The 449,395-nt window shown below is 63.1% G+C and carries 432 protein-coding genes, 5 tRNA genes, 5 pseudogenes and 1 riboswitch (1 of these 443 cut by a window edge); of the genes and pseudogenes, 161 read left to right on the forward strand and 281 right to left on the reverse strand.

Features of this window, described 5'->3' with window-relative positions; all coding sequences use genetic code 11:
• The 4 genes from C7I85_RS08820 to C7I85_RS08835 form a co-directional block, all read right to left on the reverse strand.
• On the reverse strand, positions 1-412 hold a 412-nt coding region (locus C7I85_RS08820), incomplete at its 3' end, for an ATP-binding cassette domain-containing protein (protein ID WP_146148844.1).
• 11 nt (positions 413-423) lie between these two features.
• The gene (locus tag C7I85_RS08825; protein ID WP_106723620.1) at positions 424-1,581 is read right to left on the reverse strand and encodes an amino acid ABC transporter permease; all 1,158 of its coding nucleotides are present in this window, start codon (positions 1,579-1,581) and stop codon (positions 424-426) included.
• 4 nt (positions 1,582-1,585) lie between these two features.
• Complete coding sequence (locus C7I85_RS08830) at positions 1,586-2,776, reverse strand: amino acid ABC transporter permease (RefSeq protein ID WP_106723621.1); 1,191 nt, start codon at positions 2,774-2,776, stop codon at positions 1,586-1,588.
• A 65-nt stretch (positions 2,777-2,841) separates the two neighbouring features.
• Positions 2,842-3,879, reverse strand: a complete 1,038-nt coding sequence (locus C7I85_RS08835; RefSeq protein ID WP_106723622.1) for an amino acid ABC transporter substrate-binding protein — start codon at positions 3,877-3,879, stop codon at positions 2,842-2,844.
• 379 nt (positions 3,880-4,258) lie between these two features.
• Between C7I85_RS08835 and C7I85_RS08840 the strand changes: the two genes are divergently transcribed.
• The gene (locus C7I85_RS08840; protein WP_106724069.1) at positions 4,259-5,431 is read left to right on the forward strand and encodes a cystathionine beta-lyase; all 1,173 of its coding nucleotides are present in this window, start codon (positions 4,259-4,261) and stop codon (positions 5,429-5,431) included.
• Between the two features lie 52 nt (positions 5,432-5,483).
• The gene (locus C7I85_RS08845; RefSeq protein ID WP_342587297.1) at positions 5,484-6,659 is read left to right on the forward strand and encodes a transporter substrate-binding domain-containing protein; all 1,176 of its coding nucleotides are present in this window, start codon (positions 5,484-5,486) and stop codon (positions 6,657-6,659) included.
• On the opposite strand, the gene C7I85_RS08850 is transcribed toward C7I85_RS08845, so the two are convergent.
• On the reverse strand, positions 6,638-6,895 hold the full coding sequence (locus tag C7I85_RS08850) for a hypothetical protein (protein ID WP_146148845.1): 258 nt from the start codon (positions 6,893-6,895) through the stop codon (positions 6,638-6,640). The genes C7I85_RS08845 and C7I85_RS08850 overlap by 22 nt on opposite strands.
• Before the next feature lie 198 nt (positions 6,896-7,093).
• On the opposite strand from C7I85_RS08850, the gene C7I85_RS08855 reads away from it, so the two are divergent.
• The 6 genes from C7I85_RS08855 to C7I85_RS08880 all read left to right on the forward strand — a co-directional run bounded on the left by C7I85_RS08855 (position 7,094) and on the right by C7I85_RS08880 (position 9,953).
• On the forward strand, positions 7,094-7,435 hold the full coding sequence (locus C7I85_RS08855; protein ID WP_106723624.1) for a YciI family protein: 342 nt from the start codon (positions 7,094-7,096) through the stop codon (positions 7,433-7,435).
• 339 nt (positions 7,436-7,774) lie between these two features.
• Positions 7,775-8,245 (forward strand): hypothetical protein, encoded by a 471-nt coding sequence (locus C7I85_RS30935; protein ID WP_181257127.1) that lies wholly within the window; start codon positions 7,775-7,777, stop codon positions 8,243-8,245.
• A gap of 539 nt (positions 8,246-8,784) precedes the next feature.
• Positions 8,785-8,861, forward strand: a tRNA-Pro gene (locus C7I85_RS08865).
• A 23-nt stretch (positions 8,862-8,884) separates the two neighbouring features.
• Entirely contained in the window at positions 8,885-9,190 is a 306-nt protein-coding gene (locus tag C7I85_RS08870; RefSeq protein WP_106723626.1) for an ETC complex I subunit, read from the forward strand.
• Positions 9,191-9,225: 35 nt separating this feature from the next.
• Positions 9,226-9,302, forward strand: a tRNA-Arg gene (locus tag C7I85_RS08875).
• 138 nt (positions 9,303-9,440) lie between these two features.
• Complete coding sequence (locus C7I85_RS08880; RefSeq protein WP_106723627.1) at positions 9,441-9,953, forward strand: hypothetical protein; 513 nt, start codon at positions 9,441-9,443, stop codon at positions 9,951-9,953.
• Positions 9,954-9,961: 8 nt separating this feature from the next.
• Here C7I85_RS08880 and hdaA read toward each other — a convergent pair whose 3' ends face one another.
• From hdaA to C7I85_RS08895, 3 genes are read right to left on the reverse strand one after another with little or no spacing between them, the layout of a single operon-like run.
• The gene (hdaA, locus tag C7I85_RS08885) at positions 9,962-10,663 is read right to left on the reverse strand and encodes a DnaA regulatory inactivator HdaA (RefSeq protein WP_106723628.1); all 702 of its coding nucleotides are present in this window, start codon (positions 10,661-10,663) and stop codon (positions 9,962-9,964) included.
• Between the two features lie 12 nt (positions 10,664-10,675).
• Positions 10,676-11,845, reverse strand: coding sequence for an AI-2E family transporter (locus C7I85_RS08890; protein WP_106723629.1), 1,170 nt, complete (start codon positions 11,843-11,845; stop codon positions 10,676-10,678).
• Positions 11,817-12,374 carry a CDP-alcohol phosphatidyltransferase family protein gene (locus tag C7I85_RS08895; RefSeq protein WP_106723630.1) on the reverse strand — a complete coding sequence of 186 codons (558 nt, stop codon included), beginning with the start codon at positions 12,372-12,374 and terminating at the stop codon, positions 11,817-11,819. Before C7I85_RS08895 ends, C7I85_RS08890 begins: the two co-directional genes overlap by 29 nt.
• A gap of 226 nt (positions 12,375-12,600) precedes the next feature.
• Here C7I85_RS08895 and purM point away from each other — a divergent pair, with 226 nt between their 5' ends.
• From purM to C7I85_RS08910, 3 genes are read left to right on the forward strand one after another with little or no spacing between them, the layout of a single operon-like run.
• Positions 12,601-13,665, forward strand: coding sequence for a phosphoribosylformylglycinamidine cyclo-ligase (gene purM, locus C7I85_RS08900; RefSeq protein ID WP_181257128.1), 1,065 nt, complete (start codon positions 12,601-12,603; stop codon positions 13,663-13,665).
• Positions 13,662-14,369, forward strand: a complete 708-nt coding sequence (gene purN / locus C7I85_RS08905) for a phosphoribosylglycinamide formyltransferase (RefSeq protein ID WP_106723632.1) — start codon at positions 13,662-13,664, stop codon at positions 14,367-14,369. The genes purM and purN overlap by 4 nt, the downstream gene beginning before the upstream one ends.
• Positions 14,370-14,414: 45 nt before the next feature.
• A complete protein-coding gene (locus C7I85_RS08910; protein WP_106723633.1) occupies positions 14,415-14,933 on the forward strand; it encodes a SixA phosphatase family protein in 519 nt (172 codons plus the stop codon).
• A gap of 20 nt (positions 14,934-14,953) precedes the next feature.
• Here C7I85_RS08910 and C7I85_RS08915 read toward each other — a convergent pair whose 3' ends face one another.
• Positions 14,954-15,853, reverse strand: a complete 900-nt coding sequence (locus C7I85_RS08915; RefSeq protein WP_106723634.1) for a cation diffusion facilitator family transporter — start codon at positions 15,851-15,853, stop codon at positions 14,954-14,956.
• A gap of 37 nt (positions 15,854-15,890) precedes the next feature.
• Positions 15,891-16,817, reverse strand: a complete 927-nt coding sequence (locus C7I85_RS08920) for a LysR family transcriptional regulator (RefSeq protein WP_106723635.1) — start codon at positions 16,815-16,817, stop codon at positions 15,891-15,893.
• Between the two features lie 97 nt (positions 16,818-16,914).
• Between C7I85_RS08920 and C7I85_RS08925 the strand changes: the two genes are divergently transcribed.
• Positions 16,915-17,643, forward strand: a complete 729-nt coding sequence (locus C7I85_RS08925) for a glutathione S-transferase family protein (RefSeq protein ID WP_106723636.1) — start codon at positions 16,915-16,917, stop codon at positions 17,641-17,643.
• Positions 17,644-17,732: 89 nt separating this feature from the next.
• Here C7I85_RS08925 and C7I85_RS08930 read toward each other — a convergent pair whose 3' ends face one another.
• On the reverse strand, positions 17,733-19,838 hold the full coding sequence (locus C7I85_RS08930; RefSeq protein WP_106723637.1) for a molybdopterin-containing oxidoreductase family protein: 2,106 nt from the start codon (positions 19,836-19,838) through the stop codon (positions 17,733-17,735).
• 121 nt (positions 19,839-19,959) lie between these two features.
• Between C7I85_RS08930 and C7I85_RS08935 the strand changes: the two genes are divergently transcribed.
• The 3 genes from C7I85_RS08935 to C7I85_RS08945 all read left to right on the forward strand — a co-directional run bounded on the left by C7I85_RS08935 (position 19,960) and on the right by C7I85_RS08945 (position 21,260).
• Complete coding sequence (locus C7I85_RS08935; protein ID WP_106723638.1) at positions 19,960-20,289, forward strand: ArsR/SmtB family transcription factor; 330 nt, start codon at positions 19,960-19,962, stop codon at positions 20,287-20,289.
• Positions 20,286-20,750, forward strand: coding sequence for an SRPBCC family protein (locus C7I85_RS08940; protein ID WP_106723639.1), 465 nt, complete (start codon positions 20,286-20,288; stop codon positions 20,748-20,750). Before C7I85_RS08935 ends, C7I85_RS08940 begins: the two co-directional genes overlap by 4 nt.
• A gap of 90 nt (positions 20,751-20,840) precedes the next feature.
• Positions 20,841-21,260 (forward strand): GFA family protein, encoded by a 420-nt coding sequence (locus C7I85_RS08945; protein WP_106723640.1) that lies wholly within the window; start codon positions 20,841-20,843, stop codon positions 21,258-21,260.
• A gap of 124 nt (positions 21,261-21,384) precedes the next feature.
• On the opposite strand, the gene C7I85_RS08950 is transcribed toward C7I85_RS08945, so the two are convergent.
• Both C7I85_RS08950 and C7I85_RS08955 read right to left on the reverse strand, forming a co-directional pair.
• Complete coding sequence (locus tag C7I85_RS08950) at positions 21,385-23,262, reverse strand: ABC-F family ATP-binding cassette domain-containing protein (protein ID WP_106723641.1); 1,878 nt, start codon at positions 23,260-23,262, stop codon at positions 21,385-21,387.
• A 93-nt stretch (positions 23,263-23,355) separates the two neighbouring features.
• Positions 23,356-23,868 (reverse strand): DinB family protein, encoded by a 513-nt coding sequence (locus C7I85_RS08955; protein WP_106723642.1) that lies wholly within the window; start codon positions 23,866-23,868, stop codon positions 23,356-23,358.
• Positions 23,869-23,934: 66 nt separating this feature from the next.
• On the opposite strand from C7I85_RS08955, the gene C7I85_RS08960 reads away from it, so the two are divergent.
• Complete coding sequence (locus tag C7I85_RS08960; RefSeq protein ID WP_106723643.1) at positions 23,935-24,633, forward strand: glutathione S-transferase family protein; 699 nt, start codon at positions 23,935-23,937, stop codon at positions 24,631-24,633.
• Positions 24,634-24,813: 180 nt separating this feature from the next.
• Positions 24,814-25,236: a nucleoside-diphosphate kinase gene (gene ndk / locus C7I85_RS08965; protein ID WP_106723644.1), complete on the forward strand. Its 423-nt coding sequence runs from the start codon at positions 24,814-24,816 to the stop codon at positions 25,234-25,236.
• 103 nt (positions 25,237-25,339) lie between these two features.
• Here the strand turns inward: ndk and C7I85_RS08970 are convergent, their stop codons facing one another.
• From C7I85_RS08970 to C7I85_RS08995, 6 genes are all read right to left on the reverse strand, one after another.
• The gene (locus C7I85_RS08970; protein WP_106723645.1) at positions 25,340-26,137 is read right to left on the reverse strand and encodes an META domain-containing protein; all 798 of its coding nucleotides are present in this window, start codon (positions 26,135-26,137) and stop codon (positions 25,340-25,342) included.
• Between the two features lie 118 nt (positions 26,138-26,255).
• Positions 26,256-26,726 carry a molybdenum cofactor biosynthesis protein MoaE gene (locus C7I85_RS08975; protein WP_106723646.1) on the reverse strand — a complete coding sequence of 157 codons (471 nt, stop codon included), beginning with the start codon at positions 26,724-26,726 and terminating at the stop codon, positions 26,256-26,258.
• A gap of 5 nt (positions 26,727-26,731) precedes the next feature.
• Complete coding sequence (gene moaD / locus C7I85_RS08980; RefSeq protein ID WP_106723647.1) at positions 26,732-26,998, reverse strand: molybdopterin converting factor subunit 1; 267 nt, start codon at positions 26,996-26,998, stop codon at positions 26,732-26,734.
• Complete coding sequence (gene pgsA / locus C7I85_RS08985; protein WP_106723648.1) at positions 26,995-27,585, reverse strand: CDP-diacylglycerol--glycerol-3-phosphate 3-phosphatidyltransferase; 591 nt, start codon at positions 27,583-27,585, stop codon at positions 26,995-26,997. Before pgsA ends, moaD begins: the two co-directional genes overlap by 4 nt.
• A gap of 124 nt (positions 27,586-27,709) precedes the next feature.
• Positions 27,710-29,776 carry an excinuclease ABC subunit UvrC gene (uvrC, locus tag C7I85_RS08990; RefSeq protein WP_106723649.1) on the reverse strand — a complete coding sequence of 689 codons (2,067 nt, stop codon included), beginning with the start codon at positions 29,774-29,776 and terminating at the stop codon, positions 27,710-27,712.
• Entirely contained in the window at positions 29,773-30,537 is a 765-nt protein-coding gene (locus C7I85_RS08995; RefSeq protein ID WP_106723650.1) for an SDR family oxidoreductase, read from the reverse strand. The genes uvrC and C7I85_RS08995 overlap by 4 nt, the downstream gene beginning before the upstream one ends.
• 404 nt (positions 30,538-30,941) lie before the next feature.
• Here C7I85_RS08995 and C7I85_RS09000 point away from each other — a divergent pair, with 404 nt between their 5' ends.
• Positions 30,942-31,610 (forward strand): outer membrane protein, encoded by a 669-nt coding sequence (locus C7I85_RS09000; protein WP_106723651.1) that lies wholly within the window; start codon positions 30,942-30,944, stop codon positions 31,608-31,610.
• Between the two features lie 64 nt (positions 31,611-31,674).
• Here the strand turns inward: C7I85_RS09000 and C7I85_RS09005 are convergent, their stop codons facing one another.
• From C7I85_RS09005 to C7I85_RS09055, 11 genes are all read right to left on the reverse strand, one after another.
• Positions 31,675-32,271, reverse strand: coding sequence for a glutathione S-transferase (locus C7I85_RS09005; protein ID WP_106723652.1), 597 nt, complete (start codon positions 32,269-32,271; stop codon positions 31,675-31,677).
• A 68-nt stretch (positions 32,272-32,339) separates the two neighbouring features.
• Positions 32,340-33,065 (reverse strand): ribonuclease T2 family protein, encoded by a 726-nt coding sequence (locus C7I85_RS09010; RefSeq protein ID WP_106723653.1) that lies wholly within the window; start codon positions 33,063-33,065, stop codon positions 32,340-32,342.
• Positions 33,066-33,082: 17 nt separating this feature from the next.
• Positions 33,083-33,523, reverse strand: coding sequence for a hypothetical protein (locus C7I85_RS09015; RefSeq protein ID WP_106723654.1), 441 nt, complete (start codon positions 33,521-33,523; stop codon positions 33,083-33,085).
• Between the two features lie 68 nt (positions 33,524-33,591).
• Positions 33,592-34,452 carry a 23S rRNA (adenine(2030)-N(6))-methyltransferase RlmJ gene (locus C7I85_RS09020; protein ID WP_106723655.1) on the reverse strand — a complete coding sequence of 287 codons (861 nt, stop codon included), beginning with the start codon at positions 34,450-34,452 and terminating at the stop codon, positions 33,592-33,594.
• Positions 34,453-34,454: 2 nt separating this feature from the next.
• Positions 34,455-35,066, reverse strand: a complete 612-nt coding sequence (locus tag C7I85_RS09025) for a hypothetical protein (RefSeq protein WP_106723656.1) — start codon at positions 35,064-35,066, stop codon at positions 34,455-34,457.
• 173 nt (positions 35,067-35,239) lie between these two features.
• On the reverse strand, positions 35,240-35,809 hold the full coding sequence (locus tag C7I85_RS09030; protein ID WP_245444867.1) for an AAA family ATPase: 570 nt from the start codon (positions 35,807-35,809) through the stop codon (positions 35,240-35,242).
• Positions 35,806-36,255: a DNA polymerase III subunit chi gene (locus tag C7I85_RS09035; protein WP_106723657.1), complete on the reverse strand. Its 450-nt coding sequence runs from the start codon at positions 36,253-36,255 to the stop codon at positions 35,806-35,808. The genes C7I85_RS09030 and C7I85_RS09035 overlap by 4 nt, the downstream gene beginning before the upstream one ends.
• A 42-nt stretch (positions 36,256-36,297) precedes the next feature.
• The gene (locus C7I85_RS09040) at positions 36,298-36,528 is read right to left on the reverse strand and encodes a tautomerase family protein (protein WP_106723658.1); all 231 of its coding nucleotides are present in this window, start codon (positions 36,526-36,528) and stop codon (positions 36,298-36,300) included.
• 47 nt (positions 36,529-36,575) lie between these two features.
• Entirely contained in the window at positions 36,576-37,379 is an 804-nt protein-coding gene (locus tag C7I85_RS09045; RefSeq protein ID WP_181257129.1) for an endonuclease/exonuclease/phosphatase family protein, read from the reverse strand.
• Between the two features lie 130 nt (positions 37,380-37,509).
• Positions 37,510-38,013 (reverse strand): hypothetical protein, encoded by a 504-nt coding sequence (locus C7I85_RS09050; RefSeq protein WP_146148846.1) that lies wholly within the window; start codon positions 38,011-38,013, stop codon positions 37,510-37,512.
• A 293-nt stretch (positions 38,014-38,306) separates the two neighbouring features.
• On the reverse strand, positions 38,307-39,806 hold the full coding sequence (locus C7I85_RS09055; RefSeq protein ID WP_106724073.1) for a leucyl aminopeptidase: 1,500 nt from the start codon (positions 39,804-39,806) through the stop codon (positions 38,307-38,309).
• Between the two features lie 353 nt (positions 39,807-40,159).
• On the opposite strand from C7I85_RS09055, the gene lptF reads away from it, so the two are divergent.
• From lptF to rsmA, 6 genes are all read left to right on the forward strand, one after another.
• Entirely contained in the window at positions 40,160-41,362 is a 1,203-nt protein-coding gene (gene lptF, locus C7I85_RS09060) for an LPS export ABC transporter permease LptF (protein ID WP_106723660.1), read from the forward strand.
• Positions 41,359-42,447: an LPS export ABC transporter permease LptG gene (lptG, locus tag C7I85_RS09065; RefSeq protein ID WP_181257130.1), complete on the forward strand. Its 1,089-nt coding sequence runs from the start codon at positions 41,359-41,361 to the stop codon at positions 42,445-42,447. Before lptF ends, lptG begins: the two co-directional genes overlap by 4 nt.
• The gene (locus C7I85_RS09070; protein ID WP_428832838.1) at positions 42,447-44,900 is read left to right on the forward strand and encodes an LPS-assembly protein LptD; all 2,454 of its coding nucleotides are present in this window, start codon (positions 42,447-42,449) and stop codon (positions 44,898-44,900) included. Before lptG ends, C7I85_RS09070 begins: the two co-directional genes overlap by 1 nt.
• A gap of 98 nt (positions 44,901-44,998) precedes the next feature.
• Entirely contained in the window at positions 44,999-45,937 is a 939-nt protein-coding gene (locus tag C7I85_RS09075) for a peptidylprolyl isomerase (protein ID WP_106723662.1), read from the forward strand.
• Positions 45,938-45,943: 6 nt separating this feature from the next.
• Entirely contained in the window at positions 45,944-46,972 is a 1,029-nt protein-coding gene (pdxA, locus tag C7I85_RS09080; protein ID WP_106723663.1) for a 4-hydroxythreonine-4-phosphate dehydrogenase PdxA, read from the forward strand.
• A complete protein-coding gene (rsmA, locus tag C7I85_RS09085) occupies positions 46,969-47,793 on the forward strand; it encodes a 16S rRNA (adenine(1518)-N(6)/adenine(1519)-N(6))-dimethyltransferase RsmA (protein WP_106723664.1) in 825 nt (274 codons plus the stop codon). The genes pdxA and rsmA overlap by 4 nt, the downstream gene beginning before the upstream one ends.
• A gap of 32 nt (positions 47,794-47,825) precedes the next feature.
• Here the strand turns inward: rsmA and C7I85_RS09090 are convergent, their stop codons facing one another.
• The 8 genes from C7I85_RS09090 to fabD form a co-directional block, all read right to left on the reverse strand.
• A complete protein-coding gene (locus C7I85_RS09090) occupies positions 47,826-48,419 on the reverse strand; it encodes a class I SAM-dependent methyltransferase (protein ID WP_106723665.1) in 594 nt (197 codons plus the stop codon).
• 13 nt (positions 48,420-48,432) lie between these two features.
• Positions 48,433-49,092, reverse strand: a complete 660-nt coding sequence (gmk, locus tag C7I85_RS09095) for a guanylate kinase (RefSeq protein WP_106723666.1) — start codon at positions 49,090-49,092, stop codon at positions 48,433-48,435.
• A 3-nt stretch (positions 49,093-49,095) separates the two neighbouring features.
• A complete protein-coding gene (locus C7I85_RS09100; RefSeq protein WP_106724075.1) occupies positions 49,096-49,986 on the reverse strand; it encodes a YicC/YloC family endoribonuclease in 891 nt (296 codons plus the stop codon).
• Between the two features lie 97 nt (positions 49,987-50,083).
• Positions 50,084-51,274, reverse strand: a complete 1,191-nt coding sequence (gene mltG, locus C7I85_RS09105; RefSeq protein ID WP_106723667.1) for an endolytic transglycosylase MltG — start codon at positions 51,272-51,274, stop codon at positions 50,084-50,086.
• 140 nt (positions 51,275-51,414) lie between these two features.
• Positions 51,415-52,677, reverse strand: a complete 1,263-nt coding sequence (gene fabF, locus C7I85_RS09110; RefSeq protein ID WP_106723668.1) for a beta-ketoacyl-ACP synthase II — start codon at positions 52,675-52,677, stop codon at positions 51,415-51,417.
• 34 nt (positions 52,678-52,711) lie between these two features.
• Positions 52,712-52,948 carry an acyl carrier protein gene (locus C7I85_RS09115; protein ID WP_106572369.1) on the reverse strand — a complete coding sequence of 79 codons (237 nt, stop codon included), beginning with the start codon at positions 52,946-52,948 and terminating at the stop codon, positions 52,712-52,714.
• 311 nt (positions 52,949-53,259) lie between these two features.
• Positions 53,260-53,997 carry a 3-oxoacyl-[acyl-carrier-protein] reductase gene (fabG, locus tag C7I85_RS09120; RefSeq protein ID WP_106723669.1) on the reverse strand — a complete coding sequence of 246 codons (738 nt, stop codon included), beginning with the start codon at positions 53,995-53,997 and terminating at the stop codon, positions 53,260-53,262.
• A gap of 59 nt (positions 53,998-54,056) precedes the next feature.
• The gene (gene fabD, locus C7I85_RS09125; protein ID WP_106723670.1) at positions 54,057-54,998 is read right to left on the reverse strand and encodes an ACP S-malonyltransferase; all 942 of its coding nucleotides are present in this window, start codon (positions 54,996-54,998) and stop codon (positions 54,057-54,059) included.
• Positions 54,999-55,333: 335 nt separating this feature from the next.
• Between fabD and C7I85_RS09130 the strand changes: the two genes are divergently transcribed.
• Complete coding sequence (locus C7I85_RS09130; RefSeq protein ID WP_106724076.1) at positions 55,334-57,190, forward strand: LTA synthase family protein; 1,857 nt, start codon at positions 55,334-55,336, stop codon at positions 57,188-57,190.
• Positions 57,191-57,280: 90 nt separating this feature from the next.
• Here the strand turns inward: C7I85_RS09130 and C7I85_RS09135 are convergent, their stop codons facing one another.
• Positions 57,281-58,933: a pilus assembly protein gene (locus tag C7I85_RS09135; RefSeq protein ID WP_106723671.1), complete on the reverse strand. Its 1,653-nt coding sequence runs from the start codon at positions 58,931-58,933 to the stop codon at positions 57,281-57,283.
• A gap of 447 nt (positions 58,934-59,380) precedes the next feature.
• Here C7I85_RS09135 and rpsF point away from each other — a divergent pair, with 447 nt between their 5' ends.
• From rpsF to C7I85_RS09160, 5 genes are all read left to right on the forward strand, one after another.
• Positions 59,381-59,872 carry a 30S ribosomal protein S6 gene (gene rpsF / locus C7I85_RS09140; RefSeq protein ID WP_106723672.1) on the forward strand — a complete coding sequence of 164 codons (492 nt, stop codon included), beginning with the start codon at positions 59,381-59,383 and terminating at the stop codon, positions 59,870-59,872.
• Complete coding sequence (gene rpsR / locus C7I85_RS09145; protein WP_019170551.1) at positions 59,872-60,120, forward strand: 30S ribosomal protein S18; 249 nt, start codon at positions 59,872-59,874, stop codon at positions 60,118-60,120. The genes rpsF and rpsR overlap by 1 nt, the downstream gene beginning before the upstream one ends.
• 257 nt (positions 60,121-60,377) lie before the next feature.
• Positions 60,378-60,953 carry a 50S ribosomal protein L9 gene (gene rplI, locus C7I85_RS09150; protein WP_106723673.1) on the forward strand — a complete coding sequence of 192 codons (576 nt, stop codon included), beginning with the start codon at positions 60,378-60,380 and terminating at the stop codon, positions 60,951-60,953.
• Positions 60,954-61,106: 153 nt separating this feature from the next.
• Positions 61,107-62,396, forward strand: a complete 1,290-nt coding sequence (locus C7I85_RS09155; RefSeq protein WP_106724077.1) for an SAM-dependent methyltransferase — start codon at positions 61,107-61,109, stop codon at positions 62,394-62,396.
• Positions 62,397-62,432: 36 nt separating this feature from the next.
• Positions 62,433-62,783 (forward strand): YnfA family protein, encoded by a 351-nt coding sequence (locus C7I85_RS09160; RefSeq protein WP_428832839.1) that lies wholly within the window; start codon positions 62,433-62,435, stop codon positions 62,781-62,783.
• Positions 62,784-62,796: 13 nt separating this feature from the next.
• Here the strand turns inward: C7I85_RS09160 and C7I85_RS09165 are convergent, their stop codons facing one another.
• On the reverse strand, positions 62,797-63,270 hold the full coding sequence (locus tag C7I85_RS09165; protein WP_106724078.1) for a GyrI-like domain-containing protein: 474 nt from the start codon (positions 63,268-63,270) through the stop codon (positions 62,797-62,799).
• A gap of 289 nt (positions 63,271-63,559) precedes the next feature.
• Between C7I85_RS09165 and C7I85_RS09170 the strand changes: the two genes are divergently transcribed.
• From C7I85_RS09170 to C7I85_RS09190, 5 genes are all read left to right on the forward strand, one after another.
• Positions 63,560-65,047 (forward strand): replicative DNA helicase, encoded by a 1,488-nt coding sequence (locus tag C7I85_RS09170; RefSeq protein WP_106723675.1) that lies wholly within the window; start codon positions 63,560-63,562, stop codon positions 65,045-65,047.
• A gap of 45 nt (positions 65,048-65,092) precedes the next feature.
• Positions 65,093-66,490 carry a DNA repair protein RadA gene (radA, locus tag C7I85_RS09175; protein WP_106723676.1) on the forward strand — a complete coding sequence of 466 codons (1,398 nt, stop codon included), beginning with the start codon at positions 65,093-65,095 and terminating at the stop codon, positions 66,488-66,490.
• 53 nt (positions 66,491-66,543) lie between these two features.
• Positions 66,544-67,146: a CvpA family protein gene (locus tag C7I85_RS09180; RefSeq protein ID WP_106723677.1), complete on the forward strand. Its 603-nt coding sequence runs from the start codon at positions 66,544-66,546 to the stop codon at positions 67,144-67,146.
• Between the two features lie 58 nt (positions 67,147-67,204).
• Positions 67,205-68,674 (forward strand): amidophosphoribosyltransferase, encoded by a 1,470-nt coding sequence (purF, locus tag C7I85_RS09185; protein ID WP_106723678.1) that lies wholly within the window; start codon positions 67,205-67,207, stop codon positions 68,672-68,674.
• Positions 68,675-68,750: 76 nt separating this feature from the next.
• A complete protein-coding gene (locus tag C7I85_RS09190) occupies positions 68,751-69,497 on the forward strand; it encodes an SDR family NAD(P)-dependent oxidoreductase (protein WP_106723679.1) in 747 nt (248 codons plus the stop codon).
• Positions 69,498-69,684: 187 nt separating this feature from the next.
• Here C7I85_RS09190 and C7I85_RS09195 read toward each other — a convergent pair whose 3' ends face one another.
• Complete coding sequence (locus C7I85_RS09195) at positions 69,685-70,200, reverse strand: OsmC family protein (protein WP_106723680.1); 516 nt, start codon at positions 70,198-70,200, stop codon at positions 69,685-69,687.
• A gap of 192 nt (positions 70,201-70,392) precedes the next feature.
• On the opposite strand from C7I85_RS09195, the gene C7I85_RS09200 reads away from it, so the two are divergent.
• From C7I85_RS09200 to C7I85_RS09210, 3 genes are all read left to right on the forward strand, one after another.
• Positions 70,393-71,280: a DMT family transporter gene (locus C7I85_RS09200; RefSeq protein ID WP_106723681.1), complete on the forward strand. Its 888-nt coding sequence runs from the start codon at positions 70,393-70,395 to the stop codon at positions 71,278-71,280.
• A 46-nt stretch (positions 71,281-71,326) separates the two neighbouring features.
• Positions 71,327-72,232: a DMT family transporter gene (locus C7I85_RS09205; RefSeq protein WP_245444868.1), complete on the forward strand. Its 906-nt coding sequence runs from the start codon at positions 71,327-71,329 to the stop codon at positions 72,230-72,232.
• Between the two features lie 989 nt (positions 72,233-73,221).
• Positions 73,222-75,453, forward strand: a complete 2,232-nt coding sequence (locus C7I85_RS09210) for an AMP-binding protein (protein ID WP_106723683.1) — start codon at positions 73,222-73,224, stop codon at positions 75,451-75,453.
• An 8-nt stretch (positions 75,454-75,461) separates the two neighbouring features.
• Here the strand turns inward: C7I85_RS09210 and pssA are convergent, their stop codons facing one another.
• The 5 genes from pssA to C7I85_RS09235 form a co-directional block, all read right to left on the reverse strand.
• On the reverse strand, positions 75,462-76,286 hold the full coding sequence (gene pssA, locus C7I85_RS09215) for a CDP-diacylglycerol--serine O-phosphatidyltransferase (protein WP_106723684.1): 825 nt from the start codon (positions 76,284-76,286) through the stop codon (positions 75,462-75,464).
• Between the two features lie 3 nt (positions 76,287-76,289).
• Entirely contained in the window at positions 76,290-76,988 is a 699-nt protein-coding gene (locus C7I85_RS09220) for a phosphatidylserine decarboxylase (protein ID WP_106723685.1), read from the reverse strand.
• A 93-nt stretch (positions 76,989-77,081) separates the two neighbouring features.
• Positions 77,082-78,968, reverse strand: a complete 1,887-nt coding sequence (locus C7I85_RS09225; protein WP_106723686.1) for an ABCB family ABC transporter ATP-binding protein/permease — start codon at positions 78,966-78,968, stop codon at positions 77,082-77,084.
• A 4-nt stretch (positions 78,969-78,972) separates the two neighbouring features.
• Positions 78,973-79,269: an ArsR/SmtB family transcription factor gene (locus C7I85_RS09230; protein WP_106724079.1), complete on the reverse strand. Its 297-nt coding sequence runs from the start codon at positions 79,267-79,269 to the stop codon at positions 78,973-78,975.
• A gap of 170 nt (positions 79,270-79,439) precedes the next feature.
• Positions 79,440-80,915: a LysM peptidoglycan-binding domain-containing protein gene (locus C7I85_RS09235; protein ID WP_106723687.1), complete on the reverse strand. Its 1,476-nt coding sequence runs from the start codon at positions 80,913-80,915 to the stop codon at positions 79,440-79,442.
• 116 nt (positions 80,916-81,031) lie between these two features.
• Here C7I85_RS09235 and C7I85_RS09240 point away from each other — a divergent pair, with 116 nt between their 5' ends.
• Positions 81,032-81,643, forward strand: a complete 612-nt coding sequence (locus tag C7I85_RS09240; protein ID WP_106723688.1) for a TIGR00730 family Rossman fold protein — start codon at positions 81,032-81,034, stop codon at positions 81,641-81,643.
• Between the two features lie 26 nt (positions 81,644-81,669).
• On the opposite strand, the gene rarD is transcribed toward C7I85_RS09240, so the two are convergent.
• The 7 genes from rarD to cysS all read right to left on the reverse strand — a co-directional run bounded on the left by rarD (position 81,670) and on the right by cysS (position 88,117).
• Positions 81,670-82,587, reverse strand: coding sequence for an EamA family transporter RarD (gene rarD / locus C7I85_RS09245; protein ID WP_106723689.1), 918 nt, complete (start codon positions 82,585-82,587; stop codon positions 81,670-81,672).
• Positions 82,588-82,668: 81 nt separating this feature from the next.
• A complete protein-coding gene (cimA, locus tag C7I85_RS09250; RefSeq protein WP_106724080.1) occupies positions 82,669-84,285 on the reverse strand; it encodes a citramalate synthase in 1,617 nt (538 codons plus the stop codon).
• Positions 84,286-84,341: 56 nt separating this feature from the next.
• The gene (gene pip, locus C7I85_RS09255; protein WP_106723690.1) at positions 84,342-85,301 is read right to left on the reverse strand and encodes a prolyl aminopeptidase; all 960 of its coding nucleotides are present in this window, start codon (positions 85,299-85,301) and stop codon (positions 84,342-84,344) included.
• Between the two features lie 16 nt (positions 85,302-85,317).
• A complete protein-coding gene (locus tag C7I85_RS09260; RefSeq protein WP_106723691.1) occupies positions 85,318-85,812 on the reverse strand; it encodes a GFA family protein in 495 nt (164 codons plus the stop codon).
• On the reverse strand, positions 85,809-86,300 hold the full coding sequence (locus tag C7I85_RS09265) for a GFA family protein (RefSeq protein ID WP_106723692.1): 492 nt from the start codon (positions 86,298-86,300) through the stop codon (positions 85,809-85,811). Before C7I85_RS09265 ends, C7I85_RS09260 begins: the two co-directional genes overlap by 4 nt.
• 12 nt (positions 86,301-86,312) lie before the next feature.
• Positions 86,313-86,696 (reverse strand): VOC family protein, encoded by a 384-nt coding sequence (locus C7I85_RS09270; protein ID WP_106723693.1) that lies wholly within the window; start codon positions 86,694-86,696, stop codon positions 86,313-86,315.
• A complete protein-coding gene (gene cysS, locus C7I85_RS09275) occupies positions 86,693-88,117 on the reverse strand; it encodes a cysteine--tRNA ligase (protein ID WP_106723694.1) in 1,425 nt (474 codons plus the stop codon). Before cysS ends, C7I85_RS09270 begins: the two co-directional genes overlap by 4 nt.
• A gap of 379 nt (positions 88,118-88,496) precedes the next feature.
• Between cysS and C7I85_RS09280 the strand changes: the two genes are divergently transcribed.
• Positions 88,497-88,646, forward strand: coding sequence for a transcriptional regulator (locus tag C7I85_RS09280; protein ID WP_106723695.1), 150 nt, complete (start codon positions 88,497-88,499; stop codon positions 88,644-88,646).
• On the opposite strand, the gene C7I85_RS09285 is transcribed toward C7I85_RS09280, so the two are convergent.
• Positions 88,626-89,249, reverse strand: coding sequence for a LysE/ArgO family amino acid transporter (locus C7I85_RS09285; RefSeq protein ID WP_106723696.1), 624 nt, complete (start codon positions 89,247-89,249; stop codon positions 88,626-88,628). The genes C7I85_RS09280 and C7I85_RS09285 overlap by 21 nt on opposite strands.
• A 20-nt stretch (positions 89,250-89,269) precedes the next feature.
• Positions 89,270-90,040, reverse strand: a complete 771-nt coding sequence (locus C7I85_RS09290) for an SOS response-associated peptidase (RefSeq protein ID WP_106723697.1) — start codon at positions 90,038-90,040, stop codon at positions 89,270-89,272.
• A gap of 117 nt (positions 90,041-90,157) precedes the next feature.
• Between C7I85_RS09290 and C7I85_RS09295 the strand changes: the two genes are divergently transcribed.
• From C7I85_RS09295 to C7I85_RS09310, 4 genes are all read left to right on the forward strand, one after another.
• Complete coding sequence (locus tag C7I85_RS09295) at positions 90,158-90,568, forward strand: NUDIX hydrolase (RefSeq protein ID WP_106723698.1); 411 nt, start codon at positions 90,158-90,160, stop codon at positions 90,566-90,568.
• A gap of 59 nt (positions 90,569-90,627) precedes the next feature.
• The gene (locus tag C7I85_RS09300; RefSeq protein WP_106724081.1) at positions 90,628-91,002 is read left to right on the forward strand and encodes a TIGR02301 family protein; all 375 of its coding nucleotides are present in this window, start codon (positions 90,628-90,630) and stop codon (positions 91,000-91,002) included.
• Positions 91,003-91,137: 135 nt separating this feature from the next.
• The gene (locus C7I85_RS09305) at positions 91,138-91,395 is read left to right on the forward strand and encodes a hypothetical protein (protein ID WP_106723699.1); all 258 of its coding nucleotides are present in this window, start codon (positions 91,138-91,140) and stop codon (positions 91,393-91,395) included.
• 76 nt (positions 91,396-91,471) lie between these two features.
• Positions 91,472-92,263: a hypothetical protein gene (locus C7I85_RS09310; protein ID WP_106723700.1), complete on the forward strand. Its 792-nt coding sequence runs from the start codon at positions 91,472-91,474 to the stop codon at positions 92,261-92,263.
• Positions 92,264-92,377: 114 nt separating this feature from the next.
• On the opposite strand, the gene C7I85_RS09315 is transcribed toward C7I85_RS09310, so the two are convergent.
• Positions 92,378-93,709, reverse strand: coding sequence for a dihydroorotase (locus C7I85_RS09315; protein ID WP_106723701.1), 1,332 nt, complete (start codon positions 93,707-93,709; stop codon positions 92,378-92,380).
• A 69-nt stretch (positions 93,710-93,778) separates the two neighbouring features.
• Between C7I85_RS09315 and C7I85_RS09320 the strand changes: the two genes are divergently transcribed.
• Both C7I85_RS09320 and C7I85_RS09325 read left to right on the forward strand, forming a co-directional pair.
• Positions 93,779-94,666 carry a YgfZ/GcvT domain-containing protein gene (locus C7I85_RS09320; protein WP_106723702.1) on the forward strand — a complete coding sequence of 296 codons (888 nt, stop codon included), beginning with the start codon at positions 93,779-93,781 and terminating at the stop codon, positions 94,664-94,666.
• Positions 94,666-95,280 carry an HD family hydrolase gene (locus tag C7I85_RS09325; protein WP_106723703.1) on the forward strand — a complete coding sequence of 205 codons (615 nt, stop codon included), beginning with the start codon at positions 94,666-94,668 and terminating at the stop codon, positions 95,278-95,280. Before C7I85_RS09320 ends, C7I85_RS09325 begins: the two co-directional genes overlap by 1 nt.
• Here C7I85_RS09325 and C7I85_RS09330 read toward each other — a convergent pair.
• The 12 genes from C7I85_RS09330 to rpoZ form a co-directional block, all read right to left on the reverse strand.
• Positions 95,277-96,731, reverse strand: coding sequence for a RimK family protein (locus C7I85_RS09330; protein ID WP_106723704.1), 1,455 nt, complete (start codon positions 96,729-96,731; stop codon positions 95,277-95,279). The genes C7I85_RS09325 and C7I85_RS09330 overlap by 4 nt on opposite strands.
• Positions 96,732-96,801: 70 nt before the next feature.
• Positions 96,802-97,305: a GNAT family N-acetyltransferase gene (locus tag C7I85_RS09335; RefSeq protein ID WP_106723705.1), complete on the reverse strand. Its 504-nt coding sequence runs from the start codon at positions 97,303-97,305 to the stop codon at positions 96,802-96,804.
• Positions 97,306-97,512: 207 nt separating this feature from the next.
• Entirely contained in the window at positions 97,513-98,301 is a 789-nt protein-coding gene (locus C7I85_RS09340) for an anti-sigma factor family protein (protein WP_106723706.1), read from the reverse strand.
• Positions 98,298-98,816 (reverse strand): sigma-70 family RNA polymerase sigma factor, encoded by a 519-nt coding sequence (locus C7I85_RS09345; RefSeq protein WP_106723707.1) that lies wholly within the window; start codon positions 98,814-98,816, stop codon positions 98,298-98,300. The genes C7I85_RS09340 and C7I85_RS09345 overlap by 4 nt, the downstream gene beginning before the upstream one ends.
• A gap of 144 nt (positions 98,817-98,960) precedes the next feature.
• Entirely contained in the window at positions 98,961-99,722 is a 762-nt protein-coding gene (gene recO, locus C7I85_RS09350; protein WP_106723708.1) for a DNA repair protein RecO, read from the reverse strand.
• Positions 99,723-99,740: 18 nt separating this feature from the next.
• Complete coding sequence (gene era / locus C7I85_RS09355) at positions 99,741-100,649, reverse strand: GTPase Era (RefSeq protein ID WP_106723709.1); 909 nt, start codon at positions 100,647-100,649, stop codon at positions 99,741-99,743.
• On the reverse strand, positions 100,646-101,368 hold the full coding sequence (gene rnc, locus C7I85_RS09360) for a ribonuclease III (protein ID WP_106723710.1): 723 nt from the start codon (positions 101,366-101,368) through the stop codon (positions 100,646-100,648). The genes era and rnc overlap by 4 nt, the downstream gene beginning before the upstream one ends.
• Positions 101,369-101,371: 3 nt before the next feature.
• Positions 101,372-102,121, reverse strand: a complete 750-nt coding sequence (lepB, locus tag C7I85_RS09365) for a signal peptidase I (protein WP_106723711.1) — start codon at positions 102,119-102,121, stop codon at positions 101,372-101,374.
• 75 nt (positions 102,122-102,196) lie between these two features.
• On the reverse strand, positions 102,197-102,613 hold the full coding sequence (acpS, locus tag C7I85_RS09370; RefSeq protein ID WP_106723712.1) for a holo-ACP synthase: 417 nt from the start codon (positions 102,611-102,613) through the stop codon (positions 102,197-102,199).
• A 13-nt stretch (positions 102,614-102,626) separates the two neighbouring features.
• A complete protein-coding gene (gene pyrE, locus C7I85_RS09375) occupies positions 102,627-103,205 on the reverse strand; it encodes an orotate phosphoribosyltransferase (protein WP_106723713.1) in 579 nt (192 codons plus the stop codon).
• Between the two features lie 22 nt (positions 103,206-103,227).
• The gene (locus C7I85_RS09380) at positions 103,228-105,459 is read right to left on the reverse strand and encodes a RelA/SpoT family protein (protein ID WP_106723714.1); all 2,232 of its coding nucleotides are present in this window, start codon (positions 105,457-105,459) and stop codon (positions 103,228-103,230) included.
• A gap of 112 nt (positions 105,460-105,571) precedes the next feature.
• Positions 105,572-105,973, reverse strand: a complete 402-nt coding sequence (gene rpoZ / locus C7I85_RS09385) for a DNA-directed RNA polymerase subunit omega (RefSeq protein ID WP_106723715.1) — start codon at positions 105,971-105,973, stop codon at positions 105,572-105,574.
• Positions 105,974-106,266: 293 nt separating this feature from the next.
• Between rpoZ and C7I85_RS09390 the strand changes: the two genes are divergently transcribed.
• Positions 106,267-106,854, forward strand: a complete 588-nt coding sequence (locus C7I85_RS09390; RefSeq protein ID WP_106723716.1) for an NYN domain-containing protein — start codon at positions 106,267-106,269, stop codon at positions 106,852-106,854.
• Positions 106,854-107,516, forward strand: coding sequence for a uracil-DNA glycosylase (locus C7I85_RS09395; RefSeq protein ID WP_106723717.1), 663 nt, complete (start codon positions 106,854-106,856; stop codon positions 107,514-107,516). The genes C7I85_RS09390 and C7I85_RS09395 overlap by 1 nt, the downstream gene beginning before the upstream one ends.
• 57 nt (positions 107,517-107,573) lie before the next feature.
• On the opposite strand, the gene smpB is transcribed toward C7I85_RS09395, so the two are convergent.
• Positions 107,574-108,050: an SsrA-binding protein SmpB gene (gene smpB, locus C7I85_RS09400; RefSeq protein ID WP_106723718.1), complete on the reverse strand. Its 477-nt coding sequence runs from the start codon at positions 108,048-108,050 to the stop codon at positions 107,574-107,576.
• A gap of 25 nt (positions 108,051-108,075) precedes the next feature.
• On the reverse strand, positions 108,076-108,957 hold the full coding sequence (dapA, locus tag C7I85_RS09405) for a 4-hydroxy-tetrahydrodipicolinate synthase (RefSeq protein ID WP_106723719.1): 882 nt from the start codon (positions 108,955-108,957) through the stop codon (positions 108,076-108,078).
• A 238-nt stretch (positions 108,958-109,195) separates the two neighbouring features.
• Here dapA and C7I85_RS09410 point away from each other — a divergent pair, with 238 nt between their 5' ends.
• The 5 genes from C7I85_RS09410 to C7I85_RS09430 all read left to right on the forward strand — a co-directional run bounded on the left by C7I85_RS09410 (position 109,196) and on the right by C7I85_RS09430 (position 113,620).
• A complete protein-coding gene (locus tag C7I85_RS09410; protein ID WP_106724082.1) occupies positions 109,196-111,226 on the forward strand; it encodes a lytic transglycosylase domain-containing protein in 2,031 nt (676 codons plus the stop codon).
• Positions 111,227-111,304: 78 nt separating this feature from the next.
• Complete coding sequence (locus tag C7I85_RS09415) at positions 111,305-112,192, forward strand: alpha/beta fold hydrolase (RefSeq protein WP_106723720.1); 888 nt, start codon at positions 111,305-111,307, stop codon at positions 112,190-112,192.
• A 261-nt stretch (positions 112,193-112,453) separates the two neighbouring features.
• Positions 112,454-112,544 (forward strand) — tRNA-Ser (locus C7I85_RS09420).
• Between the two features lie 245 nt (positions 112,545-112,789).
• The gene (locus C7I85_RS09425) at positions 112,790-113,218 is read left to right on the forward strand and encodes a hypothetical protein (protein ID WP_106723721.1); all 429 of its coding nucleotides are present in this window, start codon (positions 112,790-112,792) and stop codon (positions 113,216-113,218) included.
• 183 nt (positions 113,219-113,401) lie between these two features.
• Positions 113,402-113,620 (forward strand): hypothetical protein, encoded by a 219-nt coding sequence (locus C7I85_RS09430; protein WP_106723722.1) that lies wholly within the window; start codon positions 113,402-113,404, stop codon positions 113,618-113,620.
• A gap of 111 nt (positions 113,621-113,731) precedes the next feature.
• Here C7I85_RS09430 and C7I85_RS09435 read toward each other — a convergent pair whose 3' ends face one another.
• Positions 113,732-114,280: a TetR/AcrR family transcriptional regulator gene (locus tag C7I85_RS09435; protein WP_106723723.1), complete on the reverse strand. Its 549-nt coding sequence runs from the start codon at positions 114,278-114,280 to the stop codon at positions 113,732-113,734.
• Between the two features lie 146 nt (positions 114,281-114,426).
• Here C7I85_RS09435 and C7I85_RS09440 point away from each other — a divergent pair, with 146 nt between their 5' ends.
• From C7I85_RS09440 to C7I85_RS09450, 3 genes are all read left to right on the forward strand, one after another.
• Positions 114,427-115,638 (forward strand): efflux RND transporter periplasmic adaptor subunit, encoded by a 1,212-nt coding sequence (locus C7I85_RS09440; RefSeq protein WP_106723724.1) that lies wholly within the window; start codon positions 114,427-114,429, stop codon positions 115,636-115,638.
• Positions 115,635-118,727 carry an efflux RND transporter permease subunit gene (locus tag C7I85_RS09445; protein WP_106723725.1) on the forward strand — a complete coding sequence of 1,031 codons (3,093 nt, stop codon included), beginning with the start codon at positions 115,635-115,637 and terminating at the stop codon, positions 118,725-118,727. The genes C7I85_RS09440 and C7I85_RS09445 overlap by 4 nt, the downstream gene beginning before the upstream one ends.
• 167 nt (positions 118,728-118,894) lie before the next feature.
• Positions 118,895-120,007 carry a pyridoxal phosphate-dependent aminotransferase gene (locus tag C7I85_RS09450; protein WP_106723726.1) on the forward strand — a complete coding sequence of 371 codons (1,113 nt, stop codon included), beginning with the start codon at positions 118,895-118,897 and terminating at the stop codon, positions 120,005-120,007.
• A 19-nt stretch (positions 120,008-120,026) separates the two neighbouring features.
• Here C7I85_RS09450 and C7I85_RS09455 read toward each other — a convergent pair whose 3' ends face one another.
• Positions 120,027-120,920 carry an NAD(P)/FAD-dependent oxidoreductase gene (locus tag C7I85_RS09455; RefSeq protein ID WP_106723727.1) on the reverse strand — a complete coding sequence of 298 codons (894 nt, stop codon included), beginning with the start codon at positions 120,918-120,920 and terminating at the stop codon, positions 120,027-120,029.
• On the reverse strand, positions 120,917-121,369 hold the full coding sequence (locus tag C7I85_RS09460; RefSeq protein ID WP_106724083.1) for an Rrf2 family transcriptional regulator: 453 nt from the start codon (positions 121,367-121,369) through the stop codon (positions 120,917-120,919). Before C7I85_RS09460 ends, C7I85_RS09455 begins: the two co-directional genes overlap by 4 nt.
• A 122-nt stretch (positions 121,370-121,491) precedes the next feature.
• Here C7I85_RS09460 and C7I85_RS09465 point away from each other — a divergent pair, with 122 nt between their 5' ends.
• The 6 genes from C7I85_RS09465 to C7I85_RS09490 all read left to right on the forward strand — a co-directional run bounded on the left by C7I85_RS09465 (position 121,492) and on the right by C7I85_RS09490 (position 128,267).
• Positions 121,492-122,121, forward strand: a complete 630-nt coding sequence (locus C7I85_RS09465; RefSeq protein ID WP_106723728.1) for a TetR/AcrR family transcriptional regulator — start codon at positions 121,492-121,494, stop codon at positions 122,119-122,121.
• Complete coding sequence (locus C7I85_RS09470; protein WP_106723729.1) at positions 122,102-123,265, forward strand: isovaleryl-CoA dehydrogenase; 1,164 nt, start codon at positions 122,102-122,104, stop codon at positions 123,263-123,265. The genes C7I85_RS09465 and C7I85_RS09470 overlap by 20 nt, the downstream gene beginning before the upstream one ends.
• A gap of 1 nt (position 123,266) precedes the next feature.
• Positions 123,267-124,874 carry a carboxyl transferase domain-containing protein gene (locus C7I85_RS09475; RefSeq protein WP_106723730.1) on the forward strand — a complete coding sequence of 536 codons (1,608 nt, stop codon included), beginning with the start codon at positions 123,267-123,269 and terminating at the stop codon, positions 124,872-124,874.
• A gap of 106 nt (positions 124,875-124,980) precedes the next feature.
• Complete coding sequence (locus tag C7I85_RS09480) at positions 124,981-125,352, forward strand: hypothetical protein (protein WP_106723731.1); 372 nt, start codon at positions 124,981-124,983, stop codon at positions 125,350-125,352.
• Between the two features lie 156 nt (positions 125,353-125,508).
• Positions 125,509-126,276 (forward strand): VOC family protein, encoded by a 768-nt coding sequence (locus C7I85_RS09485; protein WP_106723732.1) that lies wholly within the window; start codon positions 125,509-125,511, stop codon positions 126,274-126,276.
• A 35-nt stretch (positions 126,277-126,311) separates the two neighbouring features.
• Positions 126,312-128,267, forward strand: a complete 1,956-nt coding sequence (locus C7I85_RS09490) for an acetyl-CoA carboxylase biotin carboxylase subunit (RefSeq protein WP_106723733.1) — start codon at positions 126,312-126,314, stop codon at positions 128,265-128,267.
• Positions 128,268-128,353: 86 nt separating this feature from the next.
• On the opposite strand, the gene C7I85_RS09495 is transcribed toward C7I85_RS09490, so the two are convergent.
• Both C7I85_RS09495 and C7I85_RS09500 read right to left on the reverse strand, forming a co-directional pair.
• Complete coding sequence (locus C7I85_RS09495) at positions 128,354-129,457, reverse strand: ABC transporter substrate-binding protein (RefSeq protein WP_428832847.1); 1,104 nt, start codon at positions 129,455-129,457, stop codon at positions 128,354-128,356.
• A gap of 329 nt (positions 129,458-129,786) precedes the next feature.
• Positions 129,787-130,053 carry a sel1 repeat family protein gene (locus tag C7I85_RS09500; RefSeq protein WP_106723735.1) on the reverse strand — a complete coding sequence of 89 codons (267 nt, stop codon included), beginning with the start codon at positions 130,051-130,053 and terminating at the stop codon, positions 129,787-129,789.
• A 441-nt stretch (positions 130,054-130,494) separates the two neighbouring features.
• On the opposite strand from C7I85_RS09500, the gene C7I85_RS09505 reads away from it, so the two are divergent.
• Complete coding sequence (locus tag C7I85_RS09505; protein WP_106723736.1) at positions 130,495-130,839, forward strand: DUF2147 domain-containing protein; 345 nt, start codon at positions 130,495-130,497, stop codon at positions 130,837-130,839.
• Positions 130,840-130,914: 75 nt separating this feature from the next.
• On the opposite strand, the gene C7I85_RS09510 is transcribed toward C7I85_RS09505, so the two are convergent.
• On the reverse strand, positions 130,915-131,625 hold the full coding sequence (locus C7I85_RS09510) for a glutathione S-transferase family protein (protein ID WP_106723737.1): 711 nt from the start codon (positions 131,623-131,625) through the stop codon (positions 130,915-130,917).
• A 386-nt stretch (positions 131,626-132,011) separates the two neighbouring features.
• Here C7I85_RS09510 and C7I85_RS09515 point away from each other — a divergent pair, with 386 nt between their 5' ends.
• From C7I85_RS09515 to C7I85_RS09525, 3 genes are all read left to right on the forward strand, one after another.
• Entirely contained in the window at positions 132,012-132,203 is a 192-nt protein-coding gene (locus C7I85_RS09515; protein ID WP_106723738.1) for a hypothetical protein, read from the forward strand.
• A 66-nt stretch (positions 132,204-132,269) separates the two neighbouring features.
• On the forward strand, positions 132,270-133,772 hold the full coding sequence (locus C7I85_RS09520) for an AMP nucleosidase (protein ID WP_106723739.1): 1,503 nt from the start codon (positions 132,270-132,272) through the stop codon (positions 133,770-133,772).
• Positions 133,773-133,893: 121 nt separating this feature from the next.
• A complete protein-coding gene (locus C7I85_RS09525; protein ID WP_106723740.1) occupies positions 133,894-134,952 on the forward strand; it encodes an endonuclease/exonuclease/phosphatase family protein in 1,059 nt (352 codons plus the stop codon).
• 67 nt (positions 134,953-135,019) lie between these two features.
• On the opposite strand, the gene C7I85_RS09530 is transcribed toward C7I85_RS09525, so the two are convergent.
• Positions 135,020-135,613: a DUF922 domain-containing protein gene (locus tag C7I85_RS09530; RefSeq protein ID WP_106723741.1), complete on the reverse strand. Its 594-nt coding sequence runs from the start codon at positions 135,611-135,613 to the stop codon at positions 135,020-135,022.
• A 79-nt stretch (positions 135,614-135,692) separates the two neighbouring features.
• On the reverse strand, positions 135,693-137,345 hold the full coding sequence (locus tag C7I85_RS09535) for an electron transfer flavoprotein-ubiquinone oxidoreductase (RefSeq protein ID WP_106723742.1): 1,653 nt from the start codon (positions 137,343-137,345) through the stop codon (positions 135,693-135,695).
• Positions 137,346-137,599: 254 nt separating this feature from the next.
• Here C7I85_RS09535 and C7I85_RS09540 point away from each other — a divergent pair, with 254 nt between their 5' ends.
• Both C7I85_RS09540 and C7I85_RS09545 read left to right on the forward strand, forming a co-directional pair.
• A complete protein-coding gene (locus tag C7I85_RS09540; RefSeq protein WP_106723743.1) occupies positions 137,600-138,256 on the forward strand; it encodes a hypothetical protein in 657 nt (218 codons plus the stop codon).
• Positions 138,257-138,292: 36 nt separating this feature from the next.
• Positions 138,293-139,168, forward strand: a complete 876-nt coding sequence (locus C7I85_RS09545) for a uracil-DNA glycosylase (RefSeq protein ID WP_106723744.1) — start codon at positions 138,293-138,295, stop codon at positions 139,166-139,168.
• Here C7I85_RS09545 and C7I85_RS09550 read toward each other — a convergent pair whose 3' ends face one another.
• On the reverse strand, positions 139,169-139,708 hold the full coding sequence (locus tag C7I85_RS09550) for a hypothetical protein (RefSeq protein WP_342587300.1): 540 nt from the start codon (positions 139,706-139,708) through the stop codon (positions 139,169-139,171).
• Here C7I85_RS09550 and C7I85_RS09555 point away from each other — a divergent pair.
• A complete protein-coding gene (locus C7I85_RS09555) occupies positions 139,701-140,522 on the forward strand; it encodes a helix-turn-helix domain-containing protein (protein ID WP_106723745.1) in 822 nt (273 codons plus the stop codon). The genes C7I85_RS09550 and C7I85_RS09555 overlap by 8 nt on opposite strands.
• Before the next feature lie 35 nt (positions 140,523-140,557).
• Here C7I85_RS09555 and C7I85_RS09560 read toward each other — a convergent pair whose 3' ends face one another.
• A complete protein-coding gene (locus C7I85_RS09560) occupies positions 140,558-141,541 on the reverse strand; it encodes a DMT family transporter (RefSeq protein WP_106723746.1) in 984 nt (327 codons plus the stop codon).
• Positions 141,505-143,817 (reverse strand): xanthine dehydrogenase family protein molybdopterin-binding subunit, encoded by a 2,313-nt coding sequence (locus tag C7I85_RS09565; RefSeq protein WP_106723747.1) that lies wholly within the window; start codon positions 143,815-143,817, stop codon positions 141,505-141,507. The genes C7I85_RS09560 and C7I85_RS09565 overlap by 37 nt, the downstream gene beginning before the upstream one ends.
• A 178-nt stretch (positions 143,818-143,995) precedes the next feature.
• Here C7I85_RS09565 and pepN point away from each other — a divergent pair, with 178 nt between their 5' ends.
• Entirely contained in the window at positions 143,996-146,641 is a 2,646-nt protein-coding gene (gene pepN, locus C7I85_RS09570) for an aminopeptidase N (RefSeq protein ID WP_106723748.1), read from the forward strand.
• Positions 146,642-146,781: 140 nt separating this feature from the next.
• On the forward strand, positions 146,782-149,106 hold the full coding sequence (locus C7I85_RS09575) for a PAS domain-containing sensor histidine kinase (protein ID WP_106724085.1): 2,325 nt from the start codon (positions 146,782-146,784) through the stop codon (positions 149,104-149,106).
• 8 nt (positions 149,107-149,114) lie between these two features.
• Here C7I85_RS09575 and C7I85_RS09580 read toward each other — a convergent pair whose 3' ends face one another.
• The 33 genes and pseudogenes from C7I85_RS09580 to C7I85_RS09745 all read right to left on the reverse strand — a co-directional run bounded on the left by C7I85_RS09580 (position 149,115) and on the right by C7I85_RS09745 (position 179,930).
• On the reverse strand, positions 149,115-152,081 hold the full coding sequence (locus tag C7I85_RS09580; protein ID WP_106723749.1) for a bifunctional [glutamine synthetase] adenylyltransferase/[glutamine synthetase]-adenylyl-L-tyrosine phosphorylase: 2,967 nt from the start codon (positions 152,079-152,081) through the stop codon (positions 149,115-149,117).
• Positions 152,078-153,535 (reverse strand): sensor histidine kinase, encoded by a 1,458-nt coding sequence (locus C7I85_RS09585; protein ID WP_106723750.1) that lies wholly within the window; start codon positions 153,533-153,535, stop codon positions 152,078-152,080. Before C7I85_RS09585 ends, C7I85_RS09580 begins: the two co-directional genes overlap by 4 nt.
• A gap of 3 nt (positions 153,536-153,538) precedes the next feature.
• Positions 153,539-154,213, reverse strand: coding sequence for a response regulator transcription factor (locus C7I85_RS09590; RefSeq protein WP_181257145.1), 675 nt, complete (start codon positions 154,211-154,213; stop codon positions 153,539-153,541).
• Between the two features lie 184 nt (positions 154,214-154,397).
• A complete protein-coding gene (locus C7I85_RS09595) occupies positions 154,398-155,924 on the reverse strand; it encodes a DegQ family serine endoprotease (protein ID WP_106723752.1) in 1,527 nt (508 codons plus the stop codon).
• Between the two features lie 117 nt (positions 155,925-156,041).
• On the reverse strand, positions 156,042-156,512 hold the full coding sequence (locus C7I85_RS09600) for a cytochrome c-type biogenesis protein (protein ID WP_106723753.1): 471 nt from the start codon (positions 156,510-156,512) through the stop codon (positions 156,042-156,044).
• The gene (locus tag C7I85_RS09605; RefSeq protein WP_106723754.1) at positions 156,509-158,500 is read right to left on the reverse strand and encodes a heme lyase CcmF/NrfE family subunit; all 1,992 of its coding nucleotides are present in this window, start codon (positions 158,498-158,500) and stop codon (positions 156,509-156,511) included. Before C7I85_RS09605 ends, C7I85_RS09600 begins: the two co-directional genes overlap by 4 nt.
• Positions 158,501-158,522: 22 nt before the next feature.
• The gene (gene ccmE, locus C7I85_RS09610; RefSeq protein WP_106723755.1) at positions 158,523-158,957 is read right to left on the reverse strand and encodes a cytochrome c maturation protein CcmE; all 435 of its coding nucleotides are present in this window, start codon (positions 158,955-158,957) and stop codon (positions 158,523-158,525) included.
• 5 nt (positions 158,958-158,962) lie between these two features.
• Positions 158,963-160,105, reverse strand: a complete 1,143-nt coding sequence (gene ccmI, locus C7I85_RS09615; protein ID WP_106723756.1) for a c-type cytochrome biogenesis protein CcmI — start codon at positions 160,103-160,105, stop codon at positions 158,963-158,965.
• Between the two features lie 100 nt (positions 160,106-160,205).
• Complete coding sequence (locus C7I85_RS09620) at positions 160,206-160,796, reverse strand: hypothetical protein (RefSeq protein ID WP_245444871.1); 591 nt, start codon at positions 160,794-160,796, stop codon at positions 160,206-160,208.
• Entirely contained in the window at positions 160,771-162,147 is a 1,377-nt protein-coding gene (locus C7I85_RS09625; RefSeq protein WP_106723757.1) for an ATP-binding protein, read from the reverse strand. The genes C7I85_RS09620 and C7I85_RS09625 overlap by 26 nt, the downstream gene beginning before the upstream one ends.
• A gap of 40 nt (positions 162,148-162,187) precedes the next feature.
• Positions 162,188-162,853 carry a response regulator transcription factor gene (locus tag C7I85_RS09630; RefSeq protein WP_106723758.1) on the reverse strand — a complete coding sequence of 222 codons (666 nt, stop codon included), beginning with the start codon at positions 162,851-162,853 and terminating at the stop codon, positions 162,188-162,190.
• 77 nt (positions 162,854-162,930) lie between these two features.
• On the reverse strand, positions 162,931-163,230 hold the full coding sequence (locus tag C7I85_RS09635) for a hypothetical protein (RefSeq protein ID WP_106724087.1): 300 nt from the start codon (positions 163,228-163,230) through the stop codon (positions 162,931-162,933).
• Between the two features lie 115 nt (positions 163,231-163,345).
• Entirely contained in the window at positions 163,346-163,552 is a 207-nt protein-coding gene (locus C7I85_RS09640) for a hypothetical protein (RefSeq protein WP_106723759.1), read from the reverse strand.
• A 28-nt stretch (positions 163,553-163,580) separates the two neighbouring features.
• Positions 163,581-167,465, reverse strand: coding sequence for a baseplate multidomain protein megatron (locus C7I85_RS09645; protein ID WP_106723760.1), 3,885 nt, complete (start codon positions 167,463-167,465; stop codon positions 163,581-163,583).
• Between the two features lie 24 nt (positions 167,466-167,489).
• Positions 167,490-167,939 (reverse strand): NlpC/P60 family protein, encoded by a 450-nt coding sequence (locus tag C7I85_RS09650; protein WP_106723761.1) that lies wholly within the window; start codon positions 167,937-167,939, stop codon positions 167,490-167,492.
• Positions 167,936-168,826, reverse strand: a complete 891-nt coding sequence (locus tag C7I85_RS09655) for a DUF2163 domain-containing protein (RefSeq protein WP_106723762.1) — start codon at positions 168,824-168,826, stop codon at positions 167,936-167,938. Before C7I85_RS09655 ends, C7I85_RS09650 begins: the two co-directional genes overlap by 4 nt.
• Positions 168,823-169,464 carry a DUF2460 domain-containing protein gene (locus C7I85_RS09660; protein WP_106723763.1) on the reverse strand — a complete coding sequence of 214 codons (642 nt, stop codon included), beginning with the start codon at positions 169,462-169,464 and terminating at the stop codon, positions 168,823-168,825. Before C7I85_RS09660 ends, C7I85_RS09655 begins: the two co-directional genes overlap by 4 nt.
• A gap of 8 nt (positions 169,465-169,472) precedes the next feature.
• Positions 169,473-170,048 (reverse strand): phage tail tape measure protein, encoded by a 576-nt coding sequence (locus C7I85_RS09665; protein ID WP_106723764.1) that lies wholly within the window; start codon positions 170,046-170,048, stop codon positions 169,473-169,475.
• Complete coding sequence (locus C7I85_RS09670) at positions 170,033-170,275, reverse strand: rcc01693 family protein (protein WP_106723765.1); 243 nt, start codon at positions 170,273-170,275, stop codon at positions 170,033-170,035. Before C7I85_RS09670 ends, C7I85_RS09665 begins: the two co-directional genes overlap by 16 nt.
• Positions 170,272-170,607, reverse strand: a complete 336-nt coding sequence (locus tag C7I85_RS09675; RefSeq protein ID WP_106723766.1) for a gene transfer agent family protein — start codon at positions 170,605-170,607, stop codon at positions 170,272-170,274. The genes C7I85_RS09670 and C7I85_RS09675 overlap by 4 nt, the downstream gene beginning before the upstream one ends.
• The gene (locus tag C7I85_RS09680) at positions 170,604-171,020 is read right to left on the reverse strand and encodes a phage major tail protein, TP901-1 family (RefSeq protein ID WP_106723767.1); all 417 of its coding nucleotides are present in this window, start codon (positions 171,018-171,020) and stop codon (positions 170,604-170,606) included. The genes C7I85_RS09675 and C7I85_RS09680 overlap by 4 nt, the downstream gene beginning before the upstream one ends.
• Before the next feature lie 58 nt (positions 171,021-171,078).
• Positions 171,079-171,489, reverse strand: a complete 411-nt coding sequence (locus tag C7I85_RS09685) for a DUF3168 domain-containing protein (RefSeq protein ID WP_106723768.1) — start codon at positions 171,487-171,489, stop codon at positions 171,079-171,081.
• The gene (locus C7I85_RS09690; RefSeq protein ID WP_106723769.1) at positions 171,470-171,652 is read right to left on the reverse strand and encodes a hypothetical protein; all 183 of its coding nucleotides are present in this window, start codon (positions 171,650-171,652) and stop codon (positions 171,470-171,472) included. Before C7I85_RS09690 ends, C7I85_RS09685 begins: the two co-directional genes overlap by 20 nt.
• Positions 171,649-171,981 carry a phage head closure protein gene (locus C7I85_RS09695; protein WP_106723770.1) on the reverse strand — a complete coding sequence of 111 codons (333 nt, stop codon included), beginning with the start codon at positions 171,979-171,981 and terminating at the stop codon, positions 171,649-171,651. Before C7I85_RS09695 ends, C7I85_RS09690 begins: the two co-directional genes overlap by 4 nt.
• The gene (locus C7I85_RS09700; protein WP_106723771.1) at positions 171,981-172,550 is read right to left on the reverse strand and encodes a head-tail connector protein; all 570 of its coding nucleotides are present in this window, start codon (positions 172,548-172,550) and stop codon (positions 171,981-171,983) included. Before C7I85_RS09700 ends, C7I85_RS09695 begins: the two co-directional genes overlap by 1 nt.
• A gap of 123 nt (positions 172,551-172,673) precedes the next feature.
• Positions 172,674-173,921 (reverse strand): phage major capsid protein, encoded by a 1,248-nt coding sequence (locus tag C7I85_RS09705; RefSeq protein WP_106723772.1) that lies wholly within the window; start codon positions 173,919-173,921, stop codon positions 172,674-172,676.
• On the reverse strand, positions 173,918-174,607 hold the full coding sequence (locus C7I85_RS09710; protein ID WP_106723773.1) for an HK97 family phage prohead protease: 690 nt from the start codon (positions 174,605-174,607) through the stop codon (positions 173,918-173,920). The genes C7I85_RS09705 and C7I85_RS09710 overlap by 4 nt, the downstream gene beginning before the upstream one ends.
• Entirely contained in the window at positions 174,597-174,941 is a 345-nt protein-coding gene (locus C7I85_RS09715) for a DUF6107 family protein (protein ID WP_106723774.1), read from the reverse strand. Before C7I85_RS09715 ends, C7I85_RS09710 begins: the two co-directional genes overlap by 11 nt.
• A gap of 153 nt (positions 174,942-175,094) precedes the next feature.
• On the reverse strand, positions 175,095-175,409 hold the full coding sequence (locus tag C7I85_RS09720; protein WP_146148847.1) for a hypothetical protein: 315 nt from the start codon (positions 175,407-175,409) through the stop codon (positions 175,095-175,097).
• A 68-nt stretch (positions 175,410-175,477) separates the two neighbouring features.
• Complete coding sequence (locus tag C7I85_RS09725) at positions 175,478-175,858, reverse strand: hypothetical protein (protein ID WP_106723776.1); 381 nt, start codon at positions 175,856-175,858, stop codon at positions 175,478-175,480.
• Positions 175,859-176,987: 1,129 nt separating this feature from the next.
• Positions 176,988-178,168, reverse strand: a pseudogene (locus C7I85_RS09735) (phage portal protein); the annotation flags it as partial.
• 12 nt (positions 178,169-178,180) lie between these two features.
• On the reverse strand, positions 178,181-179,461 hold the full coding sequence (locus tag C7I85_RS09740) for a DNA-packaging protein (RefSeq protein WP_106723778.1): 1,281 nt from the start codon (positions 179,459-179,461) through the stop codon (positions 178,181-178,183).
• Positions 179,403-179,930, reverse strand: a complete 528-nt coding sequence (locus C7I85_RS09745; RefSeq protein ID WP_106723779.1) for a hypothetical protein — start codon at positions 179,928-179,930, stop codon at positions 179,403-179,405. The genes C7I85_RS09740 and C7I85_RS09745 overlap by 59 nt, the downstream gene beginning before the upstream one ends.
• A gap of 244 nt (positions 179,931-180,174) precedes the next feature.
• On the opposite strand from C7I85_RS09745, the gene C7I85_RS09750 reads away from it, so the two are divergent.
• The 4 genes from C7I85_RS09750 to C7I85_RS09770 all read left to right on the forward strand — a co-directional run bounded on the left by C7I85_RS09750 (position 180,175) and on the right by C7I85_RS09770 (position 184,894).
• Positions 180,175-182,328, forward strand: a complete 2,154-nt coding sequence (locus C7I85_RS09750) for a transglycosylase domain-containing protein (protein ID WP_106724088.1) — start codon at positions 180,175-180,177, stop codon at positions 182,326-182,328.
• Positions 182,329-182,436: 108 nt separating this feature from the next.
• Positions 182,437-183,021: a DUF1214 domain-containing protein gene (locus C7I85_RS09755; RefSeq protein ID WP_106723780.1), complete on the forward strand. Its 585-nt coding sequence runs from the start codon at positions 182,437-182,439 to the stop codon at positions 183,019-183,021.
• Entirely contained in the window at positions 183,014-183,556 is a 543-nt protein-coding gene (locus tag C7I85_RS09760; protein WP_106723781.1) for a DUF1254 domain-containing protein, read from the forward strand. The genes C7I85_RS09755 and C7I85_RS09760 overlap by 8 nt, the downstream gene beginning before the upstream one ends.
• 441 nt (positions 183,557-183,997) lie before the next feature.
• Complete coding sequence (locus C7I85_RS09770; protein WP_106723782.1) at positions 183,998-184,894, forward strand: DUF2336 domain-containing protein; 897 nt, start codon at positions 183,998-184,000, stop codon at positions 184,892-184,894.
• Here C7I85_RS09770 and C7I85_RS09775 read toward each other — a convergent pair.
• From C7I85_RS09775 to C7I85_RS09785, 3 genes are all read right to left on the reverse strand, one after another.
• Entirely contained in the window at positions 184,881-185,228 is a 348-nt protein-coding gene (locus C7I85_RS09775; RefSeq protein ID WP_106723783.1) for a DUF1491 family protein, read from the reverse strand. The two genes, C7I85_RS09770 and C7I85_RS09775, sit on opposite strands and share 14 nt — an antisense overlap.
• A gap of 96 nt (positions 185,229-185,324) precedes the next feature.
• A complete protein-coding gene (locus C7I85_RS09780) occupies positions 185,325-186,140 on the reverse strand; it encodes a peptidoglycan-binding domain-containing protein (RefSeq protein WP_106723784.1) in 816 nt (271 codons plus the stop codon).
• Positions 186,115-187,911, reverse strand: a complete 1,797-nt coding sequence (locus C7I85_RS09785; RefSeq protein WP_245444872.1) for a sensor histidine kinase — start codon at positions 187,909-187,911, stop codon at positions 186,115-186,117. Before C7I85_RS09785 ends, C7I85_RS09780 begins: the two co-directional genes overlap by 26 nt.
• 464 nt (positions 187,912-188,375) lie before the next feature.
• Between C7I85_RS09785 and C7I85_RS09790 the strand changes: the two genes are divergently transcribed.
• Positions 188,376-188,699 carry a DUF5330 domain-containing protein gene (locus C7I85_RS09790; protein ID WP_106723785.1) on the forward strand — a complete coding sequence of 108 codons (324 nt, stop codon included), beginning with the start codon at positions 188,376-188,378 and terminating at the stop codon, positions 188,697-188,699.
• 109 nt (positions 188,700-188,808) lie between these two features.
• Positions 188,809-189,234 (forward strand): SufE family protein, encoded by a 426-nt coding sequence (locus tag C7I85_RS09795; protein ID WP_106723786.1) that lies wholly within the window; start codon positions 188,809-188,811, stop codon positions 189,232-189,234.
• 4 nt (positions 189,235-189,238) lie between these two features.
• Here C7I85_RS09795 and C7I85_RS09800 read toward each other — a convergent pair whose 3' ends face one another.
• Complete coding sequence (locus C7I85_RS09800; RefSeq protein ID WP_245444873.1) at positions 189,239-190,048, reverse strand: DUF6456 domain-containing protein; 810 nt, start codon at positions 190,046-190,048, stop codon at positions 189,239-189,241.
• 1 nt (position 190,049) lies between these two features.
• The gene (locus C7I85_RS09805; protein WP_245444874.1) at positions 190,050-190,466 is read right to left on the reverse strand and encodes a helix-turn-helix domain-containing protein; all 417 of its coding nucleotides are present in this window, start codon (positions 190,464-190,466) and stop codon (positions 190,050-190,052) included.
• Positions 190,467-190,684: 218 nt separating this feature from the next.
• Between C7I85_RS09805 and C7I85_RS09810 the strand changes: the two are divergent.
• Positions 190,685-190,951 (forward strand): annotated as a pseudogene (locus C7I85_RS09810) (cytoplasmic protein); the annotation flags it as partial.
• 114 nt (positions 190,952-191,065) lie between these two features.
• On the opposite strand, the gene C7I85_RS09815 reads toward C7I85_RS09810, so the two are convergent.
• The 8 genes from C7I85_RS09815 to C7I85_RS09850 all read right to left on the reverse strand — a co-directional run bounded on the left by C7I85_RS09815 (position 191,066) and on the right by C7I85_RS09850 (position 197,669).
• Positions 191,066-191,491: a MucR family transcriptional regulator gene (locus C7I85_RS09815; protein WP_106723787.1), complete on the reverse strand. Its 426-nt coding sequence runs from the start codon at positions 191,489-191,491 to the stop codon at positions 191,066-191,068.
• A gap of 292 nt (positions 191,492-191,783) precedes the next feature.
• A complete protein-coding gene (gene mnhG, locus C7I85_RS09820) occupies positions 191,784-192,143 on the reverse strand; it encodes a monovalent cation/H(+) antiporter subunit G (RefSeq protein WP_106723788.1) in 360 nt (119 codons plus the stop codon).
• Positions 192,140-192,472: a cation:proton antiporter gene (locus C7I85_RS09825; protein ID WP_106723789.1), complete on the reverse strand. Its 333-nt coding sequence runs from the start codon at positions 192,470-192,472 to the stop codon at positions 192,140-192,142. Before C7I85_RS09825 ends, mnhG begins: the two co-directional genes overlap by 4 nt.
• Positions 192,469-192,942 (reverse strand): Na+/H+ antiporter subunit E, encoded by a 474-nt coding sequence (locus tag C7I85_RS09830; RefSeq protein ID WP_106723790.1) that lies wholly within the window; start codon positions 192,940-192,942, stop codon positions 192,469-192,471. Before C7I85_RS09830 ends, C7I85_RS09825 begins: the two co-directional genes overlap by 4 nt.
• Positions 192,942-194,516, reverse strand: coding sequence for a Na+/H+ antiporter subunit D (locus C7I85_RS09835; RefSeq protein ID WP_106723791.1), 1,575 nt, complete (start codon positions 194,514-194,516; stop codon positions 192,942-192,944). Before C7I85_RS09835 ends, C7I85_RS09830 begins: the two co-directional genes overlap by 1 nt.
• Positions 194,517-194,518: 2 nt before the next feature.
• The gene (locus tag C7I85_RS09840) at positions 194,519-194,896 is read right to left on the reverse strand and encodes a Na+/H+ antiporter subunit C (RefSeq protein WP_106723792.1); all 378 of its coding nucleotides are present in this window, start codon (positions 194,894-194,896) and stop codon (positions 194,519-194,521) included.
• Positions 194,896-195,315, reverse strand: a complete 420-nt coding sequence (locus tag C7I85_RS09845; RefSeq protein ID WP_106723793.1) for a Na+/H+ antiporter subunit B — start codon at positions 195,313-195,315, stop codon at positions 194,896-194,898. The genes C7I85_RS09840 and C7I85_RS09845 overlap by 1 nt, the downstream gene beginning before the upstream one ends.
• Entirely contained in the window at positions 195,303-197,669 is a 2,367-nt protein-coding gene (locus tag C7I85_RS09850; RefSeq protein WP_106723794.1) for a putative monovalent cation/H+ antiporter subunit A, read from the reverse strand. The genes C7I85_RS09845 and C7I85_RS09850 overlap by 13 nt, the downstream gene beginning before the upstream one ends.
• A 299-nt stretch (positions 197,670-197,968) precedes the next feature.
• On the opposite strand from C7I85_RS09850, the gene C7I85_RS09855 reads away from it, so the two are divergent.
• Positions 197,969-200,086, forward strand: coding sequence for a S9 family peptidase (locus tag C7I85_RS09855; protein ID WP_106723795.1), 2,118 nt, complete (start codon positions 197,969-197,971; stop codon positions 200,084-200,086).
• 100 nt (positions 200,087-200,186) lie between these two features.
• Here the strand turns inward: C7I85_RS09855 and C7I85_RS09860 are convergent, their stop codons facing one another.
• The 4 genes from C7I85_RS09860 to C7I85_RS09875 form a co-directional block, all read right to left on the reverse strand.
• Complete coding sequence (locus C7I85_RS09860) at positions 200,187-201,140, reverse strand: cytochrome c (protein ID WP_106723796.1); 954 nt, start codon at positions 201,138-201,140, stop codon at positions 200,187-200,189.
• A 10-nt stretch (positions 201,141-201,150) separates the two neighbouring features.
• Positions 201,151-201,591, reverse strand: coding sequence for a c-type cytochrome (locus C7I85_RS09865; RefSeq protein ID WP_106723797.1), 441 nt, complete (start codon positions 201,589-201,591; stop codon positions 201,151-201,153).
• A gap of 167 nt (positions 201,592-201,758) precedes the next feature.
• On the reverse strand, positions 201,759-202,355 hold the full coding sequence (locus C7I85_RS09870) for a superoxide dismutase (RefSeq protein ID WP_106723798.1): 597 nt from the start codon (positions 202,353-202,355) through the stop codon (positions 201,759-201,761).
• Positions 202,356-202,523: 168 nt separating this feature from the next.
• Entirely contained in the window at positions 202,524-203,402 is an 879-nt protein-coding gene (locus C7I85_RS09875; RefSeq protein ID WP_106724092.1) for a branched-chain amino acid aminotransferase, read from the reverse strand.
• A gap of 215 nt (positions 203,403-203,617) precedes the next feature.
• Here C7I85_RS09875 and C7I85_RS09880 point away from each other — a divergent pair, with 215 nt between their 5' ends.
• Together C7I85_RS09880 and C7I85_RS09885 are read left to right on the forward strand one after the other, a co-directional pair.
• On the forward strand, positions 203,618-204,286 hold the full coding sequence (locus tag C7I85_RS09880; RefSeq protein WP_106723799.1) for a haloacid dehalogenase type II: 669 nt from the start codon (positions 203,618-203,620) through the stop codon (positions 204,284-204,286).
• A gap of 200 nt (positions 204,287-204,486) precedes the next feature.
• Positions 204,487-205,227, forward strand: coding sequence for a L,D-transpeptidase (locus C7I85_RS09885; protein WP_106723800.1), 741 nt, complete (start codon positions 204,487-204,489; stop codon positions 205,225-205,227).
• Between the two features lie 69 nt (positions 205,228-205,296).
• On the opposite strand, the gene C7I85_RS09890 is transcribed toward C7I85_RS09885, so the two are convergent.
• Positions 205,297-206,811 carry a helicase HerA-like C-terminal domain-containing protein gene (locus C7I85_RS09890; RefSeq protein WP_106723801.1) on the reverse strand — a complete coding sequence of 505 codons (1,515 nt, stop codon included), beginning with the start codon at positions 206,809-206,811 and terminating at the stop codon, positions 205,297-205,299.
• Positions 206,812-207,110: 299 nt separating this feature from the next.
• On the opposite strand from C7I85_RS09890, the gene C7I85_RS09895 reads away from it, so the two are divergent.
• The 4 genes from C7I85_RS09895 to C7I85_RS09910 all read left to right on the forward strand — a co-directional run bounded on the left by C7I85_RS09895 (position 207,111) and on the right by C7I85_RS09910 (position 211,349).
• Positions 207,111-208,547 (forward strand): methylmalonyl-CoA mutase subunit beta, encoded by a 1,437-nt coding sequence (locus tag C7I85_RS09895; protein ID WP_106723802.1) that lies wholly within the window; start codon positions 207,111-207,113, stop codon positions 208,545-208,547.
• A 2-nt stretch (positions 208,548-208,549) separates the two neighbouring features.
• Positions 208,550-210,676, forward strand: a complete 2,127-nt coding sequence (scpA, locus tag C7I85_RS09900; protein WP_106723803.1) for a methylmalonyl-CoA mutase — start codon at positions 208,550-208,552, stop codon at positions 210,674-210,676.
• Positions 210,677-210,741: 65 nt separating this feature from the next.
• Positions 210,742-210,963, forward strand: coding sequence for an AbrB/MazE/SpoVT family DNA-binding domain-containing protein (locus C7I85_RS09905; RefSeq protein ID WP_106724093.1), 222 nt, complete (start codon positions 210,742-210,744; stop codon positions 210,961-210,963).
• Positions 210,960-211,349, forward strand: coding sequence for a type II toxin-antitoxin system death-on-curing family toxin (locus C7I85_RS09910; RefSeq protein WP_106723804.1), 390 nt, complete (start codon positions 210,960-210,962; stop codon positions 211,347-211,349). Before C7I85_RS09905 ends, C7I85_RS09910 begins: the two co-directional genes overlap by 4 nt.
• A gap of 10 nt (positions 211,350-211,359) precedes the next feature.
• Here the strand turns inward: C7I85_RS09910 and greA are convergent, their stop codons facing one another.
• The 5 genes from greA to C7I85_RS09935 all read right to left on the reverse strand — a co-directional run bounded on the left by greA (position 211,360) and on the right by C7I85_RS09935 (position 215,502).
• Complete coding sequence (greA, locus tag C7I85_RS09915; RefSeq protein ID WP_106723805.1) at positions 211,360-211,833, reverse strand: transcription elongation factor GreA; 474 nt, start codon at positions 211,831-211,833, stop codon at positions 211,360-211,362.
• 121 nt (positions 211,834-211,954) lie between these two features.
• Positions 211,955-212,959, reverse strand: a complete 1,005-nt coding sequence (locus C7I85_RS09920) for an asparaginase (RefSeq protein ID WP_106723806.1) — start codon at positions 212,957-212,959, stop codon at positions 211,955-211,957.
• 104 nt (positions 212,960-213,063) lie between these two features.
• A complete protein-coding gene (locus C7I85_RS09925) occupies positions 213,064-213,558 on the reverse strand; it encodes a hypothetical protein (protein WP_106723807.1) in 495 nt (164 codons plus the stop codon).
• 40 nt (positions 213,559-213,598) lie between these two features.
• The gene (locus C7I85_RS09930) at positions 213,599-214,339 is read right to left on the reverse strand and encodes an SDR family NAD(P)-dependent oxidoreductase (protein WP_106723808.1); all 741 of its coding nucleotides are present in this window, start codon (positions 214,337-214,339) and stop codon (positions 213,599-213,601) included.
• Positions 214,336-215,502, reverse strand: coding sequence for an acetyl-CoA acetyltransferase (locus C7I85_RS09935; protein ID WP_106723809.1), 1,167 nt, complete (start codon positions 215,500-215,502; stop codon positions 214,336-214,338). The genes C7I85_RS09930 and C7I85_RS09935 overlap by 4 nt, the downstream gene beginning before the upstream one ends.
• A gap of 211 nt (positions 215,503-215,713) precedes the next feature.
• On the opposite strand from C7I85_RS09935, the gene betI reads away from it, so the two are divergent.
• The 5 genes from betI to betB are packed head-to-tail and all read left to right on the forward strand — an operon-like array spanning position 215,714 to position 221,978.
• On the forward strand, positions 215,714-216,307 hold the full coding sequence (betI, locus tag C7I85_RS09940) for a transcriptional regulator BetI (RefSeq protein ID WP_106723810.1): 594 nt from the start codon (positions 215,714-215,716) through the stop codon (positions 216,305-216,307).
• Entirely contained in the window at positions 216,304-217,830 is a 1,527-nt protein-coding gene (gene betC, locus C7I85_RS09945; RefSeq protein ID WP_106723811.1) for a choline-sulfatase, read from the forward strand. Before betI ends, betC begins: the two co-directional genes overlap by 4 nt.
• On the forward strand, positions 217,827-218,831 hold the full coding sequence (locus C7I85_RS09950) for a threonine/serine dehydratase (RefSeq protein ID WP_428832840.1): 1,005 nt from the start codon (positions 217,827-217,829) through the stop codon (positions 218,829-218,831). Before betC ends, C7I85_RS09950 begins: the two co-directional genes overlap by 4 nt.
• The gene (gene betA / locus C7I85_RS09955; RefSeq protein WP_106723812.1) at positions 218,824-220,476 is read left to right on the forward strand and encodes a choline dehydrogenase; all 1,653 of its coding nucleotides are present in this window, start codon (positions 218,824-218,826) and stop codon (positions 220,474-220,476) included. Before C7I85_RS09950 ends, betA begins: the two co-directional genes overlap by 8 nt.
• A gap of 38 nt (positions 220,477-220,514) precedes the next feature.
• The gene (betB, locus tag C7I85_RS09960; RefSeq protein WP_106723813.1) at positions 220,515-221,978 is read left to right on the forward strand and encodes a betaine-aldehyde dehydrogenase; all 1,464 of its coding nucleotides are present in this window, start codon (positions 220,515-220,517) and stop codon (positions 221,976-221,978) included.
• Positions 221,979-222,056: 78 nt separating this feature from the next.
• Here betB and C7I85_RS09965 read toward each other — a convergent pair whose 3' ends face one another.
• Both C7I85_RS09965 and C7I85_RS09970 read right to left on the reverse strand, forming a co-directional pair.
• Positions 222,057-224,291, reverse strand: coding sequence for a mannose-1-phosphate guanylyltransferase/mannose-6-phosphate isomerase (locus tag C7I85_RS09965; RefSeq protein WP_106723814.1), 2,235 nt, complete (start codon positions 224,289-224,291; stop codon positions 222,057-222,059).
• 15 nt (positions 224,292-224,306) lie between these two features.
• A complete protein-coding gene (locus C7I85_RS09970) occupies positions 224,307-225,827 on the reverse strand; it encodes a phosphomannomutase/phosphoglucomutase (protein WP_106723815.1) in 1,521 nt (506 codons plus the stop codon).
• Positions 225,828-226,030: 203 nt separating this feature from the next.
• Between C7I85_RS09970 and C7I85_RS09975 the strand changes: the two genes are divergently transcribed.
• A tRNA-Pro gene (locus tag C7I85_RS09975) sits at positions 226,031-226,107 on the forward strand.
• Between the two features lie 97 nt (positions 226,108-226,204).
• Complete coding sequence (locus C7I85_RS09980; protein ID WP_106723816.1) at positions 226,205-226,462, forward strand: hypothetical protein; 258 nt, start codon at positions 226,205-226,207, stop codon at positions 226,460-226,462.
• A gap of 27 nt (positions 226,463-226,489) precedes the next feature.
• On the opposite strand, the gene C7I85_RS09985 is transcribed toward C7I85_RS09980, so the two are convergent.
• The 14 genes from C7I85_RS09985 to C7I85_RS10050 form a co-directional block, all read right to left on the reverse strand.
• Positions 226,490-228,112, reverse strand: a complete 1,623-nt coding sequence (locus tag C7I85_RS09985; protein WP_106724095.1) for an ABC transporter ATP-binding protein — start codon at positions 228,110-228,112, stop codon at positions 226,490-226,492.
• A gap of 4 nt (positions 228,113-228,116) precedes the next feature.
• Complete coding sequence (locus C7I85_RS09990) at positions 228,117-229,235, reverse strand: ABC transporter permease (RefSeq protein WP_106723817.1); 1,119 nt, start codon at positions 229,233-229,235, stop codon at positions 228,117-228,119.
• Positions 229,228-230,151 (reverse strand): ABC transporter permease subunit, encoded by a 924-nt coding sequence (locus tag C7I85_RS09995; RefSeq protein WP_106723818.1) that lies wholly within the window; start codon positions 230,149-230,151, stop codon positions 229,228-229,230. Before C7I85_RS09995 ends, C7I85_RS09990 begins: the two co-directional genes overlap by 8 nt.
• A 68-nt stretch (positions 230,152-230,219) precedes the next feature.
• Complete coding sequence (locus C7I85_RS10000; protein WP_106723819.1) at positions 230,220-231,812, reverse strand: peptide ABC transporter substrate-binding protein; 1,593 nt, start codon at positions 231,810-231,812, stop codon at positions 230,220-230,222.
• 382 nt (positions 231,813-232,194) lie between these two features.
• The gene (locus tag C7I85_RS10005; RefSeq protein ID WP_106723820.1) at positions 232,195-233,829 is read right to left on the reverse strand and encodes an alpha-glucosidase family protein; all 1,635 of its coding nucleotides are present in this window, start codon (positions 233,827-233,829) and stop codon (positions 232,195-232,197) included.
• On the reverse strand, positions 233,829-235,835 hold the full coding sequence (gene glgX / locus C7I85_RS10010; protein ID WP_106723821.1) for a glycogen debranching protein GlgX: 2,007 nt from the start codon (positions 235,833-235,835) through the stop codon (positions 233,829-233,831). The genes C7I85_RS10005 and glgX overlap by 1 nt, the downstream gene beginning before the upstream one ends.
• Positions 235,836-235,840: 5 nt before the next feature.
• A complete protein-coding gene (locus tag C7I85_RS10015; protein ID WP_106723822.1) occupies positions 235,841-237,469 on the reverse strand; it encodes an alpha-D-glucose phosphate-specific phosphoglucomutase in 1,629 nt (542 codons plus the stop codon).
• Positions 237,466-238,917, reverse strand: coding sequence for a glycogen synthase GlgA (glgA, locus tag C7I85_RS10020; RefSeq protein WP_106723823.1), 1,452 nt, complete (start codon positions 238,915-238,917; stop codon positions 237,466-237,468). Before glgA ends, C7I85_RS10015 begins: the two co-directional genes overlap by 4 nt.
• A gap of 9 nt (positions 238,918-238,926) precedes the next feature.
• Positions 238,927-240,192, reverse strand: coding sequence for a glucose-1-phosphate adenylyltransferase (glgC, locus tag C7I85_RS10025; protein ID WP_106723824.1), 1,266 nt, complete (start codon positions 240,190-240,192; stop codon positions 238,927-238,929).
• A gap of 15 nt (positions 240,193-240,207) precedes the next feature.
• Complete coding sequence (gene glgB / locus C7I85_RS10030; RefSeq protein WP_106723825.1) at positions 240,208-242,427, reverse strand: 1,4-alpha-glucan branching protein GlgB; 2,220 nt, start codon at positions 242,425-242,427, stop codon at positions 240,208-240,210.
• A gap of 61 nt (positions 242,428-242,488) precedes the next feature.
• Positions 242,489-244,957, reverse strand: coding sequence for a glycogen/starch/alpha-glucan phosphorylase (locus tag C7I85_RS10035; RefSeq protein ID WP_106723826.1), 2,469 nt, complete (start codon positions 244,955-244,957; stop codon positions 242,489-242,491).
• A 112-nt stretch (positions 244,958-245,069) separates the two neighbouring features.
• On the reverse strand, positions 245,070-245,852 hold the full coding sequence (locus C7I85_RS10040; protein WP_106723827.1) for an ATP-binding cassette domain-containing protein: 783 nt from the start codon (positions 245,850-245,852) through the stop codon (positions 245,070-245,072).
• Positions 245,852-246,934, reverse strand: coding sequence for an ABC transporter permease (locus tag C7I85_RS10045; RefSeq protein ID WP_106723828.1), 1,083 nt, complete (start codon positions 246,932-246,934; stop codon positions 245,852-245,854). Before C7I85_RS10045 ends, C7I85_RS10040 begins: the two co-directional genes overlap by 1 nt.
• Before the next feature lie 94 nt (positions 246,935-247,028).
• The gene (locus tag C7I85_RS10050; protein WP_106723829.1) at positions 247,029-248,045 is read right to left on the reverse strand and encodes a sugar ABC transporter substrate-binding protein; all 1,017 of its coding nucleotides are present in this window, start codon (positions 248,043-248,045) and stop codon (positions 247,029-247,031) included.
• Between the two features lie 291 nt (positions 248,046-248,336).
• On the opposite strand from C7I85_RS10050, the gene C7I85_RS10055 reads away from it, so the two are divergent.
• From C7I85_RS10055 to C7I85_RS10065, 3 genes are all read left to right on the forward strand, one after another.
• Complete coding sequence (locus C7I85_RS10055) at positions 248,337-249,482, forward strand: ROK family transcriptional regulator (RefSeq protein ID WP_106723830.1); 1,146 nt, start codon at positions 248,337-248,339, stop codon at positions 249,480-249,482.
• 94 nt (positions 249,483-249,576) lie between these two features.
• The gene (locus C7I85_RS10060; protein ID WP_106723831.1) at positions 249,577-250,500 is read left to right on the forward strand and encodes a carbohydrate kinase family protein; all 924 of its coding nucleotides are present in this window, start codon (positions 249,577-249,579) and stop codon (positions 250,498-250,500) included.
• Positions 250,501-250,740: 240 nt separating this feature from the next.
• Positions 250,741-251,880 carry a DegT/DnrJ/EryC1/StrS family aminotransferase gene (locus C7I85_RS10065; protein ID WP_106724096.1) on the forward strand — a complete coding sequence of 380 codons (1,140 nt, stop codon included), beginning with the start codon at positions 250,741-250,743 and terminating at the stop codon, positions 251,878-251,880.
• A gap of 70 nt (positions 251,881-251,950) precedes the next feature.
• On the opposite strand, the gene cysQ is transcribed toward C7I85_RS10065, so the two are convergent.
• From cysQ to C7I85_RS10085, 4 genes are all read right to left on the reverse strand, one after another.
• Complete coding sequence (gene cysQ / locus C7I85_RS10070) at positions 251,951-252,805, reverse strand: 3'(2'),5'-bisphosphate nucleotidase CysQ (RefSeq protein ID WP_280954353.1); 855 nt, start codon at positions 252,803-252,805, stop codon at positions 251,951-251,953.
• Entirely contained in the window at positions 252,756-254,693 is a 1,938-nt protein-coding gene (gene cysN, locus C7I85_RS10075) for a sulfate adenylyltransferase subunit CysN (RefSeq protein WP_106723833.1), read from the reverse strand. The genes cysQ and cysN overlap by 50 nt, the downstream gene beginning before the upstream one ends.
• Entirely contained in the window at positions 254,693-255,598 is a 906-nt protein-coding gene (gene cysD, locus C7I85_RS10080; protein ID WP_106723834.1) for a sulfate adenylyltransferase subunit CysD, read from the reverse strand. Before cysD ends, cysN begins: the two co-directional genes overlap by 1 nt.
• Before the next feature lie 285 nt (positions 255,599-255,883).
• Positions 255,884-256,474, reverse strand: a complete 591-nt coding sequence (locus C7I85_RS10085) for a biotin transporter BioY (protein ID WP_106723835.1) — start codon at positions 256,472-256,474, stop codon at positions 255,884-255,886.
• Between the two features lie 122 nt (positions 256,475-256,596).
• Between C7I85_RS10085 and C7I85_RS10090 the strand changes: the two genes are divergently transcribed.
• The gene (locus tag C7I85_RS10090) at positions 256,597-257,505 is read left to right on the forward strand and encodes an MBL fold metallo-hydrolase (RefSeq protein ID WP_106723836.1); all 909 of its coding nucleotides are present in this window, start codon (positions 256,597-256,599) and stop codon (positions 257,503-257,505) included.
• A gap of 2 nt (positions 257,506-257,507) precedes the next feature.
• Here the strand turns inward: C7I85_RS10090 and C7I85_RS10095 are convergent, their stop codons facing one another.
• Complete coding sequence (locus C7I85_RS10095; RefSeq protein WP_106723837.1) at positions 257,508-258,305, reverse strand: DUF1499 domain-containing protein; 798 nt, start codon at positions 258,303-258,305, stop codon at positions 257,508-257,510.
• Between the two features lie 201 nt (positions 258,306-258,506).
• Entirely contained in the window at positions 258,507-260,168 is a 1,662-nt protein-coding gene (locus C7I85_RS10100; protein ID WP_106723838.1) for a long-chain-fatty-acid--CoA ligase, read from the reverse strand.
• Positions 260,169-260,365: 197 nt separating this feature from the next.
• Here C7I85_RS10100 and C7I85_RS10105 point away from each other — a divergent pair, with 197 nt between their 5' ends.
• Both C7I85_RS10105 and C7I85_RS10110 read left to right on the forward strand, forming a co-directional pair.
• Complete coding sequence (locus tag C7I85_RS10105; RefSeq protein ID WP_106723839.1) at positions 260,366-260,722, forward strand: hypothetical protein; 357 nt, start codon at positions 260,366-260,368, stop codon at positions 260,720-260,722.
• Positions 260,723-260,871: 149 nt separating this feature from the next.
• A complete protein-coding gene (locus C7I85_RS10110; protein ID WP_106723840.1) occupies positions 260,872-261,294 on the forward strand; it encodes a DUF427 domain-containing protein in 423 nt (140 codons plus the stop codon).
• A 15-nt stretch (positions 261,295-261,309) separates the two neighbouring features.
• Here the strand turns inward: C7I85_RS10110 and C7I85_RS10115 are convergent, their stop codons facing one another.
• Entirely contained in the window at positions 261,310-262,053 is a 744-nt protein-coding gene (locus C7I85_RS10115; protein WP_106723841.1) for a polysaccharide deacetylase family protein, read from the reverse strand.
• A gap of 84 nt (positions 262,054-262,137) precedes the next feature.
• Positions 262,138-264,813: a pyruvate, phosphate dikinase gene (gene ppdK / locus C7I85_RS10120; protein ID WP_106723842.1), complete on the reverse strand. Its 2,676-nt coding sequence runs from the start codon at positions 264,811-264,813 to the stop codon at positions 262,138-262,140.
• Positions 264,814-265,015: 202 nt separating this feature from the next.
• Here ppdK and C7I85_RS10125 point away from each other — a divergent pair, with 202 nt between their 5' ends.
• The 3 genes from C7I85_RS10125 (at position 265,016) to C7I85_RS10135 (ending at position 267,485) form a co-directional block, all read left to right on the forward strand.
• Complete coding sequence (locus C7I85_RS10125; RefSeq protein WP_106723843.1) at positions 265,016-265,360, forward strand: VOC family protein; 345 nt, start codon at positions 265,016-265,018, stop codon at positions 265,358-265,360.
• Positions 265,361-265,464: 104 nt separating this feature from the next.
• Positions 265,465-265,539: transfer RNA gene (locus C7I85_RS10130), tRNA-Gln, on the forward strand.
• 500 nt (positions 265,540-266,039) lie between these two features.
• Entirely contained in the window at positions 266,040-267,485 is a 1,446-nt protein-coding gene (locus tag C7I85_RS10135; RefSeq protein ID WP_106723844.1) for a DUF1254 domain-containing protein, read from the forward strand.
• A 12-nt stretch (positions 267,486-267,497) separates the two neighbouring features.
• On the opposite strand, the gene C7I85_RS10140 is transcribed toward C7I85_RS10135, so the two are convergent.
• The 4 genes and pseudogenes from C7I85_RS10140 to C7I85_RS10155 all read right to left on the reverse strand — a co-directional run bounded on the left by C7I85_RS10140 (position 267,498) and on the right by C7I85_RS10155 (position 274,753).
• On the reverse strand, positions 267,498-268,421 hold the full coding sequence (locus C7I85_RS10140) for a formylglycine-generating enzyme family protein (protein WP_106724097.1): 924 nt from the start codon (positions 268,419-268,421) through the stop codon (positions 267,498-267,500).
• 137 nt (positions 268,422-268,558) lie between these two features.
• Positions 268,559-270,253 (reverse strand): annotated as a pseudogene (locus C7I85_RS10145) (arylsulfatase).
• A 348-nt stretch (positions 270,254-270,601) separates the two neighbouring features.
• The gene (smc, locus tag C7I85_RS10150; protein WP_106723845.1) at positions 270,602-274,060 is read right to left on the reverse strand and encodes a chromosome segregation protein SMC; all 3,459 of its coding nucleotides are present in this window, start codon (positions 274,058-274,060) and stop codon (positions 270,602-270,604) included.
• Positions 274,061-274,120: 60 nt separating this feature from the next.
• Complete coding sequence (locus tag C7I85_RS10155) at positions 274,121-274,753, reverse strand: DsbA family protein (RefSeq protein WP_245444895.1); 633 nt, start codon at positions 274,751-274,753, stop codon at positions 274,121-274,123.
• Here C7I85_RS10155 and C7I85_RS31600 point away from each other — a divergent pair.
• Positions 274,653-274,871 carry a hypothetical protein gene (locus tag C7I85_RS31600; RefSeq protein ID WP_245444901.1) on the forward strand — a complete coding sequence of 73 codons (219 nt, stop codon included), beginning with the start codon at positions 274,653-274,655 and terminating at the stop codon, positions 274,869-274,871. The two genes, C7I85_RS10155 and C7I85_RS31600, sit on opposite strands and share 101 nt — an antisense overlap.
• A gap of 66 nt (positions 274,872-274,937) precedes the next feature.
• Here the strand turns inward: C7I85_RS31600 and C7I85_RS10160 are convergent, their stop codons facing one another.
• Positions 274,938-275,444, reverse strand: coding sequence for a DUF721 domain-containing protein (locus tag C7I85_RS10160; RefSeq protein ID WP_106723847.1), 507 nt, complete (start codon positions 275,442-275,444; stop codon positions 274,938-274,940).
• A gap of 56 nt (positions 275,445-275,500) precedes the next feature.
• On the opposite strand from C7I85_RS10160, the gene mutY reads away from it, so the two are divergent.
• Genes mutY through C7I85_RS10175 form a run of 3 tightly spaced genes read left to right on the forward strand, consistent with a single transcriptional unit; the run spans position 275,501 to position 277,647 of the window.
• Positions 275,501-276,634, forward strand: coding sequence for an A/G-specific adenine glycosylase (mutY, locus tag C7I85_RS10165; protein ID WP_106723848.1), 1,134 nt, complete (start codon positions 275,501-275,503; stop codon positions 276,632-276,634).
• Positions 276,631-277,242: an HAD family hydrolase gene (locus tag C7I85_RS10170; RefSeq protein ID WP_106723849.1), complete on the forward strand. Its 612-nt coding sequence runs from the start codon at positions 276,631-276,633 to the stop codon at positions 277,240-277,242. Before mutY ends, C7I85_RS10170 begins: the two co-directional genes overlap by 4 nt.
• A 42-nt stretch (positions 277,243-277,284) precedes the next feature.
• The gene (locus C7I85_RS10175; protein ID WP_106723850.1) at positions 277,285-277,647 is read left to right on the forward strand and encodes a nuclear transport factor 2 family protein; all 363 of its coding nucleotides are present in this window, start codon (positions 277,285-277,287) and stop codon (positions 277,645-277,647) included.
• 111 nt (positions 277,648-277,758) lie between these two features.
• Here the strand turns inward: C7I85_RS10175 and C7I85_RS10180 are convergent, their stop codons facing one another.
• Positions 277,759-278,892: a site-specific DNA-methyltransferase gene (locus C7I85_RS10180; protein WP_106723851.1), complete on the reverse strand. Its 1,134-nt coding sequence runs from the start codon at positions 278,890-278,892 to the stop codon at positions 277,759-277,761.
• 197 nt (positions 278,893-279,089) lie between these two features.
• Between C7I85_RS10180 and C7I85_RS10185 the strand changes: the two genes are divergently transcribed.
• Complete coding sequence (locus C7I85_RS10185; RefSeq protein ID WP_106723852.1) at positions 279,090-279,779, forward strand: HAD family hydrolase; 690 nt, start codon at positions 279,090-279,092, stop codon at positions 279,777-279,779.
• A gap of 65 nt (positions 279,780-279,844) precedes the next feature.
• Here C7I85_RS10185 and C7I85_RS10190 read toward each other — a convergent pair whose 3' ends face one another.
• Positions 279,845-280,411 carry a hypothetical protein gene (locus C7I85_RS10190; RefSeq protein WP_106723853.1) on the reverse strand — a complete coding sequence of 189 codons (567 nt, stop codon included), beginning with the start codon at positions 280,409-280,411 and terminating at the stop codon, positions 279,845-279,847.
• A gap of 129 nt (positions 280,412-280,540) precedes the next feature.
• Here C7I85_RS10190 and thrC point away from each other — a divergent pair, with 129 nt between their 5' ends.
• The 4 genes from thrC to C7I85_RS10210 are packed head-to-tail and all read left to right on the forward strand — an operon-like array spanning position 280,541 to position 286,741.
• Positions 280,541-281,935 (forward strand): threonine synthase, encoded by a 1,395-nt coding sequence (gene thrC, locus C7I85_RS10195; protein ID WP_106724098.1) that lies wholly within the window; start codon positions 280,541-280,543, stop codon positions 281,933-281,935.
• Positions 281,936-281,949: 14 nt separating this feature from the next.
• On the forward strand, positions 281,950-283,242 hold the full coding sequence (locus C7I85_RS10200) for a M16 family metallopeptidase (RefSeq protein WP_106723854.1): 1,293 nt from the start codon (positions 281,950-281,952) through the stop codon (positions 283,240-283,242).
• A gap of 11 nt (positions 283,243-283,253) precedes the next feature.
• Positions 283,254-283,850, forward strand: a complete 597-nt coding sequence (locus C7I85_RS10205) for a GNAT family N-acetyltransferase (protein WP_106723855.1) — start codon at positions 283,254-283,256, stop codon at positions 283,848-283,850.
• Between the two features lie 2 nt (positions 283,851-283,852).
• Entirely contained in the window at positions 283,853-286,741 is a 2,889-nt protein-coding gene (locus C7I85_RS10210) for an EAL domain-containing protein (protein ID WP_106723856.1), read from the forward strand.
• Positions 286,742-286,823: 82 nt separating this feature from the next.
• On the opposite strand, the gene C7I85_RS10215 is transcribed toward C7I85_RS10210, so the two are convergent.
• Positions 286,824-287,432: a YqgE/AlgH family protein gene (locus tag C7I85_RS10215; protein WP_106723857.1), complete on the reverse strand. Its 609-nt coding sequence runs from the start codon at positions 287,430-287,432 to the stop codon at positions 286,824-286,826.
• A gap of 147 nt (positions 287,433-287,579) precedes the next feature.
• Between C7I85_RS10215 and C7I85_RS10220 the strand changes: the two genes are divergently transcribed.
• A complete protein-coding gene (locus C7I85_RS10220; protein ID WP_106723858.1) occupies positions 287,580-288,380 on the forward strand; it encodes a protein-disulfide reductase DsbD domain-containing protein in 801 nt (266 codons plus the stop codon).
• A gap of 102 nt (positions 288,381-288,482) precedes the next feature.
• The gene (locus tag C7I85_RS10225) at positions 288,483-288,968 is read left to right on the forward strand and encodes a peroxiredoxin (protein WP_106723859.1); all 486 of its coding nucleotides are present in this window, start codon (positions 288,483-288,485) and stop codon (positions 288,966-288,968) included.
• Positions 288,969-289,045: 77 nt separating this feature from the next.
• On the opposite strand, the gene rnhA is transcribed toward C7I85_RS10225, so the two are convergent.
• The 11 genes from rnhA to coxB form a co-directional block, all read right to left on the reverse strand.
• Positions 289,046-289,489, reverse strand: a complete 444-nt coding sequence (gene rnhA / locus C7I85_RS10230) for a ribonuclease HI (RefSeq protein ID WP_106723860.1) — start codon at positions 289,487-289,489, stop codon at positions 289,046-289,048.
• The gene (locus C7I85_RS10235) at positions 289,486-290,448 is read right to left on the reverse strand and encodes a homoserine kinase (RefSeq protein ID WP_106723861.1); all 963 of its coding nucleotides are present in this window, start codon (positions 290,446-290,448) and stop codon (positions 289,486-289,488) included. Before C7I85_RS10235 ends, rnhA begins: the two co-directional genes overlap by 4 nt.
• Entirely contained in the window at positions 290,448-291,458 is a 1,011-nt protein-coding gene (gene ispH / locus C7I85_RS10240) for a 4-hydroxy-3-methylbut-2-enyl diphosphate reductase (protein WP_106723862.1), read from the reverse strand. The genes C7I85_RS10235 and ispH overlap by 1 nt, the downstream gene beginning before the upstream one ends.
• A gap of 72 nt (positions 291,459-291,530) precedes the next feature.
• Positions 291,531-292,289, reverse strand: a complete 759-nt coding sequence (locus C7I85_RS10245) for an SURF1 family protein (RefSeq protein WP_106723863.1) — start codon at positions 292,287-292,289, stop codon at positions 291,531-291,533.
• On the reverse strand, positions 292,286-292,684 hold the full coding sequence (locus tag C7I85_RS10250; protein ID WP_106723864.1) for a DUF983 domain-containing protein: 399 nt from the start codon (positions 292,682-292,684) through the stop codon (positions 292,286-292,288). The genes C7I85_RS10245 and C7I85_RS10250 overlap by 4 nt, the downstream gene beginning before the upstream one ends.
• A 95-nt stretch (positions 292,685-292,779) precedes the next feature.
• Complete coding sequence (locus C7I85_RS10255) at positions 292,780-293,670, reverse strand: cytochrome c oxidase subunit 3 (RefSeq protein ID WP_106723865.1); 891 nt, start codon at positions 293,668-293,670, stop codon at positions 292,780-292,782.
• Position 293,671: 1 nt separating this feature from the next.
• Entirely contained in the window at positions 293,672-294,304 is a 633-nt protein-coding gene (locus C7I85_RS10260) for a cytochrome c oxidase assembly protein (protein WP_428832842.1), read from the reverse strand.
• A gap of 7 nt (positions 294,305-294,311) precedes the next feature.
• Positions 294,312-294,473 (reverse strand): hypothetical protein, encoded by a 162-nt coding sequence (locus C7I85_RS10265; RefSeq protein ID WP_181257149.1) that lies wholly within the window; start codon positions 294,471-294,473, stop codon positions 294,312-294,314.
• Between the two features lie 2 nt (positions 294,474-294,475).
• Complete coding sequence (locus tag C7I85_RS10270) at positions 294,476-295,420, reverse strand: heme o synthase (protein WP_106723868.1); 945 nt, start codon at positions 295,418-295,420, stop codon at positions 294,476-294,478.
• Between the two features lie 75 nt (positions 295,421-295,495).
• Complete coding sequence (ctaD, locus tag C7I85_RS10275) at positions 295,496-297,145, reverse strand: cytochrome c oxidase subunit I (RefSeq protein ID WP_106724099.1); 1,650 nt, start codon at positions 297,143-297,145, stop codon at positions 295,496-295,498.
• A gap of 37 nt (positions 297,146-297,182) precedes the next feature.
• Positions 297,183-298,049: a cytochrome c oxidase subunit II gene (gene coxB, locus C7I85_RS10280; protein WP_106723869.1), complete on the reverse strand. Its 867-nt coding sequence runs from the start codon at positions 298,047-298,049 to the stop codon at positions 297,183-297,185.
• 379 nt (positions 298,050-298,428) lie between these two features.
• Between coxB and C7I85_RS10285 the strand changes: the two genes are divergently transcribed.
• The 3 genes from C7I85_RS10285 to C7I85_RS10295 all read left to right on the forward strand — a co-directional run bounded on the left by C7I85_RS10285 (position 298,429) and on the right by C7I85_RS10295 (position 301,304).
• Positions 298,429-299,004, forward strand: coding sequence for an invasion associated locus B family protein (locus C7I85_RS10285; protein WP_106723870.1), 576 nt, complete (start codon positions 298,429-298,431; stop codon positions 299,002-299,004).
• 144 nt (positions 299,005-299,148) lie between these two features.
• Positions 299,149-300,561, forward strand: a complete 1,413-nt coding sequence (gene tldD / locus C7I85_RS10290) for a metalloprotease TldD (protein WP_106723871.1) — start codon at positions 299,149-299,151, stop codon at positions 300,559-300,561.
• Positions 300,562-300,563: 2 nt separating this feature from the next.
• A complete protein-coding gene (locus C7I85_RS10295) occupies positions 300,564-301,304 on the forward strand; it encodes an NAD-dependent deacylase (RefSeq protein ID WP_106723872.1) in 741 nt (246 codons plus the stop codon).
• A gap of 12 nt (positions 301,305-301,316) precedes the next feature.
• On the opposite strand, the gene C7I85_RS10300 is transcribed toward C7I85_RS10295, so the two are convergent.
• The 7 genes from C7I85_RS10300 to C7I85_RS10330 all read right to left on the reverse strand — a co-directional run bounded on the left by C7I85_RS10300 (position 301,317) and on the right by C7I85_RS10330 (position 308,009).
• Positions 301,317-302,558, reverse strand: a complete 1,242-nt coding sequence (locus tag C7I85_RS10300; protein ID WP_106723873.1) for a class I SAM-dependent RNA methyltransferase — start codon at positions 302,556-302,558, stop codon at positions 301,317-301,319.
• Complete coding sequence (locus C7I85_RS10305; RefSeq protein ID WP_106724100.1) at positions 302,555-303,316, reverse strand: TlyA family RNA methyltransferase; 762 nt, start codon at positions 303,314-303,316, stop codon at positions 302,555-302,557. The genes C7I85_RS10300 and C7I85_RS10305 overlap by 4 nt, the downstream gene beginning before the upstream one ends.
• 56 nt (positions 303,317-303,372) lie before the next feature.
• Positions 303,373-303,669, reverse strand: a complete 297-nt coding sequence (locus C7I85_RS10310) for a hypothetical protein (RefSeq protein ID WP_106723874.1) — start codon at positions 303,667-303,669, stop codon at positions 303,373-303,375.
• 106 nt (positions 303,670-303,775) lie between these two features.
• A complete protein-coding gene (gene dxs / locus C7I85_RS10315) occupies positions 303,776-305,689 on the reverse strand; it encodes a 1-deoxy-D-xylulose-5-phosphate synthase (RefSeq protein ID WP_106723875.1) in 1,914 nt (637 codons plus the stop codon).
• Positions 305,690-305,802: 113 nt separating this feature from the next.
• Positions 305,803-306,723, reverse strand: coding sequence for a pirin family protein (locus tag C7I85_RS10320; protein ID WP_106723876.1), 921 nt, complete (start codon positions 306,721-306,723; stop codon positions 305,803-305,805).
• A gap of 104 nt (positions 306,724-306,827) precedes the next feature.
• Positions 306,828-307,079 (reverse strand): exodeoxyribonuclease VII small subunit, encoded by a 252-nt coding sequence (locus C7I85_RS10325; RefSeq protein WP_106723877.1) that lies wholly within the window; start codon positions 307,077-307,079, stop codon positions 306,828-306,830.
• Positions 307,080-307,082: 3 nt separating this feature from the next.
• Positions 307,083-308,009 (reverse strand): histone deacetylase family protein, encoded by a 927-nt coding sequence (locus C7I85_RS10330; protein WP_106723878.1) that lies wholly within the window; start codon positions 308,007-308,009, stop codon positions 307,083-307,085.
• A gap of 231 nt (positions 308,010-308,240) precedes the next feature.
• A riboswitch (cobalamin riboswitch) is annotated at positions 308,241-308,411 on the forward strand.
• A 49-nt stretch (positions 308,412-308,460) separates the two neighbouring features.
• Here C7I85_RS10330 and bluB point away from each other — a divergent pair.
• Entirely contained in the window at positions 308,461-309,192 is a 732-nt protein-coding gene (bluB, locus tag C7I85_RS10335; RefSeq protein WP_106723879.1) for a 5,6-dimethylbenzimidazole synthase, read from the forward strand.
• Positions 309,193-309,198: 6 nt separating this feature from the next.
• Here the strand turns inward: bluB and C7I85_RS10340 are convergent, their stop codons facing one another.
• From C7I85_RS10340 to aroC, 3 genes are all read right to left on the reverse strand, one after another.
• Positions 309,199-310,182 (reverse strand): hypothetical protein, encoded by a 984-nt coding sequence (locus C7I85_RS10340; protein ID WP_106723880.1) that lies wholly within the window; start codon positions 310,180-310,182, stop codon positions 309,199-309,201.
• A gap of 87 nt (positions 310,183-310,269) precedes the next feature.
• Positions 310,270-311,370, reverse strand: coding sequence for a 3,4-dihydroxy-2-butanone-4-phosphate synthase (ribB, locus tag C7I85_RS10345; RefSeq protein ID WP_106723881.1), 1,101 nt, complete (start codon positions 311,368-311,370; stop codon positions 310,270-310,272).
• 81 nt (positions 311,371-311,451) lie between these two features.
• Positions 311,452-312,552, reverse strand: coding sequence for a chorismate synthase (aroC, locus tag C7I85_RS10350; protein ID WP_106723882.1), 1,101 nt, complete (start codon positions 312,550-312,552; stop codon positions 311,452-311,454).
• Between the two features lie 302 nt (positions 312,553-312,854).
• Between aroC and C7I85_RS10355 the strand changes: the two genes are divergently transcribed.
• The gene (locus C7I85_RS10355) at positions 312,855-313,103 is read left to right on the forward strand and encodes a DUF1344 domain-containing protein (RefSeq protein ID WP_106723883.1); all 249 of its coding nucleotides are present in this window, start codon (positions 312,855-312,857) and stop codon (positions 313,101-313,103) included.
• Between the two features lie 141 nt (positions 313,104-313,244).
• Here the strand turns inward: C7I85_RS10355 and C7I85_RS10360 are convergent, their stop codons facing one another.
• A complete protein-coding gene (locus C7I85_RS10360; protein ID WP_106723884.1) occupies positions 313,245-313,721 on the reverse strand; it encodes a cupin domain-containing protein in 477 nt (158 codons plus the stop codon).
• 107 nt (positions 313,722-313,828) lie between these two features.
• On the opposite strand from C7I85_RS10360, the gene C7I85_RS10365 reads away from it, so the two are divergent.
• Positions 313,829-314,248: a MarR family winged helix-turn-helix transcriptional regulator gene (locus tag C7I85_RS10365; protein WP_181257131.1), complete on the forward strand. Its 420-nt coding sequence runs from the start codon at positions 313,829-313,831 to the stop codon at positions 314,246-314,248.
• A gap of 8 nt (positions 314,249-314,256) precedes the next feature.
• Here the strand turns inward: C7I85_RS10365 and C7I85_RS10370 are convergent, their stop codons facing one another.
• The 4 genes from C7I85_RS10370 to C7I85_RS10385 all read right to left on the reverse strand — a co-directional run bounded on the left by C7I85_RS10370 (position 314,257) and on the right by C7I85_RS10385 (position 317,316).
• Positions 314,257-314,844: a histidine phosphatase family protein gene (locus C7I85_RS10370; RefSeq protein WP_106723886.1), complete on the reverse strand. Its 588-nt coding sequence runs from the start codon at positions 314,842-314,844 to the stop codon at positions 314,257-314,259.
• Positions 314,845-314,877: 33 nt separating this feature from the next.
• Complete coding sequence (fabI, locus tag C7I85_RS10375; protein WP_106723887.1) at positions 314,878-315,702, reverse strand: enoyl-ACP reductase FabI; 825 nt, start codon at positions 315,700-315,702, stop codon at positions 314,878-314,880.
• Positions 315,703-315,828: 126 nt separating this feature from the next.
• Positions 315,829-316,761 carry a DnaJ C-terminal domain-containing protein gene (locus tag C7I85_RS10380; RefSeq protein ID WP_106723888.1) on the reverse strand — a complete coding sequence of 311 codons (933 nt, stop codon included), beginning with the start codon at positions 316,759-316,761 and terminating at the stop codon, positions 315,829-315,831.
• A gap of 117 nt (positions 316,762-316,878) precedes the next feature.
• Positions 316,879-317,316, reverse strand: a complete 438-nt coding sequence (locus C7I85_RS10385) for an RT0821/Lpp0805 family surface protein (RefSeq protein ID WP_245444877.1) — start codon at positions 317,314-317,316, stop codon at positions 316,879-316,881.
• A 74-nt stretch (positions 317,317-317,390) separates the two neighbouring features.
• Here C7I85_RS10385 and pdxH point away from each other — a divergent pair, with 74 nt between their 5' ends.
• Entirely contained in the window at positions 317,391-318,008 is a 618-nt protein-coding gene (gene pdxH / locus C7I85_RS10390; RefSeq protein WP_106723890.1) for a pyridoxamine 5'-phosphate oxidase, read from the forward strand.
• A 41-nt stretch (positions 318,009-318,049) separates the two neighbouring features.
• Here the strand turns inward: pdxH and C7I85_RS10395 are convergent, their stop codons facing one another.
• Positions 318,050-318,526 (reverse strand): VOC family protein, encoded by a 477-nt coding sequence (locus C7I85_RS10395; RefSeq protein WP_245444878.1) that lies wholly within the window; start codon positions 318,524-318,526, stop codon positions 318,050-318,052.
• A 68-nt stretch (positions 318,527-318,594) separates the two neighbouring features.
• Between C7I85_RS10395 and C7I85_RS10400 the strand changes: the two genes are divergently transcribed.
• Positions 318,595-319,053 (forward strand): BA14K family protein, encoded by a 459-nt coding sequence (locus tag C7I85_RS10400; RefSeq protein ID WP_106723891.1) that lies wholly within the window; start codon positions 318,595-318,597, stop codon positions 319,051-319,053.
• Between the two features lie 59 nt (positions 319,054-319,112).
• On the opposite strand, the gene C7I85_RS10405 is transcribed toward C7I85_RS10400, so the two are convergent.
• Positions 319,113-319,874 (reverse strand): crotonase/enoyl-CoA hydratase family protein, encoded by a 762-nt coding sequence (locus C7I85_RS10405; protein ID WP_428832843.1) that lies wholly within the window; start codon positions 319,872-319,874, stop codon positions 319,113-319,115.
• Positions 319,875-319,896: 22 nt separating this feature from the next.
• Positions 319,897-321,672: an acyl-CoA dehydrogenase family protein gene (locus C7I85_RS10410; protein ID WP_106723892.1), complete on the reverse strand. Its 1,776-nt coding sequence runs from the start codon at positions 321,670-321,672 to the stop codon at positions 319,897-319,899.
• Positions 321,673-322,156: 484 nt separating this feature from the next.
• Here C7I85_RS10410 and C7I85_RS10420 point away from each other — a divergent pair, with 484 nt between their 5' ends.
• The gene (locus C7I85_RS10420) at positions 322,157-323,305 is read left to right on the forward strand and encodes a glycoside hydrolase family 25 protein (RefSeq protein WP_106723893.1); all 1,149 of its coding nucleotides are present in this window, start codon (positions 322,157-322,159) and stop codon (positions 323,303-323,305) included.
• Between the two features lie 2 nt (positions 323,306-323,307).
• On the opposite strand, the pseudogene arsC reads toward C7I85_RS10420, so the two are convergent.
• Both arsC and purD read right to left on the reverse strand, forming a co-directional pair.
• Positions 323,308-323,716, reverse strand: a pseudogene (gene arsC / locus C7I85_RS10425) (arsenate reductase (glutaredoxin)).
• Positions 323,716-324,987 (reverse strand): phosphoribosylamine--glycine ligase, encoded by a 1,272-nt coding sequence (purD, locus tag C7I85_RS10430; protein ID WP_106723894.1) that lies wholly within the window; start codon positions 324,985-324,987, stop codon positions 323,716-323,718. Before purD ends, arsC begins: the two are co-directional and overlap by 1 nt.
• 137 nt (positions 324,988-325,124) lie before the next feature.
• Between purD and ubiA the strand changes: the two genes are divergently transcribed.
• Positions 325,125-326,108 (forward strand): 4-hydroxybenzoate octaprenyltransferase, encoded by a 984-nt coding sequence (gene ubiA / locus C7I85_RS10435; RefSeq protein ID WP_106723895.1) that lies wholly within the window; start codon positions 325,125-325,127, stop codon positions 326,106-326,108.
• A 100-nt stretch (positions 326,109-326,208) separates the two neighbouring features.
• Here the strand turns inward: ubiA and C7I85_RS10440 are convergent, their stop codons facing one another.
• The 3 genes from C7I85_RS10440 to C7I85_RS10450 all read right to left on the reverse strand — a co-directional run bounded on the left by C7I85_RS10440 (position 326,209) and on the right by C7I85_RS10450 (position 329,371).
• Entirely contained in the window at positions 326,209-326,775 is a 567-nt protein-coding gene (locus C7I85_RS10440; protein WP_106723896.1) for a DUF6101 family protein, read from the reverse strand.
• Between the two features lie 212 nt (positions 326,776-326,987).
• Positions 326,988-328,418, reverse strand: a complete 1,431-nt coding sequence (locus tag C7I85_RS10445) for an FAD-binding oxidoreductase (protein ID WP_106723897.1) — start codon at positions 328,416-328,418, stop codon at positions 326,988-326,990.
• 23 nt (positions 328,419-328,441) lie between these two features.
• Positions 328,442-329,371, reverse strand: coding sequence for an L-threonylcarbamoyladenylate synthase (locus tag C7I85_RS10450; protein ID WP_181257148.1), 930 nt, complete (start codon positions 329,369-329,371; stop codon positions 328,442-328,444).
• A 210-nt stretch (positions 329,372-329,581) separates the two neighbouring features.
• On the opposite strand from C7I85_RS10450, the gene C7I85_RS10455 reads away from it, so the two are divergent.
• Positions 329,582-329,854, forward strand: a complete 273-nt coding sequence (locus C7I85_RS10455; RefSeq protein ID WP_106723899.1) for a hypothetical protein — start codon at positions 329,582-329,584, stop codon at positions 329,852-329,854.
• 82 nt (positions 329,855-329,936) lie between these two features.
• Here the strand turns inward: C7I85_RS10455 and glyS are convergent, their stop codons facing one another.
• The 4 genes from glyS to C7I85_RS10475 all read right to left on the reverse strand — a co-directional run bounded on the left by glyS (position 329,937) and on the right by C7I85_RS10475 (position 336,685).
• Positions 329,937-332,264 (reverse strand): glycine--tRNA ligase subunit beta, encoded by a 2,328-nt coding sequence (glyS, locus tag C7I85_RS10460; protein WP_106723900.1) that lies wholly within the window; start codon positions 332,262-332,264, stop codon positions 329,937-329,939.
• A gap of 104 nt (positions 332,265-332,368) precedes the next feature.
• On the reverse strand, positions 332,369-333,301 hold the full coding sequence (locus C7I85_RS10465) for a glycine--tRNA ligase subunit alpha (protein ID WP_428832848.1): 933 nt from the start codon (positions 333,299-333,301) through the stop codon (positions 332,369-332,371).
• 220 nt (positions 333,302-333,521) lie between these two features.
• The gene (locus C7I85_RS10470) at positions 333,522-335,522 is read right to left on the reverse strand and encodes a tetratricopeptide repeat protein (protein ID WP_106723902.1); all 2,001 of its coding nucleotides are present in this window, start codon (positions 335,520-335,522) and stop codon (positions 333,522-333,524) included.
• Between the two features lie 146 nt (positions 335,523-335,668).
• On the reverse strand, positions 335,669-336,685 hold the full coding sequence (locus C7I85_RS10475) for a polyprenyl synthetase family protein (RefSeq protein ID WP_106724103.1): 1,017 nt from the start codon (positions 336,683-336,685) through the stop codon (positions 335,669-335,671).
• 263 nt (positions 336,686-336,948) lie between these two features.
• Between C7I85_RS10475 and C7I85_RS10480 the strand changes: the two genes are divergently transcribed.
• The 7 genes from C7I85_RS10480 to moaB all read left to right on the forward strand — a co-directional run bounded on the left by C7I85_RS10480 (position 336,949) and on the right by moaB (position 342,351).
• The gene (locus C7I85_RS10480) at positions 336,949-338,598 is read left to right on the forward strand and encodes an alpha/beta hydrolase (protein ID WP_106723903.1); all 1,650 of its coding nucleotides are present in this window, start codon (positions 336,949-336,951) and stop codon (positions 338,596-338,598) included.
• A 52-nt stretch (positions 338,599-338,650) separates the two neighbouring features.
• Positions 338,651-338,881 carry a DUF2007 domain-containing protein gene (locus C7I85_RS10485; protein WP_106723904.1) on the forward strand — a complete coding sequence of 77 codons (231 nt, stop codon included), beginning with the start codon at positions 338,651-338,653 and terminating at the stop codon, positions 338,879-338,881.
• The gene (locus C7I85_RS10490; protein ID WP_106723905.1) at positions 338,878-339,666 is read left to right on the forward strand and encodes a tRNA1(Val) (adenine(37)-N6)-methyltransferase; all 789 of its coding nucleotides are present in this window, start codon (positions 338,878-338,880) and stop codon (positions 339,664-339,666) included. Before C7I85_RS10485 ends, C7I85_RS10490 begins: the two co-directional genes overlap by 4 nt.
• A gap of 63 nt (positions 339,667-339,729) precedes the next feature.
• Entirely contained in the window at positions 339,730-340,593 is an 864-nt protein-coding gene (locus tag C7I85_RS10495; protein WP_106723906.1) for a S49 family peptidase, read from the forward strand.
• Positions 340,594-340,680: 87 nt separating this feature from the next.
• On the forward strand, positions 340,681-340,866 hold the full coding sequence (locus C7I85_RS10500; RefSeq protein ID WP_106723907.1) for a hypothetical protein: 186 nt from the start codon (positions 340,681-340,683) through the stop codon (positions 340,864-340,866).
• A gap of 10 nt (positions 340,867-340,876) precedes the next feature.
• Positions 340,877-341,728 (forward strand): 4-(cytidine 5'-diphospho)-2-C-methyl-D-erythritol kinase, encoded by an 852-nt coding sequence (locus C7I85_RS10505; RefSeq protein WP_106723908.1) that lies wholly within the window; start codon positions 340,877-340,879, stop codon positions 341,726-341,728.
• 71 nt (positions 341,729-341,799) lie between these two features.
• Positions 341,800-342,351 (forward strand): molybdenum cofactor biosynthesis protein B, encoded by a 552-nt coding sequence (gene moaB / locus C7I85_RS10510; protein WP_428832844.1) that lies wholly within the window; start codon positions 341,800-341,802, stop codon positions 342,349-342,351.
• Between the two features lie 130 nt (positions 342,352-342,481).
• On the opposite strand, the gene C7I85_RS10515 is transcribed toward moaB, so the two are convergent.
• A complete protein-coding gene (locus C7I85_RS10515; protein WP_106723910.1) occupies positions 342,482-342,988 on the reverse strand; it encodes a glycosyl transferase family 2 in 507 nt (168 codons plus the stop codon).
• A 603-nt stretch (positions 342,989-343,591) separates the two neighbouring features.
• On the opposite strand from C7I85_RS10515, the gene C7I85_RS10520 reads away from it, so the two are divergent.
• Together C7I85_RS10520 and C7I85_RS10525 are read left to right on the forward strand one after the other, a co-directional pair.
• The gene (locus C7I85_RS10520) at positions 343,592-344,743 is read left to right on the forward strand and encodes a PA0069 family radical SAM protein (RefSeq protein WP_106723911.1); all 1,152 of its coding nucleotides are present in this window, start codon (positions 343,592-343,594) and stop codon (positions 344,741-344,743) included.
• Positions 344,744-344,894: 151 nt separating this feature from the next.
• Positions 344,895-345,587 (forward strand): ribonuclease HII, encoded by a 693-nt coding sequence (locus C7I85_RS10525; RefSeq protein WP_106723912.1) that lies wholly within the window; start codon positions 344,895-344,897, stop codon positions 345,585-345,587.
• Between the two features lie 188 nt (positions 345,588-345,775).
• Here the strand turns inward: C7I85_RS10525 and C7I85_RS10530 are convergent, their stop codons facing one another.
• From C7I85_RS10530 to C7I85_RS10560, 7 genes are all read right to left on the reverse strand, one after another.
• On the reverse strand, positions 345,776-346,255 hold the full coding sequence (locus C7I85_RS10530; protein WP_106723913.1) for a F0F1 ATP synthase subunit B: 480 nt from the start codon (positions 346,253-346,255) through the stop codon (positions 345,776-345,778).
• A 9-nt stretch (positions 346,256-346,264) separates the two neighbouring features.
• Positions 346,265-346,834 (reverse strand): F0F1 ATP synthase subunit B, encoded by a 570-nt coding sequence (locus C7I85_RS10535; protein WP_106723914.1) that lies wholly within the window; start codon positions 346,832-346,834, stop codon positions 346,265-346,267.
• A gap of 68 nt (positions 346,835-346,902) precedes the next feature.
• Positions 346,903-347,127, reverse strand: coding sequence for a F0F1 ATP synthase subunit C (locus C7I85_RS10540; protein ID WP_106723915.1), 225 nt, complete (start codon positions 347,125-347,127; stop codon positions 346,903-346,905).
• Between the two features lie 73 nt (positions 347,128-347,200).
• Positions 347,201-347,950 (reverse strand): F0F1 ATP synthase subunit A, encoded by a 750-nt coding sequence (locus C7I85_RS10545; protein ID WP_106723916.1) that lies wholly within the window; start codon positions 347,948-347,950, stop codon positions 347,201-347,203.
• A 42-nt stretch (positions 347,951-347,992) separates the two neighbouring features.
• The gene (locus tag C7I85_RS10550) at positions 347,993-348,400 is read right to left on the reverse strand and encodes an AtpZ/AtpI family protein (protein ID WP_106724104.1); all 408 of its coding nucleotides are present in this window, start codon (positions 348,398-348,400) and stop codon (positions 347,993-347,995) included.
• Positions 348,401-348,643: 243 nt separating this feature from the next.
• A complete protein-coding gene (locus C7I85_RS10555; protein ID WP_245444880.1) occupies positions 348,644-349,837 on the reverse strand; it encodes a cell wall hydrolase in 1,194 nt (397 codons plus the stop codon).
• A 308-nt stretch (positions 349,838-350,145) separates the two neighbouring features.
• Positions 350,146-352,824 carry a bifunctional acetate--CoA ligase family protein/GNAT family N-acetyltransferase gene (locus tag C7I85_RS10560; RefSeq protein WP_106723918.1) on the reverse strand — a complete coding sequence of 893 codons (2,679 nt, stop codon included), beginning with the start codon at positions 352,822-352,824 and terminating at the stop codon, positions 350,146-350,148.
• 108 nt (positions 352,825-352,932) lie between these two features.
• Here C7I85_RS10560 and C7I85_RS10565 point away from each other — a divergent pair, with 108 nt between their 5' ends.
• Together C7I85_RS10565 and C7I85_RS10570 are read left to right on the forward strand one after the other, a co-directional pair.
• Entirely contained in the window at positions 352,933-353,427 is a 495-nt protein-coding gene (locus C7I85_RS10565) for an NUDIX domain-containing protein (protein ID WP_106723919.1), read from the forward strand.
• A gap of 114 nt (positions 353,428-353,541) precedes the next feature.
• Entirely contained in the window at positions 353,542-355,086 is a 1,545-nt protein-coding gene (locus C7I85_RS10570) for an AAA family ATPase (RefSeq protein WP_106723920.1), read from the forward strand.
• Positions 355,087-355,115: 29 nt separating this feature from the next.
• On the opposite strand, the gene der is transcribed toward C7I85_RS10570, so the two are convergent.
• Positions 355,116-356,546, reverse strand: coding sequence for a ribosome biogenesis GTPase Der (der, locus tag C7I85_RS10575; RefSeq protein ID WP_106723921.1), 1,431 nt, complete (start codon positions 356,544-356,546; stop codon positions 355,116-355,118).
• Positions 356,547-356,555: 9 nt separating this feature from the next.
• Positions 356,556-357,221, reverse strand: a complete 666-nt coding sequence (locus tag C7I85_RS10580) for a tetratricopeptide repeat protein (RefSeq protein ID WP_106723922.1) — start codon at positions 357,219-357,221, stop codon at positions 356,556-356,558.
• A 218-nt stretch (positions 357,222-357,439) separates the two neighbouring features.
• Between C7I85_RS10580 and C7I85_RS10585 the strand changes: the two genes are divergently transcribed.
• A complete protein-coding gene (locus C7I85_RS10585; protein ID WP_106723923.1) occupies positions 357,440-358,441 on the forward strand; it encodes a polysaccharide deacetylase family protein in 1,002 nt (333 codons plus the stop codon).
• Between the two features lie 21 nt (positions 358,442-358,462).
• Here the strand turns inward: C7I85_RS10585 and sbmA are convergent, their stop codons facing one another.
• Positions 358,463-359,725: a peptide antibiotic transporter SbmA gene (gene sbmA, locus C7I85_RS10590; RefSeq protein WP_106723924.1), complete on the reverse strand. Its 1,263-nt coding sequence runs from the start codon at positions 359,723-359,725 to the stop codon at positions 358,463-358,465.
• Between the two features lie 219 nt (positions 359,726-359,944).
• Here sbmA and C7I85_RS10595 point away from each other — a divergent pair, with 219 nt between their 5' ends.
• Positions 359,945-360,352 (forward strand): MAPEG family protein, encoded by a 408-nt coding sequence (locus C7I85_RS10595; protein WP_106723925.1) that lies wholly within the window; start codon positions 359,945-359,947, stop codon positions 360,350-360,352.
• Between the two features lie 18 nt (positions 360,353-360,370).
• Here C7I85_RS10595 and C7I85_RS10600 read toward each other — a convergent pair whose 3' ends face one another.
• On the reverse strand, positions 360,371-360,568 hold the full coding sequence (locus C7I85_RS10600) for a hypothetical protein (protein WP_106723926.1): 198 nt from the start codon (positions 360,566-360,568) through the stop codon (positions 360,371-360,373).
• 89 nt (positions 360,569-360,657) lie between these two features.
• Here C7I85_RS10600 and C7I85_RS10605 point away from each other — a divergent pair, with 89 nt between their 5' ends.
• Together C7I85_RS10605 and C7I85_RS10610 are read left to right on the forward strand one after the other, a co-directional pair.
• The gene (locus tag C7I85_RS10605; RefSeq protein ID WP_106723927.1) at positions 360,658-361,599 is read left to right on the forward strand and encodes a LysR substrate-binding domain-containing protein; all 942 of its coding nucleotides are present in this window, start codon (positions 360,658-360,660) and stop codon (positions 361,597-361,599) included.
• Positions 361,600-361,644: 45 nt separating this feature from the next.
• The gene (locus C7I85_RS10610) at positions 361,645-362,895 is read left to right on the forward strand and encodes an aminopeptidase (RefSeq protein ID WP_106723928.1); all 1,251 of its coding nucleotides are present in this window, start codon (positions 361,645-361,647) and stop codon (positions 362,893-362,895) included.
• Between the two features lie 76 nt (positions 362,896-362,971).
• Here C7I85_RS10610 and C7I85_RS10615 read toward each other — a convergent pair whose 3' ends face one another.
• Positions 362,972-363,325 carry an ArsC family reductase gene (locus C7I85_RS10615; protein ID WP_106723929.1) on the reverse strand — a complete coding sequence of 118 codons (354 nt, stop codon included), beginning with the start codon at positions 363,323-363,325 and terminating at the stop codon, positions 362,972-362,974.
• A 250-nt stretch (positions 363,326-363,575) separates the two neighbouring features.
• On the opposite strand from C7I85_RS10615, the gene C7I85_RS10620 reads away from it, so the two are divergent.
• Positions 363,576-365,171 carry a globin-coupled sensor protein gene (locus tag C7I85_RS10620; RefSeq protein WP_106723930.1) on the forward strand — a complete coding sequence of 532 codons (1,596 nt, stop codon included), beginning with the start codon at positions 363,576-363,578 and terminating at the stop codon, positions 365,169-365,171.
• A 181-nt stretch (positions 365,172-365,352) separates the two neighbouring features.
• The gene (locus C7I85_RS10625) at positions 365,353-365,931 is read left to right on the forward strand and encodes a DUF3592 domain-containing protein (RefSeq protein WP_106723931.1); all 579 of its coding nucleotides are present in this window, start codon (positions 365,353-365,355) and stop codon (positions 365,929-365,931) included.
• A gap of 84 nt (positions 365,932-366,015) precedes the next feature.
• Here the strand turns inward: C7I85_RS10625 and C7I85_RS10630 are convergent, their stop codons facing one another.
• A complete protein-coding gene (locus C7I85_RS10630; protein WP_106723932.1) occupies positions 366,016-366,927 on the reverse strand; it encodes an alpha/beta hydrolase in 912 nt (303 codons plus the stop codon).
• 108 nt (positions 366,928-367,035) lie between these two features.
• On the opposite strand from C7I85_RS10630, the gene C7I85_RS10635 reads away from it, so the two are divergent.
• Together C7I85_RS10635 and C7I85_RS10640 are read left to right on the forward strand one after the other, a co-directional pair.
• The gene (locus C7I85_RS10635) at positions 367,036-368,010 is read left to right on the forward strand and encodes an AraC family transcriptional regulator (RefSeq protein ID WP_210203030.1); all 975 of its coding nucleotides are present in this window, start codon (positions 367,036-367,038) and stop codon (positions 368,008-368,010) included.
• A gap of 375 nt (positions 368,011-368,385) precedes the next feature.
• Positions 368,386-369,162, forward strand: coding sequence for an alpha/beta fold hydrolase (locus tag C7I85_RS10640; protein WP_106723933.1), 777 nt, complete (start codon positions 368,386-368,388; stop codon positions 369,160-369,162).
• A 91-nt stretch (positions 369,163-369,253) separates the two neighbouring features.
• Here C7I85_RS10640 and C7I85_RS10645 read toward each other — a convergent pair whose 3' ends face one another.
• From C7I85_RS10645 to C7I85_RS10655, 3 genes are all read right to left on the reverse strand, one after another.
• Positions 369,254-370,033 (reverse strand): slipin family protein, encoded by a 780-nt coding sequence (locus tag C7I85_RS10645; RefSeq protein WP_106723934.1) that lies wholly within the window; start codon positions 370,031-370,033, stop codon positions 369,254-369,256.
• Positions 370,030-371,436: an NfeD family protein gene (locus C7I85_RS10650; protein ID WP_245444881.1), complete on the reverse strand. Its 1,407-nt coding sequence runs from the start codon at positions 371,434-371,436 to the stop codon at positions 370,030-370,032. Before C7I85_RS10650 ends, C7I85_RS10645 begins: the two co-directional genes overlap by 4 nt.
• A 156-nt stretch (positions 371,437-371,592) precedes the next feature.
• Positions 371,593-372,462 (reverse strand): LysR family transcriptional regulator, encoded by an 870-nt coding sequence (locus C7I85_RS10655; RefSeq protein WP_106723936.1) that lies wholly within the window; start codon positions 372,460-372,462, stop codon positions 371,593-371,595.
• A gap of 92 nt (positions 372,463-372,554) precedes the next feature.
• On the opposite strand from C7I85_RS10655, the gene C7I85_RS10660 reads away from it, so the two are divergent.
• A complete protein-coding gene (locus tag C7I85_RS10660; protein ID WP_106723937.1) occupies positions 372,555-373,151 on the forward strand; it encodes a LysE family translocator in 597 nt (198 codons plus the stop codon).
• Positions 373,152-373,272: 121 nt separating this feature from the next.
• Here C7I85_RS10660 and C7I85_RS10665 read toward each other — a convergent pair whose 3' ends face one another.
• The 24 genes and pseudogenes from C7I85_RS10665 to C7I85_RS10770 form a co-directional block, all read right to left on the reverse strand.
• Complete coding sequence (locus C7I85_RS10665; RefSeq protein WP_146148849.1) at positions 373,273-374,454, reverse strand: O-antigen ligase family protein; 1,182 nt, start codon at positions 374,452-374,454, stop codon at positions 373,273-373,275.
• A 106-nt stretch (positions 374,455-374,560) separates the two neighbouring features.
• On the reverse strand, positions 374,561-375,808 hold the full coding sequence (locus tag C7I85_RS10670; protein ID WP_106723939.1) for a tetratricopeptide repeat protein: 1,248 nt from the start codon (positions 375,806-375,808) through the stop codon (positions 374,561-374,563).
• Positions 375,699-378,062: a GumC family protein gene (locus tag C7I85_RS10675; RefSeq protein WP_106723940.1), complete on the reverse strand. Its 2,364-nt coding sequence runs from the start codon at positions 378,060-378,062 to the stop codon at positions 375,699-375,701. Before C7I85_RS10675 ends, C7I85_RS10670 begins: the two co-directional genes overlap by 110 nt.
• Positions 378,063-378,084: 22 nt before the next feature.
• Complete coding sequence (locus C7I85_RS10680) at positions 378,085-378,846, reverse strand: polysaccharide biosynthesis/export family protein (RefSeq protein WP_106723941.1); 762 nt, start codon at positions 378,844-378,846, stop codon at positions 378,085-378,087.
• 1 nt (position 378,847) lies between these two features.
• Positions 378,848-379,666, reverse strand: coding sequence for a tyrosine-protein phosphatase (locus tag C7I85_RS10685; RefSeq protein ID WP_106723942.1), 819 nt, complete (start codon positions 379,664-379,666; stop codon positions 378,848-378,850).
• Positions 379,667-379,791: 125 nt separating this feature from the next.
• On the reverse strand, positions 379,792-380,322 hold the full coding sequence (locus C7I85_RS10690) for a hypothetical protein (protein WP_106723943.1): 531 nt from the start codon (positions 380,320-380,322) through the stop codon (positions 379,792-379,794).
• A gap of 165 nt (positions 380,323-380,487) precedes the next feature.
• Positions 380,488-381,831: a nucleotide sugar dehydrogenase gene (locus C7I85_RS10695; RefSeq protein WP_106723944.1), complete on the reverse strand. Its 1,344-nt coding sequence runs from the start codon at positions 381,829-381,831 to the stop codon at positions 380,488-380,490.
• Complete coding sequence (locus C7I85_RS10700; RefSeq protein ID WP_106723945.1) at positions 381,828-383,114, reverse strand: glycosyltransferase family 4 protein; 1,287 nt, start codon at positions 383,112-383,114, stop codon at positions 381,828-381,830. The genes C7I85_RS10695 and C7I85_RS10700 overlap by 4 nt, the downstream gene beginning before the upstream one ends.
• 112 nt (positions 383,115-383,226) lie before the next feature.
• The gene (locus C7I85_RS10705) at positions 383,227-384,747 is read right to left on the reverse strand and encodes a heparinase II/III family protein (protein WP_210203031.1); all 1,521 of its coding nucleotides are present in this window, start codon (positions 384,745-384,747) and stop codon (positions 383,227-383,229) included.
• Complete coding sequence (wecB, locus tag C7I85_RS10710) at positions 384,744-385,856, reverse strand: non-hydrolyzing UDP-N-acetylglucosamine 2-epimerase (RefSeq protein WP_210203032.1); 1,113 nt, start codon at positions 385,854-385,856, stop codon at positions 384,744-384,746. The genes C7I85_RS10705 and wecB overlap by 4 nt, the downstream gene beginning before the upstream one ends.
• Positions 385,853-387,988 carry a bi-domain-containing oxidoreductase gene (locus C7I85_RS10715; protein WP_106723948.1) on the reverse strand — a complete coding sequence of 712 codons (2,136 nt, stop codon included), beginning with the start codon at positions 387,986-387,988 and terminating at the stop codon, positions 385,853-385,855. Before C7I85_RS10715 ends, wecB begins: the two co-directional genes overlap by 4 nt.
• A complete protein-coding gene (locus C7I85_RS10720; protein ID WP_106723949.1) occupies positions 387,985-389,334 on the reverse strand; it encodes a hypothetical protein in 1,350 nt (449 codons plus the stop codon). The genes C7I85_RS10715 and C7I85_RS10720 overlap by 4 nt, the downstream gene beginning before the upstream one ends.
• 26 nt (positions 389,335-389,360) lie before the next feature.
• Positions 389,361-390,551 (reverse strand): glycosyltransferase, encoded by a 1,191-nt coding sequence (locus C7I85_RS10725; protein ID WP_181257132.1) that lies wholly within the window; start codon positions 390,549-390,551, stop codon positions 389,361-389,363.
• A complete protein-coding gene (locus C7I85_RS10730; protein ID WP_181257133.1) occupies positions 390,548-391,693 on the reverse strand; it encodes a glycosyltransferase family 4 protein in 1,146 nt (381 codons plus the stop codon). The genes C7I85_RS10725 and C7I85_RS10730 overlap by 4 nt, the downstream gene beginning before the upstream one ends.
• Positions 391,686-393,119: a hypothetical protein gene (locus C7I85_RS10735; RefSeq protein WP_146148851.1), complete on the reverse strand. Its 1,434-nt coding sequence runs from the start codon at positions 393,117-393,119 to the stop codon at positions 391,686-391,688. The genes C7I85_RS10730 and C7I85_RS10735 overlap by 8 nt, the downstream gene beginning before the upstream one ends.
• 94 nt (positions 393,120-393,213) lie before the next feature.
• Entirely contained in the window at positions 393,214-394,428 is a 1,215-nt protein-coding gene (locus C7I85_RS10740) for a glycosyltransferase (protein ID WP_106723953.1), read from the reverse strand.
• A 36-nt stretch (positions 394,429-394,464) separates the two neighbouring features.
• The gene (locus C7I85_RS31610) at positions 394,465-394,878 is read right to left on the reverse strand and encodes a hypothetical protein (protein WP_245444882.1); all 414 of its coding nucleotides are present in this window, start codon (positions 394,876-394,878) and stop codon (positions 394,465-394,467) included.
• Between the two features lie 99 nt (positions 394,879-394,977).
• Positions 394,978-395,379 (reverse strand): annotated as a pseudogene (locus tag C7I85_RS32245) (glycosyltransferase family 2 protein); the annotation flags it as partial.
• A gap of 14 nt (positions 395,380-395,393) precedes the next feature.
• Positions 395,394-397,145 carry an ABC transporter ATP-binding protein gene (locus tag C7I85_RS10750; protein ID WP_245444883.1) on the reverse strand — a complete coding sequence of 584 codons (1,752 nt, stop codon included), beginning with the start codon at positions 397,143-397,145 and terminating at the stop codon, positions 395,394-395,396.
• A gap of 136 nt (positions 397,146-397,281) precedes the next feature.
• Positions 397,282-398,052 carry a sugar transferase gene (locus C7I85_RS31615; RefSeq protein WP_245444884.1) on the reverse strand — a complete coding sequence of 257 codons (771 nt, stop codon included), beginning with the start codon at positions 398,050-398,052 and terminating at the stop codon, positions 397,282-397,284.
• A 2-nt stretch (positions 398,053-398,054) separates the two neighbouring features.
• Complete coding sequence (locus tag C7I85_RS31620) at positions 398,055-398,561, reverse strand: hypothetical protein (protein WP_245444885.1); 507 nt, start codon at positions 398,559-398,561, stop codon at positions 398,055-398,057.
• Positions 398,562-398,702: 141 nt separating this feature from the next.
• A complete protein-coding gene (gene nusG / locus C7I85_RS10760) occupies positions 398,703-399,209 on the reverse strand; it encodes a transcription termination/antitermination protein NusG (protein ID WP_106723955.1) in 507 nt (168 codons plus the stop codon).
• Positions 399,210-399,253: 44 nt separating this feature from the next.
• Positions 399,254-400,441, reverse strand: coding sequence for an EAL domain-containing protein (locus C7I85_RS32250; RefSeq protein ID WP_428832845.1), 1,188 nt, complete (start codon positions 400,439-400,441; stop codon positions 399,254-399,256).
• Entirely contained in the window at positions 400,441-400,932 is a 492-nt protein-coding gene (locus C7I85_RS10770; protein ID WP_106723957.1) for a hypothetical protein, read from the reverse strand. Before C7I85_RS10770 ends, C7I85_RS32250 begins: the two co-directional genes overlap by 1 nt.
• Before the next feature lie 536 nt (positions 400,933-401,468).
• Between C7I85_RS10770 and C7I85_RS10775 the strand changes: the two genes are divergently transcribed.
• The 3 genes from C7I85_RS10775 to C7I85_RS10785 all read left to right on the forward strand — a co-directional run bounded on the left by C7I85_RS10775 (position 401,469) and on the right by C7I85_RS10785 (position 404,792).
• Entirely contained in the window at positions 401,469-402,761 is a 1,293-nt protein-coding gene (locus tag C7I85_RS10775) for an epoxide hydrolase family protein (protein ID WP_428832846.1), read from the forward strand.
• 134 nt (positions 402,762-402,895) lie between these two features.
• Positions 402,896-403,675, forward strand: coding sequence for an alpha/beta fold hydrolase (locus tag C7I85_RS10780; RefSeq protein WP_106723959.1), 780 nt, complete (start codon positions 402,896-402,898; stop codon positions 403,673-403,675).
• A 163-nt stretch (positions 403,676-403,838) separates the two neighbouring features.
• A complete protein-coding gene (locus C7I85_RS10785; RefSeq protein ID WP_106723960.1) occupies positions 403,839-404,792 on the forward strand; it encodes a nucleoside hydrolase in 954 nt (317 codons plus the stop codon).
• 18 nt (positions 404,793-404,810) lie between these two features.
• Here C7I85_RS10785 and C7I85_RS10790 read toward each other — a convergent pair whose 3' ends face one another.
• The 3 genes from C7I85_RS10790 to C7I85_RS10800 all read right to left on the reverse strand — a co-directional run bounded on the left by C7I85_RS10790 (position 404,811) and on the right by C7I85_RS10800 (position 407,614).
• Positions 404,811-405,548, reverse strand: coding sequence for a methyltransferase domain-containing protein (locus C7I85_RS10790; RefSeq protein WP_106723961.1), 738 nt, complete (start codon positions 405,546-405,548; stop codon positions 404,811-404,813).
• Positions 405,549-405,552: 4 nt separating this feature from the next.
• Positions 405,553-406,626, reverse strand: a complete 1,074-nt coding sequence (locus C7I85_RS10795) for a type III polyketide synthase (protein WP_106723962.1) — start codon at positions 406,624-406,626, stop codon at positions 405,553-405,555.
• A 196-nt stretch (positions 406,627-406,822) separates the two neighbouring features.
• A complete protein-coding gene (locus C7I85_RS10800) occupies positions 406,823-407,614 on the reverse strand; it encodes a hypothetical protein (RefSeq protein WP_106723963.1) in 792 nt (263 codons plus the stop codon).
• 364 nt (positions 407,615-407,978) lie between these two features.
• Here C7I85_RS10800 and C7I85_RS31625 point away from each other — a divergent pair, with 364 nt between their 5' ends.
• A complete protein-coding gene (locus tag C7I85_RS31625) occupies positions 407,979-408,215 on the forward strand; it encodes a hypothetical protein (RefSeq protein ID WP_106723964.1) in 237 nt (78 codons plus the stop codon).
• A 134-nt stretch (positions 408,216-408,349) separates the two neighbouring features.
• On the opposite strand, the gene copD is transcribed toward C7I85_RS31625, so the two are convergent.
• From copD to cyoA, 9 genes are all read right to left on the reverse strand, one after another.
• Positions 408,350-409,225, reverse strand: a complete 876-nt coding sequence (copD, locus tag C7I85_RS10810; RefSeq protein ID WP_106723965.1) for a copper homeostasis membrane protein CopD — start codon at positions 409,223-409,225, stop codon at positions 408,350-408,352.
• A gap of 6 nt (positions 409,226-409,231) precedes the next feature.
• On the reverse strand, positions 409,232-409,612 hold the full coding sequence (gene copC, locus C7I85_RS10815; protein WP_106723966.1) for a copper homeostasis periplasmic binding protein CopC: 381 nt from the start codon (positions 409,610-409,612) through the stop codon (positions 409,232-409,234).
• A gap of 152 nt (positions 409,613-409,764) precedes the next feature.
• The gene (locus C7I85_RS10820; RefSeq protein WP_181257136.1) at positions 409,765-410,298 is read right to left on the reverse strand and encodes a response regulator transcription factor; all 534 of its coding nucleotides are present in this window, start codon (positions 410,296-410,298) and stop codon (positions 409,765-409,767) included.
• Positions 410,288-411,610, reverse strand: coding sequence for an ATP-binding protein (locus C7I85_RS10825; protein WP_245444896.1), 1,323 nt, complete (start codon positions 411,608-411,610; stop codon positions 410,288-410,290). The genes C7I85_RS10820 and C7I85_RS10825 overlap by 11 nt, the downstream gene beginning before the upstream one ends.
• A gap of 29 nt (positions 411,611-411,639) precedes the next feature.
• The gene (locus tag C7I85_RS10830; RefSeq protein ID WP_106723968.1) at positions 411,640-412,455 is read right to left on the reverse strand and encodes an SURF1 family protein; all 816 of its coding nucleotides are present in this window, start codon (positions 412,453-412,455) and stop codon (positions 411,640-411,642) included.
• Positions 412,452-412,826 carry a cytochrome o ubiquinol oxidase subunit IV gene (gene cyoD / locus C7I85_RS10835; RefSeq protein WP_106723969.1) on the reverse strand — a complete coding sequence of 125 codons (375 nt, stop codon included), beginning with the start codon at positions 412,824-412,826 and terminating at the stop codon, positions 412,452-412,454. The genes C7I85_RS10830 and cyoD overlap by 4 nt, the downstream gene beginning before the upstream one ends.
• Positions 412,823-413,449: a cytochrome o ubiquinol oxidase subunit III gene (gene cyoC / locus C7I85_RS10840; protein WP_106724108.1), complete on the reverse strand. Its 627-nt coding sequence runs from the start codon at positions 413,447-413,449 to the stop codon at positions 412,823-412,825. Before cyoC ends, cyoD begins: the two co-directional genes overlap by 4 nt.
• A gap of 21 nt (positions 413,450-413,470) precedes the next feature.
• Positions 413,471-415,468 carry a cytochrome o ubiquinol oxidase subunit I gene (gene cyoB / locus C7I85_RS10845; protein ID WP_106723970.1) on the reverse strand — a complete coding sequence of 666 codons (1,998 nt, stop codon included), beginning with the start codon at positions 415,466-415,468 and terminating at the stop codon, positions 413,471-413,473.
• Positions 415,469-415,478: 10 nt separating this feature from the next.
• Positions 415,479-416,660 carry a ubiquinol oxidase subunit II gene (gene cyoA / locus C7I85_RS10850; protein ID WP_106724109.1) on the reverse strand — a complete coding sequence of 394 codons (1,182 nt, stop codon included), beginning with the start codon at positions 416,658-416,660 and terminating at the stop codon, positions 415,479-415,481.
• A gap of 223 nt (positions 416,661-416,883) precedes the next feature.
• Between cyoA and C7I85_RS10855 the strand changes: the two genes are divergently transcribed.
• Positions 416,884-418,197, forward strand: a complete 1,314-nt coding sequence (locus C7I85_RS10855; protein ID WP_106723971.1) for an MFS transporter — start codon at positions 416,884-416,886, stop codon at positions 418,195-418,197.
• Between the two features lie 100 nt (positions 418,198-418,297).
• On the opposite strand, the gene C7I85_RS10860 is transcribed toward C7I85_RS10855, so the two are convergent.
• The 6 genes from C7I85_RS10860 to C7I85_RS10885 form a co-directional block, all read right to left on the reverse strand.
• Positions 418,298-418,732, reverse strand: a complete 435-nt coding sequence (locus C7I85_RS10860) for a hypothetical protein (RefSeq protein WP_106723972.1) — start codon at positions 418,730-418,732, stop codon at positions 418,298-418,300.
• The gene (locus tag C7I85_RS10865) at positions 418,729-419,259 is read right to left on the reverse strand and encodes a hypothetical protein (protein ID WP_106723973.1); all 531 of its coding nucleotides are present in this window, start codon (positions 419,257-419,259) and stop codon (positions 418,729-418,731) included. The genes C7I85_RS10860 and C7I85_RS10865 overlap by 4 nt, the downstream gene beginning before the upstream one ends.
• Before the next feature lie 61 nt (positions 419,260-419,320).
• Positions 419,321-420,418 (reverse strand): hypothetical protein, encoded by a 1,098-nt coding sequence (locus tag C7I85_RS10870; RefSeq protein WP_106723974.1) that lies wholly within the window; start codon positions 420,416-420,418, stop codon positions 419,321-419,323.
• Positions 420,419-420,438: 20 nt separating this feature from the next.
• Positions 420,439-421,050 (reverse strand): Isoquinoline 1-oxidoreductase subunit, encoded by a 612-nt coding sequence (locus C7I85_RS10875; protein WP_106723975.1) that lies wholly within the window; start codon positions 421,048-421,050, stop codon positions 420,439-420,441.
• A 14-nt stretch (positions 421,051-421,064) separates the two neighbouring features.
• Positions 421,065-421,580: a (2Fe-2S)-binding protein gene (locus C7I85_RS10880; protein ID WP_106723976.1), complete on the reverse strand. Its 516-nt coding sequence runs from the start codon at positions 421,578-421,580 to the stop codon at positions 421,065-421,067.
• Positions 421,581-421,593: 13 nt separating this feature from the next.
• A complete protein-coding gene (locus C7I85_RS10885; RefSeq protein ID WP_106723977.1) occupies positions 421,594-424,365 on the reverse strand; it encodes a xanthine dehydrogenase family protein molybdopterin-binding subunit in 2,772 nt (923 codons plus the stop codon).
• A 330-nt stretch (positions 424,366-424,695) separates the two neighbouring features.
• Between C7I85_RS10885 and C7I85_RS32255 the strand changes: the two genes are divergently transcribed.
• Together C7I85_RS32255 and C7I85_RS32260 are read left to right on the forward strand one after the other, a co-directional pair.
• On the forward strand, positions 424,696-424,818 hold the full coding sequence (locus tag C7I85_RS32255) for a recombinase family protein (protein ID WP_210203033.1): 123 nt from the start codon (positions 424,696-424,698) through the stop codon (positions 424,816-424,818).
• Positions 424,790-425,146, forward strand: a complete 357-nt coding sequence (locus C7I85_RS32260; RefSeq protein ID WP_181257138.1) for a recombinase family protein — start codon at positions 424,790-424,792, stop codon at positions 425,144-425,146. Before C7I85_RS32255 ends, C7I85_RS32260 begins: the two co-directional genes overlap by 29 nt.
• Before the next feature lie 51 nt (positions 425,147-425,197).
• Here the strand turns inward: C7I85_RS32260 and guaA are convergent, their stop codons facing one another.
• From guaA to C7I85_RS10915, 4 genes are all read right to left on the reverse strand, one after another.
• Positions 425,198-426,760 carry a glutamine-hydrolyzing GMP synthase gene (gene guaA, locus C7I85_RS10900; RefSeq protein ID WP_106724110.1) on the reverse strand — a complete coding sequence of 521 codons (1,563 nt, stop codon included), beginning with the start codon at positions 426,758-426,760 and terminating at the stop codon, positions 425,198-425,200.
• Positions 426,761-426,861: 101 nt separating this feature from the next.
• Positions 426,862-427,494 (reverse strand): 5'-methylthioadenosine/S-adenosylhomocysteine nucleosidase, encoded by a 633-nt coding sequence (locus tag C7I85_RS10905; protein ID WP_106723979.1) that lies wholly within the window; start codon positions 427,492-427,494, stop codon positions 426,862-426,864.
• A 3-nt stretch (positions 427,495-427,497) separates the two neighbouring features.
• Positions 427,498-427,956: a PaaI family thioesterase gene (locus tag C7I85_RS10910; RefSeq protein ID WP_106723980.1), complete on the reverse strand. Its 459-nt coding sequence runs from the start codon at positions 427,954-427,956 to the stop codon at positions 427,498-427,500.
• A 128-nt stretch (positions 427,957-428,084) separates the two neighbouring features.
• Positions 428,085-429,374, reverse strand: a complete 1,290-nt coding sequence (locus C7I85_RS10915) for an RsmB/NOP family class I SAM-dependent RNA methyltransferase (RefSeq protein WP_106723981.1) — start codon at positions 429,372-429,374, stop codon at positions 428,085-428,087.
• A 181-nt stretch (positions 429,375-429,555) separates the two neighbouring features.
• Between C7I85_RS10915 and C7I85_RS10920 the strand changes: the two genes are divergently transcribed.
• Positions 429,556-429,792, forward strand: coding sequence for a hypothetical protein (locus C7I85_RS10920; protein WP_106723982.1), 237 nt, complete (start codon positions 429,556-429,558; stop codon positions 429,790-429,792).
• 908 nt (positions 429,793-430,700) lie between these two features.
• Here the strand turns inward: C7I85_RS10920 and hisG are convergent.
• The 4 genes from hisG to C7I85_RS10945 form a co-directional block, all read right to left on the reverse strand.
• Positions 430,701-431,402 carry an ATP phosphoribosyltransferase gene (hisG, locus tag C7I85_RS10930; RefSeq protein ID WP_106723984.1) on the reverse strand — a complete coding sequence of 234 codons (702 nt, stop codon included), beginning with the start codon at positions 431,400-431,402 and terminating at the stop codon, positions 430,701-430,703.
• Positions 431,399-432,520: an ATP phosphoribosyltransferase regulatory subunit gene (locus C7I85_RS10935; RefSeq protein WP_106723985.1), complete on the reverse strand. Its 1,122-nt coding sequence runs from the start codon at positions 432,518-432,520 to the stop codon at positions 431,399-431,401. The genes hisG and C7I85_RS10935 overlap by 4 nt, the downstream gene beginning before the upstream one ends.
• Before the next feature lie 6 nt (positions 432,521-432,526).
• Entirely contained in the window at positions 432,527-434,032 is a 1,506-nt protein-coding gene (hisS, locus tag C7I85_RS10940) for a histidine--tRNA ligase (RefSeq protein ID WP_106723986.1), read from the reverse strand.
• A 191-nt stretch (positions 434,033-434,223) separates the two neighbouring features.
• On the reverse strand, positions 434,224-434,862 hold the full coding sequence (locus C7I85_RS10945; protein WP_106723987.1) for a DNA-3-methyladenine glycosylase I: 639 nt from the start codon (positions 434,860-434,862) through the stop codon (positions 434,224-434,226).
• 212 nt (positions 434,863-435,074) lie between these two features.
• On the opposite strand from C7I85_RS10945, the gene C7I85_RS10950 reads away from it, so the two are divergent.
• The 4 genes from C7I85_RS10950 (at position 435,075) to C7I85_RS10965 (ending at position 437,855) form a co-directional block, all read left to right on the forward strand.
• Complete coding sequence (locus tag C7I85_RS10950; RefSeq protein ID WP_106723988.1) at positions 435,075-435,887, forward strand: L,D-transpeptidase; 813 nt, start codon at positions 435,075-435,077, stop codon at positions 435,885-435,887.
• 259 nt (positions 435,888-436,146) lie between these two features.
• Positions 436,147-437,064: a bifunctional 5,10-methylenetetrahydrofolate dehydrogenase/5,10-methenyltetrahydrofolate cyclohydrolase gene (locus C7I85_RS10955; protein WP_106723989.1), complete on the forward strand. Its 918-nt coding sequence runs from the start codon at positions 436,147-436,149 to the stop codon at positions 437,062-437,064.
• A 35-nt stretch (positions 437,065-437,099) separates the two neighbouring features.
• Complete coding sequence (locus tag C7I85_RS10960) at positions 437,100-437,483, forward strand: DUF4440 domain-containing protein (RefSeq protein WP_106723990.1); 384 nt, start codon at positions 437,100-437,102, stop codon at positions 437,481-437,483.
• Between the two features lie 15 nt (positions 437,484-437,498).
• Positions 437,499-437,855 (forward strand): DUF6176 family protein, encoded by a 357-nt coding sequence (locus tag C7I85_RS10965; RefSeq protein ID WP_106723991.1) that lies wholly within the window; start codon positions 437,499-437,501, stop codon positions 437,853-437,855.
• 44 nt (positions 437,856-437,899) lie between these two features.
• Here the strand turns inward: C7I85_RS10965 and glcF are convergent, their stop codons facing one another.
• The 5 genes from glcF to C7I85_RS10990 all read right to left on the reverse strand — a co-directional run bounded on the left by glcF (position 437,900) and on the right by C7I85_RS10990 (position 443,121).
• Complete coding sequence (gene glcF, locus C7I85_RS10970) at positions 437,900-439,228, reverse strand: glycolate oxidase subunit GlcF (protein WP_106723992.1); 1,329 nt, start codon at positions 439,226-439,228, stop codon at positions 437,900-437,902.
• A gap of 30 nt (positions 439,229-439,258) precedes the next feature.
• Positions 439,259-439,639 (reverse strand): DUF4870 family protein, encoded by a 381-nt coding sequence (locus tag C7I85_RS10975; RefSeq protein WP_106723993.1) that lies wholly within the window; start codon positions 439,637-439,639, stop codon positions 439,259-439,261.
• Positions 439,636-440,910, reverse strand: coding sequence for a glycolate oxidase subunit GlcE (gene glcE, locus C7I85_RS10980; RefSeq protein ID WP_106723994.1), 1,275 nt, complete (start codon positions 440,908-440,910; stop codon positions 439,636-439,638). The genes C7I85_RS10975 and glcE overlap by 4 nt, the downstream gene beginning before the upstream one ends.
• Before the next feature lie 192 nt (positions 440,911-441,102).
• A complete protein-coding gene (locus C7I85_RS10985; RefSeq protein WP_245444886.1) occupies positions 441,103-441,498 on the reverse strand; it encodes an endonuclease domain-containing protein in 396 nt (131 codons plus the stop codon).
• A 126-nt stretch (positions 441,499-441,624) separates the two neighbouring features.
• Entirely contained in the window at positions 441,625-443,121 is a 1,497-nt protein-coding gene (locus tag C7I85_RS10990; protein ID WP_106723996.1) for an FAD-linked oxidase C-terminal domain-containing protein, read from the reverse strand.
• Between the two features lie 189 nt (positions 443,122-443,310).
• Between C7I85_RS10990 and C7I85_RS10995 the strand changes: the two genes are divergently transcribed.
• The 4 genes from C7I85_RS10995 to C7I85_RS11010 are packed head-to-tail and all read left to right on the forward strand — an operon-like array spanning position 443,311 to position 446,881.
• Positions 443,311-444,114, forward strand: coding sequence for an FCD domain-containing protein (locus C7I85_RS10995; protein WP_106723997.1), 804 nt, complete (start codon positions 443,311-443,313; stop codon positions 444,112-444,114).
• Between the two features lie 10 nt (positions 444,115-444,124).
• Positions 444,125-444,919 (forward strand): (Fe-S)-binding protein, encoded by a 795-nt coding sequence (locus C7I85_RS11000; RefSeq protein ID WP_106723998.1) that lies wholly within the window; start codon positions 444,125-444,127, stop codon positions 444,917-444,919.
• Positions 444,920-444,966: 47 nt separating this feature from the next.
• Complete coding sequence (locus C7I85_RS11005) at positions 444,967-446,103, forward strand: alpha-hydroxy acid oxidase (protein WP_106723999.1); 1,137 nt, start codon at positions 444,967-444,969, stop codon at positions 446,101-446,103.
• Between the two features lie 43 nt (positions 446,104-446,146).
• On the forward strand, positions 446,147-446,881 hold the full coding sequence (locus C7I85_RS11010; protein WP_245444887.1) for a metallophosphoesterase: 735 nt from the start codon (positions 446,147-446,149) through the stop codon (positions 446,879-446,881).
• A gap of 99 nt (positions 446,882-446,980) precedes the next feature.
• Here C7I85_RS11010 and C7I85_RS30940 read toward each other — a convergent pair whose 3' ends face one another.
• Together C7I85_RS30940 and C7I85_RS11015 are read right to left on the reverse strand one after the other, a co-directional pair.
• The gene (locus tag C7I85_RS30940; protein ID WP_181257139.1) at positions 446,981-447,121 is read right to left on the reverse strand and encodes a hypothetical protein; all 141 of its coding nucleotides are present in this window, start codon (positions 447,119-447,121) and stop codon (positions 446,981-446,983) included.
• 295 nt (positions 447,122-447,416) lie between these two features.
• Entirely contained in the window at positions 447,417-448,115 is a 699-nt protein-coding gene (locus C7I85_RS11015; protein WP_106724001.1) for a type 1 glutamine amidotransferase, read from the reverse strand.
• 77 nt (positions 448,116-448,192) lie between these two features.
• Here C7I85_RS11015 and C7I85_RS11020 point away from each other — a divergent pair, with 77 nt between their 5' ends.
• Positions 448,193-448,840 (forward strand): hypothetical protein, encoded by a 648-nt coding sequence (locus tag C7I85_RS11020; RefSeq protein ID WP_106724002.1) that lies wholly within the window; start codon positions 448,193-448,195, stop codon positions 448,838-448,840.
• Between the two features lie 32 nt (positions 448,841-448,872).
• Positions 448,873-449,395: the 5' portion of a 16S rRNA (uracil(1498)-N(3))-methyltransferase gene (locus C7I85_RS11025; RefSeq protein ID WP_106724003.1), read on the forward strand. The gene runs 212 nt beyond the window's last position; 523 of the gene's 735 nt are visible here — the first part of the coding sequence; the start codon lies at positions 448,873-448,875; its stop codon lies off the right edge, out of view.

Here is a 449,395-nt window from a genome sequence, read left to right on the forward strand (position 1 = left end):
GCTTCTTGGGCATCTTGCGCACCCAGATCGGCGCCAGCGTGCAGTTCTCCAAAATCGTCAGATGCGGGAACAGGTTGAAGTGCTGGAACACCATGCCGACCTCGCGGCGCACCTCGTCGATCTTCTTGAGATCGTTGCTCAGCTCCTTGCCGTCGACGATGATCTTCCCCTTCTGGTGCTCCTCCAGCCGGTTGATGCAGCGGATCATGGTCGACTTGCCCGAGCCGGACGGGCCGCAGACGACGATGCGCTCGCCGCGCATCACCCTGAGGTTGATGTCCTTCAGGACATGGAACTCGCCATACCATTTGTGCATGCCGACGATGTCGACCGCCACGTCGGTGTCCGAGATGTGCATCTTGCCGGCGTCGACCCGGATCTCGTCAGCCCGGACTGCATTTTCTGTGGCCATCGGCCAATCCCCTATCGTTTATGACCGGTATCGAGCCGGCGTTCCATATAGATCGAATAGCGCGACATGCCGAAACAAAACAGCCAAAAAATGAATCCGGCAAACACCAATCCAGTGATCGGCGTCTGCGGCGAAGCCCAATTGGCGTCGGAAAAGTTCTGGCGGACGATTCCGAGCAGGTCGAACATGCCGATGATGGCCACCAGGCTCGTGTCCTTGAACATTCCGATGAAGGTGTTGACGATACCCGGAATCACCAGCTTCAGCGCCTGTGGGAGGATGACGAGGCCCGTCGTCTGCCAATAAGTCAGGCCGAGCGATGCGGCACCCTCATACTGCCCTTTCGGAATGGCCTGCAGACCGCCGCGCACCACTTCGGCCATGTAGGCTGCTGCGAATATCGCAACGCCGATGAGCGCACGCAGGAACTTGTCGAAAGTCATGCCGGCCGGCAGGAACAGCGGGAACATGACGCTCGCCATGAACAGCACCGTGACCAGCGGCACGCCGCGGATCGTCTCGATGAAGATCACGCAGACGAGCTTGATGACCGGCAGTTTCGAGCGCCGCCCCAGCGCCAGCAATATGCCGAAGGGCAGGGAAACGGAAATGCCCACGATCGACAGCACCAGCGTGACCATCAGGCCGCCCCAGCGCGCGGTCTCCACAAAGGGCAGGCCGAACACGCCGCCCACCAGCAGGGCGAAGGCAATAAAAGGAAACACGCCGAACAGCAGCACGGCATTGAGCAGCTTGCGGGGCACGCTGGGGATCAGCAATGGCACCAGCAGGGCCAGGAAGATCGCGCCGGCCAGCATCACCCGCCAGCGCTGGTCGATCGGGTACTGGCCGAACATGAACTGCTGGAACTTCGCTCCCACGAAGGCCCAGCAAGCGCCCGACCAGCCATCCGGCTGGATGCCGCCCTGCGCAACAGTCGCGCAATAGCTGCGGTCGGTGCCGGTCCACTGGGCGTTGATGAAAGCCCAATCGATCACCCTCGGCAGGATCATCGCCACAATGACGAGCCCGACCAGGGTCAGGATCGTATCGGGCACGGACGCGAACAGGTTCTTCCGCAGCCACGCCACCACGCCCTGTTCCTTCGATGGCGGCCGCTCGTCGGCAGCCATCTCGGTACGCGCATAAGCGAGATTCGTCTGCTCCATGGACCTACCTCTCCACCAGCGCCATCTTGGCGTTGAACCAGTTCATGAAGCCGGACATCACCAGGCTGAGCCCGAGATAGACCACCATCCAGATCGCGACGATCTCGATCGCATGGCCGCTCTGGTTGAGGATCGTACCGCCGATATGCACCAGATCCGGATAGCCGATGGCGATTGCCAACGACGAGTTCTTGGTCAGGTTGAGATACTGGCTGGTGAGCGGCGGTATGACGATGCGCAGCGCCTGTGGAACCACCACCAAACGCAGCGTCGGACGCCGCCGCAGGCCGAGCGCATAAGCTGCCTCCGTCTGCCCCTTGTTCACCCCCAATATGCCCGCCCGCACGATCTCGGCGATGAAGGCGGCGGTGTAGAAGGACAGCGCCAGATAGAGCGACAGGAACTCGGGCCTGATCTGGGTGCCGCCGAGCAGGTTGAAGGTGGATTTCTTCGGGAACTCGAAGGTCAGCGGAAAGCCTGCTGCCACGAAGGCGAGCAGCGGCAATCCGACCAGCAGCGCCACCGACGTCCAGAACACCGGAAACTGCTCGCCCGTCGCCGCCTGCCGTTGATGCGCGCGTCTGGCGACGAACCAGCACAGCCCGACCGCCAGCAGGAAAGCCACCGGGATCAGCCAGGCGCCCTCGCCCCAAATGGGAGCCGGCAGGAAGAAGCCGCGATTGTTGAGCCACGCGCCGAAGGGCAGAGCGATGCTTTCCCGCGGCTGGGGCAGCGCCGACAGCACGCCGAGATACCAGAAGAAGATGACCAGCAGCGGCGGGATGTTGCGGAAGATCTCGACATAGACCATGCAGATCTTGCGGATCAGCCAGTTTTCCGAAAGCCGCCCGACGCCGACGAGGAACCCAATGATCGAGGCCGTGATAATGCCGGTCACCGCCACGACGGCGGTGTTGACCAGCCCCACCACCAGCGCCCACTTGTAGGTGTCGTTGGACGAGTAACTGATCAGCGTCTCGCTGATGTCGAAGCCGGCCCGACTGTTGAGGAAGCCGAAACCGGAAGTAATGTTCGAGCGTCGCAGGTTATCGACGGTGTTGCCGAATATCCAGTAGACGAAGGCTACCAGCAAGACGAACAGGACGGCCTGATAGATCAACCCGCGGATTCGCGGGTCATTGATAAAAGACGCGCCTGCCCCGCTGGCATCGCGAGGCATTTCTTGCGAAACCATGGTGTCTCCTTTGCACGGAGAACAAGCGGGAGGCGCCAGGCGCCCCCCTTTAATCTAGCGCATCCTCAACGGATGGGCATGGCGTATTGCAGACCGCCTTTGGTCCATAGTGCGTTCAGGCCGCGCGCGATCTTCAGCGGGCTGCCGGCGCCGATGTTGCGGTCGAAGATCTCGCCATAATTGCCGACGCCCTTGATGATCTTGACCACCCAGTCATTGTCGAGGCCCAGACCGGTGCCCAGCGTGGTGCCGGCCTCGGCGCCCAGCACGCGCTGGATGTCGGGGTTCTTCGAGCTCTTCATCTCGTCGACATTGGCCTGGGTGATGCCATACTCCTCGGCCAGGACCAGGGCGTTGTACGTCCACTTGACGACGTTGAACCACTTGTCGTCGCCCTGACGGACGGCGGGCGCAAGCGGCTCCTTGGAGATGATCTCGGGCAGGACGATGTGATCGTCGGGCGAAGCGAGGGTCAGGCGGATCGAGTAGAGGCCGGACTGGTCGGTGGTGTAGGCGTCGCAACGGCCCGAATCATAGGCCGCGTTCGCTTCCTCCAGCTTCTCGAACACCACGGGGTTGTATTCGAGGTTGTTGGCCTTGAAGTAGTCAGCGAGGTTGAGCTCGGTGGTGGTGCCGCTCTGCACGCAGACCGAAGCGCCCGAGAGCTGCAGCGCCGAGGTGACGCCCGGCAGCTTCTTGGCGTTGATCATGAAGCCCTGGCCGTCATAGTAGTTGACGCCGACGAAGGTGAGGCCGAGCGCGGTATCGCGGCCGAGCGTCCAGGTGGTGTTGCGGGCCAGAAGGTCGATCTCACCCGACTGCAGCGCCGTGAAGCGCTCCTTGGCGTTGGTAGGCGTGAACTTGACCTTGGACGGGTCGCCGAAGATAGCCGACGCGACAGCGCGGCAGAAATCGACGTCGAAACCCTTCCATTCGCCCTTGTCATCCGGCGCAGAGAAGCCGGCCAGGCCGGTGTTGACGCCGCACTGCACGAAACCCTTGGCCTTCACATCGCTCAGCGTATCCGCGGATGAAACCGAAGCGGCCGAGGCCGCCAGTCCCAGAACAGCGGCGCCCAAGATGGCTTTCACGTGATTTTTCATTCCCGCTTACCCTCTTTGATTTGTTCTTGTTCCCCGCGAGAAAGCGTCAGCACCGTTCCGGCCCACTTCCTGGAACGTCATCGCACACAACTTGCGCTTGCTGTGCTCCCATTCACGAATTTGCATCGAAAGCGATATTTGCTGCTAGGTCAAGTGTGATGGCTCAGCGCTGCGGAAATTGGAAAAATGCGCGCGATAAGAGCGCCTTGCGACTCTAGTTACAGGGCGTCCGTACTTTCCCGGGAGGAAAGTTTTCCGGCTATCTTTCTCCCGCTGGCACCGGCTAGGGCCGCTGGCGCAAAAGACTCCCGCTTTTCCTGGATTGCGCTGCAAGGTTCACGGCCTTATGCCTGTGCCGCTCTCATTAAAGCAGGACGACATGGCCAAGCGAGATTTCACCAATACGGGTATCCACACGCGGCTTGCCCACGCAGGGAACGATCCGCACGACTACCACGGTTTCGTCAATCCGCCTGTGGTGCACGCCTCCACGGTGCTGTTCCCCAATGCGGCCACCATGGCGAGCCGCGCGCAGAAATACACCTACGGCACACGCGGTACACCGACCACCGACGCGCTTGCTCAGGCGATCGACGCCCTTGAAGGCTCGGCCGGCACCATCATCGTGCCGTCGGGCCTGGCGGCCGTCACCGTGCCCCTGCTCGCCTTCCTGGCGGCGGGCGACCATGTGCTGATCGTCGATTCCGTCTATGCGCCGACGCGCCACTTCGCCAACACCATGCTGAAGCGGCTGGGTGTCGAGATCGAATATTACGATCCGCATGTCGGCGCCGGCATATCTGCGCTGATGAAGCCTAACACCAAGGTCGTCTTCACCGAATCGCCCGCCTCGAACACCTTCGAGGTCCAGGACATTCCCGCGATTTCCAAGGCGGCGCACGCCGGCGGCGCCATCGTGATGATGGACAACACCTGGGCAACGCCGCTCTATTTCAAGCCGCTCGACCATGGCGTCGACATCTCCATCCATGCGGCGACGAAATATCCGGCCGGCCATTCGGACGTGCTGCTCGGCACGGTCTCGGCCAACGCCGCCTGCTGGGAGCGCCTGCACGAAGGTTTCCTCACGCTCGGTACCTGCGCGGCGCCCGACGACGTCTACCAGGTGCTGCGCGGCTTGCGCACCATGGGCGTGCGGCTGGAACGCCATGAGCAGAGCACGCTCGAAATCGCCCGCTGGCTCGAAACCCAGCCGGGCGTGGCGCGCGTGCTGCATCCGGGCCTCGAAAGCCATCCCGACCATCGGCTCTGGAAGCGCGACTTTTCCGGCTCCAGCGGCATCTTCTCCGTCGTCCTTCAAGGCGGCGGCCAGAAGGAGGCGCATGCCTTCCTCGACGCGCTTGAGATTTTTGGCCTCGGCTATTCCTGGGGCGGCTATGAGAGCCTCGCCGTGCACGTCTATCTGGGCGACCGCGTCGTGGCGAAGGGCCCCTATGAGGGTCCGCTCATCCGGCTGCAGATCGGCCTCGAAAACGTTGAGGACATCAAGGCCGACATCGCCCGCGGGCTCAAGGCAGCGCGCGAAGCGTAACCGCGAACGCGTTCGACACCGTAGGTGCCGCTGCAGCAAGCGGCACCTCCCAATGCGCCAGATCAAGACAATCGTAAGCTTTGTCTGCAACAATATCGCCGTTTCGGTAACTATCGGCGACTCGAACATGTGGCCACCGCGCTCTCAACCGCTGGCCGGTCTGGCCGTTTTCTTCATTCTGATCTTGTGCCTTCTCGCCGGAGGCGCACGCGCCGAAGAAACCGCTGAGCCCCGCCTGGTCAATGTCGGGGTCTATGTCAGCCCGCCCTTCGTGGTCAGCCAGAGCGACGGCTACTCCGGCATGGCGATCGACCTGTGGGAGAAGGTGGCCGGCAGGCTCAAGGTGGTCTCCGATTACCGCCAGTTCCAGAACTATGGCGAGCTCGTGGATGCGGTTTCGAAAGGCGCCGTCGATGTCGCGGTCACCAATCTGACCATCACGGAAAGCCGCGCCAAAATCGTCGACTTCACCCATCCGTGGTTCGATGCCGGCCTTCGCATCATGGTTCCGGACAATGACGGAACCAGCCCCTCGGAGGTGTTCGGCAGGCTGGCGGATTCGGGTCATCTCAGGACCTATGCCTGGATTGCCGTCTGCATATTCCTGGCCACGATGTTCATGACCCTGTTCGACCGCCGGTTCGACATGGACTTTCCCACCAAATGGCGCGACGGACTGGCCGAGAGCTTCTACCACGTGATGTCGATAGCGACCTCGGGCAAGACCAACCGCAGGAACCTGTTCGGCTGGCTGGGCCGGGCCTGGCAGGCCATGTGGATGGTGTGCGGCATCGCGATAATCGCCTACCTCACCTCGTCCATAGCCAGCGTGATGACCGTCGCCGAGCTCAGCAATGAGATCAACAGCCTTGCGGACCTTCGCGGCAAGGTCGTCGGCGTGCGGGCCGGCAGCGTGTCCGAAGCCTATGTGAAGAAACTCTACATCACCACCAAGCCTTACGATCACATCGACGAAGCCGCCGCGGCGCTGGCCCGCGACGAGGTGGACGCGGTGGTCGCCGACAGCCCCGTCCTCGAATATTTCGTCTTCACGCATCCGGACATGCATCTCAAGGTGATCGGCAACACCTTCCAGCCGGACAAATACGGCTTCGCCTTCACCGTCGGCAGCCCCCTCACCCGGCCGGCCTCCATCGCCGTCCTCGCCGCGCAGGAACGCGGCGATCTGGAGGCCATCAGGTCGCGCTATTTCGGCTTTGCGCCCTGACCACAGGAGGACAGGACGGCGATCCGCCTGCCCCCTGGATCGATGAGGGCGCGGATGGCCCAGAACTCTACCGCTATTTTGTAGCCGAACTCGGCAAACTTGGCCTCGCCTACACTCACGTCATTCACAACGGCGATGAGCGGGGGCCAGGCCATCCACGCGACCAGATCGGCGCCGACTTGGCCTCGGGATTGGCCGACCTGGAGGCCCGTGGGCACCAATGCGCCGATGAACAAGGCGGACTGACCTTCTTCGGCGGCGACGCGCGAGGTTACACCGACTATCCAGTGCTTGCCCCGCGGCCGCCTAACGCGCGCGAACTTCCCGTCCTCACCCAAAATCCTTGGACGACTCGTCGGAACCCAGCCTGTCCGTTCGTTCATACATCGAAGGCAGTGCGACCGGCACGCCCGAAGACCATTACAGGAGAAGCCATGACGCGGTACTTGGTTGCTATTCATCACCCCGACGACTACGACCCGTCCGCCGCGGAGGAAGAAGCGATGTCCCGCGACATCGACGCGCTCAACGACGAGATGAAGGTTGCCGGCGTCAGGATTTTCGTCGGCGGCCTGCGCCCGGCAAGCAGTGCGACTGCGCTGCGGGCGCAGCCCAATGGTGAGGTGATTGTCACCGACGGGCCGTACCTGGAGACCAAGGAACATGTGGGCGGTTTTTGGGTACTGGAAGTCGCGGACCTGGACGCGGCTCTGGCGTGGGGGCGCAAGGCCGCCGTCGCCTGTCGGGCTCCGGTCGAAGTGCGCCCACTTTACTGACCGGAGCAACTGTCGGGGCACGTGCCGTTCGTGCGTCCTCGCCGAGCACCCAATAGAGAAACCCGCCCCGGAGACCGGGGCGGGTTTAGTCACTGAAGTCACATGCGGACCATGCCGCCGAAACCGTGGAGCCTATAGTTTACGCCGAAACGCATGGAGTTGGCGCCACGGTCGACTTTTGTGCGACGGCCATCCGCTGCGGCGCAATCAATATCCCTGGTAGTATCCCGGATAGCAGGCGCCATAGTAGCCGTAGGTATAGGGGTTGCAGTAGGAATACGGCACGCCAAAACCATACCAGCCCCAGCCGTAGTCGCTATTGTCGAAGCCGCCGCCTCCTTGATTATTGAAGCGGTTATTGAAGAAGTGCCGATTATGGGAGAAGCGGCCATCATGGCGTTCACCGTGGTGGCCACGAGAGCCTTCGCCGTGGAAGCCTCCCATGCCACTGAAGCCACCACCAAAGCCGTGATCACCGCCACCGAAGCCGCCGCCGCGTCCGCCACTAAAGCCGCCTCCGCCAAAGCCGTGACCGCCGCCACCGAAGCTACCGCCACCATAGCCGCCGCCGCCACCAAAGCCTCCGTGACCGCCTCCACCGCCGCCAAAGCCGCCTCCGCCGCCGTGACCGCCGCCGCCACCGCCGCCAAAGCCGCCACCCCCGCCGCCACCACCACCGTGGACAAACTGCAGGCCGCTGCCCAAGCTGTCAGCGGACTTGCGCACCAGAACGGCTGGTTCAAATTTGCCCTGGCAGGCCGCCGCGGCGCAGGAACTATTCCACGTCTGGCCATCTGCTACGGGCTCTAAGGAATGTGAGTTGGAGATGCTGTCTGCAAAAGCAGAAGTGCCGATGAGCGCTCCAATGCCCAGCAATCCCGAACAAGCGAGTGTTGAGAGGTAGTGTCTCATTGTCTTCTCCAAGGGAAATTGTCCGTCAAGAGCTCTAGGCCTGGCGACGATCGTGGGGAGGATCGACCTCTGCGCGATGATCGTGAGGGATGGCCCTCAATCGGACGTTGCGAGCGAACGCGTCGCAAACAAGAAAGTTCCCTGGAACGGGACGTTCTTGAGTTCACTTCATGAAGGTGCCGCCCGTCCCGGACATCATGGCCGGCCGCATTCCTCCGGGGGATATGATTCTTTCAAACCAAAGCGGGCGATCATCTGGGCCGAGCCTCTGCTCGGTTGGAGATGCTTCTCCATCGGGGAGATCAGCGCTTGGCGTAGCGCGCGGCGCTTTTCGCGGGACTTTTGCGCCGCCAATTGCCTCATCATGGCATTTGTTCCGTTTTCGCCTTTTATGGGCTTGCGTCCTAAGGCCTTGAACACTATAGCCCCCATGGACTCGGAGTGTAGCGCAGCCTGGTAGCGCACCTGATTTGGGATCAGGGGGTCGCAGGTTCGAATCCTGCCACTCCGACCATCGAACGTACCGATGAGGAAAGCATGTCCGCGCGCATCTTCAGCCCCGCCAAGACGGCAATGCAGTCGGGTAAGGCCAAGACCGGCCTCTGGGTGCTCGAATACGATCCCGCTTCGCCGCGCAAGATCGACCCGCTGATGGGCTACACCAGCTCCCGCGACATGAAGAGCCAGATTCGCCTCAACTTCGAATCGAAGGAAGAAGCGATCGCCTATGCCGAGAAATACGGCATCGAGTACCGCGTGCAGGAACCGAAGGAAGCCAAGCGGCGGCAGATTTCCTATTCGGATAATTTCAAGTATGACCGCAAGATGCCCTGGACGCACTGAGTCACACTCGACGCGTCCCGGCTGCCAATGGTTGTGGTCCCGTAGCTCAGCTGGATAGAGCACCGGCCTTCTAAGCCGATGGTCGCAGGTTCGAATCCTGCCGGGATCGCCAATAATTTCAATTACTTGCGCACTGTGCCGTCAGGATTTCGGCCTTCTGGGCGTTCGTGCCACCCTCGAAGTCGTCTGCCGGTTGCACAATTCAGCCCCTCAGGGGATCATCCGACGCTAGAGCAGTCGGAGGTGTGCCGTGAGCTTTGCATATGAGCCCGAGGCCTGGCGCGAGGTCTATATCATGCTCGGAGGGGCGGTGGCCGCACTGGCTGGCCTGCTGTTCGTCGCGCTATCGATCAAGATCGACGTAATCCGCCAGGTCCCGCGGTGGCGGACCAGAGCCTTCGGAAACATCTTCGCGTTTGTGGGACTGTTGATCGAATCCGCCTTGGTGATGATGCCACAGTCATCGGCATTGCTTGCGCTTGAGCTCATCGTGCTCAACGCATTCCTGCTTCTCTTCGTGCCGGTGCGTGCGATTGTGGATCTCTACCGCCAGCATGCCCCCATTCCCATGCCTCGCATGCTGGCCGGGATGGTGCTGTGGAGCCTCGGCGCCTTGGGTGGCCTCAGCCTGCTCATCGGTGCAGGCGGCGGCATGTACCTTGTGGCGGCCTCTTTCCTCGGCCTGATATGGCTTGGTGTGCTGAACGCATGGTCGTTCATCACCGTGGATGATGTGCCGGTCCGCGAGCCCGGCAGTGTCTGATCAGGACCTTAAAGATCGAACTCGGCCTGTCCCTCGTCGAGGGCGTTCAGCACCTCGGCGGCCAGCGCGCGGGTGATGCGCGTCTTCTGCTCCAGGGCTGCCCTGTCCAGCCGGTCGACCACGCCGATCGCCGTCGACAGCGAGCGTTCAATGCGCCGGACCAGATATTGCACCACGGCCGGATCCACCTCGATCTGGCGGTCGGCGAACAGCTTGGTGATCACGCCTGCCAGCAGCAGGTCGTCGGGCTCATCGATCTCGATCGTTGCCGCGGCCTTCAGGCGCGAGGCGAGGTCCGGCAAGGTCACGCCCCAGGCGCTGGGGAAACGGCGGGCGGTGAGCAGCAGCGTCGAGCCAGCGCCGCGAACCTGGTTGATCAGATGAAACAGCCCGTTCTGGTCGAGAACGCCGGCATCGGCGTCGTCGATCAGCACCGGCTGCGCGGTGTCGCGCGCGCCCAAATGCGCCTCTATGTCGGAGGCGGTCAGCGGCAGCGCGCTGGACATGTCGCGCCAGATGGTTGCCAGATGCGACTTGCCGGAGCCGGCAGGCCCGGCGAGCACGACCACGGGCGCCGGCCAGTCGGGCCAGCGGTCGACCAGAGCCACGGCCTGCTCGTTGGCGCGTGACTCCACTAGATCGTCGCGGGAATAGCCAGGCGTATGGCCGAGATCGAGCGGCAGCTGGCGCGGTGTTTCCGTTTCGGCCATGAGTCTACAAATTCAATTGCTTGCGTTCTTGCCGCCCCTGGATTGCGTCGGCGTGGCCTCGGAGGCCTCGCTATGCCCCTTGTAGAGCGGCGATTCCAGATAGCGCGAAATTGCGAAGCGCACCAGCACCGCGACAGCCGCGGCCGCCGGCACGGCGATGAGCAGGCCGACGAAGCCGAAAAGCGCACCGAAGGCAAACAGCGCAAACATCAGCCACACCGGGTGCAGCCCCACGCTCTTGCCGACAAGGCGCGGCTGCAAAATGTTGCCCTCGATGAACTGGCCGGTGAAGAACACGCAGGCCACGGCCACCACCATGATCCAGTCCGGCCAGAACTGGACGAAGGCAAGGCCCACCGAAAGCACCAGCCCGACCAGCGAGCCGACATAGGGAATAAAACTGATCAGGCCGGCGAACAGGCCGATCAGCACGCCGAACTTCAGGCCGGTCAGCGTCAGGCCAGCAGCGTAGATCAAGCCAAGGATGAGGCAGAGCGTGCCCTGCCCGCGAACGAAACCGGCCGTGGCGACATTGATTTCGGAGGCGAGCTGGCGAACCGTGTCGACGTAATCGCGCGGCACCCAGCTGTCGATGGTGGCGATCATGCGGTCCCAGTCGAGCAGCATGTAGAAGGCCACCACCGGCGTCACCACGAACAGGCTGGCTATGGAGAACAGCGCCATGCCCGAACTCCAGATCGACTGGAAAACCGTCGTCAGGAATCCGAATCCGGTGGTCAGCAGAGAATTCAGCCCTTCGCGCAGGCTGTTGGCATCTACGCCGAAGCGCTGCTCGATCCATTTGGGATCGTAGCTGGTGATCAGCCCCTGCAGCCGGGTCAAATATTCGGGCAGCTTGGCGATGAAATCGGTGAGCTGCGAGGCCAGGATGGGAATCAGGATGACGAGGCCCAGCACCAGCACGATCAGGAAGGCGACCAGGATCAGGATCGTCGCCATGATGCGCGACAGGCCGAGCCTTTGCAGGCGGTCGGCCACCGGGTCGAGGAAATAGGCAAGCACCATGCCGGCCACGAAGGGCAGCAGGATGCTGCTGAACAGGTAGATGAACAGCGCCAGCCCCACCGCCGCAATGATCCAGAAACGGATCTGCCTGCGGAAAGCGGCCGCCATCTCTTCCTGTTGCGTCACTTCAATTGTTTGGAGTTTCGCTTTCGCCATAGCCGTTCATGTGCCTAAGCCAGTCAACGAGATAGGCTGCGGCCGAAGTGACGGTCAAGAGCCCGGACAGCAATATCAACCCCATGCGGACAAGACCGTATTGGGTCTGGAAGGCAAGTTCGGCCAGCACGAAGGCGGCCAGCACGATCTGAACGGCGGTATTGGCCTTGGAAACGAACAGCGGCTTCATCGCCACGGGGTTACCGATGACCGTGGACAACACAACCGCACAGATGATCAGCGCATCGCGCGACACCGCCGCGATCACCAGCCACAGCGGCAATTCGCCCATGATGCCGAGCACGACGAAAACGCTGACGAGCAGCAGCTTGTCGGCCATCGGATCGAGATAGGAGCCAAGAACCGAGCGCTGATTGAAATGCCGCGCCACGAAGCCGTCGACCGCATCCGAAACGCCGGCGATCAGGAAGCCGGCAAAGGCCCAGTCGGTGCGGCCGACAAGCAGGGCATAGATCACGCCCGGCACCAGCAGGAACCGCAGAATCGTGATCATGTTGGCGATCGTCACGACGTCATTGTCTCCCTCTCGTTGCTCGATACATGGTCGAGACTACCGCCGGCTGCAAGATGCCAGCGCGCGCGTTTGCGCTCTCCACCAATTTCGGCCGCAAAATAGTGGCTGTCTTGCCGCTCTTCTTGCGGCCCCGGGCGTATCATGCGAAGAGCCGGGCTATATCTTACAATGCAGTCGCGCGGGCCGCGCGCCTGAACGGCAACGACCAAAAGGAATGGCCATGAGCGAGCAGAAGAACGGGCTCACCTATGCGCAGGCGGGCGTCGACATCGACGCCGGAAACCTGATGGTCGAGAAGATAAAGCCGCTGGTGCGCTCCACCCGTCGCCCCGGCGCCGACGGCGAGATCGGCGGCTTCGGCGGCCTGTTCGACCTCAAGGCGGCCGGCTTCACCGACCCGGTGTTGGTGGCGGCCAATGACGGCGTGGGCACCAAGCTCAAGATCGCCATCGAGGCCGGAAAGCACGACACGATCGGCGTCGACCTCGTCGCCATGTGCGTCAACGACCTCGTGGTGCAGGGCGCCGAGCCGCTTTTCTTCCTCGACTATTTCGCCACCGGCAAGCTCGACCCGGACCAGGGCGCGGCAATCGTCAGCGGCATCGCCGAAGGCTGCCGCCAGGCCGGCTGCGCGCTGATCGGCGGCGAGACGGCTGAAATGCCGGGCATGTACCAGGAAAAGGACTACGACCTTGCCGGCTTTGCCGTTGGCGCGGCCGAACGCGGCCAGTTGCTCCCCACCGACGACATCGTCGAGGGCGACGTTCTGCTCGGCCTCTCCTCTTCCGGCGTTCATTCCAACGGATTCTCGCTGGTGCGCCGCATCGTGGCGGCGAGCGGGCTCGGCTGGAACGACCCCGCCCCCTTCGCCGATGACCAGACGCTGGCCGAAGCGCTGCTCGAGCCGACGCGCATCTATGTGAAGTCGGTGCTGCGCGCCATCCGCAACACGCACGGCATCAAGGCGCTGGCGCACATCACCGGCGGCGGCTTCCCCGACAACATCCCGCGCGTGCTGCCGGCCGATTTCTCGGCCGAGCTCGACCTCGACGCCATCGACGTGCCCCCGGTCTTCTCGTGGCTCGCCAAGACGGGCGGCGTTGAAGCCAACGAGATGATGCGCACCTTCAACTGCGGCATCGGCATGATCATGGTGGTCGCCTCCGGCCAGGCCGCACAGGTGGCTGCGGTGCTGCAGGAAGCCGGCGAGACGGTGGAGCCGATCGGCCGCATCGTGCCGCGCCGCGACGCCGGCGTCATCTATCGCGGAACCATCGCGCTATGACCCAGGCCCGCAAGCGCACAGTTGTCCTCATTTCCGGCCGCGGCTCCAACATGGCCGCGCTGATCGATGCTGCCGACGACAGCGCCTTTCCGGCCGAAATCGTCGGCGTGATCTCCGACAAGGCTGGTGCGGGCGGACTTGGCGTTGCGGCAAGCAAGGGCATCGCCACGCGCGTCGTCTCGCGCGGCGATTTTCCGAGCAAGGAAGCGCATGACGTGGCGATCGATGCAGCGCTCGTCGAGCTCGGCGCCGAGATCGTCTGCCTTGCGGGCTATATGCGCCTGCTGACCACCGGTTTTGTCGAAAAATGGCAGGGCCGGATGATCAACATCCACCCCGCCCTCCTGCCTCTGCTCAAGGGGCTGGACACCCATCAGCGCGCGCTGGACGCCGGGTTTCGCATCCATGGCTGCACAGTGCATTTCGTAACCGCCGCGATGGATGATGGCCCGATCATTGCGCAATCTGCCGTGCCCGTGCTGATCGGCGACGACGAGCGGACCCTGTCGGCCCGCGTCCTGGGCGCCGAGCACGCTCTCTACCCAATGGCCCTGCGCCTGGTGGCCGAAGGCAAGGTCCGGATGGAAGGCGGCAGGACCGTTTTCAGCGACTTCGAATCGCCGAACCACAACGGCCTCGTCACCTCCCCCGGCCCGTCGAGCGAACCGGTCGATCTCGAGGCGCTGGCCCGCTTCACGCCTTAAGGCCCCTGCCCTAAGTAACCGGAGGTTGCGAGCCCGGAGAGTTGCATGAAGAAGGAACTGCTTCTCCTGCGTCATGCCAAGTCGAGTTGGGACAATCCCCAGCTCCAGGATTTCGACCGGCCGCTGGCGCCGCGCGGCCGCCAAGCTGCGCCCCTGATCGGAAAAGCCATCGAGGCGCGGGGCTGGCACCCGCTGATGGCGCTGGTTTCATCTTCGGCGCGGACGCGCGAGACATGGCAGCTGGTTTCGGCCGGCCTCAAGCACGCCCCCAGCCCGACTTTCCGCGACTCGCTCTACGAGGCCTCGGCGGAGCAATTGCTGGCGGAGGTGCATCGAACGCCCGAAATCGTCACCACGCTCCTCGTGCTCGGTCACAATCCGGGGCTGGAGGATTTTTGCTCGCGGCTGGCAGGCAATGGCTCCGATGAAGACGCGATGAAGCAGTTGCGGAAAAAGTTCCCGACCGCCGGCCTTGCCCGGCTGGAGTTCACCGGCCGCTGGGACGAGTTGCAGTTCGGCGGCGCACAGCTGCTCGAATGCCTGCGGCCGAAGGATCTGGCCTGACCGCCTCGCAAGACAGACCGTCAGTGGATGGTCACCGTCTCGCCTGACTGGCAACTTTCGCGTTCCATCTGAAGCGTGGTGTGATGCAGCTCGAATTTTTCCTGCAAAGTCACCTCAATGGCGACCCGCACCACATCCGGATCCGCTCCATTTGCCAGCACCGCATGCGCGGTGAGCGAGGGCTTGCCTTGCGTGATGGCCCAAAGGTGCAGGTCATGGACAGAAGCAACGCCCGGTACGCCGATGATGGCAGTCTCGACATCGGACAACACCATGCCCGGCGGAACTCCCTCGAGCAGGATGTGGAGAGACTCCTTGAGCAGCCTCCAGGTGCGCGGGAAAATGATGAAGCCGATGCCCACCGCAACCAGCGAGTCGACCCACAGCCAGCCGGTCAGCCAGATGACGGCCGCGCCGAGGATGACGCCCAGCGACCCGAGCATGTCGGCCCAGACCTCCAGATAGGCGCCCTTCACGTTGAGGCTTTCGTCCTTGTGGCTCGTCAGCAGCCGCATCGAGACCAGGTTGACCACCAGCCCGACCACCGCGATGACCAGCATGCCCAGCGAGGCGATCTGCTCCGGCTCGAACAGCCGCACATAAGCCTCGTAGAGAATGTAGAAGGCGACGCCCAGCAGGAGCAGCGCGTTGAAGGCTGCGGCCAATATCTCGAAGCGAGCATAGCCGTAAGTGCGCAAGAGATCGGCCGGACGACGGCCAAGATGGATCGCCAGAAGCGCGATCGCCAGCGCCATCGTGTCGGTCAGCATATGCATGGCGTCGGAAATCAGCGCCAGACTGCCGGTGACGAAGCCGCCGATCAGCTCGACCAGGAAATAGAAGCCGGTCAGGCCAAGCGCCATCCACAGGCGCGACGCCGGCGTGCTCCTGATGTCGCCGTGCTGATGGTCGCCGCTCATCCAAGTCTCCGGTCCGGATTCTCAATATAGGCTAGACCTATATGGACGGCGGTTCAAAGCCCTCGCCTGTGACTTTGCCGTTTGGCTCCTTCTGCAGCAGAAAATCGATGACCGCCCGTACCGCGGGAAGCTGTCCGCGCTTGTGCGGCGTCAGGATCGTCGTCGTCACGTGGCCGGCGGTCCATGCCGGCAGCACCCGCACCAGCCTTCCCTGGCGCACCCACTCAGTCGATATCAGCTCCGGCAGGCAGACGATGCCGAGGCCGGCCTCGGCCGCCATCAGGAGCGGCACGGATTCATCGGCATGGAGCCGGGGCTGGGGCGCGACCTCGACCGCCCGGCCATGCGCGTCGTGCAATCGCCAGGCTTTCATTGCGATGTTGCTCATCAGTCCGTCGTGGTCGGCCAGCGCCTCGGGAGTTGCCGGTTCCCCGCGCTCGGCAAGATAGGATGGCGCCGCCGCTAGCGTAATCGGCTCCTCGCTCATCCGCCGCTGCACCAGATCGGAATCCGGCAGCGGCGCAAAATGGCTGCGGAGCGCGATGTCGAAGCCGTCCTGCACCAGGTCGACGAAACGGTCGGTAACATGCAGCTGAATCCGCAGCTTCGGATACCGGCGCGCCAGCACCGGCAGCCGGTGCCCCAGCCGGAACCTTGCATCCGGCACCGACGCTGTGATCCGCACGATGCCGCTCGGCTCCGCAAGTCGCCGCTGCACGACCGTCTCGACCGCCTCCGCCTCGATGATCGCCGCCCGCGCGTGGTCATATACGTCGCGACCGACATCGGTGAGCGTGAAGTTGCGCGAGTTGCGGTGGATCAGTTGCGCGCCAAGCGACGCCTCAAGTGCCGCGACCCGCTTGCTGACGGTGGATTTCGGGCAGCCGAGACGCCGGGCGGCGGCGGCGAAGCCACCATGATCGACCGCCTGGGCGAAGAAATGGAGGTCATTTAGATTCAGCATGAAAGTCTACACATGTGGACATTTGGTTTCAAAGTGCCTGTCTACAGGACGAAAGTCCACGCTTGTATACCCGTCGCATCAACGATGGAGAACCAACATGAACACGACCTCCGAACCGATCTTCACCTCCGGCTTCCCGCTCGGCTCTTCCGCGGGGCTGGTCGCCGCCTTCGAATGGCTGGGCCAGCCCTACCGCCTGACCCGTGTGGACATGATGGGCGAGATGCGCACCGAGGCCTACAAGCGGTTGAACGGGCGCGTGGAGACACCGGTGCTGATCACAGAGGAAGGCCGCGTGCTGACCGAGACGATGGCGATTGCCCTGTGGCTGGAGGCGCGGGACACCGAGCGCCGCATCAGCTTCGAACCGGGCAGCCCGAAGGCCGACAGGCTGCACCAGTACGTCGCCTTCCTGAACACCGGTTTCACCGGCGCCTTCGTTCCGATGTGGGCCGCCCTTGAAGCGGAACATGCCTCGGAAGAGGAGCGCGAGACGCTGCGCAAATTCGGCCGCAGCTTCGTCACCAACCGCCACGAGCAACTCGAGGCGATGATCGGCGACAGTGACTACCTGCTCGGCGACCGGCCGACGTTGGCCGATGCGGTGTTTGCCGGCGTGGCGCGCTGGGCGGATTTTCACAAGGCGGTCGATCCGCGCGACTATCCGCGCATCCTGGCGCTGCGCAACCGCATCGAGGCCGACCCCGCATTTCGCTTTGCACTCGCGATCGAAGACGGCAAGACGGCCACCGGCAGCGGCGCGATGAAGGGGCTGGTCCCGCTCGCCGACGTTCTGCGCGGCACGGGTGCCGCGCTGGCCGCCTGAAGCCGGCCTGAAAATAAGCTATGCGCCAACGCCGGTGGCGCATAGCTGTTTCCACGCAGTCGAGACCGATCTTGCGGGTCGATCTGGCCCTACGCCTGCCGCACCCACACCTTGTTGTCGTGCACGGCAGCACCACCATAGGGCGCTGGCGCGTCCGAGCCGGTCAGCACATTGATGCCCTCGCCGCGCTCATGGGCGTAGTTCGGCCAGATGCCCTCGGCGATCACCACGCCGCGCTTGATGTTGTCGAACAGCCGCGCGTGCAGCACCACCTCGCCACGATGGTTGCCGACCTCGACGCGGTCGCCGGTCGCCACGCCAAGCGCTGCGGCGTCTTCCGGGTGGATCAGCAATTCCGGCCTGCCCTCTTTCTCGCGCGACACAGGCGTCTCGGCGAAGGTGGAGTTCAGAAAATTGCGCGCCGGCGAAGTCGCCAGGCGGAACGGATGCTCGGCATCCGCCACCTCGATCAGCTCGACATGGTCCGGGAATTCCGGAAGCTGGTTCACCGGCCCGAATATGCCCATGCTCTTGGGCGGCTTGTTGGGCGCGATGCCGCCATTCCATTGCGGCTTGAAGCGGAATTTGCCGTCGGAATGCCCAAATCCCTTGAGGAAATGCGCATCCTCGAATTCCGGCTGCATATCGACCCAGCGGCTGTCCTTCAGGCTGTCGAAATCACCCAGCCCGCGCTTGGAAAGCATATGGTCGATGTGCTGGCGCTCGGTCAGGCCAAAGCCCGGCAAATGCGCCACGCCCAGGCGCTTGGCCAGTTCCTCGATGACATAGTGGTTGGTGCGCGGCCCTTCTGGCGGATCGATCAGCTTGGGGCCAAGCGTGATGTGCTGGTTGCCGCCGCCCTTGTAGATGTCGTCATGCTCGAGGAACATGGTTGCCGGCAGCACCACGTCGGCGAGCCTCGCCGTATCGGTCATGAACTGCTCGTGCACGCACGTGAACAGGTCGTCGCGCAGGAAGCCCTGCACCACCAGCCGCTGCTCGGGCGCGACATTGGCCGGATTGGTGTTCTGGATCAGCATCGCCGTCACCGGCGGGCCGCCATAGAGCGCATCCTCGGCCTCGGTCAGCACCGGCCCGATGCGGGAATGGTCGAGATAGCGGACGTTCCGGTCCCGCAGCTTCGTGCCTTCCAGAAGCTCCGCATTAAGCTTGTAGATGCCCGAATTGGAGTGGAAGGCGCCGCCGCCCTCATATTGCCAGGCGCCGGTGACCGCCGGGATCGACGCCACCGCGTGCATGTTGACCGAACCGTTGCGCTGCCGCGAAAAGCCGTAGCCGAGCCGGAAGAAGGTCTTCTTCGTGGTGCCGACCAGCCGCGCAAAAGTCTCGATCTCCTCGACCGACAGCCCGGTGATCGCAGCCGCCCATTCGGGCGTGCGCGACTGAAGATGCGCTTCCAGCCCCTTCGGATCGTCCGTGTATTTTTCGAGATAGTCGCGGTCAGCCAGCCCGTCGCGGAACAGCACATGCATCACCGCGCAGGCCAGCGCGCCGTCGGTGCCGGGCTTCAGCACCAGGCCCATATCGGCCTGCTTCATGGTGGCGTTTTCGTAGATGTCGATGACCACGATCTTGGCGCCGCGTTCCTTGCGGGCCTTCACCGCGTGGGTCATGACATTGACCTGCGTGACGACCGCATTGGTGCCCCAGATCACCACGCAGTCCGACTTGGCGATCTCGCGCGGATCGGAACCACGCAGGGCTCCGGTGCCCATGACATAGCCAGTCCAGGCCAGGTTGGTACAGATCGAGCCGAAGAAGCCGGAGTATTTCTTCGCATGGCGCAGGCGTTCGATGCCGTCGCGCTGCACCAGCCCCATCGTGCCGGCGTAGAAATAGGGCCAGACCGTCTCCGAGCCGTATTTTGCTTCCGCCGCAATGAACTTTTCGGCGACGAGATCGAGCGCGGCTTCCCAGCTCGCTTCCTTCCAGTTGCCCTCGCCCTTGGCGCCAGCGCGAACCAGCGGCTTCATCAGGCGGTCGGGATGATGCACCCGGTCGGCATAGCGCGCGACCTTGGCGCAGATCACGCCGGCCGTATAGCTATTGTCCTTGGCGCCATGGATGCGCCCGATGCGGTTGTTGTCGAGAAGCTCGACATTGAGCGCGCAGGTGGACGGGCAATCATGCGGACAGGCCGAGTGGCCGATGCGGATCGAGGCGTGCTGGTTCATGCCGCCTGTTTAGCCCCATTTACCGCCGCGGAATAGAGCCAGCCATCGGCTTCGGCAGACAGCAGATCGATCAAACCAATTAGCCTTGACTAATCAATAAGTATCCGCTAATTGTTTTCTCATGATCGAGACCGCACCCATCACGACCGTCATGCGCGCGCTGGCCGACCCGACGCGGCGGGCAGTGTTCGAGCGGATCGTGTCCGCCGATGAAATCACCGTCGCCGAGCTCACTCGCGGCAGCGGCGTTACGCAGGGCGCGATCTCGCAGCATCTGAAGTCACTGAAACAGGCCGGGCTGGTGGCCGAACGCCCCGAAGGCCGCAACGTTTACTATCGCGCGGAGCCAGAAGGGCTGGCGCCACTGTTCGACTGGATGAGCCATTACGGCGTCTTCTGGCGCAACCGCTTCGCCGATCTGAGAACCCTGCTCAAGGAAATCGACCCATGAACGACATGAGCCCCAAGTCCGACACGCAAGACATCGTGGTGGAAGAGGTGTTTCCGCACGCGCCGGAGACGATCTGGAAAGCCTTGACCAGCGGCGCGCTCATCGCCCGCTGGCTGATGGAGCCCGTCGGCTTCGAGCCCGTGATCGGCAACCGCTTCACCTTCCGCACCACGCCGGCCGGCCAGTGGGACGGCACCATCCATTGCGAGGTGCTGGAGGCGACGCCAAACCGGCGCTTCGCCTATTCCTGGAAAGGCGGGCACGCCAGCAATGACGGCTATGGCTCGTGGCTCGAAACGGTTGTGACCTGGGCGCTCGAACCCACCGAGGCCGGAACGCGCGTGACGCTCATCCATGCCGGCTTCGAGATGCCGCGCAACGAGACCGCCTACCGCAACATGAGCGGCGGGTGGAAGAAGGTGGTGCCGAGGCTGGGCGCCATCGCCGACGATCTGAACTGAGCAGCAAAGCGGCAGGACAACTGTCAACCGGGCGGCGGAAGCTGCCCGGCGAGGGACGGTTTGCGCCCTGCCCTAACAGGAGGAGAAGACATGACGAAAGCATATACGGGCGGCTGCGCCTGCGGCGAAATCCGCTACGAGGTAACGGCCGAGCCCATCGTGACCAATGACTGCCACTGCCGGCAGTGCCAGAAGGACAGCGGCACCGGGCATGGCTCCTACCTTACATTTCCGCGCAAGGCCGCCATGGTCCATGGCGAAGCCAAGAGCTTCGACTTCACCGGCGAACAGGGCATGGTGAAGCGCCGCGCCTTCTGCCAGACCTGCGGCACGCCGGTCTACATGCTGTTTCCCGACGTGCCGGACATCTTCGTGGTCAGGGCTGGCACGCTGGACGAGCCGGAGCGCTATCGGCCGCAGATGGTGACCTGGTCCGAGGCGGCGCAAGACTGGGACAGGATCGACCCGGCGCTGCCGGCTTTCGCCCGCATGCCGCCATCGGCGGGATAGAGCATCCCCCCGAACCGAAGGTCCGCGTCAGCGAAAAGTTGCAGGCTTTTCGGGATCATGCCCCAAAAACAACAGCTTAGAGCGAGATGGCGCTTCAAGAAGTCGTCATCCCGCCCTGGGGCCGCTACTCCGCCATCCCTTCCTCATACTCCGTCGACAGTTCCAGCCACTTGTCCTCATGCATGGACAGCGAGGAAGAGAGCTGCGCGCGCTCCTTGGCAAGCTGGGTGGCCGCGTTCGGATCCTTCTCGTAGAGGGTCGGATTGGCAAGCTGGTCCTCGATCGCGTCGATGCGCTTGCGAATACGGTCCATCAGCGCCTCGGTGGCGCGGATTTCCTTGGCCACCGGTTCCATGGCGGCGCGGCGCGCGGCTGCCTCGCGGCGACGGTCGGCCTTGGAGGACTCTTTCGCCTCGCGCTTTTCGCGGCGATCGACGGAAACCCCGGTGACCATGGTGCGATAGTCTTCGAGGTCGCCGTCATAGGGCTTTACCGTGCCGTCCCTGACCAGCCATAGCCGGTCGGCGGTCGCCTCCAGCAAATGCCGGTCGTGGCTGATGATGATCACCGCGCCGGGAAAGTCGTTCAGCGCCATCATCAGCGCCTCGCGGCTGTCGATGTCGAGGTGGTTGGTCGGCTCGTCGAGGATGAACAGGTTCGGCCCGTCGAAGGCCGCAAGGCCCATCAGCAGACGTGCCTTTTCGCCGCCGGACAGGTCCTTGGCGGGCGTGTTCATCTTCTCGGTCGAAAGGCCGAACTGGGCGACGCGCGCCCTCACCTTCGATTCCGGCGCTTCCGGCATCAGCCGGCGCACATGCTCATAGGCGTTTTCCTCAGGGCGCAGATCGTCCAGCTGGTGCTGGGCGAAGATCGACACCTTTAGACCGGGCGCAACCGTCACGGTGCCCGTATCGCCCTTCAGGCGACCGGACAGCAGCTTGGCGAAGGTGGACTTGCCGTTGCCGTTGGCACCCAGCAGCGCGATGCGGTCGTCACTGTCGATGCGCAGCGAGAGCTTGCGCAGCACCGGGCTTCCGGGCGCATAGCCGACATCGACGCCTTCCAGCGCGACGATCGGCGAGGCCACCGTCTTCTGCGGTTCGGGGAAGCTGAAGGGCCGAACATGGTCTTCGACCACGGCCGCGATCGGCTTCATGCGCTCCAGCGCCTTGATGCGCGACTGCGCCTGCCGGGCCTTGGTGGCCTTGGCGCGGAAGCGGTCGACGAAGGATTGCAAGTGCTTGCGTTGCGCTTCCTGCTTGACGCGGCCCTTTTCCTGCAGCTCGCGCTGTTCGGCCAGCTGCCGCTCGAACTGGTCGTAGCCGCCGCGCCAGAAGGTCAGCTTCTTCTGGTCGAGATAGACGATCGAGTTGACCGCCCGGTTGAGCAGGTCGCGGTCGTGGCTGATGAGCAGAACCGTGTGCGGATATTTCGAGACATAGTTCTCAAGCCACAGCGTGCCTTCAAGATCGAGATAGTTGGTCGGTTCGTCGAGCAGCAGAAGGTCGGGCTGCGAGAACAGCACCGCGGCGAGTGCCACGCGCATGCGCCAGCCGCCCGAGAAGGACGATGCCGGGCGCTTCTGCGCCGCTTCGTCAAAGCCGAGGCCGGCAAGAATGGTCGCCGCGCGCGCTTCGGCCGAATGCGCGTCGATGTCTGCGAGGCGCACATGGATTTCGGCGATGCGGTGCGGGTCCGTCGCCGTCTTTTCCTCTTCCATAAGTGCCGCGCGCTCGAGATCGGCCTTCAGCACGATTTCGATCAGCGGCTCCTCGGTGCCCGGCGCTTCCTGCGCCACCTGGCCGATGCGCAGGTTCTTGGGCAGGCTGATCGAGCCCGTCTCGGTCGGCTGGTCGGCGGTGATCGCCCGAAACAGCGTGGTCTTGCCCGTGCCGTTGCGGCCGACGAGGCCCGCCTTCGTTCCCGCCGGCAGCGTGAGCGAAGCGTGGTCGAGAAGCAGGCGCCCGGCGACGCGGATGGAAAGATCGTTGATGATAAGCATTGCGGGCTTTTGCACCGGACTCTTGCGGATCGCAAGGCCCACGGCGCCGGCAAGGCCGCGCCAGAGGCCGGCGCGGCCGCGTTAGAACCGGCTTCAGGCGAAGGCGCGCCCTTCTTCGGTGCGCTGGAATGCGACCAGATCGAGCTGGACCGAAGGCTGGCCGAGCACAGTCAAGCCCATATGCGCCTGGCCGCGGTGATGGGTCTGATGGTTGAAGAAATGGGCCAGCGCCGGCGCGAGCCGCTGCGAGATCGTGCGCATGTCGGTAACCGTCATGTAGCTGAAGCGGCCGGTCACCGCCTGGGCGCTGAGGCCGTCGATCCAGGCCAATATCCGTGCATCCTCCGCCTCGCGCGCGGCGCGAAGCTTCTCGAAGTTCTGATACAGCACGGCGTCGAGCTGCGAAGGGGCGTCCCCCTCGCCGGTAAAGCGCTTCATCCATATCCGGTCGGCGACGAGAATGTGATTGAGCGTGCCCATCACCGACTTGAAGAAAGCGCCCGTGTCGCGGTGCAACTCCTCCTCGGTAAGTTCAGCTGCGGCATCATAGATGCGCTGGTTGGCCCAAGCATTATAGGCCGCAAACATCATGAAATGCTGTTTCATGGACTTCCCTTCAGGGCATGAACGACGGAATATGGCTCATACCTACCTGTTGGGAATTGAAGTGCAATGACCATTCTTCTCTACGATCTCGTCGGTCGCGATCCGGCGCGTCCCTACAGCCCGCATTGCTGGAAGACGGCGATGTCGCTGGCCCACAAGGGGCTCGACTTCCACAGCGTGCCGACGACCTTCATCGAGGTGCCCAATGTCGAGGGCGGCGTCTCCAAGACGATCCCGGTGATCCGCGACGGCGAGACGGTGGTGGCGGATTCGTTCCAGATCGCGCTCTATCTGGACGAAGCCTATCCGGACCGGCCGACCCTGTTCGGCGGCGAAGGCGGCAAGGCCATGGCCCGCTTCATCGAACGCTGGTCGCAGCTGACCATCCATCCCTATCTCGGCGCCGCCGCGCTGATGGACATTTTTGCCTACCAGGACAACGACAACCTCGCCTATTTCCGCGAGAGCCGCGAGGCACGCTTCGGCAAGAAGCTGGAAGACGTGTCGGCAATCCGCGACGCTGGCCTTGCGGCTTTCCGCGCATCGCTGGAGCCGCTGCGCAGCATGCTGGGCTACCAGCCCTTCATCGGCGGCAAGGGGCCGCTCTTTGCGGACTACATTGTCTTCGGCGCCTTCCAGTGGGTGCGCGTGACGTCCCCCTACCCCTATCTCGCGTCCGATGATCCCGTCGCGGAATGGTTCGAGCGTTGCCTCGACCTGCATGGCGGGTTGGCGCGCAAGGTAACGGCTGAGGCGGCGGCCTGACCTGATCGCACCCGGTGTGGCCGTCCGGTTTCAGATCGGGCGGCATCCGCGAAAAATGGACGCGACGAACGCACCGGGCCTCGGATTCCGTGCGCTCTGTCGACGCGTGCCACTTGGCAATGAGGCAGGCGCCCTGTATAGGGTCCGCCACCTTTCACCTCACCTTTAGAAGGAAATACCATGGCGATCGAACGCACGTTTTCGATGATCAAGCCGGATGCCACCCGCCGCAACCTGACCGGCGCCATCACCAAGATGCTCGAAGATGCCGGCCTGCGCGTCGTCGCTTCCCGCCGCGTCTGGATGAGCCGTCGCGAGGCCGAGGGCTTCTACGCCGTCCACAAGGAACGCCCCTTCTTCGGTGAGCTGGTCGAGTCCATGTCGTCGGGCCCGACGATCGTGCAGGTTCTCGAAGGCGAGAACGCGATTGCCAAGAACCGCGAAGTGATGGGCGCCACCAACCCGGCCAACGCCGATGAAGGCACCATCCGCAAGGTTCACGCCCTGTCGATCGGCGAGAACTCGGTGCACGGCTCGGACGCTGCCGAGACCGCCGCTCAGGAGATCAAGTACTGGTTCTCCGACACCGAGATCGTCGGCTAACACCTTGAATCCGATTTCGGGTAGAAATACCTGATTTCATTGAAAAGCCGGAGCGAAAGCCCCGGCTTTTTTCTTGTCCATCGTTCAAACGGCTGCCGGAATATCAGCCCTGGCTGGCGAAGCGCAGCACGTCGCGCCCCTCATTGTCGGCGAGATAGAGCTTGCCCTCATTGAGGCGGAAGCTGGCAGCCTTGCCGAGCGCCGAGAACAGCTTTTTCTCCTGATCCATCAGCGCAGGCGCGCAGGCCATGAAGGTTGAAGCGATGTCGCTGACCTTGATCGAGTTACCCTCGACCGTCGCCTTGCCGAAATAACTGTTGCAGCCGCCGCGACCGCTGACCGAGCCATCGCTACTCACCTTGAAGGTGGATTGCGCGTCGTCGATCACGCCCCTGCCCTCGATATCCTCGGCCAGCCAGATCGTGTCGAAGATGCCGGCCGGCAGCTCGAAGGTTCCCGATTTCTTGAGCATCGACTGGCTGCCGGTCTTGTTGACCATCTTCAGCGTCAGCGTCTGCGGGCCTGCAGTCAGTGGATCGAGCTGGTAGCGCTCGTCGTTTTCGAACCAGAGCGTGTGGTCGACGGTGATGTTGGCCTCGAGCGCGTATTTCGTGCCAGGCCGGATGGCGACGGGATCGAAGCTGATTTCGAACTTGATCGGCGCCTGCCCGGCATTCGCAATGGTCTGCTGGCCGATGATGGCTCCAGGCTCGCCGGTGGGAGTTTCGTCCACCAGCTGGACAGTCAGCACCGCGCTTGGCGGCAGGGCGATGCGCTCTCGATACACCACTTCGCCGGTGATCACCTTTTCGTCCGCCCGGGATTCGATAGGCATCACCAGCGCGCCGACGATCAGCGGCGCGAAACCGAAAATCACGAACTCGGCAAGCTTATCCAGCATGGTCCCTGTCCTCCGTGTCGTGCGGGTAGTTGGACAGATGAATGAGGTCGTTCCATGTCGGAATGACGATAAGTTTCCGACTGTAATTCGGCCGCGGCTTGCCTTGGTTATCCGTTGGTTAACGCCGCCAGCGCGCCGCCGCCGCGTCGTCGGTCTCCTTGGCCTCGACCCAGCCGCCTTCGGAACCGTCGGTGCGATGCTCCTTCTTCCAGAAGGGCGCACGCGACTTCAGATAGTCCATCATGAAATTCGCCGCCTCGAAGGCGGCTTGCCGGTGGGCGGACGCAGCCACCACAAGCACGATGTTCTCGCCCGGCGCGATCCTGCCGAAGCGATGAATGGCGCTCAGCCCCTGCAGCGGCCAGCGTTCGATGGCCTCGGCCGCAATGCGCGAAATCTCGGCCTCGGCCATGCCCGGATAGTGTTCGAGCTCCAGCGCCGCCAGCTGCCCCGCCTCGTCACGGCAAAGGCCGGTGAAGGTGACCACCGCGCCGATATCGGCGCGCCCGCGCGTCAGCCGCGAAATCTCGGCCTCTGTGTCGAAATCCTCGCGCTGGATGCGCACTAGGGGCGTCGCATGAGCCGTCACGGCGCTCAGCCTCCGGTCATGGGCGGGAAAAGCGCGATCTCGCGCGCGCCCGCGATCTTCTCCCGGTGGTCCACATGCTCATGGTTGATCGCGACGCGGATCACCTCGGGATATTGCAGGGCGTTTTCATATTCCTCGCCCCGCCCCTTCAGCCACAGCAGCAGGTCGCGCACCGTTTCCACTTCGGCGGGCAGCGCAAGCTCTTCCTCGGGCCTGCCGATCCGCTCGCGGACCCAGGCGAAGTAGACGAGTTTGGTCGGGTGCTCGGTCATTCGTCGATTATATGCTTCACGCCGGCGCGGAAATAGTCATAGCCGGTATAGAGGGTGACGATGGCCGAGATCCAGAGCAGCGTGATGCCGACCTGCGTCCAGTAGGGCACGATCTTGTCGCCCGCCGGCCCGAGCAGCAGGAAGCCGATGGCGATCATCTGGATCGTCGTCTTCCATTTGGCGAGTTGGGTCACCGGCACACTGACCTTCAGCGCAGCCAGATATTCGCGCAGCCCCGAAACCAGGATTTCGCGGCAGAGGATGATAATGGCGGCCCAGAGCGTCCAGCCGGCAATCGTGCGGTCGGTGTCGGCAGCCAACAACAGCAGGCAGGTCGCTACCAGCAGCTTGTCGGCGATGGGGTCCAGCATGCGGCCGATATTCGACGTCTGCTGCCAGGCCCGCGCCAGGTAGCCATCGAAATAGTCGGTGATGCTTGCCGCCATGAACAGCGCAAGCGCCGACCAGCGGGCGAAGTCGCTCGAACGCAGCCGCCCTTCCAGGAAGAAGCACAGCACGATGAGCGGCACCGCAAGGATGCGCCCATAAGTCAACAGATTGGGAAGGTTGAACGCGCGCTTGCCCATCTTATTTCCGCTACCAACCCTCTGGTTCGTGCCGCTTTCGGCATTCGTACTCAAATCAGATACCTCCCTAGGGGGTCAACCGATGGAAAGCGCTGGCCCAGCGCTATTTTTAGCCCGCAAACGTTCAGCTCTCATGAAAGTGGTTGTAGACGGTTCGCGCAATAGACTCCGATATGCCATCAACAGCCATCAGATCCTCCACCGCCGCACGGCTCACCGCCTTGGCGGTGCCGAAGGCCAGCAGCAGCGCCCGTTTGCGGCCGGGTCCGATGCCGCTGATCTCGTCCAGCGGGTTGCGCGTCATCTCCTTCTTGCGGCGGGCGCGATGCGAGCCGATGGCGAAGCGGTGCGCCTCGTCGCGCAGGCGCTGCACAAAGTAGAGCACCGGATCGCGTACCGGCAAGGTGAACGACTCGCGCCCCTTGACGAAGAATCGCTCGCGACCGGCGTCGCGGTCGACGCCCTTGGCAACACCGATCGCCACCACTCTATCCTCGACGCCAAGATCGGCAAGAATCTGGCGAACGGCCGTCATCTGCCCCTGGCCGCCATCGATCAGGATCACGTCGGGCCAGGCGGGGAAGGATCCATCGTCGACCGAGGCGTCGGCTCCGTCCTCCTCGCCATGCTCCTTGATCAGGCGCGAGAAGCGACGCGTCATCACCTCGCGCATCATGCCGAAATCGTCGCCGGGCGTGATGTCGGTCGAGCGGATGTTGAACTTCCGGTACTGGTTCTTCACAAAACCTTCGGGCCCGGCGACGATCATTGCGCCCACCGCATTGGTGCCCATGATGTGCGAGTTGTCGTAGACCTCGATGCGCACCGGCGGCTTTTCCAGCCCGAATGTCTCGACCATGCCGGCCATCAGCCGCGCCTGCGTCGAGGTTTCGGCCAGACGGCGGCCCAGCGCTTCGCGCGCATTCTGCACGGCGTGGTCGACGATGTCCTTTTTCTCGCCGCGCTGCGGCACGGTGATCGTCACCTTGTGGCCGGCGCGCGTGGCAAGCGCCTCGGTCAGCAGTTCATGCTCCTCGACATCGTGCGACAGCAGGATGAGCCGCGGGCACGGCTTGTCGTCATAGAACTGGGCCAGGAACGAGCCCATGATCTCGCCGGCCTCCATCGCCGGATCGGTCTTGGGGAAATAGGCGCGGTTGCCCCAGTTCTGGCCGGTGCGGAAGAAGAACACCTGGATGCAGACCTGCCCGCCCTCCTGATGGATGGCGAACACATCCGCCTCCTCGACCGATTGCGGATTGATGCCCTGGTGGCTCTGCACGTGGCTCAGCGCCGCAAGACGGTCGCGGTAGATGGCCGCGCGCTCGAAATCGAGTTCCTCGGCAGCCTCCTGCATGGCAGTGGAGATTTCTGTCTTCACCTTCTGGCTACGCCCGGACAGAAAATCCTTCGCCTCGGTGACCAGCTCGGCATAGTCCTCTTTCGAGATCTCGCCCGTGCAGGGGCCGGAGCAGCGCTTGATCTGGTAAAGCAGACAGGGCCGCGTGCGGGTTTCGAAGACCGAGTCGGTGCAGGTGCGCAGGAGGAAGGCGCGCTGCAGCGAGTTGATGGTGCGGCCGACCGCACCCGCAGAGGCAAACGGTCCGAAATAGTCGCCCTTGCGCGAGCGCGCGCCGCGATGCTTGAAAATGCCGGGCGACGGGTGGTCGCCGGTCAGCATGATATAAGGAAACGACTTGTCGTCGCGCAGCAGCACGTTGAAACGCGGCCGCAGGCGCTTGATGAGGTTGGCCTCGAGCAGCAGCGCCTCGATCTCGGTGCGGGTGACGACGAATTCCATCGTCGCCGTCTCGCGCACCATCCGCCCGATGCGATTGGTGTGGAAGCGCCCCTGTGCATATTGGGTGACGCGCTTCTTGAGATTGCGCGCCTTGCCGACATAGAGCACGTCGCCGCTGCCATTCATCATGCGATAGACGCCCGGCGCATTCGGCAGCCGCTTCACCAGCTCCTGAATGACTTCCGCGCCGACCTTGCTCTCCGCGTCGTCGCCCTGCTGAGTCCAGTCGAGCGCGGTGAAAGAAGGTTCGGGACCCGACGGAACCTGCTCCACCTCCGGGCCATCGTCCTCCTCCACCTCGTGGCCGGGCATGTAGCCCGCGACATCGTCGCTGGCCCTGCCCGCCCGCGGGCGGTGAAGCGATTTGAGGTTCGGATCCGAGGAGTTCATTCCGCCATGCCTGTAACATCCGGCGTCTGCCATGCAAGATGCTGGCCGCCGTCGAGCGCGATCATCTGTCCGGTAACGGAGCGCGCCTCCCATAGATAGCGAATTGTGGCGCCAAATTCCAAAAGTGTCGGACCGCGCTTCAGAATGAGCCCTTCCACCTGCGCGTCGAAGTCCGATTGCTGTTGGCGGCTGCTCGGCAGCGTCGGCCCCGGACCGATGGCGTTGACGCGAATGCGGGGCGCAAGCGCCTGCGCCATGGTCTGCGTCGCGTCCCAGAGGGCGGATTTGGAAAGCGAATAGGAAAAGTAGCGCGGCGTGGGCTTCCACACACGCTGATCGATCATGTTGACCACCAGCCCTTCGGCGTCCTGCGGCAGCGATTCGGCAAAGCGCCGGGTCAGCAGTACGGGCGCCTTGACGTGAACGGCAAAGTGCCGGTCCCACGCCGCCCACTCGAAATCCGTCACTTCGTCGGGCTCGAAGACCGAGGCATTGTTGACGAGAAGCGTGACCGGCCCGAGCGCAGCGGTCGCCTTTCGCACGAGCCCGTCGACGGCGCGCATGTCGGTCAGATCGGCGACTACCACCGCGGCCTCGCCGCCGCCTGCGGCCACCGCCGCTGCCAGTTCGTCGCCTTCCGCGCGCGAGCGATTGCAGTGGATAGCTACCGCAAAGCCGTGTGCTGCGAGGTCTTCGACAATGGCCTTGCCGACGCGCTTTGCGCCGCCCGTAACGAGCGCAGTCATCCCGGCTTTTCTCATTTGTCCACCTCTGAATTCAGCGTCCGATTCCGCTTTTTGCGGCACCTGGACGCCCGATAAGTTAATTCCCGTTCGTTCCTTTGACGGCAATGTGGCGACGGGCCTGCAAAAGTCGACCTCGAATGCGCCCCCTGCTTATGATCCGATTCAATATAGGCACCACAAACCATTGAACCAAGAGGCTTTTTGCCCTTCGGACTTGCCTCTCCTGACAATGGTGTTGCGCACCCGCAACGTCACCTTTCCGCCTCATTGGTGCCAGCTAAAGACCCTATTTAAGGTACGCTCTGGCCGCATTTCGACCCGACATTGCATCCCGTAAGACAGCCCCGACGGGTCGTCTCCCAGACCTGCGGGAGTGTCTCCCACAGAAGCATCGAAGTGCTGTGGCTAAGGAGAGTAAAATGGAAGCCAAATTGAAATTCGCGCGGCCTCTGGCGGCTGCGTTCGGGCTCATCGCCCTTGCTGGCGTTGTTCCCGCCAATGCGGCCGACGTGGTTAGGGAAGAGCCACCGGCACCTGCTGCCCCGATGGAGCAGCCCCCGCTCAACACCTGGTCCGGCGCCTACGCCGGTGTGTCCCTCGGCTACGGCTTCTCGGGCCGCGTCAAGGAGAAGGACATCAACAACACCATCAACACCAGCGGCTTCGTCGGCAGCGGTTTTGCTGGCTACAACTTCCAGATGGACAACTTCGTCGCTGGCGTCGAAGGTGACGTGGGTTACGGCGGCCTGAAGGGTGACAATGCCGGCGTCGAAGCCAAGGGCGGCATCAACGGCTCGCTCCGTGCACGCCTCGGCTACGCCGTGAGCCCGGACATCATGCCTTACGTCACCGCTGGTGGCGCTGCGCAGAGCGTGAAGCTGACCGACGCTGCCGGCTCCGACAAGCGTACGATGACCGGCTGGACCGCCGGCGTCGGCACCGACGTCAAGCTGACCGACCAGGTCTTCGGCCGCGTCGAGTACCGCTACACGGACTACGGCAGCAAGAACTTCGATACCGGCGCTGGCGGCCGCGATGTCAGCGCTCGCGATCACCGCATCCAGTTCGGTCTGGGTATGAAGTTCTAAGTCATCCATCCTTGGGGACGGGACGGAAAGGCCGGGCGCTAGCGCTCGGCCTTTCTTTTTGGAATTAGGCCGGCAGGTAAGGCGTCAGTTCTGGGAACTTTTCGTCGAAGCGTGCGGCCCAGCGCTTGAGCTTGGCCCGGCCGCGCTCCCACTGGCCGGCAAAGCGGAGGTCCAGATAGCCGATCGTTGCGCGCAGCCCGATCTGGCCGGCGGTGATCTGCTTGGGCAGCTTCGGCGGATTGGCGTTCAGCATATCGAGCGCGCGCGTCACCTTCGACCACTGTTTGTCGAGCCACGGCGCATGCACTTTTTCTTCCGGTCGCGCGCGGCGCTCATAGACATGGACGAGCAGGCAATCGCAAATGCCGTCGGCCAGCGCCTCCAGCCGTTCTGCCTCGAGGCGCTTGTCCGCATTGCGCGGAAACAGCCCGTTGCCGGAGAGCCGGTTCAGATACTGGTTGATCGCGCGGCTGTCGAAAACCGTCTCGCCGCCATCGGTGACCAGCACCGGAATCTTGCCGAGCGGATTGGCCGCGAGCAGTTCGGCCGGCTCGGCGCCCGTGTCGGTCGGCACGGCCTCCAGCTGAATGCCGGCATAGGCTGCCGCCATGCGCACCTTGGCGCTGTAGGGCGAGGCGGACGAGTAGAGGATTTTTGGCATGGATTCTCCCAGGAAAAATTGCGCCTGCTCGATGCAAACGACGCGACGAAAAACTGACTATCTGAAGTTTAGCCGCCGCGCACTGGCGGCATCACCACCTTGGGCAGGCGGCAGGCGGCGCGGCGGTCGACCTCGTCGCAGGTCCTGAACGACAGGTCTTTGGTCATGCAGATGCGCACCTCGCGCAGATAGCGGCGGTCGCAGGTCACGGCAATCCCGTCCTCCGGAATGCCCGCATTGTCGCGCAGGAAGGCGCGTTCGACATCGTTGGGATCGGGCGTGAGATAGTCCTGCAGGCGCCGATACTCGGGCGGGATGTTCACCTTGTCCCGGGCAGCGCGCAGCACCTCGAAATATTGCCCCTGGTCCAGCCCCGAGCAGGAGCCGTGCTTGCGCCATTCGTGCCCGACGAGACCGATGGCGGGCATGATATCTAGCATGGAACGCGCGGCTTCGGTCGGCACGCGCGGCTGGTCGGTCTGGCAATCCTGCGGATAGCCGCGCTCATATTGCGGCCAGAGCCCATGCACCACGAAGGCATAGGGCCGTCCGCCCCGGCACTGCTGGCTGTTGTTTTCCTCGTCGCCGGCTTCGCAATAGCTGGGCGACCAGGAGAGCGACAGGACGTAGAAATCGAAGCCGGAGCCGATCGGCACCGAGGACGCAGCCGGCGCTTGCCCGCCGTTCTGCCCGCTATTGCCGGCCGGCTTGCATCCCGCAACGCACGCCAGCAGGGCAAGGCCAAGCCCTGCCGCAATGCCAGCGCGCTGGCGGCGATTGCGGGTCCAGGTCATCGTTCCAGCCGATAGCCTCAGCGCAGTATACGGCAGCGGCCGTCGTAGACATACCAGCGGTCGAAGTCGGACATGCAGAACTCGACATTGTCGCCGATGCTCGCGAAGCCCATCTTGCCTTCGATCAGATACCAGATGTCGTGCTGGGTCCCGTCGCTCATCACAGCCTGCGCCCCGCAATAGAGCCGCGGGATCGGCTGACGATAGGCGAGCGGCAGAAACCGGTTCTCATGGATGTTCACGAAACCGGTAATCGCCACGTCCGGCAGTCCGGGAACATGCCGCACCTGATAGCGGAAGCGGTGCATGATCTTGTTGAGAAACCGCGAATCGGCGCAGACGCTTATGATTGGCGGCGGCGGTCCCCAGAAACCGCCGGCGAAGGAAAGTGTCGGTGCTGTGAAAAGAGAACCGGCCGCGACAATGGCCGCCATTACAAAACGAAAAATGCGAAACATAGCCAACCTCGTGAATCATCGCAGGAAGCAATGCAGCGAGGCAATAGTGCGCAATGCCCGCGAACCGGTCAAGCTGGCACGCTTTCTCCCGCCAGCCATTCGACCGACCACGCAGCCCCCTTCTCTTCGGCCAGCAGCGCGTGCATCGCCGGCAAAACAGTCTTCAGCTCCTTTTCGAGCGTATAGGGCGGGTTGACCACGATCATGCCGGTGCCATCGAGCCGCGGCTCGCGCGAGGGGCGCCGGATCTCAAAGCGGATGTCCATCACCTTGGGAATGCCGGCCTCGGCAAGCGCCTCGCGGAAATCTGCAACCGCCTTCCGGTCCTTGATCGGATACCACAGCGCATAAATGCCGCCCGGCCAGCGCCGGTGCGCGCGCACGAGTCCGTCGACCAGCCGGTCGAACTCGCCTTCCTTCTCGAAGGGCGGATCAACCAGCACCAGCCCGCGCTTTTCCTTGGGCGGCAGATGCGCGCCCAGCGCCAGCCAGCCGTCGAGCTCGGTCACGCGGACCTGAAAATCCTCCGCGAACAGGGTTTTGAGAACCTGAAAATCCTCAGGATGCAGCTCGATCGCCGACAGCCTGTCCTGCTTGCGCAGCAGGCGGCGCACAATCAGCGGCGAGCCTGGATAGGCCGAAAGTTCGCCCTCGGGATCGGCCGAGCGCACCGCCTCGAGGTAGGGTCCGAGCAAGGCTTCGGCCTCCGGCGAAAGCTTGGCCTCGAGCAATTTCCCGATACCGCCCAGCCATTCACCGGTCTTTTGCGCCTCTTCCGACGACAGATCGTAGAGGCCGATGCCGGCATGCGTGTCGATGACGCGGAAAGCCTTGTCCTTCTGCTTGAGATATTCGACTAGGCGCGCCAGCACGGCATGCTTGACGACGTCGGCGAAATTGCCGGCATGGTAGGCGTGGCGGTAATTCATGCTCAGTTCCCGTCGTCGCGATCCTGGCCCGCCATCATGGAGCGATCCCCCCATTCCTCCAACCGCCTGTCACGACGGACGGCGATGATGAAGCCGGCGAGCCCGGCAGCCATTAGCAGGAAACCGAGCGCTTGCACCACCTCGATTGTGTTCAGTGCGCGGCCACGCAGCAGGACGTTCACCGACTGGATGTAGATGCCCTTCTCGTCGCCCGGCTGAACGGCGAAACTGTAAGTGCCGCCCTTGATGTCGGTGATAAGGCCGGCGTCCTCGCGATAGACCCGCTCGTTGGTCTGGGCAGACTTGTCTGTCAGCGTCGCATCGAGAAAAGTCAGCGGCTTGGCCAGCACCGTCTGCCCGTCGCGTACTACAGTGATGGCCAGGAGGTTGCCGCCATTGGCCAGGCTCGTTCCGCCGACCACGCGTATGTCGACCAGAACCTGCACCGGCGCATCGGCCGGCGAAAGCTGCTTCTCGATCGTGTGATAGCCGGTGGCCTGATTGTAGACCTGCAGCATGCCGAGACTGTAGCCGATCAGGTGCGTTGCCGCCCAGGGATAGCCAAAACCGAGCGCCGCGCCCACGAGGATCAACAAGACTAGAAATGTGCGCATCGGGAAATCTCCCACCCGCATCGTACCTGTCTGCCACGTCGCGCGACGGCATGACGGCATGCCGACGGGTTCGAACCCCCGGATCGATCGTCTCCTCATTTAACGCGCGATATCGCGCCCGGTTTCAGAAATGCGTGCCAGTTGCACCGCAAATCGGCGCGACCGGTGAACAATCAGCCCTGAAGCTTGAGGCGCGTCATGATCTCGGTCACCGTTTCCTCCACGGTCTGCGCGGAAGTATCGAGCCAGATGCCGATATGCGGGGTTTCATCATGCAGCACATGCCGGATCTGCTCGGCCGTCCAGGCGCCATAGACGGGATCGCCATAGATGTTCTTCGTGCGGGCCTTGTCGCGCGCGGTCAGCACTTCCGCCGAAGGGTCGAGCACCACCACCGCCGGCCGATAGGCCTTGAGACGTTCCGCCGCCCAGCCAAGAAACTCGCCCAGCAGAACGTCCTGATAGACGACGGTGAAACCCGCATCGGCGTATTTGGTGGCGATGTCCCAGGCGAATTCGTAGCGGATGCGCAGCTGCCGTTCGGCCTCGGGCGGCGGGTTGGGGCTCATCTCCACCCGGCCGCCGACGATCATCCGGCGAAAGAGATCGCCGCGCAGATGCACGCTTTTCGGCAGCCGCTCGGCCAGCGCCTGCGCCACGGTGGATTTTCCCGCCCCCATCACGCCTGTGATGATGACGATGCGCGGCGCCTCGTCCGCCGTCCCTTCCGCCGACGCCGTCACGCCTTGCGTTCCCAGCGCCGCTCGGGCGTCTGCTGCCAATAGGTCACGCTGTGACCGCCGGCCTTCATCTGCTTCCACTGACCGCGCGCGGCTTCGAGCTGGCTCGCGTCATGGCCGTCGAACATGAACACCGCCCTCTCGTAAGCGCCGAGATCCGGCGGCACGGCGCCGTCGACCATGAAGCGGATGCGCGCCTGGTTCGCATTGCCCTGCCCCGTCGTCAAAAGCACCGGCTGCTCTTCCGGGTAGGCCTCGCGGTCGGTGGCGTGGGCCAGGAAGGAATCGTCGCGGAAGGTCCAAAGATGCGCGTCCAGCGCATCCCGGCGCTCTTCCGTGCCGGTCTGCAGCACGACGCGCCAGCCGCGCTGCACGCTCTTTTCGAGCAGGGCCGGCAGCGCCTCTTCCAGCGTCGACTCGGTCAGGTGGTAGAACAGAACTTCAGCCATGCCGCCAAACTAAGCGATCATGCGGCGAATGGAAACGCCGACTCAGACCGGATCGTATCCCGGCTTCTTGTATAACTGGTCCATCTTCGCGGCGATGTCGGGCTTGTAGACCTTTTCGGTCCACTCCTCGGGCTGGACGTCTTCGATGCTGACCGAGACGGACTTTTCAGCGCAGTTTGCGCTGGCCATCAAGGCCCTCGTCAGTTCCTGGGCGATGTTCGCCTTCTGCTCCTCCGACCTCCCGGCGTAGAGCTTTACGATGATATGCGGCATTCCAGTCCCTCATGTACCTTGCCCCAATGGATGGCAGCAGGCGCGACTTATCCAACTTCGAGAAGCAGCGCGCAATGGTCGGACACTTCCGGTTCCCTCACGACATCGAAATGGCGGATCGGGACATTGGCGCTTGCCAGCATGTAGTCGGCAAATCGCGGCGTCTTTTTGTAGAGGGACGTGCGCGTGTCGTTGAATCCGCGCGTCGTGATCAGATCAATCAGGCCGAGTTCGGCCAGTGCCGCAAAGGTCACGCTGCCCGGCAGCACATTGAAATCGCCGCAAACCACCAGCCTGTCGGTGTCCCGTCGCGTCCTGTCGATCAGTTCGGCAAATCGTCTCGCCTGAACAAGACGCGCCGGCGTGTCGCCCTTGCCGGCGGGATCGCGCAAGCCGTGCATATGGGCGATGGTGATCGTGGACGACGTCTCGTAGTCGAAAAGGCGCACGGCATGCGCGTTTCGCGACCGCGGGTGATCGCCCCAGCCATCCGGGCTGAATTCGCCATGCACAAAATCCTGGCCCTGCCCGATCACGGGATAGGTCCGGCGCACGAAGGTCGCCAGCCCCCACTCGGACGGAAAGCTCTCATCGCCGTCGTACAGGTCGCCGCGTGCGGCCGGGCAGAAAAAGGCCTGATGCGATGGCAGCACCGCCGTCACCTCCTGCAGCAGATTAGCCCGCTGCGGCAGCTCGATGCCATGATCCCGGTAGATCAGCCATTCCCTGTCGGCCGTCGGCGTCGAAACCATCTCCTGCAGGCAAAGGACGTCCGGATCCGTGTCGGCCAGATAGGGAATGAGCCGCTCGTGGACTCTGCCGCCCCAGGCATTCAGCGACATGATGCGCAAATGTCGTTCGCTCCCTGCTGTCCCAGGCCGCGCACAGGCGCACGCCCAGTCTTTGGAACGGCTTTACGATATTGGGTTGCCGGTGGGAACGGACGGGCGAGCAGGGAGCCGCCAATGCTTGCGAAGGCGATTACCGCGCGGGGCGATAGATCCCGATCTCATCCATTTCGATTGCCGTGCCGTGCGCCAGGTCTTTCGCGGCCTTGCCGAGAGCGGCGTCCACCCTCTTGGCGTCGTCCCCGGACGGGTCCAAGATCGCGTTCATAAACATGTCCAGTGAAATGCCGAGCTCGGTCAGGCCCAGATCCTTCTCGATCGCGGCGATCTTATTCAAACCTTCCGGGTCGCGCTTCAACTTGGCGATTTCCACCTTCAGCGCCTTGTAGAAAGCCGCATCAGAATCATAGTCTTCCTGCTCGACGCCAAGCGATTTTGCCAGCCGCTCGACCAAATGCACCTTTTTCGCGGTGACATCCGTCGTGTTCGTGCCGAACATGTCGTCGGACGAGGTTGCTGCCAACCCGCCGTTGTCGGCGGCCTTTGCTACGCCGTTCGCCACCGCGAGGAGATTGGCGCTCGGCGATGCCGGACTTGTCTGGAACGGCGCCCTCTTCTGCATCAGGACGAGCGACAAGGGGACGTTGGCCGGGGATATAGCGGTCATGCGAGCTCCTGATCGCGCACCCGCCATCCATCATGGAAACGAGGCACAAAGTTCGCAGCCCCGGCATCATGCCGTGAGCAGATCAATATCGACCCATTACCTCGTCCGTCTCAATATATGATTAATGAATGCTTCAGCATATTCTAAAGCTTCAGCCGAAGAGATTTTGTCTCATCTCCCAAATAGCGGATCGCACTTGGCGATCATCCAAATCGGACTGGCGCCGCCGTGCGGCCGGCGCCAGTCGTTGGAGCGTTGGCTCCTTATGCCTCGTAGTGGTCGCGAACCAGCTGGTCGAGCAGACGCACGCCGAAGCCCGACCCCCAGGACTGGTTGATCTCGTTGGCCTGCGCGCCCATGGCGGTGCCGGCGATGTCGAGATGCGCCCAGGGCGTGTCCTTGACGAAGCGCTGCAGGAACTGCGCAGCCGTGATCGAGCCGCCATAGCGGCCGCCGATGTTCTTCATGTCCGCGTTCTTGGAATCGATCAGCTTGTCGTATTCCGTCCCCAACGGCATGCGCCACACCCGCTCCTGGCTGGCCTGGCCGGCAGCGGAGAGGTTCGCGGACAGCTCGTCATTGTTGGAGAACAGGCCGGCATAGTTTTGGCCGAGCGCCACCATGATCGCGCCGGTGAGTGTGGCGAGATCGATCATGAATTTCGGCTCGAAGCGGTCGTTGCAGTACCAGAGCGCATCCGCCAGCACGAGGCGGCCTTCCGCGTCGGTGTTCAGCACCTCGATCGTCTGGCCGGACATCGAGGTCACAATGTCGCCCGGGCGCTGCGCATTGCCGTCGACCATGTTCTCGACGCAGCCGATGATACCGACGGCATTGACCTTGGCCTTGCGCGCGGCAAGCGCGTGCATCAGGCCGGTGACGGCCGCCGCGCCGCCCATGTCGCCCTTCATGTCCTCCATGCCGGAGGCCGGCTTGATCGACACGCCGCCCGAATCGAACACCACGCCCTTGCCGACGAAGGCGACCGGCTTGTCCTTGGCCTTGCCGCCGTTCCACTGCATGATCACCAGCCGCGGCGGGCGCACCGAGCCCTGCGCGACGCCCAAAAGCGCGCCCATGCCGAGCTTCTTCATTTCCTTTTCGGTCAGCACCTCGACCTTGACGCCGAGCTTTTCCAGCTCCTTGGCCTGCGCGGCGAACTCCACCGGACCGAGCACATTGGCCGGCTCGTTGACGAGATCGCGCGCCAGCACGACGCCGTCGACCACCGCCTGCGCATTCGCAAAAACCTTCTTGGCGCCCGTCGGATCGGCGCACTGGATGGTGATCTTGGCCGGCTTGGCAGGCGTCGTTTCCTTGCCGTTGCCCTCGTCCTTGCGGGTCTTGTACTTCTCGAACGCATAGCTGCGCAGCAGGATGCCGGCCGCGAGATTGGCCGCGTCGGCCGCACTGACCTCGGCGTCGGCAAGCTCGGCCACCACGGTGACGTCAACGGCCTTGCGCAGCTGCGCGGCGACCGAACCGCCGAGCTTCAGCCAGACATATTCGTTGAGCTCGCCCGTCTTTCCGGCACCGACCGCGACCAGGCGATCGAGCGGCGAGCCCTCGGGCGCTAGCACCTCGACCGAGCTGCCGGACTTGCCGGTAAATTCCGCCACCGGAAAGGCGCGGGCAAAGGCCGCGCCCGGATCGCAGGCGCTTGCCGCCGCGCTGAGCGAGCCGCCCTCTGCAACCAGCACGATTGCGGTTCCCTTCTTGGGCGCGGCGAATTTGGCGAAGCTGATGGTCGGCATCAATGTCATGGAGAGCGCTTTCGATATCATGGACACGTTTTCACGCGACATTTCGTCGTTTTGCGCGGTTTGGCAAGCTGTAAGCCGGCTCGGTCAGTTTTTTGCTGCAATGTAGCTGTTCATCACAGACGGTCGATCAAAGCGACCGCAGCTGCTAGTAGAACCCTCGATTCGCCATCAACACTTGATTAACCAGCTTTCTTGGCTGTTTCTTAGCCACTCCCGAACGAGACTCACCATGCGCGCAAATGCAGTGAAGGACGGGAACCGCATTCCACCGCCCACGCGGTGCGAATACCCTGCCGAGCCTGGCAGGGCGGCTCACCGCCATGAACGACCACAGGAACGGAACGCCGCGGCATATGAAGGTCGTTGAACGCTACATAATGCGCCGGACGTTCGCGATGTTCATCGGCGCCATGCTGTGGACGCTGGCGATCGTGTGGACGACGCAGGTTCTTGCGCGCCTGAACCTCGTCACCGACAGCGGGCAATCGGCGCTCACCTTCTTCGAGCTCGCAACGCTGATCCTGCCCTCGATCATCCCGATCGTGGTGCCTTTCGCGCTGATCATCGCGGTGGCGCAGACGCTGTCCACGATGAATTCCGATTCCGAATTGGTAGTCATCAGCGCCGCCGGCGGCTCGCGCCTGATTGCCGCGCGGCCGATCATCATTCTCGCGCTTCTGGCCAGCGTCTTCTCCTTTGCGGTCGACAACGGCATCGATCCCTATGCACGCGAACGCGGGCGCCAGCTCGTCGCGGCGGCGCAGGCCGACTTGCTATCGCTGGTGATCCAGGAGGGCACCTTCCGCAAGGTCGACGACGGCCTTTACGTCCAGGTCGGCGAAAGGCTACCCGACGGCCAGCTGGGCGGCATCTTCGTGGCGGATTCGCGCCAGCCGGGCACCGACCTCGTCTACTACGCCAAGACCGGCGCGGTGTTGCAGGATGCTGACAAGAGCATGCTGGTGATGAGCGACGGCGTGGTGCACCGCAAATCGCCCGACGGCGACCTGTCGGTGATCCGCTTCACCTCCTACACCTTTGACCTTTCGACGTTTTCCGCTGCCGCGGGCAGCTACACGATGTATCCGAAGGACCGCCCGCTGCCCTATCTAATGAACCCTAATCCGAACGACAAGCAGTTCCAGAAGAACCCGCAATCGTTCCGGGGCGAGTTGCACAGGCGCCTGACCGAGTGGATCTATCCGCTGGTATTCGCACTGATCGCGCTTGCAGTCGCAGGTGACGCTCGTTCGCATCGTGAGGGCCGCATCCACCCGATGATCACGGCAATCGCCATTGCGCTTTTCGTGCGCTGGCTCGGCTTCTTCGTCACCAACCAGGCGACGACCGATCCCCTGTTCAGTCCGCTCGTCTACGGCGTGCCCTTGATCGCCTCGCTCGTGGCCATCGGCTTCATCAGAAGCAACAAGACCATGGAGCTTCCGATTTCCTGGGCCGAGGGCCTGTCGAGCATGGCCAGCCGGTGCAGGGAGTTCCTGTCGGGACTGTGGCAGCGCCTGACCCGCCGTGAAAGCTCGAGCGGAGGAACCGCGTGATGGGCTGGACACTCGGGCTTTATTTCTTTCGCCGCTACGCCGCCATCACGGCTTGGTTCTTCATCGGCATCTACGCGCTGGTGTTCCTGATCGATTTCACCGAGTTCTCCAGCCGCACCTCCGGCCTGCCGAACTTCACATTCCTGATGGCGCTTTCGGTATCGGCGCTACGCGTGCCGATGATCATCCAGCAGACCGTGCCATTCGTTGCGCTGTTCGCTGCGATGGCGACGCTGATTTCGCTGAACCGCAAATACGAGCTGGTGATCGCCCGCGCCGCGGGCATTTCGGCCTGGCAGTTCCTGCTGCCGGCCTGCGTAGGCGCGCTGCTGTTCGGCATACTCACGGTCGGGGTGCTCAACCCGCTCGCGGCCCACGGCCTGTCGCGTTCCCAGCTGTTGGAAACAAACATCCGCTCCGGCTCGTCCAACGAGGTCTCCGCCTTCGACGCGCCGTGGATCCACCAAAAGGCCAATGGCGTAGACACGATCATCGGCGCGCGCGCCATCCTGAACCAGGGGCTCGAACTGTCTGATGCTGTGTTCTTCACGATCGACCAGAAGGGCGAAATCGCGGAACGCAAGGACGCCAAGCGCGCCTTCCTGCGCGACGGCTATTGGGAGCTTGTGGATGTCACGCTCTACCGCAACGGCGAGCGTGGCGAAGCGCTGGCGAGCGACCGCGTGCCGACGAATCTCAGGCCCGAATTCGTGCAGGAACGCCTGGCCGAGCCCGAAACGATTCCGTTCTACAAGCTTCCCAGCAAGATCGAGGTGGCCCGGTCCTTCGGCCTGAGGGCCAATGCATTCGCCATGCAGTTCCATTCCATGATGGCTCTTCCACTGCTTCTTGTCGCGATGACTCTCATTGCTGCAACAGTCTCGATGAAGTTTGCGAGGATGGGGCAATCCACGACGATGATTCTGGGTGGCGTCGTCGCCGGGTTTCTGCTTTATGTGGTTTCAGTTTTGGTGAAGGCATTTGGAAACGCGGGATTCGTTCCGCCCGTCGTTGCGGCGTGGTTCCCAGTGGTAGTGGCAATGTTTTTCGGGGTAACTTTCCTGTTGTACAGGGAGGATGGTTAGTGGGGGGCGCGGTGACGACAGCGCAGAAGACGATTCGCCTGGCACGCCTTTATGGCGCGACGGCTCTCGCCTGCCTTTTCGCCTATGCTTTGCCCGTCACCACGCCGGCTTCCGCACAGGAGATCGGCAACCTTGCCCCAAAAATTCCGGCCGGCTCGCAGATGCTGCTGGAGGCCGACACCCTCGTCTATGACAACGACAAGAACACGGTAACCGCGGTCGGCGGGGTCCGAATCGACTATGCCGGCAACCGTCTGGTTGCACAGCGCGTCACCTATGACCGCAACACCTCCCGTCTCATCGCCAGCGGCAATGTCGAGATCATCGACAGCAGCGGCACCAAGGTCTTCTCCCAGGAGATCGACGTCACCGACGATTTCGCCAACGGCTTCGTCAACGCGCTGCGCGTCGAAACGATCGACAAGACCTATTTCGCTGCTGAAAGCGCGAGCCGCGAAGGCGGCGTTCTGACCACCTTCAACAACGGCGTCTACACCGCCTGCGCCCCTTGCGAAGCACAGCCGGACAGGGCGCCGATCTGGCGCATCAAGGCGCAGAAGATCATCTGGAACGGCACCACCAAGACGGTGCGCTTCGAGCGGTCGCGCTTCGAGTTCTTCGGCTTCCCGATCGCCTATCTGCCGAGCTTCGAGATCGCCGACCCCACGGTGAAGCGCAAGAGCGGCTTCCTGTTCCCGGGCGTCGACTACAAGACCAGCCTCGGCGCCAGCCTGAAAATCCCGTACTATTTCGCCCTTTCGCCGACCTATGACCTGACGGTTGCCGGCGCCGGCTACACCAAGCAGGGATTCCTCGGCGAGGCCGAGTGGCGCCAGCGTTTCAATTCGGGCGAATACAGCCTCAAGATCGCCGGCATCCGGCAGAACGACCCCAGCGCCTTCATCGACGAAGGCCGCTACGGGGTGAATTCCGGCCCGCGGGACGATCCGAACCGCTTCCGCGGCATGATCGGCTCCAAGGGTAATTTCGATCTTAATCCGCGCTGGACCTTCGGCTGGGATATCCTTGCGCAGACCGACAAGAATTTCGCCTATACCTACAAGATCGACGGCTACAGCAAGTTCAACTACCAGTCTCAGGTCTACCTGACGGGCTTGAACGACCGGAATTATTTCGACCTCAGGGCGATGAAGTTCCAGGTCCAGGAAGACTTGCTTTACTACGATCCGCAGGCGCGCAACGACAAGCAGCCCTGGGTCCTGCCGTCCTTCGATTATGCCTATACGCCGGATACGCCGGTGCTCGGCGGCGAGTTCAACTTCAAGGCCAATTCGCGCATCATCCATCGCAACGAGCTTGAGGTTGCCCATTTCCTCGATCCGATAACCCATGAGCCGATCACGGACGATCCCACCAAAGACGTGAAGCGCGTGCCCGGCATCCAAGGCAACGACGGGCGGCTCACCGGCGAAGCCGAGTGGAAACGCTCCTTCATCACGCCCGGCGGTCTCGTGGTCACGCCGCTTTTGGCATTCCAGGCCGACGCCAACTACCTAAACGCCAGCCAGGAATCGATCGACGCCATCCACAACATGGCCGACAATCTCCGCGTCGTCGCCGACATCCGCTCGGCCTTCTATCGGGCGATGGCGACTGCCGGTCTCGAACTGCGCTGGCCGGTCCTGTTCTCGGCCACCAGCAGCTCGCACATTCTCGAGCCCATGGCACAGGTGTTCGCCCGTCCGGACGAGCCCTACGCCTCAACCCTCGGCCGCCCGAACGAGGACGCCCAGAGCTTCGTCTTCGACGCGACCACCCTGTTCGAGCGCGACAAGTTCTCCGGCTATGACCGCATCGAAGGCGGCACGCGCGCCAATGTCGGCTTCCGCTATTCCGGCTCCTACGACAATGGCTGGGCGACCAATGCGATCTTCGGCCAGTCCTATCAGCTCGCCGGACGCAACTCCTTCGATTCGCCGGACCTCGTGAATGCCGGTGCCTTCTCGGGCCTGCAGAACGACACGTCCGATTTCGTCGGCCTGGTCGGCATCGCCTCGCCGAACGGCTTGTCGGCCTCGGCAAGCGCCCGGCTGGACGAGCAGTCCCTGGAAGTGCGGCGCGCCGAGCTGAAGGCCGGCTATTCGTCGAGCCCGTTGTCTCTTGCTGGGCAGTATGCCTTCATCCAGAGGCAGCCGCTCTACGGCTTCGACTTCGATCGCAAGGAAATGACGCTGGGCGCCTCCACCCGCTTCCACCAGAACTGGCGTGCCTTCGGTTCCGGCACCTATGACTTCGTGTCCGGCGTGGTGACGAAGGATTCGCTCGGCTTTGCCTATGACGACGAATGCTTCTCCTACACCATGTCCATGATCACCAAGCGCGACCCGCAGAAGATTGCCAGGGACGAACGTACCTTCGGCTTCAACATCTCCTTCCGGACTCTCGGAGACTTCGGAACGGCGGGCGGCACTTCCCCGAGTTCTTTGCCGTGACGGCCCGCCAGAGCGGCCGTCATCCTTTCGCCGCATAGGAACGGCATCCGGAACCATATGTCTGTTCTGCAGAAAATCGACGACGAGGATCGATCAATATGATCTTGATCAGAAAATACCTCTTTTCCGCAAGTTTTGCTGTTCTCGTTGCTTTCAGCGCAGCACCCGTGGTGCTGACCGCCGCGCCTGCCGCCGCCAGCGAGATCAAATATGTGGTCAACGGCGCCGCGATCACCAGCTATGACATCCAGCGCCGAGCGGCCTTCCTGAAGCTACAGCATCGCACGGGCAACCTGAACAAGCTGGCCGGCGACGAGATGGTTGATCAGGCGCTGCGCAACTCCGAGATCAAGCGGCTGAGCATCAAGGTGTCGGACCAGCAGGTCGAAGACGCCTTCAAGCGCTTTGCCAGCTCCAACAAGATGGCGCCCGCGCAGCTGACCCAGGTTCTGGATCATGCCGGCGTCACGGCCCAGCACTTCAAGGATTTCATCCGCACCCAGATGAGCTGGAACCAGGCGCTCTCCGCCCGCTTCAACTCCCAGGGCGGTAGCATGAGCGAGCAGGACGTGGTGCAGCGCATGCTGCAGCAGAAGGGCAGCAAGCCGACCGCGACCGAATATATGCTGCAGCAGGTGATCTTCGTCGTTCCGGCCAAGGAACGCGGCCAGATGGCCAAGCGCAAGCGCGAGGCCGAATCAATGCGCGCCCGCTTCGGCGGCTGCAACACCACCCGCGAATTCGCCAAGGGCCTGATCGACGTCACGGTTCGTGACCTGGGCCGCGTGCTGGCGCCGGAACTGCCCTCGGAATGGGCGGATCAGATCAAGAAGACCAAGGTCGGCGGCGCCACGGGCGTGCGCGAGACCGAGCGTGGCGTCGAATTCATCGGCATCTGCAGCTCCCGCGAAGTGTCGGACGACAAGGTCGCGAAGATGGTCTTCCAGTCGGAAGGCAACCAGGACCAGCAGGCCGAACAGCTCAACAAGACCTATATTGAAGAGCTGAGGAAACGCGCCAAAATCGTGGAGCGCTGATCCATTGTGCGCGACCGTAGCGATGACAGCATACTGGCACTGAGCGGCGGCGATCCTTCGGGCATCGGGCCTGAGATCGCCATTGCCGCCTGGCGCGATCGCGCGGCCGCGAACACTCCTGCCTTCTACATCCTGAGCGATCCCGACCTTTTGGCCGCCCGTGCGCGGCAAATCGGCGTCGAGGTGGCCATCGAAGCGACGACGCCGGGCGAAGCGGCAAAGGTCTTTTCGCGCGCCTTGCCGGTGGTGCCGCTTGCGGAGGGGCTCAAGGACACGCCGGGCCAGCCCGACCCAGCCAATGCGGCCGGCATCATCGAGGCGATCAATCGCTCCGTCGACGATGTCTTTGCAGGGCGCGCGGCAGCCGTCGTCACCTGCCCCATTGCCAAGAAGCCGCTTTACGATGCCGGCTTCCGCTTTCCCGGCCACACCGAATATCTCGCTCATCTGGCGACCTTGAAGACCGGCAATCCCGTCACGCCCGTCATGATGCTGGCTGGCCCCGAGCTGCGCGCGGTGCCGGTCACCATCCATATCCCGCTTTCCGAAGTGCCCGGCACGCTGACCCGCGTGATGATCGAGGAGACTGCCCGCATCACCGCCCATGACCTGCAAAGGCGCTTCGGCATCGGCAAGCCGCGCCTGGCCGTTTCCGGCCTCAACCCGCATGCGGGCGAAGGCGGCGCCATGGGCAGCGAGGACGAGGCCGTCATCCTGCCTGCGATCGAAACGCTGCGCCGCGAGGGCATCGACGCCTATGGCCCCCTGCCCGCCGACACGATGTTCCACGCCCGCGCCCGCGCGGGCTATGACGCCGCCATCTGCATGTATCACGACCAGGCGCTGATCCCGGCCAAGGCGCTGGCCTTCGACGAGACCGTCAACGTCACGCTCGGCCTGCCATTCATCCGCACCTCGCCCGACCACGGCACCGCCTTCGGCATTGCCGGCAGGGGCGTTGCGCGGCCGGACAGCCTGATCGCCGCATTGCGGCTGGCACGGCAACTCGCCGACAACGAGGCCCGCATCAGATGAGCATCGACGGATTGCCGCCGCTGCGGGAAGTGATCGAGCGTTACGGCCTGCAGGCCAAGAAATCGCTCGGCCAGAATTTCCTGCTCGACCTGAACCTCACCAGCAAGATCGCCCGCTCCGCCGGCGACCTCGCCTCGACAACGGTCATCGAAGTCGGCCCCGGCCCCGGCGGGCTGACGCGCGCTTTGTTGATGAACGGGGCTTCCCGCGTCATCGCCATCGAGCGTGACGAACGCTGCCTGGAGGCGCTGGCGGAAGTGTCGGCCCACTATCCCGGCCGGCTGGAGGTGATCCCGGGCGACGCGCTGAAGACCGACTTTGCCGCGCTGGCGCCCGGCGAAAAGGTCAGGATCGTCGCCAACCTGCCTTACAATATCGGCACCGAACTTCTGATCCGCTGGCTGACGATCGAGGAATGGCCGCCCTTCTATGCCTCGATGACGCTGATGTTCCAGCGCGAAGTGGCGCAGCGGATCGTTGCCAAGCCCGGCAGCGACGCCTATGGCCGGCTCGGCGTGCTCGCGGGCTGGCGCACCGATGCGCGCATCGTCTTCGACCTCCCGCCGCAAGCTTTTACGCCGCCGCCGAAGGTCACCTCGTCGGTGGTCCAACTCCTCCCGCGCGAAAAGCCGCTGGCGGCCGATGTGCGCATGCTTGGCCGCATCACGGAAGCGGCATTCGGCCAGCGGCGCAAGATGTTGCGTCAGAGCCTCAAGGGCATCGAAGGCGCACGCCTGCTGGAGACAACCGGCATCGACGGTACGCGCCGCGCCGAGACGCTGGACATTCAGGAATTCGTCGCTCTGGCCAACGCGGTGTAACGCGGCGGCGCCCGCCGCCCACGCGACGGTTCTTATGCCTTCGTAGCCGTTACCAGAAGCCATTCGGTGGGCTCGCGGTCGTAGCCGCTGCCCGTTCGCTGCTCTATCTCGATGTCCCGCCAACCATGGCCATAGGCCTGGCGAAGCCACTCCGGCGAAGGGTAGTTGTAGTAGCGGCCAAACCGATCGCGCCCCTCCTGCGAGCCAGCCTTGTAGGTCGAATGAAACACGCCAGCCGGCTTCAACGCTGCGTGGATGCGTAAAATAATCGCCGGCAATTCGCTGCGAGGCACATGCAAGAGACAGGCATTGGCCCAGACGCCGTCATAGTGCTCCTGCTCGTCAAGTTCTTCAAAGAGCAGGACCCGAACCGGCCGCCCCAGCCGCTTTTCCGCTTCTTCGGCCAGTTCAGCGCAGCCGTCTGTCGCAACGAGATCGAGCCCACTCGACAGCAAAGCCACGCTATCATGGCCAGCACCGCAGCCGAGTTCGAGGACCTTCGCCCCGACGGGCAGGCGCGCAACGAAAGCATCGATGCGCGGCTGATCTACCTCGCGCGGCCGGCCGGCGTATGCACCGGCCTCGCTGGCATAGAAGTCTAGCGTTGACGTATCGCGGCCAGGCATGAGCCCCCGCAAATCAATCCGTCTTCTCGTCCAGCAGCCCCGACACGAAGTCGAACAGGCCGGGCCGGCGATCGCGGCGGAGGCGTTCGGCAGTGACGATCGCACGGACCTCGTCGAAGGCGCGGTTGAGATCGTGGTTGATCACCACATAGTCGTATTCGCGCCACTGCTCGATCTCGACCCGCGCATTTTCCAGCCGCTTGGCGATGACCTCTTCGGTGTCCTCGGCGCGGCGCTTCAGGCGGGCCTTCAGTTCCTTCATCGACGGCGGCAGGATGAAGATCGAGACGATGTCGCCCCGCATCTTTTCCTTGAGCTGCATCGCACCCTGCCAGTCGATGTCGAACAGCATGTCGCGGCCGTCGGCCATCGCCCGCTCGGCCGGCTCGCGCGGCGTGGCGTAGAAATTGCCATGCACTTCCGCCCATTCCAGCAGCGCGTCGTTGTCGCGAAGGATCTCGAACTCGCGCTTGCTGCGGAAATGGTAGTGGACGCCCTCGATCTCGCTGCCGCGGCGCGCGCGCGTGGTGACGCTGACCGACAGCTCGAGGCTTGGATCGCTTTCGAGAAGATTGCGGGCGATGGTGGATTTTCCCGCGCCCGAAGGGGACGAAAGCACCAGCATCAGGCCACGACGGCGGATAGCGCTCGAAGAAAGGGTCTCAGCGCTCATATGCTACTCCAGATTCTGTACCTGCTCGCGAAACTGATCGACGACCGCCTTGAGCTCAAGCCCGATGGCCGTGACCGCCGCGGCGTTCGATTTTGAACACAACGTATTCGATTCGCGATTGAATTCCTGCGCAAGAAAATCGAGCTTGCGCCCGATCGCACCACCGCCAGCAAGAAGCGCCCGTCCCGATGCGACGTGGGTCTTGAGGCGGTCGATCTCCTCGCGAATGTCTGCCTTGGTCGCAAGCAACGCCGCCTCCTGGTGCAGCCGCGCCTCGTCGAGCGCGGAGGAAGCATCCAGCAGCAGCGCCACCTGTTCGGCGAGACGCGCGCGAATGACGGCTGGCTCCCGCGACGGGTCGGCCTCGGCCTTCAGCGTCAGCGACTCGATCGTGTCGATATGGCCGCCGAGCAGCGCGCGCAGCGCCTCGCCCTCGGCCATGCGAGATTTTTCGAGTTCGCCTAGCGCCGTTTCCAGAACGGCCAGCACGGCCGCGTCGAAGCGGGCGCGCTCCTCCTCGGTTTCCGTGGACTCCGGCACTTCGAGCACGCCGCGCAGCGCAAGCAGACCGTCGGCCGTCGCCGGGGCGGTGCCGAACTGATCCTCCAACCGTTTGGCCAGGCTGGCGAGATCCTTCAGGAAGGCTTCGTTGACCACTGGCTGGGCCATGCTGCCAGCCGCGCGGGTGACGTTGAGCGAAGCCTGAATGTTGCCGCGCGCAAATCGCTTCTGCACCGCCTGGCGTGCTGACTGCTCCAGCCGCTCGCAACCGTTCGGCAGCCGAAAGCGGACCTCGCAGGTCTTGCCGTTCACCGACTTCAGCTCCCAGACGATGGTGTCGCCGTTCTGCTCGGCGGATGCGCGGGCGAAGCCGGTCATACTTTGCAAGGTCATCTCGCGGCCCTCATACCCGCCAGAAAGGCTGCGGCCCAAGCCGCCTGAAACATAGGAACAGGCGCGCCGCGTTCTCCGGCGCGCCTCATAGAATAGCCTATTGGGCCGGCGTCTGCTGCTCGCCGTCCGCTGGCGGGGTGGCCCCGGCCTTGGCGGCTTCCTCGGCCTGCTTCTTCTGCGCCGCCCGCCAGCGCGCAACGTTTTCGTTGTGCTCGTCCAGCGTCTTGGCGAAGACATGCCCGCCCGTGCCGTCGGCCACGAAGTAGAGATCGTCGGTCTGCGAGGGGTTGGCCACCGCCTCCAGCGCCGCGCGGCCCGGATTGGCGATCGGCGTCGGCGGCAGGCCGTTGATCTGATAGGTGTTATACGGCGTCTGCTTGTCGATGTCGGACTGGTAGATCGGACGATCCGCAGGACGGCCCTTGCCGCCGAACAGGCCGTAGAGGATCGTCGGGTCCGACTGCAGCCGCATCTTCTTCTTCAGGCGATTGATGAAGACGGACGCAACCCGCGAGCGCTCGTCGGCGCGGCCGGTCTCCTTCTCAACGATGGAGGCAAGCGTCACGAATGCATTGATGTCGGCCAGCGGCAGGCCCGGAGCCCGGCGCGCCCAGATTTCCTCGACCATCTGCTTCTGGTGGGCAAGCATCTTGTCGATGATCGACTGGCGCGTGGTGCCGCGCGTGAAGCGCTGCGTGTCGGTGGCAAGGCTACCTTCCGCCGGCAGCGACGCCGGCATGTCGCCCGACAGCGCTTCCTGTTCGGCAATGCGCTCGAACGCCTGCTCGACCGTCAGGCCCTCGGGGATGGTCAGCGAATACATCACCGACTTGCCGCTCTTCAACAGTTCCATCACGTCGCGCATCGAAGCGCCGGCCTTGATCTCGTATTCCCCGGCCTTCAGCGCCGAATCGTTGCCAAAGGCGCGAACGCCGAGGCGGAAGACGCGCGCGTCGCTGATCAGGCCGCGGCGCTCGAGCTGGTCGGCGATTTCCTGCACGCCGGTATTGGGCTTGATCAGGATGGTCTGGTCGACCGTCGTCGGCCCGCGGCCCTCGAATTCGAGCCTGCCGAAATAGATGGCCGCACCGCCGGCCAGAACGACCAGCACGACGATGGAAAGCAGGAAGTTCAGGAAAACCACGAACTGGTTGCGCGAGGCGCGCGAGCGCTTGGGCGGCGGCGTGCCGGCCTGCGGCCGCAAGGCCTCACTGGCGCTCTTCGGAACGATCGGTTTCGACGGCTCGGCATTGCGGCCGATTTCAGCGTCGGATGGAGTCGTTGTCATAGCGCCTCAACACTTGCTCTTTGCGTAAGTTCCCCGCCTAGAGATAACGGGGCAGAATCTACCGAAACGGCCGATCCGACCCTAAGGGCGATTATGGCGAAATTCACGACTAGACGGGCCTTTCGACCCGTCTAACGCACTTAGCCGTTGTAGCGCTGGAAAACCAACGAGGCGTTGGTACCGCCAAATCCGAAGGAGTTGGAAAGCGCAACATCGATCTGGCGGGCGCGCGGCTTGTTCGGCACGAGGTCGATGGCCGTTTCACGCTCGGGATTGTCCAGATTGATCGTCGCCGGCGCGATATTGTCGCGAATGGCGAGGATGGAGAAGATCGCCTCGGCCGATCCGGCGGCACCCAGAAGGTGCCCGATCGACGACTTGGTCGACGACATCGAGATCTTGGAGGCGGCATTGCCGACCAGGCGCTCGACAGCGCCGAGCTCGATCGTGTCGGCCATGGTCGAGGTGCCATGCGCGTTGATGTAGTCGACATCGGCCGGCTGCAGGTTGGCGCGCTTCAGCGCAGCGGTCATGCAGCGGAAGGCGCCGTCGCCGTCCTCGGAAGGTGCGGTGATGTGATAGGCGTCGCCCGTCAGGCCATAGCCGACGACCTCGGCATAGATCTTGGCGCCGCGCGCCTTGGCGTGTTCGAGCTCTTCGAGCACCACAACGCCTGCGCCCTCGCCCATGACGAAACCGTCGCGGTCGCGATCATAGGGGCGGGAAGCCTTTTCGGGCGTTTCGTTGCGGCCGGTGGAGAGCGCCTTGCAGGCCGCGAAGCCCGCCAGCGAAAGGCGCGTGACCGGCGCTTCCGCGCCGCCGGCAACCATCACGTCGGCATCGCCGAACATGATCAGCCGTGCCGCATCGCCAATGGCGTGTGCGCCGGTGGAGCAGGCGGTGACCACGGCATGGTTCGGGCCCTTGAGCCCGTGCCGGATCGAGACCTGCCCGGAAACCAGATTGATGATATTACCGGGGATGAAGAAGGGGCTGATGCGACGCGGGCCGCGCTCCTGAAGGATAAGCGCGTTTTCCGCGATTCCCTCGATGCCGCCGATGCCCGAACCGATCATCACGCCGCTGGCGTGCTGGTCTTCGAGCGTCTTGGGCTCCCAGCCGGAATCCTTCAGCGCTTCGTCGGCGGCCGCAATCCCGTAAAGGATGAAGTCGCCGATCTTGCGCAGTTCCTTCGGCTCAAGATAGGCCTCGGGATTGAACGTGTTGTCGCTGCCATCGCCCCGCGGGATCACATGCGCGATCTTGCAAGCAAGATCCTCGACTTCGAACTCTGTGACCCGCTGGGCGGCACTCCGACCGCTCAGAAGCTCTCTCCAGCCATGCTCCACACCAACGCCGAACGGCGAAAGCAGACCCAGGCCAGTGACGACAACACGCCTCATCGCGGTAATCTCGGAATGCTGAGCTGGGAAAGCGTCAGGCCGAGGCCTTGTCGATGTACTTGACGGCGTCGCCGACGGTCAGGATCGTCTCAGCCGCGTCATCGGGGATTTCAACGCCGAATTCTTCTTCGAAAGCCATGACGAGTTCGACCGTGTCAAGGCTGTCAGCGCCCAGATCATCGATGAAGCTGGCGCCTTCGGTTACCTTGTCGGCTTCGACGCCGAGATGTTCGACAACGATCTTCTTGACGCGCTCTGCGGTGTCACTCATTTGGGCATCCTCGTCTTAAATTTGTCTGTCTTCGTTAACGGCACGAATGCCGGTAATCAAGCTGAAAGATGTTCCCTGGGGAACGTGGCGACGGCGGCAGGGCGTCTGCCCCAACCGCCGCAAGTCATGGCCGCATTACACGAAAAGAGCCGTGCGTCCAATGCGAAAACGCCGATTTTGCGCGGTTTTGCAGCAACCATCTACAGAAATCGGTTTTGCCGGCCACCATTTCGCTGACAGCGGCCGCATCCACCCCGCACCCCCGCCCTTCAGCGAACCAACTGAAGGGAAAAGGTTAACGGGAGGAGAGATCAGATCATGGCCATGCCGCCGTTCACGTGGATCGTCTGGCCGGTGACGTAGGAAGCCTCGTCGGAGGCCAGATAGACCACGGCAGAGGCGACTTCCGCGCTGGTGCCCATGCGCTTGGCCGGAATGGCGCCCATGATGGCTTCCTTCTGCTTGTCGTTCAGCTTGTCGGTCATGGCTGATTCGATGAAGCCGGGGGCAACGCAGTTGACGGTGACGTTGCGGGTCGCGATCTCCTGGGCGAGCGACTTGGAAAAGCCGATCAGGCCCGCCTTGGAGGCGCAGTAGTTGGCCTGGCCGGGGTTGCCGGTCACCCCCACCACCGAGCTGATGTTGATGATGCGGCCATTGCGGCGGCGCATCATGGGATGGGTCAGTTCGCGCGTCAGGCGGAACACGGCCGTGAGGTTGACCTCCAGCACCGAATCCCAGTCGGCGTCGGACATGCGCACGAACAGGCCGTCCTTGGTGACGCCGGCATTGTTGACCAGGATGTCGACGCCTTCGAGTTCGGCTTCGGCCTTCTGGCCGAGCGCCTTGACCTCGTCGCGGTCGGAAAGATTGGCCGGGAACACTTTTACGCGGTCGCCAAGCTCCGCGGCCAGCGCCTCTAGCTTTTCGGCGCGCGTGCCATGCAGGCCGACGGTTGCGCCCTGTGCGTGCAGCGCGCGGGCAATCGCCTCGCCAATGCCGCCGGTGGCGCCGGTAACGAGTGCCTTGCGGCCGGTCAGATCGAACATTTTTTGACTCCCCAAATGGTAGAGCACTCCCTTGGTAAGGGAGAGGTCGAGTTTCTTCTTTAAGCCAGCGCCGCAACCGCCGCTTCGACGTCGGCCTGCGTGTTGATGGCGCTGGTGGCGATTTCCTTGTCGATGCGGCGGGCAAGACCCGAGAGCACCTTGCCCGAGCCCACTTCGTACATCGTCTTCACGCCATTGGCGCCGAACCATTCCACAGTCTCGCGCCAGCGCACGCGGCCGGTGACCTGCTCGACGAGGCGAGCGACGATCTCGTCCGGATTGCTCAGCGGCTGCACAACGACATTGGCCACCACCGGCACCACCGGCGCCTGCTTGGCAACGCCGGCCAGCGCCTCGCGCATGGCTTCGGCCGCCGGCGCCATCAGCGCCGAATGGAAGGGCGCGGAAACCGACAGCATGAGTGCGCGCTTGGCGCCCTTTTCGGTGCAGAGCTTTGCAGCAAGCTCGACGGCCGCCTTGGCGCCGGAAATCACCAGCTGGCCACCGCCATTGTCATTGGCGATCTGGCAGACCGAGTTCTGAGCAGCTTCTGCGCAAGCGGCTTCCACATCGGCCTGTTCCAAACCGATGATGGCGGCCATGGCGCCCTCGCCCACCGGAACCGCGGCCTGCATGGCGTTGCCGCGAATGCGCAGCAGCCGCGCTGTATCGGCAATCGAGAACATGCCGGCAGCCGCAAGCGCCGAATATTCGCCCAGCGAATGGCCGGCGACATAGGCGACCTTGTCCTTCAGCGAGAACCCGCGCGCCTCCATGGCGCGAAGGGCTGCCAGCGACACCGCCATCAGCGCCGGCTGGGCGTTGGCGGTCAGCGTCAGCGTCTCCTCGGGGCCTTCCCACATGATCTGGGACAGTTTTTGGCCCAGCGCCTCGTCGACTTCCTCGAAAACCGCACGGGCCTCAGGGAATGCGTCGGCAAGGTCCTTGCCCATGCCCACGGACTGGCTGCCTTGCCCCGGAAAGGTGAATGCGACGGCCATGAATAGGCTCCCGGAATTGTTTCACTCGAAGGCCGTGTGGCGCAAGGAAGGCCGGAAAGTCAAGGCTCTCGCATGTCTCGCCCACGGTCCTGCGCGCTCGACGAGGCCGACGAACAGGCCAACTACAACTATCCGGCCATCTCACGCGCACCACAATGCGCACACGGAACATCTCCGCATCCGTAAGGAGATTTGATTCCACTTGCCTTTTCGTCACTCTAGCTTTTGTGACACTTCAATGACAGTTAGATGACGTTTTGGGGTGGGATTGGGGTTCCGAGTTGGCAAGTCAGTTCGCAGTGGCGCAGAGCGCCACGGAGTACAATGAAGTCGAAATGCCCGGCTGGCGCGACAAGCTCGCGATTCGCCTCGCCGGCACGCTGGCGGCGACCGTCGTCATATCCGCCGTCCTGGTGTTCTGCGTCGAGTTGATCTCGCGTGGTTCGCTCTCCGAGACGCTGCAGTTCTTCCAGCAGCCGTTCAAGCCCGGCTGGACGACGGTATTGCTGTTCTCGCTGCTGCTGCTCTTCCTCGACGCGCTGCTCGGTCGCGCTCACCACGCGCTTCTGCTGGTGGCGCCTTTAGTGCTGGTGCTCGCCTTCCTCGGGCACCAGAAATCGCTCTACCTGGGCGATCCGCTCTACCCGACCGACATTCTCTTTGCGCGCCAGATCGTCGAACTGATGCCGCTTTTGGCCAGCGACCGGCCGCTGGTTGCCGTGGCGATCGTGCTCGGCGCCATCGTGGCCGTGGCCGTGCTCGTGCTCGCCTGGAAATACTGGCGCCGCCGCCCGACGCTGACGATGCGCGCCCGCATGCTCCGGCTCGTCGCCACCTTGCCGCTCCTGGCGTTCTTCTGCTCGATCATGGACTACGCGACCTTCTCCTGGGCGCGCGACCGGCTGCAGATCATCCCGATGATGTGGGACCAGAAGGAGAATTATAACAGCAACGGCTTTGCGCTGGCCTTTGCGCTCAACCTGCCCATGGCCAAGGTGGTCGCGCCGGCCGGCTATTCGGCCGAGGCCATCGAGGCGATCACCCGCCCCGATGCAGCCGCGCCCGTGCTGCCCGGCGAGTTGCCCGACATCATTGTTGTAATGAACGAGTCTTTCTGGGACCCGACGCTGCTGCCGGGCATTACTATCACCCCTGACCCGATTCCCAACGTGCGGTCACTGCAGTCGGGCCATATCTTCTCGCCCGAATTCGGCGGCATGACCGCCAATGTCGAGTTCGAGGCGCTGACCGGCTTCTCCAACGCCTTCCTGCCGTATGGCAGCATCCCCTATCAGCAATATGTGCGCAGCCCCATTCCCTCGCTCGCCAGCTTCCTGCGCAGCGAAGGCTACGACACGCGCGCCTTCCACCCCTTCGGCGGCTGGTTCTGGAACCGCACGCCGGTCTACAAGGCCTTCGGCTTCGAGCGCTTCATGTCGCTCGAAAACCTGCCGCCGCTCGCCGCGCGCGGTCCGCTAGCGTCCGACGCGGCACTGATCGACGAGATGATCCGCGAGGCCGATGCCACGCATGATCCGCTCTTCTTCTTTGCCGTCACGCTCCAAAATCACGGCCCCTACGCGCCGGGCCGCTATCCCGATGCGACGCATGCCGTTTCGGGTGCGATCAGCGAGGCCGGGCTCGGCTCGGTCCTGAGCTATGCGGAAGGTGCCGCCGACGGCGACCAGGCGCTCGCCCGGCTGGTGGAATGGGCCAGGAAGCGCGACCGCCACACCATCATCGCCATGTTCGGCGACCACCTGCCGCCGCTGGGGCCGGTCTATGTCGAAACCGGCTTCATGGACAACAACGTCGCCAGCCGCCGCGCGCCGCTGCCGGAAATGAGCGTGCAGCACGAGACGCCGCTGGTCGTCTGGTCGAACCACACGGGCCCGCAGCATGTCGGCTCGATCAGCCCCTCCTTCCTGCCCTATCATCTTATGGAAACGGCCGGCATCAGGCACCCCTACTACACCGGGTTCCTCGGCGGGATGCGGGAGCGCTACCGGGTGGTCGACCGCAACATGCTGGTCAGTACCGATAACGAGCCGACGCCCGATTGGTCGCAATCCAAGGCCATCGATCCGGCGATCCGCGATTTCCGCCTGCTGCAATACGACATGATCTTCGGCAGTCGACACGCGGCGGAGAGTTTTTTCCCCGAAACGCTGAACGCTCCCGCCGCCATGTAATCCGCTTAAACGACAACCGCCCGAAGATCGCTCTTCGGGCCGTTGTCGTTTGCAGGGATGGAAGGCGCCTCGCGACTTCCGGCTCTCGCGTCAGTTGGTGACGTAGAGCTGCGTGATCGAGAAGGCGATGTTCTGGAAAGCCGCCTTCAGCTGATCCTGGCTCTTGGTCATGTAGTAGTTGTCAGGCGATGAGGCGCAGTTGCTGTAGAGGTCGCGGTTCGCCGCCGTATCGGCGCCGAACACCACGGTGAACACCTTGACGCCCTGCTGCTTGAGCTTGGTGCACATGGCCTGGGTCATGTTGTTGACGTTGGTCAGCGCCTTGCTGCGGTTCTGCGATGAATCGAGACGCCCCACGCTGAGATAGCCATAGGCGCCGTAGTCCGACTTGTTGATGGTCCCGTTCTGGCCGAACACCGTGTTCTCACCGTCGGTGAACACCACCACGACCTTCGTCGTGCCATCGGAATTGAACGCGTCGCCAGTGCCGAAATTCGGCGACAGCACGCGATACCCCCAGGCCAGACCTTCCGAAACGTTGGTGCCCGAGCCGTTCCAGTACGTCATCTTGGCGATTTCGGTGTTCAGCTTGTTGAGATCCTCGGTCAGCGGCGCGATCGGTGTCGGGCAGGCATAGTTGGGACCGGTGGTCAGCGGCGGAGTCGCCGTGATGAGATAATCGGTCGGGCTCTTCTTCGTTGATTTGCTGGTTGTCAGGTCGACATACTTGTCGATCGCCTTCTGGATCGTGGCCTGGGTCGTAGTGCTGTCCCCGCTCTTATAGGCATCCAGAATATAGCTGTTGTTGAAGACGGTCCCGTCCGAGTTTTGTCCCTTAAGTGGCGCTCCGGGTTCGTCCGGCGCGAAATAGGGCACGAACATCGTGGCCGGCACGTTCAAATTGGGTTTTGTGTCGTCCTGATTGTAGGGACTCGGACGAGCCTCGACGCAGCCTTTCCAGTCCACCAGAGGATTGGAAATGGCAGTGGAAGCGGGATCGGCAACATAAACATTCTTCGGATTCAACTGGTTGAACAGCTGCCAATGGCCGATGCGCTTTTTATTCGTGACAACGAAATTCACACCGTTGAACGTGTTTGTCTCGGTATCAGGGATTTCCGTGCGCCTGTCGATCCAGTCGAGATTGAAGAACCCGTCGCCCTTGATGTTAACCGCCGTGACGAACGGCACGAGCGCCGCGCGGATCGTGCGCTGCGAATATTGTTTCTTCGCATCCTGGAGGATGTTGATCAGAGTGGTCGAGCCGTCACGCAGCGCCTTCATGTTGGAGTCGCCCATCGAGCCGGTATTGTCCAGCACCAGGGCGACCTCCAGCTTGGCGGTCGATTCAAAGGCGCTCGAATTGACCGTGATGTGCGCGCTCTTTCCGAACAGGAAGCCGAAGTTCAGGGCAATGGTGGCCTCGGCCGTTGCCGTGGTTTTGATCGAGTTGATCCCTTGCTCGACCTTCAGCTGGGCGCTCGCGCTTGCCAGATCCGTGCGGCCGGCGATATTGGCGGTGAAAAAGCCGTTGAAGGCGTCCGTGCGCGAGCTGGATGCATCCGCTAGGCGCGATGCGGCCAGAACCGCCGAATCCAGCGCGTTCTGCAGGTTTGATCTTGCAGTCATGAGGTTGGAAACGTCGAGCGCAAGGCCGACGGCGGCGAGAATGGCCGGAAGGGCAATCGCGAACATCATCGCGAAATTGCCGCTCTTCGACCGCCAGAAGCGGTTCAAAAGCATCGTGACCCCCAAAAGATACGCAAACTCGCGAGATTCTCTGGGCCAACAAGGTGAAAAACTTGTTGCACGGAGCCGCCCGTCGCGCCTGAATCTTGCGGTGTAGTTAAGGATGCGTTTGGAAATTCCCCAGACTGCGAAACACCGCCGGCCGCTGCCGCGCCCCAAGGCCAGATCGGGCCTTTTCCCTTGCCTTCCCCGCCAGATGCTGTATAGACCCGCGCAATCTGCCGGTCCCAGCTGGGGGCTGAACGGAGGGCCGGAGGTTTCCCACAAGGAAGCCGCCGTGTGAAGCAAGAAGTGCTTCCGCCTCCCGTGTCTCCGCTCTCGACCGTCTCGTCATGCTCCTTTCTTCTCCTGAGGCAGCCGAAGGCCCCCGAAGGATCAAGAGAAGTTGCAGAGGCTTAGCCGCCGGGAACCGGACAGGGAAACGAAGAAAGGCAAAGAACAATGGCTCTTTATGAACATGTGTTTCTTGCCCGCCAGGACCTTTCGCAGCAGCAGGTCGACGCGCTCGTGGAGCACTACAAGGGCGTCATCACCTCGCACGGCGGATCGGTCGGTCGGGTCGAGAACTGGGGACTGAAGTCCCTCACCTACCGCATCAACAAGAACCGCAAGGCGTACTACACGCTTATGGACCTCACCTGCCCGCCGGCCGCTCTCAACGAGATGGAGCGCCAGATGGGCCTGTCCGAAGACGTGCTGCGCTTCATGACCGTCAAGGTCGAAGCCCACGAGGAAGGCGCCTCGGCAATGATGCAGAAGCGCGAAGAGCGCTCGGAACGCGGCGAACGCGGTGGCTTCGGCGACCGTCCGAGCCGTGGCTTCGGCGACCGTGACCGTGGCGACCGCCCGGCACGCAACTTCGGCGACCGCGATGGCGGTGGCGATCGTGGTCCGCGCCGTCCGCGCGAACAGGCTGAAGGAGCTGCAGAATAATGGTCGACATCAACCAGATCCCGACCCGGCGTCCGTTCCATCGCCGTCGCAAGACCTGCCCGTTCTCCGGCGCCAACGCTCCGAAGATCGACTACAAGGACGTGCGTCTGCTGCAGCGCTACATCTCCGAGCGCGGCAAGATCGTGCCGTCGCGCATCACTGCCGTCAGCCAGAAGAAGCAGCGCGAGCTCGCCAAGGCGATCAAGCGCGCCCGCTTCCTCGGCCTGCTGCCCTACGTGGTGAAGTAAGACCGGCCGTGGCCCCGAAAGATTGCAGACTTTTCGGATAAGAGCCACGACGAACCAAACTCCGGAAAAGGCGGCACGCCGCCTTTTCCCCTCCCCGCAACGGGTGCGGCGAGAGAAGCGAAAATCCCGAGTTGGGCCGAAAATGCCCTAACTGCCGGACTGGCAGGACAGCGACCCTGGGCGCCAAGCGCCGACCAGCTTCCTGACCCGTCCAGAACGAATCACGCCGCTTGCGGCACAGACAAAGGACAGGAACGATGGACGTTATTCTCCTCGAACGCATTTCCCGCCTCGGCCAGATGGGCGACACCGTCAAGGTCAAGGACGGCTTCGCCCGTAACTTCTTGCTGCCGCAGGGCAAGGCGCTCCGCGCCAACGAAGCCAACAAGAAGAAGTTCGAAGGCCAGCGCGCCCAGCTTGAAGCACGCAACCTCGAGCGCAAGTCCGAAGCCCAGCAGATCGCTGATCGGCTCGACGGCAAGACCTTCGTGGCCGTGCGCTCGGCCGGCGAAACCGGTCAGCTCTACGGCTCGGTCTCGACCCGCGACATCGCCGATCTGGTTACGGCCGAGGGCTTCTCGGTCAACCGCACGCAGATCGAGCTCAACCACCCGATCAAGACCATCGGCCTCACCAATGTGGCGATCGCGCTGCATCCGGAAGTCGAAGTCACCATCACGCTGAACATCGCCCGCACGGCCGATGAAGCCGAGCGTCAGGCTGCCGGCGAGAAGCTCGACACCGCCGAAGCCATCTATGGCGAGGACATCAACGAGAACGCCCGTCCGGAGAACTTCTTCGACCCGAACGCGGAAGAAGACGAAGAAGCCTGATCACATTTTGAGAGACTCGTTCGTCTCTTGTGAACTGGACCAAGAACCCGGGCGTCTCGCCCGGGTTTTTTTGTACAAACTGGAACTATTGCACCTGCGGCGCTTTGAAGCAGAATAGGCAAACCCATTTTTGCCTTAATGCGGATGTTTGCCATGAACTTTTTGTTGCAGCGCATCATCGAACGTTTGGTGCGCAAGGGAAACCTCACGGTCACCGGTTCGAACGGTTCCACGTCGACTTTCGGTGACGGTAGCGGAGACCCGATTCATATTGTTTTCAGAACCCGCCGCGCCGAACGCGCCATCGCCCTCGATCCCATGCTGGCGCTGCCGGAAGCATTCATGGACGGCGAACTCGACATAGTGAAGGGTGACGTTCTCGGCCTGCTGCATGTTGCATACGAGAACATGGGCCAGAGCGGCATCGAGGCCGCTTGGACCAAGGCGCTCGAAGGTCTGCGCCATGCCTTCCGCCGCTTCCAGCAGCTCAACACCACCAACCGCTCACGCCGCAATGTGCAGCGCCATTACGACCTGTCGGGCGAGCTCTACAAGCTCTTCCTTGACGACGACATGCAGTATTCCTGCGCCTATTTCGAGCGCCCCGACATGACGCTGGAGGAAGCGCAGCTCGCCAAGAAGCGCCACCTCGCTGCCAAGCTGCGGCTAAAGCCCGGCCAGAACGTGCTCGACATCGGCTCTGGCTGGGGCGGGCTCGGGCTCTATCTTGCGCGCAACTTCGAGGTCAACGTTCTGGGCGTAACCCTGTCCACCGAGCAGCACGGCGTCTCCACCGAGCGGGCAAATGCCGAGGGGTTGGAGAATCACGTCCATTTCGAGCTGCGCGACTACCGGCACCTCACCGAGCGCTTCGACCGCATCGTCTCGGTCGGCATGTTCGAGCATGTCGGCGTCAACCACTACCGCACCTTCTTCGAGAAATGCGCGACGCTGCTGAAGCCCGACGGCGTGATGGTGCTGCACTCGATCGGCCGCAACGGCCCGCCTAGCGCCACCAATGCCTTCATCCGCAAACACATCTTCCCCGGCGGCTATATCCCCGCTTTGTCGGAAGTGCTGCCGGTGATCGAGAAGGCCGGGCTGATGGTCACCGACATCGAGATCCTGCGCTTCCATTATGCCGAGACGCTGAAGGCCTGGCGCGAGCGCTTCATGGCCAATCGCGACAAGGCCAAGGCGATCTATGACGAACGCTTCTGCCGCATGTGGGAGTTCTATCTCGCCGGCTCGGAAGCCTCGTTCCGCTGGCAGGAGATGATGAATTTCCAGATCCAGCTCACCCGCCGCAACGATGTGGTGCCGCTGACCCGCGACTATATCGGCAAGTGCGAAAAGGCGCTCGCCATGCATGACGGCCCGCGCACCCCTGAGCCGAAGCCGAGCAAGCCGTCCAGGCGACGCATTTCCGAGGCGGGCGAATAGCCCGCCCCTTGCCTTCCGGCGACTCAATCCGGAAATATGGGCCGACAGCCGGAGGGTAAGAGCTTGAGCATCCCGATCTTCGTCGCCGCAGCGATCTGCGAAATCGCCGGCTGCTTTTCGTTCTGGGCGTGGTGGCGCCTGGAAAAATCAGCGCTGTGGCTCGTTCCGGGGATAGCCCTGCTGATGGCCTTTGCCTGGCTGCTCACCTTCGTCGAATCGGACGCCGCCGGCCGCGCCTATGCCACCTATGGGGGCATCTACATCGCCGCCTCGCTCGCCTGGCTGTGGGTTGCCGAAGGCGTGCGGCCGGACCGCTGGGATGTTCTGGGCGCCGCAGTCTGTCTCGCGGGCGCCGGCATCATCCTGTTCGCGCCACGCGCGGCATAGGCAGTGCCTGCCATCAGCCCTTCAGCGGAATCCAGATTTCCAGGCCGCCATTGCCGGTCCGTCCATTGAATTCGGGGCCGTAACGCTCGAAGTTGGGCGCGTCGGCCGCCTGGAATTTCGAGTTCGGCAGCCAGTTGCGCCAGATGGCGTCAATCGTGTTGCGGATCGTCGAAATGTGGTCGCTGTGGGTGAACACCGCATATTTCTGCGGCGCCAGGCGCACACAGCTGAACTCCTTCGGCATGTCCGAAAAATCGGTCACTTCCACGGCGGCCACATATTCGAAGCTGGTTTCGTCGAAATTGAAGCATAGCCCGTACCACGCGTTCGGCACCGCGCCGGGAATGCTTCCCTGATAATCGTCGAAGCGTTGCCAGAGCGCGGGAATGCCGGCGACATTGTCGTAGTCGTAGCGCTCGCCAAGTCCGGCGATCAGCATTGCCTTGCCATCGACGAAGCGCGGTTCTTCCAATCTTGTTTCGTCCATCACGATCGGCTCCACGAGTTCGACATTGCGCCCGCACGCCTGCTGCGCACGATGACTTTATAAGCCAGCAGCACGTGGCAGCGAAGTCCCGCTCACCTTTCCTGTTCTGTTCTCGCCGCCGCGCCGCTATTCTGTGCAAACGATTCGCGTCAACCTGGATTTGCATAGCCGACCAAGCAGCCTGTGGATGGCTTGGGATGGCTGTGAATTATGGGAACCAAGGGGCGATTGTTCACAAGCCGGCGTCCGTGTCTGGTACCGCAGGGAACAGGGCAAGATCGGGGACAAAATGGCAGAGGCGGCACGAAAATTCGAGGTGGCGGAGCCCACCCTTTATCGCGAGGCACCCAACAATATCGAGGCGGAACAGGCGCTTCTGGGTGCGATCATGGTCAACAACGACGCCTATTACCGCGTCTCGGACTTCCTCAAGGCCGCGCATTTCTACGAGCCGCTGCACCGCAAGATCTTCGAGGTCGCGAGCGAGTTGATCCGCATGGGCAAGATGGCGAATCCCGTCACGCTCAAGACCTTCCTGCCCTCGGACGAGAAGGTCGGTGACATGACCGTCGCCCACTACCTCGCCCGACTCGCGGCCGAGGCCGTCACCGTCATCAACGCCTCCGACTATGGCCGCGCCATTTACGACCTCGCCACGCGCCGCGCGCTGATCACGGTCGGCGAGGACATGGTCAACATCGCCTATGACGCGCCGGTCGACATGTCGCCGGGCGAGCAGATCGAGGACGCCGAGCGGCGCCTGTTCGAACTGGCCGAAACCGGCCGCTACGACGGCGGCTTCGAGAGCTTCAACGATGCGGTGAAGACCGCCGTCGACATGGCCAACGCCGCCTATATGCGCGACGGCCACCTCTCCGGCATTTCCACCGGCTTGCGCGACGTCGATCGCAAGCTCGGCGGCCTGCAACCCTCCGACTTGATCATCCTTGCCGGCCGCCCGGCCATGGGCAAGACCTCGCTGGTTACCAACATCGCCTTCAATATCGCCCACGCCTATCAGCCCGCGCAGCAGGCCGACGGGTCGTTCAAGGCCGCCAATGGCGGGGTGGTCGGCTTCTTCTCGCTCGAAATGTCGGCAGAACAGCTGGCAACCCGTATCATTTCCGAGCAGACGGAAATCTCGTCATCGAAGATCCGCCGCGGCGAAATCACCGAGGCCGATTTCGAGAAGCTGGTCGCCTGCTCGCAGACCATGCAGAAGATCCCGCTCTTCATCGACGCGACCGGTGGTATCTCGATCGCCCAGCTCGCTGCGCGTGCGCGCCGCCTGAAGCGCCAGCGCGGCCTGGAAGTCATCGTCATCGACTACGTGCAGCTGATGCAGGGCTCGAGCTCCAAATCCACTAACCGCGTGCAGGAAATCACCGAAATCACCACCGGCCTGAAGGCGCTGGCGAAGGAACTCAACGTTCCGATCATCGCGCTCTCACAGCTCTCCCGTCAGGTCGAAAACCGCGACGACAAGCGCCCGCAGCTCTCCGACCTCCGCGAATCGGGCTCGATCGAGCAGGACGCGGACGTGGTGCTCTTCGTCTATCGCGACGAATATTACCTGCAGAACAAACAGCCTGAGGAAGGCACGCCGGAATATGAGGACTGGCGGATCAAGTTCGAGAAGGTGAAGGGCAAGGCCGAACTCATCATCGCCAAGCAGCGTCACGGCCCCACCGGCACCGTCGATCTCGCATTCGAGGGCCAATACACCCGCTTCTCCGACCTCGCCGAAGAGCATCAGATGCCGGAACGGTACGAGTAGCGCCCTCCGTGCAAAAGCGCTTGATCACCCTGCCGGAGACCGCCCTTGGCTAAGACCCGCGTCCAGTTCGTCTGCCAGAACTGCGGCACTGCGCATACGCGCTGGGCCGGCAAATGCGATGCCTGCGGCGAGTGGAACACGCTGGTCGAGGAAGGCACCAATAGCGGCATCGGCAGCGGTCCGGCCTCCATGCGCAGCGCCCGCAAGGGCCGGCCGGTCACGCTGACCACGCTGTCGGGCGATATCGAGGATGCGCCGCGCATCGCGTCGGGCATCGGCGAACTCGACCGGGCCACCGGCGGCGGCTTCGTGCGCGGCTCGGCGCTTCTGGTCGGTGGCGACCCCGGCATCGGCAAATCCACCCTGCTGACGCAGGCCGCCGCGGCTCTTGCCTCGCGCGGCCACCGCATCGTCTATGTCTCGGGCGAAGAGGCCGTGGCGCAGATCCGCCTGCGCGCCCAGCGCCTCGGCGTCGCCGCCTCGGCGGTAGAGCTGGCGGCCGAAACCAATGTCGAGGACATCCTCGCGACCATAGCCGAAGGCAAGCGGCCCGACCTCGTCATCATCGATTCGATCCAGACGCTGTGGACCGACCTTGCCGACTCCGCGCCCGGCACCGTCACCCAGGTGCGCTCCTCCGCGCAGGCGATGATCCGCTACGCCAAGTCCACCGGCGCTGCTGTCGTGCTGGTCGGCCACGTCACCAAGGAAGGCCAGATCGCCGGCCCCCGCGTGGTCGAGCACATGGTCGACGCGGTGCTCTATTTCGAAGGCGAAGGCGGCCACCACTACCGGATCCTCCGCACGGTAAAGAATCGTTTTGGCCCCACCGACGAGATTGGCGTGTTCGAAATGTCGGACAAGGGTCTGCGCGACGTCGCCAATCCTTCCGAGCTGTTTTTGGGCGAACGCCACGCCAAGTCGCCGGGTGCTGCGGTCTTTGCCGGCATGGAGGGCACGCGCCCCGTGCTGGTCGAGATCCAGGCGCTGGTGGCACCCTCCACTCTCGGCACGCCGCGGCGTGCGGTGGTGGGCTGGGACAGTCCGCGCCTTGCCATGGTGCTGGCGGTGCTCGAAGCCCATTGCGGCGTGCGCTTCGGCCAGCACGACGTCTATCTCAACGTCGCCGGCGGTTACCGCATCTCGGAGCCGGCGGCAGACCTTGCGGTTGCAGCCGCACTGGTTTCCTCGCTCACCGGTCTTGCTCTGCCCGCCGATTGCGTCTATTTCGGCGAAATCAGTCTTTCAGGCGCGATTAGGCCGGTTGCCCATGCGCAGCAGCGCCTCAAAGAAGCCGAAAAGCTGGGGTTTGGACAGGCAGTCCTGCCGAAGGGCAGCGAGGAAATGTCCGGGGGGATCGGGTCCGGTGCTTTCCAACCCGCGACACTCACGGACCTCGTTGTGCGGATCGCGGGATCCCTGCGCCGAAACACGGACGACTGACCGGGCCGGGCGGCGCGGTACGGCACGAGCTGTCATGATGGAGTGAGAACGACATGCCGATTACCCTGCTTGACGGAATTCTCGTCGGCTTCACTCTTGTGTCCGCCATGCTGGCCATGGTGCGCGGTTTTTCGCGCGAGGTCCTTTCCGTCGTGTCCTGGATTGCAGCGGCGGCGGCGGCCTATTTCTTCTATCCGATGGTGCTGCCCTATGTGCAGCCGCACATCGACAACGACAAGATCGCGATGGGCGCGTCAGCCGGCATCGTCTTCATCGTCGCGCTGATCGTGGTGACGGTGGTCACCATGAAGATCGCCGATTTCATCATCGATTCCCGCGTCGGCGCGCTCGACCGCACGCTGGGCTTCCTTTACGGCGCCGCGCGCGGCATACTGGTAGTCGCGGTCGGCCTGATGTTCTTCAACTGGCTTGTCGGCACCAACCCGCCGGCCTGGATTGCCAACGCCAAGTCCAAGCCCCTGCTGGAAGGCATCGGCACCAAGATCGAGAACATGATGCCGGAAGACCCGGAGAAGTCGATCCTGAAGCGTCTGAAGCACGGCGAGACGCCGGAAACCGAGCCGGGCACCGCGCCCGCCGATGGTTCGGCCGAAGCGCCGCAGGACGATAACGCCACCGCCCCGGCGGACAATTGATGTGGCGCCTCTGGCGCCGTCGCCCTATATGAGGGCTTTCTGACGAGAGACTGGCCCGATGTCTAAAGCGGACGACACCTTGCTCGGCGAGGCCGATGACCATTTCCACGACGAGTGCGGCGTGTTCGGCATTTTTGGCCGACAGGATGCGGCGGCCATCGTCACCCTCGGCCTGCACGCCTTGCAGCACCGGGGACAGGAAGCGGCCGGCATCGTTTCCTATGACGGCTCGCAATTCCACGTCGAGCGCCATGTCGGCCTGATCGGCGACAATTTCACCAAGCCGCGGGTAATCGACAGCCTGAAGGGCAACCGCGCCATCGGCCACACCCGCTACGCCACCACGGGCGGCGCCGGCCTGCGCAACGTGCAGCCGCTTTTTGCCGAACTTGCCGATGGCGGCTTCGCTATCGCCCACAACGGCAACATCACCAACGCGATGACGGTCCAGCGCGCCTTGCAGAAGCAGGGCGCGATCTTTTCATCCACCTCCGACACCGAAACCATCCTGCATCTGGTGGCGACCAGTCGCGAGAAGGATTTCAACGCCCGCTTCATCGAGGCGGTGCGTCAGCTGGAAGGCGCGTTCTCGCTCGTGGCGCTGACCTCCAAGAAGATGATCGGCTGCCGCGACCCCCTCGGCATCCGCCCGCTGGTGCTGGGCGACCTTGACGGGGCCTATATCCTCGCCTCCGAAACCTGCGCGCTCGACATCATCGGCGCCCGCTTCGTGCGCGACCTCAAGCCCGGCGAGATGGTCATCGTCACCGCCAAGGGCATCGAGAGCCTGTTCCCGTTCGAGCCGGTGAAGCCGCGCTTCTGCATCTTCGAATATGTCTATTTCGCCCGCCCCGACTCCACCGTCGAGGGCCGCAACGTCTATGAGGTGCGCAAGCGCATCGGCATGGAGCTGGCGATCGAGAATCCGGTCGAGGCCGACATCGTCGTGCCGGTGCCGGATTCCGGCACGCCGGCGGCCATCGGCTTTGCCCAGCAGGCCGGCCTGCCCTTCGAGCTCGGCATCATCCGCAACCACTATGTCGGCCGCACCTTCATCTCGCCCGGCGATTCCATCCGCCACATGGGCGTCAAGCTGAAGCACAACGCCAACCGCCGCATGATCGAGGGCAAGCGCGTGGTGCTGGTCGACGATTCCATCGTGCGCGGCACCACCAGCCAGAAGATCGTGCAGATGGTGCGCGACGCGGGCGCCAAGGAGGTGCATATGCGCATCGCCTCGCCGCCGACGCGCGCATCGTGCTTCTACGGTGTCGACACGCCGGAAAAGTCCAAGCTGCTCGCCTCGCGTATGTCGATCGAGGAGATGGCGGAATTCATCCGCGTCGATTCGCTGGGCTTCCTGTCCATCGAGGGTCTTTACCGCGCCGTCGGCGAGGCCAACCGGAACATGGAACAGCCGCAGTTCTGCGACGCCTGCTTCACGGCCGAATATCCGACGCGCCTGCTCGACCACGAAGGCGCCGACAATGTGCGCACCCTGTCGCTGCTGGCGACCGGCGGGCAATAAGGGCTCGTCCCGATTTCTTGGTTTTGAATCCCACCCTGCGTCGTTTTCCGCGCAGGGCGCCCGCTAGAGGACTGGCATGACTGCAACTCCCGACCTTTCCAACCGCATCGCTCTCGTCACCGGCGCCTCGCGCGGTATCGGCTACCAGATCGCCAAGCAGATTGCGGCGGCCGGCGCGCATGTGATTGCGGTGGCACGCACGGTGGGCGGGCTCGAGGACCTCGACGACGAGATCAAGGCCGCTGGCGGCCAGGCGACGCTTGTGCCGCTCGACCTCACCGACATGGAAGGCATCGACCGCCTCGGCGGCGCCATCAACGAGCGCTGGGGCAAGCTCGACATTCTCGTCGCCAATGCCGGCGTGCTCGGCGTCATCTCGCCGATCGGCCATATCGAGGCCAAGACGTTCGACAAGGTCATGGCGATCAACGTCACCAGCACCTGGCGGCTAATCCGCTCGCTCGACCCGCTGCTGCGCAAGTCGGATGCCGGCCGTGCGATCCTGCTGTCCTCGGGCGCGGCGCATTCGGCCCGTGCCTTCTGGGGTCCCTACGCCGCCTCCAAGGCCGCCGTCGAAGCGATGGGCCGCTCCTGGGCCGACGAGACCCGCAACATGCCGCTGCGCGTCAACAGCGTCGATCCCGGCCCGACCCGCACCGCCATGCGCGCTCTGGCCGTGCCCGGCGAAAACCCCGACAACCTGCCCACGCCGGCCGAGATCGCCACCAAAATCCTGCCGCTTGCCAGCCCGACGCTGCGCGAGACCGGAATGCTCTACCAGGCATGGCAGGAACGTTTTGTCTCCTACCGCGGCCCGGAATAAGCCTAGCGTCCGTTTGGTGCGTCCTTCGAGGCTCGCTTCGCTCGCTCCTCAGGATGAGGGAGGTCAGCGCCAACGCTTCTCATTCAATGGTGTGTCCGAGGTTAGGCAAGGATCTGCGCCAACGGTCCTCATCCTGAGGTGCTCGCCCGTAGGGCGAGCCTCGAAGGACGCACTGACAAGGCGAGGTTCAAACCTTGGCGTGACTCTCCGTCACCGATAGTTCCGGCTTTGTGTTGAGCGTCTGGAACACCACGCAGTAGCGCTCGGTCAGCTTGAGCAGCGTGTCGATGCGCTCCTGCGGCTCGTCGGTATCGAGGTCGAACTTCAGCCGGATCGCGCGAAAGCCGACCGGCGCATCCTTGGCCACGCCCAGCGTGCCGCGAAAATCGAGGTCGCCTTCGGCCTCGAGCCGGGCGTCCGCAAGCCGAAACTCCAGCGCCGTCGCCACCGCCTTCAGCGTCACGCCGGCGCATGCCACCAGCGCTTCCAAAAGCATGTCGCCGGAGCACAGCTCCAGCCCGCTGCCGCCCGTCGCCGGGTGCAGGCCGGCAACCGCCAGCGCCCTGCCCGTCTCCACCTTGCATGCGATCGACTGATCGTCGATCGAGCCCTTGGCCCGCAAGGTCACCAGCGCCCGCGAAGCGTCCTCCCGGTAGCTGTCCTTGAGGGGCGTCTGCAAGCTCTTCAGTTCCGCGGCGTCCATGCCAATCTCCCGATTACGTAATTGCGCCAACCTATCATGCCGGACGGCTCGCGTCCCGCAGGGGCTCCCCGATCCAACGATCATTGGTCCTAATGCTCCCAGCCGTCTGGCTTAGCCCGGCTGCGCGCGGCGGTCGTATAGCTCACCTAGCGTCGCTGCGTGGGGCAGACGCCGATTCCTCAGGACTGCCACATGGCCAATGCCGTTATTGTCGACACGCGCGAACGCATCTACGCGGGCATCTTCTTCACCGGCATCGCCTATTTCCTGTTTTCGGCACAGGACGCCTCGATCAAGCTCTTGGTCACCGGCCTCAGCGTCTGGCAGATCCTGTTCTTCCGCAGCGCCACCATTCTTGCAGGCGCGCTCGCCGTCGGCGGCCGCAAGCTGGTGGTCGAATCGTTCCGCTCGCCGGCCGTCGTGCCGATGCTGCTACGCAGCTTCCTCATCCTCGGCGCCTGGCTCTGCTACTACAACGCCGCGAAATATCTGCAGCTGGCCGAACTGACCACGATCTATTTCGGGGCACCGGTCATCGTCACGCTGCTGTCGATCTTCGTCCTGGGCGAAAAGGTGCCGCTGGTGCGCTGGGTGGCGGTGCTCATCGGCTTCGTCGGCGTCTATGTCGCCTGCGATCCGGCAACGCTCGGCATCACTGCGCCGGTGGCCATGGTGCTGGCTGCCGCCTGCCTCTGGGCACTCGCCATCGTTCTGATGCGCAAGATCGCGCTGCACGAGAGCACGATGGTGCAGATCGTACTCAACAACGCCTTCTTCCTCGTCATTGCCGGCGTGCCGCTGATCTTCGTGTGGCAGACGCCGATGCTCTACGAATGGCTCCTGCTGATCGGCCTCGGCGCCGTCGGCGGCCTAGGCCAGTTTGCGCTGTTCGAAGGCATGAAGCGCGCGCCCGTCTCGGTCATCGCGCCGTTCGAATATACTTCGCTGATCTGGGCCTTCATCTTCGGCTATGCGATCTGGGGCGACGTTCCGCGCCACGAGGTGTTCATGGGCGCAACGCTCATTTTCCTCGCGGGCGTGGTCATCATTCTCGGAGAGCGCTTCCGCAAGCAGGACTGACCATCCCGACAGCACCCTGTCAGGATCGCTACACTAGGATCGTCGCATGCAACCACCGGAAGGAACGATGGCGGCACAGATCGACCATTCGGCCGAGCGCCTGCTCGGCATCGTGCTCGTCACCGCCTCGGCGGCGGTGTTCGGGCTGGCTGGCGTTCTCACCAAGTCGATCCATGCCGAGCCGCTGGTCATCGCCTGCTGGCGCGGGTTGGTCGGCGCACTGCTGATCACCGCCTATGTGTTCTGGCAGCGGGGGCGTCGCGGCTCGCAAAGCATGCGGCTGGGCTGGCGCGGCTGGCTGATGGCGGTCGTCGGCGCGGCGGCAAGCCTTGCCTTCATCTCTGCCTTCAAGAACACCTATGTCGCCAATGTCGCGATCATCTATGCCACCGCACCCTTCATGGCCGCGCTGTTCGCCTGGCTGTTCATCCGTGAGCGCGTTCGCAGCCAGACCATGCTGGCAGCCGTGCTGTCGCTCGGCGGCGTCGGCGTCATGGTGTTTTCCGGCGTCGGGACCGGCCGCCCCTTCGGCGACGGCCTTGCGCTCATCATGACGGCCACCAGCGCGCTCTACATGGTGCTCATCCGCACCTTCCGCGACACGCCGGCCGTGTGGGTAGGAGCCGTCTCGGCCTTCCTCGTGTTCGCGCTCGCCTGGTTCGTCGCCGATCCGCTGGCCGTATCCGGCCACGATGCCGTGCTTCTCGTGGTGTTCGGCATCTCCTTTGCGGCGGCGTCGATCCTGTGGACCGAAGGCGCGCGCCGCATCCCCGCTGCCGAGGCTGGCCTGCTCGGCTCGGCGGAAGTGCCGTTTGCTGTGCTGTTCGGCTGGATCTTCTTGGCGGAATTCCCGCCGGCGACCAGCCTGATCGGCGGCGCGGTGGTTCTTTCGGCGGTACTCGCCCATGCCGGGCGCGACTGGCTGCAGGCCCGCGCTTTGCGCTCGGCCTGAGCCCCCGAAAAAAATTCGATTTTGTGTGGAACCTTCTTCCCGGTCGGGCGTTTAAAGCCTTGGACGGGCTCGTCCCCCCATGCCCAACCCTTAGCCCGTCCCCCCTTTTACCTCCAGCCGGCCACAAGCCGGCTTTTTCTTTGGGCGCACCGGAAGTGGCTGGCCTTGCTGGCGCCGGCCGCCTGGCTCGACCGGGCGGCAAGGGGGCGAAACGGGGGATAGAATTCGCCTATCAGCGCTGCCAACTCATTGAAAAGAGATCCTGTTTCAAGAATCTCTGGCACCGTTCATCCTCGCCTTTTGCGCCTCCCGCATAATCCTCCCATCGGCCTCACCGGGAACACGGGTCATGAACCGGATGAACGTGGAGGGCGACGATGTCCGGGCTGGTGGTGCTACGGTCGCACTGCTGGATGATGAATCCCCAAGTCCGGGCCCAGGGTGTGGCTGGCCGCGCGAATGCGGAGGCGAACAAACCCAGGCAAGCGCATCGAACGGGCGGTCGAAGGGCCGCAAGATTTACCTAAACGAGCGCGTCCGACGACCGCCCGTCTTCCCAAGCTCCCTCATCCTGAGCTTGTCGAAGGATGACAATGGCCAGACGCGAAAGCGGGCGTGGCGATGAATGGGTGCGTCCCTGAGCCTGTCGAAGGGCGAGGCTCACCCTGCGGGCGAGCACCTCAGAATGAGGGAGGTTGGCGCAGCGACAGCCCTCAACTCTGTAGAGGGAGGCGGGCGCCGACAGCAGCCCTCCCCTCGGCATGAGGGAGGCGAGTGACAACGGTAGCCCTCATGGTGAGGTGCGAAGTGCAGCGAAGCGCAACGGAGCCTCGAACCACGAGGGCGGGATGAAGTGCGCCGACGCGCTCGAAAACCCACGCCAAAAGGCCCTCAACTACGAATGCGTTGACGTTCACGCAGCTTCGGCTACCCTTCGCCGTCGAAGCGGTCGCGAAGAACCGTGCGAGGACACGTGCCGGGAGTGCGGTATGACCCTGACCGGAACCATAGCCCTTTGCATACTCGCCGCCTATGTGGCCGGCGCGTTGTGGCAGAAGGTGCGCCTTGGAATCACCCTCCATCAGGCGCTGCTCTACCTGCCGCTGAAGCTTGCCTATCGCATCGATGACAGTCGCATGCGCGACGCCCGCAAGGCGGAGGCGCCGGTGGTCTATGTTGTGCCGCACCAGTCGCGCCTCGATCCGGCGCTGATGCTGTCGCTGCTGCCGGAAGACACGCTGCACATTCTCGACGAGGCCTCCGCCCGCTCGCACTGGCTGGAGCCGTGGCGGGAGCTCGCCCGCACCATCGTGTTCAACGCCGAGCACGTCTTCGTCAGCCGCCGCCTGGTGCGCGTGCTCAAGGGCAAGGGCCGGCTCGCCGTCTACCTGCCCGACGAGGTCGAGCCAGACGTCAAGGCTTTCCGGCTGTTCCGCGCCGTGGCGCATATCGCACATCGTGCCGATGCGAAGGTGGTGCCGATCTTCATCGGCGGTTCGCGCAACCTGCCCTTCTCGCTGACGCCGCGCGAAAAGGCTCCGCGCAAATGGTTCCCGCGGCTGACCATCGCCGCCATGGAACCCGCCACGATCTCAGAGCTGATGGCGCGCAATGTCACCCAGCCGGCGCGGGCGTCGAATGCCCTGTTCGACCGGATCGCGGAGGCCCGGTTCTGCGCAAGCGATCCACGCCGGTCGCTATTCCTCGCGGTCCGCGACGCGGCTTTGCGTACGGGCGCAAGCTATCCGATCCTGGAGGACCCGATCAGCGGCAAGCTGAGCTATCGCAAGCTCTTCATCGGCGCGCGCCTGCTCGGCCTGCATCTCGCCTCGGTGACGGCGCCCGGCGAGGCGGTCGGCGTCCTGCTGCCCAACAGCAACGGGCTGGTGGCGACGCTGATGGGCCTTGCCTCTGGCAGCCGAGTGGCGGCGATGATCAACTACACCGCTGGCCCGGCCGCCGTGACGGCCGCCGTCCGCACCGCCCCGATCCGCATCATCGTCTCGTCTCGCAAATTCATCGAGAAGGCCAATCTCGACGACATCGTCGCTGCAGCCGAGAAAGGCAGCGCCAGGATCCTCTGGCTCGAGGACATTCTCAAGCAGGCTTCGATCATGGACCGAATCGCCGCCGCACTGTTCTGGCGCTGGCCGGTGCATGCGCAGGATGCGTCCAAGCCAGCGATCATCCTGTTCACCTCCGGCACCGAAGGCAGCCCGAAAGCGGTGGTGCTGTCGGGCCGGAACGTGGTCGCCAATGCCATGCAGGCCGAGGCGCGCATCTCGATCGGCAAGGACGACCTGCTGCTCAACGTGCTGCCGGCCTTCCATTCTTTCGGCCTGACCGGCGGCATCGTGCTCCCGCTCGTCGCCGGCGTGCGCCTTTACCTCTACCCCTCCCCGCTGCACTACAAGCAGATACCGGAGGTGGCGGCCAAGCTGCGGCCGACCATCATGTTCGGCACCGACAGCTTCCTCGTGGGCTACGCCCGCACGGCCAAGAACGACGACTTTTCCAGCCTGCGCTTCGTCGTGGCGGGAGCCGAGCCGGTAAAGGCCGACACAAGGCAGGTCTGGCGCGACCGCTTCGGCGCCGAGATCATCGAAGGCTATGGGCTCACCGAGGCGGCGCCGGTGGTGTCGGTCAACACCGCAACGCACAGCCGAGACGGCACTGTCGGACGGCTGCTGCCGGGCATGAAGATGCGGCTCGAGCCGGTGGAAGGCATCGCCCAGGGCGGCCAGTTGCAGCTTCAGGGGCCGAACCTGATGCTCGGCTACATCAACCCCGAAAGCCCCGGCGTGCTGCAGCCGCTCGGCGAAGGCTGGCACGACACGGGCGACATCGTGACGGTCGACCGCGAGGGGTTCATCACCATTGCCGGGCGGGCGCGGCGCTTCGCCAAGATCGCGGGCGAGATGGTGTCGCTGGGCGCGGTGGAGGCCCTGGCGCATGCGCTGTGGCCGGAAGAGCAGCATGCGGCAGTCGCCGTGCCCGACAAGCGCCGCGGCGAGCGGGTCGTTCTGGTCACCACCGCCGGCGAGGCCGATGCGTCACAGCTGCGCCAGTTTGCCAAGGCTTCCGAAGCGAGCGAGCTGATCCTCCCGCACGACATCATCAAGACCGCGGAATTGCCGCGGCTCGGTACCGGGAAGATCGATTACGGAGCCGTTCGCCGGCTGGCGATCGAGCAACTCGGCAGCGGCGAGGCCGCTGCTTGAAAGATGCCTCAGCCTTTTGCCGGCGGCTCCGCGGCCGCGGCTTCCTTTTCGGCCTCCAGACGCGCGCGGCGCGAGTAGGCCCGCGCGCTGAGCGGCAGGAAGACCAGATAGGCGATCGCCGACACGGACAGCGTCTGCCACGGATAGGTGACCAGCAGCAGCACGAACAGCGCCACGCCAAGGATCAGCGGCAGCACCTTGTCGCCGGGGATGCGCACCTTCTTGCCGGAATAGACCGGCAGGCGGCTGACCAGCAGAAGGGCGACGAGCACGGTGAAGCCGGAGCTGATGAAGCCGAAAGTGCGGTCCGGCACCACGGCGCCGATGAACACCAGATAGATCGGCAGCATCACCACAACCGCACCGGCCGGGGCCGGCACGCCGACGAAATATTCGGACTGCCAGGAAGAGCGGTTCTGCTCCTCGTCGAGCACGTTGAAACGCGCCAGCCTGAGGCCGCAGGCAATCGCGAACAGCAAGGCCGCGATCCAGCCCGGAGACCCGGCGCGGTCGAGGAGGAAGGCGTAGAGCACGAGCGCGGGCGCAACGCCGAAATTGACGATGTCGGCCAGCGAGTCCATCTGCGCGCCGAATTTCGAGGTCGCCTTGAGGGCGCGCGCGATGCGCCCATCGATGCCGTCGAGGAAAGCGGCGATCAGCACCATGACCACGGCGGTTTCGAAGCGCATCTCGAAGGCCAGCCGGATGCCCGACAGCCCCGCACAGATCGCCAGAACCGTGATCAGGTTGGGCATGATCATGCGCAGCGGAATTTCGCGGATGCGCGGGCCACCATGCCCATGCGGTTCGAAGTGCTGAAAGGGCGCCGGCACGGGTTACGAGATCCGGACCAGAGGGGTGGCGGCCGAGCCGCCGAATTCGGCGAGCACGGTCTCGCCCGCAACGGCCGTCTGCCCGACCGCGACGCGCGGCGTGGCCTCGGGCGGCAGGAAAACGTCGACGCGCGAGCCGAAGCGGATCAGGCCGAAGCGCTCACCGACCGAAATATTGCCCTCGGTCTCGGCCCAGCAAACGATGCGGCGGGCCACAAGGCCGGCGATCTGCACGACGGCGATGGTGCCGTTCGGGCTCTCGATGACCAAGCCGTTGCGTTCGTTCTCGCTGCTGGCCTTGTCGAGCTCGGCATTGAGGAACTTTCCGGGCCGGTGCTCGATCCGCGTGATGCGCCCGCGCACCGGCGAGCGGTTCACGTGGCAGGAAAAGACGTTCATGAACACGGAGATGCGCGTCATTTCCTCGGAGCCGAGCCCCAGTTCGCGCGGCGGCACCGCAGGCCCCACGGCGGAGACGACGCCATCGGCCGGGCTGATGACGAGCCGGTCGTCGACGGGGGTCACGCGCTGCGGGTCGCGGAAGAAGTAGGCGCACCAGGCCGTGAGAATCAGACCGACCCAGAACAGGTTGATCGAGAAGAAGCCCAGGATGATGGTCGCAGCCGCAAAGGCACCGACGAAGGGATAACCCTCGCGATGCACGGGCACGAAGACGTTCTTGACGGTGTCGACGAGGCTCATCGGGCTGGTGCATCTCCACTGGAAATGCCGGTTTGCTTACCGGAAACTGCGGCCCGCCGCAACGCGACATTGACGAAAAGCCAATGCCTTGCCTCAGACCTCTTCCGTTCGCCGGCGAACGACCACGCCCATTTCGTCGGCTTCGCGGGCAATCCGCAGCCGCTCCTCGGCCTCGGTGGCCTCGCGCTGGCGCGCCCACATGGAGGCATAGAGCCCATCGCGACGCAGAAGCGAGGCGTGCGTTCCACGCTCGGCGATCTGACCTTCCTTCAGCACAATGATCTCGTCGGCCGAAATCACGGTCGAGAGCCGGTGGGCGATGACGATGGTGGTGCGTCCGCGGCTGACGAGATCGAGCGCAGCCTGGATTTCCTGCTCGGTATGGGTGTCCAGAGCCGAGGTCGCCTCGTCCAGCATCAGGATCGGCGGCGCCTTGAGGATTGTGCGGGCGATTGCCACGCGCTGCTTTTCGCCGCCCGACAGCTTCAGCCCGCGCTCGCCCACCATGGCCTTGTAGCCGCCGGGCAGATGCTCGATGAAACCGCCGATCTGCGCCAGTTCGGCTGCGCGCCTGACCTCCTCATCGGTCGCGTCGGGGCGGCCGTAGCGAATATTGTAGGCGATGGTGTCGTTGAACAGCACGGTGTCTTGGGGAACCATGCCGATCTCGGCCCGCAGGCTCTCTTGCGTCACATCGCGAACGTCCTGCCCGTCGATCAGGATCGAGCCGCTCTGCACGTCATAGAAGCGGAACAGCAGCCGCGAGATGGTCGACTTGCCCGCACCCGAGGGACCGACGATGGCCACGGTACGCCCGGCCGGGACCTCGAAGCTGACGCCCTTGAGGATCGGCCGGGCCGGATCGTAGGCGAAATGCACGTCGCGGAACTCGACCTTGCCGTCCGCGACCAGCAGCCTGCCGGCATCGGGCTTGTCGACGACCTCCTGCTCCACGTCGAGCAGGTCGAACATCTGTTCGATGTCGGTGAGGCCCTGGCGGATTTCGCGATAGATGAAGCCGATGAAGTTGAGCGGCACCGAAAGCTGCATCAGCATCGCGTTGATGAAGACGAAGTCGCCGATGGTCTGCGTGCCGGCCATCACCTCACGCGCCGACATCCACATGGCTATGGCCATGCCGGCACCGAAGATGACGCCCTGGCCAAAGTTCAGCCAGCCGAGCGAAGTCCATATCCGGGTCGCAGCGGTTTCGTAGCGCGCCATGGAGCGGTCGAAGCGCTCGGCCTCCATGCGCTCATTGTTGAAATATTTGACGGTTTCGAAGTTCAGCAGCGAGTCGATCGCCTTGGTGTTGGCGTCGGTGTCGGAGTTGTTCATGTCGCGGCGGATGCCGATGCGCCAGTCGCTGGCCCACACCGTGAACCATGTGTAGAGGGCAACCGTCACGGCCACGACCAGGACGTAGAGCCAGCCATAGGCGACGGCGAAGATGATCGCCGTCAGCGCAAACTCCAGCACGGTCGGAACCGTGTTCAGGATCGTGAAGCGGACGATCGTCTCGATGCCCTTGGTGCCGCGCTCGATGATGCGCGACAGGCCGCCGGTGCGTCGCTCCAGATGGAAGCGCAGCGACAGGCTGTGCATATGCACGAAGGTCTTGTAGGCGAGCTGGCGCACCGCATACTGCCCGACACGCGCAAACAGCGCGTCGCGCAGCTGGTTGAAGCCGAGCTGGACGATCTTCACCACATTGTAGGCAAGCACCAGCATGACCGGCGCAAGCAGGAAATCCGGCAGCGGCGGGGTCAGCCCATGGTCGCCGCCGGCAAGCGCGTTGGTCGCCCATTTGAAGAAATAGGGCACGGCAATGAGAATGAACTTTGCCGCAACGAGATAGACCGTCGCCCACACCACCCGCGCCTTCAGGTCGGCGCGATCGGCCGGCCACATGTAAGGCCAGAGGTTGAGCAGGGTATTCAGCGTGAAGCCGGAATCGGCGGAAACTGTCTTGTTGGCCAAAATTTCATGCCTTTGGATTTTGTTCTTCGCCGCCTGCGCAGCAGTGTTCGACCAGCCCGGCGACCGTGCGGGAAAAGGCCGTAAGGGCGGCGTGGTCGACCTCGTAACGCGAGCGCTGCTTTTCAGGCGAAAAGCGCACCAGCCCGGCGTCGACCAGGATTTTAAGATGCTGGGATACAGTCGATTGCGCGAGGTCTAGCCGCGCGACCACGTCCTTGCAGCAGCACGCATTGCTGCCCGAAAGATATCGCAGGATTTCGATGCGCGCCGGATGCGAAAGCGCCGCAAACCGCGCCGCCATGTTTTTTGTGGCAGAACCTGCGCAAGAGGCGATTGGATCATGGAGCGCATTCATCGTTTATCGTCGATATACGATGAAACCTGAATAAGCAAGCTTCATGGAATGCAAATGCGCAATTGGCGCGCATGAGAGGATCATGCGCGCCAATTTCGGCAAGTTCGAGGAATGGCCTACTGCGGGAGCGTAGTCGCCTGCTCTCCCACGGCCTTCATGTTGGCGGCCTCGCCTTCGTGGGTCTTTTCGGGAACCTTGAAGACCTGCCCAGGCCAGATGCGATCCGGATTGCGGATCTGGTCCTGGTTGGCGAGATAGATGGTCGAATAGCGGACGCCGAGACCGTAGACGCGACGCGAAATGCGCCACAGCGAGTCGCCGCGACGGATGATGACCGCGCCATCGACATTCTGCAGCTTGGGCGACATTTTTTCTGGCGCGGCTGCTGCGACTTCGGTCGAGCCGGCCGGCTTTGCCGGCTCGGCGCTTGCCGCGGTTTCGGTGGCCGGGGCTGCCTTGGCGGGTTCCGTAGCAGCAGCCGGCTGCTCGGCAGCTGCCGGTGCCACGGCTGCCTGCGCCTCGCCTGCTTCGCGTTCGAACGGAACGGCAGCGCGAGCGGCGACCTTCACGCCGTCCTGCTCGAGAGCGTCGGCACGGATGATGTAGTCGCCCACCGGCAGGTCGCGCTCGGTTTCGATCAGGAAGCGGCCACCGGGCGAAGTAGCGACTTCGCCCAGCAGAATGTCGTTGGCATAGACGCGCACCTTGCGGCCCGGATCGGCGCTGCCGGCGACGAACACCTTGCGCCCTTCGATCTCGACGGCCTCGACTTTGACGGCGGCGCCGGTGGCCGCCGCAGCAGGCGCAGCCTGGTCCGCCGGCTGCCCGGTTTCGGCAGAAGCCTGCTGCCCAGGTTTTTGGGCGGCCGGTTCGGTCGCGGCTGCGGTTTCTGCCGGCTTGGCAGCCTCTTCGGAGGCGTTGGGCGCCTGCTCGGCCTGCGACTTTGCCTCCGGCTCCGGCACGGAAATCAGCTTGCTGGGCGCGCCCGGCTGCTCGACCAGCGCCAGAACCTGCCCGTTCTTGTCCTCAGGGATCGAGACGACGGCAGTCTCCGGCGAAGTCGCCACGACGTTGTCGGGGCTGGTCGAACGCAGCACGATCTGGTGATCGCCCGGCTTCAGCGGCTCGTCGAGGGCGACGGCAAAGTCTCCCTCGGGGCCGGCAACCGCGTTGCCGATGACCTTGGCGCCCAGAATGATCTCCACCTTGGCATTGGCCGCTGCCTTGCCTGCGATGACGAGAGAGCCGTCGCCTTCCGCACGCACGATGTCGAATGACGGGGCCTGCACCTCGGCGCCGGCGGCCGTCGCCGTCTGAGCGGCAGGCGCTTGCGTCGGTTCGGTTGCGGCCTGTTGCTCGGTGGTAGCAGGAGCCGTCGCTTCGGGCGCCTTGGCGGTTTCAGCCTGCGGCTGGGCCGGCAGTCTGGCTTCCTTCGCCTCGGGTTGCGGCGCCGTTGCTTCGGGCGAGGAGACCGCGGCTTCGGTCTTTTTCCCAATGTAGGGATCAAGCGCTCCCATCACATAGGCGGTGATGGCCGCTGCGGCCACGCCGCCTGCCAAGAACAACAACGCCCGGTTCATTCCACGTGCCATGATTTCCCCTGCCCCTTAGCCGTCTAGCCCCTCTAGCCGGTTTTTACGATAGCTACAAGAAAAAGCCCTGCAATGGGTCTTGACCGCTATGATATTGATATTCACCAATCATCGTTATGAATCCGATTCGATCAGTCTGCGTTTATTGCGGTTCCTCTCCGGGCCGTGGCGACACGTATATGAAAGCCGGCCATATCCTGGGCAAATCGCTGGCGGAGGCAGGGCTACGCCTCGTCTATGGCGGCGGCACCAAGGGCGTCATGGGAGCGGTTTCGGAAGGCGTGCTGCGCGCCGGCGGCAAGGTCTCCGGCATCATTCCGCGCTTCCTCATCAGCAAGGAGGCCACCGAAGTCGCACTCGGCAGGTTGGACGAGCTGGTCGTGACCGACAACATGCATCAGCGCAAGCATCTGATGTTCGAGAAGTCGGACGCGTTCGTTGCGCTTCCGGGCGGTATCGGCACGGTCGAGGAGATCGTCGAGATCATGACCTGGGCGCAGCTCGGGCATCATCGCAAGCCGATCGTCTTTGCAAATGTCGACGGCTTCTGGAATCCGATGCTGGCGCTTCTGGATCACATGCGCGCCGAAGGTTTTGTCCACACCGGGCATCTGGTGCAGCCGCTGGTCGTCGACCGCATCGAGGCGGTGGTTGCCGCGATCCTGGCCGAAGGCGCGGCTGTCGACGCGCCGACGACCGGTGTGCAGACGCTGATCGACAAGCTCTGACTGTCGATATTCCCTGAAACCAGCGCCTACGCCCGGCCCGGCTGAACTTCGGCCCGCCGGAAGAACATCGACCACGTGTAGATCGCCAGTGCCGTCCAGATGAGGACGAAAGCGACGACGCGCACGCCGCTGAACGGCTCACCGAATCCGAACACGGCAATCAGGAAGATGATGGTCGGCGCGATGTATTGCATCAGGCCAATAGTGGAGAGCCTGAGCAGCTTGGCACCGAAGGCGTAGAGCAGCAACGGCACGGCCGTGACCGGACCGCAGGCCAGAAGAAGGCCGATGTCGCCTGGATTGGAGAGGACAAAATGCCCTTCGCCGTGCACTTGCAGCCAGATGATGTAGCCCAACGCCGGCAGGGCAAGGATCATCACCTCGAGGAAGAAGCCCTGGCTCGGCCCGATCGGCAACGTCTTGCGCAGGAAGCCGTAGATCGCAAAGGTGATGGCCAGCGCCAACGACACCCAGGGAATGCCGCCGGCATCCAGTGCCAGGACGAGTACGGCAACCGCGGCCAAGGCTATGGCCGCAAGCTGAAACCGATTGAGCTGTTCGCCGAGCAGCGCGGCCCCCATCAACACGCTCACCAGCGGATTGATGTAGTAACCGAGCGCCGTCTCCACGGTCCGGTCGGCAGCGATCGCCCAGACGTAGATGCTCCAGTTGCAGGTGATGAAGGCGGCGGTGACCGCAGCCATCAAGACCGTGCGTGGCGAACGAAGCGCAACTTTCACATCCGCCGTGCGACCGAGCGCCACCAAGGTCAGCCCCGCGACCGGGACCGACCACACGATACGATGGGCCACCACCTCAATCGCCGGGATATGCGCGACCGCCTTCATGAAAAGCGGTAGCGCGCCCCAGAGCAGATAGGCCGAAAGCGCAAACAGAAAGCCGCGAGATGCCGCAGCGTCGGAGGCATGGGTGTCAGATGTCATGGGGCACCTATGCTCCGGTTCGCCGCCGGAAACCACCGCAAAGTTCTGATGTATCGTTGATTTTCGTTTATGCCAGAGTGGTTATTCTGCTGCGACCAGCCCTGCCATCTCGCGGTTCTTCATCAGCTTGTAGATGATCGAATCCATCAGCGCCTGGAACGAGGCGTCTATGATGTTGTCGGAAACGCCGACCGTCGACCAGCGCGCGCCGGTCGCATCGAGCGACTCGATCAGCACGCGGGTGATGGCCTCGGTGCCGCCATTGAGGATACGCACCTTGTAATCGGCCAGTTCAAGGTCGGCTATTTCGTTCTGGAACTTGCCGAGGTCCTTGCGCAGCGCGATATCCAGCGCGTTGACCGGGCCGTGGCCTTCGGCGACCGACATCTTCTCCTCGCCGTCGACGCTGACCTTCACGATCGCCTCGGACACGGTCTTCAGCGCGCCATTGGCGTCGTAGCGGCGCTCGACCATGCAGCGGAAGCTGTTGACGCGGAAGAATTCCGGCACGGTGTGCAGGAAGCGGCGCGCGAGCAGTTCGAAGCTGGCGTCGGCACCCTCATAGGCATAGCCCTCGGCTTCGCGCTCCTTGACCACGGCGATCAGCGCGTCGAGGCGGTTGTCGTCCTTCGGCACGTCGATGCCGCGCCGCTTGAGCTCCGCGATGAAATTGGCCTTGCCGCCCTGGTCCGACACCATGACCTTGCGGCGGTTGCCGACCGTTTCGGGCGGCACGTGCTCGTAGGTCTGCGGCTCCTTGATGAGCGCCGAAGCATGGATGCCGGCCTTGGTCGCGAATGCGGAAGCGCCGACATAGGGCGCCTGCGCGTCGGGCGCCCGGTTGAGCAGCTCGTCGAAATTGCGCGACAGTCGCGAGATACCCTCCAGCGCCTCGGCCGAGATGCCCGTCTCGAAGCGTTCGGCGAAGGCCGGCTTGAGCACGAGCGTGGGGATCAGCGTGACAAGGTTGGCATTGCCGCAGCGTTCGCCGATGCCGTTGAGCGTGCCCTGGATCTGGCGCACGCCAGCGTCCACGGCCGCGAGCGAATTGGCCACCGCCTGCCCCGTGTCGTCATGGGCGTGGATGCCAAGATTTGCGCCTGGGATGCCGGCGGCGATGACCTTGCCGACGATCTCGCGTACCTCCACCGGCTGCGTGCCGCCATTGGTGTCGCACAGCACCACCCAGCGGGCACCGGCTTCGAGCGCGGTGCGCGCGCAGGCCAAGGCGTAATCGGCATTGGCCTTGAAGCCGTCGAAGAAGTGTTCGCAGTCGACCATCGCCTCGCGACCGGCCGCGCGGGCGGCGTCGACCGACGCGGAGATTGAGGCCAGGTTTTCCTCGTTGGTGCAGCCGAGCGCCACGCGCACGTGATAATCCCAGCTCTTGGCAACGAAGCAGATCGTGTCCGACTTCGCCTGCAAAAGTGCTGTCAGCCCCGGGTCGTTGGATGCCGAGACGCCGGCGCGCTTGGTCATGCCGAAGGCAGTGAACCTGGCACGCGCCGTGCGCTTTTCGGTGAAGAAGGCGGTGTCGGTGGGGTTGGCACCCGGATACCCGCCTTCGACATAGTCGAGGCCGAAAGCATCGAGCATGGCGCTAATCGCAATCTTGTCCTCGACCGAAAAGTCGATGCCGGGCGTCTGCTGGCCGTCGCGCAGTGTCGTGTCGTAGAGGTAGATGCGTTCTTTGGTCATGGAATCCATGCTTTCGTCTTTCCGCCCGCGAACCGGGCGGCATTCAGGAATTGGGGTCAGCGCTTTCCGGCATAGGCGTCGGTGGCGCGAATGAGCCGGTCGAGAATGCCCGGCTCCGAATAGGCGTGCCCCGCCCCTTCGATCAGGTGATACTCGGCCTCGGGCCAGGCCTTGTGCAGCTCCCAGGCCGTCGCCGGCGGACAGGCCATGTCGTAACGGCCCTGCACGATGACGCCCGGAATGCCCTTCAGCTTGCCGGCGTCGCGGATGAGCTGGCCCTCCTCCATCCAGCCGCCATGGACGAAGTAGTGGTTCTCGATGCGGGCAAAGGCCAGCGCGAACTCATCGTCACCGAACTTGTTGCTGGTTTCGGGCTCCGGCAGCAGCGTGATCGTCTCGCCTTCCCAGATGCTCCAGGCCTTGGCGGCGGCAATGCGCGTGGCGCGGTCGTCGCTGGTCAGGCGGGCGCGATAGGCATGGACGAAATTGTCCCGCTCCTGCTCCGGGATCTGCGCGATGAAGCGGTCCCACTTCTCGGGGAACATCAGCGACGCGCCGTGCTGATAGTACCAGTCGACCTCGCTCTTGCGCAGCGTGAAGATGCCGCGCAGCACCAGCTCGCTGACATGCTCGGGATGGGTCTCGGCATAGGCGAGCGCCAGCGTCGAACCCCAGGAGCCGCCGAACACCAGCCATTTGTCGAAGCCGGCCATCTTGCGCAGGCGCTCGATGTCGGCGACGAGGTGCCAAGTGGTGTTGGCCTCGAGTTCAGCATGCGGCATCGAGTGCCCGCAGCCGCGCTGATCGAACAGGATCACGTCATAGAGTTTTGGATCGAACTGCCGGCGGTGTTTTGGCGAAATGCCGCCGCCCGGCCCACCGTGCAGGAACACCGCGGGCTTCGCGCCCTTGGTGCCCGAACGCTCCCAATAGATCTGGTGGCCATCGCCGACATCGAGCATGCCGCTGTCGAAGGGCTCGATTTCCGGGTAGAGCGTGCGAAGGGTTTCGGTCATTTCGGTTGGCTCTCTTTCAATGGTCGTCGTTGCGGCTGGTCACGGCTGCTTGCCAGGACTGCGTGTCGTGATCGGGGTGCTGGCGGCTGACCACCGATCCCAGAAAGGCATCCGCGCCGGCCTGTTCGACCTCAGGGCGCCCGGGCAGCACATGGAGATGCCCGAAGAAGGAAAGCTTGTCATTCGGATTGAGCTGCACGGTGGGTGCGGCCAGCTCCGGATCGTCGAGCGCGCCGATGGCGACGTCGATACCGCTTTCATATTCGTAGGTCAGCGGCGTGCCGCAGTCGCCACAAAAACCGCGTTGCGCGGCGTTCGAACTGGCGAAGCGCTTCGGCTCGCCACGCGTCCATTCCAGCCCCTTAACCGTCACCAGCGGTCCAAAAAACGAGCCGAAGGCCTTCTGGCACATGCGGCAATGGCAGATCGAGGCACGGCCGAGACCGGCTGCACGGAAACGGACCGCGCCGCATTGACAACCGCCTGTGAAGGCTTCGGCGTGGCCAGTCATCGACGCTCCTCCGGCGGCCAGGTTTCGGTGTCGTAGTCGGGGTGCTGGTAGGAAACGAGCGTCGCGAGGAACTCTGCTGCCTCCGGGTCGTCCATGGTCGCTACGCCCGGCAGGTTCGGTACGTTGTCGACATAAGGCAGCTTGGCCTCGACGCCCCACTGGATGACCGGCGCGATTTCCTCCGGATCATCGAAGGTACCGATCATAAGGGCCACGCCGTCAGGCGCCTCATAGGTGAGCGGCGTGCCGCAGTTGCTGCAAAAGCCGCGCTCTACATGATTGGACGAACGGAACTTGCTCGGCTCGCCGCGCGTCCATTCGAGACTGGCGCCGCGTACCGAGACAAGCGGAGCGTAGAAACCGCCGCTCGCCTTCTGGCACATGCGGCAGTGGCAAACCGAAGCGTTGCCCAGCGCGCCCTCTACCCTGAAGCGCACAGCCCCGCACTGGCAGCCGCCGGTATAGATGGGCTTGTTGTCGAGGCTCATCGCACCACTCCGCTATTCGGGCGCGTGACAGACGGCTTCGATATTGTTGCCGTCGGGGTCGAAGACGAAGGCGCCATAATAGTTCGGATGATAGTGCGGGCGCAGGCCCGGCGCACCGTTGTCCTTGCCGCCGGCCGCGATCGCCGCCTCGTAGAAGCCATCCACTTCGGCACGCGAACGCGCCGTGAATGCTATGTGCTGATGATGTCCCGGCTTGTCGCCCTCTCGCAGCCAGAAGGCGGGCCGATCGCGGCCATAGCCGCCGACTTTCACGCCGCCGGTATATTCGGCCGGCACCATCATCAGAAGCGAAGCGCCAAGCGGCGCCATCGCCTTGTCGTAAAATGCCTTCGATGCGTCGAAATCGCTTACGGTTATGCCAAGGTGGTCGATCATCGTTTCACCTCCCATGTGGTCACACGTTCGCCGGTGGCGGGGTCCTTGCCGTCCTTCAGCTGCACGCCCTGCTCCAGAAGCTCGGCGCGGATGCGATCGGCCGAAGCCCAGTCCTTCGCGGCGATCAGCGCAAGCCGCTCCGCGATGGCCTTGGCGATGGCGTCCTCGTCAACGTCAGCCGCCTGCAGCTCGAAGCCGAGGAACTGCATTGCCGATTTGAGCGCGGCGGCTGCCTGCGCATCATCATCGCCGGCCGCCTGGCCGGCCAGATGCGACATGAGCTGGAAGGCGCCGCTGGTGGCGAGATCGTCGGACAGCGCTTCGACGATGCCGGCCGGAACCGGCGCCGCCTCGCTCGGAGCCATGTCGGCAGCGCGCTTCCACTTGCGCAGCGTGTTTTCGGCCTCTTCCAGCTTGCGCACGGAAAAGTCGATCGGTTCGCGATAGTGCGTCATCAGCATGGCAAGGCGCAGCACATCGCCCGGCCATTTGCGGCCGCCGAATTTTTCCGTCTCCAGCAACTCGTTGATGGTGACGAAGTTGCCCTCGCTCTTCGACATCTTGCGGCCTTCGACCTGCAGGAAGCCGTTGTGCAGCCAGTAATTGGCCATGACATCGGTGCCGTGGGCGCAACGCGACTGGGCAATCTCGTTCTCGTGGTGCGGGAAGATCAGGTCGAGCCCGCCGCCATGGATGTCGAACACCTCGCCGAGATAGGCCGCGCTCATGGCCGAGCACTCGATGTGCCAGCCGGGCCGCCCCCTGCCCCACGGGCTGTCCCAGCCCGGCTCCTCGGGCGAGGAGAGCTTCCACAGCACGAAGTCGCCGGGGTTCTTCTTGTGCGCGTCGACAGCGATGCGGGCGCCGGCCTGCTGTTCGTCGAGGTTGCGCTTGGAAAGCTGGCCGTAGTCGGGCATGGAGCCGGTGTCGAACAAAACTTCGCCAGCCGCTTCATAAGCATGGCCGCGCTCGATCAGACGTTGAATGAGGCCGATCATATCGGCCTTGCCATCGGCGCGCGGCTGCACGAATTCGGTCGCGCGCGGCTCGAAGGTCGGCGGCAGCGTGCCGAGGACCGCTACGTCTTTGTGGAACTGGTCGGCGGTCTTCTTTGTCACCTTGCCGATCGCTTCGTTGAGCGGCAGGTCGGGGAAGTCGCGCAGGGCGCGCGCGTTGATCTTGTCGTCAACGTCGGTGATGTTGCGGACATAGGTGACGTGATCGGCGCCGTAGAGATGGCGCAGCAGCCGGTTGAGCACGTCGAAGACGATCACCGGCCGCGCATTGCCGATATGGGCGAAGTCGTAGACGGTCGGGCCGCAGACATACATGCGCACATTGTCGGGATCGATCGGCACGAAGTCTTCCTTCGTGCGCGTCAGCGTGTTGTGGAGCCGCAAGCCCTTAAATCCGTTCGACATTCAAATTCCCAGTCCGTTCGGCAATCCACCGCAAGCCGGCAGACGCGATGAAGCTCCAGCCTGCTGGCCGGGGCGTTTGACCTGTCGAGAGAAGAGGCGAAAACGTCCAGACCAGCGCGTGCGCTAGCCAATAATGCAAATGCCGCAAATGGCGAAAGACGTTTTCATGGCAAGCTTTATCGCCTTGGGCGTTTTCGGCGTCAAGTCGCAACTTTGCTGAAAACGGTCGCCTTGCAGCCGCTGGGAAGTTCCGTAAGAGTTTATTAAACATGAAGGAACCGAGATCGTATGACCCGCCCGCCAAGGGGAAGACGTCACGATTTCGTCCCAAAGCAAGAGCATGAGTCTCGTACGGCAACTTACCTTGGGGAATAGAACGATGTCGGCGGCAAAGAGCGAAGCAGAACGTATCCGCGCTCAATATGCATCACTGACCAGCCATTACCGCGCGATTGGCCCGGCCGCAGTCTTGGCTGCGGTGCTCGCGGCCAAGAAGAAGAAGCCTGCTTCAGCCAAAAAGACGGCTTGATAGACTGGCGCCGATAGCGGCCATCACCAGGCCGATCAGAATATCCAGCACGCGCCAAGCCGATTCCTTTGCGAAGACCGGCTGCAGCAGGCGGGCGCCATAACCCAGCCCGAAGAACCAGACGAAAGAAGCCAGCGCCGCGCCGAGCCCATAGGCCACGCGGTCCGGCCCGTCGAAGCGTGCCGAGAGCGATCCCAGAAGCACGACCGTGTCGAGATAGACATGCGGGTTGAGGAAGGTGAAGGCGAGGCACGCCGCGACCGCCGCCTTCAGGCTGCCCTCGCCCGCATTGGCTGCCTTCAACACGTCCGGCTTCATCGCGCGCCGGAAGGCGATGACCGCATAGCTGAACAGGAATATGGCGCCGCCGATCGTCACGACGTTGATGAGCATCGGCGATTGCGAGATCAGCGTGCCCAGGCCCGCGACGCCAGCCGCAATCAGCACCGCGTCAGACAGAGCGCAGATCAGGCACAGGATGAAGACATGCTGCCTAAGCAGGCCCTGGCGCAGGATGAAGGCATTCTGCGCACCGATTGCGATGATGAGCGAAGCGCCGAGAAGGAAGCCGGACAGGGCGGCCGGGAGGAAAGCTGGAGTCATGAGGAGCTTTTTCTGAGGAGCTAGAAGAGCGACATCTGGTCTTGCGTGGCCGGGCTGGTTTTCCTGCGCTCCGGCTTGGGTGGCTCCGGCGCTTCCGGTGCCCCAACCCGCTCCTGTATGCGCGGACCGGTATTGGCCACCTTGTTGACGAGATCGGAAACTGGAATGGGCTCGAAGAAGTCGGGCTCCATGGGCCGCATCAGGTCGGCCACCTCGCGCGGTTCCTGGGAGCGGCAATCCAGCCAGCGTGAAAAATCCTGCTGGTGAATCACGACCGGCATCCGGTCATGGATGTGGGCGATGTCGCGGCTGGCTTTGGTGGTCAGGATCGCGCCGGTGTCCATCTCCGCGCCGCCCGGCTCGGCATAGGTTTCCATCAGGCCGGCAAAGGCGATCACGCCGCCGCGCTTGGGGCGAATCCAATAGGCTTGCGTCCGCTTGCCGCCCACCTGCCGCCATTCATAGAAGCCGGACGCAGGGATCAGCGCTCGGCGATGGCGCATGGCGGTGCGAAAGGAAGCCTTTTCGGTCGCCGTTTCCGAGCGCGCATTGATCAGCAGCGGAAACTCCCGCGTGTCCTTCACCCAGGTCGGGATCAGCCCCCAGCGCACCAGAAGCGAATGGCGATCCGGCAGGTTGGAGCCCGGCTCGCGCGGCTCACCTGCAACCACCATCAGGATCGGCTGCGTCGGCGCGATGTTGTAGCGCGGCGGAAACGCCTCGAGGTCGGGCAACGAAAATGTCGCGTCGACCTCCTTGGGGCTGGCAGTGAGCGCAAAACGTCCGCACATTACTGAGCAATTACCATTTCATCCTGGGTGCAATGTGGCGGTGGAAATCACGCGCGGCAACCTGTATCGGTTGAGCCAGGCGGCCCATCCCCAGCCAATCGGGCCAGGAAGCAGACCATGTCCTCACGACAGACCATCCCGGCGGTATCGGTTGCCCTGATGCGGGGCGATCGCATTCTTCTGGTCAAGCGTGGGCAGGCGCCGTCACGCGGGCACTATGCCTTTCCCGGTGGGCGGGTCGAACCCGGCGAGACCGAAGAACAGGCTGCACGACGGGAACTGCTCGAGGAAACGGGGCTCGAAGCCGGGCATATCGCGCCGCTGCGCGCTTACATGATCAATGCCGAGCGCGACGGTCGGGAAATCACCTACCGCTTGCAGGTGTTTTGCGGACAGGATTGCGGCGGCGATCCGCGTGCAGACAGCGATGCCGACGAGGCGGGCTTCTTCTCCCTCGCCGAAATGGATGCCCTGCCCGTCACGCCTTCGGTTATGGAGGTGTCGCGCGAACTGCTTGGGCGCGGATAAACTGGGAATTGTGATCGCCGTGCCTTGCGGCTGACAAATTGTTTCGCCACAAAAACATCATGCGCCGTGCTCTGCTGTTCTTCGCCGCATTCCTTGCCACCGGCTTGGCGGCAACGACGCCGTCGCGCGCGGTCGATGCTCCGTTCGAAGGCAATCTGGTACGGCTGTCGGAGATTCTCGGGTCGTTGCATTTCCTGCGCAATCTGTGCGGCGAAACGAGCAATCAGTGGCGTGACGAAATGCAGAAGCTGCTCGACTCCGAAAAGCCCGATGCTGCTCGGCGTGCCAAGTTCATCGCCAGCTTCAATCGCGGCTACCGGTCGTTCGAGGGAACATACACCAAGTGCACCGCCTCGGCCTCCGAGGCGATCCAGCGCTACATGAAGGAAGGCGAGTCGCTGACGCGTGAAGTCACCGGCCGCTACGGGAATTAACGGCCTGTTAACTTTTCACACAATGCCAGTCGTATGTGACGGCTTCGATGTGCTAGGTTTGTTAACGGGACATTAAAGGGAAAGATCAAGTTGGCCCGAAAGCCGGGTCGCAACTTGAAAGGGTGTAAGATGGGTATGGAACACACGACCAGCGATCTCGACGCGCTGGTTCGGGAAGAAAAGCGCCTTACCGCAGTGGAATGCCACAACGAAGCCTGGGCCGAAGGCCTTTCCGCCGGCATCGAGACCGATATCCTGGCCGAGACCGCGCTTGCCACGGCCTTCGGCGAAATCCTCCGGACGCATGGCGAAGCCGCCGCGCTGGCGCTTCTTGACGAGATGCGCGAAAAAGTGATCGCCGGAGAGTTTGAACCTGTCCGTCTGCGACATTGATACATCCCCAAGCCCGCTTTTTCGGTATAAGACGCTGACCGGGTGTCGAGTCTGATGCCCGTGGAGAGGATGGGACATGCAGACACTGACGCGGAGCAGCTCGCAAACTCGCAGGAATAGAGGTTTCGCGGCCTTTCTTTGGTTGGCAACGGCAGGCGTCGCCCTGCCTGGCGCCTATCTGGTCGCGACGCTGCCGGCGGCCGCGCTGAGCGAGATCAAGCAAGAGGATCTGCCCGCGCCGACGACGCCTGCGCCCGACAAGGCCGCCCCGGCCGAGGGAACTGCGCCGCAGGCCCAGGACAGCCAGAAGGCGCCCTCCGAAGCTCCCGATCCTGACGAGGGAGTGCCCGAACAGGCGACGCCCGGCTCGGTCCATGTCACCGAAGACCCCAACGCGCCGCTGCCGGAAATCATCTACGACGTCAGCAAGCTGCCCGAGCCGGTGCAACGCGTGCGCCAGCAGCTGCTTGACGTGGCAGCCGCCGGCGACATCGAAAAGCTGCGCGCGCTGATCGGCACTGGCGACGACGCGACCCAGCTGTCGGTCGCCGGTCTCGATGAAGATCCGATCGCCTTCCTCAAGGAGCAGTCGGGCGACAAGAACGGCGAGGAAGTGCTGGCCATCATGGAGAACCTGCTGAATGCAGGCTATGTCCATCTCGATCCCGGCACTCCGGAAGAGATCTATGCCTGGCCCTATTTCTTCGCGATGCCGCTGGACAGGCTCTCGGCGCGCCAGCGCGTGGAGCTGTTCAAGATCGTGACCGCCGGCGACTACGAGGACATGAAGAGCTACGGCGTGTACAACTTCTATCGCCTCGGCATCACGCCGCAAGGCAAGTGGGCGTTCTTCGTCGCCGGCGAGTGAGACGGCGACGCGCTTCGACATTTCGAGCTGAATCAAAATCGCCCGCTAAGCATCTGCTTTGGCGGGCGATTTCGTTTTCGGGCTGTAGGAATGGCTCTTGCCCGAGCCCCCCGGTCAGACCGGCAGCGCTTCAGAGAAGACCACCGGCTGCCCCTTCCCCGGCGAAACGATTTCGCCTTCCCACATCACCTGCTTGCCGCGAATGATGGTGCCGACCGGCCAGCCCTTGACCTCTCGCCCGTCATAGGGCGTCCAGCCGGCCTTCGAGCCGGCCTGCTCGTTGGTGATGGTCTCGTGGCGTTTCATGTCAACGATGGTGAAATCGGCGTCGTAGCCGGCGGCGATGCGACCCTTGCGCGCCATGCCGAAGAGCCGCTGCGGCCCATGGCTGCTGAGGTCCACAAACCGTTCGAGGGTCAGCTTGCCGGCATTGACGTGGTCGAGCATGATCGGCACCAGCGTCTGCACCCCAGTTATTCCGGAAGGCGATGCCGGATAGGGCTTTGCCTTCTCGGCCAATGTATGCGGCGCGTGGTCGGAGCCCAGAACATCGACGATGCCCTGGCTGATGCCGCGCCAGACGCCATCGCGGTGGCGGGCGTCGCGCACCGGCGGGTTCATCTGGATCAACGTGCCGAGCGTAGCGTAGTCCTCCGACGACAGCGTCAGGTGATGAGGCGTCGCCTCGCAGCTTGCTACGTCTTTGTGGTGTTCGAGGAAATCGATCTCCTCGGCCGTCGAGATATGCAGCACATGGATGCGCGCCCGTGTCTCCTGCGCAATGCGAACGAGGCGCTCGGTGCATTGCAGCGCCGCGATCTCGTCGCGCCAGACCGGATGGGAGGATGGGTCGCCCTCGATGCGCTCGCCGAGGCGCTCGCGCATGCGGAACTCGTCTTCCGAGTGGAAGGCCGCGCGGCGGCGCGTGTTCTTCAGGATCGAGCGAACGCCCTCGTCATCCTCGACCAGCAGGTTGCCGGTCGACGAGCCCATGAATACCTTGATGCCGGCGGCACCCGGCAGGCGCTCGAGTTCGGCCACATCCTTGGCGTTTTCGCGCGTGCCGCCCACCCAGAAGGCGAAATCGCAATGCATCCGGTTGGTGGCGCGGGCGACCTTGTCGGCCAGCGCTTCCTCGCTTGTGGTCAGCGGGTTGGTGTTGGGCATTTCGAACACGGCTGTGACGCCGCCCAGCACGGCCGCGCGCGAGCCGGTTTCGAGGTCTTCCTTGTGCTCTAGGCCCGGCTCGCGGAAATGCACCTGGCTGTCGACCACGCCCGGCAGGATGTGCAGGCCGCGGCATTCGATGGTTTCTCCCGCCGATGCCTGGCGCAGATCGCCGATCGCCGCGATGCGACCGTCACGCACGCCGACGTCGCGCAAAGCAGTGCCATCGTGGTTGACGACCGTGCCGCCCTTGAGGATGAGGTCGAACGTCGTTGTCATTTGCCACCTTGCTCCTGAGTTGCCTGGGGCTTACGTAATGGCCAGCCGATTTTCAAGTCAGGTTCCGCCATGCACTCTGCCCTGCTTTCCGACCGCATCATCATTTCTGTGACCGGCGCGGAGGCGGAACATTTCCTGCAGAACATTCTGACGACCGACCTCGATGCTCTTGCCGAAGGTGAGGCCAAGCCCGGCGCGCTGCTGGCGCCGCAGGGAAAGATTCTGTTCGACTTCCTGATCTCGCGCGATGGTTCGGGCGGGTTCCGGCTCGATTGCCGGGCCGATGTCGCCGACGATTTTCTTCGTCGCCTGACACTCTACAAGCTGCGCGCCAAGGTGGCAATTTCCAAGCAGGAACAGATGCTTGTGGCCGCATCGTGGGATTCTGATTCACCTGGTTCAGCTTCCGATTCAAATGCTTCGAGCGATGAATCAATTGTGCTGCGCGACGCGCGTTTCAAGTCGCCTGCAGCAGCATTCCGAATCTATGGCTCGGCGCTCTCGGCATCGGACGAGGTGAGCGCCTGGCATGCCTACCGCATTGCCAACGGGGTCGCGGAAAGCGGCAGCGACTACGCGCTCAGCGACGCCTTCCCGCATGACGTTCTGCTCGACGAAACCGGCGGCGTGGGCTTCGGCAAAGGATGCTATGTCGGCCAGGAAGTCGTCTCGCGCATGCATCATCGCGGCACCGCACGTCGCCGCGTGCTTCTGGTTTCGGCAGAGGCGCCCCTGCCTGCATCCGGCACGGAGATTCTTGCCAATGGCCGGAGCATCGGCGCATTGGGCTCCGTGTCCGGCACGAAAGGTCTGGCGATTGTCCGCATCGACCGCGTGAAGGACGCGCTCGACGGCGGCGTCGTGATCACCGCCGCCGATGTGCCGCTTTCGCTCTCCATCCCCACCTGGGCGAAATTCACCTTCCCGCAGCAAACCGCCGGCGCGGAGGAGGCGTGATGGGGGACAAGGTCGGCGCGCCGCCGCGCGCGTGGCAGCGCATGCTTTCGGGCCGCCGGCTCGACCTGCTCGATCCCTCTCCTCTCGACGTCGAGATTTCCGACATCGCGCACGGTCTGGCGCGCGTGGCACGCTGGAACGGCCAGACCGAAGGCGACAACGCCTTTTCGGTGGCGCAACATTCGCTGCTGGTGGAGGCGATCTTTTCGGCGCAAGCGAAGAACGACAATCCCGACGAACAGCTAGCTGCCCTGCTGCACGACGCACCCGAATATGTGATCGGCGACATGATCTCGCCGTTCAAGTCCGTGGTCGGCGGCGGCTACAAGCAGGTCGAACTGCGGCTCCAGCGCGCCATCCACATCCGCTTTTCTCTTCCTCCAGACATCAGCGAAAGGCTGAAGAAGGAGATCAAGCGAGCCGATCAGGTGGCCGCCTATTTCGAGGCGACGCGGCTTGCGGGCTTCACCGTGCAGGAAGCGACGAAATTCTTCGGCCGTCCGCGCGGGATTTCGGCTGAAGCATTCGATCTCGCGTGTCGACCTGCAAAGGCAGTCCAGAATGCCTTCCTCGACCGCTTCGAGGCGATCGAACGAGCACGCCGTGTAGCTTAGCGCTCCAGCCGGTCGAGGAACCACTGGGTCAGCCGGGTCCAGACCTCGTCCTTCTCCCCGGAATCCTCGATGCCGTGGTCGAGATTTGGGTTATCGTTGACCTCGATGACGAAGACGCCGTCCTTGGTTTCCTTGAGGTCGACGCCATAGAGCCCGTCGCCGATGCAGCGTGCCGCCCGCACAGCCGTCTCGACCACATGGGCAGGCGCGTCCTTCAGCGTGAACGTCTTGATGCCGCCTTCCACCGGCTTGCCGCCACCGTCGTGATTGACGATCTGCCAATGCTTCTTGGCCATGAGGTAATGCACCGCAAACAGCGGTTGACCGCCAAGCACGCCGATGCGCCAGTCATACTGCGTCGGCATGTATTTCTGGGCGATCAGCAGATCGGACTCTTCCATCCAGGCCGTGGCCAGCGCTTTCAACTCCTCGAAATTCGTCGCCTTCTTCACACCACGCGAAAACGAGCTGTCGGGGATCTTCAGCACCAGCGGAAAGCCCAGCGTGTCGGCTGCCAGCTGAAAGTCGGCCGGGCTTGCGATCATAACCGTCGGCGGCACAGGGACCTTGTTGAAGGTCATCAGCTCGTTGAGATAGACCTTGTTGGTGCAGCGGATCATCGACAGCGGATCGTCGATCACCGGCATGCCTTCCTGCTGTGCGCGACGGGCAAAGCGATAGGTGTGGTTCGAGATCGACGTCGTCTCGCGGATGAACAGCGCATCGTAATTGGCGAGCTTGGCAAGGTCCTTGCGCGTGATCGGCTCGACTTCGACTCCCATTTTCTCGGCGATCTTAGCCCAGTAGCGAAGTGAACTGATGCTCGACGGCGGCAATTGCTCGTGCGGGTCCACCAGCGTGGCGAAGGTGTAGCGCGCCGGAACGCGCGCTTTGCCATCGCGCCATTCGCGGTTCGTGTAGGTGGCAAGGCTCGCCAGGAAGCGCGGCTTTTCCTCGGCGCTCATGCGTGCCAGCGGCAGGAAACCGATCTTGTGGATCGTCGCCCATTCGTGGTGATCCTTGATCGACACTTCTAGCGCCGGCGCGCGGAACCAATCGAACAGGAGCTTGGCGAAGCGGTCCCAGGCCTTTGACGGGCCGATGCCGAAGAAGAAGGTGGCCTTTTCGGGAAACTTCCCGCCGAGGTCCTTGCGGGATTTGTTCAGCGCCAGTTCCAGCTCCGGCAACGCGTTTTCGTAGAGCTTGCGTTCCGACAGATCGATCATGGTCTCGACCGTAGGGATCACCCTGTGGCCGCGCGAACTGGCCAGCAGCGAGGCATAGTAGCCCCGGCTCTGATAGCCGTAGCTGTTGGACAGATTGATGACCTTGGGACGCTGCCCGCTGAACAGGGCGGGATGGGCGAGATAGTCGCGATTGGTAATGATCTTGTGCGGCGTCGCCACCTGGTCGAGATCGCTCTGCCTGCCTGTAAGGATGACCCAGCTCATAGTTGCTCGCGTCGATTTTTATGGGAGGTGTCCCCTGCCCGGCGGTTTATTCGGGCGAGGGACAATAAATTCATCTGGTTGAAGTTCCCGCGGCTTTGCGGGCAGTCGTAACAAGTATCTGTGACGGTGGGTCGAGCGGCTTTGCGTAACGCAGAGCGTCCATCCCGTCAGCATAATAGCCGGGCTTTGACCCGATCGGCCGGTAGCCGTTCTTCTCGTAGAGTGCGATGGCGCGCGGATTGTCCCGGCGCACCTCAAGGCGCATCGACGTACAGCCCCTGTCGCGCGCCGCCTGCTCCGCGGCAGCAAGCAGGGCCCGGCCCTGCCCGCCTCCGCTGTTGGGAGCTACCGCCAACGAGTAGAGGCGCGCGCTTTTGCTGCCGGTTCGATAAAGCACCGCGCAATAGCCCAAAATTCCACCCGGCTGATCGGCAACCAGAAGCGATGCGGTGAGGCTGGAAACCATGCGGCGGAAGGATTGCCGCGAAATGCGATCGGTGACGAAAACCGCCAACTCGAGCGCCATGAGCGCGTCCACGTCATCTTTGCGGGCCGGGCGGATTTCGGCGAGCATGCGAACCGGGAAACCTCAATAGAAAGATCGTCTAAAGGGCGGGCGGAACGTCTCTGCCGAAGCAATCACGCACAGGCATCGATAGCGGTTTCGCGCCTCGAATTGGGCCGAATTGTGACTGTTCCGGCCAGCATCCACCAGATGAAAAAGCCGCCCCAGAACCCGCGTATCCGACGCGAGTTCCAGGGCGGTGGGGCAAACTTAGAACTAGCTCTTCGTCCCCTGTAGAAGCTGCTTGTAGGCCGAATCTGCGATCTGGGTCAGCTGAGCCTGCGACAGGTTGCCGGCGACCGCGCAGCCATAGCCGTCGTCGAGCCAATAAAGCGCGCGCATGCCGCCATGCTCCAGCCAGCGATAGCCGGTGTCCTGCTTGGTGGGGTCGCTGACGATGTAGAGCGAAACGCGGTTGCCGGTATGGTCCTGATACATGAACTGAGCGGCGGCCTGGTTCTGGGCGGGCAACAGGCGCCCGCCGATGAGATCGAAGCCCTCTGCCGTCAGGTCCGGCGCCACGAGCGGGATGCCGACGCGGCGCGAAAGCCAGTCGACCAGATGTTGCTTCTGGTCCGCTCCCACTTCCACGACGTGCAGCTTTTCAGGGGCGTAGAGCGCATAGGCTTCGATCGCATTTACCGCCACCTGGCTGTCGGCGGCCTTCACCGGGTTCCAGCCGGAAGCGCCTACAAAATAGCCGCCTAGCCCACCGATCGCGAGCAGGGCTGCGGCGGCGGCAACTCGCCAGATGATGGAAGGAAAACGACGACGCGGCGCTTTTTTTTCAGCGAGCAGCTGCTGCATGCGGAGCGGTATCGGCTCGGACGCGACGTCGGAAACCGCCCGCCGCAACATGTCGCCGTCTACGGCAAAGCGGCGGCTCTTGGCTGCCATGTCGGGATTGGCGGCGAGCCAGGCCTCATAGTCGGCGTATTCGTCCCCCGGAAGCTCTCCGTCGAGGGCCATATGGATGTCGCGCTCGGTGAAATCGCGCCGGCTCATTTGTCGATGATCCTTATTGCGCGACGGCGCGAGCCGTCTTCCAGAATGGCGCGAAGCTCTTCGCGTCCGCGGGCGATGCGAGACATGAGCGTGCCGGCCGGAATGCCCAGCACTTCGGCTGCCTCGGCGTAGGAAAAACCTTCGACCGCGACCATCAGCAGCGCCGTGCGGCGGTCGGGGTGGATCGCCTGCAGCGCATCGAGGATCTCATGCGAGACGACACTCTGCCCCTGATAGGCGGGCAGTGCCATGGCTTCGCTCGCCTCGAGCGGCAGTGTCGCTGTTCCTCCGTGCCGCTTGTCCTTCCTCACCCTGTCGACGAACAGATGATGCATGATCGTAAAGAGCCATCGTCGCGGGCTGTCGCCGGTCTGCCAGCTGTCCATCCGGGCGAGTGCTCTTTCGAGGCAGTCCTGAACCAGATCGTCGGCGGCGTCGCGGTTCCGCAGCAGCGCGCGCGCATAGCGGCGCAGTCCCGGTATTTCCGCCAGTATTGCTGCCCGTCTCTGATCCATGACGCTCGGCCGAACGCCCCTGCCAGCCCGAAATACAACGCCATTCCGGCGCGTCCGGCAATAGCTTGCGTTTCAACCCGCATTTGCGCCAAACACAGAATGAACGTTTTGCGCGACGGTTTTATTCCCGGCGCGTTGGGGATGTCAGGCAGCGCTATCGCCGGGCACGTGAAGTTTTCCGGCCGTGTGCTTGCGCAATGCATTGAGAAAACCGATGCGAGCATCGGGCGGCGTCAGCCCGCGCGGCCCATAGACATGCCGCGTGAAGAAGAACTCCGTAAGCCTGAAGGCCTGCTCGATGGCGCTCAGGTCGGCGCGCATGCCAGGACCGACAATCAGGAAGGCAGGCAGCGGCAGCATCTTGTCGTGCCAGGGCAGTCCAGCCTCGCGCGAGACGGCGCGGCCGGACTTCGGCGACACGTAGGTAAGCTCTTCTCGCCGGCCGGTGGCGGCGCATTCGCTGAGATCCAGGCCGAAACCGAGTTCTTCCAGCACCATCAGTTCGAAGCGGACGACGAGTTCGCCGGCGGCGGAAGGCTCGTCCAGATGGGCAAGCAGCAGCCCCAGCATCTCGTAGAGCCCGAGATGTGGGTCACGCTCCGGCAAGAGGCGCAGATGGGCCGCAATCGTCTGCAGGCCATAGACCGCGCAGGCGCTTTCGAACAGCCGGGCGGCGTTGAGTTCCAGCGCCTCGACCTGGAACTGCCCCATATGTTCGTCCAGCCGGGCTCGCCAGACCAGATCAACGAGATTGCCCGCCTGGAGAACCGGCTGCGCCTTGCGCGAGCGCCCTCCCCGGACCATGCCGAGATGGCGCCCATGCGCGCGCGTCATCACCTCAAGGATGACGCTGGTTTCGCCATGCTTGCGGGCGCCAAGGACAATTCCCTCGTCGTGCCATTCCATTTCTGGAGATTCGGCCGCTCAGTGCGGGAATTCAAGCCCCATTTCGCGGTAGCGCTCGGGATCGTCGCCCCAGTTCTCGCGCACCTTCACGAACAGGAAGAGATGCACCTTCTGCTCGAGGATTTCGGAAATGTCCTTGCGCGCGGCCGTGCCGATGGAGCGGATCGTCTCGCCCTTGTGGCCCAGGAGGATCTTCTTCTGGCTGTCGCGCTCGACATAGATGACCTGCTCGATGCGAACCGAGCCGTCGGGCTTCTCTTCCCACTTTTCGGTCTCGACATGCGAGGAATAGGGAAGCTCCTGGTGAAGGCGCAGATAAAGCTTCTCGCGGGTGATCTCGGCGGCCAGCTGGCGCATCGGCAGATCCGAAATCTGGTCTTCCGGATAGTACCAGGGGCCGGCAGGCAGAGCCTTGGCGAGATAGTCGAGAATGGCCCGGCAGCCGGCGCCGCTCAATGCGGAAACCATGAAGGTGGCATCGAAGGCAACGCGCTTGTTGGCCTCTTCGGCGAGCAGAAGCAGGCTTTCGTGTTGCACCCGGTCGATCTTGTTCAGCACCAGAACCTTGGGCTGACGCACCCCCGCGAGGCTTTCGAGGATCGTGTCTGCGTCGCCTTTGAAGCCGCGCTCGGCATCGATGATCACCATCACCAGGTCGGCATCCTTGGCCCCGCCCCAGGCGGTGGACACCATGGCCTGGTCGAGCCGGCGACGCGGCTTGAAGATACCCGGCGTGTCGACGAACACGATCTGTGCGTCGTTGTGGATGGCGATGCCACGCACGATGGAGCGCGTGGTCTGCACCTTGTGCGTGACAATCGAAACCTTGGCGCCGACGAGCTGGTTGACCAGTGTCGACTTGCCGGCATTCGGCGCGCCTATCAGGGCGACAAAGCCCGAATGGGTAACGGGTTCGGCTTCGCTCACTGTTCTTTTCCTTCCTGGCTCCAGACGCCTTCGCGCTGAAGCATGCTTGCGGCAGCGGCCTGCTCGGCCTCGCGCTTCGAACGCCCGGTTCCGAAGGCCGGTTCGAATGCGCCGACCCGGACGCTGACGGTAAAGACCGGATCGTGATCAGGCCCTTCGCGGCTCTCGATCTGGTAGCTGGGTGTCGCGGCGGCAGCCTGGTGCGCCCATTCCTGAAGCTCGGTCTTGGGGTCGCGGCGCGCAGCACCGGTTACCTTCGAGCGCGGCTCCCAATAACGCAAGATGAACTGCCGCGCCACATCCAGCCCGCCATCGAGATAGAGCGCGGCAATCAGCGATTCCAGCGCATCGGCGCGGATATTAACACGCTTGCGGCCGGCAAGCGTCTTCACTTCGCTGCCCGCGCGGATGAGTTCGGTAAGGCCGATCTGATCGGCGATCTCGGCAAGCGTCTCGGCATTGACCAGCGCGTTCAGGCGAACCGAGAGCTCACCCTCCGCCGCAGCCGGAAAAGCCTTGAACAGCATGTCGGCCACCACCAGCCCCAGCACGCGGTCGCCCAAGAACTCGAAGCGCTCGTAATCAGCCCCCGGCTTGACGCCGCGCGCGCTGGCATGCGTCAGCGCGCGTTGAAGACGCTCGAGGTCGGTGAAAGCGTATCCGGTGCGCTCGCGCAGTGCGTCCGCGAGCGCTTGTCCGGTCGGTCGTTTAAGAGCCATCTCTTAGTGGACGGAGGTAAAGAGGCGCGATCCGCGCACCAGCGTAGGCCACTTCCAGATTTCGAGCGGGCTTGCGCCGTCCGCGATCGAGAAGAAGATGATGTTGGCGCGGCCGACAAGGTTCTCCGCCGGCACATAGCCGACCGAGAAGCGGCTGTCGTTGGAGTTATCGCGATTGTCGCCCATCATGAAGTAGTGGCCTTCCGGCACAACGAATTCACGCGTGTTGTCGCCGATCGAATTCGGCGTCAGGTCGAGCGTGTCGTAGGAGACGCCATTGGGCAGCGTCTCGCGATAGACGTCGACCGGCCGGTTCACCTCGGTGATGTCGGGATTGTCGATCTGGCCGACCTTCACGCGCGGCACGCCGACGTCGTTGATAAAGAGCTGGCCGTCGCGCATCTGGATGCGGTCGCCCGGCAGGCCAATCACGCGCTTGATGTAGTCCAGCGACGGGTTGGGCGGGAACTTGAAGACCACGACATCGCCGCGCTGCGGCTCGCTGGCCCAGACGCGCCCGGAGAAGAGATTCGGCGAGAACGGCAGCGAATAGCGCGAATAGCCGTAGGCCCATTTGGTGACGAAGAGATAGTCACCCTCGAGCAGGGTCGGCCGCATCGACCCGGAAGGAATCGAAAAAGGCTGAAAAAGGAAGGTGCGGATGACGAGCGCCAGCAGCAGCGCCTGGATGATAACGCTGACCGTTTCGCCAAGCCCGCCGGATTTTTTTTGAGGTTTATCAGCCACGCTCATGTCATCCTCGGTTGTGGATTGCGTTCGGGTATAAGGGCTTGGCGCGTCGGGAGCAATCCGTGCGCCGCACAGGCATTAGGAAAGTGGGGCTTCTTCAACCGGCAAGGCCTCGATGATCACAAAGGCTTGCGCCAGAGGAAAATCGTCCGTGATCGTCAGGTGAATGACCGGACGATGGCCTTGAGGCAACATTTCAGCCAACCGCACAGCCGCTCCTCCCGTCAAATTCATGGTGGGCTTGCCGCCGGGTAGGTTGACGACGCCCATATCCCGCCAGAACACGCCATGCGACATTCCGGTTCCCAACGCCTTGGAACAAGCTTCCTTGGCGGCGAACCGCTTGGCATAGGATGCCGCGCGTTCCTTGCGCCGCTCCGACTTCGCTTGTTCGATCTCGGTGAAGACGCGGGCCTTGAAGCGTTCGCCATAGCGCTCGAGAGATTTCTCGATGCGCCTGATGTCGATGAGATCGCTGCCTATGCCGATGATCATCCGGCGTTGGTCCTCAAATGTTGCGGCTGCCGGGCTTGACCGGCGGGATAGCCGCCAATTCCGGCGGAAGCTGGTCGGCCGGATAGGCCGGCACTTCATATTCGGCAAGCGCGATCAGCGGCACGCCAACGTCGCTCTTGCCAGCCGAGCGGTCGATGATGCAGGCGGCCGCAACGACCTCGGCACCGAGGTCCCGCAGGCACTCGATGGTCTCGCGGATCGACAGGCCGGTGGTGACGATATCCTCCACGGTGACGACCCGCGCGCCCTTCTCGATCTCGAAGCGGCGCAGGCGGAAGACGCCACCTTCGCGCTCGACCCAGATCGCCGGCACGCCGAGATGGCGCGACGTTTCATAGGCCGGGATCAGCCCGCCTATGGCAGGGCCGACGACGTAATCGATCTGGCCCGGCACTTCGGCGCGGATCTTTTCGGCGAGCGCGCGGCACAGCTTCTCGGTCTTGTCAGCATGCATGAAGACCCGCGCCTTCTGAAGGAAGACTGGGCTGCGCAGACCTGAAGTCAGGATGAAGTGCCCTTCGAGCACTGCTCCGGCCTCGCGAAAAATGTCCAGCACTTGATCGGTATTCATGCCGCTCCCGCCATTCAGATGGTCAGCCGTTTACGCGCTTTGCGTCGCTGACGCTCGAGTTTTCCTTGAGCTGCGAGAGCAGCCTGTTCAGATGCTTCAGATCCCAGACCTCGAGATCGACAAGCATTTCGGTGAAGTCCGGCGCGGTGCGCACCATGGACAAGGTGTGGATGTTGGCGTCGTTCTCGGCGATCACCTGCGCGATCTCGGCCAGCGAACCGGGCGCATTGATCGCCACCACGGAAATCCGCGCCGGGAACCGCTCCTTGGTTTCCTCGTCGATATCCCAGCGCACGTCGATCCAGCGTTCCGGCTGGTCGTCGAAGGCGGTGAGCGACGGCGACTGGATCGGATAGATGGTGATGCCTGCGCCAGGCTGGATGATGCCGACGATGCGGTCGCCCGGCACCGCGCCCTCAGGCGCGAACCGCACGGGCAGATCGCCGCGCACGCCGCGGATCGGCACCGCGCCATCGCCCTTGGCCGCACGCCTGTCCTTCCGTCCCGAACTGCGGCCGGGCATCTGGAACAACATGCCGGCAGCGTTGCGGATCTTCGACCAGCCCTCCTCGCGCGGCTTGGGGGCCTGCGGCGTTACGCGCTCATCCTTGAAGTCCGGGTAGACGGCCTTCATCACGTCGGTCGACGACAGCTCTCCGCGGCCGACGGCCGCCACGACATCTTCGACATCCTTGCGCGCGAGCCGGTGCAGGACCGGCTTTAGGCTTTCCTTTGAAAAGCTCTTGCCGGCGCGCTCGAAAGCCCGCTCCAGGATGCGGACGCCAAGGCCCGAATACTGCTTGCGGATCGCATTCTTGGTGGCGCGGCGAATGGCGGCTCGGGCCTTGCCGGTGACGACGATCGATTCCCAGGCAGCGGGCGGAACCTGCGCCTTGGAGCGAATGATCTCCACCTCGTCGCCATTCTTTAGCTCGGTCATCAGCGGCATGATGCGGCCGTTGATCTTGGCGCCCACGCAGGTGTCACCGACGTCGGTATGGACCGCATAGGCGAAGTCGATCGGCGTCGCCCGGCGCGGCAGCGCAATCAGCATGCCCTTGGGCGTGAAGCAGAAGACCTGGTCCTGGAACAGCTCCAGCTTGGTGTTTTCGAGGAAGTCCTCGGGGTTGTCGCCTTCGGCCAGCTGCTCGATGGTGCGTCGCAGCCAGGCATAGGCGTTGGTCTCCTTCGAGATGGCATGGCTGGCATTCACCTTGCCGCCGCTATCCTTGTAAAGCGCATGAACCGCCACGCCGTATTCGGCGACGGTGTTCATTTCGCGCGTGCGAATCTGCAGTTCGATGCGCTGGCGCGACGGGCCGACAATCGTGGTGTGGATCGAGCGGTAGTCGTTCTGCTTCGGCGTCGAAATGTAGTCCTTGAAGCGGCCGGGAACCATCGACCACGTGGTGTGGATGGCGCCAAGGGCGCGATAGCAATCCTCGACGTTTTCCATGACCACGCGGAACCCGAAGATGTCGGAAAGCTGCTCGAAGGACAGCGCCTTGGTTTCCATCTTGCGGAAGACGGACCACGGCTTCTTCTGTCGGCTCTTGACGGTCGCCTTCAGCGAATACTTCGCGAACAGGGCCGAGAGCGAGTTCTCGATCTCGGTAATCACGCCCCTGTTGCGCTCGAACACCTCGGCGAGCCGCGCCGTCACCGTCCGGTAGGCCTCGGGATTGATATACTGGAACGCAAGGTCTTCCAGTTCCTCGCGCATGCCCTGCATGCCCATGCGGCCAGCCAGGGGCGCATATATATCCATGGTTTCTTCGGCGATGCGCAGGCGCTTGTCCTCACGCATGTGGCCAAGCGTGCGCATGTTGTGCAGCCGGTCGGCGAGCTTCACCAGTAGCACGCGAACGTCCTCGGAGATCGCCAGCAGCAGCTTGCGCAGATTTTCTGCCTGCTCTGCCTTCTTCGAGACGAGGTCGAGCTTTTTGAGCTTGGTCAGCCCCTCGACCAGCTTGCCCATGTCCGAGCCGAACAGTTCGTCGATTTCCTGCCGGGTGGCGGAGGTGTCTTCGATCGTGTCATGCAACAGCGCCACCGCGATGGTGGCCTCGTCCATGTGCATGTCCGTGAGGATGGCCGCGACTTCCAGCGGGTGGGAGAAATACGGGTCGCCGGATGCCCGCTTCTGGTGGCCATGCTTCTGCATGGCATAGACGTAAGCTTTGTTGAGAAGCGCCTCATTCACGTCGGGCTTGTAGCGCTGCACGCGCTCGACAAGCTCATACTGACGCATCATGGGCCAAATCTCACACTCAAACATGAATCATGCGCCGGATCCAACGACCCGGCGCATGTCATAGATAGCCACGAAACCGCCGGCACGGAAGTGCCGGCGCACACGCAAACGATCAGAAATCGTCGTTTTTCTCGGGCGCAACGAGGCCCTCGATGCCGGCGAGCAGGTCTTCCTCGCTCATACGGTCGAAGGCGATATTTTCTTCTTCTCGGTCTTCCTCGACGGCCGAAATGGTCGCATCGGTCTGATCGGTCAGCGCCTGGCCATCGGCCTCCGGCTCGTCGACCTCGACATGCTTCTGGAGCGAGTGGATCAGATCTTCCTTGAGGTCGCCCGGCGACAGCGTCTCATCGGCGATCTCACGCAGCGCGACGACCGGGTTCTTGTCGTTGTCGCGCGGAACGGTGATCGCGGCGCCCTGGGAAATCTGCCGGGCGCGATGACCTGCCAGAAGCACCAGCTCGAAGCGGTTGTCGACCTTGTCGATGCAATCTTCAACGGTTACGCGGGCCATGGATTGCCCCTTTCATACGCGAATGTGGTGGAGAACAGGGGCGCTCAATAACCCGATTGGCTGCGAAAAACAAGCAATAAAGCTTTTTAGCTGCCACCGAAGCCCTCTTTCCAGCAACCAAAAGGCGAATAGTGGATGGCTTCCATCTCCCTATCGTCAGGGCGTCTTGTGGGTGCTATCTTCCAATACGCATTTTAGGAAAATTAGTTGCAAAATTGATTTCGAATAGGCAACTCCGCAGGCGGGCTGCGCGTTTTTAATGGGAATTGCGTATTCCCCAAAGGATACTTCACATGTTTGACCCGCGTGAAAAGATTGCTCTCTTTATAGATGGTGCCAATCTGTACGCTACCTCGCGCTCGCTCGGCTTCGATATCGACTATCGCAAGTTGCTTTCGAGCTTCCAAAAGCGCGGCTATCTTCTGCGTGCCTATTATTACACGGCTTTGGTTGAAGATCAGGAGTATTCGTCGATCCGGCCACTGATAGACTGGCTGGATTACAACGGTTTCAAGGTGGTGACCAAGCCCGCCAAGGAGTTTACCGACTCGACCGGACGGCGCAAGATCAAGGGCAACATGGACATCGAGCTGACCGTGGATGCGCTGGAGCTGTCCGACGTGATCGACCACTATGTGATCTTCTCGGGCGACGGAGATTTCCGCACGCTCGTGGAGGCTCTGCAGCGGCGCGGCAAGAAGGTCAGCGTGGTCTCCACGATGGCTTCGCAGCCGCCAATGATCTCCGACGACCTGCGTCGGCAGGCAGACCATTTCATCGATCTCATGACGCTGAAGAGCGAGATCGGTCGCGACCCGTCCGAGCGGCCGGTACGCAAGACCGAAGCGACTGAGCCGGATCCGGACGGCGACGACTTCTGATGCTTCCTCTCAATGTCGAACCACCGCGCGACTGCACGCTTTGTCCGCGCCTGCATGATTTCATAGCCTCATGGCGCGAACGCGAGCCGCAATGGTTCAACGCGCCCGTGCCGACATTCCTGCCGCCGGAGGGGCAAGATGGCGTCCGCTTGCTGATCGTCGGGCTGGCACCCGGCCTGCGCGGCGCAAATCGCACGGGCCGGCCTTTCACCGGCGATTATGCCGGCGACCTGCTCTACAGCACGCTGATCCGCTTCGGCCTCGCGCGCGGCAAGTTCGAGGCGCGTCCCGATGATAGCCTTGAACTTATCACCACGGCCATCACCAACGCGGTGAAGTGCGTGCCGCCGGAAAACAAGCCGGTCGGCGCGGAGATCAACAACTGCCGAAGGTTCCTTGGCCTCAACCTTGCGCGCCTGAGAAATCTTGAAGTCGTACTTACGCTCGGCACCATCGCCCACCAGTCGACGGTGCGGGCGCTTGGCGGTCGCGTGACGGCACACCCGTTCAGCCATGGCGGGCGCCAGCAGATCGGCAAGTTCACCGTGTTCTCGAGCTATCACTGCTCGCGCTACAACACCAACACCGGCCGCCTCACCGAAGAGATGTTCGTGGACGTGTTCAGGCAGATTCGCGCCGAGCTGGATGGGAAACCGGCATAAGCAGACACCGGATTTTCAAAGGGGTTATCGCGACAAGGGCGAGCAGAAGCCCGCCCTTCACCCACGCTCCTTGAGCAGGCGGCCCTTCTCGCGGTTCCAGTCGCGCTGCTTTTCGCTTTCGCGCTTGTCGTGCAGGTTCTTGCCTCGAGCGATCGCCAAGAGCAGCTTGGCGCGACCTTTGTCGTTGAAGTAGATCTTCAACGGCACCATGGTCATGCCTTCGCGTGCCACCGACTGCTGCAGACGCGCCATCTCGCGCTTGCTGAGCAGCAGCTTGCGGCGGCGACGCGGCTCGTGGTTGAAGCGGTTGCCTTGCAGATATTCGGGCACGTAGGAGTTGATCAGCCAGATCTCGCCGCCCTCGGCGGAGGCGTAGGACTCCTGGATGTTGGCCTGGCCCTGGCGCAACGACTTGACCTCCGTACCGGTGAGCACCAGGCCGGCCTCGATCGTGTCGATCACCTCATAGGAAAACCGCGCCTTGCGGTTCTCGGCGGCAATCTTGTTATTCGGATCGGCTTTTTTGTGATTCATCGGTACGCAGCGCGGCAAACCCGCGTCAGTTGATCAGTCCGGCATGCTTCATCGCTGCCTCGATGCGCTCGGCCGTCGCGGCCTCAACGGTCATCAGCGGCGAGCGGAGCACGTTTTCCACCTTGCCCAGGCGCGACAGCGCGTATTTCGCGCCGGAGACGCCTGGTTCGAGGAAGATCGCCTTGTGCAGCGGCATCAGGAGATCCTGAAGCTCCAGCGCGCGCTCCTTGTCGCCATTGAGGGTTGCTTCCTGGAATTCAGAGCAGAGGCGCGGAGCGACATTGGAGGTCACCGAGATGCAGCCGACACCGCCATGGGCGTTGAAGCCGAGTGCCGAGGCATCCTCGCCGGAAAGCTGGATGAACTCCTTGCCGCAGGTCAGGCGCTGCTCGGAAACACGCTCGACCTTGCCGGTCGCATCCTTGACGCCAACGATGTTGGGGAAGTCGTGCGCCAGGCGGCCCATCGTCTCCGGCGTCATGTCGATCACCGAGCGCGGAGGGATGTTGTAGATGATGATCGGCAGCTTGGTCGACCGGGCGACCGTCGCGAAATGCTCGTAGAGGCCGCGCTGAGTCGGCTTGTTGTAATAGGGCGTCACGACCAGGACAGCGTCCGAGCCAACCTTCTCGGCATGCTCGACCAGCCCGACCGCCTCGGCAGTATTGTTGGAACCGGCACCGGCGATGACGGGAACACGCCCCCTGGCCACTTCGACGCAGGCCTTCACAACTTCGCGATGTTCATCATGCGAGAGCGTCGGCGATTCTCCGGTCGTGCCGACGGGAACCAGCCCTTTGGTGCCTTCGGCTATCTGCCATTCGACAAAGGCACGGAAGGCTTTCTCGTCAAATCCACCATCCTTCTGGAATGGCGTTACGAGCGCTGTCATCGAGCCTCTGAGCATGTGTTCCAACTCTCTCTGCGACCTATGGTTCGCAGTCCCTTTTTGATGTCGCGGCTTTCTATCTGAAAACGCGGGCGCGCACCATAGTCTTGACGCGGCAGCGGCGCAAAGATGGTGCTGGTCCACGCACGTTGCAAGCCGGACGCGATAACCTTTCGTTAACCAACTCTTCACCGGCGACGACTAGGCTTTCGGCAACCCGCTCCCAGATATATCGTGTATGGACAGGGACTTTCGCATGCGAGCCAGAGGACGACACCGCTTCGCGCTGATTGGCGCGATCATGGCAATGGCGCCGGCTGGCGCCATTGGCGCAACGGTTGACGCGCAGACGACGGCCGCAATCCCGCCCCGCCCCGGCGCCTTCATCGATGCGGGCTCCACTGCCTCGGGCGACGCCACCGTCCTCAAGAGCGGACTGGAGGCCCTTGCGGCGCAAGACATCGCACGTGCGCGTACGATACGCGACACCCTGCCACAGGATTCGCTTGACCGGCACATTCTCGCCTGGGCAATCGCGTTGCGCGGAGGCGAAACCGTGCCCAGCGGTGAGATAGCTGCTGCCGCCCAGGCCCTGCCCGGCTGGCCGGGAATGGCTGCCCTGCGGCGCAACAGCGAACGCGCGCTTTTTCGGGAGAACCCGGATCCGCGGACAGTGGTGAACGCATTCGGCGGCACACAGCCGCAAACCGTCGAGGGCGTGATCATCCTCGCCCGCTCGCAAGTCGCCCTCGACAACGTGCGGGCAGCGCAAACCGCGCTCTGTCCGTTCTGGCGCAGCGAAAAGCTGGAACCGAAGGACGAGATGGCGATCATCAAGGAATTCGGGGCAATCATCCCTGCTGCGGACCATCGGTTCCGCATGGAGCGAATGCTCTATGCCGATCGCATCAACTCGGCCCTACGCGTGTCGAAGCTGGCAGGCGCCGAGGCGCTGGCCCAGTCGTGGAGCGCCGTGATCAAGGGCGACCACAACGCCAAGAAGCTTCTCGACGCGGTGCCCGCCAAGCAGCGTTCGGCCGGCTATATGTTCGCGCAGGCGAAATATCAGCGGCGCCTCCAGAATATCGAGCAAGCCGCCGCCGTGATGCTGCAGGCGCCGAAGGACAAGGCTTCGCTGGTGGATCCCGATGCGTGGTGGATCGAGCGGCGGGTTCTGTCGCGTGAGCTTGTCGACAAGGGCGACATGAAGACGGCCTACCGCATCGTTGCCGCGCATGCCGCCGAAAGCCCGACGAACGCCGCCGACGCCGAGTTCCATGCCGGCTGGTATGCCCTTCGCGGGCTTAGCGACGCCAAGACCGGCGCTATGCACTTTGCGCGCATCGCCGAGCTTTCCGATGGCGCCATTTCCCGCGCACGTGGCTATTACTGGCTCGGACGCGCTGCCGAGGCAGGCGCGCCTGGAGACTCAAAGGCATATTTCGAGCGAGCGGCAGCCTTTGGCACCACCTTCTACGGCCAGCTCGCCGCAGAACGCATCGGCCGCGACATCGTCAAGGTGGCCTATCCAGTACCCAGCGATGCGGATCGCCGCAACTTCGAGCGCCGCGAGGCGGTGCATGCAATCAAGCGCCTGGAAGAGGCGAATTTCCCCAGCCTGGCCGACACGCTCTATCGCGACCTCGCCGCGCAGCTGACCAGCCCGGGCGAGTTGGCGCTGCTGGCCGTGATGGCAGAGAAGCGGGACAATCACTTCCTTGCCCTGAAGGTGGGCAAGATCGCCGCTTCGCGCGGCATCGATGTCGGCGCGCTGGCGCATCCGCTCGGGGTTATCCCTGCCTCCGCCAACATTTCCAGCGCCGGCAAGGCGCTTGCCTATGCCATTGCGCGGCAGGAAAGCGAATTCAACATTTCCGCCATATCGGGCGCCGGGGCGCGCGGCCTCTTGCAGCTGTTGCCCGGCACGGCAAAGGAAGCGGCCAAGAAAGCCGGCCTGCCCTTCTCCCAAATGCGGCTGACCACGGACGCAGGCTACAATGCAGCGCTCGGCGCCACTGTCCTCGGCGAGCAACTCAGCCGCTTCAACGGCTCCTATGTGCTGACATTTGCGGGCTACAATGCCGGTCCGCGACGCGCGCAGGAATGGGTCAGTCGCTATGGCGACCCGCGCGGCAAGGACGTCGACACCGTCGTCGACTGGATCGAGCGCATCCCCTTTGCCGAAACGCGCAGCTACATCCAGCGCGTGATGGAGAACTACCAGGTCTACAAAATGCGCCTTTCGGGCAAGTTCGACATTGCCGGCGATCTGGTCAACGGCCGTTGATGCCGTTGGCCTTCGGCCGAGAAAGAGCGCGCTGCGAATATTTGATTTGTTTCCTACGTCCCCGCGAAGAGGACCCGAATGCCCGCCAAACAGGACTTTTCGGACTTCCATTACACATCGGCAGACGGGCTACGGCTTTATGCCCGAATCTACGGCGAGGACATCGTCAACGGACCTCCCGTGGTTTGCCTCGCAGGACTGACCCGCAACGCGCGCGATTTTCACGACCTGGCCCTTTTCCTGTCACGACGAGCCCAGACGCCACGCAAGGTCATCGCCTTCGACTATCGCGGACGCGGGCAATCCGCCTATGACAAGAACTGGCAGAACTACAATGTGGTCGTCGAGACGGGCGACATTCTGGCCGGTCTCGATGCACTCGAGGTCGAGCGCGCAGCCTTCATCGGCACCTCGCGCGGGGGATTGATCATCCATGCCCTTGCCGCCATGCGCCCGGCAGTGCTGGGAGCCGTCGTCCTGAACGACATCGGCCCCGTGATAGAGGGGGCAGGACTCGCCCACATCCGTGCCTATCTCGAAAACGCGCCCAAGCCGAATGATATCGATGACGCCGTAGCGATCCAGCGGGAAGTGCATGGCCGGGCCTTCCCCGCGCTCACTGCGAAGGATTGGCGCCGATTCGTCGGCGCCATCTATCGCGAAGAAAACGGCAAGCCCGCCCTCGATTTCGACCCGGCCCTGCTGAAAACCATATCCGAAATGGACATGAGCCAGCCGCTGCCAGTGCTCTGGCCGCAATTCGACGCGCTTTGCGATGTGCCAATTCTTGCGATCCGGGGTCAGAACTCGAGACTGCTTGCCGCAGAAACGCTAGCGGAGATGGCGCGCCGCCATCCGGACATAGAAACCGTGACGGTGGTCGGGCAAGGCCATGCGCCCTTGCTCGAAACCGGGGATCTGCCGAAACGGATTTCAGCGTTCCTCGATAGGGCGATGCCCAGCTGAAAGCCCTTCGCCTCACCGCTGAGCCTTGGCGGAAAATTCCTCCGGTCGCTGATTTTGTCGTCGCGATTCAGCAAAAGCAACGAGCGAACATGCGCTCGATTCGAAGAATGCCAACCGAAAATCCATCATTCAGGCCGGTGTCGGGCGTGCGATCTGGGAACCACCCGCGACCTTTCAGCACTTTGTCGCGCTTTTTTTGGCCAATCGTCGTTATAGCTTATTGCTTGTGCGCGCCCTTTTCATTATCCAGCGAAGCGCGCCGGAGAGGTGGCCGAGTGGTCGAAGGCGCTCCCCTGCTAAGGGAGTAGAGGTCAAAAGCTTCTCGTGGGTTCGAATCCCATCCTCTCCGCCAGCACCATGCTGGTTGCGAAACGGTTCCGGCACCCGTCCTCAGAATTAAAACTCCATCGCTTATGAGCGCCGGCTATCGCTGCCGACTGGGGACACCTAGTGGCGTCAACTCGTGCGAAACTCAAAACCGACGCAGGCGTCGCCTTGGTCGCCGCGCCATACTTTTGAACGGTGTCGCTCTTTCAGGGCTAGTGCGGCGCGTTAAATCCCCTTGCTGGAACTTGAAACCCGCCAGGGAGAATGACCATGGTCAAACCGCTTTCCGAAAGTCTCGCCGAGATGTCGGCCCACGCGAAAGACGCCGAAGACCATATTGCCGCCGCGCAGAAGGAAGCTCACGACAAAATCGTCGCTCGCAGGGAGAAGTCCCGCGCCACCGTGGAGGCGTCCATAGCGAAAGTGAATCAGGACATGCACGCCGTCGGCAGCACCCTCGCCGACAAATGGAAGACGCTGCAGGCGAAGATTAGTGCCGACAAAGCGGCCCTGAAGGCGAACATTGCCGAGCGGAAGCACGAGAGAGACGTCAAGCACGCCGAAAGCCACGCCAAGTCACTTGAATGGGAGGCCTCGCTCGCGATCGACTATGCCGTCGCATCGATCGATCAAGCCGAGCTTGCCGTCTACGACGCCATTGTCGCGCGCGCTGAAGCAGACAAGGCAAAGTCATCCTGAACGTCAGGGCGATCGTCATTCAGTAGCCGTGTCGTACCCTGCTGGAAGCCCGCCCGCGAGGCGGGCTTCGGTATTTGTTCGGGCCTAGTTCAGGCCGAGAGCGCCTTGGATTCTCGGCATTTGAATCAAATGCCACTGTGGATATTGAAAATCGCGTAAGGGAATCGGCGCCCAATGCTCCCCATGAGCACACAAGACCGATACGACGTCATCATGGACCCCACCGACACCTGGACGGTGTGGGACCTCATCAACGACGAACCCGCCATGTTCGGCGACCATGTCCTTGCGGCGCTTACGCAGGTGGAGGCCATGGCCGCGCGCGACGTGATGAACGATGCTTGGCGCCGCCTTCAGGAAAGCGCGCTGAACAAGCAAAACAAGCAGACTGACGCAGCTTGAGTGGGAGCGACGCCAACCCGGCGCGCTTGGCTCACATAACTATAATGTGAAGTCGAGTTGATATCCCGTAGCGATGGCTCTCGGAGGCTGTCGCTACTGCCGCAGCGGAAGTCAGGCCTTGGCCGCCGCGATCTCTCCCAGCGAAGTGAGCACTTTGCGCTGTTCATCGGGTGTAAGAACGTCCACGTCGAAGAGACGCTGGCTGCGGATACCCTCCAGAGCCAGATAGATGATCAGCGCGGCGCTTTCGCTCTGCGCTCCAGCCTTCATCCGATCCAGCAATGTGCGATTGTACCGCTTGACCGGCGCCAAAAGACCTGGATTTTCGGCCATGGCCGCCAGGATACCCGAAGGCGGCGGCTGGCATTGCTCGAGATCGACCATGAAAAGCTCAAGATAGGCCGCCAGTAAGCTGTTCGGCTTGCCCTGCAATTCCTTGTCTTTTTCGCAGAGGGCGTCGTCGAACAGGTTTAGGTGATACTCAACCAGCGCCTCCAGCAGCTTGGCCTTATTGGGAAAATGATAGAGCAAACCGCCCTTGGAAACCCCGGCACGCTGGGCTACGGCGTCGAGCGACAGGTGCGCAGGGCCAACATCACGCGACACCTCTGCAGCGGCTGCGAGAATTTTTTGTCGGGCCGTGACCTTGCCATTCGTCATCGTGAACTCCGGAACGCAATTGACAATACCGTCCAGACGGTACAGTAAATGCGCCCCAGTTTTCAACCGCCTTGTTGGTTTAACGGTATAGCGATGAAGACGACCGCCTCAACACCTCAAGCCCATCCTCGATTTCGGTGCAGCATATGATCAAGCGCTTCATAATCGCCCTTATTTTCCTCGTGCTGGTTTGCGGCGGCATCGTCGGCTTCAACATTTTCCGCGACAAAGCGATCAAGCAGTACTTCGCCAACATGCCGGTGCCGACGACCACCGTGTCGTCGCAAACGGTCGAGCCGATCACCTGGTCGCCAAGCATCGAGGCCCTCGGTACCGTCAGTGCGTCGCAAGGCGTTGATCTGACGGTCGAAAGCGCCGGCATCGTCAAGGAAATCCGCTTCGCCGGCAACGAGCAGGTCAAAGTCGGCTCGGTCCTGGTTCAGCTCGACGACGCTGTCCAGCAGGCCGACCTGGCTGCGGCCAAGACGCAGGCTGGGCTCGATCAGACGACGTTGGAACGCGCCTCCGTGCTGCAGAAGCGCGGCGTCGGCTCGGACGTGACGGTCGATTCCGCACGCGCGGCGTCTCAAGCCTCGACTTCGCAGGTCGCCAAGCTCCAGGCATTGCTCGATCAGAAGCAGCTGCGCGCGCCGTTCTCCGGCACCATCGGCATCCGCAAGGTGGACATCGGTCAGTATGTCTCGCCGGGCACGATCGTGGCTACGCTGCAGGACCTCGAGACCATGTATGTCGATTTCTCGGTGCCCGAGCAGCAGCTCAACCTGCTGAGGATCGGCGGCCCTGCCCGCTTCGGCCTGACCGGCGAAGACATGCCGTTCACCGGCAAGATCATCGGCATCGAGCCGAAGATCGATCCGGTCTCGCGCCTGGTCAAGGTTCGCGTCGAGGTCAGCAACCCCGAGGGCAAGTTGAGCCCCGGCCAGTTCGTGCAGGCCAGGGTCCTGCTGCCGGAAGAAAATAACGTCGTCGCGCTGGGCCAGACCGCCGTGGTCAGCAGCCTTTACGGCGACTACGTCTACGTCATCCGTCCGGCCGACAAGGACGCCAATGGACGACAGGCTGCGGCAGGCAAGTCCGATGCGAAGCCTGCGACGAACGGTGCCGTTTCGTCTGCCGAAGCCGCCGAACCGGCAAAGCCGGAGGCGCTTGTAGCCCGTCAGGTCTTCGTCAAGACCGGCCGCCGCTCCAGCGGCCTGGTCGAGATCCTGAGCGGCCTGCAGCCCGGCGACAAGATCGTCACGGCCGGCCAGAACCGCCTGTCCAACGGCTCGCCCGTGGCAATCGACAACACCATCAATCCCGCCAATCCGGCGCAACCGGAGCCGGCCGCTAAATGAGCTTTTCAGACATTTTTATCCGCCGCCCCGTCCTTTCGACGGTCGTGGCGTTCATGATCCTGCTCCTGGGTTTCCAGGGCATCTTCAATCTTACGGTTCGTCAGTATCCGAAGGTCGATGAAACGGTCATCACGATCACTACCGCCTATCCGGGCGCGAGCCCGGACCTGATCCAGGGCTTCATCACCGCGCCGATCGCCTCCGCGGTTTCGACGACGGAGAACATCGACTACGTCACCTCGCAGAGCCGTCCCTCGGCCAGCGTCGTGACCGTGCAGATGAAGCTGGGCTCCAACCCGGACGTCGCGCTGACCGAAGTCATGTCGAAGGTGCAGCAGGTGAAGAGCCAGCTGCCGACCGACGCCAAGGACCCGACCATCGTCAAGGGCACCGGCCAGCAGTTCGCGATCATGTATCTTGCGATGCAGAATCCGAACATGACCTCGGAAGAGCTGACGGAATATATCGAGCGCGTCATTCGTCCGCGCGTCTCGACTATCCAGGGCGTGGCCGAAGTCCAGGTGCTGGGCGCGGCCAACTACTCGATGCGCGTTTGGATCGACCCGATCAAGCTGGCCGCACGCGGCCTGACGGCATCGGAGGTGCTGGGCGCGATCAATTCGTCGAACTTCCTGGCGGCTCCCGGCAAGACCAAGAACGAATATGTCGCCCAGGCGATCACGATGCGTTCGACGCTGCAGACGCCCGAAGCATTCGGCGCCCTGCCCCTGCGTTCCGAAAACGGCGGCGTGGTTCGCCTGCGCGATGTGGCCAAGGTAGAGCTGGCCGCTGAAAGCACCGACACCGTCGTCAACTTCAATGGCAAGCCGGGCACCTTCATCGGCATCTTCCCGACGCCGTCGGCCAACCCGCTCGACACGGCGTCTGCCGTGATCAAGGAACTGCCGGCCATTCAGTCGAGCCTGCCCGAGGGCATGACCATCACGCTGGTCTACGACTCGACCGAAACCATCAGCGCTTCGATCGAGGAAGTGTTCAAGACCATCGGCGAGGCGGTAGCCATCGTCGTTGTGGTCATCTTGCTCTTCCTCGGCTCGTTCCGCTCGGTGATCATGCCGGTGGTGACCATTCCGCTGTCGCTGATCGGCGTCTGCTTCCTGCTTCTGACAATGGGTTACTCGATCAACCTGCTATCGCTGCTGGCGATGGTGCTGGCCATCGGCCTGGTCGTCGACGACGCCATCGTGGTGGTGGAGAACATCCACCGACATATGGAAGAAGGCATGACGCCAATGGAGGCGTCCTTCAAGGGCATGCGCGAAATCTTCGGGCCGGTCGTCGCCATGACGATCACGCTCGCCGCCGTGTTCGCGCCGCTTGCCTTCACCGGCGGCCTGACAGGCTCGCTGTTCCGCGAGTTCGCCATGACTCTCGCCGGTGCGGTCGTGCTCTCCGGCTTCATCGCCGTGACCATTACGCCAATGATGTCGGCACGCATCCTGAAACCCGGCCACGGCAGGTTCCAGGCTATTGTCGACGGAACCTTCGAGCGTCTCGCCAACGGCTATGAGAAATTGGTCACAGGCTCGCTGAAGTACCGCCCGGTGACCTTGATGATCGTGCTGGCCCTGGTGACCGTCACCGGCTTCATGTTCTTCAAGACATCGAGCGAACTGGCGCCGGAAGAGGATTCGGGCGCCCTGTTCTCGCTCATGACCGCGCCGCGCTACGCGACATCAGACTACACGAGCCTCTATGCTGGCCAGATCCGTGACCTCACCAAGGATCTGCCGGAGCTGCGCGCCAACTTCTCGATCGTAGGCATGGGCGGACAGACCAATACCGGCTTCTCCGTCTGGGCGTTCAAGGACTGGGCCAGCCGCAGCCGCTCGCAGAAGCAGATCCAGCAGGACATCCAGAATCGCCTCAAGCCGGTTGCCGGCGTGCAGGCACTGGTCTTCGCTCCGCCCTCGCTTCCGGGCGCCGGCGGCGGCCTGCCGATCTCGATGGTCATCCAGTCGACGGGTGATCCGAGTCAGGTCTACGAGGTTGCAGAGGAGATCAAGCAGAAGGCGCAAGCCTCCGGCCGGTTCATCATCGTGCAGAACTCGCTGGCCTTCGACGCACCGCAGGTGACGATCACCATCGATCGCGACCGCGCGGCCGCACTGAACATCCCGGTGCGTGACATCGGCTCGACGCTCGGCCTTCTGGTCGGCGGCGGCTCGGTCGCGCAGTTCGACCGGGATTCGAACAGCTATGACATCATCACCCAGGTGCCGGACCAGTTCCGCAACAACCCGGAGAAGCTCGGACAGTTCTTCGTGCGCAGCATCACCGGCGACATGGTGCCGCTGTCGGCGGTGGTCGACATCAAGACCAACGCGTCCCCGTCCTCGATCGAGCAGTTCAACCAGTTGAACTCCGCGACGATCTCGGCCTTGCCCGTGCCGGGCGTGACCACGGGTGACGGCCTTGCGACGATCGAGGAGATCGCCAAGCCGCTGCTGCCGGCCGGCTTCTTCGTCGACTATTCGGGCCAATCGCGCCTCGAAAAGGAGCAAGGCAACACCATCCTGATCGCGTTCTCGCTGGCCGTGGTCGTGATCTATCTGGTGCTGGCGGCTCAGTTCGAGAGTTTCCGCGATCCGCTCATCATCATGATGTCGGTGCCGCTCTCGATCTTCGGCGCGATTATACCGCTCAACCTGGGACTGGGTACGCTCAATATCTACACCCAGGTGGGTCTGATCACGCTGATCGGTCTCATCACCAAGCACGGCATCCTGCTGGTCGAGTTCGCAAACCAGCAGCGCGAGGAGCACGGGCTATCGCGGAGCGAGGCAATCATCGCCTCGGCCAAGACCCGTCTGCGCCCGATCCTGATGACCACTGCGGCCATGGCGCTCGGCGTCGTGCCGCTGATCATCGCGGCCGGCGCGGGTGCTGCGGCACGTTACTCGATGGGCCTGGTGATCTTCTCGGGCATTCTGGTGGGAACCATCTTCACCCTGTTCGTGGTGCCGATGTTCTACACCTTCATCTCGCCCAAGGAGATCCGCCACCATAAGGACTCCACCGGGGCCGAGCCGGCGCCGGAAGGCGGCGAAGCAGTCGCCCACTCCTGACCGATCGAAACGCCCGGGCCACAGCCCGGGCGTTTCTGCTAGGATCGCCACAGAAACCGGGCCATGCGGCCAGAGAAAAATCCAGCGGTCAAACCGCTGGATTTTTGCTATCTGGCCACCGACAAGGCGTACAGGCGCCCCTTAATCAATTCGAGAGCAACGACACCATGACCAAACGTCCGTCCCTCACCCCGATCATCGAGGCCCTGCCGTCGACGGTTCCGTTCGTTGGCCCCGAAGCGCAGCAGCGCACCAGCGGCCGTGCCTTTCGCGCGCGCATCGGAGCCAATGAAAGCAGCTACGGCCCCTCGCCCAAGGTCATCGCCAGGATGGAGGAAGTGGCCAAAGATATGTGGATGTATTGCGACCCAGACAACTACGATCTGCGCGTCGCACTTGCCGCTCATCTCGGCATCGGCAAGGACAATGTCGTGATCGGCGAAGGCATCGACGGCCTGCTCAGCCTTGCGGTGCGCATGTTCGTTTCGCCGGGCGACGCTGTGGTCACTTCGCTCGGCGCCTATCCGACCTTCAATTTTCACGTCGCGGGCGTCGGCGGCCGCCTGGTTACCGTGCCTTACGAGAACGACCGCGAAAGCCTCGACGGCTTGCTGGAGGCGGTGAAGCGCGAGAACGCACCGCTGGTCTACCTGTCCAATCCCGACAACCCGATGGGCACCTGGTGGGAGACGGACGAGCTCATCCGCTTCATGGATGCGCTGCCGGAAACCACGATGCTGATCCTCGACGAAGCCTATGGCGAGACGGCGCCTGCGGCAGCCCTCCCCCCGGTCGACGTCAATCGGCTCAATCTGCTGCGCATGCGCACCTTCTCGAAGGCATATGGCCTGGCCGGCATCCGCTGCGGCTATGCCTTCGCCGATGAGGAGGTTATCGCGAACGTCGAAAAGATCCGCAACCACTACGGCGTCAGCCGCATGGCCCAGATCGCCGGTCTCGAGGCGCTGGCCGACCAGGACTATCTCGCCACTGTCGTTGCCAAGGTTGCCGCGGCGCGCGACCGCATTTCGGCGATCGCACGCGACAACGGCCTGACGCCGATCCCGTCGGCTACCAATTTCGTCACCATCGATTGCGGCCGCGATGCCGACTTTGCCATGAAGGTGATGCAGGACATGCTCGCGCGCGAGGTGTTCATCCGCAAGCCGATGGTGCCGGTGTTGAACCGCTGCATCCGCGTCAGCGTCGGTCTCGACCATGAGATCGACATTTTTGGCGAGGAGCTGCCGCGCGCCCTGGCGGCGGCGCGCGGGAACTAAGCATAGCTCCCCCCCGGGCTTAATGGTCGTGGAAGATCAGAGACTGATGTGTGCCAGCGCCGGCGGTGGCACCATCAGCAACGGCGATTGCCACCGAGGAAAAGCTCCGCGTGGCGTCGCCGCATGCAAAGACGCCCGCGACCGTGGTTTCCTTGGCCCCATTGGTCTGGATAAGCGAACCCAGCGGGCCCTCCTCCAGTACACAGCCTAGTTGCGCGGCCAATGGGCTCGCGGGGCTGATTTTGCTCATCGTGAAGAGCCCGGCGAGCGGGATCACCCGACCGTCACGCAGTTCCACATCCGCCTGGTCGCCGGCAATGCGCGCGACCGGTTCACTCTCGACTTTCACGCCTCGCGTTTGCAACTTCGCAAGCTGATCCGCATCCGGAACGAATGCCCCGTTGAGAAACAGGGTCGTCGGGCCCCAATCCGGTAGCATCAGCGCGTGGTGCATCGACATGTCGGAGACCGCAAGAACGCCGATCTGGCCCTGATCCAGCTCATAACCGTGGCAATAAGGGCAGTGAAAAATGCTCTTGCCCCAACGTTCGCGTAAGCCCGGCACGTCCGGCAGTTCATCGGCTACACCGGTTGCCAGAATGAGACGCCGAGCCTCGAAGTCCCCATGCGAAGCTGTTTGGGCGGAGAAGCCCTTGTCAGCCTTGCCGACCGCTTCGACAAGATCGTCGGAGAATTCGACCGTCTGATATGCGGCCAGTTGCTTGCGAGCGTCGGCGACGATCTCGCCCGGTCCACGGCCGTCCTGGCCGAGAAAGCCGTGTGATGTCGACGCAAAGCGATTGCGGCGCTGGCCGGCATCGATCACCAGGATCTTGCGGCGCGCGCGGGCGAGCTGAAGGGCGGCGGACAGCCCGGCATAGCTGCCGCCGACGACGATGGCATCGAACATCACGGTTTCCTTTCAAGATTGCGCTTATGCGCAGCAACATGCGCGCGAAAATCATCGGCCAGCTGAGCTAAGCTGACTGTTCTGAGCCGATCGATCAGCAAGGCCTCGGCCTCGGCAAAGGCAGTGGTGAGCGAACGATTTACGGTCTGCTCGACTAGGCAGGCGGGGCTTTCGAGGTGAATGCCCATCGCCATCAGTTGCGGTGCGCCGAGCGCGTCATAGACGTCCTTCAGCGTAACGGCCGATAAATCGCAAGCGATCTCCCAGCCGCCCCCATGGCCTTTCGCGGAACGCACGAACCCGGCCTCACGCAACCCGGCCATTGTGCGCCGCACGACGACGGGATTGGTCATCATGCAACCGGCAAGTTCTTCCGATGTCATAGGCTGCCCCCGCTCCGCCATGTGCAACAAGGCGTGGAGGACCGCTGAAAGTCTGCTATCTCGCTTCATGTAACTTACGATGTTACAAGACTCCAGCCACGTCAAGCCGTTGGCGGCGGAAAATCCACCAACGCGATCCATCTTGAATTAATTGAACGTTCGTTTTATTCTCGTTTGAACGAGGAGAAAACATGGCGCGCACGACAGGATCGGACGGCGGCAGGACGGAAGCGGCAATCCGCGAGGCGGCGATCAGCCTGATCGCCCGCTACGGCTATGAAGCCGTTTCGATGCGCCAACTGGCCGCCGAAGTCGGCGTGCAGGCAGCGGCGCTCTATCGGTACTTTCCCACCAAGGAAGACCTGCTTTTCACGCTGATGCGCGAACACATGGAAGGTTTGCTCGCTGCATGGGACGCGGCGCGTCTGGCGACCGCCGATCCACGCGCGCGGCTTGCCGCCTTTGTGCGCAACCACATCCGGTTCCACGTCGAAAGACGACATTCGACCCATGTCTCCAACATGGAGTTGCGCAGCCTTTCGCGCGATAATCTGACCCAGATCCTGCGGCTGCGAACATCCTATGAAAAGGAGCTGCGGCAGATCCTGCGCGACGGTGCAGAGGCCGGCGTGTTCGTGATCGACGACGTGGGCCTGACGGCAATCGCCATCATCCAGATGATCACCGGCGTGATCGTCTGGTTTCGTCCGGACGAGCGGCTATCCGTCGAGGAAGTGGCCGAAACTTATCTTTCAATGACTATGCGCCTGACAGGCGCCGAAATGCCCAGGGAGGTGCAACATGTACACGCACACGCTTGATTTCGGGCAAGGCGAGGACATTGACGCGCTACGCGACATGGTGCGCCGTTTCGCGCAGGAGAAGATCGCGCCGCTCGCCGCCGAAATCGACCGCTCCAACCAGTTTCCCGCGCATCTGTGGGCGGAGCTTGGTGCGCTCGGGCTGCTCGGCATGACCGCCGACCCGGATTTTGGCGGCAGCGGCCTAGGTTATCTGGCGCATGTGGTGGCGATGGAGGAGATTTCGCGCGCCTCGGCCTCTGTCGGCCTCTCCTATGGCGCGCATTCAAATCTCTGCGTCAACCAGATCAACCGCTGGGGCACACCGGCGCAGAAGGAAAAATATCTTCCAGCGCTCTGCTCGGGCGAAAAGGTCGGGGCGCTCGCCATGTCGGAGCCGGGTTCTGGTTCGGATGTCGTTTCGATGCGCCTGCGGGCGGACAAGCGCAACGACCGCTTCGTGCTGAACGGCAACAAGATGTGGATCACGAACGGCCCTGACGCCGATACGTTGGTCGTATACGCCAAGACTGAACCCACGATGGGCTCGCGCGGCATTACCGCTTTCATCATCGAGAAGAATATGGACGGCTTCTCCGTGGCGCAGAAGCTGGACAAGCTCGGCATGCGCGGCTCCAACACAGGCGAACTCGTTTTCGAGAACGTCGAGGTGCCCTTCGATAATGTTCTTGGCGAGGAGGGACGCGGCGTCGAGGTGCTGATGTCGGGGCTCGACTATGAACGGACCGTGCTTGCCGGCGGCCCGCTCGGCATCATGTCGGCATGCCTGGACGTCGCCGTGCCTTACGTGCAAACCCGGCGCCAGTTCGGGCAGGCCATCGGCGATTTCCAGCTCGTGCAGGGCAAGCTCGCCGACATGTACACGACGATGAACGCCTGCCGCGCCTATGTCTACGCTGTGGCGTCGGCCTGCGATCGTGGCCAGACCACCCGCAAGGACGCCGCCGGCTGCATTCTCTACGCCGCGGAAAAGGCCACGCAGATGGCACTGGATGCGATCCAGCTTCTTGGCGGCAACGGCTATATCAACGACTATCCGACCGGACGACTGCTGCGCGACGCCAAGCTCTACGAGATCGGCGCCGGCACCAGCGAAATCCGACGCTGGCTGATCGGCCGCGAGATCATGGGGGAGAGCATCTGACATGCCTGTCATCCAGTCCCAGCTTTCGACCTCGACCGACACGTTCAAGGCCAATGCCGAGCATATGCGCGGGCTGGTGGCCGATATTGCCGACAAAGCTGCGACCATCGAGCGCGGCGGTTCGGAGGAAGCACGCAAGCGCCACACCTCGCGCGGCAAGCTGCTGCCGCGTCAGCGCCTTGCCCAGCTTCTGGATGCCGGCTCGCCCTTTCTCGAGATTGGCCAGTTTGCGGCCTGGAACATGTATGGCGGCGACATCTCCTCGGCCGGCATGATCGCGGGCATCGGCCGCGTCGAGGGCCGCGAGGTGATGGTGGTGGTGAACGACGCCACGGTGAAGGGCGGGACCTACTATCCGGTGACAGTGAAGAAGCATCTGCGGGCGCAGGAAATCGCCATGCAGAACGATCTGCCTTGCGTCTATCTGGTCGATTCCGGCGGCGCCAACCTGCCCAATCAGGACGAGGTTTTCCCCGACCGCGAGCACTTCGGCCGGATCTTCTACAACCAGGCCAATATGTCGGCGGCAGGCATTCCGCAGATCGCCTGCGTCATGGGCTCTTGCACGGCGGGCGGCGCCTATGTGCCGGCGATGTCGGACGAGACGATCATGGTGCGCAACCAGGCCACCATCTTTCTCGGCGGCCCGCCGCTGGTGAAGGCAGCCACTGGCGAGGACGTGACGGCCGAGGAGCTTGGCGGTGCAGACGTGCACACCCGGCTTTCGGGCGTGGCCGATCACTATGCGATGGACGATGCGCATGCGCTCGCCATCACCCGACAGATCGTCAGAAACCTGAATCGAAAGAAGGCGATAGGACTCGATCTGAAGAAACCGATTCCGCCGCTTTATGCGCCGGATGAGATCTACGGCGTCGTGCCGACCGACACGCGCAAGCCCTATGACGTGCGCGAGATCATTGCCCGCATCGTCGATGGCTCCGAGTTCGACGAGTTCAAGCAGAATTACGGCACCACGCTGGTCACCGGTTTTGCCCATCTGTACGGCATGCCGGTGGGCATTCTCGGCAACAACGGCGTGCTGTTTTCCGAAAGCGCACTGAAGGGCGCGCATTTCATCGAGCTGTGCTGCCAGCGCAAGATCCCGCTGATCTTCCTGCAGAACATCACCGGCTTCATGGTGGGGGCGAAATATGAGGCGGGCGGCATCGCCAAGGATGGTGCCAAGCTGGTGACGGCGGTGGCGACCGCGCAGGTGCCGAAGCTTACCGTCATCGTCGGCGGCTCCTTCGGTGCAGGCAATTACGGCATGTGCGGTCGAGCCTACTCACCCCGCTTCCTCTGGATGTGGCCGAATGCGCGCATATCGGTGATGGGGGGCGAGCAGGCAGCGACCGTGCTTGCCATGGTCAAGCGTGAAGGCATCGAGCGCAAGGGCGGCAGCTGGAGCGCCGAGGAAGAAGCCGCGTTCCGCGCGCCGATCCTCGAAAAATACGAGCGCGAAGGCCACCCGCTCTATTCCTCGGCACGGCTATGGGACGATGGTATCATCGATCCAGCAAGGACCCGCGACGTGCTCGCTCTCAGCCTTTCGACTGCACTTAACGCGCCGATCGAGGACACTAAGTTCGGTGTGTTCAGAATGTAACAGAGCGATTTATGCTCCATACGCCGCCATAGTTTAGAGAACCCCGTCTGGTCGCAGAAAGACGATATTGATATGTATTTCCAGTCTAAACGGGGGATATTCAAGAATGATACTGAAATACATTACGCCTGCCGCAAAGGCGGTCGCCATAGGAATCCTGATTGCATCCGCAGCCAGCACAGCAACAGCGGAGTCACTTGCAGGCAGTGCAGGGAACAAGCGCCATGCGGTGTTCTTCTCGCCGTACCTGCAAGGCAATTGCAGGGAAGCCTACGACGCTTATGTCGCGGCGCCGGGTCATTCCGCATATGCATCGACTGTAAGCGGACGGAACATTCCGTATTTTATCTGCGGCTTGCACCGGAACGCGCCTTCGCAGAAGCAAGCGGAGGAATTCGCGCTGAAGAACTGCGAAGCGGGGCTGAGGAAGTACAAATTCAGAACCGCAAGCGCATGCAACATCGTCGCTTCCAAATAGCGGAAGCATCACCGAACCGGCGCTGTCGGCCTTCCTTGGCCTTGACGCGCCGGCGTCCGGACCAAAATTCCGCATATGGGAGATTCAGGGGGCATTGGACCTGCGCCAAGCGCGGCTCCAGCAAGGAACTCAACGCAACGACGAAGGGAGCCTGACATGCCTGCCAAACCAAGCAAATTCGTCTGGTACGAGTTGATGACCAGCGATGTCGATGCAGCGGAGAAATTCTACAAGACTGTCGTGGGATGGAACTCGGAACAGTGGGGTGGCGGGGACGAAATGCACTACGTCATCATGAAGGCCGGCGACGCGGGCGTCGCGGGCCTTATGGCGATCCCCGACGAGGCGGCCGGTATGAACCCGGCCTGGGTCGGCTACATCTATGCTGCCGACGTCGACGCCGAGACCGAGAGTGTGCGGAAAGACGGCGGCAAGGTGTTTCGGGCGCCGGCCGACATTCCCGAAGTCGGCCGTTTCTCGGTCGTCACCGACCCGCAGGGCGCGGTGTTCATGCTGTTCACGCCGAAGGGCGAAGGGGGCGCGTCGGCAGCGCAGATGACGCCCGGCCATATCGGCTGGCACGAACTCCTCGCCACCGACTGGAAAAGCGCCTTCGATTTCTATTCGAAGCACTTTCAGTGGTCCAAGGGCGACGCGGTCGATATGGGGCCGATGGGCACCTATCAGCTGTTTACTGCGGGCGGCGATGCCATCGGGGGCATGATGACCAAGCCGCCGCAGATCCCGTCGCCCTACTGGCTCTACTACTTCAACGTCGCCGACATCGATGAGGCGGTCGAGCGCGTTCTCAAGAACAAGGGCCAGGTCGTGATGGGGCCGATGGAGGTTCCAGGCGGCGCCTGGATCGTACAGGGTATCGACCCTCAGGGCGCGCTGTTCGCGCTGGTCGGCAGCCGCAAGTGATCGGCACCGCGCCGAGAATTTCTAAGGGAGGATGAATGTTCTCGAAAATCCTGATCGCCAACCGCGGTGAGATTGCCGTTCGCGTCATTCGCACCGCGCGGCGCATGGGCGTTCGCACGGTTGCAGTCTATTCCGATGCTGACGCGAACGCGCTGCACGTGGCGATGGCCGACGAGGCGGTGCATATCGGCCCCTCGCCGGTGAGCGAAAGCTATCTGCGCGGCGACAGGATCATCGAGGCGGCAAAGGCAACCGGAGCCGAGGCGATACACCCCGGCTACGGTTTCTTGTCCGAGAATCCCGACTTCGTCGACCAGGTCGAGGCAGCCGGGCTGGTGTTCATCGGCCCGTCTGCCGCTTCGATCCGCGCCATGGGCCTGAAGGACGCGGCCAAGCGCCTTATGGAAAGTGCCGACGTGCCGGTGGTGCCGGGCTATCATGGCGAGGCGCAGGACATTGTCGTCCTCGCCTCCAAGGCGCGCGAGATCGGCTATCCGGTACTGATCAAGGCGCGCGCGGGCGGCGGCGGCAAGGGCATGCGCCGCGTCGAGCATCCGGACGATTTTCCCGATGCCCTTTCGGGCGCGCGGCGAGAGGCCAAGGCCGCTTTCGGCGATGACCGCGTGCTGGTGGAAAAATATGTCGAGAAGCCGCGGCATATCGAGGTGCAGGTTTTTGGCGACAATTTCGGCAATGCCGTGCACCTGTTCGAGCGCGACTGCTCGGCTCAGCGGCGGCATCAGAAGGTGATCGAGGAGGCCCCTGCCCCCGGCATGACGGCCGAGATGCGCAAGGCCATGACCGACGCAGCGGTGAAAGCTGCCAAGGCGATCTCCTATTCCGGCGCCGGCACCATCGAGTTCATCGTCGATACTTCGGACGGGCTCAGGCCCGACCGCTTCTGGTTCATGGAAATGAACACCCGCCTGCAGGTCGAGCACCCCGTGACCGAGATGATCACCGGCGTCGATCTGGTCGAATGGCAACTGCGCGTGGCGGCCGGCGAAAAGCTGCCGAAGAGCCAGGAAGAAATCGCGCTATCCGGCCACGCCTTCGAGGCGCGCATCTATGCGGAAGACCCGCAGCGCGATTTCCTGCCGGCCATCGGCACGCTGCATCATCTGAGCTTTCCAATCCAAGCTCCGGCCGGTTCGACAATGCGCATCGAAACCGGCGTGCGGCAGGGCGATGCCATCTCTCCCTATTACGACCCGATGATCGCCAAGCTGGTGGTCCATGCCGAGGATCGGCATTCGGCCTTGGGCGCGCTGGCGACAGCGTTGAAGAACACCGAAATCGCCGGCTCGGTCACCAATATCGCCTTCCTTGCCGCGCTGGCTGAGGACGCCGACTTTGCTGCCGGTGACGTCGACACAGGCCTGATCGGCCGCAAACAGGCAGCGCTGACTGAAACACCGCAGCCCGATGCGACGATTGTCGCCAGGGCGGGACTGGCGGCTTCCGGGATGCACGGCGTCTCGTCCGATGATCCCTGGGCCTCGCTTACAGGCTACAGCCATTTTCATCCGATCGAACGCCAGGTTTCGCTTCATCGCGGCACGGAGGAACTGAAGGCGGGCGTAACGGCTCCGGGCAATGGGCGCTACACGGTGCGTCTCGACGGAAGCCAGTCGATCGGTCTTACCCAGGCAGATCTTGCAGGCACCGTTACCTGGCCGGGCCACGTCGCGGTTTTCGCCGCCGGCATTGCCTACACGTTTGCGGTCCCCGATCCGTTTGCAAGCGCGGCCGAAGCCGAGGCAGGCGCTGGCAGCATGCGAGCGCCGATGCCTGGCTTGGTCAAGCTGGTGCGCGCGGCGCAGGGCGATGCGGTGAAGAAAGGCCAGCCGCTTCTGATCCTGGAGGCGATGAAGATGGAACACACCATCGCCGCACAGCACGACGGCGTCATCGCAGACATCGCTTCCGAGGGCGCGCAGGTGACCGACGGCACCGTGCTGGTGAGGTTCGTGGAAGAGGCCGGCGCCTAAGAGATGCCCGCCGGCTCACTCTCCAAAAACGAAAATGGCCGGGCAAGCCCGGCCATCTCGTCAATTCGCCAGAGGCGAGATCGGCTTTACTGCGCGATCGGCGCGTACTTGCCGTCGTGCCACTGGTTGATGTCGTAGGCGGCGTTCTTGAAGTCGCCCTTCTCGTCGAAGATCACGTCGCCAACCACGGTGTGGATCGGCTCGCCGTTCTTCAGCACTTCGGCGACCTTCATCGGATCGTCGGTGCCGGCACGCTCAATGCCCTGCGCGAAGGCCTGGATGACGGAGTAGGAGAACAGGGTGAAGCCTTCCGGCACGAAGCCGCCCGACTTGATGTTCTCAACGGCTTCCTTCGCCTCAGGCTTGGCCTGCGGGTCGGACGGGAACACGAACATCGTGCCTTCGCCAGCCGGGCCGGCGATCTGCCAGAATTCCGGAGAGGCGATCGAGTCCGGCATGATCAGCTGGTACTTGAAGCCCTGCTCGTCCGACTGACGCAGCATCAGGCCGGCTTCGGGGTGATAGCCGCCGAAATAGACGACGTCGGCCTTGAGGCCCTTCAGCTTGGTGACGAGCGCGGAATAGTCCTTCTCGCCGGCGTTGAGGCCCTCGTAGAGAACTTCCTTCAGGCCGTTTTCGTTCATCGTCTTGCGCACTGCGTCGGCGACGCCCTGGCCGTAGGCGCTCTTGTCATGCAGGATGACGACATTCTTGCCGGCATACTTCTTGGCGATCCACGGTCCGATGAACGCGCCCTGCGCGTCGTCGCGCGTGTAGAGACGCATGATGGTCGGCCAGCCCTTGGCGGCCGCGTCGTCTGTCATGATCGGGTTCGAAGAGGCGGGGCTCATCATCAGCACGCCGCTTTCGGCGTAGACGGCCGAGGCCGGGATGCTCGAGCCGGAGCAGGCATGGCCGTCGATGAACTTGATGCCGTTGGCGACGATGCGGTTGGCAACCGACACGGCCTGCTTGGGGTCGCAGACGTCGTCTTCGATCGACAGCTTGAGCTGGCGACCCATGACGCCGCCCTTCGCGTTGATGGCCTTGACCGCAGCTTCTGCGCCCTGCTTGAACTGGTCGCCGATGGTTGCGAGCTGGCCGGTCATTGGCCCCGCAACTGCAATGGTGATATCGTCGGCGCGCGCTGCCTGCGCTGCCAACACGAAGCCGACGAGCGCGGCTCCCATAAGCGATTTCTTGATCACGTTGTTGTCCTCCGATGTCGGCTAATTGCCGAACGCCGCCCTCATTATCCCAGGCGTTGGCGGAGATAACATTCGCAGCGGGGAAGATGCAACAACCTCTGATGGAACCGGTAAACGACGAAGGCCGCGCCGGTATTGTCCCCACCGGTCGCGGCCTTGGTCGTCGATCATATCGCGGGCATCGCTGTCCGATGCTCCGTCGCCGTTCTGACATGCGCGGCTGGCCCGCCTCCAAGCTGCCGCGTTCTGTTGGTGAGGCTCGGCGTTTTTTCTTTGCCTGAGCCCTGTATTTCAATTTCGCTTCAATGCACTCAGTGCATCGTCATCCATTCGCGGGCCTCGCGCAGGGCCTGGGCGATCTGCGGCTTCGACATGGAGGCCGAGAGTTCCGACCGCAGGTCGGCGGCGCGGGCCGAGCCTTTGATCGCGGCGATATTCAGCCACTTATGGGCGGCCACGACATCGACTTCACAGTCGCGGCCAGTTGCGTACATCATGCCAAGCTCGAAAAGAACGTCGGCTTGTGCGGTGGTTCCCATCGCGCCGAAGCCGCCTTCAAACATTTCAAAACGTGCCATCTCGAAGGTCCCTGTCCGTTGCTGGAGAGCGCCTCTTTTTGTCGTCGTGGGCTGCTCTTCCGATGCTTCGAAGGATGAACCTGAGGCTTGAATTCGCCGTTAAATGGCTTGCTTAACTGCAGGCAAACAAAGTTCAAACAAGAAGTAAACGTCTGAATTCATTAAGGATAGAGATGCAGGCGCTGCATGGGGTTTTGCGAAAATTCGATGAAAATCCTTCTCCTCGAATGAAACCCTTTCCTAACCACGAAAAGCGGCAATAGCTCCTTCTCGCGTCAAGAACTTCGCTCGCGCCCCTGCTCGGACCCCGCAAAAACAACGCATCCTTACGTTGCGGCACCGCTTTCGTTCTTCCATTTGCTGGATTAGCTTACGTTTACGTCAGCGGCCGAACAGGAGGAGAACGTCGGTCCGGCCGAGACGTCCAGAGGGAGGACATCGATGTTTCGCAAGGTAAGCCTGGCTGTTGCCGCGACGATGCTGATGCTCGGCGCAGCTTATGCCGACCCCATCGAGGGGAACTGGAAGACGCAGAGCGGTGAGACCGCGGCAATCGGCGATTGCGGTGGCGCGTTCTGCATCACGCTGAAGACCGGCAAACATGCCGGCAAGCAAATCGGCAAGATGACGGCCAGTGGGGACGGGAACTATACCGGCTCGATCACGGATCCGGCCGACGACAAGACCTACAAGGGCAAGGCCAAGCTGAGCGGCAGCGCCATGAAGATGAGCGGCTGCGTGTTTGGCGGCCTGATCTGCAAGAGCCAGAACTGGACGAAGCTCTGAAGTCCTAATTCGCCTGAATGCAAAACGGCCCGCGAAGCATCTGCTCGCGGGGCCGTTTCGTTTAAGGGATAGGCGTCAGGAGCGCGCCCGCTGGCCGAACAGGATCTTCTGGGCCTCCTTGTCGGTGGCGAGGTTCTGCCGGTCGCGCTCTTCCTTGCCGACATCGATGCCGCGGCGCACGGCGGGCCGCGCCTTCATCGTCTCGAACCAGCGCTTGAGATTGGGGAACTCGTTCAGGTCCTGCCCCTGTCGCTCGTAGCCCATCGTCCAGCCGATGGAGGCGATGTCGGCGATGGAGTAATCGCCTGCAAGGAACTCGCGGTCGGCAAGGCGCTTGTTCATGACGCCATAGAGCCGGTTGACCTCGTTGGTATAGCGATCGATCGCGTAAGGCACCTGCTCAGGCGCATAGACGCGGAAGTGGTTGGCCTGCCCCGCCATGGGACCAAGCCCGCCCACCTGCCAGAACAGCCACTCTTCGACTTCGACGCGCTGGCGCTCGTCGGCCGGATAGAACTTGCCGAACTTGCGGCCGAGATACTGCAGGATGGCGCCGGACTCGAACACCGAGATCGGCTCGCCGCCGGGGCCTTCCGGGTCGATGATCGCCGGCATGCGGTTGTTCGGCGAGATTTTCAGGAAGGAAGGTTCGAACTGCTCGCCGCGGCCAATGTTCACGTATTTGACCGTATAGGGAACGCCGAGTTCCTCGAGCATGATGGTGATTTTCCAGCCATTCGGTGTGGGCCAGTAATAGAGTTCAATCGGCTGGGTCTGAATTATCATACTGAGGTCTCCACATTTGGGTCGCATTCAGCAGATAGGCAGACCCTACGTAAACACAAGCGCGCAAATTGTGTGCTGTGATTAATAAAATTGAACCGAGGATGAACGGACCTCTCAGAGGTCATTCAGCTGAGCGCGGGCATTCTTCACGGCATTGAAGGAGACGCCATCAATGCTCGCTCGTCGGTTCACAATCGTCTGTCTGTTGACGGCCCTGTTCGGCATGTTCTTTTCAATGCTCGTTGCCCAGGCAGAGCGCTCAAGCCGCTCGCGCGAGTATGGAATGCTCCGAACCTGCTCTTACGAGTTCGGGCTGACATGCAGCCCCTCCAACCTCCGCTAAACTCGACCAACCCTGACCAACCCTGATGAAAAAAGCTACGACCATGAAGAAGGCCGCCGCAATTCTTCGGCTGTTGCCCCGGGCTGCACTCATTCTGACCCTGCTTGCCGCCCCCGTTTTCGCCGTGCCAGCCGTGCGCGGCTCCGCCGGGCCGACGATCGAAGCTCCTGCTCAAAAGAACTCTGGCGCCGGCTTTGTCCTGCTGCTCAGCCTACAGCGCACTTCGGGCACCTAGTAGAAAAAGCGCCCAAGTCTTGGGGGGCCCCCTCCCAAGAGCGATAGCAAGTCTCTATATTGGGTCATGGAAAAGAGAATCTACCCAACCCCCATTGAGACGATCTCCTGCCCTGAGCCCTTCGGGCAGCAAAGCTTTACGGACGCCGGCGAGGCAGTCGCCGCCCTGAAATTCCTTTACGAGCGCAATACCGCATTTCTGCGCAACGCGTTTTCATCGCTTGCCGAGCAGGGCGACACCCAGAGACGTTACCGGGCCTTCTACCCCGAAATCAGGGTGACGACTTCGTCCTACACGCAGGTCGACTCCAGGCAGGCCTACGGCCACATGCCGCTGCCGGGACGTTATTCGACGACCATTACCCGGCCCGATCTGTTCGAGAGCTACCTGACCGAACAGTTGCGCCTGATCATGCGCAACCACGGCGTCCAGGTGACGATCGCGGAGTCCGCCACGCCGATCCCGATCCATTTTGCTTTCCTCGAAGGCACGCATGTGGATGGATCCATCGCCGAATTCATCAAGCGCCCGATCCGCGACCTGTTCGACGTGCCGGACCTCAACAGCACCGACGACCATATCGTCAACGGCACGCTGGAGGTGCTGCCGGGCGAGCCGAAGCCGCTGGCGCCCTTCACGGCCCAGCGCATCGACTATTCGCTGCATCGCCTGTCGCACTACACGGCGACCACACCGCATCATTTCCAGAACTTCGTGCTGTTCACCAACTACCAGTTCTACATCGACGAGTTCTGCCTCTACGCCCGCGATCTCATGGCCAAGGGCGGTCAGGGCTATGAGGCCTTCGTAGAACCCGGAAATGTTGTGACGAAGGCTGGCGAGACGCGGCCTTCCGAAGGTACCCCGCTGGGGCGCATGCCGCAGATGCCGGCCTACCACCTCAAGAAGCCGGGCCATGCCGGCATCACAATGATCAACATCGGCGTCGGCCCATCCAACGCCAAGACGATCACCGATCACGTCGCTGTGTTGCGGCCGCATGCATGGCTGATGCTCGGGCACTGCGCGGGCTTGCGCAACACGCAGGCGCTGGGCGATTACGTGCTGGCGCATGCCTATGTGCGCGAGGACCACGTGCTGGACGACGATCTGCCGGTCTGGATCCCCATTCCGCCGCTGGCCGAGATCCAGGTTGCCCTCCAGGAAGCGGTGGCCGAGGTGACCGGACTTTCCGGCTACGACCTTAAGCGCATCATGCGCACGGGTACCGTGGCAACGATCGACAACCGAAACTGGGAACTGCGCGACCAGCGCGGCCCGGTGCAGCGCCTGTCGCAGTCGCGTGCCATTGCGCTCGACATGGAGTCGGCCACCATCGCAGCCAACGGCTTCCGCTTCCGCGTGCCTTACGGGACGCTGCTATGCGTGTCGGACAAGCCGCTGCACGGCGAATTGAAGCTGCCGGGCATGGCGACGGAGTTCTACAAGCGGCAGGTTGCCCAGCATCTGAACATCGGTATTCGCGCAGTCGAGAAGCTTGCCGAAATGCCGATGGAGCGCCTGCACTCGCGCAAGCTGCGCAGCTTCTCGGAAACCGCGTTCCAGTAAAGGCCTGCGCCCCTCGCGAGGGCCAGAGGCAGCATTTGATTGAAGCTACTGGCCGCCTGTCGTTAAAAGCAGGCGGCCTACACATCTTGAATGAGCCTAGTTCTTGCCGATATGGACGGGCATGAAGAGAACGGCGTTCCGCAACAAACTTGAACTGGCGGCCTTTGCCGCTTCGATCATTCTTTCGGTGCCGCTGGTGCTGGGCTTTTTCAGCAGGCTGCATCCGGCTTTCGACTCCTTCGCGCATTTTCGCCTTCATCTGGCGGTCTTGCTGGCGCTCGCCGCATTGCCGATGCTTTTCGGCCGGTTCCGGAAAGAGGGCGTGATCGCGCTTGCGCTGGCCGGCGGCGCCGTAGCCAGCGTGTCGGGCACCATGCAGAGCCTGGGACCAGCGGTCGTTCATGCGGGATTTGCGCCCAAGGACGAGACGCAACCCGTATACAAGCTGTTGCAGCTCAACCTGCGCTACAACAATCCCGAGCCCAACAAGGTGCTGTCGCTCATCGGCCGGATACGGCCGGACGTGGTGACGCTCGAGGAAGTTTCCGACATGTGGACCGAGAAGTTGGCGCTGCTTTCCTCGGCCTATCCCCATCGCATCATCTGCCCCAGTCCGAAGGGGCAATACGGTGTCGCGATCCTCTCGACCCGGCCGTTCGTGGAGGGGCAGGAAGCCAAGTGCCATAACCGCGACTCCTTCGCGATCGCGCCGATCGATTTCGGCGGACGAGCAGTCGACATCGCGGCGTTGCATCTCGGATGGCCTTGGCCGTTTGACCAGCCACGGCAAATTTCGGCATTGGCCCGCCCGCTTTCCGAGCTCGGTGAGACAGCCCTGCTTGCGGGCGACTTCAATGCCACTCCGTGGAGTGCTGCCGTGGCGCATGTAGGCCAAATGGGCGGCCTGGCGCTCGTGCCATCTGTCGGCCCGACCTGGCAGTGGCTGAAATTTCCCGAATTCCTGCGGTTCAGCGGCCTGCCGATTGATCAGGTGATGCACAAAGGAAACGTCGTGGTGAACACGGCCCGCACATTGGGCGAGGCCGGTTCAGACCACTTGCCGGTGTTGGTCGAGTTTTCGCTCATGGCCTCGTCCCCCAGGCACGAAGAAAACGCGGAAACTGCGACCGCCACCTTCGTCCGGCGATCCCCCATCGCAGCTGGCCACGAAAGCAGCTGACTGCGACTACGCCGGTCGAACATATATCCCGGCGGCACCGGAACCGATGCCGCCAGAACGGATCGTCTTAGCCTCTGTTCACCAGCAGGGAGACGAGATTGTCGACATTGCCGCCGTGCTGATGCTCCTTGGCGTCGAATGCGCGCTGACGAGCTTCGTACTGGGCATAGATCGACTGAATCTGACGACGAGCCTGGCTCTGCGTCTTCGAGCAACCCGGGTCATTGTCATTCGTCATCCCGACAACCGATGCCTCGGCAGCCTTGACCATTTCCTGGGCGATGCGGCCGTGGGTCTGTTCGTGCGTACGAACACCACCCATGAACTTCGTCCAGCGCGACTGGAGATCAGGCGAAACTTTGGTTGACAGCTTGGGGAAGTTGTAGGTCAGGAACAGGGTCGCATTGGCGCCCTTAAGCTTGCAGGTGCCGCCGTTCTTGTCCCAATTCATGTCCCACTTCACGTCGTAGCGGGTCGCAGCCATGGCCCGGGCCTGCAGGCCCTGCGTGGGCCCGCCACGAAACATCGATCTCATGATCTCCGGCCCGCTGTTGCCGGTAATGGGATAGGTTGTGGTTTTGACCACGACCTTGCTGCCGGCGTGGGCAACGCCGGCAAAGCCGCAGACAAGTGCAATCAAGGTTATTCCAACTGTACGCATAGGGGGTACTCCAACTAGGGGGACCCGCAAACAAGCACAATCGGAATCGTATTTCAACAATTCCTTAACTACGTTCTTTCTACATGTTGGGGTAGACAGGCCCTTCACCCCCTTGCGGCGGTACCCAGTTGATGTTCTGGTTGGGGTCCTTGATGTCGCAAGTTTTGCAGTGCACGCAGTTCTGCGCGTTGATCACAAACTTGGCGTCGCCGCCTTCCTCGACCCATTCGTAGACACCGGCCGGGCAGTAGCGGCCCGACGGCCCCGCGAACACGTCGTGCTCCGAGCGCTTCTGCAGGCCCAAGTCCTTGACCTGCAAGTGGATTGGCTGGTTTTCCTCGTGGTTGGTATTCGACAGGAACACCGAGGAAAGCCGGTCGAAAGTCAGCACGCCATCGGGCTTGGGATAGGCGATTTTCTTGTGCTTGGCGGCCGGCTCCAGCGAGGCTGCATCGGTCTTGCCGTGCTTCAGCGTGCCGAAGGGCGAGACGCCGAAAAGCGTGTTCAGCCACATGTCCAAACCGCCCAAGCCAACGCCGACCAGAGTGCCGAATTTCGACCACAGCGGCTTGACGTTTCGGACCCTCTTGAGGTCCTTGCCGATGGCGGTCGAGCGCCATTCGTTCTCATATTCGACAATTTCATCGTGGCTGCGGCCTGCCTCAATTGCCTTGGCAACGTGCTCTGCAGCCTGCATGCCCGACAGCACAGCGTTGTGCGAACCCTTGATGCGCGGAACGTTGACGAAGCCGGCCGAGCAGCCCATCAGCGCGCCGCCCGGGAAGGTCAGCTTCGGCACCGACTGCCAGCCGCCCTCGGTGATGGCGCGCGCGCCGTAGGAGATGCGCTTGCCGCCCTCGAACGTGCCGCGGATCGCCGGATGCGTCTTGAACCGCTGGAACTCGTCGAAGGGCGAGAGATAGGGGTTCTTGTAGTTGAGGTGGACGACGAAGCCGACGGCCACCAGGTTGTCCTCGAGATGGTAGAGGAACGAGCCACCGCCGGTCTTCATGTCGAGCGGCCAGCCGAAGGAGTGCTGGACCAGACCCGGCTTGTGCTTCTCCGGCGCGACCTGCCACAGCTCCTTGAGGCCGATGCCGAACTTGCCCGGCTCGCGACCGTCATCCAAATTGTACTTGGCGATCAGCTTCTTGGCGAGCGAGCCGCGCGCGCCCTCGCCGATCAGCACATATTTGCCCAGCAGCGCCATGCCGGGCGCATAGTTCGGGCCATGCGAGCCATCGCGCTCGACGCCCATGTCGCCGGTCACCACGCCAGTAACAGCGCCTTCGTCGTTGTAGATCAGGTCAGCTGCGGCAAAGCCCGGATAAATCTCGACGCCCAGCGCTTCGGCATGGCCGGCCAGCCAGCGGCAGACATTGCCGAGCGAGACGATGTAGTTGCCGTGATTGTTCATCAGCGGCGGCATCAGGACGTTCGGCAGACGCACCGAACCGGCAGGCCCGAGCACGAGGAAATGATCGTCGGTGACCGGCGTCTTGAACGGGTGGTCGGCCTCCTCACGCCAATCCGGCAGAAGCTTGTCGATGCCGATGGGATCGACCACAGCACCTGACAGGATGTGAGCGCCCACTTCGGCACCCTTTTCCAGCACGACGACGGAAAGCTCTGGATTGACCTGCTTCAGGCGTATCGCGGCGGCTAGGCCAGCCGGCCCTGCACCGACGATAACCACGTCGAATTCCATGCTTTCGCGTTCAATCTCACTCATCAAGTCCTCCGCACTCGCTTGGCCTCGTCAGGCATCCTGCTGGCTCCGTGCTCCCATAGCGCATCCGAAAGCGACGCGAAACCGCGCAACTGGCACATTGCGGAGTTTGCAACACCATATCATCCATGCTGGAACAAGCTAACCAGCGTTGACGTAAACGTCAATTAAATGTGGCGGTGGTGGCGCCTTGTGGTGGCCACTATCCGCCATTTTCATGGATTTTCGCCGGCTATGTTCTCGGCCATACTCCCGGTATGCGGCAGGTCGAGCTTCGTCGGTCGGTAGTGACGCATTTTGTCGCGGCGCGCCTTGGGGCTGCGCTTCTTTTCGTGCTGCTCGCAACCGTTGCCTTCTCTTCGCCTGCGCGTGCAGAAGATGCGACCTCGGAGGAAGGCCCTTGGTTGGCCGGCGCCTATTCCTTTTCCGACGAATTGGGAGGTTTTCGCATCCGGTCGATAAGCGGAACAGGCACCAAGACCGATCCCATCGTCATCGGCGAAGAACTTTACTCGGCTAGCCCGGTGACATTGGTCATTCGCGCCACAAAGCCGGTGCGCGCGCTCGACTTTTCGGGAAACTACGCCAACGGATTTGTCTACCTGCGCCTTCAGGTGCTCAATGCCAGCGAACTTGCCTGGATAGAATTCGAATTCGAGCTGCAGGAAATCCTGCACCAGCCGAGCGTATTCGGCGACGGACTCTCATTCGACCAGCAACGGAGTGACGCAAAAGCCATAAGGTCCGACAGCTTTGCCAAGTTCGATTGCGACTTCGAGCCCTATGACCGGCTGCTGTTTCGCGAGGGCAAGATCGATCCGCGAAAGACCGGCTCCTTCGGCTTCCTCGTCACCGACTACACGCCGACCAGCGTATTTTATCTGGTGCAAGACCCGCACATTCCATCGACCTGACTTGAAATCGCCGCGCGCGCAGAAGAATGTAGAGGCATGACTTCCATCGCCAGACATGAGCAGCCGGACCTTCGCGAGTTGCTCGCCTTTTATGCTGAGTCCGGCGCCTATGACGCGCTGTTCGAAGAGCCGATCGACCGCTTCGCAGAGGCGGCGATGTCTGCGCAATCCGTTCAGGCTCCAGGCAGAGCCCGCTCATTCGATGGTCAGGGCTCAGCACCGGCCGCCGAACGGCCGCGCCCGGCAATGCTCGATCGCGCTGCGCCCCCTGCCCGCCCGGCAACGCCGGCTGCGGTGCCGGACGAGGCGCAGGCAGCACTCGCGCGCGAGCTTGCTTCACGGGCCGGCACGCTGGAGGAACTTCGCGCGCATATGGCGGCCTTCGAAGGCTGCAATCTGAAATTCACGGCCAAGAACCTGGTGTTCGCCGACGGCAATCCCACCGCCGACGTGATGCTGGTGGGCGAAGCACCGGGCCGCGACGAGGATCTGGAGGGGCTGCCCTTTGTTGGCCGCTCGGGACAGTTGCTGGACCGGATGCTAGCGGCGATCGGTCTCGACCGAAATTCTGCCTACATCGCTAATGTCATTCCCTGGCGCCCGCCGGGCAATCGCACGCCAACGCCGCATGAGACCGAAATCTGCCGGCCGTTCATCGAGCGGCAGATAGAACTGGCGAACCCAAAGGTTCTGGTGACGCTCGGCGGGCCCTCGGCCAAGCTGCTGCTCGACACGACCGAGGGGATCTTGCGCCTGCGCGGCAACTGGCGTTCGCATCAGATGAAGTCGGGAACCGTCGTGCCGGCGATGCCGACGCTCCATCCGGCCTATCTCTTGAGAAATCCCGCCCACAAGAAGCTTGCATGGCGGGATTTCCTCGAGATCAAGGCGAGGCTCAAGGAACTTGGCTGACTATACGGCCAGGGCGGTCGCGCGGCGCATGCCGATGAACTGAAGCTCGGCAAACAGGGCAACTGCGATCGCCTGCACGCAAATGAAAGCGATGCCCAGCGCGTTCGGCGACACGAGGCTGGAGAAAAGCAGGCCGAAGCTCGCCGCGACCCAGAGCGCGTTGATGGCGATGATGTCGATGAGCACCATCCGCCTCACGGTTTTGCGTCGCGCGGTTGCGACCAGAAGCGCCACGAACGGCACCAACACGACGCCAGCCCAGAACAGCAAAGGAGCCGGCAACTCCAGCAAGGGCGAGAGAAACGGCGCGCCGGCAATCGCAAGCAATGCGGTCGCGCCGCTGGCGACTGCATCGAGAAGCAGGGCATTGCGGATGAATGGCGAGACGGTGACGATCATGATCTTCTCCTGTCGGGTTTCAGTTGCCTCGGCTTTCGCTCCGAGTTGGCCGAAACCTGACAGCGCAGGCTTCTGGTGGCGATTACCCGGCAGGTAATAGAAATTGCGAGGCCGATCCCCTAACGTCGGCTCCATGAGCATGCAGCAACCTTCCGCCGGCACCCTTATTCGCGAATGGCGCACGCGCCGTCGCATGAGCCAGCTCGATCTCGCAGCAGAAGCCGAGATATCGCAGCGCCATCTGAGTTTTGTCGAAAGCGGCCGCGCCGCGCCCTCGCGGGACATGGTGCTGCATCTGGCTGAGCAGCTCGACATACCGCTTCGCCAGCGCAACCAGATCCTGCTGGCGGCGGGCTATGCGCCGACCTTCAGCGAGAAGAAGCTCGACGACCCCTCGCTCGCACCGGCCATGGCGGCGGTGGAACTGGTGCTGAAAGGGCATGAGCCATTTCCTTCTATAGCAGTCGACCGACATTGGAACCTCGTTGCCGGCAATGCGGCCATCGGCCCGCTCATCGAGGAAGTCACGGACGTCTCGTTGCTTGCACCGCCTATCAACGTGCTGCGGCTCAGCCTGCACCCGAGGGGGCTGGCGCCGCGCATTGCGAACCTCCACGAATGGCGGACGCATCTGATCGAACGCCTGAAACGCCAGATCGACGCTTCCGGAGACCCAGTGCTGGCAAGCCTGGAACGCGAACTTTCGACCTATCCCGCCGGAGCGCCTACGAGCCGCGCCACCCACCCGGACATGGCGGCGATTGCGCATCCGCTGCGGCTCAGGATGGGAAAGGAAATCCTATCCTTCATCAGCACCATAACAGTGTTCGGGACGTCGCTCGACGTGACGCTCTCGGAACTGGCAATCGAGTCTTTTTTCCCCGTAGATCAGGAGACGGCGACAGCACTGCAACGCCTGGCGTCGCAACGCGGAGCTGCGCCGAAGCCGTCATGAGGCGCGCGAACTGAACCGAGACTGTAGCTGTCCAATCAGGCCTGCGATGGAGCAACCTGTCGCACCGCCCTGCGCTCCAGCCCCAACTGCCGCTCGCGCCAGATGATGAAGATGCCCGCCCCGACGACGATGAGCCCGCCCACCAGCATGTGGATCGTCGGCACGTCGCCAAAAAGGTAGTAGCCGACGGCGAGGCCGAAGATCATCGAGGTGTATTCGAATGGCGCGACCGTGGAGGCTTCCGCATATCGATAAGCTTCGGTCATCAGAAGCTGGCCGAGCCCGCCGCAGCATCCCGCAATGATGAGCAGGGCTGCCTGCTGGAACGTCAGGGCACTCCAGCCCAACGGGTAGGTACACAGCGCCAGGACAGTTGAGGTCAGCGAAAACCACAGGACAATCGTTCCGGTACGTTCGGTGTGAACTAGGCTGCGCACGACGATCATGGCGAGCGCCGAGACGGCGGCGCCGACGATTGCAGCGATAACGCCGAGCATCTCGTCGTTGCCCATGCCGGCACCCGCACCAAACAAGGTCAGCTTCGGCCACGAAATGATGCAGACGCCGATCAGGCCAACCACGACCGCGCTCCAGCGATAAAAGCGGATCGTCTCGCCGAGGATAATCGAGCTGAACACCACCACCAGTAGCGGTTGCGCATAGTTGAGCGTGATCGCCTCGGGCAAAGGCAGCCGCGTGAGCGCGAAGAAGCCGAGCCCCATGGCGGTCACGCCCACCATGCCGCGGGCGATGTGGTTCAGCGGACGCTTCGTGTGAAAAGCCGTGCGCAACTCCTGGCGAAAGCCCAGGAAAGCCAGGATCGGCAACATCGCGAAGAACGAGCGGAAGAAAACGATCTGGCCCGCCGGCAATGGCCCTGCCGCCTTGATCAGCGACGACATGGCGACAAATACGGTCACCGACACGACCTTGAAGGCAATGCCGGTGAGCGGTCGGTTGACCCGCGAACTCTCGGATTTATTCACTTTGCTGCCACGGCGTCCTGGATCGTTGCCCATATGCGCGACGGCGTCGCCGGCATTTCGATATGTCGCACCCCATAGGCACGGTAAAGCGCGTCGGTGACGGCATTGAGCGTGGCAGGCGTCGAGCCGATCGCACCGGCTTCGCCGGCACCCTTTATGCCGAGTGCATTTGTTGTCGATGGCACGTTGCGGGTCTCGAAATGCAGCCACGGAAAATTGTTCGCGCGCGGCATGGCATAATCCATGAAGCTGGCGGTCAGCAACTGGCCATCTTCGCCATAAACGGCGTTTTCGCTCAAAGCCTGTCCGATGCCCTGAACCACCCCGCCATGCACCTGGCCGGCGAGCAGGATCGGGTTCACCGTCGCCCCGAAATCGTCGACGATCGTGTAGGCGACGATCTTGGTGTTTCCGGTCTCAGGGTCGATCTCGACCTCACAGATATGCGTGCCGTTGGGATAAGTCGCTTCGTGCTGAACGAACTCGCCCACACCCTTGAGATCTTCCGGACGCTTGGCGGTCTTTGCGATGTCGGCAAAGCTGATCGAGCGGTCAGTGCCGACGATGCGCGCCGTGCCGTCGATCAGTTCGATATCGGCGGCAGAGGCCTCGAGTTCGTCGGCCGCGATCTTGGCGATTTTTTCGGCCAGTGCTTCGCCGGCGCGAGCGGCTGAGACCCCGCCGAGTGGTATGGAGCGGGAACCGCCGGTACCTCCGCCGCGCGCGAGGCGATCGGTGTCGCCCTGCACCACCTTAACCTGCGCAATGTCCATGCCGAGCTTTTCGGCCACGAACTGCGCATAGGCGGTGGCGTGGCCTTGCCCGTTGGACTGCGTTCCGATCAGAAGCGTGACCGTGCCGTCGCCATTGAGCTCGACATGGGCAGGCTCCGACCCTGCGAAGGCGCAGGCTTCGATATAGGTCGCCATGCCGATGCCGCGGATTTTGCCGTCGGCCCTGGAGCCGGCAAGGCGCGCCGGAAAATCCGACCAGTTCGCCCGCTCCATGGCAAGGTCCATGTGCCCGGCGAATTCGCCGACGTCGTAAAGCCTGCCTGTTGGTGTCAGATAAGGAAATTGCTCGGACTTGATGAAGTTGCGGCGACGGATTTCGTCCGGGGCCAAGCCGAGGTCGTGCGCGCAGGCATCGACGAGCTTTTCGATCAGGAACGCCGCTTCGGGTCGACCTGCTCCGCGATAGGCATCCACCGGGCAGGTGTTGGTATAGACCCCGGTTACAGTCGCATCGAGAGTCGGAATGTCATAGGCGCCGGTCGACATGGTGGCGCCGACATAAGGCACGAAGGGTCCGTATTGAGAGCAATATGCGCCGAGATTGGCGGTGATGCGGATGCGCAGGCCCAGAAAGCGTCCATCGCGATCCATGGCCATTTCGGCGGTGACGACGTGGTCACGCCCTTGCGCGTCGGTCAAAAAATGTTCCGTCCGGTCGCCGGCCCATTTGACCGGCCGGCCCAGGCGCCGCGCCGCCTCCAGCACCAGCGCATGCTCACGGTAGACGAAGCTCTTCGGGCCGAAACCGCCACCAACGTCCGGCGTCACCACGCGCAGCTTGTCCGGCTGTATGCCGAACACCTGCTTGGCCAGGATCGAGCGCATGGAATGCACGCCCTGCGAACCCGTCGTGAGCTGGAAGCGGCCCTCGTCAGCGTGCCACTCACCGATGGCCGAGCGGGGCTCCATGTAGTTGCAGACGAGACGGTTGTTGATGAAGTCGATGCGGGTGATGCGTTCGGCCAGCTCGAAGGCGGCTTCCGTCTTCACCGCATCGCCGAGTTCGTAAAGGAACGCGCGGTTGGTTCCAAGTTCCGGCCACACCAGCGGCGTTTCGGGTTCGAGCGAGGTGGCGGTGTTGCCGGCTGCCTCCTCGCTGTCGTAGTCGACCTCGATCAGTTCGGCCGCGTCCTGCGCCTGCGCGCGACTGTCGGCCACCACGAAGGCCACGGCATCGCCAACATAGTTCACCCTATCGCGGCAGAGTATCGGTATATCGCGCGTCGGCGCCTGGGAGCCGTCGGGCTGCGGCTGCATCATGCCGGACCTGAGATCGCCGAGGCCTTTGACATCGGCGCCCGTCAGCACCAGATGTACGCCGGGAGCGGCCTTCGCCGCCTCAACCGAGGTCATCCTCATCGAAGCTTTCGCAACCGGAGACCGCAGCACATAGCCGTGCAGCATGCCGGGCACGGCTATGTCGTCGGTGTAACGGCCACGCCCAGTGATAAAGGCCTGATCTTCGACGCGTAGGACAGACGCGCCCATTCCGAATTTCGGCGTGACGATCGTCATGGTTACCCCGCAATGTTCGGACGAGAATGCGGGCCTGAAATAGGTCCTGCGTCAGTTTTGTCGAGGGTGGCTTTCGTGTAAAGAGCAGCACTGCCATCTTTTGTAGGCCAGCTGCCAGGCGGCCAGAGATGGAAACGGCTGCTCGCAACCAGCAGATCCCAACAGGAAAGTCGTGATAATGCGTACAGATACCGGTCAGGTGTTTCGGCTCGAAGACTATCGCCCGAGCGATTATCTCATCCCCTCGACCGGACTGACCTTCAGGCTTTCACCCGACGAGACAACGGTGGTCGCCGAACTGACGGTCGAGCGCCGCAACGGCGTGAAGGGCGCTCCGTCGCTGATCCTCGATGGCGACGGCTTGGTCCTGCGCCGCATCGAGATCGATGGAAAGACACTTGAGCCTTCCGCCTACCAGGCTTCCGCCGACCAGCTCGTCATTGCCAACCCGCCGGCTTCCGGGCGCTTCAAGCTTCTGCTGGAGACCCAGATCGCACCGTCGAAGAACGAAGCGTTGATGGGACTCTACAGGTCGAATGGGGTCTATTGCACGCAGTGCGAGGCGGAAGGCTTTCGGCGCATCACTTATTTTCTCGATCGGCCGGATATCCTCTCGGTCTATACGGTTCGGGTCGAGGCGCGGCGCGACGAAGCCCCGCTGCTGCTGTCGAACGGCAATCCGATTGAAAGCGGCGATCTGGAAGATGGCTGGCATTATGCGGTCTGGCACGACCCCTTCCCGAAGCCGTCCTACCTGTTCGCGCTGGTCGCCGGCGATCTCGGCCGCGTGGGCGATAGTTTCGTCACCGCCTCGGGTCGCTCGGTCGAGCTCGGCATCTATGTCGAACACGGCAAAGAGCGCCTTGCCACCTATGCGATGGATGCCCTGAAGCGCTCGATGCGCTGGGACGAGGAGGTATTCGGCTGCGAATACGACCTCGACGTCTTCAACATCGTCGCCGTCTCCGACTTCAACATGGGCGCGATGGAGAACAAGGGTCTCAACATCTTCAACGACAAATATGTGCTTGCCGACGAGGAGACCGCGACCGACACGGATTTCGCCAATATCGAGGCGATCATCGCTCACGAATATTTCCACAATTGGACAGGAAACAGAATCACTTGCCGCGATTGGTTCCAGCTCTGTCTCAAGGAAGGGCTGACCGTTTTCCGCGACCATGAGTTTTCCGCCGACCAGCGCTCGCGCGCGGTCAAGCGCATCGCGGAGGTGCGCACGCTGAGAGCACATCAGTTCCCCGAGGACCAGGGACCGCTCGCGCATCCGGTGCGTCCGCGCCGCTACCGCGAGATCAACAACTTCTACACGGCCACCGTCTACGAAAAGGGCTCCGAGGTCGTGCGCATGATCCGCACCATCCTCGGCGCGAAGGCGTTCCGGGAAGGCATGGATCTCTACTTCGAGCGGCACGACGGGGACGCGGCCACGATCGAGGATTTTCTAAAAGTCTTCGAGGACGTGTCCGGCCAGGACCTGTCGCAGTTCGCGCTCTGGTATCATCAGGCCGGCACGCCGAACGTAACTGTCAGCGGCTCGCACAATGCCGCTTCAGGCGAGTTCACCCTGGAGATCGAACAGTCGGTGCCGCCGACACCCTCGGAAAGCCGCAAGCGCTTGATGCACATCCCCCTCGCCTTCGGCCTTGTCGACCCGGACGGCAAGGACATGGCCTATGCCGATGTCGAGGGAGCCGATGTCGCCGACGGCGTCATCCACCTGCGCAAGCGTCGGCACGTGGTGAAGTTCTCCGGAATCGCCGAGCGGCCCTCGGTGTCGCTGAACCGCGGCTTCTCGGCGCCGATCACGCTTTCGGTCGCGCAAAGCGCGGAGGATCGCGCCTTCCTGGCACGGCATGACAGCGATGCCTTCTCGCGCTGGCAGGCGTTCAACACGCTTTTGACGGAAACTCTGATCACCGCCTTCCGCAGCGTGCTTGGTGGCAAAGCGCCCGACTTCTCACCCGAGTTGCTGAAGCTTGCCGGCACGATTGCCACCGACGAGACGCTGGAGCCCGCCTTCCGCGCGCTGGCCTTGATGTTGCCGGGCGAAGCCGACATCGCCCGCGAGATCGGCAACAACATCGACCCCGACGCGCTCCGCGCCGGACGGGAAGCGCTGACGTTCGCCGTCGCAAAGACAAATCGCGAAGCTTTCAGTGCCTTGTATGCGAGCCTTAACGCTGCCAGGCCTTTCAGCCCCGATGCGGCAAGCGCCGGCAAGCGGGCGCTGCGAAACGTGCTTCTTGACTATCTTTCGGCGCTGCCGGGAGGCGTCGGCTTGGCTGGCGACCATTTCGCTGCGGCGACCAACATGACCGACCGCGCCGCCGCGCTGAGCGTTCTTGCACATCGCCATCGCGGATCACAGCAAGCGACCGATGCCCTGGCGTCCTTCGAGGCAAGGTACTGCAAAGATGCCCTGGTCATGGACAAGTGGTTCCAGATCCAGGCTTCGACACCCGGTGCCGAAGCTGTCGACATCGTCCGCAGCCTGATGGAACATCCGGCTTTCTCGATATCCAATCCGAACCGTGTGCGCTCGCTGATCGGTACCTTCGCCAGCGCCAATCAGACCGGCTTCCATCGAGCCGACGGCGCGGGCTATCAGTTGTTCGTCGACACCGTGCTGGCGGTCGAAAAGCGCAACCCGCAGGTCGCCGCTCGTCTCGCCACGGCGTTGCGCTCGTGGCGTTCGCTCGAACCGGGAAGGCAAGCCAAGGCTCGCGAAGCGTTGCTGACCATGAGCTCGACGCCGAACCTGTCGGCCGATTTGCGCGACATCATCGAGAGAACCCTCGCCTGACGAGATAATTTTCGCGTCTGTCGAGGCATTTTTGCGCCCGGCCTATGGACAAGGGGAATCAGCTTTGATTCTTTATGGATGATTCGGATGTGCGGCGTTACCGGATCATTCTTAACAAAAAGGTTACGGGGAGCCTGTCGATGGCGAAGGCGGACGCGTGGAGCGCGCCCGATGGCGGTGTTTTTGTCCGGCGCAAGGGCGGCACCCTGGCAGGCAACGCGCGAGTAATCGCCGAGCCGGCCTACCGTCGCCTGCTTGCGGCGGAGCCGATCTTGCGCCGTTCCGTCCCTGCCCTCATCGTAGCCTTCCTGCTGATCATCATGGCGGCACGCTTCATGTCGCTGATGGCATGGCGCGACGACGTGGAACGCAACGCCAAGGCTTTCCTCGGCCTCGCCGCCAGCCAACTCGCCGGGACGGTTACGCTCGTCGCCAAGGACGGCGGTTCGATCACCGACCAGGGCAAGGCACTCATCGAGCGCACCCTGCAGCAAGGTGCGATGGGCACCCGGCATGTCCTAGCGATCACCGATGGCGCATTCCGCGTTCTCGCCGTCGCGCCAGCATCGACCCACTGGGAAGGCAAGGCGCTCGACGGCATCATTTCGGGCGGACAGCCGCTATTCATGTTCGGCGAACGCGCCGGCGTCATGGAAGTCCGCATCGACGACCAGAGCTGGTATGCGGCGGTCAGCCTTGTGAATGGTCGGAAAGCCGCGGCGGTCGCGCTCGTTCCGCAGGAGGCAGTGTTTGCCGAATGGCGGAAGACCGTTTCGCTCAACGTCACCCTCTTCCTGGTGACCGCGGCGGTCCTTGGCATCCTGCTTTACGCCTATTTCACCCAGGCAGCGCGGGCACAAGCCGCCGACCGGCTCTATCTCGAAGCGCATGAACGCATCGACATGGCCCTGGTGCGCGGGCGCTGTGGGCTGTGGGACTGGGACATGGTGCGCGGCAAGATGTACTGGTCGCGCTCGATCTACGAGATGCTCGGCTACGAGCCTTGCGAGGATATGCTGTCCTTCGGCGAAGTAGACGACATCATCCACCGTGAAGACGGAAACCTCTTCCAGCTGGCCAGCCGCGTTGTCGCCCGCGAGATCGACCATATCGACCAGGTCTTCCGCATGCGCCACGCCGACGGGCACTGGGTCTGGATGCGCGCCCGCGCGCAGGTCGTGGATCCGGATGCGCCGGAAATCCAGATGATCGGCATCGCCGTCGACGTCACCGAGCAGCGCCATCTCGTGCTGCGCTCGGAGGCGGCCGACATGCGCCTGCGCACGGCCATCGAAAACATCACCGAATCCTTCGTGCTGTGGGACCCGCAGCAGCGCCTGGTGATGTGCAACACCAAGTACCAGCAGGACCACGGGCTTTCCGACCGCGATGTCGTGCCGGGCACGCCACGCCATGTCATCGAGCATCGCATGGTGCCGTTCGCGGCAGAACGGCGCCTGCCTAGCGCGAATATCCATCGCGGCGGCGTGACCTTCGAGCGCCAGCTGGCGGACGGCCGCTGGCTGCAGGTCAACGAGTTGAAGACACGCGACGGAGGCAACGTGTCGGTGGGCTCGGAAATCACCCAGATCAAGCAGCATCAGGAAAAGCTGGTCGAGAGCGAACGCCGCCTGATGGCGACAATCCATGACCTCAGCCTCGCGCGCCGCGCCGAGCAGGAGCGCTCGCGCGAGCTGGTCGAGCTGAACAAAAAGTACATGAAGGAAACCGAGCGCGCCGAGGCTGCCAACCGGGCGAAGTCCGAATTCCTCGCCAACATGTCGCACGAGCTGCGCACGCCGCTCAATGCAATCATAGGTTTCTCGGAGCTGATGGAATCCGGCCTCTTCGGGCCGCTCGGCTCGGAGCGCTACGAGGAATATACCCAGGACATCCTGAGCAGCGGAAAATATCTGCTCGGCGTCATCAACGACATCCTCGACATGTCGAAGATCGAGGCGGGCCAGTTCTCCATCGACAGCGAGGAAATCGACCTCGTCCCGCTCATCAGCGAAACGGTACGCGTGATCTCGCTGCAGGCGGCGCAGAAGTCGATCACCGTCGAGACCAAGATTGCCGACGCCATGTCGCTCTATGCCGACCGGCGCGCCATCAAGCAGATCGTCATCAACCTGCTCTCCAATGCCGTGAAGTTCACGGGCCAGGGTGGGCACATCACGGTGCGCGCGCGCAACGTGGCCAAAGCGCTGATGATCACCATCGAGGACAATGGCTGCGGCATTCCGAAATCGGCGCTGGGCAAACTCGGACGTCCGTTCGAGCAGGTGCAGAACCAGTTCTCCAAGAATCACACCGGGTCGGGCCTTGGGCTTGCGATCTCCCGCTCGCTCGCCGAGCTGCATGGCGGCGCGCTGAAAATCCGTTCGGCCGAAGGCGTCGGCACGATCGTCTCGGTGCGCATCCCGGCACTCAAGCCGAGGCAGGTGATGAAGGAAGCCGCCTGAACGGCGGTTTATTTCTTCCTGACGCGCAGCAGGCGGTCGAAATTGGCCCTGACCTTTCGCGCCGTTTCCTTGAGATGCGCTTCGAGCACGGCGAAATCCGGCAGGTCGGTTGCGCGCAGCAACAGATCGGCAAGGCCTGGCGGCATGTCGCTGCGCTCGAAGGCCCCGGTCAGGCACAGACGTATCATTTGCGTCAGCGACAGGTAGAGCGAATAGGCGTCGTACAGTTCCTGCCGCACCTGGGCATCGGCGAATTCGGGGCTGAGGCGCGCGAGGGTTTCGGCCGTGCTTGCGGTGTGCGGTCCCTGCTCGATCCTATGCGTCAGGACCGCCACCTGCGCAATGAACTCGAGATCGATCAGGCCGCCCGGAATGAGCTTGATGTCCCAGGGGTCGCGCGGCGGCTTCTCCTCCTCGATCATCTTGCGCATGTTAACCGCCTCTTTCGCGACTTTGGAAAAGTCGCGCGGCAAGGCGAGTACCGACGTCACTTCCGCTTCGGCGGCCTCGCAAAGTTCCGGGTCACCGGCCACAGCGCGAGCGCGGGTGATGGCCATATGCTCCCAGGTCCAGGCCTCTTCCCGCTGGTATCTGCGGAACGCATCGATGTGGGTGGCAACCGGACCCTTGTTGCCGGAGGGCCGCAAGCGCAGGTCGAGTTCGTAGAGAACACCTTCGGCCGTCGGCGCTGACACGGCGGCGATCAGGCGTTGCGTCAGGCGGGCATAGTAATGCGACGGCGCCAGTGGTTTCTCGCCGTCACTCTCTTCGGCGTCGGGGTCGTGGTCGTAAAGCAGGATGAGGTCGACATCCGATCCGGCGGTCAGCTCGCGGCTGCCCAACTTGCCCATACCGAGAATTGCCGCCTTGCCGCCTTTGACCCTGCCGTGCCGCACGGCAAATTCGTCGACGACCGCGTCGAGCGCATTGCCGATCGTCAGATCGGCAAGATCGGAGAAGGCCCTGCCAGCTCTTGCCGCGTCGATCGATCCGGCCAGGAGACGCACGCCGATGAGGAATTTTTGTTCCGCGGCGAAGATGCGCAGACGATCGAGAACGTCTTCGTAGGTCTTCGCGCCTTCAAGGAAGACCGACAGACGCGTCGCGAGATACGTCCGGTCGGGCAGTTCCGACAGCAATAGCGGGTCCAGCAGACCATCAAATACATGCGGCCGCCGGGTGACGATCATTGCCAACCGGGGTGCGGTTCCCATGATCGTCGCCAGCAGCCGCAGCAACGCCGGATTGGATTGCAGGAGCGAGAACAGCTGGATGCCTGCCGGCAGCCCAGCCAGAAACTCATCGAACCGCATCAGCGCTTCATCGGCGCGGCGTGTCTTGCCGAAGGCTTCGAGCAGCGCTGGCGTCAGTTCGGTTAAGCGCTCGCGCGCTTCGGCCGATTGCGTCGCCCGGTAACGCCCGAAATGCCAGCTTCGAATGACGCGGCAAATGTCGCTCGGCCGCTCGAAGCCCAACCTGTGCAGGGTTTGCAGCGTATCGGGATCGTCGACGTCGCCGGTGAAGACCAGATTGCCGATACCCGAAGACAGCTCCGGCGCCGTCTCGAAGAGCGCCGCATAGTGGCGCTCGACCTGATGCAGAGAGGCGCGAAACTCGGCCGCAAACGTCTCGCGATCGGTGAAACCGAGCATGTGGGCGATCCGTTCGAGCCCCTCATCGTCCTCGGGCAGCGTGTGGGTCTGCTCGTCGGCCACCATCTGGATCGCGTGCTCCACGCGCCGCAGGAACCAGTATTGCTGCGCCAGCGTGTCCCTGGCCTCCGCCGTGATCCAACCGTGCGCCGCCAGCTGGGCAAGCATGGCCACCGTCTCGCGGCCGCGCAGATCCGGGAAGCGTCCGCCCGCGATCAGCTGCTGGGTCTGGACGAAGAACTCGATCTCGCGAATCCCACCCCGACCGAGCTTGACGTTGTGCCCCTTCACCGCGATCTCGCCATGCCCCTTGTGGGCATGGATTTGGCGCTTGATCGAATGGACGTCGGCGATTGCCGCAAAGTCCATGTATTTGCGCCAGACATAGGGCTGCAATTCCTTGAGGAAGGCAGCGCCCGCCTTGAGGTCGCCCGCGACGGGGCGCGCCTTGATCATGGCCGCGCGCTCCCAGTTCTGGCCGCGCCCTTCGTAATAGAGCAAGGCGGCCTGAACCGGGATTGCAAGCGGCGTCGAGCCCGGGTCCGGGCGCAAGCGCAGATCGGTGCGGAAGACGTAGCCGTGCTCAGTACGATCCTGCAGGATTTTTACGAGCCGCCGCGTCATGCGCGCGAAGAGGTCCGCAGCCCCGAACGGATCGGTGACGGCCGGCGCTTCCGGCTCGAAAAACACCACCAGATCGATGTCGGACGAGAAGTTGAGCTCATGGGCGCCGAGCTTGCCCATGCCGAGCAGTATCCATCCTGAGCCCGCGGCCGGCCTCTCCGGGTCAGGAAGGTTCAACTTCCCCTGGAAATGCGCCTCGCGGAGCAGGAAGTCCGAGGCGGCACGGACGCTGGCATCGGCCAGATCACTAAGGCGCCGGACAGTGGCGGCGGTGTCGAATTCGCCGGCAAGCTCTGCCAGCGCGATGAGGAAATGTGCCTCGAGCTTCAGTCGGCGCAGCGCCATCATCAGGCTCTTTTCGGACACGTCCTGCGCGCGCGCCGCCGCTGCGATTTCACTTTGAATGAAGAGCAGCCGCTCATCGATCGTCTGGCCAAACAGCGCGTCGAGAATTTCCGGCCGACGGCGCGCGCAATCGCGCATGAAGATCGAAAGATCGAACACCGCCTCCAGAAATGCTGCCAGGCGGCTTTTTCCGTTCAGCAGCGTGGAAAGCCGCGTGAGCCCGGCTTCCTTCGCCGCATCGGCAATCTCGGCGATCTCGCGCCTGGCGCGTTCCCGGTCGAGCGGAACGAGTTGCGGCACGGGACTGCCGAACCAGGGTTGGTCCTTCGGCTTGGCAGCCAGTCCTGTCGTCATTTGCCGGTCTCTCTCTGAGGGAAGCTCATGGTGACGGATAATCCAGGGTCGGCAGGGGCGAGTTCAAGGTGGCCGTGATGAAATTTCATGACCGCCTTGGTCAGGCTGAGGCCGAGGCCCGAGCCCGGCTGCGAGCGACTTTTTTCAAGCCGCACGAAACGCTCGGTGGCCCTTTCACGGTCTACATCGTCGGGAATGCCGGGCCCGTTGTCGACCACCCGCAAACGGACCTCGTTGCCGACCTTTTCCAGCGTGACGCGCACGGCGGGTTTCCCCTCGGCATCAAGCGAATATTTGATGGCGTTGTCGACGATGTTCGACAGCGCCTGGCCGATCAGCTCGCGATTGCCGTCGATAACCACTGATCCGGTGACGGGCGCCTCAAGCTCGACGCCGCTCTCCTCGGCCAGAGGCTCATAGAGCTCGACCACGTCCTGCACGATCGCAACGAGATCGACCTTCGCGACGGCCTCCGACGAATAGCCGGCCTCTAGCCGCGAAATCATCAGGATGGCGTTGAAGGTTCTTATCAGTTGGTCGGATTCGGCAATGGTGCTTTCGAGAGCGGCTCTGTAGTCGTCCGAGGTGGACTGGCTGGAAAGTGCTGCTTCGGCACGATTGCGCAGACGGGTCAGCGGTGTCTTCAAGTCATGCGCGATGTTGTCGGAGACCTGCTTCAGCCCTTCGTTCAGATCGGCGATACGCTCCAGCATCGTATTGAGGTTTTCCGACAAGCGATCGAACTCGTCGCCTGCCCCCGTGACCGGAAGGCGCCCTGAAAGATCTCCGCCCATGATGCGCCGACTGGCATCCGAGACGCTGTCGATGTGCTTGAGCGCACGGCGCCCGACGAAATACCAGATGAGCAATGCGCCGAGGCCCATCATGCCAAGCGCTACCATGAGCGCGCGCCGCACCACCTCGCGGAAGCGTTCCGGCTCTGATAGGTCTCGCCCGACAAGCACGATCATCTGATTGGGGAGGCGTAGGACCACTGCAATCGCGTCATGCCGCGGTGCAACTTCCGCAGCGGTGCCACCAGGCGTCGAAGCCTCGGCGTTGCGCCGTTCGGCGCTGTTGTCGCCAAAGCGCTGGTAGGCAAAGGGGCGATCCGTCCAGCCTTCATTCTCGAGAACGCCGGGTTCGAGGCTCTGGACGTTGCCGGCGAGGATGCGGCCGTTGGAATCTGCAATCAGATAAAGATTGGCGCCCGGTTGGCGCGCCCTGCGCTCGATGGTGCGGACCAGAAGCGGCAATCCTCCCCGCTGATAGGCTTGTCCAAGCCCTTGCACCTCTTCGTTGATCGTCTCCATCGTCTGCTCGGTCAGCATGGTCGCCGACAACGACGTCATGTAGAACACAAGCAGAATGGCGCAGAGGGTAAACAGAAGCAGGTAAAGAGCCGACAGCCGCGCGGCCGTCGTCTTCATGATGGCAGGAAATCGAAAGGCCATCGCTTAGCCGGCCTTGAGCATATAGCCTGCGCCGCGAACCGTATGCAGGATTGGGCTCGAAAAGCCCTTCTCGATCTTGCTGCGCAGCCGTGAAATGTGGACGTCGATGACGTTGGTCTGCGGATCGAAGTGATAGTCCCAGACATTCTCCAGGAGCATGGTGCGTGTCACGACCTGGCCGGCATGACGCATGAGATATTCGAGCAGGCGGAATTCGCGCGGCTGCAGCGTGATATCGAGCGCACCGCGGCGAACCATATGGGAAAGGCGATCCAGCTCAAGGTCGCCGATGCGGTAGACCGTCTCGGTTTCTCGCGATGCAGTCCGGCGATTCAGAACCTCGATCCGCGCCAGCAGTTCGGAGAACGCGTAAGGCTTGGTGAGGTAGTCGTCACCGCCGGCACGAAGCCCGGTGACGCGGTCGTCGACCTCGCCCAGAGCCGAGAGGATGAGAACCGGCGTGGTGTTGCCGCGCGACCTGAGCCCAGCGATGACCGAAAGACCGTCACGTCGCGGCAGCATGCGATCGATGATCATGACGTCGTAATCGCCTGAATCGGCCAGCGCGAACCCCGTTTCCCCGTCGCGAGCGACATGAGCAGTATGACCTGCTTCGGCTAACGCCTTTTCCAGATACTCCGCACCCTCGCGGTCATCTTCGATAACGAGAATCTTCATCGGGCCACTATACGCGATTTCGCCGGGTTCAAGGATACTTACGTTCATCACCGGTCTCCAACAAGATGCGGCAGCAGGTCTTGCAACCTGCTGCCGCGGGGTTGGTGCGAACTCACAAAACCGCGCAACCCCTTCCGATGCATGCCGGAACGGTGGGGCCGCATCGGAAAGTTCTGGCGATGGATCAGCCCTTGTTCACAGGAAGCGTCACGAAGCGGTTGGCATCGTCACGCGAGACCTGAACGAGAACTGCCTTGCGGCCGGCCTTGGCCGCGTCTTCCATTGCCTTGGTAACATCGCCCGGCGCTTTCACTTCCGCCGAATTGATGGCTGTGATGACGTCGCCGGCCTGGATGCCGCGGTCGGCTGCGTCGCTGTCGGGCTCCACTGCGGTCACCACGAGGCCCTTGCCGTCATCGGCGCTGGTCACCGTCAGGCCGAGATCGGCCAGCGTTTCCGTCGCGCTCTGCGGCGCCTGCTGCTGCTCTGCCGAAGCCTGCTTGTCAGAGGTCGGAAGCGCGCCGAGATCGATCTTCATCGTCTCCGTTTTGCCGTTGCGCAGCAGCGTCACTTCGACCGACTGGCCGGGAGGGTTGGCACCAATGACGCGGGCGAGTTCGCGAGACGAGGAAACATCCTTGCCGTTGACCTGGGTGATTATATCACCCGAAACGATGCCGGCCTTCTTTGCCGGACCGTCGTCCTGAACGCCGGCAACCAATGCGCCCTTGGCGTCCTTCAGACCGAGCGACTCTGCAATGTCGGGGGTCACGGGCTGAATCTGGACACCCAGCCAACCACGCTTGACGCTGCCGTCCTTCATCAGGTCCTGAACGACCTGCTTGGCCGTCGTGGCAGGGATCGCGAAGGCAATGCCGACGCTGCCGCCCGAAGGCGAGAAGATCGCGGTGTTGACGCCCACGACCTGGCCATTGAGGTTGAAGGCCGGACCGCCGGAATTGCCGCGGTTCACCGCCGCGTCGATCTGGATGAAGTCGTCATAGGGGCCGGCGCCGATGTCGCGGCCACGCGCCGAAACGATACCCGCGGTGACGGTTCCGCCGAGGCCGAAGGGATTGCCAACTGCAACGACCCAGTCGCCGACACGGACCTTGTTGTCGTCGGCGAAATCGACATAGGTGAACTTGCCACCGCCATCGACCTTCAGAACGGCAAGGTCAGTGCGCGGATCGGTGCCGATCAACTTGGCATCGAGTTCCTTGCCGTCATTGGTGACGACGGTGAAGGACGAGCCGCCCTCGACGACATGATTGTTGGTAACGAGATAGCCGTCATCGGAGATGAAGAAGCCCGAGCCCTGTGCGACCGGGCGCGGCTGGCGCTCATGGTTGCGGTGCCAGCGCGGGCCGCCATTCTGCCACTCCCCGCCCCTGAACTGGCGGAAGAAGCGCTTCATCGGATGATCGTCGGGAAGATTGTCAAAGCCGCGCGGGCCAAAGCCGTCCTCGTCATTCGCCACCTGATCAGCCGTCGCCTTTACGCGAACGCTGACAACCGCCGGCGAAACCTTTTCCACGACATCGGCAAAGCCAGGAGCCTGGGGAGCTTCCACTCGCACCGCATCGGCGAGAACCGGCTGGGTTCCCGAAGTAACCGCGCTGAGGCCGATTGCGCCGGCAATGGCGATGGAGGCAGCTGCAGCCAGAAGCCGGCCGCGGTTCTTCGAAACGGGGTTTGGAGAATTGGTCATGAGCTATCCTCTTGAACGGGGACACGATCGCATCCACTCGCAAGAGTGATAGGAGAAACTACATTACGGCGCTCTTTCCGCCGGATGAAACTTTCGTAATGTTTCGATCCCGAGCAATTATGGGTCTTCGCGCAGGATTTTCTCGAGCGCCTCTTTCTCCTGGTCGGAGAGCCCGGCGACCTCGGCATTGCGGCGGAAACGAACCGCGTAGAGTATCGCCACGCCACCGCAAAGAAGCAGCGCCAGCGGCGCACCCCATAAGAAGGCATTGCGTAGGCTGAAGCGAGGCTTCAGCAGCACGAACTCGCCATAACGGGACACGATGTAGTCCAGCACCTGGTCGTTGGTGTCGCCTGCCTTGAGACGCTCGCGCACCAGAACGCGCAGATCGCGCGCCAGATCCGCATCTGACTGGTCGATGGACTGGTTCTGGCAAACCATGCAGCGCAGCTCTTCCGACAGCAAGCGGGCACGCGTTTCCAGCGCCGGATCCTTCAGCATCTCGTCCGGCTGGACGGCATAGGCCGCGCCGCCGAACGACAGCGCGCAAAGCAGGGCCGCAACGGCTATGCAGGGAAACCGTCTCATGACGTAACCGGCCTTGTCTTGTCCGCGGGGCGAGCAGCACGGCGAGCCGGCGCTCCGACGCGCAGGCGCCGATCCGTCAACGACACCGTGCCGCCGACCATCATGACCAGGCCGCCAAACCAGATGAGCGTCACCAGCGGCTTCCACCACATACGGACCACGACAGTTCCATCGGCCTGCTCGTCACCCAGCGAGACGTAGAGCTGGCTGAAGCCCAGCGTCTTGATGCCGGCTTCCGTTGTGGGCATGCGGCGAGCCGGGAAGAAGCGCTTGGACGATATGACCTCAAGCTTGTCCTTGCCGTCCGGCCCAACCAGGACGAAGCGTCCGCGATCCTCGGTGAAATTCGGCCCCTGGAACGGGTGCAGCCCGTCAAAGCGCACCACGCGGCCGCCAACTTCGGTGGTATCGCCCGGACGCATCGTCAGAATCCGCTCGGATTCGAAGGAAACCGCGCTAACGATACCAAGCAGGGTAAGACCCAGCCCAAAGTGGGCAATCGCAGTTCCGAACACCGATCCGGGCAGGCCGACGAAGCGACTGATCGCCGTCTTCAGCGGCACATTGCCAATGCCTGACTTCAGGGCCAGATCCGTCAAAGCGCCGAGAACCAGCCAGACTGCCATGCCGATGCCAAGTGCCGTGAAAACGGCCGTCTTGTCGATGAACAGCACCGTCACCAGAACCGCAAGCAGTGCGCCGCCAAACGCCACCATGAGCCGCTGCGCAGCCGCAAAGATGTCACCGCGCTTCCATGCGAGCAGCGGACCGAAGGGCACAAGCAGCAGCACGGGCACCATCAGGGCGCCGAAGGTAAGATTAAAGAACGGGGCACCGACGGAGATCTTGTCTCCGGTCATTGCCTCAAGAAGCAGCGGATAAAGCGTGCCAATCAGAACAGTGGCTGCGGCGGTGGTCAGAAACAGGTTGTTTAGGACCAGCGAGCCTTCGCGCGAAATCGGCTGGAAGATGCCGCCTGCCGTCAGGCTGCCCGCGCGCAGCGCGAACAATGCCAGTGCCCCGCCGATGAATAGGGTCAAGATGCACAGGATGAAGATGCCGCGGCTGGGGTCGGTGGCAAAGGCATGGACCGACGTCAGAACGCCGGAGCGAACGAGGAAGGTGCCGAGTAGCGAGAGCGAGAAAGTCAGGATCGCTAACAGCAATGTCCAGATCTTCAGCGCCGAGCGCTTCTCCATCACGATGGCAGAATGCAGCAGCGCCGTACCGGCCAGCCACGGCATGAAGGAAGCGTTCTCGACCGGGTCCCAGAACCAGAAGCCGCCCCAACCAAGCTCGTAATAGGCCCAATAGGAGCCCATCGCGATGCCGCCGGTCAGAAAGACCCAGGCGGCGAGCGTCCATGGGCGGACCCAGCGGGCCCACGCGGCATCGATCTTTCCGTCGATGAGCGCTGCGACCGCAAATGAGAAGCAGACCGAGAAGCCGACATAGCCGAGATAGAGAAGCGGCGGATGGATGGCGAGGCCGATGTCCTGCAGGATGGGGTTGAGGTCACGCCCCTCGATCGGCGCCGGAATAAGACGCGTGAAAGGATTGGACGTGGTCAGGATGAACAGGAAGAACGCCGCGCCAATCCAGCCCTGAACAGCCAGAACATTGGCGCGCAGCGTCGCCGGCAGGTTCGCCCCGAAAGCTGCAACAAGCGCCCCGAAGAAGGTCAGGATCAGCACCCAGAGCAGCATCGAGCCTTCGTGGTTGCCCCAGGTTCCGGTGAACTTGTAGAGCATCGGCTGCAGCGAGTGAGAATTTTCCCAGACGTTTGCGACCGAGAAATCGGACTGCAGGTAGGACGTGGCGAGAGCCATGAAGGACAACGCCGTCAGCGCGAAGCCGGTCACGGCGACCGGACCGCCGACCGCCATTAGCCGCTCATTGCCGGTGCGCGCACCGAATAGCGGAACCACCGACTGCACGAGCGAAAGCGCGAAGGCGAGAACGAGCGCGAAATGACCGATTTCAACCATGGAGGTCCTGGCTTTCCTTCACTCAGTTCTCCTGCCACACGCCCTTGGCCTTGAGACCGTCGGCGACTTCCTTGGGCATGTAGTTCTCATCGTGCTTCGCCAGCACACTGTCGGCGACGAACACGCCATCCGCACCGAAGCTGCCCTCGGTGATGACGCCCTGATCCTCGCGGAACAGGTCTGGCAAAATACCGGTGTAGGTCACCTTCACGGATTTTTCGTGATCGGTCACGCTGAAGCTGACCTGCGTGCCTTGCCCACGTATTATGGACCCCTTTTCCACCAGTCCGCCAAGTCGAATTCGCTGACCGGGCTGAAGCGTTACGGTCTGCAGGTCGGCAGGCATAAAAAAGTAAGACGCCTTCTGTCCCAGTGCATAAAAAGTCAGCGCGGTCGCCGCGATCAGGAAGGCCGCGCCAACGCCGATGACAGACAGCCTCTTCTGCTTGCGCGTCATGCAAATTACTCCGTCGCCGACAGGCCAAGAGTGGCAGCAAAATCGGCGAGTTTCTTGCCATCCTCGGTCGTCGCGCCCAAGGCTTCAATCCCGCGCTTCAGCGCCGCATGGGCCTCGTCATTCTTGCCGAGTACGAGGAAGGACCGCAAAAGCCGCTGCCAGCCTTCCACATCATGGGGATTCTGGCGGAGCTTTTCATCCAGCTTGGCAACCATCGTCTCGATCATCGCCTTGCGATCTTCCGGCGACATGGAAGCGGCAGCATCCATGTCCTGTTTCGTCGGGCCAGGCGCTACCTCCGCCGTCGGGGTGCCGGTCATGCGCTTTCGGGTTTCGGCGAGCGCTGCTTGGGTTGGACTGCGCCATGCGGAATCCGCAGGCAGGCTGGCGAGCATGGCTTCCCAGGCGCTGGCGGCTTCCTGGATCTTGCCATCCTGTACAAGAGCGGTGGCCAGATAGAACCGCGCTTTCGGCTGATCCTTTTCCAGCCTCAGCGCGCGTTCAAACGCCTGTTGGGCCTCCGCGGAAACCATTCCATCGCCGGCGTCCGTAATGGCTTCGCCGAGACCGGCCTCTCTTTCAGCAGTCGAACCTTGAAGCCGGATCGCATTGCGGTAGGCCGTGACCGCCTGATCGTAGCGCCCCATCCGCAGATAGACCGGTGCCAGCACCTCCCATCCGCGCCCATCCTGAGGATTCGCGGCAAGATGGGCCTCAGCGCGCGCAATGAGCTCATCGACGGAACTGTCCGCCGGGCTTTGCGCAAGCCGTTCCCGCAAAGGCTGGGATGGAATGTCTGGCGAGCCAAGAACGCCGTAGAGCCCCCAACTGATCAGAGGAACCGCCAACACCGCAGCAACGCCCAGCGTACGCGTGACGGAAGCGGAGCTTCCGGAGCCCCGCCGCTGTTTATCCTCACCGCCCAGGCGAATAATGCGTCTTGCGATCTCGGCTCGCGCCTGTTCCGCATCCGCCGGCTGGATCAGGCCACGCGCGGCATCGCGATCAAGCTCGGCGAGCTGGTCGCGGTAGACTTCGAGATCGTGCGCGTCGCCGCTCGAATCACTCTTCGAGCGGCCGGCCAGCGGCATCAGGACCGCCAGGCTGGCCGCCAGCGTCAGCAAAGCGGCAATGAACCAAAAAACCATGCCCCTTAATAGCCTCAGCGAACAGGTGTGCCAACATACGCGACCTGCGGCGGATTGACGGCTTTCGTCCGGTTATTCCGAGCTCTTCACAAGGCGGAAATCAGGTCAGCGGCGTCCAACTGCCATCGGAATTGCGGCAAGCGGTACCTCGCGCAGATCGCGACTGGCCGGCGATGAACACAGTCTGCGTATACTGACGGCAGTCCTGCGAACCGACACGATAGGGCTGCGCCGCGACCACCTGGCCGGAACGCCCTTGCTGACGGCCCTGCCAGGCAACGGGCTGACCGCTCTGGGTATATTCGAGCGCCCTGTACTCCGCTTCGAGCGCACTGCGGCGTTCGCTGTCATCGAGGTTTGCTCCGATGGAGCCACCGATAAGACCGCCCCCCATCGCAGCGATGATCGTTGATGTCACCCTGGTTTTGCCGAAAGACGCCTGACCGCCGGCAAACCCGCCCAAAGCGGAGCCTGTGCTGCTGCCCAATCCGGTCGTCGTGCACCCTGAAACGGCAAACAATCCGACAACCAGCGCCGCGCCAATTCTCCTGCCTGCCATCAATTCAAAAATTCCTTCAACGATCAAAGACTTGGGAGTCGTATTAGAGGCGATAGTGAACCGAAATTCGGTCGCTGAAAATCCGCCCTGCAAAGCTATTCCCATTTTATTGCACACTACGAAGTTGAACAATCGCTTTAAGCCCGCCCAAGGCCGATCGTTCCAACAATAATTTCCCGCCGTATTCCTTGATGAGATCGGCGACGATCGCCAACCCAAGCCCTGTGCCGGGCTTTGTCTCGTCGAGCCTCTTGCCCCGCTTGAGCGCTTCGCGCGCATCTTCCTCGGGAATACCGGGGCCGTCATCCTCGATGGCGATCGCAAACTCGGCGGCCGTTCCGCTGTTCGGGGCAACGTGCGCAACCGAAACCCGCACCTCCGCGTTCGCCCACTTCAGCGCGTTTTCGAGAAGATTGCCGATCACTTCCTCCAGATCCTCGCGCTCACCGCCGAACACGATTTCGGAAGGCGGCAGTGCAAGGGAAAGTTGGGTGTCCGGGCCGAGCTTTGTCATGACCCGCACCATGCGTTGAAGAACCGGCGCCACTGGCGTGCGATAGACCACGCTGTCGCGTTGTGCGGCGACGCGAGCCCGCTGCAGGTAGTGTTCGACCTGGCTCTGCATGGCTTCGGCCTGATCGACGATCAGCTTGCCCTTGGTTCCGCCAAGTGCCCTCCCCTCGTTGAGAAGTACGGCGAGAGGCGTCTTCAGCGAATGAGCCAGATTGCCGACTTGCGTGCGCGAACGTTCGACGATGCGCCGGTTGTTGTCGATCAGGGCGTTGGTCTCGTTGGCAAGCGGCTCGATCTCGGCCGGAAACTTGCCGTCGAGGCGCTGGGCGCTGCCTTCACGAACCATGGCCAGCGCTGCGCGGACACGGCTTAGCGGGCGCAAGCCCACGAGAATCGCGATCGCGTTGATTGCGATCATGCCGAAGCCGAAGAGTAGTAGGTAGGTCAGCAGCCGCCGATCGAATATGCCGATCTCGTGCTCGAGTTCGCTGCGATTTCCCATCACCCGAAAGCGGGCGATCCGGTTCTTGGCGTCGAGAACGAATTCGTTTTCGAGCACTTCGATCTCTTCTCCGGCAATTCCCTCCATCCTGTAGTTTCGCTGGAAGGAGGAATTGAAGGGCACTTCGTTCGTCGACGGCGAAGGTATGGCCTCGGTCATAGACAGGGAACGCAGCCCGCCACTCAAGCCCTGCGAAACCGGCTCGACCGACCAGTACCAGCCGGATTTCGGCTCCGAAAATCTGAGATCGCCAAGATCGGGGCCGCCGGTCAGCACTCCAGGCTCGGACACGCCGACCGATCCGATGAGATTGAACAGATGCGCCGAAAGAAGGCTCTCGAAACCCCTTTCACTCGCTTGGCGATAAAGGGTTGCAATCACCGTATAGATGACGATCAGCGCCACCACCGCCCAAATGGTCGAAAAGGCGATGGCGCGAAAGGTCAGCGAGCGGGGGCCGAATGTCATCCCTCACACCCGGAGGCCGTTCTCTCAGAAAGAACCGGCCTCACGATGCCGGCTCGCGCATCCGGTAGCCCATGCCGCGGACGGTCTCGATCATGTCGACGCCCATCTTCTTGCGAAGGCGGCCGACGAATACCTCGATGGTGTTGGAATCCCGATCGAAATCCTGGTCGTAGAGGTGTTCGACCAGTTCGGTCCGCGACACGACCTCGCCCATGTGGTGCATCAGATAGGCGAGAAGGCGGAATTCGTGCGATGTGAGCTTGAGTGGAACGCCGTTGACATTGGCTTTCGAGGCCTTGGTGTCGAGCCTCACGGGGCCGCACGACAGCTCGGACGAGGCGTGCCCTGCAGCCCGCCTGATCAGCGCACGCATGCGCGCCAGGACTTCCTCGATATGATAGGGCTTGGTGACGTAGTCATCGGCGCCGGCATCGATGCCGGCCACCTTGTCGCTCCAGCGATCTCGCGCGGTCAGGATAAGCACCGGCATCTTTCGGCCATTGCGACGCCAGCGTTCGACAACGCTGATCCCGTCCATCTGCGGCAAGCCGATATCGAGAACGACGGCATCGTACGGTTCGGTGTCGCCAAGGAAATGGCCCTCCTCGCCGTCGTAGGCGCGATCGACCACATAGCCCGCGTCGCTCAGCGCGTCCGAGAGCTGCCGGTTCAGTTCCTTGTCATCTTCAACAACCAGTATTCGCATGCACTATTCGCCTGTTGCCGCAAAAGCCGGCAGAAATAGGTCGATTTCCGCCGACTGGGAAATTGCGCGTCCAAACTTCAATTTTGAGGCACCACGAACTCTGCACGCCGGGGCCGCTGCCCGTCCTTGCCAGGCACCAGAACCACAATCACGCAAACTTGCTGCCCTCCCTGCGTGGAAGCGTTCGCCTTGGCAAGCGTTCCTCCATTCTGGGCGGCCACCTGTTGGCCGATCGCATAGCAATCGGCCGAAGCGACGACCATCGAATCGTCGTCGGTTGTTTCAGCAGCCGGGGCAGCCGACAACCGAGGCGCAATCAGCATCGACGCGCATAGCGCCAGAGCAACAGACCGGAAAATGGAGCGGTGCATCTTCATGATTGTCGTGATTAACTGATGACTGCTGAACACGAAATGAACACAGATCAGCAGCAATTCCCGCAGCCTGCAACCCTCTCTTCAGCCTATTGTTTTCGTCTCCAATGGAACGGCCTCAGCCGATCCGGTCTTTTGCCGCCAAGCGACCGATGATGACGACAACGCCAGCCACTGCCGTGATCGCTTGCAGGACGGCGTCGGTCAGAAGCCCCTGGTCCGCTTCGTCGATCGACAATCCTGCCAAGCCAGCAAGAGCAGCCAGAATCGTGATCAGCGCTGCCCAAATGGTGCGCGACAGAAACCACGGCTTGTTGGTCGTCATAGTTGTCCTTTCTTTTTCTCGAGAACGGCTACGAAAGCGAGATGCGCCGCGTGGCAGGCAGTCCCCATCCCGCCGCCACGCTGAATTGCCTGATGGTCAGGTCGAACGCGGAAGCCCCCGGCAGATCGGAAGCCAACTGGGCCGCTGGATATACCCAACGGGGCGACTGCACGACCGCGGTGCGCACCGTCGCGCCCGATCGAGCGATGGTGACCTGATACTCCTCGCGTTCTTCCCCCAGTGGGATTTCGCTTGGTCCCCAATCGTCTGCGCCAACCCTTCCGCGCCTGACCCAAGTCACCGCAAGATCGCCACTTGCCGTTCTGGACGCCTTGAGATGCACCGGCGACAGCGGCAACAGGGCGCGCATTCCACCCGCGGCCGGAACGGTCGCAAATCTCTCGTCGGAAAAATCCGCACCGGATGGGCCAATGCGCCAATTGAGATCGAGGCCGATTTCTGTGCCCAGCAGCCCCGCCGGCTGTACAGCCTCGTCAAGCATTACGAAGCTTGCGCCGGCAAGAGCGCCGGCAGACATGGCATCATTGGTACCCAACTGCCCGCGCAAGAGTTTGCCTAATCGCCAAATATCCGGCGCGACTTCTTCCGCTTGCTGGAACTGCAATATCTCCCAGCCACCATTGGCCGACTTTACCGCCGCAGCATTGGCTCCATTCGACAACTGCAGGCGGCTGACACTGCTCGCCTCGGCATCGAACAACTCGACGAGGATCGAACCAAAACTATCCACGCGCCCCTCAAAGCCTGGCTCCAGCGGCTCTACAAGACAACCAACGCTGGCCGGCCGCGTGATCACGCCACGCTGGGCGTAGCCTGTTTCTTCCGGCGACACGAACACGAGCTGGCTGCGCCACGGCTTCTGCCATGCCGCGATCCTGAACTGCTCCTGCGCGACGTCTCCACCCGCTCCACACGGAAGATCCAAAAGCTCGACAAAGGGCTGTCCTGTATTTATCGGCGGCTGGGGATAGGCGTCCGGAATCTCGGGCTTCCAGCCTGCCGGCGCGGCGCGGGCGACCTGCGTGGCGGTGACCTTGCGAACCAGCCCGTCCTCGATCTCGTTCACCATGAAATTGGTGCCGTCACCATTCGCCAGACGAACGATGGCTCCGGGAACAATGTCGGAACTGGGTGATGGGACGGAGAAGCTGATCTTTTCGCGTTCCGCCCAGGTCCGCCGCATCCAGCCATCCAGCAGCGCCTGCCCTTCGCTCGCTTCCAGCACCCCCGGAAACGAAATGACGTGCTGCCGGCTGCCCGATGCTCCGAGCCGAACCGAGCGAACGGACACAGTCTGGTATTCCTTCAGCGGATCGCGAAAGGCCAGTATGCCCTCGACCGGCAGTTGATGGTCGGGCGTGCGCACCGTCTCGACCACCGCCGCCTTGCCATCGTCAACAAGTTCGCGAAGCTCCACCGTCGCAGAAGCCTGGGCGGCATTGCTTCTGAACACGAGGCCATCCGCCTCTTTCTGAACGGCCAAGTCGAACAGCTCGACCAGCGGCTCGAGCGCCTCGCGCGCCGAACTCGGATCGGCGATCACATAGCCCTGGACGGTGCCATCGGCATTGGTGGCATCGGCCGGCGGCAGACCATGATCCCGGAGGATGCGGTTGATCAATGCCTCGGCGGACGGATTGTCGATGCGCCCGTTCAGCCAGTGGCCCCGGCTCCAGTTGTCGCCGTCCGACCAAATGTCCTTTTGCAGCGGAAAGGCCGGAAACGGTCGCGCATCCCAGGCCCACAGATAGATGCGCGACGGGTCGACCATTCTGCCGCCGTAGAGCGGCGAGACCGGATTATCGGCCTCAGTGAAATCGGCGCTCGACGGATTCCAGTGTCTTGCGTGTGCCTCGATAAGGCGCTGCTGGGCGAGATCCGACCGGCCCCCGTTGGAGAAATAGGGGATCCCATTCTCGACCGACTTTGGGTCGGGAAAGACATTGGGCTGGTTCGGTCCCTTGTCCACGGCCGGACAGCCCAGCTCGGTGAACCAGATCGGCTTCGAGCAGGGAACCCACGACGTCGGGGTCGACACCTCGGCGCCGCCTACCCTGTCGTAGTGCCGGTTGCTCCACCAGCTGGCGATATCCTTGTAGCGATAGACCCAGGGCTTCCCATAGGCACCGTCCGTGATCGGCGAACGCTCGCGACGCAGCCGGGCTTCGTCCGACGGGTAATACCAGTCGTATCCCTCGCCGCTGTTTATCGCGGCGCGCAATCCGACGGGATCGTAGGGGCCGCGAAATCCGTCCGAATTCGGCGCCGAATAGTCGGCGTCGCGCCAGTCCGACAAGGGCATGTAGTTGTCGATGCCAATGGCGCCAATCGCCGGATGCGCCCAGAGGGCGTCGAGGTGGAAATACACATTGCCGTTGGCGGGGTGGTGACCGAAATACTCGCTCCAGTCCGCGCCATAGGTGACGAGGGTATTTGTGCCGACCGTTGCTCGAACATCGTCGGCCAGCGTGCAAAGCGCCTCGACAAACGGGAAGCTGTCGTTCTGGTCGCGCAGCGTCGTCAGGCCGCGCAACTCGGTTCCGATCAGAAACGCGTCGACGCCGCCGGCCGCTGCCGCCAAGTGTGCAAAATGCAGGATGAACCGCCTGTATCCCCAGTCGCCGGACGCGCCGGTGAACACAACGGAACTCGACGTCCTGATAAACTGCGTCCGCAGCGCATTGCCGCAGAGGGCCAACACCTGCGTCCGCGCCGAGGCGGTTCCGTCAGCAGTTCCTGGCTGCATCGGCGCAGGATTGCAGGTGATCCTGCCCCGCCACGGATAGGCGGATTGCTTCTGGCCGCCATAGGGATCGGGCAACGCATTGTTGGCTGGAACATCCATCATGACGAATGGATAGAGCGTCACCTTGAGGCCGCGCGCCTTGATCTCCCTGATCGCGGCAATGATGCTGCTGTCGGATGGGGTGCCGCCATAGGCAGCCCCCTTGCCCGGCACGGAAACGACGACGGCATTTTCCCTGCTCACGCCGGAAACAGACCATGCGCTTGAGAAGCCGGATGATGCACGGGTGGTCACTGCCGGCCTAATCCGACAATTGCCGGCGCGCAGATCGTCGCCGAACCAGGCGGCCACGATGGCGACATGCTCGAGGTTCGGGCAGAGCATCTGCAACTCGTCGAGCGAGGCCGCGATATCGGTGGCGGCATAGAGCATGTTACGGTTTGCCGCTGCGGTTTCTCCCTGGCGCTTCTGCTGCTTGACCAGCTTCGGCGAGAGGCCGTATTCGGTCGCGCCCGGAACGAGACAGACGGCCCGCACCTGTTTCGTCACTTCGCCCACCGGACGCAGGATTTCGAACTGGAACTGCGGGATGCGGTTGCCATAGTCGGCGAGCGCAAAGTGTTCGAGCACGACATAGGCCACACCTCGATATGCCGGTGCGTTCGCCTTGCCTTGCTTGGCACTGATCAGCGGGTCGACGGGCTGATCCTCGGTTCCGCGATAGATCCTGATCTCGATGTCGTTGCGGTCGATCTCGCGCCCGTCTGCCCAGATGCGGCGAATGCCGGCAATCTTCCCCTCGCACAGGGCAAAGGCGACATTGGCGAAATACGAATACTCCGTTATGCGCGGCCCGTTCTTGCCCTCGCGCCTCGTCGTGCTTTTCTCCTCGAAACGGGTTGCCCAGATCAGGGTGCCGCCGAGCCGCGTCGTGCCGTAGACACGCGGAATGGACGCTCCTTCCTCCGCCGTGAACGGACGCGCATTCGCAAGACGCGGTCCCTCGATATGAGGGGTACTGTTCAGGACAGCCTGGTCGATGGCGTAACCGGCCATTGCGCCGAGAGCCGAACCGATAACGCTGCCGACAGGTCCGAGCACGCTGCCAAGCGCTGCGCCGGCGGCCTGCAACACGATGGTTGCCATCAATATCTCCGGAAATTCTGTGGGTTACGGTCGTTCGGGAAAAGCGAACACGCCGGCAATGCGATTTCGCCATTGCGGCACCAGAGCGGAAACCACCACCGCGTTTCGCTCATAGGCATGGATGAAACGATCCTGCCCAACCATGATCGCGGCATGCTTGGCCGGCAAATGCGGCCGCCAGCGGAAGAGGATCAGGTCGCCAGCCGAAAGCTCGCCGGCTTGTTTCTCGATGCAGTGCCGTCGCGTCGCCGCAAGCAGTCGCTCCTCTCCGCCCGCCTCGGCCCAATCCGGAGCGTAGGCACCGGGCCATTCTGGCGCCGTGCCATAGACCGCCTGCCAGACGCCGAGCACCAGGCCGATGCAATCACAACCCACGCCTTTGCGGATGCCCTGATGCCGGTAGGGCGTGCCGAGCCAGGACAGTGCTTCCGCGACGATGTTGGCAGCGATAGACGTTTGCACACGCACGCTCATGGAACGATCGGGCCGCCGTCGAAGCGTCCGCCCTCGACGACATAGCTGTAGGCCGCGTCATTGCCGGGCAAATGGGGAAAGCCACGGAAATTCAAGGCGTTCGAGAACTTGGCCTTGCAGGTAGCAAAGCTCTTGTCGCAGCCGGCCATGATCGAGAACGCATCTTCAGCCTTGATTTTCAGGCCAGCCGCAGACTGAAGGGTCAACACCACACCTCTTGCGTCTCTGCGATGCTCGACGATGCGTTCTGCTCGTCCCGCACGAGCGCCGGTTGTCCAGGCCAGCGCTCCAGACGAGAACCAACCGACCTCGAACGCATCCAGGCCGGACACGATGATCACCGACGCTTCCTCGACCGACGCCACAACGCCTGCACCCGAATAGCCCGAGCGGCTCAGAAGAAAGCCGCAGCGGCTGTCTCCCACCTCGGCATCGCAAGTGCGGCTGACATAGCGCCCGCTCGGCTGATCGAGCGCATGCGTGAGGCTCTCCAGCTCGGCCACGAAGCGATTGTCGCTCCGGGTGATCTTGCCGATCGTTGCCGTGCGCAGCCGCGCGAACTCGTCAGGCTTTCGCCAGTTCACCAGCAGCGTCTCGATCTTGGCACCGTCATACAGCCCGGCGGCCACATCTTCGTCGCGGATATCGGCCGAAGACAACGCGCCTTCGACGTCGACGGTATCGACCGCAAGGCCGAGCGTGTCGCGCGCTTCGCTGGCGCTGAAGCCCGTTTCCGGTTCGAAACGGACGCCATCGACTGTCAGCGCGCGATCATGATCCGTATAGCCACTCACGGTCCCGTCCGACCTGGTCAGACGCCAGCAGTGGCAGACGGTGGTCACGTTGCGCGAAAGATGATCGATCAGGGATTGCGGGTACGTCCTCAAAGCTGCACCTCGACTAGGGGGATCGACGGAATTTGTCCTGCCTTGAAGGCAGTGAGGCTCAGCGACAGGCGTTCATTGTCAAAGCGCACCGGCACGTCGAATTCAAAGCCGGCAGTCAGGGCCGCGCCCTTGATCGGCGCCTTGGCAAGCACCACTTCGCCCAACGCCTCGTCAAAGGAAAAGCTCTTCGCCGTGAGCTCGGCGTTGTCGACCGCCACTCGCAGCGACGAGATGACCGGCTTCGAGATCAGGCGCAGATAGGCATCGTCCCCCGCGCCGTAGCACTTGACGAGCTTGAAGTGCGTCGCGATCCCGTCGCCATAGCCCAGCAGTTGATCGGCTGGCGTTGGCGCGGCTTCCGGTCGGCACGATTTCATGTCGAACGGATCGCGGAAACGGAACGCATGCAAGGACCCGCGCCGCGCCTCGAAGAAGACGAGCACGTCGTGCAGATCTTCCAGCGATCTGATGCCGGTGCCCGCATCATAATGGTGGCGCGACTGGGAGAAACGTGCGTTCCGCTTTTCCCGCCCTGATGTCAGCGAAACGATCTCGTTGCGCCGCTCCGGCCCGCCGGTCGCCCCGAAGGAGATGGCATGCGGAAAGCGCACATCGTGAAAACTGGCAAGTTCGGACATTCGCCTCCTCAAAGGGTTCTGGCGCCGCGCGACACCGCACGAGCGAGCATGCCGGTGATCTGCGCCTCGGATTTTCGGAACGACGCGGCGTCCGGCGAGGTGACGTTGAAGACGACGTTCACCGGCGTGCCTCCACCGGAAGTAGCCACGCCGAGGCGACCATCAGGTCCACGCTGCAGCGGCATGATCGCCTCCGGTCCCGCCTCGCCCATCAGGCCCAAACTACTTCCCATTGGAAAATAGCTTGGGGTGGAAACAACGCCTCCGCTGGCGAAGGGCACCACATGGCCCGGCACCCCGCCCTTGGCGAAGGGCAGAATGCCGGTAAGCCCGCCGAGCAGGCTCGAAAACAGCGAGCTCGTCAGCGATTGAAGCGGCTTCAACCCCTGCTCCAGCGCCATGCCGGCGAGATTGAGCCCAATCCTGCGTAGCACGTCATCGAGTTCACGCCCACGCACTACGGCGCCCTTCAGCGCGCCCGTCAGTTGAGCGCCAAAGCGATCAGACATCTTCTCCAGGTTTTCGAGCGCAGCCTGGAAAGGCGCGGTGTCGGCGTTGATCGAGACGGTTACGTCCTCAACCATGCTCTCTCCTTATTCTCGGGGGTGTCGGGAAAGCTGCGCATCAGCGCGGCCAGGTCCTCGCGCCGCGGCGCCTCCTCCGCCCGTCGGGTGTACATGCTCATGGCGCGTTCGAATTCGCGTGGCGTCATGGCCCAGAAGGCGTCGGGCGATAGCCGCAGCAGGCCGAACCCCAAGGCCATCACCTGGTCCCACGGGAATTCGCGCGCCTTGCCTGCCCCGGCTTTCAAGGGTTTGCGGCCGGCTCCGCAGCTGCGCCGAAGGTGGCGGTCAACAGTTCGGCGACGATGGAAGCGAAACCTGCAATGCCGTCAGCCGTTTGCATGTTGCCAACCTCATCGTCGGCAATGTCGTTACCGCCGCCACGCAGGCCGGCACCAACGATGCGGATCATATCGAGCGCCGAAAGTCGTCCGCGCGAAAAACGCTCGACCAGCGCGCCGAGGTCGTCGGCAGCGTAGGTCGCTTCCAACTCGGCAAGCGCGCCCAGCGTCAGGCACAGGCGATAGGTCTTGCCGTCGAGTTCGGCGGCAACTTCGCCGCGCCTTTTGTTCACGGTCATGGCGCCACCGTGAAGCTGATTGGTCCTGCGGATTCCAGCGCCATCTCGAAGGTCACCTCGCCGTCATGCGTGCCGGTATATTCGAGCGAGGATATCTGGAAGGCCCCCTGAACCACGCCGAAATCCGGCACGGAGAGCTGCCAGCTCGAGATCTCGCCGGCGAAGAAGCGCGACCTGATCTCGGCATCCGACTGCTGATCCTTGAAGATGCCCGATCCGCTGATCGAGGCACGCTGGATACCGGCGCCAGCAAGCAACTCGCGCCAGCGGCCGGCAGAGTCGGCATCGGTCACATCGACCGTTTCGCTGTTGAAGGCGATGCGTTTGGAGCGCAGCCCCGCAACAGTGATGAAATTGCCCGAGCCCGTGGAATCGAGCTTGAGCAGAAGGTCCTTGCCCTTCTGTGCGACCATGTCTGGTCTCCCGAATTGTGTGGTGTGGTAAATGGCCCGGCGCGTGAACGCCGATGGCTCAGACGAGGTCTTCGATCACCGCGCGGTATCGAAGAAGGCCGTGATGGACCGCCAGATCCTCGTCATATCTGGCTTCAGCGAATTCCAAGCGCATGTTTACAAGGTGGTGGCTGTCCAGCGCCAAGGAGCCTGCATCGAGGCGCTTCCTGGCTGCCTCCATGATCTCCAGCGCTTCCTTCTTGCCTTTCGCTTTCGACCAGACATGCAGCGTGAATAGATGCTCGCTGCCCTTCTCGGTGCCGGTGCTCCAGTCATAGACGCTGGTGCGGCCGAAGGTGAGGTACGGGAAAGGCTGATCGTCGGGTGCCCGGTCGAAGACCTTCGCGCCTCCCAAAAGCCCGATTAAAGCGGAGTCGGCCTCCAGCACGGAGAAAATGGCTTTCTGCAGCTCAACGGCCGACGCGGTCATTGCCTTCCCCCATTTCGCGGATGCGTTCGCCGGTCTCAACGGCCACACCAGGCTTCCGCATCCCGGCACGGTAGCGCTGTTCAAGCTCTTCCGCCAGATCGTGCGCCTGCCAGCGCAAGGCCCGCATAAGACCGTCGAGCGTAATCCTGATCGATGTCCTCATCGTGCGTGCTCCAGTGTGCGACAGACAAGGTAGCGCCCGGTTTCGTCCGGGTCGTGAGAGGTGACAATGGCAAAGGTGCGCCCCTGGCCGGTCAGCCGCGTTCCGGCCGACACATCACCGCGCCAGCGCATGGTGATGCGGTGGGTAATCGCCTGCCGCGTCTGGTCTGCACCGACAAGGCTCTGTGCCGAGATCGGCTCGATCATCCCAAACACGGTAGCGACCTCCGCCCAGTTCTCGATCTGGCCGCCAAGACCATCGGACTGAGCGACACAGCGCTGGAGCCCCAACTCCGTCCGCAACTTTCCTGGATCGATGAATTCCGCCATCAGAGCCTCCGGTCCCGATAGCCGGCAATCAGGCGATCGTAGCCGGCGGGATAGGAAACCGGCTGGTCAGCTGCGCCGTAGGCAGCGCGGAACTCATACCAATGCGCGACCAACAGCGTCACTGCCCGCTTCAGCAGATCCGGGACATCCGTGCCCGCCTCGCCGAAGCCGGCGGAAAAATCGATCTCGACGCCGTTCATGTTTCGGAGCGGCTCAGGGCGACGCTCGACATGAAGGCGCGCGGGGCGCGACAGCGTGTCGACCAGATAATCGCCCGGGTTCAGCACAGAGGCTTCGCCTTCCTTGCCGAATATCGTCACCGAAAGCACTTCGCGCACCGGATGCCGCGCCAGCAGCACGCAACCGTTACCGGGCCAGCGGTCGAGCACCAGCCGCCAGCTCTGGTTGATCATAGCCACGCCGGTCGAGCGTTCGACGTCCTCGCGCGCGGCGCGGATCAGGCCGGACAGAAACTCGTCCTCGCTGTCATGGGTAATGCGCAAGTGGCGCTTTATCTCGGCAAGGCTTACCGGCTCGACCGCAGGGTCGACCGTTCGCAAGAGCGTCATGCAACTACCTTTGCTTGTCTGGATGGAAAGTGGCGGCCCCGGAGGAGGACGGCCGGAGCCGCCATCGGCAGCGTGACGGCGCAAGGGGAGCGCGCGCGTCACATCGGCCGAAACGACGCGCCGTCAGGCGGCGGCGAACTTCAGCAGCTTGATGGCATCGAAGTCCTGCACCCCGCCGCCCACGCGCTTGGTGGTGTAGAACAGCACGTAGGGCTTGGCGCTGTATGGATCGCGCAGCACGCGTACGCCGGTGCGATCGACGACGAGATAGCCGCGACCGAAATCGCCGAAGGCGATCGGCGTGGCATTGGCCGCCGCATCGGGCATGTCTTCGGCCTCCACCAGCGGGAAGCCCATCAGCATGGCGCGCTGGCCGGCCGCCGCGGGCGGCTGCCAGAGGTAGTTGCCGTCGGCGTCCTTGAGCTTGCGCAGCATGGCCTGGGTCTTGCGGTTCATCACCCAGCTGGCGTTCTGGCGGTAGCCTGCCTTCAGCGAATAGACCGTGTCGATGAGCACGTCCGAAGCGTCCTCGTCCGGCAGCTTGCCCGCAGAGCCGGTGAAGGTGCAGCCGATCTTGCCCCAGGCCCAGCTCGACTCGGCAACCTTGTCGTAGTTCAGAAAGCCCTTCGGCTTGTTGGTGCCGTCGCCGTTGATGAAGGCCGCGCCTTCCTGCTCGGCAAAGGCCGCTTCCACCTCGCTCGAAATCCACTCGTCGAGATCGACCACGCTGTCTTCCAGCAGCGAGGCGGTGGCCGCCGGCATGGCATAGAGCTCCATGGTCGGGAACTGCAGTTCGGCGAGGGTGGACGCAGCCGTTTCGGGGCGTGCCGCGGTCTCGCCCACCCAGCCGACCGCCGGGCCATGGATCGAGAAGGGCTTCTTCAGCACCGCGCCGGACACCTGCCGCACCGAGGCGATGGAGCGGATCGGCGACAATGCTGCCAGCCGCTTGCCGATTTCGGTCTCGGTTTCGTCCGGCACCAGATAGCCGCCGTCCTGGCCGGAGCCGTAGGACATGGCCTTGGCGTCGAGCGAGCGCAGGTGGCGGTCGTCGCCGCTGCGCATATAGGCCTCGAAGGCGGACTTGTGCTCGGTGCGCACGACATGCCCGCCGCTTCGGCCCAGAGCCGGACGCGCCTTCTTCAGCGCGAGATTGTCGAGCGCGCGTTTCTGTTCATCGAGCGCGCGCGAAATGCGGTCCACCTTCTCGGTAACGAGAACGTCGGCGCTGCGCTTTTCCAGCTCCGCCAGCCGCTCGTCATTGCTGTCCTTGAACGCCTCGAAGGTGGTCATGAACTCGCCGAACGCGTCGGAAAGGTCGAACTGCGAGGCCGACTTGGTTTCGAGGCCGTCGATATTCGCTTCAATCATGTAAGGGACTTCCTTGTTTCGTTGATCATGCGTGTGGCCTGCCGGATCGTTTCCAGCAGCGCCGCTTCCGGTCCCGCGGCGGCGTCCCGCCCGCCCACGAGACTTGCAAAACCCTTGGAGATAACCCTGCGGGCCTCGCTTCGCGTCAGCCCGGCGTCCCGCCTGAGCCAGCTCTCGAATTCGCGTATGGTCGGCAGTTGCCGCCCTTTCACCGTCTCGACGCGCGCTTCGGGCAGCATCGGGAAGGTGACGATAGAGATCTCCCAGAGATCGGCCTCCAGGATGCGACGCACGCCGCTCGCCGCGTCGCGCCTTGTGCGCACGGCATGAAAGCCGATGGAGAGGCCGTCGAGCGCGCCGCCGCGCATAAGGTTCAACACGTCCCGGGCGCGGCCCACATCCTTGGCCAGCCGGCCGCGGACGAACAGGCCGCGCGCGTCCTCGCGGATTTCGGTCCAGGCGCCGATCGGTTCGTTCGGATCGTGCTGGAAGAGCATGCGGATGCCCGAGGCCCCGCGCGCCTTCAGCGAGCGGGCGAAGGCGCCGCGCTCGACCACGTCCTTGCCGAGGTCGACCTTGCCGAACAGGCTGGCATAGCCCGAAAAAGTGCCGTCCGGCTCGACCGTCTCGACGGCCAGATCGAGGCGTTTGCGTTCGCACAGCCGCGCCAGTGCTTCAGCGTCCATCGGCATTCTCCTGATCCTGTTTGCGGAACATGCGCGCGAAGCGGTTCTGCTCGAAGGCGCGCATGACGAAGCCCAGCGCCCACCAGGCGCAAAGGCTGGCGGCAGCCGAACCCATCAGCATCATCTCAACCGGGCCGATGATGGTTTCGATGCCGAGTTCGGAGGCGATCTTCAGGCCGGCGGTGCCGCCGAACACCAGGCCGCAGACGACGCCGACGGCAAAGCGCGCCGCCGCCTCGCGGCGACCGTGAGGAAGGATGTAGGCCAGCGAGATCGCAGAGCCGCCAACGGCGCCGGCAACCTTCGCCATCCACAGCCAGTGGGTGTCGTTCATGAGGTTCGTCCAGTTTTGGGTGGGTGGAACAGGCGGCGGGGGAACCCGCGCCTATCGTACGCTAGGTGCGCCTGCAGATGTCAGCAGTCGGATAGCCGGCGCTTTCAGACGAGGTCTGCACGCAATGGTTCGCGCGACCTTGGTTCGTGTCGTTCATTTCAGAACGATCAGATCGAAGCGCGCACCCGGCAACTTTCCGGCCGCCTGGCGCAGCATTTCGACCAGATCGTTCGCAACTGCGTGCGAAAACTGAACCCGCCCGGAGGAGCCGGCAGCCACCGTAACGCCTAGCATAGAATTGTCGACGAAGCCCGTCGCCGCCTTCTTCGCATGGCGAAACATGACCTCCATAAAATCCGGCTCGCTTGGGATGACGCCGAGCCCGACCGTGAAGCCGTAGCTTTCGGCACAGCCGACAATCTCCCGTAGCAGCTTGTCGCGCTCTCCCTCGCGGTAATGAATGCTCACCGACCGCATTGAATTGCCAATCTGCCGGCTACCGGCACCGCCGCCGCGTTTGCGATGACGGTGCCGCGTCACCGCAGAACCGGCCCTGAAAAAGCCGTCTCGTCGGTGCCGATCAGGCGTTCCGCGCTTCGTTCATAGACCTGAGGCGACACCTTGAAGGCAATGTCCACGCCGTCGATCGATTGGATGCGCGTATCGCTGATCTTCCATCGCTCGTAGGCGGCGATATCCAGTCCCGCCCCGACATCGCGCCATTCATTGGTACCCTTTTCCCGCACGCGCCGCGTGTCTGCCCAATCGAACGAAACGACCCAATCCTCATCCGGGACGGCCTGCCTTGCCTGATCGCGAAATTGGCGTGCGAGTTGGAGGGCCGATACGGAAACGCGAAGCGTTCCGGCCAGCGCGAACCAATCTTCCGGCGGCATGGTTATGAAATTCGAGGCCATACGACTTCCTTTAAGAAAGCGAAGATCTCAACTCGTCTCGCAGCATGGTCATGAATATAACTATTCCCCTTGAGTTTACATACCAATCCGCACCGGCATCGGGGACGCGCTCGCCCGAGATGGCCAAGCGACATTAGCGGCGTTCCGTCAGCCCCAGCCTACAACAACCTGATCAGGCCACTCCGGATGGCTTCGCCAGACACGGATGCGGGTGACGACGTCGGGCACCCTCGCAGTGAGCAAGTGGTTACCTTGTACGTCGGTAATCACCAGTTCCTTGCTGGGCGTATCTAGGTGTCCGTCAAAAGCGAGCGCATACGCAGGCGCCACTTCCTCCGACCGTCCCAAAACTATTTCCGCTTCCCCGTCTATTTCGTGGAGGCATGCAACGGAGATGCAGGAAGAAGTATATTGCACCTTTTCGTCGGTGAATGGATATGGCGGCCGGCCACCGGATATGTCTTCTATGAAGAGGAGACCGTTCGGCATCGCGTACTTAATCTGTTGAGCCATATAGCAACCCTTTCAGATATCCTCCCTGCCTAACACTGCACGCTATACAGTGCGGAAGGACAATTTGCTGTTCTCCTTCTTCGACCAATGCATTTGAACGCTGATGATCCAAGACGAAATTGCCACTTTTTGTACCCGGATCCGTCGTCCCGCACTGGTGACAGCCATATTTCCTGCCAATGCGATTGTTTTCACGGATCTCCTCGGCGGTCCAGCGTCTACCGGTGCCTCGGGCGGGCTGAGACTCTACCGCAAAAGGGCCGGGGCCAATCCCCATTCTCTGTAACTCGACGATCCTGTCTTCAGACTCTCTCCTCGCCGCTTCGTTGGCCGCGATTTCGCCTTCGATCGTCTCGTAGGCGCTCGGTGTTGGCCGCCACCTTGGGTCCAGACGTTGGACCTCTTCGATTGCACCGCGCATCTGTGCATAACTGATTTCGAGACGAGTTTCCTGTTCTGGAGTTGCCTCAGCCCATCTGCCCATGACAGGCCTGACGCCTCCACCACGTGGCCCGCGCGTACGGCTCTGAACACGAATGACCGAGCCCCCACCCGCCCACTGCCCACCGTCGGGATTGCCCGCGGCCACGCGTGGCTGGTCGGGCCGAAAACCCGCCTTGGCGCCAAGCCTGTGCGGCTGATAGCCCACCGCCTCGCGCTTTTCGTCGTTTGTCAGGAAGCTCGCCGCTTCCAGCCGCGACCACAGCGCGTCCCGCTCACCCGACAGGCCCTCGACGCAATCGGCGTCGTACCAGAGCCTGAGATCGGCGCCGAAAGCAGGCGCCAGCCAGGCCGACAGCTCCTTTGCGGTCCGCGCCACCAGCGGCAGGATGGTCAGTCGATAGAAGGCGCGATTGGCCTCCTGGTAGTTGGCATAGGTGTTGTCGCCGGGGATGCCGAGCAGCATGGGCGGCACGCCAAAGGCGAGCGCGATGTCCCGGCTGGCCGAATGCTTGGCCTCGATGAAATCCATGTCCTTGGGCGTCAGCCCCATCGCCTTCCAGTCGAGGCCGCCTTCCAGCAACAGCGGGCGGCCGGCGCGCGTCGCACCGGAATAGCCCTCCTCGAGCTCATGCTTCAGCCGTTCGAACTGCTCGTCGGTGAGGTTGCCGCCCTCCTTCGGCGCATAGACCAACGCGCCGGAAGGCCGGGCCGAATTGTCGAGCAGCGCCTTGTTCCAGCGGCCGGCGGCGTTGTGGAGGTCGAGCGCCATCAGCGCCGCTTCCAGTGGCGAAAACCCGTAATGGTCGTCGAGTGGATGAAACAGCGTCATCTGCAGCGCGCCGCCGCCAGGCGCCAACCCAATCCGGGTCCGGCGCTTGGCCGAACCCTCGCGATGCTCGAGCGCAGTGGGCCAGCCATCCGCGTCGGTCAGCACCGTCACGCGATCGGGACGCAGGAGATGCAACTCCCGCGCATCCTCCCCGGCTTCGATCAGCTCGACATAGGCATTGCCGGACAGGAGCAAATGTCCATACAGCGCCTCGAGGAACGTCGCCCCTGCCTGCCTCTGGTTCGGGCGTTCGAGCAGCTTGAGCAGCGGGTGGTCCTCAAGCTCGACCGCCCCTTCATAGAGCAGCCAGGGGATCGCCGAGGCCGTCTCGGCAATCAGGCGCACCGCGCGATGCACGATGGGATTGCGCATAAAACCTTCGCGCGCCAGCGCTGCATAGTCGCGCTGGGTCCAGCGCGCCTCGCCTTGCGCATGCAGCGCCACGAAGCCCAATCCGCTGCTCTTGCGCTCTGGGCCGCGGCATCGTTCCCCGCGCTGCGAGGCCAAGGCCATTTCCAAGCCATGTGTTCTCCTGTCTAGAGAAATTCGCGAATGCGCGGGTGCGCCGAGCGGTCCGGCATGAGTTCGTTCACCGCCCAGACCAGCGCGTCTAGCCGATCGGGAGAGCGGCCATTCGAGAGACCGTTCGGACCAAAATCGCACATTTCGTCTTCAAGTTCGGGGAAGCGGCCGGCGTGGCGCACCTTGCCTTGCTGGTAGAGCATCGCCACCGGCTCGGCGCGCAGCCATTTTCCGCGCCGGGCCCGAACGGGCTTCACCGGCACATCGGGGTCGACCGTGCGGATCACCGCCGTCACCATGTCGCCGCCCTGGTTGACCTCGGCCACCAGGCAATCGGCCTGCAGGGAACGGTAAAGTGCGACAGCCGCGCCAGCCCAATCCTGCGGGCGCGCGGCCTTGATGCTGGCATCGGCGAGCACAACGACGGTCCCCGTCGCATCGAGTCCGGCCGCCACGATGCCGCAAGCGTCGGAAGACTTGTTCGAGCTGGCCGGCGGGTCGACCGCCACCACGATGCGCTGCAGTTCCGGCACCGCATCCAGACGAGCCTCTTCGATTGCCGCCCGCGACCACAACGCATCGTCGCGATCCTCGATCAGTTCGCCTTCCAGTTCCTGCCGGCCGAGCCGTGTGCCGCCATAGCGTTGCTCGACCATATGCATGAAACCTTCAGAGAGGTTTTGCGCATTGTCGGAGGTGCGCATGCGCGTCTGCAGCACGGCAGGATCCGCCATCAGGCGTTTCAGCAACCTTGTCGGGCGCGGCGTTGTGGTGATGAGCTGCCTCGGCTGGCTACCCAGCCGCAGCCCGAATTGCAGCATATCGAAACAGGCTTCGGCATTCTTCCATTTGCCCAACTCATCACACCAGGCCGCCTCGAATTGCGGCCCGCGCAGGCTTTCCGGGTCTTCCGAGGAGAAAATCTGGGCAACCGCGCCGCTATCCCACACCAGCCGGCGGCGGCTTGCCTCGAAACGAGGCCGATCGTGGCGGGAGATCGTGACGATGCCGGAGGGTCCGTCGACCATCACTTCGCGCACATCGCCCAGCGTCTCGCCGACAAGCGCGATATGGTCATGCCTGCCAAGCGCAAAGGGCGAAAGGCCCCGTACCAGGCTGTTCACCCACTCCGCTCCCAGCCGCGTCTTGCCCGCACCACGCCCGCCGATGACCAGCCATGTCGCGGGCTGCGAGCCGAGCAGATATTGCTGGATGCGCGCCTTGAACAGCCACTCCTCAGCTATCAGCGGAAGCTTCTCGTCCCGGAGATTCCTTTCGGACCAGTTCCTTTGCATGTCCCACAGCGAGCTCAACAATTCGCTCGTCGATACGCCTGAGGAATCCGGCCATGTCTGCATCGCGCGTGATCTGTCTTTCCTTTGCGTTCGCTTCCGTATTGCTTCGAGTGATGTCGCCGATCTTTTCCAGCGTCCGGATCAGGGCCGAGATCGCCTCAATTCGTGCCTTGTCGAGGCCGACGGCCCCTTCCCCGTTTCCGAAGCCAAGGGCCTCGATTTCGCCGAGCAGCCCGTCGATCACCCTGGCGACACGACCGCCAGGGTCCTTTGGCGGCTCGCTGCGCTGCCAGCCCTCACGGCCCGCGCGAGACTGGACAGTCGCCAGCCTCCACCCCGCAATAACGGCGAGTTGTTCCAGGGAGGGCCGCTCGCTCTCATAAAGCGCGCGCGCAGCCATCCACCGTGCTTTGGCGCATGGTATCATTGGAAACTCTCTGGATTTCTGGAGATGTTCGTCGGTGGCCAATTCCGAGGCCGCCTAACCGGCCCGCCACTCACACTTTTCCGACGATACGAAAACACTACCAAAGCACCGTTACGGTGTCAAGAATATATTCCTATTTCCGCGAGATTTTTTCACGATCTATGAGCAGCCCTTGGCTTTCCGTAGCCGGGGCCAATATGATTGGGTAAGAAGCCGATATTCACCGTCCGGAAACTGCCATATGCTTTTTCTGAGATTTCGAAACAGACAGACGGGCGGCGGCGACATGAAAGACTCCTCCGCGAAGCGAAAGCCCAAAGCGCCGCGCGCCAGCATTTTCCTGGCGATCGACGCCTGGATCGATTCGTCGCTCTACGAGGCCAGCTTCAAGGCGCGTGAGTCTTGGGAATCCCTGACGATCTTCTTCCGGCGCTTTCGCGTCCGCGGCTGGCGGCGCGGCGTCATCGAGGTCCTGAGCGAAGGTTTCACCATGGGCGCCGCGGGCTCAGTGCTGATGCTGGCGCTAGCCCTCCCCGCGTTTGAGGAAACCGTCGGCAATTGGCGCCAGCAGGACGACTTTGCCGTTACCTTCCTCGACCGCTACGGCAACGAGATCGGCCGGCGCGGCATCATGCAGCGCGACTCCGTGCCTGTCGACCAGATGCCGGACTATCTGATCAAGGCAGTGCTCGCGACCGAGGACCGGCGCTTCTTCGACCATTTCGGCATCGATTTCTTGGGTCTTTTCCGCGCCATGTCGGAAAACGTCCGCGCAAACTCCGTCGTCCAGGGCGGGTCGAGTATAACCCAGCAGCTTGCCAAGAACCTCTTCCTCAACAACGAACGCACCTTCGAGCGCAAGATCAAGGAAGCTTTCCTGTCGATCTGGCTGGAGCACAACCTTTCGAAGAAGGAGATCCTGCAGCTCTACCTCGACCGCGCCTATATGGGCGGCGGCGCGTTCGGCATCGAGGCAGCAGCGGATTTCTACTTCGGCAAGTCGGTCAAGGACCTCAACCTCGCCGAATCCGCCATGCTGGCGGGCTTGTTCAAGGCCCCGGCGAAATATGCGCCCCACGTCAATCTTCCAGCGGCCCGCGCCCGCGCAAATGTGGTGCTTTCGAACCTCGTGCAAAGCGGTTTCATGACCGAAGGTCAGGTTCTGTCTGCGCGCCTCCACCCCGCAAGCGTGGTCGACCGCGGCGATCAAAAAAGCCCGGACTATTTCCTCGACTGGGCCTTTGACGAAGTGAAGCGGCTTGCCGCCACCACCGGTGAACATTCGCTGGTGGCACGCACCACGATCGACCTCAACATCCAGAAAGCCGCCGAAGAGTCGGTCGAATTCAACCTGCGCCAGCACGGCAAGGAGTATCACGTCACCGAAGGCGCCGCGGTGGTTCTAGAGACCAACGGAGCGGTACGCGCCATCGTCGGCGGCCGGGACTATGGCGCCAGCCAGTTCAACCGTGCCACCAAGGCGCTGCGCCAGGCCGGCTCGTCATTCAAACCCTATGTTTATGCCACTGCCATGGAGCACGGCTTCACGCCGGAGTCGGTCATATCCGACGGGCCGATCAGCTGGGGCAACTGGTCGCCAAAGAACTACGGCCGTAGCTATTCGGGCCGCGTCACCCTCACCATGGCCTTGCTGAGGTCCATCAACACCGTGCCCGTGCGGCTCGCCAAGGACTACCTCACGACTGCCCCCATCAAGGCCACGGCAGAGGCCATGGGCGTCGAATCCCCGATCAGCACACACAAGACTATGGTGCTCGGCACGTCAGGCATGACGGTCATGGACCAGGCCACAGGCTTCAGCGTATTCGCCAACGGCGGGCTCGGCAGCATGCGCCATGGCATTCAGCAGCTGATCACCCACTCCGGCAAAGTCATCTACGACTGGGACCACGATCATCCGCAGTTCAAGCGCGTTCTTTCGGAAAAGGCGGTATCCGAGATGAACTCCATCATGGTGCAAAACCCGGAGGCCGGAACCGCGCGGCGCGCCGCGCTGCCTTCGATCCGCTCGGCGGGCAAGACCGGAACCACCCAGTCCTACCGCGACGCCTGGTATGTCGGCTTCACCGGCAACTACACGGCAGCCGTCTGGCTGGGCAACGACGACTATTCCCCCACCCGCAACATGACGGGCGGCTCCCTGCCGGCGATGGTCTGGCAGCGTTTGATGACCTATGCGCACCAGAACATCGACATCAAACCCATTCCCGGCATCAAGAACCCCTATGTCGATCCCAAGATCGCGCAAAAGGCCCTCGAGATGGAACAGAAGAACGCCGCCGCAATCGACGAGGACATGGGCCGGCCGCCGATCCTGTCCAGCTCGACCACCCGCGTGCTGCTCGAGATGAACGAACTCTTCAAGACGGCCCCTGTCCTCGAGGCGCCGCCCGAGCCGGAAAAGCTGTCGGGCCTCTGACCATGATTGCCAATCACCCAACGAGTTTCACAAGCACCGCATAACCCGACTAGCCCTGACCGCCACAGACACGATATGTCCAACTGGCGGTCAAACTCCCGGCACCTCATGTTCAAACACACGTTCTTCGTCGCGCTGTCCCTTGCCATCGCCATCGGCGGCGGAACTGCGAGCGTGTGGTATGCGCTGCAAATACCAGACGCCATCGGCGCCGTCTCGATCGGCGAATGGACGGCCTTTCCCGACATCGGCACTTCGGATGCCGACCCATATTCGAAGGCCAAGGTTTCGCGCGAGGGCGTGCTCGCGCTCGGCCGGGCGGAGGGCCTCTCCTTCATCGCCGCACGCGACGCGAGCGGTGCGGAACTTCGAAGAGGCTGCAGCTACACGATCGAGGGCACTGTTCCACCGTCCAGGTTCTGGACGCTTTACGCGGCGGACGAAACCATGAGCGTCATCGCCGGCCCGGAACGCCGCGCCCCTGCGCTTCAGTCCTATGAAATGCTGCGCCGGCCAGACAATACGGTTTCCATATCCGTTGGCCGGCATCCGGCTCCGGGCAACTGGCTGGCAGTCAGCGGCGGCGGCAAGATGTTTTTCGTGCTCACGCTCTATGACACCACGATCGCCAGTAGCACCGGGATCACCGATGCCGAGCTGCCGCATATCGTGAAGGCGGCGTGCGATGCTTAGGCTGGCCCATGCAATCCTCATCGGCCTCGTAGGCGCGGGCATCATCCACATCGTGGTCCTGCTGCTGGTGCCGCAGTTCACCGAGCAGGACGCGTGGTCCCGGCTGGCAATGTCCTCCAGCCTCTACAAGGTCACGAGACTGGACGCGGAATCGGGCGGCAGCCCGATCGTCAAATCCGTCGATCCGCTATTTTTTGCAGCCGCCTGCCGCTTCGACCTGTCGGACGGTGTTCTGCAGGTGAGCGCCAAAGGTTATACGCCGTTCTGGTCGGTTTCGGTTTACAACCGAGCAGGCGAAAACATCTACAGCTTCAACGACCACACGCTGCCGGATGGCAACATAGACTTCATTGTCCTCACACCGGCGCAACTGGTCGATTTGCGCAAGGAAATGCCCGAGGGGCTAGAGAAGTCCATCTATGTCGAGTCGGCCGCCAACCAGGGGATCGTGGTGGTGCGCAGCTTCGTCCCCGACGACAGCTGGAAGAAATCGGTTGCCGATTTCCTCAAAGGCGTCACCTGCGCGCCGCAATAGTAGCCCCTGAATCTGATCATCCGCCTCAGTGGCGCGGCGTAGGTTTCTTCGGCTCTGAGCCAGGTCGCCCGATGATGGTGCTGACGCCGGTGGCCTCGATCATGGCTCGGCGCTCGTAGCGCACACCCGGAAAAATTATGATCGATGCCAGCACCTGGGCTGGCCGATCTACTGGTCGGCTTGCCGCCTTCCGCGGCACGAAAGACAATATGCTGCCCATGACACGCGTTTCCCTCTCGGAATGACCGGAGCAAGTACGCAACGCCTCCGTCTCCATCACGCCAGCAGACAGTTAACGGAGCGCTAACAAATCATTGCTAAATTTGTCTTTATTTCGGGACGAAGGCTTACCGGGCATCACCGGCCAGGCATTGTCCGGAAGCGTGTGCGTGTGTGTCAGGCGTGGTCCTTGTGTCATCTTCAGATTTCAGGCGTCTTGCCTTGAAAGGCGAAGCAGGAAAGAGCGAGCGGCTGTTTCGCGCCGCCATTTCCGCTTTTTGTTCGCTGACACGTCCGACGCGGCGCGAAATCTCTCAGCTCGAAGACCTTGCGCTGCCGCTTTTCGATCAGGTTTCGGTGGACGCACGCCGTTTCGCTTCGGCCGCCCTTTCAGAGTGTGACTACGCGCCCCGCAAGCTCATTCAACGGCTTTGCAACGAAACCGTCGACATTGCCGCCCCCCTTCTCATCCGCTCCAAGCTGCTCAGGGACATCGACCTGATCACCCTGATCGGCCGTCATGGCCTACCCCATGCACGCGCCATTGCTCGACGCCCAAATCTCAACTCGGCGATTGCTCATCTGATCCGTGCCCTGAGCCATTCGAAGCCGGCGGTCACTTCCGAGACAGCACACGAACCCCTGCCCGGCGTTTCAGCCGACAATGCGCGCCGCCGCCTGCGCTCGATGATGCTTCCGTCACAGGAAAGCCCCGCCGACAGCAACGAGGGGATGCCGGAATATGCGAAGCTGCGCGACACCGCCCTCACCGGAAGTGCCAGCTTGTTCCAGATGGCATTGGCGGGAGCCTCCGGCCTCGATTACCGGACCGCGAAGTCTGTCACCGATACGACGGACCAGTCGCTGCTCCTAGCCGCGCTGCGCTCGCTCGACCTCAGCGAGGAGCGGGCCTTCCTCATCGCCGCAGCCCTTTTCCCGGGCAGATATGCCCATGCCGAGGCAATACGGCTCTTTCTCCTCCGCTACCGCTCGCTAGATCCCGAAGCTGCGCGCGAACGCATCCGGGTCTGCAAAGCCGATGCAATCGCAGCCGCGGTTCGGGCGAGCAATTCGCAGCAGGACCGATCGCAAGACAGCCAGAAGCTCAAGGCGTCGTAACGGAAATCAGCTCGTCGACAGGTGTCTGTCCGGCCTCGATCTCGACGACCCAGATGTCGGGATCGAAACGCTTTTCCTTTTCGAGGCGCGCCTCGATGGCTTGCGCATCATCGCCGGCATAAAGCTGGGAAAAGTAGCGGTCGTCAGGCCGTGCGGAATCGTAGCTCGTCTGCGGAGCCGGTCCGAACAGCCACACTTCGCCCAGCCGGTTCCGGCACAGTACGAATACGGCCCCTGCCTCGCCTGCTCCCCGCTTGACGATGGCCGCGAAGCCGCCGTCGCTGAAGACGCGGCGCAACAGGGCGGATACCCAAAGATCTGTGGTGACGCGCATGGATCGGACAACTCGTTGCTGCGGCAGAAAGATATCGCTCTTAGCTGCCAACGCCAGTGAAGGACAGCACTAAGGAAGCAACGAACGTGTCTGGCTTCAGTGAGTCAGGCCAATCGCCTTCATCTTGGCATAGACGGCCTCATCCGGCTCGCCAGTCTGGGGCAGGCCGAAAAGCGACTGGAATTCCTTTATCGCAGACTTGGTTCGCGCGCCCGCCACGCCGTCGACGCCAATGTCGTTGTTGCCGAACGCCCTCAGCCCCTCCTGGATCTTGGCGATCCGTTGGGAGATGGCGGGTGCCGAAGGTTGCTGCGCCGGCTCCGGCTGCGCGACAGCCGCAGGCTTGGCCTGCGATTGTGCCGGGCGCGGTTGTGGGGCCGGTACGGGTTGGATAGCGGCTGCGGGCGATTTCAGACCAAGCTGATTCAGAAGCTGGTCGTCGATCTGGCCCGTGGCGTTCAGGCCCATTTTCTGCTGATACGCCTCGATCGCCCTGGACGTGGCCGGGCCGCTCAGCCCATCCACCGTGCCGTCGTAGAAATTCAACGTCTTCAGTACGCCCTGCACCTGCTCCACGACCGGATCGCTCTTCGGCCGGACAATAGGGGCCGCCGCTTCTGCCGGCCGCTCGATTTGGATGGTCGTTTCAGGTTCGCCCCGGCCTGGAGCATCGCGATCGGCCGGCCAGCTGAATTCACGTGTTGCAAAGAACGCACTGGTATGCGCGTGCGGCTGATACCAGAGCGCATTGGCCGAGACGTAGAACAGCGAAACCATGAATGCGGTGGAGCCGCCGACCAGGACCGGGTTGCGCGAGATCATGCCGCCGACGGCGGCCGCGCCCTCCTGCAATGGGCTCGGCTTACGGACTGGCTCCTTGACCTGTCTAGCCTGCCTTGCGGAGCGAGCCATGCCCTTCCCTTCTCATTGCGCCGGCTGCCCGCAGCGCCACCAGCGCGCCGCGCTCTTCCGGCTGCTCGTCGATGGCGGGCCCACCGACCGGCAGGCTGATGGTCACGGTCGTGCCCTCGCCCACCGCGCTTTCGATGGACATCGTGCCTTCGTGCAGCGACACGAGCCCCTTCACCAGCGAAAGACCCAGCCCGGTTCCTTCGAACTGGCGCGTGTAGTCGTTCTGCACCTGCGTGAACGGCTTGCCGAGCCGGGCAAGATCGTGATCGGCGATGCCGATGCCGTTGTCGCTCACCCAGAAATGCAGCCACGAGCCCAGCCGCTTGGCGCCGACGCTCACCTGGCCGCCGCTCGGCGTGAACTTGATCGCGTTGGAAACGAGGTTGATGAGCATCTGCTGGACCGCGCGCCGGTCCGCATGGATTTCGCCGGCTTCCGGAGCAATCTGCGTCGTCAGCGAGATCGTCTTGGCTTCCGCCTGCAGGTTCATCATCGAGCGGCACATTTCCACCGCATCCGCGAAACGGAACGATTCGGGATTGGTGGCATAGGTGCCCGCCTCGATGCGGGACACGTCGAGAATGGAGTTCACCACCTCCAGCAGATGATGGCCGGAATCGCGAACCAGCGTGACATATTCCTTCTGGCGCGGGTTCTGGAAGCCGCCAAAGGTTTCATGCAGCAGCATATCGGAGAAGCCGATGATGGCATTGAGCGGCGTGCGCAATTCGTGGCTGACCGCCGCAAGGAAACGACCCTTGGCAATCTCGAGTGCCTCGGCCGACTCGCCCCTGTTGGCCAGATCGGCTCGCAGCTGCGCCACTTCCTCGTTCTCGCGAAGCAGAGCGGTAAAGACGGGTGCGCGATTGCCGTTGCTCATCAGCTCGATCAGGAACGGACGATAGTTGTCGGTCGGGCCGTCCTCCTGGCGCGGCAGCCGAACCCGGACTTCAACCTTCCGACGTGTGGCGCCGCCACGCAGGTCGGCCAAGGCGCACAGATAAGCCACCCGATCGGACACCTGGATGCGATCGAACAGACCAGTGCCGAGCAGAAGCTCCGGCTGCAGGCGCATCGTCTCGCGTGCCTGCGCCGAGACGTCAGAAATGTCGCCATTCGGCGCCATACGAATCACGACGGCGTCGACGATGTCCTCCAGCCGAGGCCGTTCGTCGTTTTCCTCGTCCTGAGAGGTCTTTGCAACCAGGCCGCCGAGACGCGGCAAAAGCGTTGCCACATAGGCCAGCGGCACCAGCCAGTGCCAGCCAGCCACGGCCGCAGACGCCGGGAATACGGTCGAGCCAAGCAGTGCCTGTAGCGGCAGCACGGCCAGTGCGGCGCCGGCACCATTGAGGCCAGCGCGCGGGCTGCGCCTCTGCCAGTATGCCTCCAGCGGCAGCGCCAGCAGAAGCGCCGACATGGGCGAAGCAAGGCCGCCTGCGCCCGCAACGATTGCAGAAATAGATGCGATGCCGAACGTCAAAGCAGCTGCGGCCGCCAACTGTTCCTTCCCGCTGGCGGCGACCAGAAGTACCGCAAGCCAAGCTGCACCGAAGGTCGCGCAGGTCGCGGCAAGGGTCGTGGCAGCGCCAAGCGTGTTGGCCAGATAAAGAGCGATGGAAGCCGACACGAAGAACGGTGCCGTAAGCAGGATGCCGACCAGACGGCGCTGGGCCGCGCGGGCGCTTTCATCCCTGACGGAAGGATGCACCAAGCGGTCGCAGCCGGCGTCGACGGCGCCGATTACCTCGCTGGATCTGGTGACAGACAAACTCACTCAACGCACTCGCAACTGGTCCGCTTGGCGGATCGCTTTTTGGTTGTTTCCGAACCTCGCATCGAGCCTTTAAAGAAAGGATAAGGCTGGTCCGCTCAGGCGTCTCCGAGGTCACAAATATTGGCCTAGCCGGCATTCAAATTGAGCTCAGTTCCTCTCATGGTAAATGGATCGTTAGCCGTGTTCGAAGTCTTGGCCAGCGGCCTTTCCGGCGCCGTTTCTCGCTCGCCCGCAACTCCCGCATTTGAAAACAAGAGCTTACATGGTTAGGCAAAGCTGAACGCCTCGCTGCAAATCCGAGCCGATCCTGCCGTCCGGCGGGTCGTTAAAATTCGAACTAAATTTGCTGAAAATGTCAGTGGCTTCCGCAATCGGTCCTTTGCGTGGCCGTGGCAGTGTGCTCATACAAACGAGGTCGTGCCGACGATGCGCGACCCGCATATGACGAGGGCAAGGACATGGGTTTTCTCCTCAAGACGGCTTTTTGGTTTTCGCTGGTTCTTCTGGTGTTGCCATTCAACTTCGGTGAAAAGAGCAACGATCAGCCCAGCGTCGGCGCCTTCCAGACTTTCTTTGCAGCACGCGAGGCGCTCGGCGACATCGGCGGCCTATGCGACCGCAAGCCCGAAGTCTGCGAAATCGGCAAGTCTGCCATGCACACGGTCGGCATCAGGGCGCGCGAAGCCGCGCGCATCGCCTACGAATTGCTCGATAGCCAGCTCGGCCAGCCGGACACTGCCTCGACCACCGGGAGCATCCCTGCCGCGCATCCCGCCAACTGAGTTTCTCTTTGCCGCCTAGGCGGCCCACCGCAGGCCGGTTTGCCCTCTCGTGGCCTGCGGTGTTTTCTTTTTCCGTGACGCAGCCCTTCCGTGTCACTATATCGAGGCCATGACAGCGACGATCCAGGACATCCGCGACGACTTCGCCTTCCTCGACGAGTGGGAAGACCGCTATCGCTATGTCATCGAGCTGGGCGAAACGCTTCCGCCTTTCCCGGAACACGCCCGCAACGACGCGCACAAGGTTCCCGGCTGCGTCAGCCAGGTCTGGCTGCTGACGGATCGCGGCGACGGCCCCGACCCGGTTATCCGGTTCCAGGGCGATTCGGACGCGCATATCGTGCGCGGCCTGGTCGCGATCCTGCTGGCACTGTTCTCGAACCGCCGCGCCAGCGAAATCATGGCTACGGACGCGGAAGACACGCTGCGCTCGCTCGGCCTGGACGCGCATCTGACGCCGCAGCGGGCAAATGGCCTTCGCTCCATGGTCAAGCGGATCAAGCGCGACGCCGAAACCGCGCTGCAACCCGCCTGAACGGTCACTCGATACTCGGACGATAGTCCTCGCTGCCCCAGTGCAGCGTGCGCGCCGGCCTGCGGACATTGGCCGAACGGGAAGGTTCATAGTGCCGGCTCAGCGCGCCTAACGCCGTCTTGAGCACGATCTTGGCCGAGCGCACCGGCCAGCCTCGCTCTGCTTCCACCAGTTCAAGCCCCTTGAGGAAGCAGCAAACGTCGATCAGCACGCCGGAAAGCTCGGGGCCGACCTCGGCAATCGCCCGTTCGACGCGCAACCGTGCGGCCAGGGCAGCGTCGGTTAGCTCGGCTATGCCATTGCCGCCGGCTCTTCGGCCGGACGCCACGCTAGCCTCCCAGTTCGCGCCCAATCGCGGCATGATCTGCCCACGCGTGTAGTCGGCCCGCAGCCGCTCCCCTGCCCGGAATTCCGCCTCGGTCAGAAACGGTGCGCCATCCCTGGTCCTGCGCCGCATCAATTGCCCGAGCGGCGACTCCGAGAGGTTGACGACGGCCTTGATGGCAGCGCCGTTCCGTTCGACCGTTACAACGTCGAGATCGCGTTGCAGTGACTGAGGCGCCACACGGTGCTGCGAGACCATCTTCGCCGATTGTACATCGTGGCCCGCCGTCACCTCGTCTCTGTGCCGAACGATGCTTCCCTTCTCGATCATCTGCCGAAAGACTTCCGCCTGCGCTGAAATCGTGCCGCGATCTCCTCCGTCCAGCAGCAGCTTGCCTGTACTGGCCGCACCGCGGACCTCGGTCCTGCCGCCGGACACAAAGCGCATGATGCGCCGCTCTGCCTGCTCTCGTTCCGTCTGCTCTGCCATGTCAAAGCCCCAGCCGATCGCGGAATGCCGCAAGGACAACGCGCTCCACCATGGCAACCACGCCATCGAATTCCTCCACGTCGCGCAGGTCTTCGATCGTATGGCAGGCATACATCACGGTGGTGCGGTCACGTGCGAAGCCCTTGCCGATGTCGTACATCGACAGGCGCATCACCACATGGCCCACATACATCGCGATCTGGCGCACCCGGGCTATGTCCAACCCGGTTCGCCCGGTGCGCCGCAGTTCCTTGCTAGGGACGTTGAACAGCGCCGCGACGATGTCGATCAGGCCTTCGCACAATTCGATCGCGTTCTCCTCGCGGCGGCCCCCTGAGACTGCGGCTACACGGCGCGGCGCCTCCTTTACCGGAGCGTTGGCCTCGACCTTGGGCTTCCTGGATGTCGCAGTCGTCAACACAGAACTCGTCCCTCCGCAAATAGGAATGAATTCTTATATCGGACTCAGCCGGAACTGTGAACAAACGAGGAACGATTTTTCCGCGTTAAAATTAACAAGGCTTTGGAATGAAAGGAGCTTTTCTCGGTAGACCACCTCTGGAGAGGCCAATTTCATCCCCCGGTTTCGCGACCGATCGATAGTGCGTTCATCGCAACGACGAGGGAATCTGCGTGATGAACGATATCCATGCCGAATACAGTGCCTTCCGCGCAAAGCAGTCTGCCGAGGTCGCCAACGCACGGCAGACCGCAGCGCTGCATCTGGTCTGCGGGATAGACCTTTCATCAGCGCTGACCGCCGAACCGGAACTAAAGGCAAAGCTCGCATTGCGCCTGGAGCGGGCCATCGAACGGGAACGCCTGCGCGGCATGCGCCGACACTGGAGCTACGATCTCAACCGGCACATGGCGCTGAAGCAGGCTCTGGACAGGCTACGTGGTGCGGAGCCTGCAGACGGCCGAGACAACCATGTGGCGAGGCGGGTCACCACAAGGCCAAATGCAAAACGGCGCCCGAAGGCGCCGTTGAAATCTATCTAACCAGTCCTGCAGTCCTTACTTGGACTTGCGCTTGCGGCCAAGCCCCATCTTCTTGGCAAGCTGAGAACGGGCAGCAGCATAGTTGGGTGCCACCATCGGGTAGTTGGCATCCAGACCCCACTTCTCACGATACTGGTCGGGCGACATGTTATAGTGCGTCATCAGATGACGCTTCAGCGATTTGAACTTCTTTCCATCTTCAAGGCAGACGATATAGTCGTCGTGAACCGAACGCTTCGGATTCACGGCCGGCTTCTGCTTGTCGGCAGGCGGCTGTTCGACGGTGCCGCCGACGCGGCCAAGAGCAGCATGTACATCTGCAATGAGATTAGGCAATTCGCCGACCGGTACAGGATTGTTGCTGACATAAGCGGCGACAACATCCGCTGTCAATTCGATCAGCATCTCATGATTTCTGTTCGGCGTTTCGATAGCGTCCATTTTCTTCAGGCCCCATAGTGTAAGTTTGAAAGGCGCCCCTTTTTTGTAGAGATGGGGCTTTGCGCGAGTTAACGCAGGGACAGCCCATTACGATTCGCGTCTGACATCTTAATGGACTTCACAGCTAATTAAGTCAATTAAATATTTCGTCATCTAGTGTCATGACTGGGGTTAAAGCCCAATATTCACATATGTAAACTTGAGCTACTGCGCCTTTCGACGACCGATCGATCCAGCATGCAGCCAAGCAAAGCATATGATCGATTGAAATAGGTCTTGGATTTTACAAAAATCAACTTTGAGTAGTTTTGTGAACTGCGCGAGGAGCGTTCGCAATATCGTCCATCACGGACTCTTCCCACAAACGGTAGCCCGCAGCATGAGCAGCCTTGGCCAGCAGATGAGCCGAGATCGGTGCAGTCAGCAGAAAGAATACCACTCCTGCGAGTGCTCGCGTGGCGATTGCCAGATCCTGCGACTGGACAGCCAGGGCAATCAGCACCACGCAGGAGCCGAGCGTCCCCGCCTTCGACGCCGCATGCATGCGCGTGTAGAGGTCTGGAAGGCGTAGCAGGCCTATCGACGCGACCAGCGTGAACATCGCTCCGATCACCACAAGGATGCCGGCGACATAATCGAGCAGCAGCGTCATCTCCTCGTCTCCCTATCCGCCCCGGACGCCGGGCGGTGGGGCGCATCCTCCGGCTTGCGGCTCATCACGAAGCGGGCAAATGCCACGGTGGCGAGAAATCCGACCAGGCCGAGCGCAATTGCAATGTCGACGTGGAAGGAAAAGCCCGTTCTGATGCCGAGGACGGCGATGAAACCAATTGCGACCGCCACGAGCATGTCCAGCCCGAGGATTCGATCGGGAAGCGTGGGGCCCTTCAGCACGCGCAGAACCGTGAGCAGGAACGACAGACACAGCAGCGCCAGAGCAATCAGCACGCAGTAGGACAGAAAGGTTTCCCCGGCGATCATCGGAACGCCTCCATGATCTTGCGTTCGAAGCCATCGGCGATGTCGCGCCGCGCGGCATCCGGATCTGAGCAATCGATGGCGTGGACATAAAGCAGACGCCTGTCGTCGGAGACATCGACCGAGAGCGTTCCCGGCGTCAGCGTGATCAGATTGGCCAGCAGCGTGATCTCGAAATCGCGGTCGACCCTGAGCGGATAGGCGAAGATGCCCGGCTTGAGATCCATCTTCGGCGATACCACCAGCTTGGCCACGCGCCAGGCAGACAGGATCAGTTCCTTCACGAACAGGATGGCCAGCGAAATCACCCGCCCGATGCGAGCCGCGCTACGGAACGAGCCGATCTGATCCCTCACCAGATAGAGGCTGATGCCGCCCAGCAGCAGCCCGAACAGCAGGTTGGGAAGCGAGAACGAGCCGGTGATCGCCGCCCAGGCCAGAGCCAGCAACAAAATGCCCAACGAAAGAGCCATCAGCCGCCTCCCGCCGGAAAGACCGCGTTGATATAGGCCGAGCTATGCAGCAGGCCTGCTGCCGCCATGTTCGCGACCCGGATGACGGGTTCGGGGAACACGCCGAGAAGCACGATGGGCACCGTCAGCACCACCAGCACGCCCTGGCCAACCACCGGCCGCGCCGCTGTCGCAGGATCGAAGACCTTCGCCACGCCCTTTGCCGGGGCGTCCCGCCAGAACGCGAAAAGGAAGATGCGGCCCATGGCGATCGTCGTCAGGAAGCCCGTCAGCAGGATGGCTCCCGCCAGCCACCAGGCGTTCGCATCGACAGCAGCCTTGACCAGCAGCACCTTCGGCCAAAGGCCGGATGCCGGCGGCAGGCCGGCAATGGCCAGCGCCAGCAGCAGCGCAATCCCGGTCAACAGCGGCGAGGCACGATAGAGGCCGGAGAGTTCATGCAGCGAGAAGCTGCCGCCCATCTCCTTCATCACGCCGGCCAGCAGATAGAGCGCGGTCATGATCAGCATGGAATGCGCGGCATAGAAGATCGTGCCGGAAAGTCCCGTTTCGGTGCCGAGCGCAAGCCCGGCCATCATGACGCCGACGCCCGATATCACCAGGAAGCCGAACACTCGCCGCGTGTCCGACTGCGCCAGCGCGCCGAGCACGCCCAGGATCATGGTGGCGACCGCGACCCAGCCGATCAAGTCGGCCAGGATGGCGCGCTCGACCGGGAACAGCATCACCAGCGTGCGCAGCAGCGCATAGATGCCGATCTTGGTGAGCAAACCGCCGAACAGCGCCGCCGCAACGATGCGCGGCGTGTGGTAGGAGGCCGGCAGCCAGAAATTCACCGGAAATGCCGCTGCCTTCATGCCAAATGCCAGCAGGTAGAGCGTCGCCAGCGTCATCAGCGGCGCGGCTTCGCTTATGGTCTGCGCCTTGCGGGCGATATCGGCCATGTTGAGCGTGCCGAAGGTGCCATAGAGATAGGCCGTAGCAATCAGGAACAGCGTCGTCCCGACGAGATTGAGGATCGCATATTTGGTGGCGCCATCGATCTGCGCGCGCTCGGAACCCAGGACCAGCAGGCCAAAGGACGAGATGACGAAAACCTCAAACCAGACGTAGAGGTTGAAGATGTCGCCGGTGAGGAACGCACCGCTGACACCCGTCATCATGAGCATCAGGAACGGGTAGAAGCCATAGCGGCGGCCGGACACGTCGATGTCGCGGAGGGCGAAGATAGCGCAGACGAAGGCGACGATGCCCGCGGTCAGCGCGAAGGTCGCCCCCAACGCATCAGCCGTAAAGGAAATGCCGAAAGGCGGCAGCCAGCTGCCCATGGTCATGGACAGCGGCCCGTGCTCCAGAACCCGCGACAGCAACGCCGCATCTGCGCCGACCAGCGCAGCCAAGCCGATCAGGGCCACGATGCCGTGCCAGCGCATTTCATGGCGGAACATCAGCAGCAGCGCGCCGAAGACCAGCGGAATGAGCACAGGTGCCACGATCAGCCAATCGACAGCAGGTACCGGCCCGGTAATCATCGCGCCGGCCACATCGACCGCCTTTGCACTTTCGCCCGCCATCGTCAGTACCCTATCGGCGGAAGGGGCTCGCCTTCCGGTTCGGCAACGCGCATGCCGTCGGTGTCGTCGGTGCCGAGTTCCTGATAGGCACGGTAGGCCAGCACCAGCAGGAAGGCGAAGAACGAGAAGGAGATGACGATCGCCGTCAGGATCAGTGCCTGCGGCAGCGGATTGGCGACCGGCCCGGCGAGCGTGGTTGCACCCTCGGGAATGATGGCTGCCACCTCGCGCATCACCCTGCCCGACGTGAAGATCAGGAGGTTCACGGCATTACCGAAGATCGCAACGCCAAGCAGGATGCGGATCACATGCTTGGACAGCATCAGATAGATCGCGACTGCAAAGAACAGTCCGACGAGCACTGCGAAAGCGGGTTCCATCAGCCGTCCTCCCTTTCCTCGAGCGCCAGCGCGATCGAGGTGATGGACCCGACGACGACCAGATAGACGCCAATGTCAAAGAACATCACCGTCGACAGGTCGACCTCGACCCCAAGGACGTGCACCGAAGTCCAGAGCCCGGTGAGGAACGGCACGCGGAAGGCGTAGGACAGCAGTCCCGAAAGCGCCGACAGGAACAGGCCGAAGCCGGAGATCGCCATCGGATGGAAATACATAGCACGGCGCACCGCCGGCGCGCCGTAGGCAATGCCGAGGATGGCAAAGGCGGACGCGGCGATCAGCCCGCCGATGAAGCCGCCGCCCGGTTCGTTATGGCCGCGCAGCAGCACGAATACCGAGAACAGCAGCATCAGGCTGCTGAGGTAAGGCGCGGCGGTGCGAAAGATCAGTGTTCGCATGGTGCCTGCTCCTGGCGGGTCGTTTTGACCTTTTCGTGGCCCTTCGCGCGAACGCGGATCAATGCCAGGATCGAGAGCCCGGCGATCATGACCACGGAGATTTCACCCAGCGTATCGAGTCCGCGGAAGTCGACGATGATGACGTTGACGATGTTGCGGCCATGCGCAATCGCCTTCGAATGGGCTTCGAAGAAGCTGCTCAGAGTGGCGTCGAATGGCAGCTGGGTTACCTTGAGCAGCAGCAGCGCGAAGGCCACGCCGCAGGCGGTCGATACGGTGATGTCGAGCGCCTTTTGCCCGAAGGGCCGATGCTCCGTCACCGCCAGTCTCAGGCGCGTCATCACGAGCGCGAGGATGACGACCGACAGCGTCTCGACCATGAACTGGGTGAACGACAGGTCCGGGGCGCCCAGAAGCATGAACAGAAGCGCGACCGCGAAGCCCTGGATGCCGAGCGAAACGATGGCGGTCAGCCGGTCCTTGGCATAGACCACGGCACCAAGACCGATCACCGCGATTGCCATGACCGTGAGCTCGTAGAAGCGAAGGTCGGGCCAGGACGGCATGGACGGCAACTCGCCGAACATGATCATCGGCACCAGAAGCGCCAGCGCCACGGCGATGAAGACGACCGTCAGATAAAAATCGAGCCTGCCGTTCTGGACGATCCTCGTCACACGCACGGCGAGGCGAACGAGACCGCGCATGGCCTGGTCGAAGCCGCGATCCGGTCCCCAGCCGATGGCCGCAAGCAGCGAAACCATCCCCGCCCGCAATTTCGCCTGGGTCAAATAGGCCTCAATGCCCAGCACGATCGTCAGCGCCGACAGGAACAGGGGCGCGCCGATATGCGGGAGCGTCGAGATTTCGACGGTCAACGATTGGCCGGCGACCGCGCTCGCCATCGGGCTCGAAAGCAGGTGATGGGCCAGAGGCGAGTAGAGCGCCGCCGCAAAGCCCGACAGGGCAAGAACCAACGGGCCGAGCCAGAGCAGAATTGGGCCCTCGTGCGCCTTCTTCGGCGCATTGCCCATCGGCCCGATGAACGGCTTCAGCCCGACGGTGAAGCCTATCGCGAACATCAGCACATTTCCGATAAGCGCCACCAGCAAGGCCAGCGTTGCCCAGCCACCGCCGATCGCCAGTGCGGCATAGATTTCCTCCTTGGCGAGGAAGCCGAAGAACAGCGGCACGCCGCCCATCGAAAGCGCAGCCAGGAGACCCGCGGTGAAGGTTATCGGCATGGCACCGCGCAGGCCGCTCAGCGAGGAGATATGGCGCGTGCCGGTTTCGTGGTCGACCAGCCCGGCCACCATGAACAGCGCGCCCTTGAACATGGAATGTGCGATCAGATAGAGCACCGCCGCCTCGACCGCGGTCTCGGAGCCGAAGCCCGTCAGCATCACCAGAAGGCCGAGCGAACCGACGGTGGTGTAGGCCAGCATCAGCTTGAGATCGGTCTGGCGAACCGCCAGCAGCGTGCCGACGAAAAGGGTCGCACCGCCGAATAGCGGCAGGATCGTCTCCCAGGGCGCCGTATCGCCCATCACCGGGTTCAGCCGCATCAACAGATAGACACCGGCCTTCACCATGGTGGCCGAGTGCAGATAGGCCGACACGGGCGTCGGCGCCTCCATGGCATTTGGCAGCCAGAAGTGGAACGGAAACTGCGCCGACTTGGTGAAGGCGCCGCCCAGCAGCAGTATCAACGCAAGAAGGTAGAACGGGCTCTCCCTCAGGACATTGCCCGACGCCAGCAGCGTCGACAGCTCGTTTTGTCCCGTGGCCGACCAGACGACCAGCAGGGCCGCCAGCAGCGAAAGGCCACCCAGCCCGGTCACCACCAGGGCCTGCAGCGCAGCCCGCCGCGACGCCTCGCGGCGGTGATCGAAGCCGATCAGCAGGAAGGAAGTGATCGAGGTCAGTTCCCAGAAGACGAAGAGCATCAGGAAGGAGTCGGAAACGACCAGGCCCTGCATCGCCCCCATGAACATCAGGATGAAGGAGAAAAAGCGCCCCTGATGTTCATGGCCTTTCAGGTAGCCGCCCGAATAAAGCACGATCAGCGTGCCGATGCCGGAGATCAGTAGCGCGAAAGTCAGCGAAAGGCCGTCCATATACCAGGAGAAGCGAACGCCGAGGCTCGGGATCCAGTCGAATCCGCCACTCACCGTGCCGCCGCCGGCAATGGCGCCGAGCATTCCGCAAAAGTGCGAGAAGATCCAAAGTGGCGCGAGCGCAAGGACCCACGCTGCATTGTGCTTCAATATGCGCGTTAAGATGGGGGCCGCGGCAGCGGCCAGAAACGGCAGTATCAACGCAAAAAATGTCAGCGGCCGGTCCCCCGTCTTCACTCTACGGGCCGATGCGAGCAACTTCGTCACATGTCGGCAGGATATAAGGATATTGGAATAAGCAGGCCAAGCCTCGTCGGCAAGTCTTTACGGGCCTATCCACAGTTCCTCAGTGTCGCAGCAACTGCTCGCACATGACATTGTCAAAACTTGGCCGCTATTGGCGCCATCGACAGCGCCGCGGCTCGGCCTATTTCCTGAAGCATCGGAATCCGGCAGCCATAGGACAAACAACTCTTGAACCCGACGGCGTCGGCGTGTTCATTCGACGGTCGACAGTTCAATCGAAGCGAGATGCAATGACCAGTACCGGCACATTTCCCCAGATACAGGCCCCGACGACCGAAGAGCGACCAACCGAAGATACGCGACACGGCATTACCCGCGTCGACGAATTCGCTTGGCTGCGGGCCGACAACTGGCAGGAAGTGTTTCGCGATCCGACGACGCTCGAGCCGTCGATCCGCGACCACCTGAACGCTGAGAACATCTACCAGACCGCCCTCATGGCCGACACGGTCGAGTTGCAGAAGACCCTGTTCCAGGAGATGAAGGGGCGCATCAAGGAGGACGACTCCTCCGTGCCGATGAAGGACGGCCCCTACGCCTACGGCTCCTCCTTCAAGAAGGGCGGCGAGCAGCCGCGCTATTTCCGCACCCCGCGCGACGGCGGGCCGGAGGAAATCATCCTCGACGGCGACCTGGAGGCCGAAGGCAAGGCATATTTCCGCATCGGCGGGCTCGATCACTCCTCCGACCATGACCGCCTGCTCTGGGCATTCGACGACAAGGGCTCGGAGTTCTTCACGCTGCACGTTCGCGACCTGACCACCGGCAAAGACCTGGCCGACCAGATCGAGGACACCGGCGGCGGCGGTGTCTGGAATGCCGGTAATGACGGGTTTTTCTACACCCGGCTCGACCAGAATCATCGCCCCTCGAAGATATTCTTCCACGCGCTCGGCACTGATCCTGCCGAAGACCGCCTCATCCATGAGGAGACCGATCCCGGCTTCTTCATGAATGTCGCCGGCTCCCGCCGCAAGGACTGGATCTTCATCGGCATCAACGACCACGAAACGTCGGAATACCATTTGCTCAGCATGGCCGACCCCATGGCCAAGCCGCTGCTGGTGGCGAAGCGCCAGACCGGACTGCAATACGATCTCGAGGAAGGCGGCGACATCTTCTTCATCCTGACCAACGCCGACGGCGCCACAGATTTCAAGATCATGACCGCGCCGGTTTCCGACCCGGTCCGCGCCAACTGGAAGGACCTCGTTCCGCACGAGCCCGGCCGCCTCATCCTTTCGGTGCTCGGTTTCAAGGACTTCATGGTCAGACTTGAACGCAAGGACGGCCTCCCCCGCATCGTCATCCGCGATCGCAACAGCGGCGAGGAGCACATGATCGCCTTCGAGGAGGAGGCCTATTCGCTCGGCCTTTCCGGCTCCTATGAATATGACACCGACGTCATCCGCTTCTCCTATTCGTCGATGACGACGCCCAGCCAGCTCTTCGACTACAATTTGCGGACACGCGAGCGGGTGCTGCTGAAGACGCAGGAAGTGCCTTCGGGCCACAACCACGAAAACTACGTCACCCGTCGCCTGATGGCGCCGGCGCATGACGGCGAACTGGTGCCGATCTCGCTGATCTATCACCGCGACACGCCACTCGACGGCTCCGCGCCGTGCCTGCTCTACGGCTACGGCTCCTACGGCATCACCATTCCTGCATCCTTCAACACCAACTGCCTTTCGCTGGTCGATCGCGGCTTCGTCTATGCCATCGCACATGTCCGCGGCGGCAAGGACAAGGGCTATGCCTGGTACGAGGACGGCAAGCGGGAAAAGAAGACCAACACGTTCCACGACTTCATCACCGCCGCCCGGCATCTGGTGGCGGAGCGCTACACCTCGCACGACCGCATTGTAGCCGAGGGCGGCTCGGCCGGCGGCATGTTGATGGGCTCGATCGCCAACATGGCGCCCGAAGCCTTCGGCGGCATCATCGCCGAGGTTCCTTTCGTCGACGTGCTGACGACAATGCTCGACGACACCCTGCCGCTGACGCCGCCGGAATGGCCCGAATGGGGCAATCCGATCGCCTCGGAGGCCGCCTACAAGACCATTGCGGCCTATTCGCCCTACGACAATGTCGAGGCCATGCACTATCCGCCAATCCTGGCCGTTGCCGGCCTCACCGACCCGCGCGTCACCTATTGGGAGCCGGCCAAGTGGGTCGCGCGCCTGCGCAAGCTGAAGACCGACTCCAATCCGGTACTGTTCCGGATCAACATGGATGCCGGCCACGCTGGCGCCTCCGGCCGCTTCTCGCGGCTCGAGGAGATCGCCTACATCTACGGCTTCGCGCTGAAGGTCACCGGCAAGACGGCGGTTGAGCCAACGAAGTGATCATCGAGAAGCTGTGAATCCTAGAGCGAGATACCTCGCTCTAGGACATGGTTTTTGAAGGATCCTTCCCGAAAAGTCCGTAACTTTTCGGGACCATGCCTTAGCTCGCAGGCTTTGCCTTGCGCGGCGGGTAGCCGTTCGGGTGCGGCGGTATCGCCTTCAGATAGGCAGCGATCGCTGCGCGGTCCTCGGGCGTCAGCCTGGCTATGTTCTTCTGGACCTCGACCATCGTGCCGCCGACCGAATCGAAGTCCGGCGTGAAGCCGGTCTCGAGATAATTGGAGATGTCGTCCTCGGACCACGAGCCGATGCCGCCCTGCCCCGATGTGATGTTGGGAACGATGCCATTGCCTTCCGCGGCGGTGGCGCCGGCCAGCCATTTGCCGTCGTTCGTGGCGCCGGTGAATTGGCGTGGCGTGTGACACTCGCCACAGTGGCCTGGTCCTTCCGCGAGATAACGGCCGAGCAGCACCGGTTCCTGCATCTTCTCGGGAAACTCAACGACCGGATCGTCATCGAGATAGAGCAGTTTCCAAAGGCCCAGCCCCCGCCGGATGTTGAACGGGAAGCGCAGCGAATGGTCAGGGGCTTTGCCTGCTACTGACGGCAACGTCTTCATATAGGCGTAGAGATCGGCAACGTCGCCTACCTTCATTCGCGCATAGGAGGTGTAGGGAAAGGCCGGGTAGAGATGCTCGCCCGAAGGTGAGACGCCCTTCATCAGGGCGTTGGCAAAATCCTCCACGGACCAGGCGCCGATGCCGTCCTTCGGATCCTGCGAGATATTTGGGGCTACGAAGGTGCCGAAGGCCGTCTTCAGCTCGACACCGCCGGCTAGTTCCAGCTTGGCACCACCCTCGGCCTTCGGCCGTGCGTGGCAGGAGGCGCAGCCCCCTGCCCAGAAGATGCGCTCGCCCTTGGCTGCGTCGCCTGTCCCCAATCCGGCCAACCGGATCGGGTCAAGCCGCACCGGCGCGGTCAGATACCAGAACGTGGCGCCCCCGAGAACGCACAGCGCAACCGCCCCCATGGCAAGTCTTGCAGCGACACCCATTGGGCCGGGATCATCCCTTCTTGATACGGAAGCCCTCGTGGCAGGAACTGCAGTTCTTGGCCACCTTGCCGAACTCGACCTTCAAGTCGTCCAGACTGGCGGGCGAAGCTGTGACGGCCGAGGCGGTGTCGGCCTTGAACTTGTCGACTGCCTTCTGGAAGCCGGCCATATCGTCCCAGATCTTCGGCGAAGCGGTCGTGTCCCCGCCGGTCTGGCTCCCGTCCGGAAACAGCTTTTCTACGTCGATCTTCTGGGCATCCTCATTCAGCGTCTTCAGGGCCGCCATCACCTTGTCGGCATCGAAGGGCTGCTCGCCCTTGGCTATTGCGGAAATGCTCTTCAGGGCCTTTCCGTTCGACTTCATGATCGCCTGGCGCTCAGAGATCGGGTCTGCGAGAGCTGCCGTGGCGGTAAGTGCTACAGCAGAGATGGCAAGTATCAGTCGTCGCATAAAATAACCTCCGGGTTGCAAATCAGCTGTCTCGAAACGCTAGCCGGGAAGTTGGACGAAAATATCCTGACATGCTCTTCACGGTTTCGTTATCTGCAGATCGAAACCTCTCTGCCGAAAACAAAAAAACCCCGGCGCAGGCCGGGGTTTCTTTCTTCCGAGAAGGCTCAGGCCTTTTCGTAGAGTTCCAGGACGTGGTCCCAGTTGATGAGGTTGTCGACGAAGGCCTCGAGGTACTTCGGGCGCAGATTGCGGTAGTCGATGTAGTAGGAGTGCTCCCACACGTCGACGCCCAGGATCGGGGTCGCGCCGTGAACCAGCGGGTTCTCGCCATTCGGCGTCTTGGAGATCTCAAGCTTGCCGTTCTTCACCGAAACCCAGGCCCAGCCCGAACCGAACTGCGTGACGCCTGCGTTGATGAAATCGGCCTTGAACTTGTCGTAGCCGCCGAGATCGCTGTCGAAGGCCTTCTGCAGAGCCGCCGGCAGTTTGTTGCCGCCGCCGCCCTTCTTCATCCACTTCCAGAAATGGATGTGGTTGTAGTGCTGGGCCGCGTTGTTGAAGAGGCCTGCGTTCTTGCCGAAGGACTGCTTGACCACTTCCTCGACCGACAGGTTTTCCATGCCGGCTTCGGCGGCCAGCTTGTTGCCGTTGTCGACATAGGCCTTGTGGTGCTTGTCGTGGTGGTATTCGAGCGTTTCCTTCGACATGAAAGGCTGAAGCGCCTCGTAGTCATAGGGCAAAGCGGGCAGTTCAAAAGCCATCGGTCATACTCCCTCGTTGGCAATCGCCGGTCGCGTCGTACCGGACACAAATATGTTTAAATCGTTCCCGAACAACCCCCGGTCGTCGTCCGCTCCTTCTAGAGCATCATCACGAAAAGTGGCAGCCTGTTTCCTGCCGCCAGATGGGGCCTTTCGACAATAAAATGCTCACGCCGCCGGCGTGGAATGCGCCCACTCCCAATAGAGCTCCCTCGCCTTCCGGGCGACCGGACCGGGCTGCAGTTCCCTGCCCTCGATCCGTGTCACTGGAATGACCTTCGAGTGGTTGCCGGTCGAGAAAATCTCGTCGGCCTCCATGAAATCGCTCACGGTCAGCACCTTCTCGGTGGTGCGGAAGCCATAGTCGGCCAGCAGCGAAATGGTTCGCGAGCGCGTGATGCCGGCAAGGAAGGTTCCGTTGGCCGCAGGCGTGAACACATGGCCGTCCTTGACCAGGAAGATGTTGGACGAGCCCGTCTCGGCGACATTGCCCAGCATGTCGAGCACCAGCGCGTTGTCGAAGCCGCGCTTGCGCGCTTCGAGGATGGCGCGCGCATTGTTCGGGTAGAGGCAGCCCGCCTTGGCATTGGTGGGCATGGTCTCGATGGTCGGGCGACGGAAGGGCGACACGGTGATCGAGAAGCCGGACGGCGGCTGCATCGGCGACTCGTAGAGGCACAGGCAGAATCGCGTCGAAGCGGGGTCGGCCGGCACGCCCATATAGCCACCATGCTCAGCCCAATACATCGGACGAACATAGACGGCGGTGTTGCCGTCGAACTTCTTCAGGCCGTCCCAGCTAAGCCCGATGATCTCGTCGGCGCTCATGGTCGGTTCGAGACCGAGCGCGGTCGCCGATTTGTTCACTCGCGCCGAATGCAGGTCGAGGTCGGGAGCCACGCCCTCGAACCAGCGGCCGCCGTCGAAAACCGTGGTGCCGAGCCACATGGCGTGGCTGCGCGGCCCGATGATAGCAACGTTGCCTTCGTACCAATCGCCGTCGACATAGGTCCAGGTTTTGGTCTGCGCTGCAGCTGCAAGTGACATGGCATTGTCCATCTTCTGACCCTAGACCATGATGCCGAAAAGTGGGAACCGGTTTTCGGACGACATCATGGTCTATCCAATTGAATGTGCCGGCATGGAAGACGCTTTGACAGCGCCCGTCAACCGGCCGTTCCCGGGAAATGTTGATGCCAGCGGTTGCGCGCAATAAGGTGGTTTGTGTTGCGTTTGCGCCTTGATGGCGGACGAGAGGTCCCATGCACCACACCGCCTTTGTCTTCGACGCTTACGGTACCTTATTCGACGTGCACGCGGCGGTCCGGCGCCATGCGGCGGCGATCGGCCCGGACGGTCAGCTTTTGTCCGACATCTGGCGGGCAAAGCAGCTCGAATATTCCTGGACGCGCTCGCTGATGGGATCTTATGTCGACTTCTGGCAACTGACCGAGCAGGCGCTGGATTTCGCCTTCCTCAAAGTGCCTTCGGCCGACCGCAAGCTGCGCCAGGAACTGCTCGACGCCTACTGGCATCTCGACTGCTATCCTGAGGTCCCAGCTGTCCTGAAGGCGCTGAAGGACAGTGGAGCACGGCTTGCCATCCTCTCCAACGGCTCGCCGGCGATGCTGGAGGCCGCCGTCAAGTCGGCCGCTCTCGACCAGGTTCTCGATGACATCTTCTCGGTCGACGCCGTTCGCCGTTTCAAACCCGCCCCGGACGTCTACGACATGGTGACGACCGGTTGGCGGCTTTATCCACATGCGGTGTCGTTCCAGTCGTCAAACCGCTGGGACGTGGCCGGGGCCACGCGATTCGGCTTCCGCACCGTCTGGATCAACCGGACCAACCAGCCGGACGAATATCGCGACCTGCAGCCGGGGCTGATCCTGCCTTCGCTCAATGGCCTGCTGACCGACGAGCGGGACTAGTTGGGAAAAAGTGACCCAAATATCACAGTGACTTGGCGGTCACACCATTGCCTTTCTTTCATCACCCTGACGCCAGATTCGGAACCATCTATCGCGTCCAATCTTATGTGGGAGGGACAACGCCCCGCTCGCGGAGCGTTCACGGTTTTTTGCAATGTCGTTAGTTATTCAATTCGGCATTCGGAATTAGAAGGGCATCCATGACCGACTCGAATTTTTCCCCCCGGCTCAGCCGTCGCAGTTTCTTGGGGGCGGCAGCCGTCAGTGCCGCTTCCTTTGCAGTTTCCGCCTGCAGCACAGTCTCACGTTACACTGAAGGCAGCGGCCCGGTAGCCTATGCGCCCCAGGCCAGCGTCGACCCGGCCTTCGGCGACTACGCCATGATGTATGGCCCGATGGAAGATGAAGGCTTCCAGCTTCCTGCGATTCCGATCAAGAAGATGAACAAGCGCTTCCTGCGCCAGGTCGTGCAGGACCCGACCGGCGAGCGCCCCGGCACCATCGTGGTCGATACCACCAACCACTTCCTCTATCTCGTTCGCGAGGGTGGTGAGGCTATGCGCTATGGCGTCGGTCTCGGCCGCGCCGGCTTCGAATGGTCGGGCCGCGCCGTCATCCAGTGGAAGCGCAAGTGGCCGACCTGGACGCCGCCGGATGAAATGATCGGCCGTCAGCCGGAACTGGCCAAGTACAGCGCCGCCAATGGCGGCATGCAGCCTGGCCTCATGAACCCGCTCGGCGCGCGCGCTCTTTATATCTTTAAGGACGGCCAGGACACGCTTTATCGCCTGCACGGCTCGCCGGAGTGGTTCTCGATCGGCAAGTCCGTTTCCTCGGGCTGCGTGCGCCTGATGAACCAGGACATCATCGATCTCTACGACCGCGTTCCCAACAAGACGCCGATCCTGGTGACGGGTAGCATTGGCGGCGGCGTGGCCTGAGTCACGCCTCACGATCCCGATCCAAGGTTCAGATCGCGGCCCGGGCAACCGGCGCCGCGATTTCCTTTTCTACTTCCTGAGAATGCCGAGGATGCCGCGCACGAGTTCGCGGCCCAGGGTAGATCCCACCGACCTCACCACGGATTTCACTGCAGCTTCCGTCACCGTTTGGCGGTTCGACGGGCGCGGTTGGCTCGTACGCTGATTTCCATTACGGTTTCCGCCGAAGTCCGGTAGCGTCCACCCGCCACCGTTTGATGGCGCTTCGCCCTGGGCCGACTGACTGGCCCGCTTCTGCAGGATCTCGAACGCCGATTCGCGATCGATCATCTGGTCGTACTGGCCTGCGACCGGGCTCGCATCCATCACCCGCCGCCGTTCTTCAGGCGTCAGCGGACCGATCCGCGAGGATGGCGGGCGAATCAGCGTCCGCTGCACCATCGACGGAATTCCCTTTTCCTCGAGCGTGGAGACCAGTGCCTCGCCGGTGCCGAGGCTGGTGATGGCCTCAAACGTATTGAAATCGGGATTGGGCCGGAACGTGCCGGCGGCCGTCTTCACCGCGCTGGTCTCGCGCGGGGTATAGGCGCGCAGCGCGTGCTGGATGCGGTTGCCCAGCTGGGCCAGCACCGTCTCGGGCACGTCGAGCGGATTTTGCGTGACAAAATAGACGCCCACGCCCTTCGAGCGGATCAGCCGCACGACCTGCTCGATGCGTTCGAGAAGCGCCTTCGGCGCCTCGTTGAACAGAAGATGTGCTTCGTCGAAGAAGAACACCAGGCGTGGCTTGTCTGGGTCGCCGACCTCCGGCAGTTGCTCGAACAACTCGGAAAGCAGCCAGAGCAGGAAGGTCGAATAGAGCCGCGGGTTGGTCATCAGCTTTTCAGCGGCCAGCACATTGACCATGCCGCGTCCGTCCCGATCCGTGCGCATGAGATCTGAAATCCGCAGCGCCGGCTCGCCGAAGAAGTTGGCGCCGCCCTGCTGCTCCAGCACCAGAAGCGAGCGCTGGATGGCCCCCACCGAGGCCTTGTTGACATTGCCGTAGCGCGCCGAAAGTTCGTCGGAGCGTGTGGCCATGTTGGCCAGCATCGACTGAAGGTCCTTCAGGTCGAGCAGAAGCAGGCCTTCCTCATCGGCGATCCGGAAAGCAATGTTCAGCACGCCTTCCTGCGCATTGGTGAGGTTCATCAGACGTGACAGCAAGAGCGGCCCCATCTCGCTGATCGTGGCCCGGATCGGGTGCCCCTGCTCGCCGAACAGGTCCCAGAAGATCGTAGGCGTTTTGTGGAACTCGTAAGGGTCCAGCTTCACCGCCTCGGCGCGCTTGAGCAGAAAATCCTTCGGCTCGCCCGGCAAGGCGATGCCCGACAGATCGCCCTTCACGTCAGCGCAGAACACCGGAACGCCGGCCTCCGAAAAGCCTTCGGCCAGGATCTGCAGCGTCACGGTCTTGCCGGTACCGGTCGCGCCGGTAATCAGCCCGTGGCGATTGCCGTATTTCAGGAGCAATTCTTCGCGCTGCTGATAGCTGTCATCCGGCTTGCGGCTGGCACCGATGAAAAGGCTGTCTTCCTGCGCCATATTTTCTCTGTCTCCGGATTCCATAAGTCGGCCGCCGGATGCGTCGCGCACCCTAAAAGCCATTAGAATGGTATAGTTGCGCGGGCGCAGCGCGACAACGGCGAACGACCGATTTCGCCGTTTGAGGGTTGCAGTCCCCCCGCTGGTTTGGCAATCCAGAGAGGGAATGTCGTTGTTATCCAATGCAGCGCATTTCCGTGTCATATTTTGTCGCCGTGCCAAACCTATGTTGCATTGCGGCAGGGAGGCGACGACCGTAAATTCAGCCAGACTGGATCGGTCAGGCTAGAGGAGCCAAGATGGACGCGCGTACCGTTTTCAGCGATGTCAAGTTTCCCCCAAGCGATCGGGACCGGTGGCTGGCCCTGGCGCAGAAAGCGCTGGCCGGTGCATCATTGGAGGAAACTCTGGTTTCGCACACCGACGACGGCTTGCGCATCGAGCCGTTGTACGATCGGCCTGATACTGCCGAGTTCCTGGCGCGCAAAAATCCCGATGCCCCTTGGATCATAGCCCAGCGCATTGACGACACCGACCCCGTTCGCGCCAACGCGCAGGCGCTGCATGAGATCGAGCAGGGCGCGACCGGTCTTGCTCTGGTGTTCGAAGGAGCGCCCAATTCCTTCGGCTACGGCCTTCCCGCTTCGGCCGAAGTTTTGGAAACGGTTCTCGAAGGCGTCGCACTCAACCGCACCTATCTGCGCGTCGACGTGCACCCATCGAGCCGTGCCATGGCCGACTGGCTGGTGGCCATCCTCGCCAAGCGCCGCGTCGACCCGTCGAGGCTCAACCTTTCCTTCGGCATCGATCCGGCGGCGATCTTCGCCGGCACCGGACGGCTGCGCATGTCGATCGAGGCGTTGCAGGCCTCGATGCCGCAATCATTGGCGCACTTCTTCGCGCTTGGCGTGCCCGGCGTGCTGCTGGAAGCCGATGGCCGAGTGCTGCACAATGCCGGCGCCACCGAAGCGCAGGAACTGGGCGTGATGATGGCTTCCGCCGTTGCGCATCTGCGCTTGTTCGAAGATGCCCGGCAGGCGCTTGTCTATGCCGCGCCGCATATCGGTTTCTCGCTCAGCGTCGACCAGGACCAGTTCCTGTCCATGGCAAAGATCAGGGCGTTGAGAAAGCTCTGGGCCCGCGTCCAGCAGAGCTGCTCCATCCAGCCCAGCCCGGCTACGATCCACGCCGAGACGTCCTATCGGATGATGACGCTGAAGGATCCCGAAACGAACATCCTGCGCACGACGCTCGCAAGCTTTGCCGCAGCCGTCGGTGGTGCGGATTCCGTGTCCATCTTGCCGCACACGATCGCACACGGCCTGCCCGACGCCTTTGCGCGGCGCGTCGCCCGTAACACGCAGCTGATCATGGCCCGCGAAAGCCATCTCGGTTTCGTTGCCGATCCGGCTTCCGGCTCGGGCGGCGTTGAGGCCCTTACCGCCGAGCTTTGCGAGGCCGCATGGCGCGAATTCCAGCTCATCGAGACGGAAGGCGGCCTGTTGCACAGCCTTGCCAGGGGCAATGTCCAGAAGCGTGTCCTCGAAGCGCGTGACCGTCGCGCAGCCGAATACGCCGAGGGCAAACGCGCCCTGGTCGGCACGACCGTCTATCCCCTGGCCGCCGAGCGGCCTGTCGAGACGCTCGCCGCTCCGCGCCGCCCTGCGCCGACCGACGGCACGGTCTTCTGCCAGCCCCTGCCGGCCGCGCGGCTTGATGAACTGATCGGAGCTTGAGAATGATTCCCGATTTTTCCAAGCTCGGCTGGACGGATCCATGCCTCGAAGAGGCCGGCACCGAGGCAGAGATCTGGCACACGCCGGAAGGCATCGCAGTCAAGCATCGCTATGGCCCGCACGACCTGGCCGACTTGCCCTATCTCGACACCTATCCGGGCATTGCGCCCTATATCCGCGGCCCCTACCCGACCATGTATGTCCAGCAGCCCTGGACGATCCGTCAGTATGCCGGCTTCTCGACGGCCGAGGAGTCCAACGCCTTCTACCGGCGCAATCTCGCCGCCGGCCAGAAAGGCCTTTCCGTCGCCTTCGATCTAGCCACCCATCGCGGCTATGACAGCGACCATCCGCGCGTGGCCGGCGACGTCGGCATGGCTGGCGTGGCGATCGATTCCATCCTCGACATGCGGCAGCTGTTCGACGGCATCCCGCTCGACCAGATGACCGTCTCCATGACCATGAACGGCGCGGTGCTGCCGATCATGGCGCTCTATATTGTCGCCGCCGAAGAACAGGGCGTTGCCCAAAAAGACCTCGCCGGAACCATTCAGAATGACATTCTGAAAGAGTTCATGGTGCGCAACACCTACATCTATCCGCCCAAGCCCTCAATGCGGATAATTTCCGACATCTTCTCCTACACTTCGCATCATATGCCGAAGTTCAACTCGATCTCGATCTCCGGCTATCACATGCAGGAAGCGGGAGCGACGGCGGATCTGGAGCTCGCCTACACCATCGCCGACGGCATCGAATATGCGCGCGCCGGCGTGGCGGCCGGCCTCGACATCGACAAGTTCGCACCGCGCCTGTCGTTCTTCTGGGCCATCGGCATGAACTTCTTCATGGAAGTCGCCAAGATGCGCGCCGCGCGCCTGCTCTGGGCGAGCCTGATGCAGAAGAATTTTTCGCCCAAGGACCACCGTTCGCTTTCGCTGCGCACGCATTGCCAGACGTCGGGCTGGTCGCTCACCGCGCAGGACCCCTACAACAACATCATGCGCACGATGATCGAGGCGATGGCAGCAACGCAGGGCCATACCCAGTCGCTGCACACCAACTCATTCGACGAAGCGCTGGCGCTGCCCACCGACCATTCCGCGCGCATCGCTCGCAACTCCCAGTTGATCCTCCAGAAGGAGTCGGGCACGACCCGCATCATCGACCCGTGGGGCGGCTCGACCTATGTCGAGCGGCTGACGCATGATCTTGCCATGCGCGCGCTTGCGCATATCGAGGAGGTCGAGGACCTTGGCGGCATGGCCGCCGCCACCGAACGCGGCATCCCGAAGCTGCGCATCGAGGAGGCCGCCGCGCGCACCCAGGCCCGCATCGACTCTGGCGAACAGGCGCTTGTGGGCGTCAACGCCTTCCGCCCCGAGCAGGACATCGAAGTCGACGTACTCAAGGTCGACAACGCCGAGGTGCGCGCCCGCCAGCTCGCCAAGCTGCAGGAACTCAAGGGCACGCGCGACGTGGCCGCGGTCGAAAGCGCTCTCGACGCGCTGACCAAAGCCGCGCATGGCAATGAAAACCTTCTGGAATTCGCGATCCGTGCCGCGCGCGCCAAGGCAACCGTGGGCGAAATCTCGTCCGCGCTGGAAAAGGCCTTTGGCCGCCACGTCGCGACGGTGCAGACGATCTCCGGCGTTTACCGTTCGGAGATGGGCGAGAACGCCACCGCCGATCGCGTGCAAAAGCTGATCGAGGTCTTCGAAAAGAAGAACGGTTCGAAGCCGCGCATACTCGTCGCCAAGATGGGCCAGGACGGCCATGACCGCGGCCAGAAGGTGATTGCCACCGCCTTTGCCGACCTCGGCTTCGACGTGACCGTCGGCGCCATGTTCCAGACGCCGGAAGAGATCGCCAAGCTCGCGGCCGAAAACGATGTCAACATCGTCGGAGCGTCGTCTCTGGCAGCCGGCCATCTGACACTGATCCCCGAGCTCCGCGACGCACTGAAACGGCTCGGCCGCGAGGACATCATGATCGTCGCCGGCGGCGTGATCCCGCCTCAGGACTACGATGCCGTCCTCCAGTCAGGAGCAACCGAGATTTTCCCGCCCGGCACTGTCATACCAGAAGCTGCGGAGCGGTTGCTGGAGAGGCTGAATCAGCCGAACTAGCCCACTGCTTGTAGCAATACGCGGCGAGTGTTATATCTCCCGTTATAACAATGACGGAGGCGACGATGAACACTGTCATTCGCAAGATCGGCAATTCCGAAGGGGTGATCATCCCCAAGGAGACGCTCAATCGTCTGAACCTCAAGGCAGGTGACAGCCTCGAGCTGATCGAAGACAAGGATGGCTTTACATTGAGGCCCGTCGACGATGCTTTCGAGCGGCAAATGGCTGCCGCGCGCGAAGTCATGGACAAATATAAGGTCGCGCTTCAGAAGCTCGCTGAATGAGCTGGCAATTTCTCTCCAGGCGCGCAGTGGAAGCGATGCACGCCGAGCAGTTGCGGCGGCATGGCGGATTCCAAGGCATTCGAGACGAGAATGCCTTGGAATCCGCACTCGCACGGCCTGTGAACAAGACCGCTTACGGCAATCCGAGTGTTCACGAACTCGCCGCGGCGTACATCTTTGGGATTGCCCGCAACCATGCCTTCGTCGACGGCAACAAGCGTACAGCGATCGTTGCTGCCGGCGCTTTCCTAATCATCAATGGTTGCATGCTGACGGCAGATGATGGGACGCTCTACACCTTCGTCATGGGCGTCGCCGCAGGCGAGATCGATGAGGCAGGAGCGGCCGCCTTCTTTCGTGACTACACGCAACCGATATCCGGCTGATCCCTATCGGTCACCCCACCTTCAGCGCCGCGATTTCCCATTCCTTGCCATTGACGACGGCGGTGTCGCCCACGCCCTTGCCGAACAGTGCCACCGCCATCGGCGAGACGTGCGAGATCGTGCCCTTCGAGGGGTCGGCTTCGTCCTCACCGACAATCTTCCAGGTCTTCGAGTGGCCGTCCTCGTCCTCGATCGACACGGTCATGCCGAAGCGCACGACGTCGCTGTCAGCTTCCGGAACTGACAGTTCCGCCGTCTCGCGGCGGGACGCCCAATAGCGAAGGTCGCGCGAAACCAGCGCAATGCGTTCGCGATTGCCCTCGCGTTCCGCCTCCGCCAGATCCTCGCGCAGCGCGGCGAGGTTGGCGTCGATCATGGCCAGGCCATTCTCGGTCACAAGGTTGCGGTGTTCGCTGACCGGCCGTTCGCCAATGTCTGCGATCGCTTTCTCACTGTCTTCTTCGCGGGTAAAAGCTCTGCTCATGTAGAGAGCTTATGCTTTGGCAATACTTCGCACAAGCTCCCCAATAGGTGGTGAAGCACACAACCGCTGGCATGCTTGCCGCCAGCAAGTAAAGGTGGGAGCTTTTTCGGCCGAAAATGGTCTACGCCAACGCTGCCGTAGGCCGCAAACCGCCCACGACCATGCCATTCCGGTTGGTCAAAACCGGATTCATGAACTCGCGCAGTATTCCGGTCAGCGTCTCGTCGCCGGCCACAAGCTTCGCCATGACCGTCGCGACCATCACTTCCGCCGCACGGAAAGCGCCATCGTCGCATTTCAGTGCGATGCCAAGGCCGAGTTCCGGTACCGCCGCACAGTACACGCCTTCCGCACCGACCTTGACGAACAGCCGGCCAGGCGCGCGGCCCATCAGCAGGGTGTCGAAGCTTTCACTGCCGCCCACATGGAACGGTTCGGCCATACACGCGGCAAACAGCCGGCGGGCAGCCTTGGCGCGCTCCTCTCCGAGCCCGACACCCGTCGCCATCCGCGCAAAGCCATGCGCGAGGTTGCGCAGCGGCACCGCATAGGTGGGGATCGAGCAGCCGTCGATGGCGCGATTGTCGGCGCTATGCGCGGCACCAGTCACGTTCTCCAGCGCTTCGCAGAGCATCTCCTGATACCGGTGTCCGGCCTTCACATAGCCGCGGTGCTCGATGCCGGCGTGGCAGCAGGCGCATAAGAACCCCGAATGCTTGCCCGAGCAATTGTTGTGCAGGGCATTTGCCGTGCCGCCGCTGCGCGCCAGTTCGATGGTCGCCTTCTGGCTGGACGGCCAGTGCGTTCCGCACTCGAGCGCCTGCTCATCCAGCCCCGCCTTCGCCAGCATGGCGCGAGCTAGCTCCACATGCCCGGCCTCGCCGTCGTGCGAGGCGCAGGACAGCGCCAATTCCTTGTCGCCGAAGCCATAGGCATCCGCCGCGCCGGTCTCCACCAGCGGCAACGCCTGGATCGACTTCACCGCCGAGCGTGGGAAGGTCGGCCGCATCGTATCGCCGATTTCCAGAACGGCCTTGCCGTCCGCATCGAAGACCGCGATTGCGCCGCGATGCCTGCTTTCAACGATATCGCCCCGCAGGACTTCGACCAGAACCGGATTCGACATGAAGTATTGACCTCGAAACTCACGATTGCGAGGGACTTGATAACTGCACCGCGAGCCGATGCAAGGGAAATCCGGCCACGGACGGCCAGTCTTGTCTGGTCGCCTTAGTCGTCGAAGGCGCTTTCCAGAACCATACGCAAAGTGAGCGCCTCGGTCTGATCGGCCGGCGCTTCATAGAGGACGTCGTCGATCAGCCAGCCTTCGGGCGTGGAAAGCACCGCTATGCGATCGGTCCAGCCGGCTTCGGGCGTCTGGGGAAACTTGTAGCTCACCTCCACCAGGGTGCGGCCATCCGTGTCGGTGACTGTTCCCGGTTCGCAGACCGGCGCGAGGTCGGGATAGGTCTGATAGGGAATGCCGTCGCCAAAAGGCGGCTTGTCGTCCGGATTAGCCTTGGCGATGGCGTCGTTGCGGTTCTCCGCCTCAGCGACCGCATCTCGCAATGAAGGCGTGAGCAAGTTGCGGGTGCCCGCTGCATTGTCCTCCACCCGCGTCTGGCAGAAGGCTTTGGCAAGCTCGGTGGCGGTTTGGGCCGCCAGCGCATTGGACAACCCGCCCACAGTGAAGCACATAGCCAAGAAGATGGCGTTCAGTCGCATTCCGATCCCCTCTCCCCGAGCTCGCCCGCAGCGGCACTATCTAGGCTTCGGCAGTCACTCCCGCCGACAGAAAGCCGCCGTCGACGGCAAGCGTGTGCCCATTGATGAAGCTCGCCTCGGGCGACAGGAGGAAGGCCACGGCCGCCGCAACCTCTTCCGGTTCGCCATAGCGCGCCTGCGGCACGCGGCCGATCCAAACCCGCCGAGCCTCGATGGAGCACCCCTCCGAGGCCGCATCATCCGTGGGTCCGGGTGCGACGCAATTGACACGCACGCCGCGACTACCGAACTCCAGAGCCAACACATCCGACATCAGCTTCACGCCTGCCTTGGAGGCGCCATAGGCAAGATGGCCGCGATTGGCGCGCATGCCCGAAACCGAGGAAATGTTGACGACAGACAAGGTCTGCCCCATGCGCTCCAGCGCTGCCTTGGCCGCGATGAAGGCGCCGACCAGATTGACATCGAGAAGCTCGCGCAACAGTTCGGCACTGGTTTCCTCGGCGGAGGCGTCGCGCGCGATGCCCGCTGCATTGACCAAGCCGCCGATCAAACCGAGCCGGTCCACCACCTCGTCGAAGGCTGCGTCGAGCTCGTCTTCGTCGGTAACATCCGCCTGGATGAAAATGGCGTTCTCGTCGGCGAACAGATCCTCGGCGGCGATCAGCGCCTGTTCGTCTATGTCGATGATCGCCACCGGCCAGCCGTCATCCAGAAGCCGGCGAGCAATGGCAATGCCTATACCCGATGCGCCTCCGGTGACGACGGCCGAATGTCTCATCTAATGCGATCCAGGATCGAGACGTAGTTGGCGACCGCAGCGCCGCCCATGTTGAAGATGCCGCCGAGCTTCGCGCCCGGCACCTGAATGCCGCCGGCCTCGCCGGTCAACTGCATCGAGGTCAACACATGCATGGAAACGCCGGTGGCGCCTATCGGATGGCCCTTGGCCTTGAGCCCTCCGGAAGGATTGACCGGCAGCTTGCCATCCTTGGCGGTGTAGCCGTCCAACGCAAGCTTCGCGCCCTCGCCCGGCTTGGCGAGCCCCATCGCCTCGTATTCGATCAGTTCGGCTATGGTGAAGCAGTCATGCGTCTCGACGAAGGACAGGTCGTCCAGCGCCACGCCGGCCTTCTTCAGCGCATGCTTCCATGCTTGCTCGCAGCCTTCGAAGGCGAGGATGTCGCGCTTGGACATCGGCAGAAAATCCTGCACATGCTCATTGGCACGGAAGGCCACCGCGCGGCGCATCGCCAGCGCGTCCGAGCTGTCCATCAGCACCAGCGCGGCCGCGCCGTCCGACACGAGCGAGCAGTCGGTGCGCTTGAGCGGACCGGCAACGAAGGGGTTCTTCTCGCTTTCGGTGCGGCAGAACTCGAAGCCGAGATCCTTGCGCATCTGCGCATAGGGGTTTTCGACGCCGTTCTTGTGGTTCTTGGCCGCGATCATGGCCAGCGCGTCCGACTGGTCGCCATAGCGCTGGAAATAGGCCTGCGCGATCTTGCCGAAGACGCCGGCAAAGCCAGCGGGCGTATCGCCATCTTCCGGCAGATAGGAGGCCTTCAGGAGGTTCTTGCCGATTTCGGCGCCGGGCGTCGTCGTCATCTGCTCCGCCCCCACCACCAGCACCACCCTGGCAGCCTTGGCGTCGATGGCGCGGATGCCCTGACGTACGGCCGCCGAGCCGGTCGCGCACGCGTTTTCCACGCGCGTCGCGGGCTTGAAGCGCAGGCGGTCATCCGTCTGCAGCACAAGGCTCGCCGTAAAATCCTGCGCCGAGAAGCCGGCATTGAAATGACCGAGCACGATCTCGTCGACGTCGTCCGGGCCGAGACCGGCATGGTCGAGCGCCTCGGCCGCCACCTTGGTGATCAGGCTTTCGAGCGTTTCGCCTTCGAGTTTGCCGAAGCGCGAATGCGCCCATCCGACGATACAAGCAGTCATGAGACTCTCCGAATTCCGGTGGACATTCCTAGCATACTAAGAACGCATGCGTAACTGTTCAATCATGAACATAATGCGCCAGTCGCCGGCCGGCAACTAGGCCGTGGTTCCGTCACCCCTCTGTGGATTGTCGCAGCCACCACAACGGGCGATGGGATTTTTATTGATTGATCAGTTAATTAAAAATAGGCTTGCCGCTGGAGGAATTTAAGTGCCCAAGGTCGGAATGGAACCCGTGCGCCGCAAGGCGCTGATAGACGCGACGATCTCTGCGATCGGCGAGCGCGGGTCGCTGGACGTCACCATGTCCGAGATCGCGGGCCGCGCGGGCGTGTCGTCGGCGCTGGCGCACCACTATTTCGGCGCCAAGGACGAACTGCTGCAGGCCACCATGCGCTACCTGCTGTCCGAGCTCGGCGCGGATCTGCGCGCCGCCCTGCCCGGCTCGACCGGCCCGCGTGAGCGCGTGCTGGCCGTCATCGCGGTGAACTTTTCCGACAAGCAGTTCCAGGCCGAGACCATCGCCGCGTGGCTCGCCTTCTATGTCGAGGCGCAGAAGTCGCCAGCGCTCCGCCGCCTGCTGCGCGTCTATGCGCGCCGCCTGCATTCGAACCTGATGAGCGGGCTTTGCGCGCTGATGCCGCGCACTGAGGCCGACCGCGTCGCCGAGGGCATCGCCGCCCTGATCGACGGCTTCTACATCCGCCGCGCCCTCAAGGATGGCGCGCCGAACGCGGCAAGCGCGGTCGCGGTGATCGAAGATTATCTCGAAACGAAACTCCAGCAGCACAAGACAGCCTCATGAGCGGCCGCCCCAACATACTGATCATCATGGTCGACCAGTTGAACGGGACGCTGTTCCCGGACGGCCCGGCCGACTTCCTGCACGCGCCGCATCTCAAGGCACTGGCCGCACGCTCGGCCCGGTTTCGCAACAACTACACCGCCTCGCCGCTCTGCGCGCCGGGCCGCGCCTCCTTCATGAGCGGGCAGCTGCCGTCGCGCACCGAGGTCTTTGACAACGCCGCCGAATTCGCCTCCTCGATCCCCACCTTCGCGCACCACCTGCGTTCGGCGGGCTATCACACGGCGCTTTCGGGCAAGATGCATTTCGTCGGCCCCGACCAGTTGCACGGCTTCGAAGAACGGCTGACCACCGACATCTACCCGGCCGACTTCGGCTGGACGCCGGACTACCGTAAGCCGGGCGAGCGCATCGACTGGTGGTATCATAACCTCGGCTCGGTCACCGGCGCGGGCGTGGCCGAAATCAGCAACCAGATGGAGTATGACGACGAGGTCGCCTTCCTCGCCGGGCAGAAGATTTACGAACACGCCCGCGCGTCGGAAGCCCCGCAGCATCGTCCCTGGTGCCTGACCGTCTCCTTTACCCATCCGCACGACCCTTACGTCGCGCGCCGCAAATATTGGGACCTCTACGAGGACTGCCCTGCGCTGGAGCCGGAGGTCGGCTTCATCCCGAAGGACAAGCAGGATCCGCATTCTCAGCGGCTCTACCTCGCCAGCGACTACGACAACTTCGACATCACGCCCGAGCAGGTGCGCCGCTCGCGCCGCGGCTACTTCGCCAACATCTCCTATCTCGACGACAAGGTAGGCGAGTTGATCTCGGTGCTCGAACGCACCCGCATGCTGGACAACACCGTCATCCTGTTCTGCTCAGACCACGGCGACATGCTCGGCGAGCGCGGCCTGTGGTTCAAGATGTGCTTCTACGAAGGCTCGGCGCGCGTGCCGCTGATGATTGCCGGCAAGGGCATCGCGCCCGGCCTGATCCAGGCGCCGACATCCAATCTCGACATCTGCCCCACGCTTTGCGACCTCGCCGGCATAGACATCGCCGACATCATGCCCTGGACGGACGGCCAGTCGCTGAAGCCGCAAATGCAGGGCCAGCCACGCAGCGAACCAGTGCTGATGGAATACGCCGCCGAGGGCTCATATGCGCCACTGGTGGCCATTCGCAACGGCAAATACAAGTTCGTGCATTGCGAGATCGATCCGCCGCAACTCTTTGATCTGGAATCGGATCCGCTTGAGCTGACCAATCTCGCCGCCAATCCGGCCAATGCCGTGCTGGTCGCCGGTTTCATGGAAAGAGTTCAGGCGCGCTGGGACATGGCTGCCTTCGACAAGGCGGTGCGCCAGAGCCAGGCACGGCGCTGGGTCGTCTATCCGGCACTCCGGAACGGCTCCTACTTCCCGTGGGATTTCCAGCCGCTTCGGCAGGCTTCCGAACGCTACATGCGCAACCACATGGATCTCAACGTGCTCGAAGAGCAGAAACGCTTTCCGCGAGGTGAATGATGACTACGCCTATCGTCCCCACCCTCGACCATATCAGGCGCGCCTATGCCGCCACCTCGCAGGTGACGCAGCTGACGCCGCTTCTGGAATCCCGCCCTCTCACCGCGATGACCGGCGCGGCTCGCGTCTTCATAAAGCCCGAGTCGCTGCAATGGGCCGGCTCCTTCAAGGTGCGCGGCGCCTATTGGCGGCTGAAGCAGCTTTCGCCGGAAGAAGCCAAGCGCGGCGTTGTCGCCTACTCGTCCGGCAATTTCGCGCAAGGCCTCGCCGCCGCCGGCCAGGCGCTCGGCATCCCGGTCACCATCGTCATGCCGATCGACGCGCCTGCCGCCAAGCGTGACGCCACGGCGGGCTATGGCGCGCGCGTGGTGCTGACCGACCATGGCGCGCGGCCCCGCGAGGAAGTCGCCTCGGAACGCGCCCGCGAAATCGCCAAGGAAGAAGGCCTTGCCCTGCTGCACCCGTTCGACGACTCGGAGATCGTCGCGGGCCAGGCCGGCGCCGGTCTCGAAGCAATCGACCAGCTGGCCGCCAAGGGCGCCAAGGCCGACATCGTGCTTTGTGCTGTGGGCGGCGGTGGCCTGATTGGTGGCGTGTCGCTCGCCTTCCACTACCTCTCGCCCGAGACGCAGGTGATCGCCGTCGAGCCGGAAGGGTTCAACGGCATGGGCACCTCGCTCGCCAAGGGCGCAATCGAAACCATGCCGCTCGTCTCGCCCTCGATCTGCGATGGCCTGATGGCGCGCAAGCCCGGCGAAGCCCCCTTCGCCGCCGTTAGCGCCGCCGGCGTGCGCGGCCTGGCTGTCAACGACGCTTCGGTGCGCCGCGCCATGAAGATCGCCTTCGAACGGCTGAAGCTCGTGCTCGAGCCTTCGGGCGCCGCAACTCTCGCTGCCCTTCTCGACGGCGGCCTCGACCTTGCCGGCAAGACTGTTCTGGTCGTCGCCACCGGCGGAAACGTTTCCTTAAATGATTACATGAGGCACCTTGCCGATGCTTGAGGCAGATTTCGTCATTGTTGGTTCCGGCTCGGCGGGTTCGGCCATGGCCTACCGGCTGTCGGAAGACGGCAAGCATTCGGTCATCGTCATCGAATTCGGCGGCTCGGATATCGGCCCGCTGATCCAGATGCCTTCGGCGCTTTCCATTCCGCTCAACATGCCGCTCTACGACTGGGGTTTCTCCAGCGAACCCGAGCCTCATCTCGGCGGGCGCGTGCTGGCCACGCCGCGCGGCAAGGTTTTGGGCGGCTCCTCCTCCATCAACGGCATGGTCTATGTGCGTGGCCACGCCCGCGATTTCGATCACTGGGCCGAGCAAGGCGCAATGGGCTGGGGCTATGCCGACGTGCTGCCCTACTTCAAGCGCATGGAGCATTCGCACGGCGGCGAGGATGGCTGGCGCGGCACCAGCGGGCCGCTACATGTGCAGCGCGGCAAGCGCGTCAACCCGCTCTATGCGGCCTTCATCGAGGCAGGCCGGCAGGCAGGATTCGAACTGACCGACGATTATAACGGCTCCAAGCAGGAGGGCTTTGGGCCGATGGAGCAGACCATCCATCGCGGCCGTCGCTGGTCGACCGCCAATGCCTACCTGCGCCCCGCCCTAAAGAGGAAAAACGTTCGCCTGGTCAATGGCTTCGCGCGAAAGGTCGTCATAGAGAATCAACGCGCCGTCGGCGTCGAGATCGAAGCTCGCGGCAAGATCGAGGTCGTGAAGGCGCGGCGCGAAGTGATCGTGGCCGCCTCGTCCATCAATTCCCCCAAGATCCTGATGCTGTCGGGCATCGGCCCCGCGCAGCACCTAAAGGCCCATGGCATCGCCGTCGTCGCGGACCGTCCAGGCGTCGGCGCCAATCTGCAGGACCATCTCGAACTCTACATCCAGCAGGAGTCGACCAAGCCGATCACGCTGAACTCCGTCCTCAACCCCGTCTCCAAGGCTTTGATCGGCGCGCAATGGATGCTGTTCAAGAACGGCCTGGGCGCCACCAACCACTTCGAGGCGGCTGCCTTCGTGCGCTCGGCCGCCAATATCGATTATCCCGACATCCAGTATCACTTCATCCCGGCGGCCGTGCGCTATGACGGCAAGGCTGCGGCAAAGTCGCATGGCTTCCAGGCCCATGTCGGACCGATGCGTTCGAAATCGCGTGGCGCAGTCACGCTGCGCTCGCCGGACCCGAAGGAAAAGCCGGTCATCCGCTTCAACTACATGTCGCACCCGGATGACTGGGCGGAGTTCCGCCGCTGCATCCGCCTTACCCGCGAAATCTTCGGCCAGGCAGCCTTCGACGCCTATCGCGGCCAGGAGATCTCGCCGGGCAAGCATGTGCAGACCGATGCGGAACTCGACATGTTCATCCGCGACCATGCAGAAAGCGCGCTCCACCCGTGCGGTACCTGCCGCATGGGGCGCCACGACGATCCAATGGCGGTGGTGGACCCGGAATGCCGCGTCATCGGCGTGGAAGGCCTGCGCGTGGCCGATTCCTCCATCTTCCCGCGCATCACCAACGGCAATCTCAACGGCCCCTCGATCATGACCGGCGAGAAGGCAGCCGACCACATCCTTGGTCGCACACCGCTTGCGCCTTCCAATCAGGAACCATGGATAAACCCGCGCTGGCAGGTCTCGGACCGTTAAGCTAGAGCATCAAGCCGAAATAGATTCCGGAGACGACTATGCGCGCTCAACCTAAAGCCTCGCACTATATCAATGGCCGCTTCGTGGACGACGAGCGCGGCGCGCCTATCCCGGTCATCTACCCGGCGACCGGCGAAACCATTGCCACATTGCATTCGGCCACGCCCAATGTGATCGAACTGGCAATCGAAGCCGCGCGTGCCGCGCAGCCCGCCTGGGCGCGGCTCAAGCCCGTCGAGCGCGGCCGCATCCTGCGTCGCGCGGCAGACATTCTGCGCGCCCGCAACGAAGAGCTCGCGCGCCTCGAGACGCTGGACACCGGCAAGGCGATCCAGGAAACGTTGGTCGCGGACGCGCCCTCGGCGGCCGACTGCCTTGAATATTTCGCTGGCGCCATCGGCGCTTACAACGGCGAGTTCATCGATCTCGGCGGCCCCTTCGCCTATACCCGGCGCGAAGCGCTCGGCGTGTGCGTCGGCATCGGCGCCTGGAACTATCCGATCCAGATCGCCGGCTGGAAGTCTGCGCCTGCGCTCGCCATGGGCAATGCCATGGTGTTCAAGCCCTCCGAAAACACCCCGCTTTCAGCGCTTGCGCTGGCCGAGATCTACACCGAGGCCGGCCTGCCGGACGGACTGTTCAACGTGGTGCAGGGCTATGGTGACGTCGGCGGCGCATTGGTCGACCATGACGTCGTCGCCAAGGTTTCCGTGACCGGCTCGGTACCGACCGGGCGCAAGGTGATGTCGCTCGCCGGCTCCAAGCTGAAGCACGCGACGATGGAACTCGGCGGCAAGTCGCCACTCATCGTCTTCGACGACGCCGACCTCGAAAATGCCATCGGCGGCGCCATGCTCGGCAACTTCTACTCGACCGGCCAGATCTGCTCGAACGGCACCCGCGTCTTCGTCCAGAAAGGCCTGCATGACCACTTTGTGGAGCGTCTCGTCGAGCGCACCAAAACGATCCGCATCGGCGATCCACTCGATCCCGAGACTCAGATGGGGCCCCTCGTCAGCAAGGCACAGCACGACAAGGTTGTCGGCTACATTCAGATCGGCAAGCTGGAAGGCGCAAAGCTCGCCTGCGGCGGCAACGTGCCTTCGCTTCAGGGCTTTGACGGCGGCTTCTTCGTCGAGCCCACCGTCTTCACCGGCGTGACCGACAACATGCGCATCGCCCGCGAGGAAATCTTCGGGCCGGTGATGAGCGTGCTGTCCTTCGACACCGAGGAGGAAGTGATCGCGCGCGCCAACGCCACTGAGTTCGGTCTGGCCGCCGGCGTCTTCACCAAGGACATCGCGCGCGGGCATCGCGTGATTTCGGAGTTGCAGGCCGGCACCTGCTGGATCAACGCCTACAACCTGACCCCAGTCGAAATGCCCTTCGGCGGCTACAAGCAGTCGGGCATCGGCCGCGAAAATGCGCGCGAAGCGCTTGGCCATTACTCGCAAGTCAAGTCGATCTATGTCGAAACGGGGGATGTTGCGAGCCCCTATTGAGGCTCGCAAACTGAATCTATTTTCTCTTCCAACATACTGTTTGGAAAGAGCTTTTGCGGCGGCGTAAAGCCGCCGTTTTCAGTTCTCGCTGGTGCTGTCCAGATACTGCATCAGCGCACAGACGAGATGATAGAAGATCGAGGCCGGCACTTCGCTTGCCATCGAGCGGCCGCGCTCATCGATCCTGTCGATCCAGAGGCCGAGCGGCGCCGGGTCGATATGCCAGCGGAACAGCCGCCCCACCCGCGCCTCGATCTCGGGCTTGAGGTCGGGACCCTCCGCGCCGTCGAGGGCGATGGCCGCCTTGATCGCTTCGGTCTGCGGCCAGCTACGCGAGACCCGGTCGAGCGGCATTCCCTGGCGTGAGACGGCGCCATAGGCGAGCCCCGTCGCACGGTTCAGTCCGTTGGCAACGGCCGAGGCGTAAAGCTTGCGGGCATAGGCGGTAAGGTTCTTCTGACCGCTCTTGGCGGCGAAGTCGACCAGGAGCGAGGCCCATTCGAAATGATGGCCCGGCTCGGTCCAGGTGCCCTTCTCGCCGGCGGCAGGCAGCCACTCGTCGTTGAAGAACTCCCCGAGCGTCCAGCTGTCGGGGTCGAAGAAGTGGTTGCGGAACAGATCGACGATCCGCGCCGCGCGGCGCAGATGGTTGCGGTCGTAGGTGGCCGCATGCCAGGCGAGGAAAGCCTCCAGAAGATGCATATGCGGGTTGGAGCGGCGCAGCCCCTCCCCAGCCGACGTCTCCATGAAGCCGGTCAGCCGCTCGTCCTCGAGATGCTGGTCGAGGAACGCAAGGGTTTCCTCGCCAAGCCGCAACGCGTCGGGGTTGCCGCACATATGCGCATAGGCCAGTGCCAGCAAGACGCAGGAATGGTCGTAGGCGTCCTCCGCGGCGTCTGCCACGCTGCCGTCGATGTTCATCGTGCGCACCCAGCCGCCGCGTTCCGTGCGCCCGTTGCCGGACATGAAGGCGAGGCCGTGCGCGATGAGTGCATCGGCAGGGCCGTCCCACCCGCGCAGCTTGGCGACGGCAAAGGCGTAGACCTGGCGAGCCATGGTGCGCATACGCTTGGGCTTCACCAGCGGCTTGCCGTCGAAGCCTAGCGCCTCGTGGAAGCCGCCCAGGCGATCGTCCACGCCGACCGTGGACCAGAGCGGCAACGTCTCCTCGAACAGCCAGTGCTGCACGCGCTTGCGCCAGGCGCCGCTCACCAGCACCCGATCGCGCGAGGGCGTGAACTTGGTTTCGAGGCGGCCACTCTTTTCAAGCTGTTCGACGATCTTCTTGACGTCCTGGCTGTGGCTGACCGGCGCCACGAAGGTCGCGTCCATGGTGGCGACAATCGCGATGTCTTTCAGCCCTATGGCCGAGAGCAGCCTACCCTCGCTGCGCATGTATGAGTTCTCGCAATCCATCGCGACGACGTCGCCGACGACGACGTTGCCCTGCCCGTCGGTCGGGCTGACATCGAGCAGCGACTGCCAGGAGCCGAGGTCGTTCCAGCGGAAGGTCGCCGGCACCATGGCGATGCCCGCCGCGTGCTCCATGATCGCGTAGTCGATGGAGTTCGACGGAATGACCTCATAGAGCTCCAGCGGCATGTAGAGGCCCGAGAGGTCCGCATTCGCCTGCCTGAAGGCCCGCTCGGCGGCCTGCCAGATCTTCGGCTGATGCTTTGCGAATTCGTCGCGCATCGTGCTGGCGCGGAACAGGAAGATGCCGGTGTTCCAGAAGAAGTTCCCCGCCTCGAGGTAGGCCTTGGCCGTTTCGAGATCGGGCTTTTCGACAAAGCGCGAGACGTCGCTGACACCCGCGCCATTGCCCGCAACCTCGATATAGCCGTAGCCGGTTTCCGGCTGGTTCGGTCGGATGCCGAACACCACCAGCCTTCCGTCGCTTGCGGCGGGCACGCCACGCTCGATGGTTTCCCAGAACTGGGTGTCGGTCGAAATCTGATGGTCGGACGGCACCACTAGCACGATGCCGTCGCCATAGGCGGCCAGCGTCTGCAGCGTGGCGATCGCAACCGCGGCAGCCGTATTGCGGCCGACCGGCTCGAAGATCGCCGTGCCGCCGGCAAGGTCGATTGTGGCAATGTCGTCCTGCACGCGGCCGGCATGGCGCTCGGATGCAATCAGAAAGACAGGCGTTTCGCCATGGGGTCGCGCCTTCAGCCGGCGCAGCGTCTTGACCAGCATCGAGCCGTCGCCCGACAGGTCGTGGAACTGCTTGGGATTGTCCTCGCGCGACAGCGGCCAAAGCCGCGAGCCCACGCCGCCGCTCATCACGAAACTGACAATCCGCTCTGTCATGGCAACTGCCCCCGTTCAGAATGTCTGGTTATAGGCGCCCACCTCGGGGCTGCGGCGCAGCACTGCGTCGAGCCCGTTGAACATTTCCCGCCGGCGTTCGGATGACACCGGGCTCTCCACCACAACCACGATCTCCGGCTTGTTGGATGAAGCACGCACAAGGCCCCAGGTGCCGTCTTCGGCCACCACACGCACGCCGTTGACGGTGATGAGATCGGTGATCTTCTGGCCGGCGAATGTGGCACCACTTTGCTTCATAGCCGCGAAATCGGCCACAACACGATCGACGACGCCATATTTCAGCTCGTCCGGGCAATGCGGCGACATGGTCGGCGTGCCATGGGTCAGCGGCAGGTCGCGATAGAGATCGGCCATGCTGCGCCCCGGATTGCGGTCCAGCATCTCGCAGATGGCAATCGCGGTGACGAGCCCGTCGTCGTAGCCGCGGCCGATCGGCGGGTTGAAGAAATAGTGGCCGGACTTCTCGAAACCGGCAATGGCGCCGATCTCGGTCACCCGCCGCTTCATGTAGGAGTGACCCGTCTTCCAGTAGTCGGTTTTGGCTCCGTTCCTGCGCAGCACCGGATCGGTGGCAAACAGCCCCGTGGATTTCACATCGGCCACGAAGACCGAGTTGGGATGGATCGCAGATATGTCGCGGGCGAGCATCACGCCGACCTTGTCGGCAAAGATCTCGTTGCCCTCATTGTCGACCACGCCGCAGCGGTCACCATCGCCATCGAAGCCGAGGCCGACATCCGCACCGGTCTCCAGCACCTTGTCGCGGATCGCATGCAGCATGTGCATGTCTTCGGGGTTCGGATTGTAATGCGGGAAGCTGTGATCGAGCTCGACGTCGAGCGGAATCACCTCGCAGCCGATTCGCTCAAGCGCCTCGGGGGCAAAGGCCCCGGCTGTGCCGTTGCCGCAGGCGGCCACGACCTTCAGCTTGCGCGAGATCCTGTGACCCTTGGTCAGATCGTCCAGATAGGTTTTGCGGAAATCCGGCACGAACTCATAGGCCCCGCCACCGATGAGATCGAAATCGCCTTCGAGCACGATCTTCTTCAGCGCGCTCATCTCGTCCGGTCCGAAGGTCAGCGGCCGCGCCGCCCCCATCTTCACGCCGGTCCAGCCATTCTCGTTGTGTGAGGCGGTCACCATCGCAACCGAAGGCGTGTCGAGCGCAAACTGCGCGAAATACGCCATGGGCGACAGCGCCAGCCCGATATCCTTCACGCGTGCACCCGCCGCCATCAACCCCGCAGTCAGCGCCAGCTTGATGGACATGGAATAGCTACGGAAATCGTGTCCGACGACGATGTCGGGGCCGACGCCCAGCCGGTGGATCAGTGTGCCGAGCCCCATGCCGAGCGCCTGCACCCCGATGAGGTTCAGTTCCGGCGCCTTGTCCGAGCCGGGATGGCCGAACCACCAGCGTGCGTCATATTCGCGAAAGCCGGTCGGCTTCACCAGCGCGCTGGTCTCGAATGCAAATGTGTTGGGCTTGGTCTCACCAACGATCTTGAAGGTCACGCGGTCCGCTCCGAATTCAGCTGGTCGGATTTTACAATAGCAGCAACGGCTTACTGCCGCATTAAGCCTCAATATCCGTCTTTCGGCTGGCACAAAATCGAAAGGTGTGGGTCAATGCAAGAAAAGCGAAGTTTCTTCGCCTGACAACCAGTTTGCCGCTTGCGGAGTTTTTTTTCGGCGGCTATAAGCCCGCCGTCTGGTCACGGAGTGTAGCGCAGCCTGGTAGCGCACCTGCTTCGGGAGCAGGGGGTCGCAGGTTCGAATCCTGCCACTCCGACCAGAAAAAATCCGGCTTTCCCGACCGGGCTTCACCTCACGAACTTGTGTTACCTTTCGTCAGTGGCGCGCAGAGCGGCTTGCCGCTATGGTGCCGGACCATGAGCGCAAAACTCCATTTCCTCTATGGAATCATCGTTGCGGCAGGCGCCATCGCGCCCTTGCAGGCCTTTGCGAATGGCAACCAGCCGTTGCCCGGGGTCAAGCAGCCGGACCCCATCGTTCAGGCGCCGCAGCCGGAGCCGGACGAGCAGCCCACTGCAAAGCCCGGCACCTTCAAGGTCGGCAATTTCGACGTAAAGGTCTCCGGCAGCATCACCGTCGATGTCGGCGCCGGCAGAATCAAACCGCCCCGGTGATTCCCGGGACGATTTTTCAGCTTTCCATCAAACGGCGACGCGGAATCGCTTCACATCGATCGCGGCACTCATAAGCGCCTGCGTGTAGGCCTCGCGCGGATTGTCGAAGATCTCGTCTGTCTGCCCCTCTTCGACGATCTTTCCCTGTTTCATCACGATGATGTAGTCGGCCATGGCGCGGACGACCGCAAGGTCGTGGCTGATGAAGAGGTAGGAAAGATCGTGCTCTATCTGCAGCTGCCGCAGGAGCTCGACGATCTGCTTCTGCACCGAACGATCCAGGGCCGAGGTGGGCTCATCCAAAACCACCAGTTTCGGCTTGAGAATCACCGCGCGAGCGATCGCGATGCGCTGCCTCTGCCCGCCCGAGAATTCGTGCGGGTAGCGGTTGCGCATGTTTGGATCGAGCCCAACCTCGCGCAGCGCCTCGACCGCACGCTGATCACGTTCCCTGGACGAGAGCGACGGCTCATGAACCAACAGGCCCTCGGTGATGACCTGGCCTATGGTCATGCGCGGCGATAGCGAGCCGAACGGATCCTGGAAGACCAGTTGAAGCTCCCGCCTCAGCGGCCGCATGGTCGCGGTGTCGGCTGCCGAGATGTCGCGATGGTCGAACCGGATTGCCCCCTCGCTCGGCAAAAGCCGCAGCAGTGCCCGCCCCAGCGTCGACTTTCCCGATCCTGATTCGCCGACGATGCCAATGGTCTGCCCACGCTTAAGCGCCAGCGAAATACGGTCCACGGCCTTCAGGACGAGATGAGGCCCGGCCAGAAAACCGCCTCCGATCTTGAACGTCACCTCGACGTTCCGGCCTTCGAGCAGAACAGGCGCACTGCTCTGCGGCGATACCTTCCTGCCGGTCGGCTCGGCTGCCAGCAGCATCTTGGTGTAGTCGTGCTTGGGCGCTGAGAACACCTTTTCGGCGTTCCCCTCCTCCACCACCTCGCCCGAGCGCATGACATAGACGCGATCGGCGAAGCGCCGCACGATGCCGAGATCGTGGGTGATGAAGACGATGGCCATGCCAAGCCGGCGCTGAAGGTCGGCAAGCAGCGCCAGGATCTGTGCCTGCACGGTCACGTCGAGCGCGGTCGTCGGCTCGTCGGCAATCAGGATGTCGGGATCGTTGGCAAGCGCCATGGCGATCATCACGCGCTGGCGTTGGCCTCCCGACATCTCATAGGGGTAGGACTTCATGCGCCGTTCCGGGTCCGGTATCTTCACCAGTTCCAGAAGGCGTACGGCTTCCTTGCGTGCCTCCGCCGCGCTCAGCTTGCGATGGCGGCGGATCGGCTCCGTGAGCTGGTTGCCGATCGTGTAGAGCGGGTCCAGCGAGGTCATCGGCTCCTGGAAGATCATGGTGATCTTCCTTCCGCGCACCTCGTTGAGCGAAGACCTGTCGAGTTCGAGCAGGTTCGTGCCGCGATAATCGACGGCGCCTGTCGCCTCGCCATTGGACGCCAGAAGGCGCATCGCCGCCATCATGGTCTGGCTCTTGCCCGATCCGGATTCGCCGACGATGGCGACCGTTTCGCCCGCATTGACATGCAGGTTGATGCCTTTGACGGCGTCGACCTGGCCGTCGAGTGTGCGGAAGCACACGCGCAGGTCCTTGACTGACAGGATGGGTTGGGAAGTGATCGTCATGGCTTCAGCGGTCCTTCGGATCGAGCGCATCGCGCAGGCCATCGCCAACGAAATTCAACGCAAACAGCGTGGTGACCAAGAAGAAGGCAGGAAACAGCAGCAGCCAATTGGCGGTGCCGATGTTCTTGGCTCCGGTCGAAATCAGCACGCCCCAGCTCGTCATCGGCTCCTGAACGCCGAGCCCGAGGAAGGACAGGAAGCTTTCGAGGATGATCACTTGCGGCACCAGCAGCGTCATGTAGATCACGACCACGCCGAGCAGGTTGGGCACGATGTGGCGCACCAGAATGCCGCCGCGCGTCACGCCCAGCGCTTCGGCCGCCTGCACATATTCCTGCCGGCGAAGTGACAGGGCCTGCCCACGCACGATGCGCGCCATGTCGAGCCACAGCACCGCGCCGACGGCGAGGAACATCAGCACGAAGTTTCGCCCGAAGAACACCACGAGCATGATGACGAAGAAGATGAAGGGCAGCGAATAGAGCACATCGACGATGCGCATCATCACCTCGTCGGTCTTGCCGCCGATGAAGCCTGCCGTGGCCCCGTAGATCACGCCGATCGCCACTGCCACGATGCCGGCCAAAAGGCCGATGGCCAGCGAGACGCGCCCCGCCATCAGCGTGCGCGACAGCAGGTCACGGCCGGTATTGTCGGTGCCGAACAGGAAGTACTGCTGTTTTACCGACGCACTCATCGTCAATTTCAACCCGTCGTCGGATTTGTTTTCGATGCGGGTGTCGTGGAAGGTGTCGGAGCGGTCGAGATAGCGCGTGCTGCGCTCGTCGACCGGCTTGGAGCCCTGCACCGTCACGAAGACCCGGTCGCCATCCTGGTGCCATTCATCGATGTCGACACGCATGCGCTTGACCGCATCGCGCAGCGCGCTTTCGATCATATCGGCCTTGGGATAGGCCGACAGGCTCGGTGGCGTGCGCACATAGTCGGCATAGATGGTGGTGTAGTTGTGCGGCACGAGGTTGGGCCCGACCACGCAGACGAGCGCCATGAGGGCCAAGTAGAACAAGCTGACCATGGCAGCCTTGTTGGACTTGAGGCGCGCCCAGGCATCGCCCCAGAATGAACGCCCGGCGACGGGCGCGGCGATCGCAACGTCAGTCATAGCGTACCCTCGGATCGACGAAGGCATAGAGGACGTCGACGATCAGGTTGAACAGGATGGTGAAGATCGCGATCATGACGACCGTGCCCATCACCAGCGTGTAGTCGCGGTTGAGCGCCGCTTCGACGAAATAGCGACCGACGCCAGGGATGGCGAAGATGGTCTCGACGATGACCGAGCCGGTCAGCAGCGCCGCCGCGGTCGGGCCGGCATAGGAGATGATCGGCAGGACCGCGCCTCGAAGCGCATGCTTGACCACCACCGACCATTCGGAAAGCCCCAGCGCACGTGCTGTGCGGATGTGGTGCGAGCGCATGGACTCGATCATTGAGCCGCGCATCAGGCGCGCGATAATCGCGATCTGCGGCAATGCGAGCGTCAGAACCGGCCCCACCTTGTTGATCAGTGCGCCATCGCCCCAGCCGCCAATGGGCAGCAGCTTCCAACTCAGCCCGAACACAAGCTGGATGATCGGCGCGATGACGAAAGTGGGGATGGTGCTGCCGGCAGCGGCCAGAGCAATCACGCTGTAGTCGGCCCGGCGGTTCTGGTTGAGCGCGGCAATCACGCCGAGCGTGCTGCCCAGTATGAGAGCCAGGATCAGGGCCGAGGTGCCAAGCTGTATCGATATCGGCAAGCCCTTGGCGAACAACTCGCCCACCGTGAAATCGGGCATGTTGTAGCTTGGCCCGAAATTGCCGTGCAGCAGATTGTTGAGATAGTTCAGATACTGTTGCCAGAGAGGATCGTTCAGACCGAACTGGGCTTCGAGATTGGCCTTGATAACAGGACTCAGCCCACGTTCCTGGTTGAATGGGCCGCCGGGGGCCACGCGGATCAGGAAGAACGCCAGCGTCACGATGACGAAAAGCGTCGGGATAGCGGTCAGTAACCGCCGGAATACATAGAGCAGCATGGATTTTCCCCGCTGTCAGGAACCGACTCCGCCGCCCCTCATGAGGGCGGCGGAGATCGGCTCGGGAACTATTCCTTGCTGATGAAGCGCGAAGGATGGATGTCCATCACATTGTCATCGAAGCCATGAAGCTTCGACGAAACGATGTTGTGATAGCTGTAGTAGAGAACCGGAATGACGCCGGTGTCGTCCATAAGGACGCGTTCAGCGTCGGCCAGGTTCTTCATGCGCTCTTCCGGCTTGCCGCCGGCAGCGGCTGCCTTGTCCATCGCTTCCTCGAACTTCGGGCTGTCGTAGTTCGAGTAGTTGTTGCCGCTGGCCTTGCGGGAGATGCCCAGGAACGTTTCAGGATCCTTGTAGTCCGCGATCCAGCCGGCGCGCGCTATGTCGTAATTGCCCTTCTCCTGAAGGAAGGAATAGTGGGTCTTTGTGTCGGTGTTGAGCAGCGACACCTCGACGCCAAGCGGCTTGAGCTGCTCCTGGATGGCGACGGCCGTGTTCTTGTGGTTCTCCGACGTGTTGTAGCGGATTTCCATCTTCAGCGGCTTGTCGGGACCATAGCCGAGCTTGGCCAGGATTTCCTTGGCCTTGTCCTCGCGGTCGATCTGCGACTCGTCGGCATAGGACGCCATCGCAGGCGTATAGCCGTCAATCCCGGGAGGCACCATGGAATAGCCCGGCAGCATGGAGTTCTGCCAAACCTTCTCGGCGATGAAATCGCGATCTATCGCCATGGAGATGGCCTCGCGCAGTTCCGGATTGTTCCACGGCTCCTTGTCGGTCTTGATGGCGAAGTAGTAGGTGCCGAGATACGGCCCGACGCGAATCTGATCGCCGAATTTGGCCTTCAGGTCGCCCAGCTGTTCAGTCGGCAGATCGTCGTAGCTGTCCATTTCGCCAGCTTCGAAACGTTTCATCGCCGCCGAGCGATCCTCGGTCATGATGTAGTTGACCGTATCGACCTTGATGCTGCCCGCATCCCAGAACTTCGGATTCTTGACCAGCTTGATGTGATCGTTGGGAACCCATTCAGCGAGCATAAAGGTGCCGTTGGAGACCAGGTTGCCGGGCTTGATCCAATCGGTGCCGAGCTTATCCATGGAAGCCTTGTTCACCGGGTAGGTCGCCTGGTGCGTCAGCATTTCCAGGAAGTAAGGCGTCGGCGCCTTCAGCGTGACCTGAAGGGTGTGTGCGTCGATTGCCTTGATGCCCATCTCCTCGGGCTTGGCCTTCCCGTTGTTCACTTCCTCGGCATTGACTACCGGATAGAGCATCGAGGCGTATTCGGCCGCGGTTGCCGGATCTTCGAGGCGGTGGAAGGCATAGACGAAGTCATCGGCCGTCACAGGCGTGCCGTCGGACCAGACGCCGTCGCTACGAAGCTTGAACGTGTAGACGGTGCCGTCATCCGAGACTGTCCAGCTTTCAGCCGCGCCCGGAATGAGGTTTGCCTTCTCGTCCTGCATGACCAGGCCCTGGAACAGGTCGCGCAGGACGTGGGCTTCGTAAACCGTCGAGGTCTTATGCGGATCGAGCGATTCAGGCTCGGCCGACAAGCCGCGGTTATAGATTATTTCGGCGAGCGACGGCGTCAGCATCATGCCGCTCGCCATCGATACACTGGCCGCAAATACCGTCGCTTTCAGGAAGTTCTTGAGCATCTTGTCTCTCTCCCGGCTTGTCGTCATCCCAAAATGACGAGCAAGTGCTTTTGGCGCCCCTCGGCCGAAGTCTCCTCCCTCGGCCTCGTTGAGCGAGCCGACGCCCCTCCAGGACGCCGTTCTGGCGCAGACACTAGCGAGCGAGAATTTTTATTTCAACAGACTCTGCTCATCACCCAAAGTAAGCTTGTCCTATCTTGGCCGGCAAACAGCGTCTGCCGCGTCAAATGCTTGAACAACCATAGGTTACATGGCTCAAGACAGGCGCGTACCTTCGCCGCCGTTGCGCAAACGACTTGCGCCTGAGCGTTCGCTTCGGCCAGGTCGATATTGGCGTCAACGGCGCAAGCTACAGTGCTCGGTATTGGTGCAGTAACCGCGACTACGTCAGTCTGCCCACAAAAGCCGTCAGCGGCGGGAGTGAAACCGAGTTTGCGCCGATTTCCACGGCCTCGCTGCCGGGCAGGCCGGCGGACCGCACGCGTCTCAAGTCCGACGGCAACGGCCAGCACGCCGGCTCATCGGCAAAATTGAAGACACAGAGCAGCGTCTCGCCGTCGGCCCGGCGCAGGAAGGCGAGAAGATCGCCTTCTGCGTCGAGGAATTCTATCGAACCGCCGATCAGCGCCGGATGCTGCCGCCTGAATTCCAGCACGGCGCGATAGCGCCATAGCACCGAAGTCGGATCGGCTTCCTCGACATCGACGGCATGGGAAAGATGTTCCATCGGTACCGGCAGCCACGGCTTGCCGGTCGTGAAGCCGGCATTCTTGGCACCGGCCTCCCACACCATCGGCGTTCGGCAGCCGTCGCGGCCCTTGAAGCCCGGCCAGAAGCGGATGCCATAAGGATCGCGCAGATCCTCGAAGGCGATCTCAGCCTCGGTCAGCCCAAGCTCCTCCCCCTGATAGAGGCAGATCGAGCCGCGCAGGCAGGCAAGCAGCGCAATCGCAAACTTGGCTACAGCGTCGGTGTCTTCGCCAGGCTTCGTCCAGCGAGAGACGTGGCGCACCACGTCATGGTTGGAAAAGGCCCAGCAGACCCAGCCGTCCTTCACTGCGTTTTCGAAGGCAAGGACGGATTTCTTCACATGCGCCGCCGAGAATTCGGGGCTCAGCAGATCGAAGGTGTAGCACATCTGCAGCTTGTCGCCGCCGCCGGTATAGGCGGCCACGGTCTGAAGCGAGCGCGTACCGTCGCCCACCTCGCCAACCGCGGCCCGCCCGCCATACTCGTTGAGAAGGCTGCGAAACCGTTTCAGGAACTCCAGGTTTTCCGGCTGCGTCTTGTCGTAGAGGTGGTTCTGGTAGCCATAGGGGTTGGTGTCGGGAATGTCGTTGGCCGCGCCCGGCGGCATCGGCGGATTGTCGCGCAGCAGGCGGTCGTGGACATAGAAATTCACCGTATCGAGCCGGAAACCGTCGACGCCGCGCTCGAGCCAGAAGCGCACCGTGTCCAGCAGCGCCGCCTGTACTTCCGCATTGTGAAAATTGAGGTCCGGCTGCGAGGCAAGGAAGTTGTGCAGGTAATATTGCCGGCGCGTCGAATCCCATTCCCACGCCGGCCCGCCAAAGATCGACAGCCAGTTGTTGGGCGCCGTGCCATCCGGCTTCGGGTCGGCCCAGACATACCAATCGGCCTTGGGGTTGTCGCGGCTCGAACGGCTTTCGATAAACCAGGGATGCCGGTCGGAAGAATGCGAGAGCACCTGGTCGATGATCACCTTCAGTCCATACCGGTGCGCCTCGGCCACTAGTTCGTCGAAGTCCCCGAGGGTGCCGAACATCGGATCGACGGCGCAGTAATCCGACACGTCATAGCCCATGTCGGCCATGGGCGACTTGAAAAAGGGCGACAGCCAGATCGCATCGACGCCGAGCGATGCAATGTAGGCCATGCGCTTCGTGACGCCTTTCAGATCGCCGCTGCCGTCGCCTGTCGTGTCCTGAAACGAGCGCGGATAGACCTGATAGATGACGCAGCCACGCCACCAGTTGGCATCCCTCGCCTCGATCATCACCGTTCTCCTTCGACCGCGCTTTCCCGTGCAAATAGAACCGAGCGCCCGGGCACAAGCAAGCCGCCTTCCACCGCCCGTAGGTCGGCCGGCAGCGCCCCGCGCCACCAGAACCCGCCGCGCGGCGGCAATGCGAACGCCGTCGAACGCCGATCGGCATTGAACAGGATGGCCAGCCGCCCGCCGCCTGCGTCGCCGCCGTCCAGAAGCATCGTCAGACGCCGACGCTCCGGGTCGTTCCACTCCGCGACCTCCAACGGCGTTCCCGTTTCCGAGAGCCATTCAACATCCGGCATATCGCGCCCGGACAGCGGCTGGCCGATGAGGAAGTCCGTTGCGGACAGCGCCGGCACGCTTTTGCGCAGCGCCGCAAGTGCGGCGACATGCTCTTCAAGCGCAAGATCCTTGTTACCCCAGTCGAGCCAGGTGATTTCATTGTCCTGCGCATAGGCGTTGTTGTTGCCGCTCTGGGTGCGGCCGAATTCGTCGCCTGCGGTCAGCATGATCGTCCCGCGCGAGGCAAATAGCGTCGACAACAGCGCGCGCAAGTCTCGCTCACGGCGTTCGTTCACCTCGGCGTCAGTGGTCTTCCCCTCAACACCGTTGTTCCACGAGAAATTTTCGTCGTGGCCGTCGCGATTTTCCTCGCCATTGGCGGCGTTGTGCTTGTGTTCATAGGAGACGAGATCGGCCAGCGTCATGCCGTCATGCGCGGCGATGAAATTGACGCTGCGGGTTCGGGTAGCCCCAGCAAAGACGTCGGAAGAACCGGCGAGCCTTGTCGCCAGCGCGCCGACCCCGCCATCGCCGCGCCAGAAGCGGCGGACGTCGTCGCGATAGCGGTCGTTCCATTCCTGAAAGGGCGGCCGGAACCCTCCCAGCCGATAGCCGCCCGGCCCGATGTCCCAGGGCTCGGCGATCATCACCCTGTCGGCAAGTTCCGGATCGGCCCGCATGGCCGCAAGCAAGGGCGCGTCGGGATCGAAGCCTGATGCGGTTCGGCCAAGAACTGTCGCAAGGTCGAAGCGGAACCCATCGACGCCCGTATGGCGCACGAAATGGCGAAGCGCGTCGAGGATCATTTCCAGAACGATCGCATGGCCGCAGGCAAGCGTGTTACCGGTGCCGGTGTCGTTGACCAGCCGGCCATCCTCGCCGTGGCGATAATAAGCGCGGGCATCCAGCCCGCGCAGCGACAGCGTCGGGCCGAGTTCGTCGCTCTCGCCGGTGTGGTTGAAGACGAGGTCGAGGATCACACCGATGCCCGCCGCACGCAACGCCACCACCGTGTCGCGCAGTTCGATGATGCCGCCCGGCGCAAGGCGCGGATCGAGCGCCATGAAGCTGACGGGGTTGTAGCCCCATGCATTGCTGAGGCCGAGAGGCGGCAGGTGCCGTTCGTCTATCCAGGCAGTGATCGGCATCAATTCGACGGCCGAGACACCGAGCTTCTTCAGATGCTCGATGACGGCCGGATGCGCCAGCGCTCCGATCGTGCCGCGCTGGGCCTCCGGTATGTCCGGATGAAGCCGTGTGAAGGCGCGGACGGACAGTTCGTAGATCAGCCCGCCGGCGCGAAATAGCGGCGGCTGGGAGGCGAGTGGCGCAGGAAGGTCCGTCACGATTGCCTTGGGTATCAGCGACGCGGTGTCGCCACCCTCGCCGCGCCTTGCCGCCAGCCTCGGGTCATAACGGTAGGGGCGGTCGATGGCGACCGCGTAAGGGTCGACCAGCAACTTATCGGGATCAAACCAGAGGCCGCGCTCGGGCGCATAGTCGCCATCGGCGCGAAAGCCGTAGCGCGCACCGGGCGCGAGGCCGGACACGAAGGTCGAGTGAACGCCCTCGCTCTGCGGTTCGAGCGGGATGTGCTCCAGCTCGCGCTCGCCGGCTGCATCGAAGATCGAAACCCAGAGGCGTCTGGCCGCGCTCGACCAGACGGAAAAGCGAACGCCATCGGCGCCAAGCCTGGCGCCAAAACGAGGTGGACAGAGCGGAAACGGCAAGCCGCTCAGGTGATGACGCTCGGCTTGCTGCGGCCGGTATGAGCGTGGATGCCGGCGATGTCGTCGGCGGCCACGATCAGGTCGGCAAGCGTTGCCTGCGTGTCGAGATCGTGCTTCGACGGATCAGGCTCGTAGCGTTCGACATAGAGCCGAACGGTAGCACCCGATGTGCCGGTGCCCGAAAGGCGCAATACGATCCGCGAACCGCCTTCAAACAGGATGCGGATGCCCTGGTGGTCGCTCTGCGAGCCGTCGACCGGATCGTGATAGGAGAAATCGTCCGCCTTCTCGATCTTCATGCCGTTCACCGTCGTGCCGGCAAGGCTCGGCAGCTTGGCGCGCAGCTCGTCGACCATCTTGTTCGCGCGATCGGCCTCGACCTCCTCATAATCATGGCGCGTGTAGTAGTTTCGGCCGTATGTCGCCCAATGTTCCCTGGCGATGTCCTTCACGCTCTCCCTGCGCACGGCCAGGATGTTCAGCCACAGAAGCACGGCCCACAGCCCATCCTTCTCACGCACATGGTTGGAACCGGTGCCGGCACTTTCCTCGCCGCAGATGGTTGCCATGCCCGCGTCCAGCAGATTGCCGAAGAACTTCCAGCCGGTCGGCGTCTCATACATGCCGATACCCAGCTTGGCCGCGACGTGGTCGGCAGCACCACTGGTCGGCATGGAGCGGGCAATGCCCTTCAGTCCCGCCTTGTAGCCCGGCGCGAGATGCGCGTTCGCCGCCAGCATCGCCAGCGAATCCGAAGGCGTGATGAAGATGCCGCGGCCGATGATCAGGTTGCGATCGCCGTCACCGTCGGAAGCCGCGCCGAAGTCCGGCGCGTCGGGTGCCATCATCGCGTCGTAGAGATGCTTGGCATGGACGAGATTTGGATCGGGATGATGCCCACCGAAATCCGGCAGCGGGTGATAGTTGCGTGCCGTGTGGTCCGGCGCGCCAAGCCGGTTTTCGAGAATTTCCTTGGCGTAAGGCCCGGTCACGGCATGCATGGCGTCGAAACGCATGCGGAAGCCCGACTTGAACAGTTCTCTGATCGCGTCGAAATCGAACAGGCTTTCCATCAGCTCGGCATAGTCGGCAACGGAATCGATGACCTCCACGGTCATGCCGGCCACATCGACCTTGCCGACCTTGTCGATGTCGACCGCCGGGATATCGGCGATCAGATAGCGCGAGATCGACTTGCTGCGCTGGTAGATGGCGTTGGTGATCTTCTCCGGCGCGGGGCCGCCGTTCTCGATATTGTACTTGATGCCAAAATCGCCGTGCGGGCCGCCGGGATTGTGGCTGGCCGAGAGGATGATGCCGCCAAAAGCCTTGTATTTGCGGATGACGTTCGAGGCGGCAGGCGTGGACAGGATGCCGCCCTGCCCCACGATCACCCGGCCGAAGCCGTTGGCCGCCGCCATGGCCAGCACGGTCTGCACGACCTCACGATTGTAGTAGCGGCCGTCGCCGCCCAGCACCAGCGTCTTGCCCTGAAAGCCCTCGAGCGCGTCGAAGATCGACTGGACGAAGTTCTCGACATAGTGCGGCTGCTGGAATTCCGGCACCTTCTTGCGCAGGCCCGAAGTGCCGGGCTTCTGGTCGTCGAACGGTTTGGTGGCAATTGTCTTGTTCATTGGTCGACCGTCTGTTTCGAAATCAGCGAATTATAAAGTTCAACGTATCTGGCGGCGCTTCGATCCCACGAAACATCGGCTTTCATGCCCTGAAGCTGCAATGCCTGCCAAACTACTGGCTCAGAATAGGCTCTCAGCGCGCGCCGAACCGCGTGCAGCAAGGCATCGCCGCTTTCGGGGGCAAACTGGAAGCCAGTGGCCACCCCGGCCGAAAGCGCCGCCTCGTTGGCGTCGATCACCGTGTCGGCGAGCCCACCCGTTCGCGCCACGATCGGCACGCAGCCATAGCGCAGGCCGTAAAGCTGGGTCAGCCCGCAAGGCTCGAAGCGGGACGGGATGAGGATCGCATCGCAGCCGCCCTGCATGAGATGCGACAGCGCCTCGTCATAGCCGATGACCACGCCGACGCGGCCGCGATGCCGCGCGGCGGCGGCCAACAGCGCCCCCTCCAGACCCTGATCTCCCGAGCCGAGTACGGCAAGCCTGCCGCCGCTGGCGACGATCTGGTCGAGGATGGGGATCAAAATGTCCATGCCTTTCTGCCAGGTCAGGCGACTGACCACGCAGAAGATGGGGCCGGCACCATGGTCGAGATTGAAGCGCTCTTCGACCGCCCGCTTGTTGGCCGCGCGCGCACTCAGCGTCTTCGCCGAATAAGCCGCGGCAACGTGCCCGTCCGTCTCGGGGTTCCATATCTCGACATCGATGCCGTTGACGATGCCGTGCAGATCGCCGGCGCGCAGGTTGATCAGCCCGTCGAGCCCCATGCCAAAGGCCGGCGTGCGGATTTCCTGCGCATAGGTCGGACTGACGGTGGTGATGGCGGATGCCGCCTGAAGCCCAGCCTTGAGAAAACCGACGCCGCCGTAATATTCGACGCCGTCGAGCGTCATGGCGTTGTCCGGCAGGCCAAGCTGCGGAAAGATGGAGGCCGGAAAGCTGCCCTGGAAGGCCAGATTGTGCACGGTCATGACCGAGGGCACCGAAGGCGCGCGGCCATAGCGCATATAGGCAAGCGTCATCGCCGCCTGCCAGTCATGCGCGTGGACGATGTCGGGCGCGTAGCCGGCCACCCTGCCGCCGGCCAGATCGGCACCGACCACGCCAAGCGCCGCGAAGCGCCGCCAGTTGTCCGGCCAGTCGGCGCCGGTCGCGTCGCCATAGGGCCCGCCGACACGGTCGAACAGATGCGGCGCATCGAGCACAAACAGGTCGAGGCCGGCGGTCTCGGCGGAATAGACTGCCGCCTTGCCGCCGTGCAGGTCCGGATAGGCGAGCAGCGGCTTCTTCTTGTTGAAAGCCGCCATCACCGCCGGATAGCCGGGCACCAGCGAGCGCATGGAAACACCCTGTCCGGCCAGCGCAAGCGGCAGGGCGCCTGCCACGTCAGCGAGCCCGCCGGTCTTCACCAGCGGAAAAATCTCCGGCGTGACGGAAAGCACCTGCATGCGCGAATCCTAGTTGCTGAGCCTGTCGATCATGTCCTGCGTGATCAGGCAAATGCCTTTTTCAGACACTCTGAAACGCTTCGCATCCATCTCGGGATCTTCTCCCACGACAAGGCCTTCGGGAATGTGAACGCCATGGTCGATGATCGCCCGTTTGAGATGCGCATTGCGGCCCACGACGCAGTCCGGCAGCATCACCACCTCCTCCAGCGAGGAATAGGAATTGATGCGCGCGCCGGTGAAGACGAGGCTGCGCTTGAGTGCAGCACCCGAAACGATGCAGTCGCCCGCGATCAGCGACGACACGGCCGAGCCGCGGCGGCCGTCCTCGTCATGCACGAACTTTGCCGGCGGCTTCAGCTCGGCATAGGTCCAGATCGGCCAGTCGCGGTCGTAAAGATCGAGTTCGGGCGTCACGTCGGTCAGGTCGATATTGGCTTCCCAATAGGCGTCGATGGTGCCGACATCGCGCCAGTACGCTCCTGATTCCGACGTCGAGCGCACGCAGGATTTCGCGAAGCGGTGCGCCACCGCCTTACCGTTCCTGACGATGTGGGGAATGATGTCCTTGCCGAAATCGCGACTCGAACCCGGATCGGCAGCGTCGCGCCGCAGTTGGTCGAGCAGGAATTTCGTGCGGAACACATAGATGCCCATCGAAGCCAGCGCAAAATCCGGCTTGTCTGGCATGCCCGGCGGATCGGCCGGCTTCTCGATGAAGGAGATGATGGTGTCGCCGTCGTCGACGTGCATGACGCCGAAGCCGGTCGCCTCGGCGCGTGGCACTTCCAGGCACCCAACCGTTACGTCCGCCTTGGCGTCCACGTGCTGACGCAGCATCAACTCGTAGTCCATCTTGTAGATGTGGTCGCCGGCCAGGATGACCATGAATTCCGGCCCGTAGGACTCGATGATGTCGATGTTCTGGTAGACAGCGTCGGCCGTGCCTTCATACCACTGCGTTTCGGAAACGCGCTGGCTGGCCGGCAGTACATCGAAGCTCTCGTTTCGCTCGGGGCGCAAAAAGTTCCAGCCGCGCTGCAAGTGGCGGATCAGCGAGTGCGCCTTGTACTGGGTAGCCACGCCAAGGCGGCGAATGCCGGAATTGAGCGCGTTGGAGAGGGCAAAATCGATGATGCGCGTCTTGCCGCCGAAATAGACCGCGGGTTTTGCCCTGCGGTCGGTCAATTCCTTCAGCCGGCTTCCCCTGCCCCCCGCCAGCACATAGGCCATGGCATCGCGCGCCAGCGGCTGCGGTCTTTTCGTCGTGTCCATCGTAACCCTCCCAAGTCACCCTTCCCGAACGAATTCCAGCATGATGGTGGCCAGCGGCGGCAGAAGCAGCGTGCCGTGGATGTTTCCATCGGCACCAGCCACCGCTTCCACCAAACCGCCATTTCCCCTGCCCGACCCGCCATAGTCCGACGCGTCGGTATTGACGATCTCGCGCCACTTCCCCGCCTCGGGCAGCGGCAGCCGGTAGTCCTCGCGCGGTACCGGCGTGAAATTGGAAATGACGGCGACCGGCGCTTCGCCCGGTGCCTTGCGCAGCCAGGCGAAGACGGAATTCTGGCGATCGTCGACGATCAGCCAGGAAAAGCCGTCCGGCTCGCAATCGCGCGCATGCAGCGCCGGCCGCGAGCGGTAGACATGATTGAGATCGCGGATCAGTTGCTGCACGCCGCGGTGCGGCGCGTATTCCAGCAGCTGCCAGTCGAGCGCACGCGCCTCGCTCCATTCGCTGCGCTGGGCGAACTCCTGCCCCATGAACAGCAGCTTCTTGCCCGGATAGCCCCACATGAAGCCGTAGTAGGCGCGCAGCGTCGCGAATTTCTGCCAGTCGTCACCGGCCATCTTGTGCAGCAGCGTGCCTTTGCCGTGCACCACCTCATCATGCGACAGCGGCAAGACGAAATTCTCGCTGAAGGCATAGACCAGCCCGAAGGTGATCTCCTCATGATGGTGCGTCCGGTGGATGGGCTCGCGCGCCAGATAGGCGAGCGTGTCGTTCATAAATCCCATGTTCCACTTGAAGCCGAAGCCTAAGCCCCCCTCATGCACCGGCTGCGACACCTTCGGCCAGGAAGTCGACTCCTCGGCGATCGTCATCACGCCGGGATTGCGGCCATAGACCTCCTTGTTCATCTGCTGGAGGAAGCTGACGGCTTCGAGGTTCTCGCGCCCGCCCTTCTCGTTGGGGATCCATTCGCTTTCCTTGCGCGAATAATCGAGGTAGAGCATCGAGGCGACAGCATCCACGCGCAGCCCGTCGAGATGGTATTTATCGGCCCAGAACAGGGCGTTGTTGACGAGGTAGGACACAACCTCGCGGCGGCCGAAATTGTAGATCGCGGTGTTCCAGTCGGGATGAAAACCCTTTCGGGGGTCGGCATGCTCGTAGAGCGCGGTACCGTCGAAATGCTCGAGCCCATGCGGATCGACCGGGAAATGCGCCGGCACCCAGTCGAGGATCACTCCGATGCCCGCGCGATGGGCGCCGTCGACGAAGCGGGCAAAGCCTTCCGGCTCGCCGAAGCGCGCTGTCGGCGCGTAGAGGCCGGTGGTCTGGTAGCCCCATGACGGATCGTAGGGATGCTCCGTCACCGGCATGAACTCGATATGGGTAAAACCCATCCCGACCACATAGGGAATCAGCCGGTCGGCCAGTTCCTCCCACGACAGGAAAGAACCGTCCTCGCGGCGCTGCCAGGAGCCGGCATGAACCTCGTAGATCGAGATCGGCTGGCGCCGCGCGTCGGCCTTGCTCCAGAAATCACGATGCTTGCCGTCTCCCCAGTGATGCGACAGCGGCGCCATCGTCACCGAGGCGGTGGCTGGCCGAAGCTCGGAGCGGAAGGCAAAGGGGTCGGCCTTCAGCGGCCGTGTCTCTCCGTTCGGGCCAACGATCTCGAATTTATAGGCACGGCCAGCACCGATATCCGGGACAAAAATCTCCCAAACGCCGATGTCCTGCCTGCGGCGCATGGCATGGCGGCGGCCGTCCCATTCGTTGAAATCGCCGACCACCGAGACGCGCCGCGCATTGGGCGCCCAGACGGCGAAATGCACGCCCTCCGCGCCCTGGTGCTGGATGAGATGCGCGCCGAGCTTGTTGAAAAGCCTCAAATGCGAGCCTTCGGCGATGAAGTAGTCATCCATCGGCCCGAGCACCGGCCCGAAGGAATAGGCGTCGGTCAGCCACCATTCGCCGCCGGCATTGCTGGCGCGGTATTTCAGGGGCTGGCGCTTGCGGATTGAAAGCCGGCCTTCGAAAAAGCCCGCTTCGTCGCGGCGAACCAGTGCCCCGACCTCCTTGCCCGCGAGGGTGAAGGCGGTGACGCATTCGGCATGGGGTATGAAGCTGCGGGCGACGAAGGCCTTGTCCGCTTGCTGGATGCCGAGGACAGCGAAGGGATCGCCATGGGTGCCGGCAACAATCGCCCTGACATCGGCGGCCGAGGCTGCCCCCGGCAATTCCGTCATTGCGATCCCGGCACGCGCTCCCCTCATATCCTCGCGTCCCTCCCCCTCAACTCAGGCTACTCATTCGGCCTCTTCTTGCAATCACAAATCATGCCGGCACGTTCCAAATTTCGCGGGCGTATTGGCGGATAGTGCGGTCGGACGAGAACCAGCCCATCCGCGCGACATTGCGGATCGCCCTCGCGTTCCAGTCCGGGCTGTCGCCCCAGACGGCATCGACCTGCCGCTGCGTGGCCGCATAGGCATCGAAATCGGCCGCGACCATGAACCAGTCATGGTCGTAGAGCCCGGAGATCAGGTCGCGATAGCGGTTCGGATCGTCGGGCGAGAACACGCCCGACGAGATCGCCGCCAGCGCCTGCGACAGCTCCGGCGAGGTTTCGATCACCCCGCGCGGCGCGTAACCGCCATTGCGGCGCTCGGCCACCTCCTGCGCCGTCAGGCCGAAGATGAAGATGTTGTCGGCGCCGACATGCTCGCGGATTTCGACATTGGCCCCGTCGAGCGTGCCGATCGTCAGCGCGCCGTTCAGCGCAAACTTCATGTTGCCGGTGCCGGAGGCTTCCATGCCGGCCGTCGAAATCTGCTCGGAAAGGTCGGCCGCCGGCATCATCACCTCGGCGAGGCTGACATTGTAGTTCGGCGTGAAGACCACCTTCAGCAGGCCCCGCACCGCCGGGTCGCGGTTGATGACCCTGGCGACGTCGTTTGCCAATTTGATAATCAGCTTAGCGTTGTGATAGCTGGGCGCGGCTTTGCCGCCGAGGAATTTTACACGCGGCATCCAATCGCGCTCGGGATGCGAGCGGATCTGATCGTAGAGCGCCACCGCCTCGATGATGTTGAGCAGCTGGCGCTTGTATTCGTGGATGCGCTTGATCTGGATGTCGAACAGCGCCGACGGATCGAGTTTTATCCCCTGCCGTTCCGCAACGATCGAGGCCAGACGCGCCTTGTTGGCGCGCTTCACAGCCGCAAACTTCTCGCGGAAGGCGGCATCGCCGGCAAAGGCATCGAGCTCCGTCAGCGCCGCGATATCGTCGAGGAAGCGGTCGCCGATCGCCTCGCGGATCAGCCCGGTCAGGCCCGCATTGCACTGGAACAGCCAGCGACGCTGGGTGATGCCGTTGGTCTTGTTGTTTATCCGCGACGGATAGAGCCGGTGCAGGTCGGCGAAAACCGTCTCCTTCATCAGCTCGGTATGCAGAGCGGACACGCCGTTGATGGAGTGCGAGCCGGCAAAGGCAAGGTTGCCCATGCGCACGCGCCGCTCGCCATTTTCCTCGATCAACGAGATGCGGGCGATCTGCTCGCCGTCGAACTGCCCGGTCGTGCGCGCCTCGTGCAGAAGCTGCGCATTGATCGCGTAGACGATCTGCATGTGACGCGGCAGAAGCCGCTCGAACAGCGGCACCGGCCAGCTTTCCAGCGCCTCGGGCAACAGCGTGTGGTTGGTGTAGGCGAAGGTGCCCTTGGTGATGCCCCAGGCGGTATCGAAGTCGATGCCGTGCACATCCATCAAGAGCCGCATCAGCTCGGCCACGGCTACCGACGGATGCGTGTCGTTCAGATGGATCGCCGCCTTCTCGGGCAGCGAGTGCAACTCGCCGTATTGGCTCAGATGCCGCTGGATGATGTCCTGCAGCGAAGCGGTGGTGAAAAAGTACTCCTGCCGCAGTCGCAATTCCTGTCCCGCCGGGCTGGAGTCCGCCGGATAGAGCACGCGCGACAGCGCATCGGCCTTGTTGCTTTCGCGCAGCGCTCCGATGTGGTCGCCGGCATTGAAGGCGTCGAGCAGGATCGGGTCCACCGGCATGCCGGCCCACAGCCTCAGCGTGTTCACACGATTGCCACGCCAGCCGACCACCGGCGTGTCATAGGCAACTGCCAGCACCCGCTCCTGCGGCCGCCAGACATGCCGCTCCAGTCGACCGTCCTTGGCGGCGACCTGTTCGACCGTGCCGCCAAAACCCACTTCAAAGGAGCGCTCGCGCCGCTCGAACTCCCACGGATTGCCGTGGTCGAGCCAGGTTTCTGGCAGTTCCACCTGCCAGCCGTCGGAGATTTCCTGACGGAACATGCCGTTGGCGTAGCGGATGCCGTAGCCATGCGCGGGCACGTCCACAGTCGCCATGCTTTCCATGAAGCAGGCGGCAAGCCGGCCCAGGCCGCCATTGCCGAGTGCCGCGTCCGGCTCAAGCGTCGCGATCACGTCCAACTCGACGCCGAGCGAGCCGAGTGCGGCGCGCATGTCCTCCATCATGCCGAGATTGGAGAAGGCATCGCGCATCAGCCGGCCGATGAGGAACTCCAGCGAGAGATAATAGACCCGCTTGGCGCTCTGCTCGTAGGCCTGCTTGGTCGACTTCACCCAGTGGTCGATGATGCGGTCGCGCACGACCAGAATCGCCGCGGTCAGCCAGTCATATTGCGTGGCGACGGTCGCATCCTTGCCGACCCTGTATTTCAGGGCCTGAAGGATTTCGGCGGCCAGCGCCTCGATGTCGGATGTCTGCGGAGTCTGCAATGGAAGTCCGTATGCGGATGCAAGCTTCATGTCGCCTCTCGAGCGCTGTCGGTAGGCGTCCTCGCGGCAAGGCCAAGCATCCTCCCGCTCGACAACTTACCCAATCCGCCCGCATTTTCAATCGACCAAGGAGCGCCCAAGATCATGCGGCAACCGCTTCCTCCGGCGGCGCCTTGGCCCCGGTCATGAAGGCGACAGCGTCCGACATCGTGTATTCCTTCGGGTCGATCACGCAGAGCCGACGGCCGAGGCGGTGCACATGGATGCGGTCGGCCACCTCGAAGACATGGGGCATGTTGTGCGAGATGAGCACAATCGGCAGGCCGCGGCGCTTCACGTCGAGGATCAGTTCCAGCACGCGGCGCGACTCCTTCACGCCGAGCGCCGCGGTTGGCTCATCCATGATCACCACCTTGGAGCCGAAGGCGGCTGCGCGCGCCACGGCCACGCCCTGCCGCTGGCCGCCCGACAGCGTCTCCACGGCCTGACCGATGTTCTGGATTGTCATCAGGCCAAGCTCGCTCAGTTTTTCGCGGGCGCGCTTTTCCATGACCGCGCGGTCGAGCATGCGGAACCACTTTCCGAGCGGGCCGGGTTTGCGGATTTCGCGGCCGAGGAACATGTTGTCGGCGATCGAAAGCGCTGGCGACAGAGCCAGGTTCTGGTAGACGGTTTCGATGCCCGCATCGCGCGCCTCCATGGGCGACTTGAAGTTCACCGGCCTGCCTTCCAAACTGATCTCGCCCTCGTCCGGCGTGATGGCGCCCGATACCGCCTTGATGAGCGTGGACTTGCCGGCGCCGTTGTCGCCGATCACAGCCAGGATTTCGCCCGGATAGAGATCGAAGTCGGCATTGTTGAGCGCGGTGACGCGGCCGTAGCGCTTCACCAGACCGCGTGCGGTGAGGATCGGGTCCTGTGCCATCAGCCTGCAACCTTTCTGATCCACTGGTCGATCGCGACGGCGACGATGATCAGCGCGCCGATCAACAGATAAGTCCATTGTGGGTCCGTGCCGATGAGGCGCAGGCCGAGCGAAAAAACGCCGACGATCAGCGCCCCGAAGAGCATGCCGAGGATGGAGCCGCGGCCGCCGAACAGCGAAATGCCGCCGATCACCACGGCGGTGATGGATTCGATGTTGGTGAACTGGCCGGCGGTCGGCGAAACCGAGCCAATGCGGCCGATCAGCGCCCAGCCCGCGAGCGCGCAGATCAGTCCCGCCAGCACGTAGACCGAGACGAGCGTCCGGCTGACCCACACACCCGAGAGCTCCGCCGCGGCCGGATCGTCGCCGATCGCATAGACATGGCGTCCCCAGGCGGTGTGGTTCAGCACGTACCAGAGGACGGTCACCAAGAGCACCATCGCGATGACGCCATAGGTGAACACGGCGCCGCCCATGCGGAACGTATTGCCGAAGAACTGCAGGATCGGGGCCTGCTCCTCGATATCCTGCGAGCGGATGGTCTCATTCGCCGAATAGAGGAAGTTCGTGGCCAGAACGATCTGCCACATGCCGAGCGTGACAATGAATGGCGGCAGCCGCATGTGGGCCACCAATGCACCGTTGATCCATCCGCATATGGCGCCGACGCCAAAGCCGCACAGAATGGCGACCGACGGCGGCAGCCCATAGCGGAAGGCGAACTGCCCCATCACCACCGACGACAGCACCATTATGGCGCCCACCGACAGGTCGATGCCGGCAGTGAGGATCACCAGCGTCTGTGCTGCGCCGACGATGCCGACGATGGCGACCTGTTGCAGAATGAGGGTCATGGAGAAGGCGGAGAAGAATTTTCCGCCGATGATCACCCCGAAGGCCGAAATCGACACCACCAGCACGATCAGCGGTACCGCCGCCGGGTTGGAGTGCAGGAACTGCTGTGCCTTTTCCAGAGCCGAGCGGCTTTCGCCATCGAAATTGGCGACCGATGTGTCGCTGCCTGCAAGAACGCCTTCGAACTCCTGCGGCTGCCTGGCATTCGCCGACGCGTCACTCATCCTGCTCTCCTCCCACGGAAAACCATGTGCGTAGGTGAAGGGCGGAACCTCCGCCCCTCACGCATCGGAGACTGCCCGATCGGATCGGGCTAGATCAGCCCCAACACTTGTTGAGGCCGGTCTTGACGTCGATGGACTCGAGACCCTTCACGGGCTTGGCAGTGACGAGCGACACGCCGGTGTCGAAAAAGGTCTTGCCTTCGGTCGGCTTCGGCTTCTCGCCGGTGTCGGCGAACTTCTTGATCGCCTCGATGCCGAGCGAAGCCATCAGCAGCGGGTACTGCTGCGAGGTCGCGCCGATGACGCCGGCCTCGACATTCTTGACGCCGGGGCAGCCGCCATCGATCGAGACGATGAGCACGTTCTTTTCCATGCCCACGGCCTTCAGCGCCTCATAGGCGCCGGCAGCGGCCGGCTCGTTGATCGTATGGACGACGTTGATGCCCGGGTCTTTCTGCAGAAGGTTCTCCATCGCCTTGCGGCCGCCCTCCTCGTTGCCGTTCGTCACGTCGTGGCCGACGATGCGCGAATCGTCCTCGTCGCCGATCTTGTTGGGGTCCTTCGGGTCAATGCCGAAGCCGATCATGAAGCCTTGGTCGCGTAGCACGTCGACCGTCGGCTGCGACGGCGTTAGGTCGAGGAAGGCCACCTTGGCGTCCTTGGCCTTGTCGCCGAGGGTCTCGGCCGCCCACTGGCCGATCAGCTTGCCGGCAAGCAGGTTATCGGTGGCGAACGTGGCGTCGGCGGAGTCTGCCGGCTCAAGCGGCGTGTCGAGCGCGATGACCAGAATCCCAGCATCGCGCGCCTTCTTCACCGCCGGCACGATGCCGGCCGTGTCGGAAGCCGTCAGCAGGATGCCCTTGGCGCCGTCGGCGATGCAGGTCTCGATTGCAGCGACCTGGCTTTCGGAGTCGCCGTCGATCTTGCCGGCATAGGTCTTCAGGTTGACGCCCAGTTCCTTGGCCTTGGCGACGGCGCCTTCCTTCATCTTCACGAAGAAGGGGTTTGTGTCGGTCTTGGTGATCAGGCAGGCGCCGATGTCGGCGGCGGAAGCGGACGAGGCAAAACTCAGCAGCACGGCTGCGGCAGCACCGCAGACGGTGGACTTCAAGACAGTTCTGTAAGTCACGGTGTTCCTCCCTTTGAAACGGGCTCGATGGATCGAAATCCCACCGACATCGAGGCACCTCTCTCCCGCCTTCGACGTCTGCAGTCAGCAAATACCAGCACCTCCGGGCTGTCAATAATTAAATCACTCTGAATTATTATTGACCCATACCACCAACTGGCGCATTGTCCGCCCTGAAATTCGGGAGGATTTTTCGTGGAAGTCGGTGATGTCCGGTCCCCTCAGGCCGGAACGGAAGAAGTCAGCTTTCCCCGCGGCACAAACCAGAGCGGCATGCGCGACCACAATGAGCGGCTCGTGCTCTCGCTGCTGCGCCGCCATGGCAGCTTGGCCAAGACCGACATTGCGCGGATGTCGCAGCTTTCGATCCAGACGGTGTCCGTCATCATGCGCAAGCTGGAGGAGGACGGACTTCTCGTCCGGCAGAAGCCGGTGCGCGGCAAGGTCGGGCAACCGTCGGTGCCCATGGCGCTCAATCCGGAACGCGCCTATTTCTTCGGGCTAAAGATCGGTCGGCGCAGCGCCGAAGTCGTGCTGATCGACTTCCTCGGCAACATCCGCTCCATGCGCAAGCTATCCTATCGCTATCCGACCCCGCGCGAGACGACCCGGTTCGCGCTCGACAGCATTGCAGCCATTCGCGCCGGCCTCTCCCCCGACCAGGACCGCCGCATCGCCGGGCTCGGCATCGCAATCCCCTTTCAGCTCTGGGACTGGGCCGACACTGCCGGCGCGCCGCGCGAGATCATGGACGAATGGCGCCGCGCCGACATTCGCGCCGACATCCAGGCGCGCCAGGACTTTCCGGTCTATCTCCAGAACGACGCCACCTCTGCCTGCGGCGCCGAACTGGTCTTCGGCCAGACGGGGGGCTTGAGGGATTTTATCTACTTCTACATCGGCACCTTCGCCGGCGGCGGCGTGGTGTTGAACGGCGCGCTGTTTGCGGGGCGGACCGGCAATGCCGGCGCGCTCGGATCCATGCCCGTTCCCGGTCCGGACGGGCGCCCGATACAGCTCATCGAAGCCGCCTCCCTCGCTCTTCTGGAACGGAAGCTTTTGGCACGCGGCCTGGATACCTCGTTCCTGTGGGACTCGCCGACGGAATGGGGGGAGATCGGGCCCGACCTCGAGGCCTGGATCGAAACCGCCGCCGAAGCGCTCGGCTACGCGATCGTCTCGGCCTCGGCGCTGATCGATTTCGAAGCTGCGATAGTCGAGGGCTGGATGCCGGCCACGGTGCGCGCGCGGCTGGTCAAGGCAGTTGCGGCAGCGCTGACGCGCATCAACGTCGCCGGCATCCAGGTGCCCGAAGTTCGCGAAGGCACGGTCGGCATTGATGCCCGCTCGCTCGGCGGCGCAAGCCTGCCGCTGTCAGAGCGCTTCCTGATCGCCTCGGCGCTGCCGGTTGGAGCCTGACGATGCCCTGCTCTCTTGCGGCGGTCCCACCGTCGCACTATTCGAATTCCAGCCAACCTCTTCCGATGCCTCGGACCATCAGCGAGCGACAGAAATGATCCTGTGTTGCGGTGAAGCCCTTATCGACATGCTGCCGCGCGAAAGCACGGCGGGCGAGCCGGCCTTTGCGCCCTATGCCGGTGGCGCGGTCTTCAACTCGGCTATTGCGCTCGGTCGCCTCGGCGTTCCGGTCGAATTCTTCTCCGGCCTGTCCTCCGACCTGTTCGGCCAGCAGATCCGCGACGTACTGGCCTCGAGCAATGTCGGCTCGCGCTATGCCAGCGTTTCGGCGCGGCCGACCACGCTCGCCTTCGTGCGCCTGACCAATGGCCATGCCACCTACACCTTCTATGACGAGAATACCGCTGGCCGGATGCTGAGCGAAGCCGACCTGCCCACGCTCGGCGACGACATCGAGGCCATGCTGTTCGGCGCCATCAGCCTGATCCCCGAGCCGTCGGGCTCGGCCTACGAGGCGCTGATGCGGCGCGAGCACGACCGTCGCATCACCATGCTCGACCCCAACATCCGCCCCGGCTTCATTCAGGACAAGGACAAGCACCGCCAGCGCATGGAGCGCATGATCGCCATGGCAGACATCGTAAAACTGTCCGACGAGGATCTTGCCTGGTTCGGGCACGATGGCGATCAGGAAGAAGTCGTTCGCAGCTGGCTAGATGCCGGTCCCAAGCTCGTCGTGGTCACGCGCGGCGCCGAGGGCGCCACGGGCTATTCCAAGCGGCACAAGGTTTCGGTTGCCCCCCAGCGCGTGACCGTGGTCGACACGGTCGGCGCCGGCGACACCTTCAATGCCGGCCTGCTCGCATCGCTCCACGATCAGAGCGTTCTGACCAAAGTGGGGCTGGACGCACTGTCCGAAACGCAGATCCATGCGGCGCTGACACTGGGCAATCGTGCGGCGGCAATCACGGTCTCGCGCGCAGGCGCCAATCCGCCCTGGCGGCGCGAAATCGCCTGACGCGCCGCGGCTCACCGCCTGTTTTGCCGATCACTTTATATTTCTCGCGCGCGAACGCGTCCCGGAAGCGATTGCCGGCATGAGCGCCGAAATGGCGGAAATCGTGCCGCTACGCGCACAGATTGTGCTGCCCCCGGTAACGCGACACCTGGCCGCGCCCGCCCAGAAATCTTTCGGGTGCGGTTCAACTCTGCTATCAGCCTCGGCAATATCCGCGAAAACGAAGGCTTTGGAGCAGAGATGCAGTTCATCGATCTGGGCGCGCAGCGCGAGAGAATCCGGGACAAGCTGAGCGCGGCGATCGACCGCGTCGTCAACGAAGGCAAGTACATCCTCGGCCCCGAGGTCGCCGAATTCGAGAAGCAACTGGCCGCGTATGTCGGCGTCAAGCATGTCGTGGCCTGCGCCAACGGCACCGATGCGCTGCTCCTGCCGCTCATGGCTTCCGGCATCGGACCGGGCGATGCCGTGTTCGTGCCGAGCTTCACCTTTGCAGCGACCGCCGAGGTGGTGGCGCTGGCCAAGGCCGAGCCGGTGTTCGTCGACGTCGATCCCGAAACCTACAATATCGACATCGACAGCCTCGAGGCCGCGATCGCCATGATCAAGGCCGAGGGCCGGCTGAAGCCCCGGGCGATCATCCCGGTCGACCTGTTCGGCCTCTCCGCCGACTACGACGCCATTGCCGAAATCGCAGCGCGCGAAAACCTGCTGGTCGTCGAGGACGCAGCGCAGGCGATCGGCGGCAAGGCCCACGGCAAGATGTGCGGCGCCTACGGCCATGTCGCCTCGACCAGCTTCTACCCGGCCAAGCCGCTCGGCTGCTATGGCGACGGTGGCGCCATGTTCACCAATGACGACGAGCTGGCCGCGCGCCTGCGCTCGTTTGCCTTCCACGGCAAGGGCGAGACCCAGTACGACAACATTCATGTCGGCCTGAACTCGCGCCTCGACACGCTGCAGGCAGCGATCCTGATCGAGAAGCTGGCGATCCTCGAAGACGAGATGATCGCCCGCCAGAAAGTGGCGCAGCGCTATCGCGACGGCCTGCATAATGTCGTCAAGGTTGCGCATGTGCCGGAAGGCCATCGCTCGGCCTGGGCGCAGTATGCCATCGAGACGCCCTATCGCGACGAGCTCAAGGCTCACCTGCAGTCGCTCGGCATTCCCTCGGTGATCTACTATGTGAAGCCGCTGCACCAGCAGGTCGCCTACAACCGCTACCCGCGCACGCCCAAGGGCCTGCCGGTTTCGGAGGGCCTGCCGGAACGCATCCTGTGCCTGCCGATGCATGCCTATCTGACGGCCGAGGATCAGGATCGCATCGTCAACGCGATCAGCGATTTCATCGCGTCCAAGACCGCGCAGGCCGCCGAATAAGGGTTTTGCGCCCATCCATCAAAAAGAACCGCGCGCTGGCAACGGCGCGCGTTTTTTTGTGCTGTGGGGCCTAAAACCTCGGCGCGCCGGAAACCCGGCCCGTGGCGACGAATGACGGGTTGGCAAAATCGTCCTCGTCCGCCTGGTTTCGCTTGCCATAGACAAGCGGCTTGCCATCGGTCGTCGTGGTGCTGCCGCCGGCCGCGCGCAAGACCGCATCGCCCGCCGCGGTGTCCCATTCCATCGTACGGCCGAAACGCGGATAGACATCCGCGGAGCCTTCAGCCACGAGGCAGAATTTCAGCGAAGACCCAACGGAGACGATTTCCGCGGCTTCGATCTGCCGGATATAGGCGTCCGTCTCCGGCGTGCGGTGCGAGCGGCTGGCGACGATGGTAAGCGGCACCTGCCCTTCCCTCACCGAAATCCGGTGCCGGCCGAGGATATTCAGCTCATGGTCAAGTGCGATCGCCTCGGCGTGACCGGGCCGCGCGGAAAAAAACCGCCCGCTACACGGCGCATAGACGACGCCGACTTCGGGCACGCCATCGCGTATCAGCGCGATGTTGACGGTGAAATCGCTTTTGCCGCCCACGAACTCCTTGGTGCCGTCCAGCGGATCTACAAGGAAAAATTCTTGTCCGAGCTCCGGGGCAGCGATACCCGCCGCCGTTTCCTCCTCGGCCACGCAGGGAACGCCCGGAAAGACTTCGCGCAGGCCTTCCAGGATCAACCTCTCGCTCGCCCGATCGGCTTCCGTCACCGGCGAGAAATCCGCCTTGTGTTCAACCGAAACCTTCGAACGGAAGATTTCCATGATCACCCGGCCGGCCTGGAGCGCAAGTCCCTCGAAGACGGCGAGGATCGCCTCGTCGTCAGATACCGCCGCCTTCGTCGTACTGTTGATCTGCAATGTCGCGCTCACGTAACCAGCCTTCGAGAACCTCTACCATCTCTTCAGGCGTCCTGCCGAGCGTTTGAAGGTGCAATTCAGGGTTTTCCGGTGCCTCATAGGGCGAATCCACACCGGTGAAGTTCTTGATCTCGCCCTTGAGCGCACGCGCGTAAAGCCCCTTGGGATCACGGCCGGCGCATTCCTCGAAGGGCGTGTCGACGAAGACTTCGACGAATTCGCCCGGCCCCATCAACTCGCGCGCCATACGGCGCTCGGCCCGGAAGGGCGAGATGAACGACACCAGCACGATCAGCCCCGCATCGGCCATCAGCCGCGCCACTTCCGCCACGCGCCGTATGTTCTCGACCCGGTCCGCCTCGGAGAAGCCGAGGTCCCGGTTCAGGCCGTGGCGGATGTTGTCGCCATCCAGAATATAGGTGTGCCGGCCGCTGGCATGCAGCTTCTTCTCCAGAAGATTGGCGATGGTCGATTTGCCCGAGCCCGAAAGGCCGGTGAACCAAAGCACCGCCGGCTTCTGCTGCTTGGCGGCGGCGCGCGCCTCCTTGGTCACGTCAAGCGACTGCCAGTGGATGTTGTCGGCGCGGCGCAGCGCGTGCTGGATCATGCCTGCGCCGACCGTCGCATTGGTCAGGCGATCGATAAGGATGAAAGCACCGGTGGCGCGGTTGTCGCCGAAGGCATCGAAAGCCAGCGGCGACTGCGTCGAAATCGTGCAGAAGCCGACTTCATTCATCTCAAGCGATTTCGCAGCCGCATGGCCGAAGTCGTTGATGTCGAGTCTATATTTGAGCTCGGTGACGGTGGCGCTCGCCTGATCCGTCTCGGTCCGCAATATGTAGGAGCGGCCGGGCAGAAGCGGCTTGTCGTCGAACCAGACGATGTTGGCCGCGAACTGGTCGGTGACGTGCGGCCGCGCCTTGGGCGACACCAAGAGGTTGCCGCGCGAGACCTCGACCTCGTCTTCAAGCACCAGCGTCACCGCCTGCCCTTCCACGGCCTGCTGCAGATCGCCGCCGTGCGCGACGATACGCTTGACCCGCGTAGCCTTGCCCGACTTGGCGACCACCACCTCGTCGCCCTCCGCAATCGAGCCCGAAGCAATGGTTCCGGCAAAGCCGCGAAAATCGAGATTGGGCCGGTTCACATACTGGACCGGGAATCGGAATGTTTTTTCCCCCGCATCCTGCTCGGCGTCGACCGTTTCGAGATGTTCGATCAGCGTCGGCCCGGCATACCAGCCGGTCTTCTCCGACTTGCGCATGACGTTGTCGCCATAGCGAGCCGACATCGGGATCGCCACCACGGATGCGAAGCCGAGGCCCTTCGAGAAAGCTGCGTAGTCGGCAACGATGCGCTCGAACACCGCGTGGTCGAAACCGACGAGGTCGATCTTGTTCACCGCCAGCACAATGTGGCGGATGCCGAGCAGCGAGGCGATGATCGAGTGGCGGCGGGTCTGGCGCAGCACGCCCTGGCGCGCGTCGATCAGCACGATTGCGAGGTCGGCCGTCGAGGCGCCGGTCGCCATATTGCGCGTGTACTGCTCGTGGCCCGGCGTGTCTGCGACGATGAACTTGCGCTTGGACGTGGCGAAGAAGCGGTAGGCGACATCAATGGTGATGCCCTGTTCCCGCTCAGCCTCCAGCCCGTCGACCAGAAGCGCGAAGTCGATGTCGTCGCCCGTGGTGCCGTGCTTGCGCGAATCCCGCTCAAGCGCGGCAAGCTGGTCCTCGAATATCTGCTTGGTGTCGGAAAGCAGCCGACCGATCAGGGTCGACTTGCCGTCATCCACCGAACCGCAGGTCAGAAAGCGCAGCAGCGACTTCTGTTCCTGGGCGGCCAGATAGTCTTCGACGGTTTCGACGACGGCGAGGTCTTCTGCAAGGAGGGGACGCATCAGAAATAACCTTCGCGCTTCTTCTTTTCCATGGAGCCCGCTTCGTCGCGGTCGATCAGGCGGCCCTGCCGCTCGGAGGTGCGCGCGATCAGCATTTCGCTGACGATGCCCTGCAGATCGGTGGCGTCGGATTCGATTGCGCCAGTCAGCGGGTAGCAGCCCAGCGTCCTGAAGCGCACCAGCCGGTTTTCCACCACCTCGCCCGGCTTGAGCTTCATGCGGTCGTCATCGCGCAGGATGAGCATGCCGTCGCGCTCGACGACCGGGCGCTCCTTGGCGAAATAAAGCGGCACGATGGGGATATCTTCCTGCAAAATGTACTGCCAGATATCGAGCTCGGTCCAATTCGACAGCGGGAAGACGCGGATCGACTCGCCCGGCGCCACGCGCGTGTTGAAGATCTTCCACATCTCCGGCCGCTGGTTCTTCGGGTCCCAGGCGTGGCTCGAATTGCGGAAGGAGAAGATGCGCTCCTTGGCGCGAGACTTCTCCTCATCGCGACGCGCGCCGCCGAAGGCCGCGTCGAAGCCGTATTTGTCGAGCGCCTGGCGCAGCGCCACTGTCTTCATGACATGTGTGTGTGTGTTCGAGCCGTGGTCGAAGGGGTTGATGCCCTCTCGCACGCCGTCCTCATTGATGTGTACCAGAAGATCGAAGCCCAGCCGCTCGGCCATGGAATCGCGAAACTCGATCATCTCGCGGAACTTCCATGTCGTGTCGACATGCAGGAACGGGAACGGCGGCTTGGCCGGATAAAATGCCTTCATCGCCAAATGCAGCAGCACCGACGAATCCTTACCCACCGAATAGAGCATCACCGGTTTGCTGAAGGTCGCCGCCACCTCGCGAAAGATATGAATCGCCTCGGCTTCGAGCCGGTCGAGGTGGGAAAGCCTGGCAAGCATGGAACGCCTTCGGAAGATACGGAAGTGGCGACGGCAACGTCTTGAGTTGCTGAGATTTTCGTCGCCAGAGGCCTTCCTCTCAAGGAGCCCGCTACCAATTTTGCAGGGATTGCCGATCGTAGCGTGCGCTGCCGGGCACTTCTTTGGAAACTTGTTTCGTCGGTAAGGAACGCTCGATTTTCCCGGGTGCTGTCCGGGTGAACATGGAGGCCCTTCCGGAGCCTCTCCCAAAAACAAAAAAGCCGCGAACCGAGGTTCGCGGCTTTCTATCGGAATGGCTGCCGATCAGCGCTTGGGCAGCAGCGCCCAGATCGCCGGCGCCAGCGTCGAGGCCAGCGCAACCTTGATCAGGTCGGGCACGATGAACGGCACGACGCCGAACTGCCAGGACTTCTCGACGCCGATCAGCGCGGCAAGCCAGGCAAAGCCCATGGCCATCATGACGACTTCGGCGGTCAGCACGGCGCCGAGCATCTTGAACGGGCTGCGGTCCCAGCCGCGGTCCGCCGCCCAGCCGACGATTGCGGCCATGGCGACGAAGCCGGCCAGGTAGCCGCCGGTCGAGCCGAGCATATAGGCGATGCCAATGCCCTTCTCGGGCGTGCTCTGGAAGACCGGGAAGCCCATGGCGCCCTGGGCCATGTAGAGAAGCAGCGTCGCCACTGCCAGGCGCATGCCGAAGGCGGCCGAGATCAGGAAGATCGCCAGCGTCTGCAGCGACATGTCGACCGGTCCGAGCACGACTTTGGTCTTGGCGGACAGAGTGAGCGAAAGAGTGCCGGAAACGGCGAGGAAAATTTGCGTGGCCAGCCGCGCGGCGCCGCTCTCGGGCAGCGCCAGCGAAACGAGCGGGCGGGCGGAAATTGAATTTGCCATGGTGGTCCCCATTTCAATCGAGGTTGGCCGATCAGCGCCGGCCGGGTTTGCCTATATTGGCTGTCATGCTAAGCGGCAAACAATTTTAGCGGTTTCGCACCGAAGGCAAGGCAGTTTCGACGATGTCCATCGAATTCGACACCAAGTTCGAGCCGGCCTATGGCGAATCCGTTCCGGTGACGAAGGGCATTGCCCGGCTGACGGTGAACAATCCCAGCGCCTTTACCTTCCTCGGCACCAACAGCTACATAGTCGGGCGTGACACGCTGGCTGTGATCGATCCCGGCCCGGAGGACGAGGCGCATTTCCAAACGCTCATCAAGGCGATCGCCGGGCGTCCTGTCAGCCACATCTTCGTCAGCCATACGCACCGGGACCACTCGCCGCTGGCCGCCCGGCTCGCGCAGGAAACCGGCGCCATCGTAGCTGCGGAAGGGCCTCATCGCCCGGCGCGTCCGCTGCGGATCGGCGAAACCAACCCGCTCGACGCCAGCGCCGATGTGGATTTCAAGCCAGATCTTGCGCTGAAGGACGGCGATGTCGTCGAAGGCGACAGCTGGCGCATCGCCACGGTTCTGACGCCCGGCCACGCCGCCAATCACGCGGCCTTCGCGCTCGAAGGCACGGGCATCCTGTTTTCGGCCGACCATGTCATGGCCTGGGCCACGTCCATCGTCGCGCCGCCGGACGGCGCCATGAGCGATTATATGGATTCGCTCGACCGACTTCTGGAACGCGACGACCGGCTGTTCCTGCCCGGCCATGGCGGAGCCGTGACCAAGCCGCGATCATTCCTGCGCGGCCTCAAGGCACACAGGAAGATGCGCGAGCGCGCCATTCTGGAAAGGGTGAAGTCAGGCGACCGGACGATTCCCGAAATGGTCGCGGCGATCTACCGGGATACCGATCCGCGCCTGCATGGCGCTGCTGGCCTTTCGGTTCTGGCGCATCTGGAAGACCTCGTCGGACGCGGCGCGGTTACCGTAGACGGCGAGATTTCAATCGACGGCCACTTTGCGCCCGCCCACTAGCCTCACTCGGCGTCGGGCAGCGGCGTCTGTCCCGTCTCGCTTCCAACCTCCGTATCGAGGTCGTTCATGAACTGCGCCACGCGGGCGGCATTGTCGCCAAGGTCATGCCGGCCGTAGCGCGAAGCCGAACGCATGTCGACATAGGTCGTATCACCCTCGTCGACGATCCGTATCGACACATCGACCGGAAAGGCCAACAAGGTGGTGTAGGCCAGCGCATCGATGGTGACCACCTCCTCGTCGGGATGATGGGTCGGGCCGAAGAGCTTCCAGTCAGTGTGCGACAGGACTGCTTCGACCGCCGCCAGCGTACGGTCGAGCGAAAGGTCGTAGCGCCTGCCGGTTATGTCCGGATATTTTTCTTGCTGCAGCTTGCGCTGCGCCGGCGACGGAGCTTCCACCGGGTTCATCCCCGGAGTGCGCATCTTCAACGCCATCGTCAGCTCGGGCGGATCGTCCAAATCCGTCGAGATGTCGTTCAATTCGGGATGGCTGAAGGCGCGATAGCCCGAAAGCAGGAACGGCACCAGCACGACCACGGCTACGATCGCGCCATAGGTCAGGTCGCTGCCGCCGAGATAACCGTCGTTCCACACCGAGGGAAGGGCGAAGGCCGCCAGCAGCAACGCGACGGCCGCCAGCACCGCAACGATGGCGAGGACCCAGAGAAAAGGCACCGTCTCGAGATACCCCTGACGATGGCCGAGCCCGGCTACGATGAACAACACCGCCGAAAAGGCCGCCAAACGCCACGACCAGACCGCGCTCTTCGACGTCCGCTCCTCCAGATATGCCGCCATGTAAATCTACCGTCGGTTCCGCAATCTCCGACTACTTAGAGCATTTTGCCGCGAGGTGGTACGCCTCGCGTCGCACAAAGGCGGCGCAATCAAGTAGATAGAGCGTGATGCCATCCGAAAGCCGGCCCTCCGTTTAGCCAGGACGACCTCTCCCCGCCGGGGAGAGGCTTGAGGTTATTGCAGCTGCCCTGTTATCTCCGGCTACAGCGTTTCCCGGTCCGGCAGCCTCTCCGTCTCATCAGTCGGAAGCCGGTAGTCGCTGAACTGCTTGCGCAAGGTGGTCTTCTGGATCTTGCCGGTGGCCGTATGCGGTATCTCGTCGACGAACGCCACGTCATCCGGCAGCCACCACTTGGCGACCTTGTCCTTCATGAAGCCAAGGATATCCGCCTTGCCCGGCTCACGGCCCGGCTTGCGCACCACCACGAGCAGCGGCCGCTCGTCCCATTTGGAGTGCCGCACACCGATGACGGCAGCTTCCGCGACATCCGGATGGCTGACCGCGAGATTTTCGAGCTCGATGGTGGAAATCCACTCGCCGCCCGACTTGATGACATCCTTGGCCCGGTCGGTGATCTGCATATAGCCGTTCGGGTCGATATGGGCGACATCTCCCGTGTCGAACCACCCCTCCTCGTCGAACTGCTCCTTGCCTGCCCCGCCATAATAGGCGCGCGCCACGGCGGGGCCCCTCACCTTCAGCCGGCCGAATGTCTTGCCGTCCCAGGGCTGCGGCCGATTGTGGTCGTCGGTGACGATCATCTCGACGCCGAAGGGCGCATGACCCTGCTTCTCCTCGATGTCGAGCCGGGCTTCGCCTTCGAGCCCGGCATAGTCTGGCTTCATCGTACAGAGGCTGCCGAGCGGCGACATCTCGGTCATGCCCCAGGCATGGACGACCTCCACGTCGTAGTTGTCCTGGAATTTCTTGGCCATCATGCGCGGGCAGGCCGAGCCGCCGATCACGACCTTCTTGAGATAGGGCAGCTTCTTGCCGGTCTCCTCCAGATGCTGCAGCAACATCAGCCACACGGTCGGCACTGCGGCCGTGAAGCTGACCTTCTCGGTATCCAGCAATTCGTAGATGGAGGCGCCATCCATGCGGCCGCCCGGCATCACCAGCTTGGCGCCGATCATCGGCGCGCTCTGCGCGATGCCCCAGGCGTTGGCGTGGAACATCGGCACGACCGGCAGGATGACGTCGCGCGACGAGATACCCATCGCATCGGGCATGCAGGCCATCATCGCGTGCAGCACGTTCGAGCGGTGGCTGTAGACGACGCCCTTCGGCTCCCCGGTGGTGCCCGAGGTGTAGCACATGCCGGCCGCCTCGCTTTCGTCGAGCGCCTTCCAGCGGAAGTCGCCATCGGCCTCCGCCAGCCATTCCTCATAGGGCACCGCGTTTCGTAGCGAGGTTTGCGGCATGTGCGCCGCGTCCGTCATGACGATGACCTGCCGAAGCGTCGGAACCAGCGCGGCGATCTTTTCCACCAGCGGCAGGAAGGTCAGGTCGACGAACAGCGCCTTGTCCTCGGCGTTGTTCATGATCCAGACGATCTGCTCGGGAAACAGGCGCGGGTTGAGCGTGTGATAGACCGCGCCAATGCCCATGATGCCATACCAGGCCTCGATGTGGCGCGCTGTGTTCCAGGCCAGCGTGGCGATGCGGTCGCCGCGCTTGTAACCCTCCTTTTCCAGGCGCTGCGCCACCTTCAGCGCGCGGCCGCGCAACTCGGCATAGGTCGTGCGAACGATCGGTCCTTCGACGGAGCGCGAGACGATCTCACGGTGCGGGTGCTGGATTCCGGCGTGGTCGAGTATCTTGTGACAGAGCAGCGGCCATTCCTGCATCAGTCCGAGCATTCCGTTCCTCCCTTTGTCATTTGTTGTTTTCGGCATTGTTGGAACGATTGGGCGGATTGTCCAGCACTACCCCCGAGCTACGACCGCGACTTAGCCAAATTGCTTAGAAAAGCCCGGGCTGCCGCCATATTGCGGCCACTGTCGCTGCCAATGTTCCAGCCGGGCGGGGCGTATAGACAAAGGGACAGGGGTTCCATATGAGCGCGCAACCCGTCGAAAATGGCGAAGCGGAAATTGCTTCCGAAAACACCGTCGAGCTGCCTTCCAATGGCGAGCCGGTTTCCGATCAGGCTTTCGAAGAGGTCGTGAGTGGCGCGCTGGGCGCCGTGGGCGGCACGCTTCTGTTCAAGATGCGCGTCGACCAGGAAAAGGAGCCGCACTACGCGGCCGCGGCCTTCGTCGGCCAGGGCGAGAGCCGCCAGTTCCTGATCCTGACCATGCCAGTCGCCGGCGGCCATCTCAGCGTCGAAACCACGGCCAAGAGCAAGAGCCCCATCGCCGGCATCGCCGCCGCCTATGCCAATCTCGCGGATGCCTATTCGCACGCCGCCTGAGCGGCGTTTCATCGGATCGGCATAAGCTCGGCAGCTTCTTCGTCGGCTTGGCTAAGGACCCAACGGCGCGGCTTCACGGATTTGTGGAAACGAGGCCCGGAACGGAAGTTCGGGCCTGAACGTTTTCAGCCGTCCGCAGGAGCTTCGCTATGGCAATAGAAGTGCTTTCCTCGCCCGGCTTTCGGCGCAACCCTCAATATCATATCAGCGTCAGACGCTTTTCCGGCATCGTCGTCGTCACCTTCGCGGACGCAGTCCTGGCCTCCACGACCGCAGCCCGGGTGCTGCGCGAGGAGGGCCACAAGCCGGTCTACTACGTGCCCTTCGAGGATATCTATTTCGAGTTCCTGACACGAAGCGACACGCGCACCCATTGCCCTTTCAAGGGCTACGCTTCCCACTGGAACGTGACGGCTTCGGGCGACGCGGAAAAGGACGTCATGTGGGCATATGAGGAGCCCTACGAGGAAATGAAGATCATCCGCAACCACGGCGCCTTCTACCCGCAAAAGGTCCGGATCGACGTGACGCCGAAGAGTTCGAAGAACCTGGATTCCCACTGGCCCGAATAGCGGTATTCCCGCGCCTCAGTCGGTAGTGTCGTCGGTTCCCTCGCCATCGGCATCGTCGAGACGAACGAAGTTGACGCCCTTGGCCTTGAGCTCCAGCAGCCCCTTTACCAGGCCCTCGCCGGCCGCATGGGTAGGCTGGTTGATGTGGGCGATGATGACGTCACCATCCTTGGCGGCCGCCACGCGCCGCGCGGTCTCCCTGGCGCTCAGCAGCGAGCCGCCGTCGCCATTGAGCGAATAGCCCGCGATCTTGAAGCCGAGCTTGCGGATCAGTGCAATCGCCGAGGGGCTATATTGCGCCGTCGCGCCACGAAACCATTTCGGCGCCGGCTGGCCGTTCTTGGCAAGCGCCTCGGCCCCCTCCTCCACCTCGGCCGTCACCGCGTCGGGGCTGCCGGCGGTGCTGATGCCATAGATCTTGCGGGGGGTATCGACGGCCGGAACGTGATGGCCGCCATGGTTCTCGAGCTCGAACAGGTCGGGATGCGCCTTCATGATCTCGAGCGCCGCGGCGTTGCGCTTCAGCCATTTCCCAGTGACGAAGATCGTCGCCGGAATCCGGTTCTCGACCAGTGCGGAGAGGATGCGGTTATCGGTCTGCCCACCGCAGGCGTCGAGCGTCAGCGCCACGCGTGGCGTGGCAGCATCCTCGTGGGGTTTGAGGCGAAGGCTAGGCTCCAGCAGCGGTACGGCATGACCGGCGGGAATCGCCGAGACGAGCAGTCCGGCGGCAAGGATGGATTTCAGTATCAGGCGCATGCGAGTCAGTTCCAGGCTTACGAGGGCCTATCCCCAAGTCCGCCATCAAGGCGAAAATCGGGATAGGCGCCGCCTGTCTTTGAACTATGCGCCCTTGCGCGACCTTTTGACCGCGGCCTGTGCCGCCGCCAATCGCGCAATCGGAACCCGGAAGGGGGAGCAGGAGACGTAGTCGAGGCCCACTTCCTCGCAGAAATGGATCGACGCCGGGTCGCCGCCGTGCTCGCCACAGATGCCGAGCTTCAGGGACGGCCGCGTCGACCTGCCCTTTTCGGCGCCGATGCGCACCAGTTCGCCTACACCTTCAACGTCGAGCGACACGAAAGGATCCTGATCGATGATGCCCTTCTGACGATAGGTTTCCAGGAAGGACGCCGCGTCGTCGCGCGAGATGCCGAAGGTGGTCTGCGTCAGGTCGTTGGTGCCGAATGAGAAGAACTCCGCCGTTTCGGCAATCATATGTGCCCGGATCGCCGCGCGCGGCAGCTCGATCATGGTGCCGGTGAGGTATTCCACCTTCACGCCGGTCTCTTCCATGACGCTCTTGGCGACCGCATCGATGCTCGCCTTGACGTAGTCGAGCTCCTTCACGAGCCCCACCAGCGGCACCATAATTTCCGGCACGACTGGATTGCCGGTCTGCTTGCCGGCCTCCACCGCCGCCTCGAAGATGGCGCGAGCCTGCATCTCGGCGATCTCCGGATAGGATATCGCCAGCCGGCAGCCGCGATGGCCGAGCATCGGGTTGAACTCGTGCAGCAGATCGGTGCGCTGCCTAAGCTTGTCGGGCGAGACGCCCATCGCGGAAGCGACCTCGGCGATCTCGTGATCGGTCTTCGGCAGGAATTCGTGCAGCGGCGGATCGAGCAGGCGAATGGTGACCGGCAGGCCAGCCATGATCTCGAACAGCTCGACGAAGTCCGAACGCTGCATGGGCAGCAGCTTGGCAAGCGCCGCGCGGCGGCCGTTTTCGGTATCGGCCAGGATCATTTCGCGCATCGCCAAGATGCGGTCGTCCTCGAAGAACATATGCTCGGTGCGGCAAAGGCCGATGCCCTCGGCGCCGAAGGACCGCGCCATGCGCGCATCCGCCGGGGTTTCGGCATTGGCGCGCACCTTCATGCGGCGGATCTTGTCAGCCCATTCCATGATCGAGGCGAAATCACCCGAAAGCTCGGGCTGCAGCATCGGTACCGCGCCTTTCAGCACCTGGCCGTTACCGCCATCGATGGTGATGACGTCGCCCTTGTGGAAGGTCTTGCCCATCGCAGTCAGCGTGCCGGCCTTGTAGTCGACCCTAAGCGAACCCGCGCCCGAGACGCAGGGCTTGCCCATGCCGCGCGCCACCACGGCCGCGTGGCTGGTCATGCCGCCGCGCGTGGTCAAGATGCCCTCGGCGGCATGCATGCCGTGGATGTCTTCCGGGCTCGTCTCGATACGCACCAGGATGACCTTCTTGCCGATGGCGCGCATCTCCTCGGCCTCATTGGACGAGAACACGATTTCGCCCGTGGCGGCGCCCGGCGAGGCCGGCAGGCCCGTGGCGATGATGTGACGTTCGGCCTTCGGATCGATGGTCGGATGCAGCAGCTGGTCGAGCGACGCCGGATCGATGCGGGTTACCGCCTCGTCCGTGGTGATCAGCCCCTCAGCGGCCATGTCGACGGCGATCTTCAGCGCCGCCTTGGCCGTGCGTTTGCCCGAGCGGGTCTGCAGCATCCACAACTTACCGCGCTCGATGGTGAATTCGAGGTCCTGCATGTCGCGGTAATGCTTTTCCAGCTGCTCCGAGATCTTCGTGAAGGACGCAAACGCTTCCGGCATCAGCTTCTGCAGTGACGGCCTGTCGGAGCCGGCGGCAACGCGCGCGGCCTCGGTAATGTTCTGCGGGGTACGGATGCCCGCCACCACGTCTTCGCCCTGCGCATTCACCAGGAACTCGCCATAGAGCGCCTTCTCGCCCGTCGACGGATTCCGCGTGAAGGCAACGCCCGTGGCCGAGGTGTCGCCCATATTGCCGAACACCATGGCCTGAACATTGACCGCGGTGCCCCAGCTTTCCGGAATATCATGCAGGCGGCGATAGGTGATGGCGCGGTGGTTCATCCAGCTGGAGAACACGGCACCGATGGCGCCCCACAGCTGCTCCTTGGGGTCCTGCGGGAACGGCTTGCCGAGTTCCTCCTCGACCTTGGCCTTGTAGAGCGCAATCACTTCCTGCCATTCGGCGGCCGACAGTTCGGTGTCCAGTTCGTGGCCGAGGCGCGCCTTCTCTTCCTGCAGAATTTCCTCGAACACCTCGTGCTCGAGCCCCATCACGACATCCGAATACATCTGGATGAATCGGCGGTAGCTGTCATAGGCAAAGCGCGCGTCGCCCGAATCGGCGGCAAGCGCCTCGACCGTCACGTCGTTGAGGCCGAGATTGAGTACGGTGTCCATCATGCCCGGCATCGAGGCGCGGGCGCCAGAGCGTACCGAAACCAGAAGCAGCTTTTCCGGGTCACCGAAGACGCGGCCGGTGATCCTGCCGATGTGGTTCAGCGCTTCGCTTAGTTCGGTCTGCAGCCCATCGGGATAGGTGCGGCCATTGGCATAGAAGGCGTTGCAGACCTCGGTGGTGATCGTAAAGCCGGGCGGCACCGGCAGCCCAAGGCTGCACATCTCGGCGAGGTTTGCACCTTTGCCGCCGAGAAGATTCCTGTCGCCGGCACGCCCTTCGGCGGCACCATCCCCAAAGGTGTAGACCCACTTGGTCATGCTTGCTCCTCGCCAGTCTCAGAGGCCGCCGGAAAGGCCAGCGGCAACCCTCTGTTGCGAAGCGATAAATTGCTGCGCTGCGAAAGGCAACCGCCGCGTCACCCCTATCCGACCCTACAATCGATTAAGAAAACGAACGGAAACAAGACTTGTTCAACGGCTTCATCCAATATAGAACATAAGCGGAACAAAGAGGGTCATCATGAAACAGACCGGAAAGCTCGACTATCTCGAAATGCCGGCCACCGGCGGCACGCTCGACAGCGTCAAGGCATTCTACAGCGCCGCCTTTTCGTGGTCGTTCACCGACTACGGCCCGACCTATTCGGCCTATGACGAAGGGCTGGAAGGCGGCTTCGACCCCGACCCTGCGGGCGCTGTGGGAAAGCCGCTGCCGGTTCTCTATTCGGAGAATCTGGAGGAGACCCTTGCGGCGGTGGAGGAAGCCGGCGGCAGAATCGTGCGGCCGATCTTTCCCTTCCCCGGCGGCCGTCGCTTCCACTTCATCGACCCGGCCGGCAACGAACTGGCTGTGTGGGGGCAATAGCCTTGGCATAGGCCCACTTGTTCAAAAGTGGTCCATTCGCGATTGTGCTTTTCGCCGACACTGAATATAAGGCCGCGACCGACCTGACTCGGGACGGTCGCGTTTGGGGCGTCGCCAAGCGGTAAGGCAGCGGTTTTTGGTACCGCCATTCCCAGGTTCGAATCCTGGCGCCCCAGCCAAGCCTCCCTTTTCAATTCAAGATTTTTGTCGTCGCGGGTTCAACCTGGGCAAGGCCGCACCGCCCTTTGTCGCGACTCGTCAGGCTCAACTGCAAAGAGGTGGGCCGATTGCCTCCGTCATGCTTCGGTTTTCCCCGACGTGACTGGCTGATTGGCCCAAGTTAACCTGCTGCCGTATTCTATTTCATTTTTGTCGGAGGTTTTCTGCCCGCACCGTTCATTGGGTGGCCTTCTCTACTTTATTCAACTTTGATCAAGAAAACCCGGCCACCCTGCCCTTAGGGATTCCGAAAGAGGCGATTGGGTGGCCAGGATTACCGGGCCCGCTGTCTCAACCGAGGCAGCGGGCCTTGCTTATCCCGGATGCATCTCGACCCGAAGCCGAGAGCAACGCGCCCCCCGATCAAATCAGAAAGTTGCGCAGGCGGCTCCATTGACCCGCCGCGGGAGGGCGCCATTTCTGCACGTGACCAGAACGCCAACACTCAAGGAGTCTCGCCATGAGACGTACTGCTTTTGCTGGCTTGGCCCTCACATTCTCGCTGCTGGCTGCGCCGGCTGGTGCCAAGGAGAGCATCACCGAAGACGAGGCGAATGCCATCGCCGTCGACGCCTATCTCTACTTCTACCCATTGATCACCATGGAGCTGACGCGGCAGCAATCCACCAATATCGATAAAGTAACGGAAGCCGGCAAAGCGCCGATGAATGCCTTCTCAAACGTGCCGGCCTATCCGGCCGCCGATATGCGGACGGTTGTGCGGCCCAATTTCGATACCCTCTACTCCGTCGCCTGGCTCGACCTGACCAAAGAGCCGTTGATCGTTTCCGTGCCCGATACGGGCGGACGCTATTATCTGCTGCCGATGCTCGACATGTGGTCCAACGTGTTCGCCTCACCCGGCTGGCGAACCACCGGCACCCAGGCAGGCAATTTCCTGGTGGCACCGTCGAGCTGGAAACCCGACCTGCGCGAAGTCATTGACGAGTTCAAGCTGCCCAAGGACATCCAGCGTATCGATGCGCCAACGCCGATCGTCTGGATCATCGGCCGAACGAAGACGGACGGGCCGGCGGACTATGATGCCGTGCACAAGATTCAGGCCGGTTTCAAGATCACCCCGCTCTCGGAGTGGAACAAGACAGACGCGCCGGTCGAAGGAAAGGTCGACCCCAATATCGACATGAAGACGCCTCCCAAGACCCAGGTCGATACGATGCAGGCAGAGAAATATTTCGGCTATGCGGCTGAACTCCTGAAGACCATCCCGCCCCACGTGACCGACCAGCCGATCATCGCGCAGATGAAGCGGATAGGAATCGAGCCCGGCAAGGATTTCGACGCCGCAAAGCTCGACCCTGTCGTTCGCGCCGCATTGCAGAACGCGCCCAAGGAAGCGCGGCGGCTGATGGCCTGGAAGGTGCCGACGCTGGCACGGGTCGTCGATGGCTGGTCGTTGAACACCGACACGATGGGCGTCTATGGCAATTACTATCTCAAGCGGGCCATCGTGGCTCAGCTCGGCCTCGGCGCAAACGTGCCGGAGGACGCGATCTATCCGCTGAACCTTGCCGACGACACGGGCAAGCCGCTCGACGGAGCCAACAGATATACGATCCATTTCGACAAGGCGACGCTGCCGCCGGTGAACGCCTTCTGGTCGATCACGGCCTACGACAATGACGGCTTCCAGGTCGCGAACCCGATAAACCGTTTTGCCGTCAGCAATTGGATGCCCTTCGCCTACAATGCCGATGGATCGCTGGATCTCTACTTCCAGAATGAAAATCCCGGCAAGGACAAGGAAGCCAACTGGCTGCCGGCGCCGAAGGGCCCGTTCAACCTGACCATGCGGCTCTACGCGCCCAGGCAAGAAGCGCTCACCGGCAAATGGGCACCGCCAGCGATCACAGCGGAGCGCCCGGCAAGTATTGGCGCTCAGTAGTCCGGAACGCCTTTAACCAGGAGCACCCTGGGGTCCTCTTGAAATGCACCTGAACCCCAGATGCGAAATGGACGTATCGACCGGCTGGGCCATACGCGCAGCCGGTCGATAACGGCGGCAATAGTTCGGCGCACAGAGATGCGAGCCGCCCTTGGTCACCTTGCGCGGTATCTGGGCGCCGGGCTGCCGCAGGTCGACACTCGCCTCCCTGCTTGAGCCGCGCGGGTTCAGAACCGTGCAGCAGGGGCTGTCGATCCGACCGTGCTCCTGATGCCAATCGGCCGTCCACTGCCAGACATTGCCGGCCATGTCATAGAGGCCATAGCGGTTGGGCGGGAACGAACCGACCGGGGCAGTGTATTCGAAGCCATCCTCCAACGTGTTGCGATAGGGGAACTCGCCCTGCCAGGTGTTGGCCATATGCTTGCCGCCCGGCGTCAGTTCATCGCCCCAGACGAATTCGGCGCCCTCCAGGCCGCCTCGCGCTGCAAACTCCCATTCGGCCTCGCTCGGCAGTTCCTTGCCGATCCACTTCGCGTAAGCTTCGACGTCTTCCCACGCGACATGCACGACGGGATGATCCATCAGCTTCTTGATCGAGCTTGCCGGCCCTCGCGGGTGACGCCAATTCGCACCCTTCACATAGACCCACCAGTTGTAATGGTTGTGCATGTCTACCGGGGCTGACGGCCTTACGAATATGGTCGACGATGGCGCGAGCATTCCCGGCAGTGCTCCGGGATAGTCGTCCGGATTGGCCGGCCTTTCGGCCAGCGTGACGTAACCAGTTTCATCGACGAAGCGCGAAAACTCGCGATTGGTGACGGTGAACCTGTCCATCCAGAAACCGTCGACGCGGACCCGGTGGGCCGGAGCCTCCTCGGGATAATGGCGATCCGACCCCATCAGGAACCCGCCGCCGGGTATCCAGACCATGTCGGGAAACGGCGCCTGGCCAGAGGTGACGCCGTCGCCAATGAGATTCGTGCTTTCGTCCATCGTCACCCCCATCGTGGATGCGTGATGCCTTGGGCCGGTCGGCGAAAAGCACCGCCGGCCCCGGTCCAGAGATATCAGTCGCCAGCCTGCGACTTCATTGCCTTCTCGATATGAGCCTTGACGCCTTCGAGATTGAAGCTTGCGCCTCTCTGCATGGGTGGAAATTCGAGCGCGGTCTGAGCGAGCCTTGCGACCTACTGCTGTGCGAACTGGAAGCGCCAGAACTGGTAGACGAAGTAGTTATAGAAGGCCAACGAGCCCTTGTCGCCGCTCGGTATGCCGGTCCGCTCGAACGGGTCGAGGCGCAGATTGGCTATCACGGGCCAATCGAGCTTGACGGTGCCGCCAAGCCAGCCGGTCGGCTGGTCGGTGAAGCGGTATTTGAAGTCGTCTATCCGCACCGCGCTCAGAGTGCTTTCCGTGAAGTAGAAAATCTCGTGGCGAGCCGATGGGCCCTTCCCGGTAATCAGGTCCATCTGGTTGTAGCCGTCGAGATGAACCTTGTAGTTCATGTCGCCCATTTCCTTGCCGGCTTTGAGCTCCTCCACGATGTTCGGATTTCCTGCCGCGGCCACGAAGGTCGGGAACCAGTCGAGCCCGGAGACGATCCCGTTTTCGACCTTGCCGGCCGGCACATTACCGGGCCAGCGGATGATGCAGGGCACGCGGAAGCCGCCTTCCAGCCCCATTCCCTTGCCGCCGGCAAACGGGGTCTGTCCGCCGTCCGGCCAGGTGAAATTCTCCGCGCCGTTGTCGGTGGTGAAGACAACGATCGTGTTGTCGTCCAGGCCATCGTCCTTCAACTTCTGCATAACGGAGCCGACGATGTCGTCGAGCTGGGCCATGCCCGCCTCCTCCATGCTCCAGCCGTTTTCGGGCGTGCGCATCTTCTCGTACTTTTCCGAAAGATGGGTCACGACATGCATGCGCGTCGGGTTCAGCCAGATGAAGAAGGGCCTGTTCTGCTGCTTGGCCTGGTCGATGAAGTCGAGCGTGAACTTCAAGATCTCGTCATCCACGGTCTCCATCCGCTTGGGATAGAGCGGGCCGGCATCCTCGATGCGCTGCTTGCCGATCTTGCCCCAGCGCGGCTGCACCGTCGGATCGTCGGTGGCGGTTGCCCAGGAGTGGACCATGTTGCGTGGGCCGACCGTATCGCGGAGTTCGGGCGGATAGTTCGGGTGCGCCGGATCTTCCATCGCGTCGAGGTGATAGAGATAGCCGAAGAACTCGTCAAAGCCGTGGACGGTGGGCAGGAATTCGTTGAGGTCGCCCAGGTGGTTCTTACCGAACTGCCCGGTATTGTAGCCCATCGACTTGAGGGCCGTGGCGATGGTCACAGCCTGTGCCGGTATGCCGAGCTTGGCGCCTGCCTGGCCAACCGTGGTGAGGCCGGTGCGGACCGGCAATTCCCCGGTGATGAAGTTGGCGCGACCGGCCGTGCAGCTCGCCTCGGCATAGTAGTCGGTAAACATCATGCCTTCATCGGCCATCCGGTCCAGGTTCGGTGTCCTGCCAGCCATGACGCCACGGTGATAGGCACCGACGTTGAACCAGCCGATGTCGTCGCCCATGATGCAAATGATGTTGGGTCGCCGGTTGCCCGAAGCATCCGGGGCCGTCTCCTGTGCCTGGGCAATCTGGACTGAGCTTCCGGTTCCGATCGCTGATGCCGCCGCGAGCGCCGTGCCGCCGAGTAAGACGCTGCGCCGACTAACTACAGAGTCGGTTGCCTCGGGACTACGACCTTTGTCCTGCTTGTCAGTCATTGCACGCTCCTTCGATTGAGATCACCAATTCGGGTTGGCAGACATGCTCCCTCTCCTGGGCACCCCTATTTCGATCGAAATGCGCGATTGCTTGGCTTGTTGGACCTCCCTCTTTGGCGGCTCAATGGATCCAAAACTGCTTCGCTGACGACCGTCAGCTATCGAAGCGGACACGGCTGGTTTTTCGGCAATGGCAGCGATTAGTTAGGGCGGTTACTAAGGAGGGGAATGCCACCGGCCGTGTGGACATCAGACAAAAGCACCCGTGGCCACAGCGGCCGGGCGCCAGACTCGGCCCCTTCGGATAACGGGTTTCCCGTTCAATCGCCGATGGCCGCGTGCGTCGGCTCAGCTTGCCTCGCGCATGCGCTCGGCGGCTTGCAAATCCACCGAAACCAGCGTGCTGACGCCCTGCTCGGCCATGGTGACGCCGAACAGCCGGTTCATGCGCGCCATGGTGATCGGGTTATGCGTGATGATGACAAAGCGCGTCTCGGTGGTGCGCGCCATCTCGTCCATCAGGTTGCAGAAGCGCTCGACATTGTGGTCGTCGAGCGGCGCGTCCACCTCGTCCAGCACGCAGATCGGCGCCGGATTGGTGAGGAACACGGCGAAGATCAGCGCCATGGCCGTCAGCGCCTGCTCGCCGCCCGAAAGCAGCGTCATCGTCTGCGGCTTCTTGCCCGGCGGCCGGGCGAGGATCTCGAGCCCCGCTTCGAGCGGATCGTCCGATTCGATCAGTTGCAGCTCGGCCGTGCCGCCGCCGAAGAGATGCGTGAACAGGCGCTTGAACTCGACATTCACCTTGTCGAAGGCGGCAAGCAGGCGTTCGCGACCCTCGCGGTTCAGGCTCTGGATCGCCTGGCGAAGCTTGCGGATCGCCTCGATGACGTCGTCGCGCTCCGAAACGATGGCATCGTGCCGCTCGGAAAGCTCGCGCTGCTCTTCCTCCGCGCGCAGATTGACCGCGCCCAGCCGCTCGCGCTCGATCTTCAGGCGCTCCAGCCGCCGCTCGACCTCGCCCGCATCGGGCAGCGGATCGTCGGCTTCGAGCCCGGTGTGGCGGATGACGAGATGCGGCGCAGTGTTGAGCGCTTCATGGATGCGCGCCTCGATCTCCTTGCGCCGGTCGTCGGCGGCGGTCAGTCGCTCTTCGGCGCGACCGCGCGCCTCGCGCGCTTCGGAGAGCCCCTGGATGGCCTCGGTCGCAGCCCTGTCCAGAACCGATTGCCTGTTTTCGGCCTCCTGCAGCCGGTCGGCGACTTCCTTGCGCTCGGCTTCTGCCTTCGACAGCTGCGAGAGCAGGCTGCGCCGGCGCTCGTCGATTTCGTCCGGCGCGTCGATCAGCCTCTCGCGCTCTTCTGCGGCCTCGGCCTGCCGCTCATGCAGCGAGGCGATGTGGCCGGAGGCGTTATCGGCACGCAGCATCCAGTTGCGGCGTTCAACCACGATGGCGTCCAGCCTGCGCGTGCGCGCCTCGGCCTCGCGCATCAGCCCATCATGGATGGCGCGCGCGTCGGCCACGGCGGAACGGTCGCGTGCAACTTGCGCGGCCGACTGGTCAAGCCGCGCCTGCAGGTCGCTGAGGTCCGGCGCGTCGGCCAGCATTTCCTCAGCCTCGATATAGGCGGCGGCTGCTTCCTCGTGGTCCGCCTCGATGCGCGAGCGCGCCTCGTCGAGAGCGGCACGGCGGCTGGAAAGCTCGCCGGCGGCCTTCTCCGCTTTCGCCAGCGCGTCACGCGCCTGGTCGAGCGCATGCTGCGCATCGCGCCAGGCCTGCCGCGACTCGCGCTCTTCCTCGATGCGGCGGCGGATTTCGGTCTCCGCATCGGCCAATGCCTGCTCGGCCGCGCGCACCTTCGCGCCTGCCGCGATCGCCTCGGCGTCGAGTTCGGCCAGCCGGTTCTTCTGGGCAAGACGCTGCGCGGCGGCGGTCGGCGCATCGGCGCTTGCAGTAAAGCCGTCCCAGCGCCAAAGCGCGCCGTCGCGGCTCACCAGCCGCTGCCCCGGCGCCAGCAGCGCCTGCAGGCGGGGCCCCTCGCTCGGCTCCACGATGCCGATCTGCGCCAGGCGCCGCGCCAGCTGTTTTGGCGCACGGACGACTGTGGCGAGGCTTTGAGCCCCCTCCGGCAAGGCGGGGTCGCCTACCATCGGCTCCATGTCGCCCCAATGCACCGGCGCGCCACGGTCGAGCGGCACGTCGAGGTCCTCGCCAAGCGCCGCACCCAGCGCCGTCTCAAAACCGCGATCGACGCTGATCTGCTCCAGCACAGCCGGGAAAAGATCGCCGCTCGCCGCATTCAGGATCTTGGCCAGCGTGCGCGCCTCGGTTTCGATCTCGGCCAGCGCCGCGCGCGCCTGCTGCAGCGGCGGGCGGGCGGTGGCCTCGGCGGCACGTGCCTCGGCCACCATCCGCTCGGCTTCGCCAGCGGCCAGTTCAGCCTCTTCAAGAGCAACGGCGGCTTCGTCCGCCAAAAACTTCTTTTCGGCCGGATCGGCGAGGCCAGCGATGCGCGATGCAATCTCAGAGACCTCGCGGTCGACTTCGGCCAGTTGCCGCGCAAAGCGGTCGCGGCGCTCGGCCGTCTCGCGCAATGCGCGCTCGAACTGGGTGCGCGAGGCGGCCGCCTCGGCCCGTTCGGCGGTCAGCCTGGAAAGTGCAGCCTCGCTCTGCTGAAGCGTGGCAGTTGCGTCTTCGAAGGCAGCGCTTGTCGCGATCTCGCGTTCCTCGGCGCCGTCGTTTTCGGCCTTCAGCGTTTCCTCTTCCTCGGCAAGGCGCGAGAGGATGTCAGCATTGTCGCGGACAAGCTGTTCTTCGCGGGCAATGTCAGCGTCGAGCTGTTGCAGGCGGCGTTCGAGCTCGACCTGCCGCGCCTTGACGCGATTGGCCTCCTCCTCGATCTGCGTGCGGGCGATGGTCAGCCGCTGGAAGATCGCGGCGGCGGCGGCCTCGGCCTCGCGCAATTCCGGCAGGCGGTGCGCGCCGATGGCCTGCTCCTTGGCGGCGGTCATCTGGGCGGCGGCACGATCGCCCACAAGCGACGTTGCGACAGCAAGTGCCGAGCGTGCTTCGCCTTCCTGCGTCTTGGCCTGCACCCAGCGCAGATGCAGCAGCGTGGCCTCGGCCTTGCGGATGTCGGCCGACAGGTTCTTGAAGCGCGCAGCCTGCCGCGCCTGCCGCTTCAGGCTTTCGATCTGGCCTTCGAGCTCGCTCACTACGTCATCGAGACGCTCGAGGTTTTGCTCGGCCGCACGCAGGCGCAGCTCCGCCTCATGGCGGCGGGTGTGCAGGCCGGAAATGCCGGCGGCCTCTTCGAGAAGCGCGCGGCGTGCCTGCGGCTTGGCCTGGATCAGCTCGCCGATACGTCCCTGCCCCACCATGGAGGGCGAACGTGCGCCGGTCGACTGGTCGGCGAACAGAAGCTGCACGTCCTTGGCGCGCGCTTCCTTGCCGTTGATGCGATAGACCGAGCCCGCCTCGCGCTCGATGCGGCGCGATACTTGTAGCTCGTCGGCGTCGTTGAAGGTCGGCGGCGCAGTGCGGTCGGTATTGTCCAGGAAAAGCGTGACTTCGGCGGTGTTGCGGGCGGGCCGCGTGTTCGAGCCGGAGAAGATCACGTCGTCCATGCCCGAGGCGCGCATGTTCTTGTATGAGCTTTCGCCCATCACCCAGCGCAGAGCCTCGACCAGATTGGACTTGCCGCAGCCATTCGGCCCGACGATGCCCGTCAGGCCGTGTTCGATGACGAACTCGCCCGGTTCGACGAAGGATTTGAAACCGAGAAGGCGCAGGCGGGAAAACTTCATGCGCGCGGTCCCGCGACCGCAGGCGTGCCGGAGCGCAAGCGCCCCGGCCTAGCCGAGCCGTCAGAGCATGCCGTCGATGATCGCCGACATATCCTCAATAGACATAGCCCCTTTGTACATTTTCCCATTGATGAAGAAGGTCGGGGTGGAGTCCACGCCAAATTCTTCGGCACCACGCTTCTGTACTGCTCTGACATCGTCCAGAAGTTTCTGATCAGTCAAGCAGGCCTCGAAGGACTCCTGTGAAAAACCGGCCAGTTTGGCGATTTGAAGGAGCGCGGACTTGGCATCCTGCACCGGCGCCCAGTTTTCCTGCTGCTTGAACAGCACTTCGACCATCGGGAAGTAGTTGTCCTTGGAGCAGCGGGCAAGCATGAAAGCGGCTTCCGCGCGCGGGTCGAAGGGGAACTCGCGCAGGATGTAACGCACCTTGCCGGTGTCGATATATTTGGCCTTCAGCTCGGGGAAGGTCGTGTTGGCGAAATGCGCGCAGTGGCTGCAGGTCATCGAGGCATATTCGACGATGGTCACCGGCGCATCGGCCTTGCCCATCACCTCGTCCGGCAGCGCGCCGGGCTGGAGCAGCTTGGCCATGTCCACCGTGCCCTGCGGCTGCGGCGCCTCGGCGGCATTGGCCGGGGTGACCGCGCCAGTGCTGTCGCTGCAAGCGGCAAGCAACGCGACAGCCGGAATGGCGGCCAGGGAAGAAAGAACAGTTCTGCGTGAAATGGAACGGGTCATGCGAATCACCTGCCTGCCGTTTGAGTGTGCGATGCCGAAGCAACCAAAAGCGAGAGTTGGCACGAATTAAGGCATCCGATACGTCAATCCAATTACCAAATTTTTCGCTGCCAATCACGAATCCGCGAGAAAAATGTCAGGATTTTCTTTGTCTTGTACCGATGATGGATGCGCCCAGCCGTTCCAGTGAGCCGCGAAGACCTTCATCCTCGATCATGCCCACCGTTCCGGAGAGCTTTTTGCGCTCGGCATCGGTCAGTTGACGTGGGCGCGGCCTGGGTGCCGCAGAGGCGCTGGCGACAGGTTTCTGTACGATGCGCAGCCGCCCGATGGCGGTAAAGCCCAGGAAGGCGTTGACGCGGCCGATGACCTCGCCCGTCTCATGCTGCAAATGCAGCGCTGCCATGCCCTCGCAGGCCACGATCAGCGTCGCCGGCTCGAAGGGATCGTCCTCGTGCATCCTGCGCGGCCACTGGATCTTTTCAGGCCGGGTCATCGTCGCAAGGCGTGGGCCGACGATCTCTTCCCACGATTGGACCAGCCCAACCGATATGCCTGCGCGCTTGCGCAGCACCGGGTCGAGAATTTCGGTGGCGAGATCGCTCACCGGAACGGGATTGCCGTACGGCGCATTCCCTGCCATGTGCGTTCTCCAGATTAATCCGCGCCCGCGGCAGGCGCATAGGGTTCCGGCGATCAATGGCATCAGCAGGCACATCCCGCAAGAGCAACGACGCGAAGCCCGCGACGATCGCGCAGCACCTGCTTGCCTGGTACGACGACAATCATCGTGAGTTGCCCTGGCGCACCGCGCCGCGCGATCTTGCGGCAGGCGTGCGCCCCGATCCCTACCGCGTCTGGCTGTCGGAAATCATGCTGCAGCAGACGACCGTCGAGGCGGTAAAACCCTATTTCCGCGCCTTCCTCGAAAAATGGCCAACTGTCGAGGCGCTTGCCAACGCCGAAAACGAGGAGGTGATGAAGGCCTGGGCCGGGCTCGGCTATTACTCACGCGCCCGCAACCTCAAGGCCTGCGCGAATGCGGTGGCACAAGCCGGCGGCAGCTTTCCCGATACGGAATCAGGCCTGCGTGCCCTGCCCGGCATCGGCCCCTATACGGCCGCCGCGATTGCGGCGATCGCCTTCGACCAGCCGGCAGCGGTTATGGACGGCAATGTCGAGCGCGTCATGACGCGCCTTTACATGATCGACACGCCATTGCCCGAGGCCAAGGCGGAAATCCGCAGCCTTCTGGAAACGCTGGTGCCGCAGAAGCGCCCCGGCGATTTCGCGCAAGCCATGATGGATCTGGGCGCGACCATCTGCACGCCGCGCCGGCCGCGCTGCATGCTCTGCCCGCTGCGCGATGATTGCCAGGTTCTCGGTCAGGCCGATCCCGAATTCTACCCGGTCCGCGCGCCCAAGGCCGAAAAGCCGTCGCGGCGCGGCGCGGCCTTTGTGGCGGTTCGCGACGACGGCGCGATTCTTTTACGGAAGCGGCCGGAGAAAGGCTTGCTGGGTGGTATGACGGAAGTGCCCACGACCGGCTGGACTGCCCGCGTCGACGGGCTGACCACGGCGGACGCAGCCCCCTTCCCCGCCGACTGGCAGATGGCCGGCAGCATCAGCCATGTCTTCACGCATTTTTCGCTCGAACTGCAGGTTTTTCGCGCAACCGTTTCCGGCGATTCCGGACCGTCCGGACATTTCTGGGCGGCCGCCGACGCACTCCACGGCGAGGCGCTGCCTACTGTCATGAAAAAGGCAATCGAAGCTGCGATACCCGGCGCGACTCGCAAGCCCCATTCCAACAGCCAGAAGAGGCCCAGATGACCGAAATCCGCCACATCGTGTTCGACGTAGGCAAGGTGCTGATCCATTACGATCCGAACCTGCCCTTCAGCCGGCTGATCCCGGACGAGGCCGAACGCAAGTGGTTCTTCGATACGGTCTGCACCAATGACTGGAACATCGAGCAGGATCGCGGCCGCACCTGGGAGGAAGCCGAGGCGTTGCTGATCGCGGATTTTCCCGACCACGAGGAGAACATTCGCAACTTCCGCCGCCATTGGCATGAGATGGTGCCGCATGCCTATGACGACAGCGTCGCGATCATGGAAGCGCTGATCGACAGGGGTCACGACGTGACCATCCTGTCCAACTGGGCGCGGGACACCTTCGTCGAGGCGCGCACGCGCTTCCCGTTCCTCGAAAGGCCGCGCGGCCTCACAGTTTCGGGCGAAGTCGGCCTGATCAAACCCGACCGCGCCATCTACGACCTCCACGCGGCAACCTTCGGGCTCGAGCCCGCCGCCACGATCTTTATCGACGACAGCCAGAAGAATGTGGATGGCGCGAAGGCTGCAGGCTGGCAAGCGGTGCTGTTTCGCGACGCGGGAACGCTCCGGCAGCAGCTGGGTTCAATGGGCATCGACCTGTAGGAGCCTGACCTTCATCCACAAGGAGAGCGGAGCAAGTACCTGATGACACAAGGCATCGAGCCGGCCGAAATCCTTCGGCGATACCACGCTGCCATCAACGCGCTGGATTTCGACGCGATCGAAGCAATGTTCGCGGCGGACATCGTCTACTCTTCCGGCGGCATCGGGGGAATTGTATCCGGCCGCGACTCCGTCATGGCGGCGTTCCGGGCCTATTTCGAGCAGTATCCCGACCAGCATGCCGAGGATGAAGCCGTGGAAACCCTGTCCGCGACCATGGCCCGCTCGATATGGACGCTGCGCGCGACAAATGCCCAGACAGGCACATCCTACAGCCGGCAAGGCACTGAAACCGTCACCATCGACGGGAGCGGCAAGATCGTTCGGGTAGCGGTCGAAGGCTGAGGTCGAACTGAAAAATGCCAAAACGCTCGAGGAAGACCTCGAGCGCTTCGGGATCAGCCGGTGACTGGATGCCGGCTCATCTATAGCAGTTGAAGCTTCGGGCGCGGCAGGTTACGCGCCCGCACGCTCCATACCGAGGCGCGCGATGCGCCGAAGCTCATCGATCTGGGTCAGGCCGCCGTTGCGCTCATAGTGCCAGAAGGTCCAGCCGTTGCAGGCGTCGAGGCCCTGCACGGCCGCGCCGATGCGATGGATGGAGCCGGCCTGCTCGCCGATCGCCAGCGTGCCGTCGGCACGCACGGTCGCGGCCCAGCGCTTTTTGGCGTCGTAGAGCGTCGCGCCCGGCTTGATCATGCCGGAATCGATCAGCGACACGAAGGCGACGCGCGGCTCGGCGCGCTTGCCCGACAGCACCGTCAGCGTGGTGCTTTCCAGCGGCTTGACGGCATCGATGCGCGCCCTTGCGGCGTCGATATATTCCTGCTCGCGCTCAATGCCGACGAAGTGGCGACCAAGGCGCTTGGCAACGGCACCCGTCGTGCCGGAGCCGAAGAACGGATCGAGCACCACATCGCCCGGCTTGGTCGACGCCAGCATGATGCGGGCCAGCAGCGCTTCGGGCTTCTGCGTCGGGTGCAGCTTGTCGCCGTTGTCGTCCTTCAGGCGCTCGCTGCCGGTGCAGATCGGGAACAGCCAATCCGAGCGCATCTGCACGTCGTCATTGGCCGCCTTCAGCGAGTCGTAGTTGAAGGTGTAGCTCTTGGAATTGGCGTCGCGCGAGGCCCAGATCATCGTTTCATGTGCGTTCTGGAAACGACGGCCGCGGAAATTCGGCATCGGGTTGGTCTTGCGCCAGACGATGTCGTTGAGGATCCAATAGCCGAGATCCTGCATCGAAGCGCCGACGCGGAAGATGTTGTGATAGGAGCCGATCACCCAGATGGTGCCGTTCGGCTTCAGCACGCGGCGCGCCGCCAGCAGCCAGGCGCGGGTGAAGGCGTCGTAGGCCGCAAAGCTGTCGAACTGGTCCCAGTGATCGTCCACGGCATCGACCTTGGACTGGTCGGGGCGGTGCAGGTCGCCGTTGAGCTGCAGATTGTAGGGCGGGTCGGCAAAGATCACGTCGACCGACTTCTCGGGCAGCTTGTTAAGCGCGGCGACGCAATCCCCTTTCAGGATCGTATCCAGCCAATCGGCTTTTTGCTGCGAGGGAGAAAGGTCGGCGGAGAGACGCACGGCGGACATTCAAGCACCCGGGTTACACGTTAATATTTACACCCTGTTATGGTTACCGATTAGCGTAAACATTTGGTGAAGCCGGCGTCTGAATTCATTCGCCATGGGCACACGGATTTGCGGATCGGGTGCCCATGGTGTATTCCGCCCAGCGAACCTACATAAGCCGCTTGCGGCCATTTCCTCCCCCAATTTCCCGGATTGCCATGACACAGCCAGACCTTGTCATCTTCGATTGCGACGGCGTTCTCGTCGATTCAGAAATCATCGCCGCCCGCGTCGAGGCAGACCTTCTCACCGCCGCCGGCTTTCCGATCGAGGCGGAGGAACTGGCGGAGACCTATGCCGGCCTGACCTTCAAGGACATCATGCTGCGCATCGAGGAGCAGTCGCAGATTCCGTTCCAGGCCTCGCTCATCGAACAGGCCGAAAAGCAGGTCGACCACCGGCTGCAGGCGGAGGTCCGTGCCATCGAGGGCGCGCACGAAGCAGTGGCCGCCGTTCCAGTGCCTTACTGCATCTGCTCGAACTCCAGCGCCCAAAGGCTGGAAATGACGCTGGGCAGGACGCGCCTGCTGCCGTTCTTTTCGGGACGCATCTTCTCCTCGCTCGACACGCCGACGAAGAAGCCCAAGCCGGCCCCGGACGTGTTCCTGCACGCCGCCAAGACGCTGGGCGCCGATCCGTCGCGGACATTCGTTGTCGAGGATTCGGTGCATGGCGTCACCGGCGCCCGTGCGGCCGGCATGCGTGCCATCGGCTTCACCGGCGCTTCGCACAGCTACCCCGGCCACGCCGACGCGCTGACTGAGGCGGGCGCGGAAACCGTCATCCGCCGCTGGGCCGATTTTGCCGGCGTGGTCGCCGCTTTGTCGGAATGGTCGGAAGACGCGTGATCCGCGTCTTCGGTCGCCCTGCCCGCGTCGTCCGACCGGCAGGGCGTTCCAGGTCCTAGGAGAGCTTACTTCTTGCCCTTACCCTTGGCCTTGGGCTGCGGGCCGTCGTCGAAGCCGGCAAAGACCTGGACGCTGCCTTCTTCCGGTATCGGGAAGGTCACGTTCTGGTCGTTGACGAGGAATTGGGTCGCGGCCGCCGGGTCGGCAACGGTGATCTCATGCGGCTGAAGCTTCGAATAGAGCACTTCCTGGCCGCGAACCACCACGACACGGATCGGCAAGGCCACCTTGCCCGGGCCGCCGGCCGGGCCCGACACCACCTTGCCGGCAACCGCGACGTTCAACGTCAGCATGCCGTCGGCGCGGCTGCAACTGCGGGTGACGTCGCTGATGGACGCCTGGTAGAGCAGCTTGGCCGGATCGTCCTGGCCGCCCTTGGCGTAGGAGTTGAAAAAGGCTGTGCCTTCACGCAGGGAAACGGTCGGGCAATATGCCCTCAGCTCAGTTGCGGATACCTTTGGCTGCGCCTCCTTGCCCCCGCTGTCGCCGGACTGGCAGCCCGCGACGGCAATCATAAAGCTCGAAACAGCAAGACCCGCCAGAACACGACTATGGATCGACCTAAATTTCATATGCCGAACTTCCCTCTCGCAAAGTTGCGGCTGGTATAGCAATCGCGCGGCAAAAATGCGACTGACGGGACGCAGTTTTCAACGATCTGCTTTTGACGAGGCAGATCGCGCCAGGACAGACGAATGACGATGAACTATGTCAGCACTCGCGGGGACGCTCCCGCACTAGGCTTTTCCGACGCGGTTCTAACCGGATTGGCACGCGACGGCGGCCTCTACATCCCAAGCGAATGGCCGCAGTTCAGCGCAGCGGAAATCCGCTCGATGCGCGGTCTCCCCTACCCCGACCTCGCCATCCGACTGCTGACTCCCTTCCTCGGCGGCGAGATCGCAGCGCCCGCCTTCGAGCGCATCGCTCGCGAAGCCTATGCCACCTTCCGCCACGAAGCCGTGTGCCCGGTGGTGCAGACCGGCTCCAACATCTTCGTGCTTGAACTCTTCCATGGCCCGACGCTGGCCTTCAAGGACGTGGCCATGCAGATGCTGGCGCGGCTGATGGACCATGTTCTGGCCGAGCGCGGGCAGCGCGCCACCATCACCGCCGCCACCTCCGGCGACACCGGGGGCGCTGCCATCGACGCCTTTGCCGGCCGCGACCGCACCGACATGTTCGTGCTGTTCCCGCATGGCCGCGTCTCGCCGGTGCAGCAGCGCCAGATGACGACACACACCGCCAGCAACGTCCATGCGTTGGCCGTCGAAGGCAATTTCGACGACTGCCAGGGCCTAGTGAAGGACATGTTCAACGACCATGCCTTCCGTGATCGCGTCTCGCTGTCGGGCGTCAACTCGATCAACTGGGCGCGCATCATGGCCCAGATCGTCTACTACTTCTCCTCGGCGATCTCGCTCGGCGCACCGGACCGCCCGGTGTCCTTCACGGTGCCAACCGGCAATTTCGGCGACATCTTCGCCGGCTACGCTGCCAAGCGCATGGGCCTGCCGATCGAACGCCTGATCATCGCCACCAACGACAACGACATCCTCGCGCGCACGCTGGCGACCGGCGAGTACCGCACCACGGGTGTGGTGGCGACCACCTCGCCCTCGATGGACATCCAGGTGTCGTCGAATTTCGAGCGGCTGCTGTTTGAAGCCACCGGCCGCGATGCCGGCGCGGTGCGCCGCTACATGGCGGGACTCAAGCAGTCCGGCGCCTTCACGATCGAGGCTCCGGCGCTGGAAAAGATCCGCGCCGAGTTCGACGCCGGCCGAGCCAGCATGGCCGAGACGGCCGAGACCATCCGCGAGACGCTGAAGGCAAGTTCCTACCTGCTCGACCCGCACACGGCCACCGCCATGCATGTCGCCCGCCAGCATGCGGGTGACGTGCCGATGATCGTTCTGTCGACCGCCCATCCGGCCAAGTTCCCGGCCGCCGTGGAAGAAGCCTGCGGAGTAACTCCCGGACTTCCGGCATGGTTGGAGGGGTTGATGGAACGCGAGGAAAGGTTCACGATACTTCCCTCCACGCTCGAAATGGTGGAAGATTACATAGGCCGCCATGCGCGGGCGGCGCGTTAGGGAGTAAGAATTTTATGGGTGTTGAGGTAAGCCGTCTGTCGAACGGCCTGACGGTAGCCACAGAGACCCTTCCAAGTATCGAATCCGTCGCAATGGGGGTGTGGGTCAAATCCGGGGCCCGCAACGAGCGCGACGACGAGCATGGGATGGCCCACCTCCTTGAACACATGGCGTTCAAGGGAACCAACAAGCGAAGCGCCTTCCAGATCGCTTCCGAAATCGAGAATGTCGGCGGCGAGATCAACGCCGCCACCAGCGTGGAAACCACCTCTTTCTACGCCCGCGTCCTGGCCGACGACGTCCCGCTCGGCCTCGACCTGCTCTCCGACATCCTGACCGAGTCCAAGTTCGATCCGTCCGAACTGGAACGCGAGCAGCACGTCATTCTCCAGGAGATCGGCGCCGCGCACGATACGCCGGACGACGTGGTTTTTGACCGCTTCACCGAGACGGCCTATCGCCACCAGACCATCGGCCGCTCGATCCTCGGCACGCCGGAAACAGTCAAGTCCTTCACCTCCAAGCAGCTGCATTCCTTCATGGAACGCCAGTATGGCGCCGAGCAGATGGTCGTGGTCGCCGCGGGCGACATCAAGCACGATGTGTTCGTGCGCGACGTGGAGCGACGGCTAGGCAGCTTCCGCCCCAAGGCCGAAGGCTTCATGCCGCAATATGCGCAATATGTCGGCGGCGATTTCCGTGAGCATCGCGACCTGATGGACGCGCAGATCGTGCTCGGCTTCGAAGGGCGCGCCTACCATGTGCGCGACTTCTACGCCTCGCAGATCCTGTCGATGATTTTGGGCGGCGGCATGTCCTCGCGCCTGTTCCAGGAAGTGCGCGAAAAGCGCGGCCTTTGCTATTCGGTCTATGCCTTCCACTGGGGCTTTTCCGACACCGGCCTGTTCGGCGTCCACGCCGCGACAGGCCAGGCCGATATTTCGAAGCTCGTCCCGGTCATCATCGCCGAGCTGGAAAAGAGTGGCGAGAAGATTTCGCAGGAGGAACTGGACAGGGCGAGAGCCCAATACCGCGCCGGCCTCATCATGTCGGCCGAGAGCGCTTCGAGCCGGGCCTCGCAGATTGCGCGGCAGATCCTGCTCTTCGGTCGCCCGATCGCCAAGGAGGAGTTGATGGAGCGGCTCGGCGCGCTCACCGTCGACCGTCTGACCGACCTCTCCTCCCGCCTGTTTTCAACCAAGCCGACAGTCACCGCGGTCGGCCCCATTGGCACGCTCGCCACCTATGAGTCGATCTGCGACGCCCTGCCGAAGGGCAATGGCGGCTTGCACAAGCTGGCTGTCTAGGATCACGAGCCATGTTCGCGCTCTCCTTCTTCCGCCGAGATGCACCGGCGCTGAAGGGCGAGCGCGTCTATCTGCGTGCACCTGAAGCCGGCGACTACCACGAATGGGCATCATTGCGCGGCGAAAGCCGCGCATTCCTGGAGCCGTGGGAGCCCCGCTGGGCGGCGGACGAACTCGACCGCTCGGCCTGGCGCCAGCGGCTAGGTCGCTACCGCGAAGATTTCGCCAACGGAAACGCGGCGGCATTCTTCATTTTCGAGAATGCCACGAATCGACTCGTCGGCGGCATCACGCTCGGCAACATTCGTCACGGCGTCGCCCAGTCCGGGCAGATCGGCTACTGGATGGGGCAGCGCTATGCCGGCCAGGGCCTGATGCTCGAGGCATTGCTTTTGTTGACCGATTTCGGCTTCGATACGCTAAGGTTGCACCGGATCGAGGCGGCCTGTATTCCCGGAAACAAGCGCTCGGTTCGTGTGCTTGAAAAAGCCGGATTTCAGCGTGAAGGACTGTTGCGATCCTATCTCAGGATCAATGGGAACTGGCAGGATCACCACCTCTACGCCTTGATCGCTGACGATCGGCGCGGTGGCACGACAAAGGGCTGAATTTGGTGCATTTTTTGCGGATCGGACGCCTGCTGGCCTTTTTTTTCGCGGCGATCATAAGCCTCTCCACGGCCTCGTCCGCCTTCGCCATCGAGCCCATCAAGATATCCCGCGACGACGTCGCTCTGGACCTTTCGGGCGCGGTCGAGATCTACCGGAATCAGGGCGAGAATTTTCAGGTCTCCACCGCCCCCGGGCCTGACGGCATCGTGCGGCGCATCGAGGTGGAAGCCAACGACAAGCGTTCCAGCGGCGACTGGGCCGTCTTTGCCCTTGCCAACACCACCGAACAGCAGATCGACCGCCTGATCGTGGCGCCGCATTTCCGCCTGGTGAATTCGGGCCTGTTCTGGCCCGATCTCGGCTCTACCCGCATTTCCGCCATCACGCCAAGCGAGGGCTTTGCGCTCGACAAGCAGGCGAGCCCCGACGCCGACGTGTTCCTCGTTACGCTCAATCCCGGTTCGGTCGTCACCTTCATCGCCGAACTGTCCTCGCCGAGGCTGCCGCAGGTCTATCTGTGGGAGCCGGAGGCCTATAAGGACTCGGTCAACTCCTACACGCTGTTCCGCGGTATCGTCATCGGCATCGCCGGCCTTCTGGCGCTGTTCCTGACCATTCTCTTCGTGGTCAAGGGCACCTCGATGTTCCCCGCCACGGCGGCGCTATCGTGGGCCGTTCTTGCTTACATCTGCGTCGATTTCGGCTTCCTCAACAAGGTGATCGAGATATCGCCCGGCAATGAGCAGATATGGCGAGCCGGCACGGAAGTCGGCCTTGCCGCCACCTTCGTGGTGTTCCTGTTTGCCTATCTCAACCTCAACCGATGGCACGGGCATTTCAGCTATGGCGCGCTGGCCTGGATTCTCGGCCTGTTGCTGATCGCGGGCGTCGCGGTCATCGATCCGGCCGTCGCCTCGGGCATTGCCCGCCTCTCCTTCGCCGCCACCGCCATCAGCGGCATCGGCCTGATCGTGCTTCTCGGCATACGCGGCTACGACCGTGCCATCATGCTCATTCCGAGCTGGGTCATGGTGCTGCTTTGGCTCTGCGGATCGTGGATGGCCATCACCGGTGTTCTGGCCAACGATATCGTCCAGCCGGCACTCGGCGGCGGGCTGATCCTCATCATCCTGCTCATCGGCTTCACCGTCATGCAGCACGCCTTTGCTGGCGGTGCGCTGCATCAGGGCCTGTTCAGCGATCTCGAACGCCAGGCGCTGGCGGTTGCCGGCTCCGGCGACATCGTCTTCGACTGGGACGTGCTGCGCGACCGCGTGGTGACGCGCCCCGATGTCAGCCTCCAGCTCGGGCTCGAGCCCAACGCGCTCGGCGGACCGGCCCGCAACTGGCTGCCGGTTCTGCATGTCGACGACCGCGACACGTTCCGCACCACGCTCGACGTCGTTCTCGAGCACCGGCGCGGCCGGGTGGCGCAGAGTTTCCGCCTGCGCGGCGCCGACGGCCACTATCACTGGTTCCTGCTGCGCGCCCGCCCCGTCGTCGGCTCCGACGGCGAGGTCATCCGCTGCGTCGGTACGCTGATCGACGTGACCGAGCAGAAGAAATCCGAGGAACGGCTGCTGCACGATGCGGTGCACGACAACCTCACCGGGCTGCCGAATCGCGAGCTGTTCATGAACCGGCTCGAGGCCGTGCTCTCGATCGCCAAGACCGAAGAGAACATCCGGCCCACCGTCTTCGTCATCGACATCGACCGCTTCAAGCAGGTCAATGACGGCCTCGGCATCTCGGCCGGCGACACGATCCTGCTGACCATCGCGCGGCGTCTGCATCGCCTGCTGAAGCCCAAGGATTCGCTGTCGCGCTTTGCCGGCGACCAGTTCGCACTGATGCTGCTGTCCGAACAGGACCCCGCCCGTATCGCCGCCGTCGCCGACGCGCTGAAGCAGGCCATCGGCGCGCCGATCACCTTTGCCAAGCGCGAGATCGTGCTGACGGCCTCGATCGGCCTCATCACTTGGACGCCGGCGCAGGTTTCGGCCGACGACATGGTGAAGGACGCCGAGCTGGCCATGCACCAGGCCAAGCGCTTCGGCGGCGACCGCATCGAGCCGTTCCGCCCCGCTTTTCGCTCGGTCGGCACCGACCGGCTGCAGATCGAATCGGACCTGCGCCGAGCCATCGAACGCGGGGAATTCAGCCTCGCCTACCAGCCCATCGTGCGGCTGGAAGATCGCAGCATTGCCGGCTTCGAGGCGTTGCTGCGCTGGGATCACCCGCGCCGCGGCCTCATCCCGCCTTCCGACTTTATTCCCGTCGCGGAAAATTGCGGCCTCATCGTCCAGCTCGGCCTGTTTGCCATGGAGCGTGCGGCCGAAGACCTGGCGGGCTGGCAGAAGCTGATCGGCGATGCGCCGCTGTCTGTTTCGGTCAATCTCTCCAGCCGCCAGCTCATCCGCCGCGATCTGGTCAGCGACGTGCGCTCGGTCATCGCCCGCGCCAATCTCAAGCCGCGCTGCTTCCGCCTGGAGCTGACCGAATCGCTGGTGATGGACAATCCCGAGCAGAGCAACCATGTGCTGACCCGCCTCAAGCAACTCGGCATCGGCTTGTCGCTCGACGATTTCGGCACCGGCTATTCGTCGCTGTCCTACCTGACGCGCTTCCCCTTCGACACGATCAAGATCGACAAAAGCTTCCTCGACGACTCCTCGTCAAAGCGCGACGTGCTGCTGCGCTCCATGGTCAACATGGCGCACGAGCTCGGCATGTCGGTGGTGGCCGAAGGCATTTCCGACGAGAACGACGCGCTGCAGTTGCGCCAGATGGGTTGCGAATATGTTCAGAGCTTCATGTTCGGCACGCCGGTCCCGGCGGATGCCGTGCTCAAGCTCCTGAAGGAACAATATCCGCTGGCGGAGGCCTGACGGCCTCTGCCCCGCTCACACACACCAATCGCGCCGCAGGACGGCCGAAGTTTTGCAGTGACAAAAGATTGCCGTCCCGGGCTCAGGCGTGCCCGGAATCCTGGCTGAGATGGGCAAGATCGATGCCGATCGAAGCGAGAATACGATCGTACTGCCGCTCGATATCGGTATCGAACAGAAGCTCCGGCCGTGCCGGGCAGGTCAGCCAGCCATTCTCGGCGATTTCGTATTCGAGCTGGCCGGCACCCCAGCCGGCATAACCCAGCGCCATCAGCGCCTGGCGCGGACCCTTACCCGCCGAAATGGCGCGCAGAATGTCGATGGTCGCCGTCAGGCAGATGGTGTCGGAAATCACCAGGGAAGACTCCACCTTGTAGTCGTCGGTGTGCAGCACGAAGCCGCGGCTGCGGTCGACCGGGCCGCCATTGCGGATGATGAAATCGCGCGCCGGCGGCGGCAGGCGGATCGCCTCCTCCTCGTCGAGGATGCCCAGTTGCACCAGGAGATCGGGAAACAGAAGCTGCTGGCTCTGATTGATGATCAGCCCCATGGCGCCCTCTTCGCTGTGGGCGCAGATGTAGATAACCGAGCGCGCGAACCGTTCGTCCTTCATGCCGGGCATGGCAATCAGGAACTGGTCGTCGAGGAAGCCGCGCTTAACGGTTGTCTTCTTCTGGTGCAGAATTTCCATTCCGAAAGGGTAGCTCCTTTTGGGCGGGCTTGAAAGACACGCCTTGGACGATTTGCGGTGCCACAGGCGCCGGGCTCACGCAAAAATGATGCGAATCGACGCGATCCTTCAGTTGCGAAACGATGCCTTTGGCGTCAAATCGCGCCTATGAAGAAAACCACAGTCGCAGTCCTCGGGTTTCTCGTCGCAACCACCGGAAACGCCTTCGCGTCCTCGACGCAATGGTTCGAGGCGCAGGGCGGCCGCGTGCGTCTTGTCACCACCGGCGAGCCGGATGCGCAGGGCCGGCTCAAGGGCATGCTCGACATCCACCTCGACAAGGGCTGGAAGACCTATTGGCGCGACCCGGGCGAAGCCGGCGTTCCGCCCCAGCTCGACAGTTCAACCAGCACGAACGTCACCGCCGCAGAGCTCAATTTCCCTGCCCCCCAACGCCATGACGACGGCTATTCGGTCTGGGCCGGCTATAACAGCTCGGTTGCCCTGCCGATCGTCTTCCATGTCGGCGCGCCGGGCAAACCGGTGCTGATCAATGCCGACGTCTTCCTCGGCATATGCGAGACGATCTGCATTCCGGTCCACACCAAGCTGTCGCTGGACCCCGCCAGCGCGGCTGATAACGCGGCAGATGCCGCTAGCGTCGCGGCCGCCTTCGATGCCCTGCCCAAGGCGGCGCAGCCGGATTTCGGCGTGACGATCGTCAGCCAGGACGACAAGGCGATCCTGTTCGAGGCGAAGTCGCCGGGCGACACGTCGAAGGCCGAGTTCTTCCTTGCCGGCGGCGAGGGCTATTCCTTCGCCACGCCCAAGCTGGAGCAAAAGGACGGCAAGACGCTGTTTTCCGTCGAAGTCCTCGACCGGCCCGCAGCAAAGCCGGCGGATGCCGGCCTGCACTACACACTGGTCACCGACAAAGGGGCTGTCAGCGGTCTTCTGCCCTATCTGTGAGTTGCGTCTTGAAACAAGCCGCATCGCCAACTCGAGGATTGCCCAGTCCGCGATAAGCCGCTACCGCTGCGGTAACAACCCGTAACTGTGCGAGGACCTGCGATGACAATCTCCGTTGGCGACAAGCTACCCGAAGCCACCTTCAAGACCATGACCGCCGAAGGCGCCAAGACCCTCAGCACGGCCGATGTCTTCGCCGGCAAGAAGGTTGTGCTGTTCGGCGTGCCGGGCGCCTTCACCCCGACCTGCAGCAACAACCACCTGCCGGGCTATCTCGAAAACCACGACGCGATTGCCGCGCGCGGCGTCGACACTATCGCTGTCGTGGCCGTCAACGACCACTTCGTCATGAATGCCTGGGCCCAGGCCACCGGCGCTGGCGGCAAGATCCTGTTCCTGGCCGATGGCAATGGTGATTTCGTGCGCGCAGCCGGGCTGGACCTTGATCTCAGCGCCGGCGGGCTCGGCACCCGCTCCAAGCGTTTTTCGATGATCGTCGAAGACGGCAAGGTGACGGCGCTCAACATCGAGGACGCGCCCGGCCAGGCCGTGGAATCGGGTGCGGCCAAGCTGCTCGAACAGCTCTGAAAGCAGCTTCAATAAAGAAGGCGCGCGTCTGCGTCCGGACGCGCGCCTTTTTGTTTTCGGCCCTCAGATTGGGCAAGCTATCTTTTCTTGAACGGCTCCATGCCCAGGCGAGCGAGTTCGTCGGCGCGTTCGTTTTCCGGGTGGCCGGCATGGCCCTTCACCCAGTGCCAATTGACCTTGTGGCGCCTGTTGGCTTCATCCAGCGCCTGCCACAGCTCGCCGTTTTTCACCGGCTTCTTGTCCGCGGTCTTCCAGCCATTTCGCTTCCAGCCGTGGATCCACTTGGAGATCCCGTCCATCACATATTTGCTGTCGGTGTGAAGCTCCACCGCGCAGGGCTCCTTCAGCGCGTTCAGCGCCGAAATCGCAGCCAGCAGTTCCATGCGATTGTTGGTGGTCGCAGCCTCGCCGCCGGAAAGCTCCTTGGTGACGCCGTTGAAGCGCAGAATCGCGCCCCAGCCGCCCGGGCCTGGATTGCCAGAGCAGGCGCCATCAGTGAAAATTTCGACCGCTTTATTCATTTCAAACCGTATTCGGATGCCGATTTGATCTGCCGGTGGAATCGCACTCGGCGGATGAACTCCATCGGGTCGCGCTTCTGCACCAGTGCGCCATCGGGAATGGTCAGCCAGTCGTAGAGGCGGGTCAGCATGAAGCGCAGGGCCGAGCCGCGCGCCAGGATCGGCATCGCCTGCTTCTCGGCCTCGCTCAGCGGCCGCACCGACTGGTAGGCATCGAGCATGGCCGTGCCCTTGGTGAGGTTGAAGGAATTGTCCTTCTCGAAGCACCACGCGTTCAGGCAGGTCGCCAGGTCGTAGGCGTAGATGTCGTCGCAGGCGAAGTAGAAGTCGATCAGCCCCGACAGCTCGTTGCCGAGGAAGAAGACGTTGTCGGGAAAGAGGTCGGCATGAATGATGCCCGAGGGCAAATCCGTCGGCCAGCCGCGCTCGAATTCGGCGAAATCGGCATCGACCTCAGCCGCGAGCCCCGGCTCGACCTCGTCGGCGCGGTCGCGCGAGCCGTCCCACAGCTTGCGCCAGCCGGTGATGTCAAGCGCATTGGGGCGCGACATCGGAAAATCCGCGCCAGCAAGATGCAGTGCCGCCAGCGACTTGCCCACCTCGCGGCAATGGATGGCAGTCGGCTTGCGCATCCACATGCCTTCCAGGAAGGTGATGATTGCCGCCGTGCGGTCGGCCAGCGGGCCTGTCACGTTACCGTCGCGCCGGTGCACCGGCAGCGGGCAGGAAATGCCCTTCTTGGCCAGATGCTCCATCAGCCCGAGGAAGAACGGCAGATCGCTTTTGTCGACCCGCTTTTCATAGAGCGTCAGGATGTAGGAGCCGGTGGTGGTGTGCAGCAGGAAGTTGGAATTCTCCGAACCTTCGGCGATGCCCTTGTAGGACAGAAGCTGGCCGATCGAATATTCCTGCAGAAAGGCTCCGAGCTGGCTCTCGGAAACGTCCGTATAGACCGCCATCACACGGTCCCGTTCACAAATGCCATGTCGGATGCCGTAAGCTCTACATCGCGCAGCGCGCTCATGACCGGGAAATTCTCCGTTTCCGTTGCCGTGACCGCGAGATCGACCGTCACGTCGAAGCGCGCGCGAAAGGCGTCGATGATCTCGTCGACGATGATCTCCGGCGCGGATGCCCCCGCCGACAGCCCAAGCGTCGAAATTTGGCCGATGTCATCCCATGGAATCTCTGAGGCGCGCTGCACGAGAAGCGACATTTTCGCGCCGGCCCGTTCGGCGACTTCCACGAGACGCTTGGAATTGGACGAGTTGGGCGCACCGACGACCAGGAATAGGTCCGCGCCGGCTGCCGTTTCCTTCACCGCCTCCTGGCGGTTGGTGGTGGCATAGCAGATCGATTCGGCTGACGGCGCCATGATGGCCGGGAAGCGCGCCTGCAGCGCGCGGATCAGCCCCGCCGTGTCCTCTACAGACAAAGTGGTCTGGGTGACGAAGCCCAGCGCTTCGGGATCTTGCGGCTGGAAGGCGGCGACATCGGCCTCGGTCTCGATCAGCGTGACGGCGCCTTCCGGCAGCTGGCCCATCGTGCCGATCACCTCCGGGTGGCCGGCATGGCCGATCAGCAGGATGTGGCGGCCGAGCCGCTGATGACGCATCGCCTGCTTGTGCACCTTGGACACCAGCGGGCACGTCGCGTCGAGATAGAAGAGATTGCGCGCCTGGGCATCCGCCGGAACCGATTTCGGCACGCCATGGGCGGAGAAGACCACTGGACAGTCGTGATGCTCGTCGGGGATCTCGTCGAGCTCCTCGATGAACACCGCGCCGAGATTCTGCAGCCCCTCGACGACGTAGCGGTTGTGCACGATCTCGTGGCGCACATAGACCGGCGCGCCGTATTTCTTCAGCGCCAGCACCACGATCTGGATGGCGCGGTCAACGCCGGCGCAGAAACCGCGCGGCTGGCAGAGCCGGAGCGTCAGGGGCGGCTTGGATGAAATGTCAGGCATGATGTCCGGTCTTCGTTCTCGTGCCGAAATGATGCCTGCACCCCTCTCCTGTCAAGGGTGCCGGCGGTTCGCTCAATCGGCAGCGCGCCGCGACCGCCACAGCCAGGCGCCGAGCACACCTGCAAGCGCCCCCGCCAGCCCATACCAGGTCATGGCATATTGCAGGTGGTTGTTCGGCAAATCGATGATGGTGACGCCGCCAACGGGCAGGCCACCCGGATTCGGCGTCTTGTCCGCGTCGATGAAGAAGGGCAGCACAACCGCGCCTGCCGGCAGGCCGGCGGTGGCCGCCATCACGTCGCGGTCCTTCCAGAAGAAGAGGTTCTTTGCCGGCTCGTTGTCCGGAACCAGCGTGGACGGCTTTTCGGCCAGGGGATTGCGGGCAAGCCCGTTTACCGTCACTTCGCCCTCGACCTGGCCCTGCGGCCGCTTGGCCGGGTCCTTCAGATGGTCGGGCACGAAGCCGCGATTGACGAGCACGAAGCGGCCGTCCGCAAGCCGCAGTGGCGTATAGATGAAGTAGCCCGCCTCGCCTTCGTAAGTTGCGAAGAAGTGGCGTTCGCCGGAATGCAGGAAGCTGCCCGTCACCGTCGTCGGCCAGTAGTCGACGTCGCCGGTCTGCGCAAACCTCGCCTCGGTCTCGGAAAGCGGCTCCGGCGCGGCATGGACGCGCTGTTCGATGGTGGCGATCAGCGCCTCCTTCCACTGCAGGCGCTCGACTTGCCAGGTGCCGAGTCCGAGCAGGACGACAAACGCGACAAGGCCGAGCACCAAAGCCAGCCAGCGCGCCTTGCCGCTGGCGCGTCCGGAGGTTTGCGCATTCTCGCTCATTGCGGACGGTCCAGCCTGCCTTCGGCGGCCTTGTTGCGATACTGCAGCGTGATCAGCACGCCCTTGATGAGGCGCAGCGCCGTCAGGCTCAGTACCAGGGTCAGCGGGATCCAGAGCAGGAAGTGCACCCACAGCGGCGGATTCACCGTAACCTCCATCCACAGCGCCAGGCCGACGACGATGAAGCCGATGATGAGAATCACGAAGACCGCCGGTCCGTCGCCTGCATCGGCGAAGGAATAATCGAGCCGGCAGGTGCCGCAGCGGGGCGCCACCGTCAGGAAGTTGGAGAACAGGCGCCCCTCGCCGCAGCGCGGGCAACGGCCGCGGAGCCCAGCGGAGATCGGGTCCACCGGCGGCCAGATCGCCTGGTCTTCGTGTGCGGGCTGGGTCATGCCTGTTTCTCCATCTCGGTGCTTTACCTGTTCCTGAAAAAGACAAAGCGGCCGTGTTGCCACGGCCGCTTTCATTTCTAGCAGATCATTGCTGATCAGTCGGTGCCAGCAATCGTCGCACCGAACGATGCCCAGACGTAGATGCTGGTGAAGAGGAACAGCCACACCACGTCGACGAAGTGCCAGTACCAGGCAGCGGCCTCGAGACCGAAGTGCTGCTTCGGCGTGAAGTCGCCCTTCATCGCACGGATCAGGCAGACGAGCAGGAAGATCGTGCCGATGATGACGTGGAAGCCGTGGAAGCCGGTCGCCATGAAGAAGGTCGCGCCGTAGATCGAGTCCTTGAAGCCGAACGGAGCATGCATGTACTCGAAGGCCTGCACGAAGCTGAACAGGATGCCGAGGCCAACCGTCAGCGCCAGGCCGTTGATCAGGCCCTTGCGGTCGTTGTGCAGGATCGCATGGTGCGCCCAGGTGATCGTGGTACCCGACAGCAGCAGGATGATGGTGTTGTAGAGCGGCAGGTGCCAGGGGTTCAGGACCTCGATGCCCTTCGGCGGCCACACGCCACCGGTGAACGCGGTGCGCGCATACTGCTGCACTTCGCCCGGGAACAGGCTGGCGTCGAAGAAGGCCCAGAACCAGGCCACGAAGAACATCACCTCGGAGGCGATGAACATGATCATGCCGTAGCGCAGGTGCAGCGACACGACGCGCGTGTGGTGGCCCTCATGGGCTTCCTTAATGGTGTCCGACCACCAGGCATACATCGTGTAGAGCACGATCAGCGTGCCGACAGCGAAGATGAAATAGTGAGCGTTAGCCAGGTTGATGCCGAAGAAGGGGAAGTTGCCCTGCTTCATGTACTGCATCCAAGCCACGCCGCCGATCGCCATGACGAGAGCGCCGAGCGAAGCCAGAATGGGCCAGGGGCTTGGATCTATGATGTGATAATCGTGTTTTGGTTTCGAATGCGCGTCAGCCATATCAGCCCCCGAGGTTTCCGTCGGTTTTTTCATTAGTCTTGAGGTCTCCGGCCTGCGGCGCGTTGGCCACCGGCTTTGCCCCCTCAATAGGGAAGAAAGTGTAGGAAAGAGTGATCGTCTTCACGTCCTTCAGTTCCGGAACGTTGACGATGTCGGGGTCGACATAGAAGACCACCGGCATGTCGAGCGTTTCGCCCGGCTTCAAGGTCGTGTCGGTGAAGCAGAAGCACTCCACCTTGTTGAAATAGGCGCCGGCCAGATCCGGCGTGACGTTGAACGTCGCGCGCCCGTAAGTCGGCTTGTCGAAATGGTTGGTCGCCGTGTAGTGCGCCTGCGCGGTCTCGCCGATCTTGATGGTGATGTCGCGCGCCACCGGCTTGAAGTCCCACGGCAAGCCGCCGGACGTGTTGGCGTTGAAGCGGATCGTCACCTTCTGGTCGAGCACGCGGTCGGAGTACTGATCGACACGCTGCGTGGTGCCGCCATAGCCCGTGACCTTGCAGAACATCGCGTAGAGAGGCACCGCCGCATAGGCCATGCCGACCATGCCGGCAACGAAGGCCACGCAGACGCCGGCGACGACCTTGTTGGATCGCTCGGACTTGGTGCTGCTCATTGGGGTTTCACCACTCATGCGAACGTCACACCGCGTGGTGGAAGAAGGTGGACGGCGCGAACTTGATGATCGTCGCGACGTAGAAGATGACGACCAGCAGGGCGAGGCCGAGGCCGATCGCGATCGACCGGCTGCGGCGTGCCTTCTTCTGGCTTTCGGTGAGGGTCACCATCTCAAGGTCTTGCATGGTCATACTCCTGATACCGCGAGCAGGCGCTCTACGACACTGTCGGCCAGATAGGCCGCGAAAATGACGAACAGGTAGAGCAGCGAATAGCCGAACAGCGCCTTGGCGGGCTTCATGGCGCGGTCGCTGTCGGGCATGCGCAGAACCTTCCAGGCATACCAGACGAAGCCGACGCCGAGCGCGACCGAAACCACGCCGTAGAACATGGTGGTGAAGCCCAGAACCCAGGGCAGCACGCCGACCGGCGCCACCAGGAGGGCATAGGCGAAGATCTGCCTGCGCGTCGAAGCCTCGCCAGCGACGTTCGGCATCATCGGGATGCCCGCGCGCTCGTAGTCTCCGGACTTGAACAGAGCCAGCGCCCAGAAGTGCGGCGGCGTCCACAGGAAGATGATCAGGAAAAGGATGACGCTTTCCAGGCTGATGTTGCCCGTGGCGGCAGCCCAGCCCACCATGGGCGGGAAGGCGCCGGCAGCGCCGCCGATGACGATGTTCTGCGGCGTCGAGCGCTTCAGCCACATCGTGTAGATCACGGCATAGAAGAAGATGGTGAAGGCGAGCAGTGCCGCCGAAAGCCAGTTGACGATCACGCCGAGCGTCATGACCGACAGCACCGAAAGGATCAGGCCGAAGACCAGCGCTTCGCCCGGCTGAACGCGGCCGGACGGCACCGGCCGCTTGGCCGTGCGGGTCATCACCGCGTCGATATCGGCGTCGTACCACATGTTCAGCGCGCCCGAGGCACCGGCCCCGATGGCGATCGCCAGGATGGCAACGACGGCGATGAAAGGATTGAGCGATACCGGAGCAGCTGCGAGGCCGACGAAGGCCGTGAACACGACGAGCGACATCACCCGCGGCTTCAAGAGCGCGATGAAGTCACCGGCGGTCGCTTCCGACATGCGGAAGCCGCCTTCGTCCAATGTGTTCTTTTCAACCAGGGCCATGCCTACGCAGTCCACTCTCTCGGTTTGGCCGAAACCGCCGACGGGCGGCGGTTTCGATGTTTGTTCAGCGCATCGTTACTTGATGCGCGGGAGCTGTTCCCACTGGTGGAACGGCGGCGGCGAAGGCAGCTGCCATTCCAGCGTCGTCGCACCCTCACCCCACGGGCTGGCACCGGCAACGCGCTTCTTCGAGAAGGCCTCGAAGACGCCGTAGAGGAAGATCAGCACGCTGACGGCCGAGATGTACGAGCCGATCGACGAGACGTAGTTCCAGCCGGCGAATGCATCGGGATAGTCGATGTAGCGGCGCGGCATGCCTGCGAGACCCAGGAAGTGCTGGGGGAAGAAGATCAGGTTGACGCCGATGAACATGACCCAGAAGTGGGTGTTGGCGATAAACGGCGAGTACATGTAGCCGGTCATCTTCGGGAACCAGTAGTACCAGGCCGCGAAGATCGCGAACACCGCACCCAGCGACAGCACGTAGTGGAAGTGGGCGATCACGTAGTAGGTGTCGTGCAGCGAGCGGTCGAGACCGGCATTGGCCAGCTGGACGCCCGTGACGCCGCCGATGGTGAACAGGAAGATGAAGCCAACCGCCCAGATCATCGGGGTCTTGAAGGAGATCGAGCCGCCCCACATCGTGGCGATCCACGAGAAGATCTTCACGCCGGTCGGAACAGCGATGACCATCGTGGCGAACACGAAGTAGCGCTGCGTGTCGAGCGACAGGCCGGTGGTGTACATGTGGTGAGCCCACACGACAAAGCCGACGGCGCCGATGGCGACCATGGCGTAAGCCATGCCGAGGTAACCGAAGATCGGCTTGCGCGAGAAGGTCGAGACGATGTGGCTGACAATGCCGAAGCCCGGCAGGATCAGGATGTACACTTCCGGGTGACCGAAGAACCAGAACAGGTGCTGGAACAGGATCGGGTCGCCGCCGCCTTCAGGCGCGAAGAAGGTCGTGCCGAAGTTGCGGTCGGTCAGCAGCATGGTGATGCCACCAGCCAGAACCGGCAGCGAAAGCAGCAGCAGGAAGGCGGTGATCAGCACCGACCAGGCAAACAGCGGCATCTTGTGCAGCGTCATGCCCGGAGCGCGCATGTTGAAGATCGTGGTGATGAAGTTGATCGCACCGAGGATCGACGAAGCGCCGGCGATGTGCAGCGACAGGATCGCCAGGTCGACGGCCGGTCCAGGCTGGCCGGAGGTAGCCAGCGGCGGATACATCGTCCAGCCGCCGCCAACGCCATGGGCGCCCGGAGCGCTCGGCATGAACATCGACATGATCAGCAGGATGAGGGCCGGCGGAAGCAGCCAGAAGGAGATGTTGTTCATGCGCGGGAACGCCATGTCAGGCGCACCGATCATGAGCGGCACCATCCAGTTGGCGAAGCCGCCGATCAGCGCCGGCATGACCATGAAGAAGATCATGACCAGGCCGTGAGCGGTACTGAAGGCATTGTACATGCTCTTGCCGGCGTCGATGGACGCATCGCCGCCAACGCCGTAGACCATTTCGGCCAGGCCGCTGAAAATCTGAATGCCCGGCTCCGCAAGCTCCCAGCGGATCATGACGGACAGGAAGCCGCCGATGAGGCCGGCAATGATCGCGAAGATCAGATACAGCGTGCCGATATCTTTATGGTTGGTCGAAAAGAGCCAACGAACCAAGCCGCGCGGCTTGTGATCGTGGTCGTCGTGAACTGCAGCGCCTGCCATGTTCCGCTCCATTCCTAAATTCGTTTCGGCCGCGGCATCAGTTGCCGGCGACCGCCACCTTGTTGGCGGTTTCAATTTGAGCCATCAGCGCCTTGTTGGCGCCATCCAGGTCGGACTTGGCCGCAGCGGCCCAGGTCTCATACTGCTGCTCGTTCACGACGCGAACGGCGATGGGCATGTAAGCGTGGTCCTTGCCGCAGAGCTGCGAGCACTGGCCGTAGTACAGGCCTTCCTTGTTGGCCTTGAACCAGGTCTCGTTGGTACGGCCCGGAACGGCGTCCATCTTGATGCCGAAAGCCGGCACGGCGAAGGAGTGGATCACGTCGCTGGCAGTGACAAGAACGCGAACGACCGTATTGATCGGAACTACAACCTCATGATCGACAGCCAGGAGCCGCGGATAGACAGCGCGATCTTCCTTGCCGGCGGCGGCACGATCGCCATCCTCAAGAATAGCCGAGTTAAAAGAGAACGGCTCGGCGACCTGGTATTCGTAATCCCAGTTCCACTGGTTGGCGGTCGCCTTGACGGTGACCTTGGCCTCTTCCGGCGGCGAATACTGCGCGGTGAGGAGCTGGAAGGAAGGAACGGCGAGGAACAGCAGGACAACGACCGGCCCGACCGTCCAGATCACTTCGATCAGCGTGTTGTGGCTGGTCCGCGACGGAACCGGGTTCGCAGCGGCACGGAAGCGCAGGATGCAGTAAGCCAGCAGCAGCAGCACCAGGATCGTGATCGGTATCAAGAACCAAAGCGTGTAGTGCTCGAACCAGGTAATCTGCTCCATGATGCCGGTGGCAGCAGGCTGGAACGCGGTCTGCCACGGCGTCGGCTGTGCCGCATATGCTGCGGCGCTGGCGAAAAAGGCTGCCGCAGCACCAGCACTTGCAAGGATTTTTCTCATCGCCCTCTTTGTCTCCCAATTTCGTGCGTCCAGTTCGCACGAATGATAAATCGCACCGGGACGGGAATCCCGGTGACCCTAGCGCTGGTTCAAACCATACTCTCTTTCCGACCGCAAGGAAGGAGCACGAGAACCCGTGCGGCATTTTTGCGCGCAAGGCAGCCTGAGCCACACTTTGGCGCTTTCTTTATTGTTTAAGGTCGCCGCGAACCAGTGCCCGAACGCGCATTCCACCGCTATAAGGGGCAGTTACGTCGTATTTCGGGCGAATTTTCTTGGAAAGTCACGGCAAGCGGCGCTATGGCTAGTCCGGCCATCTTCTTGCCGTATAGTTTCAATTGTCACGAGTCGTCTCGCCGTGATTCGCAATGGAGCCATCATGACCTCTCGACTTTCGGGAACCCTGGCGAAGGTCGTCTTCCTCGCCGCGTTGGCTGGTTCGATCGTTCCAGCCGCTGCGCAGCAGCAGCCGGCCCCGCAATCGCAGCAGACTGCCCAGCCGCAGGCCCAGGCTCCCAAGCCGCAAGGCGGCACGGTGCGCTCGACTCACGGCGCCTGGTCTATCATTTGCGATACGCCCGCCGGCGCCACCGCCGAGCAGTGCGTGATGATGCAGAACGTCATTGCCGAGGACCGGCCCGAGATCGGCCTTTCGGTCGTCGTGCTGCGCACTGCCGACAACAAGGCGGAAATCCTGCGCGTGCTGGCGCCGCTCGGCGTGCTCCTGCCCAACGGGCTTGGTCTCAATGTCGACGGCAAGGACATCGGCCGCGCCTATTTCGTCCGCTGCTTCGGCGACGGCTGCTATGCCGAGGTCATCCTCGAGAAGCCGCTGCTCGACACGCTGAAGTCCGGCACCGCGGCCACCTTCATCGTCTTCCAGACGCCGGAGGAAGGCATCGGCATCCCGGTCGACCTCAAGGGGTTCGCGGACGGCTTTGCCGCCCTCCCCTGATCGCTACCGCGTAAGCTCGGCGAGCCCAAAGCCAGCTTTTGGCTTCCCAGCTGCGCGCCATTGCAGATCATTGGCGCATTGCCGAATGGCGTTGGCGCGCCTACATCGGGGATCGACACTCTTTTCAAACGAGGCGACCCCGCCATGAACAGCCTTCTCGGCCAATTCGACACTTCCGAAGATCAGATCCGCCGCATCGTCGCCGATACGATCAGCGGTGCGGACGACGGCGAACTCTTCCTCGAATATAGCGAGAGCGAGTCGCTGATGTTCGACAACGGCCGTCTGAAGACGGCCAACTTCAACACCGACCAGGGTTTTGGCCTGCGCGCGGTAGCTGGTGAAGCGAGCGGCTACGCCCATTCCAGCGAACTGTCCGAAGCCTCGCTGCGCCGCGCGGCCGATGCCGTATCGGCCGTTAAGGGCGGATATTCCGGCACGCTGGCGGCGGCGCCATCGCGCACCAACCGCCATCTCTACGGCGAGGAAAACCCGATCCCCTCCCCCAGCTTCGAGGTGAAGGCCAAGCTGCTGCAGGAGATCGACGGCTGGCTGCGTGCCAAAGACCCGCGCGTGCGGCAGGTCACCGCTTCGCTCGTCTCATCCTGGCAGCATGTCGAGATCGTGCGTGCCGACGGCCAGATGGTGCGCGACGTGCGCCCGCTGGTGCGGATCAACGTCGCCGTCGTCGTCGGCGAAGGCGACCGCCAGGAAACCGGTTCCTACGGCATGGGCGGCCGCAAGGGCTTTGGCGACTTCCTGACCGAAGACAACTGGCAGTTCGCAGCCGACGAGGCGCTGCGCCAGGCGCTCGTCAATCTGGCGGCGATCCCGGCGCCGGCCGGCACGTTCGACATCGTGCTCTCCAGCGGCTGGCCGGGCGTGATGCTGCATGAGGCCGTCGGCCACGGGCTGGAAGGCGACTTCAACCGCAAGAAGACTTCGGCCTTTGCCGGCCTGATGGGCCAGCAGGTGGCCGCCAAGGGCGTCACCGTGGTCGATGACGGCACCATAGCGGAGCGGCGCGGCTCGCTCACCGTCGACGACGAAGGCACCCCCAGCGCACGCAACGTGCTGATCGAGGATGGCAAGCTCGTCGGCTACATGCAGGACCGGCAGAACGCTCGCCTGATGGGCGTCGCCGCCACCGGCAACGGCCGGCGCGAATCCTATGCGCACCAGCCCATGCCGCGAATGACCAACACCTACATGACCGGTGGCGACATGCCCCCGGAAGAGATCATCGCCTCGGTCAAGAACGGCATCTACGCGGTGTCCTTCGGCGGCGGCCAGGTCGACATCACCTCCGGCAAGTTCGTGTTCGGCTGCACCGAGGCCTACATGATCGAGGACGGCAAGGTGACCCAGCCGATCAAGGGCGCCATGCTGATCGGCAACGGGCCGGACGCCATGCATCGCATCTCCATGGTCGGCAACGACATGAAGCTCGATCCCGGCATCGGCATGTGCGGCAAGGCCGGCCAGGGCGTGCCGGTTGGCGTCGGCCAGCCGCATCTGCGCATGAACCAGATGACCGTCGGCGGCACGCGGGCCTGATCTTGTCCTTCGATCGGATCGTCATCCTCACGGGCGCCGGCATCTCGGCCGAATCGGGCGTCGACACGTTTCGCGACCGGAACGGCATCTGGTCGAAGGTCGACTATCGCGATGTCGCAACGCCGGAGGGGTTTGCGCGCAATCCGCGCAAGGTGCACGCCTTCTACAATGAAAGGCGCCGGCGCCTGCGCGGCATCCGGCCCAATGCGGCGCACGAGGCGCTGGCGCGACTGGAGGCCGCCTACGGCGGCTCCTACCTTCTGGTCACCCAGAACATCGACGGTCTGCACGAAGGCGCCGGCTCGCGCCGCCTGCTCCACATGCATGGCGAGGTGAACTCGGCGCTCTGCGAGGCCTGCGGCAAGCGCTCCCGCTGGTCGGGCGACATGTCGATCAATTCGCAATGCCCGCATTGCCAGACCACCGGCCGCATGCGCGTGGATGTCGTGTGGTTCGGCGAGATGCCCTACCACATGGACCGGATCGAAGCGGCGATCGCAACCTGCGACCTGTTCGTCTCCATTGGTACAAGCGGCAATGTCTACCCGGCGGCCGGCTTCGTCGAGCAGGCAAGGCTCGCCGGCGCCCATACGGTCGAGCTCAATCTCGAACCGTCGGAAGGCTTTTCAAGCTTCGAAGAAGCGCTCTATGGCCGCGCGACAGAGGTCGTGCCAGCTTTCGTTAGCCGAATTCTCGCGGCCGAGGTGGATGCCGCCTTCGAGCGGATCATCCCCCTGCCTTAGCTTGGCTCGGTCTCACCGCCGCTTGCGAGGCTTCTCCAGCAGCGCCACTGCCTCGACATGCGGCGACCAGAGGAACTGATCCACCGGCGTCACGCGCTTCAGCGTGTAGCCGCCATCGACCAGAATGCGCAGGTCGCGCGCCAGCGTGGCCGGATTGCAGGAAACGGCCGCGACGAAGGGCACATCCGACTTCGCGATCTGCTTGCACTGGTCCTCCGCCCCGGCGCGCGGCGGATCGAACACCAGCCCGTCATAGGCGGCAAGTTCCTTGAAGGTCAGCGGGCGGCGGAACAGGTCGCGCTTTTCGACGACGACCCGCTTCAGCCCGGCGCCGAAGCGAAAACCCCGGTCGAGCGCGGCAAGAGCTGCCGCATCGCCCTCGACGGCATGCACTTCCGATTTCGCCGCAAGGCGCAGCGCAAAGGCCCCTGCCCCGGCAAAGAGATCGGCAACCTTCTTCGACTTCCTCAGATGTTCTGAGACCAGATCGGCCATGGCGGCTTCTGCCGAGGCCACCGCCTGCAAAAAGCCACCCGACGGCGGTGCGACCGACACCTCGCCGAAGGTCACCACCGGCTTCTTCGGCTCCACGATGGTCTCGCCATCCACGGAGACGCGCGCAAGCCCCTCGCGAATCGCAAAGGTCGAGATCGCCATGCGCGCCTTGTCCTCCAGCTTGCCGGCATCGTGAGCGGCAATGTCGAGGCCCGAATCGGTGTGGGTGACGGTCAGATGGAACGCCTGCGTCGTGTGGCAGATCAGGGCGGCCAGCTGCCGCAGCATGGGAAGCGCTGCCTCGATCTGCGGCTCGACGATCGGGCACTCCTCGATGTCGATGATGTGGTGCGAATGGGCCCGATTATAGCCCACCAGCATGCCGGCCTCGGTGCGGCGGGCCGAGAATGTCGCGCGGCGGCGCGAATGCGCCGCGCAAGCCACGGTGGCCGCGACATCGGCGTCGAAACCACGGCTCTTCAGCGCCTGCACGACCTTGTCGCGCTTCCAGTCCAGATAGGCTTGCGGCTCCAGATGCTGCAGCGCGCAGCCGCCGCATTCGGTGAAGTGCCGGCAGGCCGGCTCGACACGCAGCTTTGAGGCCTCCAGCACCGCCATCAGCGTTCCGCGATCCTTTTCGCGGGCGGCAGTGACCGTCTCGCCGGGCAGCGTGAACGGAATAAACAGCGGGCCTTCGGGCGTATCGGCAACGCCGTCGCCCTGGGCGCCGAGGCGGGAGATCTGGAAACGTGTGCTCATGCCTTCACTCCGGCCAGCAGGAATTCGCGGTTGCCGTCGCCGCCTTCTATCGGCGATGGGCAAAGCCCCAGCGCCTTCCATCCGGCTTGGCTGCCCAGCCATTCGGCAAGCGCCTCGGCCACGATGGGGCCATCCGCCGGGTTCTTCAAAATGCCGCCCTTGCCGATCGCATCGCGGCCGGCCTCGAATTGCGGCTTCACCAGAAATACTCCATGCGCGCCCGGCCTTGCCAATGCAAGGGCTGGCGGCAGGGCAAGCTTCAGCGAGATGAAGCTGACATCGGAGACGATCAGATCGAGCGGGCGTCCCTCAAGCACCTCGGCGGTCAGGTCGCGCGCGTTCAGACCCTCCACACAGGTCACACGCGGATCGCCGCGCTGGCTCTCATGCATCTGGCCATGGCCGACATCGATAGCCGTGACATGCGCCGCGCCCCGCTCGAGCAGCACTTGGGTAAAACCGCCGGTCGAGGCGCCGATGTCGAGCGCATTCGAGCCGCGCGGATCGATGCCAAAATGGTCGAGCCCGGCAATCAGCTTCAGCGCCGCGCGCGAGACATAGGCCTGCGCGGGATCGGCAACCGTGATGACGGCTGCGTCCGACACCCCCTGCCCCGGCTTGGACACGACCAAGCCGTCGACGCTGACGGTGCCGCGCTCGACGGCATCGCGCGCCCGCGAGCGGCTGGCAAAGAGCCCGCGGCTGACCAGCACTTCATCGAGGCGCCGGCGACTGTCCTGTTTGTTGTCGGCTTTCATCGGCCTTCCTTGGCGAAAGCCGGCGCGGAAGGCAAGCGCGTCGAACCACCGGTCGATCAAAAGGTGGCGACGATCCTCGGAGCCGCCCGTCTGCCTTCCGGCAGTAAGTCTCCGCCAGAGAATTCGACCTCGGCCCGTCGCGTTTCCGGGACAGTCTGGTTGTGCAGGAAAGACACCGGCAGGATCACCGATTCCAGCTTGCGCCTGTAGGAAATGGTGCCCCTTATATCGCCCATCTTGCCGGCCACGATGTCCATCACCGCCTGTTCCAGCTTGACGTCGTAGCGCGTCTCTGCCGCCGCCGGCACCGCCAGCGCGGCGAGCAGCATCGCGCCTGCCAGGATTGTTCTCATTGCCGCCTCTCCCCTGCCTTTTGGGGGAGAGCTTTAGGCCAGTCGCGCTAAGAAACGGCCAAGAGAAAGGGTAAGCAAAGCGCCAAATGTCAGCGTAAACAGATGGTTAGGCAGTCGCCGAACGGATGGAGCGACCGAGCGCTGCAAAGACCGTGCGCACGATGCCGGTCGCGTCAAGCCCGGCGTCGACATACATCTTCTCGGGCTTTGCGTGGTCGGCGAATTCGTCCGGCAGCACCAGTGGCCGCACCTTGAGACCCGAGTCGAGCAGGCCTTCCTTGGCGAGGAAGTGCAGCACATGGCTGGCAAAGCCGCCAATGGAGCCTTCTTCCACCGTTAGCAGCACCTCGTGCGAGGTGGCGAGGCGGCGCACCAGATCCTCGTCCAGCGGCTTGGCAAAGCGGGCATCGGCCACGGTGGTCGAAAGCCCTGCCGCAGTCAGCTCCTCGGCGGCCAGCAAGCAATCCTGCAGGCGCGTGCCGAAGGACAATAGCGCGACCTTGGTGCCTTCGCGCACAATGCGGCCCTTGCCGATTTCCAGCACCGAGCCGCGCTCGGGCATTTCCACGCCCACGCCATTGCCGCGCGGATAGCGGAAGGCGATCGGGCCTTCGTCGTAAGCCGCAGCCGTGCGCACCATGTGGCGCAGTTCCGCCTCGTCGGCGGCCGCCATCACCACGAAGTCCGGCAGCGAGGCGAGATAGGTGGTGTCGAAGGCGCCGCAATGGGTCGGCCCGTCGGCGCCGACGAAGCCGGCGCGATCGACAGGGAAGCGCACCGGCAGCTTCTGAATCGCCACGTCATGCACGACCTGGTCGTAGGCACGCTGCAGGAAGGTCGAATAGATCGCCGCGAAAGGCTTCAGGCCCTCGGTGGCAAGGCCTGCCGCGAAGGTCACGGCATGCTGTTCGGCAATGCCGACATCGAAGGTGCGGGTCGGGAAAACCTCGCCGAACAGGTCGAGGCCAGTGCCGGACGGCATGGCAGCGGTGATGGCGACGATCCTGTCGTCCTCGCGCGCTTCCTGGATCAGGCTCTGGGCGAAAACCTTGGTGTAGCTCGGCGCGTTGGCCGGCGCCTTGGCCTGCGCGCCGGTGATGACGTCGAACTTGTTGACGCCGTGATACTTGTCGGCGGCCGCCTCGGCCGGGGCATAGCCCTTGCCCTTCTGCGTCACGACATGGATGAGCACGGGCCCGTCGCCATTGTCGCGCACATTCTTCAGCACCGGAATCAGGTGCTCGAGATTGTGGCCGTCGATGGGGCCGATGTGGAAGAAGCCGAGTTCCTCGAACAGCGTGCCGCCGGTGACATAGCCGCGCGCGTGCTCCACCGCGCGAGTGATCGCGCGGTCGACACGCGGGCCGAGATGCGAGGTCAGCTTCTTGCCGAGGTCGCGAATGCCCTGATAGGTGCGGCCCGAACCGAGGCGCGCCAGATAGGCGCTCATCGCGCCGGTCGGCGGCGCAATCGACATGTCGTTGTCGTTGAGGATCACAATGAGCCGCGAGTTCAGCGCGCCGGCATTGTTCATCGCCTCATAGGCCATGCCCGCCGACATGGCACCGTCGCCGATCACCGCGATGACGTTGTTCTTGCCGCCCTTCAGGTCGCGCGCCACGGCCATGCCGAGGCCCGCCGAAATCGACGTCGAGGAGTGGGCGGTGCCGAAGGGATCGTATTCGCTCTCGGTGCGCTTGGTGAAGCCCGAGAGGCCGCCTTCCTGGCGCAGCGTGCGGATGCGATCGCGCCTGCCGGTGAGGATCTTGTGCGGGTATGACTGATGGCCAACGTCCCAGATGAGACGGTCGCCCGGCGTGTCGAAGACGTAATGCAGTGCAACCGTAAGTTCGACGACGCCCAGCCCGGCGCCGAGGTGGCCGCCCGTATGCGAGACCGTGTCGATCAGTTCGGCGCGCAGCTCGGCGGCAAGTTGCGGCAGGTCGCTTTCGGGCAACGCCTTCAGATCGGCGGGAATGCGCACCTTGTCGAGCAGCGGCGTATTGGGCGGCAAAGTCACGTCATATGGCCTATTCAATCGATCAATACCGCTTGGGAGATAGAGTGTCGGCCCCAGAATGTAAATGCGCGGCGCTGCCGCGCGACCCTTTTACCCTGTCTCCCGCACGGAAATCAGTCCTCCGGCAGGGGAATGAATTCCTCCTCGTCGCCCGGCACGATGTCGAAACGGCCGGTCTTCCATTCCTCCTTGGCCTGCTCGATGCGCTCCTTGGAGGAGGAAACGAAATTCCACCATATGTAGCGCTTCGAGCCCAGCGAGGCGCCGCCGAACAGCATGAAATGCGCGCCGCGCTCGGCCGAAACCACGATCTCGTCACCCGGACGGAATACCAAAAGCCGGTCGGGCGGGAAGCGGTCGCCGGAAATCACGACATCGCCTTCCAGCACGTAGATCGCCCGCTCTTCCGCGTCGGCGGGGATGCGAATGCGCGCGCCCGGATCAAGCCGGACATCGACATAGAGCGTGTCATGGAAGGTGGTAACCGGCGCGCGATGGCCTTCGAAATCGCCCATCACCACGCGTACTTTTGCGCCATCCGCCTTGAATTCGGGCAGCGCGGTGTTCGCCGTGTTTTCGAAGCCCGGCGCAATCTCCTCCTTGTTGTCGGGCAGCGCGATCCAGGTCTGCAGGCCGGAGATCGAGGTCGTCGCGCTGCGGATCTCTTCCGGCGTACGCTCGGAATGGACGATGCCGCGCCCGGCCGTCATCAGGTTCACGTCGCCGGGCGAGATCACCATCTCGGTGCCGAGCGAATCGCGATGCCGGATCATGCCGTCAAACAGATAAGTGACAGTGGACAGCCCGATATGCGGATGCGGGCGCACATCCAGCGCCGTACCCGGCCGCAGGATCGCGGGACCCATGCGGTCGAAGAATATGAAGGGGCCGACCAGCCTGCGCCGCGCCGTAGGCAGCGCCCGCCGCACCTCGAAGCCGCCGATATCCTTGGCGTTGGGCACCACCATTAGCTCGATGGCATCGCAGGAAAATGCGTCGCCCGGCTCGGGATCGCGTGCGGGGAAGAAGCTCATGGTAACCTCCAGTCGGCGGCAGCCGTACAATCTTCACTGCAGGTTACGCCCCGGCAGCGGCAATCGAAAGGCCGCCGAGCCGAGACGGATCGTTCACAGCTGCCCTACTCGCCGTCGAGCGGCTCGGTTCCTACGGGCTTGCCGTCGCGCGACAGGCGGATCTTCTCCACCTTGTCTTCGGCTGCCTTGAGCAGGCGGTCGCAATGGGCCTTCAGCGCCTCGCCGCGCTCATAGATACGGATCGACTGGTCGAGCGGCACGTCGCCGCGCTCCAGATCGTCGACGATGCGCTCCAGCGCCTCCAGCGCCTGCTCGAAGCTCATGGTCTTGATGTCGGTATTCGCTTCGGTATCCATAAATTATCCCTTCATCAGGCGCTTCACATGCGCCGCGACCGAGAATGCCAGGCCCTGCAGGTCGTAACCGCCTTCCAGCAGGCTGACGATGCGGTTGTTCGCGTGGCGTGCCGCGCGATCCATTACCTGGCCGGTTGCCCAGTCGAAATCCTCTTCGGTGAGATTGATCTCCGCCAGCGGGTCGCGATGATGCGCGTCGAAGCCGGCCGAGATGATGATCAGATCGGGCCTGAAGTCGTCCAGCGCCGGCAGCACGCGTGCGCGGAAAGCCTCGCGGAACAGGTCGCTGCCGCTATCTGGCGAGAGCGGCGCGTTGACGATGTTGCCGACGCCCGTCTCGTCCTTGGCGCCGGTGCCCGGAAACAGCGGCATCTGGTGCGTGGAGCAGAACAGCACGTTCGGATCGTTCCAGAAGATGTCCTGAGTGCCGTTGCCGTGGTGCACGTCCCAGTCGACGATCGCGACGCGCTCGGCGCCGTATTTGCGCTGCGCGTAGCGGGCCGCGACGGCCGCATTGTTGAACAGGCAAAAGCCCATGGCCGTGGCCTTCTCGGCATGGTGCCCGGGTGGGCGCGCAGCCACGAAGACATTGTCGGCCTTGCCGGTGAAGACGTCGTCCACCGCCGCATTGGCGGCACCCACGGCGGTCAATGCCGCCTGCCAGCTCTTCGGGCTCAAAGTGGTGTCGCCGTCGATCGCGCGCACGCCTTCTTCGGGAATCGCGGCACGAATCCGGTCGACGAAATCCTCCGGATGAACGAACAGCAGCGTCGACTCGTCGCCTGCCGGCGCCTCGACGCGAACGAGATCGGAAAACGGCTCGTCTTCCAGCACGCGCGCAATAGCGCGCAAGCGGTCCGGCCGCTCCGGGTGCCCGGTAGGCGTCAGGTGCTCGAGATAGATCGGATGCGAGTAAAGGCGCGTGGTCATCCTCTACAGTTTATCAGCAAAGCCGCCCATCGCCACGCACTACCTGCCGAAGGCTGGGGAAAATTGTCCTTTCTCCAAAATGCATGTCGCATGACGAGGATGCGCCGCCAGCCATTTCGCGATAGTGTCGCTGCGCTGCAAGGTGCCTGCCTTAGAGCATGATCCCGAAAAGTTGCAGACTTTTCGGACAAGATCATGCTCCTGAAACTTGGAGCAAGATGGCGTCTCAAGGAGAAGCCATTGCGCTCCAAGGCGGGAGAATCGGGAACGCGGTGCAAATCCGCGGCGTGCCCAACGCTGTAAGGGGGACCGCATCGGCAAAGCCACTGTTTTTAAGAACGGGAAGGCGCCGATGACGGGACGAACCCGAGCCAGAAGACCGGCCAGGCAGAAATAGTCGTCCGCATGGTCAGGCGGAACGATGCCGAGCCTGTTCGCAAGGGGAAACGCGATGCCGGCAAGCAGCCATCCTATGCCCGAAAACGCCTTCGAAGACGCTGCGCGCGCAGCGGTCTACCGCGCCATCTTCACGCGCCGCGACGTCCGCAGCCATTTTTCATCCGAGCCGTTGGAAGACGCCGTTCTGGCGCGGCTTTTGCTGGCCGCCCATCACGCGCCGTCTGTGGGCTTCATGCAGCCATGGAATTTCATCGTCGTTCGCGATGCCGCACGCCGCGCGGCCGTGCGCGACCTTTTCCTCGCCGCCCGCGAGCAGGAACTGCCCGCCATTGCCGCCGAGCGCCAGGCGCTCTACCGCAAGCTCAAGCTCGAAGGCATCTGCGAAAGCGCACTGAACCTTTGCATCACCTGCGACCGGCGGCGCTCGGAAAACTCGCCGCTCGGCCGCTGGCACAATCCGCAGATGGATCTCTACAGCACCGTCTGCGCCGTGCAGAACCTCTGGCTCGCCGCGCGTGCCGAGGGCGTAGGCATAGGCTGGGTCAGTATTCTCAACGAACAGGCGCTGAAGGAGCTTCTCGGCATTCCCGAGCATGTGGCGCCCATCGCCTATCTGTGCGTGGGCCGCGTCTCCGAATTCGCGCCGAAGCCGGATCTCGAAGCGAGCGGCTGGGGCAATCGCCTGCCCCTGCCCGAGTTGATCATGAGCGAGGTGTTCGGTGGTTCCGGAGAAACCTCGCTCAAGGAGACCGTCGCGCTGGAAGCCCTTGGCAGGCAATCCTGACGCTGCCTAGCCCGCCTGCTTGACCGGCTGCCAGGCAGGCTCGCTGGCCGAACCCAGCGCCTTGTCCTTCAGGGCGCGGAACTTGGCCGACACTTCGGCCAGCCGCCGATCCCAGTCGGGGTCGGGGGTCTGGCCTTCGATCGCCTTGAAATAGACCTGCATCAGCGAGGCGAGCGCGAAGGGCTCGATCAGCGCCGCCTTGATCGCCCAGGCGAAGACGATCGCCAGCACGAATGCCCAGCCGGCCATCTGACCCGGCATGACATAGAGAATTGCAGCCGCGGGCGTGAGCATCATCAGGAAGATGACGAAGGTCAGGCCCCACATGATGATCGCCAGCCAAATGGCGTTCTTCACCATCGTCTTGGCATTCTGAGCATAGAGGACCACACCCTGGCGCGCGGTCTCATAGGGGCTGTGGCTGTCGATGCGGATGTTGTAGGCGAGGATGATCTCGTCGACATAGGTCAGCGACAGACGGATGACCGTGTTGACGAATTTCACCACCCCGTCGAGCCCCGGAATGGGCAGGAAAGCGGCAATGCCGCCGAGCAAACCGGTGATCGCCGCGATGACCGCCTTGACGAGCTGGTGAAGCACGAAGAGCACATTCGCCTCGGCAAAACGCGCCGTCACGATCTCCCTGGCATAGGAAATCTGCCCGCGGTCGCCGGGCACCGCATGCCCGTCCAGCAGCCGCACCATGACCGCGATGTGGCCCGCCTTGACGATGTAGAGGATGTATTCGCGGATCCAGTAGACGATCAGCGACACGGCGCCGAAGCCGAGTATGCCGCCCCACACCGAGAAGGTGGCCGGGCCGCCCTCGCCGCCCAGGATGTGGCCCACGCCATAGCCGACGCCTGCGCCTGCGCCGGTGGCCAGAACATATGCTGCCGTGATTGCGAAAAACACGATGATGCGAAAGATGATGAAGGGCCATGTCTTCATCATCAGCGACAGCGTCTTGCCGATATCGAAGTCCCACATGCAACAATCCCCCCAAGACAGGCTAAATTAGCATGTCCTGAGGGGAAATATTGTCAAGCGTCTGCCGCGCGGCAGCGACGTTTCTCGTTAGAGAATTTCAGTTTTGGCGATCTTGATGCCGAAACCTTCGAGGCCGACATAATGACGCTCGCGCGACGCGATCAGATTGATCGAGGAAATGCCGAGATCGCGCAGGATCTGCGCGCCGAGCCCGATCTCGCGCCATTCGTTCTCGCGCCGCAGGGCTTCGGCATGCGTCTCGCCGTCGCCATGGGTCGGACGGTTGCGATCCTGATGGGCAACGCCCACCGAACCCTCGCGCAGATAGACGATGACGCCGCGGCTGCATTCGCCCATGGCCTTCATGATCGACTGCAGGTCCTTGCCGCCGCCGAAGACATCGGCGACCACGTTTTCGGAATGCAGCCTGACCGGCACTTCCACGCCGTCGCGGATGTCGCCATAGACGATCGCCAGATGGTGCATCATGTCCCACGGCAGCTTGTAGGTGTAGGCCTTGGCCTTGCCGGACGGCGTGTCGATGTCGGAGCACTCGACGCGCTGCACCAGCTTTTCCTGGTGCTGGCGGTAGGTGATGAGATCGGCGACCGACACCTGCTTCAGCCCGTTGGCCTCGGCGAAGGCTGCCACCTGCGGCCCGCGCATCACCGTGCCGTCGTCATTGACCAGCTCCGAAATCACGCCCACCGGCGGCAGGCCGGCGAGCTTGCAGAGGTCCACGGCCGCTTCGGTATGGCCCGAACGCATCAGCACGCCGCCCTCGCGCGCCACCAGCGGGAAGATGTGGCCGGGGCGCACGAAATCGCTGGGCCCGGCATTGTCGTTGGCGAGATTGCGCACGGTCAGCGTGCGGTCATCGGCCGATATGCCGGTGGTGGTGCCGTGCTTGAAGTCGACGCTGACGGTGAAGGCGGTTGTGTGGGCCGAGTCGTTTTCGGCGACCATCGGCGCAAGATTCAGCCGGCGGGCATCCTCGCGCGGCATCGGCGCGCAGACGATGCCGGAGGTGTGACGTACGATGAAGGCCATCTTCTCGGCCGTGCAATGCACCGCCGCGACGATCAGGTCGCCCTCGTTCTCGCGTCCGTCATCGTCCATCACGACGACGATCTCGCCACGCTCGAAGGCCCGCAGCGCCTCGACAACTTTCTTTTGATCGTAGGACATTTTGCTCACTTTGTTCGCTGGGGCAGTAGGGGAATAGGACGCGGAAAACTTACCGCCTTACTGCCCTACTCCCTTATTCCCCTAAACCCTTCCCGTCTGGCCGCGATGGCGCAGGTAGTGATCGGCGATGGCGCAGGCAACCATGGCCTCGCCGATGGGGACGGCGCGGATGCCCACGCACGGATCGTGGCGGCCCTTGGTCATCACCTCGACGTCCTTGCCGTCGATGTCGATGGACTTGCGCGGCGTCAGGATCGACGACGTCGGCTTGACCGCAAAACGTGCCACGATCGCCTGACCGGTCGAAATTCCACCAAGTATACCGCCAGCATTGTTGGACAGGAACACCGGCTTTCCGTCATTGCCGATCCGCATCTCGTCGGCGTTTTCCTCGCCGGTGATGCGCGCGGCCTCGAAGCCATTGCCGATCTCCACGCCCTTCACCGCATTGATGGACATAAGGTTGGAGGCGATGTCCTGGTCGAGCTTGGCATAGATCGGCGCGCCGAGGCCGGCGGGCACGCCCTCGGCCACGATCTCCACAACCGCGCCCACCGAAGAGCCTGCCTTGCGGATGCCGTCGAGATAGTCGGCAAACATCTGCACCGACTCCGGGTCGGGCGTGAAGAAGGGGTTTTCCGGATCGTCGACGAAATTCCAGTTCCAGCGGCTGCGGTCGATGTCCTTGACGCCCATCGAAACCAGCGCGCCGCGCACCACCATGCCCGGCACCACCTTGCGTGCCAGTGCACCGGCCGCAACGCGCGCAGCAGTCTCGCGCGCCGAGGAGCGGCCGCCGCCGCGATAGTCGCGCAGGCCGTATTTCACCTGATAGGTGTAGTCGGCATGGCCCGGCCGGTACTGGCGGGCGATCTCGCCGTAATCCTTCGAGCGCTGGTCGACGTTCTCGATCATCATCGACACCGGCGTGCCGGTGGTGATCATGGTCTCGCCGTCCTCGTCGAGCACGAAGCCCGAAAGAACCTGCACCTCGTCCGGCTCGCGCCGCTGGGTCACGAAGCGCGACTTGCCGGGGCGCCGCCGGTCGAGCTCATGCTGGATCTCGGCGCGGGTGAAGCGGATACCCGGCGGACAGCCATCGACCACGCAGCCCAAGGCCGCGCCATGGCTTTCGCCCCAGGTGGTGACACGGAACATATGTCCGAAAGTGTTGTGCGACATAGATAATCAGCCCTGCCCGGCCGCGCCGGCTCTGCGGTGCGTTCTATTGGCGTTTTCGGCGAGGGTCAAACGATGTCAGCCGACTTTTGGATCCCGGCCCGGATTGCCTGTGCGACGGCACCCTGTGCCGGAACGTCGCAACTTGAACAGGGATTCGTTTCCGCGACAGATAACGTAACAAAAATAAGTGGATAGAATATCCGTTTTAGTTTTGACACATTCGTCGTGTTAGTGATTTCTTCATGATCGCAATTGCGAGCCGTCGCCTGTCGACGCAAATGATAAGTAAGTGAGGATGGAACATGCGTAGCCTGATCGGCGCTCTCGCCGCTGTCATGATGATCTCCAGCGCCGCCTACGCCGCCGAAGCGGAAGGCAAGATCAAGGCAATCGACCGCGATAAGCTGACCATCACGCTCGACAACGGCAAGTCCTACAAGCTACCCGGCGAATTCGACGTGGACGCCCTCAAGGAGGGCATGGACGTGCTTCTGGCCTACGACCAGATCAACGGCGTCAACACCATCACCGATATGGAACTACCCGAATAGGGATTTTTGACTCCCCGGCGGCCTGACGCAAAAGGCTGTCGCATGCGCGATCCGGTCCGCGTTGACGCGCAGGCGGATGCGATTGCCTAGAACCCGTGAGGCCATCGACCGTATCAGGCGCCCGTGCGCATCTCGCAGGCTCTATGGCGCCGGCACCGCTGGGGTAAGACCGTAGCGGCGCATGATTTCAGCCATCTTGGCTCGGTCCGGTGGACCGCCGGCCGCAGCGTTGAGAACCGCGAAAGTCTCGCGGAAATACTCCGGACCGATCGCCGCCGGCGTAATCACGCAGAGCACCTTCACGTCCCGGTTTCCGTTATTGTCGAACCGATGAACGGCCCCTCGCGGAATGCATAGCGCCTGTCCCGGTCCGACATCGATTTGCTTTCCGTCAACGGTCCAGGTCAACACACCGTCGATACCGTAGATCGTCTCTTCATAACCGTCATGGCTGTGGGCTGGAGCTGGCAGCCTCTGTGCGCGTGGGACGATAAGTTCAAAGGCGGCGACACTACCATTCGAGTTACCTCCGGTCAGCAAGAACCGAACCGTGAGCCCATTGGTGCCGATGGTTTCGTCGGAAGGATTGACGTGAGGGTCAATGGCGGCCTGTGGCATTGCACTGTCTCCTCTAGTAAACTAGGTTTACCGTCATAGGTAAACTCCATTTACTGAGAATGTCAATGAGCCCGCCTTCGAAGAGCTTTCCGATCAATACGGAAGACATGCTGATCGGCGCTCTGCTGCGCGTTCCCGCTCAGGCGATTCATCGCCGGATCATCAAGGAACTCAATACAGCCGGCTTCGACGACCTGCGCCTGCCGCATATTGCGGTGCTGCAGTTTCCCGGGCCGGACGAGGTCCGCCCGGCCGCGCTCGCCGAGCGCGCAGGCATGAGCAAGCAGGCCATGAACCAGTTGCTCGGAAGCCTTGAGGGGTTTGGCTATATCGTCCGAACCGACGTTCCAGGTGAGGCCGGCGCGCGCATTGTCCGCTTTACCGAACGCGGACACGCTGCATACGCCAAAATCATCGACACACTGCGCGACATCGAGCGCGAGTGGAGCAGTGAACTTGGACCCGAGCGTTTCGCCCAGCTCAAGGCACTGCTGATGCTCGTCTGGGAAGGGCCGCTGGTTCGCTAGCCCCAGAGTCAAAGCCAGTCGAGCTGCCCGTTTTCGAACCGCAGCACGCGATCCTGCGGGATTTCCAGCGCCGCAGCCAGATGGGTCGGCACCGACTGCGCCAGCCTGAAGATGACGCGCAGCACGCCGCCATGGGTCACGCAGACGGTGGGGCGCTTCAGCTCCTCGAACCAAGGCCGTATCCGGCCAAGCATCATCTCATAGCTCTCGGCGCCCACTCCGGGCGGCACAAAACCCCATTTGTCGCGCGAACGCTCCTCCTTGCAGCCCGGATAGCGCTCTTCCAGCTCGGGGAAGGTAAAGCCCTGCCAGTCGCCGAAATTCACCTCCACCAGCCGTGGATCGGTGCGGTAGTCGGTCGAGGCCAGCCCCATGGCTGCGCGTGCGCGCTCCATGGTCTCGCGCGTACGCCGCATCGGGCTCGCGACGAAATCGAACTCGTGCGGATCGGCGATCAGTTCGGCCAAGCGCTGGCCGTTGCGGTCGGCCTGGGTGCGGCCGACCTCGGTGATATCCGTGTCGGCCTGCCCTTGCAGACGTTCCTCGGCGTTCCATGCCGTCTGGCCATGGCGCACGAAATAGACAAGCGGAAACATGACGCCCCGCACGCCTCCTGAAAACTGCGGACGTCAGTCCTTCACGGTGGAAATGTCGGGCGCATCGACGGCCTTCATGCCGACGACGTGATAGCCCGAATCGACGTGGTGGACCTCGCCGGTGACGCCGCGCGACAGGTCCGACAGGAAGTAGAGGCCGGAATCGCCCACTTCCTCCGGGGTCACGGTGCGCTTCAGCGGCGCGTTGTACTCGTTCCACTTCAGGATATAGCGGAAATCGCCGATGCCCGAAGCGGCAAGCGTCTTGATCGGGCCGGCCGAAATCGCGTTGACGCGGATGCCCTTGCCGCCGAGATCGACGGCCAGATAGCGCACGCTCGCCTCGAGCGCGGCTTTGGCAACGCCCATGACGTTGTAGTGCGGCATCACCTTCTCGGCGCCGTAATAGGTCAGCGTCAGCAGCGAGCCGCCATCGGTCATCAGCGGCTCGGCGCGCTTGGCGATGGTCGTGAAGGAAAACACCGAGATGTCCATCGTGCGCAGGAAGTTGTCGCGCGTGGTTTCGACGTAGCGGCCGTCCAGCTCCTCCTTGTCGGAGAAGGCGATGGCGTGAACGACGAAGTCGAGCTTGCCCCACTTCTTGGCAACGCCGTCGAACACCGCGTCCAGGCTTTCCGGATCGGTCACGTCGCAGTGGCCGGCAATGTGGGCACGATCGCCAAGCTCGGCAACCAGCGGCTCAACGCGCTTCCTGAAGGCGTCGCCCTGATAGGTCAGAGCAATCTCAGCCCCCTGATCGGCGCAAGCCTTGGCAATACCCCAGGCGATCGACCGGTTGTTGGCCACGCCAAGAATAAGCCCGCGCTTTCCGGCCATGAGGCCCTGTCCAACCGTCATGTGATCACTCTCCGCATTCTCTTCTTCTACCTGAAGAGCCCTATCGCACAGGCACAGGACACCTTCAAGCGCCCAGCGCGTCGAAGTCGTCGGCCAAAGGGAGCCGAAACCGCCGATTAAAGCGTTTTAAATGGTTTGGCGCTTCCTCATCATCGCTTCCAGTTCCGGGTCGCCACCTTCGGGAAGCATGACGCGGACATGGGCGTAGAGATCGCCATGGCCGGCGCCCTTCTGCGGCAGGCCCCTGCCCTTGAGGCGCAGCACCTTGTCCGAACTGGACCAAGCCGGCACGTTGACCGCAAGCCGTCCTCCCGGCGTCTCCACCGCCACCTTGGCGCCGAGCACGGCATCCTTGAGTGGCACCGGCAGATCGACATGCAGGTCGCGGCCTTCCACCCGGTATCGCGGATGGTTCCTGAACTGGATCTTGATCAGCGCGTCGCCCGAACCGCCGAGACCGGCATCGCCCTGCCCCTTGAGGCGGATGGTCTGGCCGTCCTCGACATAATGTGGCAGCTTCACCGCGAGCTTGCGCCCGTCGGGGAAGATCGCCGTCACCTTCTCCGCGCCGGCCACCTCTTCGATGCTGACTTCGAGCGTGGCGTTGAGGTCCGCGCCTTTGGGCGCGCGCTGGGCGGTGTCGCCCGCGCCGGCGCGCTGCCGGAACGCCTGGCCGAACAGTTCGCTGAAGATGTCGCTGTCGCTGAATTGCTCGTTGCCGACACCGCCGCTGCGGAATTCGAAATGCGCCCCGCCCGGCCCCTGCCCCTGGGACTGCCGCCGGAAGCCCGCGAACGGGTCGCCGCCCGGTTGTCCCTGAAAACCCTGGAACTTCGGCTTGCCTTCGCCGTCGATCTCGCCGCGGTCATACGCGCCACGGCTCTTCTCGTCGCCGAGGATCTCGTACGCCTGGTTCGCCGCGGCAAACCGGTCCTTCGCCTTGGGATCATTCGGGTTCTGGTCCGGATGATGCTTCTTGGCGAGTTTGCGGTACGCCGACTTTATCTCCTTGGCTGATGCGTTCTTGGAAACGCCCAGCACTTCATAGGGATCACGCATGCCTTCTCGCCTGCCGGAATCTGGAATTGGAGCTAGCTCCCTATATGCTCCTCGCTAGGAACAAATTCCAGTGCGGCACCATCGGAGAAGTTGTGGAGCGAGAACGCCGGCGAACGTTCAGAGCGCCGGCTGGAAATTCATCATGCGCCAGAGGCCGGAGCCCGCCGTGCAGACCTCGCCATGGTAAAGCCCAACCCCGTCATAGCTCTCGCGCGAGGTGGTGAACTTGCGGCACAGCGCGCCATTGTTGCGGCTTTCGGTCAGGTTGCTGATGGCGCCGCGCGAACCGGTATCGGCATTGGCCCAGGCCAGCGCCGTGCCGTCGAGCGTGGTGACATCGGCGGCCGAGACGGCATTGCGGATGGTGGCCTCGTCCGACACCCGCTCGGAGTCGCTCGGCGCACGCGTTCCGGAAGATACGGCGCCGGTCAGCAGCGAGCGGTCGACCTCGGCCTTCACAAGGCTGAAGCCGCCGATACCGCATGCGGAAAGCGTGATGGCGGCAGCCAGCAAGGTCGCCGCCTGCGGGCAGCCGGACCGGAAAAGGCATGACAAACCGTCTCTCCACGCTTGCGCTGTGCGCGACAATAGGCAATCTCCAGCCAACGACATCACTTCGGATGGATAGTATGGCCGAGTCAGCATTAACAAGCGGTGACTTTACCGAAAGCGCCGAACCCTTCAGACTTTTTGCGACCTGGCTCGAAGACGCTGGCATGAGCGAACCGAATGACCCCAGCGCCGTGGCACTCGCCACCGTCGACACCGACGGCCTGCCGGACGTGCGCATGGTGCTTCTCAAGGGTTTCGATGAGCAAGGTTTCGTCTTCTATACGAATTTCCAGAGCGCCAAGGGCCAGGAAATCCTCGCCACCATGAAGGCGGCCATGTGCTTCCATTGGAAGTCGCTGCGCCGGCAGGTGCGCGTGCGCGGTCGCGTCGAAGTGGTTAGTGACGCCGAGGCCGACGCCTATTTCGCCTCGCGCCCGCGCGGCAGCCGAATCGGCGCCTGGGCGTCCAAGCAGTCGCGCTCGCTCGAAAGCCGCTTCGCCCTGGAAAAGGCCGTCGCCGAATACACCGCGCGTTACGCCATCGGCGAAATACCGCGCCCTGCCTATTGGTCGGGCTTCCGCATCGTGCCGCAGAGCATCGAGTTCTGGCACGATCGCCCTTTCCGCCTGCACGATCGCATCGTGTTCCGCCGCAACGCCGACGACGGCTGGGAAAAGGATCGGCTCTACCCGTAGAGCCGCCCAGCCTGTGCCCGAATGTCTTCGAGTGGCGGGCGTTATCGCAGAACCGGCCCCCGCAACCCGATGCAGTTCCCCCACGGATCGCGCACCTGGCACATCAGCTGGCCGTCCTGGATTTCCAGTGGCCCTCGGTAAAGCGTTGCCCCGACGCTTTTGAGATGCTCCAGAGCTTTCTCGAAATCGGCCACTCGCCAGTAGACAACCGATCCGCAAGCGCCGGCCCCCACTTTTTCGTCGGCTGGAACTATTTCAAGGCAAACCGAGCCGATGTTGAGGAACTCAAAATCGAATTCCTCCAGACGCTCGAGAACCGCCTCAGGGAACGCTCGCTGATACCATTGAATCCCCGCCTCGACATCAGCGACATGGACCAGAACGGCGGCAATCGGGCCTGTCTCCATCTGCGTCGATGTTCGATCGTCCATATCGATTCCCCCTTCGAGCCGTCTGGGATTAGCAGGTCCGGCAGTTCGCCGATGCAGGCCAAGATTACAAGAATTTAATGAAATCATTCAGTTAAGGTTCATGTTCCAACTGCCAGATTGGCACCACGGGGCTTGGAAAACTGAATGAGGTACTTATGAAAAAGCTTTTGCTAACCGTTTGCGCAGCCGCCATGGCCGTGACCGCCATCGCTTCGAGCATGCTGGAGGCAAACGCCGCGCCGGTGATGTTCCCCAAGCTTGAGGCAGGAACGAGCGATATCCAGGAAGTGCGGGACGGACCGCGCCATTTCTATCGCCGCGGCAACGACTATTACTACAACGGCCACCGCGGTTACCGGCACCACCGGCCGGGCTGGCGCGAGCACAATGGCTGGTGGTTCCCGCCGGCGGCTTTCATCACCGGCGCCATCATTGGCGGCGCGATCGCCAGCCAGCCGGCCCCGGCCTATCGGCCGGCTCCGGAATACCGGCCGGGCCGCAACGACCATCTGCGCTGGTGCTACGACCGCTACCGGTCCTACCGCGCCTCGGACAATACGTTCCAGCCCAATTACGGCCCGCGCCAGCAGTGCGTCTCGCCCTATATGCGCTGATGCAGCAGGCCAGCCTGTAGATGAAGGACCCCGCTTCGGCGGGGTCTTTGATTTTGGAGCTACTTCTTGCGGCTCATGAAGGCGGCAAACGCCTGCTTCGCCTCGTCGGACTTCAGACGTGCGCGAAATTGCTCGCCCTCTTCGCGGATGCGGGCGACCAGCGTCTCACGCGGCGCGCGCATCAGGTCACGCGCGATCTTGAGCGCCTGCGGCGGCTTGGCGGCAACCGCCTCGGCGGCCGTCAGCACGGTCGCCTCAAGCACATCCTCCGCCACCACATCGTAGATCAGTCCCGCCGCCTTGGCGCGCTCGGCCGAAAAGCCCTCGCCCAGCCCCAGCATTGCAAAAGCCTGCTGCCTACCGAGGATGGCCGGCGCGAGCAGGCTGGACCCTGCCTCCGGCACCAGGCCGAGATCGACGAAAGGCGTCTTGAACACCGTGCGCGGCGTGGCAAAGGTCAGGTCGCAATGCAGGTTCAGTGTCGTGCCGATGCCGACCGCGATGCCGTCGACACCCGAAAGCAGCGGCTTTTCGCTCTGCGCGAGCGCCAGCAAAAAGTCCCACACTTCCGCTCCGCCATCGCCACCCATGGCGATCGCCATGAAGTCGGCAAGGTCGTTGCCGGCCGAGAAGGCACCCGGTACGCCGAAGAAGACATGGGCGCGGATTTCGGGATCGGCATCGCCGGACTGCAGTGCGGCAGCCATCGCCGCATACATGGCCCGGGTGATCGCATTCTTCTTGTCCGGACGGTTCATCCGGATCGTCTGCACCGCCCCGCGCCGCTCGATGATGACGTGACCGTCGGCCATCTCCGCCATGATTTCCTCCCCGTTCTTCCGTTCAGCCTGCAATCAGCAGCTTGCCGGCAGCGCCGACGCTGGCAGATCCCTCGATGATGCTTTCCTTCAGCGGCTGCGTCTCGCCGAGGAAGTTTTCCGCAAAGAAGCGGCAGAGCAGCTGGCGCTCCTCGCTCCCGTCCGCAAGCGCGGCTCGCGCCAGATAGGCACCGCCGGCAGCGAGCGCGAACAGCCTGAGATAAGGCGTCGCGCCGGCCAGCGCCTCGTCCATTCGGCCGTCTGCCAGGAGCTTTTGCAGATAGCGAGTGGCGCTGGAAAAGTCGTCGAGCGCGTCATCCAGCTCGTTCGCGGTGCGACCGAAATCCGCCAGATTGGACGAACGGACATTGCCGACGATCTCGCCCAGCTCGGCGATATAGCCGAAGATGTGATCGCCGCCGCCCTGCGGCAGCTTGCGCGTCACCAGGTCGATCGCCTGGATGCCATTAGTGCCCTCATAGATCGGGGCTATTCGCGCGTCGCGCAGCAGTTGCGCGGCACCCGTCTCCTCGATGAAGCCCATGCCGCCATGCACCTGCACGCCGAGGGAGGCGACATCGACGCCGACATCGGTCGAAAAAGCCTTGGCGATCGGCGTCAACAGGTTGGCGCGCTCCTGCCACTGCTGGGCATCGTCGCCGCCGGCGCGGGCACGGTCGGTGGCATGTGCGCATGAATAGCAGATGGCACGGGCAGCCTGCGTCAGCGCCTTCATCGACAACAGGTTCCGCTGCACGTCAGGATGGTAGACGATGGGCGCCATGCCGTCGCCGGCGTAGCCCGGCGCCTTGCCCTGCCGACGCTCGTTGGCATAGGCCAGCGCCTTCTGGAAGGCCGCCTCGGCCACCGCCACCCCCTGGATACCGACGGCAAGGCGGGCATTGTTCATCATGGTGAACATGCAGGCCAGCCCCCGGTTCTCCTCGCCGATCAGCCAGCCGATGGCTCCCGGCTCGCGATCCTTGGCGAAGCCGTCGCCGAAGATCATGGTGCAGGTGGGCGAGGCGTGGATGCCGAGCTTGTGCTCGAGGCCCGAGCAGAACGCGTCGTTGCGAGCGCCCAGCGAGCCGTCCTCATTGACCAGGAATTTGGGCACCAGGAACAGCGAGATGCCGCGCGTGCCGGCCGGCGCATCGGGCAGCCGCGCCAGCACCAGATGCACGATGTTGTCGGTGAAATCGTGCTCGCCATAGGTAATGAAAATCTTCTGGCCGAAGATGCGGTAGGTGCCGTCGCCGGCCCGCTCGGCGCGCGTGCGCAGCGCGGCGAGGTCGGAGCCTGCCTGCGGCTCGGTCAGGTTCATGGTGCCCATCCACTCGCCCGAGACGAGCTTTTCCAGATAGATGCGCTTGAGTTCCTCCGAGGCATGCTTGTGCACCGCCTCGACCGCGCCCATGGTCAGCGTCGGGCCGATGCCGAAGGCCATTGAAGCCGAGTTCCACATCTCCAGCGCCGCGACGCCCAGCATCGCCGGCAGGCCCTGCCCGCCGAATTCCTCCGGCGCCTGCAGCGCATTCCAGCCGCCCTCGCGCCACCGCGCATAAAGCTCCGTCCAGCCCGGCGGCGTGGTCACGGCCGCGTCCTTCAGCACCGCGCCGTGGCGGTCGCCGATCTCGCGCAGCGGCGCCACCTCTTCGGATGCGAAGCGTCCGGCCTCGTGCAGGATTGCGTCGGCAAGGTCCTCGCTGAGGTCGCCGAACACGCCCTCCTCGATCGCCGGCTTCAGTCCGGCCACATGCTTGAGCGTGAACGAGATTTCCTCGACGGGTGCGCGGTACATCTGGCCGGTCCTCCTGATCAGGATTTGAGGTCCGTAGATTAAACGGAAATGTCTTCGGAGCGCCACTTGCTTTTGACGTAAACGTCAAATTTGACGCAGGTGTTGTACAGGGTTTCGGGCACTCCTACCTATGGCTTGAAAGGAACCCTTGAATGCTCGCCAGACCCGAAACCCGCCCCTGAGTAGAATGCGGCACGCCGCATGGCTCGGCTGGTTTCTGGTATCATCAGGGCAACATTGTGCATGGTCCACTACTGGTCCGACCAGGGCATATTGTGCTCGCCCAAATGTTCCTTGGCGCATTTTCGCCGTCGTGAAGCCGAAGGAACCTTGGCGACAAATGCGGCGCTGGATCCGTTCGAGCCGATGTTCGGCCGCTGAAGTCACAATTTCAGCACTTCGTTAACTATAAGAGAGCGGAACCACTGCTTACTCCGCGGGAAAACCTGCATTGAACCCAATACGTCTACATCACTGTCGACGCATGCTGGCAGCGCTGGGCGCAGCGCTTGCACTGCATTTGATGCCCGCCAGCGCGTCGGATTTCTCCCAGCCGTGGAAGAACCCCGACCGCGCGCTGATCATCGACGCCTACGAGTACAATCCCATCGACTGGGACAAGCTCGTCACCGACAAGCGCATCGTCGGCTTCATTAACAAGGCCTCGGACGGCCTTGCGCCGGCCTATTCGTGCAAGGGCGACGAAACCGAGGTGAGGCTCTGCAAGGCGCTGTGGAGGCGCCATGCGGTCACGCGCGAGCTCTACCAGACGCGCCGCGCCATGGCCAAGGCGCTGGGGCTGAAATGGGGTGCCTATCACCTCGCCCGCCCCGGCAATCCCATAGACCAGGCCAACAACTTCCTCGACTTCGCCCAACCCGGTCCCGACGACCTGATGGCCATCGACATCGAAGAGAACGACCCCAAGAAGTGGATGTCGCTGGAGGACGCCGAGCAGTTCGTGCGCCATATCCAGAGCCGCACCGGCCGCTACCCGATCCTTTACACCAATGGCAGCACGGCCCAGTACATCGCCGAAAACCGCGGAAAATATCCGCTGCTGTCGCGCCTGCCGCTCTGGTATGCCCGTTACAAGCAGGAGATCGGCCCTCACTTCCCGAAGGGCAACTGGCAGAGCTACACGCTCTGGCAGTTTGCCGCGCGCGCCAATTGCAACGCCAAGAGCTGTCCCTACCGCGTGCCGGGAACGCCAACCGACATCGATGTGAACGTCGCCTCGATGAACCCGGACGAGCTGCGCAGCGCCTGGCCCTTCGGCAAGCTGCACGACATACGCGAGGATCTGATCGCCAAGGCGCCGGCCGGCCGCGAGGTCGCGGCCAACGGCGACACGACCATGGCCTATGCCTCGGCCCCGCAGAGCGGGCCGCTCGCGGCACTTGAAAGCGCGCTCAGCGGAAAGCATGCCGCCAAGCCCGGCCACACGGAAGCGGAGGTCCCGCTTCCCGACCTGCTGGCCTTGCCCGAAGGCAGCCTCCTCTCCCGGTTCGGCAACTATGTGTCCTCGCTTCGGGACCGCATGGTCGAATGGTCGCTGGGCGGGCAGGAACTGCCGCCCGGGCTCGACCCGACCGTGTCGGGCGCGACGCCGCCCAAGGCGGACAGACTTTAGGGTTAGGCCTTCCGGCCGACGATCTCGCCGTCTTCCTTGGTGAAGACGCCGATATCGGGATTGGGCAGCACGTCCAGAACCTTCTCCGAAGGGCCGCGCCAGCACCGCGCCCTTTTCCGACACAACGATGGGTCGCTCGATCAGGATCGGGTGAGCGAGCATGAAGTCGATCAGCTCGTCGTCGCTCCACTTCGGATCGGCAAGGCCGAGCTCGTCATAGGGCGTGCCCTTACGGCGCAGGAGATCGCGCGGCTTCATCTGCATCAGGCCGAGCAGTTCCACCAGCCGCTCGCGCGATGGCGGGGTCTGCAGATATTCGATGACCTCCGGTTCCTCGCCCGACGCGCGGATCATGGCCAATGCGTTGCGCGAGGTGCCGCATTTTGGATTGTGGTAGATCGTAACGGTCATCATTCCTGCTCCCGTTCGACAGCGCGCCAGCCAATATCGCGGCGGCAAAAGCCCTCCGGCCAGTCGATGACATCCACCGCCTCATAGGCCTTGCGCTGCGCTTCTGTCACTGTCCTGCCCGTGGCGGTCACATTCAGCACGCGTCCGCCGGCGGCGACGATCTCGCCATCTTCCTCGGCCGTGCCGGCATGGAAGATTTCCACGCCCTCGGGCGCCTTGTCGAGGCCGCGGATGATCGTGCCCTTCATCGGCGTGCCCGGATAGCCCTTCGACGCCATCACCACGGTCAGCGCGGCCTCGTCGCGCCAGCGCGCCGACATGTGCGAAAGCTGGCCGTCGGCCACGGCGTTAAGCAGAACCAGAAGATCGTCCTTCAGGCGCATCATCAGCACCTGGCATTCGGGGTCGCCGAAGCGGACATTGTATTCGATGAGCTGCGGGCCCTTTTCATTGATCATCAGGCCGGCGAATAGGACACCCGAAAACGGCATGCCCATCTCGGCCATGCCGCGCATTGTCGGCTCGATGATCTCGCGCATGGTGCGCTCGATCAGTTCCGGCGTCATCACCGGCGCGGGCGAATAGGCGCCCATGCCGCCGGTGTTCGGGCCGGTGTCGCCCTCGCCCACGCGTTTATGGTCCTGCGCCGTGCCGAAGGGCAGCGCGGTCTTGCCGTCGCAGAGGCAGAAGAAGCTCGCCTCCTCGCCGGTCAAGAATTCCTCGATCACCACTTCGGCGCCGGCGGCGCCGAAGCCACCTTCGAAACAAGCGTCCACGGCGTCCAGCGCTTCATCAAGCGTCATCGCCACCGTCACGCCCTTGCCGGCAGCGAGCCCGTCGGCCTTGACCACGATCGGCGCGCCCATCTTCTCGACATAGGCCCTGGCGTCGGCCGCGTTGCCGAAGCGCTCATAAGCGGCGGTGGGGATGTTGTATTTGCGGCAGAGATCCTTGGTGAAGCCTTTCGAGCCTTCTAGCTGCGCAGCCTTGGCAGAGGGGCCGAAGACGCGGATGCCCGCGGCGCGCAATTCGTCGCCGAGGCCGGCGACGAGCGGCGCTTCCGGCCCGACAACGACCAGGTCGATGGCCTTGTCCTTGCAGAAGGCGGCAACCGCCACATGATCGTTGACGTCGAGGGCCACGATCTCCGCCTCGCGGGCAATGCCCGGATTGCCCGGCGCGGCATAGAGCTTGGTCAGCATCGGCGAGGCCGCCAGCTTCCATGCCAGAGCATGTTCGCGGCCGCCCGAACCAATCAGAAGAACATTCATGCCATCGCGCTCCCTGCTGGACCAGTCCGTTGCGGTTTCCGGTATGGCGCGCGCGCCGCGCGGTCAACCGTCAAGGCCGGTTATCAAGGATAAATCATCGTCTTGACGAGCGTTCCCACTGCTGTCACCTCAAGCACATGGAAAACATTCAGTCGAAAGAGGCGCAAGGCCGCGTTGCCGACGCGCCGAGCGGTCATTGGGTCTATCGGGTTCTACCCCGCCGGGTATGGCCCTACGCACAGCTCGCGCGCTGGGACCGGCCCATCGGCTGGATACTGCTTCTTTGGCCGTGCTGGTGGTCGGCAGCACTTGGCGCCGTCGCCTTCGGGCGGCCGGAAGACCCGCTGCTGACTCTGCTGCCAAATCCCTGGTTCCTCTTCCTGTTCCTGGTCGGCGCGATCGCCATGCGCGGCGCCGGCTGCACCTATAACGACATCGTCGACGAAAGGATCGATGCCGAGGTCGAGCGCACCCGTTCACGCCCGCTGCCGTCGGGCCAGGTCAGCCGCAAACAGGCCTGGGCGTTCCTTGTAGCGCAGGCGCTGGTGGGGCTTGCCGTGCTGCTGCAATTCAACAGCTTCTCGATCCTGCTCGGGCTCTCCTCGCTGGTGATCGTGGCCGCCTACCCCTTCATGAAGAGAATCACCGACTGGCCGCAATTCGTTCTCGGCCTTGCCTTTTCCTGGGGCGCGCTGATGGGCTGGGCGTCCGAGTTCGCCGATCTCGAAGCCGCGCCGATCCTGCTCTACATCGGCTCGATCATGTGGGTGATCGGCTACGACACCATCTACGCCCATCAGGACAAGGAAGACGACGCGCTGGTGGGCGTGCGCTCCACTGCGCGCCTGTTCGGCGAAAACACCAAGATGTGGCTGGTGGGGCTCTATGGCGGCGCGCTGATCTGCTTTGCGCTCGCCTTCGCGTCCGCCGAAGTGCCGATGCCGGCGCTGGCAGGGTTGGTGGCCGCGGGCGCGCATATGGCGCGCCAGATCCGGGTGCTCGACATCAACGACCCGGACCAGTGCCTGAAACTGTTCAAGTCGAACGGAACCGTCGGCTGGCTGATCTTCCTCGGCCTGATCGGCGGTGCTTTGTGGATCTCGCTTAAGCCGCTGGTTTGAGCGAGCAGGCCGGGCAATTCGAGAATTCTCCAACGACCAACGGCCTTCGCCGCCCACAAGCTGGCCCGTGGACGGCAAAGAACCCAAGAACTTCGGTCGCCTATTGCCGCGCGATGATTTCCTCGCCGCCGATGACCAGTCGCAGGCCGAGATTGCCGGACTTGCGGCGCGCCTGGAAGCGCGAGCGGCGCGTGGCCGTCGGGCGGCCCTTGCGGCGGTCCTGAGACGGCATGGTCTTGATTGCCGCGCCGAGCGACTCCTCCAGCGTGCGGGCCACGCCGTCCGCTTCGATCAGCAGCATCGGCAGGCGATAGGCTTCCGCCCAGGCGCGCCAGTCGGCAGCCACGTCTTCGAGGTTGTCGGCCACCAGCAGCGGCACCGAAAGCTGCGGGTCGTTGTGCAGCAATTCGAGCGTCACCGTGACGTTGAGCAGATTGTCCTCGATCGCCCGGGCCGCAATGCCGCGGAAAGCCGTCGCCGGCAGAACCACCGTGGCCGGCAGGCCGCTGTTCTGCAGGACGCGCCGCACCGTCGCGCCGCGCGGATCGATGCTGAAGACGACGTCGCCGAACTCGTCGCTCGTGGCGTAGCTGACCATCTGGGGCAAGCGGAACGGGTCGAGACGCATGTTGCGTCCCGCCCAGACTGGCTTCAGTCCGGTGCTCATTATGTGTGCCTTCCTGTTACTCCTGAGAGCCGGTGTTCCGGTCTCTCCGAACCGGTTTTCCCGGTCTCGTTATGCGAAGGACACTAGCTCGAGCTCCTTACCGGCCCGCTTAAGAAAGTCGGTTAAATTTTGCTGATCTACCAGATGGTTATCGGATTCCGAACAGCTACAAGATGTTGTAAACCTGTCTGAAGAAGCGGTGAAGAAAGCCTTCAGATAACCTTGCCAGGATTCATGATCCCCGCCGGATCGAATGCCTTCTTCACGCGGCGCATGAGGTCGATAGCTATGGGCTGGGTGGTGGCGATCAGTTCCTCACGCTTCATCTGGCCGATGCCGTGCTCGGCCGAGATCGAGCCGTTCATCTCGCGCACGATGTCGTGCACGGCCTTGTTCATGACCGGATAGAGATCGAGGAACGCAGTCGTATCGCCGCCCGCCGGCTGCGAGATGTTGTAGTGCAAATTGCCGTCGCCCATGTGGCCGAAGCAGGCGATGCGCGCCTCGGGGCAGATGGAAACCACCGCATGGCCCGCTCGCTCGATGAAAGCGGGTATGGAAACCACCGGCACGGAAATGTCGTGCTTGATCGAACCGCCCTCGGGGCGCTGCGAGTCCGACAGGCTTTCGCGCAGTCGCCAGAAAGCGCCGGCCTGGGCAAGATTTGCGGCGATCACCGCATCCCCCACCAGCTCCGCCTCGAAGCCCGAGGTCAGCACCTCCTCCATCAACTGCCGCGCATCTTCCGCCGAGCGGCCGGATGAGATCTCGATCAGCACATGCCAGGGCCATTCGCTCTGCAGCGGGCGCGTGGTGTCGGGCACGTTGCGCACGGCAAAGCCCAGCACCATGTCGGAGATGAGCTCGAAGGCGGTCAGGCCGCTGCCAGCCTGGTCGGTCGCGCGGCTGAACAGCTCAAGTGCTGCTTCCGGCGAGGACAGCCCGACCCAAGCCGCTTCCCTGCCCTTCGGCTTCGGAAACAGTTTTAGGACGGCCGCGGTGATGACTCCGAGCGTGCCTTCGGCGCCGACGAAGAGGTCCTTCAGGTCGTAGCCGGTGTTGTCCTTCTTCAGCTTGCGCAGATCGTCGAACACCTCGCCGGTGGGCAGTACGACCTCCACGCCCAGGCACAGCTCGCGCGCATTGCCATAAGCCAGCACGCCGGTGCCGCCGGCATTGGAAGACAAATTACCGCCGATCTCGCACGAGCCCTGCGAGCCGAGCGAAAGCGGAAACAGCCGGCCCGCGGCATCGGCCGCTTGGTGCAGCTTTTCCAAAATCACGCCGGCCTCGACGGTCGCCGTATTCGACAGCGTATCGATCTCGCGGATGCGGCTGAGCCGCGACAGCGACAGCACAATCTGCGTGCCCGAGCGATCCGGCACCTGCGCGCCGACCAGCCCGGTATTGCCGCCCTGCGGCACGATAGCTGTGCCCGTTTCGGTGGCGAGCTTCATGATGCGGCTCACCTCGTCCACGCTGCCAGGACGCAGCACAAGCGGCGTGACGCCCGGATAACGACCGCGCCGTTCGGTGACATAGGGCTCGATGTCCGCCGCCTCGCGCAGAGCATGGCGCTCGCCGACCAGCCCCACGAAGCGGTCGAGCAAGGCGGGATCAAGAGGCGTCGAATTGTGAGTCATGACCAATATTTAGGTTAGAAGTTTCAACTGTCGCGTGGAGCAGCAGCACGCGCGAGCCGGTCGTTGATCGCTTCGCCCAATCCGTCATACGGCACGGGCTCCACGGCAATCGTCCTGGCGCCCGAGCGGTCCAGCGCCTGCATATGCGAGAACAAATTGCTTGCCGCCTCGCGCAGGTCGCCGGTCTCCGAAAGGTTCAGGAAGGCCGCCGCGTTGGCCGCCCCTGCCGCGCGCGTCGGCCCAAAGCCCAGCAACGCCTCGCCGGGTTCGAGCGTCGACACATTGAGCCGCATCGCAGCCCCCGGCGCATAGTGCGACAGCATCATGCCCGGCGCCTCGATGCCCGCATCGTTGTTGCGCAGCAGTTTTGTGCCCGCGACCGCCTCGATCTCCTCGGCCGAAATGCCGCCGGGCCTGAGCAGCCGCAGTTCCCCGTCCTCGGCCTTGACGATGGTCGATTCCAGGCCGACCTGCGTCGCCCCGCCATCGACCACCAGCTTGATGCGCCCGCCCAGATCGGCGTCGACGGCTTCAGCCGTGGTGCCGCTGATCTTGCCCGACGAATTGGCGCTCGGCGCGGCCAACGGCCGACCCAGCGCGGCTATGAGGTCTGAGCCGAAGCCGCGCGGCATGCGCAGCGCGATCGTGTCGAGCCCGGCCGTCACCAGCGGGTGGATGTTGCTGCCAGCGCGGTGCGGCAGCACCAGCGTCAGCGGGCCGGGCCAAAAAGCCTCGGCCAGCCTGCGCGACAGCGGGTCGAATTCGGCAATCGTCTCGGCCATCGCCATCGAGGCGACATGCGCGATCAGCGGGTTGAAGTGCGGCCGGCCCTTGGTCTCGAAGATGCGCGCCACGGCTTGGCCATTGGTGGCGTCGCCCGCCAGGCCGTAGACGGTCTCGGTGGGGATGGCGACGACCTCGCCGGCCGCCAGCAGCGCCAGCGCCCGTTCCATCGCCTGATTGCCCATAAGGATTTCCGCCACTTGCGACGATCTCTTCGTTGGTCGTCGCATGCCTATAACCGCAGGCCCGTCGCGGCAAGTGCCAGGCCGGGGATTTTGCCAGTCGATAATTTGCCAGTCGCTAAAATGCCGAATGTCGGCTCAAGCCTCCGTCAAGCCATCGTGCGCTATGAGCGTGGCAGGCAAATGGGGGATTGAGCCATGCGCATCGCAGCTATCCTTGTCGCGGCAACTTTGACGGCTTCGGCCGCCGAGGCCGGATCATTGCAGGAACTTCCTGCACTTGATGCTCCCGCCCCTTCGATGATCGTGCTGGGCGGGCAGACGATTCAGCACCCATCCATGATCGTGCTCGGCGAGCCGGCCGTCAGCGATGAACAGGTCTCGTCGGTCGGTGCACAGCAGGCCTCGCGTCGAAAATTCGAGCCGCAGCCTGTCATGATCCGCGGCGGCACAGTAGCCAGCGCGAAGTAAGTTTCTCGCCAGCCAAAAAAATTCCGCCTCGGACTCTCCTTCGAGAGTCCGAGGCGGTTTCGCTTTAGAGCTCCAGATAGCCTCAGCCGGCGATCTTGGAGAAGTCGGCGACCTCGCCCGTCGCCGTGCGGATGCGCGACAGCAGCGCCAGACGGTTGGCGCGCACGTCGAGATCCTCGTCGTTGACGAGCACCTTGTCGAAGAACGTATCCACCGGCTCGCGCAGCACGCTGAGCGCCAGCATGGCGCCGGAAAAGTCAGTGCCACGAATGGCTTGCGCGGCTTCCTTCTCGGCGTGATTCACTGCCGCGAACAGCTTGTGCTCGGCCTCTTCGCGCAACAGCGACTGCTCGACGCCATCGCCGATGCGGGTGCCCTTCTTCTCCTCGGCAGCAAGAATGTTGGCCGCGCGCTTGGTGCCGGCCAGAAGGTTCTTGCCGTCCTCGGTGTTGAGGAAGACCACCAGCGCCTCGACCCGGCGGGTCAGCAGGAGCAGGTTGTCGGCTTCCGGCGTGACCACAGAGTCGATGAGGTCGTAGCGGGCGCCGAGATCGCGCAGATACACCTTCAGCCGCTCGTGGAAGAACAACAGCAGGTCCGCGCCCAGCGGCTTGGCCTTTTCGGCAGCTTCCTCGCGGATGCGCTTTTCGTAGCCGGCGATCGCGTTGTCGAGGTCTTCCTGGCCATCGACATCGCCCGACCTCTGTCCCGCAAGCTTGGCCTCGTATTCGTCGAGCAGCTTCTGGATGCGCGGCTCGTCATGCCCGGCGAAGGCCGACGCGATGAGCGTCGAAAGCTCGACCGTCCATTCCTTCGACAGCACGAGGCGGATGACGCCGAGCGCCGCCCGGCGCAGCGCATAGGGGTCCTTGGAGCCCGTCGGCTTTTCGTCGATGGCCCAAAAACCCACCAGCGTGTCGAGCTTGTCGGCCAGCGCCACGGCCACCGAAACTGGGTCGGTCGGCACGCGGTCGGACGGGCCCTGCGGCTTGTAGTGTTCCTCGATTGCGGCTGCGACCGACGGGTTTTCGCCCTGCAGCAACGCATATTTGTGGCCCATGGCGCCTTGCAGTTCAGGGAACTCGCCGACGACCTCTGTCTGCAGATCGGCCTTGGCCAGCAGTGCTGCGCGCTCTGCCAGACCTGCGTCGGCCCCGACGATCGGCGCAATCTCGCGCGCCAGACGGCGGATGCGGTCCACGCGCTGGCCCTGCGTGCCGAGCTTGGCATGGAAGGTCACGCCGAGATGGTCGAGACGGGCCATGCGCTGGTCGAGCGGCTTCTTCAGATCGAGGCCGAACTTCGCTGCCGAATCCGCAAGCTGGTTGAGGTCCGGCAGGTCGTGCTGGTCGGTCGTCCAGAAATAGAGCGCATCGGAAAGACGCGCGCGCACCACCTTGCCATTGCCGTGGGCGATCTCCTTGCCGCCGTCCTTGGCTTCGATATTGGCGACCAGGACAAAACGGTTGGAAAGGGCCTCTGCCTCGCCATGCGGGCGCGTGACGAAACATTTCTGGTTGGCGCGGATGGTGAGGCGGATGACTTCGGCCGGGATGGCCAAAAAGTCCTGCTCGAACTCGCCCATCAGCACGACGGGCCATTCCACCAGCCCCGACACCTCTTCCAGCAGGCCTTCGTCCTCGACTAGATCGAAGCCGTTGGCGAAAGCCAGGTTCTTGGCGTCGGCGAGGATCATCTCCTTGCGGCGGTCGGCATCCAGCACCACCTTGGCAGCCTCGAGCTTGGCGACATAGTCGCCGAAGCGACGCACGGTGATGGCGCCCGGCGCATGGAAGCGGTGGCCGTAGGTGACATTGCCGGAGCGGATGCCGTCGATCTCGAAATCGACCACCACCGGTTCTTCGGTCTCAGGCCCGAAAGTGCAGACGATGGTCTGCAGCGGGCGCACCCAGCGCAGCGTTTCGCCGCCGCGGCCCTCGGTGCCGTTATATCTCACGCCCTTCGGGCCGGACGCCGCGCCCCAGCGCATCGACTTCGGCCAGGGAAAGGCGCGGATGACGTTCGGCACCAGTTCGGCGATGATCTCTTCCGCCGCACGGCCGGGCTTCGAGATATGGGCGACGTAGAAATCGCCCTTCTTCGGGTCGGTGTGCACATGCGCCTGCGAGATGTCGGTCAGGCCAGCAGAGCGCAGGAAGCCGTCGATGGCCTGCTGCGGGGCCTTGGTACTCGGGCCCTTCTTTTCCTCGTGCACGTCCTTGGAGCGCGGGGTCATGCCGCGAATGTCCAGCGTCAGCCGGCGCGGCGTCCAGTATTCGCGTGCCGCCTCGTAGGTGAGGCCCGCTTCCACCAGGCCGTCGGTGATCATCTTCTTCAGGTCGCCCGCCGCCTTGCGCTGCATGCGGGCGGGGATTTCCTCGGAACGAAGTTCAAGCAGAAGGTCAGGCATCAAAGTGTCTCCGCCCGCAGGAATTTGGCTTTGCTCGTGCTGGCGCCGAATGCGCTGCGGGCGCGCGGCGTGGCAGGGATTTCTTCGGAATTCAGTTCAGGCATTTACGCAGCCTTCCCTTCCGTCCAGCCGAACCCGCCGGCTTCGGTCTGAAGGAAGGCCTCGCCGCACTGGCGCGAGAGGTTGCGCACGCGCAGGATGTAGCTCTGGCGCTCGGTGACCGAGATCACGCCGCGCGCATCGAGCAGGTTGAAGACGTGGCTGGCCTTGATGCACTGGTCATAGGCCGGGAACACCAGCTGGTGCGGCTTGCCGTCGCCGCGTTCGGCACCGGCCTTCAAGAGCGCCTCGCACTCGGCCTCGGCCTCCTCGAAGTGCCTGAGCAGCACGGCCGTATTGGCGTGCTCGAAATTGAAGCGGGAATATTCCTGCTCGGCCTGCAGGAAGACCTCGCCATAGGTGACCTTGTCGGCGCCGTCGCGGCCGTTGAAGTTGAGATCGTAGACCTTGTCCACGCCCTGAACATACATCGCCAGGCGCTCGAGGCCGTAGGTCAATTCGCCAGCCACCGGCGCGCATTCGATGCCGCAGACCTGCTGGAAATAGGTGAACTGCGAGACTTCCATGCCGTCGCACCAGCATTCCCAGCCGAGGCCCCAGGCGCCCAGCGTCGGGCTCTCCCAGTCGTCCTCGACGAAACGGATGTCATGCAGCAGCGGATCGATGCCTATGGCCTTCAGCGAGCCCAGATAAAGCTCCTGCAGATCGGGCGGGCTCGGTTTCAGGATCACCTGGTACTGGTAGTAGTGCTGGAGCCGGTTCGGGTTCTCGCCGTAGCGTCCGTCCTTGGGGCGGCGCGAGGGCTGCACATAGGCCGCATTCCAGGGTTTTGGCCCCAGCGAGCGCAGGGTCGTGGCCGGATGGAAGGTGCCGGCGCCGACCTCCATGTCGTAGGGCTGCAAGATGACGCAACCGTATCGCGCCCAGTAATCGTGCAGCGTCAGGATCAGCCCCTGGAAAGAGCGGCTGGGGTGCATGTGGTCGGGAAGGGTCACGGTCACGGGAAAGCCTCAAAAAGACGGGCCGAAAGTCGGCCCGTCCTATTCCGGCCCGCCGGAAGCGTCAAGTTTTTGGCGAAAAGATCCGTTGCCCCACTACATCGCCGCGCGCCCGATCGAGCGCGCAAAGGACGCTGTAGCACTTTGAATCCACGCACAAACCTTTCCAAAAATCGATTCCGATTTTTGGGGGCATGCGTCAGGGCATGATCAGTTCCTGTCCCGGCACGATGCGGCCGGGATCGCCACGCAGCTGCGGGTTGAGGTTGAGGATTTCCTGAAAGCGATGGCCGTTGCCGAGCACATCGGTGGCGATCGACCACAGCGACTGGCCGGGCAACACCTTGTAGGAGGCCGGCGACGCGGAAATCTTCTGCACCGGCGCGAGCTCGTGCTCGCCCTTCTGGTCGGACTGCGGCATGGCCGGGGCCTCCGGCTTCGCCTCGGGCTCGGCCGGCTTGGCCGGCGCCTGCGCGGCGGCCTTGCCTTCGAGCGGCGGCAGGCCTTCGGAGAGCTTCTTGAGTACGGAGGCCAGAACGTCGGGCTCCGGCTTCAAGTCGCGCGCATGGCTCCACTGGAAGGTTGCTTCCAGCTTGCGGCCGACGCGCCAGTAGGCGTCGCCGAGATGGTCGTTCAGCACCGGATCGTCGGGCTTCAGCGAGACCGAGCGCTCGAGTTCCTTCACCGCCTCGTCGAAACGGCCGAGCCGATAGTAGGCCCAGCCCAGCGAATCGACGATGTAGCCATCGCTCGGACGCAGGTCGACGGCCTTGCGGATCATCTCAAGGCCTTCGTCCAGGTTCATGTTCATGTCGACCCAGGAGTAGCCGAGATAGTTCAGCACCTGCGGCTGATCGGGCATCAGCTTCAGCGCCTCGCGGAAATTCGGCTCGGCCTTCGGCCATTCCTTCAGCCGCTCATAGGCGATGCCGCGCTGGTAGAAGATGTTCCAGTCGTTCTTTCCCGGCGTCTTCAGCTTCTCGACCGCCTTGTCGTAGACGTCGGCCGCGGCGCGATAATTCTCCACCGAGGCATAGACGCCGCCGAGCGCCAGATAGGCGCGCATGTCGTCCGGCGCATCGTCGAGCAGCTTCTTGAGATGGGTAATGGCCTCGTCCGAGCGCTTGAGATCGGCAAGGTTGAGGCCGAGCTGGAGATCGGAAGCGCGCTTCAGCGGCGAATCGGCCGGCACGCGACGGTAAAGCGCGATCGCCTCTTCCGGCCTGTCCTGCTGTTCGGCCAGCGCCGCCAGCTGCAGCAGCGCCACGTCGCTGTCATGCCGCAGCGCGAGCGCATATTGCAGATAGAGCCGCACGAAGGGCTCGCCGCCGCCGCGATTGAGCGCGGTTGCGAGATCGACCAGGATTTCGCTTGCGCCATCGGCGGGCGAGGCGATCAGGGGCGAAACAGTCTCCCCCTTCTCGATCTTGGCGCGCAGCGACACCAGCGCCAGACGGCCGCTGGCGAACTCGTCCGCCTTGTCGAGCACCGCAAGCGCCTTCTTCTTCTCGCCGCGATGGGCGAGCGAGGTCGCATAGGCCTCGGCCGCGCGCAGCCAGGTTTCGGGCGCCGCACCGCCGGAACCGGCATCCCCGATCAGCGACTGATAGATCTTGTCGGCGTCCTGCGTCTTGCCGGCCAGATCGGCGATCAGCGCGCGATGATAGGTGGTGAAGAGCGCGTACCAGTCCGGCCCCTGCAGCTTCTCAAGGTAGCTCATGGCGTCCTTGGAGTCGCCCGCGCCGGCCTTGGACCACGCCGTCATGACGCTGGTGATGAGCCGGTCGAGATCGGATTCGACCGTCAGCTTGAGCAGGTTTTCGGACTGCTTGTAGTCCTTCTTGCGAATGGCATCGATCGCCAGCGCGAGGCGCGAGAAGCGCTCGACGTCCGGCACGGCCTTGAGCTTTTCCGCATAGGGCAGCGATTCGTCGAAGCGGCCCTGTGCCAGCAGCGCCAGCATCAGGCTTTGCTGGATGTCGACATTGTCGGTGTCGAAGGCGAGCGCGCGCTTGTAGTAGTTGATCGCACCGTCGAGATCGTTGTCGACCTCGGCCACCCGCGCCGCGAGATAGGCCCCGGACAGCGAGCTGGTCTTGACCGGCTCCTCGTTCTGCTTGGCCAAAACAGGCTGACCTATCACCATCAGCCCCGCCAGCGCAGAAACGCTTGCCAGCCAGCCTATGCTCATTCGCCGCATATTCGTCCTTCCCGCCGCGCCACCCCCAGTGGCGGCATGACTCGTTCGCGCGATAGTTCGCAAAAGCATGGCCTTTTTGCGGTCGCGGTTCAATCGGCTGTCGTTCATAATCCGGTTACATGACCGGATCGGTTCACCGCCTGGTCTTATACCACGCGGCTGATGCAGAAATCGATGACGTCGATCAGCGCGTCCTTCTGCGGCGTCGCATCGAGCCCAGCCAGCGCATCGCGGGCGATCTCGCCGAAATGGCGCGCACGGCCGATCGTGTCGGCAATGGCGCCATGACGCGTCATCAGGCCGATCGCCTTTTCCAACGCGGCATCGTCGGTATGGTTCTCTTCGATTGCCGCTTTCCAGAACTCGCGCTCGGCCGCGGTGCCGCGGCGATAGGCCAGGATGACAGGCAGCGTCACCTTGCCCTCGCGGAAGTCGTCGCCGACGTTCTTGCCGAGATCCTTGCTGTCGCCGCCATAATCCAGCGCGTCGTCGATGAGCTGGAAGGCAAGGCCGAGATTCATGCCATAGGAACGCAGCGCAGAGCGTGCCGGCTTGGAAGCGCCGGCAATCACCGGACCGACTTCGGCGGCAGCGGAGAACAGTGCTGCGGTCTTCGCCTTGATGACCGCGAAATGCTCGTCCTCGGTGGTTTCGAGGTTCTTGGCCGCGGCAAGCTGCATGACCTCGCCCTCGGCGATGATCGATGCGGCGCTGGAGAGGATGTCGAGCGCTTCGAGCGAGCCGACCTCGACCATCAGGCGGAACGCCTGGCCGAGCAGGAAGTCGCCCACCAGCACGCTGGCCTGGTTGCCCCAGATCATGCGCGCCGTCTTCTTGCCGCGCCGGAGGTCGCTTTCGTCGACGACGTCGTCGTGCAGCAGCGTCGCCGTGTGCATGAACTCGACGCTGGTGGCGAGCTTGACGTGCCCTTCGCCCGAATAGCCGAACATCTGCGCCGCCGCCAATGTCAGCATGGGCCGCAGCCGCTTGCCGCCCGAGGAGATCAGGTGGTTGGCCACTTCGGGAATCATTTCGACGTCCGATCCTGCCTTGGACAGGATCAGTTTGTTGACGCGCGCCATATCGGCCGCGGTCAGGTCCATGAGTTCCCTAATGGACGCCGCCTCGCGCTTCCCCTCGCCGATGTTGAGAACGACACCCACCATAAACTCTCCAAGCTTTGAGCCGAGCCCCTCAAGACTGTGTCCTGATTTAGGTCGTCAAGGCGTACATGAGCAAGAGGCGAATTGGCGCGGACGAAGCCAAAAGCAATACCCCCGCCTCACGTTAGGGAAACTGCGCGCGTCTGAGCCCATCCGGAAAGAACGGGTTGCCCTATCGGTCGCCTCGGCTACTTTCGCGAGAATGTTTTTTCCTTGCGGGCGTAACTGAGTACCCGCCGTGAATAGGATTGGGGAAGCACGCCATGCTGCAAAGATGGCTCGTCGGGCTCTGGCGGTCCTATTCGGCGGTCGGCCTTCTGATGGGCACGCTGTTCTTCGCCGCCTCGCTGACGCCGTCGCTGTTGCCGCGCACCTTCATCACCCAGGGCGTCCTTTCAGGTGTCTCCATGGCCGCGGGCTATGGCGTGGGCCTGCTTTGCCTGCTTTTGTGGAACTATATGGAGCTGCCGCAGCTCCAGCCGCGCACCGGCAGGACAATCAAGATCGCGGCGGCAGTGGTCTGCGCGGGCATCGTCCTCCTTTTCCTGTGGCGAACGACCGAATGGCAGAATTCGATCCGGACGCTTATGCAGCTCGAGCCCGTCGACAGCGCCAACCCAAGCAAGCTCGGCTTGATAGGCCTCGTCACCTTCATTGTGCTGATCGCGCTCGCGCGCCTGTTCCAGTGGATCTACCGCCGCGCGGCAACCTTCACGAACCGCTTCGTGCCCAGGCGCATATCCAACGTCATTGGCTTTGCGATCGCCCTGCTTCTTTTCGCCAGCGTGGCCAACGGCGTGATCTTCCGTTTTGCGCTGCATGCCGCCGATTCGTCCTACAAGCGGCTCGATGCGCTGATCGAAGACGATATCCAGCCGCCGAGCGACCCCAGCAAGACCGGCAGCCGAGGTTCGCTGCTGCGCTGGGACGAGCTTGGCCGGATGGGGCGCAGCTACATCGCCCGGGGACCGAGCAAGCAGGACATCGAATCATTTTTGAAGCGCGAGGCGAAGGAGCCGATCCGGGTCTATGTGGGCTTGCGTTCGGCCGACACGGCGCAGGCGCGGGCAAAGCTAGCGCTGGAGGAGCTGAAGCGCGTCGGCGCCTTCGAACGCTCGGCGCTCGTCGTCGTCACGCCGACAGGCACAGGATGGGTCGACCCGGAAGCGGCCGACCCGCTTGAATATCTGCACGGCGGCGACATCGCCTCGGTGGCGGTGCAGTATTCCTATCTCGCCAGCTGGCTCGCCCTGCTGGTCGAGCCGGACTATGGCACCGAGACCTCGCGAGCCCTCTTCCTCGAAGTCTACGGCTACTGGACGACGCTGCCGAAGGATCATCGCCCGAAACTCTATCTCTATGGCCTCAGCCTCGGCGCCTTGAGTTCCACCCAGTCATCCGAGCTTTTCGAGGTTCTCGGCGATCCCTATGACGGCGCGCTGTGGAGCGGGCCGCCTTTTTCCACGAGCCTGTGGCGCACCATCACCGACAATCGCAATCCCGGCTCGCCCCAGTGGCTGCCGCTTTTCCGCGACGGCTCTTATGTCCGCTTCACCGCGCAGAAGAACGCGCTCGACATTCCGAGCGCGCATTGGGGGCCGATGCGGGTTGTGTTCCTGCAATATGCGAGCGACCCGATCACCTTCTTCGAATACGCCTCGGCCTATCGCGAGCCGCAGTGGATGCATGCGCCGCGCGGGCCGGACGTGTCGCCGCAATTGAAGTGGTTCCCCATCGTGACCTTCCTGCAGCTGGGGCTCGACATGGCCATGGCGACCACTACGCCCATGGGCTACGGCCACGTTTATGCGCCGGAGCACTATATTGATGCATGGGTGGCAGTGATGGACGTAAAATGGAGCTCTGAGGAGATCGAGCGGTTGAAGCAGTTCTTCAGGCAGCGCCAACCCTGACCTCTGTCGGCGGCTGTTTACATCGCCGGTTCAAATTGCGAGTCTTGCGCACATGATCGAACTAGTCCGCACCAACGACGCCGTCGTCATCTCCTTCATCGAATCGCTGTTGCGCGACGCCGGCATCGAGTTCTTCATCGCCGACCAGAACATGAGCGTTCTGGACGGCTCGATCGGCGTGCTGCCCCGGCGCATCATGGTTTCCAACGACGACGCCGACGCCGCGCGGCGCCTGCTGACGGACGCCGGCTTCGCCAAGGAAATCCGCCGGGACCGTCCATGACGATTGTCGAGCGCGAGCCTGCCGCCGCCCACACGACGGACGCCTTCCATCGGGGAAATTTCTGGCTGGTTCAGCCGCGCGACGCCGGCCATCGCGCAGGTATGGACGCGCTGATGCTGGCTGCCGCCGTGCCCTCCGACTTTCGCGGTCACCTGGCCGATTTCGGCGCCGGCGCCGGAGCGGCCGGGCTGGCCGTCGCCGCCCGCTGCCCGGAAGCCAAAGTCACGCTCGTCGAGCAGTCGCCCGAGATGGCGGATTTTGCGGCGCGCACGCTGGAGCACGAAGGCAATACACATCTCGGCGCCCGCGTCTCGCTTCTGGTCGCCGACGTGACGCTGACCGGCAAGGCGCGCGTCGAGGCCGGCCTTGCCCAGAATGCCTTCGACTTCGTCATCATGAACCCGCCCTTCAACACCGCCCGCGACCGCTCGACGCCCGATGAGCTGCGCCGCCAGGCGCATGTGATGGAGGACGGCCTGTTCGAAAGCTGGCTGCGCAGCGCCGCCGCCGTGGTGCGCCCGCGCGGCGGGCTCGCGCTGATCGCGCGGCCCCAGTCGCTGCCGCAGATTCTTCCCGCACTCGCCGGGCGCTTCGGCTCGGCCGAGATCATGCCGATCCATCCGCGCGCTGACGCCGCCGCCATCCGCATCGTGCTGCGCGCCCGCAAGGGCGCGCGCGGCGCCCTTGCGCTTTGCCCGCCGCTGGTCCTTCATGAGCACGGCCACAAGCTCTCGCCCCGCGCCGACGACATCAGCAACGGCCGGGCGTCGCTTTTCGGCGATTGAATGCATTGCCGTTCGGGCGCGAATGCCTACATGCGAAAAAACATCGACCGGAGACAGACTTAAGTGAGACGACTGCTGAACCGCCTGCTGCCGAAATCCATGCGCTCGGAGGTGGTGACGATCCCGGTTGTCCGTCTCCACGGTGCCATCATGTCGGGCGGCGGCCCGTTCCGGCCGACCCTGTCGCTTGCCACGACAGCGGGCCTCATCGAAAAGGCCTTCGCCTTCCCCGACGCACCGGCGGTCGCCATCTCGATCAATTCGCCAGGCGGCTCGCCCGTGCAGTCGCGCCTGATCTACAAGCGCATCCGCGACCTCGCCGCCGAGAAGAAGAAGAAGGTGCTGGTCTTCGTCGAGGATATCGCGGCCTCCGGCGGCTACATGATCGCGGTGGCGGGCGACGAGATCATCGCAGACCCCTCCTCCATCGTCGGCTCGATCGGCGTGATCTCCGCCTCCTTCGGCTTTCCCGAGCTGATGAAGAAGATCGGCGTCGAGCGCCGCGTCTACACGGCTGGCACCAACAAGGCCGTGCTCGACCCGTTCAAGCCGGAGAAGAAGGAAGACGTCGAGCGGCTGAAGGCGTTGCAACTCGATGTCCACGGCACCTTCATCGACATGGTCAAGGAACGTCGCGGCGCCAAGCTGAAGGACGATCCGGACCTCTTCACCGGGCTGTTCTGGTCGGGCAAGCGCGGCCTCGAACTCGGCCTCATCGACAATCTCGGCGACATGCGCACGGTGTTGAAGGACCGCTTCGGCCCCAAGACGCAGTTGCGCCTCATTACGCCTTCGCGCGGCCTTTTCGGGCGCAAGCTCGGCGTGTTCGGCTCCAGCTTCTCGGCCGCAGACGTCGCATCGGCCGCCGCCAGCGGCCTGATCGATGCGGCAGAAGAGCGCGCGCTTTGGTCGCGGTTTGGGCTTTAAAATTTGCCGGCAACGTGCCTATGATACCTCCCAGGCGCGCCTGAAAGGCCGCCGGGCAGCCCCATGGACAAGGGGAGAACAGGAAAGATGCCACAACTAATCTTCTTCGCGCTCGTCGGCCTGGTGGCCTATTGGGGCTACCGCCACTTCCTCAGGGAAGCCGAACGGGTAACGGCGAAAATCCGTCGCACCGAGCGCCAGGCTGCCAACGGCACCATGGGCACGCTCGTGAAGGATCCCAAGACCGGTATTTACCACCTGGCCAAGGACTGAGCGAAGCTCCGTGCATGCCCCCGCGCCCGCCGAACATGCCCCGGCGAAGATTAATCTCGCACTGCATGTCACCGGCCGGCGCGCCGACGGTTATCACCTGCTCGAAAGCCTGGCAGTCTTCACCGAATTCGGCGACCGCCTGACCGTCGCCCCGGCGGCGGAGGACAGCTTTGTCGTCACCGGCCCCTTCGCGGCGCATGTGCCGGTCGACGCCGGCAATCTCGTCATCCGCGCCCGCGACGCGCTGCGCGCCCTTGCTCCAGCTTCCGCGACACCCGTGGCGATTACGCTGGAAAAAAACCTGCCGATTGCCTCCGGCATCGGCGGCGGCTCGAGCGATGCAGCGGCGGCTTTGCGCGCGCTTTCGCGCCATTGGCGCATCGACGCCGATCTTGCCTCGCTCGGCCTAAAACTCGGCGCCGACGTGCCGATGTGCCTTTCCGCGCGGTCACTCGTCGCGCGCGGCATAGGCGAATTGCTGGAACCGGTTTCGCTTCCGTCGCTTCCGCTGGTTCTGGTCAATCCCGGCGTTGCCGTTTCGACGCCCGAGGTTTTTCGCGCGCTGGCAAACCGTGAGAACCCGGCGCTGCCGCCCCTGCCCGCAGCGCTCGAAGCCGCTTCCGTCGTGGACTGGCTGCGCACCACGCGCAACGACCTCGAAGCGCCGGCAAGGATGCTGGCGCCCATCATCGGCGACGCGCTCGACGCGCTCGACCGCTCGGGCGCTCAGTTCACCCGCATGTCGGGCTCGGGCGCGACCTGCTTCGGCCTGTTCGACAGCCGCACCAAGGCGGATGCCGCAGCCGCCTCCATCCGCGCCGGCAGCCCCGGTTGGTTCGTCGCCGCGACAGCCACGGCCTAGCCATTTTCTTTCGTTGACGCCGCGCCCTGCTTGGGCACAGATCGGCTGAACAGCGAATAGCGGGAATTGCCATGGCCGACGAAACACGCCCCTTCATTCCGGTCCGCATTGCGGTGCTGACGGTTTCCGACAGCCGCACGCTGGCCGACGACAAGTCCGGGCAGACGTTGGCCGACCGCATCACCGAGGCCGGCCATGTGCTGGCCGCGCGCGACATCGTCACCGACGACAAGGAAAAGATTCGCGAGCGCGTGCTGGGCTGGTCGCAGGACAAGAACATCGACGTGGTCATCACCACCGGCGGCACCGGCTTCACCGGCCGCGACGTGACGCCTGAGGCGCTGGAGCCGATCTTCGAAAAGCGCATGGACGGCTTCTCGGAAGTGTTCCACCGCATCTCCTACGACAAGATCGGCACGTCCACCGTGCAGTCTCGCGCCACCGGCGGCGTGCTCAACGCCACCTTCGTTTTCGTGCTTCCCGGCTCGCCCGGCGCCTGCAAGGATGCCTGGGACGGCATTTTGAAAGCGCAGCTCGACTATCGCCACATGCCCTGCAACTTCGTGGAGATCATGCCCCGTCTGGACGAGCACCTGCGGCGCAGCGGCGGCAAGAGCAGCTAGATTCATTGGCGCCGATCGTCCTGCCATTGAGAGAGCTTTGCGCCAACCGCCCTCATCCTGAGGAGGCGGCGTGAGCCGCCGTCTCGAAGGACGCACCAAAAACGTGCCCAGGATTTCAAAGCGCAGCCAATTATTCAGGCTTGGCTATCCGGATTTCGGCTGGCAGACGCTTGGTCGCCAGCCCGCGCGCGACGGCTTCGGCATCGGCCGCGTGGCGCGACAGAGGCAGCGCCTGCGTCTTCCGTATCAGTAGCCCATCTATAAGTGCGCGGGTCGGCGCAAACAGCCGTGCGAACCATGGCATCTTGTCCACCCGCGAGCGCGAAAATCGGGCAGGCATGGCCATCGTCTCGACATGGTGCTCGACGGCTTCCGTCCACCCGTCCATCAGCCGCGCGCCGGGCTCGAGCAGCAGCAGCCAGTCGGACTTGGCCTGCTGCACGGCTGCGGCAATGCCTCCCTCGGCGAGATAATGGCATCCCGTTTCGTCGGCGATCTTGTGCGCCTCGTCCGATGGTCCGACGTCACAGACAATGACCTCGCGCACGACTCCCGAAACGGCCGCACTGACCAGCGACGACAGCGTCCGCGCCAGCGCTTCCTCATTGTTGCGGGTTTCGATCAGAACCGACAGCATCGCTTTCGCTAGCCCAATATGCCGAAAAAGGCCATTGCGATTTGGATCTGCCTGGCGCCGAGTGGCCACTGACCCTGTTTCAGGCGCGCAAGGCCGGTGTGGATGAATTTGGTGGCGGCGTCATGCTAAGCAGTTGAAATCACTTGCGCCGAAAGAAAGTCGATAACCCTTTCATCCCCCACTTTTGCACTTCACGCATAATCATCCTCATCGGCCTCACCGGGAACACGGGTCATGAACCGGATGAGCGTGGAGGGCGACGATGTCCGGGCTGGTGGTGCTACGGTCGCACTGCTGGGTGATGAACCCCCAAGTCCGGGCCCAGGGTGTGGCTGGCCGCGCGAATGCGGAGGCGAACAAACCCAGGCAAGCGCATCGAACGGGCGGTCGAAGGGCCGCAAGATTTACCTAAACGAGCGCGTCCGACGACCGCCCGTCTTCCCAACGCTCGTCCAAAGGCCAGACGCGAAAGCGGGCGTGGCGATGATGAAGCGCGTCAGCCACGCACCAAATAGTTCTTGCTTTGTTCTCATTTCCGCAATAGGAATAGTTTCATGAACGGCACGAGTCGCCGGCCTTCGAAACCAGCCTGGAGACAGAGGAATGGAACCGATAGCACGCGCGGATGTGGCGGCTTTCCGGGACGGAGGTTCCGCCATGGCCAACGCAATCATTGACGATAGCGGCATCCGGATCGAAAGCGAACGCCGCCGGGGTCGCGCAGCCGGGATCAATCCGACCGGGCGCTTCGAGCCCGTCACCCGCCACGTCTTCGACGACGGCTGGAGCACCATCGAGGACCTGCCGCCCTTCAAGACAGAGGTGCAGACCGAGCGGCCGCGCACCATAATCACCCGCAACAGTTCGCCGGACATTTCCTTCGACCGGTCCATCAACCCTTATCGCGGTTGCGAGCATGGCTGCGTCTATTGCTTCGCCCGGCCCACCCACAGCTATATGGGCATGTCGCCCGGGCTCGATTTCGAGTCGAAACTGTTCGCCAAGCCCGATGCGGCCAAGCTGCTCGACAAGGAATTGTCGAAGGACGGCTACCAGCCGCGTACCATCGCCATCGGCACCAACACCGACCCCTACCAGCCCATCGAGAAGCAGTTTCGCATCATGCGCGAGATTCTCGAGGTGCTGGAGGCGCGCAAGCATCCCGTCGGCATCGTCACCAAGTCGGCGCTGGTGGTGCGCGACATCGACATCCTCTCGCGCATGGCCGAGCAGGGCTTGGCTAAAGTGGCGCTGTCGGTGACGACGCTCGACCGCATGATCGCGCGCACCATGGAGCCGCGCGCGGCAACGCCGACCCGCCGGCTCGAAGCGATCCGCCAGTTGAGCGACGCTGGCATCCCGGTCGGGGTCATGGTTGCGCCGATCATCCCCGGGCTGACCGATCCCGAGATCGAGCGCATCCTCGATTCGGCACGGGCTGCGGGCGCCACCGAAGCCGGCTACGTCATCCTGCGGCTGCCGCTCGAAGTCAGCCCGATCTTCAAGGACTGGCTGCTGCGTCACTACCCCGATCGCTATCGGCACGTGATGTCGCTGGTGCGCTCGATGCGCGACGGCAAGGACTACGATTCGGAATGGGGCAAGCGCATGAAGGGCGCCGGCCCTTACGCCTGGCAGATCGGCCGCCGCTTCGAGATCACCGCGCGCAAACTTGGCATGAACGTGAAGCACCATCTGCGCAACGACCTGTTCGTGGCGGCCGAGAAGCGGCACGAGCAATTGATGCTGCTTTGACGAACCCGCCCGGGCCGCCTCCCGGCCCAGGCGAAAGTGTATTCCGTCCGGCCTTTCCCCAACCCGCCCGACGGTGCCCTTCCCGGCCTCCGCCCCAATGGGCCCGGAAGGACTTGCGGAGAATCGGGCCTGATGCGACCATTGTCGCACTATGGCTCGCCAGCGTCCCGATTCTCCGCCCCTCTTCGAAATCGTCGAACGTCCCGATTTCTCCGTCGAGAAGCGCGCGATCAAGCGTGGGCAGTGGCCGGTCGCCGGCCTGGACGAAGCCGGGCGCGGCCCCCTTGCGGGCCCCGTGGTTGCCGCCGCCGTGGTGCTCGACCCCAAGCGCATCCCCACCGGCCTCGACGATTCAAAACGCCTTACCTTTGCCCAGCGCGAAGACCTTTTCGCCGAGATCCTCGGCACCGCTCTCGGTGTCGCCATGTCCTCCGTCTGCGCCGAAGGCATCGACCGCAGCGACATCCGCAAGGCGAGCCTGGAGGCCATGCGCCGCGCGCTCATCGGCTTGCCGCTAGCGCCCAAGCTTGCGCTTGCCGACGGCCGCGACGTGCCGCCCGGCCTGCCCTGCCCTGGCGAAGCTCTGGTGAAAGGCGACCAGCGTTCGCAATCCATCGCCGCCGCCTCCATCGTCGCCAAGGTCATGCGCGACCGCATGATGGCCGGCTGCGGCCAGATCGATGCACGCTACGGTTTTGAAATCCACATGGGCTACGCCACCGCCCGCCACCGCGCGGCCATTACCGCCCATGGCGCAGTCACGCGCTGGCACCGCATGTCGTTCTCGCCATTCCGGCTGGGCGGCGAGGAAGCGATTCCCGCGGACGACAACGAGCTGCTCTGAAGACTCATCCGACGCTGCGCTTCTGGCCAGTGCTTAGACGTGGACCACCAGGAGAGCTTCCTGAGCCCTCCATCGCCTTTGCGCATAAGGTCTTCGCTGAGGCTACCTGTGGAGACCCGGCACGAAACCCCGGGCAATAAAAAAGCCGCCGGAAACCGGCGGCCTTCAAAAAATCCCTGACGTTGTAGTCAGTTGAGCTTCGACTTCACCTGCTGCAGCGAAGCCTTGAAGAGGTCCGCGTCAGCCTTGCTGTCGACCTTGCTGGCCAGCAGCGTGCGGGCAGCTTCAACGGCCAGATCGACCGCGCTTGAACGCACTTCGTTGATGGCGTCGCGCTCGGCCTGGCTGATCTTCTGCTCGGCGAGAGCGGCGCGGCGTGCGACGTACTCTTCGGTCTTCGTCTTGGCCTCGGAGACCAGCAGCTCAGCCTCGTGCTTGGCAGCCTCGACGATGTCGGCGGCGTCCTTCTCGGCTTCCTTGCGCTTGCGCTGGAACTCGGCGAGCAGCTGCTGCGCTTCTTCGCGCAGCTTGCGGGCTTCCTCGAGCTCGTTGCGAATGCGGTCCGCACGCGCGTCGAGCGACTTCGAGATCATCCCCGGCACCTTCATGTAGAGGATGACGGCGACGAAAATGATGAGGGCGACTAGGGCCCAGAATGTGGCATCCATGGCCTGCTCCTACTCCTGCGCGGCCTTGACGGCGGCAGCAACGGCAGCCTTGTCGGCCTTGCCGCCGACCAGTTCCTGGACGATTGCGGCAGTGGTGTCTTCCGCGATCGTGCCGACTTCCTTCATCGCGGCAGCCTTGATGGCGGCGATGCGGCCTTCAGCCTCGGCGAGTTTCTGCTCGAGTCCGGCTTCAACCTGCTTGCGCTCAGCCTCGGCATCCGCCTTGGCACCGTCGCGCGCCTGCTGGCCGATCGCATTGGCCTTGGCCTTGGCCTCGGCAAGCTCCTGTTCGTAGGCGGCAACAGCGGCGTCCGCCTCACTCTTCATGAGGGCGGCCTGGTCGAGATCCTGCGCGATGCGATCGCGACGGACTTCCAGGATACCACCGACACGCGGCAGAACCACTCTCTTCAAGAAGATGTAGAACAGGCCAAACGTAATCGCGAGCCACAGGATCTGCGACGGATAGAACGACGGATCGAACGGCGGGAATTTCGCCTCGCTCTCCGCATGCTCCAACGAATGGGTTTCATTCGTCGCCGGAGCCTGCTCCTGCGCGAATGCCGGTGTCACGAACATTTGCTTCCCCTGTTCAACCTATCCGGCCGCAACAGCGCGGCCGGAGATATCGCTCGGTCCAGCAACTCTTACGTGAAGAGGAGCAGCAGAGCGACGAGGAGCGAGAAGATGCCGAGAGCTTCGGTAACGGCGAAGCCGAAAATCAGGCGGCCGAACTGGCCGTCGGCAGCCGACGGGTTGCGCAGCGCGCCCGCCAGGTAGTTACCGAAAATGGTGCCCAGGCCGATGCCTGCACCGCCCATGCCGAGGCAGGCGATGCCCGCACCGATTGCCTTTGCTGCTGCTACTTCCATGTCCAACTCCTTGTGGATCGAAATTCAGTTCAATGCTTACACTTGGCGGGAGGAGGCCCGCCGGCGACTTGTATTAGTGGCCCGGATGCAGGGCGTCGTTGAGGTACATGCAGGTCAGAACCGCAAAGACGTAAGCCTGCAGGAAGGCCACCAGAACCTCGAGGGCAGTGATCGCAACCGTCATGGCGAGCGGCAGGATCGAACCGGCGACGCCAATCGCGCCGAAAGCGCTCAACGAAGCGACGAAGCCCGCAAAAACCTTAAGCGTGATGTGACCGGCCAGCATGTTCGCGAAAAGACGGACGGAGAGGCTGATCGGACGCGAAAGGAACGAAATGATTTCGATGAGCACGACCAGCGGCACGAGAATACCGGGAACGCCGCTTGGCACGAACAGCTTCAGGAAGCCGATGCCGTTCTTCATGAAGCCATAGACGATCACGGTACCGATCACCAACAGCGCCAGCGCGAAGGTGACGATGATCTGGCTGGTGACGGTGAAGAAATACGGGAACAGGCCGAGCAGGTTGGCCACCAGCACGAACATGAACAGCGAGAAGACGAACGGGAAGAATTTCATCCCGTGCGATCCCGCCGCGTCTCGTAACATGGAGGCCACGAACTCGTAGGACATTTCCGAAATCGACTGCAGCCGGCTCGGGATCAGGCCGCGGCTCGACGTCGTCAGAAACAGGAAGGCGCCGGCGACCGCGATCGTGGCGACCATGAAGGCCGACGAATTGGTGAAGGAGAAGTCGTATCCGCCGATTTCGATCGGAATCAACTTCGTGATGTGAAACTGATGGATCGGATCGTTGGACACGCGGCCCCCTTGGTAAAAATTGTGCTCGCAAGCACAGTTGATTCAGTCGTCCGAACCCTTGGGGTGCTTATCTGGCACCTTCTGGCCCGGCTGGGCGACGACACCCGCGGAACGCATGACATTGAGAACGCCGGCAGCGAAGCCCAGGAGCAAAAAGACGATCAAGCCCCATGGCGACGTTCCAGCCCAACGGTCAATCGCCCAGCCCAGTCCGGCACCTACCGCCACCCCTGCGATGAACTCGCTGGACAGCTTCACTGCCTGACCGTATCCGGTCGTCCCGCCCGACTTGGCGCCTCGTTCCCCTTCACTTCCGCTGCGCCGCCTGGTCGCAATTTCTGCGTCAAGCTGGCGCCGGCGGCGCTCGAGGTCGTCGTCACGGAAGTCCGGCTTGTCACTTGTTTCAGGCTCGGACTTGCTGGTTTTGTCTGACCCTTTTTTCATGGTCATCGCAACCTCCTTGCCTGATAAAACGTCGCCGTTCATCCGCTCTAAAGTCGCGGGCAACATAGTTAGGGAGCCTATTCGCGTCAAGCCACGGAATGGCCGCACTCCCGATGTATTTTTTTCAATAATATCAGCAACTTGGGAAAGTGCGACATCCTGCCCGACATGGCGGCGGCCCGCCTACACCCGAATCCGGGCAGAATCCGGGCCAGCCCCCTGCCGTCTCGCAAGCCTTCGGAGAGGAAGTCAGCTCCAGCCGCCACCGTAAGTGCGATAGAAAATGTGGAGGCCGATTCTCTTCATCTTCTCCATGGTGCTGGCCCAGTTGGGGCGCACATAGGCGGCGTAGTAATGCGTCGAGGACGCAACTTCCGGAATAAAGATCTTGCCGGCGGTGACGGCCATCGCGATCTCCTCGGCGATCTTGTAGTGCCGGGGGCTGGTGACGACCTTCTTGCGGCCGTCGCAGGCGAAGGAGAACTGGCAGCGGTTGAGCCAGTCGTCGTTCTGGTAGACGACACCGCAGATCGTGTTCGGATAGGCAGGATTGCGCACGCGGTTCAGGATGACCTGCGCCACGGCCGCCTGCCCCTTCAGGCTTTCGCTTTGCGCCTCGAAGTAGATCGCGGTGGCTAGGCACTTCTGCTCGGGTTTGGAGAAGACGCTGGCCGGCAAGGGATTGCGCATCCAGTCGTGATCGCCATCCACCATTGGCGGAATGTAGCGCCCGGCGGTCGGGCTCTGATCCTTGAGCAGGCTCTCGAAGGGCGACGTCTTGGCGTAGTCGGGTTCAGCCGGCGCATAGGCAGTGGCGAGGATATCCGGCGGGCTATCGTTGACGAGGTTCGCCAGGATCGCCGGCACGCCGGGCGTCCTCTTCGCTTTCTTCTGCTCCTTGGGGTGGAAGGCCGTGGCGATCGCCACTTCCTTGCCTTTGATCGGCGGCTTGGCGAAAGCCATTTTGAGATTGCCGTCGAAGGTGGGCTGCATTAGCGAACTGGTGCGGCCAAGGACCGAGCCAGCATTGAACGCTTTTGGCGGCGCCACGGGCGCCACGTTCACAAGGCGGCCCCGCTTGTCCCGGCGGTTGATGCGCTCTTCATCCGGCACTTCGTTTGCTGCGGCAGATTTGCCGCGAAAGGCAACAGCGCCGATGCCCGGCACATCCATGCCGGCCCCGGACATCGAACCGGTGATGATGTCGCCGTCGGCGAACGGGAACTCGACCGCATGAACCGATCCAGCCACTGAGCTCTGCACGAACGAATTCCAGCGCGCGCCGGGCGCTTCCGCACCCGAGATAAGGCTGCGCATGTCCTGATAGGCGGCCACGGTTGGAAAACCGATCCAGATGCCCAGCCCGATAACGAGAGGAGGAAGGAACGAGCGCTTCCTCGGGCTGGCGGCGGCCAGTTGCGGTGTCGATGAATGTCGATGCACAGAAACTCTCCAGGACGCAAAGCAACCCTCTGGAGAGAGAAACCCGAGCTTCGGCCCGCCTGACGCGCGGCATGGCGCGTCCAGGGCCATGCTCTGAACCCTCTCCGAAACACTCGTTAACCATAAGAAGGCATGGTTAACGGGCACTTAATCGGAGAAGTTTTGGTACTGCTGGAACGGAGGGAGGATCGCCTGCGGGAAGACGTTCCGTTTCGCAGGCATCAAATGTCAGGGGTGACTCAGCGTGCTCGGGACTGGTGAAGCGCGATCTTTTCGATCATCGCGCTGGTCACGCCGGCCTTAGGCGCTCAATTGAGCTTGCGCGTAGCAATAACCACTCCATGCTCGGTCGGGTGCAGCCTGACCGTAAAACCCATTTCGCGGCACATCTCCAGCATCTTGGTGTTTTCGGCCAAAATGATCCCCTCGATCCGCTTCAGACCGTCGGCGGTCGCGTAGTCGATCAAATGCTGGAGCAAGACCCAGCCGACCCCGTGTCCATGCAGATCGCTTCGGACGAGAATGGCATATTCGCCGGTTTCATGATCCGGGTCGGCGTAAATCCGAACGATGCCGGCGGCATCGCCATTGGGCTCCAGCGCAACGAAGGCCATTTCACGGTCATAGTCGAGCTGCGTGAGCCGCAGCAGCGTCTTGTCGGAGAACTGCTTGCGAGGCGCCAGGAACCGCAAGCGGATGTCTTCCGGCGCAATCCGGGCGAAGAAATCCTGATAGAGCGCGATATCAACGGGTTTGATCGGCCGTATGAGATAGTCGATCCCCTTCAGGGAAACGCTCTTTTGCCAGCTGTCGGGATAGGGCCGGATGGCCAATGCGGGGTTCGGGCCAAGACGTTCGACCTGCGAAGGCTCGATTTCCACCCGCGCATCGAGCGCCAGGACGCCTTGGTCGTCGGCCAGCAGCGGATTGATGTCCATCGAGACGATGCAGGGGAAATCGACCACGAGCTGCGACAGGGCGTTGATCGCCAGGCTGATGGCGTGGCGGTCGGCCGGCTTGCGATCGCGATAGCCGGCGAGCAGCCGGCCGATGCGCGTGCGCTCGATCAGGTCCGAGGCGAGCACGTCGTCAAGCGGCGGCAGGGCGATGGCCGTATCGTCGATGACCTCGACCGCCGTGCCGCCCGCGCCAAAGAGGACCACCGGGCCGAAGATCGCATCCTGGCTCACGCCCAGGATCAGCTCCTGCGCATGCCTGCTTTCGATCATCGGCTGCACCGAGAATCCGTCGATGGCGTCGACCAGCCCACGCCTTGCGACGCGCTCCTGGATCGTATCGGCGGCCTTGCGGGCGCCTTCGGCCGTCTCGATGCCAAGCACCACACCGCCGACGTCGGACTTGTGGGTGACGGTGCGGGAAAGCAGCTTCACCACGACCTTGGGCGTTTCCTGCAACAGGCGCTGCGCGGCGGCCTCCACCTCCTGAGGCGAATGGGCGACCACCGTTTCGGGGACGGGAATGCCATAAGCGGCGATGACCGCCTTGGCCTCCGGTTCGGTCAAGAGGCGCCGGCCTTCGGAAGCAACCTTGCGAAAGATCGAGAGCACCTTGTCGCGGTCGCCGGCGATGTCCTCGCTGCGGGTCGACGGCACGCGCATCAGCGCCCTTTGGGCGCGCGACCAGTCGCTGAGATAGGAAACGGCAGTGGCCGCGTCGCTTGGCGTTTCGTAGGTGGCGATGCCGGCTTCTTCCAGTATGGCGCGGCCGGCGCGCGCCGTGTGCTCGCCAAGCCAGGAGGTCAGCACCGGCTTGCCGCCGATCTTTCCGCGCTCCGCCAGCGCAGCGACGGCCTGCGCCGCTTCGGCCGGCGAGGCAAGCCCGGTCGGGCAGTTCATCACCAAAAGCGCATCCACCTGCGAGTCTGCCGCGACCGCCTCGATTGCCGCCCTGTAGCGCTCGGGCGAGGCGTCGCCGATGATGTCGGCCGGATTTGCGCGCGACCATGTCGGCGGCAGCACCTTGTCGAGCCGCGCGATGGTTTCGGCTGAAAGCTCGGCGAGATCGGCCTTGGAATCCATCAGCTGATCCACCGCAAGCACACCGGCCCCACCTCCATTGGTGATGATCCCTACCCTCGCCCGCTCGAGCGGCGCGAAACGGGCGATGGTTTCGGTGGCGTCGAAGAGATCGGCAAGCCCCCGAACCCGCAACACGCCCGCGCGATTCAGCGCCGCCTCGACGACACGATCGGCTCCCGACAACGCGCCGGTGTGCGTGGCGGCGGCCTTGGCGGCCTCGGCATGTCGTCCGGGCTTGATCGCCACGACCGGCTTCAGTCGCGCGGCAGCCCTTGCGGCCGACATGAACTTTCTCGGGCGCGGGATGGATTCAAGATACATGACGATGGCACGCGTGTTCGCATCCCCGGCCAGAAGATCGAGCAGGTCCGCAACGTCGACATCGGCCATGTCGCCCATCGAAACGATATGCGAGAAGCCGATCCTCTTGTCCGCTGCCCAGTCGATCAGCGATGTGGCGATCGCGCCGGACTGCGACAGCAGGGCCACGCCGCCCGGCTTGACCGTCATATGCGCGAAGCTGGCATTGAGCTTTGCCCAGGGCGCCACGAGGCCCACGGAATTGGGCCCGATGATGCGAAACAGGAACGGCTTTGCCGCATCCAGCATGGCCTGCTTGAGGCCGCTCTGGTCGTTGACGCCGGCTGTAATGACGACCGCAACACGCGTGCCCTTCACGCCAAGCTCATGGATGATGCGGGGCACCGTCGGCGGCGGGGTAACCACGACCGCAAGGTCGGGCACCCCCGGCATATCCTTGATGTGCGCGTAACAGGGCCGGCCGGCAATCTCGCGGTGCTTCGGGTTGACCGGCCAGATCTCGCCTTCGAAGCCGCCGCTGACGATATTGCTCATGACCACCCGGCCGACCGATCCCTCGCGATCCGAGGCACCGATGACGGCCACCGACTTGGGGTGGAGCGAAGATTCCAGATTCCGAATCGTCATGTCCGCGCTTTCCTGCAACCCCAGCGAAGCTACAACTGTATTGTGGGGCGTCTTTGCGCTGGGTCAAACCAAGACGGGCCACCACCGTTGTCGTGAGCGAGGTCGACGATGCCGATAAGAAGCGCTGGCATTCTCATGTTCAAGCGGACCGATGGCGGCATCAAGGTCTTGCTTGTGCATCCCGGCGGGCCGTTCTGGAGCAAGAAGGACGCCGGCGCCTGGAGCATTCCCAAGGGCGAATATGACGGCTCGGAAGACGCGGAAGTAGCCGCCCGGCGGGAATTCGCCGAGGAAACGGGCGCAGATGCCAAGGGCAGCCTGCTGCCGCTTGGGACATTGCGCCAGCGCAGCGGCAAGTTGATCACCGGCTTCGCCATGGAAGGCGACTTCGATATCGAGAAGCTGCAAAGCAACAGTTTTGAGTTGGAATGGCCGCCGCGTACCGGGCGCATCCAGTCATTTGCCGAAGTGGACCGAGCGGAATGGTTCACCCTCGACGAGGCTTCGGAGAAAATCTTGCCCGGCCAGCAACCGTTCCTGACGGAGCTGGAGAAGCTGCTGGGTGCAACGCCGTCCGCGGTCTCGTCCCCCGCCGACAAGTGACCAGGATTGCGCCAGATCAAGTCCCGCTGGCCGAAACCCGCTACAATCCTATCCTATCGATGGTGCGAGGCGGCTCCAAACCGCCTGCAAGACCGATATCGCGGGAGCCGAAGGATGATCACCGAGGACCAGCATCGGGCTATCGAATTTCTCAACGACCCGGCTAGCTACGGCCTTTTCGAACCCGTCCAGGTGATGGAAACGCATATCTCGATGATCTTCCTCGTGGGCAATCGCGCCTTCAAGATGAAGCGCGCAGTAAAACTGCCCTATGTCGACTTCTCGACCGCCGACCTGCGCCTTGCCGCATGCGAAAAGGAAGTTGCGCTGAACTCCGTCACGGCCCCGGGCCTCTATCTCGGCGTCCGCCGCATCGCGAGCCGCGAGGATGGAAGCCTTTGCTTCTCTGCCGGAGGGCCCCCGGTCGAGGCAGTGGTCGAGATGGTCCGCTTCGACCAAAGCTGCCTGTTCGACCGGATGGCGGTTTCGGGTACCCTTACGCCTGCCCTGATGACCGAAGTTGCGCGCCAGATTGCGCAGTTTCACGCGACGGCACCTGTCGTCACTGCCGAAAGCGGGTCGGCCAACTTGGCAGGCGTGCTCGACATCAACGAGGCAGGCTTCGCGACCAGCCATGTCTTCGACGCGGAAGAGATAAAATCCTTTGCCGGAAGATTCCGCAAAGCCTTGCAGCGGCACGCACACCATCTCGACCGGCGCGCAGCGGCCAGCAAAATCCGCCGCTGCCATGGCGATCTGCATTTGCGCAACATCTGCCTGTTCGAGGGCGCGCCCCGGCTGTTCGACTGCATCGAGTTCAACGACCAGATCGCCACCGTCGACGTGCTCTACGATCTGGCGTTTTTGCTCATGGACCTCTGGCATCGCGGGCTTCGCCAGTTCGCCAACCTCGTCATGAACCGCTATCTCGATGAGACCGGCGACGAGGACGGCTTCTGCCTGTTGCCCTTCTTCATGGCGGTTCGCGCGGCGGTCCGCGCCCATGTCACGGCAACGCAGGCGCAGGAAGGCGGCGAAAATAGCCAAGCGCTGATCGCAACCGCGCGTTCCTATTTCGAACTGGCGCACAGCCTGCTCGACGAGCAGCCGCCGCGCCTCATCGCCATCGGCGGCTTAAGCGGATCAGGCAAATCAACCGTCGCGGTCGTGCTCTCGCCGGAAATCGGATCGCCGCCCGGCGCACGCCTCCTCGAAAGCGACCGCATCCGCAAGGCAATGTTCGGCGTCGATCCCGAAACTCGCCTCGGGCCGGATGCCTATCAGCCCGACGTATCGGCGAAGGTCTATCGCGCCCTCCGCGAGCGCGCCGGCGCGATACTGTCGAGCGGAGGTTCGGTGGTCGCCGATGCAGTCTTCGACAGGGCCGACAACCGCGCGCTGATGGAAAAGGCGGCGTCGGATCACTCTGTCCGGTTCACGGGCATCTGGCTCGACGCCGATCCCGCCACCCTGTTGAAACGCGTCGAGGCCAGGGTCGGCGGTTCGTCCGACGCGACGGTCGAAGTCCTGAAAGGGCAGTTGGAGCGCGCAAGCGAAAGGATCGATTGGCGGCGGTTGAACGCGGAGCCCCCCGCAGCCGAGACCGCGCGAGAGATTCGGAACCTGCTCGTCTGCGATCCAGAAAGCGCAACGGGCTGAAACCATCCGGCTTCAGCCCGTCGTCAAAATCACGTGCGCTTTTTGGCGCGGCCGGCAAACGGATTGTCCGGCGCCCGCAGCACCATGCGGATCGGCACGCCCGGCATGTCGAAGGATTCGCGCAGGCTGTTCACCAGATAACGCACATAGGACTGAGGCATGGCCTCGGGCCGCGTGCAGGACAGCACAAAACCCGGTGGCCGGGTCTTGGCCTGGGTGATGTACTTGATCTTGAGGCGGCGGCCAGCGACCGCGGGCGGCGGATGGTGCCCCAAAATGCGTTCCAGCCAGCGATTGAGACGCCCGGTGGAGACGCGGCGGTTCCAGACCTGGTGGGTCTTCAGCACCGCGTCCATCAACTTGTCCAGGCCACGCCCGGTCTCGGCCGAAACGGGAACCGCCAGCAGGCCGCGTACCTGCGGCAGCAGCCGGGCGGTTTTCTCGTGCAGGTCGGCCAGCGTTGCCTGCGGGTTCTCGATCAGGTCCCACTTGTTGAAGGCCAGCACCAGCCCCCGCCCCTCGCGGATGATGAGGTCGGCGATCTGCAGGTCCTGCTTCTCGAAGGGAATGGTGGCGTCGAAGACGACGATGACGATCTCGGCGAAACGGATCGCGCGCAGGCCGTCGGCGACCGACAGCTTCTCGAGCTTCTCCTGGACCTTGGCCTTGCGGCGCATGCCGGCGGTGTCGAACAGCCGGATGAGACGGCCGCGCCACTCCCAGTCGACCGAGATCGAATCGCGGGTGATGCCGGCCTCGGGACCGGTCAGCAGCCGCTCCTCGTCGATCAGCGCGTTGATCATCGTCGACTTGCCGGCGTTCGGCCGCCCAACGACGGCGATGCGCATCGGCTTGGTTTCGTCATAGGCGAGTTCGACGTCGGGGTCGGCGATGTCCTCACCGACGAGAACTTCCGTCAGCGGATGATCCTCAGCCTCTTCCTCGTCCTCGCCGAAAGCGCGCTCTTCGCCAATCGCCTCGATGATCGCCTCGCGAAGGTCGGGCATGCCCTGCCCGTGCTCGGCGGAAATCGGGATCGGCTCACCCAAGCCAACTTCCCAGGCTTCCAGCATGCCGCCCTGCGCGCCGCGTGCCTCAGCCTTGTTGGCCACGAGCACGACGGGCTTGCCCGAACGGCGCACGACGTCGGCAAAGGCCTTGTCGTCCGGCATCAGACCAGACTTCGAATCGACCACGAACAGGACGAGATCGGCTTCGTTGATGGCGAGTTCGGTCTGCGCCCGCATGCGGCCCTGCAGCGTCGCGGCTGCAGCCGTCTCGAAGCCGGCGGTGTCGATGACCTCGAAATTCAGATCGTAAAGCTTGGCTGCATGGACGCGGCGGTCGCGCGTCACGCCCGGCGTGTCGTCGACGAGCGCCAGCTTCTTGCCGACAAGGCGGTTGAAAAGCGTGGACTTGCCGACGTTAGGCCGTCCGATGATGGCGACTTTGAAGCTCATCGGACCCTATCAGGACGCCGCGCCCGAACCGCGGATCAGTTCGGACATCATTGTGGCGCGTTCGCGCGCGTTGCGCGGGGCGCCATCATCGGAGGAAATCTGGTTGAACAGCTTCAGCGCGTCGGCGGCCTTGCCTTCCTTCCAGGCGGACAGGCCGAGCGCCTCGCGCGCCGAGCTGCGCAGCGGATTGGTGTCGGCGGTCAGGTCCTCGACCCGCTTGGCGACGTCGGCATAGGAGCCGTGATCGACCAGGATGTAGGCGGCGCGGAGGCGAGCGATGTCGCGCATAATGGACGGAATTGCGGAGTCAGCGGCAACGGCGTCGAACTCCTTCACCGCACCGTCGACGTCGCCCTTGTCGATCAGCACCGTTGCGGCGCGCATACGCGCCAGCACCGGATAGGCGCCATAGCCGTCCTGCTCCAGCGTCTTGAGAGCCGCGAGCGCATCATCCGGCTTGCCGGAATTGGCCAGCGTCAGCGCCTGCAGGAACTCGTCGCCGGAATGGCTGGCCTGCCGTTCGGCCCAGTATTCGTAACCGACGAAGGCCGCCGTGCCGAGCACAACCAGGATCGCGGCCACGATCGCAATCGGGCCGAAACGCTCCCAGATGAGGCGTGCGCGCTCCTGGCGGATTTCCTCATTTACTTCGCGGATGAAACTGTCGTCCGACATTCGCTCAAACCATGTTTGCCCAGACCGGGCTGTTGTGAGCCAGCGTTTTAGCGATATTTCGCCGGCATGGAAGGGGGCGAGGCGGAAAAACGCCGATTGCCATCCGGAGCGGGCGAAAAGACCGGTTCGTTAACCGGTCGGACACCATGATTGCCCGCAACCACGCCACATTCTCGACATATGCCTGCCTGCCTTCATTTTCAGCCAGAACCGGAGCAATGTCAGTAATTTTTCGTGCCTTTACGCTTGCCTGCGTCTCGTTTTCCCTCACTTGTCCGGCATTTGCCGACGAATCTCCCGCGCAGCGGCCGCAATATGTCATCATCTCGTTCGACGGCGCCCATGAACTGGCGCAGTGGCAGCGCAGTCGCAGCCTGGCCGCCCGCACCGGCGCGCGGTTCACCTATTTCCTGTCCTGCGTCTTCCTGCTCAGCCGCGAAAACCGCAACGAATATCACGCGCCGGGAAAATCGGCGGGACGCTCCAATGTCGGCTTTGCCCAATCGAAGGACGAAGTGCGGCAGCGGCTCGCCCAAATCTGGCTCGCGCATTCCGAAGGCCACGACATCGCCAGCCATGCCTGCGGCCATTTCGACGGCAAGGACTGGACCAAGGCCGACTGGCTGAACGAGTTTTCCTCCTTCTCGCGCATCGTGCGCGACGCCTACAAGATCAACGGTATCGAGGGCGAGCCAGAAGGCTGGAAGCAGTTTGCCGAGACCGGCATTTCAGGCTTCCGCGTGCCCTATCTGTCCGACGGCAAGGCGCTCTACTCGGCGCTTTCGGAAAAGAATTTCGCCTACGACGCCAGCGGCATCTCGCGCGGGCCGGCCGAGCCGCAGATGGTCGACGGCATGATGCGCTTTGCGCTGCCGCAGATTCCCGAAGGACCGCAGAAGCGTCCGATCATCGCCATGGACTACAATCTGTTCGTACGCCATTCAGGCGGCATCGAGCGCAAGGACGCCGATGGCGCGTTCGAGAACCGCGCCTATGAAGCCTTCCGCGCGGCCTTCGACCGCGAATACGACGGCAAGCGCGTACCGCTAGGGATGGGGTTTCACTTTACGCTGATGAATGGCGGCGCCTATTGGCGGGCGCTGGAGCGCTTCGCGGGCGAAGTGTGCGTGAAGGCTGACGTCAAATGCGTCAGCTATGCCGACTATCTCGCCGACCAGCGGGCAGCCGGCAAGACCCAGACGGGCAATGTCGGCGGCTGAGCCGCCGACATTTTTCTCTCATCAATAGTGGTCCGTAGCGGCAACCCGCCCTTCGACATAGCGCTGGTCGATGCCCGGCAGCGGCTCACCTTCAAGCGCAGCCTCGAACGTCCGCAGACGCTTGTAGATGGACAAGAGCTCGATGATGGTCGGCCAGGAGTTGACCAGATACTGGAACGACGAAGTCACCTGCGTAAACGCGTTGCTGATCTGGGTCATGAGGCCCAACGTAATCGTGCCGGCAACGAGCGACGGCGCAATCAGGATGATTGAGAAAACGTTGTTGGCCTGCAGATAGAGATAGCGGAAGACGTTGAAATACACGTAGTGGAAGTACATGCGGAAGTAGTTCCGGCGCACATTGCTGAAGAGCTGAGTCAGGGTCATCGGTTGGGCGCGATCGACATGGTCTTCGCCATAGACCAGCTCCTTGCGGTACGCAGCTTCGACGCGCTGATTGCGGAACTGAAGCCCCGGAAGCTTGACGCCAACTACGGCAAGCAGAACTGTTCCGAAAACCGACCAGGCAATAGCCGCCAGCACCAGCGGATCCGGCACTGAGCCAACGATCGGCAGCTCGGTGATGTGCTCGGAAAGGCGTATCAAAAGCGGGGTAAAGGCGATGAGCGTCATGATCGAGTCGATCAGATTACCGCCCAGCCCCTCCACGATCGTCGAAAACCGCATGGAGTCTTCCTGGACACGCTGCGCAGCGCCTTCGATGTGGCGCAGCTTCTGCCAGTTGTGGACATAGAAATCGTTCATCGCCGTCCGCCAACGGAAGACGTAGTGGCTGACGAGGAAGACCGTAAGCGCGCTGATGACGACCGCCACACCCGCGATGCCCATGAAGGTTCCGATCTCCCAGTAGATCGCGCTGGCCTCAGCCTTCACCTTGCCGGAGATTATGTTCTGGATCAGGTCATAGAAAGGCCCATACCAGTTGTTGATCGCGACGCTCACTTGCACCTGGAAGTAGGTGATGAACAGGATGAGCGCCGAGCCGAGGATCGACCAGCGCTGCCAGCGGTGCGGCGAGAACACGCTCCAGAAGGCATAGAACAGGGCCACGCTAACGGCGAAGTAGAGATAGAACCAGAGGAATGGCCCTGACCAGAACACCGAGATACCGACAATTGGCGGTGCGTCAAACGGAGCCGGCGGCATGCCGAACATGGCGCCCAGCCCCTGCCCTCCGAAGTACCAAAGCAGCGTGACAAGGGCTGCCCACAGAGCTGCCGAAATGAAGAACAGTTTCGGCCTTGGGAAAAACGATACAAACACGCGGGTGAGATCCTTGTAGCGCGCGATGCGCTGTTGCGATTGACCGGCATGAAGTCATAGTTCTCCGCGAAAGAAAACGCTGTTCTGCCGGCGCCGTTATGCCCCACAAAACGACAATTGTGGCGATTTTGACGCAAGGGCAAGGTGCGGCGACGCGACAGTTTACCTTTCTTGGTCTCGCGCATACACATTTCGGAGAGACATGCCGGAGACATTTTCATGAACGAGACCGCAGTCGCCACCGTCGGACTCTACGCCGTTCTCAACATGGCAATACTGTTCTGGCTGGTGGTGGCGACGAGCCAGCTCCGGCGTCGCTACAAAGTCTGGATCGGCAATGGCGGCGTGGCTCACCTGGAGCGCGTCATGCGCGGTCACGCCAACGCCATCGAGCACATGCCGATGACGATGTTGCTGCTTCTGATCACGGCGCTTCTGGGAACGTCGGTGGTTGCGCTGCACCTGCTCGGCGTGGCGTTTACGGCCGGGCGCGCGCTGCACGCCTGGCACTTCATCGAAGAAAAGGGCGCCCGCTGGCAGCGGGAAATCGGCTTTGGCCTGAGCGGCCTGGCGACCATCGTGACGATGACCACGCTTCTGGGGCATGCGTTCCGGCTTCTTCTCTGACCTAGGCCTTCCGCAGGCCTAGCGACAGCCTTCCTGCGAAACACCGCCATCCCCAAAGCCGCAGCCACGATTGAACGGCAGGTCGCCGAGTTCGCGTTCGGACATCGCGCCGAGCGCGGGGTGCGCGAGCGGATCGTGGCTCCACGCCGGAAATTCATCCTGAACGCCATCGCCACGCGGGCCGAAAAGCGCATGAATGAGTGAGATAATCTTCATCGCCGTTTCTCCCCTTGACCGCCCACATTTTCGATATTTCGGCCCGCGCAGCAATCGACATTTCGCGATGCCGAGTTTAGAAAATCTGTATGCTGACCCTGAACAACATCCATCTCAACGGGCTGCGCGCGGTGGAAGTGGTCGCGCGGCGCGGCTCACTCTTGAAAGCCGCCGAGGAACTGGGCGTGTCGCCGAGCGCGGTCAGCCAGCAAATAAACCGGACCGAAAAGCAGCTCGGGAGAACGCTGTTCGAGCGCACGCCTGCGGGCCTCGTTCCCACCGAGTTCGGCCTCGCCTTCACCGCGCGCCTCGCTGCCGGCTTCCGCGAACTCGCCCAGGCGGTGTCGCTCGCCGACGACCGCACCGCGAACACGCTGATCGTCTCTGTCGCGCCGGCCTTCGCCTCGCGCTGGCTGGTGCCGCGCCTCAGCCGGTTCTTCAAGCTCCATCCGGAAATCCTGGTTCGCATCGACGCATCGACTCAAATCGTCGATCTTGGCCGCTCGGACGTCGACGTGGCGATACGGCTGGGCGAAGGACACTGGCCGGGCGCGCGTGCCGAGTTGCTACTGCCTATGGAGATCTTTCCCGTCTGCTCGCCGCATATCGCCCGGAAGCTGAAATCGATCGACGATCTCGCCAGAAGCTGGGTGATCATCGACGAAAACAGCATGATCTCATGGGAGAGCTGGTTCCAAGCCGCCGGCGTCGCTCCCGTCATGCCGCAGCAGGGCGCTAGCTTCACCGACCCGATCCTCTGCCTGGAATCGGTGATTGCCGGCCATGGCATCATGCTGGCCTGGCAGTTCCTGGCCGCGGATGCGCTGGCCGACGGCCGGCTCGTTGCGCCCTTCGGCATTTCGGCACAGACCGAGTTCGGGCACTATCTCGTCACCGCGGAAGGCCAGCGCCCGAGCCGCAAGGTCGATTGCTTCCGCAACTGGATCAACGAAGAAGTGAAGACGACAGTGGCCAATATGCGCGCGGCAACACCGCATGCGGCGCCCGGCGGTGGTGTTCAACCAACCTGAACGGCGCTATGACTTTTCGCAAATGACCACAGGAGCAGTTTCGTCATGACCTCCCACACGAGCGCAACCGCCGCAATCGATCCCGTCAAGCTCGACCGTCTGGCCGAGGTGGCGGTGAAAGTCGGCCTGGATCTGCAGCCGGGCCAGGACCTGGTGCTGACCGCGCCGATCTCGGCGCTGTCGCTGGTTCGCCGCATAGCCGAGCATGCCTACAAGGCCGGCGCGGGCATCGTCACCCCGATCTTTTCCGATGACGAGATGACGCTCGCGCGCTACCGCTTCGCGCCCGATTCCAGCTTCGACCGCGCCGAGGGCTGGCTCTACGAAGGCATGGCCAAGGCCTATGCCGGCAACGCCGCGCGCCTTGCCGTGCGCGGCGACAACCCCATGCTGCTGGCGGCCGAAGACCCGGCGAAGGTCTCTCGCGCGAACAGGGCGACCTCGACCGCCTATCGCCCGGCGCTGGAGAAGATCACCGGCTTCGACATCAACTGGAATATCGTCGCCTTCCCGACGCCGGCCTGGGCCAAGCTCGTGTTCCCCAACGAGCCGGAAGACATCGCCGTCGCCAAGCTGGCCGATGCGATCTTCGCCGCCTCGCGCGTCGACAAGGACGATCCGGTCGCGGCCTGGAAGGAGCACAACGCAACGCTCGCCCGCCGCACCGCCTGGCTGAACGGCAAGGCCTTCCACGCCCTGCGCTTCCGTGGCCCGGGCACCGACCTGACGGTGGGGCTGGCGGACGGCCACAAGTGGAACGGCGGCGCGGAGCGGGCCAAGAACGGAATCGTCTGCAACCCCAACATCCCGACCGAGGAAGTGTTCACGACACCGCATGCCCATCGCGTCGAAGGCCATGTGACGAGCACCAAGCCGCTGTCCTATCAGGGCACGCTGATCGACCAGATTTCCGTGCGCTTCGAAGGCGGACGCATCGTCGAGGCGAGTGCTGCGCGCGGCGCGGATGTGCTGAACAAGGTTCTCGACACCGACGAAGGCGCGCGGCGCCTGGGTGAAGTGGCACTGGTGCCGCACTCCTCGCCGATCTCGCGGAGCGGCCTGTTGTTCTACAACACGCTGTTCGACGAAAATGCCGCGAGCCACATCGCGCTCGGCCAGTGCTACGCCACGTGCTTCACCGACAGCAACCTGACGCCGCAGGAGGTCGCCGCGCGCGGCGGCAATTCCAGCCTCATCCATATCGATTGGATGATCGGCTCCGGCCAGATCGACATCGACGGGCTGGACAAGGACGGCAATGCCGAGCCGGTGATGCGCCAGGGCGAATGGGCCTGAAGTCGGCCTCAGCAATCTCGAGCACAAAGGGCGGCACAAGCCGCCCTTTTTCGTTTGGTAGGAAGAGCCCCTGCCCTCAGCCAGCCGCCAGCGCCCGGGCGTAGAGCTCGGGCTTGAAGCCGACGAGGCGCCGGTCGCCAAGGTCGAGCACCGGGCGCTTCACCATCGAAGGCTGCGCCAGCATCAGCGCCATTGCCTTTTCGGCGTCGAGACCTTCCCGGTCGGCATCAGGCAGCTTGCGGAACGTCGTGCCGGCCCGGTTCAGCAGCGTCTCCCAGCCGAGTTCCTCGCACCAGCCGGCAAGGCGCTCGCGATCGAGACCTTCGGTCTTGTAATCGTGGAAGGCATGGGCGACGCCGTGTTCTTCCAGCCAGGCACGCGCCTTCTTCATGGTATCGCAGTTCTTGATGCCATAGATGGTAACGGTCAAAGCAATTCCTCTCGTGACGCCGATGGGTATCCCAGACTTAGCCGCCGAGAGGCCAGTTGCCGAGTATGCGATACCTGCTCGGACCCACTTCGCTGTGGACGATTACATGCGACAGGACGTAGCGGGCCCCGCCCGGATAGACCATCGCTAAACGGAATGTGAACCTTTGAAATCTATTGCCGGGCTAACCGCAGGCGCACCTTGCGGAGCAGCCGATCCGCAGTCGGCAGAATGCCCAGAAGGAACGAAAATGTCCGGAAACCCCGCTGCCACCGACCCCGCCATTGCCCGGCGCCTAGCCTTTGTACGCTTTGATTCCGAAGCGCGTGCGGCCCTCAACGAGGTGAAGCCGGCCATCGAAGCGGCGCTCCCTGCCGCGATGGACAGCTTTTACGGTCACATCGGCGGTTTCGAGGAAGCCCGCCAGTTCTTCGGCGCCAGCCCCCAGAGAATGCAGGCTGCGGCTGGGCGTCAGATCAAGCACTGGAGCGCGATCGCGGGAGCAAATTTCGGCGACGACTACGTGCAGTCGGCCAAGCGGATCGGCAAGATCCATGCGGACATTGGCCTTGAGCCGCGCTGGTATGTCGGCGGCTACACGGTGATCATCGACGAGCTCACTTCGGTCGTGCTCGAGCAACTCTGGCCGAAGGCTCTCGGTATCCAGGCCCCGGGGCGGGAAAGGGCGAGCCGCGCGCTGAGCGCGCTGCTGAAGGCTTCGCTTTTCGACATGGAGCTCGTGATCTCGACCTATCTGGAAGAGTCCGAGCGGCGGCGGCTCGAAGCCGAAGCCGCCCGTGAAAAGGCGGAGAACGAGCAGCGCATGGCGCTGACCTCGCTTGCCGAGGCGATCGACCAGCTTTCCAAGGGCCGCATCAACTATCGGATCGACGGGGTCGATACGCCGACCTACGCCGCTATCCGCGACGACTTCAACCGCGCGATGGAACTGCTTGAGGAAGCCATCGGCCGCATCCATGGAAACTCGGCTGAGATCCGGGACGGCTCTTCCAAGATCGTGCAGGCAGCCGACGATCTGGCTCGCCGCACTGAGCACCAGGCCGCAAGCCTCGAGGAGACGGCAGCCGCCCTCGAAGAGATCTCGCAAGCCACGTCTCAGACCGCCAGCGGCGCGCTGAAGGCCAATGGCGTGGCGCAGGACGCCAAGTCCAGCGCCCAGTCCAGCAGCCAGGCCATGCGCGACCTGATCGTCGCCATGTCGGAGATCGACAGCTCGGCGCAGCAGATTGGCCAGATCGTCTCGCTGATCGACGACATCGCATTCCAGACCAACCTTCTGGCGCTCAACGCCGGCGTCGAGGCCGCCCGTGCAGGTGACGCAGGCAGAGGCTTTGCCGTCGTCGCCTCCGAGGTTCGCAGCCTGGCGCAGCGTTCGGCCGATGCCGCGCGCGAGATCAAGACGCTCATCGCCTCGTCCGGCGACCGCGTCGCGGCCGGCGTCAATCTCGTCGGCCAGACGGGCGACGCGCTTGAAGCGCTTATCAGCAAGGTCTCCGAGATCAGCGTGCTGATCGCCGATATCGCCAACTCGGCCAAGGAACAGTCGATCGGGCTGACCGGGATCAACGAGGCAGTCAACCAGCTCGATCAGGTCACCCAGCAGAACGCGGCCATGGTCGAAGAGACCACGACCGCCTCGCACGCCCTTGCCCTCGAAGCGGAGAACCTGACGACCAGCGTGTCGCATTTCGAGATCTCAAGGCAGATCCCGAGCGAGACCCCGGTCCTGCCGCAGCGGCGGCGGGCCGCGCCCTCGCTGAGGGTCGTCCGCGGCGAAGCCACCAAGCCCACGGCTTCCGCTGACGACGACTGGACCGAGTTCTGAGCCATAGAGCGCAGAGCTTCAAGCATCCGCAACAGCTTTGGAAGCAAAGCCAAAGCTCCTCCGGATCGACATCTAGATGTATCGTCTCGATTCTGTCGCCATAACAGCGCGCATCGAGACGATTCCTTGATGTATTCCGACACCCTGGCGTGATAAGGGTAAGTGATACGAGATGTGAGCCATGGCCCATCCAAGATCACGAAGACGCAAACCAAACAAAGGTGGAATGGCGCTCGGGCGAAACCTGATGGTGCTCGGCGCTATAGTTCTTGCGTTCGGCACTTATGGTGTATTTCGGGGCGCCATGACGCTGAAATGGCCCCACACCGCCGCCACAATTACAAGCGCGGAGCTTTTGCGACAGAGGGGATCGACCAGCACCCAGAACGGCATCCGGGAGGACAGCTGGAACACCTTCCACGTTTTGTATCGCTACACGGTTGGCGATCAGGAATACGTAGGAGGTGGCATCGAGCCTTACGACTATGGCATGCAGAACTCTGCCGGTGCCGTACGGATGGCGGAACGTTATCCGACCGGATCGGTCAGCAACGTCGCCTATGATCCCCGGGACCCGGCAATAGCCTATCTGGAGCCGGGCCCGAGTTCATTTGCATCGATGCTGGCTGGCATCGGATCGTTCATCGCGCTGGTTGGTTTCTGGGTCCGCCGCAAAGCGGCGGCCGGCATCGGCACCATGAACCAGCCAGGCGCGACCGAGGACATCGCCAAAAGCCTCAGCGATCGCAATCGCTTCTGACGAGGCCGTCTCCCGCGAGGAGTTGGTCGGCCGAATCCGGAGAGTGTTTGGGCCGCTGCACCCCCGCACCGCCGAGTATCAGCTCTACGTTAGGTTCCCTTTGAAAAAAGCTTCGAGCCGGGCAATCGCGGGGGTGACGTGCTCATCCTTGTCGTAGAGGCTGACATGGGTCGCGCCATCGATCCAGTACACCTCCTTCGGCTCCCGCGCGGCGATATAGGCCTCGCTAGCCATCCATGAGGTGACGGCTTCGGTGCCGACGATCATCAGCAGCGGGCGCGGCGCGATCATGTCAATGAATCGGAACGCGTCGAAGGAAGCGAGACGATCGACGCTGTTCCAGGTGAAGGCTTTCGCCGAACGCGGATGCCGGGCGCGATCGGTGCGATAATATTCCCAGCCTTCGAAGACATGCCGGCCGCCGGCGCGGGCCTCTTGCTCCGTGGCGGGAAAGATCGGGAACGTGCCCATGTCTTCTCCCCGGGCTTCGGCAGTGCGAGCCGCCGCTGCAGCATCGAGCATGGACTGGATGACTGCGGGAGGCTGCGTGCCGTCCGCGCCATGGCGGAACTGGCGGGCAATATCGACCCCGCTGACGGTCGCCACGGCTTTGATGCGGCGGTCGGTGGCGGCAGCCGAAATCACGTAGCCGCCGGAAGCGCAGATGCCGAGCGCGCCGATCCGGTCCGCGTCGACCGCATGGTGCGCGCTCAGGAAGGAGACGGCGGCCTTGATGTCCTCGACGCGGTGGGCGGGGTCTTCCAGTCCGCGCGGCTCGCCCTCGCTCTCGCCCTGATAGGCAGCGTCGAAGGCAAGGGTGACGTAGCCCAGCCTGGCCAGGCGCTCCGCGTAGCGGCCGGCCGCCTGTTCCTTCACGCCGCTGGCTGGATGGCTGACCACGATCGCAGGATGCCGGCCCTGCACGCCATCGTCGGGAATATAGAGATGGCCGGCAAGCTTCAGGCCGGCGCTGTCGAATCTGACATCTGTCTTCATGGTTCTTCTCCAATCGGCTGGGGTGTGGCGTGAGACGCGTCGGCATCTCACCTGTCCCGATTGGATCAGATCGAGTGCTTCAGGCGGTAGGTTGAAGCTGCCGAATTCATGCACGATCCTGCCAAACTCGACAGTATCGGACACAACGCGATCAATACGTGCTATTTAACGGGCATGGACGCTGTCTTGCTGGCGGAATTGCAGGCGTTGATCGCCCGGCATGCAGTGCCGGATGGATCGGCATTCCGCGCACTGCCAAATGTCACCCTGATGTCGGCCGCAGCCCCCACGCCGCCGATCGCTGACGTGACCGAACCCATGTTCGCCCTGGTGGCACGCGGCACCAAGCGCGTAGCCCTGGCCGACCGGATATTCGACTACAGCACCGGCCAATATCTGATCGTTTCAGTGGATTTGCCGCTGGAGGCGCATGTCGCCGTGGCCACGCCCGAAATGCCCTATCTGGGATTAGGCTTTACGCTAAGGCCTGAGGCGATCGCAGCCTTGCTGCTGGAGGCCGGGACCACGCAATCAACACGGTCCGACCCGCCCGGCATCGCCGTCAGCGACCTCACGAACGACCTCGTCGATCCGGTAATCCGCCTCCTTCGGCTGCTCGATCGTCCAGCCGACATTCCCGTGCTGGCAGCGGCCATGGAGCGCGAGATTCTCTGGCGGCTCATCAACGGCCAACAAGGCAGCATGGTGAGGCAGATCGGGCTGGCGGACAGCCGAATGGCACAAATCGGCCGGGCAATCCGATGGATCCGCAGTCATTATGCCGAGGCCATCCGGATCGAGGAACTGGCGCGCATCTCGGGGATGAGCGTCACGTCCTTTCACCGGCACTTCCGGGGCGTGACATCGATTACCCCCCTCGAATACCAGAAGCAGATACGCCTCCAGACCGCACGCACCAGGCTCATTTCGACGGCAGAGGATGTAGCCGAGGTCGGCTTCGCGGTCGGTTACGACAGTCCGTCTCAGTTCAGCCGGGAATATCGCCGGCAATTCGGACACCCGCCAGGCAGGGACGGCAAGAGGCTGCGCCAATCGAAAGAGGCTGGCGGGACGGCTGAGTGAGATAGCTCGCGAACAGGCCCCAGCTCGAATTCTGCCGTAGGCCGCCGCCTCGCATGGAACCAGTTGCCCGCTCGGCATTTATTGCGGGAGCCGATATTGCAAATCGGTGCATCAGGCATGTCCCGTCGAGCAACCTGCATCACGCCACAAGTTCCATTGAGTTCATTTCACGGAAAGCCAGACCGCAGCATGAACAGAAACTGTTTGCGGATGCGCCTTCTGCAAATGGACAACTGGAATGGCACTGCAGCACCGTTCAATTCGGGCCGAAACGAGAAAAATGCATTGCGATTGAGCTGGGAGCGCAGGCACTACAGCAGCACATCATGATCCCCTTCTCCCGGCAGGAAACCTGTGTCGAAAGGAGAACTTCATATGTCGAATGCCCTGACTATCATTGCGTCGGCAGCGGCGCTTGTCCTTGGCATGAATGCGACCGGAGCCAGCGCGGCGGAGCAACCTGCGGTCAAATCCATCGTCCTCGTGCATGGCGGTTTCGTTGACGGGTCCGGTTGGCAAGGCGTCTACGAACAACTCAAGAAGGATGGGTACGACGTCACCATCGTCCAAAACCCAACGATTACCCTGGCTGACGACGTTGCGGTCACGAAGCGGGCAATCGCAGCGGCTCCCGGCAAAGTGATCCTGGTCGGGCATTCCTATGGTGGCGTCGTCGTGTCTGAGGCCGGCGCCGATCCCAAGGTGGCGGGCCTGGTCTACATCGCAGCCTTTGCCCCCGATGCCGGTGAATCCGTTTCCAGCTTGATCGCCAATCCGCCGCCGGGAGCCCCGGTGCCGCCGATCCTGGCACCGGTCGATGGGTTCCTCTTCCTGGATCGGGCAAAGTTCGCCGCCTCTTTCGCCGCCGACGTTCGCCCCGATCTGGCAAAGTTCATGGCGGACTCGCAGGTTCCGTGGGGCGTGACGGCCCTGCAAGGCAAGGTCACCGCACCGGCCTGGAAGGTGAAGCCGAGCTGGTACCTCGTCGCGACCGAGGACAAGATGATTCCCCCGCCCGCGCAGCGATCAATGGCCAAGCGGGCCAAGGCCACCACGGTCGAGGCACCCGGCAGCCACGCCATCTATGTCTCTCATCCTGAGGTAGCGGCCAAGATCATCGAGCAGGCAGCTGCCGGCGTACCTGCCAATTGAGGCAACGCCCCACAGCGCCGAAACGTCTGGGCGCCACCCTTGTTGGCGCCCAGACGTTTCGGTCTTTGAACCCACAAATCTTCCTGGGAACCTACTTCCTGCCAGCAGGCGTCTTGTCGCCACGCGCCTTGTTGAAAAGATCGAACAGGTCGATCGGCAGCGGAAACACTATCGTCGACGAGCGCTCGCCCGCAATGTCGTGCAGCGCCTCGAAATAGCGCAACTGCATTGCCCGCGGCTCCTCGGCCAGCATCTTGCCGGCCTCGACCAGCTTTTGCGCGGCCTGCTGCTCGCCCTCGGCATTGATCACCTTGGCGCGGCGCAGCCGCTCGGCCTCGGCCTGTTTGGCAATCGCGCGGATCATGCTCTCGTTGAGGTCGACATGCTTGATCTCGACATTGGTCACCTTGATGCCCCAGGCGTCGGTCTGCTGGTCGAGAATTTCCTGGATGTCCGCGTTGAGCTTGTCGCGTTCGGCCAGCATCTCGTCGAGCTCATGCTTGCCGAGCACCGAGCGCACCGTCGTCTGCGCAAGCTGGCTGGTCGCGGCCATGTAGTCCTCGACCCGGATGATTGCGCGTTCGGGATCGACGATGCGGAAATAAAGCACCGCATTGACCTTCACCGAGACGTTGTCGCGCGAAATCACGTCCTGCGGCGGCACGTCCTGCACCACCACGCGAAGATCGACCCTTACCATCTGCTGGACGAAGGGAATGAGGATGATCAACCCCGGCCCCTTCACACCCGTGAAGCGGCCGAGCGTGAAGACGATGCCACGCTCATATTCCCTCAGGATGCGGATGGTGGCGGAGAGGAACAGGGCAATGACTGCAGCAAGTGCCAGGTAGGTCACATAGACAATCATCATCGCGACGCTCCATTGCTTATTTGTGGTGCCGGCCGGCGTCGGACCGTCAGGACGAGATCCTTGACGCCCACCACCTCGGCGCTGTCTCCGGGCGCGAGAGGCTCGTCGGCTTTCGCGCGCCAGCGCTCTCCCTGTGCAAACACATGGCCCTCATCGCCCGACCAGTCGATGATCTCGACCGGCAACCCGTTCATCGCCTGCGCTCCGACGCGCGAAGGTCTTCTGCGCGCCGCCCACAGATAGCTGCCCGACAGCAAAGCCAAGCCGAGCGTCAAGGCGGCGGCGATGCCGACGACGAACCAGGACAGCTCGAATCCCGGCCCCCTCACCCTGAGCAGCATGGCAGCCCCCAGGAGGAACGCTGCGACACCGCCGAGGCCAAGCACGACGGTGGGGTTGAAGGCCTCCATGACAAGGAAGGCGATGCCGAGCAGCATCAGCGCCAGGCCGGCAAAGTTGATCGGCAGAAGATCGAGCGCGTAGAGCGCAAGCAACAGGGCCAATGTGCCGATGACACCGGGCGCCACCATGCCGGGGCTCGAAAACTCGAAGACCAGACCGTAGACGCCCACCAGCAACAGGATGATCGCGACATTCGGATCGGTAATGATGGACAAGAGCCGGATCAGTCCGCCGGCTTCCAGTGTCTCGACCGTCAGGTCCTTGGTCGCCAGCACGTCCTTCCTGCCGGCCACTTCGACCGTACGGCCGTTTGCCTGTTGCAGCAGATCGGCAGGATCCCGGGCGATGATCTCGATGACATGCTGCTGCAGTGCGGCGGTGGCAGAGAGGCTGGCCGCCTCACGCACCGCCTTTTCCGCCCAGTCGGCATTGCGCCCGCGCAGTTCGGCCAGCGAGCGGATGAAGGCAACCGCATCATTGGTCACCTTGGCCATCATCGCATCCCCCGGCGGGTGGGTTCCGGTCGCGTTCTTCTGGTCTCCGCCTTCGCCGCTCTTGTTGTCGCCGCCGCCGGGCAAGGGTGACGGCGACCCGCCAAGTTCGACCGGCGTGGCCGCACCCAGATTTGTGCCCGGTGCCATGGCCGCCAGATGGGTTGCATAGAGGATATAGGTGCCGGCACTTGCCGCATGGGCGCCCGATGGCGCGACATAGCCGATGACGGGAATGGGCGACGCCAGGATATCGGCGATCATCTCGCGCATGGAGGTAGCCAGCCCGCCCGGCGTGTTCATCTCGAGGATGACCACCTCGGCGTTGCGCTCCACCGCTGTAGCCAGACCTTCCTTTAGCTGCCGTGCGCTGGCCGGGCCGATGGCCCCGTCGACATCGATGATTAGCACCAGCTTTGCCCGTTCACTCGCCTCTCCGGCTGAGGACAGGGGAGCGAAGGCTGCGGTCACGAGCGCCGCAGCAAGAAGGGCCATACGCGCGATTTTCACGCTAAAAGCTCCATATACAAAGATATGGGCTCGATTTTGCGCAATTCCATGTGACGCCGTTGGCCTGGCTAGAGCGGGCCAATAAGCCTCGTTACGTTTTCACCGCGACAAGGAGCCGGCTTCGGATCGCCTGGCGACCGGAACAATACGTCAGGATCAGGAAGTTTGGTGCGGTCGCGTCATGACATGACGTATGTGCCGGACCAGTTCGCGTGCAGCCGGGCTCAGCGGACGACCCGGCACATGCAGCGTGATGGCAAAAGCGGGCAGATCCGGGAGGCCCGCTGTAGGGCCCAGGATTTCGAGGTCAGGCGGTATCGTCGAGGACAGCCAGGCCGATACCGCGAGATCCGCCCGGACCGTGGCGATGGTCGCGTCGAGAGTGCCGTTCTCGAAGACCGTTCGCCATTCTCTGCCCTGCTGCTCAAGCGCGCCCAATACTGCCGGCTTGAATGCGCATGTCTCCGCCACGAGCGAGACTGGCAGCGGATTCTTCGAATGCGCCATCCCGCCTTTGGCTCCGGCCCAGACCAGGCGGTCGACGGCAAGACATTCACCCTGAGGACTGGCGGCCGGCTCTTCGAGAACGCCGAAATCGAGCTCGCCGCGGGCAACATTTCGGGCAAGAGTTTCCGATGCCTCACAGACCAGCGAAAGTTCCACCTGCGGGCATTCCTGCGTGAAAGCCTTGAGCGCCGGGGCAATCAAGGTGCCCACAAGGTCGTAAGGCACGCCGAAACGCACAATGCCATTGATCGCGCCGCCCTGAATGTCGGTCCAGATCTCGTCATTGAGCGCGAGCAGGCGGGCCGCCTTGTCGCGCAACCGTTCACCGAGTGGCGTCAGGCGCAGGCCGCGTCGCTCGCGAAAGAAGAGTGGAGCTCCGGCAAGCGCTTCGAGCCTGGCGACCTGCTGGCTGACAGCTCCTTGCGTCAGATGCAGGATCTGACTTGCCGCCGTCATGCTGCGTTGTTCGGCCACCGCGGTGAAGGCGCGCAGAAGAGCGATATCGATGTTTCTGACCATCCTTGCATTATGAATGCTAATTCTAGCGATTACCAACTTTAGATTTTGTATTGGCAAGCCGAGCGCTATCAGCCTTTCCGAAGGAGAGGCCGATGTCGTTGGAAACGCTTACCCCACTATGTCTGTTCGCCCTGGTGTCCACCGCCAGCCCGGGCGGTGCCACTACCCTTGCCACCGCGTCGGGAGCGAGCTTCGGCTTGCGCGGATCGGCGCCGCTGATTGCCGGCATCGCCTTCGGTCTTGCCACCATGGCAGGGGCAGCAGCCATGGGACTTGCGGGCATTCTGCTCGCGATCCCGTCATTGCAGCTCGCCATGAAGGCGATAGGTTCGATCTACCTGTTGTGGCTGGCGTGGCAGATCGCGGGACGCGGGCCTCCTCACCTTGCGCAGGCACAGGCCAGTCCCATCGGCTTCATTGCTGGCGTTTGGATGCTTTGGCACAATCCGAAGGGCTGGGCGATGACGGTCAGCGCCGCGGCCTCGTTTGCTTCGCTGGCGGATGAGCCCGTTCAACTGGGACTGTTGCTCGCAGCGACATTCGGCATTTTCGCGATCATCTCGCTGTCCACCTGGTGCATTACCGGGCTGTTGCTCGCTCGGCTTTTGCGAACTGATGGGCAATGGTGGGCACTCAACATCTCGCTGGCGACCCTGCTTGCGGCATCCGTCGTGCCTATCTGGATTTGAGCGCCGTGGGGTGAGGTCACTCCACGCGACTATCGGCGCCCACATCGCGCTTAGCGAAACAAAAAAGGCAGCACCTGGCCGCCCCTTCGCATATTCCAACGGGTCTATGAACCGCTGCTCCCTATGGCGCTGTCACGGGAACGCGCCTCCGTCGCCGGCCATTGGTGACCTCTATGACGCCCTTGATATGGCGACCCGCCGGCTTGAGCCCGCCATGGAAGAGGATCGCGTTGAAATATACAAAGGGGACCGCGATCGCCATTGTTCGCAAGGGATAGTCGACGACAGAATGGATCAGCACGAACAGCACGCCCAGGAACGCGGCTTTGTGGAAATGACTGTGCCGCATGCGTAGGAGCTGCCTGCCGATCATCGCAACATATCCCGCGATCAGCAGCCCCGCCATCACGCCGCCCTCGAAGATCAGCTGCAGATAGTCGTTGTGGGCGTGGTTGGCGTAGCGCTCAGAAATGGTCGAAGGGTCTTCGTAGGCCTGGTAGGCCGCCGGAAAATTCCCGTAGCCAACGCCCAGGGCCCAGTTCTGTTTGATCCCCTGTAACGTGGTCGCGGCGAGTTGCGCGCGCGTCGCATCGGTGAAGTCGCGCGCCTCGAGCACGAACCAGGTTCCCATGCCGTAGATGCCAGCAACCGCCGCCAAGACCACCAGGCTGCCCACGCCTGCACGCGACCGCGAAGCAAAGAAGGCGACGGACAACACCAATGCCAGCAGCCCGATTACGGCGCCAGCACGTGATCCGGTAGCCAGCAGATCGAGCAACAGCAGGATGATCGAGGCAACCGCCCACGGGCGCATGCGGGTGAACGTCGCCAGATAAAGCAGAAAGGGCAGCACCTCATAAAGCAGCGACGCGAAATGGTTGCGGTTGGCGAAGAAGCCGGCGGTGACCGTATAGGGGAGCAAGCCTTCGACCGTCACCCTCGCGGAGGCCGAGTATTGGATAAACCCGGCGACGGCATTGCACGCAACGCCGGCGAGCAGGAACGGCAGCAGGGCATGAAGTTGCGGACCCGGCAGGCGCAGCAGGGCAAACAGCAGAATGACCAGCACCGCAACATAGAGCAGCGATTCAAGCGTGCGTCCGAGTCCGAGGCTGATGAATTCGAGAGTTCCAGCCGTCAGCCGGCCACTCGAAAACGCCTCGCTACGCAACGGTCGGACCAGAGCATCCGACACAGGCAGCATCTGGACGATGATTGCCGCAAGAACCAGGCCGCACAGCCAGAATATCCGGACATCCACCGCCTCGCCAGAGCGCGCAGCCAGGATCGGCGTGGCCGCCAACAGGATGAACAGCTGGAGCAGAGCGTCGGTCCAGAGCCCTGACGCTGCGCCTCCACCCAGCAGGGCCGCCGCGATGAAGGCAAGCCCCAGCAGGTATTTCGGCCATTCACCTTTCAGCTTCAGCAAGGTCCTCTTTCTCTATCCGCAGAGAATGAAAGCGCACCTGCCCCGAATAGCGGTTCTGCCAGCTTTCGGAGATCACATCGGTTGCGAGACCGATCTGCTGCAGGGCGCAGCCGTCGACCACGAAGCTGGCCTCGAAATTCTGATCCCGATAGCTGCCTTCAGGGACAGGGAGGCGGAGCAGTTCTCTTTTCGGGTTCAGGCAGCCGACACGCCAGTAAAGAGAGCGCGGAGCCCGCAGGTTGGAAGCATCGACCTTGGCAAGGAGCCGGTAGCGGCCGGGTGACAGGAGCAGGGTCTGGCGCAGCACGATATCCCTGGCCGGCGCATTGAGAAATCGAACCGTCGCCCCGGCAAGGGGCGCTTCGTCGGTCAGGCTGATTTCGGCAGCACGGGTATTGCGATACTGCCAGGCGAACGGGCTCGTAGCCGAGGCGGGCTGGAAAGATGCGTTGTAGACGAAGCCGCCTTGGTCGTGCTCTCCTGGTGGCAGCGTGAAGCGAAACAGACGATAGGCTTCCTCGTAGCGTTTTGCCGCGATGAACCCGCGGCTTACGGCCTCGATCTCGCTCCGCTCCGGCGGGTGGTCGGAATCGGCGAGGTCCAGCAGCAACCGATATGCGATGCCCAGCCCCTCTTCTTGGCGTGCCAGAGCGTACAGGATCCGGCCTCGCCACGGCGCGCCCTCGCGCATGGGCTCGACCATGGCCTCATAGGCGCCGTGGTCTGACAGCAGCCGCGGCAACAGGGACGTCCAGGCGCCGGCACGCTTTGGCCATCGCCGCAACAAGACATCGATATGCCCGACCGCGCCGGCATAGTCGCCAGTGTCGATGGCGCGCACCATCAGGTGCTGCAGCGCATCGATTTCGGTGCGGGAAAGCAGGTGCGCTTGTCGAAAAAGACGATCCGCCTCTTCCTTTTTGCCCATTCGCAGGCGCACCTCCCCCAACAGGCTGTGGAAACGGGAATCGACAGGGCTGATCGCAAGGCCGCTGGTGGCCATGCGCAGCAGCTTTTGAAGATCGGGATCGTTGTCGTTGAGCGCGTCCGTCAGTGCGTTGACGCGCGCCTGCGCGTTGAGCGGGTTGAGCCGGAGAGCGGCTTCAGGCGCAGTTTTCTCAATCGACCGGCTTAAGCCGTTGAATGAGACGACTGACAGAACTGCGAGCGATATGGCCCAGACGATCCAGGAACGTGCGGTTCCTCTCAGCGTGGCTACCCGTTCCACCCTGCCCCTCCAGCTTCGGAAGTTCGTGACCATACTGATAGTAGTAATAGTTCATGTACCGGTACGCGTAGTTGTAGTCGAAAGTCCCGGCGCTGAACCTGGCCAGGCAAGCGCCAATGACGTTGCCGCCAGCGGCTCGGAGCCGCTTCAGCGCCGATTTCGCGGACTTGCGCGACACATTGTTCGCCGACACCAGAAGTAGCGTGGCTTGCGCGATCCGGCTGAGGATCGGCGCGTCGGAGAGGCCAACAACCGGCGGGCTGTCGATAATGACGAGATCGAACCGGCCGGCGAAATACTCGACCAGAAGTGCCATCTTGGCGGACGACAGCAGATCGGCCGGATTGGGGGGGATGGTGCCTGAGGTCACCACCCAGATATTGCTTTCCCTGGTTTTCCTGATGGTACGCGGCAGATCTTCGCGCGGCACCGAATTCGTCAGGATGTTGCTCAGGCCCAGCGTGTTGTCGAGGCCGAAGAGCCGGTGCATGCTGGGCTTGCGAAGGTCGCCATCGATGATCAGCACCTTCTTGCCAATCACGCCGAAATCGAGCGCAATCTTGTAGGCGCTGGTCGACTTGGTTTCCGACGGCTCGGAACTGGTGATCACCAGTGTCCTCGGCATGCCCTCCGCGCCCGAGAACTGGATCGAGGTCCTGAGGCTGCGATAGGCTTTCGACAGGCCCGATTTTTGGTCCGCAAGGCTCGCTTCCAGGTCTTCGGCATCGACCTTCGGAAGAATACCCAGCACGGAAAGGCCAAGCTCCTTCTCGATCTGCTCGGGATTGACGAAACTGTTGTTGAGCAGTTCGAGCAGATAGATGATCGCCGCGCTCAGCGCCATGAACAGGGTAAGCGCTATGGCGAGGTTGATCGAAAGCCGCGGGGCCACCGGCACCTTCGAAAGAACGGCCAGATCGACGATCGTGGCGTTCTGGGATTTGAGCTCCGACCCGACACCGATCGTATTCAGCTTGGTTATCAGCGTTTCGTATTGCGAGCGGTTGGAGTCGACCTCGCGCTTGAGGATCGTGTACTGAATGTTCTTGTCCTCATAGGCGATCAGCCCCTGCTCCAGCTCGGCAAGCTTCGCTCGTAGCTCGCCCTCGCGCTTCACCGCCTCGTCGCGCTTCTTTCTTATGCCGTCGAGTATGACGGCGACACCGTCGGCATACTGCCGCTCCAGTTCGCCGATGCGCGTCTGAAGCTGGCGCATCTCGGGGAAGCCGGGTTTGAAGGTGGTCAGTTTCTGCTGGTACTCGGCTTTGAGCTGGGCAGTTTCGGTGCGCAGTTTCTGCAGCGGTTCGCTGGCCAGCACCTGTTCGAGGCTGTCGCCGCGGCCAAGCTCGATCTGGCTGACGAGCACATTTCTCTCGAGCCGATCCTCCATCGCCTTGGCGAGTGCGGTGTTGATGGCTTCGATATTGGAGGCGATGAGCGATCGTTCGCTGCCTGTGACGGTGATGCCCGCCTTGCGCGCATAATCGACCAGCGCCTGTTCCGAAGCCTGCAGCTTCACCTTGACCTGCAGCACCTGCTCCTGGATGAACTGGCGCGCGAGCTCCGAGGTCTCGCCGGTCTGATCCACACGTTGATCGATGAAGCTCTGGGTAATCTGGTTGGCGACGTCGCGAGCATATTCGGGCTTCTGGTCGCGGAAGGCGATTGTCAGCAGGCTGGTGTTGGGGACCAGGTTGACGGACATCGCGCCAAGCACGCGCTCTACGGCTATCCGCTTGCGCTCTTCGGAAGTGAGCAGATCGGGTTCCGAAACGAGTTTCAACCCGAAGGCGCGTCTGGCCAGGTTCCAGGGCGAAAAGCTGGGCGCGGGATAAAGGAAGTCTCGCTTGTCGGCGAGGCCAAGCTGGTAGACGACGCGCTCGGCTATGGCGCGGCTCATGATCTTTTCGCGCGCGGTCAGGAACGCCCGCTGGTCGGACGTTTCCGACACCACCTCGATATCCTGGAAAACGCGCGCCGACGGCGTCACCACCTCCAGACGGGCTGACGACTGGTAGATGGGCGTCTGCATCATGGTCACGACGAAGCCGCCGACCAGCGCAAAGAGCACCATGAAAGCGATCAGCCATCGATGCCGTACGACAATCGACAGAAGCTTGAGTGGATCGAGCAGGCCTTCGCGTTCGGGCTTGTCATCGCCATAGGGATGGTAATCGAATTGCTGGTAGGACTGCACATCGCCGTAAGGCGGAAGCGATCCGTAATTGGGCAGCGGATAGGAGCGATCCAGCATATACTAACCTTTTGAAATTGCTTTAAGGCACAAGGACCGCGAGGCGGCCGACAGACGTGGCCACGCCGAGCGCTTCCTTGAGGCTTTGCATCACCACGCGCGACTGAGAGGCAAAGACGACAACCACGTCCCCTCCATAGACCGGTGGGTTGCGGCCGCTGCCCTGTCGAATGTCATCGACCTTGTAATTGGCGACGTAGTTGACATCGCCCACCCGGCGAAAAACGTAGACTTTCGACGGATCAGCCACCCCGGTGAACCCTCCCGCCAGCGCAACCGCATCGAGCAGCGAGGCGCCGGGTGGAAGCGGAAAGACGCCGGAACGCCTCACCTCGCCGTCCACGGTCACCCGACGCGCGGCGGATTCCTTGACGAAGACCGACACGTTCGGCGACTGAAGATAGTTGGCCGCATAGGCGGTCTCGATGTCGCCTTGCAGCATCTGGACGGACTTTCCCGAGGCCTGCACCGCCCCGATCAGGGGCAACGAGATATAGCCGCGATCATCGACCTGAACCGTGCGCGCCAGATCCGGCACCTGAAAGACCGATATATCGAGCACATCCGAATTCGCCACTGGCTGCGCCACGCCGCTCGTCACCGCCAGAGGCGGCGGAAGCTCGGCAACCATTTTCAGTCCGCGGTCGCGGGAGCTAGCGGCAACGCTGCTCAATGCCATAAGCTCTGCCGGGGTTTCGCGCGACGTGCCGGGCGTGGCGCTGCACCCCCAGATCGCGAACAGGCAGGAAGCCATAGCGGCCGCAGCGCCCAGCTTGCACTTCATGTTAGGCACTCCTGATCCATTCAAAGAGCCGGCTAAACGGCCGAATTTCGCCGGCAGGTTGCGATGTTGGAAATTTTGCCGCTCGGCTCGAGGCGAGGTGCGGGGCAACTGGCAGATCGCGCAGAATGCGCATCGGCTTTTGGATCACGAGATCCTCGGCCAGCTCTCGCCCATGACGAGCCGCCACGATCTCCCGCGCCTTCGACAGGCCCGGCGCCCTTGCCCGCAGATTGTGAGCGTCGCTTGCGATGATGTCCACGCGGCCGTCGTCCAGCATGCGGTCGGCCAGGTATTGCGCCGTACGTCCAAAGCAGCCTGTCAGGGAGCCGGCCGTGATCTGTATCAGACAGCCGGCCGCGTTGATCCTGTCGACGACGTCATAGTGCGTGCGTGTCCACGCCAGCCGCTCCGGATGGGTCATTATCGGCACGAAACCCGCGCCAATCAGGCTTGCGATCAGATTTTCGAGCTGTGGCGGCAGCACCTGATGCGGCGGCTCGAGCAGAAAATAGCGCGAGCCGTTGAGTGTTGGGATGGTGCCGTCACCGAGCTTTTTGGGCAGATCGGGCGCGATGTGCACGTCTGCGCCCACCACGAGCGTCAGATCGATGTCGGCCTCGCCAAGCGCCTGGCGCAACGAGGCGACGCGAGCCTCGATCCCGGTCGCATCATTGCTGTAGAGGCCCGGCAATATGTGCGGCGTGCATGCCATGACACGCACCCCGTCGTCGACGGCTCGCCGGGCCATGGTGAGCGCCATCTCCAGATCGGCGGCGCCGTCGTCACATCCGGGAAGAAGGTGAGAATGAAGATCGATCATGGTCGGCGTATTGCCAGTTATGTCGTCGTCACGGGCAGCCCTTCACGGAAGGGTCGCGCCAGGAAGGACGGGCATGCTTCCATGCCCACCTGCAATTTCCATCAATATCGATTGGTCCGAAAACCTCAGGGGCTGAGGGGCTTGGTGTCATCCCCCGTCGACGTCGCAAGGGCCGCGCCGATCCCTAGCGCCACTGCCGCACCACCAACGATCAAGGCAGTCCCGTTACCCGCTCCGACCACGCCGCTCGGATCCGTTTCGCTGAGCACGACGCAAAGCCGTTCACCCTCCGTCGTGAATGTGGCCTGCATCCGCGGCTTGAGGTCCAACCTGTGCTGCCCCACCGCGAGCGATGCACGGCTGACCGGCCCGGTCTCAACCGCGCCGCCCAATGCGATAGGCGTGCCAACGGAGGCTGGCGCCCAGCCCTGATTGGGGCCCAAGACATTCACCTGCCCTCTGGCGGACGCAACGGTCCCGGCCGCTTGGTGGTTGCGCACACTGGATAGAGGCAGGCGAAGAGCGCAGTCCTTCGCGTAGGCGCTGGTGCCAATGCTCGCGGCGAGGCCTAAGCCCATGACGACAGCGGCGATCGTCCTGATCTTCCGATGATTGATCAGCCGGAGCGCGGCCGAATTTCGATGAATCCCGTTCATGTTTGATCTCGTTTGTTGACTCTACAGAGGGCACTTTCGCTACCGCCTTTCGGAACGGACACCGTTGGCCCTCGATGACTGACCGGCCCAAAACCAGCCGCGGCTGTAGGCCGAACTGACACGCGTGCGCGTCAAAGGCTCACGGTGGACCGTGGGCGCTGCGGATCATGTCTTGACGATCTTCTTGGAACGATGGCCGCGCCTGCCGAGCGCGTTGCGCGTGTCCACGATCAGCGAGGCGTGCCGGTGAAGCAGGTCGTAGTCGATAGCGTCGTGATCGGTCGCGATCAGCACCGCGTGATAGGCGGCAACCGCGTCGGGCCTCAATTCGACGGATCGGCGGCCGGCGAGTGCTGCGTGTTCGCGCGTCAGGGGCACTTCGGGGACGTGGGGATCGTGATAGTCGACCCGTGTGCCCCGCCGCTCCAGCAATTCGATCAGGGAGAAAGACGGGCTTTCGCGGATATCGGAGACGTTCTTCTTGTAGGCGAGCCCGACCACAAGAACCCTGGCCGACCCAAGCGACCGGCAGTGATGGACGTCGAGCGCACGCTCCAGATTGCCCATGACATAGCGCGGGATCGAGATGTTGATCTCGCCGGCAAGCTCGATGAAGCGCGTCGGCAGGCCATATTCCCGCGACTTCCATGTCAGGTAAAAGGGGTCGATCGGAATGCAGTGACCGCCGAGCCCGGGACCGGGGTAGAAAGGCATGAAGCCGAACGGCTTCGTCGAAGCGGCGTCGATCACTTCCCAGACGTCGATCCCCATCGCGTCGTAGATGATCTTCAACTCGTTGACGAGCGCGATATTGACGGCGCGGAACACGTTCTCGGTGATCTTGACGGCCTCGGCTGTCGACGGCGAAGAGACCGTGACGACGCGCTCCACCACCGCGCCATAGAAAGCTTCGGCCAGTGCACACGCCTCGGGACCATCGCCGGCGACAACCTTGGGAATGGTGACAGTGCGAAAGCTGGCATTGCCGGGGTCCTCGCGCTCAGGCGAGAAGGCGAGGAAGAAGTCACGGCCGCTCTTCAGTCCTCCTGCCTCGAGGATCGGCTTCACCACCTCCTCGGTCGTGCCTGGATAGGTGGTGGACTCCAGCACCACCAGCTGCCCTTCGCGCAGGTGCGTGGCAATGGTCCTGGCAGTGTCGACGACATATTGCAGGTCGGGTTCGCGCTGCCTCGACAACGGGGTGGGCACACAGATGACAATGACGTCGCACTCTGCCAGTTCGGCAAAGTTGCTGGTGGGGCGGAACGTGCCAGCCGCCACATAGGCGCCAAGGTCCCTCGAGGGGACGGCGTCGATGTAGGACGTGCCGGCGTTGAGGTGCGCCACCTTTTCAACATCGATGTCCAATCCGAGCGTGCGAAACCCTCCGCGCGCAGCCGCCATCGCCAGTGGGAGACCGACATAGCCCAGACCGATGACACCGACCACGGCCTTGCGATAGCTGATCCTCGCGGCCGCCCGCGCGGCCACGTCCGTCTCATTCGTCATATGAGCGTTTCCTGTATCGTCTTGCCTGGTTCGTCGGCCTGCCGTTGCGCACCGACATCTGCAAACAATGAGCCTTCGATCAGATGGAGCATGCGATCTGCGAGATGAACTCGATCGAACTTCCGAGCCACTTCAACGCCGTTGGCACCGAGCTCCTTGGCGAGTTGCCTGTCGCGCGACAGCGTGATCAGCCTGTCGCGAAGCTGCTCGGCATTTTCGGGCTCGAAGGTGAGCCCCACCCTTCCGTCTTCGACGATCTCGGCCGACTCGCCCGGCACCCCGTGCAGGATGGGAATGCCCATGGCCATGCATTCGAACAGCTTCGAGGGGATTACGGTCGTGAAGAGATCGGTACGGCGAAGATGGATCACCGACACATCGAGCAGCGACCAGTAGCGGACCACGTCGGCCTTGGGCACGGTATCGAGGAAGGTGACGTTCGCAAGCTTCAGCTCCGCCGCACGCGCCGTCAGCGCCGTCTTCGATGCACCATCGCCGAGGAAAAGCAGGTGGATATCGTGCTGCCCTTCTTCCTGCAGCATGCGCGCCGCGTCCAGCAGCGTCTCCAACCCGTGCGCCAGGCCGTGGGTGCCGATATAGCCGGCGACGAATTTGCCGGTCAGCCCGAGCTTCTCCGCCAGTTCGCCTTCCTTGTCGCGGGGCCGGAACAGCGACAGGTCGGCTCCATTGGTGACGACGTGGATCTTGCCCGGCTCTATGCCCATGGCCGTCAGATTCCGTTTGAACGCGTTCGTAACCGAGATGATGGCCGCGGCCTTGCGGTAGAGGAAGAGTTCGAGCTTCTCCAACCAGTCGAGCATCCAGGACTGCTTGAGTGCACCCACGGCGCGGATCGATTCAGGCCACAGGTCGCGAAGCTCGAAGATGAATGGGGCCCGGCGTAGCCGGCTCGCGAGATAGCCGGCACAGGCGGTGAAGAACTGCGGCGAGGTGGCGATCACGACGTCGGGCCGGCGAACGCGCAGGCTGGCCAGCGTGGCGGTGACCATGAAGCTCACATAGTCGAGCGTGCGTCGCGCAAAGCCTTCATTGGCCGCGATGTAGCTCCAGACGCGGACGACCTCGATGCCATCCATGATCTCGCGGGCCAGCAATTTGTTGCGGTAACCTTCGAACACCCGCCCTTGCGGGAAATTCGGCGCACAGGTGATGACCGTGACCCGATGCCCCGCCTTCACCCATTCGCGGCAATGCTCGAAGGTGCGGCTGGCGGGCGCGTTCACCTCCGGCGGGAAATTGTCGGTCAGGAAGAGGATGTGCATCAGGCTTTCTCCGCCCAGGAGAACTCAATGACGCTCTCGCCGGCCGACAGCTTGAGCAGGAGTCGTCGGGCAGGCAGGCTTGCGCCGAATTCGGGATGCCATGTGGAAGGCTCTATTGTCGCCGTTCCCTTTGCGACGGACCAACGCAGCACGGTGTCGTGTGCGACGGAAGAGTTCCGGTTGAACCATCGGCAGAGGCCGAGAGGGTACAGGCCGGATGGAAATGGAACGCGGCGACCGCCCGGCCGTGGCCACCCTCGACCTTGTCGCTGACAATGAGAGTGTCACCGCCGAAGTACCAGCTGCGCCGATGGCAGGGCCGGCCCGAAAGCCGCCGATAACCGTCATGGCTGCATGCGACGATGCTGAATTCGTCGTGCATCGTAACGAAAAGCCCTTCGGGACACGCGCGGCGCGCAACGCGGAAGCCCGACCAGACCTCGGAGGAATTCTCGCCGTCGATCTCGACCGTGTTGTGCCCAGCCGTGCCGCGCTGGCGAAGGCGCTCCGGTCCATTGCCGTAGACGGAGGTGCCGGAATTGACGATCACCCGCCGCCCGTTCACCGACAGTTCGAAGGACAACGTGTCCGCGTGCGCGTGGCCCGGAAGATAGTCCGGACCGACGCGCCCGACATCGAGGAGCGCGACTGCCCGATCATCGCCGAGTCGAACGTAGCCGCTGTCTTGAAGCCATCGCAACGACGCAGCGGCCGCCGGCACAAAGCGAAGCCTCCCGGCATAGGCCTCAAGTTCCGCCGGCGAAGGCGCGATCCCGAGTGCTGCATCGTTGAAGAAGCCGATCTCGCCATCTGGATGGGACATCGCGGCAAGCCAGCTTCGCATCGCCGCTATCTTCCCTTCCCACAGGTCGGGCACCGATAGCCCGGCCGCGCGCATCACATTGACGAGGTCCAACAGGTCCTCAAGCGCCAGCGCGTGATACATGGTGCTGAGTTCGAAATGCCCCCCGTCTTCCAGGATCTGCTCCGGCACTTCCCGTGCGAGAATGCTGAGGCCAAGATCGAGCCAAGCCCCAGCCTCTTCGCCTGCGAAGAAACATCCGGCGAAGACCAGCGCCTTGGCGTTGGCGAAAAGGTGATTGCCGAGCAGATGGCGTTCGAGCCGGCGTACGAGCCAGCGCGCCTGAATGGCAAGGCTCGCAACGGTCTCGGGTGAAAGCGCGTTGCCGGCGAGCGCCCACTTGATCCAGTTCACGATGCGCAGCGAGGTGGGATATGGCTCCCAGCCAGTACCCTTGCCCGGAGGATTCTGGTCGGTCCATCTTGCGATCAGTGCCCGGTGCCAATCCGTGCGCCGCTCCGCCTCTTCGGCGTTGAGGTCGTCGAAATAGTGCAAGTTGTAGAGCCAGAGTTTCGCGACTGCGGGATCGTCCCAGCCACTCTGCGAAAGTGACCGCGTCTCGTTGAGGAAGCGGAATTCGTCCGGCCCAATCTGGCTCTGGCCCCTGCGCGCAGGCGAAACCCACCCATTATGCTGCCGCAACCCAGGCTGAGGGCGAAGGTCCGGCCTCGGCCGAGCCGCGTGGAACCATAGCCGGCCATAGATCTGCACCGGCCGCAGATGGCGGACGGTGCCCGCGTAAAGACGCAAGCTGGCAGGCAAAGCGCTCACGCCTGAAGTATTCTCTCCAACACAGCGACGATCCGCTCGGCTGCCCTGCCATCCCACTTCTCCGGGATGGCGCCCTTTTTCCAGCGACCCGCAAACAGGCGATCGAGTGCCGGAGCGAGCGCAGCCGGGTCCGTGCCGAGGATCTCGTTGGTGCCGACGCTAACGGTCTCGGGACGCTCGGTGGTGTCGCGCAGCGTCATGCACGGCACGCCCATCACCGTCGCCTCCTCTGTGATGCCGCCTGAATCGGTGATGACAGCCTTGGCGTGGCGGACAAGATGGTTGAATTCCAGATAGGGCTGCGGTTCGACAAAGCGGATCGACTGCGGCAGGCCGGGAATGGCTTCCAGCATCTTCGCCGTGCGCGGGTGGACCGGAAACACCACCGGCAAGCCGCGCGTCCCCTCGCCGATCGCCTTGAGCAGGGCCTCGAAGGGCGCCGCCGTATCGACATTGGACGGCCGGTGCAGTGTCAGCACGAAATAGCCACCCGAAGAAAGACCCATCTCGTCCCAGAACGGCGGCGGACGCAGGCGATCGAGATTGGCAAGAAGCGTGTCGATCATCGTATTGCCTACGAAGAAGATGCGCTCGCCCCCCACGTCCTCGCGCTTGAGGTTCTCGCCTGCCCAAAGGCTGGTGGTGAAGAACCAGTTGGTGATGGCGTCGGTGACGATGCGATTGACTTCTTCGGGCATCGCCCAGTCGCCAGAGCGGATGCCGGCCTCGACATGGGCCACCGGGACTTTCAGCTTCTGCGCCGCAATGGCGCAGGCCATGGTGGAGGTGACGTCGCCAACGACGAGGCAGGCCTGGCTCGGGCTTTCCAGAAGCAGCCTCTCATAGCGAACCATGATCGCGGCCGTCTGCTCGGCCTGCGTGCCCGAGCCCGCCTCCAGGTTGACGTTCGGCTCGGGGATGCCGAGTTGGACGAAGAAATCGCCAGACATGCGGGCGTCGTAGTGCTGGCCGGTATGGATCAGGCGGTACCGCAGGCGACCGCCCATGGCCTTGCGTGCATCCAGCGCCCGAATGATCGGTGCGACCTTCATGAAGTTCGGCCTCGCCCCGGCGATGATGTCGACCAGCGGCCCCGCTACCCGGCTCACGCCCGGCAAGTCTCCGCGATCTCTATTGCCGTCCTGCCAACCTCCAGCAACTCGCCAAAGGGGATCGGCGACGCGCCGCCTGTCCCGAGCGCTCGGACAAAGGCCTCTGCACATGCCTTGTGCCCCTTGTCCTGCCGCCACAGATTGAGCCGGCTGAAGCCCGGCCAGCCAAAACCCTGCAGGCGGCGGAAATTGTCCAGCTGGAGAATGCGACCACCGGAAAACACCTCCAGCCGCTCCTTGGGAAAGGCCTTGCTGCCATTGGCAAAGTAATGGATGGCGCCGACCGATCCGTCGGCGAAGGAGAGTGTGATCGTCGCCGTATCGCCGGTTTCCGCCTTCATGAAAGCAGCATGATGCGAGATGATCGGCGCACCGGCGAGAAAGCGCAGCAGGTCGACGAAATGGCAGGCCTCGCCGACAATCCGCCCTCCCCCCACTTGCTGGTCCTGTGTCCAGTGATCGGCGGGAATTGCCCCCGCATTGACCGTCATGACGAAAGACTTGGCGCGGGGAACACCGTCGAGCAGGCTTTTTATCTTCTGCACCTGCGGCGCAAAGCGGCGGTTGAAGCCGACCATGACGATTGGCGCAAAACCCGCCTCGACTGCGTGGCTCCGCGCGGCCTCGATAGCCCCAATTTCGCCCTGCCGAAGCGCCAGCGGCTTTTCCACGAAAACATGCTTGCCTGAGCGTAGCGCGCGGCACACAAGATCGGCATGGCTCTCGTGGCGTGTTGCGATGACTATGGCATCGACGTCAGGGTCATCGAGTACCGCCGCCGCGTCTGTGGTGGTGCTCTCAAAGCCGAATTTTCGCCCGGCGTGCAGACCGCTAACCCCGGCGTTGGAGGCGATGCTCACCAGTCGCACTCCGGCAGCCTTGAAGGCCGGGATCAGCACGGCTGTCGCGTAGTTACCCGAGCCGATGAAGCCGATCGCCGACTTGCCGGCTGCCACCCTCGACATAGCAGGCGCCAAAGAAACCGTGCGGCGCATGAGCGCCTCGGACGGCACGGCTTCATCTGCCGGGTAGTTGAGCAGAATGCCGAGCGAAGGCGTCTTGCCGGTGACGAGCTCGTAGGCCTTGCCCGCCTCCGCGATAGGAAACCGATGCGAGATGAGCGGCTTCACGTCGAGGCGGCCATCGGCCAGCATATCGAGCACGGCCTCAAAGTTGCGCTGCTCGGTCCAGCGCACGAAGCCGACCGGATAATCCTGCCCCCTCTCCTCATAGTTTGGATCGTAGCGGCCAGGTCCGTAGGAGCAGGAGACCTGGAAGGTGAGCTCCTTCTCATAGAAATCGGCGCGATCAAGCTCCAGCCCGGCGACCCCGACCAGCACGATACGGCCACGCTTGCGGCTCATCAGCGCTGCCTGGTGCACGGGCTCTCTGCTGCGCGTCGATGCGGCGATCATGACGGCGTCCACGCCGCGCCCGCGGGAAAAAGCCAGTGCGGCGGGGACCGGATCGGCGCCAGTCGAAAGGTCTACCGTCTGCGCGCCGAAGCTCTCCGCCAACCTGAGCCTAGCTGGATCGAGGTCGATGGCGAGCACCCGGCAGCCATGGGCGCGCAGCAGTTGCACGGCGAGCAGCCCGATCAGGCCGAGGCCTGTGACCACCACCGCCTCGCCCAGCGTCGGCTGCGCCAGCCTGATGCCTTGCAGGGCGACGGCGCCGAGCACGGTGAAGGCAGCTTCGTCGTCGGACACGGCGTCGGGCACCTTGGCGCAGAGATTGACCGGAACGGAAACCACCTCGGCATGCCTGCCGTTGGACACCACGCGCTCGCTAGGCGTGAAGCCCGTCACTCCCGCACCGGCCTCAATCACCCGACCCACATTGCAGTAGCCGAGCGGCAGGGGCTGATCGAGCTTGTTGAAGACCGCTTCCAGTGTCGGCGCGAGGCCATCGGTGCGCACTTTGTCGATAACCTGCCGCACCTTCTCCGGCTGCTGGCGGGCCTTGCCGATCAGCCCAGCTCTGCCGAAGTCGACCAGCATGCGCTCGGTGCCCGCAGAAACCAGCGAACGCGCGGTGCGGATCAGCAACTGCCCGCGCGACGGCGCAACGCACGGCACCTGGGCGATCTCCGTCGCGCCAGTCTTCAGCGACTGGAGGATTTGTTTCATGCGGGCCGACAATCTGAAATGACGAGCTTGGCTTTGCCTCTGGCGGTCTTCTCAATGTCCTGACGTTTTTCAAACGAGATGGCGATCTCTGAGCCGACGCGCGCGCGTAGGCGCTTCTCCAGTGGCCTAACCATATCGTCGTTCCACCCTGCGCCCGGCACGTATCGAACGGTTAGGGAGCCATCCAGGCCTTGATATATCTGCGCGGCTGCGAGATTGGTGGTGGCGTGAAAAGGACCGGCAAGAGACGCTACCCGACGACCGCCCGGCAGCACGATGTAGTCCGTCAGCCGACCGTCTAACTGTTCGATAACACGTCCCCAGCGACCGCCTTGGAGCTCCATTGAGGCGGTGCGTGCAAGGTCACCCGTGCTGTAGCGCAAGAGGCCCAGCGCATTGTTGCTGAACGGTGTACCAACGATCATATGAGCGTCATCGCCTTCGGGTACGAATTCAACATAGCTGAAATCCTCGTCAACCCGCAGTAGACCGTCGGTGCCTTCTGAAATGTTGGCCACTGCCTCGGCGAGCCCGTAGTGCTGGCGTGGCGTAACACCGAAGACTTTTGCGATGACAGCTCGCTGCCACGGCAGGAAATTCTCCGAGCCAACAGTGACGTGCTCGACGGCGTAATCGAGGCGCGCGCCGACGCTCAGAAAGTGATGACAGAACATGGCGATAGCGGTGGGGTTTCCGTGAACCCATTTCGGCTTGTAGCGGTTCAAGGCTCGCACGTAATCGGAGACGGTAGCATCGGAAATGTGAAAGATACTGAATCGAATCTCGTTGCCTGCGAAATTCATGCGATAGGGTCGGGAATCCTGAGCTCGCGGCACAACTGGAAACGACGCAAAGAGTGCGCAGCGCTTGCCAATCTCGACCCCATGTCGATTGCGATAGCGCCACCAGACGGCCCACTGGTCCGGCTCAACGTTTGTCGACAGCGGCAGTGACAGGGACGTACCTGTAGTGCCGGACGTGGTCTCGATCTTATCCGATCGCAAGCGTGGGCGACGGCAAAAAGCTTCGAGGTTGGCTGCAAGATCGGCGCGCGTGATGATGGGGAGGGTTTCGAACGCTTTCAAGTCAATAAAATCGCGCCAATTCGCGCTGAGCCGCTTGAAAAAGTCCCGATAGAAAGGAGCTTCGGAAGCTCGCTCTAAGGCCTCGATCCGCTTCTGTTCGCGATACGCGATAATCCGGTCATGAGACCAGGTATCGCGTTCGCGATATTCAGCAAGGGCTTGGCGAAACTCGGCGCCCCGGCGATGACGGTTTAGCTGATAGCCACGCGCAGAAACCATCAGATTCTGAACAACGAATGGTGCTATACTGTAAAACAACAATATCCCTACCCTCCGATCGCCTTGCGTTAACGTCCAGTCGGTCTAGTAAAGAGGGCACGATTGTCTGCGATGGTCTTAAGGCTCTTCTGATGCTCGCGAAAGAAGGCGACGGCGAGATCGCGTGATCGTTTGCATTCCTCTTGGCTGAGTGCCGAGACGTAGTCGATGCAGTGCGCAAAGGCCTTGCCATCGTCGAGCGGCAAATCCCAGCCTATTCCTTTGTTGGATAGATCACGCCATGGCGTGGAATCCGTGATCAATACCGGCGTTCCAGCGGCAAGCGATTCAATGATCGCGTGACCATAATTCTCACCTCGAGTTGGAAGAAAGAATAGATCATACCTGGAAAGTGTCGCCAATACATCTTCATGATCGACAATTCCTAGATATGATGTCGATATATTATTTGGAAGAATTGACGATATGTTCTGGCAAATCTTCCAATAATCTTGGTCATCGACCAATCCATAGATATCAAACCGAACAGACGCCCTAACCTTGCGCAGAACCTCAAGCGCAAAATCTAGATTCTTCATGGGCGAGATGCGCGACAGGAAGCATATTCGCAATGGCTCGCCTTGCTCTCTCGGGCGGTGCGGAAATTCGCTCTTTCCGTCCACCTGCGCGGACAAGTTGGCAGACACGCGGATGTCCGACGCGATCCCGCCTATCGTTCTTCCAATGTCCCCCGCCTCGTGCTCGCTGGATGCCTGCCAAATGAGGTCGCGATAAAGGCCGGCTCCCCGCGAAACGGCAAGAAAAACGCGCTTCTTTGCGGCTTTCAAATCCAGTGCGGCTGGCGAGAACTCGCCACGCGGCGCGACAATGCATCGATTTCTCGGGGCAAGGCCGAGCCGGCGAGCAAGCAGTGGCTTCAGCGTGAAAATCGGATCGAAGAAGCTGTTCAAATAAAGCGTCTCGTGGGGAACTTCGCCGATGATCCGGGCGATGTTCCGAAGCTTCATTTGCGAAGGGGATAAATAAAGGACCTTCGCCTTGCGGACGTCCAGCCATTCGCTTCGTCCATCGAGATGCGGATAAGGCATGGTGTCCGTCGCGTCGCGGTCGGAGGTCACGATACGAAAATCGAGCTCATCGCCAAGCGCGGCAACCAGGTTCGCAATGGTCCGGACAGGTCCACCCGATTTGTAGCCGGGCAGGTAATAGCGAACGAAGGTAAGGACGACTGGCCTTGAAAAGCCTAGCCTGGATTTCACGCTTCGATCCATTCCGCATGTGTCAAATCTGTGTCCTGCCATGGTGGGACAGGCCTCGGCCCCTGTCTTGGCGCATGCTGCAGGATCGCCTCCAGATAAGAGGCTCCTGCACTTGCGCCGAAGCTGCGGCGCGCCCATCCCGCCAGCGCCTTGCGCTGGGCGGGCAACTGCCTCCCCTTGGCCATGGCCTCCTGCAAAAGGCCGGCCAGCGCCTTCGCTTCGCCGGCCGGAAACACGCCACCGCAACCGCTGGCCCGCACTGCGGTTGCGGCGCCGCAGCGGTCCGAGCAAACGACCGGCGTCCCCACCATCAGCGCCTCGCAAACCACAGCGCCCCAGCCATCGTGGTGGCTCGGCAGCACCAGGCAGTCCGCTTTGGCCATGCGCGGCGGCACCTTGTCGATGTGGCACTGGCCCTGCCACCGAACGCGACCAGGTAGTTTTTGCTCGCCAAGCATCCGAAGACGGCCTTCGAGTGGGCCGAACCCGACGAGCGCCAGTTCGAAAGACGTATCCCCCAGTCTTGCGAGGGCATCGAACAGCAGGTCGACCCGCTTGCGATCGATGAACTGCCCCACGAACAGGAAACGGAACGGCGCACCGCTATCGAGCTGGCGCACGTTTTCCTCCCACCTCTCCGGGAGGAAATAGGCGAAAGGAAATACTTTTTCGGACGGCATGCCGCACCGGACGAGCCATCCTGGCGTGGCGTCGCCGGTGGCAAGCAGACCCGCGAGCCAAGGGCGGCTTTGCCGGATCAGGCGCCGGTATTCCAGCCGCTTGAACGCTCCGCGCCAGCCGCTGTCGTCCACAGTTTCCATCACCACCCATTGGCTTAAGCCGCGCCGCGCCAGTGCCTGTTGCGCAAACCCCACCAGACCATTGCCGCGAAGACCCTGGCAGATGTGGATACTGTCCTCGGGAGCCTTGGCAACGAGAGCGGTCACGGCATCCCTATCCGGCGCAAAATGAAGCGTCGCTGCGCCAAGCCGGGGCGCCCGCCAGCCTTGTGCCGCGCGGTCGGTCGACATCGGCTGCTCGGCGACATAGCTTACCTGCTGCCCCCGCCTGGCGAGTGCTTCCGCCAACCCCGCCATGTGCGGCGAAACGATACGCTGCCAGAACCACACGGGATCAGCCACGACGTGTGCTTTTCGCAATGCCATCAGCATATGCCCAGCCGAGCAGGATCAGCGGCAGCAACCCCATGCCGCCGGCGGAGAAAAGGGTCGATTCACCCATGTTGAGCAGCAGCACGGTCAGGCATACGGCGAATGCTGCCAGACCGCTTCGCGCGCTGGAGCGCAGCAGCCGCATGATCCACGCTACAACCAGCAAGCCGCCAATGGTGCCAATCTCCTCCAGTACGGCGAGCGGAGCCACCCCCTTCTCGATCGATGCACCGACCGGCAGGCCGAGAACCGGGTCCCTGCTGACCACCATGGTTGCAGGCTCCGAGGCGATGCCGAAGCCGATACCCGTTAACGGGTGCTGGGCAATATTTTCCAGCATAGCATCTATCAGCCTCCCGCGAGAGCGATCATAGGCCTCCATTACCCCTTCGACTTGATCCCCTCCCAGCCGGGCGCGGCCGGATTTGGAGATGTAGCGCTGGAAGGCGCTGTCGATGGTCGGTGCCATGACCACGCAGGCCACAAGAACTGCTCCGAAGACCGCCCAGACCCGCGCGCTGCTCATACCGGGGAGCATCAGCCGGATCGGTTTGCCAGCAACGCCAGGCCCCAGCAGTACGGCACACCCTACGCCCAGCATGATCGCAAAGCCGGCCGTCCGCGCCTCCGACAGCGATATGCCGGTGAGCGACGCGCCCGCCACGCCGAGCAGCCACCAAGACGGCCGCGCTTCGCCGAAGAGGCGCGAAGTTGTCCAGGCACAAAGCAACGCCATGGTCGGCCCAAAGGCTTGCGGCTGGTTGAGAATGCCCTGAAAACCCATACCGTTGCGCATGTAGCCTAAGGAAGACGCCGCCAGCGGCAAGCTGGCAAGGAGCACCAGCACCAGCCCCCAGAACAGTTGCTGAGACATCTCCTGCATTTGCTGTTCCGAGAGGCTGCACCAGGCGGAAAGGAGTGTGGTCATGGCCAGCGTCCACGACACTGCCTTGAGCACTGAGACGTCTGGTATCGGGCTGAACAGCAGGGAGTGGCACATGATAAAGAGGCCGAGTAGAAGCGTGGCCAGCGTGAACGGGCGCAGGCGCGGCTCACTGCTGAACAGGCTGCTGTGCACTATGGCCGATGCCGCGGCCGCGAACAGGACTGCATAGCGTCCGACCGCTCCCGCACTCGCCTCCGGTGCGATACCGGGGCTGATCATCGTAAATAGCCATGACAGCGCAAGCGCGCGGATCGCATGAGCCCTACTAAGAAGCGCATAGGCTGCAAGAGCGAGATAGCTGAGATTGGCGGTCGGGCCAGATGCCAGCCGTAGTACCAGCGCCGCAGCGACCGGCGCATAGGCCCAAAATCCCATCCCGGTTTCGCGCAGATGCTGGAAAGCCCCGCTTCGAAGCGCGAGGCCCGAGTTCCGGCCGCCATAGTCAGGCACCCGGAAACCTCACTCCGAGCCTGCAGAGGCGCAAGTGATCTAAAACGTCACCCCGCGGCTGTAATTCTGGAACGGACCGCACGGTGGGAATGGGTCAGACAGCCCAGTCTTGGCTGCTGCTCGATTGTAGCCCGAGCAGTTCCAGAACACATCGCACATTTGCGTCCCAGGAGAAGCGCTCTGCCGTACGTCTCGCCTCACGGCCAAGTCTTTCGCGTAAGCCAGGGTTCTCGATAAGTCTTTTCAGGGCAAGCGCTAGCGAATCTGGATCTTTCGGAGGGACGAGGACGCCATCGTCCCCATCGGCGATGATATCGGCAGCGCCATTTTCATGGCAGCCGATGGTCGGCTTCATCCGCGCCATGGCTTCGAGATAGACGATGCCGAACGCCTCGCCCCAACTCGGGAGGGAGATGATATCGGCTCTTGCGATCTCGTGCATTGTTTCGTCATAAGGCAGCCTTCCGAGGAAACGAATGTGGTTGCTCAAGCCGAGCGCCCAAGCCAGCGCCTCCAGTCTCTGTCTTTCCGGCCCGTCGCCGATCACTGAATATTGCCAATGGGCGATGCCGTACTGCTCCTTAAGCAGCCGCAGGGCACGGATATTGTCGTCGATACCCTTCAAGGCGATCAGATTAGAGACACTCGCGATTTTCAGAATTCCTTCCCCCGCAACGATGTTCAATGGAAGTTCGGACAGCGCCGGCATTTCGGTTCCGTTCGGAATGACCACCGTTTTCGAGATATTGATCCCAAGTTCAGTCGCATGACGACGAAGCGGAGAGCCAACGAGAATAATCTTGTCGAGGCAATGCTGTGCGCGTTGCAGATCGGCTTTGAGATAGCCGACCACGGACGGTCTCGCCAGGAAAGGGTCGACGCCATGCACGCACGCAATCTTCCGGGCACGTAAACGTCCGCACCAGTATGGAGCAGAGGAAGCGTAGTGTCTGAGGCCGTGTACGATGCACCCCTGCGGCGTACCTGTCTTGCGCACTAGAGATGCCATCGTCCTGGATACGGACAGGCCGGTTGAGCGCAAATTGAACCTGTATGCGAGCCGGTTGGCTGAAAGCGCTTCCGGCAAGCGCAATAGCGGCACTTTGACCAGCGTGACCTCCTCGGCAGGTAGGCCGAGTTCTTGGGGCGACAGGTGCCGCTCCTTCCGCTTTCCGAGCGTAGCACCCACAAGCACTGTTACCTGGCACCCGGCCCTGCAAAGAGCTGCAATCTGTTGCGGAACAAAAATGCCGGAAATCGAGTTCGACGCTGTGGGCCAGAAGTTCGTCAAGACGAGAATGTTCATCATCGATGCGCGACCGGCTTTGATCGCTTTGCCAATTGTTCAATCTCGATCGAAAGACACGAGAATGCCAGCAGACATGGCAGCGGCGAGTATCGGAACCAGCCAACATGCTTTGACAGCTTCATGCGGGAACTGAAAAGTACCCGCTTGCGCCAACTCAAAAGCAATCTTGATTGCACGCTTCATGTTACCGGCAGCGAGTGCGAGGCGGCTACGGGGTCGAACGCTTCGACTGAACCTTACGAGGCGACGACCACGGTGGAACTGGTCGATCAAAGCCGGTCTGAGCGCCGCAGGATAGCGGTGCAAGGTGACGATCTGCGGGTTCCAAACCGGGCGCTCTACACGCTCGATTTTCTCATTCAGAAGTGTGTCCTCCCCGACGCGGATCTGCTCATCGAAGGAGCCGAACATATCGAACAGCTCTCTGCGATAGGAGAGTCCGAAAAGCACGGCGCGCTCCGAGGGCGTGTGGGGCAGCCTCGCAAAATGCGTAGTGAGGCAACTTGCCCAACTGATCGCCCGGACACGGCCATCCTTGGCAGGCGCGGGAAGGAGCGCGGAAGCCACAGTCGTCGTCCTTTCATGCGTCCGAAGTCGATGACTCAGCCAGTTCGGGGTAGCCATGCAATCCGCGGCGAGAAATGCTATAATGGGCGCTTGGCTATGCTGTATGCCTAAATTTCGTGTGCCGCCGGCAAACTGCCGTTCGCCGGTCTCCACCAGAACGATTTCATCGAGTAACTTGGATAGCGCTGGCTGTAACGAACCACGGCCCGTATTGACCACAACGATCTCGGCACGGATGTTTTGGGTGGTTAGCGAAGCCACCGCGTCAGCGGTAAAGGGATATGAATCAGTTGACATCACAACGACAGCGATGGGCGCAGCGACAGGAACGCGCACGCCTCTAGTCACGCTGAGGTCGGCGATTTGTGCAAGGGGAGACGGCATATGATGAGGCAAACCTATCCAGCCTCCGCATTGCTGGCTCCCAGATGCGCCGCCTTCGCCTGTCCTGCCTCAAGCCGCACGACCATGTCGCAGCCTTCCAGCGTCGAGAGGCGATGGGCGATGATGAGGATGGTGAGGCCGCGATCGAGCCGCTCGATGGCCGCCATCACCGCCGTCTCGGTTTCCGTGTCCAATGCGCTGGTCGCCTCGTCGAACACCAGTACGCTTGCTTGCTTGTAGAGAGCGCGCGCGATGCCAATGCGCTGGCGCTGCCCGCCGGAAAGCTGGATACCGCGCTCGCCGATCCGGGTGTCATAGCGCTGCGGCAGCGCCGCTATCACCTCTGCCAGTTCGGCCTGTTCTGCAGCGCGACGCACCCGCCCAGGGTCAATGTCCGCCTTCCTGACGCCGAAGGCGATGTTCTCGGCAACGCTCGCATCGGCAAGGAAGATCGCCTGCGGAACATGGGCGATGTTTCGTTGCCATGCCGCACGGTTTGCAGCCGTCAGTTTCACCCCGTCGATGCGAATATCTCCCGCCGTCGGCTCCAGCAGGCCGATGATCAGATCCATCAAGGTCGACTTGCCGCTGCCGGTCTTGCCAGCGATACCGACCCTGCTCCCCTTGGGGATTACGAGATCCACGTTGCGCAGCGCGGCGGCTCTGCCCGGATAGGCGTAGCCGACCTGACGGAGACCAATGGCGCCTTCGAACGGCAGCGCCGCTTCGGCCGCAGTCGTCGCCGGGGTGGGTCGGTCAAGCAGCACAACGATATCGGTCAGAACTGCCTTGTTACCCAGGGCCAGGGCCCAGCCGCTGTAGAGCTGCTGGATCAGAGGCAGCAGCCGCTGGGCGCCAAGCGCCAGCGCGCCCAGCACCGGGAGCGCCGCAGCAATCCCGCCCGGTCGCTGGACCATCGTCACGGCCACCGCCGCGATCAGCACCATGCCGACCGCTTCGACGACGAAGCGTGGTGCGCCTGCAAGAACGGCATTGCGCACCCGCGCATCGCGGAAGTCCGCTTCGGCCTGCTCATAGGTCTCGACGAAAACCGGCTGGGAGCGGTCGAGCAGCACGTCACGGATGCCGCCCAGCCCCTCCTGCATGGTCTGCACGCGCCTGGTCTGGGCGCGGGCAATGAGGCCACCGTTGCGGCGCAACCGCTTGCGCGCGGTGACAGACGCAATGAGATAGATGCCCGAAAATCCGACCCCGGCAACGAGCGCGACAACAGGGTCGATGGCGATTAGCCCCCCGACAATGAAAAGCCCGATCACCGCGGAGATGGCTCCTTGCATGAGCGGGAGCAGCACATTGTTGGTGACCACCTGTACCTTGTTGATCGTGGCGATGATCTCGCTGGAATTGCGCTGCGTGTGGTAGGCATAGGGCTGAAAGAGCGTATCGGCGTAGAGTTTCACGCCGAGCTCGTAGGACATGCCATAGACGAAGCTGTTGCTCGCCCACAGCAGCGCCAGTCGCAGAGTGGCCGCCCCTAGCGCCGCAAGCGCGAACAGGCAGGTCACGGCATAGACCGCGATGACCGGGTCACCGGCTCCCAGGAAGCCGAGCAGGCTGGAGGCTACGCCATGCCCAGGTGCACCGGCCGGCGAAGCGATGATCGCCAGGAGAGGCACGATTGCTCCGATCGTAACCACTTCGGCCACCGCGCCAGCCAGCATCAGAACCATGAGCGGCACGAAGGCACGCCGACGCGCTGGCGAAAGATGGTGAAACAATAGGCGCACCGCAGTCGACAATGACATGCCTTCGCCGCCCCACGCCGACCTTTGTGCCGGCAGGACTGTGCGAAGGCCCTTGCGCCCTCTGACGCCCCCCGCCGTCTTCTGATGGTATCCAAGCGTATCCATTCTTTCGGTCAGGATGGCCTGCTCGCTTCCGCTACCTGGCCCCGAAGCCGGTCAGCATGATCCTGATCGTCCTCATGAAGATGACCAGGTCGAGCCAGGGCGAGAAGTTCTTGATGTAGTAAAAGTCGTAGTGCAGCTTCTCGTGAACTTCGCTCACAGCTGCCACATGGCCCTGGTTGACTCGCGCCCAGCCGGTGACGCCAGGGCGCACGATATGGCGATAGGGATAGAAGGGCAGTTCCCCCTCGTACCAACGCGACAGCACCGCCGCCTCGGGCCGGGGGCCGATCCAGCTCATCTCACCGCTCAGTATGTTGATAGCCTGCGGCAATTCATCAAGTCGCGTGCGCCGCAACACCCGGCCGATGCGGGTAATGCGCTCATCGCCGTCTCGCGTGATCGCCTTTTCCTTCTCGGCCATGGCGCCATCGTCCTCGGCGCGCATGGTGCGGAACTTGTAGAGCGTGAAGAGCGTGCCGCGATAACCCACCCGCCGTTGCCGGAACAGAGCCGGCCCGGGCGTTTCGAGCCTGATTGCGAGAGCCAGGACAAGGAAAAGCGGCAACAGGAGCACCAGGACCGCAAACGCCCCCAGCCAGTCGACTATCCGCTTGATCTTGAAATAGATCTGATTGGGATTGAGCGATCCGAGCGTGTTTTCCGAAAGATGCTCGATCTCGACCCGGCCGGTCAGCGATTCCACTATGTGCTTCACATGGTAGACAGGGGTGCCGGACAGGACGCAACCTGTGATGAAGCGCTCCCAAGTCTCCGGCAAGTCAGCGCGAAGATCTGCTACCACGCCTAGCACCCGGCCCGGGACTGCATCGGGGGAAAACAGCTTCTGCCAGACAACGCCGTCGACCGCCGCAAGCCGGTCGATATTGCCGCCGGGGACGATCGCCAGCCGGTAAGGTTCCAACCGGTGCGTGAACACGTTGAGCTGAAATACCAAGATGCCGAGATGAAGAAGGAGCCTGCAGCCTGGAAACGGCTATATTCGAAGCGAAAGAAGAAAATGGCGAGGAACACCAGCCCGTAGCTGAGCGTGAATGCCGGCAATATGGTGCTGAACGTCGCCACCCCCGGAAACGCGTCCAGTCGCTTGTAGGTCATGTAGCCTGTCATGTGAGCGATGATGGCTGCCGTGATCGTCACCTGGTGGTTGATCGAGAGGACGATCCTCGGCTCCAGCGCCATGCGCGCGACGAGCGGCAGGCCGACGGCCAGGAGTAGCCCGCCCATAAGCTGATAACGCAACCGCTGCAGCGGATGCGTTTCACTACCGATCGCGATCGTCTGATGATACAAACTGGACTTTCCGCTGTCGTTTCCGCCAGGCCACCGCGGCATAAGCCCCGGCGACAGGCCTCCGATGGCTACCGCACTCGAGGTGAAAGCCCTCGAGCCGAACATCAAGCGTAACAAGGACTGGCCGCTATCGCGGCCACATCAGTTGGATGCCACAGGCACCAGGCTTTTGACGGGCAATGCCACGGCGATTTCCCCGTGCATCATTTGCAACAGGATCCGAGCCCGTCCCAAGCCATCATGGCGGACCAGGGTTCCAACAAGCTCGGCAAAGGGACCTGAGATCACACGCACGACATCGCCCTGACGAAGACCCACCGCAACGTTGAATATCCCCTCGTCGTCCGTCAGGGCCTGAAGCCCCTCGATCAGGCCGTCGGGGCACGGGAGCGGCCGCTCGCCCTGCATGACGAGCGAATTCACCCCGAAGGTGCCATTGACCGACCGCCACCGCTGGCGATCGACATCCAGCGACACGAATATGTAGCCGGGGAAAAAGGGGACGCGCTTCTCGTGACGCCGGCGCGCATGACGAACGACCCGCGTCTGGCGCGGCATCCAGACATGGAATCCCTGTCTGTTCAGATTGAGCTCAGCCATGTCTTCCCGCCCCAGCAGGGCTGACGCGACATACCAACGATCTGCCATTCTCCCCCCGTCCCCGCATACTGATCGTCGAAAAATCTCTGTCACTAAGTAAGCGTTGCTGGCCGAACGATCTCCGGTAGACAGGCAATGCCCGGCCGCGCGAAAAGATAGCCTTGCATGAGGCCGATCCCGAGCGACGCCAGAACCGTGAACTCAGCCTCGGTCTCGACGCCCTCCCCCACAACTCTGCAACCGAAAGCCGCGCAGGCATCGACCACGCCCTTGACAATCGCTCGGCGCGAACGATCCGCGTCGATGCCATGCACCAGCTCCATGTCGAGCTTCACCATGTCAGGACGCAGCTGCAGCAAACTGTTGATGCCGGCATAGCCAGCCCCGAAATCATCGATGGCCACCGTGACCCCTCGGTTGCGCGCGGCCGCCATCCAGCGGGAGAGCTTTGCCTTGTCCTCGACCGGCTCCTGCTCGGTCATCTCGAATATCAGACGGCCGGCCGGCCATCCCACGCGCTGGGCGGCACGCAGCGTTGTATGCAGCCCATACCGGTGGTCGCAGATTGCGGAGGCCGAAACGTTAAGACTGAGGCCGCAGCGCACACCGAAGGAAGCCGCCATCTCTACGGCGCGTTCCCTGCAGGCGGCATCAAAGGCCAGCGTCCTCTCTGGCGGCACGCTGGCAAAGACAGTGGCTGCGCTCTCTCCGTAGCGCCCGCGCAAAAGCGCCTCATAAGCAAAAAGCGTACCGCCGGCTGCGGTGTCTACGATCGGCTGGAAAGCCATCGTGAACTCAGGAAAGGGAGAGGCGGACGGCATGACACGTCCCTCGCTCCCCTGACCGCGCCCAATGTACCTGGCCCTGTTCATCTCCTGCGCTCCTGTTGCCGTGCGACGGCTTTTCGCGAAACGGAAGACGTTACGAAGGATTAGCGGCCGACTTCTTCTGCACGCCCGTCCCTTGGACACGATGATGCTAAAAGTGCCGGCCAGGTCCGCTCTGTGTTCAGGCAGGACATCGCGACCTGGCCGGCAGGTGGGGGTTATACTCCCCCCAGAAAGCATGCCCTCCTTGGCGGGGGATAGGGTGCATGCTCTCCGATCGCTCCGGCTCCGCAACAAAACGACATTGGCGGGATAAGCTGCCCCAAGGCAGGTAAAGCACTGCCTACTTTCCCTCCGGTTTGGCGTAATGTTGCTGAAGACGGCTCGATCTCGCTTGAGGGGCGTATTGGCCACTCCACGATTACAAGCTGATGTGGAACCGAGTGGTATCATCACAGCAGCACTTCCAATTCCGGGCAGTATTCGACGCGCGCGAGCAAGTACTGCCGCACGAAGTCCGCCATCAGGCGGGCGTCGGTGGTGACAAGCAGCGCCTGCTCGCCGTTGTGCGTTGAGATGGTAAACCGATAATCAGGCGAGTCCGGAACAAGATCTATGCAGGCATGATCGTCTATGCGGAGATTGTGGCCGCCAAGGCCCATCGGGAAGGAGAGCAAGTCGAACCCGCACAACTTCCTCCTGTCGTCAAACGTGAAAGTTTCCTCAAACGCTCGTGCAAGGCGGCGCACCATTACGTCCGGACCGTCGGGAAATACGAGAATTATACCGTCTGCCGAGCCGAGGTCTTGCGGATGCCAAGGGCCTTTCGACGAAGGAGAATTCCTTTCGTCATCGCCATCAAGATCGATATCCAGATTTATGACTTGATCAATCTTGTCCCGCATCCCACCACCTGACGCAATTGACGTGAGCGCCAGCGACATGCACTGGCAACATGACCTAAAGCTCTGTGAAATTTGGAATTCTTCTATACTGCATTCATTTACTAGACGAATGCGAACCCCTCATTTGGCGTCGGCGCGAAACGCCCCCGCTTTCTTCCCCTTATTGCCCTAATTCATTGGTTCTACATGGACACGAATCCGACGTGCCGGATTGGCTATAGTTACGTCTACAATTATTACGTGTCAATTGCAATATGAACAACTTTAGATTGTATAGCGGCGCGTTGATATGATCACCCTCGGCAAAGTCGGCATCGTCGAGGATGTTCTTCAGCGACCTGCCCGCTAGTTCCATGGTCACGCGCTTCATCGTTTCGGCAGCGCCATGAAGCGCCTCCAGAACGTCCGGTTCCAGGGAACTTTCTTGTTCGCGACGCGTTCGCTCGCAACGTCCGATTGAGGGTCAGCAGATGGTTGACCCTGCCGGGCAGAATGTGGGTGTCCCCGACACCTGAATGCGCGAATGGTTTCGCACGTATGCCCACGGAGGGCATTCCAAAAATCAGAACAGGAGGATGACCATGTCAAATCCGACTCGGCGAGAGGTTCTGGCGACTGCCGCGGCGATAGGCGCAGCCAGCGTGCTGCCCGGGCAAGCGGCTGCCGCTCAGAATAACGATGTCATTCGGCCTTTCCAGATCTCCTTCCCAGACGAGGACCTGGCCGACCTTCGCCGACGCGTGCAGGCGACCAAATGGCCTGACAAGGAGCAGGTGGCGGACACGACCCAGGGTGTCCAGCTCGCGACGATGCAGCAGCTCGCACAGTACTGGGCGACGCAGCACGACTGGCGCAAGTGCGAAGCCAGGCTGAATGCCGTGCCGAACTTCATCACCGAGATTGACGGTCTCGACATCCACTTCATTCATGTGCGGTCCAAGCACGAAAACGCGCTGCCGATGATCGTCACCCATGGCTGGCCGGGCTCGATCATCGAGCAGATGAAGATCATCGCGCCGCTGACCGATCCTACGGCACACGGCGCGAGCGCCGCGGATGCCTTCGACCTCGTCATTCCCTCGCTGCCCGGCTATGGCTTTTCCGGCAAGCCGACGGCTGTCGGCTGGAATCCCCCCCGTATCGCGAAAGCCTGGGCCGAACTGATGCAGCGCCTCGGCTACGCGAAATACGTGGCGCAGGGCGGCGATTGGGGCAATGCCGTTACCGAGGACATGGCCCTGCAGCAGCCGCCCGGGCTGCTCGGCATCCATACCAACATGCCGGCCACGGTTTCGCCCGAGATCAACCAATCGCTCGCCGCGGGCACACCACCCGCCGGCCTCACGCCGGACGAGCGCAATGCCTGGGACCAGCTCGACTTCTTCAACAAGAATGGCCTTGGCTATGCTCTCGAAATGAACAACCGCCCGCAGACCCTCTACGGGCTCGCCGATTCCCCCGTTGGCCTGGCGGCATGGATGCTCGATCACGACGACCGAAGCCAGAAGATGATCGCCCGCGTCTTCGCCGGTCAGAGCGAGGGCTTGTCGAAGGACGACGTGCTCGACAATGTCACGCTTTACTGGCTGACGAACACTGCGGTCTCATCGGCGCGGCTCTACTGGGACAATGCGCACCATCCGACGGGCGGCTTCTTTGACATCAGGGGCATCGCGATCCCTGTGGCCGTGACTGCCTTCCCGGACGAGATCTACACCGCTCCGCAGAGCTGGGCCGAGAAGGCGTATCCGAAGCTGATCCACTACAATAAGGCGCCGAAGGGCGGCCACTTCGCGGCCTGGGAGCAGCCCGAGTTCTTCGTGTCAGAGATGCGCGAATCGTTCAGGCCGTTGCGCCAGTCGAAGTGAAACAGAACGGCGCGCGACAAATGGGGCGCGCGCCGTGCTCGTTGCCCGAGACCACAAGGAGGGACGACGCGCCCGGATGCAGCCGATAGCTGCCCTCGTCAGCGCTCGTCCCATTGATCGAAGGAGGAGTTGAGATGAAAATACTCAGGGCTGTCCTCGCATTGGCTGGTTTGTTGCTGACGAGTTTTGTGGCAATGGCGCAGCCGGCCAAGCCGACCATCGTGCTTGTGCACGGCGCCTTCGCCGACTCTTCCAGCTGGTACGGTGTCATCGGCATACTGGAGAAGGCCGGCTACCCCGTCGTCGCCGTCGCAAATCCGCTACGCAGCGTGAAGGGCGATGCCGACACCGTCCGCAGTCTGCTCGCCACCATCAAGACGCCTGTCGTGCTCGTCGGACATTCCTACGGCGGCATGGTGATCAGCGATGCGGCGAAGGATGAGGCGAATGTGAAAGCGCTCGTCTATGTCGCGGCCTTCGCGCCGGAGGCGGGAGAGAGCGCCGGCGGCCTCAATGCCAAGTTTCCCGGCAGCCTGATCGGCCCCGACACGCTGGAAAAGCCGGTGCCCTTGGCCGGCGGCGGCAACGATCTCTATGTCCAACAGGAGAAGTTCCACGACGCCTTCGCGCCCGACCTGCCCGTGGCCGCTGCGAAATTGGCGGCGGCGGCGCAACGGCCCGTCACCGACACTGCCTTCGGCGAAGCGGCAGCCGAGCCCGCCTGGAAGACCATCCCGTCATGGTTCGTCTACGGTGACCACGACACCGCGATACCACCCAAGCTGCATGCGTGGATGGCCGATCGCGCCCATCCGCGCGAAACCGTGGTCGTCAAGGGCGCCTCGCATGTCGTGATGATTTCGCACGCCAAGGCAGTGGCGAAAGTCATCGAAGACGCGGCAAACGCACCTTGAGGCGATTCCCACGTTGGTCATGCGATGTCCGACACGGGCGGGAACACGTAGTTCGGTCGCCGCACACGGCTAGTTCCCGCCAAACGCTGACATCCAATATGGCCTTGGATAATCGCGGCACATCTGGCAAAGGCAAGACCTTCTGAACTGGAGGGTATTGCCGATGCCTAAAGTGATTTTCGATACGGACCCGGGCGTGGATGACGCGATGGCGCTGCTCTTCCTGCATCGCCACCCGGAAATTGACCTCGTCGGGATCACGACGGTGTTCGGAAACGCTGCGGTCGAGACGACGACGCGCAACGCACTGTTCCTGAAGTCGGCTTTCAAGATCGATGCTCCGGTCGTCCGGGGCGCGGGCGTTACCTTCGACAGAGACCGGCCGGCTCGGCCGTGGCCGACGATTGTTCATGGCGAGAACGGTTTAGGCGACATCGATATCCCCAATGATGCAGACCTGCCGATCGGGGAAGAAGACGAAGCAGCTCAATTCATCATCGACACCATCCGCCAGAACCCGGGCGAGATTTCGATCGTTGCCGTCGGCAGGATGACGAACCTTGCCAACGCGCTGGCCAAGGCCCCCGACATTGCGGGCCTCGTGAGGGACGTCGTCATCATGGGCGGCAGCTTCTATGTGCCGGGGAACGTGACGCCCGCGGCCGAGGCAAATATCGCAGGCGACCCTGAGGCTGCCGACCGCGTGATGACAGCGCCATGGAAAGTGGCTGTCATCGGCCTCGATGTCACCACCAAGACCGTCATGACCAGGGCAACCCTCAAGGAATTGGCCGACAAGGGTGGCCCCGAAGTTTCGCTTCTGAACGAACTCTCGCAGAGCTACATCGACTTCTACGATCACCTCATCGCTGACGCGATGCTCGTCCACGACACATGCGCCTGCGTCTACCTGGTGCGCCCCGATCTCTTCGACACGGTAACGGGCCAGATCCGGGTTTCATGCGACGGCCTGACCGACGGCCAGACCGTGCTCAAGCCCTCCCATCGCCGCTTCCCGCCGGGAGCCTGGGATCATTTCCCCGCGCAGACGGTGGCTGTGGACGTCGCCGCGGACAGGGTCATGGCACTCGTCCACGACACGCTCGTCAGGAGATGACGAGGCTCTCCGTCCCGCTCATCGTAGCCGTCCGATGGCAAAGCGGAACAGGAACCACCGCAGTTGCACCGCGTCGCGCGCGATGTTGGCCTCGTCCATGCGCGCAAGCCATTCGCTGCGCGTCAGCGAACGTGTTACGGAAATGAGGCCATCGTCAATCGCAATCGGATGCAGCCGCGTCAGCTTGCCCACGAGACCGATGAAATGGAACGGCACGGGATGGCGTTGGAGATCGTAGATCAGCCAGCCTTTGCGCGTCGTCAGTTCCATCCACCGCAGAAACTTCACGATCTGGTCGTCCGACATATGGTGGGTGAGCAGGCTGCTGACGACGAGGTCGATGGGCATGTGCGGTTCGAAATCGAAGATATCCATCACGCGATAGTCGATCTCGTCGGCCTCATCGGTCGCGAGTTCGGCGATGCGGATGATCTCGGGGCTGCGATCAAGCCCGATCAGCCTGATCGCCAGGCCGCGTTTGCGCGCCCAGCGCCGGATCGCCCGCAGCAGATCGCCGTTGCCGCAGCCGACATCTAGGAGGGTCAGAGGCGTTTCTCTCGTCGCGTCCTTTGTGGCGCGACGCAACCAGGCGATCACCGGCCAGTGCCCAAGCATCGCCCGGTTGAAGCTGGCGATATCGCGTATCACCACCGCCATTTCCTCGGGGCTTGGATCGGCGCGATCGAGCCATTCGGATTCGACGCTGCGCTGCGACAGGTCGCGTCGAGCTTCTTGCACGGTGACCGGTATGTTCATGGCATCAGGCCGCCGTGTGGAACAGCATGGTTTCCGCGATCAGTCCGGGTCCGAACGACATCGCGCAACCGGTGCGACCACGCGTACCCGATCCCAGCAGCCGATCGATCACAAACATGACGGTCGCGGACGACATGTTGCCGTAGCGTCTCAGGATCTCGCGCGACGCCATCAGCGCGCCTGGCCCGAGTTCGAAAGCGCGCTCAACCGCGTCGAGCACCGTGCGGCCGCCGGGATGCACCGCCCAAAGATCGATCGATGCGGCGGATGCTCCAGCAAGAATTTCGCTGCCGTGTTCCTGCAAGCCATCATGGATTGCGCCGGGAACACGTCCCGACAGAGTCATGTCGAAACCGGATTGCCGGATATTCCAGGTAATCAACTCGCGGGTGCTGGGCACCAGCAGAGCGTGGAAGCCGTCGAGGGCGATGCCGACCGGCTCCGCGCTCACGACACATGCCGAGCAGCCATCACCGAACAGCAGAAACAAGAGGATTTGCTCAAGGTCGGTCGTATCCTTGAGATGCAGCGTGCAAAGCTCAAGGTTGACGACAAGCACTCGCGCCGACGCTTCCGAGCGAACGATGTGATGCGCCAGCTTCAGCGCGTTGATGGCCGCATAGCAACCCATGAAGCCGACTATGGTGCGTTCGACCGTGCTCGGAAGCCCACAGCGCTCGACGAGTTCGAGATCAAGACCAGGCGCGGAAAAGCCGGTACAGCAAGTCACCACGAGATGGCTGATGCGGTCACGGTCTGCGCCAAGCTGCAACTTGTCGACGGCCCCTTGCGCCAGCGGCGGCGCGTACTGCTCGAACTTCTGCATTCGCGCTGCCGTGTCGGGAAAGTCGCCGCGCGGGTAAAAGCCTTCGGCATCGACGCAGTCGCCTTCCGGCAGATTGCTCGGCGCGAGACACGAGTAGCGGTGCTCGATTCCCGACTTGTCGGCCATGCGTTGGAACAGCAGCGAATTGCGCCGGTCATCAAGAAGCATCGACTGAGCGAAGCGGCGAAAGGCATCGTGCACGTCGTAGGGCGGCACGGCTGTGGCGACGCGATTGATATAGGCAGTTTGCATGGCAAAGCTCTCCGGCCATGCTCGCGACGCCGCCACCGCGAGCGTGGGGTTCCTCACGGAGAGAACGCCAGCCGGGCGCAAATTATTGCGGCCACGCAGTGAAATCAGGGTCAACACTCTGTGAGGGCTCTCATGGGCACACGATAGGCACGAACACTTGTGATCGGACCTGAACGCTGCGCAACAGCCGCGAGCGTTACTTGTTCATGTCGGCCAATGCCGCACGCATGGCAGTGCTTTTGATGCCGAACATGCCGCCGTAAGGGATTTCGAGGTCAACGATTGCGAACATCACGCTGGAGATCGCAACGACCCCGATCCCGAGAACGACGGCTCCAAGCAGGCGTCGAGGGATCTGGAGCCCAAAGCTGAGGAAGACGAGCACCAGCCAAAAGCTCAATATTCCGGTGAACCAACCCGGGGAGGTTCCAATCGCATCTTCGATGACCGCCCAGCGGCTTTCCTGTGCCAGGCCAAAATCCGTTCGGCATCTTGTGGCTATGTTGACATGCGATGCATCGCTCGGCGCTGCGGTGTCGATTATCAGGCCGATTTGATTCATCAGAGCGCTCAACGTGACATCTTCGCCGCTGATTGCCATTCCCCGCGTATCGGGGGTGCCGGGCACAAGCGGCGCGGGCTCGTGCCGCCACGTACTGGCGATGACGGCGGCCGTATATTGCCGCAGGCGGCTGCGCGCTGGGTCCATCGTGGGGCCAAGGTCGCGTAGACATTGGTCGAGACGCGCCAGTTTGGCAGCATAGACCGAGCGGTCTTTGTCGGCGGCGTCGAACGTGGCTTTTGCCGTCGACAGCTGCAGACCGAGAACCAAGGCGGCAAAGGTGACGAGAAGTCCCGTCACGAGGCTCAGCGCATCCATGTTCTCCTTCGACAAATGGTTCTCGTGGAGACGCGTGCGCAGGATCATTCCGACGACGGCGCTCAGGCTGAAGAGCACCAAGAAAGCCAGCCCGTACAGGAATTCCATGATGCAAAATGGCCGAAGAACCGTTGAGCCCGGAAGTCAAAGACTATCATCGACTTAGCGCGGCGAAGGTCGTCGGCAAGCGCGGCCGGGATGACAGCTGCCGGCCACCGCGGACCATGGCGGCGTTATCTTGCCCGGCCTCCGTGCCATCGTCACGACGATGCTGCACCAGGCAGGCCTAGATTGAGAACGTCAAACGGGTCGAGAATACTGTGCGCGAGGGACCCGATTTGGAACCGAACCAGATCGGACGAATTACAAAGGAGCTACACTGCGAATTCGTCGGTGCCGGGAGCCATCAGCGGTCAGTCGTTTCAGATTCTGGCTCTTGAACGCCGTCCGGAGCTCCGTGAAGGAGGCAAATATGCCTAACAACTCAAGCAACTGCGCAAGTTGCCGCTTCTACGATGACCACAAATTGAACAATGCCGCAGCTCAGAACGACCGCGGTCTTTGCCGCTTCAATCCACCCGTCTCCCAGCCTGATCCGCAGGGCAATGGCCTCTGGCCGGTAGTCTCCGCCGACGACTGGTGCGGGCATTTCTCGCCTCAGTATCTGCATGCCGAGTCGAGGCCGTCCCAGACAATGCGGCCAGTGTGATCTGATCCTGTTTTCTGCTTGGACAATGCGCCGTTCGCCCAAGGCATGCCTGGCATGAACGCCGGGCAATGGTGATGGTAATTTGCCCAGGCAGGTACGAGTTTCGGTCAAGGTCGACCCAGGGGATTTGCGAGCTACTTCGGCGGCAGGTTGCCGAACAGGCTGACCAGTGCCACCACGCAGACGCCGAGGGCGAGTTCAACGACCGTGAAGAGCCGCAGGGCCTGCAAGGAGGCGTCGTTGTCTCTCAGCTTGGGGACCAGCACGTAACGGTTGACCACTGCGAGCCCAACCATCACGGCAACCAGCCCGATCTTCCACAGCAGGAGCAACTGGTAAGGCGACGACGTGTCGTTCGGCCAGTGTCCGAGCACAAGCGCCACGTTGACGAAGCCGGTCGCGACGACCGCGGCAACCGCAAGGTGCCCCAGCCCGGAAAAGCGCTGAAGAGCGTGCGAGATGTCGGATTGCAGGTCATTGTCACCAAACTTGCCAAGACACGCCGTCAAGGCAACGAGTGCCCCCAGCCAGAACCCGCCGGCAAGAAGGTGAACGACATGGCTTGCGCGGCTGATCCGGCCCGCCGCACCTTCCAGCATGACCGCGTGGCCGATAAAGCCCAGACTGCCGAGGTAGACTGCACCCAAAACCGTTACGAGTCGCCAATGGCGCCCCCAGCCGCTCACCAGAAAACTGACCAATGCGGCTCCCAGCAGCAGATGGATCTGCCACACATGGCCGAATTCCGTATCGGTGAGAACTGCGTACCAGGTGGCCGGACTCCAGACGTCGCTCCATCCGTCTCCCATCTCGCCCGAGGCAAGAAATAGCCAGGCGACGGCGCTCAGAAGGCCGATGACTGCCGCGACAGAGACGGCGCGCCCCAGCGCCGCATCGAGCGAACGCGCCAGATGCTGCGGAGCCAGCCAGCCTTGAAACGCGCCGATGCCGAACAGGAACAGAGCCGAGGCATAGTGCAGCAGGCGGCACAGGACGAGTATGGCGTCCATGCGGCGTCAGTGCATCGATTCGAACCAGTAGCTGCCCTTGGTCTTATGGCCGTCGGTCGACAGCGCATGCCAGTCAACGGTGTATTTGCCGTCGGGAAGCGTCGATTTGAGCGGCACGATCAGCATCGTGTTGTCGTTCGGATCCAGCGTCGCCGGTCCGGTTTCGATCGCAGCTTGCTTCGGACCCACGACCTTGACGCCGGTGAACTTCAGCTCAAGGCCCTCGGAGAACTTGAGCTTGAGTTCGGTAGGCGCAGGCATTGCCATGGACTTGGCAGCGGGTGTTTCCGAGACGAGCTCGGCATGGGCAAAAGCGTCGCCGGCAAAGAAAACGGCTGCAAGCGAGGACAATACGACAAGCGGCAAAGAGGAACTTGAATGAGCCATGGGAAACTCCTTCGTTGCGTAATGCTTGCGACAGGTCGAGGCAATGCGAGGCAGAGTGGACATAGTATCACTACCGGCCAGACCGACCAGTGCTTCGCGATGAAGGCAAACCTCATCCTCTTGCGAAGAAGGCTCAGATCTTGCCCCCGGGACTACTTCACCACACGCTTTTCCAGCTTGCGGGCCAGGGTACGCCGATGCAGGCCGAGGCGGCGCGCCGTCTCGGAAATGTTGAAACCGGTTTCCACCAGTGTTTCGTGGATCCGTTCCCATTCGAGATTCTTGATCGACGTGGGGCGGCTGGTCAGCGGCACGGAAATGTCGCCTTCTGCCCTGCCGAAGGCGGCTTCGATGTCGTCCGTGTTGGCGGGTTTGGCCAGATAATGACAAGCGCCGAGCTTGATCGCCTCGACGGCCGTGGCGATGCTGGCGAAGCCGGTCAGCACCACGATCCTCATCGAAGCATCGCGCCCGCTCAGCAGCTTGACGCATTCCAGGCCGGAGCCGGAGCCGAGCTTGAGGTCGACGACGGCATAGTCGGGAACGGCCGTTTCCAGGGCGCGAAGCAGAGCGTCCTTGTCCTCGCAGACGACAACGTCGTAGCCGCGTTTATCGAACGAACGCTTCAGCGTCCTTGCGAAAGTGGCATCGTCCTCGACGATAACCAAGGATCGATCAGGCGTCATGATCGTCTCCATTCGTCAGGGCTGCCAGAGGCAGCGACAGGGTCACGCAGGCGCCGTGCGTCATGTTTCGCGCCGAAATGTCTCCTCCGAGTTTGCGCAACACATTCACGACCAGGAAGAGACCAAGGCCGCCGCCGGGCCGCCCCTTGCTCGACATATAGGGTTGGCCGAGCGCTGCCAAAATATCCTTGTCGAAGCCCGGTCCGCGATCGCGGACGGTAAACACCAGCTTCTCGTCCTGCCGCTCGGCGGTGACGCCAACCCAGTCCGGCGAGGCTTCCTGGGCGTTGTCGAGGACGTTGAAGATGACCTGCTTGAGGGCCGTATCGGAGACGATCTGCTCGTTTGGGGTGAAATCGTTCCTGTAGTCCAGGCTGAGCGGCTGCCGGCTGCTGCGCCACTCCTCCACGAGATCGCCGAGGAAATCGCGCATGGTCGTGTGGATCGTCCCCTCGCCTCTCGCCTGGCCCGACGACATGAGAATTCCGGACACGATATGTTTGCAGCGGTCGATCTGCGCCTGCATCTCGGCGGCGTCCTCTGCCAGTTCGCGGTTGCGCCCGAAGACGCGCGCGCGGCGCCAGTCGGAAAGGATGACGGAGATGGTCGCGAGCGGCGTGCCGAGTTCATGCGCCGCGCCGGAGGCCAGCAGGCCCATCCGCACGATATGATCCTCCTCGGCGGACCGCTGGCGCAGATCAGCCAGATAGGCATCGCGCTCGCGCAGGTTCCGGTTGATGCGGGTCATGAAAATCACGATCAGCCCGGCCGCCAGCACGAAGCATATGAACATGCCGCGAATGTGCAGGGCGAACAGATCGCTGCCGCCATGGTGCGGCATCGCGATCGGTTGGAAACGGAAGGTGAGGAACACGAAGCAGGCCGAGGCTGCCAGTACCAGAATCCAGGTGGACCATGGCGTCAGGAGCGCGGCTCCGAGCGTGATCTGCAGGAGGTAGAGCGACACGAACGGATTCGATGCCCCGCCGCTAAGGTAAAGCTGGATCGTCAGCGCCGCCATGTCGAAAATGAGGGCAACGAACAGTTGCGTGTTGGTGACGGGAGCACGGCCGCGCAGCACGAAAAGGCTGAAGACGTTCAATCCGACCAGGAAAACGACCACGCCGCCCATCAGTGCGAGCGGCAGCTGGATATCGAACCAGTATTCCGTGACCAGAATGGTGAGCACCTGCCCCGCCACGGCGAGCCATCGCAGATGGATGAGCAGGAGCAGGTTCTTCCTGTTCGTCGTATCCGGATTCGATACGCCTTCCGCCGCGCCGATCGCAGTCCGTACGCCCGGAGCGGACATCTCACGTCGAAGCTGCGATATCGGGTCCATCATCCACTCCGCCCGCTCCACTGGCGGTTCCTGAAGGCCGGAACCGTCAGGGCGATGGTAAGCATCGCCGCGAGGGAGAACCAGGTCAATGCATAGACGAGATGGCTGTTTCGGAACTGCACCACGGTCAGGCCGCCGCGCGGCCAGCTGTCTTGTCCCGAAGCCTCGGCGTCGACGAAATAAGGCGCCACATCCGCCAGGCCATGCGCGGCCGCGATCGCAGCGACGTCGCGGGAATACCAGCGCTCGCCAACGGGATCGTTCTTGCGCAGAAAGCCTCCGCCTGGCTCGCTCATGCGCAGCAGCCCGGTAACTACGGTCGCCGATTTGGAATCGCTTTCCGCTCGGCCGAACTCGGCCTTGCGCTCCGGCGGGATGAAACCGCGGTTGACGAGGACGATGAACCCGTCATCCGTCCGCATGGGTGCGAGAACCCAATAGCCGCTGCCGAGGTCGGTCACCGCCCGCACCAGAGTGCCGGGCTGGTCGAGGAAGTGGCCGGTCAGGCGCACGTGACGATACTCATAGTCCGCGGCGTTGATCGCCGGCCAGTCACCGCGGCTGGGCGCGTCGGCGGCCGGCGCATGGATGCGCTCGTCCACTCGCGCGATCAGGTCCAGCTTCCAGACCCGCCGTTCCAATTGCCATATGCCCAGGGCGGTGAAGGCGGCGATACCGCAAAGCGCAAGCAGAACGAGAAGAAGTCGCGCTGCAACAGAACGCTTCCCGACGCTTCGGGCAGACGCGTTTGCCGCGTCCCCCAACAATGCTTCAGCTTCGACCTTGGTCCTCCCCGCGCCCGTCGCGGGGCTCACGGCATCTGTCTCATATCATGAAGCCCGGGCATCATGTTGACGTTGAGATGATACATCACCCAGAGCGACCCTGTAAGGACGATGACGACAAGGACCACCGTGAAGATCAGCGCCAGGATCGACCAGCCTCCCTCGGAGGTGGTGTTCATGTGCAGGAAGAAGACCATGTGGACGACGATCTGCACCGCCGCAAACGCCATGACGACAATGGCCGTGGCCTGCTTGTTGTCGATGGCGCCGGTCATGACGAGCCAGAACGGAATTGCCGTCAGGACGACGGACAGGGCGAAGCCGATAAGGTAGCTCTTCAGCGAACCATGGGCGCCGGCATCGCCATGCGCGTGGATGTCGTGGCTGGCGTGCTCGTTCATCGCAACACTCCCATCAGGTAGACGAAGGTGAAGACGCCGATCCAGATGACGTCCAGAAAGTGCCAGAACATGCTGAGGCACATCAGCCGGCGGCGGTTGGCAGCGATGAGGCCGCGTGTCCAGACCTGAACCATCAGCGTGACCAGCCAGATGATGCCGAAGGTGACATGCAGGCCGTGCGTACCCACCAGTGTGAAGAAGGCCGAAAGGAAAGCGCTCCGCTGCGGCGTGGCCCCCTCATGGATCATGTGCGCGAACTCGTAGAGTTCGATGCCTATGAACGCGAGCCCGAACAGGCCGGTCACGGCGAGCCAGGCCTGCGTTGCCGCCACGCGGCCCTTCTCCATGGTCAGCATGGCGAAGCCGTAGGTGATCGAGGACAGCAGAAGCATGGAGGTGTTGACCGCCACCAGCGGCAGGTCGAACAGGTCCTTCGGCGCGGGGCCGGCCGCGTAGTTGCCACCGAGCACGCCATAGGCCGCGAACAGCATCGCGAAGATCAGGCAGTCGCTCATCAGGTAGATCCAGAAGCCGAGCATGGTGCTGCCGCCTTCGGCGTGCTCGTGCTCGTTCTCCAGATGAAAGACCGGTTCAGCGTCAGCCGTCTTTGCCGTTTGTAACATGAGCATTGTTGTCATGACCGTTCAGCCCTGCATGGCAAGAAGCCGTGTTCTGGCCTCTTCCGTTTGCGTGACCTCCGATGCGGGTATGTGGAAGTCCCGGTGATAGTTGAAGGTGTGGCCGATCGCGGTCGCGATGATGCCGATGAAGCTCGCTGCTGCCAGCCACCACATGTACCAGATCAGGCCGAAGCCGAGCGCTACGCTGAGGGCGGCCAGGATTACGCCCGTACCGGTGTTACGCGGCATGTGGATCGGCTTGAAACCCGAAAGCGGACGCTTGTAGCCGGCCTTCTTCATGTCCCACCAGGCATCGTTATCGCGCACAACCGGCGTGAAGGCGAAGTTGTAGTCCGGCGGCGGCGAGGAGGTGGACCATTCGAGCGTCCTGCCGTTCCAGGGATCGCCGGTCGGATCGGTCAGCTCCTCGCGTCTGCGGATCGAGACGTAGATCTGGATCAGGAAGGCCGCAATGCCGATGGCGATCAGCACCGCGCCGAACGCGGCGATCACGAACCATATCTGCAGCGACGGGTCGTCGAAGACGCGCATGCGGCGTGTCACGCCCATCAGGCCGAGGATGTAGAGCGGCATGAAGGCGAACCAGAAGCCGACCACCCAGCACCAGAACGAGACCTTGCCCCAGAACGGGTCCAGCTTGAATCCGAACGCCTTGGGCCACCAGTAGACGATGCCGGCAAACAGGCCGAAGAGCACGCCACCGATGATGACGTTGTGGAAGTGCGCGATCAGGAACAGGCTGTTGTGCAGCACGAAATCCGCCGGTGGCACCGCGAGCAGCACGCCCGTCATGCCGCCGACGACGAAGGTCAGCATGAAGGCGACTGTCCACATCATCGGCAGTTCGAAGCGGATGCGGCCGCGATACATGGTGAATAGCCAGTTGAAGATCTTCGCCCCTGTCGGGATGGAGATGATCATCGTCGTGATGCCGAAGAAGGAATTGACGCTGGCACCCGAGCCCATCGTGAAAAAGTGATGCAGCCAGACCAGATACGACAGGATGGTGATGACCACCGTGGCGTAGACCATGGATGTGTAGCCGAACAGGCGCTTGCCGGAGAAGGTCGAGGTGACCTCGGAAAAGACGCCGAACAGCGGCAATATGAGGATGTAGACTTCCGGGTGACCCCATATCCAGATGAGGTTCACATACATCATCGGGCTGCCGCCGAAGTCGTTGGTGAAGAAGTTTGTACCGACGTAGCGGTCCAGCGCAAGCATCGACAGAACCGCCGTCAACACCGGGAAGGATGCGACGATCAGCACGTTGGTGCACAGCGACGTCCAGGTAAACACCGGCATGCGCATCATGGTCATGCCGGGCGCGCGCATCTTCACGATGGTGCAGATCAGGTTGATGCCCGACAAGGTCGTGCCGACACCCGCCACCTGTAGCGCCCATATGTAGTAGTCGACCCCGACGTCAGGACTGTACCCGATGTTGGAAAGCGGCGGATAAGCCAGCCAGCCGGTTTGCGCGAATTCGCCCACAAACAGCGACGCCATGACCAGCACGGCGCCGCCGACCGTCATCCAGAAGCTGAAATTGTTGAGGAACGGGAACGACACGTCGCGCGCGCCGATCTGCAGCGGCACGACATAGTTCATCAGGCCGGTTACGAACGGCATCGCCACGAAGAAGATCATGATCACGCCGTGAGCCGTGAAGATCTGGTCGTAGTGATGGGCGTTCAGATAGCCCTCGGACCCGTTGAAGGCGATGGCCTGCTGCAGGCGCATCATGATGGCGTCGGAGAAGCCGCGCAGCAGCATAACGAGACCCAGCACCATGTACATGATGCCGATCTTCTTGTGGTCGACGCTGGTGAACCACTCCCGCCACAGATAGCCCCACAGGCGGTAGTAGGTCAGCGCGCCGACAAGCACAGCCCCGCCCAGCGCGACGGCCATGAAGGTGCCGACGACGATCGGCTCATGCAGGGGCAGCGATTCCCAGCTGAGCCGGCCGAAGATGAATTTGATCAGCGAGTCAGGCATCGTGCATCCTTCACAATTCGAACGGCGGCAAATGGCCGCCACCGGTGCTGGCGTCAGCGCGTTGTCGATCCATGCCGGGCCGCAGCAGCCCCGCGCCGCGAAGCGGAGAAAGGTCCTTAGGCATCCAATCCGTCTTCTCGGTGCCGCGCGCCGCGCGCCAGGCGGCAGCCGCCTCTTCCGCCGTGCAGATGCTTGCGACGTAGGACGGATCGACGCCGAACACCGCGCCGCGCCGCGCGAACTTGTCGTATTCCAGCGGCAGCGTGCTGCGCGCGCCCTCGAGGCCCAGCCCGCCCTTCGCGTCGATCGCCATCATCTCGCTCATGCACATCTTGCCCCGTTCGACGCACATGTTGAGTACGGCGTCATAGAGGTCGGCATCAACGGAGGCGTAGTGGCGAACCGGCTCGTTTTCGCTCGGCCGTTCCAGTTCGAGATAGCTTTCGCGGCTGAGCTTTTCCGTGCCGGCCTTGGCCTTCGCTACCCATTGGTCGAAGGCTTCGGCAGAGAGGCCGTGAAAGTCGAAGCGCATCCCCGAAAAGCCTGCGCCACTATAGTTGGCGGAGAAGCCCTTATAGGTGCCCGGATCGTTGATGACGGCGTGCAGCTTGGTTTCCATGCCCGGCATTGCGTAGATCTGCCCGGCAAGCGCGGGAATATAGAAGGAGTTCATCACGGCTGACGACGTGATGCGGAAATCGATCGGCCGGTCGACCGGCGCTGCCAGCTCGTTGACAGCCGCAACGCCATATTCCGGGTAAATGAAGAGCCATTTCCAGTCGAGCGCGACGACTTCGACCGTCAGCGGCTTGTGGTCCTGCGTGATGGGCTTGCCCGCCTCGATCCTGTCGATCCGCCTGTAGGGATCGAGCAGATGCGTGCCGAGCCAGGTCAGGGCGCCCAGGCAGATGATGATGAGGAGGGGCGCTGCCCAGATGACCAGTTCCAGCTTTGTCGAGTGATCCCAGTCGGGCGTGTAGGTCGCCGATGCGTTCGACGCCCGATAGCGCCAGGCGAAAAAGACGGTCAGCGCCATGACCGGGATGATGATGATAAGCATCAGCACGGTCGAGACGACGAGCAGGTCGCGTTGCTGGGCCGCGACATCGCCCGCAGGCGCAAGCACGTCGAGATTGCAGCCGCTCAACAGTCCCGCCAGGGGAAGGAGTAGCAAAGTTCCAAAGCGTTTCATCAGGCGCTGCCCTCGGTGGCTGATTGCATCGCCGTCCTGCATTTTGCAGTGCGGTATTGGCCCGGATGGCTAACCGCGGCGAGCGCCCGGTGACATTGGACAATTTGTCCAATCCCTCGATTGGCCAGTCTTCGGCAAAAAGTGTGCAACGCACAAAAGCACAGAGGGACGGTGATGTTCGCCGTTCCACGACCCAATCTTCCACTTCGGGGCGGCAGGTATAATGGCTCAGACTACGACAGGCGAAGAAAGCGGTGGGCTGATCGGCTCGCATCACGGGCAGGTCAGCGCAGGCGACATCGCAGTCGGCGTCATCATCGGCAGGACGTCGGAATTTTTCGACTTCTTCGTCTATGCGATCGCTTCGGTCATCGTGTTTCCGAAGCTTGTCTTCCCCATGCATGACCCGTTCGTCGGAACGCTCTATTCCTTTGCCATATTCGCGCTTGCCTTCGTTGCGCGCCCGTTCGGCACCGTCTTGTTCATGGCTGTCGACCGCGCCTATGGCCGTGGGGCAAAGCTGACGGCAGCCTTGTTCCTGCTCGGCACGTCGACCGTCGCCATCGCCTTCCTCCCGTCATACGGCGAAATCGGAGCCGCCAGCATCTGGTTGCTGTCGCTCGCCCGTATCGGACAGGGTCTGGCGCTCGGCGGCACATGGGACGGGCTTCCGTCGCTACTGGCGTTGAACGCGCCGGAAAACCGGCGCGGCTTCTATGCGATGATCCCGCAGCTGGGTGCGCCGATCGGTCTCATCGTGGCGAGCGCGCTCTTCGCGTTCTTCGTTGCGAACCTATCGGCCGACGACTTTTTCGCCTGGGGCTGGCGCTACCCATTCTTCGTCGCGTTCGCCATCAACGTCGTTGCCCTCTTCGCCAGGCTGCGCATCGTCGTTACGCCCGAATTCTCCCGGCTGTTCGAGAGCAAAGACCTGCAGCCGACACGAATAAGGGATACGGTGAAGAAGGAAGGCCGCAACGTCGTCATCGGCGCCTTTGCGCCTCTGGTAAGCTTCGCCCTCTTCCATATGGTGACCGTTTTCCCGCTCTCCTGGGTATTCCTCTTCACCAACGAGGGACCGGAGCGCTTTCTGATGATTGAGGCCGTGAGCGCAGTTTTCGGCGTTGCCGCCATTGTCGCCTCCGGCCCGCTGGCAGACCGCATAGGACGCCGTGCCCTGCTTGGCGGATCGGCGGTCGCCATTGCGATCTTCAGCGGCTTCGCCCCGCAGCTTCTGGATGCTGGCGCGGTCGGTGAAACGCTGTTCATGGTGCTGGGTTTTATCCTGCTCGGCTTGAGCTTCGGGCAGTCCTCCGGCGTCGTCGCGTCGAGCTTCTCGCGCCAATACCGCTACACCGGCTCCGCCATCACGTCGGATCTGGCATGGATGTTCGGGGCAGGCTTTGCCCCGCTGGCCGCTCTTCTCCTGGCCGGAAATTTCGGGCTCATCGCCGCCGGAGCATATTTGCTCTCGGGCGCTGTCTGCTCCCTTCTGGCGCTGTGGATCGCCGGGCAACGAAAGTTGCTAAATAGGTAGCCCTCGCAGGCCCTGCCGCAAACCTTACGGTCACGGTGCGCATGCAAGCTCTTCCATTTCAGGGGAGCTTGCGGATGTTAGGGGCCGCCATTTCGACTGATCAGTGATCCTGCTGAAGGGACTGGCCGGCGGCGCGCAGCATCGCCTCGACATCCGTCAGCCAGACGAGATCGTTCGCCTTAAGGCTTTGCAAGACGCGCCGCAGCGCAGCGGCCCCAGCCGGGGTGCCGACGACAAAGGGATGAATGCCGATGGCGACAACCGTCGCTGGCCTATTGGGGTCGGCAGCGGCCTCACGCGCTAGTTCGTGCACGTAGTCGATCCACAGCCGTTCGAGATCATCCGCCTCCTTGAAGCGGGAGAGATATTGCCCCATGTCGACGACGCTCGGCGGGTAAGGCACCAGCAGCAGCGGCGCTGGCTTTGTGTCGAGCCGCGCAAGCACGTCCGAATCCATGCCATCGAGGGTGTAGCGGATGCCTTCCGCAGCGCTTGCTTGAAAGGTCTCCGCATCGGGATAGACGCTCGGGCTCACCAGCCGATGCTGCGCACGCCGGTGCTCGCCTCGATCATGTCGAGCGTCTTGCGGATATAGGCGCGCTGTGCTGCCGGCCCTTCGGACAAAGGCAGAAGATCGGTGGAATTGTTGAGCCCGTGGGCGATGATTGGCGCCGTGGGAACGAGCGCGCGGAGCGCTTTCCATGTTTCCGGCTGGGCCTCAGGGAACTCGGCATTCAGCGCCAGGCTGAGCGGGACGCCCATCTCCTTGAACAGCCGGCCCGTGCGCGGCAGGCCGAAATTGATCGCATATTGTCGAAATCCCTCGTCGACGAGATCGGGAGTACGCCCGGTCATGTCGGGGCGGAAGTTGGGCCCGTGTCCGTGCCCCCACACTTCGACGTAGAGGACGAAGGCCACGGCGACCTTCTTGCCTCCAGGCCACGATGAGACAGGAATGTCCTGCCGCGGCAGGCCGGTGATCCAGTCCGTGCCGGACTGCGCCGCCACGGGGGCGAGCGTGAGGATGGCGGCAAGGAGAAAAGCGAAAATCGGCTTACGCATGGCCCACCTGCCTGCTTGCGAAGCCTCCGGGCACAGGCCTTCTGCGTCCGGAGATCGCGGCTCAATGAAGGTCGTCGAGAGATGCGGCGCCGGACCCGCCGGAGATGAGTGTCGGCCACTGATTGGAGCCGAACGGCACCTGTGGCGGCAGGAACGGTTCTTTTCCACGCGCCTTCATTTCCGAGATGATGGCCGTGCGCGCGTCGCCGCCCATCAGCTCGTAGTCCATCAGATGGTAGTTCTTGAAGAACAGTCCCCCGACCGAGCGGTCGGAAATGATGCGCACCAGGGAGGTGAGCATGTCGTCGGGCGTGGTGGTGAACGAGATGGTCTCGATGAGCACCAGCCGGTCGTTGATTGCTTTCGGGCCGAAATATTGCGCGAGCACGCTGAACAATACGTTGTTCTGGCGCGCCACATAGATGGTGTTGCTGGCCCCGTAGGCCTGGTCGAAGCTGCCGCCCAGCTCCTGCTTCCAGCCGTCGAGCACGCTCATCCAGTGCTTCACCTGGGTCTCCGCCGCCCAGGCGATCGCGTGGCGCAGAACGGGCGCCTGCTTCTTGGCGAACGCCTGAACCGCATCGAGGCTGATCACGCCCTTGGCGAGGCAATCCTCCATGAAGGCGACGTTGTTCTCCAGGATGGCGCGCGAGTTCGGCCGCCATTCATCAGGCATTTCCGCCGAGCCAATCCCGTCCAGGGCGCTCTTCATCTCCGTCAGATAGGCGCTCATGGGAGCGACCCAGGACTTGTCGCCCGGATTGTCCACATAGGGCAGAACCACCTCCGATATGGCCATGGTGCTGTGTCCAAGCGACTTCATCACCTGGTAGACCTTGGGAACGGAAGGCGCCTCAAGCGGCGGCTGGCCGGGCCGGTAGAGGATCATGCGCCCACCCGCGCCCGAGAACAGTGCGAGGATGACGGGGTGCTTTGCGAGAATGTTCCGGCGGAAGGCCACCCCCGCATTCTCGTAGAGCGAGAACATGGTGGTGTTGAGCTGCAAGACGTCGCGGGTAGCGAGGTCCTGCACAGACGGCGACTGCGGCGGGCCGGAAATGGGGCTCAGATAGTCCGGCAATTCGGCCGCCGTAGCGCCCGACAAAACCGATGCAGCGATCGCCGCAGCCAGGGCGAGACCGACAGACGTATGCCTCATCGCTTCCTCCTTTGTTGTGATCAGTTCGGGCAGGCGGCCCCGGTCTCGATCCAGGCCTGGAGGAGAGCCTTCGCCGCCTGTTGCGTTCCGGGCGCCGGGGTGCGACTTCCGCCCGGGTGCCAGGCCCAGCCGACCAGCGTGTCATCGCCGATATGGTGGACGAGATCGTCGAGTGAACGCCCACCGTTGCGCGCGGGATCCTTGATCTGGGCACAAATCTCGCGCGGCGTCTTGCCTTCCCAGGCCATTTCGGCAGGCGCGAGATGCCAGGCCGGATTTCCGGGCACGCCGGCAGGCTCGAAATTGGCACTATGGTGGCAGCTGGAGCACCGCATGCTCGCGAGCCCAAAGCCGTCCGGTCCTCGGAAGACGGGTGGCTGATGAGGACGCGCCGCATCCCCTTGCCGCGGCCGATCGGAGGCGGGGTGGCAATTGGTGCAGCGCGGATTGGTCAGGACCTTGCTGAGCTCGGTGAAGTAGGCGGCCGAGCGCTCGGCGGGGTCGGCAATCGACGCGAAGGTCTCCGGCGCCGCAAGGGTGCCGTCGAGGGCTGAGAGGGCAAAGCTCGCCGCCGGTGCGAGCGTGCTGGCAGCCGCAGCGAGGATTACCAAGAGACGCCTGTCGGTTGACATTTCTGACTCCCCCGTCACGTCAGGAAGCGGTGGGCGTCGGCGAGCACGACATCGCGCACGGCCTGATGGTATTTCACATAACCCGAGCAGCGGCACAGATGGCCGTCGAGGGCCTCGGCGATGGTGCCTTCGAGTTCCGCGCGCGGGATCGGCGACTTTTCGAGGCGCTCCAGCAGTACCTGGCCCTCATTGAGGAAGCCGGGCGTGCAATAACCGCACTGGAAGGCGAAATGGGCGATGAAGCTCTTCTGTAGCGGCGTCAACTCGCCGTTCTTGGCGTGTCCCTCCACGGTGCGGATATTGAGCTTGTCGAACTCGGTCGCCGCCACGATGCAGGTGGGCATGGTGGAGCTCGTGCCGTCCGCGTGATCGACGATCACCGCACAGCTCAGGCATTGGGCGGCGCCGCAGCCGAACTTCGTCCCCGTCATGCCCAGCACCTCCCGAAGGAAGTCGTTCATGGTGAGGTCCTCGCGCACCTCGATGGGACCATGAGCGCGGCCGTTTATCGTCAGCGAGATAGCGGGCACGGCAGGTCTCCCTTCACAAAACACGCCGGACGTCGTCCGGCGTGACCGGCAAGGCCTGGAAGCGATGGCCGGTGGCGTCGTGGATGGCGTTGAGAATGGCCGGCACAACTGGGATCATGACCACTTCGGCCATGCCCTTGGGCGGCTCATTGGGTGCCACGGGCGGCAACACCTCGACCTCCAAGGCGTGGATTGGCAGATCGGAGGCGCGCGCGACCACGTAGTCGCCGAGGTTCCAGCGCCCGTTGCCCGGGCCATCTTCGAATGGCGGCAAGTTCTCGAGAAGCGCGTAGCCGACGCCCATGGCGAAGCCGCCCTGGGCCTGGCCGAGTACCACCTGAGGGGACAGCGCCTGCCCGCACTCCAGCACGCTGTAGGCCTGCATAACGCGCACTGCGCCGCTTGCCTTGTCGATCTCGACCCGCACCAGCGTGCCGCAGCTCGACGTGAATGAAGTGCCGATGCGGTTGTAGCTGGCCGGCGGGAACGCGATGAAGCTGCGGTCGAGCACCTTGAAGGGCCCTTCACCGCGGCGCACCGCGAGCGCATCGATGTCGGCGGCCCAGTCGAGGCCATCCAGAGGGAACGCTGCCTGCGCCCAGGCCCAGCGCGAAAACGCGTGGGCCATGGCCCCCGTGAGAGCGCCCATGGCATGGGCCTTGGCGGCCACCTCCTCCTGGGCGAGCGGCGGCAAACCGGACAGGATGAGCATCCCGTCCTGCCAGAAGGCCTCGTCCCAGAGGAAGTGGCGCGGATCCTCCTGGCCGATGCCCCAGAGCGCGAGTGCCGCCGGCCACATGCCGAAGCGCAGGATGATGCGCGCCGCCTCGGCCGCCGCTTGGGTTCCGACATGGGCGCCGATGGAGGCGCTGGTGGCCGAGCTGACAGCCGGCACCCAGCGCGGGTTGCGGGACGCCGTGTCCTGCTCCTCCTGCGTGATGACATAAGGATCGCCCGATGTGACGAGACCCAGAGCATCGAAAGCGTCGATGCGGGCAACGGATACCTCGTCGGCCATCCGCCCGAGGAACTGCGCCACGCGATTTGCCACCGCGGTGCCGATGCCGTTACCCATCTCGACTGCGTCACAGAAGATCCGGATGCGCCCCTTGGGGTCCACCTCCACCCGGCCAAGGGCGCAGTCGGCGCCGGTGCCGTAGTCCTTGGCGCAGACCGCCACGCCGGTGCCGACCAGCGTGTCGGCGGAGGCTGTCTTTTGCGCCAGCGCGCGCTCGCGCCAGAGGGCGTGGCCTTCGAGCTTGTCGAGGATCTCCGGCGTGCGCACCGACACGGTCCAGGGGTTTCCGGTCATTGTGAGGCCGCCGGCCTTCAGGAGGTTGCGCCGCCGCAGCGTGATCGGATCGAGGCCGATGGCCTCGGCCGCCTCGTCCACCAGCGTCTCCAACGCGGCCGTGGTTTGGAGGACGCCGTAGCCGCGCATCGAGCCCGCCGTCACGCCGCGCGAGTGTTCGGCGAGGGTCGTCACGTCCACTTTTGGAATGTCGTAAATGCCGATGGCGGAGGTGGCGGAGACCGCCGCCACGCTGGCCGAGTAGTTGGCGAGCCCGCCGCCGTCGAGGATGTGGTCGGCGGCGAAGGCGCGCATCCGCCCCGAGGCACGGTCTATCGCCACCTGCGAGCGCATCTCGAAGGCATGGCGCTTGATGCCGCCCTGGAACTGCTGGAAACGGTCATGCGCAAGCCGGATGGGCCGGCCCGGCAGGAACATGGCCGCCAGCGCGACATAGAGCGGGAATGGCGTGTGGTCGCGCCCGCCGAACCCGCCGCCCAGATGGGCGAAGTGGGTCTCGATGCGCTCCGGCCGCAACGTCGGCGTCGCCTCCCCGAGCAGGTGGCCGAGTGCCTCGCTGGCCTCGAGCGGCGACTGCACGCCGAGCACGAGCTGGAGCGCCTTCGCCTTGGGATCGTACCAGCCGAGGCCGCACTCCGGTTCCAGGAACATGGGGTCCACGGACTGGGTGCGGAAGCTGCGGTCGAGCACCAGCGTGCCCGGGTCGTTGGCGGCGATGAAGGCGCGAATCTCATCACCATAGGTGGCGCCCTTCTTGTATTGGCCGCCTTCCGAGGTGGGCAGAGGTTGCCAGATGGGTCGCCCGCCCGCCTCGAAGAAGCCGGGACTGATCCAGCCTTCCATGAGCGGGGAATAGACGTCAGGTGCACCGGGCGCATCGCCCGCGACGCGGGTGAAGCGCAGAGCGGCGTAATTGGGCTGCGCCAAAGGCCCGGTCTCGACGCCGAGCTTGACTGGGCTCGTTTGGCGCAGGCGGACACGGGCGCGGTCGTAGGCGTCAAAGGTCTCGAAAAGGAGGAGCGCAACAGGCTGGCCCAGATAGAGCGGCGTGTTCCCCACTGGGCAGAGGAGGTCGCCCGCGTAGAAGGGGGGCACGCGGGTTCCGGCCCGCGCGAGGTCTTCCGCCGTCACTATCTTGGTTGGCTGCGCGCTGGCGTCGAGGGCTGAAAGATCCAGGCCGGCGAAGACGTGGGCGGCGTCTGTGCCGCGTAAGAGAAGGGCATGGGCAGTGGTTGGCGGCCATCCATCCATGTCCGCTGCGCGGAAGTCGGATGCATAGAGCTTGGCGCCGGTGACCTTGGCGACGGCGTCGATCCGCCCTGTGGCGCCATGCACAGGACGGGGAGCTGCGGCACCAGGAAGGATTTGCGTCTCATCGAACCGAGCCGCCTGCGCCGCGCGCAGGCGGCTCGTGGCCAGCGTGATCCCGCTGGCCGCGACCCAGGTCACAAACTCACGCCGCGAGAGACGCATGCCATCGCACTCCTTACAAAAGTACAATGTATGAACCGAGTTCCTTGGCACCCCCAGGACAAGCTTCGGAAGGCCCGTCTATTCGAACGAAACCCTCGCTGTCGTTGATGAATGCGGCCCCCTCATTTGGCGTCGGCGCGAAACGCTTTCGTTCTCTTCCCCTCGTTGCCCTAATTCATTGATTTTAAACGGCTAGGATTCCGGTTAGCCGGGTTGGTAATAGTTACGCAAACAATCAGTGCGTGTCAATCATGATGATATACACACCCTTTGGTTGCGGAAAATTAACTAGCGAGGATGTAGTCGTGCATCCTGGGGAAAGCCGCCATCTTGATAGGCTATGCGCGTGTATCGACTGAAGAGCAGAGCCTAAAACTCCAGAGGACAGCAGTTCGCGAAGCCGGCTGCGAACGGTCTGGACCGCTTGGGACGGTCGCTCGGTCATTTGATTAAGACAATTAACACGCCAAAGAAAAGTCAGATCGACTTTTGGTCACTCACTGAGAACATCGACACGGGAGCGTCCGGCTGGCAGACTAATCTTCCACATCTTGGGAGCCTGCCGAATTTCGAACACCCCTTGATGAGCGAGCGAACTCGGGCTGGAATGCAGGTTGCAAAACGATCCGGCCAGCGCCTGGCCGACCGGCCGGGGCTCTGTGCCGAGCCGAAACAGATACGGAATGATCTCGTGGTCGCCGAATTGGGGCCAGCTCTCAGCCACACAAATCCGCCTTTCAGGTCGGCTTTCCGTTTTGTTTACGACGCCGTCAGCCTTTAAAAAAATACCGCCAGAAGCGCTCTGCCTCTGACGGTACATCCATCTCGTGGATCATTCCCACTCGATTGTGCCGGGCGGCTTGGAGGTGACGTCGTAGACGACGCGGTTGATGCCGCGGACCTCGTTGATGATGCGGGTGGCGGCGCGGCCGAGGAATTCCATGTCGTAGTGATAGAAGTCGGCCGTCATGCCGTCGATGGAGGTGACGGCGCGCAGCGCGCAGACGAATTCGTAGGTGCGGCCGTCGCCCATGACGCCCACGGTCTGCACCGGCAAGAGCACGGCAAAGGCCTGCCAGATCGCGTCGTAGAGGCCCGCCTTGCGGATCTCGTCGAGGTAGATCGCGTCGGCGTTGCGGAGGATCTCCAGCTTTTCACGGGTCACGCCGCCGGGGCAGCGGATGGCAAGGCCCGGTCCCGGGAACGGATGGCGGCCGATGAAGCTGTCGGGCAGGCCGAGTTCCTTGCCGAGGGCGCGAACTTCGTCCTTGAACAGTTCGCGCAGCGGCTCGACGAGCTTCATTTTCATGCGGTCGGGCAGGCCGCCGACATTGTGGTGCGACTTGATCGTCACCGACGGGCCGCCGGTGAAGGAGACGCTTTCGATGACGTCGGGATAGAGCGTGCCCTGGACGAGGAAATCCGCGCCGCCGAGCTTCTTGGCCTCTTCCTCGAACACCTCGATGAAGAGACGGCCAATCGTCTTGCGCTTCTTTTCGGGATCGGACTCGCCTTCGAGCGCCGAGATGAAGCGGTCGGAGGCATCGACCAGGATCAGCGGCAGGTTGTAGTGCTCGCGGAACATGGCAACCACGTCGGCCGCCTCGTTCTTGCGCATCAAGCCGTGGTCGACGAGGATGCAGGTGAGCTGGTCGCCGATCGCCTCGTGGGTGAGCAGCGCCGCAACCGACGAATCCACGCCACCCGACAGCGCGCAGATGACCTTGCCCTTGCCGACCTGCTGGCGGATGGCCTCGACAGCATGCTCGCGATAGGCGCGCATGGTCCAGTCGCTCTCGATGCCGGCGATCTTGTGGACGAAGTTGCGCAGCAGCTTCGCGCCGTCCGGCGTGTGCACCACCTCGGGGTGGAACTGCACGGCGTAGAATTTTCGCGCTTCGTCGGCGATGGCCGCGAAAGGCGCACCCGCCGAAGTGCCGATGACGCGGAAGCCAGCCGGGATTTCGGTGACGCGGTCACCGTGGCTCATCCAGACCTGATGGCGCGTGCCCTTGGCCCAGACGCCGTCGAAGAGCGCGCTGTCGTTCTCGATCTCGAGGAAGGCGCGGCCGAATTCGCGGTGATGCCCGGCCTCGACCTTGCCGCCCAGCTGGGCGCACATGGTCTGCTCGCCATAGCAGATGCCGAGCACGGGGATGCCAGCGGAAAAAACCTCTTCCGGCGCGCGCGGGCTGCCGATGTCGATGGTGGAGTGCGGACTGCCCGAGAGGATGACCGCCTTGGGCTGGATGCGCTTGAAGGCTTCAGCCGCGGACTGGAATGGAACGATCTCGGAATAGACGCCGGCCTCGCGAACGCGACGCGCGATGAGCTGCGTCACCTGGCTGCCGAAGTCGACGATAAGAACGGTGTCGGGATGATTGTCGGTTGTCATGGCGAGCATTTAGAGAAAAGAAAGAGTCGGCGCAATGGGTTGCGGCATTTCTTCGACAGGCTGTTCGACGAGGCCCACTGGCTCGCGCCCTGTGGGTGAGTTTACAGGCGCAGCGTCCCATCCGCCAGCGCTTCGGCAAGCCTCGTCACCGCAGCCGCCAGCTTCTCGTCGATCACATGCAGATATTCAGTCCAGTCGCCGACATGGCGCAGTTCGGCCGCGCCGTCGGAAATGCCGCGCAGGCCGATGAGCGGCAAACCGAAATGCTGGCAGGCGCGCAGCGCGGCAAAAGTTTCCATGTCGACCATATCGGCGTCGATCGCATCATAGGCCGCACCAGAAACGATCGCCGCGCCTGTGGAAAGCCGGGCTTCGGGGACGCCGGGTATCCTGAGCGGCATCGGCACTGCGATCGGCAGGTCGAGAAAGGGCGTCGCGCCCTTCGGAAAGCCGAGCGCGGAGGCATCCATGTCGCGATAAGACACCGATACCGCTTGGTAGACTTCGGTCTGCTCCAGAGTGCGGCTGCCGGCCGAGCCGAGCGAAACCACGAGATCGGGCAGAGCGCTCTCGTACTTCAGCCGGGCCAATTCGGCGCCTAGCACCACGCCGGCCTCGACTGGGCCGACGCCGGTCATCAGGGGCACGAAGAGATTTTTGAGATGCGGGCCGTATTCGGCATCGACCGCCATGACGAACAGGACCGACTTACCTCCCAGCCTGGTCACAGCCATGACTCAGCCCTCGATCCCGTCGCGGCCCAGAACGGCCATCATGGTGCCGGTCATGGTGGCGATCAGCTTGGCCTCGCCGTCGTCAGCGAAAGCATAGGCCTGACCATCGGCTACGACGATGGTGCGGCCGGGCTTGGTCACCGAGCCGCGAAACAGGAAACGCTCGCCGCGCCCCGGCGCAAGCAGGTTCACCTTGAACTCGATGGTAAGAACCGATGCCCCGTCGGGCATGACCGAAAAGGCCGCATAGCCGCAGGCGGAATCGAGCGCGGCCGAAATGATGCCGGCATGGAGAAAACCATGCTGCTGGGTCAGCTCTTCCGAATAGGGCATCTCGATCTCGACGATGCCCGGCCGTACGAGCGTCAGGGCCGCGCCGATCGTGGTCATAGCCTTCTGGCGGGCGAAGGATGCCCTCACCCGCTCTTCGAAGTCTGGCGAGGGTTCTATGATTGCGGCCATCGTGCCTGCCCTGCTTGTCCTTGCGACCTAACCCGCTTATCGCAAAGGCTTGACGTTGAGGCAATCGTCAATGTTGCACTGCAACAACGTTAGACAGCTCAATTGAGCCACAGCAGGGCTGACTCCGATCAGGCAGTCCTACGCAGCGCCGCGAAGAAGAAGCCGTCGGTGCCGCTGCGTGCCGGCGTCAGCGAAATGCCGCGCGCGGGATCGATGCGCGCCGCGTCGGCCTTGCCAGAGAAATTCTGCTGCCAGAGTGCTGCGTGATCGACCGGCTCGAACCGCTTCTCGCGCGCCAGGAACGCTTCGATCTGGTCGCGGTTTTCGGCGTCGAAGACCGAGCACGTGACATAGGCAAGCAGGCCACCCGGCTTCACATGCGCCTTGGCGGCATCGAGAATGGCCGCCTGTTCGCCCCGGCGCACGTCGAGCTGGCGCTGCGTCAGCCGCCATTTGGCGTCCGGCCGCCGCCGCCACGTGCCGCTGCCGGTGCAGGGCGCATCGATCAGCACGATGTCCATCTGCCCTTCGAGGCGCTCCAGTTCCGCCGGCTTCGACAGCACCTGCACGTTGCGGTTTTCGGAGCGGCGAAGGCGCTCGAACATGGGCGCCAGGCGACCCTTTTCCGAGTCATGGGCAAATATCTGGCCGCGATTTTCCATTGCCGCCGAAAGCGCCAGCGTCTTGCCACCGGCGCCGGCGCAATAGTCCAGCACCTGCATGCCAGGTGCTGCGCCGGTCAGGTCGGCCGCGATCTGCGAGCCCTCGTCCTGAACCTCGAACCAGCCTTTCTGGAAGGCGGGCTCGGCCTGCACATTGGGATGCCGGCCGCTGCCGTCAATTGGAGGAATGCGGATGCCGTTGGCGGTGAGCGGCGAGGCAACCGCCCCAGTGCCTTCGAGTTCGGCCAGAACCTTGGCGCGGTCGGCGCGCAGCGTGTTGACACGGAGGTCGAGCGGCGGCCGGGCGGCCAGCGCCGCGCCCTCCTCTACCCAGTCCGGGCCGAAGACCTGTTCGAGAAGCGGGGCGCACCAGTCGGGACAATCGGCGCGAACCACATCGGGGGCATCGGCCAGGTTGCGCGACGCAATGGTGGCAAGTTCGTCGGCATCAAGCGGCGGCGGAGCGAATTTATCGCCCTCGAGCGTGGCGTTCAGCGTCTCGGCGGTCTCACGCCATTCGAGCAGGAGGGCGCCAAAGCCGATGGCGCGTGGCGTGTCGTCGCCCACCAGCCAGCCGGCGGAACGCTTTCGGCGCAGACCGTCATAGACGATATTGCCGATCGCGGCCCTGTCGCCGGCGCCAGCGAATCGATGGGAAAGGCCCCAATCCTTCAGCGCATCGGCCGCCGGCCTGTGCCGCCGCTCGATGTCTTCAAGCACTTCAATGGCCGCAGCCAGCCGTCCGCCAAGTCGCATGGTGATCCCTTTTTCGGCTTACCCGAGATACCGCCTGACTAGCGCCCGCGCGCTGCCTGCACAAGCCTCAAGATCGCGGGCAAGCCAAGCCCGCGCCGAACCTAAACATTTCGTAATGCGGGAACGGCGAGCGAGATTCCAAAGTTATTCGGACAGGGGCGCCATTCATTGAGGTTTCAAGATGAAAAGCCTTGTTCTTGCTTCATTAGTCGCAGTCACTTCCATCATGTCCTTTGGCATTCCGGCCCAGGCCGCGAATGCAAACATCTCCAACGCGCAATATGTGTATCGCCACTACGGTCCGCGCTACTACGGCCCGAACTATTACCATCGGTATGGCCGCTATTGCCGCGTCGAGACCGTCCGGCATCATCGCTATGGCAGGTGGTGGGTAGAAAGGGTGCGGGTCTGCCGCTGACATAACGGCCTAGGAAAAGACCCGACCGGCCTGATCGGTCGGGTCGCGGGCGGGGACAGCATCGATTGGCCCGCATCTGCAACGCTGAAGTCACCGCGTTGAACTTTCGAGAGCAACCCCGCCCATAAAGCCCGCCAGCTCCGGAACGTCGGGGCTTTCCAATTGTTATGTTTGAAATTCACTCACCGAGGTCGGAAAATGAAAAACATTGTTCTTGCTTCCATCCTTGCCATCGCGTCCGCGATTTCCTTCGGCATTCCCGCCCAGGCGGGGACAACTGTAAGGACCTATCACGGTCACTATCACGGCCGGCCGCACTGCTACGTAAAAAAGGTGAGGTACTATAAGCACGGCCGCGTTTACTACAGAAGCGTCAGGGTTTGTCGCTGACCTTCACGAAGAGTGCTCTGCTTCCGCTCTGTTCGCGGGGCACTCTTAATCTTCATTCGTAATTCAAGTTTTCAATTCTCTCCGACCCGATCACAACATCGAATAATGCCGGAACACTCTTGGCGCCCCGGAGTTGCACGACTTGTTCAATCGACCGAGGTCAAGAAAATGAAGAACCTGCTTCTCGCTTCCATCATTGCAGCGACGGCGACCTTGTCCTTCGGCGTCGTCGCCCACGCCCAGAACATGGGTGGCGCGACTTCAATGCCGAATGCACCTGCAGCGAACCGGGCGCACAACCCGCACCACATGGATCGCAAATGCGTCACGAGGACCGTGAGGCGTCACCGGAACGGCCAGCCAGTGTTGGAAAAGGTCCGGACCTGCCACTAACCCCGGCGCAGACAAGATTCTTCAGCGCATAGGAAGCGGACTGGTTCTGAAGACAAACGGGCGCGGAGCGATCCGCGCCTGCTTGTTTTTGTCCCAGCCGCCGCAGCGCGCTGCGTGAGCGGGTTTCAGGAAACGGCGCTCGAAACGGCCTCGGCGATCGAGCGTAGCGCGGCCTCGTCATTGGCGCTGCGCGACTTGCGCGAGGCAACCAGGCAGGCCTGCGAACGCAGGATGACGCCATCGTTCAGGATCTTCAGATGATTGGCGCGCAGCGTCGAACCGGTGGTGGTGATGTCGACGATGACGTCGGCCGAGCCCGCCGCCGGCGCTCCCTCGGTGGCCCCCAGGCTTTCGACGATGCGATAGACCTGGATGCCGTGCTTCTGCGAGAAGAACTGCTGCGTCAGGCGCCAGTATTTGGTGGCGATGCGCAGACGGCGGCCATGACGCTGGCGGAAATCGGCGGCGACATCGTCGAGATCGGTCATGGTCTCGACGTCAAGCCAGACCTGCGGTACCGCCACCACCACATCGGCATGGCCGAAGCCCAGCCGGGCGACGATCTCGGCGCGCGCTTCCCAGTCGGCCAAATTTTCGCGCAAAAGGTCCTCGCCGGTAATCCCGAGGTCGACCGCACCCTGCCCGATTTCACCAGCAATCTCGGATGCCGACAGGAACGCCACCTCGATGTCGTCGCGCCCTTCGATATGCGCGCGATATTTGCGCTCGTCGCTGGGCAGGCTGACGGCGAGGCCGGACTTGGACAGCACGTCGAGCGCCTGCTCCTTGAGGCGGCCCTTGGAGGGGATGGCAAGCGTGATGGTCATTGCGCGCGCTCCCGCAGGGCCTCGATGCGGTCGAGCCAGACCGAGAAGCCGACGCCCGGGATTGCCTCCTTGGCGCCAAGCAACGTCAGCAGCCGGTCGTAGCGGCCGCCGCCGACCAGCGCACGCCCATCGTCCCGTGCGGCGATCTCGAAGACCAGGCCGGTGTAATAGTCGAGCGGACGGCCGAAGGCAGCGTCATAGCGCACGGCGTCGGCCGACAGCCCATGCTCGGCCAGCGCGGCAGCGCGGGCGGAGAACTTGTCGAGCGCCGAGCCCAGCGAAAGCGATGCGTCTGCAGCAAAGCCGCGCAGCGCGTCAGCGGCCTCGCCGATCGGCACATTGATCGCCAAAAAGACCTTCAGCGCGTCGAAGGCCTCGTTTGAGAGGCGCACGCTGCGCAGTTCCGCCTTTTCGATCAGGCGGCGGGCGATGTCGCCCGGGGTCCGACCGGCGGAAGGCGAAATCCCTGCCTCTTCCATGCCGCGCGAGAGATAGGCGGCGAGCCCGTCAAAATCGGCGTCGGCCACCAGTAAAGCAGCCGGCTCCGGCAAAGCGCCATTACGTGGCGGCGTCGCGAGATCGGCAAGGGCGGCGGCGAGCATCTCCGCCGAGCCGAAGGCGCGCGCAAGGCGCATGCGCCAGCCGCGCGGCAAGCCAAGGGCGGCCAGAACCGCCTCGAAGATCGACTGGTCGCCCAGCGTCACCGAAAGCTCGGTGCCGGGCAGCGCCAGCTCGAGCAGCGCATAGGCGTCGGCCACCGAGCGCGCGTCGGCGCGGGCGGTGTCCATGTCGCCCAGGTCCTCGATGCCGGCCTGGAAGAACTCGCTGCTGCCGTCGCGCCGCTGACGGAAAACCTCGCCGAGATAGGAATAGCGGCGCGGCGTGCCCGACTGGCTGCGGATGTGATCGAGGCAGACCGGAATGGTGAATTCCGGCCGCAGGCACAGCGTCGCGCCGGTCTCGCTCTCGGTCAGGAAAATACGGCGGCGCAGATCCTCGCCCGCCATGTCCAAAAACGGATCGGCAGGCTGAAGGATCGACACCTCGACGGCATCCGCCTGCCTGTCGGCGAAGAGTTTCAGAATGTTTGGTGCGGTCGCCGGATAGCGGGAGTTCACGTTCGCCTAGCCCCTCGCGCGATCCTCGGCCTGCGCCGCGAGGATCTTTTTCACTTCCGCAACCAGATCGGCTTCGCCCACGGTAACCTGCGCCGGACGCGCGGCGCGCCATTCGGCATTATCCGTGATTTCGGCCGACATGCGCGCGCCCTCGATCAGGTCCTTGATCTGCACCACGCCCTGCGCGCGCTCGTCGCCGCCCTGGATGATCGCCACCGGGCTGCCGCGACGGTCGGCATATTTGAGCTGAGCCTTCATGCCGGCACCGCCGAGATAGAGCTCGGCGCGCACGCCTTCCTGGCGCAACGACGAAACCATCTTCTGATAGCGGCCGAGGCTTTCGGTGTCCTTGTCCATGACCAGCACCACAACGGGCGCGACCACGTCCGAGGTGTCGAGCTTGCCGAGATTCTTCAGCGCGGTCATGAGGCGCGAGACGCCGATGGAAAAGCCGGTGGCCGGCACCGGCTCGCCGCGGAAGCGCGAGACGAGGCCGTCATAGCGCCCGCCGCCTCCGACCGAGCCAAAACGCACGATCTGGCCATCCTCATTGGGGATCTCGGCCAGCAGTTCGACCTCGTAGACCGGCCCGGTGTAATATTCGAGGCCGCGCACGACCGAGGGGTCGATCTTGATCCGGCCGTCGTCGTAGGCTGCTGCCGCAACCAGCGCGGCGATCTGGGCCAGTTCCTCCGCGCCTTCGGTGCCGCGCTCATTGCCGGCGACGATTGCCTTCAGATTGCCGGTGGTTTCGGCTGCATTCGAGGCACCCGCCTCTGTGAAGGCAACGACCTTGTCGATGGCAGCCTCTTCAAGCCCGGCGCCCTTGGTGAAGTCACCGCTGTCGTCCAGCCGGCCCTTGCCGAGCAGGTCGCGCACGCCCTGCACGCCGACCTTGTCGAGCTTGTCGATGGCGCGCAGCACAGTGAGCCGGCGCCCGGCATTCTCATCGCCGCCGAGGCCTATAGCCTCCAGCAGGCCGTCGAGCACCTTGCGGTTGTTGACGCGGATGACATAGTCGCCGCGCTTGATGCCCAGCGCTTCCATCACGTCGGCCATCATCATGGTCATTTCGGCGTCGGCAGCGACGCCCGGCGTGCCGACGGTGTCGGCATCGAACTGCATGAACTGCCGGAAGCGCCCCGGTCCCGGCTTCTCGTTGCGGAACACCCAGCCCGAGCGATAGCTGCGATAGGGCTTCGGCAGCTTCTCGAAATTCTCCGCGACATAGCGCGCCATCGGCGCGGTCAGGTCATAGCGCAGCGACAGCCACTGGTCGTCGTCGTCCTGGAAGGAGAACACGCCTTCGTTCGGCCGGTCCTGGTCCGGCAGGAACTTTCCGAGCGCGTCGGTGTACTCGACCATCGGCTGGTCGACCGGCTCGAAGCCGTAGAGTTCGTAGACGCCGCGGATCGTCGCCATCATCTTTTCGACGGCGCGAATATCGTCGGACGTGCGATCGACAAAGCCGCGCGGCAGCCGCGCCTTCATTTTCTCGGATTTATCAGCCATGTCGTGTCGCTCTTGTCGTTCGTGCAACGTGTTTTGCCAAGCTTCGGCAATGCATGCCGCGCAGCATCAGGACTCGCGCGGTGTCCTAACTTATGTGGAACGGAGCGGCAAGGGTTCGGCCCTGCCGCAGTATGCAAGCCGGCGCGGGAACATGCGTTGCAACGCCAGAATTCGGCTTCTCTTGCCTGCCCTCAGATAGGCCGCTTGAAGGCAGCCCGCTCCTTCTCCACCGTGACACGGCAGGCGCAGCCTTCGATATGGTCGTTGACCAAACCCATCGCCTGCATGAATGCGTAAACAGTGGTCGGGCCGACGAAAGTCCACCCCCGCTTTTTCAAATCCTTCGAAATCCGAGTCGACACAGCCGTAGTCGGATTGGCGCGCAGATGCGCGAGGTCGACCACCTCCGGCCGCTCGTCCTGCCCCGGCTCGAACGACCAGAAATAGGCGGCAAGCGATCCCTTCTCGGTGACCAGCTCGCGCGCCCGCTTGGCATTGTTGATGGTCGAGACGATCTTGCCGCGATGGCGCACGATGCCGGCATTGCCCAGCAGGCGCTCGACATCCGCATCGCCAAATTCGGCGACGCGCTCAAACTCGAAATTTGCAAAGGCCTCGCGGAACGCCTCCCGCTTGCGCAGGATGGTGAGCCATGACAGGCCGGACTGGAACCCTTCAAGGCAGATCTTCTCGAACAGCCGGCGGTCGTCGCCGACGGGCCTGCCCCATTCGTGGTCGTGATAGTGCTGATAGTCAGGCAGATTGCCGTGCCAAAAGCAGCGGGTGACGCCGTCCTCGCCTATGATCAGCCCTGTCTGTATCTCGTCCATTCCGCATTTTCCTGTCGTCAAGCTGCGCAAGCCGGCCTTTACGTGGCCTTTACCAGATTCCTGAACCGGCCGGTAACCACACTAAAAGGTTTACGCGGACTTTCGCATTTTACGCATTCCGATTCACGACTTGGTTGTTCTTCCGCCGCAGGCTGCGCCTCAAGCGAGAAATTGTCCCTCGCCCAGTGACGATCAAGTTGAGAGTGCGTCCGATGAAATCTCTTATCCTGCCGGGGGCCCTGGCCCTCGCAGCCGGCATCGCATCGCCGGCCATCGCAAACGACCGCTATGTGGAACGCCCGCCGGTGGTGGTCAGCCCCGATCTTTCGGCGCCGTGGGTACTGCAGCTTGGCCGCGAGCCGGGCAAGATCGTGAGCCGCGAGGCTCCGAGGGCCATGCAGGTCGGCCTGCAGGTCCAGCCCTATGCGCTCGAGCCGCGCTTCGACCACCGCTACGAGAAGCCCAATCCGCAGCAGCAGGCCCAGCCTGTGCCCCAGCAGCGCACCGGCATTTTCGCGACGTCTCAAAGCAAGACGGCCCAGGGCAACAAGCGCCAGGCGAGGCAGATCGACCCGATCTACCTGCCGCAGGAAATCGCCTATGACGGCCCGCAAAAGCCGGGAACCATCGTCATCGATACCAAGCAGAACTTCCTCTACCTCGTGGAGCGGGACGGCAAGGCACGGCGCTACGGCGTCGGCACCGGCAAGCCTGGCTTCGAGTGGGCCGGCACGCACAAGATCACCCAGAAGCGCGAATGGCCGGATTGGCGACCGCCGTCGGAAATGATCGCCCGCGAGCGGGCGCGCGGCCGCGTGCTGCCTGCACATCTGGAAGGCGGCATCGAGAATCCGCTTGGCGCGCGCGCCATGTATCTCGGCTCGACGCTCTACCGCATCCACGGCACCAACCAGCCCTGGACCATTGGCGGCGCCGTTTCGTCGGGCTGCATCCGCATGCGCAACGAGGACGTCATCGACCTCTATGAGAGGGTGAAGGTCGGCGCCACGGTAGTGGTGAGCTGACCCGGTATTTTCCGGGGGACGGACCGGAAAGCGGCAATATCATCTGCCGCAAGAGAGGGCGGCACGATCCCGGATCGTGCCGCCTTTTCATTTATTGAAAATAATATTCACTACGGTAATATTGCCGCGTCGCTTTTACCAATACCGTTTTGTCGGAAAAGCAAGGATCATGCGGGCAAAGCGTGATAAGGAAGCCAGCGCCGAGGCAGGCCGAAGCCGGCGTGCCTCTATCATTGCCCCCTGGCGAAGGAGATCTGGAATGCCTCTCGACGACACCCGCTACCTCAAAGGTGGGCCGGTCGCAGCCCGCATCATAGCGGAAGTGCGCGCCGCTGCCGAGAAGGCAAGAGAAGAGGGCTTTCCGCCAAAGCTGGTGTCGATCACCGTCGGCGATGTCGATGCGGTCGACGTCTATGTGCGCAACCAGCGCGCCAAGGCCGGCAAGGCCGGCATCGACTTCGAGGAGCGCCGCCTTCCCGCCGAGACCACGGCCGGCGAGCTCGAAGCCGCCATCCACGGCATGAATGCCGACCCGCGCGTCACCGGCATCATCATCCAGCGGCCAGTGCCCGTGCACATCCCGATCAAGGCGATCCAGGCCGCGATCCATCCGCTGAAGGATGTCGAGGGCATGCACCCGGCCTCGATCGGCAACATCGTCTACAACCAACTCGACCTTGCGCCCTGCACGGCCGCCGCGTCGGTCGAGCTGCTCAAAGAAACCGGCATGGACCTCAAGGGGCTTGAGGTCGTCGTGGTCGGTCATTCCGAAATCGTCGGCAAGCCCATCGCCTTCCTGCTAATGAGCGAGGGCGCGACGGTGACGGTGTGCCATCACATGACCCGCTCGGTGGCCGCCCATGCGCGCCGCGCCGATGCGCTGTTCGTGGCGGTCGGCAAGCCGCGCCTCATCAAGGCCGACATGGTCAAGCCCGGTGCGGCGGTAATCGACATCGGCATCAATTCCGAGACCCTGCCGGACGGCTCGACCCGCATCGTGGGCGACGTCGACACCGACAGCGTGAAGGAAGTCGCCTCCTGGATCACGCCGGTTCCCGGCGGCGTCGGCCCGGTGACGGTCTCGATCCTGCTACGCAACACGATGGTGGCGCTGAACCGCCAGCGCGCGCTCTACGAGGCAACTTACGGCACATCGAACCGGATCGCGGCGGAGTAGGCACCAAGCTCCAGCCACGGAAAATGAGGCGGGCAATGACGTTGCAACACGATCTCGCCCTGATTCAAAGCCTGGAAGAGGAGCTATTCAGGCAAGCGGTGCGGGGCTCGCCGGAAGCCGTGGACAAGCTGTTGGCCGAGGATTTTGTCGAGTTCGGCAGATCCGGCGGTGTTCATCACAAAGCGGATGTGATCCGTAGCCTTGCCGCCGAGGATCCCAAGAATTCGCAAATGCTCATGGCCGACGACTTCGAGCTGACATCTCTTGCCAAAGATGTCGTCTTACTAACTTATCGAAGCGTCAGAAAAGGCGAAGACGGTAAGGAACTGCATTCATTGCGCAGTTCCATTTGGAAGCACCTTGAGGGGCGCTGGCAGATGATATTTCATCAAGGAACACCAACCCAGCCGGTGCTGTGATATGTCTTCGTTCCCATGAACTACAGGGCTACGAAAATTCGGGTGACCTGCGATGAAGAGGTAGTTCGCGAATGGGCCTCCTACATGCTCGCTCACATCGATGAGGTATCGCTCGCCTTGCGCAACGAGGGCGTTCGCCACGAAATGTGGTTCATGAGCAGAGATTCATCGCTGTTCATCATAGGCGTCATGGACGTGGAGAGCCTTGCCGCCTCAAAGGCGATAGCAGCAAATTCCCGCCTGTCCGTGGACGAGAGGCACAGGCGATTCAAAGACTTCTGGGATCGCTCGAGTTTCGAGACGCTACCCATTGACCCCGCCAAAGCACCCAGCTTCGAAGCTTGCGAATTGCTGTTAGAGGCCCGTCCCTGACAGCTGCGTTCTGGTAGTCCACCCGGCTCCTTTCCGAGTATCCCCTATTCCGCGGCCTGAAGCGTTTTGACCTCCGGAACGCCCGCCGGCTTCTTGCCGCCATAGGCCCAGTCCAGCAATTCGACTGTGTGCACGATCGGCATCTTCGCCGCCGAGGCGATCTGCGTGATGCAGCCGATGTTGCCGGTGGCGATGACGGCAGCGCCGGTCGCCTCGATGTTCTTCACCTTGCGGTCGCGCAGCTTTGCTGAAATCTCCGGCTGGAGGATGTTGTAGGTGCCGGCCGAGCCGCAGCAAAGATGCCCCTCGCGCGGCTCGCGCACCACGAAGCCTGCCCGTGTCAGCAGTTCCTTCGGCTGGCGGATGATCTTCTGGCCGTGCTGCATCGAACAGGCCGAGTGATAGGCCACCGTCAGCCCCGGCGCGATGGCCGGCTCGGGGAGGTCGAGCGTGGACAGATACTCCGTGATGTCCTTGGCAAGCGCCGAAACCCGCGCCGCCTTTTCGGCATAGGCGGGGTCGAGGCGCAGCATGAAGCCATAATCCTTGATCGTCGTGCCGCAGCCCGAAGCAGTGATGATGATGGCATCGAGCCCGCCCTGGTCGGCGAGCTTTAGCCAGGCGTCGACATTCTTGCGCGCGAAGGCGAGCGCCTGCTCTTCCCGCCCCATGTGGTGCACCAGCGCGCCGCAGCACCCCTCGCCTTCCGGCACCACCACCTCGACGCCGAGCCGGTTCAGAAGTGAGACCGTCGCCTCGTTGATGCCGGGGTCTAGCACCGGCTGGGCGCAGCCGGTGAGAATGGCGACGCGCCCGCGCCTTTCCCCCGCAGCGGCATGACGGCCCGGGGCGGCAATCGGCGAGGCCGGCGGAATTTTGGCCGGCGCCAGCTTCAGCATGACCGACATGGGTCGCAAGCCCGGCACCGCCTCGAACAGGCCGGAAAACAGCCTGCCAAACTTCGCCAGCTTGAGCGCCGCGCGAAAGCGCGATGGATAGGGCAGCACGAATGCCAGCAGCGCGCGGATGGCGCGGTCCGTCAGCGGCCGCTTGTAGGTCTCCTCGATATGCGCCCGGGCATGGTCGACCAGATGCATGTAGTTCACGCCCGAGGGGCAGGTCGTCATGCAGGCCAGGCAGGACAGGCAGCGGTCGATATGGGTCACCGTCTCCTTGTCGGCGGGGCGACGGTTCTCCAGCATGTCCTTGATGAGATAGATGCGCCCGCGCGGGCTATCGAGCTCGTTGCCCAGCGTCACATAAGTCGGGCAGGTCGCCGTGCAGAAGCCGCAATGCACGCATTTGCGCAGGATCTTCTCCGACTCCGCGACATGCGGATCGGCGAGCTGGGCGGGCGTGAAATTGGTCTGCATGGCGACGCTATTTCCAGAGTGACGAAGCGGTCAGATGAACCAGCTTTTGGGATGCTTGATAGGCTCGCCGCGCCCCGCGGCCTGCAGGCCGACGATGCAGCGCACGATGAACCAGACGAGAACCGCGAAGATGAGGATGAAGCCGATGGCCACGAGCATAAGCACGAGCGAGACGAAGCTGTAGAGCAGCGCAATCCAGAAGGTGCGGATGGCCCAGGTGTAGTGCGTCTCCACCCAGGGCTCGGCCTTGCTGCGGTTGATATAGGCCAGAACCAGGCCGATCAGCCCGGTGATGCCGACGACCAGCCCCACAAGGTAGAGAAAGTAGACGACCTGAACATTGGTCTGCCCCGGTTCCAGCCAGCTGTCTGTCTGGCGCGGTGCTGCTGGTCCGGTGTTGTAGTCGCTCATGAAATGCCCTCCGATTCGCTTGCCGAAAGTGTCAGCCCTGACGTTAGGACACTAGCAGACCGCTCAACGGGCGCCATACGGCCGGGATTGAGGATGCCTTTCGGGTCGAACTCGTTTTTCAGGCGAGCGGACAAGGCAGCCAGAGGGCCGGGCTGCGGCTGGAAAACCGGTAAGGCCGCGCGCCAAGCCTGGTTGGCGCGCACCAGCGTGGCGTGGCCGCCGCCGAATTTCCGCACCAGCTGCCGCACCAGGTCGGCCTCGGGGTCGGTTTCCAGCCGCAGCCAGACGAGGCCACCTTGCCAATCGTAGAAAGCATCGGCCGCCATTTCCATGCGCAGGGCCAGCACCATGCGATGCGTGTCGGCCGGAGCCATGGAGATGCGCCAGACTGGGCGCTCCGTGCCATCGGCAAAGGGCATGCAATCTCGAATGTCGCGCCAGATCGCGCGGGACATATTTTCCGCGATCTCGTCCAAGCGGCCGGCATTCCTGAGCAGCTGCTTCAGATGTTCGATGCGATAGGCCACGGAGGGACCGAACCCTTCGATGCGCAGAAGCGTGGCCGACTCGCCCGCCAGCGCGCCGTCGGCAACCGTGCTCGACAGGTTTTCGGGCAGATGCGCAGCGCTCGACACCTCGGCGCTGCAGCCCATGGCAAGGGCCATGGCGGCCGCGGCGTCCTCGTCGTAGAGGCCGCGTATGGCAAGCGTCGTCTCGGTTTCCGCAGCAGGCAGGACCTTGAAGGTCACGTCGGTCAGCACGGCAAGCGTGCCCCATGACCCCGCCATGCCTTTCGACAGGTCGTAGCCGGTGACGTTCTTCACCACACGCCCGCCGGATTTGAAGGCCTCGCCGCGCCCGGAAACGGCGCTGATGCCGAGAATGTGGTCGCGCGCTGCCCCGGCCTTCAGCCGACGCGGACCGGAGAGATTTGCCGCTAGCACGCCGCCGATCGTGCCCCGCCCCGCCGGCTGGCCGAGCAGAGGGCCATAATCCATCGGCTCGAAGGCAAATTGCTGGCCGCGCGCGGCAAGCATGGCCTCTATTTCGGCCAGCGGCGTGCCGGCCTTGGCGGAAAGCACCAGCTCCTCGGGCTCATAAAGCGTGACGCCAGTGAGACCGGACAGATCGAGCGTATGCGCCGCCTGCACCGGATGGCCGATCGCGCGCTTGGAGCCATGCCCGACGATTTCCAGCGGCGCGTCCTCGGCAAGCGCCCATTGGACGGCGGACTGGACTTCTTCGGATGCGGTCGGGGTGAATGTGGTCATGGGCGATCTTCGACCCTCCGAATAACAAATACCCCCTCTCCGCCTCGCTGCGCACGGCACCTCTCCCCCGCTTCGCAGGGGCGAGGAACCGGCACTCGCCGTAGTCGCGGCATTGCAGAACTTGGGTTCCTCGCCCCCATGAAAATGGGGGAGAGGTGCCGAGCGAAGCGAGGCGGAGAGGGGGACTTCATCTCAACTGCCTTCCACTTTCGAGGTTTTCGATATCGCAAAGACAAACCTCAAATCGCTGGCGACCGTGTCTTCGCTCAGCCGGCCGTCCAGCGCGGCCAGGATTGTCTCACAAACGCCGCGAGTGTCCTTCACGACATCGACGCTCCAGAAACGAAGGACCGAATATCCCTCCCCGCGCATGAATTCGTCGCGCCGCCGGTCGTACTGGCTCTCGGCATGCTGGCTGCCGTCCAGTTCAACGACCAATTTTCTCCCGCGACAGGCGAAGTCCGCAAAATAGGGTCCAAGCGGCATCTGACGGACGAACTTGTATCCACCGAGCCTTTTGGCCTTCAGCTCATTCCAAAGAGTTGCCTCGGCCATATTATCGCCGTGGCGAAGCGAGCGGGCACGCATGATCTTGTCGGGTGAACGCCGGCTCGATGACGCGGCATTCCCCCTCTCCGTCTCGGGCTTCGCCCGAGCCACCTCTCCCCCGCTACGCGGGGGCGAGGAACCCTCATCCTGCAGGCCCACCATCCCTCAAAACCTCGGAATGTCGGGAAACGGCAGCTTGCCGCCGTGGATGTGCATGCGGCCGAGCTCGGCGCATCGGCGAAGCTGCGGAAACACCTTGCCCGGGTTGAGCAGATGGTTGGGGTCGAAGGCGCATTTGACCCGCATCTGCTGGTCGAGGTCGATCTGGTTGAACATTTCCGGCATCAGGTCGCGCTTTTCCACGCCTACGCCGTGCTCACCCGTCAGCACTCCGCCGACCCGCACGCAAAGCCGCAAGATGTCGGCGCCGAATTGTTCCGCCTTATCCAACTCGCCCGGAATGTTGGCGTCGTAGAGGATGAGCGGATGCAGGTTGCCGTCGCCGGCATGGAAAACGTTGGCAACGCCAAGCCCGTATTTTTCCGATAGCTCGCGCATGCCGTGCAGCACCTTGGGCAGCTCCTTGCGCGGAATCGTGCCGTCCATGCAGTAATAGTCCGGCGAGATGCGGCCCACCGCCGGGAAGGCTGCCTTGCGGCCTGCCCAGAAGGTGAGCCGTTCCTGCTCAGATTGCGAGATGCGGCAGGTGGTGGCGCCATTGCGGTTGCCTATCGCCTCGACGCGACCGATCAGATGGTCGACCTCGACGCCCGGCCCATCAAGCTCGACGATCAGCAGCGCCTCGCATTCGAGCGGATAGCCGGCATGAACGAAATCTTCCGCGGCGCGAATGGCCGGGCCGTCCATCATTTCCATGCCGCCCGGAATGATGCCCGCACCGATGATGTCGGCAACGCATTGGCCGGCCTGCTCGCTGCTGGGAAAACCGATCAGCAGCGCGCGCGCCGTCTCCGGCTTCTTGAGGATGCGCACCGTGACCTCGGTGACCACGCCGAGCAGCCCTTCCGAACCGGTCATGACGCCCAGCAGGTCGTAGCCTTCGCTGTCGAGGTGCTTGCCGCCAAGGCGAACTACATCGCCGTTCATCAACACCATTTCGATGCCAAGCACATTGTTGGCGGTCAGCCCGTATTTCAGGCAGTGCACGCCGCCCGAATTCTCCGCGACATTGCCGCCGATGGAGCAGGCGATCTGGGAAGACGGATCGGGCGCATAATAAAACCCCTCTCCTTCCACCGCATTGGTGATGCCGAGATTGGTGACGCCCGGCTGCGCAACCACGGTGCGGTTGGGATAGTCGATCTCGAGGATGCGGTTGAAGCGGCTCATCACCAGCAGCACCGCGTCCTCCAGCGGCAACGCGCCGCCCGATAGCGAGGTGCCGGAGCCGCGTGGCACCACGCGGACGTTGCGCTCGTTGCAATATTTCAGGATGCGCGAGACCTGCGCGACCGTCTCCGGCAGCACGACGACGAGCGGCAGCTGGCGGTAGGCGGTGAGCCCGTCGCTTTCGAAGACCCGCATTTCGTTGACGGTGTCGACCACGCCCTCGCCCGGCACGATGATGCGCATGTCGGCGACGATCTCGGCGCGCCGGCGGATCGTATCTGCATCTGGCTTCGGCATGGCCAGGCCCGACATGGCAGCTCCTCCAAGGGCTTAGTGGTAAAAAGCTTTTACCAATTTGTTGCCGGAGCTGTAAACGCTTCTGGCGATTTCGGAAAGAGGATCACTGTCAAAACAGCGATCCAAAGGCGCAAAATTGGATAAATTAATTGACCAGTTTTCGCGAAGGCCGTAGTTCTGGGCCACGACAGAGGGCCAATCCGGTTGAGCGAGATTTTTTCCAGGATCGAACATTCGCGCACCGCCGACGAGGTGGTGCAGCAGATCGAGAGCCTGATTCTCGAGGGCGTGCTGCGCGTGTCCGACCGCCTGCCCGGCGAACGCGAGCTTTCGCGGCAGTTCGACGTGTCGCGCCCCATCCTGCGCGAGGCGCTGAAGGCGCTGGAAGAGCGCGGCCTGATCGTCGCGCGCCAGGGCGGCGGCACCTATGTCGCCGACATGATCGGCCAGGTCTTCACCCCGCCGATGCGGGAGCTGATCGGGTCCCACCCCAAGGCCTGCGCGGACTATCTCGAATATCGCCGCGAGATCGAGGGCATCGCGGCCGAATATGCCGCGCGGCGCGCCACCGCCGACGACCGCGCTTTTCTGGACCGCGTCATGGAGCGCATGGAAGCCGCGCACCAACGCGGCGACGATTTCGAGGAAGAGGCGAAAATCGACGTCGAGTTCCACCACGCCGTCGGCGAATGCGCGCACAACATCATCCTGCTGCACACGCTGCGCTCGTGCTACCGGCTGCTGTCCGACGGCGTTTTCCAAAACCGCCTGTTGGTTTTCACCCTGCCCGGTGCGCGCGAAGACCTTTTGGTGCAGCACCGGGCCATCTATAAGGCCGTCGTGGGCGGCAAGCCGGCGGAAGCGCGCCGCGCCGCAATGGACCACATCACCTATGTCGAGCGGTCGATGGCGGAGGCCGAACGCACCGGCGAATGGCAAAGGGTGTCGAAACTCAGGCTGCGTCAACGTTCCGAAGACGGCTCGCGGCGAAGCGGAACGGACAGGTAACCTGAAGACGATGGCGGCAAGCTTCGAACCAGAAGAAACAGCGCCCCGGGTCGGTCTCTTCGTGACCTGCCTGGTCGACCTGTTCAGGCCTTCGGTCGGCTTTGCCGCGGCGAAATTGCTGCAGGACGCGGGCTGCTCGGTCGAAGTGCCTGTGGCGCAGACCTGTTGCGGCCAGCCGGCCCACAATTCCGGCGACCGCGCAGAGGCCGTGCTGGCGGCTCAAAACACCATCGAAGCCTTCGAGGAATTCGACTACGTCGTGGCGCCGTCCGGTACATGCGCCGGTATGCTCAAGGTGCATTACCCTGCCCTTCTCGCGGACCAACCTGGCTGGGCCGCGCGCGCCAGAAACCTTGCCGCCAAGGTGCATGAGCTGACGAGCTTTCTCGTCGACGTGCTTGGGCAGAAAAGCAGTCCGGCACGCTTCGACGGCGTCGTGACCTACCATGATGCCTGCGCGGGCCTGCGCGAACTCGGCGTGCAGGGCCAGCCCCGCGCGCTGCTGAAATCGGTCGAAGGCCTCGACCTGATCGAGATGCGCGCGCCTGAAATGTGCTGCGGCTCCTGCGTGCGTCATCCCGCATCTTCGGCGCCCATCGCCAGAAGCAAGACCGACAACGTCAAGGCAACTGACGTCCGACTGCTTCTTGCCGGCGATCTCGGCTGCCTGATGGACATGGCCGGCAGGCTGCGGCGCGAGGGCTCGAACATCGAAGTGCGGCATGTCGCCGAGGTCCTGGCCGGCATGCTCGATGCCCCGCCGATCGGCAGCAGAAACGCAATTGCCTTTAAACGAACCGCTTGAACCGTCGGCGCGGGACGCCCGCCGCCGATCAAATTGAAAGAGAACTCATGGCTGAAATCCTAGAGATCAACGACCTGAAAAACCTTGCCCGGCGGCGCGTGCCGACGATGTTCTTCGACTACGCCGATTCCGGCGCCTGGACCGAAAGCACCTACCGCGCCAACGAACAGGATTTTTCCAAGATCAAATTCCGCCAGCGCGTGCTGGTCGACATGACCAACCGCTCGCTCGAAAGCACCATGATCGGCCAGAAGGTGTCGATGCCCGTGGCACTGGCGCCTACCGGCAGCGCCGGCATGCAGCATGCCGATGGCGAGATCCTCGCCGCACAGGCGGCCGAGGAGTTCGGCGTGCCATTCACGCTGTCGACGATGAGCATCTGCTCTATCGAGGACGTCGCCGAAAACACCAAGAAGCCGTTCTGGTTTCAGCTCTATGTCATGCGCGACAAGGATTTTGTCATCAACCTCATCGACCGGGCCAAGGCGGCAAAATGCTCGGCCCTGGTGCTGACGCTCGACCTGCAGATCCTCGCCCAGCGCCACAAGGACATTCGCAACGGCCTGTCGGCCCCGCCGAAGATGACGCCCAAGAACATCATCGACATGGCCATCCGGCCGCGTTGGTGCCTGGGCATGCTGGGCACGCAGCGCCGCACCTTCCGCAACATCGTCGGCCACGCCAAGAGCGTGGGCGACCTCGCCTCTCTCGCGTCCTGGACGTCCGAGCAGTTCGACCCGCAGCTGTCGTGGAAGGACGTGGAGTGGATCAAGGAGCGCTGGGGCGGCAAGCTGATCCTGAAGGGCATCCTCGACAAGGAAGACGCCATCATGGCCGCCAAGACCGGCGCCGACGCAATCATCGTCTCCAACCATGGCGGCCGCCAGCTCGACGGCGCCCCCTCCTCCATCTCCGCGCTGCCCGAGATCGTCGAAGCAGTGGGCGACAAGATCGAAGTGCACATGGATGGCGGCATTCGCTCCGGCCAGGATGTGCTGAAGGCCCTGTGCCTCGGCGCCAAGGGAACCTATATCGGTAGGCCGTTCCTTTACGGACTTGGCGCGATGGGCAAGCAGGGCGTGACCAAGGCGCTGGAGATCATCCGCAAAGAAGCGGATGTCACGCTCGCGCTTTGCGGCAAGCGCACGATTGCGGATGTCGGGCCGGATATGCTCTATCGGTAGTGCCGGCTCTTGAAATCAGGGTGAGAGATTGACGAAGCAGGGCATGCATTTCCTTGAAGCTTCCGGCCCCGACGGCATCCGCATCTATGCCATCGGGGACGTTCACGGCCGCCTCGACCTGCTCGAAAGGATGCATGCCCGCATCAATTCAGAACTGGTGGCCGAGCAGCCCGACGACTGGCGGGTCATCCATCTCGGCGACTATGTCGACCGCGGCCCGGCTTCGAGAGGCGTGCTCGACACGCTGCTCGATGCCACAAGGCGCGACGAGCGGATGATCGCGCTGGCCGGCAATCACGATCACGGCTTTCTCGACTTCCTGGCCCATCCGACGCCCACCGGCCTGTTTGCCAACAATGGCGGCGACATGACCGCACTTTCCTACGGTGTCATGCTCGACTTCGGCGGTCCGGCGGCGCTTGCCAGCAGCGCCGCCGCGCTACGCCGCGCCGTGCCCGAGAGCCATGTCGGATTCCTCAACGGCCTCGGCTATTGGGCAAGTTTCGGGGATTTCTACTTTTGCCACGCCGGAATCCGGCCGGGCGTTCCGCTGGAACGGCAGAACCCGCGCGATCTGACATGGATTCGCGACGAGTTCCTGCACTATGCCTACCCTCATCCCAAGGTGATCGTGCACGGCCACACGCCGCATCCGGAACCGGAAGTGCTGGCCAATCGGGTCAATGTAGATACGCAGGCCCACAGGTCGGGCGTGCTGACTGCGCTCGTCATCGACGGACTGGACAAGCGCATCCTGTCGGTCAGCGACAAGGATTAAAGCATTTTGCAGCCAAGCGGAAACGCTTGGCGTGACACAAATGCGGCTAAATCAATGAGATAGAGCGGAACAAGGGCATCCGTCAGGATGACCGCCGCTCTAGTGGTTGGCGGCGCCGACGCCGTAGCCGTCGTAAACGGCATGATCGCTCGATGCGTCTGCTGCGTAGATGCCAAAGCCGCAGAGCGCGATGGCGGAGAGCATGGCGAAGGACAGGAGCGCGGCTTTCAAAGTGGTCATCTCGGTTAGGGCCTTCGGCAATTTTGCATAAAATTTATTACGAATGCGTTGCCCGCCGCAGGGCGTTCCCTGCTGGCCAGTGAATCCACATTCGTTGAGTTTTGACGCCTTCTAGTCGCGCCACCTGCGGGTGGCCAGTGTCTTTGACACCGGCTCGCCGGTAAGTTTGGCGGCGTGCCATTTATGCCACTGAGGCAGGTAGCGCGCGGGCCAGCGACGTCGACGGAGTGTCGATCACAACTTGCTGATCGGAAACAGGAAACCCATCAAAAGGTGCCCCGCCGCGGCGAGAAAATCAGATCGTGGCGACCCAGTTGCGCGCCAGCGTCAAGCCGATCTCGTCGGCCTTGTCGCCATGGGCGGTCGCCTCGTCCTCGAAGCGCTCCAGCCAGCCCGGCTGCCGCTCGCGCAGCAGGTCCGGAAACAGGGCGTTCCATCGCCGGACCAGCGGCTGGTCGGCCTCGAAATGGAACTGGAAGCCGTAGGCGGCGCGGCCGACGCGGTATGCCTGATTCCGTGCCGCCGGATTGGTGGCCAGATGCACCGCGCCTTCCGGCAGCGTGAAGGTATCGTCATGCCACTGGAAGGCCGGGAAGCTTTCGGGCAGCGCGCCGAAAACCGGATCCTTGGCTGCGTCGTCGGTGACCGCGATCTGGCGCCAGCCGAATTCCGGCGCCGCGCCGATCAGATTGTCGCCGCCAAAGGCGCGCGCCATGAGCTGGCTGCCAAGGCAGATGCCGAGCATTGAACGGTCCTTCGCCTCGAAATCGCGAAGCAGACCGAGAAGTGCCGGGATATAGGGATATTCCTCGTCGGCCAGCGCATTCTGCCCGCCACCAAGCACGACGATGGCGTCATGCTCGTCGGCATTCTCCGGCAAGGCGTCGCCCAGATGCGCGTTGCGCAGGTCGATCTCGGCACCCGCCTCGGCCAGCGCCGTGCCCACCTGCCCAAGCCCGGTATTGTCGAAATTCTGGACGACCAGCACCCGCATCGAAAAACCTTTCCCAGCATGACAGAACCGCTGCGAGCGTTATCATGCGGACCAGCTGCCTGAAAGAGAGATTGGATATGCCACTGCAGAACCGCGTCGATCCCTTTGGCGAGATCCAGGCAGTTGCGGCGCGCGGCCTTTTTACGGGAAACCGCGGCGTCATCCACGATCCGGACACGAAGACGCTGCTCAGGCGCCGCTGGTCGACCCGGGCGTGGCTGATCTGCGTCTGCGAATTTCGCGGACGACACCGCGAGGTCATGGGGCGCAACGCCCCAAGCGGCGGCGCGGGCTGGACCGAACTGTTTTTCCTGGACGAAGTGACCGGCCTGGCTGCCGGCCATCGCCCCTGCTTCTACTGCCGCAGGCAGCGGGCGCAGGATTTCGCCGCCCGCTTCGGCGCAACTTTCGCCATCGATGAGCCGAAGGTTTATGACATCGATTCACGATTGCACGCCGAGCGGTTGGCCTCGGGCGGACAACGCATCAGGCTCGGCCAATCCGAACTGGCCGCACTGCCGGACGGCGCAATGGTGGCCCAAGGAGGCGACGCCTTTGCGATCAAGGGCGGCAAGATGTGGCGATGGTCGTTCGGCGGATACCAGTCGAGCCCGGGTCTTGCGGACGGTGCGGGCGGCGAATTCTCGCTGCTTACACCTCCAACCACGATTGCCGTTCTGCGCGCAGGCTACGAACCTGCCTGGCATCCGAGCATCGAGACTTGACCGCAAACGCCCTCTCCCGCATTCATCCTCTCATGCGCGCCAATTACAAAATGCAGCGGCTGTTCGTGCCGCAGGACCTTTCCGCTGACGCCTCGCTCGAGGCGAGCCCGGAACAGAGCCACTATCTCAGCCATGTTCTGCGCCTCAGCGAGGGCGCGGAAATCCTGATCTTCAACGGGCGTGACGGCGAGTGGCTGGCGCGAATCGAGGCCAAGACCAAGAAGTCGGTGCGGCTGCGGGTAGTGGAGCTGACGCGGCCGCAATCGCCGCAACCCGATCTCATCTACTGCTTCGCGCCGCTGAAACAGGGCCGGCTCGATTATCTCGTGCAGAAGGCCGTGGAGATGGGCGCCGGCGTGCTGCAGCCCGTGCTCACCCAGCACACGCAGATCGTCAAGCCCGGCATCGAGCGGCTGCGCTCCAATGTCGAGGAGGCAGCGGAACAGTGCGGCATCCTCGCCTTGCCCGAGGTGCGCGAGGCGCAGAAGTTTTCGAATCTGTTGGCCGGCTGGGACAAGGAACGGCGGCTGATCTTCTGCGACGAGAGCTCGGAGA

It is taken from the genome of Pseudaminobacter soli (ex Li et al. 2025) (assembly GCF_003012705.1).
GTDB lineage: Bacteria > Pseudomonadota > Alphaproteobacteria > Rhizobiales > Rhizobiaceae > Pseudaminobacter > Pseudaminobacter soli.

Bases quoted from the DNA above. Each gene is read 5' to 3' on its own strand.
- C7I85_RS10965 (WP_106723991.1), top strand. From the start codon at position 437,499: ATGAACTACAGGGCTACGAAAATTCGGGTGACCTGCGATGAAGAGGTA.
- ctaD (WP_106724099.1), bottom strand. From the start codon at position 297,145: ATGGCAGGCGCTGCAGTTCACGACGACCACGATCACAAGCCGCGCGGC.
- C7I85_RS09725 (WP_106723776.1), bottom strand. From the start codon at position 175,858: ATGGCCTCGAATTTCATAACCATGCCGCCGGAAGATTGGTTCGCGCTG.
- C7I85_RS09755 (WP_106723780.1), top strand. From the start codon at position 182,437: ATGTTCAAACACACGTTCTTCGTCGCGCTGTCCCTTGCCATCGCCATC.
- uvrC (WP_106723649.1), bottom strand. From the start codon at position 29,776: ATGAACTCCTCGGATCCGAACCTCAAATCGCTTCACCGCCCGCGGGCG.
- scpA (WP_106723803.1), top strand. From the start codon at position 208,550: ATGATTCCCGATTTTTCCAAGCTCGGCTGGACGGATCCATGCCTCGAA.
- C7I85_RS10655 (WP_106723936.1), bottom strand. From the start codon at position 372,462: ATGGTCAGAAACATCGATATCGCTCTTCTGCGCGCCTTCACCGCGGTG.
- C7I85_RS09865 (WP_106723797.1), bottom strand. From the start codon at position 201,591: ATGCGACGACTGATACTTGCCATCTCTGCTGTAGCACTTACCGCCACG.
- C7I85_RS10410 (WP_106723892.1), bottom strand. From the start codon at position 321,672: ATGTACCGCGCACCCGTCGAGGAAATCTCGTTCACGCTCAAGCATGTG.
- copC (WP_106723966.1), bottom strand. From the start codon at position 409,612: ATGGCTCATTCAAGTTCCTCTTTGCCGCTTGTCGTATTGTCCTCGCTT.
- C7I85_RS11010 (WP_245444887.1), top strand. From the start codon at position 446,147: ATGCATTTCCTTGAAGCTTCCGGCCCCGACGGCATCCGCATCTATGCC.
- ubiA (WP_106723895.1), top strand. From the start codon at position 325,125: ATGGAAAACATTCAGTCGAAAGAGGCGCAAGGCCGCGTTGCCGACGCG.
- C7I85_RS09775 (WP_106723783.1), bottom strand. From the start codon at position 185,228: ATGCGCGTCACCACAGATCTTTGGGTATCCGCCCTGTTGCGCCGCGTC.
- C7I85_RS09660 (WP_106723763.1), bottom strand. From the start codon at position 169,464: ATGTCCGAACTTGCCAGTTTTCACGATGTGCGCTTTCCGCATGCCATC.
- C7I85_RS10790 (WP_106723961.1), bottom strand. From the start codon at position 405,548: ATGAACATACCGGTCACCGTGCAAGAAGCTCGACGCGACCTGTCGCAG.
- C7I85_RS09445 (WP_106723725.1), top strand. From the start codon at position 115,635: ATGAGCTTTTCAGACATTTTTATCCGCCGCCCCGTCCTTTCGACGGTC.
- moaB (WP_428832844.1), top strand. From the start codon at position 341,800: ATGGCCGACGAAACACGCCCCTTCATTCCGGTCCGCATTGCGGTGCTG.
- C7I85_RS10645 (WP_106723934.1), bottom strand. From the start codon at position 370,033: ATGATGATTGTCTATGTGACCTACCTGGCACTTGCTGCAGTCATTGCC.
- C7I85_RS09525 (WP_106723740.1), top strand. From the start codon at position 133,894: ATGAAGAGAACGGCGTTCCGCAACAAACTTGAACTGGCGGCCTTTGCC.
- C7I85_RS10370 (WP_106723886.1), bottom strand. From the start codon at position 314,844: ATGTTTCCGCTTGTCTATTTCGTGCGCCATGGCCAGACGGCATGGAAC.
- C7I85_RS10095 (WP_106723837.1), bottom strand. From the start codon at position 258,305: ATGGCGGCATATCTGGAGGAGCGGACGTCGAAGAGCGCGGTCTGGTCG.
- C7I85_RS10285 (WP_106723870.1), top strand. From the start codon at position 298,429: ATGACCTCTCGACTTTCGGGAACCCTGGCGAAGGTCGTCTTCCTCGCC.
- nusG (WP_106723955.1), bottom strand. From the start codon at position 399,209: ATGGCAGATCGTTGGTATGTCGCGTCAGCCCTGCTGGGGCGGGAAGAC.
- C7I85_RS10140 (WP_106724097.1), bottom strand. From the start codon at position 268,421: ATGGTCTGGATACCCGGCGGCGGGTTCCTGATGGGGTCGGATCGCCAT.
- C7I85_RS10865 (WP_106723973.1), bottom strand. From the start codon at position 419,259: ATGCGTAAGCCGATTTTCGCTTTTCTCCTTGCCGCCATCCTCACGCTC.
- C7I85_RS10680 (WP_106723941.1), bottom strand. From the start codon at position 378,846: ATGAAGTGCAAGCTGGGCGCTGCGGCCGCTATGGCTTCCTGCCTGTTC.
- C7I85_RS08925 (WP_106723636.1), top strand. From the start codon at position 16,915: ATGAACACGACCTCCGAACCGATCTTCACCTCCGGCTTCCCGCTCGGC.
- pyrE (WP_106723713.1), bottom strand. From the start codon at position 103,205: ATGAATACCGATCAAGTGCTGGACATTTTTCGCGAGGCCGGAGCAGTG.
- fabG (WP_106723669.1), bottom strand. From the start codon at position 53,997: ATGTTCGATCTGACCGGCCGCAAGGCACTCGTTACCGGCGCCACCGGC.
- C7I85_RS08960 (WP_106723643.1), top strand. From the start codon at position 23,935: ATGACCATTCTTCTCTACGATCTCGTCGGTCGCGATCCGGCGCGTCCC.
- C7I85_RS10185 (WP_106723852.1), top strand. From the start codon at position 279,090: ATGACACAGCCAGACCTTGTCATCTTCGATTGCGACGGCGTTCTCGTC.
- C7I85_RS10300 (WP_106723873.1), bottom strand. From the start codon at position 302,558: ATGAGCACACGTTTCCAGATCTCCCGCCTCGGCGCCCAGGGCGACGGC.
- C7I85_RS09600 (WP_106723753.1), bottom strand. From the start codon at position 156,512: ATGAGACGGTTTCCCTGCATAGCCGTTGCGGCCCTGCTTTGCGCGCTG.
- purD (WP_106723894.1), bottom strand. From the start codon at position 324,987: ATGAATGTTCTTCTGATTGGTTCGGGCGGCCGCGAACATGCTCTGGCA.
- C7I85_RS09495 (WP_428832847.1), bottom strand. From the start codon at position 129,457: ATGGGAGCCGCGCTCGTCGGCTTCGTGTTGGCAGCGCAGGCAGCGCGC.
- C7I85_RS09630 (WP_106723758.1), bottom strand. From the start codon at position 162,853: ATGCGAATACTGGTTGTTGAAGATGACAAGGAACTGAACCGGCAGCTC.
- cyoB (WP_106723970.1), bottom strand. From the start codon at position 415,468: ATGCCTGACTCGCTGATCAAATTCATCTTCGGCCGGCTCAGCTGGGAA.
- C7I85_RS09645 (WP_106723760.1), bottom strand. From the start codon at position 167,465: ATGGCAACCATCGTGTTGCAGGCCGCCGGCGCAGCGCTTGGCAGCGTG.
- C7I85_RS09170 (WP_106723675.1), top strand. From the start codon at position 63,560: ATGGCAGAGGCGGCACGAAAATTCGAGGTGGCGGAGCCCACCCTTTAT.
- C7I85_RS09585 (WP_106723750.1), bottom strand. From the start codon at position 153,535: ATGGCCTTTCGATTTCCTGCCATCATGAAGACGACGGCCGCGCGGCTG.
- C7I85_RS10060 (WP_106723831.1), top strand. From the start codon at position 249,577: ATGATCCTGTGTTGCGGTGAAGCCCTTATCGACATGCTGCCGCGCGAA.
- C7I85_RS09640 (WP_106723759.1), bottom strand. From the start codon at position 163,552: ATGACGACCAACAAGCCGTGGTTTCTGTCGCGCACCATTTGGGCAGCG.
- C7I85_RS10265 (WP_181257149.1), bottom strand. From the start codon at position 294,473: ATGCAAGACCTTGAGATGGTGACCCTCACCGAAAGCCAGAAGAAGGCA.
- C7I85_RS09460 (WP_106724083.1), bottom strand. From the start codon at position 121,369: ATGAAGCGAGATAGCAGACTTTCAGCGGTCCTCCACGCCTTGTTGCAC.
- C7I85_RS08825 (WP_106723620.1), bottom strand. From the start codon at position 1,581: ATGGAGCAGACGAATCTCGCTTATGCGCGTACCGAGATGGCTGCCGAC.
- C7I85_RS09015 (WP_106723654.1), bottom strand. From the start codon at position 33,523: ATGTTTCGCATTTTTCGTTTTGTAATGGCGGCCATTGTCGCGGCCGGT.
- C7I85_RS09035 (WP_106723657.1), bottom strand. From the start codon at position 36,255: ATGGCTGAAGTTCTGTTCTACCACCTGACCGAGTCGACGCTGGAAGAG.
- C7I85_RS09395 (WP_106723717.1), top strand. From the start codon at position 106,854: ATGCTTCCTCTCAATGTCGAACCACCGCGCGACTGCACGCTTTGTCCG.
- C7I85_RS09410 (WP_106724082.1), top strand. From the start codon at position 109,196: ATGCGAGCCAGAGGACGACACCGCTTCGCGCTGATTGGCGCGATCATG.
- C7I85_RS09380 (WP_106723714.1), bottom strand. From the start codon at position 105,459: ATGATGCGTCAGTATGAGCTTGTCGAGCGCGTGCAGCGCTACAAGCCC.
- C7I85_RS10915 (WP_106723981.1), bottom strand. From the start codon at position 429,374: ATGCGACTTGGCGGACGGCTGGCTGCGGCCATTGAAGTGCTTGAAGAC.
- C7I85_RS09155 (WP_106724077.1), top strand. From the start codon at position 61,107: ATGAACTTTTTGTTGCAGCGCATCATCGAACGTTTGGTGCGCAAGGGA.
- C7I85_RS09930 (WP_106723808.1), bottom strand. From the start codon at position 214,339: ATGAGACATTCGGCCGTCGTCACCGGAGGCGCATCGGGTATAGGCATT.
- guaA (WP_106724110.1), bottom strand. From the start codon at position 426,760: ATGACAACCGACAATCATCCCGACACCGTTCTTATCGTCGACTTCGGC.
- C7I85_RS09710 (WP_106723773.1), bottom strand. From the start codon at position 174,607: ATGGACGCTGAAGCACTGGCGCGGCTGTGCGAACGCAAACGCCTCGAT.
- C7I85_RS09780 (WP_106723784.1), bottom strand. From the start codon at position 186,140: ATGGCTCGCTCCGCAAGGCAGGCTAGACAGGTCAAGGAGCCAGTCCGT.
- C7I85_RS10695 (WP_106723944.1), bottom strand. From the start codon at position 381,831: ATGACGAATGAGACGGACGTGGCCGCGCGGGCGGCCGCGAGGATCAGC.
- cyoC (WP_106724108.1), bottom strand. From the start codon at position 413,449: ATGTTACAAACGGCAAAGACGGCTGACGCTGAACCGGTCTTTCATCTG.
- C7I85_RS10250 (WP_106723864.1), bottom strand. From the start codon at position 292,684: ATGACCCAGCCCGCACACGAAGACCAGGCGATCTGGCCGCCGGTGGAC.
- C7I85_RS10445 (WP_106723897.1), bottom strand. From the start codon at position 328,418: ATGACTCACAATTCGACGCCTCTTGATCCCGCCTTGCTCGACCGCTTC.
- glcE (WP_106723994.1), bottom strand. From the start codon at position 440,910: ATGACCACATTCACCCCGACCGCATCCGAAGAAGTCCAGTCCGCCGTC.
- C7I85_RS09200 (WP_106723681.1), top strand. From the start codon at position 70,393: ATGGCCAATGCCGTTATTGTCGACACGCGCGAACGCATCTACGCGGGC.
- C7I85_RS09520 (WP_106723739.1), top strand. From the start codon at position 132,270: ATGGAAAAGAGAATCTACCCAACCCCCATTGAGACGATCTCCTGCCCT.
- C7I85_RS11000 (WP_106723998.1), top strand. From the start codon at position 444,125: ATGGCGGCAAGCTTCGAACCAGAAGAAACAGCGCCCCGGGTCGGTCTC.
- C7I85_RS10135 (WP_106723844.1), top strand. From the start codon at position 266,040: ATGAGACGTACTGCTTTTGCTGGCTTGGCCCTCACATTCTCGCTGCTG.
- C7I85_RS09055 (WP_106724073.1), bottom strand. From the start codon at position 39,806: ATGACATTGATGCCGACCATCAGCTTCGCCAAATTCGCCGCGCCCAAG.
- mnhG (WP_106723788.1), bottom strand. From the start codon at position 192,143: ATGACGCTGCTGCTCGATTATGTCGCCGGCATCCTTGTGGTGATCGGA.
- cysN (WP_106723833.1), bottom strand. From the start codon at position 254,693: ATGCGTCCCCTCCTTGCAGAAGACCTCGCCGTCGTCGAAACCGTCGAA.
- C7I85_RS09465 (WP_106723728.1), top strand. From the start codon at position 121,492: ATGGCGCGCACGACAGGATCGGACGGCGGCAGGACGGAAGCGGCAATC.
- C7I85_RS09270 (WP_106723693.1), bottom strand. From the start codon at position 86,696: ATGATCGACCACCTTGGCATAACCGTAAGCGATTTCGACGCATCGAAG.
- smpB (WP_106723718.1), bottom strand. From the start codon at position 108,050: ATGAATCACAAAAAAGCCGATCCGAATAACAAGATTGCCGCCGAGAAC.
- ccmE (WP_106723755.1), bottom strand. From the start codon at position 158,957: ATGACGCGCAAGCAGAAGAGGCTGTCTGTCATCGGCGTTGGCGCGGCC.
- C7I85_RS09005 (WP_106723652.1), bottom strand. From the start codon at position 32,271: ATGCCAAAAATCCTCTACTCGTCCGCCTCGCCCTACAGCGCCAAGGTG.
- C7I85_RS10085 (WP_106723835.1), bottom strand. From the start codon at position 256,474: ATGGCAAATTCAATTTCCGCCCGCCCGCTCGTTTCGCTGGCGCTGCCC.
- C7I85_RS09100 (WP_106724075.1), bottom strand. From the start codon at position 49,986: ATGACCTTGCAAAGTATGACCGGCTTCGCCCGCGCATCCGCCGAGCAG.
- C7I85_RS09695 (WP_106723770.1), bottom strand. From the start codon at position 171,981: ATGGCGGAATTCATCGATCCAGGAAAGTTGCGGACGGAGTTGGGGCTC.
- C7I85_RS09625 (WP_106723757.1), bottom strand. From the start codon at position 162,147: ATGACATTCGGCCCCCGCTCGCTGACCTTTCGCGCCATCGCCTTTTCG.
- C7I85_RS09230 (WP_106724079.1), bottom strand. From the start codon at position 79,269: ATGGCGGCGCGGTTTGCGGCGCTTTCGCATCCGGCGCGCATCGAAATC.
- C7I85_RS09315 (WP_106723701.1), bottom strand. From the start codon at position 93,709: ATGACAACGACGTTCGACCTCATCCTCAAGGGCGGCACGGTCGTCAAC.
- C7I85_RS08935 (WP_106723638.1), top strand. From the start codon at position 19,960: ATGATCGAGACCGCACCCATCACGACCGTCATGCGCGCGCTGGCCGAC.
- C7I85_RS10540 (WP_106723915.1), bottom strand. From the start codon at position 347,127: ATGGAAGTAGCAGCAGCAAAGGCAATCGGTGCGGGCATCGCCTGCCTC.
- C7I85_RS09995 (WP_106723818.1), bottom strand. From the start codon at position 230,151: ATGCTGCTCTATGTATTCCGGCGGTTACTGACCGCTATCCCGACGCTT.
- C7I85_RS10255 (WP_106723865.1), bottom strand. From the start codon at position 293,670: ATGGCTGACGCGCATTCGAAACCAAAACACGATTATCACATCATAGAT.
- lepB (WP_106723711.1), bottom strand. From the start codon at position 102,121: ATGAGCGTGGCTGATAAACCTCAAAAAAAATCCGGCGGGCTTGGCGAA.
- C7I85_RS10310 (WP_106723874.1), bottom strand. From the start codon at position 303,669: ATGAGAACAATCCTGGCAGGCGCGATGCTGCTCGCCGCGCTGGCGGTG.
- C7I85_RS09880 (WP_106723799.1), top strand. From the start codon at position 203,618: ATGCACCACACCGCCTTTGTCTTCGACGCTTACGGTACCTTATTCGAC.
- C7I85_RS08830 (WP_106723621.1), bottom strand. From the start codon at position 2,776: ATGGTTTCGCAAGAAATGCCTCGCGATGCCAGCGGGGCAGGCGCGTCT.
- C7I85_RS10270 (WP_106723868.1), bottom strand. From the start codon at position 295,420: ATGGCCCTGGTTGAAAAGAACACATTGGACGAAGGCGGCTTCCGCATG.
- C7I85_RS09605 (WP_106723754.1), bottom strand. From the start codon at position 158,500: ATGGTTGAAATCGGTCATTTCGCGCTCGTTCTCGCCTTCGCGCTTTCG.
- C7I85_RS10320 (WP_106723876.1), bottom strand. From the start codon at position 306,723: ATGAGCTTCTTCCCCGCACGCGATCCCGAGCCGGGCGACGCATTTTCC.
- smc (WP_106723845.1), bottom strand. From the start codon at position 274,060: ATGAAGTTTTCCCGCCTGCGCCTTCTCGGTTTCAAATCCTTCGTCGAA.
- C7I85_RS09910 (WP_106723804.1), top strand. From the start codon at position 210,960: ATGAGCTGGCAATTTCTCTCCAGGCGCGCAGTGGAAGCGATGCACGCC.
- C7I85_RS08840 (WP_106724069.1), top strand. From the start codon at position 4,259: ATGGCCAAGCGAGATTTCACCAATACGGGTATCCACACGCGGCTTGCC.
- C7I85_RS09560 (WP_106723746.1), bottom strand. From the start codon at position 141,541: ATGGGCAACGATCCAGGACGCCGTGGCAGCAAAGTGAATAAATCCGAG.
- betA (WP_106723812.1), top strand. From the start codon at position 218,824: ATGCTTGAGGCAGATTTCGTCATTGTTGGTTCCGGCTCGGCGGGTTCG.
- C7I85_RS09345 (WP_106723707.1), bottom strand. From the start codon at position 98,816: ATGGATCAGAGACGGGCAGCAATACTGGCGGAAATACCGGGACTGCGC.
- C7I85_RS10500 (WP_106723907.1), top strand. From the start codon at position 340,681: ATGCCACAACTAATCTTCTTCGCGCTCGTCGGCCTGGTGGCCTATTGG.
- fabD (WP_106723670.1), bottom strand. From the start codon at position 54,998: ATGGCCGTCGCATTCACCTTTCCGGGGCAAGGCAGCCAGTCCGTGGGC.
- C7I85_RS09115 (WP_106572369.1), bottom strand. From the start codon at position 52,948: ATGAGTGACACCGCAGAGCGCGTCAAGAAGATCGTTGTCGAACATCTC.
- C7I85_RS09020 (WP_106723655.1), bottom strand. From the start codon at position 34,452: ATGAATTACCGCCACGCCTACCATGCCGGCAATTTCGCCGACGTCGTC.
- pdxH (WP_106723890.1), top strand. From the start codon at position 317,391: ATGGCCGAGTCAGCATTAACAAGCGGTGACTTTACCGAAAGCGCCGAA.
- C7I85_RS09825 (WP_106723789.1), bottom strand. From the start codon at position 192,472: ATGATCGCCGGGGAAACCTTTCTGTCCTACTGCGTGCTGATTGCTCTG.
- C7I85_RS30940 (WP_181257139.1), bottom strand. From the start codon at position 447,121: ATGACCACTTTGAAAGCCGCGCTCCTGTCCTTCGCCATGCTCTCCGCC.
- C7I85_RS10640 (WP_106723933.1), top strand. From the start codon at position 368,386: ATGTCGAATGCCCTGACTATCATTGCGTCGGCAGCGGCGCTTGTCCTT.
- fabI (WP_106723887.1), bottom strand. From the start codon at position 315,702: ATGACGGTTGGACAGGGCCTCATGGCCGGAAAGCGCGGGCTTATTCTT.
- C7I85_RS09435 (WP_106723723.1), bottom strand. From the start codon at position 114,280: ATGACGAATGGCAAGGTCACGGCCCGACAAAAAATTCTCGCAGCCGCT.
- C7I85_RS10005 (WP_106723820.1), bottom strand. From the start codon at position 233,829: ATGATCGAGGCGAGGGATGCCAACTGGTGGCGTGGCTGCGTCATCTAT.
- C7I85_RS10950 (WP_106723988.1), top strand. From the start codon at position 435,075: ATGAAATCTCTTATCCTGCCGGGGGCCCTGGCCCTCGCAGCCGGCATC.
- C7I85_RS09480 (WP_106723731.1), top strand. From the start codon at position 124,981: ATGATACTGAAATACATTACGCCTGCCGCAAAGGCGGTCGCCATAGGA.
- C7I85_RS10400 (WP_106723891.1), top strand. From the start codon at position 318,595: ATGAAAAAGCTTTTGCTAACCGTTTGCGCAGCCGCCATGGCCGTGACC.
- C7I85_RS09860 (WP_106723796.1), bottom strand. From the start codon at position 201,140: ATGGGTGTCGCTGCAAGACTTGCCATGGGGGCGGTTGCGCTGTGCGTT.
- hdaA (WP_106723628.1), bottom strand. From the start codon at position 10,663: ATGGCCGAAACGGAAACACCGCGCCAGCTGCCGCTCGATCTCGGCCAT.
- C7I85_RS09430 (WP_106723722.1), top strand. From the start codon at position 113,402: ATGAGCACACAAGACCGATACGACGTCATCATGGACCCCACCGACACC.
- C7I85_RS10975 (WP_106723993.1), bottom strand. From the start codon at position 439,639: ATGAGCGACTACAACACCGGACCAGCAGCACCGCGCCAGACAGACAGC.
- C7I85_RS10595 (WP_106723925.1), top strand. From the start codon at position 359,945: ATGAACGAGACCGCAGTCGCCACCGTCGGACTCTACGCCGTTCTCAAC.
- C7I85_RS31625 (WP_106723964.1), top strand. From the start codon at position 407,979: ATGCCTAACAACTCAAGCAACTGCGCAAGTTGCCGCTTCTACGATGAC.
- C7I85_RS10685 (WP_106723942.1), bottom strand. From the start codon at position 379,666: ATGATCGATCTTCATTCTCACCTTCTTCCCGGATGTGACGACGGCGCC.
- C7I85_RS10905 (WP_106723979.1), bottom strand. From the start codon at position 427,494: ATGGCTGTGACCAGGCTGGGAGGTAAGTCGGTCCTGTTCGTCATGGCG.
- purF (WP_106723678.1), top strand. From the start codon at position 67,205: ATGTCTAAAGCGGACGACACCTTGCTCGGCGAGGCCGATGACCATTTC.
- C7I85_RS10245 (WP_106723863.1), bottom strand. From the start codon at position 292,289: ATGAGCGAGAATGCGCAAACCTCCGGACGCGCCAGCGGCAAGGCGCGC.
- C7I85_RS10910 (WP_106723980.1), bottom strand. From the start codon at position 427,956: ATGGCCGCAATCATAGAACCCTCGCCAGACTTCGAAGAGCGGGTGAGG.
- C7I85_RS09160 (WP_428832839.1), top strand. From the start codon at position 62,433: ATGGGCCGACAGCCGGAGGGTAAGAGCTTGAGCATCCCGATCTTCGTC.
- ccmI (WP_106723756.1), bottom strand. From the start codon at position 160,105: ATGGTTTTTTGGTTCATTGCCGCTTTGCTGACGCTGGCGGCCAGCCTG.
- betC (WP_106723811.1), top strand. From the start codon at position 216,304: ATGAGCGGCCGCCCCAACATACTGATCATCATGGTCGACCAGTTGAAC.
- hisG (WP_106723984.1), bottom strand. From the start codon at position 431,402: ATGACCATCACGCTTGCCATCCCCTCCAAGGGCCGCCTCAAGGAGCAG.
- C7I85_RS09300 (WP_106724081.1), top strand. From the start codon at position 90,628: ATGCGCCGTGCTCTGCTGTTCTTCGCCGCATTCCTTGCCACCGGCTTG.
- C7I85_RS09990 (WP_106723817.1), bottom strand. From the start codon at position 229,235: ATGACTGACGTTGCGATCGCCGCGCCCGTCGCCGGGCGTTCATTCTGG.
- moaD (WP_106723647.1), bottom strand. From the start codon at position 26,998: ATGACCGAGCACCCGACCAAACTCGTCTACTTCGCCTGGGTCCGCGAG.
- C7I85_RS08920 (WP_106723635.1), bottom strand. From the start codon at position 16,817: ATGCTGAATCTAAATGACCTCCATTTCTTCGCCCAGGCGGTCGATCAT.
- acpS (WP_106723712.1), bottom strand. From the start codon at position 102,613: ATGATCATCGGCATAGGCAGCGATCTCATCGACATCAGGCGCATCGAG.
- C7I85_RS08835 (WP_106723622.1), bottom strand. From the start codon at position 3,879: ATGAAAAATCACGTGAAAGCCATCTTGGGCGCCGCTGTTCTGGGACTG.
- rnc (WP_106723710.1), bottom strand. From the start codon at position 101,368: ATGGCTCTTAAACGACCGACCGGACAAGCGCTCGCGGACGCACTGCGC.
- C7I85_RS10420 (WP_106723893.1), top strand. From the start codon at position 322,157: ATGCTGGCAGCGCTGGGCGCAGCGCTTGCACTGCATTTGATGCCCGCC.
- C7I85_RS10205 (WP_106723855.1), top strand. From the start codon at position 283,254: ATGTTCGCGCTCTCCTTCTTCCGCCGAGATGCACCGGCGCTGAAGGGC.
- greA (WP_106723805.1), bottom strand. From the start codon at position 211,833: ATGAGCAGAGCTTTTACCCGCGAAGAAGACAGTGAGAAAGCGATCGCA.
- C7I85_RS09700 (WP_106723771.1), bottom strand. From the start codon at position 172,550: ATGACGCTCTTGCGAACGGTCGACCCTGCGGTCGAGCCGGTAAGCCTT.
- C7I85_RS09530 (WP_106723741.1), bottom strand. From the start codon at position 135,613: ATGCGTACAGTTGGAATAACCTTGATTGCACTTGTCTGCGGCTTTGCC.
- C7I85_RS08870 (WP_106723626.1), top strand. From the start codon at position 8,885: ATGTCCGCGCGCATCTTCAGCCCCGCCAAGACGGCAATGCAGTCGGGT.
- C7I85_RS10600 (WP_106723926.1), bottom strand. From the start codon at position 360,568: ATGAAGATTATCTCACTCATTCATGCGCTTTTCGGCCCGCGTGGCGAT.
- thrC (WP_106724098.1), top strand. From the start codon at position 280,541: ATGAACTATGTCAGCACTCGCGGGGACGCTCCCGCACTAGGCTTTTCC.
- C7I85_RS10630 (WP_106723932.1), bottom strand. From the start codon at position 366,927: ATGAAGACAGATGTCAGATTCGACAGCGCCGGCCTGAAGCTTGCCGGC.
- C7I85_RS10775 (WP_428832846.1), top strand. From the start codon at position 401,469: ATGACCATGTCAAATCCGACTCGGCGAGAGGTTCTGGCGACTGCCGCG.
- C7I85_RS09135 (WP_106723671.1), bottom strand. From the start codon at position 58,933: ATGCTTTTGAACCGCTTCTGGCGGTCGAAGAGCGGCAATTTCGCGATG.
- fabF (WP_106723668.1), bottom strand. From the start codon at position 52,677: ATGAGGCGTGTTGTCGTCACTGGCCTGGGTCTGCTTTCGCCGTTCGGC.
- C7I85_RS10770 (WP_106723957.1), bottom strand. From the start codon at position 400,932: ATGTCGCTGGCGCTCACGTCAATTGCGTCAGGTGGTGGGATGCGGGAC.
- C7I85_RS08855 (WP_106723624.1), top strand. From the start codon at position 7,094: ATGACGCGGTACTTGGTTGCTATTCATCACCCCGACGACTACGACCCG.
- C7I85_RS10450 (WP_181257148.1), bottom strand. From the start codon at position 329,371: ATGGAACGGGCGCTGGCGCTGCTGGCGGCCGGCGAGGTCGTCGCCATC.
- rarD (WP_106723689.1), bottom strand. From the start codon at position 82,587: ATGACATCTGACACCCATGCCTCCGACGCTGCGGCATCTCGCGGCTTT.
- C7I85_RS10405 (WP_428832843.1), bottom strand. From the start codon at position 319,874: ATGGCGGAGATGGCCGACGGTCACGTCATCATCGAGCGGCGCGGGGCG.
- C7I85_RS10100 (WP_106723838.1), bottom strand. From the start codon at position 260,168: ATGCTCGGACTGATGCAGGAATGGCCGCTGCTCTGTCACAAGATACTC.
- C7I85_RS10040 (WP_106723827.1), bottom strand. From the start codon at position 245,852: ATGGCACAGGACCCGATCCTCACCGCACGCGGTCTGGTGAAGCGCTAC.
- C7I85_RS10115 (WP_106723841.1), bottom strand. From the start codon at position 262,053: ATGCGCCTGATACTGAAATCCATCCTTGCCGCCGGACTGCTCGTCTCG.
- C7I85_RS09515 (WP_106723738.1), top strand. From the start codon at position 132,012: ATGAAGAAGGCCGCCGCAATTCTTCGGCTGTTGCCCCGGGCTGCACTC.
- C7I85_RS09000 (WP_106723651.1), top strand. From the start codon at position 30,942: ATGGAAGCCAAATTGAAATTCGCGCGGCCTCTGGCGGCTGCGTTCGGG.
- C7I85_RS09180 (WP_106723677.1), top strand. From the start codon at position 66,544: ATGCCGATTACCCTGCTTGACGGAATTCTCGTCGGCTTCACTCTTGTG.
- C7I85_RS09330 (WP_106723704.1), bottom strand. From the start codon at position 96,731: ATGAGCTGGGTCATCCTTACAGGCAGGCAGAGCGATCTCGACCAGGTG.
- C7I85_RS09890 (WP_106723801.1), bottom strand. From the start codon at position 206,811: ATGGCGCAGGAAGACAGCCTTTTCATCGGTGCCAGCCGCAAGCCGGAT.
- C7I85_RS09665 (WP_106723764.1), bottom strand. From the start codon at position 170,048: ATGGTTGAGGACGTAACCGTCTCGATCAACGCCGACACCGCGCCTTTC.
- ispH (WP_106723862.1), bottom strand. From the start codon at position 291,458: ATGCCTGACATTTCATCCAAGCCGCCCCTGACGCTCCGGCTCTGCCAG.
- C7I85_RS09340 (WP_106723706.1), bottom strand. From the start codon at position 98,301: ATGAGCCGGCGCGATTTCACCGAGCGCGACATCCATATGGCCCTCGAC.
- C7I85_RS10825 (WP_245444896.1), bottom strand. From the start codon at position 411,610: ATGTCCGCTCCGGGCGTACGGACTGCGATCGGCGCGGCGGAAGGCGTA.
- C7I85_RS10885 (WP_106723977.1), bottom strand. From the start codon at position 424,365: ATGCGTCTCTCGCGGCGTGAGTTTGTGACCTGGGTCGCGGCCAGCGGG.
- C7I85_RS10480 (WP_106723903.1), top strand. From the start codon at position 336,949: ATGCTGCAAAGATGGCTCGTCGGGCTCTGGCGGTCCTATTCGGCGGTC.
- cyoA (WP_106724109.1), bottom strand. From the start codon at position 416,660: ATGAAACGCTTTGGAACTTTGCTACTCCTTCCCCTGGCGGGACTGTTG.
- glcF (WP_106723992.1), bottom strand. From the start codon at position 439,228: ATGCAGACCAATTTCACGCCCGCCCAGCTCGCCGATCCGCATGTCGCG.
- C7I85_RS10215 (WP_106723857.1), bottom strand. From the start codon at position 287,432: ATGGAAATTCTGCACCAGAAGAAGACAACCGTTAAGCGCGGCTTCCTC.
- cimA (WP_106724080.1), bottom strand. From the start codon at position 84,285: ATGACCAAAGAACGCATCTACCTCTACGACACGACACTGCGCGACGGC.
- ribB (WP_106723881.1), bottom strand. From the start codon at position 311,370: ATGTCCTACGATCAAAAGAAAGTTGTCGAGGCGCTGCGGGCCTTCGAG.
- C7I85_RS10960 (WP_106723990.1), top strand. From the start codon at position 437,100: ATGACGTTGCAACACGATCTCGCCCTGATTCAAAGCCTGGAAGAGGAG.
- C7I85_RS09715 (WP_106723774.1), bottom strand. From the start codon at position 174,941: ATGAACGACACCCACTGGCTGTGGATGGCGAAGGTTGCCGGCGCCGTT.
- copD (WP_106723965.1), bottom strand. From the start codon at position 409,225: ATGGACGCCATACTCGTCCTGTGCCGCCTGCTGCACTATGCCTCGGCT.
- C7I85_RS10455 (WP_106723899.1), top strand. From the start codon at position 329,582: ATGCGCATCGCAGCTATCCTTGTCGCGGCAACTTTGACGGCTTCGGCC.
- C7I85_RS08955 (WP_106723642.1), bottom strand. From the start codon at position 23,868: ATGAAACAGCATTTCATGATGTTTGCGGCCTATAATGCTTGGGCCAAC.
- C7I85_RS10635 (WP_210203030.1), top strand. From the start codon at position 367,036: ATGCACGATCCTGCCAAACTCGACAGTATCGGACACAACGCGATCAAT.
- C7I85_RS09500 (WP_106723735.1), bottom strand. From the start codon at position 130,053: ATGGCACGTTTTGAAATGTTTGAAGGCGGCTTCGGCGCGATGGGAACC.
- C7I85_RS10065 (WP_106724096.1), top strand. From the start codon at position 250,741: ATGCAGTTCATCGATCTGGGCGCGCAGCGCGAGAGAATCCGGGACAAG.
- C7I85_RS10160 (WP_106723847.1), bottom strand. From the start codon at position 275,444: ATGGCAGGGAATGCGCCGTACGGCAATCCCGTTCCGGTGAGCGATCTC.
- C7I85_RS09965 (WP_106723814.1), bottom strand. From the start codon at position 224,291: ATGACAGAGCGGATTGTCAGTTTCGTGATGAGCGGCGGCGTGGGCTCG.
- betB (WP_106723813.1), top strand. From the start codon at position 220,515: ATGCGCGCTCAACCTAAAGCCTCGCACTATATCAATGGCCGCTTCGTG.
- C7I85_RS09950 (WP_428832840.1), top strand. From the start codon at position 217,827: ATGATGACTACGCCTATCGTCCCCACCCTCGACCATATCAGGCGCGCC.
- C7I85_RS10175 (WP_106723850.1), top strand. From the start codon at position 277,285: ATGACACAAGGCATCGAGCCGGCCGAAATCCTTCGGCGATACCACGCT.
- C7I85_RS09985 (WP_106724095.1), bottom strand. From the start codon at position 228,112: ATGACGATCACTTCCCAACCCATCCTGTCAGTCAAGGACCTGCGCGTG.
- C7I85_RS08950 (WP_106723641.1), bottom strand. From the start codon at position 23,262: ATGCTTATCATCAACGATCTTTCCATCCGCGTCGCCGGGCGCCTGCTT.
- C7I85_RS09485 (WP_106723732.1), top strand. From the start codon at position 125,509: ATGCCTGCCAAACCAAGCAAATTCGTCTGGTACGAGTTGATGACCAGC.
- C7I85_RS10105 (WP_106723839.1), top strand. From the start codon at position 260,366: ATGAGCGCGCAACCCGTCGAAAATGGCGAAGCGGAAATTGCTTCCGAA.
- C7I85_RS09415 (WP_106723720.1), top strand. From the start codon at position 111,305: ATGCCCGCCAAACAGGACTTTTCGGACTTCCATTACACATCGGCAGAC.
- C7I85_RS32250 (WP_428832845.1), bottom strand. From the start codon at position 400,441: ATGATACCACTCGGTTCCACATCAGCTTGTAATCGTGGAGTGGCCAAT.
- C7I85_RS10610 (WP_106723928.1), top strand. From the start codon at position 361,645: ATGACCTCCCACACGAGCGCAACCGCCGCAATCGATCCCGTCAAGCTC.
- C7I85_RS10535 (WP_106723914.1), bottom strand. From the start codon at position 346,834: ATGTTCGTGACACCGGCATTCGCGCAGGAGCAGGCTCCGGCGACGAAT.
- C7I85_RS09920 (WP_106723806.1), bottom strand. From the start codon at position 212,959: ATGTCGAATCCGGTTCTGGTCGAAGTCCTGCGGGGCGATATCGTTGAA.
- C7I85_RS09335 (WP_106723705.1), bottom strand. From the start codon at position 97,305: ATGCTCGCCGAAATCCGCCCGGCCCGCAAAGATGACGTGGACGCGCTC.
- C7I85_RS10355 (WP_106723883.1), top strand. From the start codon at position 312,855: ATGCGTAGCCTGATCGGCGCTCTCGCCGCTGTCATGATGATCTCCAGC.
- C7I85_RS10110 (WP_106723840.1), top strand. From the start codon at position 260,872: ATGGCAATAGAAGTGCTTTCCTCGCCCGGCTTTCGGCGCAACCCTCAA.
- C7I85_RS10740 (WP_106723953.1), bottom strand. From the start codon at position 394,428: ATGATGAACATTCTCGTCTTGACGAACTTCTGGCCCACAGCGTCGAAC.
- tldD (WP_106723871.1), top strand. From the start codon at position 299,149: ATGAACAGCCTTCTCGGCCAATTCGACACTTCCGAAGATCAGATCCGC.
- C7I85_RS10465 (WP_428832848.1), bottom strand. From the start codon at position 333,301: ATGCACCCCAGCCGCTCTTTCCAGGGGCTGATCCTGACGCTGCACGAT.
- C7I85_RS10580 (WP_106723922.1), bottom strand. From the start codon at position 357,221: ATGTCGGACGACAGTTTCATCCGCGAAGTAAATGAGGAAATCCGCCAG.
- C7I85_RS09555 (WP_106723745.1), top strand. From the start codon at position 139,701: ATGAGCATGCAGCAACCTTCCGCCGGCACCCTTATTCGCGAATGGCGC.
- purN (WP_106723632.1), top strand. From the start codon at position 13,662: ATGACCCAGGCCCGCAAGCGCACAGTTGTCCTCATTTCCGGCCGCGGC.
- C7I85_RS09595 (WP_106723752.1), bottom strand. From the start codon at position 155,924: ATGACCAATTCTCCAAACCCCGTTTCGAAGAACCGCGGCCGGCTTCTG.
- C7I85_RS09650 (WP_106723761.1), bottom strand. From the start codon at position 167,939: ATGAGCGTGCGTGTGCAAACGTCTATCGCTGCCAACATCGTCGCGGAA.
- hisS (WP_106723986.1), bottom strand. From the start codon at position 434,032: ATGGCTGATAAATCCGAGAAAATGAAGGCGCGGCTGCCGCGCGGCTTT.
- C7I85_RS09855 (WP_106723795.1), top strand. From the start codon at position 197,969: ATGACCAGTACCGGCACATTTCCCCAGATACAGGCCCCGACGACCGAA.
- C7I85_RS10125 (WP_106723843.1), top strand. From the start codon at position 265,016: ATGAAACAGACCGGAAAGCTCGACTATCTCGAAATGCCGGCCACCGGC.
- rpsR (WP_019170551.1), top strand. From the start codon at position 59,872: ATGGTCGACATCAACCAGATCCCGACCCGGCGTCCGTTCCATCGCCGT.
- C7I85_RS09310 (WP_106723700.1), top strand. From the start codon at position 91,472: ATGCAGACACTGACGCGGAGCAGCTCGCAAACTCGCAGGAATAGAGGT.
- C7I85_RS10875 (WP_106723975.1), bottom strand. From the start codon at position 421,050: ATGTCAACCGACAGGCGTCTCTTGGTAATCCTCGCTGCGGCTGCCAGC.
- C7I85_RS10820 (WP_181257136.1), bottom strand. From the start codon at position 410,298: ATGACGCCTGATCGATCCTTGGTTATCGTCGAGGACGATGCCACTTTC.
- dapA (WP_106723719.1), bottom strand. From the start codon at position 108,957: ATGCTCAGAGGCTCGATGACAGCGCTCGTAACGCCATTCCAGAAGGAT.
- C7I85_RS09305 (WP_106723699.1), top strand. From the start codon at position 91,138: ATGGAACACACGACCAGCGATCTCGACGCGCTGGTTCGGGAAGAAAAG.
- C7I85_RS09760 (WP_106723781.1), top strand. From the start codon at position 183,014: ATGCTTAGGCTGGCCCATGCAATCCTCATCGGCCTCGTAGGCGCGGGC.
- ppdK (WP_106723842.1), bottom strand. From the start codon at position 264,813: ATGACCAAGTGGGTCTACACCTTTGGGGATGGTGCCGCCGAAGGGCGT.
- C7I85_RS10870 (WP_106723974.1), bottom strand. From the start codon at position 420,418: ATGAGGCATACGTCTGTCGGTCTCGCCCTGGCTGCGGCGATCGCTGCA.
- mltG (WP_106723667.1), bottom strand. From the start codon at position 51,274: ATGACAACGACTCCATCCGACGCTGAAATCGGCCGCAATGCCGAGCCG.
- C7I85_RS10855 (WP_106723971.1), top strand. From the start codon at position 416,884: ATGGCTCAGACTACGACAGGCGAAGAAAGCGGTGGGCTGATCGGCTCG.
- C7I85_RS09575 (WP_106724085.1), top strand. From the start codon at position 146,782: ATGGCGAAGGCGGACGCGTGGAGCGCGCCCGATGGCGGTGTTTTTGTC.
- C7I85_RS10920 (WP_106723982.1), top strand. From the start codon at position 429,556: ATGAAAAGCCTTGTTCTTGCTTCATTAGTCGCAGTCACTTCCATCATG.
- C7I85_RS09210 (WP_106723683.1), top strand. From the start codon at position 73,222: ATGACCCTGACCGGAACCATAGCCCTTTGCATACTCGCCGCCTATGTG.
- C7I85_RS10090 (WP_106723836.1), top strand. From the start codon at position 256,597: ATGTCCATCGAATTCGACACCAAGTTCGAGCCGGCCTATGGCGAATCC.
- coxB (WP_106723869.1), bottom strand. From the start codon at position 298,049: ATGAGAAAAATCCTTGCAAGTGCTGGTGCTGCGGCAGCCTTTTTCGCC.
- C7I85_RS10525 (WP_106723912.1), top strand. From the start codon at position 344,895: ATGGCTCGCCAGCGTCCCGATTCTCCGCCCCTCTTCGAAATCGTCGAA.
- C7I85_RS09830 (WP_106723790.1), bottom strand. From the start codon at position 192,942: ATGGCTCTTTCGTTGGGCATTTTGTTGCTGGCTCTGGCCTGGGCGGCG.
- C7I85_RS10485 (WP_106723904.1), top strand. From the start codon at position 338,651: ATGATCGAACTAGTCCGCACCAACGACGCCGTCGTCATCTCCTTCATC.
- aroC (WP_106723882.1), bottom strand. From the start codon at position 312,552: ATGTCGCACAACACTTTCGGACATATGTTCCGTGTCACCACCTGGGGC.
- der (WP_106723921.1), bottom strand. From the start codon at position 356,546: ATGAGCTTCAAAGTCGCCATCATCGGACGGCCTAACGTCGGCAAGTCC.
- C7I85_RS10045 (WP_106723828.1), bottom strand. From the start codon at position 246,934: ATGAGTGACGCGTCGGCGAATGCCAGGCAGCCGCAGGAGTTCGAAGGC.
- C7I85_RS10700 (WP_106723945.1), bottom strand. From the start codon at position 383,114: ATGCACATCCTCTTCCTGACCGACAATTTCCCGCCGGAGGTGAACGCG.
- C7I85_RS10360 (WP_106723884.1), bottom strand. From the start codon at position 313,721: ATGCCACAGGCCGCCATTGACCCTCACGTCAATCCTTCCGACGAAACC.
- C7I85_RS10380 (WP_106723888.1), bottom strand. From the start codon at position 316,761: ATGCGTGATCCCTATGAAGTGCTGGGCGTTTCCAAGAACGCATCAGCC.
- C7I85_RS09835 (WP_106723791.1), bottom strand. From the start codon at position 194,516: ATGGCGGGCGAAAGTGCAAAGGCGGTCGATGTGGCCGGCGCGATGATT.
- C7I85_RS09040 (WP_106723658.1), bottom strand. From the start codon at position 36,528: ATGCCGCATATCATCGTAAAGCTCTACGCCGGGAGGTCGGAGGAGCAG.
- C7I85_RS10990 (WP_106723996.1), bottom strand. From the start codon at position 443,121: ATGTCGGGCCTGGCCATGCCGAAGCCAGATGCAGATACGATCCGCCGG.
- C7I85_RS09425 (WP_106723721.1), top strand. From the start codon at position 112,790: ATGGTCAAACCGCTTTCCGAAAGTCTCGCCGAGATGTCGGCCCACGCG.
- C7I85_RS10305 (WP_106724100.1), bottom strand. From the start codon at position 303,316: ATGAAAGCCGACAACAAACAGGACAGTCGCCGGCGCCTCGATGAAGTG.
- C7I85_RS10660 (WP_106723937.1), top strand. From the start codon at position 372,555: ATGTCGTTGGAAACGCTTACCCCACTATGTCTGTTCGCCCTGGTGTCC.
- C7I85_RS10055 (WP_106723830.1), top strand. From the start codon at position 248,337: ATGCGCGACCACAATGAGCGGCTCGTGCTCTCGCTGCTGCGCCGCCAT.
- C7I85_RS31600 (WP_245444901.1), top strand. From the start codon at position 274,653: ATGTCCACCGTGCCCTGCGGCTGCGGCGCCTCGGCGGCATTGGCCGGG.
- C7I85_RS11015 (WP_106724001.1), bottom strand. From the start codon at position 448,115: ATGCGGGTGCTGGTCGTCCAGAATTTCGACAATACCGGGCTTGGGCAG.
- C7I85_RS09840 (WP_106723792.1), bottom strand. From the start codon at position 194,896: ATGGAACCCGCTTTCGCAGTGCTCGTCGGACTGTTCTTTGCAGTCGCG.
- C7I85_RS10325 (WP_106723877.1), bottom strand. From the start codon at position 307,079: ATGGATACCGAAGCGAATACCGACATCAAGACCATGAGCTTCGAGCAG.
- C7I85_RS08995 (WP_106723650.1), bottom strand. From the start codon at position 30,537: ATGAGAAAAGCCGGGATGACTGCGCTCGTTACGGGCGGCGCAAAGCGC.
- C7I85_RS09535 (WP_106723742.1), bottom strand. From the start codon at position 137,345: ATGAGTGAGATTGAACGCGAAAGCATGGAATTCGACGTGGTTATCGTC.
- pip (WP_106723690.1), bottom strand. From the start codon at position 85,301: ATGACCGAAACCCTTCGCACGCTCTACCCGGAAATCGAGCCCTTCGAC.
- C7I85_RS09905 (WP_106724093.1), top strand. From the start codon at position 210,742: ATGAACACTGTCATTCGCAAGATCGGCAATTCCGAAGGGGTGATCATC.
- C7I85_RS10220 (WP_106723858.1), top strand. From the start codon at position 287,580: ATGAAGAAAACCACAGTCGCAGTCCTCGGGTTTCTCGTCGCAACCACC.
- gmk (WP_106723666.1), bottom strand. From the start codon at position 49,092: ATGAGCGCTGAGACCCTTTCTTCGAGCGCTATCCGCCGTCGTGGCCTG.
- recO (WP_106723708.1), bottom strand. From the start codon at position 99,722: ATGGAATGGCACGACGAGGGAATTGTCCTTGGCGCCCGCAAGCATGGC.
- C7I85_RS10235 (WP_106723861.1), bottom strand. From the start codon at position 290,448: ATGGCGGTCTATACGGACGTTTCCGAGAGCCAGCTCGGAGCCTTTCTG.
- C7I85_RS10365 (WP_181257131.1), top strand. From the start codon at position 313,829: ATGCTGATCGGCGCTCTGCTGCGCGTTCCCGCTCAGGCGATTCATCGC.
- bluB (WP_106723879.1), top strand. From the start codon at position 308,461: ATGCCGGCAAGCAGCCATCCTATGCCCGAAAACGCCTTCGAAGACGCT.
- C7I85_RS09510 (WP_106723737.1), bottom strand. From the start codon at position 131,625: ATGATAATTCAGACCCAGCCGATTGAACTCTATTACTGGCCCACACCG.
- C7I85_RS10490 (WP_106723905.1), top strand. From the start codon at position 338,878: ATGACGATTGTCGAGCGCGAGCCTGCCGCCGCCCACACGACGGACGCC.
- pepN (WP_106723748.1), top strand. From the start codon at position 143,996: ATGCGTACAGATACCGGTCAGGTGTTTCGGCTCGAAGACTATCGCCCG.
- C7I85_RS10585 (WP_106723923.1), top strand. From the start codon at position 357,440: ATGTCAGTAATTTTTCGTGCCTTTACGCTTGCCTGCGTCTCGTTTTCC.
- C7I85_RS10550 (WP_106724104.1), bottom strand. From the start codon at position 348,400: ATGACCATGAAAAAAGGGTCAGACAAAACCAGCAAGTCCGAGCCTGAA.
- lptF (WP_106723660.1), top strand. From the start codon at position 40,160: ATGAAGGTCGTTGAACGCTACATAATGCGCCGGACGTTCGCGATGTTC.
- C7I85_RS10795 (WP_106723962.1), bottom strand. From the start codon at position 406,626: ATGCAAACTGCCTATATCAATCGCGTCGCCACAGCCGTGCCGCCCTAC.
- C7I85_RS09450 (WP_106723726.1), top strand. From the start codon at position 118,895: ATGACCAAACGTCCGTCCCTCACCCCGATCATCGAGGCCCTGCCGTCG.
- C7I85_RS11005 (WP_106723999.1), top strand. From the start codon at position 444,967: ATGGCTGAAATCCTAGAGATCAACGACCTGAAAAACCTTGCCCGGCGG.
- C7I85_RS10440 (WP_106723896.1), bottom strand. From the start codon at position 326,775: ATGAGCACCGGACTGAAGCCAGTCTGGGCGGGACGCAACATGCGTCTC.
- C7I85_RS09680 (WP_106723767.1), bottom strand. From the start codon at position 171,020: ATGGTCGCACAGAAGGGCAAGGACCTTCTGCTCAAGCTCGATTCCACG.
- C7I85_RS09885 (WP_106723800.1), top strand. From the start codon at position 204,487: ATGACCGACTCGAATTTTTCCCCCCGGCTCAGCCGTCGCAGTTTCTTG.
- C7I85_RS09800 (WP_245444873.1), bottom strand. From the start codon at position 190,048: ATGGCAGAGCAGACGGAACGAGAGCAGGCAGAGCGGCGCATCATGCGC.
- C7I85_RS10340 (WP_106723880.1), bottom strand. From the start codon at position 310,182: ATGTGGGACTTCGATATCGGCAAGACGCTGTCGCTGATGATGAAGACA.
- C7I85_RS10780 (WP_106723959.1), top strand. From the start codon at position 402,896: ATGAAAATACTCAGGGCTGTCCTCGCATTGGCTGGTTTGTTGCTGACG.
- C7I85_RS09635 (WP_106724087.1), bottom strand. From the start codon at position 163,230: ATGAAGATGCACCGCTCCATTTTCCGGTCTGTTGCTCTGGCGCTATGC.
- C7I85_RS09740 (WP_106723778.1), bottom strand. From the start codon at position 179,461: ATGCAAAGGAACTGGTCCGAAAGGAATCTCCGGGACGAGAAGCTTCCG.
- C7I85_RS09895 (WP_106723802.1), top strand. From the start codon at position 207,111: ATGGACGCGCGTACCGTTTTCAGCGATGTCAAGTTTCCCCCAAGCGAT.
- C7I85_RS10000 (WP_106723819.1), bottom strand. From the start codon at position 231,812: ATGCTCAAGAACTTCCTGAAAGCGACGGTATTTGCGGCCAGTGTATCG.
- C7I85_RS10330 (WP_106723878.1), bottom strand. From the start codon at position 308,009: ATGACCACGCGCCTTTACTCGCATCCGATCTATCTCGAGCACCTGACG.
- C7I85_RS09980 (WP_106723816.1), top strand. From the start codon at position 226,205: ATGAGCGCAAAACTCCATTTCCTCTATGGAATCATCGTTGCGGCAGGC.
- C7I85_RS10470 (WP_106723902.1), bottom strand. From the start codon at position 335,522: ATGCGGCGAATGAGCATAGGCTGGCTGGCAAGCGTTTCTGCGCTGGCG.
- C7I85_RS10515 (WP_106723910.1), bottom strand. From the start codon at position 342,988: ATGCTGTCGGTTCTGATCGAAACCCGCAACAATGAGGAAGCGCTGGCG.
- C7I85_RS10520 (WP_106723911.1), top strand. From the start codon at position 343,592: ATGGAACCGATAGCACGCGCGGATGTGGCGGCTTTCCGGGACGGAGGT.
- rplI (WP_106723673.1), top strand. From the start codon at position 60,378: ATGGACGTTATTCTCCTCGAACGCATTTCCCGCCTCGGCCAGATGGGC.
- C7I85_RS09290 (WP_106723697.1), bottom strand. From the start codon at position 90,040: ATGTGCGGACGTTTTGCGCTCACTGCCAGCCCCAAGGAGGTCGACGCG.
- C7I85_RS10675 (WP_106723940.1), bottom strand. From the start codon at position 378,062: ATGCTGGATCGCTCCTATCCGCTGCCCAATTACGGATCGCTTCCGCCT.
- C7I85_RS09025 (WP_106723656.1), bottom strand. From the start codon at position 35,066: ATGCGCACATTTCTAGTCTTGTTGATCCTCGTGGGCGCGGCGCTCGGT.
- C7I85_RS09010 (WP_106723653.1), bottom strand. From the start codon at position 33,065: ATGACCTGGACCCGCAATCGCCGCCAGCGCGCTGGCATTGCGGCAGGG.
- C7I85_RS09090 (WP_106723665.1), bottom strand. From the start codon at position 48,419: ATGCCTGGCCGCGATACGTCAACGCTAGACTTCTATGCCAGCGAGGCC.
- C7I85_RS09565 (WP_106723747.1), bottom strand. From the start codon at position 143,817: ATGACGATCGTCACGCCGAAATTCGGAATGGGCGCGTCTGTCCTACGC.
- C7I85_RS09240 (WP_106723688.1), top strand. From the start codon at position 81,032: ATGAATCCGATTCGATCAGTCTGCGTTTATTGCGGTTCCTCTCCGGGC.
- C7I85_RS10605 (WP_106723927.1), top strand. From the start codon at position 360,658: ATGCTGACCCTGAACAACATCCATCTCAACGGGCTGCGCGCGGTGGAA.
- C7I85_RS10690 (WP_106723943.1), bottom strand. From the start codon at position 380,322: ATGAACGGGATTCATCGAAATTCGGCCGCGCTCCGGCTGATCAATCAT.
- C7I85_RS10260 (WP_428832842.1), bottom strand. From the start codon at position 294,304: ATGAGTGGTGAAACCCCAATGAGCAGCACCAAGTCCGAGCGATCCAAC.
- C7I85_RS09935 (WP_106723809.1), bottom strand. From the start codon at position 215,502: ATGACTGCTTGTATCGTCGGATGGGCGCATTCGCGCTTCGGCAAACTC.
- C7I85_RS08930 (WP_106723637.1), bottom strand. From the start codon at position 19,838: ATGAACCAGCACGCCTCGATCCGCATCGGCCACTCGGCCTGTCCGCAT.
- C7I85_RS09470 (WP_106723729.1), top strand. From the start codon at position 122,102: ATGTACACGCACACGCTTGATTTCGGGCAAGGCGAGGACATTGACGCG.
- C7I85_RS09845 (WP_106723793.1), bottom strand. From the start codon at position 195,315: ATGCGAACACTGATCTTTCGCACCGCCGCGCCTTACCTCAGCAGCCTG.
- C7I85_RS10015 (WP_106723822.1), bottom strand. From the start codon at position 237,469: ATGAACAAGACAATTGCCACCAAACCGTTCGACGACCAGAAGCCCGGC.
- C7I85_RS09675 (WP_106723766.1), bottom strand. From the start codon at position 170,607: ATGACCGTGAACAAAAGGCGCGGCGAAGTTGCCGCCGAACTCGACGGC.
- C7I85_RS10530 (WP_106723913.1), bottom strand. From the start codon at position 346,255: ATGGATGCCACATTCTGGGCCCTAGTCGCCCTCATCATTTTCGTCGCC.
- rnhA (WP_106723860.1), bottom strand. From the start codon at position 289,489: ATGAATAAAGCGGTCGAAATTTTCACTGATGGCGCCTGCTCTGGCAAT.
- C7I85_RS09790 (WP_106723785.1), top strand. From the start codon at position 188,376: ATGGGTTTTCTCCTCAAGACGGCTTTTTGGTTTTCGCTGGTTCTTCTG.
- rpoZ (WP_106723715.1), bottom strand. From the start codon at position 105,973: ATGGCCCGCGTAACCGTTGAAGATTGCATCGACAAGGTCGACAACCGC.
- cyoD (WP_106723969.1), bottom strand. From the start codon at position 412,826: ATGAACGAGCACGCCAGCCACGACATCCACGCGCATGGCGATGCCGGC.
- C7I85_RS09925 (WP_106723807.1), bottom strand. From the start codon at position 213,558: ATGCGACTGAACGCCATCTTCTTGGCTATGTGCTTCACTGTGGGCGGG.
- C7I85_RS10560 (WP_106723918.1), bottom strand. From the start codon at position 352,824: ATGACGATTCGGAATCTGGAATCTTCGCTCCACCCCAAGTCGGTGGCC.
- C7I85_RS09325 (WP_106723703.1), top strand. From the start codon at position 94,666: ATGGGGGACAAGGTCGGCGCGCCGCCGCGCGCGTGGCAGCGCATGCTT.
- C7I85_RS09705 (WP_106723772.1), bottom strand. From the start codon at position 173,921: ATGATTGAAGCGAATATCGACGGCCTCGAAACCAAGTCGGCCTCGCAG.
- C7I85_RS10200 (WP_106723854.1), top strand. From the start codon at position 281,950: ATGGGTGTTGAGGTAAGCCGTCTGTCGAACGGCCTGACGGTAGCCACA.
- pgsA (WP_106723648.1), bottom strand. From the start codon at position 27,585: ATGGGCAAGCGCGCGTTCAACCTTCCCAATCTGTTGACTTATGGGCGC.
- C7I85_RS08940 (WP_106723639.1), top strand. From the start codon at position 20,286: ATGAACGACATGAGCCCCAAGTCCGACACGCAAGACATCGTGGTGGAA.
- C7I85_RS09580 (WP_106723749.1), bottom strand. From the start codon at position 152,081: ATGACGACAGGACTGGCTGCCAAGCCGAAGGACCAACCCTGGTTCGGC.
- C7I85_RS09195 (WP_106723680.1), bottom strand. From the start codon at position 70,200: ATGGACGCCGCGGAACTGAAGAGCTTGCAGACGCCCCTCAAGGACAGC.
- C7I85_RS10715 (WP_106723948.1), bottom strand. From the start codon at position 387,988: ATGAAACAAATCCTCCAGTCGCTGAAGACTGGCGCGACGGAGATCGCC.
- glgC (WP_106723824.1), bottom strand. From the start codon at position 240,192: ATGGACACGACGAAAAGACCGCAGCCGCTGGCGCGCGATGCCATGGCC.
- C7I85_RS09795 (WP_106723786.1), top strand. From the start codon at position 188,809: ATGACAGCGACGATCCAGGACATCCGCGACGACTTCGCCTTCCTCGAC.
- C7I85_RS09220 (WP_106723685.1), bottom strand. From the start codon at position 76,988: ATGAGCCTCGTCGACACCGTCAAGAACGTCTTCGTGCCCGTGCATCGC.
- C7I85_RS09690 (WP_106723769.1), bottom strand. From the start codon at position 171,652: ATGAGGACATCGATCAGGATTACGCTCGACGGTCTTATGCGGGCCTTG.
- C7I85_RS08915 (WP_106723634.1), bottom strand. From the start codon at position 15,853: ATGAGCGGCGACCATCAGCACGGCGACATCAGGAGCACGCCGGCGTCG.
- C7I85_RS10170 (WP_106723849.1), top strand. From the start codon at position 276,631: ATGACCGAAATCCGCCACATCGTGTTCGACGTAGGCAAGGTGCTGATC.
- C7I85_RS09685 (WP_106723768.1), bottom strand. From the start codon at position 171,489: ATGACCGCGTCGGCCGTTGAGCTGCAGAAAGCCATTTTCTCCGTGCTG.
- C7I85_RS08970 (WP_106723645.1), bottom strand. From the start codon at position 26,137: ATGCTGGATAAGCTTGCCGAGTTCGTGATTTTCGGTTTCGCGCCGCTG.
- C7I85_RS09075 (WP_106723662.1), top strand. From the start codon at position 44,999: ATGATCTTGATCAGAAAATACCTCTTTTCCGCAAGTTTTGCTGTTCTC.
- glgB (WP_106723825.1), bottom strand. From the start codon at position 242,427: ATGAGGGGAGCGCGTGCCGGGATCGCAATGACGGAATTGCCGGGGGCA.
- C7I85_RS10395 (WP_245444878.1), bottom strand. From the start codon at position 318,526: ATGATTTCATTAAATTCTTGTAATCTTGGCCTGCATCGGCGAACTGCC.
- C7I85_RS09260 (WP_106723691.1), bottom strand. From the start codon at position 85,812: ATGACTGGCCACGCCGAAGCCTTCACAGGCGGTTGTCAATGCGGCGCG.
- C7I85_RS09540 (WP_106723743.1), top strand. From the start codon at position 137,600: ATGCGGCAGGTCGAGCTTCGTCGGTCGGTAGTGACGCATTTTGTCGCG.
- C7I85_RS09475 (WP_106723730.1), top strand. From the start codon at position 123,267: ATGCCTGTCATCCAGTCCCAGCTTTCGACCTCGACCGACACGTTCAAG.
- C7I85_RS09130 (WP_106724076.1), top strand. From the start codon at position 55,334: ATGCCCGGCTGGCGCGACAAGCTCGCGATTCGCCTCGCCGGCACGCTG.
- C7I85_RS09320 (WP_106723702.1), top strand. From the start codon at position 93,779: ATGCACTCTGCCCTGCTTTCCGACCGCATCATCATTTCTGTGACCGGC.
- C7I85_RS09505 (WP_106723736.1), top strand. From the start codon at position 130,495: ATGTTTCGCAAGGTAAGCCTGGCTGTTGCCGCGACGATGCTGATGCTC.
- C7I85_RS08845 (WP_342587297.1), top strand. From the start codon at position 5,484: ATGCGCCAGATCAAGACAATCGTAAGCTTTGTCTGCAACAATATCGCC.
- C7I85_RS10565 (WP_106723919.1), top strand. From the start codon at position 352,933: ATGCCGATAAGAAGCGCTGGCATTCTCATGTTCAAGCGGACCGATGGC.
- C7I85_RS10035 (WP_106723826.1), bottom strand. From the start codon at position 244,957: ATGAAGCTTGCATCCGCATACGGACTTCCATTGCAGACTCCGCAGACA.
- ndk (WP_106723644.1), top strand. From the start codon at position 24,814: ATGGCGATCGAACGCACGTTTTCGATGATCAAGCCGGATGCCACCCGC.
- purM (WP_181257128.1), top strand. From the start codon at position 12,601: ATGAGCGAGCAGAAGAACGGGCTCACCTATGCGCAGGCGGGCGTCGAC.
- C7I85_RS09815 (WP_106723787.1), bottom strand. From the start codon at position 191,491: ATGGACGCTATCGAAACGCCGAACAGAAATCATGAGATGCTGATCGAA.
- cysD (WP_106723834.1), bottom strand. From the start codon at position 255,598: ATGCTTGCCAGGCTTTCCCACCTCGACCGGCTCGAAGCCGAGGCGATT.
- mutY (WP_106723848.1), top strand. From the start codon at position 275,501: ATGGCATCAGCAGGCACATCCCGCAAGAGCAACGACGCGAAGCCCGCG.
- C7I85_RS09280 (WP_106723695.1), top strand. From the start codon at position 88,497: ATGTCGGCGGCAAAGAGCGAAGCAGAACGTATCCGCGCTCAATATGCA.
- C7I85_RS10945 (WP_106723987.1), bottom strand. From the start codon at position 434,862: ATGGACGAGATACAGACAGGGCTGATCATAGGCGAGGACGGCGTCACC.
- C7I85_RS10985 (WP_245444886.1), bottom strand. From the start codon at position 441,498: ATGCGTGCCCGCTCGCTTCGCCACGGCGATAATATGGCCGAGGCAACT.
- C7I85_RS09205 (WP_245444868.1), top strand. From the start codon at position 71,327: ATGCAACCACCGGAAGGAACGATGGCGGCACAGATCGACCATTCGGCC.
- C7I85_RS10625 (WP_106723931.1), top strand. From the start codon at position 365,353: ATGGCCCATCCAAGATCACGAAGACGCAAACCAAACAAAGGTGGAATG.
- rpsF (WP_106723672.1), top strand. From the start codon at position 59,381: ATGGCTCTTTATGAACATGTGTTTCTTGCCCGCCAGGACCTTTCGCAG.
- C7I85_RS10570 (WP_106723920.1), top strand. From the start codon at position 353,542: ATGATCACCGAGGACCAGCATCGGGCTATCGAATTTCTCAACGACCCG.
- C7I85_RS09870 (WP_106723798.1), bottom strand. From the start codon at position 202,355: ATGGCTTTTGAACTGCCCGCTTTGCCCTATGACTACGAGGCGCTTCAG.
- C7I85_RS09285 (WP_106723696.1), bottom strand. From the start codon at position 89,249: ATGACTCCAGCTTTCCTCCCGGCCGCCCTGTCCGGCTTCCTTCTCGGC.
- C7I85_RS08945 (WP_106723640.1), top strand. From the start codon at position 20,841: ATGACGAAAGCATATACGGGCGGCTGCGCCTGCGGCGAAATCCGCTAC.
- C7I85_RS09265 (WP_106723692.1), bottom strand. From the start codon at position 86,300: ATGAGCCTCGACAACAAGCCCATCTATACCGGCGGCTGCCAGTGCGGG.
- cysS (WP_106723694.1), bottom strand. From the start codon at position 88,117: ATGTCGAACGGATTTAAGGGCTTGCGGCTCCACAACACGCTGACGCGC.
- C7I85_RS11020 (WP_106724002.1), top strand. From the start codon at position 448,193: ATGCCACTGCAGAACCGCGTCGATCCCTTTGGCGAGATCCAGGCAGTT.
- C7I85_RS09875 (WP_106724092.1), bottom strand. From the start codon at position 203,402: ATGTCACTTGCAGCTGCAGCGCAGACCAAAACCTGGACCTATGTCGAC.
- C7I85_RS09390 (WP_106723716.1), top strand. From the start codon at position 106,267: ATGTTTGACCCGCGTGAAAAGATTGCTCTCTTTATAGATGGTGCCAAT.
- C7I85_RS10620 (WP_106723930.1), top strand. From the start codon at position 363,576: ATGTCCGGAAACCCCGCTGCCACCGACCCCGCCATTGCCCGGCGCCTA.
- rsmA (WP_106723664.1), top strand. From the start codon at position 46,969: ATGAGCATCGACGGATTGCCGCCGCTGCGGGAAGTGATCGAGCGTTAC.
- C7I85_RS09490 (WP_106723733.1), top strand. From the start codon at position 126,312: ATGTTCTCGAAAATCCTGATCGCCAACCGCGGTGAGATTGCCGTTCGC.
- C7I85_RS08910 (WP_106723633.1), top strand. From the start codon at position 14,415: ATGAAGAAGGAACTGCTTCTCCTGCGTCATGCCAAGTCGAGTTGGGAC.
- glgA (WP_106723823.1), bottom strand. From the start codon at position 238,917: ATGCAGGTGCTTTCCGTCACGCCGGAGATTTTTCCGCTGGTGAAGACC.
- C7I85_RS08890 (WP_106723629.1), bottom strand. From the start codon at position 11,845: ATGGCGAAAGCGAAACTCCAAACAATTGAAGTGACGCAACAGGAAGAG.
- C7I85_RS09590 (WP_181257145.1), bottom strand. From the start codon at position 154,213: ATGAAGATTCTCGTTATCGAAGATGACCGCGAGGGTGCGGAGTATCTG.
- C7I85_RS10800 (WP_106723963.1), bottom strand. From the start codon at position 407,614: ATGGAATTCCTGTACGGGCTGGCTTTCTTGGTGCTCTTCAGCCTGAGC.
- C7I85_RS09235 (WP_106723687.1), bottom strand. From the start codon at position 80,915: ATGGCACGTGGAATGAACCGGGCGTTGTTGTTCTTGGCAGGCGGCGTG.
- C7I85_RS09750 (WP_106724088.1), top strand. From the start codon at position 180,175: ATGAAAGACTCCTCCGCGAAGCGAAAGCCCAAAGCGCCGCGCGCCAGC.
- C7I85_RS10785 (WP_106723960.1), top strand. From the start codon at position 403,839: ATGCCTAAAGTGATTTTCGATACGGACCCGGGCGTGGATGACGCGATG.
- C7I85_RS09190 (WP_106723679.1), top strand. From the start codon at position 68,751: ATGACTGCAACTCCCGACCTTTCCAACCGCATCGCTCTCGTCACCGGC.
- C7I85_RS10225 (WP_106723859.1), top strand. From the start codon at position 288,483: ATGACAATCTCCGTTGGCGACAAGCTACCCGAAGCCACCTTCAAGACC.
- C7I85_RS09545 (WP_106723744.1), top strand. From the start codon at position 138,293: ATGACTTCCATCGCCAGACATGAGCAGCCGGACCTTCGCGAGTTGCTC.
- C7I85_RS10180 (WP_106723851.1), bottom strand. From the start codon at position 278,892: ATGTCCGCCGTGCGTCTCTCCGCCGACCTTTCTCCCTCGCAGCAAAAA.
- glyS (WP_106723900.1), bottom strand. From the start codon at position 332,264: ATGCCTGACCTTCTGCTTGAACTTCGTTCCGAGGAAATCCCCGCCCGC.
- C7I85_RS09440 (WP_106723724.1), top strand. From the start codon at position 114,427: ATGATCAAGCGCTTCATAATCGCCCTTATTTTCCTCGTGCTGGTTTGC.
- C7I85_RS10750 (WP_245444883.1), bottom strand. From the start codon at position 397,145: ATGTCATTGTCGACTGCGGTGCGCCTATTGTTTCACCATCTTTCGCCA.
- C7I85_RS10190 (WP_106723853.1), bottom strand. From the start codon at position 280,411: ATGAAATTTAGGTCGATCCATAGTCGTGTTCTGGCGGGTCTTGCTGTT.
- C7I85_RS09165 (WP_106724078.1), bottom strand. From the start codon at position 63,270: ATGGACGAAACAAGATTGGAAGAACCGCGCTTCGTCGATGGCAAGGCA.
- C7I85_RS10955 (WP_106723989.1), top strand. From the start codon at position 436,147: ATGCCTCTCGACGACACCCGCTACCTCAAAGGTGGGCCGGTCGCAGCC.
- C7I85_RS09550 (WP_342587300.1), bottom strand. From the start codon at position 139,708: ATGCTCATGGAGCCGACGTTAGGGGATCGGCCTCGCAATTTCTATTAC.
- C7I85_RS09295 (WP_106723698.1), top strand. From the start codon at position 90,158: ATGTCCTCACGACAGACCATCCCGGCGGTATCGGTTGCCCTGATGCGG.